This window comes from Pseudomonas paeninsulae, assembly GCF_035621475.1.
Classification (GTDB): Bacteria; Pseudomonadota; Gammaproteobacteria; order Pseudomonadales; family Pseudomonadaceae; genus Aquipseudomonas; species Aquipseudomonas paeninsulae.
This window is the reverse complement of record NZ_CP141799.1, coordinates 1,664,965-2,120,568: the sequence shown is the minus strand read 5'-3', so window position 1 is coordinate 2,120,568 and position 455,604 is coordinate 1,664,965. Positions and strand designations below refer to the sequence as shown.

The 455,604-nt window shown below is 61.1% G+C and carries 414 protein-coding genes, 12 tRNA genes and 10 pseudogenes (2 of these 436 cut by a window edge); 167 read left to right on the top strand and 269 right to left on the bottom strand.

The window, feature by feature from the left end:
* The 3 genes in view from VCJ09_RS09830 to VCJ09_RS09820 are tightly spaced (at most 3 nt apart) and all read right to left on the bottom strand, a layout consistent with a single transcriptional unit that may run on beyond the window.
* Window positions 1-214, bottom strand: the 5' portion of a protein-coding gene (locus VCJ09_RS09830; protein ID WP_324734155.1) for a Na(+)-translocating NADH-quinone reductase subunit C. 575 nt of this gene lie to the left of the window's left edge; the window shows 214 of its 789 coding nt (coding positions 1-214); the start codon lies at window positions 212-214; its stop codon lies beyond the left edge, outside the window.
* Entirely contained in the window at window positions 207-1,418 is a 1,212-nt protein-coding gene (locus VCJ09_RS09825; RefSeq protein ID WP_324734154.1) for an NADH:ubiquinone reductase (Na(+)-transporting) subunit B, read from the bottom strand. The genes VCJ09_RS09830 and VCJ09_RS09825 overlap by 8 nt, the downstream gene beginning before the upstream one ends.
* 3 nt (window positions 1,419-1,421) lie before the next feature.
* Window positions 1,422-2,759 (bottom strand): Na(+)-translocating NADH-quinone reductase subunit A, encoded by a 1,338-nt coding sequence (locus VCJ09_RS09820; protein WP_324734638.1) that lies wholly within the window; start codon window positions 2,757-2,759, stop codon window positions 1,422-1,424.
* A gap of 272 nt (window positions 2,760-3,031) precedes the next feature.
* Here VCJ09_RS09820 and VCJ09_RS09815 point away from each other — a divergent pair, with 272 nt between their 5' ends.
* Window positions 3,032-3,592 (top strand): chalcone isomerase family protein, encoded by a 561-nt coding sequence (locus VCJ09_RS09815; RefSeq protein ID WP_324734153.1) that lies wholly within the window; start codon window positions 3,032-3,034, stop codon window positions 3,590-3,592.
* A gap of 65 nt (window positions 3,593-3,657) precedes the next feature.
* On the opposite strand, the gene VCJ09_RS09810 is transcribed toward VCJ09_RS09815, so the two are convergent.
* Window positions 3,658-5,124, bottom strand: coding sequence for a glyceraldehyde-3-phosphate dehydrogenase (locus tag VCJ09_RS09810; protein WP_324734152.1), 1,467 nt, complete (start codon window positions 5,122-5,124; stop codon window positions 3,658-3,660).
* Between the two features lie 149 nt (window positions 5,125-5,273).
* Here VCJ09_RS09810 and mfd point away from each other — a divergent pair, with 149 nt between their 5' ends.
* Window positions 5,274-8,711 (top strand): transcription-repair coupling factor, encoded by a 3,438-nt coding sequence (gene mfd, locus VCJ09_RS09805; protein WP_324734637.1) that lies wholly within the window; start codon window positions 5,274-5,276, stop codon window positions 8,709-8,711.
* A 10-nt stretch (window positions 8,712-8,721) separates the two neighbouring features.
* Window positions 8,722-9,261 carry a CsiV family protein gene (locus tag VCJ09_RS09800; protein WP_324734151.1) on the top strand — a complete coding sequence of 180 codons (540 nt, stop codon included), beginning with the start codon at window positions 8,722-8,724 and terminating at the stop codon, window positions 9,259-9,261.
* A 73-nt stretch (window positions 9,262-9,334) separates the two neighbouring features.
* Here the strand turns inward: VCJ09_RS09800 and VCJ09_RS09795 are convergent, their stop codons facing one another.
* Genes VCJ09_RS09795 through VCJ09_RS09780 form a run of 4 tightly spaced genes read right to left on the bottom strand, consistent with a single transcriptional unit; the run spans window position 9,335 to window position 12,384 of the window.
* Window positions 9,335-10,072, bottom strand: coding sequence for an S-methyl-5'-thioinosine phosphorylase (locus VCJ09_RS09795; protein ID WP_079201637.1), 738 nt, complete (start codon window positions 10,070-10,072; stop codon window positions 9,335-9,337).
* A gap of 10 nt (window positions 10,073-10,082) precedes the next feature.
* Window positions 10,083-11,081, bottom strand: a complete 999-nt coding sequence (gene nagZ / locus VCJ09_RS09790; RefSeq protein ID WP_324734636.1) for a beta-N-acetylhexosaminidase — start codon at window positions 11,079-11,081, stop codon at window positions 10,083-10,085.
* Between the two features lie 25 nt (window positions 11,082-11,106).
* Window positions 11,107-11,628: a L,D-transpeptidase gene (locus VCJ09_RS09785; protein WP_324734150.1), complete on the bottom strand. Its 522-nt coding sequence runs from the start codon at window positions 11,626-11,628 to the stop codon at window positions 11,107-11,109.
* A gap of 48 nt (window positions 11,629-11,676) precedes the next feature.
* Complete coding sequence (locus VCJ09_RS09780; protein WP_079201634.1) at window positions 11,677-12,384, bottom strand: TetR/AcrR family transcriptional regulator; 708 nt, start codon at window positions 12,382-12,384, stop codon at window positions 11,677-11,679.
* A 258-nt stretch (window positions 12,385-12,642) separates the two neighbouring features.
* Here VCJ09_RS09780 and lexA point away from each other — a divergent pair, with 258 nt between their 5' ends.
* Together lexA and sulA are read left to right on the top strand one after the other, a co-directional pair.
* Window positions 12,643-13,251, top strand: a complete 609-nt coding sequence (gene lexA, locus VCJ09_RS09775) for a transcriptional repressor LexA (protein WP_324734149.1) — start codon at window positions 12,643-12,645, stop codon at window positions 13,249-13,251.
* A gap of 276 nt (window positions 13,252-13,527) precedes the next feature.
* The gene (gene sulA, locus VCJ09_RS09770; RefSeq protein ID WP_324734148.1) at window positions 13,528-14,001 is read left to right on the top strand and encodes an SOS-induced cell division inhibitor SulA; all 474 of its coding nucleotides are present in this window, start codon (window positions 13,528-13,530) and stop codon (window positions 13,999-14,001) included.
* Between the two features lie 125 nt (window positions 14,002-14,126).
* On the opposite strand, the gene VCJ09_RS09765 is transcribed toward sulA, so the two are convergent.
* The 7 genes from VCJ09_RS09765 to VCJ09_RS09735 all read right to left on the bottom strand — a co-directional run bounded on the left by VCJ09_RS09765 (window position 14,127) and on the right by VCJ09_RS09735 (window position 23,063).
* On the bottom strand, window positions 14,127-14,360 hold the full coding sequence (locus VCJ09_RS09765) for a hypothetical protein (RefSeq protein ID WP_324734147.1): 234 nt from the start codon (window positions 14,358-14,360) through the stop codon (window positions 14,127-14,129).
* Window positions 14,361-14,437: 77 nt separating this feature from the next.
* A complete protein-coding gene (locus VCJ09_RS09760; RefSeq protein WP_324734146.1) occupies window positions 14,438-14,956 on the bottom strand; it encodes a DUF6586 family protein in 519 nt (172 codons plus the stop codon).
* A 76-nt stretch (window positions 14,957-15,032) separates the two neighbouring features.
* Window positions 15,033-17,642, bottom strand: a complete 2,610-nt coding sequence (topA, locus tag VCJ09_RS09755; RefSeq protein ID WP_324734145.1) for a type I DNA topoisomerase — start codon at window positions 17,640-17,642, stop codon at window positions 15,033-15,035.
* Between the two features lie 256 nt (window positions 17,643-17,898).
* On the bottom strand, window positions 17,899-18,135 hold the full coding sequence (locus tag VCJ09_RS09750; protein ID WP_324734144.1) for a DUF1653 domain-containing protein: 237 nt from the start codon (window positions 18,133-18,135) through the stop codon (window positions 17,899-17,901).
* Window positions 18,136-18,213: 78 nt separating this feature from the next.
* Window positions 18,214-19,389, bottom strand: coding sequence for an acetyl-CoA C-acyltransferase FadA (fadA, locus tag VCJ09_RS09745; RefSeq protein ID WP_324734143.1), 1,176 nt, complete (start codon window positions 19,387-19,389; stop codon window positions 18,214-18,216).
* Between the two features lie 30 nt (window positions 19,390-19,419).
* Window positions 19,420-21,567: a fatty acid oxidation complex subunit alpha FadB gene (gene fadB / locus VCJ09_RS09740; protein WP_079201626.1), complete on the bottom strand. Its 2,148-nt coding sequence runs from the start codon at window positions 21,565-21,567 to the stop codon at window positions 19,420-19,422.
* A gap of 1,058 nt (window positions 21,568-22,625) precedes the next feature.
* A complete protein-coding gene (locus tag VCJ09_RS09735) occupies window positions 22,626-23,063 on the bottom strand; it encodes a hypothetical protein (RefSeq protein ID WP_079201624.1) in 438 nt (145 codons plus the stop codon).
* An 86-nt stretch (window positions 23,064-23,149) separates the two neighbouring features.
* Between VCJ09_RS09735 and VCJ09_RS09730 the strand changes: the two genes are divergently transcribed.
* On the top strand, window positions 23,150-23,590 hold the full coding sequence (locus VCJ09_RS09730; protein WP_079201623.1) for a universal stress protein: 441 nt from the start codon (window positions 23,150-23,152) through the stop codon (window positions 23,588-23,590).
* Between the two features lie 44 nt (window positions 23,591-23,634).
* On the opposite strand, the gene VCJ09_RS09725 is transcribed toward VCJ09_RS09730, so the two are convergent.
* Window positions 23,635-24,321 (bottom strand): DUF6901 family protein, encoded by a 687-nt coding sequence (locus VCJ09_RS09725; RefSeq protein WP_324734142.1) that lies wholly within the window; start codon window positions 24,319-24,321, stop codon window positions 23,635-23,637.
* 64 nt (window positions 24,322-24,385) lie between these two features.
* The gene (locus tag VCJ09_RS09720; protein ID WP_324734141.1) at window positions 24,386-26,299 is read right to left on the bottom strand and encodes an ATP-binding cassette domain-containing protein; all 1,914 of its coding nucleotides are present in this window, start codon (window positions 26,297-26,299) and stop codon (window positions 24,386-24,388) included.
* Window positions 26,300-26,361: 62 nt separating this feature from the next.
* On the opposite strand from VCJ09_RS09720, the gene VCJ09_RS09715 reads away from it, so the two are divergent.
* Together VCJ09_RS09715 and VCJ09_RS09710 are read left to right on the top strand one after the other, a co-directional pair.
* Window positions 26,362-26,508 (top strand): hypothetical protein, encoded by a 147-nt coding sequence (locus tag VCJ09_RS09715; protein WP_324734140.1) that lies wholly within the window; start codon window positions 26,362-26,364, stop codon window positions 26,506-26,508.
* A 109-nt stretch (window positions 26,509-26,617) separates the two neighbouring features.
* A complete protein-coding gene (locus VCJ09_RS09710) occupies window positions 26,618-28,546 on the top strand; it encodes a transglycosylase SLT domain-containing protein (protein WP_324734139.1) in 1,929 nt (642 codons plus the stop codon).
* A gap of 84 nt (window positions 28,547-28,630) precedes the next feature.
* On the opposite strand, the gene VCJ09_RS09705 is transcribed toward VCJ09_RS09710, so the two are convergent.
* On the bottom strand, window positions 28,631-29,434 hold the full coding sequence (locus VCJ09_RS09705; protein WP_324734138.1) for an MOSC domain-containing protein: 804 nt from the start codon (window positions 29,432-29,434) through the stop codon (window positions 28,631-28,633).
* Between VCJ09_RS09705 and VCJ09_RS09700 the strand changes: the two genes are divergently transcribed.
* Window positions 29,433-29,918 (top strand): DUF1499 domain-containing protein, encoded by a 486-nt coding sequence (locus tag VCJ09_RS09700; RefSeq protein WP_324734137.1) that lies wholly within the window; start codon window positions 29,433-29,435, stop codon window positions 29,916-29,918. The genes VCJ09_RS09705 and VCJ09_RS09700 overlap by 2 nt on opposite strands.
* 83 nt (window positions 29,919-30,001) lie before the next feature.
* Here VCJ09_RS09700 and VCJ09_RS09695 read toward each other — a convergent pair whose 3' ends face one another.
* The 8 genes from VCJ09_RS09695 to VCJ09_RS09660 form a co-directional block, all read right to left on the bottom strand.
* Window positions 30,002-30,937 carry a chemotaxis protein CheV gene (locus tag VCJ09_RS09695; RefSeq protein WP_079201617.1) on the bottom strand — a complete coding sequence of 312 codons (936 nt, stop codon included), beginning with the start codon at window positions 30,935-30,937 and terminating at the stop codon, window positions 30,002-30,004.
* Between the two features lie 128 nt (window positions 30,938-31,065).
* Window positions 31,066-31,962: a lipid kinase YegS gene (yegS, locus tag VCJ09_RS09690; protein ID WP_324734136.1), complete on the bottom strand. Its 897-nt coding sequence runs from the start codon at window positions 31,960-31,962 to the stop codon at window positions 31,066-31,068.
* Between the two features lie 132 nt (window positions 31,963-32,094).
* Window positions 32,095-33,429, bottom strand: a complete 1,335-nt coding sequence (locus VCJ09_RS09685) for an ATP-binding protein (RefSeq protein WP_324734135.1) — start codon at window positions 33,427-33,429, stop codon at window positions 32,095-32,097.
* A 27-nt stretch (window positions 33,430-33,456) separates the two neighbouring features.
* Window positions 33,457-34,074: a hypothetical protein gene (locus VCJ09_RS09680; protein WP_324734134.1), complete on the bottom strand. Its 618-nt coding sequence runs from the start codon at window positions 34,072-34,074 to the stop codon at window positions 33,457-33,459.
* A complete protein-coding gene (locus VCJ09_RS09675; RefSeq protein WP_324734133.1) occupies window positions 34,075-34,434 on the bottom strand; it encodes a response regulator in 360 nt (119 codons plus the stop codon).
* A 153-nt stretch (window positions 34,435-34,587) separates the two neighbouring features.
* The gene (locus VCJ09_RS09670; protein WP_324734132.1) at window positions 34,588-36,147 is read right to left on the bottom strand and encodes an FGGY-family carbohydrate kinase; all 1,560 of its coding nucleotides are present in this window, start codon (window positions 36,145-36,147) and stop codon (window positions 34,588-34,590) included.
* Window positions 36,148-36,280: 133 nt separating this feature from the next.
* On the bottom strand, window positions 36,281-37,861 hold the full coding sequence (locus VCJ09_RS09665; protein ID WP_324734635.1) for a glycerol-3-phosphate dehydrogenase/oxidase: 1,581 nt from the start codon (window positions 37,859-37,861) through the stop codon (window positions 36,281-36,283).
* A 2-nt stretch (window positions 37,862-37,863) separates the two neighbouring features.
* The gene (locus VCJ09_RS09660; protein WP_324734131.1) at window positions 37,864-39,459 is read right to left on the bottom strand and encodes an FAD-binding oxidoreductase; all 1,596 of its coding nucleotides are present in this window, start codon (window positions 39,457-39,459) and stop codon (window positions 37,864-37,866) included.
* A gap of 126 nt (window positions 39,460-39,585) precedes the next feature.
* Here VCJ09_RS09660 and gliR point away from each other — a divergent pair, with 126 nt between their 5' ends.
* Window positions 39,586-40,617, top strand: a complete 1,032-nt coding sequence (gene gliR, locus VCJ09_RS09655) for an AraC family transcriptional regulator GliR (RefSeq protein ID WP_324734130.1) — start codon at window positions 39,586-39,588, stop codon at window positions 40,615-40,617.
* Between the two features lie 153 nt (window positions 40,618-40,770).
* Here the strand turns inward: gliR and VCJ09_RS09650 are convergent, their stop codons facing one another.
* Window positions 40,771-41,985, bottom strand: coding sequence for a molybdopterin molybdotransferase MoeA (locus VCJ09_RS09650; protein ID WP_324734129.1), 1,215 nt, complete (start codon window positions 41,983-41,985; stop codon window positions 40,771-40,773).
* Window positions 41,982-42,521 carry a molybdenum cofactor biosynthesis protein B gene (gene moaB / locus VCJ09_RS09645; protein ID WP_079201608.1) on the bottom strand — a complete coding sequence of 180 codons (540 nt, stop codon included), beginning with the start codon at window positions 42,519-42,521 and terminating at the stop codon, window positions 41,982-41,984. Before moaB ends, VCJ09_RS09650 begins: the two co-directional genes overlap by 4 nt.
* Window positions 42,522-42,589: 68 nt before the next feature.
* Here moaB and mobA point away from each other — a divergent pair, with 68 nt between their 5' ends.
* The 22 genes from mobA (at window position 42,590) to VCJ09_RS09535 (ending at window position 58,874) form a co-directional block, all read left to right on the top strand.
* A complete protein-coding gene (gene mobA / locus VCJ09_RS09640) occupies window positions 42,590-43,174 on the top strand; it encodes a molybdenum cofactor guanylyltransferase MobA (RefSeq protein WP_079201607.1) in 585 nt (194 codons plus the stop codon).
* A 79-nt stretch (window positions 43,175-43,253) separates the two neighbouring features.
* Window positions 43,254-43,475 (top strand): YgdI/YgdR family lipoprotein, encoded by a 222-nt coding sequence (locus VCJ09_RS09635; RefSeq protein WP_324734128.1) that lies wholly within the window; start codon window positions 43,254-43,256, stop codon window positions 43,473-43,475.
* Between the two features lie 152 nt (window positions 43,476-43,627).
* Window positions 43,628-43,704 (top strand) — tRNA-Pro (locus VCJ09_RS09630).
* 167 nt (window positions 43,705-43,871) lie between these two features.
* Window positions 43,872-45,098 (top strand): tyrosine-type recombinase/integrase, encoded by a 1,227-nt coding sequence (locus VCJ09_RS09625; RefSeq protein WP_324734127.1) that lies wholly within the window; start codon window positions 43,872-43,874, stop codon window positions 45,096-45,098.
* A 91-nt stretch (window positions 45,099-45,189) separates the two neighbouring features.
* Entirely contained in the window at window positions 45,190-46,101 is a 912-nt protein-coding gene (locus tag VCJ09_RS09620; protein ID WP_324734126.1) for a DUF6387 family protein, read from the top strand.
* 95 nt (window positions 46,102-46,196) lie between these two features.
* Complete coding sequence (locus tag VCJ09_RS09615) at window positions 46,197-46,475, top strand: helix-turn-helix transcriptional regulator (RefSeq protein ID WP_324734125.1); 279 nt, start codon at window positions 46,197-46,199, stop codon at window positions 46,473-46,475.
* Window positions 46,472-46,963 carry a KilA-N domain-containing protein gene (locus VCJ09_RS09610; RefSeq protein WP_324734124.1) on the top strand — a complete coding sequence of 164 codons (492 nt, stop codon included), beginning with the start codon at window positions 46,472-46,474 and terminating at the stop codon, window positions 46,961-46,963. The genes VCJ09_RS09615 and VCJ09_RS09610 overlap by 4 nt, the downstream gene beginning before the upstream one ends.
* The gene (locus VCJ09_RS09605) at window positions 46,960-47,262 is read left to right on the top strand and encodes a helix-turn-helix domain-containing protein (protein WP_324734123.1); all 303 of its coding nucleotides are present in this window, start codon (window positions 46,960-46,962) and stop codon (window positions 47,260-47,262) included. The genes VCJ09_RS09610 and VCJ09_RS09605 overlap by 4 nt, the downstream gene beginning before the upstream one ends.
* A complete protein-coding gene (locus tag VCJ09_RS09600) occupies window positions 47,259-47,927 on the top strand; it encodes a Rha family transcriptional regulator (protein ID WP_324734122.1) in 669 nt (222 codons plus the stop codon). The genes VCJ09_RS09605 and VCJ09_RS09600 overlap by 4 nt, the downstream gene beginning before the upstream one ends.
* Window positions 47,928-48,387: 460 nt before the next feature.
* Window positions 48,388-48,645 carry a hypothetical protein gene (locus VCJ09_RS09595; protein WP_324734121.1) on the top strand — a complete coding sequence of 86 codons (258 nt, stop codon included), beginning with the start codon at window positions 48,388-48,390 and terminating at the stop codon, window positions 48,643-48,645.
* Window positions 48,642-48,995 (top strand): hypothetical protein, encoded by a 354-nt coding sequence (locus VCJ09_RS09590; protein WP_324734120.1) that lies wholly within the window; start codon window positions 48,642-48,644, stop codon window positions 48,993-48,995. The genes VCJ09_RS09595 and VCJ09_RS09590 overlap by 4 nt, the downstream gene beginning before the upstream one ends.
* Before the next feature lie 3 nt (window positions 48,996-48,998).
* The gene (locus VCJ09_RS09585) at window positions 48,999-49,139 is read left to right on the top strand and encodes a hypothetical protein (protein WP_324734119.1); all 141 of its coding nucleotides are present in this window, start codon (window positions 48,999-49,001) and stop codon (window positions 49,137-49,139) included.
* Entirely contained in the window at window positions 49,127-50,005 is an 879-nt protein-coding gene (locus VCJ09_RS09580) for a toprim domain-containing protein (RefSeq protein WP_324734118.1), read from the top strand. The genes VCJ09_RS09585 and VCJ09_RS09580 overlap by 13 nt, the downstream gene beginning before the upstream one ends.
* A complete protein-coding gene (locus tag VCJ09_RS09575; RefSeq protein ID WP_324734117.1) occupies window positions 49,992-51,776 on the top strand; it encodes a DUF927 domain-containing protein in 1,785 nt (594 codons plus the stop codon). Before VCJ09_RS09580 ends, VCJ09_RS09575 begins: the two co-directional genes overlap by 14 nt.
* Entirely contained in the window at window positions 51,773-52,114 is a 342-nt protein-coding gene (locus tag VCJ09_RS09570) for a hypothetical protein (protein WP_324734116.1), read from the top strand. The genes VCJ09_RS09575 and VCJ09_RS09570 overlap by 4 nt, the downstream gene beginning before the upstream one ends.
* Complete coding sequence (locus tag VCJ09_RS09565; RefSeq protein WP_324734115.1) at window positions 52,111-52,452, top strand: hypothetical protein; 342 nt, start codon at window positions 52,111-52,113, stop codon at window positions 52,450-52,452. Before VCJ09_RS09570 ends, VCJ09_RS09565 begins: the two co-directional genes overlap by 4 nt.
* An 867-nt stretch (window positions 52,453-53,319) precedes the next feature.
* Window positions 53,320-54,513, top strand: coding sequence for a hypothetical protein (locus VCJ09_RS09560; RefSeq protein ID WP_324734114.1), 1,194 nt, complete (start codon window positions 53,320-53,322; stop codon window positions 54,511-54,513).
* 125 nt (window positions 54,514-54,638) lie between these two features.
* Window positions 54,639-56,897 (top strand): hypothetical protein, encoded by a 2,259-nt coding sequence (locus tag VCJ09_RS09555; RefSeq protein ID WP_324734113.1) that lies wholly within the window; start codon window positions 54,639-54,641, stop codon window positions 56,895-56,897.
* Between the two features lie 11 nt (window positions 56,898-56,908).
* Window positions 56,909-57,118 carry a hypothetical protein gene (locus VCJ09_RS09550; RefSeq protein WP_324734112.1) on the top strand — a complete coding sequence of 70 codons (210 nt, stop codon included), beginning with the start codon at window positions 56,909-56,911 and terminating at the stop codon, window positions 57,116-57,118.
* On the top strand, window positions 57,115-57,465 hold the full coding sequence (locus tag VCJ09_RS09545; protein ID WP_324734111.1) for a hypothetical protein: 351 nt from the start codon (window positions 57,115-57,117) through the stop codon (window positions 57,463-57,465). Before VCJ09_RS09550 ends, VCJ09_RS09545 begins: the two co-directional genes overlap by 4 nt.
* Window positions 57,462-58,061 carry a hypothetical protein gene (locus VCJ09_RS09540; protein WP_324734110.1) on the top strand — a complete coding sequence of 200 codons (600 nt, stop codon included), beginning with the start codon at window positions 57,462-57,464 and terminating at the stop codon, window positions 58,059-58,061. The genes VCJ09_RS09545 and VCJ09_RS09540 overlap by 4 nt, the downstream gene beginning before the upstream one ends.
* 621 nt (window positions 58,062-58,682) lie before the next feature.
* The gene (locus tag VCJ09_RS09535; protein WP_324734109.1) at window positions 58,683-58,874 is read left to right on the top strand and encodes a hypothetical protein; all 192 of its coding nucleotides are present in this window, start codon (window positions 58,683-58,685) and stop codon (window positions 58,872-58,874) included.
* Window positions 58,875-58,972: 98 nt separating this feature from the next.
* Here the strand turns inward: VCJ09_RS09535 and VCJ09_RS09530 are convergent, their stop codons facing one another.
* Window positions 58,973-59,386: a hypothetical protein gene (locus tag VCJ09_RS09530; protein WP_324734108.1), complete on the bottom strand. Its 414-nt coding sequence runs from the start codon at window positions 59,384-59,386 to the stop codon at window positions 58,973-58,975.
* Between the two features lie 192 nt (window positions 59,387-59,578).
* Between VCJ09_RS09530 and VCJ09_RS09525 the strand changes: the two genes are divergently transcribed.
* The 3 genes from VCJ09_RS09525 to VCJ09_RS09515 all read left to right on the top strand — a co-directional run bounded on the left by VCJ09_RS09525 (window position 59,579) and on the right by VCJ09_RS09515 (window position 60,487).
* On the top strand, window positions 59,579-59,824 hold the full coding sequence (locus VCJ09_RS09525; protein WP_324734634.1) for a DUF4224 domain-containing protein: 246 nt from the start codon (window positions 59,579-59,581) through the stop codon (window positions 59,822-59,824).
* A 70-nt stretch (window positions 59,825-59,894) separates the two neighbouring features.
* On the top strand, window positions 59,895-60,125 hold the full coding sequence (locus VCJ09_RS09520; RefSeq protein WP_324734107.1) for a DUF4224 domain-containing protein: 231 nt from the start codon (window positions 59,895-59,897) through the stop codon (window positions 60,123-60,125).
* Window positions 60,104-60,487, top strand: a complete 384-nt coding sequence (locus VCJ09_RS09515) for a hypothetical protein (protein WP_324734106.1) — start codon at window positions 60,104-60,106, stop codon at window positions 60,485-60,487. The genes VCJ09_RS09520 and VCJ09_RS09515 overlap by 22 nt, the downstream gene beginning before the upstream one ends.
* A gap of 344 nt (window positions 60,488-60,831) precedes the next feature.
* On the opposite strand, the gene VCJ09_RS09510 is transcribed toward VCJ09_RS09515, so the two are convergent.
* From VCJ09_RS09510 to VCJ09_RS09500, 3 genes are all read right to left on the bottom strand, one after another.
* Window positions 60,832-61,716, bottom strand: coding sequence for a chemotaxis protein CheV (locus tag VCJ09_RS09510; RefSeq protein ID WP_324734105.1), 885 nt, complete (start codon window positions 61,714-61,716; stop codon window positions 60,832-60,834).
* Window positions 61,717-61,987: 271 nt separating this feature from the next.
* Window positions 61,988-62,224 carry a glutaredoxin family protein gene (locus VCJ09_RS09505; RefSeq protein ID WP_079201604.1) on the bottom strand — a complete coding sequence of 79 codons (237 nt, stop codon included), beginning with the start codon at window positions 62,222-62,224 and terminating at the stop codon, window positions 61,988-61,990.
* Window positions 62,225-62,303: 79 nt separating this feature from the next.
* Window positions 62,304-63,443: a DUF5610 domain-containing protein gene (locus VCJ09_RS09500; protein WP_324734104.1), complete on the bottom strand. Its 1,140-nt coding sequence runs from the start codon at window positions 63,441-63,443 to the stop codon at window positions 62,304-62,306.
* Window positions 63,444-63,791: 348 nt separating this feature from the next.
* Between VCJ09_RS09500 and VCJ09_RS09495 the strand changes: the two genes are divergently transcribed.
* Window positions 63,792-65,045: an OprD family porin gene (locus tag VCJ09_RS09495; RefSeq protein ID WP_324734103.1), complete on the top strand. Its 1,254-nt coding sequence runs from the start codon at window positions 63,792-63,794 to the stop codon at window positions 65,043-65,045.
* Window positions 65,046-65,108: 63 nt separating this feature from the next.
* Here the strand turns inward: VCJ09_RS09495 and VCJ09_RS09490 are convergent, their stop codons facing one another.
* A complete protein-coding gene (locus VCJ09_RS09490; protein WP_324734102.1) occupies window positions 65,109-66,317 on the bottom strand; it encodes an ammonium transporter in 1,209 nt (402 codons plus the stop codon).
* 386 nt (window positions 66,318-66,703) lie between these two features.
* On the opposite strand from VCJ09_RS09490, the gene VCJ09_RS09485 reads away from it, so the two are divergent.
* From VCJ09_RS09485 to VCJ09_RS09465, 5 genes and pseudogenes are all read left to right on the top strand, one after another.
* Window positions 66,704-67,021 carry a DUF883 family protein gene (locus VCJ09_RS09485; RefSeq protein ID WP_079201600.1) on the top strand — a complete coding sequence of 106 codons (318 nt, stop codon included), beginning with the start codon at window positions 66,704-66,706 and terminating at the stop codon, window positions 67,019-67,021.
* 11 nt (window positions 67,022-67,032) lie between these two features.
* Complete coding sequence (locus VCJ09_RS09480) at window positions 67,033-67,416, top strand: phage holin family protein (protein ID WP_324734101.1); 384 nt, start codon at window positions 67,033-67,035, stop codon at window positions 67,414-67,416.
* Window positions 67,413-67,748 carry a hypothetical protein gene (locus VCJ09_RS09475; RefSeq protein ID WP_324734100.1) on the top strand — a complete coding sequence of 112 codons (336 nt, stop codon included), beginning with the start codon at window positions 67,413-67,415 and terminating at the stop codon, window positions 67,746-67,748. Before VCJ09_RS09480 ends, VCJ09_RS09475 begins: the two co-directional genes overlap by 4 nt.
* Before the next feature lie 86 nt (window positions 67,749-67,834).
* A pseudogene (locus tag VCJ09_RS09470) lies at window positions 67,835-68,341 on the top strand (EAL domain-containing protein); the annotation flags it as partial.
* 124 nt (window positions 68,342-68,465) lie between these two features.
* A complete protein-coding gene (locus VCJ09_RS09465) occupies window positions 68,466-69,395 on the top strand; it encodes a c-type cytochrome domain-containing protein (protein WP_324734099.1) in 930 nt (309 codons plus the stop codon).
* A 127-nt stretch (window positions 69,396-69,522) separates the two neighbouring features.
* Here VCJ09_RS09465 and VCJ09_RS09460 read toward each other — a convergent pair whose 3' ends face one another.
* Window positions 69,523-69,900, bottom strand: a complete 378-nt coding sequence (locus tag VCJ09_RS09460) for a DoxX family protein (protein ID WP_079201596.1) — start codon at window positions 69,898-69,900, stop codon at window positions 69,523-69,525.
* Between the two features lie 324 nt (window positions 69,901-70,224).
* Here VCJ09_RS09460 and VCJ09_RS09455 point away from each other — a divergent pair, with 324 nt between their 5' ends.
* The 4 genes and pseudogenes from VCJ09_RS09455 to VCJ09_RS24960 all read left to right on the top strand — a co-directional run.
* Window positions 70,225-71,556, top strand: a complete 1,332-nt coding sequence (locus VCJ09_RS09455; RefSeq protein ID WP_079201595.1) for a deoxyguanosinetriphosphate triphosphohydrolase — start codon at window positions 70,225-70,227, stop codon at window positions 71,554-71,556.
* A gap of 3 nt (window positions 71,557-71,559) precedes the next feature.
* On the top strand, window positions 71,560-72,615 hold the full coding sequence (locus VCJ09_RS09450; RefSeq protein ID WP_324734098.1) for an FUSC family protein: 1,056 nt from the start codon (window positions 71,560-71,562) through the stop codon (window positions 72,613-72,615).
* A 145-nt stretch (window positions 72,616-72,760) separates the two neighbouring features.
* Window positions 72,761-74,566, top strand: a complete 1,806-nt coding sequence (locus VCJ09_RS09445; RefSeq protein ID WP_456107306.1) for a hypothetical protein — start codon at window positions 72,761-72,763, stop codon at window positions 74,564-74,566.
* 103 nt (window positions 74,567-74,669) lie between these two features.
* Window positions 74,670-75,032: pseudogene (locus VCJ09_RS24960) on the top strand (HD domain-containing phosphohydrolase); the annotation flags it as partial.
* A gap of 90 nt (window positions 75,033-75,122) precedes the next feature.
* On the opposite strand, the gene VCJ09_RS09440 reads toward VCJ09_RS24960, so the two are convergent.
* Complete coding sequence (locus tag VCJ09_RS09440; RefSeq protein WP_079201593.1) at window positions 75,123-75,467, bottom strand: YggL family protein; 345 nt, start codon at window positions 75,465-75,467, stop codon at window positions 75,123-75,125.
* 236 nt (window positions 75,468-75,703) lie between these two features.
* Here VCJ09_RS09440 and dacB point away from each other — a divergent pair, with 236 nt between their 5' ends.
* Window positions 75,704-77,143, top strand: a complete 1,440-nt coding sequence (dacB, locus tag VCJ09_RS09435; protein ID WP_079201592.1) for a D-alanyl-D-alanine carboxypeptidase/D-alanyl-D-alanine endopeptidase — start codon at window positions 75,704-75,706, stop codon at window positions 77,141-77,143.
* A gap of 27 nt (window positions 77,144-77,170) precedes the next feature.
* Here the strand turns inward: dacB and VCJ09_RS09430 are convergent, their stop codons facing one another.
* The 9 genes from VCJ09_RS09430 to recQ form a co-directional block, all read right to left on the bottom strand.
* The gene (locus VCJ09_RS09430) at window positions 77,171-77,599 is read right to left on the bottom strand and encodes a hypothetical protein (protein ID WP_079201591.1); all 429 of its coding nucleotides are present in this window, start codon (window positions 77,597-77,599) and stop codon (window positions 77,171-77,173) included.
* Between the two features lie 107 nt (window positions 77,600-77,706).
* Window positions 77,707-78,870 (bottom strand): MFS transporter, encoded by a 1,164-nt coding sequence (locus VCJ09_RS09425; RefSeq protein ID WP_324734097.1) that lies wholly within the window; start codon window positions 78,868-78,870, stop codon window positions 77,707-77,709.
* Between the two features lie 290 nt (window positions 78,871-79,160).
* Entirely contained in the window at window positions 79,161-79,454 is a 294-nt protein-coding gene (locus tag VCJ09_RS09420; protein ID WP_324734096.1) for a SelT/SelW/SelH family protein, read from the bottom strand.
* 342 nt (window positions 79,455-79,796) lie between these two features.
* On the bottom strand, window positions 79,797-81,848 hold the full coding sequence (locus VCJ09_RS09415) for a FimV/HubP family polar landmark protein (RefSeq protein ID WP_324734095.1): 2,052 nt from the start codon (window positions 81,846-81,848) through the stop codon (window positions 79,797-79,799).
* Window positions 81,849-82,144: 296 nt separating this feature from the next.
* Window positions 82,145-83,548 carry a DHA2 family efflux MFS transporter permease subunit gene (locus VCJ09_RS09410; protein WP_324734094.1) on the bottom strand — a complete coding sequence of 468 codons (1,404 nt, stop codon included), beginning with the start codon at window positions 83,546-83,548 and terminating at the stop codon, window positions 82,145-82,147.
* The gene (locus VCJ09_RS09405; protein ID WP_079201587.1) at window positions 83,548-83,988 is read right to left on the bottom strand and encodes a MarR family transcriptional regulator; all 441 of its coding nucleotides are present in this window, start codon (window positions 83,986-83,988) and stop codon (window positions 83,548-83,550) included. Before VCJ09_RS09405 ends, VCJ09_RS09410 begins: the two co-directional genes overlap by 1 nt.
* Window positions 83,989-84,096: 108 nt before the next feature.
* The gene (locus VCJ09_RS09400; protein WP_324734093.1) at window positions 84,097-85,113 is read right to left on the bottom strand and encodes a DUF2804 domain-containing protein; all 1,017 of its coding nucleotides are present in this window, start codon (window positions 85,111-85,113) and stop codon (window positions 84,097-84,099) included.
* Between the two features lie 113 nt (window positions 85,114-85,226).
* Complete coding sequence (locus tag VCJ09_RS09395) at window positions 85,227-86,387, bottom strand: GGDEF domain-containing protein (protein WP_324734092.1); 1,161 nt, start codon at window positions 86,385-86,387, stop codon at window positions 85,227-85,229.
* A gap of 123 nt (window positions 86,388-86,510) precedes the next feature.
* A complete protein-coding gene (gene recQ / locus VCJ09_RS09390; protein ID WP_324734091.1) occupies window positions 86,511-88,637 on the bottom strand; it encodes a DNA helicase RecQ in 2,127 nt (708 codons plus the stop codon).
* 155 nt (window positions 88,638-88,792) lie between these two features.
* Here recQ and VCJ09_RS09385 point away from each other — a divergent pair, with 155 nt between their 5' ends.
* The 3 genes from VCJ09_RS09385 to VCJ09_RS09375 all read left to right on the top strand — a co-directional run bounded on the left by VCJ09_RS09385 (window position 88,793) and on the right by VCJ09_RS09375 (window position 90,447).
* Window positions 88,793-89,380, top strand: a complete 588-nt coding sequence (locus VCJ09_RS09385) for a UPF0149 family protein (protein WP_079201583.1) — start codon at window positions 88,793-88,795, stop codon at window positions 89,378-89,380.
* A gap of 15 nt (window positions 89,381-89,395) precedes the next feature.
* Window positions 89,396-89,797: a YbaN family protein gene (locus VCJ09_RS09380; protein WP_324734090.1), complete on the top strand. Its 402-nt coding sequence runs from the start codon at window positions 89,396-89,398 to the stop codon at window positions 89,795-89,797.
* Window positions 89,798-89,898: 101 nt separating this feature from the next.
* On the top strand, window positions 89,899-90,447 hold the full coding sequence (locus tag VCJ09_RS09375; RefSeq protein ID WP_324734089.1) for a hypothetical protein: 549 nt from the start codon (window positions 89,899-89,901) through the stop codon (window positions 90,445-90,447).
* A gap of 256 nt (window positions 90,448-90,703) precedes the next feature.
* Here the strand turns inward: VCJ09_RS09375 and VCJ09_RS09370 are convergent, their stop codons facing one another.
* Entirely contained in the window at window positions 90,704-99,712 is a 9,009-nt protein-coding gene (locus VCJ09_RS09370; protein ID WP_324734088.1) for a retention module-containing protein, read from the bottom strand.
* A 448-nt stretch (window positions 99,713-100,160) separates the two neighbouring features.
* Between VCJ09_RS09370 and VCJ09_RS09365 the strand changes: the two genes are divergently transcribed.
* Genes VCJ09_RS09365 through VCJ09_RS09355 form a run of 3 tightly spaced genes read left to right on the top strand, consistent with a single transcriptional unit; the run spans window position 100,161 to window position 105,067 of the window.
* A complete protein-coding gene (locus VCJ09_RS09365; protein ID WP_324734087.1) occupies window positions 100,161-101,516 on the top strand; it encodes a TolC family outer membrane protein in 1,356 nt (451 codons plus the stop codon).
* A gap of 31 nt (window positions 101,517-101,547) precedes the next feature.
* Window positions 101,548-103,698: a type I secretion system permease/ATPase gene (locus VCJ09_RS09360; protein WP_324734633.1), complete on the top strand. Its 2,151-nt coding sequence runs from the start codon at window positions 101,548-101,550 to the stop codon at window positions 103,696-103,698.
* 10 nt (window positions 103,699-103,708) lie between these two features.
* On the top strand, window positions 103,709-105,067 hold the full coding sequence (locus VCJ09_RS09355) for an HlyD family type I secretion periplasmic adaptor subunit (protein ID WP_324734086.1): 1,359 nt from the start codon (window positions 103,709-103,711) through the stop codon (window positions 105,065-105,067).
* A gap of 30 nt (window positions 105,068-105,097) precedes the next feature.
* Here VCJ09_RS09355 and VCJ09_RS09350 read toward each other — a convergent pair whose 3' ends face one another.
* The 6 genes from VCJ09_RS09350 to VCJ09_RS09325 all read right to left on the bottom strand — a co-directional run bounded on the left by VCJ09_RS09350 (window position 105,098) and on the right by VCJ09_RS09325 (window position 112,163).
* Window positions 105,098-105,700, bottom strand: a complete 603-nt coding sequence (locus VCJ09_RS09350; protein WP_324734085.1) for a tRNA-uridine aminocarboxypropyltransferase — start codon at window positions 105,698-105,700, stop codon at window positions 105,098-105,100.
* Window positions 105,701-105,838: 138 nt separating this feature from the next.
* Window positions 105,839-106,762, bottom strand: a complete 924-nt coding sequence (gene gcvA / locus VCJ09_RS09345; protein ID WP_324734084.1) for a transcriptional regulator GcvA — start codon at window positions 106,760-106,762, stop codon at window positions 105,839-105,841.
* Window positions 106,763-106,775: 13 nt separating this feature from the next.
* On the bottom strand, window positions 106,776-107,558 hold the full coding sequence (locus VCJ09_RS09340; protein WP_079201575.1) for an IclR family transcriptional regulator: 783 nt from the start codon (window positions 107,556-107,558) through the stop codon (window positions 106,776-106,778).
* 132 nt (window positions 107,559-107,690) lie between these two features.
* Window positions 107,691-109,187, bottom strand: coding sequence for a CoA-acylating methylmalonate-semialdehyde dehydrogenase (locus VCJ09_RS09335; RefSeq protein WP_324734083.1), 1,497 nt, complete (start codon window positions 109,185-109,187; stop codon window positions 107,691-107,693).
* Between the two features lie 79 nt (window positions 109,188-109,266).
* A complete protein-coding gene (locus VCJ09_RS09330; RefSeq protein WP_324734082.1) occupies window positions 109,267-110,424 on the bottom strand; it encodes an iron-containing alcohol dehydrogenase in 1,158 nt (385 codons plus the stop codon).
* A 113-nt stretch (window positions 110,425-110,537) separates the two neighbouring features.
* On the bottom strand, window positions 110,538-112,163 hold the full coding sequence (locus VCJ09_RS09325) for a BCCT family transporter (protein ID WP_324734081.1): 1,626 nt from the start codon (window positions 112,161-112,163) through the stop codon (window positions 110,538-110,540).
* A gap of 812 nt (window positions 112,164-112,975) precedes the next feature.
* Between VCJ09_RS09325 and VCJ09_RS09320 the strand changes: the two genes are divergently transcribed.
* Together VCJ09_RS09320 and VCJ09_RS09315 are read left to right on the top strand one after the other, a co-directional pair.
* Entirely contained in the window at window positions 112,976-115,486 is a 2,511-nt protein-coding gene (locus VCJ09_RS09320; protein ID WP_324734080.1) for a CoA transferase, read from the top strand.
* Window positions 115,487-115,756: 270 nt separating this feature from the next.
* Window positions 115,757-117,037: an MFS transporter gene (locus VCJ09_RS09315; RefSeq protein WP_324734079.1), complete on the top strand. Its 1,281-nt coding sequence runs from the start codon at window positions 115,757-115,759 to the stop codon at window positions 117,035-117,037.
* 243 nt (window positions 117,038-117,280) lie between these two features.
* On the opposite strand, the gene VCJ09_RS09310 is transcribed toward VCJ09_RS09315, so the two are convergent.
* On the bottom strand, window positions 117,281-118,174 hold the full coding sequence (locus VCJ09_RS09310; RefSeq protein ID WP_324734078.1) for a LysR family transcriptional regulator: 894 nt from the start codon (window positions 118,172-118,174) through the stop codon (window positions 117,281-117,283).
* Between the two features lie 193 nt (window positions 118,175-118,367).
* Between VCJ09_RS09310 and speB the strand changes: the two genes are divergently transcribed.
* The 6 genes from speB to VCJ09_RS09280 all read left to right on the top strand — a co-directional run bounded on the left by speB (window position 118,368) and on the right by VCJ09_RS09280 (window position 123,350).
* The gene (speB, locus tag VCJ09_RS09305) at window positions 118,368-119,327 is read left to right on the top strand and encodes an agmatinase (protein WP_324734077.1); all 960 of its coding nucleotides are present in this window, start codon (window positions 118,368-118,370) and stop codon (window positions 119,325-119,327) included.
* 74 nt (window positions 119,328-119,401) lie between these two features.
* Window positions 119,402-120,796 (top strand): YjiH family protein, encoded by a 1,395-nt coding sequence (locus VCJ09_RS09300; RefSeq protein WP_324734076.1) that lies wholly within the window; start codon window positions 119,402-119,404, stop codon window positions 120,794-120,796.
* A gap of 268 nt (window positions 120,797-121,064) precedes the next feature.
* Window positions 121,065-121,298 carry a hypothetical protein gene (locus VCJ09_RS09295; protein WP_324734075.1) on the top strand — a complete coding sequence of 78 codons (234 nt, stop codon included), beginning with the start codon at window positions 121,065-121,067 and terminating at the stop codon, window positions 121,296-121,298.
* Between the two features lie 78 nt (window positions 121,299-121,376).
* Entirely contained in the window at window positions 121,377-121,619 is a 243-nt protein-coding gene (locus VCJ09_RS09290; protein WP_324734074.1) for a hypothetical protein, read from the top strand.
* 166 nt (window positions 121,620-121,785) lie between these two features.
* Window positions 121,786-122,589: a carbon-nitrogen hydrolase family protein gene (locus tag VCJ09_RS09285; protein ID WP_324734073.1), complete on the top strand. Its 804-nt coding sequence runs from the start codon at window positions 121,786-121,788 to the stop codon at window positions 122,587-122,589.
* Between the two features lie 26 nt (window positions 122,590-122,615).
* Entirely contained in the window at window positions 122,616-123,350 is a 735-nt protein-coding gene (locus VCJ09_RS09280) for an MBL fold metallo-hydrolase (RefSeq protein ID WP_324734072.1), read from the top strand.
* A gap of 76 nt (window positions 123,351-123,426) precedes the next feature.
* On the opposite strand, the gene VCJ09_RS09275 is transcribed toward VCJ09_RS09280, so the two are convergent.
* Entirely contained in the window at window positions 123,427-123,561 is a 135-nt protein-coding gene (locus VCJ09_RS09275) for a PA1414 family protein (RefSeq protein WP_256573147.1), read from the bottom strand.
* A gap of 172 nt (window positions 123,562-123,733) precedes the next feature.
* Entirely contained in the window at window positions 123,734-125,458 is a 1,725-nt protein-coding gene (gene aceK / locus VCJ09_RS09270) for a bifunctional isocitrate dehydrogenase kinase/phosphatase (protein ID WP_324734071.1), read from the bottom strand.
* Between the two features lie 205 nt (window positions 125,459-125,663).
* Here aceK and VCJ09_RS09265 point away from each other — a divergent pair.
* The 4 genes and pseudogenes from VCJ09_RS09265 to VCJ09_RS09250 all read left to right on the top strand — a co-directional run.
* Window positions 125,664-125,969, top strand: a pseudogene (locus VCJ09_RS09265) (EamA family transporter); the annotation flags it as partial.
* Window positions 125,970-126,016: 47 nt separating this feature from the next.
* On the top strand, window positions 126,017-127,633 hold the full coding sequence (locus VCJ09_RS09260; protein ID WP_324734070.1) for a recombinase family protein: 1,617 nt from the start codon (window positions 126,017-126,019) through the stop codon (window positions 127,631-127,633).
* Window positions 127,634-128,344: 711 nt separating this feature from the next.
* A complete protein-coding gene (locus VCJ09_RS09255; protein WP_324734069.1) occupies window positions 128,345-129,049 on the top strand; it encodes a hypothetical protein in 705 nt (234 codons plus the stop codon).
* A 100-nt stretch (window positions 129,050-129,149) separates the two neighbouring features.
* Window positions 129,150-129,791 carry a hypothetical protein gene (locus tag VCJ09_RS09250; RefSeq protein ID WP_324734068.1) on the top strand — a complete coding sequence of 214 codons (642 nt, stop codon included), beginning with the start codon at window positions 129,150-129,152 and terminating at the stop codon, window positions 129,789-129,791.
* A gap of 964 nt (window positions 129,792-130,755) precedes the next feature.
* Here the strand turns inward: VCJ09_RS09250 and VCJ09_RS09245 are convergent.
* Entirely contained in the window at window positions 130,756-131,721 is a 966-nt protein-coding gene (locus tag VCJ09_RS09245; protein WP_324734067.1) for an HNH endonuclease, read from the bottom strand.
* 176 nt (window positions 131,722-131,897) lie between these two features.
* Between VCJ09_RS09245 and VCJ09_RS09240 the strand changes: the two genes are divergently transcribed.
* The 3 genes and pseudogenes from VCJ09_RS09240 to VCJ09_RS09230 all read left to right on the top strand — a co-directional run.
* Window positions 131,898-132,503, top strand: coding sequence for a recombinase family protein (locus tag VCJ09_RS09240; protein WP_324734066.1), 606 nt, complete (start codon window positions 131,898-131,900; stop codon window positions 132,501-132,503).
* Window positions 132,504-132,785: 282 nt separating this feature from the next.
* The gene (locus tag VCJ09_RS09235) at window positions 132,786-133,205 is read left to right on the top strand and encodes a hypothetical protein (RefSeq protein WP_324734065.1); all 420 of its coding nucleotides are present in this window, start codon (window positions 132,786-132,788) and stop codon (window positions 133,203-133,205) included.
* A 1,088-nt stretch (window positions 133,206-134,293) separates the two neighbouring features.
* Window positions 134,294-134,938: pseudogene (locus tag VCJ09_RS09230) on the top strand (DMT family transporter); the annotation flags it as partial.
* A gap of 56 nt (window positions 134,939-134,994) precedes the next feature.
* Here the strand turns inward: VCJ09_RS09230 and VCJ09_RS09225 are convergent.
* Window positions 134,995-135,675 carry an alpha/beta family hydrolase gene (locus tag VCJ09_RS09225; RefSeq protein WP_324734064.1) on the bottom strand — a complete coding sequence of 227 codons (681 nt, stop codon included), beginning with the start codon at window positions 135,673-135,675 and terminating at the stop codon, window positions 134,995-134,997.
* Window positions 135,676-135,780: 105 nt separating this feature from the next.
* On the opposite strand from VCJ09_RS09225, the gene ccoN (VCJ09_RS09220) reads away from it, so the two are divergent.
* From ccoN (VCJ09_RS09220) to VCJ09_RS09140, 17 genes are all read left to right on the top strand, one after another.
* The gene (ccoN, locus tag VCJ09_RS09220; protein WP_079201559.1) at window positions 135,781-137,220 is read left to right on the top strand and encodes a cytochrome-c oxidase, cbb3-type subunit I; all 1,440 of its coding nucleotides are present in this window, start codon (window positions 135,781-135,783) and stop codon (window positions 137,218-137,220) included.
* Entirely contained in the window at window positions 137,220-137,828 is a 609-nt protein-coding gene (gene ccoO / locus VCJ09_RS09215) for a cytochrome-c oxidase, cbb3-type subunit II (protein ID WP_324734063.1), read from the top strand. The genes ccoN (VCJ09_RS09220) and ccoO (VCJ09_RS09215) overlap by 1 nt, the downstream gene beginning before the upstream one ends.
* 3 nt (window positions 137,829-137,831) lie before the next feature.
* Window positions 137,832-138,017: a cbb3-type cytochrome oxidase subunit 3 gene (locus VCJ09_RS09210; RefSeq protein WP_079201557.1), complete on the top strand. Its 186-nt coding sequence runs from the start codon at window positions 137,832-137,834 to the stop codon at window positions 138,015-138,017.
* Entirely contained in the window at window positions 138,014-138,946 is a 933-nt protein-coding gene (gene ccoP, locus VCJ09_RS09205; RefSeq protein WP_324734062.1) for a cytochrome-c oxidase, cbb3-type subunit III, read from the top strand. The genes VCJ09_RS09210 and ccoP (VCJ09_RS09205) overlap by 4 nt, the downstream gene beginning before the upstream one ends.
* Window positions 138,947-139,299: 353 nt before the next feature.
* Window positions 139,300-140,742 carry a cytochrome-c oxidase, cbb3-type subunit I gene (gene ccoN / locus VCJ09_RS09200; protein ID WP_324734061.1) on the top strand — a complete coding sequence of 481 codons (1,443 nt, stop codon included), beginning with the start codon at window positions 139,300-139,302 and terminating at the stop codon, window positions 140,740-140,742.
* Window positions 140,742-141,350: a cytochrome-c oxidase, cbb3-type subunit II gene (gene ccoO, locus VCJ09_RS09195; protein WP_324734060.1), complete on the top strand. Its 609-nt coding sequence runs from the start codon at window positions 140,742-140,744 to the stop codon at window positions 141,348-141,350. Before ccoN (VCJ09_RS09200) ends, ccoO (VCJ09_RS09195) begins: the two co-directional genes overlap by 1 nt.
* 6 nt (window positions 141,351-141,356) lie before the next feature.
* Window positions 141,357-141,557 (top strand): cbb3-type cytochrome oxidase subunit 3, encoded by a 201-nt coding sequence (locus VCJ09_RS09190; RefSeq protein ID WP_079201552.1) that lies wholly within the window; start codon window positions 141,357-141,359, stop codon window positions 141,555-141,557.
* Window positions 141,554-142,540: a cytochrome-c oxidase, cbb3-type subunit III gene (ccoP, locus tag VCJ09_RS09185; RefSeq protein ID WP_324734059.1), complete on the top strand. Its 987-nt coding sequence runs from the start codon at window positions 141,554-141,556 to the stop codon at window positions 142,538-142,540. Before VCJ09_RS09190 ends, ccoP (VCJ09_RS09185) begins: the two co-directional genes overlap by 4 nt.
* A gap of 137 nt (window positions 142,541-142,677) precedes the next feature.
* Entirely contained in the window at window positions 142,678-144,084 is a 1,407-nt protein-coding gene (ccoG, locus tag VCJ09_RS09180; RefSeq protein WP_324734058.1) for a cytochrome c oxidase accessory protein CcoG, read from the top strand.
* Between the two features lie 14 nt (window positions 144,085-144,098).
* Entirely contained in the window at window positions 144,099-144,605 is a 507-nt protein-coding gene (locus VCJ09_RS09175; protein WP_324734057.1) for a FixH family protein, read from the top strand.
* 76 nt (window positions 144,606-144,681) lie between these two features.
* A complete protein-coding gene (locus tag VCJ09_RS09170) occupies window positions 144,682-147,087 on the top strand; it encodes a heavy metal translocating P-type ATPase (RefSeq protein WP_324734056.1) in 2,406 nt (801 codons plus the stop codon).
* A 161-nt stretch (window positions 147,088-147,248) separates the two neighbouring features.
* Window positions 147,249-147,467, top strand: a complete 219-nt coding sequence (ccoS, locus tag VCJ09_RS09165) for a cbb3-type cytochrome oxidase assembly protein CcoS (protein WP_079201547.1) — start codon at window positions 147,249-147,251, stop codon at window positions 147,465-147,467.
* On the top strand, window positions 147,460-148,143 hold the full coding sequence (locus tag VCJ09_RS09160; protein ID WP_079201546.1) for a sulfite exporter TauE/SafE family protein: 684 nt from the start codon (window positions 147,460-147,462) through the stop codon (window positions 148,141-148,143). The genes ccoS and VCJ09_RS09160 overlap by 8 nt, the downstream gene beginning before the upstream one ends.
* A 180-nt stretch (window positions 148,144-148,323) precedes the next feature.
* A complete protein-coding gene (gene hemN / locus VCJ09_RS09155; protein WP_324734055.1) occupies window positions 148,324-149,685 on the top strand; it encodes an oxygen-independent coproporphyrinogen III oxidase in 1,362 nt (453 codons plus the stop codon).
* 430 nt (window positions 149,686-150,115) lie between these two features.
* Complete coding sequence (fnr, locus tag VCJ09_RS09150; protein ID WP_324734054.1) at window positions 150,116-150,850, top strand: fumarate/nitrate reduction transcriptional regulator Fnr; 735 nt, start codon at window positions 150,116-150,118, stop codon at window positions 150,848-150,850.
* Between the two features lie 71 nt (window positions 150,851-150,921).
* Complete coding sequence (locus VCJ09_RS09145) at window positions 150,922-151,470, top strand: adenine phosphoribosyltransferase (RefSeq protein WP_324734053.1); 549 nt, start codon at window positions 150,922-150,924, stop codon at window positions 151,468-151,470.
* A gap of 2 nt (window positions 151,471-151,472) precedes the next feature.
* On the top strand, window positions 151,473-152,291 hold the full coding sequence (locus tag VCJ09_RS09140) for an ion transporter (protein WP_324734052.1): 819 nt from the start codon (window positions 151,473-151,475) through the stop codon (window positions 152,289-152,291).
* 297 nt (window positions 152,292-152,588) lie between these two features.
* Here the strand turns inward: VCJ09_RS09140 and VCJ09_RS09135 are convergent, their stop codons facing one another.
* Window positions 152,589-153,287, bottom strand: coding sequence for a DUF6901 family protein (locus VCJ09_RS09135; RefSeq protein WP_324734051.1), 699 nt, complete (start codon window positions 153,285-153,287; stop codon window positions 152,589-152,591).
* 158 nt (window positions 153,288-153,445) lie between these two features.
* Here VCJ09_RS09135 and VCJ09_RS09130 point away from each other — a divergent pair, with 158 nt between their 5' ends.
* The 7 genes from VCJ09_RS09130 to VCJ09_RS09100 all read left to right on the top strand — a co-directional run bounded on the left by VCJ09_RS09130 (window position 153,446) and on the right by VCJ09_RS09100 (window position 173,519).
* A complete protein-coding gene (locus tag VCJ09_RS09130) occupies window positions 153,446-154,741 on the top strand; it encodes an ATP-binding protein (protein ID WP_324734050.1) in 1,296 nt (431 codons plus the stop codon).
* On the top strand, window positions 154,734-156,077 hold the full coding sequence (locus tag VCJ09_RS09125) for an HD domain-containing phosphohydrolase (protein ID WP_324734049.1): 1,344 nt from the start codon (window positions 154,734-154,736) through the stop codon (window positions 156,075-156,077). The genes VCJ09_RS09130 and VCJ09_RS09125 overlap by 8 nt, the downstream gene beginning before the upstream one ends.
* The gene (locus VCJ09_RS09120) at window positions 156,074-156,616 is read left to right on the top strand and encodes a response regulator (protein WP_324734048.1); all 543 of its coding nucleotides are present in this window, start codon (window positions 156,074-156,076) and stop codon (window positions 156,614-156,616) included. The genes VCJ09_RS09125 and VCJ09_RS09120 overlap by 4 nt, the downstream gene beginning before the upstream one ends.
* Window positions 156,617-156,659: 43 nt before the next feature.
* Entirely contained in the window at window positions 156,660-162,407 is a 5,748-nt protein-coding gene (locus VCJ09_RS09115; RefSeq protein WP_324734047.1) for an EAL domain-containing protein, read from the top strand.
* Between the two features lie 188 nt (window positions 162,408-162,595).
* Window positions 162,596-163,786 carry an MFS transporter gene (locus tag VCJ09_RS09110; RefSeq protein WP_324734046.1) on the top strand — a complete coding sequence of 397 codons (1,191 nt, stop codon included), beginning with the start codon at window positions 162,596-162,598 and terminating at the stop codon, window positions 163,784-163,786.
* Between the two features lie 380 nt (window positions 163,787-164,166).
* Entirely contained in the window at window positions 164,167-172,704 is an 8,538-nt protein-coding gene (locus tag VCJ09_RS09105; RefSeq protein WP_324734045.1) for a GH36-type glycosyl hydrolase domain-containing protein, read from the top strand.
* Between the two features lie 80 nt (window positions 172,705-172,784).
* On the top strand, window positions 172,785-173,519 hold the full coding sequence (locus tag VCJ09_RS09100; RefSeq protein WP_324734044.1) for a S1 family peptidase: 735 nt from the start codon (window positions 172,785-172,787) through the stop codon (window positions 173,517-173,519).
* A 121-nt stretch (window positions 173,520-173,640) separates the two neighbouring features.
* Here the strand turns inward: VCJ09_RS09100 and pgm are convergent, their stop codons facing one another.
* Window positions 173,641-175,293, bottom strand: coding sequence for a phosphoglucomutase (alpha-D-glucose-1,6-bisphosphate-dependent) (gene pgm, locus VCJ09_RS09095; RefSeq protein ID WP_324734043.1), 1,653 nt, complete (start codon window positions 175,291-175,293; stop codon window positions 173,641-173,643).
* A gap of 34 nt (window positions 175,294-175,327) precedes the next feature.
* Window positions 175,328-177,760 (bottom strand): phosphoketolase family protein, encoded by a 2,433-nt coding sequence (locus VCJ09_RS09090; protein ID WP_324734042.1) that lies wholly within the window; start codon window positions 177,758-177,760, stop codon window positions 175,328-175,330.
* 455 nt (window positions 177,761-178,215) lie between these two features.
* Between VCJ09_RS09090 and VCJ09_RS09085 the strand changes: the two genes are divergently transcribed.
* A complete protein-coding gene (locus VCJ09_RS09085) occupies window positions 178,216-178,779 on the top strand; it encodes a BON domain-containing protein (protein ID WP_324734041.1) in 564 nt (187 codons plus the stop codon).
* Window positions 178,780-178,867: 88 nt separating this feature from the next.
* On the top strand, window positions 178,868-180,955 hold the full coding sequence (locus tag VCJ09_RS09080) for a putative bifunctional diguanylate cyclase/phosphodiesterase (RefSeq protein WP_324734040.1): 2,088 nt from the start codon (window positions 178,868-178,870) through the stop codon (window positions 180,953-180,955).
* Between the two features lie 46 nt (window positions 180,956-181,001).
* Here VCJ09_RS09080 and VCJ09_RS09075 read toward each other — a convergent pair whose 3' ends face one another.
* From VCJ09_RS09075 to VCJ09_RS09065, 3 genes are all read right to left on the bottom strand, one after another.
* Window positions 181,002-181,709: a Crp/Fnr family transcriptional regulator gene (locus tag VCJ09_RS09075; RefSeq protein WP_324734039.1), complete on the bottom strand. Its 708-nt coding sequence runs from the start codon at window positions 181,707-181,709 to the stop codon at window positions 181,002-181,004.
* Between the two features lie 181 nt (window positions 181,710-181,890).
* Window positions 181,891-182,607, bottom strand: a complete 717-nt coding sequence (locus VCJ09_RS09070; protein ID WP_324734038.1) for a Crp/Fnr family transcriptional regulator — start codon at window positions 182,605-182,607, stop codon at window positions 181,891-181,893.
* 171 nt (window positions 182,608-182,778) lie between these two features.
* On the bottom strand, window positions 182,779-182,937 hold the full coding sequence (locus VCJ09_RS09065; RefSeq protein ID WP_324734632.1) for a DUF3309 family protein: 159 nt from the start codon (window positions 182,935-182,937) through the stop codon (window positions 182,779-182,781).
* Window positions 182,938-183,259: 322 nt separating this feature from the next.
* Here VCJ09_RS09065 and cls point away from each other — a divergent pair, with 322 nt between their 5' ends.
* The 3 genes from cls to VCJ09_RS09050 all read left to right on the top strand — a co-directional run bounded on the left by cls (window position 183,260) and on the right by VCJ09_RS09050 (window position 186,703).
* Complete coding sequence (cls, locus tag VCJ09_RS09060) at window positions 183,260-184,648, top strand: cardiolipin synthase (RefSeq protein ID WP_324734037.1); 1,389 nt, start codon at window positions 183,260-183,262, stop codon at window positions 184,646-184,648.
* Between the two features lie 64 nt (window positions 184,649-184,712).
* Window positions 184,713-185,609, top strand: coding sequence for a hypothetical protein (locus VCJ09_RS09055; protein ID WP_324734036.1), 897 nt, complete (start codon window positions 184,713-184,715; stop codon window positions 185,607-185,609).
* Between the two features lie 143 nt (window positions 185,610-185,752).
* Complete coding sequence (locus VCJ09_RS09050) at window positions 185,753-186,703, top strand: bile acid:sodium symporter (RefSeq protein ID WP_324734035.1); 951 nt, start codon at window positions 185,753-185,755, stop codon at window positions 186,701-186,703.
* Window positions 186,704-186,712: 9 nt separating this feature from the next.
* On the opposite strand, the gene VCJ09_RS09045 is transcribed toward VCJ09_RS09050, so the two are convergent.
* The 4 genes from VCJ09_RS09045 to zwf all read right to left on the bottom strand — a co-directional run bounded on the left by VCJ09_RS09045 (window position 186,713) and on the right by zwf (window position 190,544).
* Window positions 186,713-187,576: an aldo/keto reductase gene (locus VCJ09_RS09045; protein WP_324734034.1), complete on the bottom strand. Its 864-nt coding sequence runs from the start codon at window positions 187,574-187,576 to the stop codon at window positions 186,713-186,715.
* A 107-nt stretch (window positions 187,577-187,683) separates the two neighbouring features.
* Entirely contained in the window at window positions 187,684-188,355 is a 672-nt protein-coding gene (locus VCJ09_RS09040; protein WP_324734033.1) for a bifunctional 4-hydroxy-2-oxoglutarate aldolase/2-dehydro-3-deoxy-phosphogluconate aldolase, read from the bottom strand.
* 19 nt (window positions 188,356-188,374) lie between these two features.
* The gene (pgl, locus tag VCJ09_RS09035; protein WP_324734032.1) at window positions 188,375-189,088 is read right to left on the bottom strand and encodes a 6-phosphogluconolactonase; all 714 of its coding nucleotides are present in this window, start codon (window positions 189,086-189,088) and stop codon (window positions 188,375-188,377) included.
* Window positions 189,075-190,544 (bottom strand): glucose-6-phosphate dehydrogenase, encoded by a 1,470-nt coding sequence (gene zwf / locus VCJ09_RS09030; RefSeq protein WP_324734031.1) that lies wholly within the window; start codon window positions 190,542-190,544, stop codon window positions 189,075-189,077. The genes pgl and zwf overlap by 14 nt, the downstream gene beginning before the upstream one ends.
* 180 nt (window positions 190,545-190,724) lie before the next feature.
* Here zwf and VCJ09_RS09025 point away from each other — a divergent pair, with 180 nt between their 5' ends.
* Window positions 190,725-191,585 (top strand): MurR/RpiR family transcriptional regulator, encoded by an 861-nt coding sequence (locus VCJ09_RS09025; RefSeq protein WP_324734631.1) that lies wholly within the window; start codon window positions 190,725-190,727, stop codon window positions 191,583-191,585.
* Between the two features lie 29 nt (window positions 191,586-191,614).
* Here the strand turns inward: VCJ09_RS09025 and VCJ09_RS09020 are convergent, their stop codons facing one another.
* The 10 genes from VCJ09_RS09020 to edd all read right to left on the bottom strand — a co-directional run bounded on the left by VCJ09_RS09020 (window position 191,615) and on the right by edd (window position 203,598).
* On the bottom strand, window positions 191,615-192,520 hold the full coding sequence (locus VCJ09_RS09020) for a D-hexose-6-phosphate mutarotase (protein ID WP_324734030.1): 906 nt from the start codon (window positions 192,518-192,520) through the stop codon (window positions 191,615-191,617).
* Window positions 192,521-192,541: 21 nt separating this feature from the next.
* A complete protein-coding gene (locus tag VCJ09_RS09015; RefSeq protein WP_324734029.1) occupies window positions 192,542-193,810 on the bottom strand; it encodes a maltoporin in 1,269 nt (422 codons plus the stop codon).
* A 236-nt stretch (window positions 193,811-194,046) separates the two neighbouring features.
* Window positions 194,047-195,198 carry an ABC transporter ATP-binding protein gene (locus VCJ09_RS09010; protein ID WP_324734028.1) on the bottom strand — a complete coding sequence of 384 codons (1,152 nt, stop codon included), beginning with the start codon at window positions 195,196-195,198 and terminating at the stop codon, window positions 194,047-194,049.
* 10 nt (window positions 195,199-195,208) lie between these two features.
* Window positions 195,209-196,045, bottom strand: coding sequence for a carbohydrate ABC transporter permease (locus VCJ09_RS09005; protein WP_079201523.1), 837 nt, complete (start codon window positions 196,043-196,045; stop codon window positions 195,209-195,211).
* Entirely contained in the window at window positions 196,038-196,946 is a 909-nt protein-coding gene (locus VCJ09_RS09000) for a carbohydrate ABC transporter permease (RefSeq protein WP_324734027.1), read from the bottom strand. Before VCJ09_RS09000 ends, VCJ09_RS09005 begins: the two co-directional genes overlap by 8 nt.
* 217 nt (window positions 196,947-197,163) lie before the next feature.
* Window positions 197,164-198,417, bottom strand: coding sequence for an ABC transporter substrate-binding protein (locus tag VCJ09_RS08995; protein ID WP_324734026.1), 1,254 nt, complete (start codon window positions 198,415-198,417; stop codon window positions 197,164-197,166).
* A gap of 161 nt (window positions 198,418-198,578) precedes the next feature.
* The gene (locus VCJ09_RS08990) at window positions 198,579-200,024 is read right to left on the bottom strand and encodes an ATP-binding protein (RefSeq protein WP_324734025.1); all 1,446 of its coding nucleotides are present in this window, start codon (window positions 200,022-200,024) and stop codon (window positions 198,579-198,581) included.
* Window positions 200,017-200,745, bottom strand: coding sequence for a response regulator transcription factor (locus tag VCJ09_RS08985; protein ID WP_324734024.1), 729 nt, complete (start codon window positions 200,743-200,745; stop codon window positions 200,017-200,019). Before VCJ09_RS08985 ends, VCJ09_RS08990 begins: the two co-directional genes overlap by 8 nt.
* A 64-nt stretch (window positions 200,746-200,809) precedes the next feature.
* Window positions 200,810-201,775, bottom strand: a complete 966-nt coding sequence (locus VCJ09_RS08980) for a glucokinase (RefSeq protein ID WP_324734023.1) — start codon at window positions 201,773-201,775, stop codon at window positions 200,810-200,812.
* Window positions 201,772-203,598 (bottom strand): phosphogluconate dehydratase, encoded by a 1,827-nt coding sequence (gene edd, locus VCJ09_RS08975; RefSeq protein ID WP_324734022.1) that lies wholly within the window; start codon window positions 203,596-203,598, stop codon window positions 201,772-201,774. Before edd ends, VCJ09_RS08980 begins: the two co-directional genes overlap by 4 nt.
* A 135-nt stretch (window positions 203,599-203,733) precedes the next feature.
* Here edd and gap point away from each other — a divergent pair, with 135 nt between their 5' ends.
* The 6 genes from gap to VCJ09_RS08945 all read left to right on the top strand — a co-directional run bounded on the left by gap (window position 203,734) and on the right by VCJ09_RS08945 (window position 208,294).
* The gene (gap, locus tag VCJ09_RS08970) at window positions 203,734-204,735 is read left to right on the top strand and encodes a type I glyceraldehyde-3-phosphate dehydrogenase (RefSeq protein WP_324734021.1); all 1,002 of its coding nucleotides are present in this window, start codon (window positions 203,734-203,736) and stop codon (window positions 204,733-204,735) included.
* A 173-nt stretch (window positions 204,736-204,908) separates the two neighbouring features.
* Entirely contained in the window at window positions 204,909-205,373 is a 465-nt protein-coding gene (locus VCJ09_RS08965) for a methylglyoxal synthase (protein WP_079201515.1), read from the top strand.
* A 392-nt stretch (window positions 205,374-205,765) separates the two neighbouring features.
* On the top strand, window positions 205,766-206,080 hold the full coding sequence (locus VCJ09_RS08960; protein ID WP_324734020.1) for a BufA1 family periplasmic bufferin-type metallophore: 315 nt from the start codon (window positions 205,766-205,768) through the stop codon (window positions 206,078-206,080).
* Window positions 206,081-206,103: 23 nt separating this feature from the next.
* Window positions 206,104-207,006 carry an MNIO family bufferin maturase gene (gene bufB / locus VCJ09_RS08955; RefSeq protein WP_324734019.1) on the top strand — a complete coding sequence of 301 codons (903 nt, stop codon included), beginning with the start codon at window positions 206,104-206,106 and terminating at the stop codon, window positions 207,004-207,006.
* Window positions 207,003-207,782 carry a DNA-binding domain-containing protein gene (locus VCJ09_RS08950; RefSeq protein ID WP_324734018.1) on the top strand — a complete coding sequence of 260 codons (780 nt, stop codon included), beginning with the start codon at window positions 207,003-207,005 and terminating at the stop codon, window positions 207,780-207,782. Before bufB ends, VCJ09_RS08950 begins: the two co-directional genes overlap by 4 nt.
* Window positions 207,779-208,294: a DoxX family protein gene (locus VCJ09_RS08945; protein WP_324734017.1), complete on the top strand. Its 516-nt coding sequence runs from the start codon at window positions 207,779-207,781 to the stop codon at window positions 208,292-208,294. The genes VCJ09_RS08950 and VCJ09_RS08945 overlap by 4 nt, the downstream gene beginning before the upstream one ends.
* Before the next feature lie 170 nt (window positions 208,295-208,464).
* Here the strand turns inward: VCJ09_RS08945 and VCJ09_RS08940 are convergent, their stop codons facing one another.
* Both VCJ09_RS08940 and VCJ09_RS08935 read right to left on the bottom strand, forming a co-directional pair.
* Window positions 208,465-209,361, bottom strand: coding sequence for a LysR substrate-binding domain-containing protein (locus VCJ09_RS08940; RefSeq protein ID WP_324734016.1), 897 nt, complete (start codon window positions 209,359-209,361; stop codon window positions 208,465-208,467).
* 131 nt (window positions 209,362-209,492) lie between these two features.
* Entirely contained in the window at window positions 209,493-209,915 is a 423-nt protein-coding gene (locus VCJ09_RS08935) for a MerR family DNA-binding protein (protein WP_324734015.1), read from the bottom strand.
* Between the two features lie 63 nt (window positions 209,916-209,978).
* Here VCJ09_RS08935 and VCJ09_RS08930 point away from each other — a divergent pair, with 63 nt between their 5' ends.
* Window positions 209,979-210,620 carry a cation transporter gene (locus tag VCJ09_RS08930; RefSeq protein WP_324734014.1) on the top strand — a complete coding sequence of 214 codons (642 nt, stop codon included), beginning with the start codon at window positions 209,979-209,981 and terminating at the stop codon, window positions 210,618-210,620.
* Window positions 210,621-210,748: 128 nt separating this feature from the next.
* Here VCJ09_RS08930 and arfB read toward each other — a convergent pair whose 3' ends face one another.
* The gene (arfB, locus tag VCJ09_RS08925) at window positions 210,749-211,162 is read right to left on the bottom strand and encodes an alternative ribosome rescue aminoacyl-tRNA hydrolase ArfB (RefSeq protein WP_324734013.1); all 414 of its coding nucleotides are present in this window, start codon (window positions 211,160-211,162) and stop codon (window positions 210,749-210,751) included.
* Window positions 211,163-211,635: 473 nt separating this feature from the next.
* Here arfB and VCJ09_RS08920 point away from each other — a divergent pair, with 473 nt between their 5' ends.
* On the top strand, window positions 211,636-212,724 hold the full coding sequence (locus VCJ09_RS08920; protein WP_324734012.1) for a metal-dependent hydrolase: 1,089 nt from the start codon (window positions 211,636-211,638) through the stop codon (window positions 212,722-212,724).
* Window positions 212,725-212,815: 91 nt separating this feature from the next.
* On the opposite strand, the gene VCJ09_RS24760 is transcribed toward VCJ09_RS08920, so the two are convergent.
* From VCJ09_RS24760 to hppD, 6 genes and pseudogenes are all read right to left on the bottom strand, one after another.
* The gene (locus VCJ09_RS24760; protein WP_407693038.1) at window positions 212,816-213,679 is read right to left on the bottom strand and encodes a methyl-accepting chemotaxis protein; all 864 of its coding nucleotides are present in this window, start codon (window positions 213,677-213,679) and stop codon (window positions 212,816-212,818) included.
* Window positions 213,674-213,859 (bottom strand): annotated as a pseudogene (locus VCJ09_RS24755) (HAMP domain-containing protein); the annotation flags it as partial. The pseudogene VCJ09_RS24755 and the gene VCJ09_RS24760, both read right to left, overlap by 6 nt.
* 1,481 nt (window positions 213,860-215,340) lie before the next feature.
* Entirely contained in the window at window positions 215,341-215,982 is a 642-nt protein-coding gene (gene maiA / locus VCJ09_RS08910; RefSeq protein WP_324734010.1) for a maleylacetoacetate isomerase, read from the bottom strand.
* Window positions 215,983-216,119: 137 nt separating this feature from the next.
* Entirely contained in the window at window positions 216,120-217,103 is a 984-nt protein-coding gene (locus VCJ09_RS08905) for a fumarylacetoacetate hydrolase family protein (RefSeq protein WP_324734009.1), read from the bottom strand.
* A gap of 73 nt (window positions 217,104-217,176) precedes the next feature.
* Window positions 217,177-218,316 (bottom strand): homogentisate 1,2-dioxygenase, encoded by a 1,140-nt coding sequence (locus VCJ09_RS08900; RefSeq protein WP_324734008.1) that lies wholly within the window; start codon window positions 218,314-218,316, stop codon window positions 217,177-217,179.
* 196 nt (window positions 218,317-218,512) lie between these two features.
* Window positions 218,513-219,595 carry a 4-hydroxyphenylpyruvate dioxygenase gene (gene hppD, locus VCJ09_RS08895; protein ID WP_324734007.1) on the bottom strand — a complete coding sequence of 361 codons (1,083 nt, stop codon included), beginning with the start codon at window positions 219,593-219,595 and terminating at the stop codon, window positions 218,513-218,515.
* Between the two features lie 493 nt (window positions 219,596-220,088).
* Between hppD and VCJ09_RS08890 the strand changes: the two genes are divergently transcribed.
* Window positions 220,089-220,673, top strand: a complete 585-nt coding sequence (locus VCJ09_RS08890) for a hypothetical protein (protein ID WP_324734006.1) — start codon at window positions 220,089-220,091, stop codon at window positions 220,671-220,673.
* Window positions 220,674-220,677: 4 nt separating this feature from the next.
* On the opposite strand, the gene VCJ09_RS08885 is transcribed toward VCJ09_RS08890, so the two are convergent.
* The 5 genes from VCJ09_RS08885 to VCJ09_RS08865 all read right to left on the bottom strand — a co-directional run bounded on the left by VCJ09_RS08885 (window position 220,678) and on the right by VCJ09_RS08865 (window position 225,241).
* Window positions 220,678-222,456, bottom strand: coding sequence for an ABC transporter ATP-binding protein (locus VCJ09_RS08885; protein WP_324734005.1), 1,779 nt, complete (start codon window positions 222,454-222,456; stop codon window positions 220,678-220,680).
* Entirely contained in the window at window positions 222,449-223,081 is a 633-nt protein-coding gene (locus tag VCJ09_RS08880) for a DsbA family protein (RefSeq protein WP_324734004.1), read from the bottom strand. Before VCJ09_RS08880 ends, VCJ09_RS08885 begins: the two co-directional genes overlap by 8 nt.
* Before the next feature lie 3 nt (window positions 223,082-223,084).
* Window positions 223,085-224,023: an oxygen-dependent tRNA uridine(34) hydroxylase TrhO gene (gene trhO / locus VCJ09_RS08875; RefSeq protein WP_324734003.1), complete on the bottom strand. Its 939-nt coding sequence runs from the start codon at window positions 224,021-224,023 to the stop codon at window positions 223,085-223,087.
* 398 nt (window positions 224,024-224,421) lie between these two features.
* On the bottom strand, window positions 224,422-224,727 hold the full coding sequence (locus tag VCJ09_RS08870; RefSeq protein WP_324734002.1) for a BolA family protein: 306 nt from the start codon (window positions 224,725-224,727) through the stop codon (window positions 224,422-224,424).
* A 13-nt stretch (window positions 224,728-224,740) separates the two neighbouring features.
* Complete coding sequence (locus VCJ09_RS08865) at window positions 224,741-225,241, bottom strand: DUF2059 domain-containing protein (RefSeq protein ID WP_324734001.1); 501 nt, start codon at window positions 225,239-225,241, stop codon at window positions 224,741-224,743.
* A gap of 247 nt (window positions 225,242-225,488) precedes the next feature.
* Between VCJ09_RS08865 and VCJ09_RS08860 the strand changes: the two genes are divergently transcribed.
* From VCJ09_RS08860 to VCJ09_RS08850, 3 genes are all read left to right on the top strand, one after another.
* On the top strand, window positions 225,489-226,499 hold the full coding sequence (locus VCJ09_RS08860) for a DUF2804 domain-containing protein (protein WP_324734000.1): 1,011 nt from the start codon (window positions 225,489-225,491) through the stop codon (window positions 226,497-226,499).
* A 114-nt stretch (window positions 226,500-226,613) separates the two neighbouring features.
* A complete protein-coding gene (locus VCJ09_RS08855) occupies window positions 226,614-228,008 on the top strand; it encodes a class II fumarate hydratase (protein ID WP_324733999.1) in 1,395 nt (464 codons plus the stop codon).
* On the top strand, window positions 228,001-228,621 hold the full coding sequence (locus VCJ09_RS08850) for an NAD(P)H-dependent oxidoreductase (protein ID WP_079201488.1): 621 nt from the start codon (window positions 228,001-228,003) through the stop codon (window positions 228,619-228,621). Before VCJ09_RS08855 ends, VCJ09_RS08850 begins: the two co-directional genes overlap by 8 nt.
* Before the next feature lie 191 nt (window positions 228,622-228,812).
* On the opposite strand, the gene VCJ09_RS08845 is transcribed toward VCJ09_RS08850, so the two are convergent.
* Window positions 228,813-229,775 (bottom strand): DMT family transporter, encoded by a 963-nt coding sequence (locus VCJ09_RS08845; RefSeq protein ID WP_324733998.1) that lies wholly within the window; start codon window positions 229,773-229,775, stop codon window positions 228,813-228,815.
* A gap of 263 nt (window positions 229,776-230,038) precedes the next feature.
* On the opposite strand from VCJ09_RS08845, the gene VCJ09_RS08840 reads away from it, so the two are divergent.
* Window positions 230,039-230,248, top strand: a complete 210-nt coding sequence (locus VCJ09_RS08840) for a DUF6316 family protein (RefSeq protein WP_324733997.1) — start codon at window positions 230,039-230,041, stop codon at window positions 230,246-230,248.
* A gap of 57 nt (window positions 230,249-230,305) precedes the next feature.
* Here VCJ09_RS08840 and VCJ09_RS08835 read toward each other — a convergent pair.
* The 12 genes from VCJ09_RS08835 to gspE all read right to left on the bottom strand — a co-directional run bounded on the left by VCJ09_RS08835 (window position 230,306) and on the right by gspE (window position 238,285).
* A tRNA-Asp gene (locus VCJ09_RS08835) sits at window positions 230,306-230,382 on the bottom strand.
* 100 nt (window positions 230,383-230,482) lie between these two features.
* Window positions 230,483-230,559: transfer RNA gene (locus VCJ09_RS08830), tRNA-Asp, on the bottom strand.
* A gap of 35 nt (window positions 230,560-230,594) precedes the next feature.
* Window positions 230,595-230,670 (bottom strand) — tRNA-Val (locus VCJ09_RS08825).
* Window positions 230,671-230,819: 149 nt separating this feature from the next.
* Window positions 230,820-231,344 carry a type II secretion system protein M gene (locus tag VCJ09_RS08820; protein ID WP_324733996.1) on the bottom strand — a complete coding sequence of 175 codons (525 nt, stop codon included), beginning with the start codon at window positions 231,342-231,344 and terminating at the stop codon, window positions 230,820-230,822.
* Between the two features lie 2 nt (window positions 231,345-231,346).
* The gene (gspL, locus tag VCJ09_RS08815) at window positions 231,347-232,483 is read right to left on the bottom strand and encodes a type II secretion system protein GspL (RefSeq protein ID WP_324733995.1); all 1,137 of its coding nucleotides are present in this window, start codon (window positions 232,481-232,483) and stop codon (window positions 231,347-231,349) included.
* Window positions 232,480-233,445 (bottom strand): type II secretion system minor pseudopilin GspK, encoded by a 966-nt coding sequence (gene gspK, locus VCJ09_RS08810; RefSeq protein ID WP_324733994.1) that lies wholly within the window; start codon window positions 233,443-233,445, stop codon window positions 232,480-232,482. Before gspK ends, gspL begins: the two co-directional genes overlap by 4 nt.
* The gene (gene gspJ / locus VCJ09_RS08805; RefSeq protein ID WP_324733993.1) at window positions 233,442-234,128 is read right to left on the bottom strand and encodes a type II secretion system minor pseudopilin GspJ; all 687 of its coding nucleotides are present in this window, start codon (window positions 234,126-234,128) and stop codon (window positions 233,442-233,444) included. The genes gspK and gspJ overlap by 4 nt, the downstream gene beginning before the upstream one ends.
* On the bottom strand, window positions 234,125-234,517 hold the full coding sequence (gene gspI, locus VCJ09_RS08800; protein ID WP_324733992.1) for a type II secretion system minor pseudopilin GspI: 393 nt from the start codon (window positions 234,515-234,517) through the stop codon (window positions 234,125-234,127). The genes gspJ and gspI overlap by 4 nt, the downstream gene beginning before the upstream one ends.
* Window positions 234,514-235,068 carry a type II secretion system minor pseudopilin GspH gene (gene gspH, locus VCJ09_RS08795; RefSeq protein ID WP_324733991.1) on the bottom strand — a complete coding sequence of 185 codons (555 nt, stop codon included), beginning with the start codon at window positions 235,066-235,068 and terminating at the stop codon, window positions 234,514-234,516. Before gspH ends, gspI begins: the two co-directional genes overlap by 4 nt.
* A gap of 17 nt (window positions 235,069-235,085) precedes the next feature.
* A complete protein-coding gene (gspG, locus tag VCJ09_RS08790) occupies window positions 235,086-235,553 on the bottom strand; it encodes a type II secretion system major pseudopilin GspG (protein ID WP_324733990.1) in 468 nt (155 codons plus the stop codon).
* A gap of 14 nt (window positions 235,554-235,567) precedes the next feature.
* The gene (gene xcpS, locus VCJ09_RS08785) at window positions 235,568-236,785 is read right to left on the bottom strand and encodes a GspF family T2SS innner membrane protein variant XcpS (RefSeq protein ID WP_324733989.1); all 1,218 of its coding nucleotides are present in this window, start codon (window positions 236,783-236,785) and stop codon (window positions 235,568-235,570) included.
* 12 nt (window positions 236,786-236,797) lie between these two features.
* Window positions 236,798-238,285 carry a type II secretion system ATPase GspE gene (gene gspE, locus VCJ09_RS08780; protein WP_324733988.1) on the bottom strand — a complete coding sequence of 496 codons (1,488 nt, stop codon included), beginning with the start codon at window positions 238,283-238,285 and terminating at the stop codon, window positions 236,798-236,800.
* A 343-nt stretch (window positions 238,286-238,628) separates the two neighbouring features.
* Here gspE and VCJ09_RS08775 point away from each other — a divergent pair, with 343 nt between their 5' ends.
* Complete coding sequence (locus VCJ09_RS08775) at window positions 238,629-239,243, top strand: type II secretion system protein N (protein ID WP_324733987.1); 615 nt, start codon at window positions 238,629-238,631, stop codon at window positions 239,241-239,243.
* 4 nt (window positions 239,244-239,247) lie between these two features.
* Window positions 239,248-241,197, top strand: a complete 1,950-nt coding sequence (gene gspD, locus VCJ09_RS08770) for a type II secretion system secretin GspD (RefSeq protein WP_324733986.1) — start codon at window positions 239,248-239,250, stop codon at window positions 241,195-241,197.
* A gap of 269 nt (window positions 241,198-241,466) precedes the next feature.
* On the opposite strand, the gene VCJ09_RS08765 is transcribed toward gspD, so the two are convergent.
* Complete coding sequence (locus VCJ09_RS08765; RefSeq protein ID WP_324733985.1) at window positions 241,467-242,651, bottom strand: thiolase family protein; 1,185 nt, start codon at window positions 242,649-242,651, stop codon at window positions 241,467-241,469.
* Between the two features lie 146 nt (window positions 242,652-242,797).
* The gene (gene pap / locus VCJ09_RS08760) at window positions 242,798-244,285 is read right to left on the bottom strand and encodes a polyphosphate:AMP phosphotransferase (protein ID WP_324733984.1); all 1,488 of its coding nucleotides are present in this window, start codon (window positions 244,283-244,285) and stop codon (window positions 242,798-242,800) included.
* A gap of 199 nt (window positions 244,286-244,484) precedes the next feature.
* Between pap and mnmC the strand changes: the two genes are divergently transcribed.
* The 3 genes from mnmC to VCJ09_RS08745 all read left to right on the top strand — a co-directional run bounded on the left by mnmC (window position 244,485) and on the right by VCJ09_RS08745 (window position 247,376).
* Window positions 244,485-246,467, top strand: a complete 1,983-nt coding sequence (gene mnmC, locus VCJ09_RS08755) for a bifunctional tRNA (5-methylaminomethyl-2-thiouridine)(34)-methyltransferase MnmD/FAD-dependent 5-carboxymethylaminomethyl-2-thiouridine(34) oxidoreductase MnmC (RefSeq protein ID WP_324733983.1) — start codon at window positions 244,485-244,487, stop codon at window positions 246,465-246,467.
* An 82-nt stretch (window positions 246,468-246,549) separates the two neighbouring features.
* On the top strand, window positions 246,550-247,110 hold the full coding sequence (locus VCJ09_RS08750; protein WP_324733982.1) for a Tll0287-like domain-containing protein: 561 nt from the start codon (window positions 246,550-246,552) through the stop codon (window positions 247,108-247,110).
* Complete coding sequence (locus VCJ09_RS08745) at window positions 247,107-247,376, top strand: metal-sensing transcriptional repressor (protein ID WP_324733981.1); 270 nt, start codon at window positions 247,107-247,109, stop codon at window positions 247,374-247,376. Before VCJ09_RS08750 ends, VCJ09_RS08745 begins: the two co-directional genes overlap by 4 nt.
* A 432-nt stretch (window positions 247,377-247,808) precedes the next feature.
* On the opposite strand, the gene VCJ09_RS08740 is transcribed toward VCJ09_RS08745, so the two are convergent.
* Entirely contained in the window at window positions 247,809-248,282 is a 474-nt protein-coding gene (locus tag VCJ09_RS08740; protein WP_324733980.1) for a MarR family winged helix-turn-helix transcriptional regulator, read from the bottom strand.
* Between the two features lie 113 nt (window positions 248,283-248,395).
* On the opposite strand from VCJ09_RS08740, the gene VCJ09_RS08735 reads away from it, so the two are divergent.
* From VCJ09_RS08735 to VCJ09_RS08715, 5 genes are all read left to right on the top strand, one after another.
* Window positions 248,396-250,165 (top strand): N-acetylglutaminylglutamine amidotransferase, encoded by a 1,770-nt coding sequence (locus VCJ09_RS08735; protein ID WP_324733979.1) that lies wholly within the window; start codon window positions 248,396-248,398, stop codon window positions 250,163-250,165.
* A 162-nt stretch (window positions 250,166-250,327) separates the two neighbouring features.
* Window positions 250,328-252,064 (top strand): N-acetylglutaminylglutamine synthetase, encoded by a 1,737-nt coding sequence (gene ngg / locus VCJ09_RS08730; protein ID WP_324733978.1) that lies wholly within the window; start codon window positions 250,328-250,330, stop codon window positions 252,062-252,064.
* Window positions 252,065-252,227: 163 nt separating this feature from the next.
* Complete coding sequence (locus VCJ09_RS08725) at window positions 252,228-253,418, top strand: osmoprotectant NAGGN system M42 family peptidase (RefSeq protein WP_324733977.1); 1,191 nt, start codon at window positions 252,228-252,230, stop codon at window positions 253,416-253,418.
* Between the two features lie 90 nt (window positions 253,419-253,508).
* On the top strand, window positions 253,509-256,262 hold the full coding sequence (locus VCJ09_RS08720) for a hybrid sensor histidine kinase/response regulator (protein WP_324733976.1): 2,754 nt from the start codon (window positions 253,509-253,511) through the stop codon (window positions 256,260-256,262).
* Between the two features lie 226 nt (window positions 256,263-256,488).
* Window positions 256,489-256,728 (top strand): YheU family protein, encoded by a 240-nt coding sequence (locus tag VCJ09_RS08715; protein WP_324733975.1) that lies wholly within the window; start codon window positions 256,489-256,491, stop codon window positions 256,726-256,728.
* Between the two features lie 303 nt (window positions 256,729-257,031).
* Here the strand turns inward: VCJ09_RS08715 and rlmKL are convergent, their stop codons facing one another.
* On the bottom strand, window positions 257,032-259,299 hold the full coding sequence (gene rlmKL, locus VCJ09_RS08710; protein WP_324733974.1) for a bifunctional 23S rRNA (guanine(2069)-N(7))-methyltransferase RlmK/23S rRNA (guanine(2445)-N(2))-methyltransferase RlmL: 2,268 nt from the start codon (window positions 259,297-259,299) through the stop codon (window positions 257,032-257,034).
* 430 nt (window positions 259,300-259,729) lie between these two features.
* Here rlmKL and rmf point away from each other — a divergent pair, with 430 nt between their 5' ends.
* Window positions 259,730-259,945, top strand: a complete 216-nt coding sequence (gene rmf / locus VCJ09_RS08705; protein WP_079201465.1) for a ribosome modulation factor — start codon at window positions 259,730-259,732, stop codon at window positions 259,943-259,945.
* A gap of 151 nt (window positions 259,946-260,096) precedes the next feature.
* On the opposite strand, the gene VCJ09_RS08700 is transcribed toward rmf, so the two are convergent.
* The gene (locus tag VCJ09_RS08700; protein WP_324733973.1) at window positions 260,097-261,125 is read right to left on the bottom strand and encodes a quinone-dependent dihydroorotate dehydrogenase; all 1,029 of its coding nucleotides are present in this window, start codon (window positions 261,123-261,125) and stop codon (window positions 260,097-260,099) included.
* 309 nt (window positions 261,126-261,434) lie between these two features.
* Window positions 261,435-261,656 (bottom strand): DUF2835 family protein, encoded by a 222-nt coding sequence (locus VCJ09_RS08695; protein WP_079201463.1) that lies wholly within the window; start codon window positions 261,654-261,656, stop codon window positions 261,435-261,437.
* Window positions 261,657-261,806: 150 nt separating this feature from the next.
* Between VCJ09_RS08695 and VCJ09_RS08690 the strand changes: the two genes are divergently transcribed.
* Window positions 261,807-262,730: a DUF6685 family protein gene (locus VCJ09_RS08690; RefSeq protein WP_324733972.1), complete on the top strand. Its 924-nt coding sequence runs from the start codon at window positions 261,807-261,809 to the stop codon at window positions 262,728-262,730.
* Window positions 262,731-262,917: 187 nt separating this feature from the next.
* Here VCJ09_RS08690 and ahpF read toward each other — a convergent pair whose 3' ends face one another.
* The 3 genes from ahpF to VCJ09_RS08675 form a co-directional block, all read right to left on the bottom strand.
* Entirely contained in the window at window positions 262,918-264,474 is a 1,557-nt protein-coding gene (ahpF, locus tag VCJ09_RS08685) for an alkyl hydroperoxide reductase subunit F (RefSeq protein ID WP_324733971.1), read from the bottom strand.
* 170 nt (window positions 264,475-264,644) lie between these two features.
* Entirely contained in the window at window positions 264,645-265,208 is a 564-nt protein-coding gene (ahpC, locus tag VCJ09_RS08680) for an alkyl hydroperoxide reductase subunit C (RefSeq protein ID WP_079201460.1), read from the bottom strand.
* A 115-nt stretch (window positions 265,209-265,323) separates the two neighbouring features.
* Window positions 265,324-266,289, bottom strand: coding sequence for an NAD(P)H-quinone oxidoreductase (locus tag VCJ09_RS08675; RefSeq protein WP_324733970.1), 966 nt, complete (start codon window positions 266,287-266,289; stop codon window positions 265,324-265,326).
* Window positions 266,290-266,417: 128 nt separating this feature from the next.
* Here VCJ09_RS08675 and VCJ09_RS08670 point away from each other — a divergent pair, with 128 nt between their 5' ends.
* Complete coding sequence (locus VCJ09_RS08670; RefSeq protein ID WP_324733969.1) at window positions 266,418-268,499, top strand: carboxy terminal-processing peptidase; 2,082 nt, start codon at window positions 266,418-266,420, stop codon at window positions 268,497-268,499.
* A 106-nt stretch (window positions 268,500-268,605) separates the two neighbouring features.
* A complete protein-coding gene (locus VCJ09_RS08665; protein WP_324733968.1) occupies window positions 268,606-270,366 on the top strand; it encodes a bifunctional diguanylate cyclase/phosphodiesterase in 1,761 nt (586 codons plus the stop codon).
* A 482-nt stretch (window positions 270,367-270,848) separates the two neighbouring features.
* On the opposite strand, the gene VCJ09_RS08660 is transcribed toward VCJ09_RS08665, so the two are convergent.
* From VCJ09_RS08660 to VCJ09_RS08650, 3 genes are read right to left on the bottom strand one after another with little or no spacing between them, the layout of a single operon-like run.
* Window positions 270,849-271,316, bottom strand: coding sequence for an SEL1-like repeat protein (locus VCJ09_RS08660; RefSeq protein ID WP_324733967.1), 468 nt, complete (start codon window positions 271,314-271,316; stop codon window positions 270,849-270,851).
* Window positions 271,317-271,682 (bottom strand): hypothetical protein, encoded by a 366-nt coding sequence (locus VCJ09_RS08655; RefSeq protein ID WP_079201456.1) that lies wholly within the window; start codon window positions 271,680-271,682, stop codon window positions 271,317-271,319. It abuts the gene before it with no gap.
* A complete protein-coding gene (locus VCJ09_RS08650) occupies window positions 271,679-271,999 on the bottom strand; it encodes a helix-turn-helix domain-containing protein (RefSeq protein ID WP_324733966.1) in 321 nt (106 codons plus the stop codon). Before VCJ09_RS08650 ends, VCJ09_RS08655 begins: the two co-directional genes overlap by 4 nt.
* 173 nt (window positions 272,000-272,172) lie before the next feature.
* Between VCJ09_RS08650 and VCJ09_RS08645 the strand changes: the two genes are divergently transcribed.
* Together VCJ09_RS08645 and VCJ09_RS08640 are read left to right on the top strand one after the other, a co-directional pair.
* Complete coding sequence (locus tag VCJ09_RS08645; protein WP_324733965.1) at window positions 272,173-272,583, top strand: hypothetical protein; 411 nt, start codon at window positions 272,173-272,175, stop codon at window positions 272,581-272,583.
* Window positions 272,580-272,870 carry a hypothetical protein gene (locus tag VCJ09_RS08640; protein ID WP_324733964.1) on the top strand — a complete coding sequence of 97 codons (291 nt, stop codon included), beginning with the start codon at window positions 272,580-272,582 and terminating at the stop codon, window positions 272,868-272,870. Before VCJ09_RS08645 ends, VCJ09_RS08640 begins: the two co-directional genes overlap by 4 nt.
* 4 nt (window positions 272,871-272,874) lie before the next feature.
* On the opposite strand, the gene VCJ09_RS08635 is transcribed toward VCJ09_RS08640, so the two are convergent.
* The 4 genes from VCJ09_RS08635 to VCJ09_RS08620 all read right to left on the bottom strand — a co-directional run bounded on the left by VCJ09_RS08635 (window position 272,875) and on the right by VCJ09_RS08620 (window position 274,801).
* Entirely contained in the window at window positions 272,875-273,324 is a 450-nt protein-coding gene (locus VCJ09_RS08635; protein WP_324733963.1) for a YkvA family protein, read from the bottom strand.
* A 411-nt stretch (window positions 273,325-273,735) separates the two neighbouring features.
* Window positions 273,736-274,440, bottom strand: coding sequence for an FKBP-type peptidyl-prolyl cis-trans isomerase (locus tag VCJ09_RS08630; protein ID WP_324733962.1), 705 nt, complete (start codon window positions 274,438-274,440; stop codon window positions 273,736-273,738).
* 188 nt (window positions 274,441-274,628) lie between these two features.
* Window positions 274,629-274,705 (bottom strand) — tRNA-Asp (locus VCJ09_RS08625).
* Window positions 274,706-274,725: 20 nt separating this feature from the next.
* Window positions 274,726-274,801: transfer RNA gene (locus tag VCJ09_RS08620), tRNA-Val, on the bottom strand.
* A 158-nt stretch (window positions 274,802-274,959) separates the two neighbouring features.
* Between VCJ09_RS08620 and rdgC the strand changes: the two genes are divergently transcribed.
* A complete protein-coding gene (gene rdgC, locus VCJ09_RS08615) occupies window positions 274,960-275,880 on the top strand; it encodes a recombination-associated protein RdgC (protein ID WP_079201452.1) in 921 nt (306 codons plus the stop codon).
* Window positions 275,881-276,135: 255 nt separating this feature from the next.
* Here the strand turns inward: rdgC and uvrB are convergent, their stop codons facing one another.
* Complete coding sequence (gene uvrB / locus VCJ09_RS08610; protein ID WP_324733961.1) at window positions 276,136-278,151, bottom strand: excinuclease ABC subunit UvrB; 2,016 nt, start codon at window positions 278,149-278,151, stop codon at window positions 276,136-276,138.
* 175 nt (window positions 278,152-278,326) lie between these two features.
* Between uvrB and VCJ09_RS08605 the strand changes: the two genes are divergently transcribed.
* Window positions 278,327-279,523 carry an amino acid aminotransferase gene (locus tag VCJ09_RS08605; protein WP_324733960.1) on the top strand — a complete coding sequence of 399 codons (1,197 nt, stop codon included), beginning with the start codon at window positions 278,327-278,329 and terminating at the stop codon, window positions 279,521-279,523.
* 64 nt (window positions 279,524-279,587) lie between these two features.
* Window positions 279,588-279,663 (top strand) — tRNA-Asn (locus VCJ09_RS08600).
* A 33-nt stretch (window positions 279,664-279,696) separates the two neighbouring features.
* Here VCJ09_RS08600 and zapE read toward each other — a convergent pair.
* Together zapE and VCJ09_RS08590 are read right to left on the bottom strand one after the other, a co-directional pair.
* Window positions 279,697-280,095: pseudogene (zapE, locus tag VCJ09_RS08595) on the bottom strand (cell division protein ZapE); the annotation flags it as partial.
* A gap of 159 nt (window positions 280,096-280,254) precedes the next feature.
* Window positions 280,255-280,578, bottom strand: a complete 324-nt coding sequence (locus VCJ09_RS08590) for a ComEA family DNA-binding protein (protein ID WP_324733959.1) — start codon at window positions 280,576-280,578, stop codon at window positions 280,255-280,257.
* Between the two features lie 264 nt (window positions 280,579-280,842).
* Between VCJ09_RS08590 and VCJ09_RS08585 the strand changes: the two genes are divergently transcribed.
* The 6 genes and pseudogenes from VCJ09_RS08585 to VCJ09_RS08560 all read left to right on the top strand — a co-directional run.
* Window positions 280,843-281,067 carry a DUF2061 domain-containing protein gene (locus tag VCJ09_RS08585; protein ID WP_324733958.1) on the top strand — a complete coding sequence of 75 codons (225 nt, stop codon included), beginning with the start codon at window positions 280,843-280,845 and terminating at the stop codon, window positions 281,065-281,067.
* A gap of 150 nt (window positions 281,068-281,217) precedes the next feature.
* On the top strand, window positions 281,218-281,706 hold the full coding sequence (locus VCJ09_RS08580) for a GNAT family N-acetyltransferase (protein ID WP_324733957.1): 489 nt from the start codon (window positions 281,218-281,220) through the stop codon (window positions 281,704-281,706).
* A 79-nt stretch (window positions 281,707-281,785) separates the two neighbouring features.
* On the top strand, window positions 281,786-283,084 hold the full coding sequence (locus tag VCJ09_RS08575; protein ID WP_324733956.1) for an alpha/beta fold hydrolase family protein: 1,299 nt from the start codon (window positions 281,786-281,788) through the stop codon (window positions 283,082-283,084).
* A 34-nt stretch (window positions 283,085-283,118) separates the two neighbouring features.
* The gene (locus VCJ09_RS08570) at window positions 283,119-283,853 is read left to right on the top strand and encodes an MlaA family lipoprotein (RefSeq protein WP_324734630.1); all 735 of its coding nucleotides are present in this window, start codon (window positions 283,119-283,121) and stop codon (window positions 283,851-283,853) included.
* 73 nt (window positions 283,854-283,926) lie between these two features.
* Window positions 283,927-284,334 carry a MerR family transcriptional regulator gene (locus VCJ09_RS08565; protein WP_324733955.1) on the top strand — a complete coding sequence of 136 codons (408 nt, stop codon included), beginning with the start codon at window positions 283,927-283,929 and terminating at the stop codon, window positions 284,332-284,334.
* A gap of 82 nt (window positions 284,335-284,416) precedes the next feature.
* A pseudogene (locus tag VCJ09_RS08560) lies at window positions 284,417-284,533 on the top strand (pirin-like C-terminal cupin domain-containing protein); the annotation flags it as partial.
* Window positions 284,534-284,744: 211 nt separating this feature from the next.
* Here VCJ09_RS08560 and VCJ09_RS08555 read toward each other — a convergent pair.
* From VCJ09_RS08555 to ccmA, 10 genes are all read right to left on the bottom strand, one after another.
* Window positions 284,745-285,065, bottom strand: a complete 321-nt coding sequence (locus tag VCJ09_RS08555; RefSeq protein ID WP_324733954.1) for a hypothetical protein — start codon at window positions 285,063-285,065, stop codon at window positions 284,745-284,747.
* Window positions 285,062-286,267 (bottom strand): c-type cytochrome biogenesis protein CcmI, encoded by a 1,206-nt coding sequence (ccmI, locus tag VCJ09_RS08550; protein WP_324733953.1) that lies wholly within the window; start codon window positions 286,265-286,267, stop codon window positions 285,062-285,064. The genes VCJ09_RS08555 and ccmI overlap by 4 nt, the downstream gene beginning before the upstream one ends.
* Window positions 286,267-286,749 carry a cytochrome c-type biogenesis protein gene (locus tag VCJ09_RS08545; protein WP_324733952.1) on the bottom strand — a complete coding sequence of 161 codons (483 nt, stop codon included), beginning with the start codon at window positions 286,747-286,749 and terminating at the stop codon, window positions 286,267-286,269. The genes ccmI and VCJ09_RS08545 overlap by 1 nt, the downstream gene beginning before the upstream one ends.
* Window positions 286,746-287,282: a DsbE family thiol:disulfide interchange protein gene (locus VCJ09_RS08540; RefSeq protein ID WP_324733951.1), complete on the bottom strand. Its 537-nt coding sequence runs from the start codon at window positions 287,280-287,282 to the stop codon at window positions 286,746-286,748. The genes VCJ09_RS08545 and VCJ09_RS08540 overlap by 4 nt, the downstream gene beginning before the upstream one ends.
* On the bottom strand, window positions 287,279-289,252 hold the full coding sequence (locus tag VCJ09_RS08535; protein WP_324733950.1) for a heme lyase CcmF/NrfE family subunit: 1,974 nt from the start codon (window positions 289,250-289,252) through the stop codon (window positions 287,279-287,281). The genes VCJ09_RS08540 and VCJ09_RS08535 overlap by 4 nt, the downstream gene beginning before the upstream one ends.
* Window positions 289,249-289,716 carry a cytochrome c maturation protein CcmE gene (gene ccmE, locus VCJ09_RS08530; protein WP_324733949.1) on the bottom strand — a complete coding sequence of 156 codons (468 nt, stop codon included), beginning with the start codon at window positions 289,714-289,716 and terminating at the stop codon, window positions 289,249-289,251. The genes VCJ09_RS08535 and ccmE overlap by 4 nt, the downstream gene beginning before the upstream one ends.
* A complete protein-coding gene (ccmD, locus tag VCJ09_RS08525; RefSeq protein ID WP_079201438.1) occupies window positions 289,713-289,889 on the bottom strand; it encodes a heme exporter protein CcmD in 177 nt (58 codons plus the stop codon). Before ccmD ends, ccmE begins: the two co-directional genes overlap by 4 nt.
* Window positions 289,886-290,644 carry a heme ABC transporter permease gene (locus tag VCJ09_RS08520; RefSeq protein WP_324734629.1) on the bottom strand — a complete coding sequence of 253 codons (759 nt, stop codon included), beginning with the start codon at window positions 290,642-290,644 and terminating at the stop codon, window positions 289,886-289,888. Before VCJ09_RS08520 ends, ccmD begins: the two co-directional genes overlap by 4 nt.
* A 63-nt stretch (window positions 290,645-290,707) precedes the next feature.
* Window positions 290,708-291,379 carry a heme exporter protein CcmB gene (gene ccmB, locus VCJ09_RS08515; RefSeq protein WP_079201436.1) on the bottom strand — a complete coding sequence of 224 codons (672 nt, stop codon included), beginning with the start codon at window positions 291,377-291,379 and terminating at the stop codon, window positions 290,708-290,710.
* The gene (gene ccmA / locus VCJ09_RS08510) at window positions 291,376-292,011 is read right to left on the bottom strand and encodes a cytochrome c biogenesis heme-transporting ATPase CcmA (protein ID WP_324733948.1); all 636 of its coding nucleotides are present in this window, start codon (window positions 292,009-292,011) and stop codon (window positions 291,376-291,378) included. The genes ccmB and ccmA overlap by 4 nt, the downstream gene beginning before the upstream one ends.
* A 152-nt stretch (window positions 292,012-292,163) precedes the next feature.
* Here ccmA and fliK point away from each other — a divergent pair, with 152 nt between their 5' ends.
* A complete protein-coding gene (gene fliK, locus VCJ09_RS08505; protein WP_324733947.1) occupies window positions 292,164-293,708 on the top strand; it encodes a flagellar hook-length control protein FliK in 1,545 nt (514 codons plus the stop codon).
* Window positions 293,705-294,031: an EscU/YscU/HrcU family type III secretion system export apparatus switch protein gene (locus VCJ09_RS08500; protein WP_324733946.1), complete on the top strand. Its 327-nt coding sequence runs from the start codon at window positions 293,705-293,707 to the stop codon at window positions 294,029-294,031. The genes fliK and VCJ09_RS08500 overlap by 4 nt, the downstream gene beginning before the upstream one ends.
* Before the next feature lie 89 nt (window positions 294,032-294,120).
* Here VCJ09_RS08500 and VCJ09_RS08495 read toward each other — a convergent pair whose 3' ends face one another.
* From VCJ09_RS08495 to VCJ09_RS08300, 40 genes and pseudogenes are all read right to left on the bottom strand, one after another.
* Window positions 294,121-294,516 carry a DUF2802 domain-containing protein gene (locus tag VCJ09_RS08495; RefSeq protein WP_079201432.1) on the bottom strand — a complete coding sequence of 132 codons (396 nt, stop codon included), beginning with the start codon at window positions 294,514-294,516 and terminating at the stop codon, window positions 294,121-294,123.
* A gap of 3 nt (window positions 294,517-294,519) precedes the next feature.
* On the bottom strand, window positions 294,520-294,999 hold the full coding sequence (locus VCJ09_RS08490) for a chemotaxis protein CheW (RefSeq protein WP_324733945.1): 480 nt from the start codon (window positions 294,997-294,999) through the stop codon (window positions 294,520-294,522).
* A gap of 102 nt (window positions 295,000-295,101) precedes the next feature.
* Entirely contained in the window at window positions 295,102-295,905 is an 804-nt protein-coding gene (locus VCJ09_RS08485; protein WP_079201430.1) for a CheW domain-containing protein, read from the bottom strand.
* Between the two features lie 87 nt (window positions 295,906-295,992).
* A complete protein-coding gene (locus tag VCJ09_RS08480; protein ID WP_324733944.1) occupies window positions 295,993-296,781 on the bottom strand; it encodes a ParA family protein in 789 nt (262 codons plus the stop codon).
* A gap of 51 nt (window positions 296,782-296,832) precedes the next feature.
* Window positions 296,833-297,705 (bottom strand): flagellar motor protein MotD, encoded by an 873-nt coding sequence (motD, locus tag VCJ09_RS08475; RefSeq protein WP_324733943.1) that lies wholly within the window; start codon window positions 297,703-297,705, stop codon window positions 296,833-296,835.
* Window positions 297,706-297,707: 2 nt separating this feature from the next.
* Entirely contained in the window at window positions 297,708-298,448 is a 741-nt protein-coding gene (locus VCJ09_RS08470) for a flagellar motor protein (protein ID WP_324733942.1), read from the bottom strand.
* Window positions 298,448-299,560 (bottom strand): protein-glutamate methylesterase/protein-glutamine glutaminase, encoded by a 1,113-nt coding sequence (locus tag VCJ09_RS08465; RefSeq protein WP_324733941.1) that lies wholly within the window; start codon window positions 299,558-299,560, stop codon window positions 298,448-298,450. Before VCJ09_RS08465 ends, VCJ09_RS08470 begins: the two co-directional genes overlap by 1 nt.
* Before the next feature lie 44 nt (window positions 299,561-299,604).
* Window positions 299,605-301,791, bottom strand: a complete 2,187-nt coding sequence (locus VCJ09_RS08460) for a chemotaxis protein CheA (RefSeq protein WP_324733940.1) — start codon at window positions 301,789-301,791, stop codon at window positions 299,605-299,607.
* Window positions 301,792-301,802: 11 nt separating this feature from the next.
* Window positions 301,803-302,591 carry a protein phosphatase CheZ gene (locus VCJ09_RS08455; RefSeq protein ID WP_324733939.1) on the bottom strand — a complete coding sequence of 263 codons (789 nt, stop codon included), beginning with the start codon at window positions 302,589-302,591 and terminating at the stop codon, window positions 301,803-301,805.
* Between the two features lie 19 nt (window positions 302,592-302,610).
* Window positions 302,611-302,985: a chemotaxis response regulator CheY gene (locus tag VCJ09_RS08450; RefSeq protein ID WP_177345177.1), complete on the bottom strand. Its 375-nt coding sequence runs from the start codon at window positions 302,983-302,985 to the stop codon at window positions 302,611-302,613.
* Between the two features lie 136 nt (window positions 302,986-303,121).
* On the bottom strand, window positions 303,122-303,868 hold the full coding sequence (fliA, locus tag VCJ09_RS08445; protein WP_079201423.1) for an RNA polymerase sigma factor FliA: 747 nt from the start codon (window positions 303,866-303,868) through the stop codon (window positions 303,122-303,124).
* Window positions 303,865-304,704: a flagellar synthesis regulator FleN gene (fleN, locus tag VCJ09_RS08440; RefSeq protein ID WP_154067153.1), complete on the bottom strand. Its 840-nt coding sequence runs from the start codon at window positions 304,702-304,704 to the stop codon at window positions 303,865-303,867. The genes fliA and fleN overlap by 4 nt, the downstream gene beginning before the upstream one ends.
* 108 nt (window positions 304,705-304,812) lie before the next feature.
* The gene (gene flhF, locus VCJ09_RS08435) at window positions 304,813-306,114 is read right to left on the bottom strand and encodes a flagellar biosynthesis protein FlhF (protein WP_324733938.1); all 1,302 of its coding nucleotides are present in this window, start codon (window positions 306,112-306,114) and stop codon (window positions 304,813-304,815) included.
* 15 nt (window positions 306,115-306,129) lie between these two features.
* Window positions 306,130-308,238 carry a flagellar biosynthesis protein FlhA gene (gene flhA, locus VCJ09_RS08430; RefSeq protein ID WP_324734628.1) on the bottom strand — a complete coding sequence of 703 codons (2,109 nt, stop codon included), beginning with the start codon at window positions 308,236-308,238 and terminating at the stop codon, window positions 306,130-306,132.
* A 300-nt stretch (window positions 308,239-308,538) separates the two neighbouring features.
* Window positions 308,539-309,675, bottom strand: a complete 1,137-nt coding sequence (flhB, locus tag VCJ09_RS08425; RefSeq protein WP_324733937.1) for a flagellar biosynthesis protein FlhB — start codon at window positions 309,673-309,675, stop codon at window positions 308,539-308,541.
* A 3-nt stretch (window positions 309,676-309,678) separates the two neighbouring features.
* Window positions 309,679-310,455 (bottom strand): flagellar biosynthetic protein FliR, encoded by a 777-nt coding sequence (gene fliR / locus VCJ09_RS08420; protein WP_324733936.1) that lies wholly within the window; start codon window positions 310,453-310,455, stop codon window positions 309,679-309,681.
* Between the two features lie 103 nt (window positions 310,456-310,558).
* Entirely contained in the window at window positions 310,559-310,828 is a 270-nt protein-coding gene (gene fliQ, locus VCJ09_RS08415) for a flagellar biosynthesis protein FliQ (protein ID WP_324733935.1), read from the bottom strand.
* 2 nt (window positions 310,829-310,830) lie between these two features.
* On the bottom strand, window positions 310,831-311,586 hold the full coding sequence (gene fliP, locus VCJ09_RS08410) for a flagellar type III secretion system pore protein FliP (protein WP_324733934.1): 756 nt from the start codon (window positions 311,584-311,586) through the stop codon (window positions 310,831-310,833).
* Window positions 311,586-312,017 carry a flagellar biosynthetic protein FliO gene (fliO, locus tag VCJ09_RS08405; protein WP_324733933.1) on the bottom strand — a complete coding sequence of 144 codons (432 nt, stop codon included), beginning with the start codon at window positions 312,015-312,017 and terminating at the stop codon, window positions 311,586-311,588. The genes fliP and fliO overlap by 1 nt, the downstream gene beginning before the upstream one ends.
* 20 nt (window positions 312,018-312,037) lie before the next feature.
* Window positions 312,038-312,508 (bottom strand): flagellar motor switch protein FliN, encoded by a 471-nt coding sequence (gene fliN, locus VCJ09_RS08400; RefSeq protein WP_079201415.1) that lies wholly within the window; start codon window positions 312,506-312,508, stop codon window positions 312,038-312,040.
* A gap of 62 nt (window positions 312,509-312,570) precedes the next feature.
* On the bottom strand, window positions 312,571-313,542 hold the full coding sequence (gene fliM, locus VCJ09_RS08395) for a flagellar motor switch protein FliM (RefSeq protein WP_324733932.1): 972 nt from the start codon (window positions 313,540-313,542) through the stop codon (window positions 312,571-312,573).
* Window positions 313,543-313,555: 13 nt separating this feature from the next.
* Window positions 313,556-314,077 carry a flagellar basal body-associated protein FliL gene (gene fliL / locus VCJ09_RS08390; protein ID WP_324733931.1) on the bottom strand — a complete coding sequence of 174 codons (522 nt, stop codon included), beginning with the start codon at window positions 314,075-314,077 and terminating at the stop codon, window positions 313,556-313,558.
* A 353-nt stretch (window positions 314,078-314,430) separates the two neighbouring features.
* The gene (locus tag VCJ09_RS08385) at window positions 314,431-315,702 is read right to left on the bottom strand and encodes a flagellar hook-length control protein FliK (RefSeq protein WP_324733930.1); all 1,272 of its coding nucleotides are present in this window, start codon (window positions 315,700-315,702) and stop codon (window positions 314,431-314,433) included.
* 140 nt (window positions 315,703-315,842) lie between these two features.
* Complete coding sequence (locus VCJ09_RS08380; protein WP_324733929.1) at window positions 315,843-316,196, bottom strand: Hpt domain-containing protein; 354 nt, start codon at window positions 316,194-316,196, stop codon at window positions 315,843-315,845.
* 30 nt (window positions 316,197-316,226) lie between these two features.
* Window positions 316,227-317,924, bottom strand: coding sequence for a fused response regulator/phosphatase (locus VCJ09_RS08375; protein WP_324733928.1), 1,698 nt, complete (start codon window positions 317,922-317,924; stop codon window positions 316,227-316,229).
* Between the two features lie 16 nt (window positions 317,925-317,940).
* Window positions 317,941-318,246 carry an STAS domain-containing protein gene (locus VCJ09_RS08370; RefSeq protein WP_324733927.1) on the bottom strand — a complete coding sequence of 102 codons (306 nt, stop codon included), beginning with the start codon at window positions 318,244-318,246 and terminating at the stop codon, window positions 317,941-317,943.
* A gap of 139 nt (window positions 318,247-318,385) precedes the next feature.
* Complete coding sequence (gene fliJ, locus VCJ09_RS08365; RefSeq protein ID WP_324733926.1) at window positions 318,386-318,835, bottom strand: flagellar export protein FliJ; 450 nt, start codon at window positions 318,833-318,835, stop codon at window positions 318,386-318,388.
* Entirely contained in the window at window positions 318,836-320,200 is a 1,365-nt protein-coding gene (gene fliI, locus VCJ09_RS08360; protein ID WP_324733925.1) for a flagellar protein export ATPase FliI, read from the bottom strand.
* Window positions 320,190-320,990, bottom strand: a complete 801-nt coding sequence (gene fliH, locus VCJ09_RS08355) for a flagellar assembly protein FliH (protein WP_324733924.1) — start codon at window positions 320,988-320,990, stop codon at window positions 320,190-320,192. Before fliH ends, fliI begins: the two co-directional genes overlap by 11 nt.
* 15 nt (window positions 320,991-321,005) lie before the next feature.
* The gene (gene fliG, locus VCJ09_RS08350) at window positions 321,006-322,022 is read right to left on the bottom strand and encodes a flagellar motor switch protein FliG (RefSeq protein WP_079201405.1); all 1,017 of its coding nucleotides are present in this window, start codon (window positions 322,020-322,022) and stop codon (window positions 321,006-321,008) included.
* Window positions 322,015-323,811, bottom strand: coding sequence for a flagellar basal-body MS-ring/collar protein FliF (fliF, locus tag VCJ09_RS08345; protein WP_324733923.1), 1,797 nt, complete (start codon window positions 323,809-323,811; stop codon window positions 322,015-322,017). The genes fliG and fliF overlap by 8 nt, the downstream gene beginning before the upstream one ends.
* A gap of 16 nt (window positions 323,812-323,827) precedes the next feature.
* On the bottom strand, window positions 323,828-324,157 hold the full coding sequence (gene fliE / locus VCJ09_RS08340; RefSeq protein ID WP_079201403.1) for a flagellar hook-basal body complex protein FliE: 330 nt from the start codon (window positions 324,155-324,157) through the stop codon (window positions 323,828-323,830).
* 321 nt (window positions 324,158-324,478) lie between these two features.
* A complete protein-coding gene (locus VCJ09_RS08335) occupies window positions 324,479-325,882 on the bottom strand; it encodes a sigma-54-dependent transcriptional regulator (protein ID WP_324733922.1) in 1,404 nt (467 codons plus the stop codon).
* Between the two features lie 276 nt (window positions 325,883-326,158).
* Window positions 326,159-327,370 (bottom strand): annotated as a pseudogene (locus VCJ09_RS08330) (sensor histidine kinase); the annotation flags it as partial.
* Window positions 327,371-328,018: 648 nt separating this feature from the next.
* Window positions 328,019-329,491 carry a sigma-54 dependent transcriptional regulator gene (locus VCJ09_RS08325; RefSeq protein ID WP_324733921.1) on the bottom strand — a complete coding sequence of 491 codons (1,473 nt, stop codon included), beginning with the start codon at window positions 329,489-329,491 and terminating at the stop codon, window positions 328,019-328,021.
* 652 nt (window positions 329,492-330,143) lie between these two features.
* Window positions 330,144-330,440: a flagellar protein FliT gene (locus tag VCJ09_RS08320; RefSeq protein WP_324733920.1), complete on the bottom strand. Its 297-nt coding sequence runs from the start codon at window positions 330,438-330,440 to the stop codon at window positions 330,144-330,146.
* 29 nt (window positions 330,441-330,469) lie between these two features.
* Window positions 330,470-330,850: a flagellar export chaperone FliS gene (gene fliS / locus VCJ09_RS08315; RefSeq protein WP_324733919.1), complete on the bottom strand. Its 381-nt coding sequence runs from the start codon at window positions 330,848-330,850 to the stop codon at window positions 330,470-330,472.
* A 487-nt stretch (window positions 330,851-331,337) separates the two neighbouring features.
* Window positions 331,338-332,747, bottom strand: a complete 1,410-nt coding sequence (fliD, locus tag VCJ09_RS08310) for a flagellar filament capping protein FliD (RefSeq protein WP_324733918.1) — start codon at window positions 332,745-332,747, stop codon at window positions 331,338-331,340.
* Window positions 332,748-332,815: 68 nt separating this feature from the next.
* A complete protein-coding gene (locus VCJ09_RS08305) occupies window positions 332,816-333,175 on the bottom strand; it encodes a flagellar protein FlaG (RefSeq protein WP_324733917.1) in 360 nt (119 codons plus the stop codon).
* 80 nt (window positions 333,176-333,255) lie between these two features.
* Window positions 333,256-334,995, bottom strand: a complete 1,740-nt coding sequence (locus VCJ09_RS08300; RefSeq protein ID WP_324733916.1) for a flagellin N-terminal helical domain-containing protein — start codon at window positions 334,993-334,995, stop codon at window positions 333,256-333,258.
* A gap of 714 nt (window positions 334,996-335,709) precedes the next feature.
* On the opposite strand from VCJ09_RS08300, the gene VCJ09_RS08295 reads away from it, so the two are divergent.
* From VCJ09_RS08295 to hepT, 3 genes are all read left to right on the top strand, one after another.
* Window positions 335,710-336,555 carry a flagellar brake protein gene (locus VCJ09_RS08295; RefSeq protein WP_324733915.1) on the top strand — a complete coding sequence of 282 codons (846 nt, stop codon included), beginning with the start codon at window positions 335,710-335,712 and terminating at the stop codon, window positions 336,553-336,555.
* Between the two features lie 652 nt (window positions 336,556-337,207).
* On the top strand, window positions 337,208-337,591 hold the full coding sequence (gene mntA / locus VCJ09_RS08290; protein WP_324733914.1) for a type VII toxin-antitoxin system MntA family adenylyltransferase antitoxin: 384 nt from the start codon (window positions 337,208-337,210) through the stop codon (window positions 337,589-337,591).
* Window positions 337,579-337,992: a type VII toxin-antitoxin system HepT family RNase toxin gene (gene hepT / locus VCJ09_RS08285; RefSeq protein WP_324733913.1), complete on the top strand. Its 414-nt coding sequence runs from the start codon at window positions 337,579-337,581 to the stop codon at window positions 337,990-337,992. Before mntA ends, hepT begins: the two co-directional genes overlap by 13 nt.
* Before the next feature lie 324 nt (window positions 337,993-338,316).
* Here the strand turns inward: hepT and flgL are convergent, their stop codons facing one another.
* The 13 genes from flgL to VCJ09_RS08220 all read right to left on the bottom strand — a co-directional run bounded on the left by flgL (window position 338,317) and on the right by VCJ09_RS08220 (window position 352,092).
* The gene (gene flgL, locus VCJ09_RS08280) at window positions 338,317-339,582 is read right to left on the bottom strand and encodes a flagellar hook-associated protein FlgL (protein WP_324733912.1); all 1,266 of its coding nucleotides are present in this window, start codon (window positions 339,580-339,582) and stop codon (window positions 338,317-338,319) included.
* A 113-nt stretch (window positions 339,583-339,695) separates the two neighbouring features.
* A complete protein-coding gene (flgK, locus tag VCJ09_RS08275) occupies window positions 339,696-341,732 on the bottom strand; it encodes a flagellar hook-associated protein FlgK (protein WP_324733911.1) in 2,037 nt (678 codons plus the stop codon).
* 8 nt (window positions 341,733-341,740) lie between these two features.
* Window positions 341,741-342,913, bottom strand: a complete 1,173-nt coding sequence (flgJ, locus tag VCJ09_RS08270; RefSeq protein WP_324733910.1) for a flagellar assembly peptidoglycan hydrolase FlgJ — start codon at window positions 342,911-342,913, stop codon at window positions 341,741-341,743.
* Window positions 342,914-342,923: 10 nt separating this feature from the next.
* Window positions 342,924-344,021 carry a flagellar basal body P-ring protein FlgI gene (locus VCJ09_RS08265; RefSeq protein WP_324734627.1) on the bottom strand — a complete coding sequence of 366 codons (1,098 nt, stop codon included), beginning with the start codon at window positions 344,019-344,021 and terminating at the stop codon, window positions 342,924-342,926.
* Between the two features lie 80 nt (window positions 344,022-344,101).
* Window positions 344,102-344,797: a flagellar basal body L-ring protein FlgH gene (gene flgH, locus VCJ09_RS08260; protein WP_324733909.1), complete on the bottom strand. Its 696-nt coding sequence runs from the start codon at window positions 344,795-344,797 to the stop codon at window positions 344,102-344,104.
* Window positions 344,798-344,858: 61 nt separating this feature from the next.
* Window positions 344,859-345,644 carry a flagellar basal-body rod protein FlgG gene (flgG, locus tag VCJ09_RS08255; protein WP_079201391.1) on the bottom strand — a complete coding sequence of 262 codons (786 nt, stop codon included), beginning with the start codon at window positions 345,642-345,644 and terminating at the stop codon, window positions 344,859-344,861.
* Window positions 345,645-345,690: 46 nt separating this feature from the next.
* The gene (locus VCJ09_RS08250) at window positions 345,691-346,431 is read right to left on the bottom strand and encodes a flagellar basal body rod protein FlgF (RefSeq protein ID WP_324733908.1); all 741 of its coding nucleotides are present in this window, start codon (window positions 346,429-346,431) and stop codon (window positions 345,691-345,693) included.
* A gap of 390 nt (window positions 346,432-346,821) precedes the next feature.
* Complete coding sequence (gene flgE, locus VCJ09_RS08245; protein WP_324733907.1) at window positions 346,822-348,129, bottom strand: flagellar hook protein FlgE; 1,308 nt, start codon at window positions 348,127-348,129, stop codon at window positions 346,822-346,824.
* 44 nt (window positions 348,130-348,173) lie between these two features.
* Window positions 348,174-348,839, bottom strand: a complete 666-nt coding sequence (flgD, locus tag VCJ09_RS08240; protein ID WP_324733906.1) for a flagellar hook assembly protein FlgD — start codon at window positions 348,837-348,839, stop codon at window positions 348,174-348,176.
* 21 nt (window positions 348,840-348,860) lie between these two features.
* A complete protein-coding gene (gene flgC / locus VCJ09_RS08235; protein WP_079201387.1) occupies window positions 348,861-349,304 on the bottom strand; it encodes a flagellar basal body rod protein FlgC in 444 nt (147 codons plus the stop codon).
* Window positions 349,305-349,318: 14 nt separating this feature from the next.
* Window positions 349,319-349,726 (bottom strand): flagellar basal body rod protein FlgB, encoded by a 408-nt coding sequence (gene flgB / locus VCJ09_RS08230; RefSeq protein WP_079201386.1) that lies wholly within the window; start codon window positions 349,724-349,726, stop codon window positions 349,319-349,321.
* A 393-nt stretch (window positions 349,727-350,119) separates the two neighbouring features.
* Window positions 350,120-350,947, bottom strand: coding sequence for a protein-glutamate O-methyltransferase CheR (gene cheR / locus VCJ09_RS08225; RefSeq protein ID WP_324733905.1), 828 nt, complete (start codon window positions 350,945-350,947; stop codon window positions 350,120-350,122).
* 212 nt (window positions 350,948-351,159) lie between these two features.
* On the bottom strand, window positions 351,160-352,092 hold the full coding sequence (locus VCJ09_RS08220; protein WP_324733904.1) for a chemotaxis protein CheV: 933 nt from the start codon (window positions 352,090-352,092) through the stop codon (window positions 351,160-351,162).
* 76 nt (window positions 352,093-352,168) lie between these two features.
* Between VCJ09_RS08220 and flgA the strand changes: the two genes are divergently transcribed.
* From flgA to VCJ09_RS08200, 4 genes are all read left to right on the top strand, one after another.
* Complete coding sequence (gene flgA / locus VCJ09_RS08215; RefSeq protein ID WP_407693020.1) at window positions 352,169-352,951, top strand: flagellar basal body P-ring formation chaperone FlgA; 783 nt, start codon at window positions 352,169-352,171, stop codon at window positions 352,949-352,951.
* A 167-nt stretch (window positions 352,952-353,118) separates the two neighbouring features.
* Window positions 353,119-353,463 carry a flagellar biosynthesis anti-sigma factor FlgM gene (flgM, locus tag VCJ09_RS08210; protein ID WP_324733903.1) on the top strand — a complete coding sequence of 115 codons (345 nt, stop codon included), beginning with the start codon at window positions 353,119-353,121 and terminating at the stop codon, window positions 353,461-353,463.
* Between the two features lie 70 nt (window positions 353,464-353,533).
* Window positions 353,534-354,001 carry a flagella synthesis protein FlgN gene (locus VCJ09_RS08205; RefSeq protein ID WP_324733902.1) on the top strand — a complete coding sequence of 156 codons (468 nt, stop codon included), beginning with the start codon at window positions 353,534-353,536 and terminating at the stop codon, window positions 353,999-354,001.
* 50 nt (window positions 354,002-354,051) lie between these two features.
* Window positions 354,052-354,834 carry a flagellar brake protein gene (locus VCJ09_RS08200; RefSeq protein WP_407693019.1) on the top strand — a complete coding sequence of 261 codons (783 nt, stop codon included), beginning with the start codon at window positions 354,052-354,054 and terminating at the stop codon, window positions 354,832-354,834.
* A gap of 260 nt (window positions 354,835-355,094) precedes the next feature.
* On the opposite strand, the gene VCJ09_RS08195 is transcribed toward VCJ09_RS08200, so the two are convergent.
* The 4 genes from VCJ09_RS08195 to VCJ09_RS08180 all read right to left on the bottom strand — a co-directional run bounded on the left by VCJ09_RS08195 (window position 355,095) and on the right by VCJ09_RS08180 (window position 359,222).
* Window positions 355,095-355,712 (bottom strand): TIGR04282 family arsenosugar biosynthesis glycosyltransferase, encoded by a 618-nt coding sequence (locus VCJ09_RS08195; RefSeq protein ID WP_324733901.1) that lies wholly within the window; start codon window positions 355,710-355,712, stop codon window positions 355,095-355,097.
* Window positions 355,709-356,401, bottom strand: a complete 693-nt coding sequence (locus VCJ09_RS08190) for a TIGR04283 family arsenosugar biosynthesis glycosyltransferase (protein ID WP_324733900.1) — start codon at window positions 356,399-356,401, stop codon at window positions 355,709-355,711. The genes VCJ09_RS08195 and VCJ09_RS08190 overlap by 4 nt, the downstream gene beginning before the upstream one ends.
* Window positions 356,398-357,720 carry an MFS transporter gene (locus tag VCJ09_RS08185; RefSeq protein WP_324733899.1) on the bottom strand — a complete coding sequence of 441 codons (1,323 nt, stop codon included), beginning with the start codon at window positions 357,718-357,720 and terminating at the stop codon, window positions 356,398-356,400. The genes VCJ09_RS08190 and VCJ09_RS08185 overlap by 4 nt, the downstream gene beginning before the upstream one ends.
* Before the next feature lie 260 nt (window positions 357,721-357,980).
* On the bottom strand, window positions 357,981-359,222 hold the full coding sequence (locus tag VCJ09_RS08180; RefSeq protein WP_324734624.1) for a glutamine synthetase family protein: 1,242 nt from the start codon (window positions 359,220-359,222) through the stop codon (window positions 357,981-357,983).
* A 444-nt stretch (window positions 359,223-359,666) separates the two neighbouring features.
* Here VCJ09_RS08180 and VCJ09_RS08175 point away from each other — a divergent pair, with 444 nt between their 5' ends.
* Window positions 359,667-359,945: a hypothetical protein gene (locus VCJ09_RS08175; protein WP_324733898.1), complete on the top strand. Its 279-nt coding sequence runs from the start codon at window positions 359,667-359,669 to the stop codon at window positions 359,943-359,945.
* A 98-nt stretch (window positions 359,946-360,043) separates the two neighbouring features.
* Here the strand turns inward: VCJ09_RS08175 and VCJ09_RS08170 are convergent, their stop codons facing one another.
* Window positions 360,044-360,691, bottom strand: a complete 648-nt coding sequence (locus tag VCJ09_RS08170) for a YceH family protein (protein ID WP_324733897.1) — start codon at window positions 360,689-360,691, stop codon at window positions 360,044-360,046.
* A 337-nt stretch (window positions 360,692-361,028) separates the two neighbouring features.
* Window positions 361,029-361,103: transfer RNA gene (locus tag VCJ09_RS08165), tRNA-Arg, on the bottom strand.
* A gap of 121 nt (window positions 361,104-361,224) precedes the next feature.
* Here VCJ09_RS08165 and VCJ09_RS08160 point away from each other — a divergent pair.
* A complete protein-coding gene (locus VCJ09_RS08160; protein WP_324733896.1) occupies window positions 361,225-361,704 on the top strand; it encodes a GNAT family N-acetyltransferase in 480 nt (159 codons plus the stop codon).
* A gap of 361 nt (window positions 361,705-362,065) precedes the next feature.
* On the opposite strand, the gene VCJ09_RS08155 is transcribed toward VCJ09_RS08160, so the two are convergent.
* The 3 genes from VCJ09_RS08155 to VCJ09_RS08145 all read right to left on the bottom strand — a co-directional run bounded on the left by VCJ09_RS08155 (window position 362,066) and on the right by VCJ09_RS08145 (window position 368,303).
* Entirely contained in the window at window positions 362,066-363,466 is a 1,401-nt protein-coding gene (locus tag VCJ09_RS08155; protein WP_079201374.1) for a sodium-dependent transporter, read from the bottom strand.
* Between the two features lie 170 nt (window positions 363,467-363,636).
* Entirely contained in the window at window positions 363,637-364,695 is a 1,059-nt protein-coding gene (locus VCJ09_RS08150) for a Glu/Leu/Phe/Val dehydrogenase dimerization domain-containing protein (protein WP_324733895.1), read from the bottom strand.
* A 140-nt stretch (window positions 364,696-364,835) separates the two neighbouring features.
* The gene (locus VCJ09_RS08145) at window positions 364,836-368,303 is read right to left on the bottom strand and encodes an indolepyruvate ferredoxin oxidoreductase family protein (protein ID WP_324733894.1); all 3,468 of its coding nucleotides are present in this window, start codon (window positions 368,301-368,303) and stop codon (window positions 364,836-364,838) included.
* A gap of 201 nt (window positions 368,304-368,504) precedes the next feature.
* On the opposite strand from VCJ09_RS08145, the gene VCJ09_RS08140 reads away from it, so the two are divergent.
* The gene (locus VCJ09_RS08140; RefSeq protein WP_324733893.1) at window positions 368,505-368,972 is read left to right on the top strand and encodes an Lrp/AsnC family transcriptional regulator; all 468 of its coding nucleotides are present in this window, start codon (window positions 368,505-368,507) and stop codon (window positions 368,970-368,972) included.
* A 128-nt stretch (window positions 368,973-369,100) separates the two neighbouring features.
* On the opposite strand, the gene phnP is transcribed toward VCJ09_RS08140, so the two are convergent.
* From phnP to phnC, 13 genes are all read right to left on the bottom strand, one after another.
* Entirely contained in the window at window positions 369,101-369,850 is a 750-nt protein-coding gene (gene phnP, locus VCJ09_RS08135) for a phosphonate metabolism protein PhnP (RefSeq protein WP_324733892.1), read from the bottom strand.
* Complete coding sequence (gene phnN, locus VCJ09_RS08130) at window positions 369,841-370,407, bottom strand: phosphonate metabolism protein/1,5-bisphosphokinase (PRPP-forming) PhnN (RefSeq protein WP_324733891.1); 567 nt, start codon at window positions 370,405-370,407, stop codon at window positions 369,841-369,843. Before phnN ends, phnP begins: the two co-directional genes overlap by 10 nt.
* Window positions 370,407-371,552: an alpha-D-ribose 1-methylphosphonate 5-triphosphate diphosphatase gene (locus tag VCJ09_RS08125; protein WP_324733890.1), complete on the bottom strand. Its 1,146-nt coding sequence runs from the start codon at window positions 371,550-371,552 to the stop codon at window positions 370,407-370,409. Before VCJ09_RS08125 ends, phnN begins: the two co-directional genes overlap by 1 nt.
* A complete protein-coding gene (gene phnL, locus VCJ09_RS08120; RefSeq protein WP_324733889.1) occupies window positions 371,542-372,261 on the bottom strand; it encodes a phosphonate C-P lyase system protein PhnL in 720 nt (239 codons plus the stop codon). Before phnL ends, VCJ09_RS08125 begins: the two co-directional genes overlap by 11 nt.
* Window positions 372,262-372,379: 118 nt before the next feature.
* Window positions 372,380-373,189: a phosphonate C-P lyase system protein PhnK gene (gene phnK / locus VCJ09_RS08115; RefSeq protein WP_324733888.1), complete on the bottom strand. Its 810-nt coding sequence runs from the start codon at window positions 373,187-373,189 to the stop codon at window positions 372,380-372,382.
* Complete coding sequence (locus VCJ09_RS08110; protein ID WP_324733887.1) at window positions 373,186-374,073, bottom strand: alpha-D-ribose 1-methylphosphonate 5-phosphate C-P-lyase PhnJ; 888 nt, start codon at window positions 374,071-374,073, stop codon at window positions 373,186-373,188. Before VCJ09_RS08110 ends, phnK begins: the two co-directional genes overlap by 4 nt.
* Window positions 374,070-375,161 (bottom strand): carbon-phosphorus lyase complex subunit PhnI, encoded by a 1,092-nt coding sequence (locus VCJ09_RS08105; protein ID WP_324733886.1) that lies wholly within the window; start codon window positions 375,159-375,161, stop codon window positions 374,070-374,072. The genes VCJ09_RS08110 and VCJ09_RS08105 overlap by 4 nt, the downstream gene beginning before the upstream one ends.
* The gene (gene phnH, locus VCJ09_RS08100; protein WP_324733885.1) at window positions 375,161-375,781 is read right to left on the bottom strand and encodes a phosphonate C-P lyase system protein PhnH; all 621 of its coding nucleotides are present in this window, start codon (window positions 375,779-375,781) and stop codon (window positions 375,161-375,163) included. The genes VCJ09_RS08105 and phnH overlap by 1 nt, the downstream gene beginning before the upstream one ends.
* The gene (gene phnG, locus VCJ09_RS08095) at window positions 375,781-376,227 is read right to left on the bottom strand and encodes a phosphonate C-P lyase system protein PhnG (RefSeq protein ID WP_407693037.1); all 447 of its coding nucleotides are present in this window, start codon (window positions 376,225-376,227) and stop codon (window positions 375,781-375,783) included. Before phnG ends, phnH begins: the two co-directional genes overlap by 1 nt.
* A gap of 28 nt (window positions 376,228-376,255) precedes the next feature.
* Entirely contained in the window at window positions 376,256-376,960 is a 705-nt protein-coding gene (gene phnF / locus VCJ09_RS08090; RefSeq protein ID WP_324733883.1) for a phosphonate metabolism transcriptional regulator PhnF, read from the bottom strand.
* A 36-nt stretch (window positions 376,961-376,996) separates the two neighbouring features.
* Complete coding sequence (gene phnE / locus VCJ09_RS08085; protein WP_324733882.1) at window positions 376,997-377,791, bottom strand: phosphonate ABC transporter, permease protein PhnE; 795 nt, start codon at window positions 377,789-377,791, stop codon at window positions 376,997-376,999.
* Between the two features lie 66 nt (window positions 377,792-377,857).
* Window positions 377,858-378,862: a phosphonate ABC transporter substrate-binding protein gene (gene phnD, locus VCJ09_RS08080; RefSeq protein WP_324733881.1), complete on the bottom strand. Its 1,005-nt coding sequence runs from the start codon at window positions 378,860-378,862 to the stop codon at window positions 377,858-377,860.
* A 43-nt stretch (window positions 378,863-378,905) separates the two neighbouring features.
* Complete coding sequence (gene phnC, locus VCJ09_RS08075; RefSeq protein ID WP_324733880.1) at window positions 378,906-379,742, bottom strand: phosphonate ABC transporter ATP-binding protein; 837 nt, start codon at window positions 379,740-379,742, stop codon at window positions 378,906-378,908.
* Window positions 379,743-380,113: 371 nt separating this feature from the next.
* Here phnC and VCJ09_RS08070 point away from each other — a divergent pair, with 371 nt between their 5' ends.
* Window positions 380,114-380,440 carry an Arc family DNA-binding protein gene (locus VCJ09_RS08070; protein WP_079201357.1) on the top strand — a complete coding sequence of 109 codons (327 nt, stop codon included), beginning with the start codon at window positions 380,114-380,116 and terminating at the stop codon, window positions 380,438-380,440.
* 109 nt (window positions 380,441-380,549) lie between these two features.
* Here the strand turns inward: VCJ09_RS08070 and VCJ09_RS08065 are convergent, their stop codons facing one another.
* From VCJ09_RS08065 to mgtE, 4 genes are all read right to left on the bottom strand, one after another.
* The gene (locus tag VCJ09_RS08065; protein ID WP_324733879.1) at window positions 380,550-381,686 is read right to left on the bottom strand and encodes a sodium ion-translocating decarboxylase subunit beta; all 1,137 of its coding nucleotides are present in this window, start codon (window positions 381,684-381,686) and stop codon (window positions 380,550-380,552) included.
* Window positions 381,687-381,696: 10 nt separating this feature from the next.
* Window positions 381,697-383,472 carry a sodium-extruding oxaloacetate decarboxylase subunit alpha gene (gene oadA / locus VCJ09_RS08060; protein ID WP_324733878.1) on the bottom strand — a complete coding sequence of 592 codons (1,776 nt, stop codon included), beginning with the start codon at window positions 383,470-383,472 and terminating at the stop codon, window positions 381,697-381,699.
* Between the two features lie 25 nt (window positions 383,473-383,497).
* Entirely contained in the window at window positions 383,498-383,752 is a 255-nt protein-coding gene (locus VCJ09_RS08055) for an OadG family protein (protein ID WP_324733877.1), read from the bottom strand.
* Window positions 383,753-383,938: 186 nt separating this feature from the next.
* Window positions 383,939-385,381: a magnesium transporter gene (mgtE, locus tag VCJ09_RS08050; RefSeq protein ID WP_324733876.1), complete on the bottom strand. Its 1,443-nt coding sequence runs from the start codon at window positions 385,379-385,381 to the stop codon at window positions 383,939-383,941.
* Between the two features lie 324 nt (window positions 385,382-385,705).
* Here mgtE and VCJ09_RS08045 point away from each other — a divergent pair, with 324 nt between their 5' ends.
* The gene (locus tag VCJ09_RS08045) at window positions 385,706-386,197 is read left to right on the top strand and encodes a DUF4124 domain-containing protein (protein WP_324733875.1); all 492 of its coding nucleotides are present in this window, start codon (window positions 385,706-385,708) and stop codon (window positions 386,195-386,197) included.
* Window positions 386,198-386,358: 161 nt separating this feature from the next.
* Here the strand turns inward: VCJ09_RS08045 and VCJ09_RS08040 are convergent.
* The 44 genes and pseudogenes from VCJ09_RS08040 to aspS form a co-directional block, all read right to left on the bottom strand.
* Window positions 386,359-386,435: transfer RNA gene (locus VCJ09_RS08040), tRNA-Arg, on the bottom strand.
* Between the two features lie 71 nt (window positions 386,436-386,506).
* Window positions 386,507-386,583: transfer RNA gene (locus VCJ09_RS08035), tRNA-Arg, on the bottom strand.
* A gap of 109 nt (window positions 386,584-386,692) precedes the next feature.
* A tRNA-Ser gene (locus tag VCJ09_RS08030) sits at window positions 386,693-386,783 on the bottom strand.
* A gap of 62 nt (window positions 386,784-386,845) precedes the next feature.
* On the bottom strand, window positions 386,846-387,031 hold the full coding sequence (gene csrA / locus VCJ09_RS08025; protein WP_010490393.1) for a carbon storage regulator CsrA: 186 nt from the start codon (window positions 387,029-387,031) through the stop codon (window positions 386,846-386,848).
* Window positions 387,032-387,215: 184 nt separating this feature from the next.
* On the bottom strand, window positions 387,216-388,454 hold the full coding sequence (locus VCJ09_RS08020; protein WP_324733874.1) for an aspartate kinase: 1,239 nt from the start codon (window positions 388,452-388,454) through the stop codon (window positions 387,216-387,218).
* Between the two features lie 193 nt (window positions 388,455-388,647).
* Window positions 388,648-391,287, bottom strand: coding sequence for an alanine--tRNA ligase (alaS, locus tag VCJ09_RS08015; protein ID WP_324733873.1), 2,640 nt, complete (start codon window positions 391,285-391,287; stop codon window positions 388,648-388,650).
* 263 nt (window positions 391,288-391,550) lie between these two features.
* Window positions 391,551-392,609, bottom strand: coding sequence for a quinolinate synthase NadA (nadA, locus tag VCJ09_RS08010; RefSeq protein ID WP_324733872.1), 1,059 nt, complete (start codon window positions 392,607-392,609; stop codon window positions 391,551-391,553).
* 260 nt (window positions 392,610-392,869) lie between these two features.
* Complete coding sequence (pcaD, locus tag VCJ09_RS08005) at window positions 392,870-393,658, bottom strand: 3-oxoadipate enol-lactonase (protein ID WP_324733871.1); 789 nt, start codon at window positions 393,656-393,658, stop codon at window positions 392,870-392,872.
* Between the two features lie 219 nt (window positions 393,659-393,877).
* Window positions 393,878-395,083: a 3-oxoadipyl-CoA thiolase gene (pcaF, locus tag VCJ09_RS08000; RefSeq protein ID WP_324733870.1), complete on the bottom strand. Its 1,206-nt coding sequence runs from the start codon at window positions 395,081-395,083 to the stop codon at window positions 393,878-393,880.
* Window positions 395,080-395,862: a CoA-transferase subunit beta gene (locus VCJ09_RS07995; protein ID WP_324733869.1), complete on the bottom strand. Its 783-nt coding sequence runs from the start codon at window positions 395,860-395,862 to the stop codon at window positions 395,080-395,082. The genes pcaF and VCJ09_RS07995 overlap by 4 nt, the downstream gene beginning before the upstream one ends.
* The gene (locus tag VCJ09_RS07990; protein WP_324733868.1) at window positions 395,863-396,735 is read right to left on the bottom strand and encodes a CoA transferase subunit A; all 873 of its coding nucleotides are present in this window, start codon (window positions 396,733-396,735) and stop codon (window positions 395,863-395,865) included.
* A 123-nt stretch (window positions 396,736-396,858) separates the two neighbouring features.
* Window positions 396,859-397,245: pseudogene (locus VCJ09_RS24750) on the bottom strand (methyl-accepting chemotaxis protein); the annotation flags it as partial.
* 764 nt (window positions 397,246-398,009) lie between these two features.
* Window positions 398,010-398,738 (bottom strand): ABC transporter ATP-binding protein, encoded by a 729-nt coding sequence (locus VCJ09_RS07980; RefSeq protein ID WP_324733866.1) that lies wholly within the window; start codon window positions 398,736-398,738, stop codon window positions 398,010-398,012.
* A complete protein-coding gene (locus tag VCJ09_RS07975) occupies window positions 398,738-399,496 on the bottom strand; it encodes an ABC transporter ATP-binding protein (RefSeq protein ID WP_324733865.1) in 759 nt (252 codons plus the stop codon). Before VCJ09_RS07975 ends, VCJ09_RS07980 begins: the two co-directional genes overlap by 1 nt.
* Window positions 399,493-400,524 (bottom strand): branched-chain amino acid ABC transporter permease, encoded by a 1,032-nt coding sequence (locus VCJ09_RS07970; protein WP_324733864.1) that lies wholly within the window; start codon window positions 400,522-400,524, stop codon window positions 399,493-399,495. Before VCJ09_RS07970 ends, VCJ09_RS07975 begins: the two co-directional genes overlap by 4 nt.
* Window positions 400,525-400,546: 22 nt before the next feature.
* Complete coding sequence (locus VCJ09_RS07965) at window positions 400,547-401,407, bottom strand: branched-chain amino acid ABC transporter permease (protein ID WP_324733863.1); 861 nt, start codon at window positions 401,405-401,407, stop codon at window positions 400,547-400,549.
* Window positions 401,408-401,649: 242 nt separating this feature from the next.
* Window positions 401,650-402,843: an ABC transporter substrate-binding protein gene (locus VCJ09_RS07960; protein ID WP_324733862.1), complete on the bottom strand. Its 1,194-nt coding sequence runs from the start codon at window positions 402,841-402,843 to the stop codon at window positions 401,650-401,652.
* 105 nt (window positions 402,844-402,948) lie between these two features.
* Window positions 402,949-404,223, bottom strand: coding sequence for an OprD family porin (locus VCJ09_RS07955; RefSeq protein ID WP_324733861.1), 1,275 nt, complete (start codon window positions 404,221-404,223; stop codon window positions 402,949-402,951).
* A gap of 130 nt (window positions 404,224-404,353) precedes the next feature.
* Window positions 404,354-405,583: a benzoate/H(+) symporter BenE family transporter gene (locus VCJ09_RS07950; RefSeq protein ID WP_324733860.1), complete on the bottom strand. Its 1,230-nt coding sequence runs from the start codon at window positions 405,581-405,583 to the stop codon at window positions 404,354-404,356.
* 188 nt (window positions 405,584-405,771) lie between these two features.
* Entirely contained in the window at window positions 405,772-406,713 is a 942-nt protein-coding gene (gene catA, locus VCJ09_RS07945) for a catechol 1,2-dioxygenase (protein ID WP_324733859.1), read from the bottom strand.
* Between the two features lie 33 nt (window positions 406,714-406,746).
* A complete protein-coding gene (gene catC / locus VCJ09_RS07940; RefSeq protein ID WP_079201336.1) occupies window positions 406,747-407,037 on the bottom strand; it encodes a muconolactone Delta-isomerase in 291 nt (96 codons plus the stop codon).
* 39 nt (window positions 407,038-407,076) lie between these two features.
* Window positions 407,077-408,198 carry a muconate cycloisomerase family protein gene (locus VCJ09_RS07935; protein ID WP_324733858.1) on the bottom strand — a complete coding sequence of 374 codons (1,122 nt, stop codon included), beginning with the start codon at window positions 408,196-408,198 and terminating at the stop codon, window positions 407,077-407,079.
* 30 nt (window positions 408,199-408,228) lie between these two features.
* Window positions 408,229-409,566: an MFS transporter gene (locus VCJ09_RS07930; RefSeq protein WP_324733857.1), complete on the bottom strand. Its 1,338-nt coding sequence runs from the start codon at window positions 409,564-409,566 to the stop codon at window positions 408,229-408,231.
* Between the two features lie 73 nt (window positions 409,567-409,639).
* A complete protein-coding gene (locus VCJ09_RS07925; protein ID WP_324733856.1) occupies window positions 409,640-410,416 on the bottom strand; it encodes a 1,6-dihydroxycyclohexa-2,4-diene-1-carboxylate dehydrogenase in 777 nt (258 codons plus the stop codon).
* Window positions 410,417-410,529: 113 nt separating this feature from the next.
* The gene (benC, locus tag VCJ09_RS07920; RefSeq protein ID WP_324733855.1) at window positions 410,530-411,540 is read right to left on the bottom strand and encodes a benzoate 1,2-dioxygenase electron transfer component BenC; all 1,011 of its coding nucleotides are present in this window, start codon (window positions 411,538-411,540) and stop codon (window positions 410,530-410,532) included.
* A 133-nt stretch (window positions 411,541-411,673) separates the two neighbouring features.
* Window positions 411,674-412,162 carry a benzoate 1,2-dioxygenase small subunit gene (benB, locus tag VCJ09_RS07915; RefSeq protein WP_324733854.1) on the bottom strand — a complete coding sequence of 163 codons (489 nt, stop codon included), beginning with the start codon at window positions 412,160-412,162 and terminating at the stop codon, window positions 411,674-411,676.
* On the bottom strand, window positions 412,163-413,524 hold the full coding sequence (benA, locus tag VCJ09_RS07910; RefSeq protein ID WP_324733853.1) for a benzoate 1,2-dioxygenase large subunit: 1,362 nt from the start codon (window positions 413,522-413,524) through the stop codon (window positions 412,163-412,165).
* A 233-nt stretch (window positions 413,525-413,757) separates the two neighbouring features.
* Window positions 413,758-414,708: an AraC family transcriptional regulator gene (locus VCJ09_RS07905; RefSeq protein ID WP_324733852.1), complete on the bottom strand. Its 951-nt coding sequence runs from the start codon at window positions 414,706-414,708 to the stop codon at window positions 413,758-413,760.
* A 274-nt stretch (window positions 414,709-414,982) separates the two neighbouring features.
* Window positions 414,983-415,828, bottom strand: a complete 846-nt coding sequence (locus tag VCJ09_RS07900; protein WP_324733851.1) for an IclR family transcriptional regulator — start codon at window positions 415,826-415,828, stop codon at window positions 414,983-414,985.
* Between the two features lie 539 nt (window positions 415,829-416,367).
* Window positions 416,368-416,443: transfer RNA gene (locus VCJ09_RS07895), tRNA-Lys, on the bottom strand.
* Window positions 416,444-416,500: 57 nt separating this feature from the next.
* Window positions 416,501-417,175: a 7-cyano-7-deazaguanine synthase QueC gene (gene queC / locus VCJ09_RS07890; RefSeq protein ID WP_324733850.1), complete on the bottom strand. Its 675-nt coding sequence runs from the start codon at window positions 417,173-417,175 to the stop codon at window positions 416,501-416,503.
* Window position 417,176: 1 nt separating this feature from the next.
* A complete protein-coding gene (gene queE / locus VCJ09_RS07885; RefSeq protein ID WP_324733849.1) occupies window positions 417,177-417,824 on the bottom strand; it encodes a 7-carboxy-7-deazaguanine synthase QueE in 648 nt (215 codons plus the stop codon).
* A 129-nt stretch (window positions 417,825-417,953) separates the two neighbouring features.
* Entirely contained in the window at window positions 417,954-418,778 is an 825-nt protein-coding gene (gene ybgF, locus VCJ09_RS07880) for a tol-pal system protein YbgF (protein WP_324733848.1), read from the bottom strand.
* A gap of 5 nt (window positions 418,779-418,783) precedes the next feature.
* The gene (gene pal / locus VCJ09_RS07875) at window positions 418,784-419,284 is read right to left on the bottom strand and encodes a peptidoglycan-associated lipoprotein Pal (RefSeq protein ID WP_324733847.1); all 501 of its coding nucleotides are present in this window, start codon (window positions 419,282-419,284) and stop codon (window positions 418,784-418,786) included.
* 69 nt (window positions 419,285-419,353) lie between these two features.
* Window positions 419,354-420,655: a Tol-Pal system beta propeller repeat protein TolB gene (gene tolB / locus VCJ09_RS07870; RefSeq protein ID WP_324733846.1), complete on the bottom strand. Its 1,302-nt coding sequence runs from the start codon at window positions 420,653-420,655 to the stop codon at window positions 419,354-419,356.
* Window positions 420,652-421,650 (bottom strand): cell envelope integrity protein TolA, encoded by a 999-nt coding sequence (tolA, locus tag VCJ09_RS07865; protein ID WP_324733845.1) that lies wholly within the window; start codon window positions 421,648-421,650, stop codon window positions 420,652-420,654. The genes tolB and tolA overlap by 4 nt, the downstream gene beginning before the upstream one ends.
* On the bottom strand, window positions 421,650-422,102 hold the full coding sequence (gene tolR, locus VCJ09_RS07860; RefSeq protein WP_079201322.1) for a protein TolR: 453 nt from the start codon (window positions 422,100-422,102) through the stop codon (window positions 421,650-421,652). Before tolR ends, tolA begins: the two co-directional genes overlap by 1 nt.
* 32 nt (window positions 422,103-422,134) lie before the next feature.
* The gene (tolQ, locus tag VCJ09_RS07855) at window positions 422,135-422,830 is read right to left on the bottom strand and encodes a protein TolQ (protein ID WP_079201321.1); all 696 of its coding nucleotides are present in this window, start codon (window positions 422,828-422,830) and stop codon (window positions 422,135-422,137) included.
* Window positions 422,831-422,832: 2 nt separating this feature from the next.
* On the bottom strand, window positions 422,833-423,285 hold the full coding sequence (gene ybgC, locus VCJ09_RS07850) for a tol-pal system-associated acyl-CoA thioesterase (RefSeq protein ID WP_324733844.1): 453 nt from the start codon (window positions 423,283-423,285) through the stop codon (window positions 422,833-422,835).
* 52 nt (window positions 423,286-423,337) lie between these two features.
* Window positions 423,338-424,390, bottom strand: a complete 1,053-nt coding sequence (ruvB, locus tag VCJ09_RS07845; RefSeq protein ID WP_079201319.1) for a Holliday junction branch migration DNA helicase RuvB — start codon at window positions 424,388-424,390, stop codon at window positions 423,338-423,340.
* Between the two features lie 6 nt (window positions 424,391-424,396).
* Window positions 424,397-425,002 carry a Holliday junction branch migration protein RuvA gene (gene ruvA / locus VCJ09_RS07840; protein ID WP_079201318.1) on the bottom strand — a complete coding sequence of 202 codons (606 nt, stop codon included), beginning with the start codon at window positions 425,000-425,002 and terminating at the stop codon, window positions 424,397-424,399.
* Between the two features lie 21 nt (window positions 425,003-425,023).
* On the bottom strand, window positions 425,024-425,548 hold the full coding sequence (gene ruvC, locus VCJ09_RS07835; RefSeq protein WP_079201317.1) for a crossover junction endodeoxyribonuclease RuvC: 525 nt from the start codon (window positions 425,546-425,548) through the stop codon (window positions 425,024-425,026).
* A gap of 176 nt (window positions 425,549-425,724) precedes the next feature.
* Window positions 425,725-426,471 (bottom strand): YebC/PmpR family DNA-binding transcriptional regulator, encoded by a 747-nt coding sequence (locus VCJ09_RS07830; protein ID WP_324733843.1) that lies wholly within the window; start codon window positions 426,469-426,471, stop codon window positions 425,725-425,727.
* 88 nt (window positions 426,472-426,559) lie between these two features.
* Window positions 426,560-428,335 carry an aspartate--tRNA ligase gene (aspS, locus tag VCJ09_RS07825; RefSeq protein WP_324733842.1) on the bottom strand — a complete coding sequence of 592 codons (1,776 nt, stop codon included), beginning with the start codon at window positions 428,333-428,335 and terminating at the stop codon, window positions 426,560-426,562.
* 281 nt (window positions 428,336-428,616) lie between these two features.
* On the opposite strand from aspS, the gene VCJ09_RS07820 reads away from it, so the two are divergent.
* The 3 genes from VCJ09_RS07820 (at window position 428,617) to VCJ09_RS07810 (ending at window position 431,257) form a co-directional block, all read left to right on the top strand.
* Window positions 428,617-429,735, top strand: a complete 1,119-nt coding sequence (locus VCJ09_RS07820) for an HD domain-containing phosphohydrolase (RefSeq protein WP_324733840.1) — start codon at window positions 428,617-428,619, stop codon at window positions 429,733-429,735.
* 99 nt (window positions 429,736-429,834) lie between these two features.
* Window positions 429,835-430,653: an SDR family oxidoreductase gene (locus VCJ09_RS07815; RefSeq protein ID WP_324733839.1), complete on the top strand. Its 819-nt coding sequence runs from the start codon at window positions 429,835-429,837 to the stop codon at window positions 430,651-430,653.
* 133 nt (window positions 430,654-430,786) lie between these two features.
* On the top strand, window positions 430,787-431,257 hold the full coding sequence (locus VCJ09_RS07810; protein ID WP_079201312.1) for a Dps family protein: 471 nt from the start codon (window positions 430,787-430,789) through the stop codon (window positions 431,255-431,257).
* A 240-nt stretch (window positions 431,258-431,497) separates the two neighbouring features.
* Here VCJ09_RS07810 and VCJ09_RS07805 read toward each other — a convergent pair whose 3' ends face one another.
* A complete protein-coding gene (locus VCJ09_RS07805) occupies window positions 431,498-432,871 on the bottom strand; it encodes an IS1182 family transposase (protein ID WP_324733838.1) in 1,374 nt (457 codons plus the stop codon).
* A 128-nt stretch (window positions 432,872-432,999) separates the two neighbouring features.
* On the opposite strand from VCJ09_RS07805, the gene VCJ09_RS07800 reads away from it, so the two are divergent.
* From VCJ09_RS07800 to VCJ09_RS07790, 3 genes and pseudogenes are all read left to right on the top strand, one after another.
* A complete protein-coding gene (locus VCJ09_RS07800) occupies window positions 433,000-434,067 on the top strand; it encodes a GGDEF domain-containing protein (RefSeq protein ID WP_324733837.1) in 1,068 nt (355 codons plus the stop codon).
* A 154-nt stretch (window positions 434,068-434,221) separates the two neighbouring features.
* Window positions 434,222-434,557: pseudogene (locus VCJ09_RS07795) on the top strand (cold shock domain-containing protein membrane protein); the annotation flags it as partial.
* Window positions 434,558-434,620: 63 nt separating this feature from the next.
* On the top strand, window positions 434,621-434,845 hold the full coding sequence (locus VCJ09_RS07790) for a cold-shock protein (RefSeq protein ID WP_177345259.1): 225 nt from the start codon (window positions 434,621-434,623) through the stop codon (window positions 434,843-434,845).
* 191 nt (window positions 434,846-435,036) lie between these two features.
* Here VCJ09_RS07790 and VCJ09_RS07785 read toward each other — a convergent pair whose 3' ends face one another.
* Entirely contained in the window at window positions 435,037-435,243 is a 207-nt protein-coding gene (locus VCJ09_RS07785; protein WP_324733836.1) for a SlyX family protein, read from the bottom strand.
* Window positions 435,244-435,246: 3 nt separating this feature from the next.
* Complete coding sequence (locus VCJ09_RS07780; RefSeq protein WP_324733835.1) at window positions 435,247-435,672, bottom strand: HIT family protein; 426 nt, start codon at window positions 435,670-435,672, stop codon at window positions 435,247-435,249.
* Window positions 435,673-436,411: 739 nt separating this feature from the next.
* Between VCJ09_RS07780 and VCJ09_RS07775 the strand changes: the two genes are divergently transcribed.
* Window positions 436,412-437,674: an OprD family porin gene (locus VCJ09_RS07775; protein ID WP_324733834.1), complete on the top strand. Its 1,263-nt coding sequence runs from the start codon at window positions 436,412-436,414 to the stop codon at window positions 437,672-437,674.
* 97 nt (window positions 437,675-437,771) lie between these two features.
* On the opposite strand, the gene VCJ09_RS07770 is transcribed toward VCJ09_RS07775, so the two are convergent.
* Window positions 437,772-438,179, bottom strand: a complete 408-nt coding sequence (locus tag VCJ09_RS07770) for a PaaI family thioesterase (protein WP_154067152.1) — start codon at window positions 438,177-438,179, stop codon at window positions 437,772-437,774.
* 114 nt (window positions 438,180-438,293) lie between these two features.
* Between VCJ09_RS07770 and VCJ09_RS07765 the strand changes: the two genes are divergently transcribed.
* From VCJ09_RS07765 to VCJ09_RS07755, 3 genes are read left to right on the top strand one after another with little or no spacing between them, the layout of a single operon-like run.
* Window positions 438,294-440,009 (top strand): proline--tRNA ligase, encoded by a 1,716-nt coding sequence (locus tag VCJ09_RS07765; protein ID WP_324733833.1) that lies wholly within the window; start codon window positions 438,294-438,296, stop codon window positions 440,007-440,009.
* Window positions 440,010-440,034: 25 nt separating this feature from the next.
* Window positions 440,035-440,988 carry a hypothetical protein gene (locus VCJ09_RS07760; RefSeq protein ID WP_324733832.1) on the top strand — a complete coding sequence of 318 codons (954 nt, stop codon included), beginning with the start codon at window positions 440,035-440,037 and terminating at the stop codon, window positions 440,986-440,988.
* Between the two features lie 8 nt (window positions 440,989-440,996).
* Window positions 440,997-441,569: a transglycosylase SLT domain-containing protein gene (locus tag VCJ09_RS07755; RefSeq protein ID WP_324733831.1), complete on the top strand. Its 573-nt coding sequence runs from the start codon at window positions 440,997-440,999 to the stop codon at window positions 441,567-441,569.
* A 66-nt stretch (window positions 441,570-441,635) separates the two neighbouring features.
* Here VCJ09_RS07755 and VCJ09_RS07750 read toward each other — a convergent pair whose 3' ends face one another.
* Together VCJ09_RS07750 and VCJ09_RS07745 are read right to left on the bottom strand one after the other, a co-directional pair.
* The gene (locus tag VCJ09_RS07750) at window positions 441,636-441,911 is read right to left on the bottom strand and encodes an acylphosphatase (RefSeq protein ID WP_324733830.1); all 276 of its coding nucleotides are present in this window, start codon (window positions 441,909-441,911) and stop codon (window positions 441,636-441,638) included.
* A gap of 4 nt (window positions 441,912-441,915) precedes the next feature.
* Window positions 441,916-442,395 (bottom strand): TlpA disulfide reductase family protein, encoded by a 480-nt coding sequence (locus VCJ09_RS07745; RefSeq protein ID WP_324733829.1) that lies wholly within the window; start codon window positions 442,393-442,395, stop codon window positions 441,916-441,918.
* 30 nt (window positions 442,396-442,425) lie between these two features.
* On the opposite strand from VCJ09_RS07745, the gene VCJ09_RS07740 reads away from it, so the two are divergent.
* A complete protein-coding gene (locus VCJ09_RS07740) occupies window positions 442,426-443,835 on the top strand; it encodes a PilZ domain-containing protein (RefSeq protein ID WP_324733828.1) in 1,410 nt (469 codons plus the stop codon).
* A gap of 127 nt (window positions 443,836-443,962) precedes the next feature.
* Complete coding sequence (locus VCJ09_RS07735) at window positions 443,963-444,355, top strand: hypothetical protein (protein ID WP_324733827.1); 393 nt, start codon at window positions 443,963-443,965, stop codon at window positions 444,353-444,355.
* 193 nt (window positions 444,356-444,548) lie between these two features.
* On the opposite strand, the gene VCJ09_RS07730 is transcribed toward VCJ09_RS07735, so the two are convergent.
* Together VCJ09_RS07730 and VCJ09_RS07725 are read right to left on the bottom strand one after the other, a co-directional pair.
* Complete coding sequence (locus tag VCJ09_RS07730) at window positions 444,549-444,755, bottom strand: hypothetical protein (protein WP_079201300.1); 207 nt, start codon at window positions 444,753-444,755, stop codon at window positions 444,549-444,551.
* Window positions 444,756-444,913: 158 nt separating this feature from the next.
* On the bottom strand, window positions 444,914-446,134 hold the full coding sequence (locus tag VCJ09_RS07725) for a virulence factor BrkB family protein (protein ID WP_324733826.1): 1,221 nt from the start codon (window positions 446,132-446,134) through the stop codon (window positions 444,914-444,916).
* A gap of 121 nt (window positions 446,135-446,255) precedes the next feature.
* Here VCJ09_RS07725 and arsC point away from each other — a divergent pair, with 121 nt between their 5' ends.
* The 3 genes from arsC to VCJ09_RS07710 are packed head-to-tail and all read left to right on the top strand — an operon-like array spanning window position 446,256 to window position 447,614.
* The gene (gene arsC, locus VCJ09_RS07720; RefSeq protein WP_324733825.1) at window positions 446,256-446,609 is read left to right on the top strand and encodes an arsenate reductase (glutaredoxin); all 354 of its coding nucleotides are present in this window, start codon (window positions 446,256-446,258) and stop codon (window positions 446,607-446,609) included.
* On the top strand, window positions 446,606-447,211 hold the full coding sequence (wrbA, locus tag VCJ09_RS07715) for an NAD(P)H:quinone oxidoreductase (RefSeq protein ID WP_324733824.1): 606 nt from the start codon (window positions 446,606-446,608) through the stop codon (window positions 447,209-447,211). The genes arsC and wrbA overlap by 4 nt, the downstream gene beginning before the upstream one ends.
* Complete coding sequence (locus tag VCJ09_RS07710; protein ID WP_324733823.1) at window positions 447,204-447,614, top strand: DUF2069 domain-containing protein; 411 nt, start codon at window positions 447,204-447,206, stop codon at window positions 447,612-447,614. The genes wrbA and VCJ09_RS07710 overlap by 8 nt, the downstream gene beginning before the upstream one ends.
* Window positions 447,615-447,799: 185 nt before the next feature.
* Here VCJ09_RS07710 and hda read toward each other — a convergent pair whose 3' ends face one another.
* The 3 genes from hda to VCJ09_RS07695 form a co-directional block, all read right to left on the bottom strand.
* Window positions 447,800-448,504: a DnaA regulatory inactivator Hda gene (gene hda / locus VCJ09_RS07705; RefSeq protein ID WP_324733822.1), complete on the bottom strand. Its 705-nt coding sequence runs from the start codon at window positions 448,502-448,504 to the stop codon at window positions 447,800-447,802.
* Window positions 448,501-449,592: an AI-2E family transporter gene (locus tag VCJ09_RS07700; RefSeq protein ID WP_324733821.1), complete on the bottom strand. Its 1,092-nt coding sequence runs from the start codon at window positions 449,590-449,592 to the stop codon at window positions 448,501-448,503. Before VCJ09_RS07700 ends, hda begins: the two co-directional genes overlap by 4 nt.
* Window positions 449,593-449,721: 129 nt before the next feature.
* Window positions 449,722-450,765 carry a DUF2066 domain-containing protein gene (locus VCJ09_RS07695; RefSeq protein WP_324733820.1) on the bottom strand — a complete coding sequence of 348 codons (1,044 nt, stop codon included), beginning with the start codon at window positions 450,763-450,765 and terminating at the stop codon, window positions 449,722-449,724.
* Between the two features lie 199 nt (window positions 450,766-450,964).
* On the opposite strand from VCJ09_RS07695, the gene purM reads away from it, so the two are divergent.
* The 3 genes from purM to VCJ09_RS07680 are packed head-to-tail and all read left to right on the top strand — an operon-like array spanning window position 450,965 to window position 453,413.
* A complete protein-coding gene (gene purM, locus VCJ09_RS07690) occupies window positions 450,965-452,023 on the top strand; it encodes a phosphoribosylformylglycinamidine cyclo-ligase (RefSeq protein WP_079201292.1) in 1,059 nt (352 codons plus the stop codon).
* Window positions 452,023-452,688: a phosphoribosylglycinamide formyltransferase gene (gene purN / locus VCJ09_RS07685; protein ID WP_324733819.1), complete on the top strand. Its 666-nt coding sequence runs from the start codon at window positions 452,023-452,025 to the stop codon at window positions 452,686-452,688. Before purM ends, purN begins: the two co-directional genes overlap by 1 nt.
* 8 nt (window positions 452,689-452,696) lie before the next feature.
* A complete protein-coding gene (locus VCJ09_RS07680) occupies window positions 452,697-453,413 on the top strand; it encodes a DUF3108 domain-containing protein (protein ID WP_079201290.1) in 717 nt (238 codons plus the stop codon).
* 140 nt (window positions 453,414-453,553) lie between these two features.
* Here VCJ09_RS07680 and VCJ09_RS07675 read toward each other — a convergent pair whose 3' ends face one another.
* From VCJ09_RS07675 to relA, 3 genes are all read right to left on the bottom strand, one after another.
* Window positions 453,554-454,093, bottom strand: a complete 540-nt coding sequence (locus VCJ09_RS07675; protein WP_079201289.1) for a DUF2058 domain-containing protein — start codon at window positions 454,091-454,093, stop codon at window positions 453,554-453,556.
* A 108-nt stretch (window positions 454,094-454,201) separates the two neighbouring features.
* The gene (gene mazG / locus VCJ09_RS07670; protein ID WP_324733818.1) at window positions 454,202-455,032 is read right to left on the bottom strand and encodes a nucleoside triphosphate pyrophosphohydrolase; all 831 of its coding nucleotides are present in this window, start codon (window positions 455,030-455,032) and stop codon (window positions 454,202-454,204) included.
* 184 nt (window positions 455,033-455,216) lie between these two features.
* Window positions 455,217-455,604: the 3' end of a GTP diphosphokinase gene (relA, locus tag VCJ09_RS07665; RefSeq protein WP_324733817.1), read on the bottom strand. It continues 1,856 nt past the right edge of the window; only the last 388 of its 2,244 coding nucleotides appear in the window; the start codon falls outside the window, past its right edge — the gene reads right to left on this strand; its stop codon occupies window positions 455,217-455,219.

The window sequence follows — 455,604 nt, the reverse complement described above, 5'->3', positions numbered from 1 at the left end:
TGCCTTTGAACATGTCTTTGACTTGCGCACTCGACATACTCGCATCGCCCAGCCCGGCGATAGCCAGGATGCTGCGCTGTTTATCCAGCAGACGGTTGCTCACCTGAGTCGGCTTGAGCGCCACAGCGGCGCCGGCGACGAACACCGAGCACACCAGGCAAACCAGCAGGGCCACCGTCAACGTGCGGGCGGTAGATTCTTTTTGACTAGACATTGCGTGCCAGCCTCCGCTTGATATTGGCTTGAACGACGAAGTGGTCGACCAGCGGTGCGAACAGGTTGGCGAACAAAATCGCCAGCATCATGCCTTCCGGGAATGCAGGGTTGACCACGCGGATCAACACCACCATGACGCCGATCAAGGCACCGAAAATCCACTTGCCGGTATTGGTCATGGACGCCGACACCGGGTCGGTGGCCATAAAGAACATACCGAAGGCAAACCCACCGACGACCAGATGCCAGTACCAGGGCATGGCGAACATCGGATTGGTGGTCGAACCGAGGGTATTGAACAGCAGGCTGAGGCCGATCACACCCAGCATCACTCCGACGACGATGCGCCAGGAGGCGATCTTGGTAATCAACAGCACAGCGCCGCCAATCATGATCGCCAGCGTGCTGGTTTCGCCCAAGGAACCATGGATGGTGCCGACGAAGGCGTTCATCCAGCTGATGCCATTGCTCAGTACGTTCTCGATGCCACCGGCGGCGGCCAGGCTCAGCGAGGTCGCGCCAGCGAAGCCGTCGACCGCAGTCCAGACCGCATCACCCGACATCTGCGCCGGGTAGGCGAAGAACAGGAAGGCACGACCGGTCAGCGCCGGGTTGAGGAAGTTCTTGCCAGTACCGCCGAACACTTCCTTGCCAATCACCACACCGAAGCTGATACCCAGCGCCACCTGCCACAACGGAATGCTGGGCGGCAAAATCAGGGCGAACAGCACGGAGGTGACGAAGAAACCTTCGTTGACTTCATGCTTGCGGATCGAGGCAAACAGCACTTCCCAGAAACCGCCAACGATGAAAATCACCGCATAAACCGGCAGGAACCAGGCAGCACCCTGGATGAAGTTATCCCACAGGCTGTTTGGGTCGAAACCGGCCAGCGCGCTGATCACCGCGAAGTGCCAGCCTTCCTGCGCTGCCAACAGCTCGGGGCTGCCGGCGAAAATCAGGTTGGCCTGGTAACCGGTGTTCCACATACCGAAGAACATCGCCGGGAAGGTACACAACCAGACGATGATCATCATGCGCTTGAGGTCAATGCCGTCACGCACGTGGGCAGTGGTTTTGGTCACGCTACCGGGGCGATAGAGGAAGGTGTCGAGCGCCTCGTACAAGGCGTACCACTTCTCGTACCTACCACCCTTCTCGAAGTTGTGCTCGATCTTGTCGAGGAATTCGCGAATACCCATGGGTTAACCCTCCTTCTCGATACGGGCGAGGTTATCGCGCAGGATCGGGCCGTATTCATATTTGCCGGCACAGACATAGCTGCACAGCGCCAGATCTTCTTCGTCGAGCTCGAGACAGCCAAGCTTCTGGGCCATTTCGGTATCACCAACGATCAGGTAGCGCAGCAGTTGCGTCGGCAGTACATCCAGCGGCATCACTTCTTCGTAGTTGCCGACCGGCACCATGGCGCGCGGGCTGCCGTTGGTCGTGGTGGAAAACGCGAACTTCTTCGCCGCCGCCAACTTGGAAACAAAAACATTCAACACCGAATGCTTGTTCACCCCGGCGCGCAGGTAATGCAGCATCTCGCGGTCATTACCCTCTGCCAGGCACGACACCTGCAGGTGATAACGCCCCAGATAGGCAAAAGCACCCTGGGCGGTACGCCCGCCAAGCACCGAACCGGAAACCACGCGGTTAAAACCAGACTGCAATTGACCTGCGGTCAGCTCATCCAGACTGGCGCCCAGGCGAGTACGCAACAGACGTGGCTGCTCAACCACCGGACCTGCCAGGGCGACTACACGCTCGACCCACAACTGCCCGGTCGCGAACAACTTGCCGACGGCAATCACGTCCTGATAGTTGATCGTCCAGACACTCTTGCTGGCATTGACCGGATCGAGAAAGTGGATATGGGTGCCTGGCAGACCAGCCGGATGCGGTCCGGCAAACGCCTCGGTCTGCACCTTGCTTAGCTGCTCACCCGGCAGGCTGCTGCCAGCGGCCTTGCACAGGAAGACCTTGGCCAGATTGCTCAGCACCTTGAGACCGTTTTCGAAATCAGCGGCATATTCGCCGATGACCACCGCTGGATCAGCCGCCAACGGCTGGGTATCCATGGCTGCGACGAAAATAGAGCGGGGCACTGCATCTACCGCCGGCACCTTGCTGAACGGACGAGTGCGCAGTGCGGTCCAGAGACCAGACTGCAGGAGGTTTTCACGCACCTGCGCGTCACTCAAATCGTCCAGCTGCGTCAGTGGATAGCTGGCAAAGGTCACTTGCTCATCGCCGTCCAGGTCGATCACCACCGACTGCAGCACACGCTTCTCACCACGATGAATCGCACTGACCACCCCGGCGCCTGGCGCAGTGTAATCAACCCCTGCCGACCTCTTATCGGAGAACAGCACTTGACCGAGTTTGACTCGATCGCCGACCTGCACCTGCATTGTCGGCTTCATATCGTGATAATCGAAGCCGACGATGGCGACACTGCGTACCGGCCTTGCAGCCTCTATACGCTGCGCCGGCGCGCCTGTTATGGGCAAATCAAGCCCATGTTTCAATTTGATCATAGGTTTGCCTAACCACTGATTTATAAGCTTTTTTAGAAAACGGGCGGCATCTGGATGCTTAATAGCCATACCCACACCAATAACGTGATTGGCGCGGGTAATGATGCCGAGCGCGGGTAAAAAATCCGTTTGATTATAAAGATGCGCCCCCCAACTGACCACCCAAGCGCTTGCTTTTTTTGGGGTTTCTGCAATAGACCGAAACTGACGACTACTTGACTCAAAATGCCGCGTTGATGACATTCAAACATCGCGCCCCAAGGATGCTCACCATGCGCCGACTATTGCTCATCGCCGCCTTGCTCCTGCTCAGCCCCACCCTGCTTGCCAGTTCTGACGAGCGCTTGCGCCAAGCGGATTTCGCCCCACATACAACCCTGGAGCGAGCCAGCCTGGAGCGCAAAAACCAAAGCGTTCTGCGCTACCTGTGGGTCGACGTCTACGCCGCCGCCCTCTATGCAGAACCCAATGTCAGTGCAGCCCAGGCCCTTGACCGTCAACGCAGCATTCGCCTGGAACTCTATTACTTCCGCAAAATCCTGCGCAGCGACGTGATCGAGGCCGCCTGGACCACACTGAGAAGACAACATGACCAGGCTACGCTCGCGCGCCTGCGCAATGAATTGAATGCCTTGCACGCCAATTTCCTGGACATCAATCCAGGCGACCGCTACGCCCTCAATTACAGCGCTGACAGTGGCCTGAGCCTGGATCGCAACGGCAAAACCGCCTTTGCCAGCAGCAACCCGGAACTGGCCAGCGCCTACTTGGGCATCTGGCTGGCGCCCAACGGGCTCTCGGATAGCCTGCGCAGCAACCTGCTCAGCGACTAACCGACAAGCCTGAATAAAAAAACGGGAGCCAAGGCTCCCGTTTTTTCTTCAATTACCGCTAGCGCTTAGCGCGGAAAAGCCGGCGGGTTGACCCCAGCCATGTCTTCCATCACGCGAACTACCTGGCAGCTATAGCCGAACTCATTGTCGTACCAAACGTACAGGACAACGCGATTGTCATTGCAGATGGTCGCCTCCGCATCCACCACACCGGCGTGACGCGAGCCGACGAAGTCGGTGGAGACCACCTCCTGGGAATTGACGAAGTCGATCTGCTTGTGCAGATCCGAGTGCAGCGCCATGTAGCGCAGGTACTCGTTCATCTCTTCACGGGTCGCGGGCTTTTCCAAGTTCAGGTTGAGGATGGCCATGGACACGTTCGGCGTCGGTACGCGAATGGCATTCCCGGTCAACTTGCCCTTGAGTACTGGCAGCGCCTTGGCAGCCGCAGTGGCGGCACCGGTCTCGGTGATCACCATGTTCAGCGCGGCACTACGACCACGACGACTGCCCTTGTGGAAGTTGTCGATCAGGTTCTGGTCGTTGGTGTACGAATGCACGGTTTCGACATGACCATTGATGATGCCGTACTTATCATTCACCGCCTTGAGCACCGGCACGATGGCATTGGTGGTGCAGGAGGCCGCAGAAACGATCTTGTCGTCAGCCGTGATGTCGCCATGGTTGATGCCATGCACGATGTTCTTCAACGCGCCCTTGCCCGGCGCGGTCAGCACCACGCGATCGATGCCAGGGCAGGCCAGATGCTGGCTCAGGCCCTCGGCGTCACGCCACACACCGGTGTTATCCACCAGCAGCGCGTTGTCGATACCGTACTGGGTGTAATCCACCTCGCTTGGTGACTTGGCGTAGATCACCTGAATCAGGTTGCCATTGGCGGTGATGGTGTTGTTTTCCTCGTCGATGACGATGGTGCCGTCAAACGGACCGTGAACGGAGTCACGACGCAGCAGACTGGCGCGCTTGTCCAAATCGTTATCAGCGCCCCTGCGCACGACAATCGCCCGCAGACGCAGGCCATCACCGCCACCGGTTTTCTCAATCAGGATGCGTGCCAGCAGACGACCGATACGACCGAAACCGTAGAGCACCACGTCGGTGCCCTTGCGGGCCACGACATTCTGCTGACCGGCTACCGGCTCCAGTTCGTCACGCACGAACTGCTCGATGCTGCGGCCATTGGCCGCGTCCAGGTACTTGGCCACCATGCGGCCTAAATCCACGGAAGCGGCGCCCAACTTGAGTTCGCTCATGGTCTTGAGCATCGGGAAAGTGTCATGCACTGACAGCTCGGCATCGCCATCCAGACGGTGGCGTGCGTAGCGGTGGGCTTTGAGAATCTGAATGACCGAACGGTTGATCAGGCTACGACCGTAGATCGAGGTGACTACGTTGTTGTTGCGGTAGAGCTGGCCAATCAAGGGAATCATCGCTTCTGCGAGGGCTTCTCGATCGATCCACTCACCGAGACACTGGTCGGGATTCTGATTCACGGGCAGTACCTTCCACATGTAGGGGCTGAAAAAAGGGGCTACATTATGACGGCGTAGACAAACGCCGGCAATCTGCAACGGACGAAACACTGACAGCAACTAGCGCGGATAGTTACAATCGCGGGCCATGTCGCCATGACCGTGAGCCGCCCGTGCCTGTACCGCCCGTGTCCATAATGCGCCTACCGTCCCTGCCCGCCACCGCCGGAAAACAGCACTGGGGCAACCTGCCCGGCGCTGCCTTGAGCCTGGCGATTGCCGAAGCCGCCAGCGCCGCCAAACGCTTTACTCTGCTGCTGACCGCCGACAGCCAGAACGCCGAACGCCTGCAGCAGGAGCTGAGTTTCTTCGCCCCGGAGTTGCCGGTGCTGCACTTCCCCGACTGGGAAACCCTGCCCTACGACCTGTTTTCACCGCACCAGGACATCATTTCCCAGCGAATTTCCGCGCTCTATCGCCTGCCAGGACTGAAACATGGCGTCCTGGTAGTGCCTATCACCACCGCCCTACATCGCCTGGCCCCCAAGCGTTTTCTGCTCGGCAGCAGCCTAGTGCTGGACGCCGGCCAGAAACTCGACGTCAACGACATGCGCACCCGCCTGGAAGCGGCAGGCTACCGCTGCGTCGACACGGTCTACGAACACGGCGAATTCGCCGTGCGTGGCGCCCTGATCGATCTGTTCCCGATGGGCAGTGACCAGCCGTTTCGCATCGACCTGTTCGACGATGAGATCGAAACCCTGCGCACCTTCGATCCAGAAACCCAACGTTCGATCGACAAGGTCGAGTCGATCAAGCTGCTGCCGGCCCGCGAATTCCCCCTGGAGAAAAAGGCCGTCAGCGATTTCCGCGGACGCTTTCGCGAACGTTTCGACGTGGATTTCCGCCGCTGCCCGATCTACCAGGACCTGTCCACCGGCATCACACCGGCCGGCATCGAGTACTACCTGCCACTGTTTTTCGAAGAAACCGCGACCCTGTTCGACTACCTGCCACAGGACACCCAGGTATTTTCCCTGCCTGGGGTGGAAAAAGCCGCCGAGCACTTCTGGAGCGACGCACGCAATCGTTATGACGAGCGCCGGGTCGATCCCGAGCGCCCGCTGCTGCCGCCAGCCGACATCTTCCTGCCGGTGGAAGACTGCTTCGCCCGCCTGAAAGACTGGCCACGGGTCGTCATCAGCCAGGAGGACATCGAACCCGGCGTTGGCCGCCAGCGCTTCAATGCGCAGCCCCTGCCCGACTTGGCGATCCAGGCCAAGGCCAGCGAACCACTGGCCGCTCTGCGCCGCTTTATCGAAGACTACCCAGGCCGCATACTGTTCTGCGCCGAGTCCGCCGGGCGCCGCGAAGTGCTACTGGAACTGCTCGCCCGCCTCAAGCTAAAGCCCAGGGAAGTGGCCAACTGGCCGGAGTTCACGGCCGGCAAGGAGCGCCTGGGTATCACCATCGCCCCGCTCGACGACGGCCTGCTGCTCGACGACCTGGCCCTGATCGCCGAAAGCCCGCTGTTCGGCCAACGGGTGATGCAACGCCGCCGCCGCGAGAAGTCGCGTGACGGCGGCGACAATGTGATCAAGAACCTCGCCGAACTGCGCGAAGGTGCGCCCGTGGTGCATATCGATCACGGCGTCGGCCGCTACCTGGGCCTGGTCACCCTGGAGATCGACGGCCAGGCTGCCGAGTTCCTCGCGCTGATGTACGCCGAGGAAGCCAAACTCTATGTGCCGGTCGCCAGCCTGCACCTGATCGCCCGCTACACCGGCAGCGACGACGCCCTGGCCCCGTTGCACCGCCTCGGCTCGGAAATCTGGCAGAAAGCCAAACGCAAGGCCGCCGAACAAGTGCGCGACGTGGCGGCCGAACTGCTCGACATCTATGCCCGCCGTGCCGCCCGCGAAGGGTACGCCTTCGCCGACCCACAGCTCGATTACGCAACCTTCAGCGCCGGCTTCCCCTTCGAGGAAACCCCGGATCAGCAAACCGCCATCGATGCGGTGCGCGACGACATGCTCACCGCCAAGCCGATGGATCGCCTGATCTGCGGCGACGTCGGCTTCGGCAAGACCGAAGTGGCCATGCGCGCCGCCTTTATTGCCGTGCACAGCGGTCGCCAGGTCGCCGTGCTGGTGCCCACCACCTTGCTCGCCCAGCAGCACTACAACAGCTTTCGCGACCGCTTCGCCGACTGGCCGGTGAATGTCGAGGTGATGAGTCGCTTCAAGAGCGCCAAGGAAATCGCTGCGGCCATGCAGCAACTGACCGAGGGCAAAGTCGACATCGTCATCGGCACCCACAAGCTGCTGCAGGGTGACGTCAAATTCAACAATCTGGGCCTGGTCATCATCGACGAGGAACACCGTTTCGGCGTGCGCCAGAAGGAACAGCTCAAGGCCCTGCGCAGCGAAGTGGATATCCTCACCCTCACCGCCACGCCGATCCCGCGCACCCTGAACATGGCGGTGGCGGGCATGCGCGACCTGTCGATCATCGCCACCCCGCCAGCGCGCCGGTTGTCGGTGCGCACCTTCGTCATGGAGCAGAACAAGCCGACCATCAAGGAAGCACTGCTGCGCGAACTGCTGCGTGGCGGTCAGGTCTATTACCTGCACAACGATGTGAAAACCATCGAGAAATGCGCGGCCGACCTTGCCGAACTGGTGCCGGAGGCGCGTATCGGCATCGGCCACGGGCAGATGCGCGAGCGCGAGCTGGAACAGGTGATGGGCGACTTCTACCATAAGCGCTTCAACGTGCTGATCGCCTCGACCATCATCGAGACTGGCATCGACGTGCCCAGCGCCAACACCATCATCATCGAGCGCGCCGACAAGTTCGGCCTGGCCCAGTTACACCAGCTACGCGGCCGGGTCGGGCGCAGCCACCACCAGGCTTACGCCTACCTGCTGACGCCACCGCGCAAGCAGATGACCGTCGACGCGCAGAAGCGTCTCGAGGCGATCTCCGGCGCCCAGGACCTGGGCGCCGGTTTCCTCCTGGCCACCCACGACCTGGAAATCCGCGGTGCCGGCGAGCTGCTCGGCGACGGCCAGAGCGGGCAGATCCAGGCAGTCGGCTTTACCCTGTACATGGAAATGCTCGAGCGCGCGGTCAAAGCGATCCGCAAGGGCGAACAACCCAACCTCGAACAACCGCTGGGTGGCGGCCCGGAAATCAACTTGCGGGTAGCGGCGCTAATCCCGGAAAACTACCTGCCGGACGTGCATGCCCGGCTGATCCTCTACAAACGCATCGCTTCGGCCGCCGACGAAGACGGCCTGAAAGAGCTGCAGGTGGAGATGATCGACCGCTTCGGCCTGCTGCCGGAACCAACCAAGAACCTGGTGCGCCTGACCCTGCTGAAATTGCAGGCGGAAAAGCTCGGGATCAAAAAGGTCGACGCCGGCCCGCAAGGCGGTCGCATCGAATTCGCCGCCGACACCTGCGTCGATCCGCTGACCTTGATCAAACTGATCCAGGGCGCGCCGGCTCGCTACAAGTTCGAAGGCGCCACAATGTTCAAATTCCAGGTGCCGATGGAGCAGCCGGAACATCGATTTAATACCCTGGAAGCGCTGTTCGAGCGCCTGACTCCCTCTGCGTAAGGACTGACCCATGCGCGCACTCCGCACCCTGGCTTTGCTGCCGCTTATCCTGTTCTCGCTACTGAGCAGCACTGCCGCCTTAGCCGAGACCCTGTTTCAGGTTGAAATCATCGTCTTCCGGCAAACAACGCAGCAACTAGCCGCCGCCCGCCCCGCCCCCGACGATTGGGCACAAGGCGCATTGCCAATCGACCCCAACCAGGAGCGCGCCACCTCGCTGAATAATGAAGCGGGCAAACTCACCCCGGCGAACGGCTATAACGTGCTACTGCACAAAGCCTGGGCGCAGAGCATCGGCGCCAGCCCCACCAGAGTGGCGCTGAGCACAGGCACTGAACAATTCGGCCATTTTCCGGTAGAAGGCACCCTGAATCTCAAGCAGGATCGCCTTATCGACCTGGACGCCAAGCTGTGGGTCAACCGCTTCGATGGTAGCGGCCTGCTTAGCAGCAGCGAACTGATCAAGCACAGCGCGCGCCTGCAAAGCGGCGAACTGACCTACCTCGATCACGGCAGCCTCGGCCTGCTGGTGCGCATCAACCCGCTTTAAACGGTACGCATGGCGTCTTGCCTGCACAAAAAAAGGGCCGCGATAGCGACCCTTTTATTCACAGTCAAAATGCTCAGCCGGCCAGCACATTGGCCAAGACGGCCTTGACCCGGTCCATGCCCTCGTCCAGGGCGCGCTCGATCGCGGCCATGGTAATCAACACATTGGATTTACCCGCCGCCGGGTTCACCACCAACGCCAGACAGGCATAAGGCAACGCCAGCTCCCGCGCCAGAACCGCCTCGGGCATGCCGGTCATACCGACGATATCGCAACCATCACGTTCCATCCGGGCGATCTCGGCAACCGTCTCCAGGCGCGGCCCCTGGGTGCAACCATAGACTCCCTGCGCGCTAAAAGCGCAACGCTCGGCAGCTAGCGCTCCGGCCAGTTTCTCCCGCAACCCAGCATCGTAAGGGTGGCTGAAATCCACATGGGTGACATGTTCCAGCTCACCCTCATAAAAGGTGTGCTCACGCCCCGAGGTGTAGTCGATTATCTGGTGCGGCAGACAGAAATGCCCAGTGCCCATGGCCGCCTGGATGCCACCAACCGCATTCACCGCAATAATCGCCTTGGCACCCGACTGCCGGAGCGCCCAGAGATTAGCGCGATAGTTCACCTGATGCGGCGGGATCCGGTGCGGGTGTCCATGGCGGGCAAGAAACAACACTTCCCGGCCGGCATACTCACCCCGCAATACCGGTGCCGAGGGAGCACCGTAGGGGGTATCAACATGCAGCGCAGCTTTAATGGTCAGCCCATCAAGCCGGGTCAAACCAGTACCGCCGATTATGGCGTAGACAGTCATCAAACTCTCCTCAGTCGATTAATTGCGCGGCGCGTAACGCGCCGACTGCTTCCAGCCAGCGCGGGCTCTGCCGATATTCCATACCAGGGAAAGCCTGGCGACGCATACGCGCCAAACCTGGCGGAGTGACCACCTGCAAACGCTGCAATGCGTTCAGCGCCAACTCCGCGGCCGCGCGATCATTGCAGACCAGCCCCATGTCGCAGCCCGCTGTCAGTGCCGCTTCGATGCGACAAGCCGCGTCGCCCACCACATGGGCCCCGGCCATCGACAAATCATCGCTGAAAATCACCCCGGTGAACTGCAACTCACCACGCAGAATTTCCTGCAACCAGCGCCGCGAGAAGCCCGCAGGCTGGTCATCGACCTGCGGGTAGATCACATGCGCCGGCATCACCGCGGCCAGCTGCCGACTCAATTGAGCGAACGGCTGCAGATCGCAGGTGCGAATTTGCTCGAGGCTGCGTTCATCCACTGGAATCGCCACATGGGAGTCGGCCTCGGCCCAGCCATGCCCGGGGAAATGCTTGCCTGTCGCAGCCATACCTGCCGCGCTCATGCCGCGAATAAACGCTGCGGCCAACTGTGTAACACGCGGTACATCTGCCTCAAAGGCCCGACTGCCAACCACGACACTGCGCTGATGATCCAGATCCAACACCGGCGCAAAGCTCAGATCCAGCCCCGCGGCCAACACTTCGATGGCCATCAACCAGCCACAGTGCTCGGCCAAGACGTCGGCATTGGCGTTATCGGCAATTGCACGCATCGCCGGTAACCGTACAAAACCCTGACGCAGACGCTGCACCCGCCCGCCCTCCTGATCGACGGCCAGGAGCAGATCCGGGCGTACCGCGCGAATCGCAGCCGACAACTCGCGCACCTGCCTCGGGTGCTCGATATTGCGCCCGAACAGGATCAAGCCAGCCACTTCGGGCTGGCGCAGGATCTGGCGATCTTCGGCGGTCAACCAAGTGCCGGCAATATCCAGCATCAACGAGCCTTGCAGGGGTGAACTCACAAATAATCCTTAACTAAAGTGACGCCGCCGCCCAGAGCGGACAGGCCGCCTCGTCGATCTGCACGGCACATTGCACAGGGACGAGCGGGAACAGCGACAGCAGATCGGCATTGCGTAGCCGCACGCAGCCGTGGGAGCGCGGCACGCCCATGGGCTCAGTGTCCGGCGTACCGTGCAAATAGATATAGCGGCGGAAGGTATCGACCTCCCCTAGTCGATTGCGCCCCACCTCACAACCACTGAGCCAGATGATTCGCGTGAGAATCCAGTCGCGCCCGGGAAATTGCGCAGCCAGAGCCGGCGACCAGACCTCGCCCGTCCAGCGCCGGCCCCGCAATACCGCCCTCAGCGGCAAGCCTTCGCCGATCTTCGCCCGCACTCGATGCAATCCACGCGGCGTGCAGCCGGAGCCATTCAGCTCGCCCGGACCATTGAGGGCGGTAGACACAGGCAGGCGCAATATCAACTGCCCGTCGGCAAAACCGTACAGGCACTGATCAGCGAGAGAGAGATGTAGAAAGTCGAGGTCGCGCATGGGCGACTAGCTTAGCGGATCGGGCTGGCCAAGCCCACAAGCGCGACATCAAACCTTGGCGGGTAGGCCAGCGCTCTTGACGCGCGGTTTGAGTTGAGCAGCGGCCAGAACCTCATCGCTCACACCGCTTTCCGAACGCATGCCAGCCGCCAGGAATGGCACCATCATGCGCATGACCTGCTCGATCGAGGTGCTCACCCCGAAGTCGGTCTCGGCCATGGCGCGCAATGCCTTGATCCCGGACATGCTGAATGCCGCAGCGCCGAGCATGAAATGCACGCGCCAGAACAACTCAAGCGGAGGGAGACGCGGTGCGGCTTCATGCACCAGGAGCATGTAATGGCGGAAGACTTTGCCATACACCTCTTCCAGGTATTTGCGCAGGTGACCCTGGCTCTGGCTGAAGGCCAAACCCAACAGACGCATGAATATCGACAAGTCGTTGCCACTACGCGGTTTCACGGCCAGCGCCTGATCCACCAACAACTCGAGTAATTCCTCAAGACTGACCTTCACTTCCTGCTTGGCCTGGCGACGGTCCAGCTCGCGCTCGAGGCTGCTGCAGAAAGGACCGAGAAAGCGCGAGAACACGGCCTGGATCAGCGCTTTTTTGGAACCAAAATGATAGTTCACCGCTGCCAGGTTGACTCCAGCCTTGCTGGTGATCAGCCGTAATGAAGTTTCCGCGAAACCTTTTTCTGCGAACAACTGCTCCGCTGCATCGAGAATGCGTTCAACGGTTTCCGACTGAGCCATGACTACCTACCTGACAAACACTTGTTTGAAACATACGTTTCGACCCACCATCTTGTCAAGTCACGCAAGCCATTATATGGCCGGACAGTCATGGATCAGCAGCAAACAACAGCTGATGTGCTCGTCAGTTCAGCAAGTAACCCGCAGAGCGGATCAAACAACAAGCAGCGCATTTAAGCCAAGAAGAAAAATGGAGGATTGCCAACCCCCGATCACTGTATATAATCCCAGTCACTGTATAAAAAAACAGAGTCCAACATGCTGAAACTGACGCCACGCCAAGCTGAAATTCTCGCCTTCATCAAGCACTGCCTTGACGACAACGGCTATCCGCCAACCCGGGCGGAAATCGCTCAGGCACTTGGTTTCAAGTCACCCAATGCCGCAGAAGAACACCTCAAGGCCCTGGCCCGCAAAGGGGCAATCGAAATGACCCCCGGCGCCTCACGTGGCATTCGCATCCCTGGCTACGAACCGAACAACACGGAAGAGGGCTTACCCGTGATCGGCCGCGTCGCCGCCGGCGCACCCATTCTAGCGCAGCAGAATATTGAAGACTCATGCCGGATCAACCCCGAGTTTTTCCACCCCAAGGCCGACTACCTGCTACGCGTGCGCGGCATGAGCATGAAGGACATTGGTATTCTCGACGGGGACCTGCTGGCCGTGCACACCACCCGTGAAGCTCACAACGGGCAAATAGTGGTAGCCCGCATCGATGACGAAGTGACGGTCAAGCGCTTCAAGCGCGAAGGCAACAAGGTCTGGTTGATTGCCGAAAATCCCGAGTTCGCCCCCATTGAAGTGAACCTGGAAGAGCAGGAGCTAATTATCGAAGGTTTAAGTGTCGGTGTTATCCGTCGTTAGCAGACTCCTGCAACCCGTAACCGGCCGTGATCACCCGCACGGGGCAAGAAGGACGCACGCAGTGGAGCCAAGTCAGTAGCCGGAGGCAGGGCAACTACAGCAGGTCAAAAGAGCTGCTTCCCTCGCTAAACGTGCACCTGCCTCGCTTCACTCGCCCACTCAGGTTTCGTTCAGGCGAGTCACGCAATGGCTGTGAGGCCGTTTTAAACGCCCCGAGCTTTGACACCAAGAGGGCAAAACGCAGGTAGTTTCCCACCGCCTGCCAGAGGAGGTTCTATGCAGTCCCCGCAATCACTAAAGCGTACACAGTTACCACTATTCGAGGGGCTAATGGCTTCAGCAGTGACGCCACGGCTGAATCAGATTGTGGAGTCACCCTGGCAGGAGAACCCCGAAGCCTTCAGTGAAATGTCGCTACGTGGTACTGCAGGTCACTGTCTGAACCTGCTCGCGCCAATTCTCCGCGAGCTGAGCCAGAACAAAGATGCGCGCTGGCTGAGCCTGATTGCCCCGCCCAGCAGCCTGACGCAAACCTGGCTGCGCGAAGCCGGGCTCAACCGCGAACGCATTCTGTTACTCCATCCTCGCGGCAAACAAAGTGCCTTGCAACTGGCTCAGGAGGCACTGAAGCTGGGCCGTAGCCATACAGTCGTCAGCTGGTTTCACCCTCTTGAACAGCATGCTCGGGAGCAACTGGAGCAGGCCGCACGACAGGGCAAAGCGCAAAGCCTCAACATCAGTCTGGGGTAAAAATCGCGGGCAATGGCACAAGGACTGTGCATGAGACGACACCATCAACCAGGCACATATACCAGCCACAACACCTAGAACCAGCTGCTGATAGCAATATTAGCGTCGAGACAACCCACCCGCAATCAGTGCAGCACACGCGGGCCTTGTGCATGGTCAAGATCACCTTCAGCCAATTTTCCCGCCATTTGCACGCCGACACTGAGCATAGCCTTGGCTACCTCGATGTGCTGACCCTGCAGAAATTCCTTGGCATCAGCGGAAAAGTCCAGCACCACCAAGGTTTCTTCGTCTTCTGCACGACGCAGTGCAATGCGCCCATCGGGCAACTCGACGATCTCAAGGTAGGATGTAGGCATAGGGCTGGTTCTCCACGAAAGGCCGGCATTGTAACAGTCGTCCAAGGCTCACCCTAGACCGCTTATCCAAACTCGACTCACCACTCACTCAACGACTCGCGAAAGCGCTTGGCCAACCCCTTCAACTCCTGTCGCCAAACCTCCAGCGTTTCACGCGCCAGTGGCGGCGCCTCCTGATCCAGGCTAACCGCTACGATCAAGGGAGTACGCGGGTCGACCTTGACCTTTTTCGCCGCCTGCGGCGGCTGAAACAGTTCGCCATAAGCCTTCAGCAGCTGAGCCAGCCAGGTTTCCGGCTGCTGCGCCAACTCGATAAGCTCGGCCAACTCAGGGCTGGGAGCAGCATCCAGCAGTGCCTTGTCCAGCAACTGCTCGGCCCGTGCTGCATTACTTTCAGGCAGGCGGTAGTAACCGGCAATCTCGTGACACAGCCCCAGCAGCGCCCCATAGAGATGGAATAGGGCAGCCTCACGCTCAGCTTGTATCAGGGCCAAAGAGTTGACTGCTCGCCCCTCCTGCGCAACGCGCCAGGACTCCAGCGACAGGCCGGCATAGAAGAGCTTCTGGTTGGTACGGGTGTACAGTTCATGGGCCATCAAGGCGCCCTCCACTACAGACCGATCAGGCCACTATACGCGCGCCTGCTGCCTGCAGACGCGCACCTTGTCCCGATCATCCCTTCTCTTCGACCTTCCACTTGCCGCCATCATAGAAGGCACGCCAGCCGGTAGGCTTGCCATCGACCTCGGTCTGCACGTACTGCTCTTTGGTCTTGCGACTGAAGCGAATAACCGCCGCGCGACCTTCAGGGTCTTTCTTCGGCGCATCACAGAGGAAGTGATACTTGGGGTCGATTTCGTCCTTATGCGGGATCAGTTCCAGCACCAACGGCGCACGGGTCTCGCGATTTTTCGGGAACTGACTGGCCGCCAGGAACAAACCCGCCGCGCCGTCGCGCAAGATATAGGTGTCATTGACCTTCTCGCACTTGAGCTCCGGCATCTTCACCGGGTCCATCTTCGGCGGAGCGGCTTCACCGCTTTTCAGCAGCTTGCGGGTGTTCTTGCACTCAGTGTTGGTGCAACCGAAGAACTTGCCGAAACGCCCGGTTTTCAGCTGCATCTGGCTGCCGCACTTGTCGCACTCCAGGCTTGGGCCTTCGTAACCCTTGATCCGGTATTGACCCTGTTCGATCTCGTAGCCCGTGCAATCCGGGTTGTTGCCACAGATATGCAGCTTGCGCGTCTCGTCGAGCAGATAGGCATCCATGGCGGTGCCGCACTTGTCGCAGCGATGCTTGCCGAGCAGCACCAGCGACTCCGACTCGCCCTCATCGTCCGCGGCGACTTCATCGCCAGGCACCAGATTGATGGTCGATTTGCAGCGCTCTTTCGGCGGCAACGCATACCCGGAACAACCGAGGAAAACCCCGGTGGAGGCAGTACGTATCATCATCGGCCGACCGCACTCACGGCATGGGATATCGGTCGGCGTCGGCAAGTTGGCACGCATGCCACTGTCGCTGGCCTCGGCTACTTCGAGTTTTTTCTTGAAGTCGCCATAGAACTCGTCGAGCACATGCTTCCACTCGCGCTCGCCCTGGGCCACATCATCCAGGTTCTCTTCCATGCCGGCAGTAAAGCCGTAGTCCATCAGGTTGGAGAAGCTTTCGCTCAGACGTCCGGTAACGATGTCGCCCATCTTTTCCGAATAGAAACGCCGGTTGTGCAGTGCGACATAGCCGCGATCCTGAATGGTCGAGATGATTGCCGCATAGGTCGACGGACGACCGATACCGCGTTTCTCCATCTCCTTGACCAGGCTGGCTTCCGAATAACGTGCCGGTGGCTTGGTGAAATGCTGACTCGGATCGAGTTTTATCAGTTTGATCGCATCGCCCTTGGCCATGTCCGGCAAGACATCGTCGTCGCCCGGTTTGCTCATTTGAGGCAATACCTGGGTGTAACCGTCGAACTTGAGAATGCGGCCCTTGGCGCGCAATTCAAACTGCGCGGCAGTGACGGTCACGGTGGTCGACAGGTACTCGGCAGGCGGCATCTGGCATGCCACGAACTGGCGCCAGATGAGCTCATACAGGCGCTCGGCGTCACGCTCCATTTTGGCTAGCTGGGTTGGCTTGAGGTTGACATCAGACGGACGAATCGCCTCGTGCGCCTCCTGCGCGCCTTCCTTGCTGCTGTAGGCAATCGGGTTGGCCGGCAGGTATTTCTTGCCGAACTCGCCCTCGATGAAGTCACGCACCATGCTCACCGCATCGGCCGACAGGTTGGTCGAGTCGGTACGCATGTAGGTGATGTAACCAGCCTCGTACAGACGCTGGGCCATCATCATGGTCTTCTTCACCCCGAAGCCCAGGCGGTTGCTCGCCGCCTGCTGCAGGGTGGAGGTGATGAACGGCGCCGAAGGTTTGCTGCTGGTCGGTTTGTCTTCACGCTTGGTAATGCTGTAGCTAGACGCCTCGAGCGTGGCCAGGGCGGCCATCGCTTGAGCTTCGTTCAGCGGTTTGAAGGCAGCACCGTTTTCGCGGGCCACCTCGAAGCGCACATTGGCGCCCTTGGTCGTGCCGAGATCGGCGTGCACGTCCCAATACTCTTCAGGAACGAAGGCGCGAATCTCTGTCTCGCGCTCAACCACCAACTTCACTGCCACCGACTGCACCCGGCCCGCAGAAAGACCACGCGCAATCTTGGCCCACAACAATGGCGAGACCATGTAGCCCACTACACGGTCGAGGAAGCGCCGCGCTTGCTGGGCATTGACCCGATTGATGTCCAGCTCGCCCGGCTTGGAAAAGGCCTCTTGAATGGCCTTCTTGGTGATCTCGTTGAATACCACGCGCTTGTAGCGGCTTTCGTCGCCACCAATGGATTCGCGCAGGTGCCAGGCAATAGCTTCCCCCTCGCGATCCAAGTCGGTTGCGAGATAGATGGTGTCGGCATCCTTGGCCAACCGGCGCAGTTCTTCGACAACCTTTTCCTTGCCCGGGAGGATTTCGTACTTGGCTTTCCAGCCCTGTTCGGGATCGACCCCCATGCGCGCCACCAGTTGGCGCTTGGCCTTTTCCTTGGGCGATAACGCCGGCACTTCACCAGCCGCCGCCTTGCCCCGCTTGACCGGTTCCTTGGCAGCACTTGCCGAGCCGCTGGTAGGCAGGTCACGGATGTGGCCGATGCTCGACTTCACCACGTACTGGTCGCCCAGATACTTGTTGATGGTCTTGGCCTTGGCCGGGGATTCCACGATGACCAGCGATTTGCCCATGGATTGGAAGTTTCCTGAAATTCGATAAATGAAAGGCGAGAGGCGCCATACAGACTGTTGAAAATAGTGCGCGCCAATAACTTACGAGGTGAATTCAACCGAAGAAGCGGAGTTTACATGCTGTAAAGAAGCCTTCTGCGGCCGCGTTCAACGCTGCACGATCCAGCGCATGGTTTTCAATAGCCGGCCAGCGCGGCACCGCTATATATAGTGGCGCTCAGGCTGAGGTCAAGCGCAGCAATAGCGCGACCTGCGTTCAGGTCCGGTCGAAAAGGCTTGTTTCGGCCTGAATTAGAGTAAAGCGTGGAACCAACTCGCCATCCACTTCGACGCGTTCACAAAACATCTCCAGCGGGCGCACCCACAAGCCGTACTCGCCGTATAGCGCCTGATAGACCACTACTTGCTGCTCTTCCTCGGAATGCCGGGCTATGCCAAATACGCGGTACTCGGGTCCCTTGTAGTGGCGATAAAGGCCGGGCTGTAATTGCATCGCTAAATTCCTTGAATTTTTTTCCCGTCGACAAACAAAAACCGGGGCACGAGGCCCCGGTTTTTCGTCTGTGAACGCTTAAAGGCGTTCGAAGACAGTGGTAATGCCCTGACCGAGGCCGATGCACATGGTCGACACACCAAAAGTGCCACCATTCTGCTTCATCACGTTCAACAGGGTACCGGAGATACGCGCACCGGAACAACCGAATGGGTGACCAAGCGCAATCGCGCCGCCGTGCAGGTTGACCTTCTCTTCCATCTTGTCGAGCACTTTCAGATCCTTCAGCACCGGCAGGGCCTGTGCGGCGAAGGCTTCGTTGAGCTCGAAGAAGTCGATGTCATTGATGCTCAGACCCGCGCGCTTGAGGGCTTTCTGAGTGGCGGGTACCGGGCCGTAACCCATGATCGCCGGATCGACACCGGCGACCGCCATGGCACGTACCACGGCCATCGGCTGGATGCCGAGATCCTTGGCGCGCTGGGCAGACATGACGATCATGCAGGAAGCGCCATCAGTGATCTGCGAGGAAGTACCCGCAGTCACGATGCCACCCTTCGGGTTGAACGCCGGCTTCAGGGCAGCCAGGCTTTCCAGGGTGGTCTCCGGACGAATGGTTTCGTCGTAGTCGAATACCTTCAGGAAGCCGTTCTCGTCGTAGCCCTGCATCGGGATAATTTCATCCTTGAACTTGCCTTCGACGGTGGCCTTTTGCGCCAGGCGGTGCGAACGCTCACCGAAAGCGTCCTGTTGCTCGCGGTTGATGCCGTGCATCTTGCCAAGCATTTCCGCAGTCAGACCCATCATGCCGGACGCCTTGGCGGCATACAGCGACAGGTGCGGGTTCGGATCGACGCCATGCATCATGCCGACGTGGCCCATGTGCTCGACACCACCGATGACGAACACGTCGCCGTTGCCGGTCTGGATCGCCTGCACGGCAGTGTGCAGGGCGCTCATGGAGGAACCACACAGACGGCTGACCGTCTGCGCAGCGCTGGTGTGCGGAATCTGGGTCATCAGCGACGCCATGCGCGCGACGTTCCAGCCCTGCTCCAGGGTCTGGTTGACGCAGCCCCAGATCACGTCTTCCACTTCGGCCGGATCGACCTTGGTGTTACGTGTCAGCAAGCCGCTGATCAGGTTGGCCGACAGGGTTTCGGCACGGGTGTTGCGATGCATGCCGCCCTTGGAACGCCCCATCGGGCTACGACCGAAGTCGACGATCACTGCATCTCTAGGATTCAGGCTCATAAATTCACTCTCGCTCTAGTCTGTGCGCGATTAACCGAAAAACTTCTGGCCATTGGCGGCCATTTCGCGAAGCTTGGCAGTCGGGGTGTACAGCGCGCCCAGATCGGCGTACTTGTCGGCCAGGGTCACGAATTCGGCGACACCGACGCTGTCGATGTAACGCAGTGCGCCACCACGGAACGGCGGGAAGCCAATGCCGTAGACCAGGCCCATATCGGCCTCGGCAGCAGTCTCGACGATACCGTCTTCCAGGCAACGAACGGTTTCCATGCACAGCGGGATCATCATGAAGTTGACGATGTCTTCATCGGTCACTTCACGCTGTTCGGTGACGATGGACTTGAGCAACTCGTAAGCCACAGGGTCGATGACCTTCTTCGGCTTGCCGCGCTTGTCCATTTCGTACGAGTAGAAACCCTTGCCGTTCTTCTGGCCCAGGCGGTCCGCTTCATACATCACGTCGACCGCGGTACGGCCTTCGACCGCCATGCGATCCGGGAAGCCTTCGGCCATCACGTCACGACCGTGGTGACCGGTATCGATACCGACCACATCGGATAGGTACGCCGGGCCCATGGGCCAACCGAATTTCTCCATCACCTTGTCGATACGCACGAAGTCGACACCGAGCTCGAGCAGCTTGGAGAAGCCACCAAAGTAGGGAAACAGCACACGGTTGACCAGGAAGCCCGGGCAGTCGTTGACTACAACCGGGGTCTTGCCCATCTTCTTGGCGTAAGCCACCGTAGTGGCAACCGCCACCTCGCTGGACTTTTCACCACGGATAACTTCGACCAGCGGCATCATGTGCACCGGGTTGAAGAAGTGCATGCCGACGAAGTTTTCTGGACGCTTGAGCGCCTTGGCCAGCAGGCTGATGGAAATGGTCGAGGTGTTGGACGCGAGGATCGTATCTTCCTTCACCGCGCCTTCTACTTCGGCCAGTACCGCTTGCTTGACCTTGGGGTTCTCGACCACGGCTTCGACGACGATGTCGACGTTGGCGAAATCGCCGTAGGACAGGGTCGGACGGATGGCGTTGAGGGCTTCGGCCATCTTCGCTGCGGTCAGGCGGCCCTTGGCCACGCGATTGCCGAGCAACTTGGAGGCTTCGTTCAGACCCATCTGGATACCGTCTTCACGGATATCCTTCATCAGGATCGGCGTACCCTTGACCGCCGACTGGTAGGCGATACCGCCACCCATGATGCCGGCACCAAGGACGGCAGCCAGTTTCACGTCTTTGGCGATTTCGTCGTAATGCTTGGCTTTTTTCTTCAGTTCCTGATCATTCAGGAACAGCCCGATCAGGCTGGCGGCAACCGAGGTCTTGGCCAGCTTGACGAAACCAGCGGCTTCCACTTCCAGGGCCTTGTCACGGCCAAAGTTGGCAGCTTTCTGAATGGTCTTGATCGCTTCGACCGGGGCCGGATAATTCGGGCCGGCCTGGCCTGCAACGAAGCCCTTGGCGGTTTCGAAGCACATCATCTGTTCGATGGCATTCAGCTTGAGCTTATCCAGCTTCGGCTGACGCTTGGCTTTGTAGTCAAGTTCGCCGGAGATAGCGCGCTTGACCAGATCCAGCGCAGCCGCCTGAAGCTTGTCGGCGACCACTACTGCATCGACCGCACCTACTTTCAGGGCATCGCCTGCGCCGTTCTCTTTGCCCGAGGCAATCCACTCGACCGCATTGTCGGTACCGATCAAACGCGGCAGACGCACGGTGCCACCGAAACCTGGGTACAGACCCAGTTTGACTTCCGGCAGGCCCACTTTGGCGCTGTCGGCCATGACCCGATAATCCGCCGCCAGGCACATTTCAAAACCACCGCCGAGAGCGATGCCGTTGATTGCGACGACTGTCGGGAAATCGAGGTCTTCAAAATCACTGAAGATCTTGTTGGCTTCGAGGTTGCCAGCCACCAGCTCATCATCCGGCAACTTGAAGTTGTCGACGAACTCGGTGATATCGGCGCCGACAATGAATACGTCTTTGCCACTGGTGACAATCACGCCCTTGATCGAACCATCGGCCTTGATTGCATCAACCGACTGACGCAGATCGTTAAGGGTTAGACGGTTGAATTTGTTGACGGACTCACCCTTGAGGTCGAATTTCAATTCGACTATGCCGCTCTCAAGAGCCTTAACCGTGATGGCTTTACCTTCGTAAATCATCAACTGATCTCCACGATATGGAAGCTGAACAGTACACATCGGAGCCAACCAGCTTGCTACCCCACGGCTCAGCCGTTTGAGAGAGTAGCGCTATGAGCCTGGCACACCCGCCGACGCGATAATCGGACTGGATTGGCGTTGCCTTTTTCAGCAAACGCTCAATTCATACGCCCGTTTGATTCGGGTGTGCCCACCTTCAAGGAAAAGCTGCAGATTGTCAATTGGTCGCGTGTAGCTTGATGCATCGGCGACTGCCCGAGCGAGGATTTCGGCTGATGGACAGTCTTATTTTGAAGCGATCAGGTGATCATCAGTACCGATATACAGAAAAGATCCGACAACTAACCGACAACAGCGGCCCATGCCACCGAGCCCTCCAGCAGCTTGGCGAGACCGCCTCAACTGCGCCAAGGCGCACAAAAAGGCTCAGAGACTTTTATGTACAGCAGCATGGAAGGCCATCAGCGCAGCGAAAACCAAGGCATTCACTGACGTGTAGCCGGTGGCCGACCTGGCAACCAGCGACCACAATTGACGGCACTCCGCCAGCAGTGCCATATGACACAATCGAACAAGAAGATAGACGCCGCACCGCGGCACTGACCCCGTAATGCCGCGAGCAAAACCTGCTGACGCAGCATTTGTGCTCGACTATGCTTCGCTAGTCGCGACCATTTATAGCGCTGGGGAAGCGCGAACACTGGAAGTAATGGTCAAGGCGTTCGCCGACAAAACTGGAGCGCCTGGAACCGCCCCCCGTAGAACAGCCGGAAAATCAAGCTGTCGCTCCATAGCATCAGCAGCCAGTGACGCTTATTGAATAATCGCTTGGCAATTGCCATGAAAGCAGCGCGCCATTTCTGACGAACAAGTATTCCAACAGCATCATTAGAAGGCCTGAAGAGGCTTCCAGCCAATACACGGACATGCAGATCCGGACCAGCGCGCACTCGGTGCATGGCTCATTCGACCTTTCCGGCCTGCCTGGCCACATTTATAAGCCGGTGCTTGCATCGGGTTTTCTTTCTTGATTGCCTGACGCCTCAATGGGCGGTCACTCAAGCACGCGCAAGCAAGAAACTGGCAATCGTCGGCAGCGAGTCCGATCCTTCCCGCTCCCCCCAATACAGCGCAATCATCTGTGCGGTTGCCTCGACCTTGTACACATCGACCGGAAGGCTGGCCAATTGTTCGGCCAATGGCACATCGTCGCAAAGCTCGCGCCATTGATTCAGCCACTGTCCGGGTTCAGCCTGCCAGTAGCACCAGCAATCTTCATGGCCACGACGTCGCGCCCGGTGATATTGCGGACACTGGCCCGGCGGCTCAATGGCCAGCCAGTGCGGCCATTGCTCGCGCGACAACTGCATCGCCAACCCCATGCGCCGCGCTTGCAAACGTACATCCATCCGCCCACGCTGTCGCCGCGACGGCATCAGCATGGCCAGTGGGCTAAGCACAAAAGCCAGAAGCAACAATATGATCCATGTGGGCATAAATTTATCTCGCTGGTATAACCCTGTTACAAGCGCTCAATGCGGCCATACTTATCACCATCGGTCACCCTTAGAAGGAACCACCCATGCCTTACCAGCATATTCTGGTCGCTGTCGACCTAACCGAAGAATGCGACCCAGTCATGAAGCGCGCGCAGAAGCTGGCCTCGAGCAGTCACGCAAAACTATCTGTGGTCCATATAGTCGAACCCATGGCCATGGCGTTTGGCGGTGATGTGCCAATGGATTTGTCGATGCTGCAACAGCAGCAATTCGAGCAAGCCCGCGAACGTCTGGACAGTTTTGCCGGAAAGTATCCCGATCTGGCTGCAGATCAACGCCATCTGGCTTATGGCCAGCCCCGCCAGGAAATACACCGCCTGGCTGAAGAGCAAAGTTGCGACCTGATCATCGTTGGCAGCCATGGCCGCCACGGCCTGGCATTACTGCTCGGCTCCACCGCCAATGACGTGCTGCACGGCGCACCCTGCGACGTGCTGGCTGTACGCCTGAAGAAACCCGAGTAGCGCACACCTGGCGAATGAGGCGCCATGCCTCATTCGCTCCAGGATCATTCGAAATTGTCGCCCGCGCTCATTACCAACGGACGAATCTTCTGCAACTGAGTTTCCAGCGAATAGGTCATGCTCGATGACATGGAAAAGAAGGTCAGAAAGGCCTTGAGATTCGAGTCGCCCTCACAGGTGTCGTGAATCCGCTGCCAGAACGCCTGATTGACCAACTGCAACTGCTGGAACATGCGCACCAAACCCTTGAGCTCCCAATCCGCAAGACGCCCTTCGCGGAAATTGAAGTACTGCCGGGCCAGGTACAGCGAAACTGCGCGCAGGATGAACTCCTGATTATTGGCGAACGGCAGGTGATTCTGCGCCATCGGTTTGAGCTTGCCCAACACCGGACAAGCACTGGTCGCCATGATCACCCCGAGCAGCGCACGCAAGCCCTCTTCCAGACCGACCTGCTTGGTGTATTCACGCTCTGGCGTGCGCACCCAGACCATAGCTTTCTTGAAGGCCGGCAGACCTTGAAAATCCTCGATCACCCGATGCAAATCAACCGCTGCCGGGCAGTGACTGAAGTCGCTCCTGCTCAGCGGGCAATTGCTGCACTGCTGGTGGCCCAAGCGCGTCCAGCTGGGCGCGTCATGGACCTGAGCGGAGTCATACACGCGGTCCAGTTCGATCCTGTAACTGAACTCATGATTATCGTCGAGAGTAATCCGATACTCGATGGCCATGCGTGTCTCCGCCAGACGTTTTGAGGTTCTGCTTGGGGATAATCAGCCACTGCGGCAGTCGGACTCAGCCTTCCAGTTCGGCCCAACGCTCCAGCAGTTTATCCAGTTCCTGCTGCTGGCTTTGCAAACGAGCCAACACCTCGGCACTTTTTTCCGCAGATTGCTGGTAAAAAGCCGGGGCACCGATCTGCGCCTCCAATGCCGCTATCTGCACCTCCAGCGCGTCGATCTGCGCGGGAAGCAACTCCAGCTCACGCTGCACCTTGTAACTGAGCTTCTTCTTTACGACCGCGGCCCCCTCGGGTGCAGGGGCAGGCGATGCTTCGACTACCGCTGAAGCCAATTCGGCCTTACCGCCCTTGGTTTCGCCAACCCCGAGCAAACGCGGTGAACCGCCCTGACGCAGCCAGTCCTGATAACCGCCAACGTATTCGCGAACCTTGCCCTCGCCCTCGAATACCAGGGTGCTGGTCACCACATTGTCGAGGAATGCCCGGTCGTGACTGACCATCAGCACGGTGCCCTTGAACGTCAACAACACCTCTTCAAGCAACTCGAGGGTTTCTACGTCGAGGTCGTTGGTCGGTTCGTCGAGTACCAGCAGGTTGGCTGGCTTGCTGAACAGCTTGGCCAGCAACAGGCGCGCACGCTCGCCACCCGACAACGCCTTGACTGGCGTGCGAGCACGCTGCGGGCTGAACAGGAAGTCGCCCAGGTAGCTCAGCACGTGCCGGCTTTGCCCATCGATATCGATGAAGTCGCGGCCTTCGGCGACGTTATCGATCACGGTTTTTTCCAGGTCGAGCTGATGACGTAGCTGGTCGAAGTAAGCCACGTCGATGCGCGTGCCCTCCTTGACGCTGCCACCAGTTGGCTGCAAGCCGCCGAGCATCAACTTCAACAACGTGGTTTTGCCGGTGCCGTTGGCGCCGAGCAGGCCGATACGGTCCTCACGCTGCAGCACCATGGAGAAATCGTTGATCAGCATCGGGCCACCCGGATGGGCGAAACTGACGTTCTCCAGCACCATCACCTGCTTACCGGATTTATCGGCGGTATCCAGCAGGATATTGGCTTTGCCGGTACGTTCACGGCGCTCGCTGCGCTCGACCCGCAACGCTTTCAAGGCCCGCACGCGCCCTTCGTTACGGGTGCGACGCGCCTTGATGCCCTGACGAATCCACACTTCTTCCTGGGCCAGGCGCTTGTCGAACAGCGCGTTGGCCGTTTCTTCGGCAGCCAGGGTGGCCTCTTTGTGCACCAGGAAACTGGCGTAGTCGCCATCCCAGTCGATCAAGCCGCCGCGATCCAACTCGAGAATGCGCGTGGCCAGGTTCTGCAGGAAGGCCCGGTCGTGGGTTATGAACAACACGGCGCCGTTGAAGCCCAACAACGCCTCTTCCAGCCAGGCGATGGCACCGATGTCCAGGTGGTTGGTTGGCTCGTCAAGCAACAGCAGGTCCGGCTCGGAGACCAGCGCCTGGGCCAACAACACCCGCCGACGCCAGCCACCGGACAGTTCAGCCAGGGTCTTGTCGGCCGGCAACTGCAAACGACTCAAGGTGCTATCGACCAGTTGCTGCAACCGCCAACCGTCACGGGCTTCGAGGTCATGCTGGACATGCATGAGCTTGTCCAGATCGGCATCGGTGACGATGTTCTGGCTCAGGTGGTGATACTGCGCAAGCAGTTCGCCGACACCGTCCAGGCCCTGGGAAACCACATCGAAGACTGTCCGTCCGTCGGCAACTGGCAGCTCCTGCGGTAATTCGCCGATCTTCAACCCCGGTGCGCGCCAGACCGAGCCGTCGTCAGGCTTCTGGTCGCCTTTGACCAGCTTCAACATGCTCGATTTGCCGGTACCATTACGGCCGATGATGCAGGCCCGCTCGCCACGGGCAATCTGCCAAGACACCTTGTCTAGCAGCGGCATGGCGCCGTAGGCCAGGGAAACATCGGTGAACTTAAGCAGGGTCATGGCACGCCTCGATAATACAGCGACTGATAAACAAGCAGGTAACGGCTGCGAAAGCGCAAGAAATGAACAGCTATCTGCGCGTTCCAGCCCTATTCTGCGAAGCTTTATCACCGCAAAAAACTTATTTGCCGACGCCCGCAGGTCCCGGCAAAAACTGGGCGCGCATTCTAACCGAGAAGCGCCCCGAGTTTGCGGGCAATTTTCATTAAGCCGCCAGTCGGCAGCGTGACTTTCACCTGCCCCCGGCAAAAGGCTAAGCTAGATGAATCTAGCGTCGGTCTTACTGTCGCTCCTCTCATTTGCTTACCCGGATGTGTCATGCGCGGTCGTCTGTTTTGCCTGCTTTCCTGTTTAATCATCACCGCAGCGACAACCGCAGCGACTCAGGCTGCCAGTCTGGCCCAGCAGCGCCAGTACTATGACGTGGCCAAGGCCGCCTTGGCCAAAGGCGACAAAGCCCCTTATCAACGCTATGCCCAGGCCCTGCGTAATTACCCGCTGGAGCCTTACCTGGCCTATGACGAACTGACCGCTCGACTCAAATGGGCGAGCAACGACGAGATTGAGAAATTTCTTGCCGAACATGGCGACCTGCCACAGGCCGGCTGGATGAAATTGCGCTGGCTGCGCTGGCTGGCCGAGCGCGGCGAGTGGAAAACCTTCATCAACCACTATGATCCCGCGCTGAACTTCACCGAACTGGATTGTTTGTACGGCCAATATCAGCTGGGCCACGGCATGCTTGCCGAGGGCTTTGCCACTGCCGAAAAACTCTGGCTGGTCGGCAAGTCGCAACCCAATGCCTGCGATCGCCTGTTCGACCAGTGGGCCGCCAAGGGCCAGCTCACCGAAGAAATGCGCTGGAAACGCGCCAAATTGGCCGCCGAAACCCGCAACTATGGCTTGGCCAGCTACCTGATCAAGGAACTGCCAACCCTGGGCAACCACGGCAAGCTGTTACTCGAAGTGGCGCAGAAACCACAAATCCTCAGCCAAACCGCTCGCTTCAGCTCCAACGATTCAGCCATGGCCGATGTAGTCGGCCTCGGCCTGCGCCGCCTGGCCCGGCAAGACCCGGAACAAGCCCTGACGCTGCTGGATAGCTATGCCAAGCGCATGAAGTTTTCCAGCGACGAGCAAGTTGCCATCGCTCGTGAAATTGGCCTGACCCTGGCAAAACGCTTCGACGCCCGCGCGCTCAAGGTCATGGCGCAGTACGACCCGCAACTGCGTGACAATACCGTCAGTGAATGGCGTGCGCGCCTACTGTTGCGCCTCGGCCGCTGGGACGAGGCACACCAGTTGACCCGCAAAATGCCCGAGGAGCTGGGGCAGACCAACCGCTGGCGTTATTGGCAGGCACGCAGCCTGCAACTGGCCCAGCCCAACAGCCAGGAGCCGAAAGCGCTCTACCAAACCCTGGCCAAGGAGCGCGACTTCTACGGTTTCATGGCCGCCGATCAGGTCAAAGCGCCCTACCAGCTAAACAACAAACCGTTGCTTCTTTCAGCCAAGATCGTACAAAAGGTGCGCAACGCCGCGGGTATTCGCCGGGCAATGGAATTCCACGAACGCGGCCAGATCGTAGATGGTCGCCGCGAGTGGTATCACGTCAGCCGCCTGTTCAGCCGTGATGAGTTGGTTGCCCAGGCGCGCCTGGCATACGACATGGAGTGGTACTTTCCGGCGATTCGCACCATCAGCCAGGCGCAGTACTGGGACGACCTGGACGTGCGCTTCCCCATGGCCCACCGCGAACCGCTGACCATTGAGTCGAAGAAACGTGGCCTGCACTCCAGCTGGTTATTTGCCATTACCCGCCAGGAAAGCGCCTTCATGGCCGATGCCAAGTCCCAGGTAGGCGCCATGGGCCTGATGCAGTTGATGCCGGCGACCGCCAAGGAGACCGCCCGCAAGTTCGGCATCCCCTTGAGCAACCCAAACAATGTCTTGCTGCCGGATACCAACATCCAGCTCGGCGCCGCCTACCTGAGCCAGGTCTACGGTCAATTCAACGGCAACCGCGTGCTTGCCTCTGCCGCCTATAACGCCGGCCCCGGCCGTGTACGCCAGTGGCTACGCGGCACCAACCACCTGGCGTATGACGTCTGGATCGAGAACATCCCGTTCGACGAAACCCGTCAGTACGTGCAGAACGTGCTGTCTTATTCGGTGATCTACGGACAGAAGCTCAACGCCCCACAACCACTGATTGCCTGGCACGAGCGTTATTTCGACGATCAATAGGCGGTGGCCGCAGGTGAATCAGGATGAGGTGCTCAGGCACCTCATTACTCGTGTATTGGCAGCTGATGGCTTGAAGTTTGTGGCTTACTCCAACACCTCAACCGTCATACCGAGCTGCAGTCCACCGACACCTTGATTGATCAGATTCTGACCGAAGTACACCTCGCCATCACGGGCGCGATAGCTCTTCAGCGTGGTGAGCGGTTCACGGTCGGCACTGCGCTCGCCGGTCAGCGGATCAAGGGTAGTGAGGATGCAGCGAGTGCAGCCCTTGGCCACGCGAAACTCGATGCCACCAATGCGGATACGCCGCCAACTGTCCTCGACATAGGCCGCGCCGCCCTCGACCACCAGATTCGGCCGAAAACGCAGCATTTCCAGCGGCCGCCCGACCCGCACCGACAAATCATCCAGCGAAGCCTGGCCGATCAACAGCAAAGGGAAGCCATCGGCGAAACCGACCTTCTCTTCCGCGCTGAGATTACCCGCGATAAACCGGGCGCGCTCGGCAGGCACATGCACCAGTCGACAGGGCTTGCCGATAAAACGGCTCAACCACTCGGCCGCCTCATCGCCCGCATCCGGCACATATAGGCTGTCACTCCAGATAAACACGCCGCGCAGCGCAGCATCAACGCCTGGCAAGGGCACCTCGAGTACAGGAAAACCAGCCGAGCTCAGGGTCAGGCCACCCGCAACATTGTGCCGTGCCAGCAATTGACTCATATGCGGCAACGCCCGCTGGGTAAGAAAGCGCCCATTCTGTGCATCGACTAGCATCCAGCGTCGGTCACCGACCACGCCCAGGGCATCCAGCTGAATTTCAGTCAGTGGTTCGGCGATGGCGGACTTCAGCGAATAACGGTACAACCCGGAGAGACGTAACATGAGCCAGCATCCAGTTCGGCAAAAAGTCCTTATACGAGTAACCCAGCCCACTCACAAGCCCGCGCTGGGTTTTGCCCTGGTAGCACTGCTGAGTGGCTGTAGCGGCAGCCCGCCCGAGAATCTTGGCACGCACGATGGGCGCCTGGCCCCCTGCCCGGAGTCGCCCAACTGCGTCAGCAGCCAGGCCAGTGACGCGGAGCAGCGGATCGAGCCGCTGCCACTGCGGGGCAGTCCGAGCCAGACCCAGGCACTGCTGGTCAAGCTATTGGCCGACGAACCCCGGGTACGCCTGATCAAGCAAGACGCCAATTACCTGCATGCCGAATTCGGCAGCCAGATGCTGCGTTTCGTCGATGACGTGGAGTTCTTGATCGGCGATCAGGCCGTCGATGTGCGCTCGGCCTCACGCTTGGGCTACTCGGACTTGGGCGTCAACCGCAAGCGCATCGAGCATCTGCGTCAACGGCTCGGCGAGCAGCAGTAGCGGCTGCCTGACCGCAATCGGCGCAACGCAAAAAAAACGGCGGGCTGTCGCTTCGCTCCGAGCGCAACGCCAGCCGTGCTGGTTTAGGCGCTTGGTTCGTCGAGCATCAGGCGTTCGCGGATCACGTCGACCAGCTTGTCCGGCTGAAACTTGGAGAGGAAGTTGTCGCAACCGACCTTCTTCACCATGGCCTCGTTGAAACTACCCGACAGCGAGGTATGCAGCACCACGTAGAGGTCCTTCAGGCGGGGATCCTGTCGGATTTCGGTGGTCAGACGATAGCCGTCCATCTCGGGCATTTCCGCATCGGTGAAGACCATCAGCAGTTTATCGGTTAGCACCTCACCGGCATCGGCCCATTTTTTCAGCATGTTCAAGCCTTTCAGGCCATCGGTGGCCACATGCATCGTCAACCCTAACTGCGACAGGGTCTCGCGCAACTGCGCCAGGGCCACGCTGGAGTCGTCTACCAGCAGCACCTCACGCCCACGCGCACGCTCCAGCACAGGATCGGCCAAGCGGTCGCCGGAAATCTTGGCGTTGTAGGGCACGATCTCGGCCAACACCTTTTCCACATCGATGATTTCCACCAACTGCTCTTCGACTTTGGTGATCGCCGTCAGGTAATGCTGACGCCCCGCACTACCCGGTGGCGGCAGGATGGATTCCCAGTTGAGGTTGAGAATGCGATCGACGCCGCCGACCAGAAAGGCCTGCACGGAGCGGTTGTACTCGGTAACGATGATGGTGCTGCGCTCATCCGGCACTATCGGGCGCATGCCGATGGCTTGCGACAGGTCGATGACCGGCAGGGTCTGGCCACGCAGATTGACCACTCCACAGACAAAGCGATGGCGGTGTGGCATCAGCGTCAGCTTGGGCATCTGCAGGACTTCCTGCACCTTGAACACGTTGATCGCGAATAACTGCCGCCCGGCCAGGCGAAACATCAGGATTTCCAGGCGGTTCTCGCCCACCAGTTGGGTGCGTTTATCCACCGAGTCAAGAATGCCAGCCATTGCGCGCTCCAAATTGTTGATCGAATCCAGTTACAGCAAGGGTATCGGCAAGGAGCGACAGTGCTGAAGCCGACCGGGCGCCATCTTGCACGAGCAGGCGCAGCGGTGCCAGCCAAGTGCCATCAATATCACTCACGCAGTAGCGGCGAACCCACCGGCAAGTGCACCCGCAACGCATTACGCCGCGCGGAAAAGCGCAGGTGGCGGCTTTCCAGCGGCTCGCCATCCAGATTCAAATCCAGACCTTCCGGCGCCTCGACTTCCAGCCAGGGCAAGCGCGCACTGAGTGCGACGCGTTGCAAGCCGTTGATCCCGCCAGACAACAAGGTGCCCAAGGTGCCAACCACATCCTCCGCGGCCGGGACTATGCAGACATCCAGCAAACCGTCATTCACTCGTGCATCTGGGCAAAGCAGATGCCCGCCGCCAGCCTGTCGCCCATTGCCGATGCCCATGGCAATGAACTCGCCCTCCCAGAAAAAATCCGGCCCGGTGAAGCGACCAAAGGCCGAGCGCACCTCCGCAAAGCGGGCCAACCCGGTGAGAAAGTAGGCAGCGCCGCCGAGCAGGCGTTTGAGGTCTTCGGAGGTATTGGCGGTGACATTAGAGCCAAAACCACCCGTGGCCATATTGAGATAAAGCTGACCATCGACCTCGCCCAGGTCGATCGGCTGCGCCGGCTCATCCAGCAACGCCAGCGCCTCGAGGGGACTCAACGGCAACCCCGCAGCATTGGCGAAGTCGTTGGCCGTACCCAGCGGCAGTAGCACCAGACTGGCCTCGGTGTGCGCCAGTGCCATCGCTTCGGCCACCTCGCGCAACATGCCGTCACCACCCCCGGCGATCAGTATCGGATAGCCGGCTTGCAGGGCCTCGTTGACCAGCCGACGGGCATCACCCGCCTCCCAGGTGACCCGCACGTCGAGCTGCCAGCCATCCTCACGGCGCGTCGCCACTGCGGCGCGCACCTCTTGGTTGCCGGCTTGCTTGCCATGCAAGATCAATAATGCTTTGCGTTCGCTCATAACCAGCGCCTTGGGGCCTAATCGGATCGAGACTCAGTGGACAACGAAAAGCCGGCAAAGGTGCGCCAGCATACAAACGCAAAAGAGTGCCTGCCTGTTTATCGCCAATAATCCAGCCTGCAGCAGCAGGCATCACTCGTCCTGTTCCAGGCCGGTTGCGATATCGCCCTGCGGTGGCTGACAGCGTGGCAGCCAAACGGTAAACACTGCGCCCTTGCCAAGTTCGCTCTCGACTTCCAGACGGCCATGGTGTTTGGCCACGATGCTGTAAGACACCGAGAGCCCGAGGCCGGTGCCTTGCCCAACCGGTTTGGTGGTGAAGAAGGGGTCGAACAAGCGGGTCAGATGCTCCGGGGCAATACCACTGCCACTGTCGCGCACCCGCACGAACACCCAATCATCCTGCGCTCCGGTTTCCAGCCAGATAGTGCCCTGCCCCTCGATGGCATGGGCGGCATTCATGATCAGGTTCATGAACACCTGGTTGAGTTGCGAGCCTAGACACTGCACCGGCTGCAACTCACCATAGTCCTTGAGCACCTCGGCCTTGAACTTGATCTCGTTCCAGATCACGTTGAGCGTGCTGTCGAGGCCCTTGTGCAAATCGGCCTCCTGCCAGTCGCCCGAGTCGATATGGGAGAAGTCACGCAGATCCTGAACGATCTGCTTGACCCGTTCCAGGCCCTGGCGTGACTCACGCACCAGATCGGCCATGTCGCTGCGCAGAAAATCATAATCCAGCGCCTGATTGGCCTGCTCAAATTGCGCGCACAAAGCCGCATCCTGATGTTCGACGGCCGCCGCCTGGTAGCTCTCGACCAGGCGAAACAGGTCGCCGACATATCGCTCCAGGCTGCTGAAGTTGGAGTAGACGTAACCCACCGGGTTATTGATCTCGTGGGCAACCCCTGCGGCCAACTGGCCGATCGCCGCCATTTTCTCCGACTGCAACAGTTGCGCCTGGGTGTCTTCGAGCTTGTGAATCAGCCGCGCCTGCTCGCTTTGTTCCGCGCGCAGCAATTGATTGAGGCGCTCCAGCTGCAGATGCTGGGCCGCGGTTTCAGTGGCATCGGAGATGGTCAGGCAGACATATTTGACGGTACCTGCGACCGCCATCATCGGCGAGAAGGTGCAATTCTGGTACATCATGTCGGTCGAGCCGGTGATGGGCCGGCTGCCGGCGAAACTGAACAGGTGCGGGCGTTGCTGCCAGGAAGTGAACGCTTGGTTGTGCAAGGCGAACACCCCGTCTATTTTCTTCTGCACCCACAGCCTCGGTAATTCCGGAAACAGATCGAACAGCGACCGTCCCCTGACCTCAGTGCGATCCTTACCGCTGTGGATCGCCATGAAATCGTTCCAGAACGCCACCCGATACTGGCTATCGAGCAACAATACGCCGAGGCTGATGCTCTGCAGCACCGCCACCAACTCCGCGGGCAATACCTCTTCTGGTGCAGGCGTCATCTCGCATCCTTTTTCCGATGATGTGCGCTAGATATCACTCAGCAACTGATCGATCACTTCGATAACGGTGGTCACCGTGTCTTCGGTGATGCACACCAGCAGATCGCAATAGAAACTGTGGGTCGCCACTTCGAAGTGGATCTCCAGCACCAGCGCCTGATGACCACGCAATTGCGCGGCGCCAAGTACCTCCTGCAGCGAACGCCCACGCGATAGCAGCGAGGGCGACCCGTAACTCACCTTGATATCGACCTGCTGTGCCAGGCCATTGATACAGGCCCCGGTGAGGATATTGGTGACATCCAGCATCAGCTCATCCTGGATGCTGTGTTTTTCCACCCCTTCATAACCCATCAAGCCGGCCAATTCATCGGCACCATTCTCACCGAAGCAAACCATCACCTCACCGCGCAGGCGACCGAGAAAGGATTGACGGGTGATGATGGCCGGCTGACTGGCAATCATCAGCTGGCTCAACAGGCTGGTATTGGTCACGTCGACAACATGGATGTGGGGCACTGACAGGGTGACGAAGGTTTCGGTCAAGCGGGCCAGGCGGTCAGCTCCCTGGCCCATGGCCACGTTCATCAGTTCCTGCAGGGCATCGCGCTGCTCTTCATTCAGGTTCGCCAGTTGGCTGCTCATCTAGATCAGCCCTACTTCATACAGCGCCGCCTGCATGGCCTCGGGGGTAATCGGTTTCTTGATGAAGGCCGCCGCCCCCAGGTCGCGCACTCGCTGCTGGGCTTGAGGCTGGATATCGGCGCTGATGACGATGACGACGACTTTGGCATCCTCGCGCTTGAGTTGCTCCAGGGTGCGAAAACCGTCCATCACCGGCATGGTCAGATCGAGAAAAATCACCTCGGCATGGCCTGCGTGGTAAGCCACCAACGCTTCCTCACCGTTAGTGGCCTGGGTCACGACAGCCTGCAAATCCGCCGGCAGGGCTTTCATCACCAGCTTTCGTGACATGGCCGAATCATCGACTATCAGTATTTTCAAACGAGCGATCCTCTGCTTCTTATGATTCTTATGGCTTCGCGTACAGCGCGTGACCGCATGCTGCATGGCCACCCTATCACGGTTGCCGGCACCTTAGCCGAACCCCTACCCGTTGCCATGCAGGACACTCAAGCGTGCCAACAGGCCCGTGGCTTACGCCGGATAGCCGGTGATCGCTCGAATGCGCAGATACAGCGGCTTGAGCTGCCGGTACATGTGCAGGTAGACCTCGCGGTACAGCTGCTCGTAGATACGCTGCGCCGCCGGGTTGGGCTGGAATACCTGGCCAACCCGGGTCATGGCCTTGCTTGCCGTGGGAAAGTCCGGGTGCAGGCCGAGGCCCACCGCGCAGTCGATGGCCGCGCCCAGGCCGGAGGTTTCATAGACATGCGGGCGCTCGGCCGGCAGGCCGAAGATATCCGCGGTCAACTGCATGGCCGCATCGCTCTGCGAGCCACCACCGGACACACGCAGCCGGCTGATCTTGGTACCCGAGCGCGTCTCGATCTTCTCCTTGCCCTGGCGCAGGGCGTAGGCCAGGCCCTCGAGAATGGCGCGATAGATATGTGCGCGGGTATGCACATCGCCAAAACCGATGATCGAGCCCTTGGCCTCCAGCCCCGGTTCACGAATACCCGGCGACCAGTAGGGTTGCAGCATCAGGCCCATGGAGCCAGCCGGCACGGCATTGACCAGCTCGTCGAACAGCGCCTCGGGTTCGACGCCCAGTTCCTTGGCCCGCTGCATTTCGCGCTGGCCGAACTGCTGTTTGAACCAGCTGACCATCCAGAAGCCGCGGTAGATCATCACCTCGGTGTTGAAATGATCGGGAAGCGCCGCTGGGTATGGCGGGATCAGCGCAATGGTTTCCAGGTAGGTGCGCCGCGTGGTGTTGATGGTCGCGGTGGTGCCATAGGACAGGCAGGCGATATGCGGCTCCAGCACACCCGCACCGAGTACTTCGCAGGCCTTGTCGGCACCGGCGGCGATCAACGGCAAGCCTTCGGGAATACCGGTGTGGCGGCTGGCGGCGGCGCTGATGCTGCCGAGCTGCTCACCTGGCTTGTGCAGTTGCGGCAACTGCTCGCGGCGCACCGGTATGGCTTGCCACTTCCAGTCACGCGGCGCGGCCCATTGCAGGCGCTTGTAGTCGAACGGCAGGTAGCCCACGCAGCAGGCCAGTGAATCGACGAAGCGACCGCACAGACGATGGCTGAGAAACCCGGAGAGCAGCAGGACTTTATCGGTTTTTGCCCAGATATCCGGCTGGTTCTGCGCGACCCAGTTGACCTCGGCCTGGGCGCGAAAATGATCGACCGCTTGTTGCGCGCCGATCAGCTTGAACAACCAGCCCCAGGGCCCCTTGATCCTGCCGCGAACTTCGGCCTGACGCTGATCGAGCCAGAGGATCGCCGGGCGCAGCGGTTGACCCAGCGCATCGACATGGATCAGCGTGCCGCGCTGAGTGGTCAGCGCCACGCCCTTGATCAGGCGGCGGTCGATATCCACCTGCGCCCACAGCCGTTTGCAGGCCTCGCCGAGGCTGGCCCAGTAATACTCCGGATCCTGTTCGGCCCAGCCAGGCTGAGTGGAATAATAGGCCTCAAGCTCCACCTTGCCCTTGCCGACCAGATTGCCGTGCAGGTCGAACAACAGCGCACGCACACTCTGGGTGCCGTTATCGATGGCCAGCAAGTAGCTTTGTTCGCTCAAGACACAGTCCTTCTTATCAGGTGTGCAGTCGCCTGCACGGTCGGGCTAGTGGATATCTAGCAGGCTGTACAAACCGCAGGGTGGCCTGCTAGCCCACCGAGGCAGGCGCCGCCGATCACCCCTACAGGCGATCTCAATCCTGCGGCAGGCTGTAACAGCTGCGCCAGAGCGCCAGGTAGTCACACTCCTCCTGCTCCCAGCGCTCATCGTCCCAAGCCAAACGCGCCTGACACAGTGCACGAATGCGCGGCAACTCCGCCCGCGCGCCGTCCGCCAGGAGCAAGCCAAGGCGAGTACGGCGCAGCAGCAGGTCGTCCAGGTGCAGCACCAGCTCGTTCTGCGCCGCCCAGGCCAGTTCCACCCAGAGCGTGTCGCTGCCGGCCACCCGCTCGCCGCCCACCTCATCGAGCAACGCCAACACGTCAGGCAGCTCGCGGCCATGCCGACCGGCCAGGCGCCGCTGCTGACTGGGGCCGAGCGTGGGCATCGCGGGCAGCACGCCGGGGCGAAAAGTCTCGCTACCCTGATCGTCCAACGGCCGGCCGATCATCTCGGCGCAGGCCCGCAGCACTTCCAGGGCCAGCAGGCGGAAGGTGGTCAGCTTGCCGCCGGCCAGGGTCACGCAACCGGGCTCGATCCACAGCGCGTGTTCACGCGTCTCGTCCGAGGGTTTTCGCCCTGCGGCGCCGTCGCTGACCACCGGTCGCACGCCGGCCCAGGTCGACAACACGTCGCTGGCCGTAATTGCCGCAGCGGGGAATTGCTGGGCGCAGGCGGCAAGCAGGTAATCCGCCTCATCGCTGCTGATCCGCGCCTCCTGATCCAGCGGCTGCGCATGATCGAGATCGGTGGTGCCGACCACAGTCGCACCTTCCCAGGGGAAGACGAACACCGGACGCCGGTCCTTGCCATGCATGAAGCTGAAGGCATGGGCCACCGGTAGACGCCAGGCCGGCAGCAGCAGGTGGCTGCCGCGCAGCGGACGCACATGCTCGCGGCCGGTTGTTGCGCGCAACTGATCCGTCCAGGCGCCAGTCGCCTGGGCCACGACCCGGCTGCGAAAGGTGAAACGCCGACCGCTGTCGCGATCCTCGCCGAGCAGACCGATCACTCGGCCGTTGTCGCGCAGCAATTCGATCACCTTGACCCCGTTGAGCGCCTCGCCACCATCGCCGCGGGCCTCGCCCAACACGCGCATGACCAGGCGGGCGTCATCGGTCACCGCATCGAAAAAGCGCGTGCCGCCGAGCAGGCCGTCTTGCTTGAGGCCCGGCGCCAGATAGCGCAGCTCCTGCAGCGGGTAGTACAGATGGTTACGTTTGCCAGCCAGGGCGTCGTACAGCGCCAACAGCCCGCCAAACACTTTCGGTCCGGGAAACTGCCCCTGGTAATGCGCCATCACGAAGCTCAGCGGCTCGACCAGGCCGGGGGCTTCCTGCAACAGCCGTTGGCGCTCGCGCACCGAGTCGCGGGTCAAGCCGAACTGGCCCTTGGCGATATAGCGCAGGCCGCCATGGACCATTTTTGAGGAGCGGCTGGAGGTGCCCCAGGCGAAATCGCGCTGCTCCAGCAGCAGGCATGTCCAGCCGCGCCGCGCCGCCTCGCGCAGAATGCCGGCGCCGCTGATGCCGCCACCGATGACGATCAAGTCCCAGTCGCGCGCGGCCAGCTCGGGCAACGCACTCGCGCGCCAGGCGGCGTTCCAGGCGGGCATGCTCATGGCTCGATCAACACGCCGGGAGCCAGGCGCTGATCCGGGTCGAAGTGCGCGGATAAGGCCTTGAGCGCCGCCATGCCCAGCTCGCCCTTCTCCGCAGCCAGGTAGGGCGCGTGATCGCGGCCGACGCCATGCTGATGGCTGATGGTGCCGCCGTTGTCGACGATGGTCTGGCTGGCGGCGTGCTTGAGCTTTTGCCAGCGCGCTATGGCCTGCTCGTAGCTATTGCCGGGACGGAACACGTAGGTGGTGTAGATGCTCGATCCTTCGCCATAGACGTGGGACAGGTGGGTGAACACGTGCACCCGCTCGCCCTCCTCACTCAAGCCATTGCGCAGGCTGGCCTCGACCTTGTTCAGCAGACTGTCGACATTGCTCCAGTCAGTGGCGGTCTCCAGGGTGTCCACCGCATAGCCGGCGCCCCACAGACCGTGGCGCAGGTAGGGGAAGCGAAAGCGGTTCTCCGCCCATTTCTTGCCCAGCAGGGTGCCGCTGAACACTCCACCGAAGCCTTTCAATAGCGTCTTCGCCTGCTTCAACGAAGCGGCGTTCTGCACCCGGCTGCCGGTGACGCCGAAGGTCAGCATGCACTTGCCGTCGCGGGCGCCGCGCAGGGCCAGGTATTTTTCCAACCAGGCGATCTGCTGCGGATGACCGGCCAGGGCCAACTGGGTCTTGGTTTCGATGGCATTGGACAGGCGCAGCATGGACAGCGGCACCCGTGCCTGGGCCAGGTTGCGAATACCGGTCAATGCCTGCTGCCAGTTGGGCATGAATACCGCGTAGAAGTGTTCCTGCTCGGCCAGGCGACTGATGCGCACCTTGACCTCGGAAATGATGCCGAAGCGCCCTTCCGAGCCCATCAACAGCTCGCGCAGATCGGGGCCGGCAGCCGAGGCCGGAAAGCTCGGAATGTCCAGGGTACCGGCAAAGGTCTCGACCTTGCCGCCAGCGAACAACTGCTCGATCCGTCCGTAACGCAGCGACTGCTGGCCACTGGAACGGCTGGCCACCCAGCCGCCGAGAGTCGACAGTTCCCAGGACTGGGGGAAGTGGCCGAGGGTGTAACCACGGGCGCGCAGCTGACTTTCCACCTGCGGGCCGTTGGCGCCGGGACCGAACGTGGCGATCAGGCTGTCCTCGTCGATCTCGATCAGCTTGCCCATGCGTTCCAGCGACAGGGTCAGTACCGGCCTTTGACTAACTTGCGGGTTGATATGCCCGGCCACCGAAGTGCCGCCACCGTAGGGAATCACGATCAGATCGTGCTGGCTGGCCCAGGCCAGCAATTGGCGAATCTGCGCGGCGCTTTCCGGGTAGGCGACGCCATCGGGAAACACACCGAACTCGCCGGAGCGCATCGCCAGCCAGTCCGTCAGGCTCTGGCCACGGGCGTGCCGCACCCGCGCCTCGGCGTCCAGGCTGATCAGCGGGTGGGCCGACAGACGTGAAGCCGGCACCCTGGCCAAGACCTGCTCCAGGCTGGCATCAGCCAGCACCTGGCCCGGCCCGATCAAGTCGGCAAGAAAGGCCTCGCCATGGCGCGGCAATTCCACCACTGTTGCCTCATCGCCCCAGCCGTTCCAACGTCGCATCTGCCTCTCCCTCTGGATATTTCGGTCGCCATCATTGACTGCCTATACTAGCCAGCCGCCGCTCGGCGTCACTGTCGGATCGGGACAGGCGCTGTCGCCAATCAAGCCATTGCGAATAAGAAGCCTATGCAGAATCTCGGTTATACCTCGGTTCCCGCCCTGCTCAAGTACCTGCGTTACGCCGAACAGCTGGGCCTGGATATCGCCCAGGCACTGGCGGCGGCAGGCGTGCAGGCCGAGGATCTCGCCGACAACGGCAAGCGCATTCCCGGCGCGATCCACCAACACCTGCTCCAGCACTTGATCGAGGTCTCCGGCGACCCGCTGTTCGGCCTGCATTGTGCGCGCTTCGTGCAGCCCGGTTCCTGGAGCGTGCTCGGCTATATCGCCATGAACTGCGCCACCCTCGGCGAGGCCATGAGCCGTATCGTGCCCTACGAAAAACTGGTGGGCGATATGGGCGTCAGCCGGATCGAGGCGACCGCCGATCACGTCAAGTTGATCTGGAGCTGCCGCCACCAGACCGCGCCGATCCGCCGACATATGGTCGAGGACGTACTGGCGTCCTGGCTGCTCTACGCCCGCTGGATCGCCGATATGCAGCGCTCACCGCAGGAAGTCTGGTTCGAGCATGCCTTGCCCGATGGCGTGGACAGCGCCGAGTACAGCGCGGCATTCGGCTGCCCGGTGCGCTTCGAGCAACCCTGCAGCGCCCTGCTCGTCCCGCTGGACTACCTCGGCCTGCCGCTACGCCAGGCCGACGCCAACCTGCTGCGCACCCTGGAAGAGCATGCCCTGACCGTAATGGCCGGCCTGGACGAAGACGAAGCGCTACCGCTGCGGGTCAAGAACGTCCTGCGCCTGCAGCTCAAGGACGGCCTGCCGCGCAAGGAACGGGTAGCGGAAAAATTCAACATGACGCTGCGCACCCTGCAGCGGCACCTGCAACAGGCCGACACCAGCTATCAGCAGATCCTCGACCAACTGCGCCAGGAACTGGCCGAGCACTACCTGCTGCGCAGCGAGCTGACGATCCAGGACATCGCCAGCTACCTGGGCTTTACCGAACCGCGCTCCTTCCACCGCAGCTTCAAGAGCTGGACCGGCCAGACCCCGGGACAGTTTCGCGAGAACAAGCGCCAGATGCAGAACCCGTAGGGCGGGTGCAACCCGCCGAATCGGATACATGTGGCCGCGCCGCGGGTTGCACCCGCCCTACTCCAGAATCTCGCTCAGCCCGCAGGGTGGACTTCAGCCCATCACTTATCCCGCAGGATGCGATGGAGCTTGCGATAGCCATGCTGCCCAGCTTTAACCGAGGATTTCGCTCAGCGGGATAAAACGCAGGCTGTCGCCCTCGGCCAGGGTCGTGCCCTCCAGCACCTCGGCCAGCCCCTCGGCCCAGGCGGCGCTGCGCAGTAAACTGGAACTCTGGTTGGGATGCAGCACCACGCGACCATCTTCCAGGCGCGCGCGCAGGTACTCGCGGCGCTTGCCCGGCTTGCTCCAGGTGAACCCGGCCGGCATGGCAAAGCCCAGCGGCTCAACCTGCTGCACGCCCATACGGCGCAGGATATAGGGCCGCGCCAGCAGGCCGAACGTCACCAGGGTCGAGCCCGGGTTGCCCGGCAGGCCGATCACCGGCACGCCGCGAAACTGGCCGCAGGTCAGCGGCTTGCCCGGTTTGATCGCCAGCTTCCACAGGGTCAACTCGCCCTCTTCACGCAGCGCTACACCGAGAAAGTCTGCCTCGCCCACTGACACTCCGCCGGTGGACAGGATCAGGTCGACATCGCTCAACGCCGCCAAGGCCGCGCGGGTCAGTTGCAGATCGTCGGCGAGGATGCCGCCATCCACCACCGCGCAGCCGAGGCGCTGCAACCAGGCCATCAGCAGACGGCGATTGCTGTTGTAGATCTGCCCCGGCCCCAGCGGCAGGCCCGGCTCGACCAGTTCGTCGCCGGTGGACAGCACCGCTACCCGCAGACGCCGGCGCACGCTCAGCTCGGCGATCCCCAGCGTGGCCGCCAGGCCCAGTTCGATCGGGCCAAGGCGCGTCCCTGCCGGCAACAGATGCTCACCGATACGGGTTTCCTGGCCTTGTGCCCGGACGTTCTGGCCGAGTCGCAGCGGCTCGCTGAAACGCACCCGAGCATCTTCATCGACCACCACATTTTCCTGCATTTCCACCGTATCGGCCCCGGCCGGCAGCGGCGCGCCGGTGAAGATCCGTGCACAACTGCCGGTCTGCAGCGGCTGCGGCGCGTTGCCGGCCAGGATACGCTGGCTGACCACCAGCGGCTCACCCGTCCAGTCGGCCAGGCGCAGGGCGTAACCGTCCATCGCGCTGTTGGCCCAGGGCGGCAAGTCCAGCCCGGCGATCAGCGGCTCGGCCAGCACCCGGCCGTCGGCATCGGCCAGGGCGACCTGCTCGTTGGCACTGACCGGCATCGTCTCCGCCAGGGCCAGCAACCGCTGCAGCGCTGCCTCGACCGGCAACAGGCCGGGCTGATCGCAGCCGCTCATCCGCGGCTCTCGCAGGCAGCCGTCTGCTTCAGATGGGCGACAAAATTACAGGGACCATGGCGGGCATCGAGTTGCTCGGCGAGGATGCCATCCCAGGCGGTGCGACAGGCGTTAGTCGAACCCGGCAGGCAGCACACCAGGGTGCCGTTGGCCATGCCGGCCAGCGCGCGAGACTGGATAGTCGAGGTGCCGATATCGGCCACGGAAATCTGCCGGAACAGCTCGCCGAAACCGTCCACCTGCTTGTCCAACAGGCAGGCCACGGCTTCCGGAGTACTGTCACGGCCGGTGAAGCCGGTGCCGCCAGTGATCAGCACCACCTGCACGCTGTCGTCGGCGATCCAGGTCGCGACCTGAGCACGGATCCAGTACAGGTCGTCCTTGAGCAACACCCGCGCGGCCAGGCTATGCCCAGCCGCCTGCAGGCGGTCGACGAACAGCTGACCGGAGGTGTCGGTTTCCTGGCTACGGGTATCGCTGACGGTCAGCACGGCAATATTCAACGGCACGAATTGCGCCTCGGCCTTGTGGTTCATGGCAGGCTTCCAGTTGTCTGAGAGAATGCGCGATGTTATATCACAGGCCCACCTTTGGAGGCTCTGCCATGCCCGCCACCCCTGTTCTGCCAAGCTGCTCCGTACTGCTGTTGTGCGGAGGACGCGGACAACGCATGGGCGGCCGTGACAAGGGCCTGATCGAGTGGCAGGGCCGCCCGTTGATCGCCTGGCTGCATGACCTGGTGCGACCGCTCAGCGACGACCTGATCATCTCCTGCAACCGCAACAGCGAACGCTACAGGGACTTTGCCGACCGTCTCATCAGCGACGACGACGAACACTTCCAGGGCCCGTTGGCCGGCATCCGCACCGGCCTGCAAGCGGCCCGCCACGACTATTTGCTGGTGCTGCCGTGCGATACGCCCCTGCTCGACCGTGCCTTGCTCGATGAGCTACTGGGTCATGCCGGCAGCCACCCGGTCATGGTGCGTCAAGGCGATTTCTGGGAGCCCTTGTTCAGCCTGATCCCGAAATCCCTGGGCAGCGCACTCGAAGAAGCATGGCTGGCCGGTGAACGCAGCCCGCAACGCTGGCTATGCCGCCATGATCCGATTGCCGTCGTTTGCCCGCCCAACGACCCCCGCCTGGCCAACCTGAACACCCCGCAACTGCTCGCGCAGAACAGCAAATGAATGTCGACCACTGAACTTGACCGCCAATTACCCGTCTGAGGCTGAGTACACAGCCCTTATAAACACAAGGAAACACGTCATGACTCAGCGGATTCTTCCCGCTTTCCTGCTCGCCCTGGGCCTGGCCGCACTGGCAGGCTGCGCATCGCCATCGGTAATCACCCTCAACGATGGCCGTGAGATTCAGACCATCAACACACCGGCGTTTGATGATGACTCGGGCTTCTACGAATTCGAACAACTCGATGGTAACCGCGCCAAGGTCAACAAGGATCAAGTGCGCACCATTCAGGAACTGTAAGCACAGCCGGCACCCAGGCGGTCACTTCAGCCAATTGGTGACCCCTGAGTACTGGCTATTAACCGAAAGGACTCGTAGAGCGCCCTGCAGCTAGAAAAATATCAACCTAAGCCCTTGTGCAACAAAACTTTTTCAGTAAAATGCGGATTATTCGGAGTGTAGCGCAGCTCGGTAGCGCGTCTCGTTCGGGACGAGAAGGTCGCAGGTTCGAATCCTGTCTCTCCGACCAAATCCCAGTTTCTAGCAGTCTCAACCACTCTACGAAACACCCCAAGAAGCCCGCCTAGTGCGGGCTTTCTTGTATCTGGCTGTATCTCCTTATCTACCCCTAGACCTTCCCATCGTGTATGCCAGCTTGTATGCTGGCTGAAAACTCGAACCCGAGGCATACACGGCATGAAACGCAGCGAAATTAAGCGCCGCCCGCTGGCCGACACGACCCTCTCCAGCCTCGAACCGGAGGCCGCCGCCTACCGTGAACAAGACGGTCAAGGGCTGTATTTCAGGGTGAAACCAAACGGCGGGAAGTCGTGGGAACTGCGCTACAAAAAGCCGGACGGCAAGTGGTCATGGATTGGTATGGGGGCGTACCCCGAAGTCAGTGGCGCACTGGCCAGGCAGAAGGCAGCCGAACTACGCGCCGATCTGGCGGAAGGCAAAAACCCTCTCGCCACCAAACAGGCCCGAAAGTCTGCCGAGCTGGCCGCCGCCAACAACACCTTTGAAGCCCTGGCGCGGGAGTGGTTCAGCACTCGCCGACATGCATGGGAAGACGGCACCGCCAAGCGGATCATCGGTGCCCTGGAGTTGCATGTGTTCCCGGTCTTCGGCAAACGCCCGTACACAGGGATACTGCCGATGGAGTGGATGGAGTTCCTGCGCGACATGGAGCAGAAGGGAATCATTGACCAGATGGGCAACGTGCGCCGTTACTGCAAGGAAGCATACGACCTGGCCAGGGTTACGGGTCGCGCCGTCTTCAACCCGCTGGAGGGGCTGCACAAGTTTCTCAAGACCAAGCCGTCCGAGAACTATGCCCACGTCGCGGCGGACGAACTGCCCGCCCTCCTACGCGCCATCAACGGCTATCCGCACTCGCACATAGTCCGCTTGGGGCTACGTCTTATGGTGCTCACTGGCGCGCGACCCAGCGAGCTACGGGAAGCCCCGTGGTCGGAGTTCGATCTAGACGCCGGCCTCTGGAGCATTCCCGCCGCGCGGATGAAGAAGCGCCGGGATCATGTCGTGCCGTTATCCCAACAGGCACTGGAAGCCCTCACCGAGCTTCGCCGCCTGACTGGTGCCTATCTATTGCTGTTCCCTGGCCGTAATGACCGCACCAAACCACTCAGCAACATGGCATTCAACATGGCACTTGGCCGCCTGGGCTATCGTGGCCGGCAGACTGGCCACGGCTTCCGCCATATCGCTTCAACCACCCTGCGAGAAAACGGCTTTGCCAAAGAACATGTAGAGGCGCAGCTCTCCCACGCAGAGGACGGCGTGGCCGGCGTTTACAACAAGGCCACCTATCTGGAGCAACGCCGCGCAATGCTGCAATGGTATGCCGACCACCTAGACAAACTGGCAGCCGGCAACGTGGTGGGTTTTAAGCGCGCATAACAAAATGCTGGATGTCCTACTCCAGCGGAAACAAAAGCGGACGAACTACATCGCCGGCCACTTTTTGAGTCTCACTTCAGGAGGTATTGCAGTGGCAAAGATTGACCGACGTGATCAACTGCCAGAGTGGTTTAGCCTCGAGAAATATCGCGAGACTGAGACTTTCAATGCCGCCCAATGGCATGAGCAGCTGGGTTTGCGGAGGCAAATTCTTGAGGGCAATCCCGAATATCCCATAAAGCTCGACCTTTCCAACGAGGTGCGAGATCAAGCCATGAGACTCTGGCGTGACAAAGCAACCCCTGCATTGACCCAAATAAGGAGCCGTCCTACCGGCCCACTGATTTCACAAAGGGCAATGATCGTTCGCGGCAAATCCTCTGCCGCCTTCATTGAATATCGAGGCGGGCTGACGAAGATCCCCATATCGCCTGAAGAAAGTCCCGTCCGCCCTCTTGCAGTCAGCGCCCTTCTGTCGCAGGCCCGTTCCGATCATTTTCTGCATGAGCATGGCAGCAAAGAGCAGAGCGATTTAGATCAATGGTCAATGCTTGCCCATTGCTGTGACCCCTCATACAAAACACCTCAACACCTCAAAAGCCTGCCTCTAAACATTGCGGGGAAGCCTGTTCTATCGATTGACCTGAGAGCCCGTGACGACGATCTGCGAAAGGCTTTTGATGCTTGGTTAAATCGGGCTAGGGCTGAGCGGCCCTTAGCTCGAAATAATCGAAAACCAGCATATAAGGACTGGGCGCGTTATGGCCTGTTACCGCATCTTGATCTGCTTATTTGGGAGCTGGAAGCCGGTGTACATATACCTGACCGAGTTATGTCTGCAGCGGTGAGCGATTACGATAAAGGCGAAAGCAGTTTCAGGAAGACGGTCAAGCCGCTCGCCATCAGCCTAATGCGCAACCTTTCAGAGCTTCGAGCTCAGGCCGTAGCAGAAGCAGAAGATGGAGCTCAGCCGCAAGCCGATCCGGAAACTTTCGAGAGCTGAAACTTTCCGGAAACTTTGGACCACTGGAGTTCGGATCGAAAGTTCCGGCACACTTCATCAATCTATTCCCGTCCACACCAATAACGGGAAGCAATATGAACAACATCCAGCCCCTCAAGGCGGCCAGTTGCGCCGCCAGCCTTCCGCAGTTCGACCCTGCCGTAACCATCATTCGGATGCCCGAGCTGGAGGCCATTACCGGGCTGGCTCGACCTACCGTCTACAAGCGTCTGAAAGAAGATCCGACATTTCCCCGCGCCGTGCCTTTGAGCGACAGCAAGTCTCGTGGCGCCCCTGTTGGCTGGGTGCTCGGAGAGGTTCAGGCTTGGGTTGCTTCCCGGATCGCCAAGCGCGACCACGCGGTGGCAGCATGAGCACTCATCTCGTTATCCACTACTGCGGCAAGCACATCGTTGCTATCAGCCCTGACGGGTTCGTCAACGCCAGTCTTCTGGCAAAGCACTTCAGGAAGAACGTCCGCGAGTATTTAGCCCTTGGCGAAGTGCTGCCGCAGTTGGCTGAGATTACTGAGCAGCTCGGCCGGCCACTCCATGCTCAATGGTTGGATCTGCAAACCATCCGCCGCCACGAGCCAGATTTCCATAGAGCCCTGGCAACCTCTGGGGTTATCCGCAATGAGTCTGGAGATCCCGGGCGGGTTATCCGTGCGACAGCGATCGGTGGCGGCCAAAAAGACTTTCGCCCTGGTCTTTGGATCCACCCTCGTTTGGCCGCTGACTTTGCACGGTGGCAGGAGGTTGGTGGAAAGGATTGGCTGGAGTCGCCATTAAGCCAGTTCGTTGCTGAAAAGCTCGCCCAGCAACTGAGTACAGGCAGTGATCTGCCGGGAGCGTGCGCATGACGCAAACAACAAAGGTCGACCATTCGGCCAGCCCTAAGAAATCGCACATCAATGATACCAGTGGCAGTGCTCAACGCCTGCGCCTGCTGGCTCGCTTGAAGCTGGGGCCAGTGGACACATTCGCCGCCATTCGAGAGCTCAACATCCTCCGACCTGGCGCGCGCATATCCGAACTGCGAGCAGCCGGACACTTGATCAAGACCCGGTTAATTACCCTGACAGACGACCAGGGCCGCACTCATGACGGCATAGCCCTGTACTGCCTGAGCACTGAACCAGCCGGGAGAGTCGCCGCATGAGCACAGTCACTTTGACACAAGCCAAAGGCGAGGCCCGAGTGGATAGCCGCCTGTTGGCTGAACAACTGGGCACGCAGCACAAGAGCACCATGGAAGTAATCGAGCGATATGCCGATAAGCTCAAGCGGTTCGGGGTTCTTCCGTTTCAAACGGAGAAACCCCTTGCCGGCTCGGTAGGTGGTCGCCCCGAGCGCTTTGCTCAGCTAAATGAAGATCAAGCGTTTTTCCTGCTGGCGCTCTCGCGCAACACTGACCGCGTGGTGGGCTTGAAGTCTGAGCTGATTATGGCCTTTCGTGAGGTGCGTGCAAAAACCGCTATCACAGACACCCAATACTTGCCGCTTTATCACGCCATGCATGACGAGGTCGCGCAGCTCGCCAAGCGCGCTCAGGCATGCGGTAGCACCACTCCCGAGCGGGTGTTCCACATCAATGCGAACAAGGCACTGAACGCCGTTATGGGCATAGCCAGCGGCGAGCGCGGTACGCTGACAATCGAGCAGCGCCTACTGCTCACGACCTTGCAGGCTGTCTACCGGCGCCGGCTGCATTCAAGGCTTGAGGCAGGCAAGGATCACAGGGAGGCAGGACGCAAGGCCAAAGAGGCCGTGCTGGCTTTCATGGCTGGCGCTGGCGGCTTGCTGGTTGGGAGTGAGGCCGCATGATGGCCTCGCATTTATTCCCCGCTGTTGCCAAGCTCAACCAAGGACGATATGGTGCCCATGTCGCTGCAAATCCAGCGATCAGGATTGGCGTCCTGACACATAGGCGGACACACCGCCATAAGAGCGGTTTTTTTGTGTCCACAGCATGGCTGCACCTTTATGGGCGGGCCGTGTGGGGCTCCTTCGGGAGCGCCGGTTCCTATGTCCGGTACGCCAACCTGCACGGTTCCGCTCACCATGATTGGCGTCATGGGAGCGGAGAACGCAACCGCAACATAGGCTCTCCAATTATGACCCAGCATCAGATCCTCAGTCTCAATCCGTCCAAAGCTCGCGCCGCGTATCACCGCGCCATAGCCATGGCCGCCCTGCGCGCTGATTCCTCTTTGTCCGTCCGCCTTGCCCGGTACAACGCCGCCATGGCCCGTGCTCGCGCCTTGGAAGTTGTAGGGGGTGCCGTATGAACCGCTCCACAATGCTGAGCCGCCTCAATACCGAAGCGGATCGTATGCAGGAAATTGCGCTCGCCATTGGTAGTATCGCCGGCATCCTGCGCCGTGATGCGCTGATGAAGTCGAACGTGGACATGGCGTCCGGGCTGACCCTGGCCGAGTTAGACGGTCTAGGCTGCGCACTCGCATTAATCGGCGACAAGATGTATTGCGACGGCGACAGCCTGGACGTTCTCACCAGCAAGCAACTGGAGGCCGGGCAATGAGCGCATCCAGTGAAAACTCTAGCATCGACCAAGGGTTTATCGGCTATAGCGTCCGCATCCACTACAGCGAGCCGGACTTCGGCGTGAGCTTCCCCGTGGTGACACTTGGCGACCTGGCCCGGGAGCTGGCCGAGATGCTGCGCGACGCGCTGCCCAATGACACTGTGACGATTAATCGCCATGGCTGTTTCAGCGGTGAGCGTCCCGAGGCGGAGCACATCACCGACCGTATCAAGCGCCGGGTAATCGAGGCGCGGGAAACCGCTCGCCCCGGCATCGCATTCCTGCGCGGCATTGGCTGTTGGGGCAACTCTCCAGTCGAGCATCTCCAAGCCGAAACAAGGGCTTAACCCATGAATATTCAAAACGGCGCCCAAGCGCCGACGGGATCGGCTTGCCCAATTTTGGCCCATCGCTACCTGTTCACCATCGCGCCGGCTGGTGCTGATCTGGTGCTATTGATCGCCCTGGAGGTGCTGCTATGGATTGCGTGACTCAATACCGTGACGCCTTGCAGACCGTGTTCGGGCCGCTGGATTGGCTGCCAATACCAGACGGCACCATCCGACGATTCTGGGTGCCCGCCGACAAGCCCGGCACCCTCAACGGCTGGTATCTGCTGTTCGCTGACGGCATCGCGTCCGGCTGTTTTGGCAGTTGGAAAATCGGCACATCGCACACTTGGAGCAGCCGCCAGCCGACCACCCCACATGAGACCGAGCAACTGCGCCAGCGCATCGAGCAGGCCCGACGCCAGCGGGAGGCCGAGCAGCACCAGCGCCAGCAAGACGCTGCCGAATATGCCAAGCGTCTATGGCGTGATGCTCGCCGCGCCGATCCCGATCACCCCTACCTGATCGCAAAGGCAATCCGCGCCTATGCCCTGCGCCAGCGTGGTGACGTGCTGCTGGTGCCACTGACCTATGGCGGGAAACTGGTGAATCTGCAGCGCATCCACCCTGACGGGACCAAGCGCTTTCTGTTCGGCGGCATGGTCAAGGGCTGCTATTCGCTCATTGGGACTATTGAGATAGGCCAGCGGCTTTATATCTGTGAGGGTCGAGCGACCGGCGCGACCATTCATGAGCACACAGGTGACGCCGTAGCTTGCGCGATGAATGCCGGCAACTTGCTGCCGGTAGGGCTGGGGCTGAGAGCCAAACACCCAGGTATCGAGATCATCATCGCTGGCGACGACGACCGACTGACCCCAGGCAATCCCGGCCGCACCGCCGCCCATGCCGCCGCGGTCGCGGTGGGTGGCCAGGTGGTCTTTCCAGAGTGGCCCGAGGGGGCGCCCAACAGCCTCACCGACTTCAACGATTTAGTCGCCTGGAGCAACGCCCATGGCATCGCCTGAGCACAACATCATCAACCTTCGGCCCGAAGCCCCCATGGTCGAGCCTGACCGCCCTTGCTGGGGCGTCTACGAGCACTGGGTGATCAATGAGAAAGGCCGCAAGCTGCGTCCCGGCGTGTACTGGCACAGCTACAAACGGGGCACGGACACCGCCGACGAGGACAACGGCGACCGACCAATAACCGATGAATGGGTGGCCAGCCCCGTGACGGTCACCGCGCGGACCACCAACAGCGACGACGGCAGCGAGGGCCGGCTGCTGCGACTGCTAACTGAGGGCGGCATCAAGGAGTGGATCATTCCCATGGAGGTGTTCGGCGGCAGCGGTGAGGACGCCCGGCGCAGCCTGTTCGGCATGGGCGTGATTATCGCCATGAAAAAACGCGGCGCCTTCATGGAGTACCTGCTTGAGCAGCGTCCCGCCCAGGTGCTCGCCACCACAGGCCGACCTGGTTGGCATGAGTCAGGAGCATTCGTACTGCCTGGCCGCACGCTGGGCAGCGACAAGGTTCGCTATCAGGCCGGCAGTCGGGCGCTGAATCTGTTTCGTGTGCGTGGCGATCTGGCCGGCTGGCGGGTCGAGGTGGCGGCCAAGTGCGAGGGCAACCCCGTACTGACCCTGGCCATCGGCTGCGCCCTGGCTGGTCCGCTGTTGAGCCTAGTGGGCGTACTGGGTGGCGGGGTTCACTTGGTCGGCGACAGCTCCAGCGGCAAGTCGCTGGCGCAGCTGATCGGCTCGTCGGTATGGGGCGACCCCGGGATCTTTGCCGCGTCCTGGGATATGACCAAGGGCGGGCTGGAGATCGAGGCATCGGGACGCAATGACACCCTGCTGCCGCTGGACGAGATCAAACGCGCCGACCCCAAGCGCGTGCAGGAGATGGCCTACTCCCTGGCGAACGGTCAGGGCAAAGGCACTATGACCCGCGAGCGTGAAGGTCGGGCCAAGTTGTCGTGGCGCCTGCTCACCCTGTCCAGCGGTGAGCGCTCGCTTTCCGAGCACGCGGCCATCGGCGGCAATGCAGCCCATGCTGGTGCAGAGTTGCGCATGGTCGATGTGAACGCCGGCACCCGCACCCACCGCGCCTTCGATGAATTGCACGGCCTAGCCGGGGCGGATTTCCACCGACTGCTCACCGTGGCTGTCGACGCGCACCATGGCCACCTGGGGCCGGCATTCGTCGAGCACCTGCTGGCCAGCGACGACCGCGCCGGACTGCTAAAAGATTTTGCCGAAGTGCGCGCTAGCTTCATCGCGGACAACGCCCAGGCCGGGCGGGTGGCGGATCGCTTCGCCGTCATCGCCCTGGCTGGTGAGATGGCCATCGCCTACGGGCTGCTGCCCTGGGCCGAGGGCAATGCTCTCGCGGATTGCCGCTTGCTCTATGGCGAATGGCTGAGCCGCGTGGGTAGCGGTAACGCGGAAGACCGGCAGATCCTTGCCGGCATTATTGACTTCATCGACCGCCATGGCAGCAGCCGCTTCTCCGACGTGAACGACCACACGCCAGACGCCAAGGTGTTCAACCGCGCCGGCTATTGGGAGCTGATCGGCACCAAGCGGCTGTACCTGTTCAACAAGTCGGCGCTGGTGGAGGCTGCCAGTGGCTACGGCCTGAGCCGCGTCATCAAGGCGCTGGAAGGGGCACACGTCCTTGCTCGCCGAGACAGCGAACGTAAAACAAAGAACTTCCGACTACCCGGCGGCGGCCAGTCGCGCCTCTATGTCATTGATCCAGAGGTCATGGATCGAGAGGGGGGCGGCCTATGACTACCGCCCAACAGGGTTGCCCAGGTTCACAGGAACCTAAAATCACTGGCAACAGTGGCAACACCGGCAACGGCCAGGCCTGCCGGGGCTTTCAGGCGTTGCCACCCTATAAAAAGAGTGGCAACAACTGGCAACACACACCTGATATTCAACATAAGAGAGCGCCGCTACCCCTCTACTCTCTTCTAACTGTTGCCGGTCATATTGGCACTGGCAACACTTTGCAAAGCTGGAGGCCGCGCCGTTCGGGGCTGTTGCCGCTGTTGCCAGTGTTGCCGGTGTTTTTGAAATCACAGGAACATTGGATTAAGTGCCATTCAGGCTGGGTGGTGCCATGAGCCTGCTGGCCGGGCTGATTGAACGGGTGGGTGTGATGCCGCGCCCTGATCCTCCAGCGCCTTCAATTGAGCCACCCGCCGCCGATTACGCGACCCGGCGAGCGCCCGCTTGCTCCGAGCCAATTGCCAGGCACGCGGAGCCTGGCCCGCGTGAAGAGCCGCTGAACTTGATCTGTACTGCCGCCACCGCCTCACTCAACTGGCGTCAGATCCGCGACCAGTACATCAATCACCTAATGAGCTGCCGAGCCTGCCACGCCCCAACTAACCGCTACTGCGCCTCTGGTGCTGATCTGCGCCAGCACTACGAACAAACGCCAATGGAGCACGCCCAATGACTCACGACCTTCTGCTGACCTTGGCCCGTATCGCCGAAAGGCCCCGTACCACCAGCGTGTCAGCGCCGACACTAAGTGCCATTCCCGACACTTAGTGCCGAATCAGACCAACCGATCCGACTCGGACCGATCTGGCGAGTGAGACCATATGGGCTCACTGAGACCAAATCGACATGCAGCTCCCAGCGCTACGTTTTCGCCTGCTGCGAAACGTAGCGCGCAACGCTCAGGTGTCGATTGCAGGCGTCAAGATCAAGCAGGAACAGGAAGGGCGCTAGTGCCTCAACGATCTGAACAAGGCCGGCGGCAAAGAGAATCGCCACAGCCCGAGCTGCCGGCGGAAATCAGCAGACTGCCGAGCTGGTCCGGCTTTTGGAAACTACCGGAATTCCGGTAGTTAGCGTGAAGGGGCGCCACGGCAACAATCAGCACAGCAAAGAGGACATGGAAAATTTTCCATCTCCTGCCGGCGCAACCCGCGACATTGCCGCCATGGCTGCCGGCTTCGGCAACGGAAAGACCTACGAGCAGGCCAGGCGCCTGACCTATTCCCCGAGACACCACAGGTACACACAGCGCCTTCATTTGCCGATTCATTGGGCCTTGCGCGCCTGAGCCAGTGACATAGCGTCGCGCCCAAAGCACACAGTGAGGCGCGACGGTATGGCTATTCCAGATGATAGAAAGAGACTTGGTGGAGGCATTGGCGACATAGCGCAGGCGAAACTTCGGGCAGCACGCAGTGGGTTTCCGGGGCAGAGAGATCCATTAGGTGGGCAGCCCCTTGGCGGTATTGCTGCGCCCCTAAAAACCAATGGCGTGCCTGGGGTCAGTAACGAAGCCAGCGCAGTGACTGGTGCGCAGGCCATGCCGAGCATTGGCATGGGCGGTGCACTGAAGAAGCCGGGCGTCTCCAATATGGCCGACAGTGTGCCGCTTGCGCAGCGCGGCTCGATGAGCAACATCGGAAACGGCATTGGCAGCTTTTCTCAGGGCGAGGCAGGCGACAGTCAACTGGCCATTGGCCGTTTCGAGCGCGCCAATCAGGAGCGCGCACAGATGCTTGCCAGTCGACCGCGCGAACTGGGCGACAACGGCGGGCGCACGACCATAGTTCGCGATAGCAGTCGCCCGCCAAGCATCGCCGAGCGGCTCAACGATCGTCGCGATCGGGCCGATGCCACTGCGGGCCTCGACCAGCGCCGAGTCGCCAACGATGAGCGCCGCACCGATGCGGACATCGCCGGCAACGCCCAGCGTCTGGCGAACGACCAGATCACTCAGCAGAAGACCCTGCAGGAAATCGAGGCCGGCCGGTTGTCGCTTGGTTCCAGCTTGCGACTCGATGGGCTGCGCAAACAACTGGTCGACTCTGCGTTGCAGGGCGATGAGCGCGCGCTTGCTGAGCGCAATTTCCTGCTCATGACCGACCCGGCCGGTTACCAGTCAAACCAGGCCAAAAGAGGCACTCTTGGGCTGGACATGGAGACCAAGCAACTCGAGCAGCAGGTATTGCGCCAGAAGTTAGATCAAGGACAGGTGAAGGCAGAACAGGCTCAGCAGGACCGGACAAAGGCTGCCGAGGGTACGGCCGCGACCTTTGAGCTGGCTATCGGGTCGGCAGATCGATTATTGGAGCATCCAGGCCTTGAACGGGCCGTTGGGATCTCGTCTATCGCGCCCAGCCTGCCAGGTGGCAACGCCGCCAACTTCGAAGCGCAGCTGGACACGCTCAAAGCACAAACCTTCTTGCCCCAGGTGCAGGCTCTCAAGGGCGCTGGCGCGCTTTCCGATGCCGAGGGTAAGAAGCTTTCAGAGGCCGTTGGCGCGCTATCCACGAGCATGAGCCCAGAGGCCTTCAAGGGTGAGCTGAAGCGAGTGCGCAACAGCTTGGCACAGGCGCAGGAGCGCGCACTGCGAGGCATACCGGCAGCCTCTCAGGGTGGCCAGGCTCCCGCTAGTGCCACGGCCACGCAAATCAAAACCGACGATGAATATGCGGCTCTGCCGTCTGGAGCCGTGTTCACCGACCCGAATGGCGTCACCCGGAGAAAACCATAATGGCCAGCTGGAAGGACGCTCCCATTGTGGGACAGGAGAACCAAGTAAAAGCACCTGCCTGGCAGAGCGCCCCTGCTGTCGATGAGTCGAGGCAGGCGCCGCCGCCCATTGGCGCGGGCCGCTCAATGCTGCGCGGCATCAACGATGGTTTGACCTTCGGTTTTGCCGACGAGATCAGCAGCGCCCTCTCGGCGACGATCAACCCGATTGCCGGCAGTGGCAACGATGCCGACACCTGGCGCGAGCGCTACGACCTGAATGTTGAGGGCGAGCGCGCCCTGGATCGCCAGGCCCGCGAGCAAAACCCAGTTGCAAGCATCGCGGGTGGTATTGCCGGCGGTATGCTGCCAGCGGCGCTCACGGCAGGCAGCTCGCTGTTGCCAGCAGCGGGCCATTCTATCGCTGGCCCAGTGTCGCGAGCCGCCGCCCAGGCCGCGCCAACCTTGCGGCAGGCAGCCGTGGAGGGCTCTGCGGTGGGGGCCGGCTATGGTGGCCTGTACGGGCTCGGCTCAGCCGAGGGTGATCTGCTGGAGCGCGCCCCAAATGCGGCCGAGGGGGCTGCTCTCGGTGCGACGGTTGGAGCAGCTGCGCCAGTCATCTTGGGCGGAGTGAGGTCGGCGGCCGGCCTGCTCACATCGCCCGACCGGTCAGCTGTGCAACAGATCGAGCGGGCGGCAGAACGTGACGGCATGACCCTGGAGCAATTCCGCCGCCAATCCGACGACCTGCAGCAGCGCTACCCAGGCGCCGCAATGCCTGCCGATGCTGGCGGCGAGAACATGCAGGGATTGCTCGAGCGCGTGGCCCAAACCCCAGGCGCCGGCCGCACTCAGGTTATACCGGCGCTAACTGAACGCCAGCAGGCGCAGCCGCAGCGGATTACCGACACCCTGCAGGAATTGGCAGGAAGTCCCGCCCAGCCTGCCGCAGCGAAGGCGTCCAGCGCCACCGACTTGGTGCCCTCGGCGGGTTCGCCGCTGTCGTGGACGCGCAGCGAACGCGATACCGTCCGCGGTGCCGCCGACGACTTGGGCAAGGCCACTGGCGGTGGCCGAAGAACAGCATTCAAGGCTGTAGAAGAGGCAATGGACCAGCGGGCCAAGGCTTCGCGACCGCTGTATGAGCAGGCCTACCGCGAGCCGGTACCGTGGTCGCATGACCTGGAAGACCTGTTCAAGCGTCCGGTGATGCAGGAAGCCTACCGCGGTGCCGAGCGCCGGGCCGCCAACGAGGGCCGCGACCTCTACGGCAAGTTTCTCGACCTGAAGGACGACGGCAGCTTCACCGTCACCAGTGTGCCGTCGACTGGGGATCTCGACTTTGTGAAAAAGTTTCTCGACTCCAAGGTTGGCACCCTGGAGCGCTCTGGCGACTATGGCGAGGCCCGAGTGATCAAGGGCATTCGCACCAAGCTGGTCGACACGATGGACGCCGCCAGCCCTACTTACAAAGAGGCCCGCGCCGCCTGGGCAGGGCCAAGTCAATTCATTGAAGCGGTTGAGGGCGGTCGTTCTGTCCTTAGTCGCAACGTCAGTGCCGAGGAATTGACTGCAAGCCTGAAACGCATGAGCCCAGCCGAGCTGGAGGGCTATCGCATCGGAGCGGTGTCGGCGATCGTCAACAAGATGGGCAACGACCCGTCGAAGATGGCCGATATGACCAAGTACCTGCGCAGCCAGGAGATGCGCGGCAAGGTCGCGGCCATGCTTCCCGACGATGCCGCGCGGCAACGCTGGAATGACATGCTGGACTTTGAAACAGGCGCCTCGACTACCGCAGGCCGCAGCCTGGGCAACAGTGCAACGGCTCGCCGGATGGCCGAGATGGGTGATGCCGGCGGTATTGGTGGCGACCTGGTGCTGAGTGCCCTGGCCGGTACGCCAGTCGGCAGCCTGTTTTCGCAGATTATCAACCGCACCGGCAAGGGGCTGCGCGACACCCTGAGGTCGAAGTCGGACAAGGCTGTTGCAGGCGCGTTGCTCCGTCCTGATGGCTTGGCTACGGCTCAGCGTGCCGCAGCACGGGACGTATCGGCAGCGCCGCCACCGCTCATCATTAGCCGCGGGGCCGGAGTGGGGTCTGCCCAATCCACCGCCGACCACGCGCCCAGACCGACAGTCCGCTCACTTCTGCCGACCATTCGTGAACGCCTAAGCACTGACAGCTCACTCGATGCCGACCAACTGGCCCGCGAAACGGGTTCGACGCGCGCAGCTGCAACGCAGGCCATAGCCCTGGCCAGGAAGGAGCAGCAGACCCTGGCGACGACCTTCAAGGGCGTGCCCGGTGCGAATAAAGCACGGCGCGGGCTGCTCGACTCCAATGCCTACACGGTGGCCAAGGCCGGCGACCGCGAGTGGCGTGTACAGCTGAAGTCGGAATAGGGGAAATCACCATGCGTATGAAGAAAGAAGAACCGTATTGCTCCCAGCGCACGAAGGTGACCATCACCACCGAAGTGACCCAGTCCGCTCGCGAGTGGGCCGAGGCCATGGGGCTGAAGTGGGAAACCGTGCGCCGTCGCCGGTACCGCGGCTGGTCGTGGACAGAGGCGCTACGGCCAGAGCTGCGCCGCTCCCCATTCAACGACGTGAGGCGTGTATGAACAGCCCAGGGCAAGAGAGCACCCGCGCCGACCTAGAGCACCTGACCACGCTCAGCGAGGCAGTGAAGCGGCACCGCCGCGATATCCGCCGGGCACTGGACCAGGTGCGCGCCATGCTTGAACAGATGGGTACGCTTACCTCATCGCCAGCGGCAGACGATAGCGCCACCTCCGCCCTGCGCATGAGGCTAGAGCATGCGATGAGCCTGCCGCGGCGTGCCAGCATCATCAAAGACCTGTCGATCGCTCTGCACGAGCTGATCACCCTCGAGCGCCGGAGCTACGGCCTGGACGCGCCGCGAACTGTAGTGGTGCCCGTGAAGGCGGCCAAGGATGGCGAAGGATGAGCAGCAAGCCGCCCATTGACTGGGAGAGCATTGAGCGCGACTACCGGGCCGGGCTACTGTCGGTGCGTGAAATTGCATCGGCGCGCAGCACGTCGCACACCGCCATCAACAAGCGCGCCAAGCGTGATGGCTGGGACCGCGACCTTAAAGCGAAGATCAAAGCCCGGGCCGATGCACTGGTTTCCAAACAGGAGGTTTCCACTCAGGTTTCCACCGCAGGAGCGGAAACCGAGCGGGAGATTGTCGAGAGCAATGCGCTTGCCATCGTTAGCGTGAGGATGAATCACCGCACCGACATATCAAGGTCGAGGCGCCTAGCCAATGCGCTGCTGGAAGAGTTGGAGGGGATGACAGGCAGCCGGGAGCTGTTCGCGCAGTTGGGCGTGCTGCTAGCCAGTCCGGACGGCAACGGCCAAGACAAGCTGAGTGAGCTGTATCACAAGGTCATCGCCCTGCCCGGTCGGTCGAAGGTGCTTAAGGAGCTGTCTGACACGCTGAAGACCATGATTACGCTTGAGCGCCAGGCCTACAACTTGGACGACCAACAGCATGAAGACACCTACGAGGACCGGCTGAAGCGGCTGATGAGCGACTAAGGGGGCGAGCCGTATCAGCTGCAAATTTCTCTGCAGCTGATGGCCTGCCACTGTGCCGGCTTGACGTTGCGGCGTGGACAGCTGATCAACAGGCACAGGAAGAGTGCCCTGCCAAGTGGCCAGGGACTGAAACAAAAAAGCCCCGCGAGGTGTCACGACGTGACTCACGCAGGGCTCGCCTCGCGAAAGGCTCGGCCGTCACTGGCTAGGCCTACTTGCCAGGCCTGCCAGTGACATAGCGTAAGGTGGGCCTGAGGCGCCAGGTCGAGCACTGGTGTGGGCAGTTGCGGCTAACTCTGGGCCTGGATGACTGAGTCTGGCAGACGGAAACCTGGCATTGGGCCGGGATTATCGGGAGGGACTGGCTATCTGTTGCCTTTCAAAATTCGCACGTATGGCGCAAGGCGCGGGTATCTCTCGGCATACCCGCCGTAGTCGCCGCTTGGGACAAACTCCCACGATTCGCCATTCCAACGCGCATCACGGTTGGCGGGTTTTGATGCATTCAGGACAACCTCGCAGTCGCCTAGCGAGCTGCCCTCATCGCGCACACTGACCACAACGCAGTGGCTGCCATCGACCACTATCCAATCACCGGCTTCAATATCAGGACGCTTAACCATGGATAACATGACCCCCAAAGAACGTGTTTTCGGGACGCTGCGCAACCTGCAGCGCCTGGTTGATGAAGCAGAAGATATGGCCGCGATCAAGGGGCGGCTTGCCGTGGCGATTGATCGCTGCCTTTCCTGGGAAAGCGAACTGGCCGACCTTAATGCAGTAGAGCCAGGGCCAGAGCAAGGCATGCGATAACGACAACGACAGCGCCAACCCATGCCCATGGCCATGGCCGTCGATCCCCAGCCATCGCCCGGTCAATCCAGTAGAGCCAGGAGCGGGTGCCCAAGGGATTATTCTTCGTTAGCGATAGAAGTGCAGTCTTTGCGAAGCATGCCCGTGCCGTATCGATTCACTTCAGCAAAGCAGCCGAGAGCCTCAAGCATGGCGACACGCTTCGGTGCATCATCAGCGACTAGATCACGGCTGCACTCGCCAACTGTTGACGACCAGGTCCCGGCATTGCCGCAGGAAATGATGCAGGCGCGGAGCTGCGCGAATAGCATCGCATTACCCATGACACCCGCTCTCGCCTCTTTCTCGCAGCGATCCGGCGCTGCGCGAACAAAGCAGTCCTGGCGCTCCGTGGTTCCTTTCCCATAAGCGCAAAGGCGGCCGGTGCTAATCACTTCGCGGACAAGGTCAATGCCCGGATCGGCATAAGCCAGGTGCGGAGCGAGCAGCAGGATTGCAATTAGGGCACGCACAGCGACCTCCTTGTCTAAGTTGGTCTCATACTGCCATCACGCACCTGTGCTTAGCTATAGGCCGATACTCACGACTCAACCTTGAGGGCTGTCATGAGCAGTGCAGAACCTGCAAGCAGTTCGGCTGATAAAACCTTGAGTTCCATAGACAGCCTGTGCGCCGCAATTGATCGACTGACTGCCCGGGTGGATTTGCTTGGGGGCTCGGGATGCTCTGAGACACTGACCGGCCCAGAGATCGAGGCGATCACCGGCTATCGTCTACCCTCCAAGCAAATCACCTGGCTCAAGCTCAAGGGTTGGCAGTTCGTGACCAACGGGGCCAATCACCCGGTCGTTGGTCGCGTCTACGCCCGACTAAAGCTAGCCGGCGTCAAGCCTACATCCGCAAACGCAGTGGCCGAGGCTTGGTCTCTGGATCTTTCAAGAGTGAAATAGCAAAGCAAGTATTAGCCGCTGGGGGCTCGAATGCCCCCAGGCCTCAGCCTAACCAGACCACGGAAATAGCATGTTTCTCAGCGCTGAAGAGGTGAGCGAGCTCACTGGCTATAAGAAGCCATCGGCACAAGCCAGGTGGCTTAAGTCCGAACACTTTGCCTTTGTCGTTGGCGGAGACGGCAAGCTCAAGGTTCTACGCTCGGTGGTCGTCGAAAGACTTGGAGGGGCGCCCGCGGCGAGAGCTCGAGAGCCCCAGCTCCGGCTGCAAGTGAGGTCAAAATGCATGAAAAAAACTCAGTAGCGGTTCTGCTTCACCAAGTTCAAGAGAGCCTGGTCGCGCTTAGTACAGCAGTCGGTGAGTTAGCTGATCAGGTCGATCAAGATCAGAGCGCGCGCCGCCCTGATTTTTTAACAGAGACCGAGATGGCTGCCCGCCTTGGGATCACAAAAGGTGCTATCCAAAAAAGACGGTACAGCGGCGCGCTACCATCAGAAGTCTGGCAAAAGGTCGGCAGCCATTACGTTTATAGCCTGCAGCGCTATGAGGACTGGTTGGAAAGCATCTGGCTCGGAGCAAGGACACCAGCGCCGGAGGAGCTGCTAAAACCGAGGAGTCGTAAAAAGGCGCGAGTGAACCATCTTCCGGTCTACCAGTTGGTGTGAATATCGCAGCTCTCAAAATACTTGCCCCACGGGAGAGAGTCGCAGCAAGGCGCCACCCCAAAAACCGTTAAATCGGCCCCAGCAGCGAGCACCGTGTATGCCCACATGTATGCCTGCAAAAAATCAAAACATCTAAACCCTTATATTTCAATAATATACAGAACAGGTTTGGGTGGTGTCTCTCGACCAAATCCAGTTTCATCCTGCTTCGTGTAGGTACTGAAACAAGCAAAACAAAGCCCGCCTCGTGCGGGCTTTGTTTTGCTCATTGAAAACGCTCTGCTCATAAAAAAACGCACCTGGCAGAACCAGCGTGCGTTTTACTTGCGCAGACGCAGCACACCTCAGGCAAGGCTTTGAAATGCGTGCAGTAGCGCCTTGCTCAAGTCCACGGTAGAAAACTTGGTGAGCACATCATTAGCGCCGACCGAGCGAGCTTTTTCGGTGTTCATGGTGCTGTCTAGCGAGGTGTGCAGCAGCACATAAGTCTGGCCGATGTCGCTGCGCTGACGAATTTCCCGGACCAGGCTGTAACCATCCATCTCCGGCATTTCGATATCCGAGACCAGGACTTCGATCGGCAAGCCGGCCTGGTGCTGGGTAAGCAACACGTCCAGCGCACTGGCGGCGCTTCTCACCGCCTGGCAATCCAGATCAAGCTTGCGCAACGTGGCCAGCGTTTGCTGCAAGGCCACGTGGGAGTCGTCTACCACCAGGACACGACGACCGCTGAGCAGTCTGCGCTCGGCCTCCGTGAGCAACTGCTCATCGACTTCCTCCGGGAGTGCCGGGGTGATCTCGTGCAGGACTTTCTCGATGTCGAGAATCTGCACGATGGCGCCATCGATCTGGGTCACCCCGGTGATAAAGGAACGTGTCCCGCTGCCGGCCGGAGGCGGACGCACATCGCTGGTGGAGCACTGGACGATGCGCTCGACACTTTGCACCTGCAGACCCTGGCGCGAGCGGCTCAGTTCGGTGACGATCAGGCAGCCGTCCTGGCTGTCACTCTCGCCATGCGAGCCAATTGCCCGCGCCAGGTCGACCACGATCAAGGATGCGCCGCGCAGGGTTGCCACGCCGCGCACGTGGGGATGGCGATTAGGCAACTTGGTCAATGCCGGGCAAGGAATGATTTCCTTGACCTTCAGCAGGTTAATGCCTAACAACCGGCCATTATGCAAACGGAACAACAGCAGCGATAACGCATCCCCCAGCACCACACTCATCAACCACCCTCCGTTTCGAATTCAGCTCTGCATATGCTCAGAGCCTAACAGTTCAGCCCAACCCATCCGACAAAAAGTCACCTGACCACCTACTCGGTTCAGCGATAGTCCCAGCGCAGTGGCCAAGGAATCACCCGCATCCAGTCGTGTTCACTCAAGCCAAATGAATCGTTTTCTTGTGCCCCGGATTTCATCCGGACTACGCACTGAAGAACATGCGGAATCAGGACAACTGGAACCCTTATCGACCAGCAGCGCCGGAACTAAATACTCAGCGCAAGAACTCTACAACCTGCTCGGCCTCGAACGGCCAGTTGAGTTCGGCCCCGGTATCGCAGCGACGCAATACGGGGATGCGCAAGGCATAGCGCTCGACCCAGTCTTCGCGCTCGACGATGTCGATCAGTTCGACCAGCAAACCATGTTCGACGAAAGGCATCAGCATTGCCTCGGCCACATCACATAAATGACAGCCAAGGGTGCCGAACAGTTGGCATTCAGGGAGCATCCGCAGGCCTCCATAATAGGGACTTGCAGTCTAGCACCGCGCCCTGAAGACGTAAGGTTGCGGCGCCATCGGATCTCAATCAGGTCGCGGCCGGCACCGCTGCAGGATCGAGCAGGCCTTGCAGGCCATCGAGCAGGCGATTGTTAAGCAGCTCGGCTTTTTCCAGGCGCGCCATGTCGAGACGTGGGTCCAGCGCAAAACCGCCCTTGAGCAGTTCCTGCAAGCCACTCCGACCACCCTCAAACAGGTTGTCGACGTTGCGTAGCGCCTCTAATAAGCCCTTGGCATAATCAATCAGCGAGGTATTGACCGCACTGGCCACCTGACCGCCCTGCTCGGCGACGGCACTATAAGTGTCGGTGGCCTGACGCACACTACTCTGGGTCAGGCGCAGGGACATCGAGGCCAGTTGTTCGCCATCCAGCTCCAGCGCCATGGCGCGATCGAAAGCGCCCGCCATATCGCCGGCATAGAACTTGTCGGAAAGGTCCTGCACCTGAGCAAAAAGCTTGTCCAGGGCCGCGCGTTCCTGGTCGTCCAACTCACCTTCGACGCTGACCTGCCAGGCACCGATCTGCACACTGCCGGACTGACTGCTGGCGACCAGCGCCGCAGTGTTGCCATCGCTGGTGGCGACAGCCCTGGTGTGCGACCAGCTGGCCGACGCCTGGGCGACAGAGATGCGCAGGCGATCGCCATCGCGGGTGGTCACCGCCATCTCGAAGGTTTGCGCGACGGCGGCGGTACGTTCGCTGGAGGCCGCGACCCGGCTATTGCCGGCGGCTTCCAATGCTGCCGGATCGAAGCGTTTGCCGAGGTCGCCCAGACCATCCTGAATGCGCTGGTGGGTGTCGTCGATATCCGCAGCCACCTTGCCTTGCAATACGCCCATGCCATCGAGAATTTTGCGCGCCTCGGCAAAGCCTTTCTCCACGCCATCGCGCGCCTGAGTCATCAACGCTTGCAGCTTGGCGGGATCGGCGCCGGCGGCCTCTTCCCTCTGCAGGCGCTGCTCGATAAACCCGAGAACCACCGAGGCGACCTTTTCCGGGCTAAACGCATCGCGCTTGCCACTTAAGGCATCCGGCGCCAGACCGAGACGCTCGGCCAGGCGATTCGCCAGGGTCTGCTGTGCGTCGGCCGCATTGCGTATAGCCGTCGGATTGTTCAGCAGGGACGAACGTGAAGCTGACGATGCGAGCGAGGCCAGGGGACTCATGACGAAGTACCAGAGCAGGATATCTACACGGTTGACGGCCGCGCGCCGACAAACTTGAGCCGGCAGTAGGTACTGGCTGACCAGCGGCGCGAGTGTCTCAATCTCCAAGCGCTCAAGACAGCCCCAACTGTCGCCAGGGTCACGCGCCGCTACTGGCCCACGATGTCCGCACCCGCGAACGCCTGGACCTTTATCCAATCAAGACTCGGCAGTCACACGCAAGTTACTGATAAATAAAGCGTGCCGACTAAAGTCTAAAGGCTAGCCCGACCCGCTCGTGGTTTATTCCGCAATGCCGTAACAGGTCGGTCATGCGCCGGTCCGCACACCATCATGGAGACAATAATAATGAGTAAGACGCGCCTCGCCCAAGCAGTGGCATTTGCCACCCTGGGCGCCAGCCTCACCCTACCGTCCCTGGCTCACGCCGAATTCATCAAGGACAGCACTGCCAGCCTGACGCTGCGCAACTTCTACTTGAACCGTGACCTGCGCAATAGCACTGCAGCGCAGCAAGCCAAACGTGAAGAGTGGGCACAGGGCTTTATCTTCAAAGCCGAGTCCGGCTTTACCGAAGGCACCGTAGGCTTCGGTCTGGACGCCTATGCAGGCCTGGGGCTGAAACTCGACTCATCGGACGAGCGCGCCGGCACCAACCTGTTGCCCAACACCTTTGGCAACGAAGGCCCGGACGAGTACTCCGAGGCCACGGCTGCGCTCAAAGTGAAAATGTCCAAGACCGAGGCCAAGGTCGGTGGCCTGATGCCGAAACTGCCAATCGTCGCCTCTGGCGATTCACGCCTGCTGCCCCAGGTATTCAACGGCGGCATGATCTCCTCCCAGGAGATCGACGGCCTGACGCTTAACGGCGGCCAGTTGCGCGAGGTGAACTTCCGCAACTCCACCGACAGTCAGGACATCAAGGCCACCAACGTAGGCGGTGAAAGCGACCGCTACAACTTCGGCGGCGGCGATTACAAGTTCAACGGCGGCAATACCACGGTCGGCCTGTGGTACGGCGAGTTGCAAGACATCTATGACCAGAAGCTTTACAACCTGGTTCATATACAACCGATTGGCGACTGGAAGCTCGGCGCCAACCTGGCGTACTTCGACTCGCAGGACAATGGCAAGAAGCTCGGTGGCAAGCTCGATAACGACCTGACCTCAGTCAACCTCTGGGCCGGCCTGGGGGCGCACACCTTCCGCCTGGGTTATCAGGACGTCGGCGGCGACAATGCCTTCCCCTTCCTCAATGAAACCGACCCCTACATCGTCAACTACCTGCAGATCCTCGACTTCACCCGCAAGGACGAGAAGTCCTGGCAGGCGCGCTACGACATCAACTTCGCCTCCTATGGCGTACCCGGCTTGGCAGCCTTCGTCCGCTACGTAACCGGTGAAGACTTCGCCGGTGCTGGCGGTCGCGACGGCAAGGAATGGGAACGCGACCTGGACATCAGCTACACCGTCCAGGAAGGCCCACTGAAAAACCTCGGTGTGCGCTGGCGCAATGCGATGGTGCGCAGCAATGCGGCGGCCACCGGCGGCGACCTCGACGAAAACCGCCTGATCGTCAGTTACAGCATCCCGCTGCTGTAACCCTGACTGAAAACAAAAAGCCCGCTCATTCGAGCGGGCTTTTAACCTTTTGGATCGCCTTGATCAGTCCTCGGTATGCGAGCCGATCTTGTGGATCGACAAGTCGGCGCCAATGAACTCTTCTTCCTGGCTCAAGCGAATGCCGACCAGCGCCTTGAGCACGCCATACACCAGCAAGCCACCGGACAACGCCACCAGCACGCCCAAGGCAGTGCCGGCGAATTGGCTGATCAGGCTGACACCACCCAGGCCGCCCAGAGCCTGCTGACCGAAGATGCCACAGGCGATCCCGCCCCACACGCCGCACAGGCCGTGCAGCGGCCAGACGCCGAGCACATCGTCGATCTTCCATTTGACCTGGGTCGCGGTGAACGCCCAGACGAACAACGCCCCGGCGATAGCGCCGGTGGCCAAGGCGCCGATCGGGTGCATCAGATCGGAGCCGGCACAGACCGCCACCAGCCCAGCCAACGGGCCGTTGTGCAGAAAACCCGGGTCATTGCGCCCGACCAGCAAGGCCGCCACGGTGCCGCCGACCATCGCCATCAGCGTATTGACCGCCACCAGACCGCTGACGCTGCCCAGGGTCTGCGCACTCATCACGTTGAAACCGAACCAGCCGATGATCAGGATCCACGAGCCCAGGGCGAGAAACGGAATATTCGACGGCGCGAATGCCACCAGCTTGCCATCGCGATAACGCCCATTACGTCGCCCCAGCAACAACACCGCCCCCAGGGCCAGCCAACCGCCCATTGCATGCACGACCACCGAGCCGGCGAAGTCATGGAAAGGCGCGCCGAACTGCGCCTCGAGCCAAGCCTGAACGCCGTAGTTGCCGTTCCAGATCACGCCTTCGAAGAACGGATAGACGAAAGCCACGATCAGAATGGTGGCGCACAGTTGCGGACCGAACCTGGCGCGCTCGGCGATACCACCGGAGATGATCGCCGGGATCGCTGCGGCGAACGTCATCAAGAAGAAGAACTTGACCAGGGCATAACCGTTGTCTTCGGTCAGCACGCTCGCCGGCTCGAGGAAAGTCACGCCATAGGCAATCCAATAGCCTATAAAGAAATAGGCTAGGGCCGACACGGCGAAGTCGGAGATTATCTTCGACAAGGCGTTGACCTGATTTTTCTGGCGAACCGTACCCACCTCGAGAAAGGCGAAGCCGGCGTGCATGGCCAGCACCATGACCGCACCAAGCAGGATAAACAGGGTATTGGAGCCGTGAATCAGGGTTTCCACAGCACTATTGATGTTTTCCATCAGCGAAGAAAACTCCATGGTTAGGGAAGACGCACCAAAGCGGGTCGCTTATAAGTGCATACGCACCATCTAGCAGCATAACAAGCGACCCACTTCATGTAGTACAGCCATACAGGGCACCAAAATAGTCCCGATCAAAACTGCACAAAATGCACTTAATCTATACTTATTAATGACTTATCAATGCACCATGGCGTCCAGGCCGACCCTTGGCAAGCCCCATAAAAGAGCGCTCAGCCAAGGGCGCGCACCAGCACAATGCAAGCGTTGTACCAGTGCATGATCGGTCAGCAGCTGAAACCGCCTGGCAATATGAAGAAGGAACCCAACCCCCGCACAACACTCGAACCTCTTACACTGAACAGAACCGCTCAAGGAGAGACCCGATGCCTCGTAAAAACGCCAGCGCAACAAGCCAGGACGAACTGCTCAACGAATTTCAGGCACTGGTTAGCGACACTGAAAAACTGCTGCAACATTCGGCCAGTCTGGTTGGTGAGCAAGCCGAAGAGCTGCGCGAACAGATCCGCACCAGCCTCGGCCGCGCCCGCTCCACCTTGCACAATGCCGAAGACTCGCTACGTGATCGCGGCAAGGCTGCAGTCCAGGCAACCGAGGGTTATGTGCAGACCCATCCCTGGCAGACTCTGGGCGTGGCCGCCGCTATCGGTTTGCTGCTGGGCATGCTGATCACGCGGCGCTAATGAGAGAAGACATGGACGCCACACCTCCCTCCACACCCAGCCGCGGCGCCTCTCCGCGACGCTTTGCCGGTGCCCTGCTGGGTTTATTACATGGCCATATCGCACTGTTTGGCGAAGAGCTTAAAGAACAGCAAAGCCATACACTTCGTCTGTTGGTACTGACCAGCCTGAGTCTGGTGTTTGGCCTGCTCCTGGTGATTGGCTTGTCCGCTGCGCTGCTGATCAGTTTCTGGGATAGCCATCGGCTAGCCGTGATCATCTTTCTGTGCTCGGCTTATTCCCTGGGCCTGCTGATTTGCCTGCTACGCCTGCTGACACACCTGCGCAATGCCCCTCCACCGTTCAGTGCCAGCCTCGAAGAACTGGCCCGTGACCGCGAGCAACTGCTGCCATGAGCCTACCTGAACTGCCCGCCAAGGCCTCGCGCAGCGAGTTACGCAAAGCCATGCTGCGCCTGCGCCTGGAAATGCATCGCCAGGAACTGCGCCACGAAACCCTGGTGATCCTGCAACCGCTACGCCAGGCGCAGTATTTCAGCAGCCATTGGCGTGAAGAGCTGGGCAACAGCAATGCACCCCTTTGGGTCGCCGGTGGCGCCCTACTGCTGGCAACGCTGGGTATACGCCGCGGCAACTGGCGGCGCTGGCTGCGCATCGCCCTGGTCGCCTTCCCGCTGCTCAGGCGCAACCCGCCGCGAGGCACTGACAACGAGGCAAAAGCCCCATAAGCGTGCCACTCGATCTTTCCTAGCTGAACCATAACGCCGCACTTCGCGGCGTTTTTCTGCCTGCCCATAAGCGAAGGAAGTGCCCGGTGTTCGACGGTCAACCGCTCGCCCTCTTTCCAACCTTTTATCGACACCGCCACTGGCCCCCTGCACTCGGCCGGGTCACTGCGCAGCGCTGCGAAAACCTCTCGCTGCCGCGAACAGGCCCTGGCGCGCTTGCATGGAGCTCCATTGGCTGGTTCCTTAGCCTGAATATCTCGCCAACTGCGTCCCGCCCAGCCGCTACCCAGCTTGAAGCAGTTGCAGCGCAGCGGCATCGACCCATCGCGCAACGTCTTCGAGATTACCGGACTGGGCGGCGCCAGCCAGCGTTTTCCCGGCGTGGTGGCGCGTTCCCGTGAAGCCGATGCGCGCATCGCCATCGATGACTGCGCTGCTGGTTATTCGCAACTCGATCGGCTGCTGGCCTTACCGCCGGACATTCTCAAGCTGGATACGCACCTGCGCCAGGCAGCCGCCTGGCGGGCCCAAGCGGCGAAGTGGTCAAAGCCCTGACGCAGATAGCCGAGAAAACCGGCTGCAGGCTTATAGCCGCTGTAAGCGCAGACATGCTTACCGGCGATCGCTACTGCAGCTTTGCACGCTGAAATTTTCCGCCCGCAACGGGCACCAGCTAGGCTTGAAAGACCGAGAGGCAACCCTGAGACGTGGTTCTCCATGCCTGATCATCTCCTCCGCAAGCTTGCGATTGCCCTGATGCCAGCCCTGCTCGCCGGCCTACAGGGCAGCGCTGCAGAACCGACCTTCAACGATATCGCACCGATCCTGCAACGTCGTTGCGTGCTCTGCCATGCAGGGCCACAGCCGCCGCTGGACTTACGCCTCGATAGCCTTGCCCAGCTGCTCAAGGGCAGCCAACGTGGCCCTGTCGTGCAGACCGGCGATCCAACCGGCAGCGAGCTGATCAAGCGTCTCAAAGGCATCAGCCAACCACGCATGCCACTGACTGGCCCGCCATTTCTCAGCGACACCGAAATCGAGCTGTTTGAACGCTGGATTGCCGCGGGACTCAAGCCCGCGGTCGAGCCACGCGCAACAGACGCAATGCCCAACCCTGGCGCGGCGCCTGCAGCCACACTTGGCACGACGCTGAACTACAGCCATGTGGAAGCAATTTTCGCCCGACGCTGCACCAAGTGCCATTCGTCTCATGGCTTGATGGGGGCAGCGCCCGAGGGCTATCTGCTGTCCTCCTATGCGACGACCCTGGCTTACGACGACCGCGCGCGGGTCGTGCCCGGCTCGGCAGACGCCAGCGAGTTGGTGCGGCGTATCCGCGGGCAGGCACGACCACGCATGCCATACGATGGCCCACCCTTTCTCGACGAGACGGAAATTGCCCTGATCGTCGACTGGATCGATCAAGGTGCACGCGATGCGCAGGGCAAACCCGCACCGCTGCCAAGCGGAGCCAAGGTACGCCTGCAAGGCACGCTCGGTGCCAACTGGCGGCTGGATACGCTGCCGCTCAAGATCAACGCCAAGACGCGCAGTGAACATTCGCCCCAAGCCGGCGACTACGTGCAGGTGCGTGGTCGCCTGATGCATGACGGCAGCGTACTGGTCGAGCGGATCAGGCCACGCTGACGTTAGTCGCGCCATCTCCCCGACAGGTACAACATACAAGCGGATTTATCCGCGAAGTTTTATCGCCGCCTCAGGGTTTTCGCGGATTAATCCGCCCCCTATGCAACAGGTCATTGGGACAGCGCGACTACTTACCGCGCTGGGCATCGACGCTGAAGGCGCCCGCACCTTGCACGTAAAGCAGAAGCAATCCGCCAGCCATGGCGAGGTTCTTCATGAACATGATCATTTGCGTCTGTTCGGCAAAGTTATTATGAAAAATCAACGCGGACGCAATACAGAAAGCTGACAGCGCCAGCGCCGCCCAGCGGGTGAGAAAACCGAAGATCAGTGCAAGACTGCCGCCGATTTCCAAAGCTATCACCAGCGGCAACAGCGCGCCGGGTATGCCCACGCTCTCCATATACCCCTGAGTACCGGCATAACCGGTGATCTTGCTGAATCCGGCTAACAGAAAAATATGAGCCAGCAGCAGCCGAGCGACCAAGACGATTGCATTATTCATACATCCTCCATTATGAGAAAAAACCGTTTAAGCGAACGCTAACGGCCTGCTTCGGTGGATCACCCTATATTCGCTGTTGCGGGAGATGCAGATGGGCAGAGACACGCTTTCGCGTAACAAGCCCCAGCTGGCAGGATGCCTCCATTCGCACCTAGATTTGACCTTAGCAACGCCCCCCACCTTTCGCCACTCGAAGCCAAATTGAGCGACGCCACAGTAATGCCCGCATGCCGTGCCTTGCGACACGAGCAGCCTGGATACTTGCAGGAAAGCTCGGCAACCCCGAAGCTAGAGACATCAGCCACTGAATGGCGAGGACTGGCCTTGGACTGGCAAACACTGCTCAATCGCGAACGACTCGGCAAACCGACGCACAGCGCCGATGAATTGGGCCGCACGCCCTTTCATAAAGATCATGATCGGATCATTTTCTCCGGCGCATTTCGCCGCCTGGGACGCAAGACCCAGGTGCACCCGGTGTCGAGCAACGACCATATCCACACGCGCCTGACCCACTCGCTGGAAGTCAGCTGCGTCGGACGCTCGCTGGGCATGCGCGTCGGCGAGATGATTCGCCCTGAACTGCCCGCCTGGTGTGAGCCAAGCGACCTGGGCATGGTCGTGCAGTCGGCATGCCTGGCCCATGACATCGGCAACCCGCCATTCGGCCATTCTGGCGAGGATGCGATTCGCCACTGGTTTCAGCAGGCCGCAGGGCGCGGTTGGCTGGATGCGATGAGTGCGGCCGAGCGTGGCGACTTTCTCAGTTTCGAAGGCAACGCCCAGGGTTTTCGCGTGCTCACCCAGTTGGAATACCACCAGTTCGACGGCGGTACTCGGCTGACCTATGCGACCCTCGGCACTTACCTGAAATACCCCTGGACCGCGCGTCACGCCGAAGCGCTCGGCTACAAGAAGCACAAATTCGGCTGTTACCAGAGCGAACTGCCACTGCTCGAACAGATCGCCCAAAAACTCGGCCTGCCGCAACTGGAAGAACAGCGCTGGGCGCGCCATCCGCTGGTCTATCTGATGGAGGCGGCAGACGACATCTGCTATGGCCTGATCGACCTGGAAGATGGCCTGGAGATGGAGTTGCTCGATTACAGCGAAGTCGAGGCGCTGCTGCTCGACCTGGTCGGTGACGACCTGCCGGAAACCTATCGCCAGCTTGGCCCGCAAGACTCCAAACGGCGCAAATTGGCGATCCTGCGCGGCAAGGCCATCGAACACCTGACCAATGCCGCTGCCCATGCCTTCGTCGAGCAACAGGACGCCCTGCTGGCCGGCACCCTGCAAGGCGATCTGGTCGAGCATATGCACGGCACCGCCAAACGCTGCGTGCAGAGCGCCAAGGACATGGCGCGGGAAAAAATATTCCAGGACAAGCGCAAGACCTTGCACGAGATCGGCGCCTACACCACCCTGGAAATTCTCCTCAATGCCTTTTGTGGCGCCGCACTGGAGCAGCACGGCGGACGCACGCCATCGTTCAAACACCGGCGCATCCTCGACTTGCTCGGCAACAATGCGCCCGATCCGCACGGATCGCTGTATACCTCGTTTCTGCGCATGATCGACTTTATCGCCGGCATGACCGACAGCTACGCTACTGAAATGGCCCGTGAAATGACGGGGCGCTCGAGTCCGGTGTAATTCATGAAAAGTGTCCTGCGCAAAACCTTCAGCTGGCATGCCGGACCGCCGGCCTGGGGGCCGGCGATGGTCGCCGGCTTCGGTTGCGCCCTGCCCCTGCTGCTGGGTTTGTTCAGTGCCCACCCGGGCTTTCTCTGGGCATCGGTTGGCGCCTTTCAGGCCGCCCAGGCCAACCCCCTGCACCGCCTCGGCATGCTGCGCATGTTGATGCTCATTGGCCTCGGTGCCGGCAGTGCCGGCCTGGGTTTCTGGGCGGCCAGCGACCCGCTGATCAGTCTCGGCCTATTCGGTGCCTTCGGCTTCTTGCTCGCCTGGCTACAACGCTTTGGCAGCGAAGCCGGCAAACTCGGCATAGGCCTGGCCGTCTGTTTGTGCCTGGGCCAAGGTCAGCAAGGCCTGGGCAACCTGGATAAACCGCTCGCCATCGCCATGCTGTTCATCCTCGGCGGGCTCTGGGTGATGCTCCTGGCGTTTGGCCTGCGCGGTATGCATGGCCTGCGCATGTGGCCATACATGCCACGCTTCGTCAGCCTCCTCAAAGTACTCAAACGCCACGCCAAACGCCTGCCGCGCCAGCAGTGGCGCCTGCATGCGCTGGCCTGCACCCTGGCCTTCTCGCTCGCCGGTCTGGTCGTCAACCTGGCTGAATTGCAACGCGGCTACTGGTTGACCTTGACCGTGGTCACCACACTGCAGCTGGAATTCCAGGGCAGCCTGGTACGCGCCCTGCAATCGAGCTTGGCCAGCCTGGCTGCGGCAGGGTTATTGATTCTGCTCGGGCATAGCTTGCAGGACCCGCCGCTGATGGTCGCCACCCTGCTGCCGCTGATCGCCATCAGCCGTGCCATACAGGCCAACCACTATGGCTTATTCGTACTGCACACCACCGTCTGCTTCGTCTTGCTGGCCGAAAGCCTCGCGCAAGATTGGCAGCTTGCCGAGGTGCGCTTGCTCAACGCCCTGTTTGGCGTGGTACTGGTGCTGTTCGTCGCGCTGCTCATGCACGGCCTGAGTCAGTTACTGGGCAAACACGCGAAGCGCGTTGCCACGCCGCGGTGAGCACCTTGAGTCGGGCATCCCGCCGGCGGACGAATAGCAGCTCTAAGCAGATGTTTTCTTATAATTAATAGCATTTAGTAGGCAAGCCTGCGGACCCATCACTATGCTTCCTGGGTCCGTAGCGCACTTCACGGAGAGACGCGCGATGCTGAGGATTGCCAGGCCCCACGACCGTCGCTTCCCCCTGCACGTACATATCAGCGTGTTGTTCACCTTGCTGTTATTGCTGATCGGCATAGTACTGGGACTGTTCAACTACCAGCAGAACTCACAGATCATCTTCTCCAGCAGCGCCAAGCTGTTCGAGCGCATCCAACAGGATGTGCAGAAAGATCTGCGCCACACCTACCTACCCATCAACCACCTGCTCAGCATGCTGGTGCTCAATCGCGACACCCAGGCGACCGATCTTCAGGGTCGCCTGGCGCTGCTTGAACCTTTGGCCCAGGCCCTGCGTGACAACCCCAAACTGGCCTCGCTCTACCTCGGCTATGCGGACGGCGATTTTTTCATGCTGCGGCCACTGCGCAGCGAGACGGTGAAGCAGCTCCTGGCGGCACCCGAGCAGGCGACCTATCAGGTCTGGTCGATCGACCGCAGCGCAACCGGGGTCGAGGTCCATTACCTGTTCTTCGATGACGCGCTGAACCTCATCAGCCAGCAGCAACGCCCCCTCGAAGCCTTCGATCCACGCAGCCGCAGTTGGTACCTGAGCGCCAGCAGCCATGCGGAGCAGATCACCACCGCGCCTTATGTGTTCTTTTCCACCCAGCAAGTCGGCACAACCTTGACTCGGCGTGCCGGGCCGACCAGCGTTCTGGCCGCAGACCTGACGCTTTCCGACCTTTCCACAACCCTGGCCCAGCACCAGGTGACGGCTAACAGCCAAGTCATCCTGTTCGACGCCAAGGGCAATACCGTGGCCTATCCAGACAGCACGCGCCTGCTGCTGATGCATAACGGCAAAGCGTACCTGACCCCGGCCCGAGACCTCAGCCCGGAGCTCGCGACCCTCCTGGCCGATGGCCTGGACGCCCCGCATCAGGGCGTTCTGGAGTTGAGCGAACGACGCTGGGTCGTCTCTCGCAGCCATATCCAGGAAGGTGGACCGCAAGGTCTGTACCTAGCGCTACTGGTGCCGGAAGACGAACTGCTGGCCGACGCCTACCGCATCCGCTGGCAAGGCGCACTGATCACGCTGACCGCCTTGCTGCTGTGCCTACCCTTGGGCTGGCTGGCTTCGCGCATTATGGCCAAACCCCTGCGCGCCTTGGTGTTAGAGGCCGAGGCCATCCGTCGTTTCGACTTCGACCACCCTTCCAGCGGTCACTCGCTGGTACTGGAAGTGGATCAACTGGCTAAATCCATGGCGCGGATGAAAGAGACCATTGCCAGCTTCCTCGAGGTCTCCGCCAGCCTCTGCGCCGAAACCCGCTTAGAGACTCTGCTTGAGCGAATCCTGCAGGAAACCGTGGCCATCAGCGCGGCCCACGGCGGCCTGATTTACTTGCTCGATGCCGACAGCGGGCGTCTGGAGCCTTATGGTCTATTGCTCGACGGCGCGCAGCACAGCCTCGACAAGCATGGCATTCGTGGCTACGCCAAGGCCGCCAGCCAATTGCCCAGCTGGCTGCAGCAACCAGCCAACGGCGACAAAAGCCGCATCGTCTCGCTGGGCTTCGACCAGGCCGACGACTACCGAAGCCTGCTGCTGACCCTCGACAGCCCGCGCGTGCACCTGGTTGCCACCGGTCTGCATAACCCTCAGGGCGACAGGCTGGGCGTCCTGGTGCTGCTGCACTGCGACCGTGGCGAGCCAGCCGACCGAGCCATGCAAAGCCCCGAGTGCGTGGCGTTCGTCGAGGCGGTGTCTGGAGTAGCAGCGCAGTGTATTGAAAGCCAGCGCCTGCTGGATGGGCGCAAACAGCTGCTCGACTCCTTGTCCAACTGATCGTCGGCGCCATCGATGCCGAGCCCCCTACGCCGATGGCCCCGGCCAGCGATGATAAATCGGAAGTGTTGCATATTGCCGCCTGGCTGCATGACTGCGGCAAGGTCACCACGACAAAATCGATAACAACACTGTCCGAAACGCCTGCACCGCGAGCAGATAACCGACCGGCACGAATGATGGCAATAGCCGATATTTTCGAAGCGTTGACTGCTGCGGACCATCCGTACAAAAAAAGGCCACGCTGCTCTCGGCAGTCACTGCTCATCATGGCGACCATGTGCAAGAACGCGCGCATTGCCCCGCAACTGTTTGGCTTGTTCGTGCGCGCAGAAATTTATCGGCGCTACGCCGAACGCTTCATGCGGCGCAACAGATCGATGAGGTGGATGACCGCACGGTACTGAGCAAAGCCGGACTGCTAGACAAGGCGCCCACTGGGTTTGGTATCTTTTTGCCGAAGTAGAGGGTCTTGCAGGAGAGAGGGGTGGAACGCGAGGTCCTGCATGGACGGTGAAGCAACGGCTGGGCATGTTGCATGCCCAGCCGGCGAACGTCAGGCCGGAGTATTGATGGTGCTTTCTGGATACCAGACATCCATCAGCGGGCTGACAGTAATGTCGACCAGCTCATCACGACCTTTCAACCAAGCTTCGACCTGGGTACGCTGTTCTTCGCTGACCGAGCCACGCTGGGCCAGACATACCAGACCATAGTCATCGCCGCCGACATAACCAAGACCATTGGCGGTCATGGCGTCACGCAGAAACTGATCAAGGAATGCATCAATGGCCTCTTCGGCCAGATCGTCTTTGAAGTTCAGGTTCAGCTCAAAACCCAGCTCCTGGAATTCATCCACGCAGAGTTTTTTGCGCAGACGGCGGGAACGGTTAGTAGCCATGGAACAATCCTCAAAAGTGATAACGCGCGGCACTTTAGCAGCTTGCCGTGCGAATTGCCCGCCTCGCTGCCTGCCAGGCGACAGGCGCTGCACCGGAGCAAAGCATTGACGCCGATCATGGAGCAGCGCAGCATCCCGGCCCTCGGGCATAATGTGCGGCAATTCGCAAAACCTCGACGAGACCTTCCGTACATGTCATTCGTGACCACCAACCCTCAACTGGAGGGTATCTACCCATGATCAACACCTTGCGCACGCTGGTTATCGCCGGCTTGCTCCTACCGCTCGCCCTACCCTTGCAGGCTGCCGTCAACAGCGGCCTGTCGCCCAAGGTTGAGCAATCGCTGAAAGCCAGCAAGATCAGTACCCAATCGCTGTCGGTGGTCACCCTGCCGCTTACCGGTCCTGGCAACAGCACCTTCTTCAACGCCGACGTGTCGATCAATCCGGCCTCGACCATGAAGCTGGTGACCACTTTTGCCGCGCTGGAACTGCTCGGCCCGACGCACCAGTGGAAAACCGAGTTCTACACCGACGGCCCGCTGAAAGACGGCGTGCTGCACGGCAACCTGTTCCTCAAAGGCGGTGGCGACCCCAAGCTGAACATGGAGCGCCTCTGGCTGCTGCTGCGCGACCTGCGCGCCAACGGCGTGCACCAGATAAGCGGCGACCTGGTACTTGATCGCAGCCACTTCAACCAGCCCGCGCTGCCGACCTTCAACGATGACGGTGGCGACACCAACAAACCTTATCTGGTCACCCCCGACGCCTTGCTGGTCAACCTCAAGGCAGTGCGCTTCGTCGCGCGTACCGACGGCGGCAAGGTGCATATCGCGGTCGAGCCACCGATTGCCGAGATCCGCATCGACAATCAGGTCAAGGCCTTGCCGGCAGGCAAATGTCCAGGCTGGCCGGATGTGCGCTACAACCCGGTGAAACAGTTCGACGGTACTACCGTGATAGTCACCGGCAAACTTGCAGAGGGCTGTAAGGCCCAGACCTATCTGTCGCTGCTCGACCATCCCGGCTATGCGGCCGGCACCGTACGGGCCATCTGGCAGGAGCTGGGCGGCAAGATCCTCGGCAAGGACCGCCTCGCCGAGGTACCGAAAGATGCCCGCTTGCTTGCTCGCGCTTTCTCCCCGGATCTGGTGGAGATCATCCGCGACATCAACAAATACAGTAACAACACCATGGCCCGTCAACTGTTTCTGAGCCTCGGCGCGCAGTTTCGCAATGAGGCCGACGGCGACGACGCCAAGGCCGCCCAGCGGGTGATCCGCAGCTGGCTGGCGCGCAAGGGCCTTACTGCCCCGCACCTGGTAATCGAGAACGGCTCCGGCCTGTCGCGTGACGAGCGCGTCAGCGCACGTGAAATGGCACAACTGCTTCAGGCTGCCTGGAAAAGCCCCTATGCCGCCGAATTCATCAGCTCCCTACCGCTGGTAGCCATGGACGGCACCATGCGCAAACGCCTGCACCGCACCGCCCTGGCCGGCGAGGCACATATCAAGACCGGCACCCTGAACAATGTCCGTGCCATCGCCGGCTACAGCCGCGACAGCAATGGCAACAGTTGGGCGGTGGTGGCGATTCTCAATGATCAGCGGCCCTGGGGCGCGTCATCGATTCTCGACCAGGTACTGATCGACCTGTATCGCCAACCTAAACCCTGAACGCATAGGTAGGCGGCAACCCGGCATTCAGCCGCGCAAGCCGCCTTCGCGCTCCCAGGCGCAGCGCACCCGTAACTCGCCTTCCTGAGGGCTGTGACCCGCGTTGTCCGACTCCCAGCGGAAAGTATGAGTGCCGCTCAGTTCGGTTTCCAGATGCACCACGGCGCTGGCCCAATACAGGCGTTTGAGCAGTGTCTCGAACCGCTCGACCCACAGACTCCACTCGTACTCGACCGCGCGGTAACTGGCGCCGAAGTGAATCACCTGCGTCTGGTACAGGCCTTCTTCGGGCTGCTGGCAGAAGGCAAACATCTCGCGCCCGAGAAATGGCCAGGCCTCATCAGCCGGCAACTCACCCAGCACCTGGTGGTTGATCTCACGGCGCAGACGGCTCTGTGCCGGACTATCGGACGGCCAGTCGCGAATGCAGCCATAAACGATGGATTCAGACTCCACACGGGCACTCCAGAAAATCAAGGCTGCCTTCTAACACAGCGCCGATTGCCGAGAAAGGAACTGCTGGGGAATTTTGTCATTTTGCCGGCCGACTCACACTCGCCGGGTCAGGAAAGACGCGGGCCGCGACGCATGACCCAGGCCAGCGCCGTCATCAACAGCGCCAGGCTGGTCAGCACCATGAACGGCAATTGATAGTGACCGGCAAGATCGCGCGCCAGACCAGTCAGAACCGGCGTCAGACACGCGATGCTGTAGCCCATGCAGAGCATCATCGCAGTCCAGCGACTGACCGCCAGCGGCGAGCCCGCCTCGTACAACGGCAGCACCAGGGACAAAGCAAATGAGCCGCCGAGACCGAAGCCGATGCTGACCGCCCAGAATTCCGGCGCGAAAGTCGGCACGAAGGTGATCATCGCCAAGCTGACAGACGAGACCACGCCACAGGCGACCAACAAGGCATAACGATTGCCGAAACGCTGGGCCAGCCAGGGCAACAGGAAGGCACTGGGCATGCCCATCAGCATCGAAATACTGAACAGCGCATTGCTGTGCGGCAGGGTCAAGCCTGCCTCGTGGTAACGCGCCACCGCCCAGGTTGCCAGGGCATAGAACAGCCCGGCCTGAATCGCGAAAAAGCAGCTGATCAACCAGGCCCGCGGTTGATTCCAGGGCAAACCGCTGTCGGCTTCGGCGGCTTCCGCAGACTCCGCCCGATTGGGCAGGCACAGCCATAACAGCAGCCCCAACATCGCAGGCAAGGCCCAGACCGCCAGCCCCTGCGGCCAACTGTCGCCGAACAGTTGCGTGGCCGGCGCCGTCAGCACGGCACCAGCCGCGCCGCCTACAGCCATGCTCAGGGAATACCAGCCGACCACGGTGCCCATCTGCCCAACGAAGTGGCGCTTGATAAACCCCGACAGCAATGGCCCGGCAATCGCAATGGCGGCACCGAGCAGCACCGCACTGGCAATCAGCACAACACTGGACTGGCCAGCCAGGCGCATCAGCAAGGCGGCGGTGATCACCCCCATGCACAAGGCGATGGTGCGTTCCAGCCCTAGACGCAGAGCCAGACGCGGTGCAAAAGGTGCCAGCAATCCCATGCACAGTACCGGCAATGCCGTGGTCAGGCTGATCAGGCTCCGGCTCAACGCCAACTCATCGGCAATCCGCTCGATAAGCGGCGCCAGAGAGGTGATACCGGGGCGCAGATTGATCGCCGCGACCACCAGTGCCAGCAATAGCAGGGCTCTAGACGGCGCGTTCAATTTGCGTCGGTCCGCAGCGGTCGAAAATACAATTGAAAAGAGGTTTCATGCGTGGCTTTCACTAAAATTCCAACATCGTCGCAACTAGCCTACAGGGCTGGCAACCCTAGCGCCGAGGCAGCTTGAGAACAAGGCCAAAAACATAAAAGCTGACCGAACGATCAGCCAAATGAGGCTCGCGTATTTGTCACGGCCCAGCGTGGCTGAGTGTATTGAGTTACCAGGATTGCCAGGATTGCCAGGATTGCCAGAATGCCAATCAATCCAGCAAAGCGCTGCCGTACGAACGGTCAGGTGTCGACTGAACGATCATTGTGGCCAAGATCCCGCGCCGGATCGATCAAGTCGCGCAAGCGCTGCTTGAGCACCTTGGCTTCGGGAAAACCACCGTCGGCCTTGCGTTCCCATATCTGCACGCCGTCACAGGTGACGCGAAACACCCCACCGCTGCCAGGCTGCAGGCTGACCTTGCCAAGATCATCGGCGAAGGTCGACAGCAGTTCCTGGGCCAGCCAGGCCGCGCGCAACAGCCACTGGCACTGACTGCAATAGGTGATAGTCACTTCAACTTTGTCGCTGGACATAAACCACTCTGCCTACGCAAAAAATCATGATAACCCCGTCCGAAACTCGAGAGTGCAACGTAAAAGGCCCGTTTACCTTGTGTCGGTAAGCGAGCCTTTTAGATGAAGCTTCGGTCAGCTAGTGGACTGATCGATTAATCCGTTCGCCCATGGACTCAGCCTATCCAGAACCTTGCAGGAGGCCGCGACCCGCGGCAAATACAGCCCTCAGGGCTGCCAGATTGCGCTGTCGCGGTGCAGGACACACCGTGGTCGGGCCTTCCACAAATAAGACTCAAGGCGGCGAACTTGAGTTAACCAACCAACCGATCAGGCCACTCGTGACTGGCTTGCACCATGCCTTCAGGCAATTTTCGCCAGCAACTCGCGGGCTTCCTGTTTTTGCTCGTCATCCCCATCGTTGATGACTTCATTGAGAATGTTACACGCGCTTTCCAGACTGCCTTGGTCGATGTAAGCCAGTGCCTGGTTGAGTTTGGTCAGATTACCGTGATTCCCAGCCAACTGATCGAGGTCGTGCAACAGGTTGCTGCCATCGGCAAGGGATTGATCAAGGAAACCTTCGCTCAGATCTTCCTGCAACCAGTCTTCCGCCGATGTTTCTTCGACCAGCATCGTCTGGACGAAAGGACTGCGTGCATCGCGATGTCCAGCCGACTCAAAAGTCTCCGACAGATCGCCAAGCTCGGAAGCATCTGACGTCGAGAGGCCATTCTTTTTATGCATGCTGGTTGGAAAGGGACTCACCAGATCCCAATCCGCATCCAGCGCCAAGTCATCCAGATTGAGCTGGAAATCAGTCTCCAGCGTTCCCCCCGCTTGCACCGGCGTTTGCAACTGTGCCTCGTCCAGCACCAGCGTGGCATCCTCCAGAGTGCCTGCCGTCACAGGGACCTCAAGCAAACCGGGGTGACGCGCCTTGAGCTGATCAATCCGCGCTGCCGTGAAACCGGCACTGCGCAACTTCGCTTCCTCTTCGGCGAAGGCCTGGGCATTGCCCTGCTGAGCCAACACTTCCAGCAGACGGAAACGAATATCGCTGCGCTCTGGCTGAACATCCAGCGCCTTGCCGAGGATCACCGCCGCCTCACTGAAGCGGCCATAGGCAATGTAGATGTTTGCGCCTTCCAATGCGTCAGGGGGCGTCGCTGAAGCAACCGTTGGGCTGACACGAGTCGCAGGTGCCGCGCTGTGCAGCAGCGGCGCAACTGCTTCTGGCGCCTTCATCACAGGCTCTGGTATTGGCTGAACCTGTTGATTTAGCGGTGTCAACGAGCGCCGATTACGCCAGAACAACCCGAGCAGGCCAACCAGCAGCAGGGCCAGCGCAGCCACAGCGGCACTTAACCAATTGCGACTCGGCGTCTCGACTGACTCGCTCAATTCAACCCGCGAGGACTCCGCCACTACAGGTAGCGGAGACGATTGTGCAAGTGCAGGACGTTCCACCAGCTGGTTTTGCAATTCAGCCAACTGCTGGTCCTTGTCGCCCACCTGTACCTGCAGCTGCTGCAACTGCGCCTGCAGATCGGTGATGCTCTGTTGCAGCTTGAGATTCTCCTCAGCCTGGCTGAGCAACTCCTGATCCAGGCGCTGTTGCATTTGTGCCATCTGTTCAACCTGCGGGTCGACTGGCGGTTCGCCAGGCGCCAAGGGTTCTGCGCTGGCGATCGGCGTATTGCCCGCCTGGGCTGTATCCGGCAGCAGCAAGTCGGCTCCAGCCTGCAGGCGGTTGATATCACCACGACTGAATGCCTGCGGGTTGAGCGCATGGATATCGCGCATCAACGCTTGCTGCGAGGCCTGGCTACCGGCAGCGCGCAAGCCTGCGGCGATCTTCCACAGGCTGTCGCCACTGACGACTTGATAATGCGCACCTGCTTCGGCTGCCGGCATGACCCGAGGCGCAGCAGCAGTTACTGGTGATGCCGCAACCGCAGGACGCACGGACGCTGCCCGCACCTCTGGCAAGGCAGCGACGGTCCGGTAGGCCGATGAGCTAGGCGGATCGAGTAGTAAGGTGTATTCACGCAGCAGCGCGCCATTGGGCCGCGCCACTTCGACAATGAAGTTCAAGTAGGGCTCACGCACTGGCTGGCTCGACACCACACGAATCACACTGCTGCCGCCGCGCAACAAGGGTGTGAAACGCAGATCGTTGAGAAAGAACAAACGATCGACACCAGAGCGGTTGAATACATCGGCAGATGCAAGCCGTACCAACAGATCACTACTGGCCAGATCGGCAACTTCCAATAATTCGATTTCAGCCTCTAACGGCTGATTCAAAGCTGAATGCAGGGTGATTTCGCCCAGCCCCAAAGCCGGAACTACCCCGGAATAGAATGCCGAGGTTGAAGCAAGGCCGAACAGCAATTGCCGGACTCGAGACATATGAACTCTCCCGCTGACTCCGCTCCCGAGTCGTTACACCACTCCACGCCTTGGCGTGCGTATCCGTCAGTGGTGAAAACAGTGGGTGCAGCAAATTCGTACGTCGGGGCAACAGTCCATGTCGAACCCGGCTAATGAGTGAGTATGGTCATAATTTACCAGCCTGCACGCTTAAACAGACGGCTTGTTAGTGCACACCGAGCAATAAGGCAGGTAGCCATCATACGCAAAAGCAACGGAAAGCAGTCAATAAAATGACCCCAATTTACCCCCCGTATGCTGACTGCCTACAGCAATCAGTGCCTTGTCGAGCGCACGCGCCAAGCCGCCAGCACAGTCAGAGCGAAGACCGCCGCCATCAGCCAGAAACTCTGCTGGAACGCCACGGCCTCGGCAGCCAGATCGCCCCCTTCACGGCCATGGCGCCACTCGAGAAAGAAGGTCAATAGATTGACGCCGAACGCCCCACCCAACTGACGAACGAAGGTAATCGCACCCGCGCCCAGAGCCAGTTCCTGTGCGCTGAGGATGTCCAGCGAGCCGGTGCTCAGCGCCGGCAACAGTAGCCCGAGCCCGACCCGCCCGACACAGGCCCAGAAGCACAGCACGGCGAACGAGGCGCCTTGTTCGAGCCAACCAAAACCTGCGGCAGACAAGGCGAAAATCAGCAACCCGCTGACCAGCAGCAAGGCCGCCGACTGCCTATCGCTCAACCAGCCACCGACAAAGGAAGCGGCGCCCATCAGTACCCCCGCAGGCAACAACAGCAAACCGGCGCGTCCGGCGCTGTAGCCCTCGACTGTTTGCAGGTACAACGGTATCAGGTAGGTCGAGCCATACAGACCCATGCCCAACGTCAGGGCCACCCAACTGGCATTGCGAAAGCCGGCATGGCGCCACAAACGCAACGGCAACAGTGGCTTGGCGCTACGCCAACTCCGGGTGAAAAAGCCGATAAATGCCAGCGTACCCAGAAGACCGGGCAGCCATACCCGCGGCGCCTGCCAGGCAAAGCGCTGAGCCTCGGCGAGGGCACCGAGCAAGGCAAACAATCCCACGCACAACAAAACAAAAGCCCACACATCCAGTAACGGCGTAGATTTTTCCCGCTGGCTGGGCAACAACCACTGCCCGCCCAGCATTGCCAGGCCGCACATAGGCAATGGCAACCAAAATACGGCGCCCCAGCCGAAGTGATCGACCAGATAGCCGCCGATGGTCGGCCCCAATGTCGGCGCGACCATCACCCCCAGGCCATAGAAACCCAAGGCCATGCCGCGGCCGCCACCAACGAATACGCGAAAGATCAGCACCATAGCCAATGGCTGGACGATTCCCGCACACAGACCCTGGACGATGCGCAGAGCAATCAACTGCCAGGCCTCTTGTACGACCAGTGCCAGCAATGAACTAAGGATGAACAGCAACAGACCGAACTGCGCAGTGCGCCTGGCGCCAAAACGTGAATGTGTCCAAGCAGCCAATAACAGACCGGCGGTCATAGCCGCAAGAAAGCCAGTGGACAGCCATTGCGCCTGGGGCCGGCCAATCGAAAATTCCAGCATGATCGCTGGCAGGGCCACATTGATACTGGTCGAGGCCAGGACCATGGCCATGCTGCCGATCATCAAGATGCCCAGCAACCAGCGCGGATAGCGCGCGCCAAAACGCGCCTGCAGGTCCGGTAGGTCCTGCCCCATCAGCGTTTTTCCAGGTTACCCAGAATCCGTGCATGCACCTGCTGGCAATGGCGCAGTTCTTCTTCGTCGATCCCAGCGAAGAGCTCTTTGCGTAGCTGGGTGGAGATTGCCTCGATCTTTTCGATCAACGGTTGCGCTGGCGGGCTCAGGGAGATTTTCTTGGCGCGGCGATCTTCCGGTACCGCCTGCCGGGTAACCAGGCCTTGGGCTTCCAGGCTATCGAGCAGGCGGGCCAGGGTTGGTCCTTCGACCCCGACGCTTTGCGCCAGCTCACGCTGGGTGGGCAGTTCTTCGAAACGAGACAGGTGCAGGAGCACCAACCAGCGTGCCTGTGACAGACCAAGCCCGACTAGGCGACGATCGAGTTCGGCGCGCCAGGAGCGGGATAACTGGGCCAATTGCATGGCGAAACGGTGTGGATCCAACTGCGGCTGTGGCATGGTTAAACGGCTCTTTTATCAAAAAACTAATTATTAGTTAGCTAACCATAACCACAAGCCCGAGATCAAGGTTCGTTTAAGCCCAAGTCGCATTGATGAATCAGGCTGTCACCATTTCACGTACTGATCTTCGACAAAGCCCCAGAGATTGTCGATCGTCAGCGCCGGGCGGCCCGGCGGGCGCAGCACACCACTGAACTGGCCGAATATCTGTTTGAAGTTGCTGGCCAGCAGCCCCAGGTTGATATGCTCCTGATGCACACCGCGGGCCTTGAAGCGCAATTGCACCTGACCGTCGTGGGAATCGATCTGCCAAGGTTGCAGCGGCTGGTCACGATCAAAGGCGAAGCGCACAGTGTCGACCTTAATCAGCTTGCCATCGAGCCAGAAACAATTCTCCGTGAAGCTGGTTTCATTAACCCCACAGGACAAATTCAAACCCACCCGCAGACCGCCTGCCTGGCCCGACAGACAGGCCCAGTTCCAATGGGTTTCCGGGCGCATAAAGCCGGCCGACCAATCGTGGTGGGCAAAGGCGTCTATCGCTGTCAGGTCGAACTCACCCAGGCTGCTGATCACCTGGCCACGGCAGCGCACCCCCGCGACCTTCTGCGCGTACACCCAGCCATTTACTCCAGCCTGGGTAGCCAAGCACATCGGCTGAAAGCTCGGCTGCTCCTCGGAAAAGCAGGCGTCTATTCGGGTGCCATCGTCCAACTCGACCAGCAAGCGTTTCTCTCGTGGCGCCTCGCTGTTGTCGAAACGCAGCAGATTGCCCGCGCTGCGCAACTCGCACACACCGCTCTGCGGTTGCTGGGAAAAGTGCGTACCCAGACCCAGCGGCAACTTGAATTGGCGCTCGATCATGCGCCCGCTGGCGGGATGAAACAGGTAAACGAAGCCGACCCCGGCCAGACTCAGGTTGGCCAGGGCACAGCCACCGATCAACTCATCGCTGAGCAAACCGAAATACTGGAATTGGTGAAAACGCCGCCATTTGGCCAGAGCGCCTAGGCGGCGCCCCATCGCCGAGCGGAAGTCGAAATCACGGTAGTTGATCAGCCTGGGGGCGTCCGCAAATATGCCGTAATGCGGCTGGCCATTGGCTTGAATCAGTCGATCCATCGGAAACCGCTCGCGCAAGAATGGCCCCAGATGCTAGCACCGCCGTCGCGTCCCCTGTAGTCACCAGAAGCGTCAGCTACAGCGACGAAATCGGCCATCGGTAAGTCTGCGGCTCAACTCATCACCTGATTGCGTCCAGCCGCTTTGGCCTTGTAGAGCGCCCGATCCGCCTGCTCATAATGCTTGGCCAGCGTGCCGCTGTCTGTGGGCGGAAAGCAGGACACACCGATGGAGATAGTCACAATGGGCGCGGTAGCCGAACCCTGGTGCTCGATCGCCAACAGCTCCAGATTCTTACGCAGGACCTCGGCGCGCTGCAGCGCTTCGGCTTGATCGATGTCGTACAGCAGCACGGCGAACTCTTCGCCACCCAGGCGCACCGCCATGTCCAGCGGACGCCGCGCCGCATCCTTGAGCAAACCGCCGATGCGCTCCAGCACCTTGTCGCCAGCCTGATGACCATAGCGGTCGTTGTAGGCCTTGAAATGATCGATATCGCTCAACAACAGGGCCAACGAATGGCCTTCGCGTTGCGCCTGGCGCCACAGTTGCTCGAACTGGCGATTGAAACTGCGCCTGTTGTGCAAGCCAGTCAGACTGTCGTGATCGGCGAGCAGGCGCATCAGCCGACTGATCAGAAAGTGTTCACGGGATTTGTATTCCAGCAAGTAGCAACCGATAGCGCCCATTGCATTGCCGATCAGCAGAAACAGCAGATTACTGATCAAGCGCGACAGCGGCACGCCAGCGAACAACTCCCCGCCGACGTAGGCCACCAGCACCGCCAGCGAACAGCCCAGCGCCTCCCTGAAACGCAAGCCAATCAGAAAGTAGGCCGCCATACAGACCAACAACAATCCTTCATAGGGATAGGTCGGGTCGGTAATGTGGGCGATGCCAACTACCACCGCGGCCCCCACCCCGAGGGCCATGATGCTTACCACGCTCAGCGGTTGCAGCAAATGTGCATGGCGGCCCTGAATCAACAAGCCTGCGAAGATCAGCAACAGGCTGAACACACTCAGACGCACCGCAAACATCCACCAGATCACTGGGCTATGCACCAGGGCAAAATCGAAGGCGGCGAATGCCAGCCAGATCAGGATAGCGCCATAGAGCGCGATGCGTTTGACACTGTAGGTGCTGTCCTGAGCATGGGCACGGTATTCACGCTCGAGCGGTTGATTGAACCGCAATAAACGAAAGCCCGACGCAAGCTGATCTGCATAAGGGCAGGGGCGGACGTCTTCTAGCCAGGCACGGGGGTGCGGCATCAAAACCTCCTCAGCAGAGATGACCATTGGGCCATTCACTTAAGTGCAACACAGCTGGAGCGCTTTTGATACCGGCTACAAGGGGGAATACGTGCGCCGAACGACGCTGTCTAGAATCGCGGCTCAGGCTTCGAACTCGGCCTGTAAGGCGGCGCGCACGCAATGCAATACACCCAATTCGACCCGCCCGACAAACAGTTCGCCAATGGTTGCCGCTGCCGGCAGTTCGCCTTCGCCATCGAGAAAGGCATCCTGGATCTCGCCGAGCAGCGCTTGCGGCAGATCCAGTGCCTGCTCCAGGGATAACTGCTGGCGACCGATGGCCTCGGCCAGCAGGTTGTAGACATTTTTTTCACTGCACTTGAGTTGGCTGGCGATCTGCAGCGGGGTCATCCCGGCACGGGCCAGGCTGACCAGTTCATGACGCAGGTCGAGCACCACTCGCGGCGCCTCAGCATTACCGCCCAGCACTTCGAGGAAGGCCTCGCCATAGCGTTCCAACTTGCGCGCACCAACCCCGCTGACCTGAGCCATTTCGGCCAGGCTGCCAGGCTTGCTGCGCAACATTTCCAGCAGGGTGGCGTCGGGGAAGATCACATAGGGCGGCACCCCATGTTCCTCGGCCAACTTGCGGCGCAGCGCGCGCAGGGCTTCCCATTGTTCGCGCTCGTCGCCGCGGACCAGTTGGCTAGCAGCACTGCTGGAGGTTTTCGCCGTGAGCTGCGGTTTCAGATCGCGGCGCAATTGCAGGGTCACTTCACCGCGCAACAAGGGCCGGCAGCTATCCGAGAGGCGCAGGCCGCCGTAGCCTTCAAGGTCGACATCGGCCAGGCCGCGCGCCACCAATTGGCGGAACAATGAACGCCACTCACCCTCACTGAACGCCTTGCCGACACCGAACACCGTCAGGTGCTGATGGCCAGGGCCGCGCACCTTCTCGTTGTCGCGCCCGAGCAGCAGGTCGACCAGATGACCGACACCGTAGCGCTGGCCGCTGCGGTAGATCGCCGAGAGTGCCTGGCGCGCTGGCTCGGTGGCATCCCAGGTCTGCACGCCATCAATGCAGTTGTCACAATGGCCGCAGGGATTGGGCATTTCCTCATCGAAATAAGCCAGCAGCGTCTGCCGCCGGCAGCGAGTTTCCTCGCAGAGCGCGAGCATGGCATCGAGTTTGTGCTGTTCGACACGTTTGTGCCGTTCGTCGCCTTCGGAGTTGTTGAGCATCTGCTTGAGAAAGATCACGTCCTGCAGCCCATAGGCCATCCAGGCGTCCGCCGGTAGGCCATCGCGGCCGGCGCGACCGGTTTCCTGGTAATAGGCTTCCAGCGACTTGGGCAGGTCCAGGTGCGCGACGAAGCGCACGTTGGGCTTGTCGATGCCCATGCCGAAGGCGATGGTCGCCACCATGATCAGGCCTTCCTCGTTGAGGAAGCGCTTCTGGTGGTAGGCGCGCAGCTCGTTGGCCAAGCCGGCGTGGTAAGGCAACGCCGGAAACCCCTGCTCGCTGAGGAAAGCCGCCATATCGTCGACCTTCTTGCGCGACATGCAATAGACGATGCCGGCATCGCCCTTGCGCTCGGCGAGAAAAGCCAGCAACTGCTTGCGCGGCTGCTCCTTGGGCACGATGCGGTAGAAGATATTGGGCCGGTCAAAGCTTGAGAGAAAACGCTCGGCATCGTGCAAATGCAGGCGCTGAACGATTTCTTCACGGGTGCGCATATCCGCCGTGGCGGTCAGAGCGATGCGCGGCACATTGGGAAATAGCTCGGCGAGCTGGCCCAGCTGCAGGTATTCCGGGCGAAAGTCATGGCCCCACTGCGACACGCAATGCGCTTCGTCGATGGCGAACAGGGCGATGTCCAGACGCTGCAGGAACGCCAGCATGCGCGGTTGTACCAGGCGCTCCGGGGCCAGGTAGAGCATTTTTATCTCGCCGCGGTTGATCCGCTCGGCGATCTCGCGCTGCTGCTCGGCATTCAGGGTGGAATTCAGGGCCACTGCCGCCACACCCAACTCGTCGAGGGTGGCGACCTGGTCATCCATCAAGGCGATCAGTGGCGACACCACCACCGCCAAACCCTCGCGCAGCAAGGCCGGCACCTGAAAGCACAGCGACTTGCCGCCGCCGGTCGGCATCAGCACCAAGGCGTCGCCACCACCCGCCACGCGCTCGATAATCGCCCCCTGGCGGCCACGGAAGCTGTCATAGCCGAAAACGTCTTTGAGGATGCGCAGTGCGTGGTCGAGCATGAAAGGTCTCCGAAACGAGCTCGGCATTATACGCACCTGCTTGCCGGACTGAGTTTTGATCTGTTTTTTCGCCGCGCATTTTCTTAGAACTATGGCTGCTGTAGCAGGTCTGGACTAGAATCCATCCTCGTTTACTTCTTCAAGGTAGCCCCACGATGTCCTTCGCCGAGCAACTGTCCCGCCTGCAAGCCTTCCTCGACGCCGATGAGCTGCACGAAGAGGCTCTGGACTATGTGGCCGCTCATGGCTACCTCACCGCCTTGGCGATCTGCCCTGACCCGGTACCCGAGCGTGAATGGATCGATGCCCTGTTCTCCGAGCCGCCGCATTATCGCAGCGACGAGGAGCGCGACGATATCGAGGCCACCTTGCTGCAACTGCATACCCATATCGCTCGCCAACTAGCCAGCGACGACGACCCTGAAGTGCCTTGCGAGCTCGATCTCGGCGACGAGCCGGACGACTCCGATCTGCGCGGCTGGTGTATCGGCTTTATGGAAGGGGTGTTCCTGCGTGAAGCCGCCTGGTTCGACGATGCCGAAGACGAGGTCAGCGAGCTGCTACTGCCGATAATGGTTGCCTCCGGTTTGTTCGATGAGCAAGCAGAGTTCACCGAAATCGCCAGCGACCGCGATCTGGTAGACAGTATGGTCGAGCAAATTCCCGAGCTGCTGACCGCGTTGTTTCTGCTCTGCCATGCCCCGGAAGAAAAACCAGCCCTGCTCAAACCTCGTCACCATTGAGTCTGCGCCACTACCATGGCGCGTGCCGTAGAAGAAAACCGTAATCCGCTGATTCGCTACGCACTGCTGTCCTTGGGTTGGCTGTGCGTGGTGCTCGGGGTGATCGGTGTCTTCCTGCCGGTGCTGCCGACTACGCCGTTCCTGTTACTGGCCGCAGCCTGCTTTGTCCGCAGTTCAAAACGCTTTTATCTGTGGCTGGTGTTGCATCCCAGGCTTGGCCCATGGGTTCGCGACTACCTCGACGGCCAGGGCATCCCGCGCAAAGCCAAGGTCTACAGCATCAGCCTGATGTGGCTCAGCATCGCCCTCTCCTGCTACCTGGTCCCTCTGTTCTGGGCACGTGCCTTCATGCTGACCAGCGCACTGTTGGTGAGCATCTATATCCTCAAGCAGAAAACCCTGCCCAATCCGCGTTAGCCACGCAGGGTAGTCAGCCGGCGCACCTGCAGAACCGCTGATTGCATGCCTAACAGCAAAGCCACTCAATAATGCAGCGTGAACTCCCGCGATGATTGACGGTGAAGCGGCAATGCGGCCATGTCAGCACCTTCCAGGGTGACAACAGCGCGGCATTAAACGGCGCTTGCGCGAGTTATTTTGCTTGCCTTCCTACTTGGGAGAAGCCTGGCCTGAGCCACAGGGCCGACTGGAACTTCAGCCTGATCATCGACACCGCCGAAAAAGCTAGGGCAGCACCGGGCAGTGCCAGAACCAGCATCCAAGCCTGGGAGGCATTGTTCAAGCGCAGCGCCCAGCTCGCGGAACAGAACAAGCGGGGCAGCGCTCATCGCGTCTTCAACCGTCAGATTCGCTTCGCCGACGATACCAGCATCTCGCAGCGGATCGACTACTGGGTCACACCCATCGAATCCCTGCCCCCCGGCCTACCTGAAAATCGACAGCAGCTACATTCGCGCCATCGACCGAGAAAGCGACAAACGACTATTCATCCGGCGCTGATTACCCACGACACACTATCTGCGGGTAGGCGGACTTCGGAGCGCAGCGACAACCCGCCAGATTGGTTCCGCACCGATCATCTCCGGCGTACGACCTTTGGCAAGTAGCGCAGATTGCACTTGCAGCCGAGCTGCCGTACAGGCAAAAGCCCTCACACAACGATGTCTGTCGTGTACCTGGTTCCGCCGCGACGTAGTCCGCACCGCTGGCTAGAGGCTCTTGATGCGCACTTGCGCGCGCCCATGATTGAGCCTGCGCTATTGAACTCCGCGCGGAGTTACCCACCACCAGAAATCGCAAGCACGGAGCATCTCAATAAGAACCGCCACCCCGCAGGGTGGCGGACTGATGCCAGGCTCACACCTAGACGGTATCCACCTTGAGAGTGTTGTCTCCCAGCATGTGGAGGATCAAGTCGCCTTCACTACCCACGCCGTAACTGGCATAGAGGTCGACGTTCTGCAACACGATGGTCTGCTCGGCTGCAGTTGCTGGGTCGGCGACCGCAGTGCTACTCACCTTGAGTACGGTGTCAGTACCCACGATGGAGATATCGATATAGCTCAGCAGATTGCCGATATCCCCAGGCTCGCCGCTCTCCCCTACCAATAGTTCGGAAAGATCCAGCTGGTCACCCCCCGAGTTAAAGCCTTTCACAAAATCGCTGACCGTATCGATGCCGGTATTGCCATCCAGCCATTTGAAGACATCTGAGCCGCCATTGCCGCTCATCATGTCAGAACCTGGACCGCCAATCAGAATATCGTCCCCCGTACCGCCAATCAGAGTATCCGCTTCACCGTTGCCAACTAACACAACCCCATTATTAGCGTCATCCCCAGCGCTTGTAGCAGCAACCACTTCATGATGATCAAGCATGGTGACCGTCAGTTGATCGGCCAGGTAGGAGATATCGCCATCGGCATCCGCCACCCCCAGGTTGAAGTTGACCGAGAGGTCCTCAATCGTCAGGGTGAACTCATAGGTGATGTGGTTGATGTTGAAGTCCGGGCTGCCGCTTACATGCCTGATCTCCAGATCATCAAACTCGCTGTCGGTATAAATGGTGTAGATCTTGCTGGTTGCATTATAGGTCCAGGTGCCAGCCAGAGCCGCATCCACTATCACCACCATCCCGTTAGTCCCTTTCGGTACTGACAGATTCTGGACACCCGCCACAGCGTTATTGAAGTCAAACGCTACGTTATCCAGCAACAGCATCAACACTGCCGAGCTTGAAGGCCCAGTCCATTGCTGCATGGTGAAGCTCACATAGCTTTGCTTATTGGCAAAATCGAGCAGCAACCGTTCACCAGCGTTGATTTGCGGGTTGGCCACACCTATACCGTGCGAAGAAGCATTGACCGCGGCGGAGCCTTTGATGGTGAGCGACAGATCATCGGTCGCCACCTGACCAACCGGACCGAAGGCTCTGAAGTCCTCGCCACTCACAGTGGTGTTGGAGATAACCTGGTTCGACAGCATTTCGAAGGTGTAGGTGCTATCCGGATTGACCCTCAGGGCAAAGAACGGACTACCCGCCGGGTCGGACAGGCTGCTAAAGGCATGGAACTCGACGCTGCCGTTTCCCCCGCTGTGCACCGCATTGGTCGTGGTGTTGTAGTAGAAGGTGAACATAATCTGGTTGGCGCCGTTGGTCACATCCACCTGGGTCACACCGGGCTGCACCGTGCCGTGCTGCACGAAGGTGACCGCCTCCCCTGCATAGGAGCCCCCCGCGCCCAAGGCAACCGACAGGAAGTCCAGGCCATCGGCACCGAAGCTCGCGCTATAGAGCCCTTGGAACGCCACAGTCACAGAGTTGGAAAGCACCGCATCCATCACCGAGTGGAAGATGGGACCGTCGTCTTCGAAGCTGAAGACCCCCGCCGCACCCAGATCGAACGAGGCGCTGTTGCTGTCACCATCGCCATCAGTCAGGGTCTGCACCAGTTGCAGCACGCCCGTACCCAGCAGCAGGCTCTGTGCATCATCCGGGTTGCCGGTGTTGCTGTGCCAGAGATTGTCCAGCAGGTCCAGGGTCACCGCACCGCTGGCCGGGTTGATGGTCAGGGTGAAGTAGGTGTCGCCACCCACCTTGCCGCTGATCACGTTGCCCACTTGGCTCAGCTGGATCTCGCCACCCTTGCCGTTCGGCATTGCCGCATTCACCGCGAACAAACCGCTGCCAACGCTGCTGCCTGCTCCGGTATTCAGGCTCAGGCTGTACACCGTGGTGCCCGGGCCGTCCGCGCCATAAACGCTGTTAAATTGCGCTTGCACGATCGCTCCGGCCAGCACCGCTTGCGCCACGCCATCAGCGTAAGCACCGCCAAAGCCGGGCAGGCTTTCGTCCACCTTCACAGTACCCAGACTCGGTGCGTAGCTGGCCAAGCCAGCCACCGGGCCGTCGTCTTCGAAGCTGAAGACCCCCGCCGCACCCAGATCGAACGAGGCGCTGTTGCTGTCACCATCGCCATCAGTCAGGGTCTGCACCAGTTGCAGCACGCCCGTACCCAGCAGCAGGCTCTGTGCATCATCCGGGTTGCCGGTGTTGCTGTGCCAGAGATTGTCCAGCAGGTCCAGGGTCACCGCACCGCTGGCCGGGTTGATGGTCAGGGTGAAGTAGGTGTCGCCACCCACCTTGCCGCTGATCACGTTGCCCACTTGGCTCAGCTGGATCTCGCCACCCTTGCCGTTCGGCATTGCCGCATTCACCGCGAACAAACCGCTGCCAACGCTGCTGCCTGCTCCGGTATTCAGGCTCAGGCTGTACACCGTGGTGCCCGGGCCGTCCGCGCCATAAACGCTGTTAAATTGCGCTTGCACGATCGCTCCGGCCAGCACCGCTTGCGCCACGCCATCAGCGTAAGCACCGCCAAAGCCGGGCAGGCTTTCGTCCACCTTCACAGTACCCAGACTCGGTGCGTAGCTGGCCAAGCCAGCCACCGGGCCGTCGTCTTCGAAGCTGAAGACCCCCGCCGCACCCAGATCGAACGAGGCGCTGTTGCTGTCACCATCGCCATCAGTCAGGGTCTGCACCAGTTGCAGCACGCCCGTACCCAGCAGCAGGCTCTGTGCATCATCCGGGTTGCCGGTGTTGCTGTGCCAGAGATTGTCCAGCAGGTCCAGGGTCACCGCACCGCTGGCCGGGTTGATGGTCAGGGTGAAGTAGGTGTCGCCACCCACCTTGCCGCTGATCACGTTGCCCACTTGGCTCAGCTGGATCTCGCCACCCTTGCCGTTCGGCATTGCCGCATTCACCGCGAACAAACCGCTGCCAACGCTGCTGCCTGCTCCGGTATTCAGGCTCAGGCTGTACACCGTGGTGCCCGGGCCGTCCGCGCCATAAACGCTGTTAAATTGCGCTTGCACGATCGCTCCGGCCAGCACCGCTTGCGCCACGCCATCAGCGTAAGCACCGCCAAAGCCGGGCAGGCTTTCGTCCACCTTCACAGTACCCAGACTCGGTGCGTAGCTGGCCAAGCCAGCCACCGGGCCGTCGTCTTCGAAGCTGAAGACCCCCGCCGCACCCAGATCGAACGAGGCGCTGTTGCTGTCACCATCGCCATCAGTCAGGGTCTGCACCAGTTGCAGCACGCCCGTACCCAGCAGCAGGCTCTGTGCATCATCCGGGTTGCCGGTGTTGCTGTGCCAGAGATTGTCCAGCAGGTCCAGGGTCACCGCACCGCTGGCCGGGTTGATGGTCAGGGTGAAGTAGGTGTCGCCACCCACCTTGCCGCTGATCACGTTGCCCACTTGGCTCAGCTGGATCTCGCCACCCTTGCCGTTCGGCATTGCCGCATTCACCGCGAACAAACCGCTGCCAACGCTGCTGCCTGCTCCGGTATTCAGGCTCAGGCTGTACACCGTGGTGCCCGGGCCGTCCGCGCCATAAACGCTGTTAAATTGCGCTTGCACGATCGCTCCGGCCAGCACCGCTTGCGCCACGCCATCAGCGTAAGCACCGCCAAAGCCGGGCAGGCTTTCGTCCACCTTCACAGTACCCAGACTCGGTGCGTAGCTGGCCAAGCCAGCCACCGGGCCGTCGTCTTCGAAGCTGAAGACCCCCGCCGCACCCAGATCGAACGAGGCGCTGTTGCTGTCACCATCGCCATCAGTCAGGGTCTGCACCAGTTGCAGCACGCCCGTACCCAGCAGCAGGCTCTGTGCATCATCCGGGTTGCCGGTGTTGCTGTGCCAGAGATTGTCCAGCAGGTCCAGGGTCACCGCACCGCTGGCCGGGTTGATGGTCAGGGTGAAGTAGGTGTCGCCACCCACCTTGCCGCTGATCACGTTGCCCACTTGGCTCAGCTGGATCTCGCCACCCTTGCCGTTCGGCATTGCCGCATTCACCGCGAACAAACCGCTGCCAACGCTGCTGCCTGCTCCGGTATTCAGGCTCAGGCTGTACACCGTGGTGCCCGGGCCGTCCGCGCCATAAACGCTGTTAAATTGCGCTTGCACGATCGCTCCGGCCAGCACCGCTTGCGCCACGCCATCAGCGTAAGCACCGCCAAAGCCGGGCAGGCTTTCGTCCACCTTCACAGTACCCAGACTCGGTGCGTAGCTGGCCAAGCCAGCCACCGGGCCGTCGTCTTCGAAGCTGAAGACCCCCGCCGCACCCAGATCGAACGAGGCGCTGTTGCTGTCACCATCGCCATCAGTCAGGGTCTGCACCAGTTGCAGCACGCCCGTACCCAGCAGCAGGCTCTGTGCATCATCCGGGTTGCCGGTGTTGCTGTGCCAGAGATTGTCCAGCAGGTCCAGGGTCACCGCACCGCTGGCCGGGTTGATGGTCAGGGTGAAGTAGGTGTCGCCACCCACCTTGCCGCTGATCACGTTGCCCACTTGGCTCAGCTGGATCTCGCCACCCTTGCCGTTCGGCATTGCCGCATTCACCGCGAACAAACCGCTGCCAACGCTGCTGCCTGCTCCGGTATTCAGGCTCAGGCTGTACACCGTGGTGCCCGGGCCGTCCGCGCCATAAACGCTGTTAAATTGCGCTTGCACGATCGCTCCGGCCAGCACCGCTTGCGCCACGCCATCAGCGTAAGCACCGCCAAAGCCGGGCAGGCTTTCGTCCACCTTCACAGTACCCAGACTCGGTGCGTAGCTGGCCAAGCCAGCCACCGGGCCGTCGTCTTCGAAGCTGAAGACCCCCGCCGCACCCAGATCGAACGAGGCGCTGTTGCTGTCACCATCGCCATCAGTCAGGGTCTGCACCAGTTGCAGCACGCCCGTACCCAGCAGCAGGCTCTGTGCATCATCCGGGTTGCCGGTGTTGCTGTGCCAGAGATTGTCCAGCAGGTCCAGGGTCACCGCACCGCTGGCCGGGTTGATGGTCAGGGTGAAGTAGGTGTCGCCACCCACCTTGCCGCTGATCACGTTGCCCACTTGGCTCAGCTGGATCTCGCCACCCTTGCCGTTCGGCATTGCCGCATTCACCGCGAACAAACCGCTGCCAACGCTGCTGCCTGCTCCGGTATTCAGGCTCAGGCTGTACACCGTGGTGCCCGGGCCGTCCGCGCCATAAACGCTGTTAAATTGCGCTTGCACGATCGCTCCGGCCAGCACCGCTTGCGCCACGCCATCAGCGTAAGCACCGCCAAAGCCGGGCAGGCTTTCGTCCACCTTCACAGTACCCAGACTCGGTGCGTAGCTGGCCAAGCCAGCCACCGGGCCGTCGTCTTCGAAGCTGAAGACCCCCGCCGCACCCAGATCGAACGAGGCGCTGTTGCTGTCACCATCGCCATCAGTCAGGGTCTGCACCAGTTGCAGCACGCCCGTACCCAGCAGCAGGCTCTGTGCATCATCCGGGTTGCCGGTGTTGCTGTGCCAGAGATTGTCCAGCAGGTCCAGGGTCACCGCACCGCTGGCCGGGTTGATGGTCAGGGTGAAGTAGGTGTCGCCACCCACCTTGCCGCTGATCACGTTGCCCACTTGGCTCAGCTGGATCTCGCCACCCTTGCCGTTCGGCATTGCCGCATTCACCGCGAACAAACCGCTGCCAACGCTGCTGCCTGCTCCGGTATTCAGGCTCAGGCTGTACACCGTGGTGCCCGGGCCGTCCGCGCCATAAACGCTGTTAAATTGCGCTTGCACGATCGCTCCGGCCAGCACCGCTTGCGCCACGCCATCAGCGTAAGCACCGCCAAAGCCGGGCAGGCTTTCGTCCACCTTCACAGTACCCAGACTCGGTGCGTAGCTGGCCAAGCCAGCCACCGGGCCGTCGTCTTCGAAGCTGAAGACCCCCGCCGCACCCAGATCGAACGAGGCGCTGTTGCTGTCACCATCGCCATCAGTCAGGGTCTGCACCAGTTGCAGCACGCCCGTACCCAGCAGCAGGCTCTGTGCATCATCCGGGTTGCCGGTGTTGCTGTGCCAGAGATTGTCCAGCAGGTCCAGGGTCACCGCACCGCTGGCCGGGTTGATGGTCAGGGTGAAGTAGGTGTCGCCACCCACCTTGCCGCTGATCACGTTGCCCACTTGGCTCAGCTGGATCTCGCCACCCTTGCCGTTCGGCATTGCCGCATTCACCGCGAACAAACCGCTGCCAACGCTGCTGCCTGCTCCGGTATTCAGGCTCAGGCTGTACACCGTGGTGCCCGGGCCGTCCGCGCCATAAACGCTGTTAAATTGCGCTTGCACGATCGCTCCGGCCAGCACCGCTTGCGCCACGCCATCAGCGTAAGCACCGCCAAAGCCGGGCAGGCTTTCGTCCACCTTCACAGTACCCAGACTCGGTGCGTAGCTGGCCAAGCCAGCCACCGGGCCGTCGTCTTCGAAGCTGAAGACCCCCGCCGCACCCAGATCGAACGAGGCGCTGTTGCTGTCACCATCGCCATCAGTCAGGGTCTGCACCAGTTGCAGCACGCCCGTACCCAGCAGCAGGCTCTGTGCATCATCCGGGTTGCCGGTGTTGCTGTGCCAGAGATTGTCCAGCAGGTCCAGGGTCACCGCACCGCTGGCCGGGTTGATGGTCAGGGTGAAGTAGGTGTCGCCACCCACCTTGCCGCTGATCACGTTGCCCACTTGGCTCAGCTGGATCTCGCCACCCTTGCCGTTCGGCATTGCCGCATTCACCGCGAACAAACCGCTGCCAACGCTGCTACCTGCTCCGGTATTCAGGCTCAGGCTGTACACCGTGGTGCCCGGGCCGTCCGCGCCATAAACGCTGTTAAATTGCGCTTGCACGATCGCTCCGGCCAGCACCGCTTGCGCCACGCCATCAGCGTAAGCACCGCCAAAGCCGGGCAGGCTTTCGTCCACGCTCACGCGACCAAGACTTGGGGCTTCACCGTTTACAGCTGCCAGAGGACCATCGTCTTCGAAGCTGAAGACCCCCGCCGCACCCAGATCGAACGAGGCGCTGTTGCTGTCACCATCGCCATCGGTCAGGGTCTGCACCAGTTGCAGCACGCCCGTACCCAGCAGCAGGCTCTGTGCATCATCCGGGTTGCCGGTGTTGCTGTGCCAGAGGTTGTCCAGCAGGTCCAGGGTCACCGCTCCGCTAGCCGGGTTGATGGTCAGGGTGAAGTAGGTGTCGCCACCCACCTTGCCGCTGATCACGTTGCCCACTTGGCTCAGCTGGATCTCGCCACCCTTGCCGTTCGGCATTGCCGCATTCACCGCGAACAAACCGCTGCCAACGCTGCTGCCTGCTCCGGTATTCAGGCTCAGGCTGTACACCGTGGTGCCCGGGCCGTCCGCGCCATAAACGCTGCTAAATTGCGCCTGCACTATCGCTCCGGCCAGCACCGCTTGCGCCACGCCATCAGCGTAAGCACCGCCAAAGCCGGGCAGGCTTTCGTCCACGCTCACGCGACCAAGACTTGGGGCTTCACCGTTTACAGCTGCCAGAGGACCATCGTCTTCGAAGCTGAAGACCCCCGCCGCACCCAGATCGAACGAGGCGCTGTTGCTGTCACCATCGCCATCAGTCAGGGTCTGCACCAGTTGCAGCACGCCCGTACCCAGCAGCAGGCTCTGTGCATCATCCGGGTTGCCGGTGTTGCTGTGCCAGAGATTGTCCAGCAGGTCCAGGGTCACCGCACCGCTGGCCGGGTTGATGGTCAGGGTGAAGTAGGTGTCGCCACCCACCTTGCCGCTGATCACGTTGCCCACTTGGCTCAGCTGGATCTCGCCACCCTTGCCGTTCGGCATTGCCGCATTCACCGCGAACAAACCGCTGCCAACGCTGCTGCCTGCTCCGGTATTCAGGCTCAGGCTGTACACCGTGGTGCCCGGGCCGTCCGCGCCATAAACGCTGCTAAATTGCGCCTGCACGATCGCTCCGGCCAGCACCGCTTGCGCCACGCCATCAGCGTAAGCACCACCAAAGCCGGGCAGGCTTTCGTCCACGCTCACGCGGCCAAGACTTGGGGCTTCACCGTTTACAGCTGCCAGAGGACCATCGTCGTACACCACTACATTCAGCGAAACGGTCGGCGACACGTCGCCATCACTGTCAACCACCCGCACCAGAAAGCTCTCGCCCGCCTGATCATCGACACCAGTCGCATTGGGGTTAGTGTGATCCAAGGTGTTGGCGTCGAGGGTGTAGGTCCAGTTCCCCGCCGCATCGACCATCAAGGTACCGTAAACACCCTGCACAGTGCCGCCGGCGGTTACGTCGATCCAGTTGCCGTCCTTATCCTGAACTTGCAGCGAAGAAACACCGTCTGGCGAATTGACGATCAAGCGACCAAACGCCTGCACAGGGTTACCGTCGGGGTTGGGGTTGCTACCGGTCGGCAGCGCTTCTTCATCGACGACACCGGAGCCGGTGATGACTTGCCCTTGGAAATCCTCATGAACGACCTCGACCGCAGGCGTGAAATCAGGCGCCACAAGCTCCACCGCGATATCCGGATCGGGAAACTCCGGAATGAAACCGAGGCCCTTGGTAGGAAAACCAATGACCGGGTCGAGTGCACCAGCGGTTTCCCCCAGCAATACGAAAGAATGGCCGCCGCCAGCATTGCCTCCGGCACCGGCACCTGGCCCTGCGGCCGTGGCAGCCAAACTAGCGGTAGGGTCTTCACCCGCTTCGATGGCGGCCTGCAACTGCTCGACCTCGGTAAGGTCCTGGTCACTGGGTGCGCTTTCCGCGTCTTGGGCCGCTGCAGCCGAACCGTCGCCGCGCGCGTCCGCCAGCAGTTGCGTATCGAGCATCAGGTTGCTGTCACGCCCAAGGGTCAGCTCGCCACCGCTGGCCAGGGCAATGGCAACTGCACCGCTCGCACCCGTGACCAATTGTTCACCGGCAAAGACACGATCACCTTCGACCAGAGGTCTGCGCGTCCCATCGCCAGCTACCGCGAAAACCTCGCCAACTACCTGACTGACGACACCTATCAAAGTAGCCATGAATCCTTCCTCACTACAGCTGCCAGCCACCGCCGACACGTTTGAAAAGGGTCAATACACCTTCCCAAAGAGCGCGATAACAAGACACAACTGAGTGAAATGAAACGACATACCCACCCCTGAAACGCCAAAAAAATAACGCCCCTTGGCTGCCGTACTACTTCATCAGAACCATCCCCGCCCTAAGTACTGCGAATCGTGATCGACCGCCTGTTTCTGCTCACGCACCTAAGCAAAACCCGCTAATTGCGTGACCTTTGCTAATTAACAATGTCTGGCATTCTCCAGACTGCATAAGATTTTTTCCTCATATAGCTTGTGAGATTTTTTTATTAGGCTTTTATTAAGGATGTTCTTAGCTGTGATGTTAGAAGTCTGAAACGGTTTTATAAGAAAAAGTCAAATATCTGACGACAAGAACATAACGATCGAAAAGGAGATTCCTCACATGCGAATTATCAATCCGCTGTGGAGCAGCATGCTGCTGGCTCTGGCGTGTTCTCAAAGCCAGGCGATGTCGTTGTCTGAAGCGATCCAAAGCACTCTGGACAACCACCCGGAAATTCATGCGGGGGTCAACAGCCGCCTTTCGTCTGATGAAGAAGTGAAGATGGCCAGAGGTGGTTACCTGCCGACAGTCGACCTGCTGGTCGGTTACGGTCGGGAAAATACCGACAGCCCGAGTACCCGCACACTGGGCGGCCACAACACTGAAACGCTCAACTCGCGCAACGCCGAACTGCGTCTGCGGCAGATGCTGTTCGATGGTTTCAATACCCCCAATGAAGTCGCACGAACCGAAGCGGTAGTGAACTCGCGGGCCTACCGGGTACTGGGTACGACGGAGAGCCTGGCACTGCGCACCGTCGAGGTTTATCTGGATATTCTGGAACGCCGTGAACTGATCGATCTGGCGAAAAATAACCTGCTTGCCCACCAACGCATCACCGATCAAATCGATCTGCGTAGCCGTCAAGGCGTCGGCAGTACTGCCGACTTCGACCAATCCAATGCACGCTTGGCCCTAGCGGAGAACAACCTCTATACCGAGCAGGTCAACCTGGCGGATGCCGAGGCGAACTTCATCAGCGTCACCGGGCGCATGCCCGACGAACTGGTCGCCCCAACCTCGATCAGGAGCGCATTGCCAGAGGATTTGAACGCTGCCAGGCAGGCGGTTATGCAAAACAATCCCTACCTCAAATCAGCGCAAGCCGACGTGCATGCTGCCGAGAAGCAGTATGAAGTTGCCAAGTCGCCGTTCTACCCACGCTTCGACGTTGAGTTGGCGACCAACGCCGACGACAACATCCAAGGCGATGAAGGCCACTACAACAGCTGGCGTGCCGCCGTGGTGATGAACTACAACTTGTTCAACGGCATGCGCGATAAAGCGCGCCTGCAATCCTCAGCTCACCAGATCAACGAGTCGATGGACATTCGCAACAACGCACTGCGCGTGCTCAACGAAAATCTTTCGCTGGCCTGGAACGCCATGGACAACGCCCGCCTGCAAACCCCGAAGGCGCGCGATTATGCTGACTACACCACACGGGTTCGCGAGGCCTACCAGCAGCAATTCAGCCTGAGCCAGCGCACCCTGCTCGACTTGCTGGACAGTGAGAACGAACTCTTCACCGCCAACCGCCGTTATAGCCAAGTGCGCTACACCGAAGAATTCGCCATGTACCGCGTGCTCGCGGCCATGGGTGACCTGCTGCGCCACCAGCAGGTGATTATCCCAGCTGAGGCTGTAGCCCTTTCCGATGTAAAGAGCGAGGCACGCTTACCGCAAATGAAGTAGTGCCGGTCAAGGAGCAGTATCCGTGACGACAATGGAAAGGCCTGACCCAACCAGCGATCCACGCGTGAGCCACGACGACCCATTGCTCGACGGCTTGCTGATCCTCTGCAAACTCCATAGCTGTACCGTCAGTCGTGGCAGCCTGAGCGCTGGCTTGCCGATGGCCGAGCAACGCCTGAGCGCTGACCTGCTGCCCCGTGCAGCAGCGCGAGCAGGCTTGCAGGGTCGCTTGCTGCGCCGCGAACTGACGGCCATTTCCGCACTGAACCTACCGGTACTGCTATTGCTCAAGAACGGGCGCAGCGCAGTTCTGCGCAAGTGGCTGGCCAACGATCAGGCGTTGATTCTGCCGTGCGAGGCGGACGGAGGTGAACAACAGGTTGCGCGGGCACAACTGGCCGAGGAGTACGGTGGTCAGGCATTCTTCGCCCGCCCACGACATGAGCTGGAAGATGCACGCACGCCACTGCTGCCGCGTATTGACGCCTGGTTCCGCGACACGCTCAAGCTGTCCCGCTGGCTGTATACCGATGCCATGCTGGCCAGTTTGCTGATCAACGTGCTCGGTCTGATGGTGCCGCTGTTCGTCATGCAGACCTATGACCGCGTGGTCCCCAACCAAGCCACCGCGACCCTCTGGGTGCTGGCCATCGGCCTATTCATCGGCACCTCCTTCGAACTGCTACTGCGGGTATTGCGCGCCAATCTGCTGGACAGCGCCGGCAAGAAAACCGACGTGGTGCTCTCGGCCACCCTGTTCGAACGCATTACCGGCATGTCCATGAAGGCGCGGCCGGCCACTGTCGGCGGCTTCGCCCAGAACATCCACGATTTCCAGGGCCTGCGCGAATTCCTTACAGCGGTGACTCTGACCAGTTTGATCGACCTGCCTTTCGCCCTGCTGATGATTGTGGTGATTGGCTTGTTCGGCGGTTCGCTGATTGTCATTCCGCTGCTGGCCTTTCCGCTCACGGCGATCTTTGCCCTGATCATTCAGGGCCGCCTGCGCGACACCGTGCAACGCAGCCTGGCTCTAGGCGCGGAGCGCCAGGCACTGCTGATCGAAACCCTCGGAGGCCTGGAAACCCTCAAGGCCTGCGGCGCGGAAAGCGAACGTCAACACCAGTGGGAAACCACCCATGGCGCTCTGACCCGGCTGGACGCCCACGCCCGCTTCCTCTCATCCCTGGCCACCAACGGCACCCTGTTTCTCCAGCAATGCGCGGGCATGGCCATCATCATCGCCGGGGTCTACGCGATCATCGCTGGCGACATGAGCGTCGGCGCGCTGATCGCCTGTTACATGCTCAACAGCCGGGTGCTGGCCCCGCTCGGCCAGGTTGCCGGGTTGATCACCCGCTACCAGCAAGCGCGCCTGACCATGAAAAGCACCGATGCGCTGATGGGGCTGCCGCAAGAACGCCAGACCAAGCAGCGGCCGCTGGAGCGGCCCCAGCTGAAAGGGGCCCTCGACGTGAGCCAGGTCAGCTTCAGCTACCCCGGACAAAGCAACCCGGCACTGGCCAAGATCAGCCTGCACCTGACCGCTGGCGAACGGGTCGGCATCATCGGCCGCAGCGGCTCAGGCAAGAGCACCCTGGCACGCCTGTTAATGGGTTTCTACACCCCGGATGAGGGGCAAATCCTGCTCGACGGCCTGGATCTGCGCCAGCTCGACGTAGCCGACCTGCGCCACCAGATCGGCTACGTATCTCACGACCTGCCGTTGTTGGCCGGCAGTCTGCGTGACAACCTGACCCTCGGCGCACGCTATGTCAGCGACGCACGCATGCTCGAAGTGGCCGAACTAACCGGCGTCAGTGAACTGGCCCGGCAACATCCCCAAGGCTTCGAGCGGCAGGTTGGCGAGCGTGGCCAGCAACTCTCTGGGGGCCAGCGCCAAGCCGTGCTGCTGGCCCGCGCCCTGTTGCTCGACCCACAAATCCTGGTGTTCGACGAGCCAACCAGTGCAATGGACAATACCAGCGAGGAAATCCTGCGCAGCCGCCTGCACACCTGGGCCCAGGGTAAAACCATGCTCCTGATCACCCATCGTAGCTCGATGCTCAGCCTGGTCGATCGCCTGGTGGTGCTGGACAACGGCCATATCGTCGCCGATGGCCCGAAAGCGGTGGTGATCGAAGCCTTGCGTAAGGGCCGCGTCGGCCCTGCAGCGGAATAGGGAGGTACTTATGCAACCGCATCAAGGCATCTTCGCCTACTTCGCCAGCCTGGGCAGGCGCAAGCAGGACACCGAGTTCATGCCGGAAGTCGAGGGCGCGATTCTCGAGGATTCGCCCTGGATGTCGCGAATCACCATCTGGGTGGTTTGTGCCTGCCTGATCGCCGCTTTGCTCTGGGCCCACTTTGCCGTGCTCGAAGAGGTCACCACCGGCGAGGGCAAAGCGATTCCCTCGAGCAAAATCCAGGTCATCCAGAACCTTGAAGGGGGAATCGTCAGTGAAATATTCGTGCGCGAAGGCCAGCTGGTGAACAAGGACGATGTGCTGCTGCGTCTCGACGACACGCGCTTTCTCTCCAATAAGGGCGAGACCGAAGCAGACCGTCTGGCGCTAATTGCCCGCATCGAACGACTGACCGCCGAAGCCGAAGGCCGTCCCATCGCCATGCCCGAAGAGATCACCCGCACGGCAGCGCAACTGGCCGAGGACGAACTGGCACTCTACGGCTCGCGGCAACAACGCCTGCATAGTGAACAACGGACACTTGGCGAACAGCTACTGCAAAAAAGCCAGGAGCTCGCGGAATTCCGTTCCAAGGCACAGCAATACCGTTCCAGCCTGGGCCTGATTCAGCAAGAGCTGAACATGTCGCAACCCCTGGTCGCCTCCGGGGCAATTTCCCAGGTAGAAATACTCCGCCTGCGCCGCAGCATGGTCGAAGTGCGTGGTTCACTCAACGCCACGACCCTGGCCATCCCCAGGGCGGAAGCAGCGGTCAACGAGATCAAGAGCAAGATCGAGGAGTCCGAACTGGGCTTTCGCTCCGACGCCTTCAAGGAACTCAATGATGCCCGCACCGAACTGAAAAAAATCACCGCCACCAGTTCGGCCATTCAGGACAGGGTTAGCCGCACCACCGTGGTGTCTCCGGTCAACGGCATCATCAAACAACTGAAGATCAACACCATCGGCGGCGTCGTCCAGCCAGGCAGCGACATGCTGGAGATCGTGCCGCTGGAAGATAACCTGCTAATCGAAGCCAAGGTACGCCCTAAGGATGTGGCCTTTCTCCATCCAGGGCAGAAAGCCATGGTCAAGTTCAGCGCCTACGACTACACCATCTATGGCGGACTCAGGGCCAATCTGGAGCTGATCAGCGCCGATACCATCATCGATGAGGAAGGCAACAGCTTCTACCTGATCCAGTTACGTACCGATAAAAGCCACCTGGGCAGCGACGAACACCCGCTGCTGATCATCCCCGGCATGATCGCCACCGTGGACATCATCACCGGCGAAAAAAGCGTGCTGGCTTACCTGCTAAAACCCGTACTCAAGGCCCGCGCCGAAGCGCTGCGCGAGCGCTGAAGCGGGCGCACTTGGTTAGCGACCAGCGCCTCAGCCACGCTGATGGTTGCGCCGAAAGGTCTCCTCGCCCATGGCCGCGATCTGCCCCTCGATCAGGGCCTCGAAGGGCTTGAGCAAGGCATCGAATTGCGCCGGTGCTTCCAGGATATCCAGCGCACTGACAACCGCCTCGATAGTCGACAAAGCCCCTGGCATCGGCGCCTTGCGCAACCGGTAGCGCGACTGCAGCCCCTCCGGCAACGCAACCCGCGGCAAGGCCGCCAGTAGGGGATTGAGGTGCAACAGTTTGCGCGCTTTACGCCAAGTGCCGTCGGGTACCACCAGCAGCGCAGGTTGATCGACTGCTTGCGTGGCGAACTGCTGCAGCGGCTGCGCACCCTCCCCCGGAAACAGCAGGCACGGTCGATACCCCGGCTGCGCCAGCAGCGCTGCTAGGTCCTCGAACACCTCGCCCACTCGTAGCTCGGCATTGCTCAAGCCCAAGGCGGCCAGGCGCGCGGTATTCAGTGCATGCTTGAGTTCGCTGGGGTGTTGCAGAATCAGCACGCGGGTAACGCTAGGCAACAACGGGATCAGCGCACAGAGACAATGATCGAGTGGGCGGCTACAGCGTGGGCAATGGGGACGTGGCATGGGCATCTCCTCAGCTGCGCAGTGTGCCACAAGCCCCGCGCCGGGCGGACTGCTGACTCAAGCCGCGATCAGGCTGAAGCCTGTCGCCGCACACACAGCGAGATGGCCACCGCGTTATCTAAGCGCGCAGCCCCGCGCCTAAGAATGAGCGTCAGGTACTGCCTCAAGGAGGCCTTCCTCAGCCTTTGCCTCCTCGATCAACCAGGACCAGAATGCCTCGGCATTGGGGTGCATGTACTGATGAGTCGGGCAGGTCAGATAGAACGACTCGGAGGCGCTGATCCGTTGCTCGAAAGGCGCCAGCAAACGCCCGCTGGCCAACATTTCCGCCACCAGGGAGGTGCGTCCCAGCGCCAGGCCATGGCCCAGGGCCGCCATTTCCAAGGCAGTGATCAACGTGTCGAACTGCATCCCCTGCGAGGCATCCAGGTGCTGGAAGCCCGTTTGCTTGAGCCAGTAGCCCCAGCCTTCTTCGTAGCCGATGACATGCAGTAATGTATGTGCGGAGAGCGCCTCGGGCGAATCGGGTGGGTTTACCCCATCGAGCAACGTGGGGCTGCAGACCGGAAACAGCTCGTCACGGGTCAGCCGGATGGCCTTGAGGCCCGGCCAGTTGCCCTTGCCGTAACGGATTTCCATATCCGCCTCCTTGCCCCGCTCATCCAGCCAGATATTGCTGGTGAACTGCAGGCTGACCTCGGGATGGCGCGCCCTGAAGCGGGCCAACCGGGGCGCCAGCCAAGTGGTGAAGAACACCAGATTGACCCTGATGATCAGTCGCCGAACACGGCCCATGCCGAACAGCTCATCCGTCGCGGCAATCAACCGCTCTATGGATTCATGAATCACCGGCATGTAGGCCTGGCCCGCCTCGGTCAGCTCCAACCCCCGGGGCAAGCGCTTGAACAGATTAACCCCCAACTGGCATTCCAGCCCCTTGACCTGCTGGCTGATGGCCGCCTGGGTCAGACTCAATTCGGCTGCGGCCTGGGTGAAATTCAGGTGGCGGGCGGACGCTTCAAATGAGCGCAGCCAATTTAACGGGGGGAGCCTTTTCTTCATATCGTGCTCATTTTCAATCTATGCCGACGTCCGGGTCATTGATTAGCTGGCCCAGTTCCACTGCAGCTTGGCGTAAGAGCGGAGTATATGTCAGCAGCTCGTCCAGGCTCTTGCGGATCAGCGGCGCATGGGCGAATAGACAGGCGAACAGCCGACCATCACGATCATTGACCGGCACCGCAAACGCAGCCAGACCATCGACAAACTCTTCATTGTCAGTGCCCACTTGGCTGGCTCTGATGTTCAGCAGATCAGCCTCAAGGGCATGCGGGTCGGTCAGGGTATTGCGGGCGTACTGACGCAGCGGCAGGTTGTGGATGATCCGCTGGCGCCGCTCCTTCGATAGCGAGCTGAGGTACAGCTTGCCACTGGCCGTACACCAAGTCGGGGTATGGCTGCCGATGGGCAGATGCACCTGCAGCGGTCTGTCCGTCTGCACCCGGTCGTAATAAATCATCTCGGTGCCGTTGGGGATGGCGATGCCACAGGTCTCGCCAATTGCCGCGGTCAGGCGCTGCAGGATGGCCTGGCGTGGCGCCTTGAAGCGCCCGCTGTAGAGCACCCCCAGCGCGATATCGTGCAGGCGGGCACCCGGCACGACCAGGCCGCGCATATTGGTTTGCAGATAGCCGTCCCCCTCAAGCTGCGCCAGCAGACGATGAATGCTCGGCTTGGGGATATCCAGCTGATAGGCCAGGTCGGCGGGAGACATGGGCCGTTCGGCCCTGGAGACCGCCTCGATGATTTCCAGAACGCGGGTAATCGAGGAGCCTTTTTCTCTGGCAGACGCGCTCATATTATTCTCCCCACACAGGCCTGGCACGCGACGCGCGCAGCAACAGGTGGATAGCAAAAAAGGCGACGGCCCTGTTCAGGGGCGTCGCCTAGGACCCGTAACAGAAACAGACTGCTACGGCGTATCAACCAATCACTTCATGGTCGGCATGGAGAACTCAGCGCCCTCACGTACACCCGCTGAAGGCCAGCGCTGGGTGACAGTCTTGCGCTTGGTGTAGAAGCGCACGGCATCGGGGCCATAGGCATGCAGGTCACCGAACAGCGAGCGCTTCCAGCCGCCGAAGCTGTGGTAGGCCACCGGCACCGGCAACGGCACGTTGATGCCGACCATGCCGACCTTGATGTTGTCGGAGAAGTAGCGCGCGGCCTCACCGTCGCGGGTGAAGATGCAGGTGCCGTTGCCATATTCGTGGGCATCGATCAGGTCCATGGCTTCCTGCATGCTGCCCACCCGTACGATCTGCAGCACCGGGCCGAAGATTTCCTCCTTGTAGCTGAGCATCTCCGGGCTGACGTTATCGATCAGCGTGCCGCCGACGAAGAAGCCGTTCTCATAGCCGGCCACCTGCGGGTTGCGGCCGTCGACCACAATAGTGGCGCCCTGCTCTTCGGCGCTGTCGATGTAACCAACGACCTTCTGCTGATGCGCCTTGGTGATCACCGGACCGAAGTCATTGCTCTTCTCCGAGTAAGCGCCGACCTTCAGCGCCTGCATGGCCTTCTGCATCTTCTCGACCAGGGCATCGGCGGCCGCATCGCCCACCGCGACCGCGACCGACAGCGCCATGCAACGCTCGCCCGAGGAGCCGAAGGCTGCACCGAGCAGCTGGTTCACCGCGTTATCCATGTCGGCATCGGGCATCACGATGGCGTGATTCTTTGCCCCGCCCAACGCCTGGCAGCGTTTGCCGTTGGCACTGGCGGTCTTGTAGATGTACTCGGCAATCGGCGTCGAACCGACAAAGCTGACCGCCTGAACGCGCGCGTCACTGAGCAGGGTGTCGACCGCTTCCTTGTCGCCATTGATGACCGTCATCACACCATCGGGCAAACCCGCTTCTTGCAACAGTTGGGCGATGAACAGGGTCGAGCTTGGGTCACGCTCGGACGGTTTGAGGATGAAGCAGTTGCCGCAGGCGATGGCCATCGGGAACATCCACAACGGCACCATAGCCGGGAAGTTGAACGGGGTGATACCCGCCACCACGCCCAGCGGCTGGAACTCGCTCCACGAATCAATATTCGGGCCGACATTCTTGCTGTGCTCACCCTTGAGCAGTTCGGGTGCGCCGCAGGCGTATTCGACGTTCTCGATGCCGCGCTGCAGCTCGCCCAGGGCATCGTGGGAAATCTTGCCGTGCTCCTCACCGATCATCTGCGCGATGCGCTCCGCGTTCTGCTCGAGCAGCTCCTTGAAGCGAAACATCACCCGCGCACGCTTGATCGGCGGGGTGTTGCGCCACGCCGGGAATGCGGCTTCGGCGGCGGCAATAGCCTGCTCGACGGTGGCCTTGGAGGCCAGCGCTACGCGCTTGCTGACTTCGCCGGTGGACGGGTTGTACACGTCCTGAAAGCGCTCGCCTGCACTGATGATCTGGCCGTTGATCAGGTGTCCTACTGTGTTCATCGCGGATATTCCTCGGAAAGTATTCAGGTCGCGGGCTCAGGGCCTGCAGTGATTAAAGGCAGTGATTAAAAGACTGGGCTTACCAGAGCTGCTGGTAGATCTCGATGATCTCTTCGGCACTCGGCACGCGCGGGTTGTTGTTCGGTGAACCGGAAGCCAGGGCCTGCTGCGCCATGACCTGCAACTGGTCGAAGTACTGCTGGCGGTCGATGCCGAACTGCTCGGGCGTGGGCACCTGCAACTCATCGTTGAGCGCACGCAGCTCGGTGAGTAGCTTGTCGTTGGCCACCTCAATACTGTCCTGCTCGCTGGCCACACCCATGGCGCGCGCGCAGTCGGCATAGCGCTCGGCTGCGGCCGGAATCGAGAACGCGGTGACACTCGGTAGCAGCATGGCGTTGGACAGACCATGGGGCACATGGAAATGCGCGCCTATGGGGCGGCTCATGCCATGCACCAAGGCCACCGAGGCATTGGAAAACGCCACGCCGGCCAGGGTCGAGCCGAGCATCATCGCTTCACGTGCGGCCTTGTCCGAGCCATCGTGGTAGGCGCGGCGCAGGTTGGGCGCGATCAGGCGCATGGCCGAGAGGGCCTGGCTGTCGCTGTAGAGGCTGGCCTTCTTGCTGACGTAGGCCTCCATCGCGTGGGTCAGGGCATCGATGCCGGTGTCGGCGGTGATGCGTGCCGGCAGACTCAGGGTCAGGCTGAAGTCGATCAGCGCCGCTACCGGCATGAAGCCAATACCGACACAGAGCATTTTCTCGTCGGTCTTCTCATCGGCAATGATGGTCACCCGGGTGACCTCCGAGCCGGTGCCCGCAGTCGTCGGCACCGCGATGATTGGCAGGCCGGACTCGATGACGATGCGCGGAAACTTGTAGTCGCGCATCTCGCCGCCATGCTTGGCCAGGATCGCAATGGCCTTGGCGCTGTCGATCGGGCTGCCACCGCCGAGGGCGATGATGCAGTCGTAATCGCCGTTGCGGGCTTTCTCGACACCAGCCTGTATGGAAGCAACAGTCGGCTCGGGCACGGTGTCATCGAACACATCGGCGCTCATCTGCTGGCCTGCCAGGATGTCTTGTATCCGGCTGGCGTAGCCCAGCTGCACCATCATCTTGTCGGTGATGATCAGCGGTCGTGTACAGCCGAGGCTGGCCAGCACGTTGGGGATATCCTGGCTGGCGCCCTCGCCGATCTGCATGATGCGGGGGAGGATCACTTGAGTAGACATGGCGACTCCGCTATTGCTGAGACAAGAACCGTCGGTGTGCACGCCGTGCATCATCCTGCAGCCTTGCTGGGGTAAGTGGGCACCACGAACCTGGGTTCGCGGTGCAATTCAGATCAGAGACTGCTCGGGGCCGCTGCAGACTCGATGGCAGCCATTGCCTCAGTTGCCTGCACCGGCTTGGCATTGCCAACAGCCTTGCTCGTTAGCGGTTCCTGACGCAACGCTTTGATGAAGCCGAAAGTAGACAGAATGACAACCAAGGAGAACGGCAGCGCAGCGACGATGGAGGCCGTTTGCAGGGCCTTGAGCCCACCGGCAAACAGCAATCCGGCGGCTACGGCGCCGATGGCCACACCCCAGAACACCCGGAGACGAGCCGGTGGATGCTCATGGCCCATAGTGATCAAGGTGCAAATTACCAGGGTGGCCGAGTCGGCCGAGGTGACGAAGTAGGTCACCAGCAACAGGGTGCAGATTCCCGCGACAAGCAGTGTCAGCAACTGGCCCAGGCCCATCAATTCAATGGTCTTGAACAAGGCCATGGTGATGTCTTCATTGACCGCCGCTGTCACGCCACCGCCACCAAACAGCTCGATAAACATGGCGGTGTTACCGAAGATGGTGATCCAGAAGGTTGCCAGTACGGTCGGCGCGATCAGCACGCCCAGGACGAACTCACGAATGGTGCGACCCTTGGAGATACGCGCGATGAACATGCCGCAGAACGGCGCCCAGGCGATCCACCAGCCCCAGTAGAAGACGGTCCACCAGCCCTGCCACTCACTCTTCGGATCGGGATCGACCCACATGCCTAACTGCACGACATTGGCCAGGTAGTCACCGGAGTTGGTGACGAAGGCGCCGATGAGGTAGGCCGTCGGACCACAAATAACGAACAGCGCCAGAATCACCATGGTCAGCTGCATGTTCAGCTCGCTGAGGATGCGAATCCCCTTGTTCACGCCGCTCAGTACCGAAGCGGTGGCGATCACCGAGATCACCGCAATCAGGATCACCTGATTGGTGATCGACACCTCGATGCCCAACAAGTATTGCAGCCCCGCGTTCATCTGCTGCGCGCCCAGACCAAGCGATGTGGCGATGCCGAATACCGTGCCGAACACCGCGAGCAGATCTGCGGCATGCCCCAGCGGACCATAGATCCGCTCACCTAGTAGCGGGTACAGGCAGGAGCGGATCGACAGCGGCAAGCCCTTGCGGTAGGAAAAATAAGCCAGCATCAAGCCGAAAGCCGCAAACAACGCCCAACCGTGCAGGCCCCAATGGAAGATCGCAATGCGCATGGCAACTTGTGCGGCCTCTGCGGTCATCGCCTGCCCTTCTCCGATAAAGGGATTGCTCTGAAAGTGGTAGATCGGCTCGGCGATACTCCAGAACAGAATACCGATGCCAATACCCGCGCCGAACAACATGGAAAACCAGGAGAAGTTACTGAACTCCGGCCTGTCGCCGTCCTTGCCCAGGCGGATGCTGCCATAACGGCTGAAGATCAGCCAAACAGCGAAAAACAGAAAGAAACTCATGATGCCGACGTAATACCAGGCCAGCTTCGAGGCAATAAAGCCTTTGGCCGCACTGTAAATGGAATCGGCATAAACAGGATCGATAACCGTAAACAGCACAAACGCGATAACCAGCAGTGCCGAACCGATCGACATAACCGGATTCACCTCAGCTAGCAACCCACCTTTGGGCGTCAACTGTTTCGCGCTACTCATGACGCGATCCTCTGTTCGATATATTTTTTGTAATTGTTATTCATCTTGCACCTTTCAACTGTTGGTTAATCTTTGCCGGGCAAAGATCTAGTTGACCATGAGCGAAAACGCAGCGTGCTCATGGAGGGGCCGTACCTGCGCACCCCACGACAATGGCAGTGAGAGATGCGAGCACAGCTGTAGTTGTTAGACGGGGCAGCAGTAGCGATACACAGCAAGCAGGACGCCTATATCGATACGAAATCTATTGTTATGAATGCGGATATCGATGAGAAGCAAAAAAAAAGCAGGCAATGCCCCTTGTTTGCTTATGGGTAGATTAGTCAAAACGCGCCCATCACGGCCTCTGAGCCAGCCTCGCCGCGGGCCATAGCGGCAACCCTACCTCGCCAAACACACCGACCGGACCTGATTTGCCGGGCCTCCAGCGCAGCCTCAGGTATGGAATTTATGCAGCCATAAAAAAAACACCCTCTTAGGTCAATTTTTTATTGCTGGCTGCCACCTCTCTTCATTCCTAATATCGGCGTTATCGAAAAAGCGCCGACCCCTACCAGCTGTTTCAGCCACCTATATAGGCTGCTGTTTGGGCACACCCCAGCAGACTGGCAGAACTAAGCAACACTCGGTGTAGCGTTAAGCATTGGCCGGACCTTTATCACCTGGCAAGTCGTTCAGCCTGAACAACATGCCAAACCGGTTATTAGCGGGTCGTGCAACCTGACAGCAGCGCCCATGGCAATCAAACAAAAATCCAACTTGGCTGTTTAGTCTCCGCCAGCCGGTTCAGCTTATTTGAAGGATAAATTGCAATGAACAACCAACAATTGCCGTTAACCGGAGTTCGCGTAGTTGATTTCGGTCAACAGATTGCCGCACCGGCCGTGGCCATGACCCTGGCCGACCTGGGCGCTACCGTCGTGCACATCGATCCACCCGCAGGCCCACAGTGGGATCATCCGGCTAACGCCGTACTCAACCGCAACAAGAGTTCTCTGCGCCTGGACCTGAAGACCGAAGCCGGCCTGGCTCAGGCCCTTACCCTGATCGAACAAGCCGACATCGTCATCGAGGGCTTCCGCCCGGGTGTCATGCAGCGCCTGGGTATCGACTTCACCCAACTGCGTGAAGCGCGTCCGGAGCTGATCACCCTGTCGGTTCCCGGTTTCGCCAGCAACGACACCCTGCGCCGCGAGTGGAAAGCCACCGAAGCCGTGGTCGCCGCGACCGGCGGTGCCTTCACCGACATGGGCTTCAACCGCGTATTGCTGGGTCTGAACCCGAGCTTCTCGCCGCTGCCGTTGGGCTCCGCCTACGCCACCACTCTGGCAGCCTCCTCGGTGGTACTGGCCCTGCAGGCCCGGGAAAAAACCGGCCGCGGCGATGCCATCGAAGTGCCGGTGATTTCCGCCCTGATGGAAGGCCTCTCGTACAATTCCTACGTCATCGAAGGCCTGCCCGAGCGCTACAAGACCATGCGCGAGCTGGAAATCGAGCAGCGCAAGGCCAACAACATTGCGATGGACCTGAGCTACGCCGATCTGCAGGAATACCTGGACCCCTTCTACCGCACCTACAAGTGCGCCGATGGCCGCATGTTCTACTGCGTCTGCCCATCGCACCGCAACCACGCCAAGCGCGCCCTGACGGTCCTCGGCATCTATGAAGAACTGGTCGCCGAAGGTCTGCCGGAAGTGCAAAACCTGCACGCCCCGATCAGCGAGTGGGACGGCGAGACCTCCATCGGCGTGTACCCGCTGCCGAAGAAATGGGCCGACCACATCTCGGCCAAGATGAAGACAGCCTTCCTGACCAAGACCTCCGAAGAGTGGGCCGTGATCTTTGGCGAAGGGCAGATCCCCGGCGCGCCGCACCGCACCACCCAGGAATGGGTCAACCACGAGCACACCAACACGGCGGGCCTGATCGTCGAGGTCAATGACCCGATCTATGGCCTGATGAAGCAACCAGGGCCGTTTACCTGGCTGGAAGAGTCTGCCGCGCAGATGGTCACCCCGCGACCGCGCAAAAACGTCAGCTTCGAGCAGGCACTGGCCGAGCTCAGTGCAGTGGCCGCCGCGCAAACCGTGACCCGTCCGGTCGGTGCCGCGGTCAAGCCGGCGTCCAATGCTGGCTGGCTTGATGGAACCCGCATTCTCGACCTGACCAACGTGATCGCCGGCCCGCATGCCACCGCGTTCCTCGCCCGCTTCGGCGCCGAGGTGATCAAGCTCGATACCGTCAAACCCATGTACGACCCGCTGATCGGCACCCTGTTCAGCTTCCAGACCAGCATGGGCAAGCGCAGCGCCCTGGTCGACATCATGAGCAGTGAAGGTCGCGAGGTGTTCAATCGCCTGGTGCGCTCGGTCGACATGGTGGTAATCAACGCCCCCGAGCGTCAGCTCAAGGCCCTGGGCCTGGATCACGACAGCCTGCAAGCGGTCAACCCAGGCGTGCTGTTCTGCCGCCTCGACTGCCTCGGCGGTCCGCTGCCAGGCCCGAAGACCAACTACATCGGCTACGACGACATCATCCAGGCGCACAGCGGCATCATGAGTCGTTTTGGCGGCCCGGAAACCCCGGAAGAGCACGCCCACCTCGGTACCCTGGACGTCAACTGCGGCTTCGCCGCGGGCCTGGGCATGGCCGTGTCGATTTACCACAAGCTGAAAACGGGTGAGGCGACCCGTTCGCGCACCTCGCTGTCGGCGGTCACCAACCTGGCGCAGCTGTCGTTCGCCTTCGACTACGCGGGCCGTGCGCCCTTCAATGAGCCGTCTGGCCGGGAAGTGCTGGGCCACAACGTCCTGTCGCATTTCTACAAGACTGCTGACGGCTGGCTCTACCTCGATTCCAAGGAGTCGGAACTGCCTCAGCTGGAGCTGATCGAGGGCCTAGCCGGCATCAGCACTGCGGCCAGCATCAGTGAATTCCTGAAGGCTGCACTGCTGACCGCACCAGCCGCCTACTGGGCGGAAACCTTGCAGGCCGCCGATATCGCCGCGGCAGTACCGATGTCCATCGAGACCTTGCGCGAGCAGTACACCCGCGCAGGCGACGGCACGGTGGGGATTGACCGAGGCAGCTTCGCCTTCTCCATCCACCACGACCATCCGAGTGGCCATTGCCTGACGCAGATCGATCACCTGGCGATTCGTCCTGCCGAGGCCAGCATCAAGGCCGTGACCCTGCCGGAGCGTTGGGGCCATTCCACCCGTGAAGTGCTCGCGGACATGGACTACAGCGAGGCGCAAATCGATTCGATGATCGAGCGCGAGATTGCCAGCCTGGGCTGGTCCGAGGAGTTCCTGCCTAGCTGACCCCAGGCGTAAAGACAGCGGGCGGAACGGATGTTCCGCCCGTTTTGTTTGTGCCGGGCTATATGTACTGGACTGGCAGATTTGGTTTTACACGACTAGGTTTGTCGAGTGGTCGGTGGCACCAGTCAACTTTGCTCTGAGGCCCTGATTCCACGTTGCCGCGCCTCACCATAGCTGCTATGACTCGTTACAGCGCTTGGTCTCAGGGCTCCAGTCATCCGCACTTGAGTTAATCCGCTAGCCGTACAGGCCACTAACTTTGGGGGTGACATGCTGCATAAGACTGTTCGTTCCGTATGGCCTTTGTTCTTCGGCCTGGGCGTTATCGGCCTGTGTATCGGCGCGCAAGGCTCCTTGTTGGGCATTCGCGCCGAGCTGGAAGGCTTCGACACCCTGGCAACCGGCCTGCTCATGTCCGCGTATTACCTGGGTTTCCTACTCGGCTCCCTGCGCGCACCGGCGATTATCCAGCGAGTCGGCCATGTGCGCGCCTTCGGCGCACTGACCGCCCTGGCCTCCATGACCATCCTGGTGCACTCAGTGATTGTCGACCCCTGGACATGGGGCGTGATGCGCTTGCTCACCGGCTTTGCCGTTTCAGCCATCTACGTAGTCGCCGAAAGCTGGTTGAACCAAGCCGCCGACAACCGCACCCGTGGCCAGTTGTTATCGCTGTACATGATCACCATGCTCGCCGGGCTGTCCGGTGGCCAATTTCTGCTGAATGTCTCAGACCCCAGAAGTTTTGAGCTGTTTACGTTGATTTCAATCCTGATAAGCCTGGCAGCGATACCGATTCTGGTCACCGCCACGCCGATGCCGGCCTTTGCGGCCGCGCGCCCGGTGGGCATCGTCACCCTATACCGCGTTGCGCCAACCGGCTTGGTCGGCTCCTTCCTGATCAACGCCTGCTACGCCATGGCGCTCGGCATGGGCGCGGTCTATGCCAGCCGCATGGGCATGCGCGTCAGTGAAATATCGCTGTTCATCGCGGTATTGCTGATTGGCGGCATGTTGATGCAATGGCCGCTGGGCAAGCTCTCAGACCGCATGGATAGACGCACGGTGATCGCGGGGGCAGCCTTTGCCGCTCTGATCTTTGCAGTGGCCAGTGCGCTTGTCGGGGTGTCGGGAGGCGTGGGTTATCTGCTGCTGGCGTTGTTATTCGGCGGCAGCTGCTTCCCCTTGCTGGCGCTGTATCTAGCGTTGACCAATGACCAGTTGGAGGCCGACCAAGCCGTGGGGGCCAGCAGCGCCCTGTTGCTGGTCGGCGGCGTGGGTGCCTCGATCGGCCCGTTCATGGTTTCCCTGGCGATGGATAGCTGGGGACCGTCGAGCTTCTTCTGGAGTCTGGCGGCGATGGCCGGCCTGATGACAGCACACGCCGTTTACAAACGCCTGACTGACCCCTTCACTACATCCACGGAGCAGTCGAGTTTCCAGATGCAGGCCCCCTTCCCGGTTGGCTCGGTGCTGATGGACCCCTTGCCAGAGGACGCCCAACAGGCAGAACCCGTGCCCCCCTCTACCGGCGAACAGTCCAGCACCTGAGGACAATCGGACCAATGATCGGCCGCTCGATGCTGCACCCTAGCAGGCCGTTGAAAAATGTAGCGAGCGACGGCGAGGACCGTACCCGCTCCTGACGGGTAACGGCATTCCCCACATCCATGTGGCTCACCAGGCGCAACGACCAACGGGAGTAACAGCCGAAGGCTGGCCCGCTGGGCGAACGAAGCGAGTAAAGCGGCCGCAACGCGGCATAGCCTAGCGCAGTAGTTTTTCAGCGGCCTGCTAATGCTCGGTGAGTTGCGCCTTCAACAGGTCGCGAAAAGTCTGCAGCAAGGGATCGCGTACCCGGCTGCGGCGCAGGATCAGTGAGAATGGCGCCTGGTAACCGAAAGTCGCCGGCAGCAATACGCGTAACTGCCCCTGATCGACCCAATGCTGAGCGTAGTGCTCCGGCAGGTAACCGATATAGGCGCCGGACAACACCAGAATCAGCTGCGCCTCCATCGACTCTACGGTCGCCGCGCTGTGCTTGAAACCGTGCCGCGCCAACTCCGACTGGCTCCAGTAGCCACGGCCGACCATACGTTGCCGGGTGATCAGCTCATCGGGAATGCGCCGCTCGCGAAACAGCGGGTGGCGCTCGCTGCAGTACAGCCAGTGCTGCTCGCGATACAGCGGCTGATAAACCAAGCCGTTCATCCGCGTGGGGCAGGCGCTGATGGCCAGGTCCAGGCGGTTCTCCAGCACCGCCAGCTGCAGCTCATAGGGACTCATCACCGATAGGTGCAGGTGCACGGCCGGATGTTCCTCGCTGTAGGCACCTATCACCTCGGCCAGCGGCAGGGCCGGGTCGGTGACGGTGGTGTCCAGCACGCCGAGGTTGAGGGTGCCACGCAACTCGCCCTTGAGCGCGGCCGAATAGCGCTCGAAGCCCTCCAATTCGCCGAGTAGACGCAGGGTTTCGTGGTAGAACAGCTCACCCTTGCTGGTCAGGCTGAAGCCGCCACGACCGCGATGGCACAGGCTCAGGCCGAGCTGGCCTTCCAGCTGGCTCATGTAGGTGCTGATCGCCGAAGTCGACAGATTCAGCTCCTGCTGCGCCGCGGCGAAACCCTGCTGGCGCACCACGCTGACGAAAATGCGCAGCAGCTTCAGATCGGGCAAGGCGTGGTTCATGGTTTCTCATCCGGTGTTGCAGAGATCAATGCTGCGCACGGCGCACCACAAGGGTCGCCCAGTGTAGGCCTGGCCCCATTAGTTTAGAAATATCTGAACTAAGTTTTTGCCCCCAGCGATTTTTCCCCAGCCCATCTTGTCCAACAATCCGACCTAACGACTATTACAACCACAACAACCGTGAGGCCAACCCGTGGACAAGATTCTGCACCAGCCCCTGGGCGGCAATGAGATGCCCCGTTTCGGCGGCATAGCCACCATGATGCGCCTGCCGCATATCCAGACACTGGAAGAACAGCGCCAACTCGACGCCGCATTCGTTGGTGTGCCGCTCGACATCGGCACCTCGCTGCGCCCTGGCACCCGCTTCGGCCCACGCGAGATTCGCGCCCAGTCGGTGATGATCCGCCCTTACAACATGGCCACCGGCGCCGCGCCGTTCGACTCGCTGAACATCGCCGACATCGGCGACGTGGCGATCAACACCTTCAACCTGCTCGACGCGGTACGCATCATCGAGGAGTCCTACGACAAGATTGTCGAACTCGGTATCATTCCACTGACCCTCGGCGGCGACCACACCATCACCCTGCCGATCCTCCGCGCCCTGAAGAAGAAGCACGGCAAGATCGGCCTGGTGCATATCGACGCCCACGCCGACGTCAACGACCACATGTTCGGCGAGAAAATCGCCCACGGCACGACCTTCCGCCGCGCCGTGGAGGAAGGCCTGCTCGATTGCGACCGCGTGGTGCAGATCGGCCTGCGCGCCCAGGGCTATACCGCCGAAGACTTCAACTGGAGCCGCAAGCAGGGCTTCCGCGTAGTCCAGGCCGAGGAGTGCTGGCACAAATCGCTGGCCCCGCTGATGGAAGAAGTGCGCGCCAAGGTCGACGGTGGCCCGGTCTATCTGAGCTTCGATATCGATGGTATCGACCCGGCCTGGGCACCGGGTACCGGCACCCCGGAGATCGGTGGCCTGACCACCATCCAGGCGATTGAAATCATTCGCGGCTGCCAGGACCTGCAGCTGATCGGTTGCGATGTAGTGGAAGTGTCTCCGCCCTACGACACCACCGGCAACACCTCGCTGCTCGGCGCCAACCTGCTCTACGAAATGCTCTGCGTGTTGCCCGGCGTCCAGCGTCGCTGATCTACGGGCCTTTTACTCAAAACTGGGCGCCGAACGGCGTCCAGGCACTGCATAAAAACAATTAAGGTGCTGCAATGAATCACGACGAAACCATGCCACTGCTGGACGACCAACCGCCAGCGTACAGCTCCTACAGCCTGCGCCAGCTGCTGATCTTTCTGATCCCCTCGCTGCTCGGCGTACTGCTGTTTCTCACCCCCATCGTCTACGACGGCAAGGTCACCATCGGTCTCGGCGTCATGGCCGACGCCCTGAAAACCTCGCTGAGCGCTTGGCTTCCGGCTATCGCCACCGGGCTGCTGCTGTTCTCCGCTGCCCTCGGCCTGCTCGGCTCGGTCCTCAAGCCGCGCTGGCTCACCCAACGCCACGCGCTCAACGAACTGTTCAACCTGCACCCGCTGTGGCTGGTCCTGCGCGTGCTCGGTGCAATTTTCGCAGCCATGACCCTCTGGCAGTTCGGTCCAGAGTGGATCTGGAATGCCAATACCGGCGGCGTGGTGCTGAAAGACCTGGCACCGGTGCTGATCACCTTCTTCCTGGTCGCAGGCCTGATCCTGCCGCTGCTCACCGATTACGGTCTAATGGAGTTCTGCGGCACCCTGGTGCGCAACGTATTCCGCAAGGTCTTCGGCTTGCCAGGCCGTTCGGCCATCGACGCCATCGCCTCCTGGCTGGGTTCCGGCACCGTGGGCGTGCTGATCACCGCCCAGCAGTACCACAAGGGTTTCTACAGCGCCCGGGAGGCGGCGGTAATCGCCACCAACTTCTCCGTCGCCTCGATCGCCTTCAGCCTGCTGATCACCAACTTTATGAAGCTCGATCACCTGTTCGTGCCCTTCTACCTGACGGTGGTGGTCGCAGGCCTGGCCGCGGCGATTATCACCCCGCGCATACCGCCGCTGTCATGGAAGAAGGACGAGTACGTCGCCGGAGTCGGCAAGCAGATCAATGAAGACGTCCCCGCCGGCACCTCGCTGCTGCGCTGGGGCGTCACCCAGGCAGTCAAGCGTGCTAACGCCAACCCCTCGCCGACGCAGATGGCCAAGGTCGGCGTAAACAACGTGGTGGACATCTGGTTGGGTCTGCTGCCACTGGTCATGGCCATCGGCACCGTATCGCTGGCAATTGCCGAATACACCCCGATCTTCAACTGGTTGTCCTACCCCCTGGTACCGCTGCTGGAACTGCTGCAATTGCCGGAAGCGGCCAAGGCGGCGCCAGCCATGCTGGTGGGCTTTGCCGATATGTTCCTGCCAGCGGTACTGGGCAAGGGCATCGAGAGCGAACTGACCCGCTTCGTGGTGGCCTGCGTGTCGCTGACCCAACTGATCTATATGTCGGAAGTGGGCGTGTTGATCATCAAGGCCAAGCTGCCGCTGAACCTCCTCGAACTGTTCGTGATCTTCATCATCCGCACCCTGATCACCCTGCCGATCATCGCGCTGATGGCGCACTGGATCGTCGGCTGACCGTCCCGCCCCCTCTCCGGACTGGAGAGGGGGCGCTGTTTCCCAAGCTTATTTTCTCCGTCAGGTACTCGCCGGAATGCTTTGCCGCATTGCCGCGCCAGCCCCTAACCCGCCCCGCAGTTACGCGAGGGGCATCCTGCCAGACCACAAGATCAACAATAACGCGGGAGAAATGACCGGATCCCTTCTGGGTCACGACACCCTGAGTAGTTCGCAGGCGAAGAGCATGAAGTTTTTCGCCACCTTCGCCCTCTGACTCGGCGCCAACATGGTGCTCACCACCATTCTGACCGGCATGCTGCTGGTTCCGGACCTGGATTTTCGTGACTCACCGCGCACGGCCGTCTGCGCCACCTACCTGGGCTACTTCACCGCCACCCTGCTAGCCATGACCCTGGGCGCGGCAGTATCGGGCCTGTCCCTGCGTAACACATCGAGCAGACGTATGACCCGACCCAGCGGCTCAGCCACTTCGGCTTCGGCCTGCCGGCAGCCCTGGTGATCTTCCTCTCGGTAATGACCACCAACATCATGGCGATCTACAGCGCCACCCTGTCGGCGATGAACCTGACCCCCCGAAATGAAATTCTGGAAGCCAGCCCTGACGATCGGCCTGGTCAGTGTCTTCGGCGCCCTGATCCCAGGCATCCTCGACCAGCTCCAGAACTTTCTGATCATCATCGGCGGCCTGTTCATTCCGGCCTTCGCCGTGATGATCTGCGACTATTATTTGATTGATGCCAGCAGCTACAACGCGGACCTGCTCAGTCAGAAGCAACAGACGGCCTACCGACGGCCAAGTTTGCCTTCGCCGCCTACCTGATCGGCGCCGGGCTTTCTACTTACTGGGCCCTGCTCTCGCCGCTGTCCTTCGGCTCGTCGCTGCCAGTGTTCATCATCACCGGCCCGTTCTACTGGGCCAGCGTCAAGCTCCTGGTGCTACCCGGCACGCAGCAGAGCCCCCAGCAAACCTCGAAAGGCTGATACCCATGCGTTTGATGATTGCCCAGACCGCTCCACAAAGAGAGCAAATCCCGCACAACCTCGACGAGCTGGAGGCGCTGTGCCTCCAGGCCAAGGAAGCCCAAGTCGATCTGTTGGCGCTGCCGGAACTTGCCCTCACCGGCTACCTGATCTTCGATCGCCTCGATGCACTTGCCGAGCCGCTCGATGGCCCGCTACTCACCGAGGCGGCCCGATTGGCGCGCCGCTATGGCCTGCACCTGGTCTTCGGGGTTGCCGAAAAGGCCGTGGACGGCATCTACAACAGCGCCGTGCTGCTGGACGACCAAGGCACGCTGCTGGGCTGCTACAGGAAGATGCAGTTATGGGCCGATGAACACGGCATGTTCACCCCCGGCGAGACACCGTTGGTAGTGGACACGCGTCTCGGCCGCATCGGCCTGATGATCTGCTACGACAACGAGTTCCCCGAAGTCAGCCGGGCATTGGCCCAGCAAGGCGCCGAGCTGATTATCAGCCCCACGGCCAACATGGTGCCGAATGCCAAGCGACAACAACTGCAGATCACCTGTCGCGCCCTGGACAACCAGGTCTTCGTCGCCTGCATCAACCGCAGTGGTCAGGAAGACCACTTGCAGTTCTGCGGCCATAGCCTGGTCGCCGACCCGGACGGCGAAGTTCTCGTGCAACTAGTGGACCAGCCCGACAGCGCCATCCTTGACCTCGATCTCAGTCGTTGCCAGGAGAGCCGCAAAGCCCAGGATTACCTGCGCGACCTTCATCCTCGACTCAAGCTGAGCCGATCACCCATTAATCAAGCAGAGACCTAATCGCACCTTATGAGCCGAGCGCAACCATGAAAATCGTCAGCCGTGACCAATGGTTCGAAGTGCAACACCGCCACGACGGCATCTGCCTGATCCACGAGCCCTATGTGCGGCCGTTCTACCGTTGCAACCTGTGGCATGTGCAGGGCCGCGACCGCGATGTGCTGATCGACTCCGGTTCCGGCCTAGTCAGCCTGCGCGAGCAATTACCCTGGCTCACCGAGCGGCCGTTGCTGGCGGTGGCCAGCCACACGCACTTCGACCATATCGCCGGGCACCACGAATTCCCCGAGCGCCTGGTGCATCCCGCCGAAGCAGACATACTCGCGGCGCCGACCGGGGCCAACACCCTGGCCACGGACTTCGTTGGCGATGAGATGTTCGAGGCGCACCCGGATTGCCCGCTGTGCTACGCCGAGTACCGGGTCAAGGCTGCGCCCGCAACTCGATTGATCGAGGAAGGTGATGTGCTGGATTTGGGCGATCGGGTATTGCAGGTGCTGCATACCCCGGGTCATTCACCAGGCGGTATCAGCTTGTGGGAGGCGACGACGCAGACGTTGTTTTCCGGCGATATTCTCTACGACGGCCCGTTGATCGAAGATGCTTATCACTCGAACCTGCAGGATTACGCGCGAAGCCTCGCCCGGCTGCGCCAACTACCGGTACGCAACGTATATGGCGGGCACTTCCCGAGCTTTTCCGGGGAGCGCATGCGCGAACTGATCGAGCAATGGTTCAACGATCACCCGCAGCTGACCTAGCTTGGCTCCGACCCACCTTAATCAGCGGTTGCCGATAAGCGGCCTTGGTGGGCTAAAGCCCACCCTTGCTGAAATATCAGCGACGTCGACGCGGCGCTTGCGGGCGGCGCTGGTCGTCGTCGCGCACAGGCACAGGTTGCAGTTTCGGCCGATCAAGCAAACCCAAGGCAACCAGCAGGTCGTGTAAGGCGTTATGCAGCTTGGCGATCATGGAATTTCCTCCTGCCAAGGACTTCGACAAGGCGCCCGAATGCGCCTTATCTCAGAGTAGATTAACCCTAGCGCAATTGCCGAGGCTTGATGCAAATCAAATCGTCCTGAAGCATACCGGCTGTCGGGCTGGGCAAAAACCAATGGCAGAGACCTCGGCCTTTGCCTGCTCCCTATTCAATCTGCTCGGCTTTGCGCCGGTAGGGGAATACGTCGATCACCTTGCCTGCGCGAATCGTATCCTGCAGGCTTTTCCAGTAATCGGCGTCATACAACTCGCCGTGCAGCTGGTTAAACAAGCGGCGCAGCTTGATATCGGCGAACAGGAACGGCGGGAACTCCTCGGGAAACACGTCCAGCGGCGCCACCGAATACCAGGGTTCGGAGGCCATCTCATCCTCCGGGTAGCGCGGCGGCGGGATATGCCGGAAATTGGCTTCGGTGAGGAAGCAGATTTCGTCGTAGTCGTAGAACACCACTCGGCCATGGCGGGTCACGCCAAAGTTCTTCAGCAGCATATCGCCGGGAAAAATATTGGCGGCGGCCAACTGTTTGATCGCCAGGCCATAATCATCGAGCGCTTCGCGCACCTGGGCTTCGCTGGCATTTTCGACATACATGTTCAGCGGCGTCATGCGCCGCTCGGTCCAGCAGTGGCGGATCAGCACGGTATCACCGTCGACCACGACGGTCGACGGCGCCACCTCCAACAGTTCAGCCAGACAATCCGCCTCGAACTTAGCCCTGGGGAAGCGAAAATCGGCGAATTCCTGGGTATCGGCCATCCTGCCGACCCGGTCGACGCGCTTCACCAGGCGGTACTTCTCGATCACCGTATTGCGGTCGACGTTCTTCGACGGCGCGAAACGGTCCTTGATGATCTTGAACACGGTATTGAAGCCGGTCAGGGTGAACACGCTCATGACCATGCCGCGCACGCCGGGGGCCATGATGAACTTGTCGTCGGTGCTCGCCAGGTGGTTGATCAACGCGCGATAGAACTCCGACTTGCCGTGCTTGTAGAAGCCGATCGAGGTGTACAACTCGGCTATATGCTTGCCCGGCAGGATGCGCCTGAGGAAGCCGACGAACTCAGCCGGATAGCCGACCCGCACCATGAAATAGGACCGGGTGAAGGAGAAGATGATCGACACCTCGGCCTCATCGGTGATCAGCGTGTCGATCTGGATACCCCGGCCCTCGCGGTGCAACAGCGGAATCACCAGCGGCCATTGTTCGTCACGGGTATTGATGCGCCCGACCAGATAAGCGCCCTTGTTGCGATACAGGCGCGAGGAGAACAGCTCGATACGCAGCTCCGGATCCTTGCACACCCAGTCTGGCAAGTTCTCATGCATCTGTTTGATCAGCCGCGCCAGGTCCCGCTCGACGTTTTCGTAAGCCACTTCGAAACGGTAATCCTCGAAGATCTGCCGCAGCGCCTGCTCGAGATTGCCCTGGGGTCGATAAATCCGGGTCAGCGGCGCCGGAGCATTGGCGCGTAGCGCCGGGCGCGTGGTGTGAATGAACATGCAGCCATCGTTGATCTGGTCATGGCTGAACAGCCCGCAGAAGATCGAGTTGTACCAGGTTTCCGCTAGTTCATCGTCGCAACGCACGTCGATCAGGCTGATGCAGGCCGACTTGACCAGCGGCCACTGCGCCACATCCAGCAGCACCTCAGCCGGGTAGGCCTTGCGCAGGCGCTTACTGACTTCGCTGACGAATGCTTCGTAAAGGGCGATACGAGCGGCCGCAGCTTGCTGGATTTCCTGCCACTGCGCCTGCTCGAAACGCTCCCGGGCCCCATTGGTGATCTGACGGAACTGCTCTCGATAGTCGTCAAAACCGTCGAGGATGAGCGTGGCGATAGCGCTGGCGGGCCATTGCTGCGGCATGGACAGACCTCTAAGTAAAAAATGCACCGACGGGATGAACTGCCGAGCTTAGCCAGTGGCTGTCCCGAGGAACAACCGGAAAAACGCCTAACTGGGTTTATCGCGGCGAAATAGTGTTGGCTGGCGAATTTAAAAGCCACTTCCGCATTGCCTTGCCCAGCATGCCCGGCAACACTGCTCACCCCTACCCGACTTGGAGTTCGTCGTGCGCCTCGCCGACCTGCTGCGCCTGATATTGCTCGCTGCCATCTGGGGCGCCAGCTTTCTATTCATGCGGATCGTTGCCCCCGTGCTCGGCAGCATGCCGACCGCATTCTTCCGCGCCAGCCTGGGCGCCCTCGGTCTCCTGGCGATTTTGCTGATCATGCGTGTGCAGTGGGACTTTCGCGGCAAGCTCAAGCACTGCCTGCTGCTCGGGGTGACCAGTGCCGGTCTGCCGTCGGCCATGTATTGCCTCGCGGCGCTGGTGCTACCGGCCGGCTACTCGGCGATTTTCAACGCCACCACGCCGAAGAAATCGGCAGTGTTATGATGATTTTTTAATCTTCGGTAATCGTCATGCCAACGGCATTCAGCTATATCCGGTTTAGTAGTGCCCAACAGCAACATGGCGCCAGTTTGGCTCGTCAGGAGGACATGGTCGGAAAGTGGTTGGTAGCCCACCCCGCGTATCAGCGAAGCACTCAACGCTTCGAGGACTTGGGGATTAGCGGTTACAGCCGCAAGCATCTGGATAATGCTTTCGGTCGTCTGCTGGCTGCTATTGAATCAGGTGTGATCAAGCCGGGTGACTGCGTTCTGATCGAAGCTATCGACCGAGCTGGGCGCCTCGCCCCATCCATCATGCTCAACCTACTAACTGACATTGTGAACGCTGGTGTGTCCCTTATCAGTCTTGACGATGGCGTTATTTACGATAGCGATCCGGCCAAGTCCAACAACCTTTTCCTTCTCGTTGCCAAGGTGCAGCAGGCCCACCAGTACAGTGACTCCCTGAGTCGACGCGTGAAAGACGCATACGCCCGTAAGCGTGAAAAGGCTGCTATGGGTGGTGGTGCCAAACGCCGCACACCACTATGGTTATCGTCAGAAGGCACACTAGTTGAAGACGTGGCCCCGTACATTGTGCAGATTTTCCAAGACTACGCTGACGGCATTGGTGAACGTCGAATTCTCACTCGCATACGTGGTCAGCATCAGCTATTGGACAACCTGAATCCAACCACTATCAAGAAGTGGCTCAAGAACCCTACTGCGATTGGCCGTTGGAACGACATCGAAAATGTCTATCCCGCAGTGGTCAGTAAAGAGCTGTGGTATCGGGTGCAAAAGCGTTTGACTGATGGGTCAAAAATCAAATCGGCATCCACCAAGTACCTGCTATCTGGGCTGGTGAAATGTGGACGTTGTGGGAAAAACTTCGGAGTAGTCAACACGAAGAAATCACCTGCTGCGATGCTCTGTATGGGGCGCCATCGGTTGGGAGATGCTGGTTGTTCCAATAGCCGTTCCATCCCTATGCACGTCCTAGACTTCGTCCGCAGTCAGACAATGTACGGGGCAATGCAGCGTGCAGCCGCTAGCCAAAACCTAACATCAGGTGAGAAGCGTTTAATAGAGATTGAAGGTGAGTTGACCGAACTACAACGTCAGTCTGCCAACCTTGCTGACTCCCTTGCTGAGTTCGGGATGCTGGCGCCAATCCGTGCAAAGCTGGAACAGGTGACGGCTTCAATACAGAAGCTTGAGCAGGACAGGGCATTACTCAAGACTGCACCAGCGCCAGCGACCTTAGGGGACATGATCGACCTACAGCACACGTTGATGGATGACGATGAGCAACGATTGAACGCGCTGCTGCAAGGAGTGGGATACGCCATCATCTGCGACGGCACCACAATCACCGTGGATGAGCCGCACCTTCAAACCAAGGGAGAGTGTCAGGTGTACGAGTACAAAGGTTCCCATCGTGCTACGGAAACGTACAGGGTGATTGAGAACAATCACACTGAGCATCACCTTGACATGCCCAACTCCAAGCTCGTGGAGGCGATGATTGCTGAGTTTGAAAACACTCCGATCACTCAGACACTACGTTGGAACGGCACTGAGTTTATCGAGGTTGTTCAATCTGACGAGGGTGTGGTCGCCATGGGCTCGCAGGAGGCGTTTTGATGGTGTTGGTAGTGTCATTTGGCTGGCTGGGCATAAACGTCGCCCACGCAGCTACACAGGCGCCCGCAGAAGGCTTCGGCCCATTGCTGGGTTGACCTCTGTTCGTTTATGTACGCTGTCATCCCCTAACCAACATCAAAAACCGTCAGAAACCATCGATAAACCCGAGCAGAACCTCCACTGCTTGCGCCTTGTACAGTCCATCAACTTCCGTTACATCCAGTGTTTACGGGCTTTGATGGCGGTCTAGGCTAAGCAGGATGCTTTCTCTCACACTGGAAACTGGTTTATGCAAAATGGCACTGAGCTATCGGGCTCTTGAATAGCGCTCCGAACAAAATCCCAACCACACCTAAACGCTTTCCGCAACTATACATTGACAGACGGACCTAATCCGTGAGATGATGGCGATCTGCTTTCAGTGAGCAGACAGACAATTAAGAAGCCTCTACGCGACCACGGTGCGGACAAATCGCCCAGAAATCGCAGGAGGTTTTTTAACGCCTGAGTTTTGGCTGACCACCACCTGACGGTCATAGCAAATCATGAGAAGTCCCATGACAAACGCAACCCAAGCAACACCAACGTTGAGGTCGACGACATCGAATAGCTGAGTCCCCACTCCTCCGTAGCGAGAAGAATGACGAGCCCCGATGCCGACCTTGAGTCGGTTTTTTAATGCCCATTTTTCAACACAACGGAGGTAATAACATGCAACAACACAGCATCAATGACATCACCAGAACGATCCTCGTAGCCCCTTGCGTGGCTGGAGTCCACCTTGACTACAGCCTTGGCGAAGAATTGCCGCTTTTCGCTCCCCCACTGGACAAGCCGCTGACCTACGGCGTCGGCTATAACTCCGCCCCCCGACGTAAGGCCATGGGGATGCCCTACTTCAAAACAGGAAAGGGAACGCCGTACAAGGCTTGGCACAACATGATGCGGCGAAACTACGGGTCCGATGATCCCACATACCATGGATGCAAAGTCTGTCTTAAATGGCACGACTATCAGGAATTCGCACCTTGGTACTCCGTACAACCATATGCTTTCGAAGCTGATGCGGAGCTGGACAAAGACACCTTGGACCAGTTGAACACGGTGTACTCAGCCGAACATTGCTCGGTGATTCCAAAACTGATCAACCAGATTTTCAGGGACACGCGGAGTCGTCGCGGGAAGCTGCCTATCGGGGTAACAGTAGCATCAGGCGGTGTCGGGGTTCTATCTACCCTCTCAATGTTCGGAAAACCTGTCGCACTGGGGGCGCACCATGACATCACGGACGCTTTCAGAGCATACCAATCGGCTCATCGGGCGTACTGCAATCAGTTGGCGGACATCTACGAATCAAAACTCGATGCGCGCGTGATCCAGCGACTCCGTACATGCTCCCGTCACATCCGGGACTGAATTACGCCCCACCCAAGTACAACCGCAGGCCAACGCCTGCGGCAACCATACCTAACGAGGCACACGCCTATGACAAGAACTTGAAAACAGGAGAAATACCATGGCAAAGAGCAAGGTAACAGAAGAAACCCGCCTGCAAGCTGCACAAATGCGTAGCGAAGGAAGGAATTACAAAGACATTGCGACAGACCTTGCGACGCAAGGCGTAACGGTAGACTGGTGCAAACGGAACCTATCCACCATCGCGATCTACGACACCCTCTATTTCCTGATGGAGGAGATAACCCCGCTCGCAATACGTCCTGAGGGCATCGCTCGACTCCAGTTCTACAAGCTCATCAAGAACGCTTATGGCATTGTTCCCGGCGAACAAATTCCAGAGGCGATTGAACGCAAGGTTCGCAGGTCGCTACCTGTAGAAGCTTTCATTCGTCCAGACTGGATGGACCCGCAATCAGCAGTAGCCACTCAGCGAGCCATTCTCGAAGGTACTATGATTCTCATGGACCGCCTCACCGAACTGACAACAGAGGTGTGTGCCCAGTGCCCCGGTGCATCACCTTGGCACGTACAGGACTACATGCTGAAGCAACTGACCGGCGATTATCCAGGCGGTCCGCTGGTACAAGGTCAGCACATGAGCCAAGCAGTGGAGCGTATGGTGGAGCGCATGCCCCAAACAGCAGGTTATGAACGCTCCCCGCTTCCTGAAGACCCCGAGTTTGATGAGCTTTGTGTGTAACCGCACCTTTTGTCGTGAAGATATATAAAAGGTGCACAAGTGCAATTACACACTCAATACGATGATTACCCCAGACGTTGACGTCTGAGTGGTATAACCCTTGTCGAAGACGATAGTCGTATCGTCCCGATTCTGGATCAGCACACCAATATATATAGTAAAATCAACACACATCTACGCTCTTGCTCTTGATCTGCCCCACCGAAGGTGACGTGCAATAACTGTCAGCATCCGCTGACGGAGATATTACTGAATACGTCCGTATTCGTTTCTGCACCAACAAAAAGATCAAGATCAAAGGCAAGAGCTGGATGTGTATAAATTTCATTATATTACTGGAGTACATCCCAAGGAATGCTGGCGGTCACGCCATAGCTGTATCTACTTGAAAGCTCATGCTTTCGGTGCAATGACTTCAAGCGTAGCTTGAGAGGGAATACAGCTTAAAGCTCCGCTTTAGGTTTCGCACCATAAGCAAGATCAAGAGCAACAACGGAGCTGGATTCGTATATTGTATGTTTATTTAATATGTTAACAATAACCAGTGCAATAGTCTTAAAGGTGTACTGCTTAGAACGTACGTTCTCGTGCGTGCTGATCTAGCAAGGTGAGTGCAGCCGTAAACTCCGTTTACCAAGGGCTGTCTAGATTACCCTGAATAACCATACATATACCATGGATTAACTCAGTGCATAATCAATTGCAGGCAATCCTATTAGGGTCAGCCCTCAGTAAACTCAGGGTGCGTGCTAAGCAAAGGGTGCTTTCACCCACCAAAACCGTTTTTTGAATTTTTCAATCGCAGCCAGTCCTAGTCTTGAGGCGGGCAAGGTGCTTGCAGACGGATTGGAGTTATCGCAATCAGCCCTGCTGGAAGGTCAGCAACCCTTCATCGTGCCACCCTACCTCACAACGCCAAGTCAATAATCACTATCAATGCAGTAGCACTCTGCGATTGCTCATTCTAGCGACCGATCCGACTTGCAACGATCTCCAAGCAGCGTGCCCGCAACTCATCCCGGTCAACGCCAAAATGGACTTGGCGATGGGCACCCGCAGTTAAGGCTATGACGTTCTCCACCGTATCAGGGCCACCCTCTGAAAGAGGAATGATGTGATGGGTTTCCAGATAAACACCTCCATTCGCCATCAGAAAGCCGGGGACTTCCGTTAGCTCACAGACACCTCCTGACCGTTTCAATACCCGCCGACGAACGCTAGGATCACGATACCGTTGCACGCCGTTGTAGGTGTATGTATCAGGCCGTTCATCAGTAGCGAACTGATCTACAACGTCTGCATCACTGCTCATGCCCACACCCGGCTCAACGGGAATCTCTTCAATATCAGTCGTTCTGAGGCTGGCATTCACTTGATGGCGATTGCCGCGAACCAATACGAACGCCCCAGTGTCATCATCAAACGACTCGACGAACCATTTTTGATCATCTAACTGGCGCCCAATCGCTCGATCATGCTCTGATCCTTCATCTTCCTTTTCACGGACTGGCCCCGAGACGATGACCACTCGAACATCTCTCGCATTCACGTGAGCCAGCTCAACGGTTGAACTGAAATGCTGTGCACGATTGATGCGTGGGTCTTTGATCGTACGGCTTCTGTTTTTTGGGTCTTTTTCAAGCTGACGGATCAGCGTGTCGCCATATGCCCTCAGGTTTCCAACGAAACAAACACGTCCTTGGCTATCGACATCCATTTCTTCGAACCAAACACACAACAGCGATATGCGTCCATCGCCGCTGCGGAAAGACCATTCATAGCAGTAGCCACCATTTGATTGAGGTTGGGACACTGGCTTTCCGTCTTTTTTCCTAATCCCCCACGCCTGGACATCAATACCCGCGTTTTGAACGCAGTCCATAATCATCGATTTGCTGGTAGGTCTTAAATTTTCCGGTGCAGTACCCATTACCAATTCCCTACCGATTGCATGGCTGAACCTGAGGATATCAGAGCATCATCAATCGACCGATAAACGATACCTTCCAGACAAGCGGTATTTGGGATCATATATATAGCCATTGAGATTTGTTGATACCTTGGTACACTGATGCCACGTTAAGCGATCCCAAGGAGTCAGCCGCCATGTCCCGCACCTTCCTATACTGCCGTGTCAGCACCTCTGCCCAGTTCACTGAAAACCAAGTACAGGAAGTGAAAGCCGCTGGCTTCGATGTGCAGTCGAGCCGAGTAGTCGAGGAAACCATTTCAGGCAGCATCGCCGCCAAAGAACGCTCCGGATTCCAGAAGCTGTTGGATCGCATGGAGTCAGGTGATGTGCTGATCGTTACCAAGCTCGACCGCCTTGGTCGTAACGCCATGGATGTCCGTCAGACTGTTGAGCATCTGGCAGCTACAGGCATTCGTGTTCACTGCCTCGCCCTTGGTGGAGTTGACCTAACATCGGCAGCAGGCAAGATGACCATGCAGGTGCTGGGGGCTGTAGCTGAGTTTGAACGTGACTTGCTGATCGAACGTACACAAGCAGGATTGAAGCGTGCCAAGGCTGAAGGTAAGAAGCTAGGGCGTCCTGCAGCAACTGACACCACCGCAGCAGTGCAGCACCTGAAGGCTCAGGACAAGACACAAGCAGAAACAGCATCAGCACTCAGGATTGGTATTGCAACAGTGAAACGCCACTGGAACAAATCTGAAATGGCCCAGACGGGCATCACGCAAACTGCCTGCTAGATAGACCTCCTACTTATTTATCGATTTTGGCGGGGCTCATTCTGCCCCCTCGCACATGACTAAGCGGGTCAGGCAAAATCACCAGAATTATTTATTTCCCAGCCAGAAAATCATGCTCATATTGAAGTGCACCTCCTTTCTCGGCGGCAGGGCAAGGTTTTGGATGGGTCCTCAATTGCTTCCAAATTGGCACTGCGAGATGCACTGGCAAATCACAGATACCCAGAGCCCGCAGAAAATACAGGTATGCTAGCAACTCATGAGACAGGAGCAGCCTGGAAGATGGCTTTCAACATTTGTAGTAAGGCTGGCTGGTTTCGGTTGTGGGTATTCATATCCGTACTGCTTGGCGTAGTAGCACTCTTCCACATTCTCGCAGGGAACACCTACAGTGGAGAATTACAGACTCGCTACGATATGGAAATGAGCCGACTAACCCCTGAACAATTAGCACGCGACAGGGCTGACCGCATGTCAGGCTTGTTCGCACCAGCACCATCATCTACCAAGACTCTTGAACAGCTTCGAGCCAAGGCGACAGAGCGCTACAAGCTTTCGATTGAAGAACTGCCCTCAAAGCAGCTCTGGCATGTACTGCGGGGAATTATAGCGTGGGCTGCAGCAAGTCTCGGCCTGCTCGTGATTGGCTGGCTGATTGGCTGGGTCCTTAGTGGATTCATTTCACCCAAGACCTCGAAATAGATCCCGGAAGTGCTAGCGGAAAATGGTGAAGGTGGGCATCCCTGCCCGGTATTGCGTTAGCTGTAGAAGTCGAAGGCAAGCTGCCCAGGCATACTACGGTAGTGCTCACAGACGCTTTCCCACCGCCCAAGGCGGAAGCGGATGTAGGGATTGACGTGCACGCACGTCACAACATGAAGTCGAGGCCAGATACGACGACGGATAACCATTCGTCAGCCCCCCTTCTTAATGCGAACACAGAGACGCCATGCTTTCAGACCGTATGCACGGGCATCCAGCAGGCGTTTCCCGCACTTACGAAAACGGCAATAAATGTACTCGTAGCCCTCTGGTGGAGGGGTGTCACCGGTGTCACTGGTATCCATAACGGATCTCCCAGATGCCCCGATGAAGGGAAGTTGGCAGGAAATCTTTTCCGCAAGCTCTTGCCAAGAAGGCTTAAGCCCCCTACAACATGTAGTTGAAAGGATGTGCGCAAATCTCTAGACTCCGTCACCGCATTGCCCTTACCGGGGTTTTGCAGCAGCCTCAGGGTAGGCGTCGAAAACTTAGCCCTTTGGTTGCCGTGTGTACCCCTAGCCACCGAAAGGTGGCAGGGGCGTTTGTGCTGTATAAAAATACAGCAGTTTAAATGCTATCCGGGCACTTCACTCAAAGTCAAGCCCTCTTGCCCCTTCCAAATCAAATAGTTGCAGCAACCGCTGCCTATCCTTACGCCCCTGCCACGCCTACTGACCTCAGCGTTTCATCTAGAGAGCGCAAAACACTACATGTAGTGGTTCACGCTTAAGACCAATTACGGCAATGATACCTTGGAATCTGGGGGGCGCAAGTAGTAAGACACCCACCAGCCTGTGGATAAACCTGTGGGTTACCTTGGGGTAACTTTTCAATCCACCGCAGTTTCAGCGTTTTCTTGACACTTTACCGTTTATCAAGAAACACAACATATTGTGTTTTGACGGGTTCCGTATCAGCTGGTCGCATAGTAGCAGCAAATATTCTCAAATTTGGCCTGTCCGAGAGACACCCCCGACAAGCTGTAATGCAGGCACATTTTACGGCTAATTTTCAATCTTACCTTTGCCGATACTATCCCGATGATGGGTGTCCTGATCGGCATGCTGTTCTTCGCCGAGGCGCTGACGTTGAGCAAAGCTGCCGGAGTGGCGCTTGGTCTGTTTGGCGTCGCCGTCCTGACCCGGACCGGCCCGGTCGAGGTCGACCAGCAACTGCTGCTCGGCGCCGCGGCCTGCCTGATCGCCACTACCTGTTACGGTTTTGCCGGGTTTCTGACTCGGCGCTGGATCGGTCAACAGGGCGGCCTGGACAATCGCCTCACCGCGTTCAGCAGCCTCTGCGGTGCCAGCCTGTTCCTCCTGCCCCTGTTCGCCGGTAGCTTGATCGTACAACCGCCGGCGAGCTGGGGCGGCCTGCAGGAGTGGCTGTCCCTGGCCGGGCTTGGCTTTATCTGCACGGCCTTCGCTTACGTGCTGTATTTCCGCCTGCTGGCTGATATCGGCCCGATCAAGGCGTCGACCACCACCTTTCTGATCCCGCCGTTCGGCGTGTTGTGGGGGGCCCTGCTCCTCGACGAACCACTGTCCTGGGCCTACCTGTATGGCGGCGTATTGATCGCCATTGCCCTGTGGCTGGTAGTACGACCAAGCGCTGCCGTAAAACCGACCGGCAATCCAATCCAGCAAGCCGCCAGGCTTGAGCGTCGCCCATAAGAGACTCCGCGATCAACTGCCCGATCGACTCGTTTCGCTCGCCCTGTGGGCCGCCCCTAGCGCGATAGAAAGCCTGCCACGCTATCTGCCGCAACCTGCATATGCTGTTCATGGCTGAAGCCTGAGCGCTTAAGCGGCTTGAGGTCGTGATCGCCGCTCGCCAGCCAGTGCAGGGTTATCGCGCTGGATAATCGGTAACCGGCCACCGTCTGCCGATCACCCAGGGCATCGCGTTCGCCCTGGACGATCAGGGTTGGGGTGTGCAGGTCGGCCAGGTGCGCAACCCGGGGTTTGTCCGGCTTGCCAGCGGCATAGAACGGATAACCCAGGCAGACCAGCGCGTCGGCGCCCAGTTCGTCGGCGAGCACGCTGGCCATGCGTCCGCCCATGGACTTGCCGCCGATGGCCAGCGGCCCTGCGACTTGTTGGCGCACCTGGGTATACACCCCACGCCACTTTTCCAGCAGTTTGACCTGCGGGTTGGGTGGGCGTTTCTTGCCATCCAGGCGGCGTGCGGCCATGTAGTCGAACTCGAAGCGCAACACCGCAACCCCGCGCACGGCCAGCAGTTTCGCCATCTGCGTCATGAATTCGCTGTCCATTGGCGCGCCGGCGCCGTGGGCCAGGATCAGGGTCGCTTGCGCCGCCGCGGCAGGCCGATTCCACAGCAGCCCATCCTGTCCCGCCGGCTGCGCGCATTGATCCCTGTCAATACCGGCACTTTGCCCTTTGCTCATGCTTGCCTCGCTTTAGAAGTCCCTCGGCCCGCGTCACAACTCACTGCTCGTGCGAGGCCAAGTGTTTTGAATGATCTACCCATAACCGTGGATGGAAGCCCAGACATGAACACTACAATCAGTTCCGCCTACAACTACAAGGTGGTTCGCCAGTTCGCCATCATGACAGTGGTGTGGGGCATAGTCGGGATGGCGGTCGGCGTGCTGATCGCCTCGCAACTAGCCTGGCCCGCGCTCAACTTCGACCTGCCGTGGACCAGCTTCGGTCGCCTGCGCCCGCTGCACACCAACGCGGTAATCTTCGCCTTCGGCGGTTGCGCACTGTTTGCCACCAGCTACTACGCGGTGCAACGCACCTCCCAGGCTACCCTGTTCGCGCCCAAGCTGGCGGCCTTCACCTTCTGGGGTTGGCAGGCAGTGATTCTGTTGGCGGCCATCAGCCTGCCCATGGGCTGGACCAGCTCCAAGGAATACGCGGAACTGGAATGGCCGATCGACATTCTGATCACCGTGGTCTGGGTCAGTTATGCCATCGTGTTTTTCGGCACGATCATGAAGCGCAAGGTCAGCCACATTTATGTGGGCAACTGGTTCTTCGGCGGTTTCATCCTCACCGTGGCGATTCTCCACGTGGTCAACAATATCGCGATTCCGGTCAGCCTGACCAAGTCCTACTCGGCCTATGCCGGGGCGACCGACGCGATGATCCAGTGGTGGTACGGGCATAACGCAGTGGGCTTTTTCCTGACTGCCGGTTTCCTCGGCATGATGTATTACTTCGTGCCCAAGCAGGCCGAACGTCCGGTGTACTCCTATCGCCTGTCGATCGTGCACTTCTGGGCGCTGATTGCCGTGTACATCTGGGCTGGCCCGCACCACCTGCACTACACCGCACTGCCAGACTGGGCGCAGAGCCTGGGTATGGTGATGTCGCTGATCCTGCTGGCACCCAGCTGGGGCGGCATGATCAACGGCATGATGACCCTGTCGGGCGCCTGGCATAAATTGCGCACCGATCCGATCCTGCGCTTTCTGGTGGTGTCGCTGGCCTTCTACGGCATGTCGACCTTCGAAGGCCCGATGATGGCGATCAAGACCGTCAACGCGCTCTCGCACTACACCGATTGGACCATCGGCCACGTTCACGCCGGCGCTCTCGGCTGGGTGGCTATGGTCTCGATCGGTTCGCTCTATCACCTGATCCCCAAGGTCTTCGGTCGCGATGAGATGCACAGCATCGGCCTGATCAACGTGCATTTCTGGCTGGCTACCATCGGCACCGTGCTCTATATCGCCTCGATGTGGGTCAACGGCATCGCCCAGGGCCTGATGTGGCGTGCAGTCAACGAAGACGGCACCCTCACCTACTCCTTCGTCGAAGCGCTGGAAGCCAGCCACCCTGGCTTTGTCGTGCGCCTGATCGGCGGGGCGATCTTCTTCAGCGGCATGCTGGTGATGGCCTGGAACGTCTGGCAGACCGTGCGCCATACCCAGGCCGCCGAGTTGCATGCCGCCGCGCAGTTTTCGGTTGAAGGAGCCCACTGATGAGACACGAAATACTCGAGAAGAATATCGGCCTGATGGCGCTGATGATGGTACTGGCCGTGAGCATCGGCGGCCTGACCCAGATCGTCCCGCTGTTTTTCCAGGATGTCACCAATGAGCCGGTGGCAGGCCTCAAGCCTTATACCGCGCTGCAACTGGAAGGCCGCGATATCTACATCCGCGAAGGCTGCGTCGGCTGCCACTCCCAGATGATCCGGCCGTTCCGCGCCGAAACCGAGCGCTACGGCCATTACTCGGTCGCCGGCGAAAGCGTCTACGACCACCCGTTCCTCTGGGGTTCCAAGCGCACCGGCCCGGATCTGGCCCGGGTCGGCGGCCGCTACTCGGACGAGTGGCACCGCGCCCACCTGTACAACCCGCGCAACGTGGTACCGGAATCGAAGATGCCGTCCTACCCGTGGCTGGTGGAAAGCACCCTGGACGGCCAGGACACCGCGGCCAAGTTCAAGGCGCTGCGCACGGTCGGCGTGCCTTACAGCGAGGAGGACATCGCCGGTGCCGCCCAGGCGGTCAAGGGCAAAAGCGAGATGGATGCCCTGGTCGCCTACCTGCAAGTACTCGGCACTGCCGTCAAGAACAAGAGGTAGGCCATGTCATTCGCAACCATTGATATCGGCACCCTGCGCGGCATAGGTACGGCACTGGTACTGCTGTCCTTCGTCTGCGTGACGCTCTGGGCTTACAGCAGTAAGCGTCGCGCCGCATTCAACGAGGCGGCGCTGCTGCCTTTTGCCGATGAACCCACGTCTGCTGCATCTAGGAGCAACACCCCATGAGCACCTTCTGGAGCTGGTATGTAACCCTGCTGACCGTTGGCACCCTGCTCGCCCTGTTCTGGCTGGTTTTCGCGACCCGCAAGGGCGAGGCGCACAAGAACGAAACCGAGCAGACCATGGGTCACTCCTTCGACGGTATCGAGGAGTACGACAATCCACTGCCCAAGTGGTGGTTCATGCTGTTCATCGGCACGCTGATTTTTGCCGTCGGCTACCTGGTGCTCTACCCCGGCCTGGGAAACTGGAAAGGTGTGCTGCCAGGCTACGAAGGTGGCTGGACCCAGGTTGCCCAGTGGCAGCGCGAAGTGGATCAAGCCGATGCGCTTTACGGACCGATCTTCGCCAAATATGCGGCCATGCCCCTGGAAGAAGTGGCTAAAGATGAGAAGGCGCTGAAAATGGGCGGCCGTATGTTTGCCACCTACTGCTCGGTTTGCCATGGCTCCGACGCCAAGGGCTCGGCGGGTTTCCCCAACCTGGCCGACAACCATTGGCGCTGGGGCGGCGAGTCGGCCGCGATCAAGACCAGCATCCTCAATGGCCGCATGGCCATGATGCCGGCGTGGGATCAGGTGATCGGCGAGGAAGGCGTGCAACAGGTTGCGGCTTACGTGCGCCATGACCTGGCCGGTTTGCCATTGCCTGCCGACAAGTCCTTCGACCTGCAGCAGGGCGCACAGCTATTCGCCAGCAACTGCCAGGCCTGCCACGGCGCAGAAGGCCAAGGCATGGCCATGCTCGGCGCGCCCGACCTGACCAAGTCCGCCGGCTGGATCTACGGCAGCAGCTTGGTGCAATTGCAGCAGACCATTCGCCACGGCCGTAACGGCCAGATGCCGGCCCAAGAGCAATACCTGGGTAACGACAAGGTGCACCTGCTGGCTGCCTATGTACTGAGCCTGAGTCAGGGGCAACAGCGGCCCGAATAAGCCTTCCCCGCAGGGTTGGCGACAGCGCGCTGTCGCCAACCCCTCCACTACCCGTCTTCTGCCAGCCGCAGCGGGTGCGACGCAACGTCGCATCAACTAGCTACGGCTTGGTCATTTCTTGATTTGAGTTAAGCTTGCCGCCAGTCGCCAGCCGCCATAACTCGGGGCAAGACCATCTTCGCGCTACTTTTCCAGTTGTCGATAAGGCGCTGCAGAGCACTAGCGAAACCCTTGCCGAAAGCCCTTGAAAGCACGACCCGCTGGGTCTGTAGCGTTGCAATGGCTACCTGCCTTCTCCATACTTGCCGCCGATTTTTACCCTCTATAAAAATCCATTAACCGTGGAACCCAGCATGAGCACAGCAATCAGTCAGACTGCTTATAACTACAAGGTGGTTCGCCAATTCGCCGTGATGACGGTGATTTGGGGAGTCATTGGCATGCTCCTAGGCGTGTTCATCGCCGCACAACTCGTGTGGCCGGAACTCAACCTGGGCCTGGAATGGACGAGCTTCGGCCGTCTGCGTCCGCTGCATACCAACGCGGTGATCTTCGCCTTCGGCGGATGCGCACTGATGGCCACGTCCTTCTATGTGGTGCAACGCACCAGTCAGGCTCGCCTGATTTCCGACTCCTTGGCGGCTTTCGTCTTCTGGGGTTGGCAGTTGGTGATCGTGCTGGCAGTCATCACCCTGCCAATGGGTTACACCAGCACCAAGGAATACGCCGAACTGGAATGGCCGATCGATGTACTGATCACCATTGTCTGGGTCGCTTACGCGGTGGTGTTCTTCGGTACTGTGGTCAAGCGCAAGACCAAACACATTTATGTGGGCAACTGGTTCTACGGCGCGTTCATCCTGGTCACCGCGATGCTGCACATCGTCAACAGCGCCGCCATGCCGGTGAGCCTGTTCAAGTCGTACTCGATGTACTCCGGGGCGACCGATGCAATGATCCAGTGGTGGTACGGCCACAACGCCGTGGGCTTCTTCCTGACCACCGGCTTCCTGGGGATGATGTATTACTTCGTACCCAAGCAGGCCGAGCGCCCGATCTACTCGTATCGTCTGTCGATCGTGCATTTCTGGGCACTGATTACCCTGTACATCTGGGCTGGCCCGCACCACCTGCACTACACCGCGCTGCCGGACTGGGCGCAGTCGCTGGGCATGGCGATGTCGATGATTCTGCTGGCGCCGAGCTGGGGCGGCATGATCAACGGCATGATGAGCCTGTCGGGCGCCTGGCATAAGCTGCGTACCGATCCGATCCTGCGCTTCCTGGTGGTATCGCTGGCGTTCTACGGCATGTCGACCTTCGAAGGCCCGATGATGGCGATCAAGACAGTCAATGCCTTGTCCCACTACACCGACTGGACCATCGGCCACGTGCATGCTGGCGCGCTCGGCTGGGTAGCGATGATTTCCATCGGTGCGCTGTATCACATGATTCCCAAGGTTTACGGTCGTGAGCAGATGCACAGCATCGCACTGATCAACCTGCACTTCTGGCTGGCCACTATCGGCACCGTGCTCTATATCTCCTCGATGTGGGTCAACGGCATCACCCAGGGCCTGATGTGGCGCGCAGTCAACGAAGACGGCACCCTCACCTACTCCTTCGTTGAAGCACTGGAAGCCAGCCATCCTGGTTTTGTGGTGCGCATGATCGGCGGCATGTTCTTCGTCACCGGCATGCTGTTGATGGCCTACAACACCTACCGCACCGTGCGTGCCGCCAAGCCGACTGAATATGAAGCGGCCGCGCAGTTCAACGCTGGGAGCGCTCACTGATGAAACACGAAATCATCGAGAAGAATATCGGCCTGATGGCGCTGCTGATGGTGCTCGCCGTCAGCATCGGTGGCCTGACCCAGATCGTCCCACTGTTCTTCCAGGACGTGACCAATGAGCCGGTGGAGGGCCTCAAGCCCTACACCGCGCTGCAACTGGAAGGTCGTGACGTTTATATCGCCAACGGCTGCGTCGGCTGCCACTCGCAGATGATCCGTCCGTTCCGCGCCGAAACCGAACGCTACGGCCACTACTCGGTCGCTGGCGAAAGCGTTTACGACCACCCGTTCCTCTGGGGTTCCAAGCGTACCGGCCCGGATCTGGCGCGGGTCGGCGGGCGCTACTCGGACGAGTGGCACCGTGCCCACCTGTACAACCCGCGCAACGTGGTGCCGGAATCGAAGATGCCGGCCTACCCCTGGCTGGTCGAGCACAAGCTCGATGGCAAGGACACCGCGAAGAAGCTTGAAGTCATGCGCGGCTTTGGCATTCCCTACACCGATGAAGACATCGCCGGGGCCAAAGACGCAGTGAAGGGCAAGACCGAAATGGACGCGCTGCTCGCGTACCTGCAGGTTCTGGGCACCTCAATCAAGAACAAACGGTAACGCAACATGCCTTCTTTTCTTTCGGATGTCGGGACTATTCGCGGCATAGGCACAGTAGTGGTGTTCATCGCTTTTATCAGCGTGGTGCTCTGGGCCTATAGCAGCAAGCGCAAATCGAACTTCGACGAAGCAGCCAATCTGCCCTTCGCTGACGAACCCAAACCCAGTGAGCGTGACGAGAAATCTTCCAGGAGCAATAACCAATGACCACGTTCTGGAGTTGGTACGTAACAATCCTCTCCCTAGGCACCATCTTCGCGCTGACCTGGCTTATCTTTGGCACTCGCAAGGGCCAGCGCCAGGAAGCCACCGAAGAGACTGTCGGCCATAGCTTCGATGGCATCGAGGAATACGACAATCCACTGCCCAAGTGGTGGTTCATGTTGTTCCTCGCCACCATCGTCTTCGCCTTGGGTTACCTGGTGCTCTATCCGGGCCTGGGTAACTTCAAAGGTCTGCTGCCGGGCTACGAGCACCTCGATAACAAGGCCAATACGCCGTTCGCCACCGACATTCAAATCAGTGACGGCGTGCGTAATGCGGGCTGGACCGGCGTGCATCAGTGGGAAAAGGAAATGGCCAGGGCTGACGCGCAATACGGTCCGCTTTTCGCCAAATATGCCGCCATGCCAATCGAGCAGGTCGCACAGGACGAGCAGGCCTTGAAGATGGGCGGTCGCCTGTTCGCATCCAATTGCTCGGTGTGCCATGGCTCCGACGCCAAAGGCGCCTACGGCTTTCCCAACCTGACCGACAGCGATTGGCTGTACGGTGGCGAAGCAGCCACCATCAAGACCACCATCATGGGCGGGCGCCAGGCAGCAATGCCTGCATGGAAGGACAATCTCGGCGAACAGGGGATCAAGAACGTCGCCGGTTACGTGCGCAGCCTGTCTGACCAGAAAAACCCGGAAGGTATCGAGATAGACGTTGCCGCAGGTCAAAACATCTTCGCGACCAATTGTGCAGTCTGTCATGGTGCTGACGCCAAGGGGCAGCAGGCCATGGGCGCGCCGAACCTGACCGACCGGGTCTGGCTCTATGGCTCCAGCTTCGCTCAGATTCAGCAGACCCTGCGCTATGGTCGCAACGGCAAGATGCCTGCCCAGGAAGACTTCCTCGGCAATGACAAGGTGCACTTGTTGGCGGCTTATGTTTACAGCCTGTCGCAACAACCCCTGGAGAAGTAATTCTCCACCTGAGTTGGGCGCGACCTCCGGCCGCACCCAACCAGGGCAAGCCAGGCGTACCATAGCGCAATAGCGAGAATGACCCCGGCCGGCATGTATCGGCCGGGGCAGCCAACCAACCGCCGTGGTACACACTGATGAGCTCGCAGATTCCTGTTAAAGACGTTACCCCGGGCAAGGTCGAAACCGTCGACCTCTACGCCAATCGCGAAAAAATCTATACCCGCTCCTTTACCGGCATCTTCCGCAATCTGCGCATGCTCGGCGGCGCACTGCTGTTCATCCTCTATTTCGGCACTGTCTGGTTAACCTGGAATGGCCGTCCGGCCGTCTGGTGGAACCTGCCAGAGCGCAAATTCCATATCCTCAGCGCCACCTACTGGCCCCAGGATTTCGTCCTGCTGTCAGCCATATTGATCATCGCCGCCTTCGGCCTGTTCTTCATCACCGTTTATGCCGGCCGCGTCTGGTGCGGTTACACCTGCCCGCAAAGCGTATTCACCTGGGTGTTCATGTGGGCGGAAAAGGTCACCGAAGGCGACCGCAACCAGCGCATGAAACTCGACAAAGCGCCGATGACTGCGCAGAAATTCCTGCGCAAACTGGCCAAGCACGGTATCTGGACCGGTGTATCGCTAGTCACGGCGATCACCTTCGTCGGCTATTTCACGCCAATTCGCGAACTGATCCCCGCACTGTTCACCCTCGAGGCCGGCGGCTGGGCACTGTTCTGGGTCGGCTTCCTCACCGTGGCCACCTATGGCAACGCCGGCTATCTGCGTGAGCAGGTATGCATCTATATGTGCCCCTATGCGCGCTTCCAGAGCGTGATGTTCGACCAGGACACCCTGATCGTGTCTTACGACCCACGTCGTGGCGAACAGCGCGGCCCGCGCAAACGCGATGCCGACTACAAGGCCGACGGTCTGGGCGACTGCATCGACTGCAAGATGTGCGTGCACGTCTGCCCGACCGGTATCGACATCCGCGATGGTTTGCAGGTCGAATGCATCGGCTGCGCCGCTTGCATCGACGCCTGCGACAGCATCATGGACAAGATGAACTACCCGAAAGGGCTGATCAGCTACACCACCGAACACAACCTGTCGGGGCAGAAAACCCAGCTGGTCCGTCCACGCCTGATCGGCTACGCCATCGCCCTGCTGGCCATGATGGCGGTCTTCGCCTGGGCCGTGTCCAGCCGTTCCCTGGTCGAGCTGGATGTACTCAAGGATCGCGTGCTCTACCGCGAGAACGAGGAAGGCCGGATCGAGAACGTCTACACCCTGAAGATCATGAACAAGGCCCAGCACCCGATCACTTACCTGATCGAAGCCGACGGCCTTGACGGCCTGGTCTACGAAGGCAAGCGTGAAATCAAGGCCCTCGCCGGTGAAGTACTGTCGCTGCCGGTCGAACTGTCGATCGATCCGGAAAAACTGCCGTCCAGCACCAATGAAATCATGTTCCGCATCCGCTCCGCGGACGATGCGAGCATCAACAACGACGCCGACAGCCGCTTTATCGGCCCGAGCGTCCGCTGATCAAAAGGTCAAGCATGTCTGACGAAGCACCGATCAAACCCTGGTTCAAACAGTTCTGGCCCTGGTTCCTTATTGCCCTGCTGGGTTACTCGGTAGTGCAAGGGCTGACCCTGCTGACCATTGCCACGCGCAATCCGCCGGGTTTGATCTCCGATGATTATTACGATGTCGGCAAAGGCATCAACCAGTCGCTGGAGCGCGAATCCCTGGCCGAGCGCCTGAAATTGAGCGCTACCCTCGACCTCGACGATGAAACCGGCGTTGCCAAATTGCAGCTGCAAGGCAATAGCGGCCCGGCGCAACTGGTGCTGAACCTGATCTCGCCAACCCAACCGGAGCGCGACCGCCGGATCATTCTGCAGCCGCAAGGCCAAGGCTTGTACCACGGGCAGATGCAGGATGCCGTGCAGGGCCGCCGCTTCGTCGAGCTGATCGGCCAGGAAGGCGGCAAGGACTGGCGCCTGTTCGACGAAAGAACCGTGGAAAGCGGCAAGACCATCCGTATCGGTCTCGCCCAGTAGCACCCATTCCGCCATCTGAAGGCGCAGCCTGCTGCGCCCATCATACTCAAGCACCAGGCCTCAGACTGCTCTCCCCATGGCTAGCCCAACCTCCTGCTACCACTGCGGCTTACCGGTCCCCACCGCCAGCCGCTTTCACACCCAGGTATTGGGTGAGACTCGCGCCATGTGCTGCCCGGGCTGCCAGGCGGTGGCCGAGGCCATAGTCGCAGGCGGGCTGGAGCACTATTACAAGCACCGCAGTGAAAGCGCCGCCAACCCGCAAAGCCTGCCGCAGGCGCTGCCCGATGAACTGGCGCTGTATGACCGCGCCGACGTGCAGCAACCGTTTGTCGAACAGCATGGCGAGCTGAGCGAAACCTGCCTGTTGATCGAAGGCATCAGTTGCGCCGCCTGCGGCTGGCTGATCGAGAAGCACCTGCGCGAGGTGCCGGGTGTTGCCGAGGCCCACCTCAACCTGTCCAACCACCGCCTGCAAGTGCGCTGGGCCGACAGCCAACTGCCACTCAGTCAGTTGCTCAAGGAGCTGCGCAAGATCGGCTATGCCGCGCACCCCTGGCACGCCGATGCCGCCGCCGAACAGCTGCAGCGGGAAAACCGCCGGGCCATGCGCGAACTGGGCGTGGCCGGCATGCTGTGGATGCAGGTCATGATGGCGACCATGGCCACCTGGCCGGAATTCAACATCGACCTCAGCCCCGAGCTGGACAAGATTCTGCGCTGGGTCAGCCTGTTCCTCACCACACCCATCGTCTTCTATTGCTGCGGCCAGTTCTTCCGCGGCGCCCTGCGCGATCTGCGTACCCGCCACCTGACCATGGACGTCTCGGTGTCACTGGCCATCGGCGGCGCCTATGTCGCCGGCATCTGGTCGACCGTCACCGGCCAGGGCGAGCTGTATTTCGATGCGGTCGGCATGTTCGCCCTGTTCCTGCTCACCGGCCGCTACCTGGAACGCCGCGCCCGCGAACGCACGGCGGCGGCCACCGCGCAGCTTGTGCAACTATTGCCGGCATCCTGCCTGCGCCTGAATGCCGATGGCCAGAGCCAGCGAATTCTGCTCAGCGAACTGCGCGCCGGCGAGCAGGTGCTGGTGCCGCCCGGCGCCCTGCTGCCGGCCGATGGACGCATTCTCAGTGGCCAGTCGAGCGTCGATGAATCGCTGCTCACCGGCGAATACCTGCCGCAACCGCGCAACGTTGGCGACAGTGTGACCGCCGGCACCCTCAACGTCGAAGGGCCGCTGACCGTCGAAGTGCAGGCGCTTGGCGATGCCACCCGGCTGTCGGCCATCGTCCGTCTGCTCGAGCGTGCGCAAAGCGAGAAACCACGTCTGGCGGAGATCGCCGACCAGGCGGCGCAGTGGTTCCTGCTGATAGTCCTGGTAGTCGCCGCCGTCGTCGGCCTGGTCTGGTGGCAGATCGATTCCTCGCGCGCCTTCTGGATCGTGCTGGCCCTGCTGGTTGCCACCTGCCCCTGCGCCCTGGCCCTGGCCACCCCGACCGCCCTGACCGCCGCCACCGGCAGCCTGCACAAGCTCGGCCTGCTGCTGACCCGCGGCCATGTGCTGGAAGGCCTCAATCAGATCGACACGGTAATCTTCGACAAGACCGGCACCCTGACCGAGGGCCGCCTGACCCTCAGTGCCATCCATCCGCTCGGCGCACTGGACAGCGACGCCTGCCTGGCCCTGGCCGCCGCCCTGGAAAACCGTTCCGAGCACCCGATCGCGCGCGCCTTTGGCCGCGCGGCGCTGGCCGCCGAGCAGGTCGATAGCATTCCCGGGCTAGGATTGCAGGGCCAGGTCGAGGGCCGCCAGCTGCGCATTGGCCAGCCCGACTTCGTCAGCCAGTTGAGTGGCCAGGCCGCGCCGGCGATCCCCGGCCAGCAGGGCCAATGGTTGCTGCTTGGCGATGGCCACGGCCCGCTCGCCTGGTTCGTCCTCGATGACCGCCTGCGCGACGACGCCCCCGCCCTGCTCACCGCCTGCCGCGCGCGCGGCTGGCAGGTGCTGCTGCTATCGGGCGACAACTCGCCGATGGTCGGCACAGTGGCCCGCCAACTGGGCATCGAAGACGCCCGTGGCGGCATGACCCCGGACGCCAAGCTGGCGGTGCTGCACAAACTGCATGAACAGGGTCGCCGGGTGTTGATGCTCGGTGACGGGGTCAACGACGTGCCGGTACTGGCCGGCGCCGATATCAGCGTGGCCATGGGCAGCGCCACCGACCTGGCGAAAACCAGCGCCGATGCGGTGCTGCTGTCCAACCGGTTGAGCAGCCTGGTCCAGGCCTTCAGCCTGGCACGGCGTACCCGCCGGATCATCATCGAGAACCTCGCTTGGGCCAGCCTGTACAATGGCCTGGTGCTGCCGTTCGCCGCCATCGGTTGGATCACGCCGATCTGGGCCGCGCTGGGCATGTCGCTCAGCTCGCTGCTGGTGGTGCTCAACGCCCTGCGCCTGACCCGAGCCCGCCCTTGACCTGCTACGCGTCGGCCAAGCGGCGTTGAACGTGGGCTTGGACTGCTCATTTACACCAGTAAACTGTGCGTCCTCGCCCGCCTTCGCCTGGCCTGACCTTAGCTCGCGAGATCATCAACAGACTCGGCACACCCTTTTCAGATGATGCATTCGGAGACCCCATGCCCGCGCTCTACATTCTGATCCCGGTGGCCATTGCCCTGGTCGGCTTCGCCATCTGGCTGTTCTTCTGGGCCGTCGACAGCGGGCAGTACGACGACCTCGACGGCCCGGCCCACAGCATCCTGTTCGACGACGAAGACCCCATGCACAAGGCCGGCGTCAGACAAGCGCAAAACCCCGACGAGGCAACAGACGACGAGGAGCCACCCCGTGCTTGAACTGGCGCCGATGCTGTTGTCTGCCCTGATCCTCGGCCTGCTGGGTGGCGGCCACTGCCTGGGTATGTGTGGCGGCCTGATGGGCGCACTGACCCTGGCCATACCGGCGGAGCAGCGCGCGCAACGCTTGCAGTTATTACTGGCCTACAACGTCGGGAGGATTTTCAGCTATGCCATTGCCGGCCTGCTCCTCGGCATGGCCGGTTGGGCCCTGGCCAGCAGCCCGGCGGCCATGCTGTTACGGGTTGTCGCAGCGCTGCTGCTGATCGCCATGGGCCTGTACCTGGCCGGCTGGTGGAGCGGCCTGACCCGCATCGAAGCGCTCGGCCGCGGCCTGTGGCGCTACATCCAACCGCTGACCCGCCGCTTCATGCCGGTCACCAGCCTGCCACGCGCCTTGCTGCTTGGCGGCCTGTGGGGTTGGCTACCGTGCGGTCTGGTCTACAGCACCCTGCTCTGGGCGGCGAGCCAGGGCGACGCGCTCGACAGCGCCGCACTGATGCTGGCGTTCGGCATCGGCACCCTGCCGGTGCTGCTGGCCACCGGCATGGCCGCCGAACGCGTGACCGCCTTGCTGCGCAAACAAGGCGTACGTATGGCGGGCGGCCTACTGGTGATCCTCTTCGGCCTGTGGACCCTGCCCGGCCCGCATCAGCATTGGCTGATGGGGCATTGAGGCAGGAATGGACAAGCCAATGGGATAGCTGCACCGCCTAACCCGCGCGCGTCCCATCCGGTTCCCTTATCTGCCTCTCTGCAACCTCGCCCCCCAAACTCCCGTTGACACAGGTCAAGACGCTCAAGAGCACGCTTGCATAAACTCCCGACCTTGATAGTTAGATCGGGGATTACCCGCATGCTTGGCGCCATCCACTGGGATACGGACCTGATCCGTCGCTACGATCAGGCCGGGCCGTGTTACACCTCCTACCCTACTGCCGTGCAGATGCACAGCGGTGTCAGTTCATTCGAACTGCTGCAGGCGCTGCGCGAAAGCCGCAAGCAATTGCGCCCGCTGTCGCTCTATGTGCACGTGCCCTTCTGCGCGCACCTCTGCTACTACTGTGCCTGCAACAAGGTAATTACCAAGGATCGCGGTCGCGCCCAGCCCTATCTGCGCGAACTGGAACACGAGATGGCCCTCATCGGCCACCAGCTCGATCGCCGCCAGAGCGTCGAACAGCTGCACGTTGGCGGTGGCACGCCGACGTTCCTCAGCCATGACGAATTGCGCCACCTGATGAGCCAGCTGCGCCAGCACTTCAACCTGCTGGATGACGACTCCGGCGACTACAGCATCGAGATCGACCCGCGTGAAGCCGACTGGTCGACCATGGGCCTGCTCCGCGAACTGGGTTTCAATCGGGTCAGCCTCGGTGTGCAAGACCTCGACCCGGCGGTGCAGCGCGCAGTCAATCGCCTGCAAACCCTGGAAGAAACCCGCTCCATCGTCGAAGCCGCCCACACCTTGCAGTTCCGCTCGGTCAATATCGACCTGATCTACGGCCTGCCCAAGCAGACCCCGCAAAGCTTCGCCCTGACCCTGGACGAGATCATCGCCCTGCAGCCCGACCGGCTATCCCTCTTCAACTACGCCCACCTGCCCGAGCGGTTCATGCCGCAGCGACGCATCGACGGCAACGACCTGCCCAGCCCCGCAGACAAACTGGCGATACTGCAGGGCAGCATCGCCCAGCTCAGCGCCGCCGGTTACCGTTATATCGGCATGGAGCACTTCGCCCTGGCCGATGACGAACTGGCCAGCACCCAGGAAGACGGCCGCCTGCAGCGCAACTTCCAAGGCTACATCAGCCACGGTCATTGCGACCTGATCGGCCTCGGCGTATCGGCCATCAGCCAGATCGGCGACCTCTACTGCCAGAACGACAGCGAGCTGAGCCAGTACCAGAAAACCCTGGCCAGCGCTCAACTGGCCACCCAGCGTGGGCTGCACTGCAATGCCGATGATCGCCTGCGACGCGCGGTGATCCAGCAGTTGATCTGCCATTTCTGCCTGAACTTTGCCGAAATCGAGCAGGCCCACGGCATCCAATTCCGCGCATACTTTGCCGATATCTGGCCACAACTGAAGCAAATGGCACGGGACGACCTGATCGACCTCAACACTGCAGGCATCGACGTGCGCCCCACCGGTCGCTTGCTGGTGCGTTCACTGTGCATGCTGTTCGATCGCTACCTCACACAGGACAGTCGCTAGTGCTTCTCGCGGGCGATCTAGTGGCCTGATCAATTAATCCGTTTATCCATAGACTCACGCCTGCCCAGAACCTTGCCGGAGGCCGCGCCCGCTCTCGAAAATGTTCCCGACATTTTTCCTACCTCACCCCATCCATGGGGGTCGTCGAAAATGTTCCGAGCATTTTTCCTACCTTCCCCATCCATGGGGCGCCAGCGGCGCCTGCGGCATTTCCCACATCCATGTGGGCCGCCCGCCCCGCGGCGAATGCAGCCCGTAGGGCTGCCGGGTTGTGCTGTCGCGGCGTATCGGGAAACGTACGACCAGCGGTCATTTCCGCCACGGTAAAGCGGCGTTCTGCTAACCGATCAATACTTCCCTCGACTGGCTGAGATCGCCCCCCTGCTGTAACCTTGCGAATATTGCGTGTTTTACCTAGGAAGCAACGCCAATGTCCGGAAGCCTCAAGCTGCATACGCCACATCAAGCCCATTGCAAGGATTGCAGTCTGGCGACTTTGTGCCTACCGCTTTCGCTGAACTTGGAAGACATGAATTCGCTGGACGAGATCGTCAAGCGTGGCCGCCCGCTGAAGAAAGGCGAGTTCCTGTTTCGCCAAAGCGATGTCTTCAACTCGGTGTTCGCCGTGCGTTCCGGCGCACTGAAGACCTTCAGCCTGAGCGACAGCGGCGAAGAACAGATCACCGGCTTCCACCTGCCTAGCGAACTGGTCGGCCTGTCCGGCATGGACACCGAGACCTACCCGGTATCCGCGCAAGCACTGGAGACCACTTCGATCTGTGAAATTCCCTTTGATCGGCTCGACGAGCTGTCGATACTGCTGCCACAACTGCGCCGCCAGTTGATGCGGGTGATGAGCCGGGAAATCCGCGACGACCAGCAAATGATGCTACTGCTGTCGAAGAAAAGTGCCGACGAACGTATCGCCACCTTTCTGGTCAACCTGTCTGCCCGTTTCCGCGCCAGGGGCTTTTCACCCAACCAGTTCCGTCTGGCCATGTCGCGCAACGAAATCGGTAACTATTTAGGCCTTGCGGTGGAAACCGTCTCTCGGGTATTTACCCGCTTCCAGCAGAACCAATTGCTCGAAGCCGAAGGCAAGTCGGTGCATATTCTCGACCCGATCGAGCTGTGCGCCCTGGCCGGTGGCAACCTCGACGGCTGACCGAAGTATGAGCGTCGGTCGCCAACAGCCGGCGCCTTGCGCCCACTTCAGTCAGCGGCAGGACTCTCACGATGATTTTCGACGAATTCAGTATCAAAACCTTGATCCGCCCGATCGCCGACTTCCCCAAGCCTGGGGTGACTTTTCGTGACATCACCCCGCTGCTGCAGTCGCCACGCGCCCTGCGCATGGTCGCCGACAGCTTTATCCAACGCTACGTCGAAGCCGAGTTCAGCCATATCGGCGCAATGGATGCCCGCGGCTTTCTGATTGGCTCGATCATGGCCTATGAACTGAACAAGCCGCTGATCCTGTTTCGCAAGCAAGGCAAACTGCCAGGCGACGTGCTGCGCGAGAGCTACCAGAGCGAGTACGGCGAGGCCTTTCTCGAAGTGCACGCCGACAGCCTCTGCGAAGGCGACCAGATACTCATGTTCGACGACCTGATCGCCACCGGCGGCACCCTGCTCGCGGCCGCACAACTGGTGCGGCGCATGGGCGCGAACATCCTTGAAGCCGCCGCGATCATCGACCTGCCTGAACTGGGCGGCTCGGAAAAACTGCAAGACATCGGCATCCCGACCTTTACCCTCATCGCCTTCGCCCTCGACGACCGCTAATCATGCCCGAAAATATCCTGGCCCCGAGCTACGGCACTTGGCGCGAGCGCCTGGCCGACCTGATGGAAAGCCCAGGCATCACTCGCCTGGTGACCGCCCTGATCATCCTCAATGCGGCAATCCTCGGCATGGAAACCTCGCTAAGCCTGATGGCCGACTGGGGCAGCGTGTTGCAGGCACTGGACAAGCTGATACTCGGCTTGTTCATCCTCGAACTGGCACTGCGCTTCATTGCCCGCGGCGCCAGCCTGCTGCGCGATCCCTGGGCGGTATTCGATTGCCTGGTGGTGGGTATCGCCCTGGTGCCAGCCAGTGGACCATTCGCCGTGCTGCGCGCGCTGAGGGTTTTGCGCGTTTTGCGGCTGATCTCGATCAACCCTAATATGCGCCGGGTGGTACAGGCTCTGCTGTCTTCGCTGCCGGGCATGGGCAGCATCGCCATGCTTCTTGGCCTGGTGTTCTACGTGGCGGCGGTAATGGCTACCCAACTGTTCGGCGAGGCTTTTCCGCAATGGTTCGGCAGCCTCGGGGCCAGCCTCTACACCCTGTTCCAGGTGATGACCCTGGAAAGCTGGTCGATGGGAATTGTGCGCCCGGTGATGGAACAGTTCCCGTTGGCCTGGATGTACTTTCTGCCCTTCATCCTGATCGCCACCTTCATGATGCTCAACCTGTTCATCGCGGTAGTGGTCAATGCCATGCAAGCCACCCACGACCAGGAAGCCCTCCAGGCGCCGCCCTCGAAAACCGAACAATTGCTGCTCGATGAACTGAAAGCCCTGCGCGCAGAAATCGCCGAACTGCGCGAACACCGCCCCTGACTCAACGCCTCCGCTACTAGCGGGTGATGGTTGAGTCCGTAGGAATCGTCTTGCCGGCGGAGAGGTAGGACGACTCTCATCAAACAAAGAATAACTCATTGTTTTATATATATAAATTAAATATACACAAAGCCCTGTAGGAGCGGGCCATGCCCGCGAAACCCATCGCGGGCATGGCCCGCTCCTACAGGTACCCACAAGCCGAAAGACACCATTGCCTCCAGTTTGCTGCGCGACAGCGCGGCGTCTGGACGACGGGGGATCTCCTACAGAACTGATCCCTCTCCCTGCTCGGGCTTACTCGAAAAACGTCTCGAAGAAGCGATCCAGCTCACCCTCGTACTGATCCAGTGAATACAGGGTGTCGGCCGCCAGCAAATCGAGCAGGATCATGCCATTGGGCCCCGAATCTTCGCCGGCCGCGGCGCGCAGCCGCGCAGTCATACCCAGGTTGACCAGGCGCAAGTTGCGATACACCTCACGCAAGTCGGTCAGCGACCAGTCCGCACTCATGCCACGCTGTTGGCGCAGGTATTGCCCAAGCAGGTAAGTGCCGAACACCCGGTACAGGGTTTCGTCGGTGCCGCTGAACGGCAGGTGAAACCAGGCCATGGCTTTAAGCTGTCGCGTGTATGGACAGCCCGAAGCGGCTCCCAGCACACCAAGCAGCGAACCGAAAGCGCGCTGCAACGAGGTACGCTGACGGATATCCCGGCCCCGCCACACCACACGCACAGCCACCTCCTCATAGGAAGGCATCTGCGCCAACACCTCAACAGGCTTGACCAAGGCTACGGCGAAGGGGCAATAGGAGGTGTCTGCATCACGCAGCGGACAATGTCCGCATTGCTCGAATTCGAGGCGCGCCCAGTCTGGAAGCGCTTCGTCTGGCGCGCCGGGTAGCGCCGCCAAATCGACCTTATGCTGCCAACTGCGGCCGTCGGCGAACTCGAAATAATACTGGATAATCGAATCATCGATTGCGGGCTGCGCCATGGGCTAACCTGAGTGGCAGAGTGATTAAAATAAGTGTGGCAGCGAACGTCTATCAACGCCATAATTTCGACGTCAAAAAAAAGTCTAAACGACGAATTACAAAACGCACCCCAGGTAATACAAACAACTCCCAGCCTGGTCGCCAAGCGGAGCTCGCCATGGATAGCCGCCAAAGTGAATTGGCCTCTGCTCTTGTTGAGCACATCGATATCGGCGTGATCATCCTCGATGCCGAGCTGCGCATTCAGTACTGGAACAACTTTGTTACCCAGTGTAGCGGCAAGCGGCTTGAGCAGGCGCAGCAACAGCCACTGGCCCTCATATTCCCGGAAACCGACACCCCCTGCCTGAGCAAGATGCTGGTCTTGGCCCGCGATCAGGGCGAGCACGTCTACACCGAGTGGCACGAAAGCCCCTACCTGATTCAACTGCCATTCGACACGTCCGGGGAACCGGCCCCGTTGATGCGGCAAAGCACCCTGCTGTTTCCTTTCAAGCGCAGCGATGACCAGCCGCTATTTGGTTTGCTGCTGTACGACAGCAGCAAACTCACCCGCGACAACAACCAGCTGGATGCCGCCCTGCATACCTTGAGCAGCAAACAGGTCGAGCAGGAACGACTGATCACGACGCTGGGAAAAGCCAATGCCCAGCTCATGCAGTCGGAAAAGCTTGCGGCCATCGGCCAGCTCGCTGCCGGCGTGGCGCATGAGATCAACAGCCCGATCGGTTATGTGTTCTCCAACCTGCAGACCCTCGCCGGCTACGTCCATGATCTACTGCGCATCATCGATGCAGTGGATGGCGCCGCCAGCCTCGGCGAGGTACGCCAGCTAAAGCGCAGTCTGGAGTACGACTACATCCGCAATGATGTCGAGGCACTAATCGGTGAGTCCGAAGATGGCATCGAGCAGGTCAAGAAGATCAGTACCGCGCTCAAGGATTTTTCCCATTTCGAGGAGGATGAATTCCGCCTCGCCGACCTGCATCGTGGCCTCGACATCACCCTTAACGTGGTCAATAACGAGCTCAGGTACAAGGCCGAAGTGGTCAAGGAATACGGCCAGCTACCTGCGGTGGAATGCATGCCCTCGCAAATCAACCAGGTCATGATGAACCTACTGGTCAACGCCGCCCACGCCATCGAGCAGTTCGGTCGCATCACCCTGCGCAGCGGGCACCAAGGCGAATGGGTCTGGCTGGAAGTGGAAGATACCGGCCAAGGCATCGCGCCGCACCTGCTCAACCGTATCTACGAACCCTTCTTCACCACCAAACCGGTGGGTAAAGGCACCGGCCTCGGCTTGTCGCTGTCTTATAACATCGTGCGTAAGCACAATGGTCGCATCGAGGTTTTCAGCACGCCTGGCCAGGGCACGCGCTTTCGTGTCTGGTTACCGGCCCAGCAGCCAACCCAGCCACCGTTCAAGGAGGACGCCGATCACCATGAATGAACCGAACAGCATCGCCAACGTCCTTCTGGTCGACGACGAAGAGAACATTCTCAGCAGCCTACGCCGCGTGCTCAGGGGCGAAGCCTATAGCGTGCAGATCGCCAATGGCGGCGAGCAGGCGCTGGAGATACTGCGCAGCCAACCGATCGACCTGGTGATTTCTGACGCCCGCATGCCGGGCATGGACGGCGCGACCCTGCTGGCCGAAGTGCAGAAGCACTGGCCCGAGACCATGCGCATCCTGCTCACCGGCTACGCCGATATCAGCACCACCATTCGCGCCATCAACCAGGGGCAGATCTACCGCTATATCAGCAAGCCCTGGGACGACGACGAACTGCGCCTGACCATGCGCCAAGCCCTGGCCTATCAACACTCGGAGCGTGAGCGAGTGCGCCTGGAAGCGCTGAGTCTGGAACAGAACCAGCGCCTGCAGGAGCTCAACGAAACCCTGGAACAGCGGGTCATGGCGCGCACCGCCGAGCTGGAACAGACCGCCGACATGCTCGACCTGGCTTACGAGGAGCTCAAGCGCAGCTATGTGACGGCGACCGAGGTGTTCTCCAGCCTGGTCAACCAACGCATCCCTAAGGACAAACAGACCAATACTCAAGTCATTGCCCTGGTTCGCGCCTATGCCGAATTACACGGCCTCGACGCAGCCCCCAGCCGCGACCTGACCATGGCCGCCGCACTCTACAATATCGGTAAGCTGACCTGGGACGATCAACTGCTCAGCCGCCCCTCCGATCTGCTCTACAAGCAGGAGCGCGAGCGCTACCGGCAGTACCCGGTTCAGGGTGAGAATTTGCTGATGACCCTGGAGCCGCTCCAGGATGCGGCCCGCCTGATCCGACATCACCAGGAGCGCTGGGATGGCAGCGGCTTCCCCGACCACCTCAAGGGCGAAGCCACGCCTTTCGGCTCACGCCTGCTGAAACTGGCCGTGGATTTCATCGAATTGCAGCGCGGCAGCATTCTCGAGCGCAGGCTAAACCGCGATGAAGCCCTGTTGCTGATCAACAAATACAGCGGACGCCTCTACGATCCGCAGTTGTGCGAGCAGTTCATCAGCCTCTGCACCGAACTGGCACCGGACATCACCCTCTCTGACCCGAGCATTCTCGCCCTGGATACCCGCCGCCTGGAGCCTGGCATGGTGCTGGCGCGCAACCTGAACGCCGACAATGGCATGCTGCTGCTCAATGAGGGCAAGCCGCTGACCGCTCTGTTAATCGACAAGCTGATCGCCTTCGAAGCCAGTGAAAGTGGCCACTACACCCTGTTTGTCCGCACCGCCGAGGATGCCACGCACGCCACGGAGAAGACGCCATGATCAAGATTCAACTGCTGGATGACGAACCGCAGATTCTCAAGGCGCTACAGCGGGTGTTGCGCCCTCACGACTGGGAAGTGCATGCCTTCAGCGACGTACAGGAAGCCCTGGATGCGCTGACCGAGCATGAATACGCGGTGATCGTCTCCGACTTCAAGATGCCGCACCTGGACGGCGTCACCTACCTGCAATTCGCCAAGCAGCGTCAGCCCAATGCCATGCGTATATTGCTGACCGGTCATTGCGACCGCAATTCGATGATGCAAGCGATCAACCAGGCGGAGGTCTATCGCTTCATCGCCAAACCCTGGGAAGACTTCGAGATCGAAGTCGCTTTGCGTGGCGCCATCGACCTGTTTCTCCTGCGCGATGAAAACCAGCGCCTGCTTATGCAGGTGCGCCAACAACAAAGCGCCCTCGATCGCCAGCAGCAGGAATTACTGCGCTTGGAGGTCGAACATCCAGGCCTTACCCGAGTTCGCCGCGACAGCGATGGTTCAGTGCTGATCGACGAACTGGACGACGCACAGGCCAACTGATGATCATCCGCGCTACCCGGCGCAGATCGATAAGGACGCGTGGATGGACATCAAGACCCGCCATCTGATTTACCAAGCCTATCTGCACATTCTGGCCTTCACCATTCTGGCCCTCAGCGGCATCAGCCTGCTGGATTACCTGTTCGTGTGGCAGCCCAACTCCCCTCAGGTTGTGCTCCTGCCGGACAGCGCCCTGGCAGGGCTGTTGCTCGGCCTTGGACTCCTGGGCTGCATCCAGCAAAAGCCCCGCCTGGCCAATTTGACCCTCAGCCTGCTGCTCGGACTAGCGCTCTACAGCCTGGCGCACAACCTGCTTAGCGGCAGCTCGGCGCAAGACCAATCGCTGATCAGCGGTTATCAGCGCATGCGCAGCTCCCTGGCCCTGCTGTTCTGCCTGCTCGGCATTGCCCTGCTGAGCAGCCAGTGGGGCAGCAAAGGCCAGCGCCTGAACTGTATCATCGGCTGCGCAGCGCTGGCGCTGGCCGGCCTGTCGCTACTGTCATCCTGGCTGCCAGCGTTCGATGCCTGGCGCCTGGGTTACAACACCAGCATCAGCCGCCCAGCCAATATGTTCGGCTTGTCCACGGGCCTTGCGCTGCTCTGCCTCACTCGACTGCCCGCCGAGCGCAACCACTTGCTCTTGCGTAGCACCATCCTCACCGGCGCCCTCGGCACCCTTATCACCTGCAGCGTCTGGTATCTGCTGACTCTGCAGAACATCGAATCGAACAGCCGACAAAGCGAATTGCTGTTGGCCAACCAGCAAAACTCGATCACCAGCACCCTGGATACGCGTCTCTCGCTGATCCAGCGCACAGCAGAACATTGGGCAGTCAACGAAAATCTGCCCACTCACGCCCAATGGCAACAAGAGAGCCACAACTATCTGCGCGATTTTGCCGATATCGAGGTGATCGCCCTGTTCGATGAACACCTGCGCCCGCAACGGCTGCTCGACCGCAGCCATGCAGAAACCGAACAGCTGGCCAGCCTGCTCAGCCAAACCAGCCCGCGCGCCTGGCTAGAACGCCTCCCCCTGGACGGCAAGCCGCACATGAGCGAGGCGTATAACCTCGCCGCCCGACCACAGGGGCTGATAGCGATCCGCCTGTCTTTGCCGAACAACCCTGACTGGATGTTGGTCGCCAGCCTGGATCTGACCCGCACCCTGCACGACGGCCTGGGCAGTGAGCCGAATGACAACGGCGTACGGATCTACCAGGGCGAGCATTTGCTGTTCGACAAAACCAGCCACCCGCCCAGCCTGGCCGGTGCCAGTAAGCCGCTCGGGCCGACCGCCAACAACTGGCGCCTGGTCAGCTACCAGGACGCCAGTACGACCAGCCTGACCAGCAACCACTTGCCCGGTATCGTGGTGCTGTTTGGCCTGGCCTTCAGCCTCGTCATCATGGTCAGTCAGCGCCTGGCCCTTCTGGCAATCGAGCACTCCAAACGCTTGCAGCTGAGCAACCAGGCGCTTGAGCAGAGCCTGCGCCGTCAGGCCGAACTGCAGGCGCTGAATCAACGGATCATGGACTACTCCATGGACGTGCTCTGCTCGATCGACGCCCAGGGCCGCTTCACCCAACTCAGTCCGTCCGCCAGCACTGTGCTTGGCTACTCGCCAGAAGAGTTGATCGGGCGCCCTTACCTGCAGTTCATCGCGGCCGAAGACCGCGAACGCACTCAGGCCACGGTCGACGCCATCATGGCCGGAGAATCCCATCACGGCTTTCGCAACAGCGCTCGGTGCAAGGATGGAAGCATTATCCACCTGCTCTGGTCCGCAGGCTGGTCGGAGAACGACCGCACCCTGTTTGCCGTGGCCCATGACGTCACCCGCCTGGTGTACAACGAAGCCTACGCCGAGGACCAGCGCGACATCCTCAGCATGATTTCCACCGACCAAGCGCTGCCAGAAATTCTCAAAACCATCTGCCTGCTGGCCCAATCTCAGGCGCCCGGCACATTGTGCTCGGTGCTGCTGGTCGATAAAGAGCAGAAACACCTGGTCCACGGCGCTACGCCGAGCCTGCCAGACAGTTTCAACCAGGCTGTGCATGGCCTCACCATCGGCCCCAGTGTCGGCTCTTGCGGCACCGCCGTGTATCGCCGCCAATTGGTCATCGTCGAAGACATCGACAGCGACCCGCTGTGGCATGAGTTTCGTGACATGGCCTTGCAGCATCGCCTGCGTGCCTGCTGGTCGATCCCGCTGATCTCCCACCACGGCGACGTCCTCGGCACCTTCGCCATCTACAACCACGAACCCGGCAGCCCGAACGACGAGCACCTGCAACTGATGGCCACCGCCGGCCAGCTGGCTGCCATCGCCATCGAGCGCCAGCACGACCGCCTGCGCCTGCAGGCAAGCGAACAGCGCTACCGCTCGCTGTTCACCTTCAACCCCAACCCGGTGTTCTCGTTCGACCTGAACGGCAATTTCGAGAGCATGAACCAGGCGGGCTGCCGGCTATCCGGCTACAGCGAAGCGCAACTGCTCGGACAACACATTTCCAAGCTGGTACACAACGAAGACCTGGCACTGATCCAGGACTACATCGACTCCGCCAGCACCGGAGGTGCCCAAAGCCACGAAGTCCGCTGCCGCAACAGCGATGGGCAACTAGTGGAAGTGGACATCACCAACCTGCCGATCATCATCGACGAGCAGATCGTCGGGGTGTTCGCCATCGCCAAGGACATCGGCGAGCGCAACCGCATGACCCGTGCCCTGCGCGCAGCGCTGCAGCACTCCGAACACCAGGCCGAACTGCTGCGTGGCCTGAGTGAAATCGCCGTCAACCTCAACAGCATCATGGGCACCCAAGCGCTGCTGGACTACATGAGCGAACGCCTGCGCTTGCTGCTGGGTGCACACCAGTCGGCCATCCGCCTGAACCCGGGCGACAACGGCGCAACGTCGATCAACGCCGTCTCGCTCTCGGAAAAATACGCCGCCTGGCAGGACGCGCCCAATCCGTTCGACGACAGCGCCATCCGCAGCCTGAGCGGCGAGATCGATCAGCCGACCCTACTGACCCAGGAAGAACTGGCACAGCACCCCTGCTGGCCTGAGCTGAGCCGTGCCGACAATCTCCACCCGCCCATGCGCGGCTTGCTTGCTGTGCCCCTGAGCAACCACCACGGAGCCCATTTCGGCCTGTTGCAGTTATCGGACAAATACACCGGCGAATTCAATCCAGACGACCTGGCGATTGCCCGGCAGTTTGCCCAGATGGCCGTGGCGGTGCTGGAGAACAACCGCCTGATGCAAGCGGTGATCACCGGCGAACGCCGCCTGCAAGCCCAGCTTGAGTTCACCTCGGCGATTACCAACAGCATTGCCGAGGGCCTGCTTGCGGTAGATCGCCAGGGCCTGCTGAGCTTCGTCAACCCCACCGCCGCCGAACTGCTCGGCCAACCGGCGCAAGCGCTACTCGGCCAGGCACTGGCAAACTACCTGCCGCTGGCGCTCAACGACAGCGAGCATCACCAACGAACCAGCAGTTACCACGGCGAAATCAGGCTGACGCTGACATCCCAGGGCGAACGCTATATCGCCTACGACAGCGCGCCCCTGCTCGATGACGATGTCCCGCAGGGCTGGGTGGTGGCCTTTCGCGACATCACCCCACAAAAAGAGGCGGACAAGCAACTGCGCCTGCTCAAACGCAGCCTGGAAGCCAGTTACAACGGCGCACTGATCTGCGATGCGCTGGCCGATGACCTGCCAATCATCTACGTCAACCCGGCATTCGAACGCATCACCGGCTACAGCGCAGCAGAAGCCATCGGCCAAAATTGTCGCTTTCTCCAAGGGTCTGAACGCGAACAAGCGGGCATTCAAGAAATTCGCCAGGGCCTGGCAGAAAAACGCGACAGCCATGTGGTGTTGCGCAACCTCCGCAAAGACGGCACACCCTTCTGGAATGATCTGTATATCGCACCGGTACCGGATGAGGAGGGCAAGATCACCCACTTCATCGGCGTGCAGAACGATATTTCCGAGCAGAAACGCTACGAATCCGAACTGGCCTACAACGCCAGCCACGATGTTCTCACGGGGCTGCCCAACCGCTCGCTGCTGGAGGATCGCCTGATCCAGGGGTGCCAGATCAGCCGCCGCTACAAGCGCAGCCTGGCGGTGATGTTCATCGACCTGGATGGTTTCAAGCCAATCAACGACAGCATGGGTCACGGTGCCGGCGACCTGGTTCTGGTCGAAGTGGCACGCCGCATGAACCAGCAGGTACGTCCAGGCGACACCGTGGCGCGTCTTGGCGGCGACGAGTTCATCGTCATCCTGCCGGACCTGGCCCGCGAAGAGGATGTGCTACTGGTGGCAGACCGGATCATGGAGAGCATTGCGCGGCCCTATACGGTCGGCGGCGTCGATCTGCACATCACCGCAAGCATCGGCATCACGCTCAACGACGGCAGCATCGAGCCGCCAATGCAACTGATCCAGCAGGCCGACCTGGCCATGTACAAAGCCAAGCAGCAAGGCCGCAACAACTATCAGTGGTACACCGAGGATCTCAAGCAAAAGGTCAGCGAGCGGGTGACCTTGCGCAACGAGATACAGAAAGCCATCGACAGCGAAGCCTTCGAACTCTATTACCAGCCGCAGATCGACAGCCACAGTGGCCGGGTGATTGGTTACGAGGCGCTGTTGCGCTGGCAGCATGCCGAGCAGGGGTTTATTTCTCCGGCGCAATTCGTGCCCATCGCCGAGGACACCGGACAGATCATTCCACTCAGCGAGTGGGTGCTCAAAACCGCTTGCCGCGATGCCCGTTTGCTGCTCGATCAAGGATTCGAGGGTGCCGTGATGGCCGTGAATATTTCACCGGTGCAGTTCCAACGCGCCAACTTCGTCGACTTCGTGCGCAGCAGCCTCGCCCAGTCCAAGCTGCCAGCAGAACTGCTGGAATTGGAAATCACCGAAAGCGTGTTGCTGGCTAATGCCGAGCGCGCCATCTTCACCCTGCACGCCCTGAAAAACCTGGGCGTACGCATCGCCATCGATGATTTCGGCACTGGTTTTTCCAGCCTCAGCTACCTCAAGCGCTTACCCATCGGCAAGATCAAGATCGACCGCTCCTTCATTCAGGACGTGATTAGCGACCGGCATGATGCGGCGATCACCCAAGCCATCATTTCCATGGCCCACCATCTGCAACTCAAGGTGATCGCCGAGGGCGTGGAAACCGAGGAACAGGTTGCCTTCCTGAAGAAAAACCACTGCGATGAATTCCAGGGCTACTACTTCGCCAGGCCCATACCGCTGGCAACGCTGCAACAGTACCTCCAGCAGCAGCGCGCCAAGGGTCGCCTGCCAGCAGCAGACAGTGTTGCCGCAAGCGGCACTCAAACCCTGCTACTGCTCGATGACGAAGACAATATTCTCCGGGCCCTGACCCGGGTGCTAAGGCGCGACGGCTATCACGTCCTGACCGCCAACCGGGCACAAGATGCCTTCGCCCTGCTGGCAAAGCACCAGGTCCAGGTCATTCTTTCCGATCAGCGTATGCCGGAAATGGACGGCACCGCGTTCTTCAGCCAGGTCAAGGATCTCTACCCGGAGACCATCCGCATCGTGCTCTCCGGCTATACCGACCTGATATCGGTGACCGAGGCAATCAACCAGGGCGCCATCTACAAGTTCCTCACCAAACCCTGGGACGACGCGCAACTGCGAGCCACTGTCGCCCAGGCGTTCCAGCACCATGAACTGGCCCAGCCAAAAGACGACAAGCCAGCGCCAAAAGATAACCCAGCGCCTTGAATAGACTGACTGCGCGGCAGAAAAACTCACCGAGATCCTGCCTTGCTGACATTGAACTAACCTGACAGCCGCATGCTGTGCATACGCTCAGAGCGTTGTGAAAACATCCAGCGTCATCGCCTGTTCAAGGCTGAAGATGAGCGCAAATGACAGTCCTCGCAGCGCATCGGATTCACGGAGAAAGCAGCATGCCAGGACTTGCAGCCAAACCACCCCAGGGCATCCCGCGCACGATCTGGGCACTGGGTTTGGTCAGCCTATTCATGGATATGTCATCGGAGCTGGTGCATAGCCTACTGCCGCTGTTTCTGGTGGGTACGCTGGGCGCCAGCATGCTCACGGTTGGACTGATCGAAGGCCTGTCCGAGGCTAGCGCGTTGCTGGTCAAGGTGTTTTCCGGCGCGTTCAGCGACTTTATCGGCCGGCGCAAAGGCTTGCTGCTGCTCGGCTACGGCCTCGCCGCGCTGAGCAAACCGCTGTTTCCCCTGGCCGGCTCGGCGGAAACGGTGTTCGCCGCGCGCCTGCTGGACAGAATCGGCAAGGGCATTCGTGGCGCCCCGCGCGATGCGTTGATCGCCGACGTCGCCCCAGCCGCTATCCGCGGCGCCTGCTTCGGGCTGCGTCAGTCGATGGATACCGCAGGTGCCTTTCTCGGGCCTATCCTGGCGATCCTGCTGATGCTCTGGTTCAGCGGGGATATCACCCTGGTGTTGTGGTTTGCCCCGATCCCCGCCCTGCTGGCGGTGGCAATGCTCTGGGTCGGGGTCAGCGAGCCGGACAGACAAACGCCGCCCCTGCGGTTGCGTTCACCGGTCTTGCGCCGATCGTTAGGGCAATTCTCCAAGGCATTCTGGTGGGTGGTCGGCATAGGCGCGGTCTTCACCCTGGCCCGCTTCAGCGAAGCCTTTCTGCTGCTGCGCGCAGCCCAGTTGGGCTTGTCCACCAGCTGGGTGCCTCTGGTCATGGTGGTGATGGCGGCGTTCTACATGCTCTCGGCCTATCCGGCGGGCAAGTGGTCGGATCGCATCGAGCGCAGCACCTTGCTGGGCGTCAGCTTGCTGCTGCTGATCCTCGCCGACCTGCTGCTGGCCTACGCTGAATCGGTCGTCACGGTAATCTTCGGCGTCGCCCTGTGGGGCCTGCATATGGGCTTCAGCCAGGGCATTCTGGCGGCGCTGGTAGCGGACACCACGCCAGCCGAGCTCAAGGGCAGCGCCTTTGGCCTGTTCAATCTGATCAGTGGTATCGCCGTGCTGCTGGCCAGCGCGACTGCCGGCTGGCTGTGGCAGTCCTATGGCGCCGCAGCGGCCTTCTATGCCGGCGCCGGTCTGGCGGCCGCCGCTCTACTCCTGCTAGGGCTCAGGCGGATGGGTCAATAAGGGTGCAACCCGGCCTGCTCGCAACAGGTCTTTGCCGTGGCCAGTACGGTTAATCGGAAATCCACGCCTGCCCTGAGCAGACCGGGCCAATTCGCGGTCAAACAACAGTCATGCAGTTGCTGTAGCTTCAGGATGCTGCTGCGACAACAGCCCTCCTGATGAGAGGCCCATTCCAGACAGGCCCCGCGTCTCATCGACGCAGCTGACTTTGCACCGGTTCACAGCCCAGTTCTGCAGATGCAAACGACCCGTGCGGTGAAGCGGCAGAAGCCCGCAAATCGGCTTCTGAAGTACCTCCGAAAGCATGCCGCAGCGCCCCTTTGACAGGCTCAGCCGGATCGGGTCCTATTGCATTTCCAATGCTGGCCAGGAAGGCATTCATGAGCTCGATTTTCCGCTCCATTCTCGGTCCTCGTCCCCTCTCGCCACCGTGGAATGAGTCCGCGCCGGTACGTCAGGAGCTATTCGGCGTCGAACGGCTTGAACAGCACGCCCACAGCCTGGCTGCAGCTCAGTCGGTGACCGCGCAACCGCCTGCTGTGCTGCCGCTGCATATTCGGCTCGATGACAATGCCAAAGTATTGCTCGCCGCCTACCGGGCAAGCGCCGCGGAGCTGGAGCACAATCGCAGCGTAGTACCAGCCGCAGAATGGCTGCTGGACAATTACCACCTGGTCGAAGCACAGATCCGCGAGATTCGCGATGATTTGCCGCCGGGCTTCTATCGCCAGCTACCAAAGCTGGGTCACGGCCCGCTCGCCGGCTATCCACGGGTGTTCGGTCTGGCCTGGGCCTTCGTCGCCCATACCGACAGCCACTTCGACCCCGACACGCTGCGCCGTTTCATCGCCGCCTATCAGCGGGTTCAGCCACTGACCATTGGCGAGCTATGGGCAGTGGCCATCACCTTGCGCATCGTGCTGATCGAAAATCTGCGCCGCCTGGCCGACCAGATCAGCGCAGGCCGTGCAGCGCGTGCCGAGGCCGATGACTTGGCCAATCGCCTGCTCGAAGCAGGCGCCGCGCGCACCGCCCTGGAAGCGGAGGTCGCCACACGCGGCAGCGCGCCAATGTCCGAGTCTTTCGCCGCCGAACTGGCCAAATGCCTGAGGGACCAGGACCCCACGACGACCCCGGCGCTAGGCTGGCTGGAAGAACAGCTCGGCCTGCAAGGTGCGTCGATCGATGAGGTGGTGCAGCGCGCGCAACAACGCCTGGGCGCGTCCAACCTCAGCGTGCGCAACGTCATCACCAGCATGCGGCTGATTTCCGATATCGACTGGGCCGAGCTGTTCGAGAGCGTCAGCCTGGTCGATGCGCGTCTATGTGCGGGCAGCACCTTTGCCAGCATGGATTTCCCGACTCGCAACCTGTACCGCAGCGCGATTGAACAGCTGGCACGCGGCTCCTCGGCCACAGAACTGGAAGTTGCCGGTCTGGCCCTGGATGCCGCTCACCATGCCGAGCAAACCAGACCGGGGGAACAGGCCGAGCGCGTCGGCGACCCGGGCTACCACCTGATCGCCGAAGGGCGTCAGGCTCTGGAGCAGGCCATCGGCTTCAAGCCGCCGGTGCGCCTGCGCTTCAGTCGCATCAAGATCCGCATGGGCATGGCCGGCTATGTCGGCAGTATCCTGCTGCTGGCAACCACCTTGCTCGCGCTGGCATTGTGGACGCTGGCGATACCCGGCGTGACGGCTGGCTGGCTGATGTTGTTGGCAGTACTCGGTTTCCTGCCTGCCACCGAAGTGGCGACGGCGCTGGTCAACCGCACTGTCACCTGGAGCTTCGGCGCCATGACCCTGCCCGGCCTGGAACTCGCCAGCGGGGTGCCACAAGCGCTGCGTAGCCTGGTTGCAGTGCCGACACTGCTGACCAGCGAGGCCGATCTGCTCGAACAAATCGAGCGCCTGGAAGTCCATCACCTCGCCGGTGCCGGTGGCGACCTGAGCTTCGCCCTGCTCACCGACGGGCTGGATGCCGATCAGCAAGTGGTCGAGGCCGATGCCCCGCTGCTCGCCGTGGCGGTCGCGGCCATCGCCCAGCTCAATCAACGTTATGGACCGGCCCCGGGTGGCAGCCGCTTCCTGCTGCTGCACCGCCGCCGGCTGTTCAATGCCAGCGAAAACAAATGGATGGGCTGGGAACGCAAGCGCGGCAAGCTGCATGAGCTCAATCGGCTGCTGCGTGGCGCTAGCGATACCAGCTACATGCCCCTCCCGGGTTGCACCCAGCAGGTGCCCGAGGACGTGCGTTACGTCATTACCCTGGATGCCGATACGCGGCTGCCACGCGATGCAGCGCTGCGCTTGATCGGCAAGATGGGTCACCCGCTGAATCGGCCGAGATTCAACGACAGCTTGCAGCGAGTCACCAGTGGCTACGCGATTCTGCAGCCGCGGGTCACGCCCTCCTTGCCGGTCGGTCGTGAAGGCTCGTTCTATCAACGAGTGTTCTCCAGCCCTGGTGGTATGGACCCCTACGCGGCGGCCGTTTCCGACGTTTACCAGGATCTGTTCGGCGAAGGCTCCTACACCGGCAAGGGCATCTATGACATTGATACCTTCGAGGCCGCCCTGGCTAGCCGGGTGCCGGAAAACTCGATGCTCAGCCATGACTTGTTCGAGGGTGTTTTCGCCCGTGCCGGCCTCGCTTCGGATGTCGAGGTCGTCGAAGAATTCCCCTCGCGCTACGATGTGGCAAGCAAACGTCAGCACCGCTGGACCCGTGGCGACTGGCAACTGCTGCCCTGGATCTTCGGGCTGCGCAGCGATCACCTGGCGGTGCCCTCGATCGGCCGCTTCAAGATGCTCGACAACCTGCGCCGCTCGCTGCTGCCACCCCTGACCTTGCTGGCCTTGGCGGCATGCTGGCTGTTGCCGCTGCCGGCGGCCTTGAGCGGGACCCTGCTGATCCTTGCGGGTATGGCGATCCCGGCCTTCCTGCCAATCTTCTTCGCCTTGCTGCCCCAGCACAGCGGCGTGCGCCTACCCAACCACCTGCGCAGGCTGCTCGCCGATCTGCAACTTGCCACGGCGCAGACCCTGCTGTCCCTGGCCTTCCTGCCCGATAACGCCTGGCGCATGCTCGATGCCATCGGCAGAACCCTGGCGCGACTGGCCATCACCCGCCGCAACCTGCTGGAGTGGACCACCGCGGCACAGTCAGCAGTCAGCCCGCGCCTGAATCTGCAAGGCTTCTATCGCGGCATGGCGGGCTCGACCGTGCTCGGCGTGCTGGTCGTGGCCGGCGCGCTGGCCTTGATGCCCTCGTCCTGGCCTGTGGTGCTGCCTTTCGCCCTGCTCTGGCTGAGCGCACCGATGTTGGCCTTACAAGCCAGCCGCTCGCCACGGATCGCTCGCAGCCTCGCCCTGAGCGAGCCGGGCGCGCGCGACTTGCGCCTCACCGCACGGCGCACCTGGCGCTTTTTCGAGACTTTCGTGACCCCGGCAGACAACATGCTGCCGCCGGACAATTACCAGGAAGACCCGCAGCCGGTCGTGGCTCACCGCACCTCACCGACCAACATGGGCCTCTACCTGCTCTCGACCGTTGCCGCCCGTGACTTTGGCTGGGCCGGCACCCTGCAAACCATCGAACGCCTGGAAACCACCCTCGCCAGCATGCTCAGCCTGCAGCGCCACCAGGGCCACTTCTTCAACTGGTACGACACCCAGGACCTGCGCGCACTCGAACCGACCTATGTATCGTCGGTCGACAGCGGCAATCTCGCCGGGCACCTGATCGTGCTCGCCAATGCCTGCGAAGAGTGGCTCGCTACACCACGCGCACCACAGGCACGCCAAGGCATACAGGACAACCTGCACCTGGCGCGGGCGACCATCGACGCCTTGCCCGCCAACAGCGAGCGCGGCCAGCAACTCGCCGCCCTGCTCGACGAGATTGCCACCCAGTTGCAGGGCGCGCAGGCGCTCGCGACCATCTCGGCGCCGCTCAAACGGTTGACGGAAAAGGCCGCCAAACTGGCTCAGGAGATTGCCCCCGCCGCCGGCGAAGACGACCTGACCGACCTGCTGTTCTGGCTCGAGGCCCTCGGCCGGACGCTGGCCGAACATGCGCGTGACCGCCAGCAACTCGACGCTGCAGCCGCCAGCCTGAGACTGCGCCTGCAGGCACTGGCCGGCACCGCCCGGGAGATGGCCCTGGCGATGGATTTCGCCTTTTTGCTCGACCCCGAGCGCAAGCTGCTGTCGATCGGCTACGGTCTTGTCGACAACAGTCTCGACCCCAGTTGCTATGACCTGCTGGCCTCGGAAGCTCGCCTCGCCAGTCTGTTTGCCATCGCCAAGGGCGATGTGAGCACCCGTCACTGGTTCCGCCTCGGCCGCACCGCGACCCCTCTGGATAATGCCTCGGCGCTGATTTCCTGGTCCGGTTCGATGTTCGAATACCTAATGCCGTCGCTGATCATGCGCGCCCCGACCGGCAGCCTGCTCGAACAGACCAACCGTCTGGTGGTGCAGCGTCAGCAGGACTATGGGCAGGAGCTGGGCATCCCCTGGGGAATCTCTGAATCCGCCTACAACGCCCGCGACATGGAGCTCACCTACCAGTATTCGAACTTCGGTGTGCCCGGTCTCGGCCTCAAGCGCGGCCTCGCCGAAAATGTGGTGATTGCGCCTTATGCCACGGGGTTGGCGACCATGGTCGACCCGCAAGGCGCACAGCAGAACTACCAGCGCTTGCGTGACATGGGAGCACTGGGCCGTTACGGCTTCTATGAAGCGCTCGACTTCACCCCCACCCGCCTGCCCGTTGGCCAGAACGTGGCCATTGTGCGCAACTTCATGGCCCACCATCAGGGCATGACCATAGTCGCCATCGCCAACACCTTGCAGGGCGCACAGATGCGGGCGCGCTTCCATCGCGAGCCGATGATCCAGGCCTGCGAACTGTTGCTGCAGGAGCGCATGCCGCGCGACGTGGCCATTGCTCATCCCCGCGCCGAGGAAGTGAAGATTCGGGCGCCAGAGGTGGGCAGTGATGTGCAGACCATGCGCCGTCTGACAGGTTCGGCGGCGGATGCGCCGCCCATCACCCACCTGCTGACCAATGGCCGTTATGCGGTGATGCTGACCGCCGCAGGCGCGGGTTACAGCCGTTGGCGCGACATTGCCATCACCCGCTGGCGCGAAGACGCCACCCGTGACGACTATGGCTCCTTTATCTTCCTGCGCGATACCCAGGACGGCAGAGTCTGGTCCGCCGGCGGCCAACCCATCGGCAGCACAGCGGACTCGCACGAAGTGATTTTCAGTGAAGATCACGCCGAATTCATCCGTCACGATGGCCGCTTGACCACCAGCATGGAGGTGTTGGTTTCCGGCGAGGATGACGGCGAAGTACGCCGCGTCTCCTTGACCAACAGCGGCCGCCAGGCGCGTGAAATCGAGCTGACCTCCTACGCCGAAGTGGTGTTGACCACGCCTGCAACCGACAACGCACACCCGGCTTTCGCCAAGTTATTCGTGGTCACCGAACACCTCGTCGAGTTCGGCGCCCTGCTCGCCACGCGTCGGCCACGCACCCATGGTGAAGCGCAGGTATGGGCGGCGCATTTTGCCGTGGTCGAAGGCGAGATAGTCGCCGATCCGCAGTACGAGTCCGACCGTGCACGCTTTATCGGCCAACGTCCGAGCATCGCCGCGGCAGCGGTGATCGTCGATGGCCAGGCCCTGTCAAACACAGTCGGCACCGTGCTCGACCCGATCTTTGCACTCAAGTACCGGGTGAGCATTGCGCCTGGCAAGGTCGCCCGAGTCGCGTTCTGGACCCTGGTCGCCTCCTCGCGCACCGAGTTGCTCGACCTGATCGATAAACACCATGATCGCAGCGCGTTCGAGCGGGCCAAGACGCTGGCCTGGACCCAGGCTCAGGTGCAACTGCGCCACCTCGACATCCTGGCGGCGGAGGCGGCCGACTTCCAGCGCCTGGCCGCGCCCATTCTGTATGCCGACCCACGTTTCAGGGCGCCCTCGACGGCGATCCTGCGTGGCGCCGGGGCCCAGGCCGGGCTTTGGCCCCACGGCATTTCCGGCGACCTGCCGATCGTTTTGCTGCGGATCGACGACGTCCAGGAAATCGCCCAGGTTCGCCAACTGCTGCGCGCCCATGAATATTGGCGAATGAAGCGCCTCGGCGTCGACCTGGTGATCCTCAACGAGCATGCCTCCTCCTACCTGCAAGACCTGCAAATCGCCATCGAGAGCGCAGTACGCCGCAGCCAGTCACGCCAGCGTTTTGGCGCCGAACTCGCCCAGGGCTCGATCTATGTGCTGCGCGCCGACCTGATGAGCGTCCAGGCGCGCGCCTTGCTGCGCGCGGTCGCGCGGGTTGCCCTGATCGCCCGCCGCGGCCCCATTGCCAACCAACTGGTCAACCACCTGAGCCCGACCCCGATCCAACCGCTGTCACCCGGTCAGCTGCCGGCAACGCCGCCAGCGCAGGCCGTGCAGGCGGCAGCCAGCGAACTGTCCGTGGGTCTGGAGTTTTTCAACGGGCTGGGCGGCTTCGACAACAATGGCCGCGAATATGTGACCCTGCTCGAGGCTGGCAGCCAGACACCTGCGCCCTGGATCAACGTGATCGCCAACCCAGGCTTCGGCTTCCAGGTCTCGGCCCAGGGCAGCGGTTACACCTGGGCGGAAAACAGCCGGGAGAACCAGCTGACCCCCTGGTCCAACGATCCGGTCACCGACCCCTGCGGCGAAGCCTTCTATGTGCGTGACGAAGACAGCCTGGCACTGTACAGCGCAACGGCGCAGCCGATCCGTGACGCGGGCTTGTATATTGCCCGCCACGGCCACGGCTACAGTCGCTTCGAGCACCACGTGGACGGCATCGCCATGGAACTGCTGCAATATGTGGCGCTGGCCGACCCGATCAAGATTTCCCGGCTGACCCTGCGCAACCTTTCGGCGAAGCCGCGGCGATTCTCGGTCACGGCCTACAGCGAATGGGTACTGGGCACTGCCCGTGGTGCGTCGGCGCCGTTTATCACCACTCGGGTCGATGCCAGTAGCGCTGTGCTGCTGGCGCGCAATCCCTGGAGCAACGCCTTTGCCGGGCGTGTTTCCTTTGCCGACCTGAACGGCCGGCAGAGCTCATGGACGGCGGATCGCACCGAGTTTCTCGGCCGTAATGGCAGCCCGGCGGCACCCGCCGCGCTGTACGAGCGCACGCCGCTGTCCGGCACCACTGGCGCCGGCCACGATCCCTGCGCCGCGCTGCAGTGCAGCATCGCGCTGGCGGCGGGCGAGAGTGTGGAAGTGGTGGCCTTTCTCGGCCAGTGCGCCTCCAGCGAAGACGCCACTGCCTTGGTCACGCGTTACCGTGCAGCCGATCTCGACGCAGTGCTCAAGGAAGTCAGCGAGCACTGGCAGAGCGCGCTCGGCGCGGTGCAGGTAAAAACCCCAGACCGGGCGATGGACATCATGCTCAACGGCTGGCTGCTCTATCAGACGCTCGCCTGCCGCATCTGGGCGCGCTCGGCCTTCTACCAGGCCAGCGGTGCCTATGGCTTCCGCGATCAGCTGCAGGACGGCATGGCCCTGACCTTTTCCCAGCCAGAGGCCACGCGCAGCCATATCCTGCGCGCCGCCGGTCGTCAGTTCGTCGAGGGCGATGTACAGCATTGGTGGCTGCCGCATTCCGGCCAGGGGGTGCGCACGCGCATCTCGGATGACCGCGTCTGGCTGGCCTTCGCCACCGCCACCTATATCGCGGTGGCCGACGACGCGGCGATTCTCGACGAGCCAGTGGCCTTCCTCGAAGGGCCGCTGCTCAAGCCCGAAGAGCACGATGCCTTCTTCCAGCCAATGATCGCCGCTGAAGAGGCTTCACTGTTCGAGCACTGTGCCCGAGGCCTCGACCAGTGCCTGCAACTGACCGGAAAACTCGGCCTGCCACTGATCGGCAGCGGCGACTGGAACGACGGCATGAACCGCGTCGGCGAAGCCGGCCAAGGCGAAAGCGTGTGGCTCGGCTGGTTACTGCTGCGCACCCTCGAGCTGTTCGCCCCCCTGGCGCAGGCCCGCACCAGCATTGGCAGCGCCGAGCGCGTGGCACGCTGGCGTGAGCATGCCCTGGCGCTGCGCGCGGCGCTGGAGCGCGAGGCCTGGGATGGTCAGTGGTATCGCCGGGCGACCTTCGATGACGGCACCTGGCTCGGCTCGCAAGACAGCGCCGAGTGTCGCATCGATTCGATTGCCCAATCCTGGGCGGTGTTGTCCGGCGCTGCCGATCCGGTGCGCGCGGCCATGGCCATGGCCTCGCTGCAACAGCAGCTAATCCGCCAGGACGACGGCCTCGCCTTGCTGTTCACCCCCCCGTTCGACAAGACCCCGCTCGAGCCCGGCTATATCAAGGGTTACCCGCCGGGCCTGCGGGAAAATGGTGGGCAATACAGCCATGCTGCGATGTGGGTGATCCTGGCCCACGCCAAACTGGGTGCAGGTGACCAGGCCTGCGCGCTGTTCGCCCTGCTTAACCCTATCAACCATGCGCGCACACCTGCAGAGTGCCAACGCTACAAGGTCGAACCCTACGTGGTGGCGGCCGATGTCTACAGCGTGGCACCGCATAGCGGTCGCGGCGGCTGGACCTGGTACACGGGCGCGGCCGGCTGGATGTACCGCGCCGGGGTCGAAGGCATTCTCGGCATCCGCCGCGAAGGCGACTGGCTGATCGTCGCCCCCTGCATCAGCGCGGCATGGCCGGCATTTTCAGCCACGGTCACCCTGGGTTCGAGCCAGTACCGGATCGCGGTGGATAACCCCGCGCGACGGTGTCGCGGCATCGTCCATGCCCAGCTCGACGGTGTCCCTATCAAGCATGCCGAAGGTGGCGTACGCGTGCCATTGGATGGACAAAACCACAGCTTGTTGATCACCCTCTAGCGTCATCACCCGCGGCAGCGAGAGCCTCAAAGGCTCTGCGCTGCTGCTCCGGCCGACCTGAATAAGGCAAGGACACCATGATGATCGAACCCATTTTGCTCACCGCAGCCCGCCTCTGCACCTTCAATCAACAAAAGCAGCTGACCAATGCCAGCAGCTTTTTCTTCGCCCGCGACGAACGCCTGTTCCTGGTCACCAGTCGGCACGTGATGATCGATGCGCCGAGCCAGCACTTCCCCGATCGTATCGAGATCGAACTGCATACCAATCCGGACAATATCGCCCAGTCCATCGGCATCTCGATCCCGCTCTACCGCGACGGTAAAAGCCTGTGGCGCCAAGGCCTCGACACCACCGGCGAGATCGATGTGGCGGTGATCGAGCTGGACCGCACCGCCTTACCCGCAACCGCGCTCTACCGCGCCTTTACCCCTGAACACCTGTATGGCCCGACCGCCGAGGTCGAGGTCGGCACGTCCTTGCTGGTGGTCGGTTTCCCCCTGGGTTTCCATGACACCCTGCACCACATGCCCGTGGTGCGTCAGGCGGTGATCGCCTCCTCTTTCGGCTTGCGCTTTCAGAGCAAAGGCTATTTTCTCAGCGATGCGCGGACGCACCGCGGCATCAGCGGCGCGCCCGTGGTGACGCGAGTCGCCAATACCCCGGAGAATGGCCTCGGCGACCTGCCGTGGATGTTGTTGGGCGTGCACTCGGCACGCCTTGATGTGGGCACCCGTGACCTGCAGCTGGATGAAGCACTCGGGCTCAACTGCACCTGGTACGCCGACATCCTGCTGACCCTCACCGAACACTGAGCCGCCCAGACAACACAGCACCCCCCATGCACTCGCGCGGCAATGCCCTAGCCGGATAAACCCCGGCGCAATCCGCGGGGGATTGCGCCGCGGTTATCCGGCACGACCAAAGAGGCCGAACTCAGCCCGTAGCCAGCGCCACGTCGACGATCTGCTGCGCCTCGCCGAGAATCCGCTGCAGGTGCGCCTGGTCACGGTAGCTCTCGGCGTAGATCTTGTAGATGTCCTCGGTGCCCGATGGTCGCGCGGCGAACCAGCCACCGTCGCTGATCACCTTGATCCCGCCAATTGCCGCGCCGTTGCCCGGCGCCTTGTCGAGCACCTGGGTGATGGTATCGCCCGCCAGCTGAGTGCTGCGCACCTGCTGCGGCGAGAGCTGGCTCAGGGCTTTTTTCTGCAAGGGAGTGGCCGGCGCATCGACGCGGTCGGCCACTATCTCACCGAACTCTTCGGTCAGGCCGCGATACAGTTCACCGGGATCGCGCGCGCAATTGGCGGTCATTTCCGCGGCCAGCAGGGCCAGCGCCATACCGTCCTTGTCGGTGGTCCAGACGCTACCGTCGCGGCGCAGGCAGGTGGCGCCGGCGCTTTCCTCACCGGCAAAGCCCAGCGATCCGTCGAACAAGCCACCAGCAAACCACTTGAAGCCAACTGGCACTTCCAGCAGTGGCCGACCCAGACGGGCACTGACCCGATCGATCATGGCACTGCTGACCAGGGTCTTGCCCACCGCCGCTGAAGCGCTCCACTGCGGGCGATGCTGATACAGGTAATCGATGGCCACGCTGAGAAAGTGGTTGGCCGGCAGCAAGCCGACGCTGGGCGCGACTATGCCGTGGCGGTCGTAGTCGGTGTCGCAGGCAAAGGCAATGTCGTAGCCATCCTTGAGACCAATCAGCCGCTGCATGGCGTAGCTTGACGAAGGGTCCATGCGGATCTGGCCATCCCAGTCCAGGCTCATGAAGGCGAACTGCGGGTCTACTACCTGGCTGACCACATGCAAGTCGATGGCGTACTGCTCGGCGATGCGCGACCAGTAATGCACGCCCGCGCCGCCCAGCGGGTCGACGCCGATGCGCAGCCCGGCAGCGCGAATCAGCGCGAAATCGATCACGCTGCCCAGGTCACCGACATAGGCCGCCAGGTAATCGTGCTCATGGGTAGTCGCCGCCTGACGTGCCTGGGCCAGCGGCATGCGCTTGACCTGCTTGAGGCCGCCTTCGAGCAAGGTATTGGCGCGGTTCTGCACCCAGTTGGTGATGTCGCTGTCGGCCGGGCCGCCATTGCACGGGTTATATTTGAAGCCGCCACTGTCCGGCGGGTTGTGCGACGGGGTGATCACGATGCCGTCGGCCAGGCCGGTGCTGCGGCCCCGGTTGTGCACCAGAATGGCGTGGGATATCGCCGGGGTCGGGGTGAACTCGCCGCCGGCGGAAATCATGGTCGGCACGCCATTGGCGGCCAGCACCTCCAGCGCCGTATCGAGCGCCGGTTGCGACAGGGCATGGCTGTCCGCGCCGATAAACAGCGGGCCATCGATGCCCTGCGCTTCACGGTAATCGCAGATCGCCTGGCTGATGGCGAGCACGTGCCACTGGTTGAAGCTGGATGCCAACGAACTGCCGCGATGCCCCGAGGTGCCAAAGGCCACGCGCTGGGTCGCCACGCCGGGATCAGGCTGCAAGTCGAAGTAAGCGGCCAGCAGTTGTTCGATATTGACCAGCATGTCTGCAGGCGCCGGCTTGCCGGCCAATGGATGGATGCGTGAACTCAAAATTGTCTCCCTGATAACGTGTACAGGCCTTAGCCTAACAGGCGCCGGCACAATCGCCGACCGCCCCGCCACCGCTCACATTCGTTTTGCCCAACCAGCACCACTGGCGGATCTCCGGCAGATCTTCGCCGTGTTCCTCGATATACCGGCGATGTTCCAGCAGCTTGTCGTCGACCAACTGCCGGGTTGCGGCGGCTTGTCCAGCCAGTTGCGGCAGGCGCTCGACCACCGCGGCAAACAGGTGGAAACGGTCCAGTTGGTTGAGCACCACCATGTCGAACGGCGTGGTGGTAGTGCCCTCTTCATTGAAGCCGCGCACATGCAGGTTGGCGTGATTGTGCCGGCGGTAGGTCAGCCGATGGATCAGCGTCGGGTAGCCGTGATAGGCGAAGATGATCGGTTTATCCACGGTGAATAGCGCATCGAAATCGGCGTCGGGCAAACCATGCGGGTGTTCGCTGGCCGGCTGCAGGCGCATCAGGTCGACTACGTTGATCAAGCGTACCTTCACCTCGGGAAAGTGCTGCCAGAGCAACTGCACAGCCGCCAGCGCTTCCAGGGTCGGCACATCGCCGGCGCAGGCCAGCACCACATCAGGCTCGCCACCCTGCTCATTGCTCGCCCACGACCACACGCCGATGCCTGCGCGGCAATGGGCGATGGCGGCGTCCATGTCCAGCCATTGCGCCTCGGGCTGCTTGCCGGCGACCACCACGTTGATGTAATTGCGGCTGCGCAAACAGTGGTCGGTGACCGACAGCAGGCAATTGGCATCGGCCGGCAGGTAGACGCGGACAATTTCGGCTTTCTTGTTCAGCACATGGTCGATGAAGCCCGGGTCCTGATGGCTGGAGCCGTTGTGATCCTGGCGCCAGACGTGGGATGACAGCAGGTAGTTGAGCGAAGCGACAGGCGCCCGCCAGGCAATCTGGTTGGCGCTCTTCAACCACTTGGCGTGCTGGTTGAACATCGAATCGATGATATGGATAAAGGCTTCGTAGCAGGAGAAAAACCCGTGGCGGCCGGTCAGCAGATAGCCTTCCAGCCAACCCTGGCACTGGTGCTCGCTGAGCATCTCCATCACCCGCCCGGTAGCCGCGAGCTTGTCGTCGTAGGCGAACTGCTCGGCCATCCAGGTGCGCGGGCTGACATCGAGCACGTCCTGCCAACGGTTGGAATTGTTCTCGTCGGGACTGAACAGGCGGAAGTTGTTACTGGCCAGATTGAGCCGCATCACGTCGCGCAAGAAGCGCCCCATCACCCGCGTGGCCTCGGCCTTGACCGCACCGGGGCGCTCCAGCGCCACGGCGTAATCGCGCATATCCGGCAGCTGCAACTCACGCAATAACACACCACCATTGGCATGCGGGTTGGCGCCCATGCGCAACGTGCCCTGGGGCGCCAGCTCGGCCAGTTCGGCCAGCAGCTTGCCGCTTTCGTCGAACAACTCTTCGGGGCGATAGCTGCGCATCCAGGTCTCGAGAATCTGCACATGCCCCGGCTTGCTCATCTCGCCCATTGGCACCTGGTGGGCGCGAAAGGTGCCCTCCACCGTCTGCCCATCGACCTGCTGCGGGCCGGTCCAGCCTTTCGGCGAGCGCAGGATGATCATCGGCCAGCGTGGCCGCGCACTGACGCCCTTGACCCGCGCCTCGTGCTGAATGCGCTGAATCTCGGCCAGTGCGGCGTCCATGCTGGCTGCCATCAACTGGTGCATGCTCGCGGGATCGTCACCCTCGACGAAATACGGCGCGTAGCCGTAACCGTAGAACAGCGCCTGCAGCTCGTCATGCGGAATGCGCGCGAGGATCGCCGGGCTGGCGATCTTGTAGCCGTTCAAATGCAGAATCGGCAGCACCGCACCGTCCTGCGCCGGGTTGAGAAACTTGTTGGAATGCCAACTGGTTGCCAGCGCACCGGTTTCCGCCTCGCCATCGCCAACCACGCAGGCCACCAGCAGATCCGGGTTATCGAAGGCCGCACCGAAGGCGTGGGACAGCGAATAGCCCAGCTCCCCGCCTTCGTGGATCGAACCCGGGGTTTGCGCGGCCACATGGCTGGGAATTCCGCCCGGGAAGGAAAACTGCTTGAACAGCCGCTGCATGCCCTGCTCGTCCGGGGAGATGTGCGGATACACCTCGCTGTAGCTGCCTTCCAGATAGGTATTGGCCACCAGCGCCGGGCCACCGTGCCCAGGCCCGGCGACATACAGGACGTTCAGCTCGTGCTGCTTGATCAGCCGATTGAGGTGCACATAGATGAAGTTCAAGCCCGGCGTAGTGCCCCAATGACCGAGCAGGCGCGGCTTGATGTGCGCGAGGCTCAGCGGCTGTTTGAGTAGCGGATTGGCCTGCAGATAGATCTGCCCGACCGCCAGGTAATTGCTGGCGGCCCAGTAGGCGTTGAGCTTGCGCAGCTGCTCGGGCGTCAATGGCGCGGGGTTGAGCGTGGTCTGCTGGCTGAGCATGGGGCTTGTCCTTTGCGCGTAGCGGCGGGTGAAGATCCTTCCGGGGGTCGACTGTGGCTGAAGGGCTCATTGCTGATACTGATCAGCATCAAAATAACCGCCTGACGCTTGGTGCCAGGCATGGCGGATCACGCCGGTACTTAACAGTAGCGTGAAGAGTGTCACGTGCGCCGTAAGGCTGCAGAAGCAATGCCCCTGTTCTCCGGCGGGTAAGTGCGCCACCGCACAGACGCCTCGCCTGGTCACGGACACTGTAACTATTGCACGACCATTTATTTTTGCGGGCAGCGGGAGTCATGCCGAACAGGCACAGAACCGGCCGTCATTACCGCCCCTGCGCACCACCAACGTAGAACAATAGCCCCAGGACTGCATTCGGGTTTTAGCAACAGTTCAAGGGAACAGTGCGGTGACGGCGCAACCCGCTGCATCGCTGCTCCCAGTGGAGAAACAGCATGCCCTTGCACCCGTGCAAACACGCACTCACCGCTAGCATCGCCTTTGCCATAGTCGTAATAAGCAGCACGGTCGGCGCGCAAACACTCTTTCAGGACGTTGCCGATGCCCGGCAGGAAACCCAGGTCTGGAAAGCCTATGCGCTGAATCAGCATTTAAGCGCTCACAACCTCGAGGTGTCAGTGCTCAATGGCAAGGTCACCCTGAGCGGCGAGGTAGAGAGCACAGCCAACAAGACGCTGGCCAAAGTAATCGCCCTGCGCGTCGACGGTATCGTCGCCGTGGATAACCAGATAGTGGTGCAAAAGAGGCAGACCGAGGTCGACAGCCAGGCCGGCGATGGCACCGAACAACCTGACCGCGGTAGCTGGATCAGCGACCCGAGGCGGTCGGCCTTAGCGCACACCAACGATACAGGTGCCCGCCCCAGTCCGCTCGACCGCGGCGCAACGAGCATGCTGAGTGACAAGCCAACCAACCAAGCCAAATTTGCCTCGGCGCTTGAGTGGCCACAGCGCCAGCCCGAAGGCAAAAGTCTTTACCCAGATGCGTTCAGGTTTTAGCTCGGCGGGTAATAGCTGATAGCGCTCTTACATGCTGCAGGTATAGGTTCGCCATGCCATGGGTAGTGGTCAAAGGAGTGCATACGACGTGGCCAACCGAATCCTGATCATCAGCGCTGACGCCGCTGATGCAGCGGTGTTGCAGGATGTACTGGGCAAGGCCAAAGACGGTCTATTCATTATCGAATGGCTAACCTGTCTTGCCGATGCTCTGGTGAGGCTGAACACCGGCGATATCGACGCGATTCTGACCGCGCTCTCGCTGCCTGATTGCCAGGGACTGGAAACCCTCGACCAGTTGTTCGCCCTGGTACCCCACACGCCTATCATGCTCCTCTGCGAAGCGGATGAAGACCTCGCGGAGCAAGCGGTACAACGCGGCGCGCAAGGCTATTTGGCCAAAGGCCACCTTGGCAGTTATCTGGTCGCGCAATCGTTGCGCAACATCATCCAGCGCAGTGCCGTCAAGGAAAGCGTCTTAATAGAAAAAGCGCGTGCCGAGACCACCCTCAACTCAATCAGCGATGCAGTCATCGGCACGGACCTGGCAGGCAATGTCGACTACCTGAATGTGGCGGCCGAGCAGATGACCGGCTGGTCTCGGCAAGAAGCTAGCGGCCGCCCTATCACCGAGGTGATGCATATCGTCAACAGTACGACGCGCACGCTCGTGCACAACCCGATCAGGCGGGTACTCGAGCATGGCAAGCCACAGGTCCTGGCCGCGGGTACGATCCTGATCAAACGCGATGGCAGCGAAGCGATGATCGAAGACTCCGCCGCGCCGATCCACGACTCCAGCGGACGGATCAGCGGTGCCGTGATCGTGTTCCATGACATCACCGCTGCGCAGGCGATGACCATGAAAATGGCCCACTTGGCGCAGCACGACTTCTTGACCAACCTACCCAACCGCCTGCTCCTCAATGACCGCATCGAACAAGCGATAGCCCTGGCCGAACGCCACGGCACGAATCTCGCCGTACTGTTCCTCGATCTGGACAACTTCAAGCACATCAACGATTCCCTTGGCCATGCCATCGGCGACCAACTGCTGCAGTCGGTCGCTCAGTGCCTGTGTGCTTGCGTACGTAATTCCGACACGGTGAGCCGCCTGGGGGGCGACGAGTTTGTCGTGCTGGTCGCGGAAGAACATCAGGCGCAAACATCCGCACTAACGGCAGCAAAGATCCTCAGTGCGCTGACCAGGCCACACCGCATAGCGGAGCATGAACTGCACGTGACGAGCAGTATTGGCATCAGCATTTATCCAAGCGATGGCCTGAACGCAGAAAGCCTGATCAAGCATGCCGACACCGCGATGTACCGGGCCAAGGAGCATGGTCGCAACAACTTCCAGTTCTTCAAGAATGAAATGAACATCCACGCGCACGAGCGGCAACTCATCGAACGCCATTTACGCGCGGCATTGGAGCGGCAGGAATTCGTCCTGCATTATCAACCAAAGATCAATCTACTTAGCGGCACTATCATGGGTGCAGAGGCACTGCTGCGCTGGAAGCACCCGCAATGGGGGCTGGTGTTGCCCAGCCGTTTCGTGTCGATTGCGGAAGAATGCGGCCTGATCGTGCCAATTGGTCGCTGGGTGCTAGGCGAAGCCTGTGCCCAAGCCAAACGCTGGCAAGAAGTCACCGCAAGGGCCACGCCGGTTGCAGTCAACCTCTGCGCAAAAGAGTTTCGCCATCAGGATTTCGTTGCAGGCGTTCACGCCATCTTGAGCGACAGCGGATTGGAGCCCAGCAATCTACAACTGGAAGTGAGCGAAAGCGTGTTGATGCGCGATGCCAAGGCCAGCATCGCGATACTTCAACAACTCAAGGAGATGGGCCTACAGATCGCGGTGGACGACTTTGGGACCGGTAACGCTAGCTTGAGCTACCTGAGTCAGCTCCCGATCGACGCCCTAAAGATCGACCCGTCGTTCATCCAGGCCATTGGCACTGCTAACGGCAATGGCGCAATCGTCCGCGCGGTAATCGCCATGGGCGCCAGTCTCAATCATCGGGTGATCGCCAAAGGCGTCGAACAGCATTCGCAACTGGAATTTCTGCAAGAACAGCGGTGTGAGGAAGGACAGGGCCACTATCTCAGCCGGCCGCTGGTTGCCGAACAGTTCTTCAGACTCCTGCAGACGGGCCTCGGCACAACGCTCTAGGCAATGCGGCGGGAGTCAACAGGCTGTTGTGCGAAGCGCAGCGAGCCTACTTCAGCAACTGCGCGTAGTCATCGATGGCCGCCTCGTAACACTCGCAGGAGGCGGCCTCTAACCCTTTGCGGTCGAGGATGCTGATCTCGCCACGGGTGTAGTGAATCAGACCGCGCAGTTGCAAGGCACCGGCGGCGACGGTGACGCCACTTCTGCGCACCCCGAGCATGTCGGCCAGGTATTCGTGGGTAAGGTAGAAGTGATCGGCGTGCGCGCAATCATGGGTCATCAGCAACCAGCGTGCCAGGCGCGGTTCGATTTCATGGAAATGGGTGCAGGCGGCGGTTTGCGACAGCTGCGCCATCAGTACATACAGGTAGCGGTTGAGTGTGCGCAGCAGCTCTGGGCACTCCTGCAGCTCGCGGCGAAAGTCTGCGGCGTTGATCCGCAATGCAGTGCCGGTGCCCTGCACCACCGCGCGCATCGGCACGCTGTTCACGCCCAAAACCAGGGTCGCGCCGAGCATGCCTTCATTGCCGACCAGGCCCATTTCCAGCGGCTGATGGTCACGTAGCGTGGTCACCAGCGAGATAAATCCGGTCAGGGGAAAGTACAGGTGGCGTAAGGTTTGCTCCGGCTCACAGAGGATGCTGCCGAACACTAGATCGACGGGTTCGCAGCACCCCAGGATTCGTTTCGACTCCTTGTGCGGCAAACTTGCAAGCAGCTGGTTAACCACGGGAACCCGTATTGCTGCTGACATTCAAGCGTCCTGCAGCACGAGAGAATCGGGGGGCGACACAGGAAAGGTGCCGAACAGTCCCGATCCGCCAGTCTGATTGAGCGGCGCAGGCTTGTCTGTGCGCTATGGTACGGATGGCGCTAATACCTTGACTGACATCGAATAGGCTGTCCCGCTCGGCGCTTTAACCCAGCGAAACCGTTTACACCGCAAAGGGCAGCAGGCGATCCGTTTCCTTCTTTACCACTGCATAGCACTCGCAGCTCTGCTGCTCGAGCTTGGGCCGGTTGATCACCCTGATACGCCCGCGGCTGTATTCGATCACCCCTGATTTATGCAGCTTGCCAGCCGCCTCGGTGACGCCCTCGCGGCGCACGCCCAACATATTGGCGATCAGCTCCTGGGTCATGACCAGTTCATTAGTTGGCAAGCGATCGAGTGACAGTAACAACCAGCGGCACAGTTGCTGGTCAATCGAATGGTGGCGGTTACACACCGCCGTCTGCGCCATTTGGGTGATCAGCGCCTGGGTATAACGCAGCATCAGGTGCAGCATCTCGCTGTGGCGATTGACCTCTTCCATGAACTGGCGCGACGGCAGTCGATAAGCGTATCCGGCGCTTTGCACGATGGCGCGGCTGGTGGTGCTCTCGCCGCCCATGAACACGGCAACGCCAATCAATCCTTCATTACCGACCACTGAGATTTCCGCCGACGCACCGTTCTCCATCACGTAGAGCAGCGAGACAATCGAGTCGGTTGGAAAATATACATGGCTCAAGGCGTCGCCGGACTCATACAGAACCTTGCCCAAGGGCAGTGGCACCAGCTCCAACTTAGGCCGCAAGCGATTTTGAACGTCCGTAGGCAAAGCAGCCAAAAGATGATTTATTTGTGGTGTTGCGGACATCTCAGGCATCTCACACTCTATAAATTGGGGGGGGAATACCCTCCCCTCAGAAACAACTTATCGGTATTAGTTGGGCTATCTGTACGCTGCCGCACATAGCGTGTCAAAACTGCAGGTCTATCTGAAGCGCCAACCACAGCGAACGGGTCAATCAATGCGCTGCACAGAAGGCGCCGCGTTTTACAGCCGGCCCATCAACAGCAGTACCAGCACGATGATCAACACCAGGCCCAACCCACCAGTGGGACCATAACCCCAGCTCCGGCTATGCGGCCACGCGGGTAATGCCCCCACCAGCATCAGAATCAGTACGATCAACAGAATCGTTCCCAAGCTCATGGCGATCTCCTTGAAGGGTTCAAGCTCGCGGGCGCAGAAGCCTCGGAACGAGGTTTCACACTCACCGCGGCGAGCCATGCCGCTACGCGTTGAGCGTTTCACGTCGAAGATCCTCGACCCGGCACCTGAGCAGCTTGAACGGATAGCGTGCTCAGTTCGGTGCGTTATCGAACATAGCAGTCACCCAGCGACGGTCACCGATCGCTTTCCTGCCTGTTGGATATGGCATCGCAACCATCCTTTTGCGTCTACATTTAGACGAATGTATCAATCTGACAGTCGCCCGACTGCAGCGCGATACGCCTCCTCGGGAGGATGACCAGTGCAAGCAAGTAATTGCTGGAAGCCGTGTATCACGGCAATTCTCAGCCTGGCGCTGAGCGCCTGCAGCTCATTGCCGACCCTCAACCCCGATATGGCGCGCCACGATGCGGCGCCGGTACAACTCGACGGGCCACATGGGCCACTCTCGTCCGCGCAGAGCAAGGCCATTCTCGATCGATTGCAGGCACGCGGTGCCGAGACCAATATCTTCGACCTGCACCTGGCGGTCGAAGAAGCCATCGTCGGCAGCCCCCTGACCACAGGCAACAAGGTCGAGTTGCTGCAGGACGGTCCCGACACATATCAGGCGATGATCGCCGCCATCGAGGCCGCGCGCGATCACATCAATATGCAAACCTACATTCTCGATGATGATGCCGTCGGCCAGCGCTTCGCCAACGCCCTGATCGCCAAACAACTGCAAGGTGTGCAGGTCAACCTGATCCGCGACAGTGTCGGTACTCTCGGCACACCCCGCGCGTTTTTCACCCGCCTCGGCGAGACGGGCATCAAGCTGCTGGAATTCAATCCGGTCAATCCGCTGACCGCCAAGGCGGGTTGGTCGGTGAACCAGCGCGACCACCGCAAGCTGTTGATCATCGACGGGCTTATCGCCTTCCTGGGTGGCATCAACATCAGCAGTGTCTATTCGGGCGGCTCGTTCGGCTACCACAGCGAAGCCCTACCCGGTGCCGTGCTGCCCTGGCGTGACACCGACCTGAGGATCGAGGGACCCGCGGTCGCCGAGCTGCAAAGGCTGTTCATCGACACCTGGATCAAACAGCATGGCGAACCACTCGCGGCAGCCCACTACTATCCTCCGAACGAACACCGAGGCAGCGAGGTGGTGCGCATCATCGGCAGCTCGCCGGATGAGCCTTACAGCCAGATCTACGCCACCCTGATCTCGGCGCTGCGCAGCGCGCAAACCGAGATATGGCTGACCAACGCCTACTTTGTCCCCGACCCGCAGTTGCTCGCGGTGCTCAAGGAAGCGGTGCGCCGTGGTGTCGATGTGCGCCTGATCCTGCCCAGCAGCACCGACTCGTGGCTGGTACTGCATGCCGGCCGCGCCTACTACAACGAACTGCTGCAGGCCGGGGTCAGGCTCTACGAGCGCCGCGATGCCTTGCTGCATGTGAAGACCGCGGTCATCGACGGCGTATGGACTACGGTCGGCTCGACCAACCTCGACTGGCGCAGTTTTCTGCACAACCAGGAGGTCAATGCGGTGGTGCTCGGCAGTGATTTTGGCGACAAGATGCGCGCGGCCTTCATCGCCGATCTGGATAAATCGGATGAGATCACCCTGGAACAATGGCGGCGCCGCTCCCTCAACGTGAGGGTCAAGGAGTTGCTCGGTCGCCTGTGGGAGTACTGGCTGTGAGGCGCCTGGCGCGGTATGTGCTGGCGAGTAGTCGGCAGGCAAACCAGCAGAACGCGAGGATTCCATGAACCCCGCGCCAGTGGGCGCCGCGTGGCTGCGCGCGGCCATGCTGTTGACGCTGCTCATCGTGGCGCCGGCATACGCACAGGATCCAGAGGCGCTCAAGGCACGCCACAGCGCCTTGGCTGAACAGCTGACCAACAACCAATTCCAACGCCCGCTCTACCTCGAATCCCGGCAAACCTCAGACGCCCTGCAAGGTGATATCTACGCGGTGATCGATCAGCCCTATGCCGTGGTCGGCCCGGCGTTGCAAGCCAGCACACACTGGTGCGACATTTTGATCCTGCACCTGAATGTGAAAAGCTGCCGCGTCTCATCGGGTCCGGATGGTGATGTCCTGCGCATCAACATCGGCCACAAGTTCGAGCAGGCGCTGGAAGATGCCTATCTGTTCGAGTTTACCTACCGGGTCGCAGCGGCTACGCCCGACTTCCTGCAGGTGCTGCTGGATGCTGAGGATGGACCGCTGGGCACCAGCCGCTACCGCATCATGCTCGAAGTGGTGGCGCTCGATGCCCAGCGCAGCTTCCTGCACTTGTCCTACTCCTATGCTTACGGCTTGGCGGCCAGCGTCGCCACGCAGAGTTACTTGGCGACGCTGGGACGCAACAAGGTGGGTTTCAGCATCGTCGAACGCAACGCCGAGGGGCAGCCCGTCTATATTGGCGGCATGCGCGGGGTGATCGAGCGCAACACCATGCGGTATTACCTGACGATCGAGGCCTACCTGAGCGCCCTGTCGGCGCCGCCAGCGACGCGCCTGGAAAAACGCCTGAACCTCTGGCACAGCGCTATCGAGCAATACCCGGCGCAACTGCACGAACTCGAGCGTGGTCAGTACCTGACGATGAAGCGCAAGGAAATCCAGCGCCAGCAGGCGGACGTTGCGTCCGAATAAACGCCAAGGGCTGCGCCAGCGCGCCCACCCCGTCAACCGCGTGGTTTATCTCGACAGGCCGTCTATGATGGCGCGGCCAAACCGCTGGCGCCTGGCTTGACGGCTGGCTGCACGCAACCACATGGATTGACGGAATCGTCGCATTGAATCGTCTGACACTGGAACGCCGTCAAGTCTGGGTTTACCTGACGGCCATCATCGCCGGCTTGCTGCTCGGCAGCCTGCTGCCGGGCCTCGCCCCGACCCTGGAAGCCATGCTGTGGCCGACGCTGGCGCTATTGCTCTATGCGACCTTCGTGCAGGTGCCGCTGCTGCACCTGCGTGAGGCCTTCGCCGACAGACACTTTGTCAGCGCCTTGCTGGTCGGCAACTTCCTGTTGGTGCCTTTGCTGGTCTGGAGCCTGCTGCACTGGGTGCCGGATGATCCGGTGCTGCGTGTGGGGGTGCTACTGGTGTTGCTGGTGCCCTGCACCGACTGGTTTATTACCTTCACCCAGCTGGGCGGCGGCGATGTGCCGCGCGCGGTGGCCGTGACCCCGATCAACCTGCTGCTGCAATTGCTGCTTCTGCCCGTCTACCTGTGGCTGATGGCAGACGTGCAGCTGACCAGCGCACTGGCGCCCATGGATCTGCTGCCGGCGCTGCTGGTCGTACTGCTGCCCCTGCTGCTCGCCGCCCTCAGCGAACGCTGGTTCGAGGCGCGGGCCGAACGCGATGCCCTGCGCCAACGCCTGGCCTGGTGGCCGGTGCCGCTGCTGGGCCTGGTGGTGCTCCTGATAGCCGGCGCACAGGTGGCGGCGGTGCAGGATGCGCTGGAACTGCTGCCGGTGCTGGTGCCAGTGTTTATCGCCTACCTGCTGGCGGCTGCACTGATCGCCAAGCTGCTGGCGCTGGCCTGGCAGCTGCCCGCCAGCCACGGCCGCACCCTCGCCTTCAGCCTGGGCACGCGCAATTCCTTCGTGGTGCTGCCCTTGGCCCTGAGCTTGCCGCACGGCTGGGAAGTGGCGGCGGTAGTGATTGTCGTGCAGTCCCTGGTTGAGCTGTTCGGCATGCTGGGCTATCTGTGCTGGCTGCCGCGCCGACTGTTTCGCTAGCACGCGTCTTCAGGGCGCTTTGCGGCCACGCGCCGCTTCGGCCAGATAGAACCAGGTCGGCGCGTCCAGTTGCAGCGTGGCACCGTTCAGCGCCTCCTCGATCCGCGACCAACGCAGGCTGCCGAGGATTGGCAGTGGACTGCCGGGCAAACGGCGCAACCAGGCCAGGGCAACCTGATTGGGAGTTGCTTGCAAGGCACCCGCGACCTCGGCCAACGCCTGCTGCAAGGCCGGAGAAAAAGCCCCACCGGCCAACGGCGACCAGGCCAGAACCTGTAAACCATCGGCCTGCATGGCCTGCAACTGGCCATCCCAGGCGCTCTGTTGGGCCATTAGCGACAACTCGATCTGATTGCAACGCAGCGGCAGGTCGCGGCCCAGGCTTTGCCAGTGCAGCGGCTCGGCATTGGACAGGCCCAACCAGCCGACCTTGCCGCTCTCGACCAGCGCTTGCAGACAGCGCACCACTTCGTCGGCGCACAGCAATGGATCGGGGCGATGCAGGAGAAAGCCATCCAGACGCTCGACGCCCAGACGCGTCAGCGAAGCCTCGACCGCCCCGGTCAGGTAGGCCGCGCCGGTGTTGTAGTGCTTGACCCGCCAACGCGAGACATCCTGCGCCGCCGGCACGATGTCAGCCTTGCTGATCAGCTGCAGCTGGCCGCGCAACTGCGGGCGCAAGCGCAAGGCGGCGCCGAAGTGCGCCTCGCATTGGCCCAGGCCATAGATATTGGCGTGATCGAAACCGTTCAAGCCCTGCTCGACGCAGCGCTCGACAAAGCCCAGCAAGGCTTGCGGCGTGGCCAATTCGGGATAATCGAGCAAGCGCATCATGCCGAGCAGCACGGGCTGCTCGATCGGTTTTTTATTCATGGCAAACACCTAAGCCGCGCGCTGCGGCAGGATGAGGACCCGACACCGGCCGGCATCAGGCGTAGGCCAGGCGAACGCCAGCGGCGTGGCGGCGCCTGACAGAACCCTCAGGCCAGCAGTTGCAGAGCCTCGGCGCTGCACTGTTGAATACGCGCCCAATCGCCATGCTTGACCCACTGACTGTCGAACATCCAGGTACCGCCGACGCACATCACGTTGGGCAGAGCCATGTAGCGCTGCAGATTGTCGGGGTTGATGCCGCCGGTGGGACAGAACCGCACATCGCCGAAGGGGCCACCCAACGCCTTGAGCGCCGCGGTGCCACCGCAGACTTCTGCGGGGAACAGCTTGAAGCGGCGATAACCGAGTGCATAGCCGAGCATGATGTCCGAGGCGCTGCTGGTGCCGGGCAACATTGGCACAGTGCTTTCTAGGCTGGCCTTGAGCAGTTCGGCGGTCGAGCCTGGGGTGACGATGAACTGCGCCCCGGCCTCCTCGGCGGCGGCGAGCATCTGCAGGTCGAGTACGGTACCCGCGCCGACGCAGAGTTCGGGCCGCTGTTCACGCAGCAGGCGAATGGCGGTGAGGCCGTGGACCGAACGCAAGGTGATTTCCAGTACCGTCAGGCCACCGGCCGCCAGGGCATCGGCCAATGGCAGGATATCCGCCTCGCGGGCGATGGTGATCACCGGCATGATCCGCGCACGGGCGCAGAGGCTGTCGATCTGGGCGATTTTATCGGCCATGCGGGCGTGCTGGCTGTTGTCGTTAGTCGTCATAGCGGCTGGTCCTTCGGCCCTAGGGGCACCAGTAAATCTCAAGGGGGGAATGCAAAAATGCGCGCACCGGCATGCTCGCCACCTCGCCCACAGCCAACGCTGCGGCCAGGGTCTTGAGCTTGCCTTGGCCCTGCAGGGCCAGCAGTGGCAAACGTGCAGAAGTCAGTAACGGCAAGGTCATGCTCAGGCGCTGATGCGGCACGCTGGGCGCCAGCATCGGCAGGCAGCGGCGCGGGCAGTCGGCCTGCAAGGCTTCGGGCAGATTTGGGCTGTTGGGGAACAGCGAGGCGGTATGGCCGTCGTCGCCCATGCCCAGCACCAGCACATCGATCGGCGGCAACTCGGCCAGGGCCTGATCGGCCTTCAGCGCCGCCTGTTGCAGATTGGCAGCCGGCTGGTACAGGCCGAAAAACCGCGCCGCGGCAGCCGGACCACATAATAGGTGGCGACGCAGCATACCTTCGTTGCTATCAGGGTGCGCGACCGGCACCCAACGCTCGTCCGCCAGGCTGATCACTACCTGCGCCCAGTCCAGCGGCTGTTGCGCCAGTTGTTCGAAGAAGGCGATCGGGCTGCGCCCACCGGACACCACCAGGGTCGCCTGGCCCTGGGTTTCGATCGCCACGCGCAGCGCCGCGGCGACCGCCTGGGCCAGGGATTTGGCCAGCTGCGCCGGATTGCTCAGGCTGCGCGCCAGCACACCCAGCGGTAAATCGAGATCAGAGATCGCCATACCAGGACCTCCCGTCGCGGGTGATCAGGGCAATTGAGCCCATCGGCCCCCAAGTGCCGGCGGCATAGGGTTTCGGCGCATCGCCCAGTTGTTTCCAGCCGGCGATCAACTGGTCGCACCATAGCCAGGCGCATTCGATCTCGTCCTTGCGCACGAACAGGTTCTGATTGCCGCGCATCACTTCCAGCAGCAGACGCTCGTAAGCATCGGGAATCCGCGCGCTGCGGTAGGTGTCGGAGAAATTCAACTGCAACGCGTGACTGCGCAACTGCATGCCCTTGTCCAGGCCCTGATCCTTGGTCATCACCTGCAGGGCGATGCCCTCGTCCGGTTGCAGGCGAATGATCAGCTTGTTGCCGATCAACTGGCGCTGCTCCGGGGCGAAGATATAGTGCGGCGTCTCCTTGAAGTGGATGACGATCTGCGACATTTTTTCCGCCATGCGCTTGCCGGTGCGCAGGTAGAAAGGCACGCCGGCCCAGCGCCAGTTGCGAATGTCCGCACGAATGGCGACGAAGGTTTCGGTATCGCTCTGGGTGTTGGAGTTTTCCTCTTGCAGATAACCCGGCACCGCCTTGCCATCGCTGCTGCCGGCCACGTACTGACCACGTACCACCTGGCGGCTGAGCTGCGCAGCGGTGATCGGCTCCAGCGCCTTGAGCACCTTGACCTTCTCGTCACGGATGCTGTCGGCGGACAGTTCGCTGGGCGGGTCCATGGCAATCAGGCAGAGCAGTTGCAGCAGGTGGTTCTGGATCATGTCGCGCAACTGACCGGCCTGGTCGAAGTACCCCCAACGGCCCTCGATACCGACCTTCTCCGCCACGGTGATTTCCACGTGGGAAATGTGATTCTGGTTCCACTGGGATTCGAACAGGCTGTTGGCGAAGCGCAGGGCAATCAGGTTCTGTACCGTTTCCTTGCCCAGGTAGTGGTCGATACGGTAGATGCGGGTTTCCGGGAAATACTCTGCTACCGCGTCGTTGACCGCACGCGAGGAGAGCAGATCGTGGCCGATGGGTTTTTCCAGCACTACCCGCGCCCGTTCGGCCAGGCCGACCCGCGCCAGGTTGGCGCAGATGCCGCCGTAGACCGAGGCCGGCGTGGCGAAGTAGGCGATCACTCGTTCACCCGTCCCGACTTGCTCGGCCAGCGCGTCGTAGCCATCAGCCTGGAGGAAATCCATGGTCAGGTAACTCAGGCGCGCCTGAAAGCGCTGCAGCACCGCCTTGTCGACCTCGTTGGCCGGCACATAGCGCAGCAGGTGCTCGGCGATACAGGCCAGGTGCTGCTGCGCCTCGCCATTGTCGCGCGCCAGGGCGAAAATCCGCGTATCGGCATGCAACAGCCCGGCGCGGTCGAGCTGGTAGAGTGCCGGGAACAGTTTGCGCAAGGCCAGATCACCCAGCGCGCCGAACAAGGCAAAAGTACAGGATTCAACGGTTATCGAAGGCATAATGTTTGTTCTTTTATCAAGTTAAACTAGAAATACCCTGTTGAAGGGGATTTATCAAGGCTACATGTAGTAATAAAAACAACATTTTGTCAAAATCCACTTTGCAGTGGTAGCCCCTTGGCCCCATCAGTACGATAGGCCAGCAATTTCAGCCCTGGCGAAGGAATGACAATGGACCGCGTGCGCAATCTTCTGGAACAGATCCAGGGCCGACTCGACAGCCTGAACAAAGCCGAGCGCAAAGTCGCCGAGGTGATTCTGCGCAACCCGCAGCAAGCCACCCGCCTGAGTATCGCCGCTTTGGCACAAGCCGCCCTGGTCAGCGAACCGACGGTCAACCGCTTCTGCCGCTCGTTCGGCGTCAGCGGCTACCCCGAGCTGAAAATGCAGCTGGCGCAGAGCCTGGCCAGCGGCGCCGCCTACGTCAGCCGCGCCGTGGAAGCCGACGACGGTCCCGAAGCCTATACCCGCAAGATCTTCGGCAGCGCCATCGCCTCGCTGGACAGCGCCTGTCAATCGCTCGACCCGCAACTGGTTAGCCGTGCGGTCGACCTGCTGATCCAGGCCCGGCAGATCCACTTCTTCGGCCTTGGCGCTTCGGCGCCGGTGGCCCTGGATGCCCAGCACAAATTCTTCCGCTTCAACCTGGCGGTATCGGCCCACGCCGACGTACTGATGCAACGCATGCTGGCCTCGGTAGCGCACACCGGCGACCTGTTCGTGATCATCTCCTACACCGGACGCACCCGCGAGCTGGTGGAAGTGGCACGCCTGGCCCGGGAAAACGGCGCCTCGGTGCTCGGCCTGACCGCCGCCGACTCGCCACTGGCCAAGGCCAGCACCCTGAGCCTGAACATCCCGCTGCCGGAAGACACCGACATCTACATGCCGATGACCTCGCGGATCATCCAGCTCACCGTGCTCGACGTATTGGCCACCGGTATGACCCTGCGCCGCGGCGTGGACTTCCAGCCACACCTGCGCAAGATCAAGGAAAGCCTCAACGCCAGCCGCTATCCGCTGGACGAGGAACCGAGCTGATCCACGGCTGAACAACCTGCAAGCCACGCCTATGCCAAGCGCGCCTGCAACTCCAGCACGGCGTCTTCACCCGGCTTGAGGATCAAGCTGTCGGCGCCGCAACTGGCGGCTTCGACACAGACAAAACCCAGCGCCTCGCGCCAACTCACATCGCTCAACGGCCGACTACCGGGATGCCAGACCACACTGTTGGCGCCGCCGCGGGTGTCGACCAGCAGGCGCCGCTGCCAGGCCAGATCCTGCACTTGCACGAGCGCGCCGCGGCGAAAGATCCGGTGGCAGCCATCCTCGATGCGCAGCTCGCCCTGCTGCCGGCACTCACCTCGCGCCAGCAAGTCCTGGCCTGCGGCGCCATCCAGGCCGAGCAGCGCCACCCGCGCGACATCGCTGATGCGCCAATAGGCATGCAAGGCCTGACTGAGCTGACAGGCCTCGCTGTCCTGATGAGACGTGCGCAGACGCAACTTCATCTGCTCACCCAGCTCGACCTCCAGGGTCACCCGCCAGTCGCACAGCTGCAGTTGCCAGGTCAGGCGCATGCCCTGCTCGTCTACCTCGCTGCCGAGCAATTGCCAGTCACTCAGCCGCGCCCAGCCGTGGGACGGCCAACCACTCTCGCTGGGGTGGCGACCGAACCACGGCCAGCACACCGGCACGCCGCCGCGAATCGCCCCACCACGCGGCCAATGCCTGGCGCACCACAACCAGGGCCGCTGACCATGTGGCTGGAAATGCAGCAACTGGCCGCCCTGGCGACTGAATATGGCCTGAAAACGGGGATGCTCGATCAGCAGCAATTCGCGCTCCTGATGGGTCACCCAGCGCACGCCTTGCCCGGCTGGCGACAGAAACAACCCGGCCAGGGGGTGCTCTGCAGCAGCCCCTGGCCGGGTTGTCGGTACGCCGGGCGAACGCCGCGGCTTAGCCGGCAGCATCGATCCGCTCGGAACGGGCGATCACCACCAGTATTCGACCTGTACGCCGAAGTTGGAGCCGTGCCGCGCGGTGTCGAAGGCGCCAGTGTCGGACAGGGCCGAGCCCGCCACCAATTCGCTGGCCGCACGCTGCGCCGCTGCGTTCCAGCTGGCATAGGTGTAGTACAGGCGCACTTCCGGACGCGCCCAGAAATCCGGACCGTTCGGCGACCAGGTTGGCGCCACGGTGAACTTGTTCAGCTTGCGCGTGCCATCGGCGGCCTCGACCTGATCGTGACCGATCTCGCCAACCAGCTTGAACTGCTCGGTGAAGGCGTAGCTGGTACGGGCGCCAACCGACAGCCAGTTTTGCTCATCCTTGTCCTCTGCCCGCTTATCCTTCTGGTAGACGAACTGCGCCTGACCACCCCAGCGCGGCGTGGCCTGCCAATCGAAGAATTCCACCAGACGATAACGCTTGGCGCTGCGGTCCAGGCTGACATCGCCAGTAGAGCCCAGCGCGGTGCCGGGGCCTGGGCCGTATTGCAGGGCCAGGGTGTTCTTGCCGCCAAGGCCGAGAAAGTCCGCCTGCTTGTGCTGGGCGGTCACCGACCAGCCACTGTAGGCATGTTCGATATGGCGCGGCTTGGCGATATAGCTCAGGCCCAACTCCAGTTCGCCACCCGGGTTGGTCTGGAAACCGGCGACGTTGAAATCGTGACGGTTGATGTACTCCTCCTGAAACACGCTGTCCTTGCGCGAAAAGGCGTAGCTATATTTCAGACCGCCCAGCTCGAAATCCTCGATACCGGCGCCGGTGGCGCTCTGATTCCAGTAGAAGAAATCGCTGATATGGATGTCGTTACGCTTGTAGTACCGCCGCCCCGCCCACAGCGAGCCGCCATTGAGCGCCGGCAGCTTGCTCCACTCGACGAATCCCTGGCTCATCCGGGAAAAGCCATGCTCACCGGTGAACTCCGGGGTATGGCCGTACTCGTTGAACAACTGCGCCATGCCTTCGACGCTGAGTACCGAGCCGTCGTCCAGGGTCAGCAGATCCTGGCGCAGATCCAGCTCCGAGTACTGCTCGCACTCGTTGCCCAGCCGGTATTTCGATTGGGCGCCGGGCAACTGGAAGCAGGACTGGCTGCCGCCGTTCTCCGTACTGCCCGCACCGCTGCGCACATAGCCGGTGAACTCCAGGGCCTGGGCCTGGGGCAATGCCAGACCGAGGGCCAACGCGACCAGGTAGGGGGCGCCGCGCGTACCACTGAGCCGACGGGATAGCACAGGGTTGAGACTGATTTTCATAGCTGCTCCTGATTGTTTTTATTGTGTGAAGTGCTGCGGGTAACCGCCGAGGCGGTGGATTCTGTGAAATTCGTTGGCGCGCATGGCGCACCCCAGGTACTCAACCTCGCCCAAGGCCGGGTGCGCCGCGCGCAGCAAAGACCATGGCCGAGGCTGACCTGCATGAGGGTTGTCGTTGGTTTTGCTCGACCGCCGAAGCGGCCCTGGCAGCGGTGCGCATCGCGCACCCCGGACACTCAGCCGCGTTTCAACTGAGCCACCTTGTGTTCAAGCGGCTGCGACTTTCCAGGCAGCAGGCGCTCGCCGCTCTTGGCGTCGAACAACAGCACCTTGCTCGGATCGAACTGCAGCTCCAGGGTTTGCCCTACCTGTGGCGCATCGTCCGGGGCCAGACGGCAGCAGACCTTGGTCTGGTTGAGTTCGACGAACACCAAGGTGTCCGGCCCGGTGGGCTCGATGACCTCGACCTCGGCGCGAATCGACGACTGATTGCGGCTCTCGGCCGCGGCCAAGAGGATCTGCTCGGGGCGAATGCCGAGGATCACCTCGCGATTCTCGAAGCCCGCCTCCATCGCCCCCAGCGGCAGCTCGCAGCGCGCCTGGCCACTGTCGAGCACGGCCAGCAACTGACCGTCGCGGCGCTGCAAACGCAAGGGAATGAAATTCATCGGCGGCGAGCCGATAAAGCTCGCCACAAACAGATTGGCGGGGTCGTTGTAGATCTGCTTGGGGGTGCCGAACTGCTGGATGATGCCGTCCTTCATCACCGCCACCTTGTCGCCCAGGGTCATGGCCTCGATCTGGTCGTGGGTGACGTAGACCGTGGTGGTCTTCAGGCGCTGGTGCATCAGCTTGATTTCGGTGCGCATCTCCACCCGCAGCTTGGCGTCGAGGTTCGACAGCGGCTCGTCGAACAGGTAGATCTTCGGCCGCCGCGCCAACGCCCGGCCCATGGCCACGCGCTGCTGCTGGCCGCCGGAGAGCTGACCGGGCTTGCGGTTGAGCAGGTGTTCGATCTGCAGCAGCTTGGCCACCCGCGCCACTTCTTCCTCGATGTCGGCCGGGGCCATCTTGCGCATCTTCAGGCCGAAGGCGATGTTGCCGCGCACCGTCATGGTCGGATACAGCGCATAGGACTGAAAGACCATGGCGATGTCACGATCCTTGGGGCTCATGCCACTGATGTCGGCGTCGTCGACCAAGATCGCGCCGCCACTGATGTCTTCCAGGCCGGCGATGCAGTTCATCAGGGTGGATTTGCCGCAACCGGAAGGACCGACCAGGATCAGGAACTCGCCGGAGTCGATCGAGATCTCGATATTTTTCAGGGTGTCCACCAGGCCGCTGCCGTAGGACTTGTTGACGTTACGCAGTTCAAGAGTTGCCATTTTTCTTTCCTCAACCTTTGACGGCGCCGGCTGTCAGCCCACGCAGGAAGTACTTGCCGGCCAGGATGTAGACGACCAGCGTGGGCAGCCCGGCGATCATCGCCGCGGCCATGTCGACGTTGTATTCCTTGGCCCCGGTGCTGGTGTTGACCAGGTTGTTCAGGGCCACGGTGATCGGCTGGGTATCGCCGCTGGCGAACACCACACCGAACAGGAAGTCGTTCCAGATCTGGGTGAACTGCCAGATCAGGCAGACCATGATGATCGGGGTCGACATGGGCAGCAGGATGCGCCCGAAGATGGTGAAGAAGCCCGCGCCATCCAGGCGCGCCGCCCGCACCAGGGCTTCCGGAATACTCACGTAGTAGTTGCGGAAGAACAGCGTGGTGAAAGCCATGCCGTAGACCACATGGATCAGCACCAGGCCGCTGGTGGTGTTGGCCAGACCGAGTTGGCCGATGGTGAAGGACGCCGGCAGCAGGACCACCTGGAACGGCAGGAAACAGCCGAACAGCAGCAGGCCGAAGAACAGCTGCGAACCGCGGAAACGCCACATGGCCAGCACATAACCGTTCAACGCGCCGATCACGGTGGAGATCAGCACCGCCGGAATGGTGATCTTCACCGAGTTCCAGAAGTAGCCGCCGACCCCGTCCCAGGCCTTCAGCCAGCCGATGGCGGTGAACACCTCGGGCCAGGACAGCAGGTTGCCGCTACGGATGTCTTCCGGACTCTTGAAGCTAGTCAACAGCATGACCAGCAACGGGATCAGGTAGACCGCGCAGGCGGCCAACAGGGTGGCGTAGATTGCCACGCGGCTCAGGCTGAGCGGGGAACGGCTAGTCATGGCGCTTGCCTCGCAGTTCGGAGTACAGGTACGGCACCAGAATCGCCAGCACCGCGCCGAGCATGAGGATCGCACTGGCGGCGCCGAGGCCCATCTGGCCGCGGGTGAAGGTGTGGGCATACATGAACATCGCCGGCAGATCGGAGGAGTAGCCGGGGCCGCCAGCGGTCATCGAGGCGACCAGGTCAAAGCTCTTGATCGCGATGTGCGAAAGGATCATCAGGGCGCTGAAAAACACCGGGCCGAGGCTCGGCAGGACGATGCGCAGGTAGATGTTCGGCAGGCTGGCGCCATCGACCTGGGCGGCGCGGATGATCGACTGATCGACCCCACGCAAACCGGCGAGAAACAGCGCCATGACGAAGCCCGAGGACTGCCAGACCGCCGCGATCACCAGGCAGTAGACCACCCGATCCGGGTCCACCAGCCAATCGAAACGAAAGCCTTCCCAGCCCCAGTCGCGGAGCATCTTGTCGATGCCCAGGCCGGGATTGAGCAGCCATTTCCAGGCGGTGCCGGTGACGATCATCGACAGCGCCATGGGGTAGAGAAAAATGGTGCGGATAAAGCCTTCGCGACGAATGCGCTGATCTAGCAGCACCGCCAGGAGCACACCGATCACCAGGCTGATGCCGATGAACAGGCCGCCGAAGACCAGCAGGTTCTGGCTCGCCACCCACCAGCGGTCGTTGCCCCACAAGCGTGCATACTGCTGCAGGCCAACCCAGGAATAGCTGGGCATGAAGCGCGAGCTGGTGAACGACAGGGCAAAGGTCCAGAGGATGTAGCCGTAGAAACCGACCAGGATGATCAGCATGCTCGGCGCCAACACCAGCTTGGGCAGCCAGCGTTGCAGCGCATCCAGCGGTGAGGCCTTGGTAAAAACCGCGATTGAACTCATGGGTGACTCCGTTGGGTTGCGGCCCGTAGGGCGGGTGAAACCCGCATTTCGCCGACCAGGGGTTATGCGAATTTCCTGGAATGCGGCGCGGCCGATCCCGCAATGCGCGCCAACAGGCGTGCACCGGGGATATCGGGTTGATAAGCGGCGGGTTGCACCCGCCCTACGGGCTACCCGCCTTGGGGACGCCGCCAGCGCACCGGCGGTGGGACCGCCGCTACTGCACGGCCTGGATAGCCGCGGCCAACTGCTGGGCAGCCTTGCTCGGGTCGGCCTCGGGGTCGTTGAAGAAGTTGGTCACCACGTCGAATACCGCGCCCTGCACATAGCTGGAGGCGGCCATGCCGTGGGCCAGGCTCGGCTGCAGACCACCGCTGGCGGCAGCCGCCTTGAAGTCGAGCATGGACTGCTGCGCGCAAGCATCGAAGCTGCCCATGTCCATATCCGTACGCACCGGAATCGAGCCCTTGCTCTGGTTGAAGAACTCCTGAAACTCCGGCGCCATGATGGTGCGGGCCAGGTCTTCCTGGGCCTTGCGGTTGTCCGCGTCGCCCAACTTGAACATCGCCAGGGAGTCGATGTTGTAGGCGAAGCTGCCCTGGGTGCCGGGGAACGGCAGGCACTGATAATCCTTGCCGGCGACCTTGCCGGCAGCGGTCCATTCGCTCTTGGCCCAGTCGCCCATGATCTGCATACCGGCCTTGCCGTTGATCACCATGGCGGTGGCGCTGTTCCAGTCGCGTCCGGCGGCATTGGCATCGACATAGCCGTGGAGTTTTTGCAGGGCGGCGAATACCTCGACCATCTTGGCGCTGGTCAGGACGCTCTCGTCCAAGTCGACGAACGCCTTATTGAAGTCCTCGGGACCGAGCACGGCGATGGCCAGATCCTCGAACACGGTGCTGTCCTGCCAGGGCTGGCCGCCATGCGCCAGCGGCATGAAGCCGGCGGCCTTGAGCTTGTCGGCGGCGACGAAGAATTCATCGAGGGTAGTCGGTGCGGTGGCGCCAGCTTTGGCAAACACCTCGGGATTGATCCACAACCAGTTGACCCGGTGCACGTTGACCGGCACCGCCACGTAATGGCCACCGAACTGCATCACGTCGATCACCTGCGGCGGCAGCAAGGTATCCCACTGCTGCTGCTTGGCGACGTCGTCGAGCTCGGCGAGCAAGCCCAGCTCGCCCCACTCCTGAATGTCCGGGCCCTTGATTTGCGCGGCAGCGGGCGGATTGCCGGAAACTGCGCGGGTCTTCAGCACGGTCATGGCCGCTTCACCACCACCACCGGCGACGGCGAAGTCTTTCCAGCTGTGGCCCTGGTCTTCGATGAGTTTTTGCAGGGTATCGACGGCGCGTTTTTCGCCACCGGAGGTCCACCAGTGCAGCACTTCGACTTCACCGGCGAGGGCGGTCAACGGCAGCATGGAGACAAGAGAAACGGCAGTGGCCAGGCGAGTCATAGCATTCATTCGACGGGGACCTTCTTGTTGTTATGTGGGCAAGTCTGGTGCTTGCGCTGGAATCGAGTCTAACCAAGGCCGGGTGCCTGGCGGGTAACGAAGGGATGCGCAAAGGTCACAGGCTGGTTACAAAGCACCAACACCACGGGGCGCGCACGCCGCGCGCGCCATCATCGTGGCAGGCTCAGGGTCACCCGCAGACCGCCTTCGCGCAGGTTGCGCAGGCTCAGTTCACCGCCGTGGCTGTGGGCGATGTTGCGTGCAATGCCCAGGCCGAGGCCGTAGCCCTGCTGCTGTCCGGCCAGGCGGAAGTGCGGTTCGAACACCTGCTCCAGGCGCTGCTCGGGCACGCCAGGCCCCTCGTCATCGACGTGCAGGACGAAGGCTTGGCCATCGTCCTCGATATGCAGGTGGGCGTTCCGGCCGTACTTCAGGGCGTTGTCCACCAGATTGCCGATGCAGCGTTTGAGGGCCAGGGGTTTACCGGGATAGGCCGCGCACGCCTGGCCCTCCAGGGTCACCCGACCATTGCCGGCCGGCGCCAGATAAGGCTCAACCACGTAATTGAGCAACTGGTTGATGTCGACCGGCTCGATATTTTCGTGAATGTCGGTGTCCTTGACGCACTGCAGCGCGCCTTTGACCAGCATCTCCAGCTCATCCAGATCACGGCTGAACTTGGCCTGCACGGCTTCGTCGTCGAGCAGTTCGACGCGCAGGCGCAGGCGGGTAATGGGCGTACGCAGATCATGGGAAATGGCGCTGAACAACTGGCTGCGCTCGCGCAGGTAGCGGCCGATACGCTCGCGCATGGCGTTGAACGCACGGCTGACTTCGACCACCTCGCTGCCACCGGCCTCGGGCAGCGGCTCGACCTCGCTACCCAGCGACATATCCCGCGCCGCCAGTGCCAGGCGCTTGAGCGGGCGGCTCTGCCAGTGCACCAGGATGCCGATAAACAGCAGCAGAAAACTGCTGGTGAGGATGATGAACCACAGCTGCTGGGCCGGCAGTCCCTGCTGCTCCAGGCCGGCATAGGGCTCGGGCAGCAGCGAGGCGAGGTACAACCATTCGCCCGGGGCGATCTGGATCTGCGTCACCAGCACCGGCGGATTGAGCGGCTCCAGACTCAAGGCGTAATGCGCCCAGGAACGCGGCAGTTCGTCGAGCTTCAAGGCGCCATTGAAGATGCGCAAATCGTCCGGGCTGACGAACTGCACCAGCAGGTCCAGGTCCTTGCCCAGACGCTCGCGCAGGCTGGCATCGACCGCATTGAGCACCGCGCGCTTGCGTGGGGTTTCCGGCAGCACCTGCATAGTCAGGGGCTTGTCGTTGAGTGAGACGAAGAAGCGCGTGCCGCCCATATTGCGCAACTGATCGAGCACCAGGGGCCGGTAGCCCAGGGGCAAGGAGCGAAAATAGCTGACGCTGGCGGCCATTGACTGCGCCAGGCTGCGCGAGCTGGCAAGCAAGCCGTCCATCTGGCTAGCGCGCAACTGCGAAACCCAGATCAGGCTCGACAGTGCCTGGGCCAGCAACACCACCAGTAGGGTCAGCAGCAACATGCGCCCGAGCAGCGAGCGCGGTACCGGCAGCAGCTTGCGCAGGCTAAACATGGCTATGTGGCGTGACCGCCGCGGCCAACTGGTAACCGCTGCCGCGCACGGTGCGGATCAGCCGTGCCGGCTTGCCGGTATCGCGCAGGCGCTGACGCAAGCGGCTGACCGCCATGTCGACGATACGCTCCAGCGGCATCACCTCGCGGCCGCGGGTGGCGTTGCCGATGGTATCGCGGTCGAGGATCTGCTGCGGGTGGTCGAGAAACAGCTTGAGCAGGGCGAAGTCGGCGCCGGAGAGGATCACCTCCTCGCCGTCGGTATGGAACAGCCGGTGGCTGACCATATCCAGACGCCACTCATCGAAAGCCAGCACCTCGCTGCCGCGTTCCTGGGTGAAATGCGCACGGCGCAGCAGCGCCTTGATCCGCGCCAGCAACTCGCGCGGGCTGAAGGGTTTGCCGAGATAATCGTCGGCACCCAATTCCAGACCAATGACCCGGTCGGTCTCATCGGAACTGGCGGTGAGCATGATGATCGGCACCTGGGCAAAACGCTGATGCTCGCGCACCCAGCGGCACAGGCTGAAGCCATCCTCGTCGGGCAGCATCACATCGAGAATCACCAGATCCGCCGACTCGGCGCACAGGCCCTGGCGAAAGCCGGCACCGTCGCCGACGGTGCGCACCTGAAAGCCGGCACGGCTCAGGTAGGTATGCAGCAGTTCGCGAATTTCCTGGTCGTCATCGACCAGCAGAATCGATTTTCCGGGCTGGCTCATGGTCCGCCGTCCTTGTTCTCATTGGGGTAACGCGCGCGGCCCACAGGGTGCGCCGCACGGCACCCTACACAGAAGCCTGCTGCAAGGCCACGCCCGCGCCCATCAACCCCGGATACTCGGCCGTCACCAACCACACCGGAATACCATCGAAGTAATCGCTCATACGGCCCTTGTCGCGCAGGCAGCGGGCGAAGCCGCTGGCCAGGAACAACTCGGCAAAGCGCGGCACCACACCGCCGACAATATACACCCCGCCGCGCGCGCCCAGGCTCAGCACGTTGTTGCCGGCGGCGCGACCGAGCCAGCAACAGAACTGCTCCAGCACTGCGACTGCCACGGCATCGCCAGCCAGCGCCGCCGCCGTAACCTCGGCCGGCGAGTTCAAGCGCGCATCATGGCCATCCAGCACGCAGACGGCGCGATAGAGCAGCAACAAGCCACTGCCGCTGAGTACATCCTCGGCGCGCACATGACCGAGTTGGCTATAGAGTTGCTGCCACAGCTCGGCCTCGCGGGGAGTGCCGATCGGCAAGTCGACATGACCGCCCTCGCCGGGCACAGCCCGCCAGCTGCCGTCAGCCAAGGCCAGCAGCGTACCGACGCCCAGACCAGTGCCCGGGCCGATCACCACCACCGGGCGATCCGACGCTGCCACGCCGGGGCAGACCTGCAGCCGCTCGTCATCACGCAAGCGGGTCATGCCCAGGGCCATGGCGGAGAAGTCATTGACCAGCAGCAACTCGCGCACCTGCAGCTCGCGGCAGAAGGCCGTGCGGCTGATGCGCCAGTGGTTGTTGGTGAAGCGAAACAGGTCGCCACTGACCGGCCCGGCACAGGCCAGACACACCGAGCCGACCGAGCCGACCGAGCCGAGCGGCAGGCCCAGCTCGCCCAGGTAGGCGCGGATCGCCTGTTCCGGCCCCGGATAGTCGGCGGTGGCCAGCACCCGCACCGACTCCAGCTGCTCGTCGCGCCACAGGGCGAAGCGCGCGTTGGTGCCGCCAATGTCACCGACCAGGGCCAGTTTCACTTCAGCGACTCCAGGCTAGTGGTGAAGGCACAGGCGCCCTGCTCTGCCGAGCTGAAGGACTGACGCATGAAGGCAAACAGCTCACGGCCGCAGCCCACGGCATTGTCCAGAGTGCCGACCGCCGGCTCGCGCGCGGCCAGTTCGGCGGCGTCGACCAGCAGCACCAATTCGCCGGTGTGACCATCGAGGCGAATCAGGTCACCGTCGCGCACCAGCGCCAGCGGCCCGCCACCGTAAGCCTCGGGACAGACATGGATGGCCGCCGGAATCTTGCCCGAGGCGCCGGACATGCGCCCGTCGGTGACCAGCGCCACCTTGAAGCCGCGGTCCTGCAGCACGCCGAGGAACGGGGTCATCTTGTGCAGTTCCGGCATGCCGTTGCTGCGCGGGCCCTGGAAGCGCATCACCGCGACGAAGTCGCGCTCCAGCTCGCCGGCCTTGAAGGCATCGGCCAGCTGCTGCTGATCCTCGAACACCAATGCCGGGGCCTCGACCAACTGGTGCTCCAGGGCCACGGCGGAGACCTTCATCACCCCGCGACCGAGGTTGCCCTGCATCAGGCGCAGGCCGCCTTCCGCGGAGAAGGGATTGGCCACCGGGCGCAGCACACTTTCATCGTGGCTCTTGCTCGGGCCGTCGCGCCAGACCAGCTGGCCGTCGTCGAGGAAGGGCTCGCGGGTGTAACGACTCAGGCCATGACCGGCCACGGTGTTGACGTTCTCATGCAGCAGCCCGGCATCGAGCAGCTCGCGAATGAGGAAGGCCATGCCGCCAGCGGCCTGGAAATGGTTGATATCGTCCTTGCCGTTGGGATAGACGTGGGCCAGGGTCGGCGTCACGGCCGACAGATCGGCCATGTCCTGCCAGGTCAGCTGAATCCCCGCGGCTTGGGCGATCGCCGGCATATGCAGGGTGTGGTTGGTCGAGCCGCCGGTGGCACTCAGGGCGACGATGGAATTGACCAGGCAGCGCTCGTCGACGATCTCGCCGAGCGGCATGAACTGCCCGCTCTGCGTGGTCAAACGGGTTACCTGCTGCGCCGCCTCGCGGGTCAGGGCATCGCGCAGCGGAGTATTGGGGTTGATGAAGGAGGCGCCCGGCAGATGCAGGCCCATCACTTCCATGAGCAATTGGTTGGTGTTGGCGGTGCCGTAGAAGGTGCAGGTGCCGGGGCTGTGATAGGCGGCCATCTCGGCCTCGAGCAGCTCGTCACGACTGGCCTTGCCCTCGGCATAACGCTGGCGCACGTCGGCCTTGTCCTTGTTCGACAGGCCGGACGGCATGGGTCCTGCCGGCACGAACAGGCTCGGCAGATGACCGAAACGCAGGGCACCCATCATCAGACCGGGCACGATCTTGTCGCAGATGCCCAGGTACAGCGCGGCGTCGAACATGTTGTGCGACAGTGCCACTGCGGTGGCCATGGCGATCACCTCGCGGCTGGCAATACCCAGCTCCATGCCTGGCTCGCCCTGGGTCACGCCATCGCACATGGCCGGCACGCCGCCGGCGAACTGGCCGACCGAGCCGATCTCGCGCAGGGCCTGCTTGATCCGCTCGGGATAGTCTTGGTAAGGCTGATGGGCGGAGAGCATGTCGTTATAAGCAGAAATAATCGCCACATTGGCCGCATTCATCAGGCGCAGGGTCTGCTTGTCTTCGCTGCCGCAGCCAGCCACACCGTGAGCGAAATTGGCGCATTGCAGCTTGCCGCGCTGCGGGCCTTCACTGGCCGCCGCGCGAATCATCGCCAAGTAGGGCTCGCGCGTGGCGCGGCTGCGGGCGATCAGGCGGTCGGTTACCTCAAGTACGCGGGGATGCATGTGGTTGACTCCAGGCTGGCGAATAGCAATATTTTGTACTTAATACAAAAATACTGCCACTAAAAACACTTGATTTCTATATTTACGAGCATAATCTTGTAATTCAAACAACAAAATCAGGCTAGGGCCTCACTTATGACTATCCGCATCGCAATCAACGGTTTTGGCCGCATCGGCCGCAACGTGCTCCGCGCGCTCTATAGCCAAGACTACCGCCAACAGCTGCAGGTCGTGGCCATCAATGACCTCGGCGACAGCGCGATGAATGCCCACCTACTCAAGTACGACAGCGTGCACGGGATCTTCGACGGCAGCGTCGACAGCGACAGCGAAAGCCTCACGGTCAACGCTGATCGTATCGCCGTCAGCGCCATTCGCAACCCGGCCGACCTGCCGTGGCAGGCGCTCAAGGTCGACGTGGTCTTCGAATGCACCGGGCTGTTCACCGAGCGCGACAAGGCTGCCGCCCACCTCGCCGCCGGCGCGCGCAAGGTGATCATCTCGGCACCGGCCAAGGGCGCCGACGCCACCATCGTCTATGGCGTCAATCACGACATTCTGCGCCAGTCCATGCAGATAATCTCCAACGCCTCCTGCACCACTAACTGCCTGGCGCCGGTGGCCCAGGTGCTGCAGCGCGAGCTGGGCATCGAGCACGGTCTGATGACCACCATCCACGCCTACACCAACGACCAGAACCTTTCCGACGTCTACCACAGCGACCCCTACCGCGCGCGCTCGGCCACCCAGTCGATGATCCCGACCAAGACCGGCGCCGCCGAAGCGGTCGGCCTGGTGCTGCCGGAGCTGGCCGGCAAGCTGACCGGCATGGCCGTGCGGGTGCCGGTGATCAACGTCTCGCTGGTCGACCTGACCCTGCAGGTCAAGCGTGAAGCCAGCAGCGATGAAATCAACGCCCTGCTCCAGGCCGCCAGCCAGCACTCGCCGGTGCTTGGCTACAACAGCCTGCCGCTGGTCTCCTGCGACTTCAACCATAACCCGCTGTCGTCGATCTTCGACGCCAACCACACCAAGGTCAGCGGCAAATTGGTGAAAGTCATGGCCTGGTACGACAACGAATGGGGCTTCTCCAACAGGATGCTCGATACCTGCCTGGCCCTGTGCGAAGCCCCCTGAAAACTACTGCGCTCGACCATGCGGCGCTGGAGCCTGCGCAAAAAATGCTCATGTACAGTCGTACACTGCGCTTTTTTGCAAAGCCACCGCCTTGCCTGGCCATCGCTCGCTAGGTTTTCTGCAATTAGAGAAGTCAGAAGCAACAGTTTCATCGTTGATAAGGACCCCCCAGCATGAGCCGTATCAGCTTCACCACTGCCACCCTGCCCGAGCGCAAGCGCATTGCCCTGGTTGCCCACGACCACTGCAAGGAGTTCCTCCTCGACTGGAGCGAACGCCAGCGCGACAAACTGGCCAGGCACCACTTGCTGGCCACCGGCACCACCGGCCTGCTGCTCGGTCGGCGCCTGGACCTGCCGATCGAAAGCATGCTCAGCGGCCCGCTGGGCGGCGACCAACAACTGGGCGCACGCATCGCCGAGCAGCGCGTGGACATGCTGGTGTTCTTCTGGGACCCCTTCGAGCAGCAGCCCCACGACCCGGACATCAAGGCCCTGCTGCGGGTCGCGGCGGTATGGAATATCCCGGTGGCCTGCACCGAGAGCAGCGCCGACTACATGCTCAGCAGCGCGCTGCTGGATCAGGCCCACGACTACCGAATCCCCGACTACAGCGCCTACCTCGCCGCCCGCAGTTAGCCGGCGCACACCGCTAAGCTAGCGTCGACACTCGGCACTAAAGCCGCTCGGCGCGGCGTCGGTAGGGAGCAGCCCCGATTCGATGTCGGCATCCCCGAAAAACTGGCACAACTCAGCCAGCGCACCGGCATGGATGCTTTTTTTGTTGGCTACGTTCCTATATATGTGTGGGTGGACAAATGTCGGGGCTGGACGGCAATCCCTATAAAAGCGAGTGGCAGCAGCCGAGGGGCACATGACCTTTATGCTCACGAGAGCCTGTAACAAAACCGCTCCGGCTGCGTCAATATGTCAAGGACGACTACCGTGACCAAGGCGCAACGCCCGCTGCGGCATGCCGTTCCATGCTACCCCCTAGTGCATTAGATCAATTGCTAAACGGAGCTACCCAGATGAACACCACCACTTCCCATACCGTTATTTCGGCCGCCGCGCTCGCCCTTGCGCTGGGCGCTGCCTTGGCGATTTCCAGCGCACCCCTCACTGCCCAAGCGGCGGACAACGAGAAGTGCTTCGGCGTCGCCATGCAAGGCAAGAACGATTGTGCAGCGGGTGCCGGTACTACCTGCGCCGGCACGTCCAAGGTCGACCACCAGGGTAACGCCTGGAAGTTCGTACCTAAGGGCACCTGCGAACAGACCGCCTCACCAACCTCGTCGACCGGCTTCGGCCAGCTCGAAGCCTTCAAGGAAATGAAAACCTCCTGACCGCCCACACAGGAGCGCTGAAAATGATCGTCTCGCCAGTTCACGATGCCAACAGCGCTCCTGCCCTGCGGCCCCAGCTGCCCTGCGGGGCTGGGATCGGCCTTAAATCGCAGCATTACCAGCAGATCCTCGATGCCCGCCCGGCAGTCGACTTCTTCGAGGTGCATGCCGAGAACTACCTGGTGGCGGGTGGGCCTTTCCACCATTACCTGGGCCTGATCCGCGAGCACTACCCGCTGTCGATTCACGGCGTTGGCTTGTCGATCGGCGCACCGCAGCCGCTCGACCGCGAGCACCTCGAGCGCCTGGCCACACTGCTCGAGCGCTACCAGCCGCAAGCCTTCTCCGAACACCTGGCCTGGTCGAGCCATGGCGAGGTGTTTCTCAATGACCTGCTACCGCTTGCCTACGACGCGGCGACCCTGACCCGGGTCTGTGAGCATGTCGATCAGGTGCAAAGCCGTTTGCAGCGCCAGCTGCTGCTGGAGAATCCGGCGACCTATGTCGAATTCGCCCACTCGAGCATGGACGAAGCCGCGTTTATCGGCGAAGTCGTGCGCCGCACCGGTTGCGGCCTGCTGCTGGACGTCAACAATGCCTATGTGTCCAGCATCAACCACCACTGGGACGTGCAGGCCTACCTGCGCGCCCTACCGCTGCACGCGGTCGGCGAAATCCACCTCGCCGGCTTCGCCGAAGACCGTGACGCGGCAGGCGATCGCCTGCTGATCGACAATCACGGCGCACCTGTCGACGATGCCGTATGGCGACTGTACACGGAGGTGTTGCAGCTGATCGGCGCGACCCCGACCCTGATCGAGCGGGACAACGCCGTCCCGACCCTGGATGTACTGGTGCAGGAAGCGCTGCGCGCGCAGACCCTGCTCGAAGCCGTTCGCCCGACTCGCCAGCAGATCACGGCATGAACATCCAAGAAGATTTTGTCGCCGCCCTGCTCGACCCCGAGCGTGACTGCCCGGCGCAGCTGACAACCTGGAACGGCTCGGATCCTGCGGCGCGCTTCGCCGTCTACCGCAACAATGTCCTGAGCTCACTAATAGATGCCCTGGCCGACAGTTTCCCGGTGGTGCAGCAACTGGTCGGCGAAGAGTTCTTTCGCGCCATGGCGGCCGTCTACGTGCGCCACTCGCCACCGCGCACGCGCATCCTGGCCGAGTATGGCGCCGACTTACCCGAATTCATCGAGGGGTTCGTCCCGGCCAGCAGCCTGCCGTACCTGGCAGACGTGGCGCGCCTCGAGCTGCTGCGTATCCGCGCCTACCACGCGGCCGACGCCGCGCCCCTGGCAGCGGATGTGCTGGCCAAGGCGCTGGCCTCGCCGGACAGCCTCGCCAGCTTGCTGCTCCAGCTGCACCCCTCGTGCAACTTGCTCGAATCAGCCTTCGCGGTGGTCTCACTGTGGGCCGCCCACCAAGGCGCGCTGGCGCTTGCCGAGGTAGACCCCTACCAGGCGCAATGCGCCCTGGTGCTGCGCAACGGCCTGGAGGTCGAAGTGCTCGGCATCCGCCCAGGCGACGCCCTGCTCCTGCAAACGCTGCAACAAGGGCTGCCCCTCGGCCACGCGGCGCAACGCGCCCTCGCCCTCGACGCGGGTTTCGACCTCGGCGCCTGCCTGACTTACCTGCTGCGCGCAGGCGCAATTACCCACTGTGCATACGACAAGCAAAGGCCACTGCCATGACCGACCACGCCCTGACCCGCCTCGCCCCCCCGGTTCGCCTGATCGCCCGCGCGATCGAGCTGTGCAAGCTGATTCCCTACAGCCTGGTCGCCTTCCTCGCCCGCTTCTCGATTGCCGCGACCTTCTGGAAATCCGGGCAGACCAAGATCGAAGGCCTGGCCATCGATCTCTTCGAAGGCACTTTCGAATTCGGCCTGCCGAGTCTCTCCGCCTCGGCTATCCCGTTGTTCGAGGAAGAATACCGGCTGCCGTTGCTGCCGGCCGAACTGGCTGCGCAACTGGCCGCCTTCAGCGAGCACCTGTTTCCGCTGTTGATCCTGCTTGGCCTGGCCAGCCGTTTCTCCGCGCTGGCCCTGCTCGGCATGACCCTGGTCATTCAGCTGTTCGTCTACCCGGATGCCTACCCGACCCATGGCGTGTGGGCGGCCGTATTGCTGCTGCTCGCGGCCAAGGGTCCGGGGGTACTGTCCATCGACCACCTGATTGCCCGGCGCTATGGCCTCGTCGGCTAACAGGTCGTTGAAAAACGTAGGCGAGGCAGCCGAGACAAGGACTAGGCGTCCCCGCAAAAACAGGCGAGGAAGCGGAGTTTACGAGCTGTAAATGAGCATTCCGACTGAGCTCGCATCCGAGCCTGTTTTTAACGCCGTATCGGCAACGTAGGTAGTTTTTCAACGGCCTGCTAATCCGCCTGACCGCCCAACCGGTCGTTGAGGTAATCGAGAAAACAGGTGATGCGCGAAGCCAATGCGGTATTGCGGTAGTAGACCGCATGAATCGGCTGGCGCACCTCGACCGTGTCCTGCGCCAGGATCTGCACCAGCTCGCCGCGCGCACGGTCGGCGTGGGTCATGAAGTCGGCCAGGCAGACGATACCGGCATCGGCCAGGGCCAACTGGCGCAGGGTTTCGCCGCTGGAAGCGGACAGACTGGGACTGATCGCCAGAGCATCGCCAAGCGGATGGCGCAGCGGCCACTGGTTGAGGCTGTCCGGTTGGGTAAAGCCGAGCAGGCTGTGGTCGCGCAACGCCTCGACGCTGTGCGGCGTGCCCTGAGCCTCTAGGTAAGCCGGACTGGCGAGGATGCGCAGGCGATTGCTGCCTAACGGGCGGGCATGCAGGGTCGAATCACGCAGCGCGCCGATGCGGATGGCCACATCGGTGCGCTGCTCGAGCAGATCGATGATCTGGTCGCTACTGTGCAACTCCAGCTCGATCTGCGGGTACTGCGCGCGAAATCCCGCACTCAGCGGCACCACCACATGCAGCATGAACGGCGCGGCGGCATTCACCCGCAAACGCCCGGCGGGTTTCTGCCGGCGTACCTTCATCTGCTCTTCGGCACTCTCGACCGCATCGAGGATCTTGCGCGCTTGGGCGAGAAAGGCCTGGCCCTCCTCGGTCAGCTCCAGACGCCGGGTGGTGCGGCGTAACAGGGTGACATCCAGCTTCTGTTCCAGCCGGCTCAAGGCGCGACTGACACCGGAAGCGGTCTGCGTCAGGTGCTCGGCCGCCGCGCTAATAGAGCCGCTGTCCACCACGCTGACAAAGGCCAGCAACTCATCGAGGGTCGTTTTCATTCGTGCATATTAGTCAAATATCATAGGCCTGAAATCCGATTTTTCCGCATGAATAGCCCGGCGACACTGCGCACCTCACAGTTCCCCTGAAGTCCCTGTCATGCCCATTGCCCTGCTGGCGCTCACCCCGCCTAACCGCCCTCACCGGCACAGCAATCGCGACTGTCCAGGGCCTCCAGCAGCCGGCAGTGCTCGGCCTCGGCGCTGGTACAGCCAGCGAGCTTGCTCAGCTCCGTTTTCATCTTCTGCAGATCGCGAATCCGCGCCTCGATGGTGAGCAGGTGCTCTTGCACCAACTGGTCGGCTTCCGCACAGGGGCTGTGGGGCTGGGCGGCCAAACCGAGCAAGGTGCGAATCTCCTCCAGGCTAAAGCCCAACTCGCGGCCACGACGGATAAAGCGCACCCGACGTATATCGGCCTCTTCATAATGGCGGTAGCCCGCGGCGCTGCGCCTGGGCGGCGGCAGCAGTTCGCTGCGCTCGTAGAAGCGAATGGTCTCCAGGTTGACCCCGCTCTCGCGGCTCAACCCACTGATGGTCAGCGGCTTACCCATGGCTTGACTCCGTAGTGACTACAGGGTTTAGCGTACCGCCCATACCCTTCCAGGAGAAGCCTAATGGGCGCCAATTGCTGCAACACCGCATCGAGCGGTGCAACCCCTCGTCTCACCAAACGCTACCGCAAAATCCTGTGGCTGGCCCTGGTGGTTAACCTGGGCATGTTCGGTGTGGAAATCATTGCCGGCATACGCGCCGATTCGGTATCGCTATTGGCGGATTCGCTGGACTTTCTCGGCGATGCCGCCAACTACGGCATCAGCCTGCTGGTGCTGGGCATGAGCCTGACCCTGCGCGCCAGAGCCTCGCTGTTCAAAGCCCTGTGCATGCTGGTATTCGGAGTCGGCGTGCTGATCGCGGCGATCTGGCACCTGCTCAGCGGCCAGGTGCCCGACGCCACCACCATGGGACTGGTCGGCACTCTGGCACTGCTGGCCAACGTCGGCGTGGCCGGCCTGCTCTACGCCTACCGCGAGGGCGACAGCAATATGCGCAGCGTCTGGTTGTGCTCACGCAACGATGCCATCGGCAATATCGCCGTGCTGTTCGCCGCCCTCGGCGTATTCGGCACCGGCAGCGCCTGGCCGGACCTGCTGGTCGCCAGCCTCATGGCCGGCCTGGCGGTCACTTCGTCCTATCAGGTGATGCGCCATGCGCGCCAGGAGTTGGCCGAGGAAGCCGAGGTCAAGGCCGTGGTTTGAGCAGCTGCGTGATGCCTCGGCCAGTTGGCCGGTCGCTGTCGGTCGCGAGTGGTGGTTTGCAAAAGTAGCGCGCGCTGGCCAGCGCCGGGGCGCATAGCCAGGCGAAGTCAGCCACAGAACATTGCCCGCTAAAAATCCACCTTGCCGCGACCGGCCTTGATCGTCCCGCGCTTGTTCTTGCCTTCCAGACGGCGCTTCTTCGAGCCGAAGGTCGGCTTGGTCGGGCGCCGGGCCTTTTCGGTCTTACCGGCATTGCGGATCAACTCGGCCAGCCGCTCCAGGGCATCGGCGCGATTCTGCTCCTGGGTACGGTATTGCTGGGCCTTGATGATCACCACGCCCTCGGCGGTGATGCGACTGTCGCGCAGCGCCAGCAGGCGTTCCTTGTAAAACGCCGGCAAGGACGAGGCCTGGCTGTCGAAGCGCAGGTGCATGGCACTGGAAACCTTGTTGACGTTCTGCCCGCCGGCGCCCTGGGCGCGGATGGCGGTCAACTCGATTTCAGAATCGGGCAGGTGGACGCTGTTGGAAATTTCCAGCATGGCAAAGGCTTCGGCGGCGACAGAGCGGCAAGGATATACCCTGACAACGGCTGCCGTATGGCCCTTCCCGCCATGGCATGCTGCATTCAGGCATCTGCGCCGCTCTACAAAACAGCTCCATCAACTGCTCGGCTGCAGCCGAAACCACACCGTACCCGCCCGGCAACGCCCTGACCTTCGACTGTCAGCACACAGCAATCAGTTTCGCGTGATGATCCGAAGTGGCCAGCGAGCACGCCCAAGATTACTGGTATGGCAGCCCATGGTGGCCTTGATCAACTTGCACGGCGGACACCCTGCACGCTCCATCCGCCGGACTCATCGACAGCCGCGACCCACGGCTAAACCCCTGAGCTATTTGCCTCCTGCGCGCCCCTGCACCTGCAATTGAAATCTTTGGTTTGAATTCCAGACAGCCGCCCGAACAATTCACGGTGTACCGTTATCGTTCTTCCACAATGGATCTCACAGCGATGGACTCGATTACTCAGGCCGTGCTCGGCGCCAGCATTCAGGGCGCGCTGCTCGGTCGTTGGCAAGGGCGCAAGGCCCTGCTGTATGGCGCCGTCCTCGGCACCCTGCCCGACTTGGACGTAGTAATCGACTATGGCGACGCCGTGGCGCAGATGACCTACCACCGCGGCTTCAGCCATTCGCTGTTCGTGCTCTTCGGCGTAGCGATCTTGTTGACCTGGCTGATGCGGCGTTTTCGCCCACACCAGGGCTACTCGACGCAACGCCTGTTTGCCTGCGTGGCGCTGGTGTTGCTCAGCCACCCACTGCTCGACAGCTTCACCAGCTACGGCACCCAACTGTTCTGGCCGCTGATGCCAACACCCACGGCCTGGTCGAGCATCTTTATCATCGACCCGCTCTACACCGTACCGCTGATCGCCGCCGTGCTACTGGGGCTGGCCTTCGGCCTGCGCGACAAAATGGCCAAGGCGCCACTGGTCGCCCTGGCCCTGTCGAGCCTGTATCTGGGTTCGACTCTGGCCGGCAAATCCATGGCCGAGCAACGTGTCGAGGCGCAACTGGCGCGCCAGGGCATCCAGGCCGAAGCACTGTTCAGCACGCCGACGCCACTCAACAGCCTGCTCTGGCGCGTGATCGTGCTGGATGGCGCGGATTACCACGAAGCCCTGGTCGGCTGGTTCGACTCACAGCCGCCGCAGCTCAGCCGCATGCCGCGTGGCACTGCGCTGGCCGAGGTACTCGCGGACTCGCCAGCGCACCAGCGCCTGGCCTGGTTCACCGATGGCGTGTTGCGCTACGACCAGATCGACGAGCACCTGGTGGTCACCGATCTGCGCCTGGGCATGACCGGCACCCATCCCTTCCGCTTCGACTTCGCCGTTCGCCACAATGGCGCCTGGCAGGTCAATCAGCACATCGCGAGCTGGCCAATGGAGCGGGTCGACCTGCAACGCCTGCAAGTGCTGTGGCGACGTATCTGGCAGCCGGATCTGCAGGTGCCCCTGACCGCCTGGGCCAGCGAACTGGGCAAACCCCAGCTCAGCGCCGCCCGGCAGACCTGCGCCGCGGAGCGCGACGATTGCTGAGGGCGGTTTACCGGGAGGCAAATCCCCGGATTACCCTGGTAGTTGATCGGCCTACGAATCTGTTGCTGCGCCTGAGGCGCAGGCCTGCTACTCAAATACGAAACTGCGCGACCAGGCCCTGCAGCTCAACGCCCAGGCGCGCCAGCTCGGCGCTGGAGGCGGCGGTTTGCTCACTGGCACTGGCGCTCTGCTCGCCAATATCACGCACTCGGGTAATGCTTGCGCTGATGCTATCCGCCACGGCGCTCTGCTCTTCGGCGGCGGCGGCGATCTGCTGGTTCATCTGTTCGATGGTGCTCACCGCCTGAGTGATGCGGCCCAGGGCATCGCCCGCCTGACCGGCCAGGGTGACGGTGCCCTGGGTCAGCTTGCGACTACTTTCCATCTGCTCGACTGCGCCGCCCGCCATACGCTGCAGACTGCCAATCAGGCCTTCGATTTCTTCGGTTGAATCGTGCGTACGCCGCGCCAGCGCCCGCACTTCGTCGGCGACTACAGCAAAGCCGCGACCCTGCTCGCCCGCCCGGGCGGCCTCGATGGCCGCATTCAGCGCGAGCAGATTGGTCTGCTCGGCGACCGCACGGATCACCTCCAATACGCCGCCGATGCGGGCACTCTCCTGATTCAGCGCCTGTATCGCTGCGGCCGACTGGTCGACCTCCAGCGCCAGATTGCCGATCTGCGTCACCGCCTGCTGCACCACCTGATTGCCCTGCTGCGCCTCGCGGTCGGCATCGCGGGCCGCCATGGACGCCTGCTCGGCGTTCTGCGCCACTTCCTGCACGGTGGCGGCCATCTGGTGCATGGCGGTGGCGGTCTGCTCGGTTTCCTGGCGCTGGTTGTGCACCCCGGCACTGGTTTGCGCGGTGATCGCCGACAGCTGCTCGGCCGCAGCGGCGATCTGGCTGACGCCGCCGCCAATGCGCCCGAGCAGATTGCGCAGGCTGCTGGTCATGCCCTGCAAGGCCGCCAACAACTGGCCGAGTTCGTCGTGGCGATCGAGCGGCAAGTCCTGGCTCAGGTCACCTTCGGCGATACGCTGGGCAAAGGCCACACTCTGGCGCAAGGGGATGACGATCGAACGGGTGATCAACCAGGCAGCCAGCAGGCCGAGAATCACCGCAGCCACGCCCATGGCCGCGAGCAGCAGCATGGCCTGGCGACTGGCGGCAGCCATACGCTGCTCCTCGTCGACTTTCGCCGCCTCGGCCAGGCTGAATACCGCCCGCGCCCGCTCGATCATCGCGGTTTCGGTAGTGCGACTCTGCTGGCGGACCTGCTGGTAATAACCGAAGGAGCGCTGGTAGGTGGTCAAGGACTGCAAGGCCGTTTCGATTGCGGCCTTCTGCTCATCGCTCAACCACACCATCAGGTTGCGCGCGACGCTTTGCAGATCCTCGCTGATGTAGGCCCACTCCTCCAACGCCTCGGCCGAACCGTCGATGATGTATAGGCTCTCTTGATCACGCAGCTCGAGCATGCGCTTGCTCATTCCGGACGCGGTTTCCGCCAGGGTCAGCGGATCGCTACCGCGGAGTTTGTCGCCTTGCAGACGCAATTCGCGTACGGCGTCGTACATGTCCAGTTCAAGCGACTCGAATTGACCGCGCGTCTCGACTGCGGCAGCGCCCATATCCTGGCGCGCCTGACGCGCCCTGTTCTGCAGGTCGACATAACTGTCGAACTGGCTCAGGTAATCGGCCACCGCCTGCTTCATGGTCTGGTAATGCTTGGCTTGCGCCGCCGAGGTGCCCTGCTCCAGTTGAATCAGTAACGCTTGCACGGTCGCCAGGCTCGCGCGCACCCGCTCGGCACTCTCGGTACTTTGCTCGATGGCGAACGTACGCTCAAACCGACGCGCCTGGAGAATTTCCATATTCACGGCCGTCAGTTGCCCAGCCAACGTATGCCCTCGCAGAATGCTCTGTAGCGCAATGAAGCCGCTGGCAGTCACCGCGATGGTCAGCAGTAATACCAAGGTAAAACCGCAGAGCAGCTTCTTGCTGACGGCAAGGTTGGTAAACAGGCGGGCGGCAGACTGCAACATAAGCACAACTCCATTATTGTTATTCGACACGCCGACACGCCTCAGGGAGGCGGTGTGGCTGGCATGCGGGGGCATGACATCGATTTTGCAAGCCGGAGCATCGCAACCCGTGTGCCAGCTTTAGTCCTTAGCGCTTTTATAGCCGACAGCTTGGCGAAAACCATTGCGCTAGAGCCCTGCAAGGCGACGCGGCCAATCGCACCAAGCCATCGGTTCAGTCTTTGCCAGGGCCGTTGTCGGCGACTTTCCGCCGAGCGAAATCTGCATGTGGCGGCTACTCGCCACTCTAGCGACGCCAAATATCCGTCTGCGTGAATCACGCCGCATAAAGAAAGAGGTGCACGACTCAGAGGTTATGAAAATATCGAGCGCCGTCGTGAGAGCGTATCCAGGCGTTCGCAGCGCAACGCCGCAGCGGGCGTTAGGAGGCGGCCGCAGTGGGCGAGAGTTTTTCACAACCTCTGAGTGTCGGGCGCCTCTGCTGTTTTCCCGATGACCACGAACAGGCTCATCGTCCGGCGGGCCGCGGCATCCAACGCGAAGTCAGGTAATTGGACACGCGGCCAAGATCACGGGGCGTCGGCCTGCACTTCGGGAGCGGCCTGCTTGAAGGCCTCGAGGGATTCGCAGCGCGCCGCCATGGCGAGGATGCGCGGGAAGGCATCGAGCTCACAGTTAAAACGGCGAGCGTTGTACAGCTGTGGGAGCAGACAGGCTTCCAGATATCCGGGGCGCTGGTCCAGGGACAGGCGCCCCTCGAAAACCGCCAACCCCTGCTCCACCGCCGCGAGGCCCAGGCCGACCCAGTGGCGGTACCAGGCATCCTTTGCCTGATCGGCCACACCCAACGGTCCGGACAGGTACTGCAGCACGCGCAGGTTGTTGAGCGGATGGATATCGCAGGCGATGTGCAACGCCAACGCCCGCACCTGAGCACGCGGAGCCGGATCGGCCGGCAATAACGCCGGCACTGGATACACTTCGTCCAGGTATTCGAGGATCGCCAATGACTGGGCGATCCTGGCTTCGCCATCGACCAGCAACGGCACCAACTCCTGCGGGTTGAGCGCCCGGTACTCGGCCGAGTGTTGCTCACCGCCGTCCCTGACCAAGTGCACCGGCACCTGCTGATAGGCCAGGCCCTTGAGATTCAAGGCGATACGCACCCGGTAGGCGGCGGTGGAGCGCCAGTAGCTATACAGCGTCAGCATGTAAATTCTCCCTGTAGAGCCAGCTTGCTGCGGGCCGGCGTCCCGGCGATGCGCGTGCAGACCGTCGGATGGTGTTGGGCGCAGCAATACCCATCCCTGCGCTCGATGGGTATCGTCGCTACGCGCCTCAACCCATCCTACGGCTGATACTTTTCCACTACCTGGTCGATGGCGCCGAACAGGCTGTGGCCGGCGGCATCGAACATCTCGATGCGCACCCGGTCGCCGAATGTGAGGAAGGGTGTCTTGGCCTCACCCTGCTCGATGATTTCCAGCATGCGTTTCTCCGCCAGGCAGGACGAGCCGGCGCTGCGGTCGTAGTTCGACACCGTGCCCGAACCAATAATGCTGCCGCTGCCCAGCGGCCGGCTCTTGGCGGCATGGGCCAGCAAGGTCGGGAAGTTGAAGGTCATGTCGGTGCCGGCATCCGGCTGGCCGAACAGCACCTCGTTGATGTGCGAAACCAACGGTCGATGCACCTTGCCGTCTTTCCAGCTATCGCCCAATTCGTCCGGGGTAATGGCCACTGGCGAGAAGCTCGACGACGGTTTGCTCTGGTAAAAGCCAAAGCCCTTGGCCAACTCGCCGGGAATCAGGTTGCGCAGCGACACATCGTTGACCAGCATCAGCAACTGGATGCGCTGCGCGGCCTCGGCGGCAGTGGCGCCCATCGGCACGTCGTCGGTGATCACCGCGATCTCGGCCTCCAGGTCGATGCCCCATGCCTCGTCGGCCATGCGGATCGGTGCCTGCGGCGGGATAAAGCAGTCGGCGCCACCCTGGTACATCAGCGGGTCGTGCCAGAAACTCTCCGGTATCTCGGCCCCGCGCGCCTTGCGCACCAGCTCGACGTGATTAACGTAGGCGCTAGCGTCGGCCCAATGGTAGGCCCGCGGCAAGGGACTGTGGCAGGCGCTCTGCTCGAATGCGAAGGCATCGCTGCACAGGCCGTCATTGAGACGTTGGTACAGAGCCTCCAGCTTGGGTTTGCAGTCAGCCCAGTGATCCAGCGCGGCTTGCAGGGTGGCGGCAATCGCCGGCGCTTTTACCGCGCGGGTCAGGTCACGGGAAACCACGACCAGCAGACCGTCGCGGCCTTGATTCAATGAAGCGAGTTTCATGGTCAAACCTCGTAGGGTGCGCCTTGCGCACCACAGATTTCAGTCAGGGTTCTGCTGCGCAGCACGCCCTAGCTCAGCTGTCTTTGCCCGGCGCACGCCAGGAATTGACGTATTCGGGCACATCGACTTGCGCGGCGGCCGGGTCTATCTCCAGGGCGCGGCGGGCATCAATCATCACCGCCACCTCGTCGACAAAGGTTGCCGGCGCCTCCTGGCTCTTCTTCAGCGCCTTGGGATGCGGGCCGTGGGGGAAGCCGCAGGGGTGCAGGGTGACCATCCCGGCCTCGATATTGTCGCGGCTGAAGAAGTTGCCGCGGTGGTAGAACAGCACTTCGTCGTAGTCGTCGTTGTTGTGATAGAACGGCACTTTCAACGCCCCCGGATCAGTCTCCACCGGCCGCGGGGTGAAGGTGCAGACCACGAAACCATTGGCGACGAAGGTGGTGTGCGCCGACGGCGGCAGATGGTAACGGTGACTCATCAGTGGGCGAATATCGCGCCAGTTGAGGCGCACCACGGTGTTGTCGCCATGCCAGCCGACCACGTCCAGCGGGTTGTAGGGGTAAGTCACGGTGCTGACCTGGTTGCGCCGCTTGATCCGCAGCTGCCAGGTGTTCTCATCCTGTTGCGCCTTGAAGGCATCGTCCAGTTTCGGATGTTCGAGCACCGCCGGGTCGAAGATCGCCTGGGGGCCGAGCAGACCCTTGTCCGGCAACTGGTAAGCGCCATCGCTGCTCTCGATCAGCAACATGAAGGTCGGCGCGTTGGTTTCGATGCGCCAGGCGGTGCCGCGCGGAATCACCAGGTAATCGCCGTCGCGGTAGCTCAGGTGGCCGAAATCGCAGTAGAACTCCCCTGCCCCTTCATGGATGAACAGCAGGTCGTCGCCATCGGCATTGCGTACCAGGTGACGCATGGCGCCGTGGGTCTTCCACACGCGCAGCTTCATATCGGCGTTGTGCAGGGTCAGCGGCGCCTCCAGCGGGCAATCACGCTCGCTGGACAACTCGTTGAAGTTGAAGGCGTGCGGCCGTAACGGCCCCTGCCAGTCGATCCAACCTGTCGGTGGATGCTTGTGGTGCAGGTGCGCGGTCGGACCGAAGAAGCCCTCGCGGCCCATCTCGCGCTCGTAGGTGCCCTCGGGAAAATCGCAGTGCGCCTGGCGCGAGCACTCGCCTTCGCGTAGGGGGAAGCTGATCCATTTACGGCTCATGGCCGGTATCTCCTCGATGCACGCTTTTGTAGGGTGGGTTAGGCGCGACTAGCACCTGCAGGCACACGGCTAATCCCTGTGCGTCGTAACCCACCACTCGTTTCAGCAGCTGCCGCCTGGTGGGTTACGGCGCGGCGCAATCGCGCTGTACCTGCAGCAACGATAGACGCGCCTAACCCACCCGACGGTTTGCGGATCAATCGGCCTTGATCACGCCGCGTTTGATCTGGTCTTCCTCGATGGACTCGAACAACGCCTTGAAGTTGCCCTCGCCGAAACCCTGGTTGCCCTTGCGCTGGATGATCTCGAAGAAGATCGGGCCGATCACCGTATTGGTGAAAATCTGCAACAGGATGCCGTCATCTCCCGGCGCGCCGTCGATCAGGATATTCAACTCGCGCAGCAACTCGCTCGGCTCGCCGTGGCCAGCCACGCGGGTGTCCACCTTGTCAAAATAGGTGTCAGGGGTTTTCATGAAGTCCACGCCGCTGGCGCGCAGCTGGCGCACGGTGGCATAGATGTCGTCGGTGCTCAGGGCAATGTGCTGAATGCCTTCGCCGTGGTACTCACGGATGAATTCCTCGATCTGCGACTTGTCGTCGGACGACTCGTTGATCGGGATGCGGATCTTGCCGCAAGGCGAGGTCATGGCCCGCGAAACCAGGCCGGTAAGTTTGCCTTCGATATCGAAGTAGCGGATCTCGCGGAAATTGGCAATCCGCTCGTAGAAACCCGACCAGACATCCATCTGCCCGCGCTTGACGTTGTGGGTCAGGTGATCCAGTTCTTTCAGGCCGACCGCGTTGTCCTGCGGCGTACGGCCTTCGATGTACTCGAAATCGACGTCATAGATGCTCTTGTCACCATAACGATCGACCAGGTACAGCAAGGAACCGCCGATGCCTTCGACGCAGGGGATATTCAACTCGCCGAAGTTGGCGTGACTGCCGACCAGCGTGGCACCTTGCGACTCGACATAGGCCGCCGCCTGCGCCGCGTTCTGTACTCGAAAAGCCATGGCGCAGGCGCTTGGCCCGTGCTTGAGGCCGAACTCGCGGACATGCCCGGTGGGACTGCCGTTGAGCACAAAGTTGATGTCGTTCTGCTGGAACAGAAAGACTTCCTTGGAGCGGTGCTTGGCGGTTTCGGTAAAGCCCATGGCGCTGAACAGTTCACGCAACTGCTGGATGCCTTGCGGGGTCGGCGCGGTGTACTCGACAAATTCGAAGCCGTCGGTACCGATGGGATTGTGCTGTTCGATCTTGTTCACGGCGGTCATTGCGCCTCCTCGTTGTTGTTGTCGATTCAGCGCCCTCGCAAGCAGACAGGACGACGCGGATAACTCCATGACAACCGAGGCAAGGACGCCCTACAAGACGGCCCAGGCGCTGTGCAGCGGTATAGTGCAGGTCTATTGGCAATAAAACCTTACAGCCTGATAAACGCCAGCCAAAGCGTCCAGTGCCCGGTAAAAACCCGGGCAGCTCGTAACGATTTATTTACAAAGTGGCGCATTTAACTGCCAAACAAGCACGGATTCTGCTGACGGCCGCGGCATACACTGCCAACTTGCACGGCCAGGCACACCTGAACATGCCCAGCGCAGGAATAATTGAACGCTTGCCACTGAACCGTGGCCCAATCCTGCAGCTGCTGACTATTCAGGGCCAGCTACAGGTAAAGCAGCGAAGCGCCAGCCATACTCGAATAGTGGCACAATGCCACTCAAGAGCTTGCCACTTCGATCAGCACAACCATGTGACGGAAAAGCCATGAGCAATGACCCACAAGAAAGTAGCGGCGAACCGATCGGCGCAGAACAACGCCTAGAACTGCTGGAGAAAGGCCGTCGACTCGATCGCATCCTGCTCTTCATCCTTGCCGCGGTGCTGGCTATGACGCTCGCCAGCTGGCTGACCATAGGCTTGCTCAGCCCGTCCAGCGAGCAGGACGCAAGTCTCGGCGCCAGCCAGCTCCAGGGCTTGCAAGAGCAGACAGCGGCACTGCAAACACAGCTCGCGGAGCTCGAAGAGCAAGTGGCCCGGCAAGACAAGCAGCTGAGCACCCTGCAAAGTGACACGCCTGCGGTGACGCTGACCAGCGGCGACAACCGAGCCGTGCAGCAACAAGTGGCGAATACCCTGATCGGCCAGGAACAGAGCTTCCAGAGGAGCCTTGCCGCCTTGAAAAACGGCATGCGCGACCTCGCTGGGATGATAGTCGGCTCGCGTAGCTGGCTCAGCGACTACAACGAGGCGCTGGACAAGACGCTGGCTGAAAGCCAGGCGCGCACGCAACAACTGCAGCAATGGGCCAGCGACTCGAGCGGCTCGCCAGCAGCGATAGCGGCACCCTGACCCCTCAGTGCTGCAAATGCCCATAGAGTTTGGCGTACAGCCCACCCTCGGCAATCAACTGTTGGTGATCGCCGTCTTCGGCGACGCTGCCGCCATCGAATACCAGCACCCGGTCCGCCTGCTTCACCGCCGAAAGGCGATGGGCGATGATCAGCGTGGTGCGACCGTTGAGAAACTGGCCCAGGGCCTGATGCAAGGCGTACTCGGTGGCGGTATCGAGGGCCGAGGTAGCCTCGTCGAGAATCACCACTTTCGGCTCGGCAAGGACCATGCGGGCGATAGCCAAGCGCTGGCGCTGGCCGCCGGACAGGCGCACACCGGAGCGGCCGACGATGCTGTCCAGGCCTTTTGCCAGCCCACCTATGGTGCTGGCCAACTGAGCGATTTCCAGGGCGTGCCAGCAGGCTTCATCGCTGCGCTCGCGGCCCATGCACAGGTTGGCGCGCACCGTGTCATTGAACAACGCCGGGTGCTGCAACACCACCGCGACCTGATCGCGCACGGTTTCCAGGCCGATCTCCTGCTGGCTGCAGCCACCGAAGCGAATAATCCCCGCCTGCGGCGTATAGAGGCCGAGCAATAGCTGCACCAGAGTGCTTTTGCCACCCCCGCTGGCGCCAACGATGGCCACCTTTTCACCCGGTGCGATACTCAGGTTGAGGTTTTCCAGCACCGGTTCGTCGTTGTAGGAAAACGTCAGCCCACGCACTTCGATACCGACGGTGTCACGCCCCGTGAACGGATCGACAGTGCCCAGGTACTGCGGCTCGTCACGACGCGCGAGCAACTCGTTGATCCGCGCCAGCGCTCCACCGGCGGCGTAGAAGGCATATTGCAGATTAAGCAACTGTTCGACCGGCCCGATCATGAACCACAGGTAGCTGAACACCGCGAGCATCTGGCCGATCGACAGGTCGGAGAACAGCACGGTGAGCATGGCCGCCGCGCGAAACACGTCGATGCCGAACTGGAACAGCAAGCCGCTGGCCCGGTTCGAGGCATCGGTCTTCCATTGCGAGGCCACCGCGTAGTCACGTACTTCCCGGGCCCGCCCACCGAGCCGACCGAGGAAGTAACCCTGGCGATTGCCGGCACGAATTTCCTGGATCGCCTCGAGGGTTTCGGTGAGCGCCTGGGTAAACCGTGAGGTGCTGTCGTTCTCCAGCCTTTTCAGGTACTTGACCTTCTTGCCCAACAACACCGTGGCGTAGATCACCAGTGGGTTGAACAACAGGATCAACAGCGCCAGTTGCCAGTGCATCCACAACAAAATCGCCGAGGTGCCCGTCAGCGTCAGTACGGCGACCAGAAACCGGCTGAGGGTTTCGCCGACAAACTTGTCCAGAGTCTCCAGGTCAGTGACCAGGTGCGTGGTCACCGTACCGCCGCCAAGGCTCTCGTATTCACTGAGGGAAATACGCTTGAGTCGCTCGATCAGACGAATACGAATGCGGTAGATGATGTCTTTCGACAGACCGGCGAACAGGCGTGCCTGCACCACGTTGAAGATCAGCGCCGAACTGCGCAGCAGAAAGGTCAGCACCAGCATCAGGCCGATATAGCCGGCCGCGATCTCCCAGTCGGCGGGGAGAAAACGGTCCATCACCTTGAGCGCGCTGTCACCATCGTGGAGCAGTACTTCGTCGACCAACAATGGCAGTAGCAGGGGGATAGGCACACTGCACAGGGTGGCGAACAACGCCACCAGATTGGCCAGAAGCAGCGCTTTCTTGTGATGCAGGGCTAGGCGCCGAATTTCCGCCCAACTCAACCGATCAGGCATGCAGCGCGCGCTCCAGCCAGCGACCGAGCAAGGGCGCGAGCACCTCGAGCGGCTGATATCCATTGGTCAACAGAGCCAATTGTCCGTTGCATTCGGCCAGCAAGGTGGGAAAGCCGGAGATGCCCAAATCCTGCACCCAACTGAAATCGGCCATAGTGGCTTCGCGCTGTTCAGTACTGTCGAATGCGGCGGCGAACTCGATGCGCGGAATCCCGGCTTGCTCGGCCAGAGCGACCAATTCGCTAGCCCGGGTGACATCCACACCCTTGATATAGAAGGCGCGCTGGATCAACTGAGCCAGCGGCCAGACGCTTTGCGCATCGAGGCGGCGCGCAGTCACCAGCGCCCGGCAAGCCGGTTCCGTATCGTAGACCAGCCCCTCGGGCAAGCCGTCGACGAAATTGAATAACTGCCCAGTACTGGCATTGACCGCTTGCCAGTAGCCCAGATAACGCACCCGCGCCGCCGCGTCGACTGCCACGCTATCACGACGCAGGCCGCCGAGTACCAGTTGCAACGGTACGCCAGCCGCAGCCGCCTGCTCGGCGAGGGACTCGAGCACCGGGGCAAAACCCCAGCACCAGGAACACATCGGGTCCATCACGTAGAGCAAGCGTGCTTGCATGGTCTAGCCCTCGTTGACTTGGCGTGGGTTGAAACCCAGAGGATGGGGCTGGTTACGCGCCTTGGCCAGTTCGATCTGTTTTTGTCGTTCGCGGGCACCGGCGCGGGTTTTCTCGGGCAGCGAATCCCAACAATGCGGACAGCTTACCCCCAGGGTGTAGTACTCGGACTGGCAATCTTGCACGGTAATCGGCGTGCGGCAGGCATGGCACTGGTCATAGTCACCCTCTGTCAGGTCATGGCGAACGGTGACCCGATTGTCGAAGACGAAGCAGTCACCCCGCCACTTGGTCTGCTCCTGGGGCACTTGCTCCAGATACTTGAGGATCCCGCCCTTGAGATGGAATACCTCGGCAAAGCCGGCACCGAGCATGTAGCTGGACGCCTTCTCGCAGCGAATACCGCCGGTGCAGAACATCGCCACTTTCTTGTGCCTGGCCGGATCGAAGTGCGCCTTGATGTAGTCGGGAAACTCGCGAAACGATTTGGTCTTGGGGTCGACCGCACCCTCGAACGTGCCTATCGCCACTTCATAGTCGTTACGCGTGTCGATCAGCAACACTTCGGGATCATTGATCAGCGCGTTCCAGTCATGGGCCTCGACATAGGTGCCGACCTGCAGGTTGGGGTCGACGCCCGGCACGCCCAGGGTGACGATCTCCTTCTTCAGCTTGACCTTGGTACGGTAGAACGGCTGCTCGTCGCAGTACGACTCTTTATGATCGACATCCGCCAGACGCGGATCCAGAGCAAACCAGGCGAGCAGGCCATCGATACCGGCGCGCGAGGCGGAGACGGTGCCATTGATGCCTTCTTCGGCGAGCAGCAAGGTGCCCTTGACGCCATTGGCCAGCATGCTTTGCAGCAGGGGTTCACGCAACGCCTGGTAATCCGCCAGGGAGACGAACTTGTACAGCGCGGCCACGACTATCTTGTCACTCATCAAACATCTTCCTTCAGTAGTCGCCCACGTAAAGGGCGGACTGGGCCTACAAACGAACACGCCGGCGTTAGCCGGCGCGTTGTCTAGTTTACGTTTCTTGGCGCTTGCCGTGTAGGGGCGGATTGACTCAGCGCTGAGCAAACAGCGCTACTCGTGTCGCGTCACAGATCAACCTGCGGGTAAACGGGCTCTCGGGTGGGTTAGGCGCACGCTGCCGATAGCGATGATCCAGCATGATCCGTTGCGCCGTAACCCACCATCGGCGCAACACGGGAGATCGCTTGGAGGGTTACGCGACGCGCCACGCTGGCGGTGCCTGAGCGCTCAGCGCTTGGCGCCGCTAACCTGCGCGGCCCGCCCCTCCTACGGTGATCCGACAGTTCAGGGCTGACGCGACACTAGCTAGCGTGCTTGCTGCCGCCCTTGCAGGTCGGCGAATTCGGAGCAGCACCCTGTTGCGCCCATTCCTCGGGCGTGTAGGTATGCAACGCCAGGGCATGCACCTGGCTCATCAATTCGCCCAGGCTGGCATAAACCTTCTGGTGCCGCTTCACCGCATTCAAGCCCGCAAATGCAGGGCTGACGATCACCGCCTTGTAATGGGTTTCCAGCCCTCGGCTGTGCATGTGACTTTCGTCCAGCACCTCGAGATGCTGGGGGTCAAGTGCAGCCAAGGCGCTCTGCAGTTGAGCTAGTTTCGACATATTCAAACTCCATTCACGGCTTTTTCGGTCCCAGCTCAGCGGACATATCCGCCAGCAGTTTATTCACTTTTGGTACCGCTATTTGCAGTTTTTCCTGGGTCAGCTGCGCCGATTGCTCGGTCAGCATCGGCATCTTTTGCAAGACCTTCTGGCCCAATGGCGACTGGTAGAAGCTAACCAATTCCTGCAGTTCCTGCTCGTTGAAATTACTGGTATAGAGCTTGACCATGTCCGGCTTGAGCTTGTCCCAGGCGACTGCCCGGTCCAACTCGGCATTGGCCTTGGCCTGGTAGGTTTCCAGCAGAGCCTGTTTGCTCTTGGGCGTGCCACTCTCGGCGAAACGCTGGGCGAACATCTGTTGCACCTGGGAATAGACCGGCACAACCAGCTTGTCAGCTTGTGCCAGCTGCAGAAAATGCTCCGCATCGGCAGCATGACTGCTGGCATCGGCAAACGCCTGGGCGCTGCCACAGGTCAATACAGCAACGGCACAGAGGGTAGATAAGCGCGACATTGTATGCTCCGGATTTAATGGGTCGAGTCGTATGTGACCCATGATCCACCATTTTGTGCCCAAGCCCGTTCACCACTCAAGTATGCTCGGCCCTATCGGCCGCCTACTTGCCGACAGATCAAAATGCCAGCACTTGCCCAACTCTGCAGGTGCGGGCAAGCTCAACTTATCTCAGTAAGCCTCTACGCTCTTCGATGACGGCAATCTCACTGCGTCATCGGTAACAGCGCACACATGGACGTGCCCGATGAACAGCTTCGCCCGCCCACACGCCTCTGCCGCGATAGCGCTGTGCGACTCCCGAGGCCAACTCAACCCGCAGGCCATCGGCTGGTCTCCCCGCCCCCAGGTTGACTGCGCACTGCCGGGACACTTGGGCCGTCGCAAACGCTGGAACCACTGGTGCATCACCACCCCACACTGGATGCTCTCGCTGACCCAGGCTGACCTCGATTATGTCGGCTACGGCGCCGCCTACTTTCTCGATCTGAGCAGCGGCCAGGCGATCGCGCATAGCCAACTGCGCGTACTTGCGCGAGATTGCGGACTGCCAGATCAGCCCGAGCAAAGCCATGAGTTCTGCCACCCACGCCTGCAACTGCGCGTCATTGAACAGCCGGGACGCTTGCGTCTGACCGTCGCGGCGCCCGACATTGGCGGACAGCCGCTACAGGTTGACTTGGACATCCAGCGCCCCGCCCACCTCGACTCGGCCAATCTGGTCGCCCCACTCGGGCCACGGCATTTTCACGCCACCTGTCGGCAAATGGGCCTGCCAGCCAGCGGCAGTGTGCAACTCGGCAACCGCCACTACAGTTGCGTAGCCGGACAAAGCTTTGCCGCCATGGACTTTGGCCGCGGCGTCTGGCCATTGCGCAGCCATTGGACGCGCGCCGCCTTTGCCGCACCGGGCGGTATTGCCGGCAATTTCGGCGCTGGCTGGACCGATCACAGCAGGCTATCGGAAAACGCCTTGTGGTTTGGCGGCGAACTGCTGCACCTGGACATGTCGGTGCTGATCCGGCAAAAAAACCAGTCACCCATGGCTCCGTGGCACCTCAGCAGTCCCGACGAACGGGTCGACTTGACCTTCACCCCGCAGCAGTTGCATCAAGCCTGCCCACGCCTAGGGCCTTTCTACGCCGATACCCAACAGTGGTTTGGCCATTTTGACGGCATATTGCGCGGCCCCAACGGTGCATGCGTACCGGTTGACGGAGCGCTAGGCTGGCTGGGCGCAACCCATGCTCGCTGGTAAACCTGTAGTGTTCAGGACTACCCGCAAGCGCATACGCAAGCCCAACCGTCTGCTAGGGAACCTGCAAGCGCTTGCAACGGCCTAAACTTGCTGAATCGCCTTCCGGAGAGTTCTATGAGCCGCACCGAAACCGACAGCCTCGGCCCCATCGAAGTGCCTGAAACGGCCTACTGGGGCGCGCAAACCCAGCGCTCGCTGATCAATTTCGCCATCGGCGATGAGCGCATGCCACTGGCCGTGCTGCATGCCCTGGCCTTGATCAAGAAAGCCGCTGCACGGGTCAATGACCGCATCGGCGACCTGTCGCCGGACATCGCCAGGCTGATCGAGCAAGCCGCCGACGAAGTATTGGCTGGCCAGCATGATGAGCAATTCCCCTTGGTGGTCTGGCAAACCGGCAGCGGCACCCAGAGCAACATGAACGTCAACGAGGTAATTGCCGGCCGCGCCAACGAACTGGCCGGCGGCGCACGCGGTGGCAAGAGTCCGGTGCACCCCAACGATCACGTCAACCGCGCGCAAAGCTCCAACGACTGCTTCCCCACGGCCATGCACATCGCCGCTGCCAGCGCCGTGCTGCATGACTTGCTGCCAGCCCTGGCCGACCTGTCCGGCGGGCTGGCCGAGCAATCCGCCCGCCATAGCAAGCTGGTCAAGACCGGACGCACCCACATGATGGATGCCACGCCGATCACCTTCGGTCAGGAGCTGTCTGCCTTCGTTACCCAGCTCGACTATGCCGAGCGGGCGATCCGGGCAACCTTGCCAGCGGTTTGCGAACTGGCTCAAGGCGGTACCGCCGTCGGCACTGGGCTCAATTCGCCCCAGGGCTTTGCCGAAGCCATCGCCGCCGAACTTGCAGCCTTGAGCGGCCTGCCACTGGTCAGCGCGCCCAACAAGTTCGCCGCCCTGGCCGGTCACGAACCCCTGACCAGCCTGTCCGGCGCACTGAAAACCCTCGCCGTGGCCCTGATGAAAATCGCTAATGATTTGCGCCTGCTCGGCTCTGGCCCGCGTACAGGATTTGCCGAGGTCAAACTGCCGGCCAACGAACCTGGCAGCTCGATCATGCCGGGCAAGGTCAACCCGACCCAATGCGAAGCGCTGTCGATGCTGGCGTGCCAGGTCCTGGGCAATGATGTCACCATCGGTTTTGCCGCGAGCCAAGGGCATCTGCAATTGAACGTGTTCAAACCGGTGATCATCCACAACCTGCTGCAATCGATTCGCTTGCTCGCCGATGGCTGTCGCAACTTCCAGCAGCACTGCATCGCCGGCCTGCAACCGGATGCGGCGCAGATGGCGGCGCACCTGGAGCGCGGCCTGATGCTGGTGACGGCCCTGAACCCGCATATTGGCTATGACAAGGCTGCGGAAATCGCCAAAAAAGCCTATCAGGACGGCAGTACCCTGCGTGAAGCCGCGCTGCAACTGGGGTATCTGACAGAAGAACAATTCGACGCTTGGGTCCGCCCGGAAACCATGCTGGAGGCCGGCAACCATGACTGAAGCAGCCAAAAGCGGTGCCACCCCAATCGAAGGCGACGGCAAACGCATCCTGATGATTCTCGGCACGCCGAAAACCAGCAGCCTCTGCCACGCCCTCGGCGAAGCCTATGCCCAGGGTGCGCGCAACGAAGGGCATGTGGTGCGGCAGTTGAAACTCGGCGAACTGAGCTTCGACCCGGTGCTGCGCGACGGCTATGACCAGAGCCAGACCCTGGAGCCGGACTTGCTCGAAGCACAGCGGCAGATCCACTGGGCCGAGCATCTGGTATTCGTCTACCCGGTCTGGTGGGGCGGCTTTCCGGCGCTGCTCAAGGGCTTCTTCGACCGGGTGTTCCTACCCGGCTTCGCCTTCAAGTACCGCGCTCGCTCGCAACTGTGGGACAAACTGCTGAGCGGCCGTACCGCCGATTTGCTGGTGACCCTAGACACCCCGCCCTGGTACTTCCGCTGGGTCTATGGCGCGCCGGCGCATCGGCAGATGACGCGCACCATCCTTGGCTTCAGCGGCATCAAAACCCGGCGCCTGAGCGAGTTCGCCCCGGTACGCCCCTCCAGCGAGGAGCAACGGCAGAGCTGGCTACGTCGTGCCGAAACACTCGGCAGCCGCGCCTAAAGCGACCAGGCGCGCACGACGGGCATGCAGAGCGCAGGGTGGGGCAGGCGCACGCAGAAACAGGTGCCATGCCCCAGGACTTGGCCCGCCGTAACCCACCATGGCAGTGCCCCGACCGACGCTGTGCCGGGTGGCATGACACTCGATACCGCTATCACATTCAAACTGCTCGCAGACGCCGCTAACCCAGCCTACAACTGCGCTGCGATACGCAACCGCCGGGCACGCAGGCTGACCATCAGCGACGGGCCGAGGGCAGTCAGTACCGATCCCAGCACCACCAACGCCGCGCCGCCGTAGGCTATCCAATTGATCTGCTCGGGCCGGACATGCTCAGGCCACCAGGTCGCCGCCAGTGCTACCGAGCCGAATGTCACCAGCGGCGTGATCGCCAGCGTTGCACTGACCCGCGAGGCCTCCCAATGCGCCAGCGCCTCGGCAAACGCACCATAGGCCACCAGGGTATTCAGGCAGCAGGCGAACAGCAGCCATGCCTGCAACGAATTCAACTCGAAGACCTGCTGCGGCTGCGCCCAAGGGGTCAACAACAGCGCACAGGCCAGGTAGATCACCATCATCACCTGCAACGAATTCCACACCGTCAGCAACTGCTTTTGCGCCAAGCCGTAAAACGTCCAGACAACTGCGGCCAGCAGCACGATCAGAACCCCGGCGGTGTAAGCGCTCAACGAGGTCAGCAATTCGCCCAAGCGCTGATTGAAAAACAGCACAAAACCGCACAGCAGCACGGCCAGACCCATACCCTGGCCGAGACTGAAACGCTCGCGGAAGACAAACAGACTGCTGATCAGCAGCAAGATAGGCGCGACCTGGATCACCAATTGCGTGGTGCCGGGACTGAGTAGATTCAGGCCGGTCAGATAGAGCACATAATTGGCACTTAAGCCGGCAATCGCTAAGGCGAGAAGCCAGGCGCCCTTGCGGCCCAGAGGGCGGAAACGCGGCAAGCCTTGGGACACGGCCAAATAAGTCAGCAGAATCGAACCGGACACCAGCAGTCGATACCAGGTGACCGTGACCGGGTCCATCACCTGCAGTACTTGTTTGAGTTTGATCGGCAACACGCCCCAGAGCAGAGCGGTGAGCAGCGCCAGGAACAGGCCATAAAGCCAGCGGCCGGAAGAGATGTGCATGACTGCCTCGCTCGCCAGCTAACGGCGAAACCGCTATCTTATGCCGCCACGGCCAACCGACACAGTCACAGTTCAGCGGGGTTGCATACGACAACTGTACTGCTGACGAGCGATACACAGCCACACAGTTGACGTCAAAAACATAAACAAGCAGAAGCGCAGGCGATACACATCAAAAAAACAACCATTGGTCGTCAACTCAAACGAGTTCATCCACGCGGCTTAGACTGAACCTATTAGGCTCATTGCATGAGGTTATTGCCATGTTCGGTCAACGCACCATCGACCCCAGCCCCGGCACGCACTACCGCAGCGAGCGGGTCACTGCGGTCAACGGCCAGTATTTCTTCTCTACGCGCGAAGGCACCCTCGAAGGCCCCTACTTCACGCGCATCGACGCAGAGCGGGACATCGGCTTCTATATTGACCGTGTGCTACAGGCCAGCGACAGCATTAAGAGTCGAGCATTCTGATCGGAATGTATCGCCCATAAAAAACCCTCAGGTATCTCTACCTGAGGGCTTCGTATATGGCGCAGCGGACGGGACTCGAACCCGCGACCCCCGGCGTGACAGGCCGGTATTCTAACCGACTGAACTACCGCTGCGTGTCGGATGGGCTTGCGCCCAAAGAACTCTTGCTTCATCGGGAAGAACAGCTGTACTAGCCGTTCTACCTCATGCCAAGCGAACTCGGCATGGAAAATATGGCGCAGCGGACGGGACTCGAACCCGCGACCCCCGGCGTGACAGGCCGGTATTCTAACCGACTGAACTACCGCTGCGCGTCGGTCGGACTTGCGTCCGAATTCACAAAGAGTGGTGGGTGATGACGGGATCGAACCGCCGACCCGCTGCTTGTAAGGCAGCTGCTCTCCCAGCTGAGCTAATCACCCTTCGCTTTGTGAGGCGCGCAATTTACGGCCGGGGCGGACCTAAGTCAATACTCTGCTTAAAGTTTTTCTGAAAAAGCAGAAAACATCGCAACACCGAAGCAAGAACATGAGCCATTTCCCAAGACCCGCCGCAGGATCGAAACGCCGCCTTACTGCGCCACGTGCAAGGTTAACCTTGCCGCCACTCGATTGTCCTCAGCCCGATCCAGGCCCGCCTCGGCAATTTGCACGCCCTGCTGTTCCAGCCGACTGAACCAACGCTGGAGCTGGGCGAATGGCGCCGGCTGCAAATTGACCTGCAGCGAACCGTCGCTCTCGCTGTCCAGCCGCACTATGGCCAACCCCTGCTCGGCGGCGCTGGCGGTAACCAGCCCCTGCAAGCGTGCCGGATCGAGACTGACCTGTGGCTTGCTCACCAAGCTGCGCGCCAACGGCGCCTGTGCCTGCAGGTAAGCATGCAAGGCGCGCTCCTGCTGATAGGTGCTGCGTGCCGCAATCACGCCCTGACGCGCCGGCTGCCAGAGCAACAGATACAACAGCGCCAGCAGCACAAACAGCGCCAGTAGCCCCAGAGCCAGGCGCTCGCGGGCTTGCAAGGCACGCCAGCGCTGCACCAGTACCGAGCCCTGCAGCTGCGCCGCAGATGGCTTCATCAACTCGCCCAAACGATTCATGCTCATCCTCCGATCACCAGACGGGCGCTGACGCCAGCCGTTTCACGGCTGGCCGAACCCAGTTGCACCGCCAAACCGGCCTCCTGCAGACGCTCACGCAGTCGCTCCAGCTCGGCAAACCCAGGCGCCTGAATCTGCATGGCCAAATCACCACGCACCTCGCTGAAATCCACCTGCTGAACCAAAATCTGTGTGCCCTCCGCGCTCAGCGCCTGATTCACCTGCGTGAGCATGCCGAGCAAACGCCCCTGACCGCTAGCGCCGCCCGCAGCCAGGTGTTGATCCAGCTGGGCGCGCAGATTGACCAGCTTGTGGTCGTCGGGGAACAGCTCTCGATAGAGCGCCGCGCTGACCTCGGCGTAGTTCTGCGCCTGATTCTGCAACTGCCAGCCTTGGGCCAGGTTGAAGCCCCACTGCAACACCAGCCACAGACCGACCAACCCCAGCAGCGGACGCCAGCGCTGCCACTGGCCACTTTCTTGGTACGTGGCAAATTCACCCTGGGCCAAATTGTTCTCGCTCGCCTGGCCGGCCAGCCAGGTATAGCCATCGACGATTTCGGTAGCCGTATCCACCGGTTCCAGCCCCGACTGCCGGGCTGTACGATAGGCAACATGCGGATGGGCGCAGCTAGCGGCCAACGCCGACCAATCCTCCGCTCCCAGTGCCAGGCGGGCCACCCCTTCGCCGCCGAGCAACCAGCGCGATTCCAGGTGTAGCAACTGAGTGCCCTGACGTGGCAGCAGATCGGCATCCACGGCAATCGTGCGTGGCGGCGTTGGGCACAGCGCCAACCAGCTGGTTAGCCAACTGCGGCGTACGGCAAACACCCGATGACGACCGTCCTCGAGCTGCTCGCCCAAGGCCAGATGCAACTGCTCAATGTCTTCGGCGAGCAATTCCTCCACCGCGTACGGCAGAGCCTGGCGCAGCCAGCGGGCTTTCTGCGTCGGCAGGCGCACGGCGCAGACCGTTACCGCCTCGACCGGCAGAACCAGGGTCCAGGCATCGGCCAACCCAGCCATCGCCTCGGCAAACGGCAGACACTGACTGTCGCCCTCGCGCACCCGCTGCACCGGCAACTCCGCTAAGGCGTCGGCACAGGCCGCAGGTGGCAGGAACACACACAATTGATTCATTGCTCAACTTCCTCGACGGGCGCAGACGGGACACCGCTCTGCCCCAGATCACGGGCTAGGACATACAGCTTGCCATTGCTGGCACGCTGCAGGGTGCTGCGTAAAACCTGACGGCGATCGCCTACGCTAACCTCGCTGATCACCTGAAAATACTGACTGCCCACAGCCAGCCTCTGGCTCTGCACCTGCAACCCGGGCAATTGCGCGAGAAAACTCGACACATCGGCATAGCCCTGGCCAGCGCGCCGGGCCACCAGGCCCTCGGCCGTACTCAGCGGCAGCCCCTCGGCCAGACTTGCCAGCACCTGGGCGCTGGCGGTATTGACGTTCAAGGTCGCATCCGCCGGCAAGGCACTGACCCAGGGCAACAGGCGCTGGTAATCGACTTCATTCATCTCCAGCAACAGGCGCAACTCGGATACATCGGCCAGCGCCCGGTTGGCGGCGCGATAGGCCGGCTCTGCCAGCAAGTATTGATTATCCTCGGCGCCATAGCCGCCGCTCGGTTCAAAATCGGCGTCCAGCCAGTCGAGCAAGCGCTCGGCATAGGGAGTGTCGATCTGCAAAGCCAAGAGTAATCGGCGAAACTGCGCCACTGCTGCGTCATTAGGTGCGCCTTGGCGCACCAGGCTGTTGAGATTGAATCGCCCAGTCGGGTCGATGATGTGCACCCGCAACTCACCGCCCTCGTCCAGGGCGAACGGCGCCAACGGCTGCGCCCAGGCTTCGTCCAGATGATCCACAGGCGCACGTGGATTGCCTTGCTGCAAGTCGCGCCGCAACACCGCCTTGGCCAGGGTTTCGCCGCCCAGGGCGTACTGCCAGGCCTGGCGCACATGCAATTGGTTGGCGCTGCTGCGAATCGACAACTGTTGGCGGGCGATAATCCCGGCGCAGACCACCGTCACCACCGCCACCACCAACATCACGGTGATCAGCGCCACACCGCGCTGCGCCTTCATGGTTCGCTGCCCTCGCCCGACACTTGCTGCTCGTTTGACTGACCCGCCTCTGGCGCCTGCGCGGCCTCCTTGGGCAGCGCATCAGACAAACGCAACAGACGCCGCAGCTCGCCATACCGTCGGTGTTCGAGCACCAATTCGAGCGCCTGGGGCAACATGGTCAGCTGCGCTTCGCCACTGACCGCAGGGGGCGGCCAGCTGCTTTGCCAGTTGCCCTCATCATCCAGAAAACGCAAGCGTATGCTCAGTACCCCATCCAGCGCCTGCTGCACCTGGGGCTGACTGTCCTGGGCCTGATCGAGCACATTCCAGTAGCGCCGCTGCCACTGCTCGCCGCTCAGTTGCCAGCGCACCCGCTGCAGATCGGCACGCACCAAGCCGAGCGGATTGCGCCAACCGGCCCGGCTCAGCTCCACTCCGGCGTCATCGCCCTCTTCGCCCAGCAAGGCAGGACGTGGCTCGCCAAAAGGATCGCGCACTGGCCGCACACTCACCTGCAGCAGGTCGCGCTCGAAGGCGGCGATAGCGCGTACCAGTTCACGCAGTTGTTGTTCGTGGGCGCGCGTACTGCTATCGGTTAGCAGCACGCTGTCGAGCATGCGGTAGGTGGCCAAGCCGAGCAGGGCGAATAGCGCGATGGCGATCAGCAATTCGAGCAGGGTGAAGCCGCGTGCGTACCTCATCGTCCATCCCCGAGAAAGCCGCTGAGGCTGATCACCGCATGTTCGCGCAGGTCACCAGCGCGGTTGCCTCTGTCCGGGCGCGGCGCCACCCACAAAGTGACCCGGCGCATGCTCGGTTCACTGGTCGCCTGAATTTCGCTCTGCCATTGCCAGCGCCGCCCGGCGAACTCCTGCTCGCCCTGATCACGCCCATCGCCAGCAGGCGTTTTGGCCAACTGCAGCTCGGTCAATCGATTATCGGCGATCCACATCGCCAGGGTCTTGTCTTCCAGGCGGGCAGCGACTTGCAGGCTGCGCGCGCTGGCGGTCAGCACGCTGGCGGCCACCACGGCGAAAATCGCCAGGGCGATCAGCACCTCGAGCAGGGTGAAGCCACGGCACTGTTTCATCCTGGCCGACCCGCTTGGCCGTCGACCTCGACCTTGGGCAAACGAAAGCCATCGCTGGACAACAGCAAACGCAGACCATCCTTACGCCGCTCACTCAAGCGCAAGCGAAAGGGGCTGAGCTCGCCACTGGAGAGCAGCAGCAATTGAGGTGTGGGATTGGCCGCACCACGCGGCTCGGTTGCCGGCTGCGGCAAGTGCAGCGCCTCGCCTTCGAGTTCGACGCTCAGCTCGGCCCAAGCCGGCAAACGGTAGGGTTTGTCATCCAGCTCCTGCCAGCGCGCGGACAGGGGGTCATAACGCAGCACCCGATAGCCCTCGGCATGCAACAGCAAGCCGTATTCGCGATTGTCCAGCACCGCTTCCTCAGCCAACACGCCAATCAATCCGGCCAGCCGCTCGGCTTCGTTACGCAACTCGCGGGCCGGGCCGGCGATGCCGCTGCTGAGTACAGCCATGCCGATCAGGCTGCCGACAATCACGATAACCACCAGCAACTCGACCAAGGTAAAGCCCCGGACCGGGCTGGACGCGCCACTGCGACCGGCAAACATAGCTCAGTAAAGCCTCATCAGAGGTCCCAATTACCGATATCGGCATCCAGGTCACTACCGCCCTGCTTGCCATCGGCTCCCAGCGAATAGAGGTCAAAGGCACCTCGGGTACCCGGCGCCAGGTATTGGTAGACATTGCCCCATGGATCGACGGGCAGACGTTTGAGGTAGCCGTCGCGGCTCCAGTTCTTCGCCGGTGGGTTGCCGGATGGCTTCTCCACCAACGCCTCCAAACCCTGCTGGGTGCTTGGATAGGCGTAATTGTCCAGCTTGTACATGTCCAGCGCAGCGGAGACCGCCTTGATGTCGCTCTTGGCGACCGTGACCTTGGCCTGATCCGGCCGACTCATGATTTGCGGCACCACCAACGCGGCAAGGATGCCGAGAATCACCACCACCACCATGATTTCGATCAGGGTAAAACCTGCCTGAAGCCTGGCAGGCCGCGGCCAAGCGCCCCGGGTTGACTTGGCTGCATTGTTCAACCTATTCACCTGCTTTACCCCACCAACTGATTGAGAGACAGAATCGGCAGCAGGATGGCCAGTACTATGACCAGCACCACTGCGCCCATAAACACCAACATAAAAGGCTCGAATAGCCCAACCAGCAACGCCACCTGAGCGCTCAGGTCGTTTTCCTGATTGCGCGCCGTGCGCGCGAGCATCTGATCCAGCTCGCCGGAGCGCTCGCCGCTGGCGATCATGTGCAGCATCATCGGCGGGAACTGCCCACTGGCTTCCAGGGCGCGGGTCAGGCTACCGCCTTCGCGGACTTTTTGCGCGGCGACCACCACCTGCTGCCGAATCACCCGGTTGACTATCACTTCCGCGCCGATACCCAGCGCCTCCACCAGCGGCACGCCGCTGCGAGTGAGAATCGCCAGGGTCGAGGCAAAACGGGCGCAATCAGTGGCTCGAATCAAGCCACCGAGCAACGGCACGTGCAGCAGAAACCCATGCCAACGCAGCTTCAGCGCCTCATCGTGCAACGCCCAGCGCAGGGCGAAAAAGCCCAGCAGTGCCAGGATCAACGCCAGCCAGCCCCAGCCCTTGACCCATTCACTGGCCACGATCAACCCGCGAGTCAGCGCCGGCAGGGTTTGCCCAGAGTCGACGAACACCCGCACGATATCCGGCACCACATAGCCAAGCAGAAAACCAACGATCAGCAGCGAGGTGCACATCAGGATCAACGGATAAAGCAGCGCCAGCTGAATCTTCTGCCGCGACTGCTGACGCTGCTCGGTGTAATCGGCCAGCTGCTCCAGTACCGGACCGAGGTGCCCTGCATGCTCGCCGGCCGCCACGGTAGAGCGGTACAGCTCGGGGAAGGCCGCGGGGAATTCCGTCAGACTGCTGGCCAGACCGTGGCCTTCCAGGACTCGTGCACGCACTACCAGCAGCATGCTCTGGATCCGCGGTATGCGGGCCTGGGCCGCTGCCGCACGCAGCGCTTCCTCGACCGGAAGCGCAGCCTGGATCAGCGTCGCCAGCTGGCGAGTGAGCAAGGCCAGATCGCGCGCCGACAGCCCACGCACCAGACTGAAGTGCCCGCCGCCACGGGCTTGCTCCCGGGTGCGGGTGGCCTCGACCTCCAGCGGCGCCAACTGCCGCTCGCGCAGAATTTGCCGTACCTGGCGGGCACTGTCGGCCTCCAGTACACCTTTGTGCTGGCGACCATTGCCATCGAGGGCGAGGTATTCGAATGCGGCCATGTCTGTCCTAAATCACTCTTCCTGGGTCACGCGTAACACTTCTTCCAGACTGGTCAGCCCTTCCAGCACCTTGCGCCGGCCATCCTCGCGAATACCTGGAGCGCGCGTCCGGGCATGGCGAATCATGTCCTGCTCTGAGGCGGCATTATGGATTAGTGTGCGCATGTGCTCGTCGAACATCACCAATTCGTAAATCCCGGTACGCCCACGGTAACCCTGCTCATGGCACTCGCCACAGCCGCGGGGGTGATACAGAGTCGGCGGTGATTCGCCCTCCACGCCGAGCAGTGCGCACTCGGCGGCATCGGCCTGATAGGCCGCCTTGCAGTGCGGGCAAAGTACCCGCACCAGGCGCTGGGCCAACACGCCAAGCAAGGAGGAAGACAGCAGGAACGGCTCGACACCCATGTCCACCAGCCGGGTGATGGCGCCTACTGCGCTGTTGGTGTGCAGCGTGGAGAGTACCAGATGGCCGGTCAGGGAGGCCTGTACGGCGATCTCGGCGGTGTCCTTGTCGCGGATCTCGCCGACCATCACTACGTCCGGGTCCTGGCGCAGGATCGCGCGCAGACCGCGGGCGAAGGTCATGTCGACCTTGGGGTTGACCTGGGTCTGGCCGATACCCTCGAGGTGGTACTCGATCGGATCCTCCACCGTGAGGATATTGCGCGTGCGGTCGTTGAGGCTGACCAGACTGGCATACAGTGTGGTGGTCTTGCCGGAACCGGTGGGGCCGGTGACCAACAAAATGCCATGGGGTTTGTGCACCGCCGCCTCCATCAACTGGCGATCCCGCGCGCTCATGCCCAGATGTTCTAGATTGAGGCGCCCGGCATGTTTGTCGAGCAGGCGCAGCACCACCCGCTCGCCATTGGCCGAGGGCAACGTGGAGACGCGGATATCCACCTCGCGGCCACCGACCTTCAGGGAGATGCGCCCGTCCTGGGGTACGCGCTTCTCGGCGATGTCCAGACGCGCCATGACCTTGATCCGCGACACCAGCAGCGCCGCCAGCTCGCGCTTGGGCTCGAGCACCTCACGGAGGATGCCATCCACGCGAAAACGCACCACTAGGCGCTTCTCGAAGGTTTCCAGGTGGATATCCGAAGCATCTTCCTTGATCGCTTCGCCAAGGATGGCGTTGATCAGCCGGATGATCGGGGCGTCATCCTCCTGCTCCAACAGGTCTTCGATTTGCGGCACCTGCTCGGCCAGGGCCGCCAGATCCAGACTGCCGCCCAGCCCCTCGGCCAGTTGCATGGCCCCAGATTCGTGCTGATAAGCCTTGGCCAGAGCCTGCTCAAACGCTTCGCTGGTCAAGGCCTGCATGGGTAATCGGCGCCCGGCAAAGCGCTGGGCCTCGGCCAGCGCCACCAGTTCGACGGCAGCGCGATGGGCCAGACAGGGCGGATCGGCCTCGATCAGCAAGACCACGCCGTGACGTTTGGCGAAGCTGAACGGCAAACGGCGCAGGGGGGCTTCGGTGGGCAGTGTATTCATCCTGGATAAGCCTTGAAACGGTGACCTGGCCGGCGTATCACGACTGATTATGACCGTTGTACGTCTGCGGTTGCGCCGATTGGTGGTTATGAACTTCCCGCACTGGAGCGGGAAAACTAAGCGCTGGTGAAAACAACTCCCGCCTACTGCGAGCGCTGTCCGACGGCATTCGATATTGTCTCAAACTCTGCGCTATCTTTAGCACATCGCCGAACATGACACACCACCCTGACAGGGGGCTGTCAAATGCTCGTCAACTGTCTATGATCGGCGCGCGGATCGCGCCACATAACAATAAATTTCTGGAGTAACGCTTTTGCCTCTTATGGCTACTCGACGCTGGATGCAACTGCACGCAACTACTCTGGTTGGCGTTGTGGTCGTCTTGGCCATGAGCATTAGCCTGGCCTGGCAAACCGCCGAGTGGCTGCGCCTGCTGAGGGCTCCGGCTGTGCTCGGCACACCGAATACGGCTAGCCTGCTGCCCCCTGCCTCCGGCCAAGGGCTGGAGCAGTTATTCGGCAGCAGCCAGAGCAGTGAGGCGCCACCACCCGCCACTACCATGCGCCTGACACTGCTCGGCAGCTTCGTACATGCCGACCCCAAGCGCTCCAGTGCGATCATTCGCCTGGATGGCAACCAGGCACAGCGCTACGGCATAGACAGTGAAGTGATTGGCGGCGTAAGCCTGCATGCGGTCCACACCGATCGCGTAGAGTTGCTGCGCAATGGCCGCCTCGAAAGCCTGGCGTTTCCACACAATCGCTCCAGTGATCAGGGTATGGTTTACGCGCCAGACGCAGCCGCGACTGATGCGCAGGATCAACTCGACCAACTGGAAGCCGGCAACCTCGAGCAACTGCGCGAACGCATGGACGCCCTGCGCCAGCAGATGGAAGCTGCCGGTACCTTGCCAGCGGACGCCCCCCCCACCGACCAGACTACGGAAAGCAACTGAACCGATGACTCCGATCTTCTCGCGCCTCACCTGCGCCCTGCTTGCCGCCGGCTTGGCGTTCAGCTCTTTGCCCCTGAATGCGGCCATTAGCCCGGCAACACCCAGCGCCAACCAACAGGAAGAAAGCTGGACCATCAACCTGAAGGGCGCCGATATCCGCGAGTTCATCGAGCAGATCGCGCAGATCACCGGGGAAACCTTCATCGTCGATCCGCGGGTCAAAGGCCAGGTCAGCGTGGTATCGAGCACGCCGCTGACCCTGAGCGAAATCTATCAACTATTCCTCTCGGTGATGGCCACCCACGGTTTCAGCGTCATCACCCAGGGCGAGCAGGCGCGTATCGTGCCCAACGCCGAGGCCAAGGCCGATGCGGGACAAGGCCGCCCCGCCCCGGATCTCCTGGAAACTCGCCTGATTCAAGTGCAGCACACTTCAGCAACCGAACTCATTCCCTTGCTTCGCCCCCTGGTGCCTCAATACGGCCACCTGGCCGCAGTCACCTCGGCCAACGCGATCATCATCAGTGATCGCAGCGCCAATATCGCGCGCATCGAAGACTTGCTGAGTCAGCTCGACCAGAAAGGTGATCGCGATTACAGCGTGCTCGACCTTCAGCATGCCTGGGTCATGGATGCCGCCGAACTGCTCAATAAAACCCTGGAGCGTGGCCAGGGGAAAGGCTCGGCCGGTATCCAGGTAATCGCCGACGCGCGCACCAACCGCCTGATCATCCTTGGCCCACCGGCGGCGCGCGCCAAGCTGGTAGCGTTGGCGCAATCGCTGGACAGCCCGACCAGTCGCTCAGCCAATACCCGGGTGATTCTCCTGCGCCATAACGACGCCAAGGCTCTTGCGGAAACCCTCGGCGATATCTCCGAAGGGCTGAAAACCCAGAGCGACGGAGAATCCACCGGAAGACCGCAGAACATCCTGATTCGCGCCGACGAAAGCCTCAACGCCCTGGTATTACTGGCTGATCCGGATCTGGTGGCGACCCTCGAAAACATCGTCCGCCAGCTCGATGTGCCGCGCGCTCAGGTGATGGTGGAAGCGGCCATCGTCGAAGTTTCCGGTGACATCAGCGATGCCCTCGGCGTGCAGTGGGCGGTGGATGCCCGCGGTAGCACAGGCGGCCTAGGCGGGGTGAACTTCAGCAACACCGGTCTGTCGGTCGGCACTGTCCTGCAAGCCGCCCAGGATCAACGTAATAACATCGACAACCCGATACTCAACAGCCTCCCGAACGGCGCCATCATCGGCCTCGGCACCGACAGCTTCGGCGTGCTGATCACCGCGTTGTCGGCCAACACCAAGAGCAACCTGCTGTCGACGCCCAGCCTGCTAACGCTGGACAACCAGAAAGCGGAAATTCTGGTCGGGCAGAACGTGCCCTTCCAGACCGGTTCCTTCACCACCAGCGCCGCGGGGGCGGACAACCCCTTCACCACCATCGAGCGCCAGGACATCGGCGTGACCCTGAAAGTCACCCCGCATATCAACGAAGGCGCCAGCTTGCGCCTGGAAATCGAACAGGAAATCTCCTCCATTGCCCCGACTACCCAGGGGGTCAATGCGGTGGACCTGATCACCAACAAGCGCTCGATCAAGAGCACTATCCTCGCCGAAGATGGCCAGGTCATTGTGCTGGGCGGACTGATTCAGGACGATGTGACTCAGACCGTTTCGAAAGTGCCGCTACTTGGCGATATCCCCCTGCTCGGCCGTTTGTTCCGCTCGTCCAAGGACACTCACATCAAACGCAACCTCATGGTGTTCCTGCGCCCGACCGTGATCCGCGATGCCGCAGGCCTGGCCGCACTATCGGGCAAGAAGTACAGCGATATCCGGGTGCTCGGCGATGTGAGCAACGATTACCGCCCGGGCATCCTGCCACGCGACCCCAAAAAACTGTTCGATCGTGACAATACGCCGGCCATCGACGTGCGCGAGTAAAGTCTGCGTACATGAAAAAGCCCCGACTCTCTCAGCGGGGCTTTTAGGTTCTGCGCATTATTGCCGGAAAGACCAGAGTGACAGGCTGGGCGGCAGGTCCCGTGGCAGTCGCCAAACACCGCAATCCCCGGATCTACGTCTCAGGGATTGCGACTATGTCTTCCCCAGAGTCAAGGCTGCCTTCTCCGCAAGCGCGCGTTGAAGCAAAAAAACCGCGTCTGCAACGACGCGGTTTTTTTGTGGCTAAGCCCTGCTGAAAAGACCGCGCCTCAGCGATACGCCTCGAACAAGCCGGTGGCGCCCATGCCGCCACCCACACACATGGTGACGATGCCGTAACGCAGGTTGCGCCGCTGCAGCTCGCGCACCAGATGGCCAACCTGACGCGAACCGGTCATGCCGAATGGGTGACCGATCGAAATAGACCCACCATTGACGTTGTACTTGTCGTTGTCGATACCCAGGCAATCGCGGGCATACAGGCACTGCGAGGCAAAGGCCTCGTTGAGTTCCCACAGATCGATATCGGCAACGCTCAAGCCCTTGGCTTTGAGTAGTTTCGGCACCGAGTACACCGGACCGATGCCCATTTCGTCTGGCTCGCAGCCGGCGACGGCGAAGCCGCGGAAATAGGCTTTAGGCTTGAGGCCCAATTCCAGGGCTTTCTCCAGGCTCATCACCAGAGTCATGGAGGCGCCATCGGACAACTGCGAGGCGTTGCCGGCCGTTACCGAGCCATCATCGGCAAACACCGGCTTGAGCCCAGCCAGGCTTTCCAGAGTAGTGTCGGCACGGTTGCAGTCGTCGCGATCGACCACTGCCTCGAGCAGCGTCTTCTCGCCAGTGGCCTTGTCTTCGACCAGGTAGGTGACGCTCATCGGCACGATTTCGTCGTCGAAGCGGCCTTCGGCCTGGGCCCGCGCGGTGCGCTGCTGGCTCTGCAGGGCATAGGCGTCCTGGGCTTCGCGGCTGACGTTATAACGCCGTGCGACTATCTCGGCAGTCTGGCCCATGGGGTAATAGATACCCGGTACATCTTTCTGCAAAACCGGGTTGAACAGATTGTCGGTGTTCATGCTTTTCATGGTCATGGTGATCGATTCGACCCCACCGGCGACGATGATCTCGCTGCAGCCCGAGGCGATCTGATTGGCGGCGATGGCGATGGCTTGCAGACCCGAAGAGCAGAAGCGGTTGAGGGTCATGCCGGCGACCTGGGTACCCAGGCCGGAAAGCACCGCCACATTGCGGCCGATGTTCATGCCTTGGGCGCCTTCGTTGGAGCCGGCACCGACGATGCAATCTTCGACCAGCGCCGGGTCCAGGCCGCTGCGTTGCAGCAGCGCATTCACGCAATGAGCCGCCATATCGTCCGGACGGGTCTGGTTGAACTTGCCACGGAAGGATTTGGCCAGGCCAGTCCGCACGCTATCGACAATCACCACTTCACGCATGATGCACCTCATTATTGTTGACGTTGGATATACGGCGAGAATAAGGCTGAACAATCTCAGCCTGCGAGGATCATTCACCAGTCATATGCGCGACCATCGTTGCCTAGCCGGGTGCACGCCACGTTACGCCGCTTCGGCGGATGCCATCAATCCTTGGCGAACGCGGCCTCCAGCGCCTCATTGATAGTGCGCAGCACCTTGACCCGAGCGAAGCGCTTGTCGTTGGCCTCGACCAATGTCCAGGGCGCGATCTCAGTACTGGTACGGTCGACCATATCGCCCACGGCATCGCGGTACTGCGGCCACTTCTCGCGATTGCGCCAGTCGTCCGCGGTGATCTTGAAGCGTTTGAAGGGGGTCTGTTCTCGCTCGTTGAAGCGCTGCAACTGGGTTTTCTGGTCGATCGCCAGCCAGAATTTGACCAGCACCACGCCGGCGTCAGTCAGCTGCTCCTCGAAGTCGTTGATCTCGCCATAGGCGCGCAGCCAGTCAGCGGGACTGCAAAAACCTTCGACCCGCTCCACCAGCACCCGGCCGTACCAGGAACGATCGAACATGGTGAACTTGCCGCGCGCCGGGATTTGCCGCCAGAAACGCCACAGGTAGGGCTGCGCGCTCTCCTCGTCGGTCGGCGCCGCGACCTGCACGATGCGGTACAGACGCGGATCGAGCGCCGCCGTCACTCGGCGAATCGCGCCGCCCTTGCCGGCGGCATCGTTACCCTCGAACACCGCCACCAGGGCATGCTTGCGCATGCGTTTGTCGCGCAGCAAACCCGACAGCCGCGCCTGCTCGGTGACCAGTTGCTCGTTGTAGTCACTCTTGTCCAGCGCCTGGCTCATATCCAGGCTGTCGAGCACGCTCAGATCATCCAGGCTGGACGTCAGCGGCGCCGCATGGGGCTGAAGCTGCGACTGGCTTCTGGCTTTGAGCGCCGCTTGCAAGCCATCGAGGAGAATTCGCCCGACCGTCAGGCTGCGGTAATACTCGTCCACGCCTTCGACCACATACCAGGGCGCATAGTCACGACTGGTGCGGCGTAGCACCCGTTCGCCGACCCGCACATACTTGTCATAGGTCTTCGACGACTGCCAATCCAGCGGGCTGATGCGCCAACTGTGCAAGGGGTCGTCCTGCAACGATTTGAGGCGCGCCTTCATCTGTTTCTTGGACAGATGAAACCAGAACTTGAAGATCAACGCGCCCTCGTCACAGAGCATGCGCTCCAGGGCCGAGGCCGCATCAATCGCCTGGTCCAGCACGGCATTCTTGAAATGTCCTTGCACCCGCCCCTGCAGCATCTGGCTGTACCAGTTGCCGAAGAACACTCCCATGTGGCCCTTGGGCGGTAACTGTCGCCAATAGCGCCAGGCCGGCGGCCGGGCCAACTCCTCGTCAGTCTGTTGATCAAAGGTACTGACCTGGATCAGACGCGGGTCCATCCACTCGTTGAGCAGCTTGACCGTCTCACCCTTGCCAGCCCCCTCGATACCGCAGAGCAGGATGATCACCGGAAACCGCCCCTGATCCTTCAACTCGTACTGTGCTTCCAGCAATGCCTCACGCAACTCCGGCACGACGGCATCGAAGGTGGCTTTATCGATGGCGTGACCAATCTCGGCGGACTCGAACATGACTAGCTCCCTGATCTGATCAGCAGAGCCTAGCGGATCGCGCGAGCGATTAGGTGAAGCATATGCGGGTGCCCGGCCGATCGGACCGCGCCAACAGAGCAACGCGCCGGCTCGGCCCTGCGCCAAAAGCCGCGGCGCACCCTGAAGTGCTTGGGCAACCGCGCTAGAATGCCCGCCTGCCCAATCTGGTGCCCTTGCCATGCCCGACACCCCGCTCGACCTACCCGCCACCCAACCCGCGCAGCTCGACTGGGACGCCGAGGGGCAGCCGTTATCGCGGCTATTCGGCGATGTCTATTTTTCCAATCAGAATGGCCTGGCCGAAACCCGCCATGTGTTTCTCGCCAACAACGATCTGCCGGCGCGTTACAGTGCCCTGGGCGAGGGCGAACAACTGGCAATAGGCGAAACCGGCTTCGGCACCGGGCTGAATTTTCTCTGCGCCTGGCAGTTGTTCGAGCAGCTGGCGCCCGCTGGCGCACGGCTGCACTTCGTCAGCGTGGAGAAATACCCGCTCACCCACAGCGACCTGCAGCGCGCGCTGGCCTTGTGGCCAGAGCTGGCGCCCTTTGCGCACGAATTGCTCGGCCAGTACGTCGCCCTGCATCCGGGCTTTCAGCGCCTGATTTTCGCCGGCGGACGGATCATTCTGACCCTGCTGATCGGCGATGCCCTGGAGCTGCTGCCGCAACTCGACGCGCGGATCGACGCCTGGTTTCTCGACGGCTTCGCCCCGGCGAAAAATCCGCAGATGTGGACCCCCGAGCTGTTCGTCGAACTGGCCAGGCTGAGCGCACCCGGCGCCAGCATCGGCACCTTCACCAGCACCGGCTACGTGCGCCGCCGCCTGAATGACGCCGGCTTCAAGATGCAGCGCGTGCCGGGCCTGGGCAGCAAGTGGGAAGTACTCAAGGGCCAGTTCGTCGGCACCGCCGTGGGCGCCAGCAAACCCTGGTTCGCCCGGCCGGCGCAGCGCACCAGCGCACGCCAGGCCCTGGTTATCGGGGCGGGAATGGCCGGCTGCGCCACTGCCGCCAGCCTGGCCATACGCGGCTGGCAGGTGACCCTACTGGAACGCCACGCCAACATCGCCGAGGAAGCCTCGGGCAACCCGCAAGGCGTGCTCTACCTCAAGCTGTCAGCCCATGGCACGGCGCTGTCGCGGCTGATCGTCAGTGGCTTCGGCTACACCCGCCGCCTGCTCGAGCAGCTGCACAAAGGTCGCGACTGGGACAACTGCGGGGTACTGCAACTGGCCCTCGACAGCAAGGAGGCGCAACGCCAGGCGCAACTGGCGGCGGCCTTCCCCAGCGATCTGCTGGTCAACCTCGACCAGGCCAGCGCCGAAGCCAAGGCCGGCATCCAGCTCCCGGCCGGCGGCTTGTTCTACCCGCAAGCCGGCTGGGTTCACCCGCCAGCGCTGTGCCGGCTGCTCGCCGAGCAGCCGAATATTCGCCTGCAACTGCACCAGGAGGCGCTGGAGTTACGTCGTGATGGACAAACCTGGCAAGCCTGGAACGGCGAACAGTTGCTGGCCAGTGCAGCCGTGGTGGTGCTGGCCGGCGCCGCCGAGATCAAGCGCTTCCCCTACAGCGCCGAACTGCCGCTCAAGCGTATTCGCGGGCAGATCAGCCGAGTACTGGCCACCGCACAGAGCACGGCACTGCGCAGCGTGGTATGCGCATCGGGTTATATCGCGCCCGCACGCCTCGGCGAACACACCCTGGGCGCAAGTTTCGACTTCAAAAGCGACGACCTGACGCTCAACAGCGCCGATCATGCAGACAATCTGGCACTACTCGAGGAAATATCGAGCGACCTGGCCGAACGCCTGCACAGCACCCAGCTCGACCCGGCACAACTCGAAGGCCGCGCCGCCTTTCGCTGCACCAGCCCGGACTACCTGCCCATCGTCGGCCCCCTGGCGGATCGCCCAGCCTTTCTCCAGGCCTACGCGGTGCTGACCAAGGATGCCCGCCAGGTTCCGGACACCCCCTGCCCTTGGCTCGACGGCTTGTATATCAACAGCGGCCACGGTTCGCGCGGGCTGATCACCGCACCGCTGTCTGGCGAACTGATTGCCGCCTGGCTCAACGATGAACCGCTGCCCGTGCCCCGGGATGTCGCCGAGGCCTGCCATCCCAACCGCTTCGCCCTGCGTCTGTTGATACGCGGCCAATAGCCGCAACCCCAGACGTGGCGCTTGCTTGCACTCACGACCCACACATACCCTACGGGGTATACAGACACGGAGTGACACCAGCATGCGCCTGATCCTCGTACTCGCCGCCCTGCCGACCCTGGCCTGGGCCGCTCCTGCTGCAGACCTGGCCAACCTCGAACGCGAAGCCGCCGGCCTTATCCCACCCTTCCAGCAACAGTTGATGCAGACGGTGAAAACTGCCGTCGCGGCCGGCGGCCCGGTGCAGGCCGTGCAAGCCTGCCAACTGCTCGCGCCAACTATCGCCGTGGAGCACAGCCAGCACCCCTGGAAAGTCGGACGCACCGCCCTGCACCTGCGCAACCCGGATAATCAGCCAGATGCCTGGGAACGTCAGGTACTGGAAGACTTTTTACAGCGGCAAAGCGCCGGCGAAGAGCTGACGCAGATGAGCGCGTCGGCGGTCGTCGACGGCGAGTTCCGTTACATGCAAGCCATCGCCACCGGCGAGCCGTGCCTGGTTTGTCACGGCCAGGCGATCAAGCCCGAGGTAGCGGCGCAGATCGAACAAGACTATCCCGCGGATCAGGCCAGCGGCTTTGGCCTGGGCGAACTACGCGGCGCCTTCACTCTGCGGCGCACGCTGGCGGCTGCAGCACCATGAGCGAACAAACCCGCGCGGCCCATGAAGACGCCATGCTCAAGCGCCTGGCCCGGGTCGAAGGGCAGATCCGCGGCATCCAGGCGATGATCCGCCGCAGCGAGGACTGCGAGGCCATCGCCCAGCAATTCGCTGCCGCCCGCAAGGCGCTGGACAAGGCCTACCAGGAGATGCTCGCCTGCCTGCTGGAAGAAGCCGTACTCGACCCCGAGCACGACCCCAGTGAAACCCTCGCCCGGGTTCGCGCCATTTTCACCAAGTACACCTGAGTTTTGTAGGTGCCAGAGGGGACGCCAAGTCTTTGCTGGCTCCTGCAGAGTGCCGCTTGAGCGCTTTGGTCCAGATCTGGCGAATAGTCGAGATTGTGGGGCGGCTCGGGCGGCGTTCCGTTCGGAGCGCAGCGACAACCCGCCGGCTGTTGTGCCGCGTCGCTGAGCCATGGCGCACGGCCTTCGGCGAGTGGCATCCTGATATGGATTGACCTATCAACTATGGATCCAGCATTTCGTTTTTGCTCTCCTCGCAGTGGCTTAGGTTCAGGGTATGGAGGACGATTCTGCGACGGTGGATCACTCTGATATACGTGGGTTGGTTACCGACCTGACTTCACTTCGTCGCGGAGCTGCCCTTCTACGGATGGCTGGGCGCTCCAGGCCTGGCGGTGCCAACAGCCGCTCCAGGCGACACATTCCGCCGTTCGCTCACTCCATCTCGCCGCACAGTTCCGCCGCGCGAAGCAGCGCAGCGGTCAGGTTGTGTCGCTCCCAATCCTTGAGCGCGGCGAAGCGCTGGCGAAACTCCGGCGGCAGCAGTGTCGGCGCTTGCTGCACCAGTTCACGGCCAGCATCGCTGAGCAGCAACCACTGGCGACGGCGATCCTGATCGTCACGCTGGCGCTGCAACAGGCCGCGCTCCACCAGACGATCGAGCATGCCCGACAGGGTCGCCGCCGTGAGGCTGACCCGTCCACTCAGGTCGCTGGCGGTCAATCGTTCCTCACCGGCCAGCACCTGCAGGATCATCAACTGCATGGGCGTCAGTCCGCCGAAACGGGCCAGGCGCTTGGCATGCACCTCACCCGCCTGCTGCAGGCGCCTTAGCGACTGGAAAATCGGCAGATCGAGCGTCATCACAGATGACAAATCTATTTCAGTAGGAACTATTTTTTCAGTCATACATGCCTTCTAAGTCATCTTATCGCTTTGACATGAAAGCATTTATTTGTTTCCCTGTACAAGGCTCGGCGAGCCAGAACCACTCCCCAACGGCAATACCGGTAAGGAACCCTATGTGCGGAATAGCTGGAGAACTACGCTTTGATCAACGACCGGCCGACTTGGCCGCGGTCGAGCGAATCACTCACCACCTGGCCCCTCGTGGCCCCGATGCCCACGGCTTTCATAGCCAGGGCCCCATCGCCCTCGGCCACCGTCGGCTAAAGATCATGGATCTCGCCGAAGCCTCCGGCCAGCCGATGATCGACAGCGACCTCGGCCTGTCCATGGTGTTCAACGGCGCCATCTACAACTACCCGGAACTGCGTACCGAGCTGCAAGGCCTTGGCTATCGCTTCTTTTCCGGTGGTGACACCGAGGTACTGCTCAAGGGCTATCACGCCTGGGGCGCGGACCTGCTACCCAAGCTCAACGGTATGTTCGCCTTCGCCGTGTGGGAGCGTGACACCCAGCAACTGTTCATCGCCCGTGACCGCCTGGGGGTCAAACCGCTGTACCTGTCGCGCACCGGCCAACGCCTGCGCTTCGCCTCCAGCCTGCCGGCCCTGCTAAAGGGCGGCGATATCGGCAAGACCCTCGACCCCATCGCACTCAACCACTACCTGAACTTTCATGCCGTGGTCCCGGCGCCGCGCACCATCCTCGCCGGTGTGGAGAAACTGCCCGCGGCCAGCTGGATGCGTATCGACGCCCAGGGCAACTGCGAACAGCAGACCTGGTGGAGCCTGCAGTTTGGCCCGCAAAGCGATGAGGTCGATTACAGCCTGGAAGACTGGAGCGAGCGCGTCCTCGATGGCATGCGCGAGGCGGTGTCGATCCGTCAACGTGCCGCCGTGGAAGTCGGCGTACTGCTTTCCGGCGGCGTCGACTCCAGCCTGCTGGTCGGCCTGCTGCGCGAAGCCGGGATCGAACAGCTGTCGACCTTCTCCATCGGTTTTGAGGATGCCGGTGGCGAGCGTGGCGACGAGTTCCAGTACTCCGACCTGATCGCCGAGCGCTTCAAGACCCGCCACCATCAGCTGCGCATCGGCGAGAACGAGATTCTCGAACAACTGCCAGCAGCCTTCCGCGCCATGAGCGAGCCGATGGTCAGCCATGACTGCATCGCCTTCTATCTGTTGTCGCGCGAGGTGGCCAAGCACTGCAAGGTGGTGCAAAGCGGTCAGGGCGCCGACGAGCTGTTCGCCGGCTACCACTGGTACCCGCTGGTGGACGGCGCCGACGATGCCTTCGCGGCCTACCGCCAGGCGTTCTTCGACCGCGATCACGACGAGTACGCCGCCTGCGTACAGCCTGCATGGCTGACTGGCGACATGGCCGGCGACTTCGTCCGCCAGCACTTCGCCCAGCCCGGTGCCGACGCCGCGGTGGACAAGGCGCTGCGCCTGGACAGCACGGTGATGCTGGTCGACGACCCGGTCAAGCGGGTCGACAACATGACCATGGCCTGGGGCCTGGAGGCGCGCACGCCGTTCCTCGACTATCGTCTGGCCGAGCTTTCCGCGCGCATTCCCGGACGTTTCAAGCTGCCCAACGGCGGCAAGCACGTACTCAAGGAGGCGGCGCGCCAGGTCATTCCGGCCGAAGTGATCGATCGCCAGAAGGGCTATTTCCCAGTGCCGGGTCTCAAGCACCTGGAAGGCGCCACTCTGGGCTGGGTGCGCGACCTGCTGGTCGACCCGAGCCAGGATCGCGGACTGTTCAACCCGGCCATGCTCGACCGCCTGCTGACTGACCCGCATGGCCAGCTCACGCCGCTGCGCGGCTCCAAGCTGTGGCAGATGGCGGCGCTCAACCTGTGGCTGAGCGAGCAAGGCCTGTAAGCCTGGTACCCCGGCAACCCAGCTGAACCAAGCGCGGCTGCCGGGGCTCTAAGCAATTGTTCGACCGAGGGTCGCAGCCCGGACCGAATCCGGGGATGTCACGACTATATTCACGCGCCCAGCCACTGTCCGGGCGCAGCTGAAAGCCAAGGAAGCACACCCATGCGCGCCAATGCCTTCAATCAACGCCTGCTGCGCGGCCAGGCGCCCTCCTACGAGCGCCTACAGGCTCGCTTTGCCGAAGATAACGCTACCGAACCCTGCCAACCCCTGGCCCTGAACTGTGGCTGGGGCCGCCTGTTGATTGGCCACACCTACCCTGATGCCGCCGAATTGGCGCACGAACTGTTGAGCGAGCAACCGGGCGAGCGCGATATTGCCCTGTACGTCGCCGCCCCGCAGCAGGTGCTGGCGCAAGCGCCGCAACAGTTGTTTCTCGACCCCTCGGACACCTTCCGCCTGTGGTTCAGCGACTACCGCCCGGCGCACAGCGGCTTTCGCGGCTACCGCATCCGCCGCGCACAGAATGCCGAGGACTGGCAGGCAATCAACTGCCTGTACCAGATGCGCGGCATGCTGCCGATCGACCCGACAAAACTCACCCCGCGCCATCAGGGTGGCCCGGTGTACTGGCTGGCTGAAGACGAAGACAGCGGCGCAGTGATTGGTAGCGTAATGGGCCTCAATCACCTCAAGGCCTACCGGGATCCGGAGCACGGCAGCAGCCTGTGGTGCCTGGCGGTCGACCCACGGTGCAACCGCCCTGGGGTCGGCGAAGTGCTGGTGCGCCACCTGATCGAACACTTCATGAGCCGCGGTCTGAGCTACCTCGACCTCTCGGTGCTGCACGACAACCGCCAGGCCAAGGGGCTGTATGCCAAGCTCGGCTTTCGCGAACTGCAAACCTTCAGCATCAAGCGCAAGAACAGCATCAACCAGCCACTGTTCCTCGGCCCCGGTCCTGAGGCCGACCTCAACCCCTATGCGCGAATCATCGTCGACGAAGCCCTGCGTCGCGGTATCGAGGCGCACGTGGACGACGCCGAAGCCGGACTGTTCACCTTGAGCCACGGCGGCCGGCGTATCCGCTGCCGCGAATCGCTGACCGACCTGACCAGCGCGGTAAGCATGACCCTGTGCCAGGACAAACGCCTGACCCATCGCGCCCTCAGCCGCGTCGGCCTTAGCCTGCCGGCCCAGCGCCTGGCCGGCAGCGCCGAAGAGAACGCCGCCTTCCTGGCCGAACATGGCAGTCTGGTGGTCAAGCCGGTGGACGGCGAACAGGGCCAGGGCGTCGCGGTCGACCTGCGCAGCCCGGCCGAGGTGCAGGACGCCATCGAACGCGCCCAGGTCTTCGACAGCCGCGTGCTGCTGGAAAGCTTTCATGAGGGCCATGATCTGCGCATCCTGGTGATCGGCTTCGAGGTGGTCGCCGCGGCCATTCGCCGCCCGGCCGAAGTGATCGGCGACGACCGCCACTGCATCGGCGACCTGATCGACGCCCAGAGCCGCCGCCGTCAGGCTGCCACCGGCGGTGAAAGCCGCATCCCCAAGGATGCGGAAACCCTGCGCACCCTGCATGCCGCCGGGGTCGACTATGCCAGCATCCTGCCCCAGGGCCAGCGCCTGGCCGTGCGCAAGACCGCCAACCTGCACACCGGCGGCTGCCTCGAGGACGTCAGCGCAATCCTCCACCCGGCGCTGGCCGAGGCGGCAGTGAAGGCCGCGCGGGCCCTGGATATCCCGGTGGTCGGCCTCGACCTGCTGGTGCCGGCGGCCGACCAGCCCGAACACGTGTTCATCGAAGCCAACGAACGCGCCGGCCTGGCCAACCACGAGCCACAACCGACCGCCGAGCGCTTTATCGACCTGCTGTTTCCACTGAGCCAGGTCGGCTGAAACTGCAGAGCGCAACAAATCCGTAGCCGGATAAGCCGTGGTGCAATCCGGGGCAACCACCCCGGATGGCACCGCGAACCGCGGTTTATTCGGCCACATGGCTTGCCGTACGACCCTGCCGCGTAACAAAGCCCCCTCTCTAGCGGCACGCAAGGAGACGTTAATGCAGCAACTCCCCGAACCCGACCTCGACTACCTGCAAAAAACCCTCCTGGAGATGCTCGCCATCCCCAGCCCGACCGGCTTTACCGACACCATCGTGCGTTACGTCGCCGAGCGCCTGGAGGAGATCGATATCCCCTTCGAGATGACCCGCCGCGGCACCATTCGCGGCACCTTGAAAGGCAAGCAAAGCAGCCCGGACCGTGCGGTGTCGGCCCACCTCGACACCATCGGCGCGATTGTCCGCGAGCTGAAGGACAGCGGCCGCCTAGCCCTGGCCCCCGTGGGCTGCTGGTCGAGCCGCTTCGCCGAAGGCAGCCGGGTCAGCGTATTCACCGATCACGGGGTGATCCGCGGCAGCGTATTGCCGCTGATGGCGTCGGGGCATGCCTTCAATACCGAGGTGGATCAGCTGCCGATCAGCTGGGATCACGTCGAGTTGCGCCTGGACGCCTACACCACCACCCGCGCCGATTGCGAGTCGCTGGGTATCTCGGTGGGCGATTTCGTGGCCTTCGACCCATTGCCGGAGTTCACCGAAAGCGGTCATATCAGCGCCCGCCACCTGGATGACAAGGCCGGCGTCGCCGCCCTGCTCACGGCGCTCAAAGCCATCAAGCAAAGTGGCCTGGAGCCGGAAATCGACTGCCATCCGCTGTTCACCATCACCGAGGAAGTCGGCTCCGGTGCCGCCGCCGTCCTGCCCTGGGATGTCAGCGAGTTCGTCGGCATCGACATCGCCCCGGTCGCGCCCGGCCAGCAGTCCAGCGAGCACACGGTCAGCGTGGCCATGCAGGACTCCGGCGGCCCCTACGACTATCACCTGTCGCGGCACCTGCTGCGCCTGGCCAGCGAGAACGAGATCCCGGTGCGCCGCGACCTGTTCCGCTACTACCACAGTGACACGCAGTCGGCCGTCACCGCCGGCCATGACATCCGCACCGCCCTACTGGCCTTCGGCTGCGATGCCACCCACGGCTACGAACGCACCCATATCGACAGCCTCGCCAGCCTCAGTCGCCTGCTCGGCGCCTACCTGCTGAGCCCGCCGGTGTTCGCCAGCGACGCACAACCGGCCAAGGGCTCACTGGAGCGCTTCAGCCATCAGCTGGAACACGATGCCCAGATGGAAAGCGAAACCCGCGTGCCGACTGTCGACAGCCTGCTCGGCCACCGCGACAAGGACGCTTGAAGGCCAACCCACATCAGGGCAAAGTGGCTGGCATGGGATGATGGCGCGGCGTGTATCACGCGCCCCCGCTAACGAAAATGGGGGGCGCGGATGCCGCGTATGTGTCTGGCGGTGCTGCTGCTCTGGCTTTGTGGCCCGGCGTGGGCGTTATCACCCGCCGAGCTGGATAAACCCGAACTGCGCCTGTCGCTCGGCGCCGCCATGGGTTATCTGCAAGACCCGGACGGCAGCCTGACCCTTGCCCAGGTCAGTGCCCTGGGCGACGAACGCTTCGAACGGGTCCAGGGCGACCACGCCAACCTTGGCAAAAACAGTTCGGTCTGGTGGTTCAAGGTGCGCCTGCATAACAGCCTGGCGCAGGATCTGGCGGGCTATCTGGAAGTCAATTACCCGCTGCTCGACCATATCCAGATCTACCTGAGCGGCAGCGACGGTAACTGGCGCATGCAGGAGAGTGGCGACCGCTGCGCATTCACCCAGCGCCCGGTGCAGGTGCGCAACTTCTGGTTTCCAGTAACCTTGCCCCCAGGCGACAACACCCTGCTGCTGCGCGTGAACACCAACAGCACGGTATTCGTGCCGCTGTTCTTCAGCACCCATAACGCCAGCGCGGCCGCCCAGGAAAACCTCATGGGCCTCAATGGCGCCTTCTACGGCGTGCTGTTCGCGATGTTCTGCTACAACCTGTTCCTGTTTATCTCGCTACGCGAATCGGCCTACTTCTGGTACCTGGTCTACAGCCTGAATATCGGCCTGTTCAGCGCCAGCTTCGACGGCATGCTGTTCAAATTGCTGCCGCACTACATCGACCTGCAGTCGGTCAGCATCTACATCCTGATGTTCCTCCACTGCCTGAGCGCCAGTCAGTTCAGCCGTCACTTCCTGCATACCCAACAGCATTTTCCCCGCCTCGACCTGGGCCTGCGCCTGTTTATGCTGGCCACGCTCGGCGGCCTGCTGTCGCTGCCGCTGATCGGCCTGCAGGCCTGGAATATCCTGGCCAGCCTGACCGTGCTGGCGGTCTCCCTGCTGCTGCTGCTCAGCGGCGCCTATGTCTGGCGCCGGGGCTTGCGCTACGGCTCCTACTACATCCTCGCCTGGGGCATCTTGCTGGCCTCGTTCATCATTGCCACCTCGGGTTCGCTGGGGGTCGAACTGTTCGGCCTGTACGGCGCCGCAGTGGTCAAAGTCGGCGTGACCATCGAGCTGATTGCCTTGTCCATCGGCCTGGCCGATCGCATCAACATCCTCAAGGAAGAAGGCTTCCAGTCGCGCCGCGCCGCCGAACAGGCGGAAATCGAAAACCAGGCCAAGAGCCGCTTCCTGGCCATGATGAGCCACGAAATCCGCACCCCGCTCAATGGCGTGCTGGGCATGCTGCAATTGCTGCGGGACACGCCGTTGGATCGCAGCCAACGTATCTATGTCGACACCATCTCCAGCTCCGGCAGCTCCTTGATGGCGGTGATCAACGACATCCTCGACTACGCACGGATCGAATCCGGCAAGCTCAGCCTGGAACATATCGACTTCGACCTCGAACAACTGACCTCCGACACCCTCAGCCTGTTCGCCGGGCAAGCGCTGGACAAGCATCTACGCCTCTACATCAGCTTCGATGCGGACGTGCCGCGACGCATCCGCGGCGACCCGACCCGGGTCAAGCAGGTGCTGATGAACCTGCTTAACAACGCCCTGAAATTCACCGACGCAGGCCATGTCGCAGTCAATGTCTGCCGCCGCAACGACGCCCTCGGCAAAGCCCACCTGGTGTTCTCGGTAAGCGACAGCGGCGTCGGCATCAACCCGCAGAACCAGACTCGGCTCTTCGAGTCCTTCTCCCAGGGGGACTCCAGCACCACCCGGCGCTATGGCGGCAGTGGTCTCGGCCTGGCAATCAGCAAGGAACTGGTGGAGATGATGCACGGACGCATCGACGTACAGAGCACACCTGGCCAAGGCACGCGCTTCGCCTTCGACATCCCGCTCGATGATGAAGCACGCGAAACCGACTCCCTGAGCCTGCTGCTCAATGGCCGCACCGCCCTGCTCTGCTCGCTCGACGGCCTCGGCCTGGACGCCCTGAGCCGCCTGCTCGGACGCTGGGGCATGCGCACCGAGCGCTGCCAAAACCCGGACAACCTGCACAATTACCTGGAAGACTTCGCCGTCGCACCGTTGCTGGTACTGATGTCGCCCTGGCCCGGCAGTGTCAACCACTGGCTGGACGCACTGCACCCGTACCTGCAACTCGGCCAGCGCATATTGCTGCTCTGCCCACCGCAGCACTGCCAGCAACTGCCACCCAGCCTCAGCCTACGCCTACTCAGCTTGGCGCAACCGCTAACGGTCAGCGCCCTGCGTGCCACGCTGGTCGAACTCTATGAAGAACACCGCGCCGAAGTACGCAGCCTGCCACCTGCAACACGCCCCGACCAGGATGCAACCCCGTGCATCCTGGTTGCCGAAGACAACCCGGTTAACCAGTTGGTGGTGCAAGGCTTCCTGAAGAAACGCGGCTATAGCGTGCGCCTGGTCACCAATGGGCTGGCCGCACTCAACGAATATCAACGCGATCCGGCGGCGATACAACTGATCCTGATGGACTGTGAAATGCCGATAATGGATGGTTTCGAAGCGACAGAAAAAATTCGCCAGCTGGAGCGGCAACAACGCCTCGTAGCAGTGCCCATTGTCGCCCTGACCGCGCACACCCTCGACGAACACCGCCAACATGGCATGGATGTCGGCATGGACGACTTTCTCGGCAAGCCACTAGACAGCACCCAGCTCTACCGCACCCTAGAGCGTTATCTGCGCGAGCAAACCATGCAAGGCACATAACCCGTGGGCGTACTCGCGCAGCAGTATGCCGCAAGCTCCGGGCGTCGCGATCTGGCGGGCTGCCGCTGCGCACCGAACAGAATGCCGCCCGCCCGGACCTTCTTCCGGGTTAATCGGAACCGGAGCAGCCACCCGAGCACTACGCGGCGACTGACGGTGAGACGCAGGCATGGCCAGCACGCCCACGGCGCGTTAGCATCGCCGCTGCGTTCTGGAGAAACAAACCGTGCTGATCCCCGCGTCCCTGCTCGAAGCCGACACCCTCACCCGCCTGATCGAGGACTTCGTCACCCGCGAGGGCACCGACAACGGCGACGAAACACCCCTGCAGACCCGCGTGCAACGTGTGCGCCGCGCCCTCGACAAGGGCGAAGCGGTCATCGTCTTCGATCCGGAAAGCCAGCAATGCCAGCTGGCCCTGAAACGCGACGTGCCCAAGGAGTGGCTGCAAGCGCCCAGCGAGTGACAGCCGGCATCAGCCTGCTCAGGCGCCCAGGCGGGCCGGACACGCTTTCATAAAACTAAATCACGGCCGGTTTTGTAGCGGGTTGCCGAAGCCCTTGTTCGCGTCCAACCGCTGATGAGCGCAGAGCACCCTGGCTGCATGCCCACGCGAAGCGTGGGAACACACAGGATGATACGAACCTGTGGGAGCGGCTTCAGCCGCGAATTATTCGCGTTCCCAAAGCTTCGCGGCTGAAGCCGCTCCTACGACCCGACGACAGTCTTGTCCAGCGTCACATCGAAGACGACGGCCAATCGCTGGTGATCAGCCTTGCGTGGTCAAACGCCAGGCGCGGTGGATTTTCGGGTTACGGGCAAAATCCGGATCCAGGGTCGCGGCGCTGATGTCCTCCAGACCATAACGCGCCGCCAGCCCCTCATCGAGCTGGAACTTGCGGAAGTTATTGGAGAAATACAACACGCCGCCCGGCGCCAGGCGCGCCATGGCCAGGTCGAGCAACTGCACGTGGTCGCGCTGGATGTCGAACACGCCTTCCATGCGCTTGGAGTTGGAGAAGGTCGGCGGGTCGATGAAGATCAGGTCGTATTCGCCGCGATCCTCCTCCAGCCAACCCATCACATCGGCCTGCTCCAGCGTGTTCTTGTCCGAGAAACCATTGAGCGACAGGTTGCGCCGCGCCCAGTCCAGGTAGGTCTTCGACAAATCGACGCTGGTGGTGCTGCGCGCCCCGCCCTTGGCCGCATGCACGGTCGCCGTGGCGGTGTAGCAATACAGGTTGAGGAAGCGCTTGCCGGCGGCCTCACGCTGGATACGCAGGCGCAACGGCCGATGATCGAGAAACAGTCCGGTGTCGAGGTAATCGGTGAGGTTGACCAGCAGCTTCACTCCGCCTTCGCCGACCTCCATGAACTGGCCCTGCGCGCTCTGCCGTTGGTATTGCTTAGTGCCGCTCTGGCGCTCGCGACGCTTGATCACCACTTTGTTCTTGTCGATGTTGAGCGCTTGGGGAATCGCGGCCAGGGCGTCGAACAAGCGCGCCTGGGCCTTCTCCGGGTCGATGGATTTCGGCGCGGCATATTCCTGCACATGCACCCAATCTTCGTACAGATCGATGGCCAGGGCATATTCGGGCATGTCGGCGTCGTACAGCCGGTAGCATTCGACGCCTGCCTTGCGCGCCCATTTACCCAGCTGCTTCAGGTTTTTTTGCAGACGATTGGCGAACATCTGCCCACCCTCGCTCAAGCGCGCCTGCTCGACAACAGGGGCCGGCAGCGGTTTGACCGGATTGCCGTTCTTGTTGTACTGACGCTCTTGCGGCTCCAGCGGTGCCTTGTCGGCTTCAGCCTGCTCGCGCTCGCGTTCGCGCTGCTCTGGCGTACGCCGCTCGCCGGTGACGAACTGCTCCGGCTGCACCTTGATCAGCAGCAACTTGCACGGCAAGGCACCGTTCCAGAAGGCGTATTGCTTGTGGCTGCGAATGCCCATGCGCTTGCCCAGATCCGGCGCGCCGGTGAATACCGCCGCCTCCCAGCCCAGGCAGGCCTGGCGCAGACGTTCGCCGAGGTTCTGATAGAGATACAACAGGCTGGCTTCATCACCCAGGCGCTCGCCATAGGGTGGATTGCAGATCACCAGACCTTTCTGATTCTGGTCGGGGCGCGGCTCGAAGGTCGCCAACTCGCCCTGATAGACCTTGATCCAGTGGCTCAACCCGGCCCGCTCGATATTGTTGCGCGCCGGCTGAATCAGACGCGGATCGGCCTCGTAACCACGAATCCACAACGGCGGCTTGGCCAGCCCTTCGGTCGCTCGCTGCTCGGCTTCGGCGTGCAGCTTCTTCCACAAGGCCGGTACATGACCCAGCCAGTGACTGAAGCCCCACAGCTCGCGCTTGAGGTTCGGCGCGATGTCGGCGGCGATCATGGCCGCTTCCACCAGGAAGGTGCCGACCCCGCACATGGGGTCAGCCAGAGCGCCGCCCTCTGCGGCGATACGCGGCCAGCCGGCACGCAGCAGCACCGCAGCGGCAAGGTTTTCCTTCAGCGGCGCGGCGCCCTGCTGCAAGCGGTAACCACGCTGGTGCAGGCTATGCCCAGACAGGTCGAGGGAGAGAATCGCCTCACCGCGATCCAGGCGCAGGTGCACGCGCATGTCCGGGTTGAGCTTGTCGATCGACGGCCGGGTGCCGTCTTTCTGCCGCAACTTGTCGACGATGGCATCCTTGACCTTCAACGCCCCGAAGTGGGTGTTGTCGATCCCCGAACCATTGCCGCTGAACTCCACGGCCAGGCTGCCGTTGGGTTCCAGGTGCTCGAACCAGTCGACCTCCAGCACGCCTTCGTAGAGGCTTTCGGCGTCTTGGATCGGGAAGCGCTTGAGCACCAGCAAGACCCGGTTGGCCAGGCGCGACCACAGGCACAGGCGATAAGCCGTCTCCATCTCGGCGACGCCCCGAATGGCGGACGTATGCTCACGCACCTCCTCGAGCCCCAGGTTGCCGGCTTCTTCAAGCAGCAAGCCCTCCAGGCCCTTGGGGCAAGTGAGAAAGAGTTCGTAACGATCCGACATGGGAATATCCAGTGCCTAAGGCAGTAAACGGCAGGTGAACGAGTCAACACGGCCAAAATAAGTGACAAAACGTCGCAAGGCGACCCTTCATCGGAATAGACAGAGCGTGCAACCGCGATTAATTCGCAGTGGCAAAACACCAGTACGCACGCTGCAAACGCCCGCACCATCGGTGGCGGCTCCAAGAAACAGAATCTGTTGCCTGTCGCCTTATGACTTGGACGGCAAAAGTGTTACTTCCTTATGACAAAACGATCATTCCCAGGCACCCAAGCATTCGATAGAAATCTACCCAGGCCTTCGTTGCAACGACGAGGGCACGAGGCAGAACCGCCACGCCGGCAGCGGATTTCTCCTCTGGCAGATTTTTCTGCCTGACCTCGCGACGAGGTCTAAGGGACATTACAGTCAACATTGAGGGCAGCACCCTATGAGAAGACTTAAGCGTGATCCGTTAGAAAAAGCTTTTTTGCGCGGCTACCAATACGGCATCCATGGCAAATCCCGAGAAATGTGTCCTTTTACTCTTCCTTCCGTTCGTCAAGCCTGGTTAAACGGCTGGCGCGAAGGTCGCGGTGATAACTGGGACGGACTGACCGGCACCGCCGGTATCCATCGACTCAACGAACTTCACGCTGTCGGCTAAACAGGCTACTAACTAACCCTAGGAAACTACCGACTTCACATGCACGCCCCATCCGGGCGGCGGGCGAGAGCCCAGGGGCTCCTTCAGGGAGCCCTTTTTATTCCCTGAGATACCTAATGTGCTAACCATTCCCGGCAACAGCCAATGCCGCTCAAACCTTGCGCGGTAAGCCGGCAATCGCATCCACCGCCTCGCGGATCAGCGCCGGTCCCTTGTAAATGAACCCGGAATAAATCTGTACCAGGCTCGCCCCGGCGGCGATTTTCTCGCCGGCATGCTTGCCTTCGGTGATGCCGCCTACGGCAATGATCGGCAAACGCCCCGCCAGTTCGGCAGCCAGAACCTTGACGATATGCGTGCTCTTGTCGCGCACCGGCGCCCCCGACAAACCGCCGGCCTCGTCGCCAAACTCCAGGCCTTGAACGCCTTCACGGCCCAGGGTGGTATTGGTGGCAATCACCGCATCCATACCGGCCTCGACCAGCGCCCTGGCCACCTCGACGGTCTCTTCGTCGCTCATGTCCGGGGCAATCTTGATGGCCAGCGGTACGCGTTTGCCATGCTGCCGGGTCAGGTCTTCCTGACGCAGGCGCAGGGCTTCTAGCAGCTGCTTGAGCGAATCACCGAACTGCAGGCTGCGCAGGCCCGGGGTATTCGGCGAGCTGACGTTGACCGTCACATAACTGGCGTGGGCATAGACCTTGTCCAGGCACAGCAGGTAATCGTCCACCGCTCGCTCGACCGGGGTATCGAAATTCTTGCCGATATTGATGCCCAGCACACCTTTGTACTTGGCCGCCTGCACCCTGCCCAGCAGATGGTCGACCCCGAGGTTGTTGAAGCCCATGCGATTGATGATGGCCTCGGCCTCTGGCAGGCGGAACAGCCGCGGTTTGGGATTGCCCGGCTGCGGACGTGGTGTCACGGTGCCAATCTCGACGGAGCCGAAACCCAGCTGGGCAAAACCGTCGATGGCAGCGCCATTCTTGTCCAGACCGGCCGCCAAGCCGACCGGATTGGCAAACTCCAAGCCCATCACCTTGACTGGCAAACTCGCCGGCGCCTTGCACAGCAGGCCATTGAGCCCCAAACGTCCGCCAGCACCGAGCAGATCGATGGTTAGCTCGTGGGAGGTTTCCGGAGAGAGTTTGAACAGTAGCTGGCGGGCCAGGGTATACATGGGCAGGCTTAGCTCGATAATGGCGAAGTCGGAAAGGCGGCGATTATACAGGCCGGGGGAACAGCTAGCGAGCGAAGGTCGAGCAAGCGCCCGTGCCGGCCGCAGAGCCAGCAGAAACTACGAGAGACATCAGCGCTTGTGAAAAAATCGAGCGCCGTCACGAGAGCGTCACCAGCTGTTCGCGGCAAGGCGCGCTACGCCAGAAATGGGGGGAGATTAGTGAGTTCAATGATCCCGTCTTTGGTGTCGCGCGACGTCAGCAGCTGGCGCCTGGGGCGCTCAAAGTAAGCGGGAGTTTTTCACGCGCTCTCAGCCCAGGCGGCGCAGGCTGAGTAACTGGCCGGTCGAGTTGAACTCCAGCTCGAAACAACCGTATACACCTTCATGCGTCAAAAACGGCCTGAAGTGATGGGCCGGCACACTGACCCGCCTACCATCACGACTCTGCACCAGGATGCGATTGGCCCGTCCTTGATAGACCGCACGCATGCGCTCGGCAGATAACGCGAGATCCAGCAGCAGACTGGCCATGCAGACACCTTGGCAAATGAATGCGCCAATCTTGCCACAAGCAACCAGCAAGCTCCGCGCAAAACCCGCCCTTTTGACCCGCAAAGCCTGTGCAACCGCCTTGTGGCTCTGCCACACTTGCGCCGGTGTCCTTGGAGTTCGCACCCGGTCATGAGCCTGTTCGATCAACCCGCCTCCCTCAGCTCACGCCTTGCCGCCCTGATCCAGCGCCTGGGCTGGAGCGGCCGTGCGCCGCGCTTGATACTGGAGCGCGCCAGCCGCCTGAATCTGCCCTTCAAAGCCATGCCCGCGACCCGCGACAGCATCTGCTGGCTCGAAGGGCCGCCACTGCAACGCCTGGTCGAACTGCCGCGCGACGCCCTGTCCGGCCCGGTGCAGGAAGACAAAGCCCAAGCCCATGCGGTACTGATTCAAATCGTCGAAGTGCAACAGCAGCAACTGGAGTCGTTCGACCTGCGCCTGATCGACGGACTGAGCAACTGCGATCCCGAGCAGGCCCACTTCACCTGCTTCGAGGAATACGCCGCCAGCGAAGCCTGCCGCCAGGTGCGCATCATCAGCTACAAAGACTTTGTCAAAACCATCAGCCAGGCCCTGCCCCGCTTCCTCGCAGGCGAATGCATCAGCCTGCGCCAGGCCAGCTGGCACGGCGAGCGGATATTCTGGGCCGGCGAGCAACATAGCGAAGCATTGGCCTGCGCCGTCGCCTATGCACGCCGCCGCCAACTGGAAATCACCCTGCCTGCCGAACTGTGCAGATACCGCTTGAGCAGTGGCGGCCTGGCGGAACTGCAACAGCGCTATCACGTCCTGGCCATGCCTGGTGCTGCCTGGAGCGACCCGGCATTCATGAGCCTGCTGCTGGACACCGGCCTGCCGTATGCCCGCCTGGCCCTGCTGCGTAACCCGGGTGCGCCGGAGTTCCTCCTGCTACCCAAGCATTCCGCCGAGGCCACCGCCCTGGGTGAAGGCCTGCGCCTGGCCGGCGCACCCGATGTGGTCCACTACCTGCAAGGGCTTGCAGCGCACAAACCTGAGACAGCGCCGAACCAAGGCAAAACATCGTTGCCCTGAACAAGGCTACTCACCGGTTAACTGTTGCAACTCGCTTTTGTAGGCTGGGCCGGGCGGCGTTCCGCTTTAGCCCACCGCCGCCAAATAAGCAGCCTTGGTGGGCTGCAGCCCAGGTTTTGCCATCAACCCATAACGGCTACATGGCCTTTTTCATTCCCAGACCAGGCAAGGCGCTCAATCAGCAGCCTCAGTCCGAACGGATCAGGTGATCGAAGGCGCTGAGCGAAGCCTTGGCGCCCTCGCCCACGGCGATGACGATCTGCTTGTAAGGCACAGTGGTCACATCGCCAGCGGCGAAGATACCGGGCACGTTGGTGCCGCCCCTGGCATCGACGATGATCTCACCGCGTGGTGACAACTCGATCACGCCTTTGAGCCAGTCGCTATTGGGCAGCAGACCGATCTGCACGAAGATCCCGTCCAATTCGACGTTGTGCAGTTCGTCAGTGTTGCGGTCCTTGTAGACCAGCGCCTTGACCTTCTGCCCATCGCCCAGCACTTCGCTGGTCAGCGCGCTCTTGATAATGGTCACGTTCGGCAGACTGTTGAGTTTGTTCTGCAATACCGCATCGGCACGCAACTGGCTGTCGAACTCGATCAGGGTGACATGGGCGACGATGCCGGCCAGGTCGATGGCGGCTTCCACGCCGGAGTTGCCACCACCGATCACCGCCACCCGCTTGCCCTTGAACAACGGCCCATCGCAATGCGGGCAGTAGGCCACACCCTTGCCACGGTAGGCCTGTTCGCCGGGCACGTTCATCTCCCTCCAGCGCGCGCCAGTGGCCAAAATCAGGGTCTTGGCTTTCAGCGACGCGCCGCTATCGAACCTGACTTCATGCAGGCCGCCAGCCTGCCTGGCCGGAATGATGGCGCTGGCGCGCTGCAGGTTCATGATGTCGACTTCGTACTGCTTGACGTGTTCTTCCAGGGCGCGGGCCAGCTTCGGCCCTTCGGTTTCCTGCACCGAGATGAAATTCTCGATGGCCATGGTATCCAGCACCTGGCCGCCGAAACGCTCGGCCGCCACCCCGGTACGAATGCCTTTGCGCGCGGCATAGATAGCCGCAGCAGCGCCAGCCGGACCACCACCGACCACCAGCACGTCGAAGGCCGCCTTGGCGTTGAGCTTGTCGGCATCGCGGGCACCGGCATTGGTGTCGATCTTGGCGATGATTTCCTCTACCCCCATACGCCCTTGGCCAAACGGCTCGCCGTTCAGGTACAGGCTCGGTACCGACATGATCTGCCGCGCCTCGACTTCTGCCTGGAACAGCGCGCCATCAATGGCGACGTGGCGGATATTGGGGTTGAGTACGGCCATCAGGTTCAGCGCCTGGACCACGTCCGGGCAATTTTGGCAGGACAGCGAATAGTAGGTTTCGAAATTGAATTGGCCTTCGATGCCCTTGATCTGTTCGATCACATCCGCCGCGGTCTTGGATGGATGGCCACCGACCTGCAGCAACGCGAGCACCAGCGAAGTGAATTCGTGGCCCATGGGAATACCGGCAAAACGCAGGCTGATATTCGCCGCGGGGCGATTGAGCGAGAACGACGGCGTGCGACTGTCGCTGCCATCGGTCTTGAGGGTGATTTTGTCGGTCAGGCTGACAATGTCTTGCAGCAGGCCGAGCAGTTCGCGGGATTTGTCGCTGTCATCGAGGGACGCGACGATCTCGAACGGCTGGGTAACCTTCTCGAGGTAGGCCTTCAACTGGGCTTTCAGATTGGCGTCCAACATGATTCAGGTATCCCTTGCTAACGAAATTCAGACACAAAAACGCCCGGACGGATCGCGCCCGGGCGTCGGGCACTAGAAGGGCTGGGTTACAGCCCTAGCAGCGCGTTGTTTTGCCAGGAAAACGCTGGTTAACGCTGCCGTATCGAAGCGCAGCAGCGTTCAGACCTTGGTTAAATTTTACCGACCAGGTCCAGGGACGGAGCCAGAGTGGCCTCGCCTTCCTTCCATTTGGCCGGGCAGACTTCGCCCGGGTGAGCGGCGGTGTACTGGGCGGCCTTCAGCTTGCGCAGGGTTTCGGATACGTCGCGAGCGATTTCGTTGGAGTGAATTTCCACGGTCTTGATCACGCCTTCCGGGTTGATCAGGAAGGTGCCACGCAGCGCCAGGCCTTCTTCAGCAATGTGTACGCCGAAAGCGTTGGTCAGGGCATGGGTCGGGTCGCCGATCAGCGGGAACTGAGCCTTGCTCACAGCCGGGGAAGTTTCGTGCCAGACTTTGTGCGAGAAATGGGTGTCGGTGGTGACGATGTAAATTTCGGTACCGGCATCACGGAACGCGGCGTAGTTATTGGCAGCGTCTTCGATCTCAGTCGGGCAGTTAAAGGTGAAGGCTGCCGGCATAAAGATCAGAACAGACCACTGACCCTTCAGGGACTGCTCGGTGACTTCGATGAACTTGCCGTTGTGGAAAGCGTTGGCCTTGAAAGGTTGAACCTGAGTGTTAATGAGGGACATCTATAATTCCTTGTGAGGGTTGAAAATCTACTGGGGCCATCTTAGCCACTTCAGCGCAGAAAGCTTATTGATTGCCGCCATGGTGTCGATTGAGTAAGCCAATCGCTACCTGCCTTCACGCCAGGGTCGGGTCTATCACCAACACCAGTTTGCCGTTAACCCGATTACTCGCCAGTTCGGCAAAGGCCGCTTGCGCGTCCGCGATCGGGAAACTGCGTTCCAGTTGCGGCTTGAGCCGGCCTTCGGCAAACAGCGGCCACACCTGCTGTTGCAGATCGCGCAGCAGATCGGCCTTGAACTGATCATCGCGACTGCGCAGGGTCGAACCGATCAATTGAATGCGCTTACCCAGCAGCAACCCCAGATCCAGTTCGGCCTTGCGCCCGCCCATCAGACCGATATTCACCCAGCGACCATCGAGCGCCAGCAACTCCAGGTTGAGCGCGGCGTAGTTGCCGCCAACCGGATCGAGGATCACATCGAAGGGGGCGAAATCGCGTAAGGCCTGCAGGTTGTCATCGCCACGCAACACGCCCGCCTGGGCACCCAAGGCTTCGCAATAGGCCAGGCGCTCGGCAGAACCGACGCTGACCCAGCACGGACTGCCAAATGCCCTGCACAACTGGATCGCCGCCGACCCCACACCACTGGCCCCCGCATGCAACAGGACCTTTTCGCCCGGTTTCAAGCAAGCCAACTGGAACAGGTTGAGCCAGGCCGTGGCATACACCTCTGGCAAGGCAGCCGCCTCGTGCAGTGAGACGCCTTCGGGCACTGGCAAGGCGTGCCGTGCATCGATCACCACGTCCTCAGCCATGCCGCCGCCGGAGAGCAGCGCGCACACCCGATCGCCAACCTTCCAGTCACTGCCAGCCCCAACCTCGCTGACTACACCGGCGCATTCCAGGCCCAATATATCGCTGGCACCCGGCGGCGGCGGATACAGACCGGCGCACTGCAACAGGTCGGCCCTGTTCAGTCCGGCGGCTGCCACTCGAATACGGATCTGCCCCACATCACAGGCCGGGGTGGGCTGCTCCGCCCATTCCACGCGCCCTTCAACGCCTTGCAATGCCTTCACGCTGCCTCCATAGTGCATTTGAACCGAGCCCGACTTTCAACGTCGGTCTTTTGCATTGCGCCGATGGAACTTGGCGCCCTGAATGATGGCCTAATATGCGTTATCAATTGTCCCTACGTCGAGTAAGCATGAAGCGATCACTGCTTAGCACCCTCCTTGCCCTTAGCCTTGGCTTAAGTGCCTTGCCGCTGTCGGCGAAAACCACCAGTGCCGATCCGTGGGAATACTTGCAGCCAAACCGCGAGCAGGTCATCGCCAGCCTCAATGTTGTAGAGCTGCTCAACCGGCACCACTACAACAAGCCACCACTCAACGATGAGCGCTCGGTGAAGATCTATCAGGGTTACCTGAAGATGCTCGACCCCTCGCGCAGTTACTTCACCGCGGGTGATATCGCCGAGTTCGACCAGTGGCGCAACCAGTTCGACGACCTGCTGAAAAGCGGAAATCTGGAACCGGGATTTCTAATCTACAAGCGCCAACTGGAGCGCCTGCAAAGTCGTTTGCAATTCGCCCTGAACATACTCGAACAAGGTGTCGACAAGATTGACTTCAGCACCGATGAAAGCCTGCTGATCGACCGCGAAAAAGCTCCTTGGGCCAAGAATTTAGTCGAGTTGGACGAGCTATGGCGCAAACGCGTCAAAGACGAAGTGCTGCGCCTGAAAATCGCCGGCAAGGAACCCAAGGCAATTCAGGAACTGCTGATCAAACGCTACAAAAGTCAACAGACACGCCTGCGCCAGACTCGCGGCGAGGATATATTCCAGGCCTACGTCAATGCCTTTGCCATGTCCTACGACCCGCATACTTCCTATCTCTCCCCAGACAATGCGGAGAACTTCGACATCAATATGAGCCTGTCGCTGGAAGGCATTGGCGCGGTACTGCAAAGCGACAACGAGCATGTCAAGGTTGTGCGCCTGGTGCCCGCAGGACCGGCCGACAAGAGCAAGCAGATTGCCCCGGCAGACAAGATCATCGGTGTTGCCCAGGGCAGCGACGAAATTGTCGACGTGATCGGCTGGCGCCTGGACGAAGTGGTCAAGCTGATCCGCGGACCGAAAGGCTCGCAGGTGCGCCTGGAAGTGATTCCGGCGAGCAACGCACCTAATGACGAGACCAGCAAGGTAGTCAACATCACCCGTGAAGCAGTCAAGCTGGAAGAGCAAGCCGCGAAGAAATCCGTGCTGCGGCTCACTCACGAAGGGCGCGACTACAAACTGGGCATCATTGAAGTTCCCGCGTTCTACCTCGACTTCAAGGCCTTCCGTGCCGGTGACCCGAACTACACGAGCACTACCCGTGACGTCAAACGCCTGATCACCGAACTGGAGCAGGAAAAGGTCGACGGCGTGGTCATCGACTTGCGCAACAACGGTGGCGGCTCACTGCAAGAAGCGACCGAACTGACCGGGCTGTTTATCGACCAGGGACCAACCGTACTGGTGCGCAACAGCGACGGCCGGGTCGATGTGCTGGCTGATGAAAATACCGGCATCTTCTACAAAGGCCCGCTGGCCGTACTGGTCAATCGCCTGTCAGCCTCGGCTTCGGAGATTTTCGCCGGCGCTATGCAGGACTATCACCGCGCCCTGATCCTCGGCGGCCAGACCTTCGGTAAAGGCACGGTACAGACCATTCAGCCGCTCAACCACGGCGAGCTCAAGCTGACCCTAGCCAAGTTCTACCGCGTTTCCGGGCAAAGCACCCAGCATCAGGGGGTGATCCCGGACATCCAGTACCCCGACGTGATGAACACTAAGGAAATCGGTGAAAGTGCCCTGCCCGAGGCATTGCCGTGGGACAGCATCAAAGCAGCGATGACCCCAAAATCCGATCCGATCATGCCCTTCCTGAAGGAACTGCAGACTCGCTACGATAGCCGCACGGCAAAGAATCCCGACTTCACCTTCACCCGCGAACGCCTTGCTCTGGCGCAAAAGCTCATGGATGAAACCAGCGTTAGCCTCAACGAAGGCAAACGCCGCGCACAACAGACTGATATAGAAGCGCAGCAACTGGTGATCGAAAACAACCGTCGTAAAGCCAAGGGTGAAACCCTGCTCAGTGAGTTGAAGAAAGAAGACGAAGACGCTACTCCGGTCGAACCTGAAAAAACCAAACCGGAAGATGACGCCTTCCTTGCCGAAAGCGGGCATATCTTGCTCGACTACCTGGGGTTGAGTTCGAGGGTGGCCAAACAGTAAGCGTTAGCCGCTTACGGCTGTCATCAAAGGGTCATCAATCTGTCGTGAAATGAAGGGGCTGATAGCGATATCAGCCCCTTCGCTTTTCTGCATATCGAGACCCACCATGACCGCCACCGAGCAACTGAGCGCGCTGGACCATATTCTCGCTCACGGCGACCTGTACAGCTTGTTCCAGCCGATCGTCAGCCTTTCCGAGCGCTGCATCCTCGGATACGAAGCCCTGACTCGTGGCCCGTCCAACAGCCCATTGCACTCACCGATCAATCTGTTCGCCGTGGCACGCAATGCCGGGCGACTGGGCGAGCTGGAGGTGGCCTGTCGCAAAAATGCCTGCCGGCGCTTCAGCGAACTGCAACTGCCGGGCAAGCTGTTTCTCAACGTCTCGCCGGATTCACTGCTGGAGCCTGGCCATCAACCCGGTCGCACCCTGCAACTGCTGCAAGCCTATGGCATCCCGCCCAGCCAAGTGGTGATCGAGCTGACCGAGCAGTCTCCCACCGACGACTTCACCCTCCTCGATACCGCCCTGCATCATTACCGCGCCATGGGCTTTTCGATTGCCCTGGACGACCTTGGCGCTGGCTATTCGAGCCTGCGCCTATGGTCAGAGCTGCGCCCGGATTACGTGAAAATAGACCGCCACTTTATCGATGGCATTCATCAGGACGCGGTCAAGCGCGAGTTCGTCGGTTCGATCCTGAAGATGGCCAAGGCGTCACGCGCCCAGGTGATTGCCGAAGGGATCGAACTGGAAGAAGAACTCGCCGTACTGGCCGAGATGGGCATTGACCTGCTGCAAGGCTATTTGCTCTGTCGCCCGCAGGAACAACCACCACGCGATGCGCACAAACTCCTGCCGAAACTCAACGGCAATGCGCTAGCCCTCAGCGAAGAAGGCAGCAACCTCAGCCCCCTGCTCAACGCACAGCCGGCAGTACCCCAGCACACGCTCATCGCCGAGGTGCTGGAAGCCTTCCGTGCCCAGGCCAATCTCAACTCCTTGGCCGTCGTCGATGAGCACGGGCAACCGATCGGCATCGTCAACCGCCATGCGCTGTCCGAAGCACTGCTCAAGCCTTTTGCCACCGACCTGTTCGCCCGCAAACCGATCAGCCGCCTGATGAGTAATGACTTCCTCGCCGTCGAACTAAAGCAGTCGTTGCAGCAGGTCAGCCGCCTGCTCACCAGCCGTGCCCGTCAACGCATAGAGGAAGATTTCATCATCACCCAGGACGGCAGTTACCTGGGGCTTGGGCGGGTGATCGATGTGCTCAAGTTGATCACCGAACTGAAGATCCAGCAGGCGCGCTACGCCAACCCGCTGACCCTGCTGCCGGGCAATGTACCGATCCAGCAATGCCTGACTCGCCTGTTGCAACAAGCCCGAGAAGCGGTGATCTGTTATGTGGATATCGACAACTTCAAGCCGTTCAACGACCTCTATGGCTATGCCAAAGGCGATGAAGTGTTGCTGAGTCTGGCGCAATGCCTAAGCGAGCGGGTAGACCCTGCACGGGATTTTGTCGGCCATATTGGCGGCGACGACTTCTTGCTGGTGCTCGGCTCACACGATTGGCGAGCCCGCCTCAATCGCCTGCAGGAAGACTTTCAAAGTCAGTGCCGGCGCTTCTACAGCGATGAACACCTGCAAGCTGGCTGCCTGGTCGCCCACGGCCGGCAGGGCCAGCGCCAGGAATTCGCGCTGCTCTCCCTGTCACTGGGGGCGGTGCATCTACGCCCGGAACAATGCGCACAACTGGACGCCAGCCAGCTCGCAGCTCTGGCTTCGGAAGCCAAGCGCCACGCCAAGGCAGTGCCCGGTTACAGCCTGCATATCATCGATACGCACAAGCTGTCGGCTTGACTAGCAACCCGCCTTCGCAGAGACGCGGCGCTTGCCAAGCCGCACCTGCAAGGCGCTACAGCTGGGTGCAATTACGGCTGGAGCGCGCGTCCAGCCGCGAAGACCTGCGAAGCGCCGCCAAGGCTTGACTTCAATCAGGACCTCTAGCAGCCAGGCTTGCGCTGAAGGCGCTTCTGTAACAAGTGGCCGGTTGTGGGTTGACTCAAATTCGTCGACTTGAGTCTTATCTGTGGGAGGCCCAACCTCGGTCCGTCCTGCACTGCGGCACTACAACCTGGCAGCCCTGCGCCTACATTAGCCGCAGGCCGCGCGCCCCACCTGGGGTGGGAAATGCCGCAAGCCCGCCAGCGCCCCCATGGATGGGGAAGGCAGGAACAATGGCGGGAAGATTAGCGAGAGCGGGCGCGGAATCCTACAAGGCTATGGACAGGCTGAGTCCATGAATAACCGGATTAACCGATCAGGCCACTAGCTATAAACCCTTACAGTCCCAGTTCCTGCGCCCTCTGGACAAAGCACGCCGCCAGCTCGGGGTCGGCCGGCAAGCCCCGGCCACCCTCACGATACAGGTCGGCCAAGCGCTGGGCGGCCAGGGGATGGCCAGCCGCGGCCGCCAGCGTCCACCAGCGCGCGGCCTCGACCCCATCGGGGGCTTGCCGGGTATCGCCCGCCAGGCTCAGTACGCCAAGCTGATAGGCAGCCTTGGCATCACCACCAGTGGCGGCCAGGCGCAACAGACGCACGCCTTCTTCGCGGGCGCCAAACCCGTGGCCACGAAACAGCAGGATATGCCCGTAAAAGCCCTGCGCGGCAACATCGCCGAGGTTGGCCATGCGCGCGAACTGCCCTTCCAGCCAGCGCCAGCCGCGTGGCTGTTTAACCAACCACGACCAGTGGAACAACCGTCGGGCCACCACATAGCCTATACGCGCACGCAGTTGCCCAAGCACCTAGAGCGCCTCGGAGTAATCGAACTCGAACACCCGCACCACCTCGGACGCATGCCAGGAGGCAGCGGCTACGCCATCCGAAGCACCGTTAAAGCGGCCAAGACGGGTCACACAATCGAAGAACCCGGTGCGCGGCAGCCGGCTCGCGCCCTGACTGATCACCAAGGCGCTGCGCAGTGGCCGTTCGGCACGGGCATCCAGGCCCGCCAGATGTTCCAACGCAGCGGTGAGCGTTTGCATCGCCGGGGTCGGCAAGGCCAAACGCTCGACCAATGCTCGATAGGTCAGCAGATGACGCTGACGTCGAGCATCCTCCAACTCATCGAGCAAGGCTTGCCAATGCTGACGACTGATACTTACGCTCAAAGCTTCTCCTCCCAGCCTGCGACACCGAGCGCCCAGGCCAAGGCCCGCTTGATGGCGGCGTCTGGCTGGCGCTCGGCGCTTTCGATCATGCCCAGGTAATGCGGACTGATCCCCACCGAGCGCGCCAACTCTTGCAGCGACAAGCCCTTTTCTTCACGCAACCGCGTCAACTCGCTCAGCGCCGGCTTGACTGCATCCGCAGGCGCTTCCGGCACTTGCGCAGCGTGGCCCGAGGCCTGCAACAAGGCCAGATAATCTGCCCAGGGCAGTACCGCATATTCGGGCTCGCCATCACGTTTGATTACTTGCACTTTCATTCTCGACTCCCCGTGGAAAGCAGTACCGACAGCCTCAGCACCTTCCTTGCAGATGGCTATGTTAACAGCCCGATCCTCTAAAGGGCGTGACCTATACTGCCTTGTCACTGTCAGGGCAATATCCTGGGGGTATTTTGAGGGCACTGGCGATTCTTCTGAGCTGCTGGAGTGCCATGAGCGGCGCAGAAGCAGTGCACAGGGGCTTCTCTCCGGCCGACAGCCTGCCATATGCCGAGGTCCACAATCATCAATTGCGTGGTGGTTTCACCCACCGACTTGGCAGCAGGGTCGGCCAACACCTGAGTCTCGAGTTGCACTTCGTCGAGACCCCGAACAGACGCATCGAAGAGCTTATTCAGCGCGGACGTATTCATCTGATCGGCAACGCCAACCCGGAGTGGGCGGCCGAACCACAGCGCTACCGCCGGTCACCCAAACTTTACCAGGAGGCAGACGTGATCCACCTGCATGACCGAAAAGCGCCCGTGGCGGGATTGCAGGATTTGTACGGTAAAGTACTCGGCACCCGACTCGGTTATGTCTACAGCCGGCCGTTGATGAAGGCTTCGCGCGCTAACGGGTGACTCGCCAGAATGTCCGTGACCTCGACAGCGGACTGAACCTGTTGAGCTGGCAACGCCTGGATGCGCGGATCGACATGTGCCGCCCCCTGCCCTACAAGTTGGCCCAGCGCCCAGAGCGGCCCCTGCACTTCTGTGACTTGGCGGTACAACGCTACGACCTGTATTGCATCTATGGCCAACACCTGCCGAGCGGTGCCAAGTGGCTGGATGAGGTGCTACTGGAACTGCGTGACTCGGGCACGATCGCACGGATGCTCGATAGCACCCCCGCGCTGCCTCCCCAGTAGTCCGTCAGGGCTTCGGTTTATCCAGCGCCAGGCTTTGCCCATCTGGCAAGCGCTCGATAACCTCGAGCGCCTCAGGCGCCTGGGCTTCTCGCCAGGCACGAAATGCCGCCAGCTCATCGCTCCAGGTGCGCAGCACCCAGGCCAGTACGGCCAAATCATCGATAAAGCCGACCATCGGCAGCCAATCCGGCAGCGCATCCAGTGGCGTGACGAAATACAGCAACGCAGCGACCACCGCCAGTAACGCCTGAGAGCTGATCGCTCGATACTCACCGCGCCACCAGGCCATGCAGAGACCTTGCAGGAGTCGCAAATCATCTTTCAAGGCAGTGAAGCGCCGACCTGGCTTGCCACTCTTGCGTGCCACCGCCAACAGCAAAGCAGGCAAGCGGCCACGACGTAAAAAAGCCGGTGCCAAGCGCAGGTAACTGGAAAAATTCCACGGCTGTTTCATGGGCATTCCTCGTCAACCCGCATGCCTGCTGGGCTGGCTTGGGTTATCCACTAAAGCTGTGGATAACCTTGTGAACAGATTCCAGTTGGACCGACCAAACGCCCGGCCCATAGGGCCTCGCTACAGATCGGACATTTTTTACTCAGCTAGTAAAGTTGTTTTAAATCAACAACTTGAAATTTGCAAAGAGTTTTTCAAGAAGCCCAGAGCAAGGTCGTGAATGGGCCCGGAGAAATGTGCATAACCGTGACGCCAGAATTCCATTCACGTTACTTTTCCGACCCACCAGTCAGCCTCAGGTTCGTTTTGTAATCGACAAAAACGACAACGCCCCGTCGAACGGGGCGTTGCCTGCAACCCTGACGGCCTGTCGAACTCTGGAATGCCCCAGGCCCGACAAACGCCTAACGGTTACTGTTCGGCACTGGCGGCCTTGATTTCCAACAGCTCCAGCTCGAACACCAACACCGAGTTGGCCGGGATCGCCGGAGTCGGGCTTTGCTCGCCGTATGCCAGCTCACTCGGGATATAGAGCTTGTACTTCTCGCCGACATGCATCAACTGTAAGCCCTCGACCCAACCTGGAATCACACCGCTGACCGGCAGTTCGATCGGGCTATCGCGCTCGATAGAGCTGTCGAACACGCTGCCATCGGTCAACTTGCCTTCATAGTGCACGCTCACCACATCAGTGGCTTTCGGCTGATCGCCTTCCGCTTTTTTCAGCACTTCGTACTGCAAACCGGATTCGGTGGTGACCACGCCTTCACGCTTGCCATTCTCTTCGAGGAATTTCTTGCCAGCCTTGGCCGACTCCTCGCTCATGGTAGCCATGCGCTCTTCGGCACGCTTCTGCAGGAACGCGAAAGCCTCGACCAGTTCGTCGTCTTTCAGGCGCTGCTCTTTCTTGCCGATGGCATCTTCGATGCCTTGGGCCACGGCGTTCGAATCGAGGTCATCCATGCCTTCCTGCGCCAGGCTCTTGCCCATGTTCAGGCCGATACCGTAGGAGGCTTTTTGTGCCGGGCTCTCCAACTCTACGCTGGTTTGCGAATCACAACCCGCGAGAACCAGACCTACCAGAGCGACCGCCGCCGCTAAACGATGCTGTTTCATGCTTATTCCTTGTTCGGTGCGCCCTAGGGCAATCGAGTGAAGCCGCGAGCTTAGCAGGCTGCCGCAATCACTGGCTACCAGGATACGAACGAGGAAATGCGAATAAGTTCAGGTATTTAGACGGATTTACGAAGGAATGAAGCGAGTATTGCGGAAGGGGCATAGCAGAGATGGAGCGAGGTAAAAAATGGCGCAGCGGACGGGACTCGAACCCGCGACCCCCGGCGTGACAGGCCGGTATTCTAACCGACTGAACTACCGCTGCGCGTAACTCCAAAAGCGAGTTGGTGGGTGATGACGGGATCGAACCGCCGACCCGCTGCTTGTAAGGCAGCTGCTCTCCCAGCTGAGCTAATCACCCTTCACTCTCGAAGTGGGCCGCATTCTAGACAGCCGACCTCACCTTGGCAAGCATTGATTTAAAAATTTTTATCGACGCGCCAAAGGCTTAGCGCAGGGTTGGCCTGAGCCGCCAAGGGGAGAATAATGCGCGCTTTGCGTTAATGGAGAGTCCCCCTCATGTGGTTTCGTAACCTGCTGGTTTATCGCCTCACCCAAAACGCCCCCTTCGATGTCGAAACACTCGAAGTCGCACTGGCCGCCAAACCGGCGCGTCCCTGTGCCAGCCAGGAGCTGACCACCTATGGTTTCATCGCCCCCTTCGGCAAAGGCGGTGATGCGCCACTGGTGCATGCCAGCGGCGACTTTCTGCTGATCGCGGCGCGCAAGGAAGAACGCATCCTGCCGGGCAGCGTGGTGCGCGATGCCCTGAAGGAAAAAGTCGACGAGATCGAAGCCGAGCAGATGCGCAAGGTCTACAAGAAGGAACGCGACCAGCTTAAGGACGACATCGTGCAGACTTTCCTGCCGCGGGCCTTTATCCGCAAGTCGGCGACATTCGCCGCCATTGCCCCGAAGCAAGGCCTGATCCTGGTCGACGCCTCCAGCCCGAAACGTGCGGAAGACCTGCTCTCCACCCTGCGTGAAGCCATCGGCTCACTGCCGGTACGCCCACTGACGGTGAAGATTGCCCCTAGCGCTACCATGACCGAGTGGGTCACAACGCAGAAAGCCGCCGACGACTTCCATGTACTCGACGAATGCGAGCTGCGCGACACCCACGAAGATGGTGGTGTGGTGCGCTGCAAACGCCAGGACCTGACCAGCGACGAAATCCAGCTGCATATGACCTCCGGCAAACAGGTCACTCAATTGTCGCTGGCCTGGCAGGACAAGCTGTCGTTCATGCTCGACGACAAACTGGTGGTCAAGCGCCTGCGCTTCGAAGATCTGCTGCAGGATCAGGCGGAACAGGATGGCGGCGATGACGCCCTCGGCCAACAGGACGCCAGCTTCACCCTGATGATGCTGACCTTCGTCGAGTTCCTCCCTGCGCTGTTCGAAGCCCTGGGTGGCGAAGAGACGCCACAGGGCATCTAAGGGGTCGCCCGCGAGCAGGATGCCTACTCGCCAGACTCGTTCAATCCGCGCCACTAGAGCCTTTTTGCATGGTTCATGAGCGCCAGCGTAATCCGGGAGCGCCTCCCGGATTGCGCCCAGGCTTATCCACGCTACCAGCTCGACCCTGTAGCCCGTATGCCCTCCGGGAGCCCGATAACGGTTGCGGCGGGTGCGGCTCAGAGTCGCGAGCCAGCCTGCATCAATAGCAATCAGCAGTCCTACGCCAGCCTGTAATCACACCTGCAACAAACGCTCACGCAGCTTGTGGATCTCGTCACGCACTTGTGCGGCGGCCTCGAACTCCAGATCTCGGGCCAACTGGTACATCTTCTCCTCCAGTTGCCGGATGCGCTTGGCAATCTCGTTCGGCGAACGCAGCTCGTTCTCGTAGCGCGCACTTTCTTCCGCCGCCTGAGCCATGCCCTTGCGCTTCTTGCTGCGCGAACCCGGCACCGTGGCGCCTTCGAGAATATCCCGGACGTCCTTGAATACCCCCTTGGGGGTGATGCCGTTGGCCGCGTTGAAGGCAATCTGCTTGTTGCGCCGCCGCTCAGTTTCGCCGATGGCGCGCTCCATCGAGCCGGTCATGCGGTCGGCATAGAGAATGGCCCGACCGTTGAGGTTACGCGCCGCGCGGCCGATGGTCTGGATCAGCGAGCGTTCGCTGCGCAGGAAGCCTTCTTTATCCGCATCAAGAATCGCTACCAGCGAGACCTCCGGCATGTCCAAGCCTTCGCGCAGCAGGTTGATACCGACCAGCACGTCGAATGCACCGAGGCGCAAGTCACGGATGATTTCGACCCGCTCCACCGTATCGATGTCCGAGTGCAGGTAGCGCACCTTGGCGCCATGATCGGCCAGGTAGTCAGTCAAATCCTCGGCCATGCGCTTGGTCAGGGTGGTGACCAGCACCCGCTCGCCCAGGACCACGCGTTTGTGAATTTCCGAGAGTAAATCGTCGACCTGGGTCAGCGCCGGACGCACCTCAATCTGCGGGTCGACCAGGCCGGTCGGCCTTACCACTTGCTCGATCACCCGCCCGGCATGCTCGGCCTCGTAGTTGCCCGGCGTGGCCGAGACGAAAATGGTTTGCGGGCTGGCCGCCTCCCATTCCTCGAAACGCATCGGCCGGTTATCCAGCGCCGAGGGCAGGCGAAATCCATACTCGACCAGGGTTTCCTTGCGCGAGCGGTCACCCTTGTACATGGCGCCGACCTGCGGTACCGCGACATGCGACTCGTCGATTACCAGCAAGGCCTGATCCGGCAGGTAGTCGTAGAGGGTTGGCGGCGGCTCGCCCGGCCCACGTCCGGACAGATAACGGGAATAGTTTTCGATGCCGTTGCAATAACCCAGTTCGAGGATCATCTCCAGGTCGAAGCGCGTGCGCTGCTCCAGACGCTGCGCTTCGACCAGCTTATTGGTACTGCGCAGGTACTCCAGGCGCTCGACCAGCTCGACCTTGATTTTCTCCACCGCCTCCAGCAGCACTTCGCGCGGGGTGACGTAGTGGCTCTTGGGATAGAAGGTGAAACGCGGCAGCTTGCGGATCACCTCGCCGGTCAGCGGATCGAACGCGGACAAGCTCTCCACCTCGTCATCGAATAGCTCGACGCGAACGGCCTCCAACTCCGACTCCGCTGGAAACACATCGATCACGTCGCCGCGCACCCGAAAGCTGGCACGGGCAAAATCCATATCGTTGCGCGTGTACTGCAAGTCGGCCAGGCGACGCAGCAGTTCACGCTGATCCAGCTTGTCGCCGCGATCGACGTGCAGCACCATTTTCAGGTAAGACTCGGGACTACCCAGGCCATAGATGCACGATACCGTGGTGACAATGATCGCATCCGGCCGCTCCAGCAGCGCCTTGGTCGCCGACAGGCGCATCTGCTCGATGTGATCGTTGATCGAGGCGTCTTTCTCGATAAAGGTGTCCGAGGAAGGCACGTAGGCTTCCGGCTGGTAGTAGTCGTAATAGGAAACGAAATACTCCACCGCGTTGTTCGGGAAGAAACTCTTGAACTCCCCATACAGCTGAGCGGCCAGAGTCTTGTTCGGCGCCAGAATCAAGGTTGGCCGCTGGATCTGCGCGATCACGTTGGCGATGCTGAAGGTCTTGCCCGAGCCAGTCACGCCGAGCAGGGTCTGATGCGACAAACCCGCCTCAATGCCTTCCACCATCTGCCGAATGGCCTCCGGCTGATCGCCGGCAGGCTGGAAACGGGTGACCAGTTGGAACTTGGACATGACTAACCTCGACGGACGACTGTGACGCGATCTGAAAGCGTACGTCAAAACAGTTGAAATGCGTGTACCCGCTGTCGCGACGCACGTTATGGCCCGTTATACTACCGACCCACTTACGCAACCCCTAACGGGGCGTTGCAGACACTCACCCTTCTTCATTCGAGCTGCCGCATCCATGAGTCTGTTCTCTGCCGTCGAAATGGCTCCGCGCGACCCTATTCTGGGCCTCAACGAAGCATTCAACGCCGATACCCGCACCACCAAGGTCAACCTCGGTGTTGGCGTGTACACCAATGAAGATGGGCGAATTCCGCTTTTGCGGGCCGTGGCAGAAGCAGAAAATGCGCTGACGGCCACCCATGCGCCCCGTGGCTACTTGCCGATCGAGGGCATCGCCGCTTACGACCAGGCCGTGCAGACCCTGTTGTTCGGCGCCGACTCGGCCCTAATGAAGGAAGGCCGGGTGATTACTGCCCAGGCCCTGGGCGGTACTGGTGCACTGAAAATCGGTGCAGACTTCCTCAAGCGCCTGCTGCCTGATGCAGCGGTCGCCATCAGCGATCCGAGCTGGGAAAACCACCGCGCCCTGTTCGAGGCGGCAGGTTTCCCTGTACGCAACTACCGCTACTACGATGCCTTCAGCAATGGGGTGAATCGTGGCGGCCTGTTCGAAGACCTGAAAAACCTGCCCGCCCGCTCGATCGTGGTGCTGCACGCCTGCTGCCACAATCCGACCGGCGTCGACCTGAGCATGGACGACTGGCAGGCCATTCTCGAAATTCTTCGTGAGCGCGAGCACGTACCCTTCCTCGACATCGCCTACCAGGGCTTTGGCGACGGCATCGAGGAAGACGCGGCGGCCGTGCGCCTGTTCGCCGAGTCCGGCTTGACCTTCTTTGTCTCCAGCTCTTTCTCCAAGTCGTTCTCGTTGTATGGCGAACGAGTGGGTGCGCTGTCCATCGTCACTGGTTCGAAAGATGAAACCGCTCGGGTGCTATCGCAACTCAAGCGCGTAATCCGCACCAACTACTCGAACCCGCCGACCCATGGCGCCAGCGTGGTCGCCGCGGTGCTCAACAACCCCAAACTGCGCGCCATGTGGGAAGCCGAACTGGGCGAAATGCGCGAACGCATCCGCGCCATGCGCCTGGCCATGGTCGAGCAATTGACGGCCCTGGGCGCCAAGCGAGACTTCAGCTTCGTCGCCCAGCAGCGCGGAATGTTCTCCTACTCGGGCCTCACCACCGAGCAGGTGGAACGCCTGAAGAGCGAGTTCGGCATCTACGCTGTCGGCACCGGGCGCATCTGCGTCGCCGCGCTGAACCAGCGCAATCTGCCGGTCGTTACCCAGGCCATCGCCCAAGTTCTCTGACGGGCCAGGGGAAGTCCTAGATACTTGACTTCCCCTTCCTAATCAGTAGGATACGCACCGTTGTTCCGCGATAGCTCAGTCGGTAGAGCAAATGACTGTTAATCATTGGGTCCCAGGTTCGAGTCCTGGTCGCGGAGCCAAATTTGAGAGCCCAGCCATCGAGCTGGGCTTTTTATTGCAATGACATCGCCAATGTCACTGACGAACAACTCATCGAAACACAGCACCCTGACCTCGGCGCTCAGCTCACGAGCCAAAGCCGGCAAGGGATCGGGCGCGCCGGTCAACTGAAACAGGCGGCGGTGCACCCAGCGCATGAAATGATGGTAATGCTGACGGCGCGCGGACACTCGCAGGCTTTGATAGAACTGATCCATCAGCCAGGTCTTGCCGCGCCCTACCGGCCCCCAGAGATAAACCCCGCTGACTGACTGCGCACTGCCCTCTGGTTGAGGCAACGCCTGATGGCAACTTTCCAGCGCCCTCACCGCCCGCGGCTAGGCGTCATCCGCCTAGAAACCATGCTGTTCGATGGCATGCTGGTAGATCGCCCGGGGAAACATCGCATTCATCGAAAAGATAACCGTCCGTTGATCCGCACCTGCCGATGCGCGCAGGGCTGCCGGTGGCCGTCCGGAAAACACGCACGGTATTGCAGGATCAGGCTGGTGTTCACCTGCGCAATGCAAAAAGGCCGGTCATTGACCGGCCTTTATCTTCCAGGGTATCGGTTAATTGATACTCAGCTTGTCGCGGTTTTTCGCCAGGATAGACTCGCCGATACCCTTGACCTCAAGCACCTCATCAACCGAGGTGAACGCGCCATGGGCATCACGGTACGCCACTATCGCCTTGGCCTTGGTCTCGCCGATACCGCTCAGCTCACGCTGGAGCGTGGGAGCATCGGCCGTATTCAGATTGACTTTGCCGACCTCGGCTACTTGCACCGCCGCGGGCTTCGCGGGTGCAGTCGTGGAGGTTTCGGCGGCGGAGACGCTGAGAGTCGCTGCGGTCAGAACAGCACACAGCAGGGAAGAGAGATAGCGCTTATGCATGTTGGAACTCCATTTCAGAAAAGCTCAAGTCAATTGTGAGCAGCGCGGGACTTCCTTGCGCCGCGCACTTCAAGTTAGCCGCCAGCACCACCTTGTCAAATTCGCTGGAGTATTTTGTTGACGATTTTTCGCTACTCCGCACTGATCGACACCTATTTTAATTAGAAAATACTATCAACTTCATCTTAATGAATTATTTAACCAATCACTCTTGAGCCACTACCCTGACAAGCAAACGCTAATACCTCTCATTAGAGACCCGCCATGCTCAAGACCATAACCTTCACCCTGATGCACTTCTGCATCGCCTTTGCGGTGACCTATGCGCTGACCGGCAGTGTCGCGGCCAGTGGCCTGGTGGCCGCCATCGAGCCTCTGTGCAACTCGGTTGGCTTCTACTTTCACGAGAAGCTCTGGCAGCGCCTGGAGAATCGTTCGAGTCCGGCACCAGAACTACCGAAACATGCCTGGTTGCACCATCAGGCATGAGTATTTGTGATGACCGGCGAACGCCTGGAGGCAGCCTTGCTTGCGCTGGCGCTCGGTAGTTTCACAACCGCAGTCGATTGCGTGGACACCCCTTGCAAGACTCCATGGCCACACCGCATGCTCGCTTGATCAGCAACTTGAGGAACGACCATGCCCCATGTGCACATCCGCAGTGCCCAGCGTGACGATGTTGCGCTGATCATCGGTTTTATCCGCGAACTGGCCGACTACGAGAAGCTCAGCGATCAGGTGGTCGCCGACCCTGCACAAATGACCGAACACTTGTTCGGGACGCGCCCCTTTGCCGAAGTGCTGATCGGCGAAGTCGATGGTACGGCCGCAGGCTTTGCCCTGTTTTTCCATAATTACTCGACCTTCCTCGGTAAACCCGGTATCTATCTAGAAGATCTCTATGTACGCTCCAGCGCCCGAGGGACGGGACTTGGCACTGCCTTGCTCGGCAAGCTAGCGAGCTTGGCTATAGAGCGCGGCTGCGGACGTCTGGAATGGTCGGTGCTGGACTGGAATGAACCGGCCATCGACTTCTATAGGCACCTGGGCGCTCAGCCGCTGGATGACTGGACGATGTATCGCCTGGCCGGCTCGGCGCTGCACGACCTGGGTCAAAAATCGGCTTGACCGGCACTCTCTGAAGGTTCAGTTGTCTTACTTTTCTTTCAACTCGATCAATCCGCCCTCTTTTAAAGGGATCTAAGTCATGCCGCTTGTATATCGCTTGGCCGCTCTACTGTGCGGCATAACCCTCGGTGGACCACTGCTGGCGGCCGACATCGACGCGCAAAGCTATGGTTACCCACTGACCAACCCGTTCGAGGCGACCATCGCCACCACGCCACCCGAACTGCAACCGAAATTGCCGGCCGATGCCGACATTGACCAGCAGGACTACCGGGTCAAACTGCGCCCGGAGCGTGAGTTCGAATTGCCGGATAACTTCTGGCCGGTGACCAAGATGGGGTATCGCCTAGCCGAGCAAAAAGGCGAGGCACCGCTGATTTTCATCATCGCCGGCACGGGCATGCCCTACACCAGCAGCACGGCGGAATACCTGAAAAAACTGTTCTACGGCGCCGGATACCACGTGGTACAGCTATCCTCACCGACCAGCTACGACTTCATGAGCGCCGCCTCGCGCTTCGCCACACCAGGCCTCACCAGTGAAGATGCCGACGACCTGTACCGTGCGATGCAGGCCGTGCGCGCCCAGCATCCGCGCCTGCAGGTCAGCGCCTTCCACCTGACCGGCTATAGCTTGGGTGCCCTGCAAGCGGCATTCGTCAGCCAGCTCGACGAAACCCGCCGCAGCTTCAACTTCAAACGTGTGCTGCTGCTCAACCCGCCGGTCAACCTCTACACCTCGACCAGCAACCTCGACCGCCTGGTACAAACCCAGGTTGAAGGCATCAACAGCAGCACCACCTTCTACGAGACCGTATTGGCCAAACTGACCCGCTATTTCCAGGAAAAGGGTTACGTTGACCTCAACGATGCGATGCTCTTCGACTTCCAGCGCTCCAAGGAGCAGCTTTCCGACGAGCAGATGGCCATGCTGATTGGTACGGTGTTCCGCTTCGCCGCTGCCGATATCGCCTTCACCTCAGACCTGATCAACCGGCGCGGCCTGATCACCCCGGCACGCTACCCGATCAACGACAGCACCAGCCTCACGCCGTTCTTCAAACGCGCCCTGCAATGTGACTTCGACTGCTACATCACCGAGCAGCTGATCCCGATGTGGCGGGCCCGCCTTAACGGCGGCAGCATTACCCAGATGATCGATCAGGTCAGTCTCTATGCCGTCGAAGACTATTTGAAAAACTCCAGCAAGATCGCCGTGATGCACAATGCCGACGACCTCATTCTCGGCCCTGGCGACCTGGGCTTTCTGCGCAAAACTCTTGGCGACCGCCTGACCGTCTACCCGTTCGGCGGGCACTGCGGCAACCTCAACTACCGCGTCAACAGCGACGCCATGCTGGAGTTTTTCCGTGGTTAAGCCTCTTCCTACAGCCCTGTTGCTGACCCTGCTAATGACCAGCGGCCTGACTCAGGCTCAGCATCACGTCGATGCAGACGGTTTCAAGCGCCCCCTGCAACACCTGCAGCTCAATCCGGGCCTGGACCAGCGCGAATTCGAGCGTTCGACCCTCGGCGCCCTGAATGTCTATGACCCCCTGGAATCCTGGAACCGGCGCGTCTACCACTTCAACTACCGTTTCGATCAGTGGGTGTTTCTGCCCATAGTCGACGGTTATCGCTATGTAACCCCGACCGTCGTGCAACATGGGGTAAGCAACTTCTTCAGCAACCTTGGCGACGTGCCCAACCTGTTCAACAGCCTGCTGCAGTTCAAAGCCAAACGCTCGATGCAGACCACCGCCCGCCTACTGCTCAACACCACCATTGGCGTGGCCGGGCTGTGGGACCCAGCGAGTCGAATGGGCCTGCCAAAACAGCGCGAAGACTTCGGCCAGACCCTGGGCTTCTATGGTGCACCTGCTGGCCCTTACCTGATGTTGCCGCTGCTCGGTCCCTCCAACCTGCGTGACACCGGCGGGCTGGTGGTGGATTTCAGCGCCAAGAGCCAGGTCAACTGGCTAAATGTTGCCGAAGCCAGCAACAGTCATCCGGAAATCTTTTTGCTCGAGACGACCGATCAGCGCTCCACCGTCAACTTCCGTTACGGCCAGCTCAACTCGCCGTTCGAGTACGAGAAAATTCGCTACTTCTACAATGAGTCGCGCAAGCTGCTGATCGTCGAATAAGCCGACCTGCTTGACCATAGGGTCGCCCCTGGGTTTTAACCTGGCGCGACCCTTGTTGTTCAGGAGCATCTCCATGCGTGTCGCCCAACTGGCTAAAGCCGCTGCCGTCAGCGCGGATACTGTGCGCCACTACACCGCTCTCGGCTTGTTGCGCCCCGCGCGCGATCCGCATAACGGCTATCAGCACTACGCCAGCAGCGATCTGCAGCGCCTGCGTTTTATCGCCCATGCGCGCCGCCTGGGCTTCAGTCTCAAGGACGTACAGAGCATTCTCGCCCGCGCCGACAGCGGTACCGCGCCCTGCGGCGAAGTCCGTGATCTGCTTGGCGAGCGCATGCTGGCCCTGGTGATGCGCAATGCGCTTGACGAGTGGGCTGACAAGCCCGAATGCGCCCCGGACGGCCAGGCCATCTGCCGGTTGATCGATGATTTCGAATTACCCGGCGAAAACCGTCCAGCCACGCTCTGCCCCGCCCACTGAGCATCTAATAAACCGATGGTAAACCCGCGAATTTAGCAACCATAGATCTGATTGATAATAATAGGATGGGTATATTCCAAGCCTAATCGCCAGCAAGCCGCTGGGCGAGCCAGTCGTGCATTACGGGCCGCTGGTGATGAGTTCCCAGGAAGAAATCGAGCAAGCGCTGCGCGATTTTCGTGATGGCGTGCTGGCCTGATCGCGGCGCATGAATGCCGAGCCTATGCGCATGTGCAAGGACTGCAATACCGGGTGGAGGACACTTTACCCACCCACCAGCAACGATGCTCAATGAAAAAGGCCTGATCTACCCTACCCAGCTCTCAAGCCCAGATGCCACCTGGGAAATCGCCCACCCCTGCGGCAGCGATGGGCTGAAGCGGATCGCCGCCCGGCCCCCTACGACTGAGTTACTGCGCGTACCGGCGGTACAGGCCCGGTGGTACGCCGCTGCTGTCGGTCGGCTGCCACGGCCCTTGCGGATTGGTCGCCCAACTCCAGCCACTGCTCCAGCGGTAGTAGGTGCGCTCGCGGTAATACAGATCGCGCGCGCCTGCGACCACATAGACACCCAACCCCGCGTCCCAGTGGCTTTGCGCCCCAGGCGGTGGCGCATAGCGCGGGTGTGACTTGGTCACCGGCAATTGACCGATCGGCGCCGTGCTCTGCACCGCACAGCCGGCAAGACTCGACAAGCCGATCGCCAGGACAATCGCTAGCCATCGGCTCATTGCGCTTGGCCTTCGGCGGTGTCGATGGTCAGTTGTTGCGGCTCGGTGCTGCTGCTGGCCAATGGCTGGCTGCGGCCAATCCATTCGCCGGCGGTGGCATTGCCGCTGCGCGAAATACGCGCGATCAACAGCACCTGCTCGAATCCGGAAAGCTTCAGCTGCGGCATCATCGCGTCGCTGTCCGACAGGCTGACCTCGGCTGGCAGATCGGCCACGGTCAGGCGCTTGACCGCCAGCGGCATCGGCGGACCGGACGCGGCACGGGCGAACACGAACACGCTGTCATTCGGCTGTACCTTGTCTTTTAGTGCCGCTGCCAAGTCGACCTTGACCGTCAACTGCCCGCTCGCGGCGGCAGCCGGCGTAGCGTCCGTCGGCGCAGCCAGGCGTTCTCGGGCACGCTCGATTCCGCCCTGAATGGCTTGGCGTGAGGGGTCCTGCTCCGGCAATACCGCGACCAGGCGATCCCAGAAACCAATGGCCGCCTCGAAACGCCCTTCTTCATAAGCGGCGATCCCGAGCAGGCCGAGGCTGGTGACTTCCTCCGGGTCGGCCTTCAACGCTTCATCGGTCAGCGCCTGCAGCTGCTCGGTCCATTGTTTGTCGCCAGCGAAATACAGAGCCTGCGCCCACTGGCCGAGCAACTCCGGCTCGCGTCCGCTGATCTCCACCGTCCGTTCGAAGGCAGTAGCAGCCTCAGCGGCCCGCTCCTGGGCCATGTAGGTACGGCCGAGGAAGTACCAGCCTTCGGCGGACGTCGGATCAGCCTTCACCGATGCTTCCAGACGCGTGGTCATCGCTTCGATGGTCTGCGGCTGCTCGGCGAAGGTCCGCGCACGTTCGACATCGTCGATTGCACCCCAGTACAGGTACAAGCCGTAGCCCAGCAGCGGCATCAGCAAGGCGGCGGTCAGCGGCACCTTGCTGCCGAGCACGCCGACCCTGGCTTTACTCTCGGCACCGTCAGTGTCGGCCAACAGTTCACGGGCCGCTTCGTCGCGACCGTTTTGCCATTGCTCATCACTCAGCGCACCGGCCCCATGCTGAGTCTCCAGCTCCTGCAGGCGCTCCTGATAGAGGGTGACATTTAATGCGGTGCGGTCTTCTTCGGCCTGGGCCTTACGGCCTCGCAACACCGGTATCAGCAGAAAACCCAGGGCAGCCAGCAATAGCAGGCCGGCGGACAGCCAGAATTCGATCATCAGTCTTTCTTATCCTGAGGCGTTTGATTTAACAGGGCAGCCAGGCGTTGCTGCTCATCGGCGGAAAGACCGCTCGAACCCGCAGATTTCTTGCCACGACGACGCAGTACGACCACGCCGAGCAGCACGAAGCCAGTGGCCAACAGACCTGCAGGGCCGTACCACAGCAACAGCGTGCGGGCCGTGACCGGCGGTTTGTAGAGGACGAAATCGCCGTAGCGCGACACCAGGAACTCAATGACCTGCTCGTTGCTCTGGCCCTCCCCCAGCATGCGGTAGACTTCGGCACGCAGATCCAAGGCAATCGGCGCATCGGAGTCGGCGATGTTCTGGTTCTGGCACTTGGGGCAACGCAGCTCTTCAATCAGGTTGCGATAACGCTGGCGCTGCGCCTCGTCGGCGAATTCATAGGTATCGATCGCCGCCTGAGCGGTGCCGAGCAGGGCCAGGCCGAGCACTGCGGCACTGAGTAAACGCCTCATGGCGTGACCTCATCGACCAGCGTTTGATACAGCGGCGCCAGTTGTTCGCGCCAGACCCGCTCGTCGATCCCGCCAACAAACTTGTGGCGGATGATGCCGTCCTTGTCGATCAGGAAGGTCTCTGGCGCGCCATACACGCCCAGATCCAGACCCAACGAGCCATGCGCATCGTCGATATTGAGCTGGTAGGGATCGTGGAATTCGGTCAGCCACTTCTGCGCCGCAGCGTTTTCATCCTTGTAATTGACTCCATGGATGGTCACGCCCAGCTGTGCCAGCTTGTTCAATACCGGGTGCTCGACCCGGCAGGATACACACCAGGTGGCCCAGACATTGACCAACGCCGGCTTGCCCTTGAGGTCGTCCTGGCTGATGGTTTCACCGCCCTCTACCGCCGGCAGGGAAAACCCCGGAAATGGCTTGCCGATCAACGCCGAAGGCAGCTCGGACGGATTGAGAAACAGGCCACGGTAGAGAAACAGCGCCACTGCGAGAAAGACCGCCAACGGCAACAACAGGATCAGTCGCTTCATGCTTGCGCCCCCGCCATGCCCAGAGCTTCACGCACCCGAGTGGTCACCTTCATCCGGTAGCGCTTATCGGAAGCCGAGAGGAAACCACCAAAGCCCATCAGCAAGGCGCCGAACCAGATCCAGCGCACGAACGGCTTGATGTGCACGCGCACGGCCCAGGCGCCGTCTTCCAGCGGCTCACCCAGCGCCACGAACAGGTCGCGGGTGATGCCGGCGTCGATTCCGGCCTCGGTCATCACCGACTGCTGCACGCTATACAGGCGTTTCTCCGGGTACAGCACAGCAATCTGCTGGCCGTCTTCGAGGATCCGTACGGTGCCTTTGTCCGAGGTAAAGTTCGGCCCTTCGAAGTGTTCGGCGCCCTCGAAGATGAACTGGTAACCGCCCATCTCCACCGAGTCGCCCGGCGCCATGCGCATGTCGCGCTCGAAGCTGCCTGTGCTGGTGAGGATAACCCCAAGGGCGCACACGGCCAGGCCGAGGTGCGCCGTCTGCATACCCCAATAGCTGCGGGTCAGGCTTGGCAGGCCCTTGAGTAGGCCCTTGTGGCGGGTCTTGGCATAAATGTCGCGCACCCCGGCCAATACCACCCAGCCAGCCAGCAGACAGACACCCAGCACCGCCCAGCTGAAGTCGCCGAGCATAAAGGTCGCCAGTACCGCCAACGCCCCACTGCCGACCAGCACCGGAGCCAGCATGCCAAGCAGCCAACGCAGCGGCGTGTCCTTCCAGCGCACCAGCACGCCTATCGCCATCATCGCCATCAGCAGACCAATCAGCGGCACGAACAGCGCGTTGAAGTACGGCGGACCGACCGACAGCTTGGCCCCGGTCATGGCATCCAGCACCAGCGGATAGAGGGTGCCGAGCAGAATCATCGCGGCCGCCACCACCAGGATCAGGTTATTCACGAACAGCAGGGTCTCGCGCGACCACAGGGCGAAACCGACCTGACTCTTGACCACCGGTGCACGGATGGCGAACAGGGTCAGCGAACCACCGACCACGATTAGCAGGAAGGCCAGGATGAACACGCCACGCGCAGGGTCGGTGGCAAATGCATGCACCGAGGTCAGCACTCCGGAACGGACCAGGAAGGTGCCGAGCAGGCTCAGGGAGAAGGCGGCAATCGCCAGCAGCACCGTCCAGCTCTTGAACACGCCGCGCTTCTCTGTCACCGCCAGAGAGTGAATCAGCGCGGTGCCGACCAGCCATGGCATGAAGGAGGCGTTCTCCACAGGATCCCAGAACCACCAGCCGCCCCAGCCAAGCTCGTAATAGGCCCACCAGGAACCGAGGGCGATACCGATACCGAGGAAGGCCCAGGCGACGACGGTCCAGGGCCGCGACCAGCGCGCCCAGGCCGCATCCAGCTTGCCGCCGAGCAAGGCGGCGATGGCGAAGGCGAAGGCCACCGAGAAACCGACGTAGCCCATATACAGCATCGGCGGATGGATGATCAGACCGAAATCCTGCAGCAGTGGATTGAGGTCGCGGCCGTCTACCGGACTGTTCGGCAGCAAGCGTTCGAACGGGTTGGAGGTGACGATAAGGAACAGCAAGAAGCCGACGCTGATCATGCCCATCACGCCGAGCACGCGGGCGAGCATCTCCTCGGGCAACTGCCTGGAGAAAATCGACACGGCGAAGGTCCAGCCGGCCAGAATCAGCGCCCAGAGCAGCAGCGAGCCTTCATGCGCGCCCCACACCGCACTGAATTTGTAGTACCAGGGCAGCGCGCTGTTGGAGTTGTGGGCCACATAGGCGACGGAAAAGTCGTCGACCATGAAGGCATAGGTCAGGCAGATAAAGGCAAATACCAGGAAGGCGAACTGGCCCCAGGCCGCCGGCACCGCCAGGCTCATCCACTGCCGATCGCCGCGCCAGGCACCGATCATCGGCAAGCTGGCTTGCACCAGGGTCAGGCACAGCGCCAGAATCATTGCCAGGTGGCCAAGTTCGGGGATCATTGCGCACCCCCTTGTTGAGCCGCGTCATATTTTTGCTTCATTGCACTTTGCTCCAATGCATGCATGACTTCCGGGGGCATGTAGTTTTCATCGTGCTTGGCCAGCACCTGGTCGGCGATCAGCACGCCATCGGCATTGACCTTGCCCATGGCCACGATGCCCTGGCCTTCACGGAACAGATCCGGAAGGATGCCGCTGTAGCGAATAGTCACGTTTTCTGCCCCGTCGGTCACCACGAAATCGGTTTCCAGAGAGTTGCTGGAGCGCGTGACCGAGCCCTCTTCCACCAACCCACCGGCGCGGATACGCGTGTCCTGCGGCGCCTCGCCGTTGGCGATCTGGGTCGGGGTATAGAACAGGTTGATGTTCTGTTGCAGCGCACTCAGCGCCAAGGCCACGGCGATACCCACACCGGCCAAGATCGCCAAGACGATGAACAGGCGCTTCTTGCGAACAGGATTCATTGCAACTTCTCCCGGCGCAAACGACGCGCCTCGTCTTGCAGGTAACGGCGGCGCGCCAACAGCGGCAGCGCAACATTCAGCGCCAGCACAGCCAGGCTGATGCCAAAGGACGACCAGACATAGGCACCATGAGTACCCATGGCGAAAAACGCGGCAAACGAGGTGAAGCTCATAGACCTTTCTCCACCTGAGCTTTGACCTCAGCCTTGGCCCAACTGCTGCGTGCCTCACGCTTGAGTACCTCAAGACGCATGCGCAGCAACAATACGGCAGCGAAAAAACAGTAGAAGCCAAGCACCATGATCAGCAGTGGCAGCCACATTTCCAGCGGCATGGCCGGTTTCTCGATCACGCTGAAAGTGGCGGGTTGGTGCAGGGTGTTCCACCACTCCACCGAGTATTTGATGATCGGGATGTTGATCACCCCGACGATGGCCAAGACCGCGCAAGCCTTGGCCGCGCTGTCACGGTTGGTGATGGCCTGGCCGAGGGCGATCACGCCAAAATACAGAAACAGCAGGATCAGCATCGAGGTCAGGCGCGCATCCCAGACCCAGTAAGCGCCCCAGGTCGGCTTGCCCCAGATGGCACCAGTCACCAATGCGATCACAGTCATCCAGGCACCGATCGGCGCGGCCTGTTGCACCGCGACATCGGCGAGCTTCATTTTCCATACAAGGCCGACCACCCCTGCCACCGCCAGCATGACGTAGACCGACTGGGCCAGAAATGCAGCAGGGACATGGATATAGATGATGCGGAAGCTGTTGCCCTGCTGGTAGTCCGGCGGTGCAAACGCCAGGCTCCAGACCAGCCCCACCGCCAGTAAGACTACGGCAGCCGCACTCAGCCAGGGCAGCAAACGCCCGCTGATATGGTAAAACCACTTGGGCGAGCCCAGCTTGTGAAACCACGTCCAGTTCATCAGATCACTCATCATTCTCCGAGGTAATGGCCGCGCATTGGCCGTCCTCGGTAGCACGGTTGTAGATCACTCGCCGACGCTAATCGTCAGACCGGCGGCAATGGCAAAAGGTGTCAACGTCACCGCTAATGCAGTGAGGCTGGCCAGCCACAACAGGTGGCCAACCGCCGGCAATCCTTGCAGGCTGGCTTGCAACGCCCCACTGCCAAGAATTAACACCGGGATATACAGCGGCAGAATCAGCAGCGCCAACAGCAGGCCGCCACGCTTGAGGCCCACCGTCAGTGCCGCGCCGACCGCGCCGAGCAGGCTCAACACCGGCGTACCGAGCAGCAGCGAGAGTAACAGCACCGGCAAGCAGCGCCCGGGCAAACCGAGCATCAAGGCCAGCAAGGGTGCCAGCAGCACCAGAGCCAGGCCGGAAAGCAACCAGTTTGCCAGCACCTTGGCCAATACCAGAAGAGGCAGGGGGTGCGGCGAAAGGACCCACTGCTCTAGTGAGCCATCCTCAAAATCGCTGCGAAACAAGCCATCCAGCGAGAGCAGCACTGCCAATAATGCCGCCACCCACACAAGACCCGGGGACAGGGTTTTCAACAGCTGGGTATCCGGCCCCACGGCCAACGGAAACAGGGCGATCACAATGGCGAAGAACACCAGCGGATTGGCCAACTCGGCAGGCCGGCGAAACAACAATCGTGCTTCGCGCGCGACCAACAGACTAAACACATTACTCATAGGATACGCTGCCCCAGATCAAGCTCGCGGTAACCAGCAGGTTTGACCGTCAACGTGTGATGGGTGGTCAGCAGCACCAGACCGCCCATTTCGCAGTGCCAGGCCAGATGGTTTTCCAGTTGCGCCACGGCGAGCTTGTCGAGGGCGGTGAAAGGTTCATCGAGGATCCACAACGGCGGCCCGTCCAGATACAAGCGGGCCAGCGCGACACGACGCTGCTGGCCGGCAGACAGGGTATGACAGGGCACATCCTCGAAACCGCGCAGGCCAACGGCCTCCAGCGCCTGCCAGATCGCCGCGCGCTCGGCCGGACGATGCAACGCGCATAACCAGGCCAGGTTCTCTTCGGCAGTGAGCAGACCCTTGATCCCGGCGGCATGGCCAATCCACAACAGGTTACGTGCCAGCTCGCTACGCTGCGAGCCCAGCGGCTGACCATTCAGGCGGACTTCGCCGGCCGTAGGCTGCATCAGCCCGGCGAGCAAACGCAGCAGGCTGGTCTTGCCGCTGCCGTTGGGACCGGCAATCTGCAACATCTCGCCGGCCGCCAAACGCAGGTCGAGCCGCTCGAACAGCATGCGCCAATCCCGCTCACAAGCGAGCGCCACGGCTTCAAGAAGAGGGCTGGTCACGGCATATGCACCTAAAAAGCGGTTCAAGTCGGCAGTGTCCCGGCCGCTATACTGACGCAAGTTAAATGCGCAGCCGACCTGGACGGGGCGCGATTATACATGCCATGCCCTGCCCCCCGCAGTGGGCATTTTCGACAGGGTGTAACCCGCTAATGAGCGACATCAGCAGTTCCCGCCCCATAGCGCCAACGCCGCCGAGCAGTCGTGCCAGCGCGCCGGCAGGCGATCTGACACTAAAGCTGCTGCAGCCGCTGCAAGGCCTGCTGGCCAGCGGCGAAACCGCCAAGGCCGAGGTAGTCGCCCTCAAGGAAGTGGCGCAGAGCTTCCAGCTGCTGCTCAAGCTGACGCTGGACAATGGTCGCCAGACAACCCTGCAGGCGAGCAGCCCACGCCCCCTTGCCCAAGGCACCGCGCTGGTGGTCACGGCACTGTCGGAAAGTCGTATGGCGGTGGCCCTGCTGGCCGGCGGTGAAAAAGCCCTGACCAGCCTGGACCTCGAACAACTGCCGATCGGCACCTTGCTGCAAGGCAAGGTCGTGGCGCGCGAACAGCTGACCCAGGCCAAAACACAGCAGGTGCTCTACAAGGTGGTAGTGAGCCTGCTCAACACCCCGCTGGCTGGCAGCAAACTGTCGCTGGAAACCCCTCTGGCGCTGCCCCTCGGCAGCCTGCTCAGCGCTCAGGTGCAAGGCAGCCAGGCCCTGAATTTCCTGCCCCTCAGCGGGCGCCTCGATCAGCTCGAGTTAAGCCAGCAATTGGCCAGCCAGCAGAACCGCCAGGGCTCATTGGAAGGCTTGTTCAAGGCCCTGCAAGGCGTAGGGGGCAAGACGGCACTGCCGGAAGGCCTGCGCAGCAGCATCGATAAACTGTTCAACACCCTGCCCGATGCCACCCAACTCAGCACCGCTAAAGGGCTGAGCCAGGCCATGGAAAATAGCGGTCTGTTCCTCGAAAGCAAACTGCTCGGCGGCCAGGGCCATGCCCTGCCGGCGGACATGAAAGCCAATCTGCTGCGCCTGATCAGCCAACTGCTGCCCACTCTGGCGAGCGGCGCACCGCTGGCCACGGCCAACGCCAGCGCAGCCATGGCCCAGGTGCTGCCGGCATTCGCCCGCGACATACTCGGCTCCCTCGGCCAATCCAGCGCACGCCAACAGGCATTACGCTTTCCCCTGCCATCGCGCCTACTGCAGTCAATGGAGGGCGAAGAGGACCTGCAAACCCTGCTGAAACTGGCCGCCGCCGCCGTCTCGCGCCTGCAAACCCACCAACTGTCCAGCCTGGCGCAGAGCCAGGTCGGCCCGGACGGCAACCTGCTGACCACCTGGCAACTGGAGCTGCCCATGCGCGACCAGCGCGAATTGGTGCCCTTGCAGGTAAAAATCCAGCACGAAGAACCGCAGAAGTCGCCGGGCAACGAACCCAAGGAAGCGCTGTGGAAGGTCGAGCTGGCCTTCGACCTGGAACCGCTGGGGCCGCTGCAAGTGCAGGCGCAACTGGCCCGTGGCAGCCTGTCCAGCCAGCTCTGGGCCGAGCGCCCGCGTACCGCCAGCCTGATCGACGCCGAGCTGAACACGCTGCGTGAACGCCTGACCGCCGCCGGCCTGAATGTCGGTGAACTGGCCTGTAATCAAGGCACGCCACCCCAGGGACCAAGGACCAGCCTGGAACAACGCTGGGTTGACGAAACCGCATGAAAAAAACCGCACCGCGCCAAGCCATTGCCCTGACCTATGACGGGCAAAACGCCCCCAACCTCAGCGCCAAGGGCGATGACGAGTTGGCCGAAGCGATTCTCGCCATCGCCCGCGAATATGAAGTGCCCATCTACGAGAATGCCGACCTGGTGCGCCTGCTGGCACGCCTGGAACTGGGCGAGGCGATCCCCGAGCAACTGTATCGCTGCATTGCCGAGATCATCGCGTTTGCCTGGCACTTGAAGGGCAAGTGCCCACCGGGTTTCCAGCGTGACAATGACATCACCCCGCCACTACCGCTGCTCGACGGCCCGCCACGCTGAAGAGCAGAGCCAGGCTGCAGATGGCAAGGATTCAGAGTCTGGGAAAACAGCGAATGCCGTCGCCAGGCCTTGGCAGTAGGCGGTTTTGCTCAGCGCTTGGGCTGATTGAGCTTGCTGATCAGCTCCGCCTCGGCCTTGCTCAGCCCACAGGACTGGGTCAGGTCATCGACGCTGGCCCCCAGGCCGACCAGGCGCGCGGCCTGGGTGAACGACAGACTGCTCGGGTCACGCTGCTCGATCTGGCTGAGCTTGTCCGGCAGTGGCGCAACGATCTGCCGCAGCTCGTGCAGTTCTTCACCCATGCGCACACTGCCTGCCAGATAGATATCCAGGCGTTTACTTAACTCCTTGATCCGCAGATCGCGCGCCGCATCCCGCTCGGCCTGCAGCGATGCCAGATGGCGCTGCTGCATGATCAGCCAGACGCAGGTGCCAACCAGCCCGAGGCACACCAGCCCGAGCAGGATTAGCGCGATCTCAAGCATTAGTTAGATACTCTCCAGCTCGGACCACTCTTCTTCGCTCATCATCTTGTCCAGCTCGACCAGAATCAGCAGCTCGCCGTTCTTGTTGCACACGCCCTGGATGAACTTGGCCGACTCGTCGTTGCCGACATTCGGCGCGGTTTCCACCTCGGACTGACGCAGATAGACCACCTCAGCCACGCTGTCGACCATGATGCCGACCACTTGCTTGTCCGCCTCGATGATCACGATGCGGGTATTGTCGGTGACCGGTACCGAATCCAGGCCGAAGCGTTGGCGGGTGTCGATCACCGTCACCACATTGCCACGCAGATTGATGATGCCCAGCACATAGCTCGGCGCACCCGGCACCGGAGCGATCTCGGTGTAGCGCAGCACTTCCTGAACCTGCATCACATTGATGCCGTAGGTTTCATTGTCCAGGTGGAAGGTCACCCATTGCAGGATGGGATCTTCAGCGCCCTGTGCAGAATTCTTCTTCATATCCCTAGCCTCGTCGTAAGCCGCACTGTGCGGCGTGCGCGGTTCAAACCGCTGGTCATCATTCGTCAGACCCGCCGCAATGGCGAGCCTAGCATTTCTCAATCAGTGAATCTGGCCATTGACCATGCGCTTGGCCGCGCCACTGGCAATCAACTCGGCCAAGGCCGCCACATCCAGCAAGGCGCACATATGCTCAATCACGGTGCCGGCCAGCCAGGGTCGCAACGTGCGCTGAGAGCGCCACTTGATCTCATTTGGGTCCAGGCGAATCGAACGGCTGACCTGATGCACCGCCAGGCCCCATTCATAGCCTTCGACGGAAATCACATACTGCAAACCCTGGCGAAAGTCATCGCGGTAACGGTCAGGCATCACCCAGCGTGCGGTGTCCAGGACTTTCAGGTTACCGGCCTGGCACGGCAGTATGCCGAGAAACCAGTCCGGCTGGCCAAATAATGGCGTCAATTCCTGCCCTGCCAGCGGAAATATCGAACCCAGGCACACCAGCGGCACGGCCAGGGTCAAGCCGGCGACGTCGAACAACAGGCATTCGAACGGCTCTTGTGCCCATGCTGGCCGCTCACCCGGCTGCAAGCTGGGCAACAGATTCAGGGTTGCAGCGGGCAGATGGACGTCGATCACCGACTCAACAAACACCGGCTGAGCGACCACAGCAGGTGTCGATTCGATCATCGGCAAGACAACCGGCGCTGGTTCAGCCAGCGCCTGCACGGGGGCCGCGCACAGCAGGCCGGCATCGCGCACCTGCTCCTCCAACACCGCAGCCGCGAAATCGTCGAGGCTGCTACTCTCGGCCAACTCGACTGCAGCTTCCTGCAACAAGCTGTCCAGATAGGACTGCAAGGCCAACTGGGGACGCGTGGCGGTGGCGACGGGACGGCTCATAGATGGAATCCGCAAAAATTACCTGTACAACCTATCGGCCGCAGTGGCGGCATACTTGAACGCTTCGGCTCAACATAACCCGTCATCTCAAGCCACCTGCGCGGCCAACTGCTGCGTCAACAGGTGCTTGAGCAGCGCCCGATAGGCCAGTACACCGCGGCTTTTGGGGTCGAACTGCGAGGGTGTGCGGCCTGCGCGACTGGCATCGCGCAAGCGCGTGTCGATCGGAATATAAGCGGGCCACAGGTGTTCGGGGTAGCTGTCGCGCAGCATGCGCAAGGTGCTCAGCGAGGCCTGGGTACGCCGGTCGAACAGGGTCGGCACTATGCTGTAGGGCAACGCCTGTTTGCGCGATCGGTTGATCATCGCCAAGGTGCTGACCATGCGTTCCAGACCCTTGACCGCGAGAAACTCGGTCTGCACCGGGATCACCAGATGCTGGCTGGCCGCCAACGCATTGACCATCAGCACACCGAGCAACGGTGGACTGTCGATCACCGCATGGTCGTAACCCTGCCAGAGCTGCGCCAGGCTCTTGGCGATGACTAGGCCCAAGCCGCTCTGCCCCGGCGACTGGCGCTCGAGCGTGGCCAAGGCGGTACTCGAGGGCAACAGTGCTATGCGTTCGTGACTGGTCGGTAGAAGCAATTGTTCAGGCAACCCCTGGGGCACCACGCCCTGATGCAGGAACAGGTCGAAACCGCTGTGTTCCAACGCATCCGGGTCGTGGCCGAAATAGCTGGTCATCGACCCATGGGGATCGAGATCGACCACGACCACGCGCTTACCGGCATCGGCCAGCAGGCCGGCCAAGGCGATGGCGGTAGTGGTTTTGCCAACACCACCCTTTTGATTGGCTACAGCCCAGACTCTCATCTTGTTTGTCCTCTCGGCATGATCCAGACCCTACCGAGAACAGGCGCTGCCCTATTGGGCAAACGACGGGGGATTGACGGCACCCGCTGACGGGGCCTGCATTGCAGCTGGTGCTGCAGGTTGTGTGCCAGCCCGCCGTAAGGCGCTATCGGGGCGTGCATTGGCGCTGCCGACACCGCTCACGCTGCGGCGCACATCAAGGTTGCGCGACACCACCAACACCACCCGCCGATTACGCGCCCGACCATCGGCCGTCGCGTTATCCGCCACCGGCTGAAATTCACCATAGCCCACTGATGCCAAGCGTCTGGGATTGACCCCATCCATGGCGAGCATGCGCACGATGCTGGCTGCGCGGGCGGCAGACAACTCCCAGTTGGTTGGATACTGCGGGGTCTTGATCGGCAGGTTGTCGGTAAACCCTTCGACATGCACCGGATTCTCATAAGGCGCCAAAATTTTGGCAATCTTCTCGATCAGATCGAATGCCGCATTGTTCGGCAAGGCATCGCCACTGGGGAACAACAGGCTGGAGCTGAGCTCGATCTCGATCCACAACTCGTTGCCGCTCACCTTCAACTGCTTGGAGTCGATCAACCCGGCAAACGCCTGGCGCATGCTGTCGGCAATGCTCTGCAGGGAGTCCACAGGCTGGCTGGCCTGCTCGTCCTCATCGACCAGCGCGCGATCCGGCTCGGTGGTCCGCGGACGCAGGTCGCCCACAGGAATAGGCTTGATCGCACGGTCGGGCTGGTTGAACACCCCGGTCAGGCTGTCCGAGAGAATCTTGTACTTGCCCTCATTGACCGAGGACATCGAGTACATCACCACAAAAAAGGCAAACAACAGGGTAATGAAGTCGGCATAGGAGACCAGCCAACGTTCATGGTTTTCGTGCTCTTCCTGGTGCCTGCGACGAGCCATGGCTATTCCATGAAGCCTTGCAGCTTCAATTCAATAGAGCGCGGATTTTCGCCTTCGGCGATCGACAGAATGCCCTCCAGCAACATCTCGCGGTAGCGCGACTGACGCTGGGCGACGGCCTTGAGCTTGTTGCCAATGGGCAGCAGTAGCAGGTTGGCAAAACCGACCCCGTAGATGGTGGCGACAAAGGCCACGGCAATGCCGTTGCCGAGCTTGCTCGGATCAGCCAGATTGCCCATCACATGGATCAACCCCATCACCGCACCAATGATGCCGATCGTCGGGGCGTAACCGCCCATGCTTTCATAGACCTTGGCGGCCTGGATATCGCGGCCTTCCTGGGTGTACAAATCGACCTCGAGGATGCTGCGAATGGCTTCGGGTTCGGCACCATCGACCAGTAACTGCAAGCCCTTGCGCGCAAAAGGATCGGTCTCGGTATCGGCCATCGCCTCAAGGCCGAGCAGGCCTTCCTTGCGTGCGGTCATGCTCCAGCCGACGACATGCTCGATGCCGCCGACCAGATCGATGCGCGGCGGAAAAAAAATCCAGCGCAGAATCACCAAGGCGCGCTTGAACACACTGACCGGCGCCTGCAGGAACGCCGCGCCCAGGGTGCCGCCAATCACGATCAACGCCGCCGGACCATTGAGCAGCGCCGCAGCATGACCACCCTCCAGATAGTTGCCACCCAGAATGGCGACGAACGCCAGGATGACCCCTATCAGGCTCAGCACATCCATTACACGCAGGCCTCTGCCAAGTGCCGACCGATGTCATCGAGGCTATAGATGGCGTCCACCAGATTGGCCTTGACCACCGCCATCGGCATGCCATAGATCACGCAGCTGGCCTCATCCTGCGCCCACACGTGACTACCCTCCTGTTTGAGCAGGCGCGCGCCCTCGCGCCCATCGGCTCCCATGCCGGTCAATACCACCGCCAGCACCTTGTCGTGAAAAGACTTGGCCGCCGAGCCGAAGGTAATGTCGACACAGGGTTTGTAGTTCAGGCGCTCATCGCCCGGCAGAATCCTCACAGCGCCGCGACCGTCGATCATCATCTGCTTGCCGCCCGGAGCCAGCAGCGCCAACCCCGGACGCAACAGATCGCCATCCTCGGCTTCCTTGACGTTGATCCGGCACAGTTTGTCCAGACGTTCGGCAAATGCCTTGGTGAAAGCCGCGGGCATGTGCTGGATCAGCACCAGCGGCGCCGGAAAATTGGCCGGCAACTGGGTCAGCACACGCTGCAGAGCCACCGGCCCCCCGGTCGAGGTGCCGATGGCCACCAGCTTGTAGGACTTGCGCTTGGGCGCACTCGCGCGCGCAGTAACCGGCGCGGAGGCTGGCGCAGGCACGGGGGTGCTGACGCCAGAACGACCGAGGCTACTGCGCGCTGCCGGCTTTCCCAGCGTGCTGACACTCGGCGCCGGCGCCGCGACAAGGCCGCGGCGATTGCTGCGGGCAATGCTGTGCACCTTCTCGCAGAGCAGTTGCCTGACCTTCTCGGGGTTACGCGAAATGTCTTCGAAGTTCTTCGGCAGAAAATCCACCGCCCCGGCATCCAGCGCATCCAGGGTGACGCGCGCGCCTTCGTGGGTCAGCGAGGAAAACATCAACACCGGGGTCGGACAGCGCTGCATGATGTTTCGTACGGCGGTGATGCCGTCCATCATCGGCATCTCGTAGTCCATGGTGATCACATCGGGCTTGAGTGCCAACGCTTGATCGATGGCTTCGCGGCCATTGGTCGCCGTACCTACCACCTGGATATTCGGATCGGCAGAGAGAATTTCCGAAACGCGCCGCCGAAAAAAGCCGGAATCGTCCACCACCAACACCTTGACCACCATAAAACACTCCTAAACGGCGCCGCCTCAGGCGACGCCGCGAACAATCAGATGCGCCGCGCGTAGCGCTTGAGCATGCTCGGTACGTCGAGAATCAAGGCGATACGCCCATCGCCAGTGATGGTAGCGCCAGACATACCTGGAGTGCCCTGGAGCATTTTGCCCAACGGCTTGATCACCACTTCCTCCTGTCCAACCAGCTGATCGACGACGAAACCGATGCGCTGGCTACCGACGGTGAGAATCACCACATGGCCCTCGCCCGGTTCGTCATGGGCAGCGCTGCGTACCAGCCAGCGCTTGAGGTAGAACAGCGGCAGCGCCTTGTCGCGCACGATCACCACTTCCTGGCCATCGACCACGTTGGTGCGCGACAGGTCGAGGTGGAAAATCTCGTTGACGTTGACCAGCGGGAAAGCGAAGGCCTGGTTGCCCAGCATCACCATCAATGTCGGCATGATCGCCAGGGTCAGCGGCACCTTGATGACGATCTTCGAGCCCTGGCCCTTGACCGAGAACACGTTGACCGTGCCGTTGAGCTGGGAAATCTTGGTCTTCACCACATCCATGCCGACCCCGCGGCCGGACACGTCGGATATCTCGGTCTTGGTCGAGAAACCCGGAGCGAAGATCAGGTTGTAGCACTCGAACTCGTTGAGGCGGTCGGCCGCGTCCTTGTCCAGCAGACCCTTCTCCACGGCCTTGGCCCGCAACTGATCGGCGTCCATGCCTTTGCCATCATCGGAAATCGACAGCAGGATGTGATCGCCTTCCTGCTCGGCCGACAGCACTACCTTGCCGCCGCGCGACTTGCCCGCGGCCTCGCGCTCTTCCGGGGTTTCGATGCCATGGTCGACGGCGTTGCGCACCAAGTGCACCAGCGGATCGGCCAGCGCCTCGACCAGGTTCTTGTCCAGGTCGGTTTCTTCACCGACCAGTTCAAGATTGATCTCTTTCTTCAGGCTGCGCGCCAGATCACGAACCAGCCGCGGGAAGCGGCCGAAGACCTTCTTGATCGGCTGCATGCGCGTTTTCATCACCGCCGTCTGCAGATCCGCGGTGACCACGTCGAGGTTGGACACGGCTTTGGCCATGGCCTCATCGCCGCTGTTGGAGCCCAGGCGCACCAGACGGTTACGCACCAGCACCAGCTCGCCGACCATGTTCATAATCTCGTCCAGACGCGCGGTATCCACCCGTACGGTGGTTTCCGCTTCGCTGGGTGCTGGCGCCTTATCGGCGACGGCGGCCGTCGGTGTCGGCGCTTTCAGCGGAACAACCTTGGCTGCGGGTTTGGCCAAGGGCTGAGCGGCAACTGCGGGTTTAGCCGGAGCGGCAGCCGCTGCTGCGGCGGGCGCCTTGGCGATCGCGGCCGGCTCGACAAACTTGCCCTTGCCATGTAGCTGATCGAGCAGCGCCTCGAACTCATCGTCGCTGATCTCGTCGCCAGACGCCGGTGCAACGGGCGCTGCGATCGATGCACATGCCACGGCCACTGCAGGTGCAGGTGCAGGTGTAGGTGCAGCGAACTGGCCCTTGCCATGTAGCTGGTCGAGCAGCGCCTCGAACTCATCGTCGCTGATCTCGTCACCAGGCGCTGGCGCCACGGGCGTTGCGATCGACGCAGATGCCACGGCCACTGCAGGTGCAGCGAACTGCCCCTTGCCATGCAACTCATCGAGCAACGACTCGAACTCGTCATCGCTGATTTCGTCACCGCCTGCGTTTGCGCTCGCCACCTTGCCAGGCGACTCGGTCAGCGCATCGAGTAACTGCTCGAATTCGCTGTCGGTGATATCGCCAGAAGCGACCTCGGCAACGGGCTCTTCGACCGCAACGGCCGCAGCCGGCTCGGCCAGACGCGCCAGGGCTGCCAACAGCTCTCGCGTGGCCGGTGTCGGTGCAACGCGCTCACGCACTTCAGTGAACATGCCATTGACCGCATCGAGTGCTTCCAGCACTACATCCATCAACTCGGAGTCGACGCGCCGCGCACCCTTGCGCAGGATGTCGAAGACGTTTTCTGCGATATGGCAACATTCCACCAGCTCATGGAGCTGGAGAAAACCGGCACCACCTTTGACGGTATGAAAACCGCGAAAAATAGCGTTGAGCAGATTCATGTCGTCCGGGCGGCTTTCAAGCTCCACCAACTGTTCGGACAATAGTTCAAGAATCTCGCCGGCCTCCACCAGGAAGTCCTGGAGGATTTCTTCATCGGCGCCGAAGCTCATATGACGTGCTCCTAAAATCCCAGGCTGGAAAGCAGATCGTCGACATCATCCTGATTGGATGCGACGTCTTCACGCTTATCGGCATGAATCTGCGGACCTTCACCGTGGGAAGGCTCTTTTTGTTGTTCTTGTTCAGCACGCAGCACGGCGTGGTCATGCTCGATACCGGCAAAACGGTCGACCTGACTGGCCATCAGCACCAGTTTGAGCAAGTTGCTTTCCACTTCGGTGACCAGTTGCGTCACCCGCTTGATCACCTGGCCAGTCAGATCCTGGTAATCCTGCGCGAGCAGAATATCGTTGAGCTGGGCCGACACCTGAACGCTGTCGCGCTCGCTGCTGGCGAGAAACAGTTCAATTCGCTTGGCCAGGTCACGGAAACCATCGGCGCCCATTTCCCTTCGCATGAAGCGGCCCCAATCGGCACTCAGGCTCTGTGCCTCGGCGCCGATACCGTTAACCAGGGGCGAACTCAGTTCAACCAGATCCATGGTGCGATTGGCCGCTTTCTCGGTCATCGTCACCACATAATTCAGGCGCTCGGTAGCGTCGGTGATTTGCGACACTTCTTTGGCGTGCGGCACCCGTGGATCGAGCTGGAAATTGACGATGGCGTTATGCAACTCGCGCGTCAGCTTGCCGACCTCGTGATACAGACCACGGTCGCGAACCTTGTTGATATCGTTGATCAGTTGCACCGCTTCGCCAAAATTGCCGTGTTCCAGGCTTTCCACCAATTGGCGCGCGTGAATTTTCAGGGTCGACTCAAAGTCACCCTGAGCGGAATCGTCATGTTCCATAGTGCCCTCGCGGCAGACATCAGCCGTTGACCCGCTCGAAGATTTTTTCAATCTTTTCTTTCAGCACTTGGGCTGTGAACGGTTTAACCACATAGCCATTCACCCCGGCTTGTGCGGCCTCGATGATCTGATCGCGTTTCGCTTCAGCGGTCACCATCAGCACCGGCAACTGCTTCAGACGCTCGTCTGCACGTACCGCACGTAACAAGTCGATCCCGGTCATGCCTGGCATATTCCAGTCAGTCACCAGAAAATCGAAACTGCCGCTTTGCAGCATCGGCAGTGCAGTGGTGCCATCATCGGCTTCCGCGGTGTTGGTGAACCCCAAGTCGCGCAGGAGGTTCTTGATGATCCGGCGCATCGTTGAAAAGTCATCAACGATGAGGATTTTCATGTTTTTGTCCAAGTCGACCTCCGTACAGTCCCAAACGAACCCAGCACCTGGGCACGCTTTTAATCGTGAAACCGGCCTGACAGGCCGCTGCAAAACTACTTCACTAGATTTTCCAACGGCCTGCTGATTTAACTGATCAGCTCGCTCGCCATTCCCCCAGTCGTGCCCGCAAGCGTGCGGCACACTGACTATGCAACTGACTGACGCGCGATTCGCTAACCCCCAGAACCTCACCAATTTCCTTGAGATTCAGTTGTTCGTCGTAATACAGCGACAACACCAACCGTTCCCGCTCGGGCAAGTGGCTGATGGCATCGGCCAATGCCGCCTGGAAACGCTCGTCCTCCAGCTCCCGCGAGGGCTCTGGGTGAGTGGAGCTGACGTCTTCGTGCAGCCCGCCATGCTCGCCGTCCTGCAGCAAATCGTCGAAGCTGAACAACCGGCTGCCCAAAGTGTCGCCAAGGATGCCGTAGTAATCCTCGAGACTCAATTGGAGTTCGGCCGCAACCTCTTGATCTTTAGCGTCGCGACCGGTTCTTGCTTCAATTACCCGAATTGCGTCGCTGACCATACGGCTATTGCGATGCACCGAACGCGGCGCCCAATCGCCTTTGCGCACCTCATCGAGCATCGAGCCGCGAATGCGAATACCGGCGAACGTTTCGAAACTGGCACCTTTACTGGAGTCGTATTTCTTCGAGGCTTCGAGCAGGCCAATCATCCCGGCCTGGATCAAGTCATCCACCTGCACGTTGGCCGGCAAGCGCGCCAACATGTGATAGGCAATCCGCTTGACCAAGGGCGCGTGGCGCTCGATCAACTGGTGCTGGGCGTCTTGTGTCTGAGCCTTGCTGTACATACGGAGTCCAGAAGCTGCTGTCATATGGCCGTATCCGCGGCAGGTTGCTGCACCAGGCGCTCGACGAAAAATTCCAGATGGCCGCGCGGATTGGCCGGTAGTGGCCAGGCATCGACTTTCTGGGCAATCGCTTTGAACGCCAGGGAACTCTTCGAGCGCGGGAAGGCTTCGTAGACCGCACGCTGTTTCTGCACGGCCTTGCGTACCGACTCATCGTAAGGCACCGCGCCGACATATTGCAGCGCGACATCGAGGAAGCGGTCGGTAACCTTGGTCAGCTTAGCAAACAGGTTGCGGCCTTCCTGTGGGCTGTGCGCCATATTCGCCAGGACGCGGAAACGGCTCATGCCATGGTCGCGGTTGAGCAGCTTGATCAGGGCATAGGCGTCCGTGATCGAGGTCGGCTCGTCACACACCACCACCAGCACTTCCTGGGCGGCGCGGACAAAACTGACCACCGAGTCGCCAATACCCGCGGCGGTATCGACAATCAGCACATCGAGGTTGTCGCTGATGTCGCTGAAGGCTTGAATCAGGCCGGCATGCTGCATGGGCGAAAGCTGCACCATGCTCTGCGTGCCTGACGCAGCGGGAACCACCCGAATGCCGCCGGGGCCTTGCAGCACCACGTCGCGCAGTTCGCACTCGCCACTGATCACATCGGCCAGCGTCCGCTTGGCAGTGAGGCCCAGCAGCACGTCGATGTTGGCCAGCCCCAGGTCGGCGTCCATCACCATCACCCGCCGACCGAGATCAGCCAGCGCCAGCGCCAGATTCACCGACACATTGGTCTTGCCGACGCCACCCTTGCCGCCGGTCACCGCAATCACCTGTACGGGATGCATACCCATGTTATCTATACACCTTGTCTGACTTCGACTGGGACCATGTGGCTGCTGGTACTCCGCCAATCCACCGCCGGGCACCACGCATCGCCGCATATTGCTTAATCATTGCCGCAATGGCCATTAACCGGCGCGCCGCGCCGGATGTTGATAAAGCCCGGCGAACATCTCGGCCATTGTATCTTCGCTCGGGTCCTCGGCGCTTTGCAGTCCCACCGCACGGCTCACCAGTTGATGGCTGCGCGGCACCTGCAAATCATCCGGAATCCGTGGCCCATCAGTGAGATAGGCTACCGGTAGACGCTGGCCAATAGCCAGACCTAAAACCTCGCCGAGGCTAGTGGCCTCATCCAGCTTGGTCAGGATGCAGCCGGAAAGACCGCAGCGCTTGTAGCTGTGGTAGGCGGCCTTGAGCACCTGGCTCTGGCTGGTAGCCGCCAGGACCAGGTAATTCTTGGCCTTGATGCCGCGACTGGCCAGGGTTTCCAGCTGCATGCGCAGGGCGGGATCGCTGGCCGGCAAACCGGCGCTATCGATCAATACCACGCGCTTGCGCGCCAGGGGGGCCAGAGCCTGGGTCAGCGACTGACCGGGGTCGACCAGGGTCACCGGTACATTGAGGATACGCCCCAGGGTCTTCAGTTGTTCCTGGGCGCCAATCCGATAGCTGTCCAGACTGACCAGGGCAACATGCTGAGCGCCATACTTGAGCACATAACGCGCAGCCAGCTTGGCCAGGGTTGTAGTTTTACCCATACCAGCAGGACCGACCAGGGCAATCACCCCGCCCTCTTCCAGCGGCTCCTGCTGCGGCGTTTGAATCGCATGGGCCAGGTGAGCGAGCAACATGCCCCAGGCCTGGCGCGGCTCGGCGACATTCGCCACACGCTCGAGCAACACCCGCGACAACTCGGCGGGCAAGCCCATGCGCTGCAGACGCCGCCAGAGATTGGCCTGCTGCGGCCGACGCGTCTGCATCTGCCCCCAGGCCATGGAGCCCAGCTGCCCTTCGAGCAACTCGCGCAAACCGTGCAACTCGGAGCGCATGGCCTCGAGCGCGCCCTGGTCGCCGCTGGTCATTGGCGCTGGCGCAGCCGTACGCAGGGCGGTATCCAGATCGTCGAGCGGCGCCACCGGCTCTTCGGCGAACAGCTGGCGGTCCTTGCTGGCGTCAGCTTGGGTACGTGTGACCAGCTCGGCCTGCGCCGAGGCGATACGGGCTTGCGTCTGGCGCAACTCGGCTTCCAGCGCCGCGTTCGGTTGCCGAGCAGGGGCGGCGGGTATCTGGTAGTCCAGTGCGGCGGTCAGCTCAACACCGCCGGCAACCCGGCGGTTACCGATGATCGAGGCGTCCGCGCCCAGCTCATCGCGAACCAGCTTCATGGCTTGGCGCATATCGGCAGCGAAAAAGCGTTTGACCTGCATGGCCTGTTACCTCGGTTAATTCTGTCCCACCGTAGCGACGATGGTGACCTGCTTGTTGTCCGGGATTTCCTGGTAAGCCAGCACATGCACACTCGGCACTGCCAACCGTGCAAACCGCGAGAGCATCGCCCGAACCGGTCCGGCTACCAGCAGGATCACTGGCTTGCCGAGCATTTCCTGGCGCTGCGCTGCTTCCACCAGGGAACGCTGCAGCTTCTCGGCCATGCCCGGCTCCAGGAGGATTCCCTCCTCGGAGCCTTGACCGGCCTTCTGTAGACTGTTTAGCAATATCTGTTCCAACCTTGGCTCAAGGGTGATCACAGGCAGCTCCAGCTCTAGTCCCACGATGCTTTGCACGATGGCCCGAGCCAAGGCGACCCGCACTGCCGCGACCATCGCGGCGGGATCTTGACTCTTCGGCGCCACGTTGGCGATGGCTTCGGCGATGGTACGGATGTCGCGCACCGGCACCTGTTCCTGCAGCAGCGCCTGCAGCACCTTGAGCAGGGTCGACAGCGACACCAGGCCCGGCACCAGCTCCTCGGCCAGCTTCGGCGAACTTTTCGCCAGCAACTGCATGAGCTGCTGCACTTCCTCGTGACCGAGCAGCTCATGCGCATGCTTGTGCAAGACCTGGTTGAGGTGGGTCGCGACCACCGTACTGGCATCGACCACGGTGTAGCCCAGCGATTGCGCCTGATCGCGCTGGCCCGGGTCGATCCATACCGCTTCCAGGCCGAACGCCGGATCTTTGGCGGCAACCCCGTTGAGGGCGCCGAATACCTGACCCGGATTGATCGCCAATTCGCGATCCGGGTAAACCTCGGCCTCCGCCACGCTGACGCCCATCAAGGTCAAGCGATAGGCGCTGGGCTGCAGATCGAGGTTGTCGCGGATATGCACCGAGGGCATGAGAAAGCCCATCTCCTGCGAAAGCTTCTTGCGCACGCCCTTGATCCGCGCGAGCAACTGGCCACCCTGGTTGCGGTCGACCAGCGGAATCAGCCGGTAGCCGACCTCCAGGCCGACCATGTCCACTGGCATGACATCGTCCCAGCCGAGTTCCTTGACCTCCTGGGCGCGCTGGGCCGGCAGCAGCTCCTGCTGACGTTGAACCTCATGCACTTCCTCTTCCTTGACCTGGCGCTGCTTGTTGGCGATCCAATAGGCGCCGCCGGCGGCAACCAGACCGAGACTGATGAAGGAAAAATGCGGCATGCCGGGCACCAGACCCATGGCGATCATGATCGCCGCCGCCACGGCCAGGGCGCGCGGCGAGGCGAACATCTGCCGATTGACCTGGGCGCCCATGTCTTCCGAACTGGAGACGCGGGTGACCATGATCGCCGCGGCGGTCGACAGCAGCAGCGAGGGAATCTGGGCGACCAGGCCGTCGCCAATGGTCAGCAGGGTATAGACCTTGCCTGCATCGGCAAAACTCAAGTCGTGCTGGAAGATACCGATAGCAATGCCGCCGATCAGGTTGATGAACAGAATCAACAGGCCGGCGATAGCATCGCCACGCACGAACTTGCTGGCACCGTCCATCGAGCCGTAGAAATCAGCCTCCTGGGACACTTCGGAGCGGCGTATCTTGGCTTCCGCCTGTTCGATCAGGCCGGCATTCAGGTCCGCGTCGATGGCCATCTGCTTGCCAGGCATGGCGTCCAGGGTAAAACGCGCGCTGACTTCGGAAATCCGCCCGGCACCCTTGGTCACCACCACGAAGTTGATGATCATGAGAATGGCGAACACCACGATACCGACCACATAGTTACCGCCGATCACCACCTCACCGAAGGCCTGGATCACCTGCCCCGCCGCGCCATGACCGTCATGGCCGTTGAGCAATACCACGCGGGTGGACGCGACGTTCAGCGCTAGGCGGAGCAAGGTTGCCGCCAGCAAAATAGTCGGGAATACCGCGAAATCCAGCGGACGCAAGGCATAGATACCGACCAGCAGCACCACGATTGACAGGGCGATGCTGAAGGTAAACAACACGTCGAGCAGGAACGGCGGAATCGGCAGCATGACCATGCCGAGCATGACCAGCAGCATCAAGGGGATGCCCAGATTGCCCTGACGCAACCCCGACAGATTGCTGCGCACGTTGCCGACCATTTGTGAGCGATCTACTGCCACATCCCTACCCCAGCCAATTCAATCTTTTGACGCTATTCGCGCCTTTGCCAAGGGGTTTGCAAGAAGCTGTCCAACTTTTCCTGCGCCATTCAAGGGTGGGTTAGCCGCTGAGTCGATATTCGCTCAAGACCGCTGTTTGGGTGCGGCGTGACCCATCGCGGCGTCGGGCCTGCTGACGCCCCGTTGGCTTACGCGGCGCGCGAAGGGCTTGGCTGCCTGCCCCACCGCATGCGCCGCTAACCCAACCGACACCGCTCAGCCTGTGCGGCCCGCCCCACCCTACTCGTCGCGGCGTAAATCCGTCGGGATCGGCAAATCCGGCAACGGCGCCGGGCGCTTGCCTTTGCCAGCCTGGTACTGGCGAATCTGGTAGACGTAGGCCAGCACCTGGGCCACCGCCAGATACAGCCCGGCCGGGATTTCCTGGTCCAGCTCGGTGGAATAGAACACCGCTCGCGTCAGGGCCGGCGACTCCAGCAGCATGATCTTGTGCTCCTGAGCGATCTCGCGAATCTTCAAGGCGGTAAAGTCACCGCCCTTGGCCAACAACACTGGCGCATTGCCCTTGGCCGGGTCGTATTTCAAGGCCACGGCGAAGTGGGTCGGGTTGGTGATCACCACGTCTGCCTGCGGCACTGCCTGCATCATCCGCCGCTCGGTCATCTCGCGCTGCAACTGGCGGATACGCTGCTTGACCTCGGGCTTGCCCTCACTGTCCTTGTATTCGTCGCGTACCTCCTGCTTGGTCATCATCATCTTCTGCTTGTTGTCCCAGAGCTGGAACGGCACATCCACCGCCGCAATCAACACCAGTCCGCAGGCCATCCACAGGGCGCTCCAGCCAACCACCTGGGCCGCGTGCATAATCGCCGACTCCAGCGGCTCATGAGCGATCGCCAGCAGGTCGTCGACCTTGGCCGACAGCACGGCAAGCGCCACGGAAAGTACTAGCGTGAACTTGGCCAGTGCCTTGAGCAGCTCGACCAGCGCCTTGGCCGAAAACATCCGCTTGAGCCCCGCCAGCGGATCCATCCGGCTGACCTTGGGCGCCATCGCCTTGGCCGAGAACAACCAGCCACCCAAGGAAATCGGGCCGACAATCGAGGCGATCAGCAATGCTAAAAACAATGGCAGCACGGCGTCCACGGCAACTTTTCCCGAGGCCAGCAGCCCGATCGCCATGGAGCGCTCATCCATGATCACCTCGCGCGGCAGGGAGAAATTACTGCTCATAATTGATATCAAGGCGCTGCCCAGGCTGCCGCCAAAAGCCAGCAAGCCGCCAGTCCCGGCCAGCATGATCGCCAGGGTATTGAGCTCGCGGGAGCGAGCAATCTGACCTTTCTCACGGGATTCACGAAGGCGTTTCTCCGTGGGGTCCTCGCTTTTATCGGCACCGCTTTCCGATTCGGCCATGGCCTAACTCGCTCGCGCCATTTCACGCAACAGTTGCAGGGCTTCGCTGGCGAACACCTGGTACTGCGCGAGAATATCGGCCATGCCAATCCAGAGAATCACCAACCCCATGACCAGGGTCAGCGGAAAACCGATGGAGAAAATATTCAGCTGCGGGGCGGCGCGGGTCATCACCCCGAAGGCCAGGTTGACCACCAGCAGCGCGGTGATCGCCGGCAACACCAGGATCAGCGCCGCGCCTATTACCCAGCCCAGTTTATTGGCCAGTTCCCAGTAGTGTTCGACCAGGAAACCGCCGCCAACCGGCAGGGTGACGAAACTCTCGGCCAACACCTCGAACACCACCAGGTGGCCGTTCATGGCGAGAAACAGCAAGGTCACCAGCATTAGCAGAAATTGACCGATCACCGCCACCGAGATGCCGTTGGCCGGATCGACCATGGAGGCAAAACCCAGGCCCATCTGCGTTGCCACGATCTGCCCGGCGATGACGAAGGCATGGAAGAATAACTGCAGGATAAAACCCAACATCACCCCGATCAGCACCTCCTGGGCGATCAGAATAAATGTCGGCAGGCTTAGTGCCTCGACTTGCGGCATCGGCGGCAGATTGGGCATCAACACCAGGCAAATCGCCAGCGCCAGATACAGACGCACGCGCATCGGCACCAGTTGCGTGCCAATGATCGGCATCACCATCAACAGCGCCGCGATACGAAACAGCGGCAGCAGGAAAGAACCCACCCAGCCGCCGATCTGCGCATCGCTCAGTTCCAACATGTCAACGTCCGTGGAGAAATCGTGGCGAGTACTGCCCGCAGCTTCGCCGGGAGCGACTCTGCACGGCTGCAAGCGGGCACGCAGTAGAGGTATGCATGGGCGTTCAGCCGATCAACAGTGGAATATTCATGATCAAGTTCTGCATGTACTCGATCATCCGCTGGGCCAGCCAGGGTCCGGCGACGATCAGGGTGACCAGAATCACCAGCAGGCGTGGCAGAAAGCTCAGGGTCTGTTCGTTGATCTGGGTGGCGGCCTGGAACATCGCGACCATCAAGCCGACCAGCAGGCTGGGCACGACGACGATCGCGACTATGGTGGCGGTCAACCACAGCGCCTCGCGAAACAGGTCGACGGCGACCTCGGGCGTCATGCCTAGATCCCTCCGAAGCTGGCGGCGAGGGTGCCCATGATCAACGCCCAGCCATCGATCAAGACGAACAGCATGATCTTGAACGGCAGGGAAATAATCAGCGGCGAGAGCATCATCATACCCATGGCCATGAGGATACTGGCCACCACCAGATCGATCACCAGGAACGGGATGAAGATCATGAAGCCGATCTGGAACGCCGTTTTCAGTTCGGAGGTCACGAACGCCGGCACCAGGATAACCAGCGGCGCATCTTCCGGGCTGGCGATATCGGTACGTTTGGACAGGCGCATGAACAGCTCCAGATCGCTTTCGCGGGTCTGCGCCAGCATGAAGTCCTTGATTGGCACCTCGGCCTTGGCAATCGCTTCCTGGGCGGGCAATTGCTCGTTGAGATAAGGCTGCAAGGCATCGTTATTAATCTGCTCGAACACCGGCGCCATGATGAACAGGGTCAGGAACAGCGCCAGGCCGACGAGAATCTGGTTGGACGGCGTCTGCTGCAGGCCCAGGGCCTGACGCAGGATCGAGAAGACGATAATGATGCGAGTGAAACTGGTCATCAGCATCAGGAAGGCCGGAATGAAACTCAGCGCCGTCATGATCAACAGGATCTGCAGGCTGACCGAGTACTCCTGCTGGCCTGCGGCGTCGGTGCTCAGGGTAATCGCCGAAATCGACAGCGGATTGTCGGCGGCAAACACCACGGGCGCGACCAGGGTGAACAGCAGAACCAACAGCAGGCGCAACGCGCTCATCAAGACTTGTCCTTCTGGTCCTTGCCCAACAGCTCCATCAGGCGCTGGGCGAACTCGGTCGAGGCCGGCTCGCCGTCAGGCAAGTGCACCGGCTCTTTCAGCACATGCAAGGGCGCGATGCGTCCCGGCGTCAGGCCGAGAAGTAGCTGTTCGCCGCCCACCTGCACCAGCACCAGTCGATCGCGCGGACCGAGCGCCTGACTGGCGACTATCTTGATCACCTGGCCGCCGCGCGGGCCTAGCTGCTGCACCCGGCGCATTAACCAGGCCAGCAGAAAAATCAGGCCAATCACCAGCAACAGGCCAAGCAACAACTGCAGCAGCTGCCCGGTGATGCCGCTGCCGGCCATGGGTATGGTCGCTTGCGCTGCCGGCTCGGCGGCCAGAGCGGTGAACGGCAGGAGCAAGGTAACGCCTGAAAGTCTGTACATGAGCGGGCTCTGTCGGTGCATTAACGCAGTTTCTTGATCCGTTCGCTGGGGCTGATCACGTCGGTCAGGCGGATGCCGAACTTCTCGTTGACCACCACCACTTCGCCATGAGCAATCAGGGTGCCGTTGACCAGCACGTCCAACGGCTCGCCAGCGAGACGATCGAGTTCGATCACCGAACCCTGGTTGAGCTGCAACAGGTTGCGAATGGTGATATCGGTGTTGCCGACTTCCATGGAGATCGACACCGGAATATCGAGGATCACATCGAGATTCGGCCCATCCAGGCTGACGGACAGATTACCCTTGGGCACGCTGCCGAATTCTTCCATGGGTGCACGTGGCGGAGCCGGCGCAGCCGCTCCACCGACGGCGAGCATGGCATCGATATCATCCTGATTGGCGTCGTCGCCGGACTCGGACAAGGCGGCTGCCCACTCGTCGGCCAGCGCCTGCTCCTCGGGGGAGGTGTTTTCATTTTCGTCTGCCATCGTGTGTCCTCGGCGGGCTGGTAGCGGATTGGGCGAGCGCAGTGCGGTTTAATTACACCCTGTCAGCGCTGGCGGCCGATGGGCTCTAGCACTTGCAGCGCCAGGTTGCCTTTGTGTGCGCCAAGCTTGACCTTGAAGGTCGGTACGCCATTGGCGCGCAGGATTACGTTATCGGGTATATCCACCGGGATCACATCGCCCGGCTGCATGTGCAGGATGTCGCGCAGCCTCAGTTGGCGCTTGGCTATCGTGGCGCCGAGCGGCACGCTGACGTCGAGAATGTCTTCGCGCAGGGACTTGATCCAGCGCTCGTCCTGATCGTCGACGTCGGACTGGAAACCGGCATCGAGCATCTCGCGGATCGGTTCGATCATCGAATAGGGCATGGTGATGTGCAGGTCGCCGCCACCGCCGTCCAGTTCGATATGAAAGGTCGACACCACAATCACTTCGCTGGGGCTGACGATGTTGGCCAGGGCCGGATTGACCTCCGAGTTGACGTACTCGAAGTTGATATCCATGACCGCTTGCCAGGCTTCCTTGAGGTCGATAAACGCCTGGTCGAGCACCATGCGCACCACGCGCAGCTCGGTGGGGGTGAATTCGCGCCCCTCGATCTTGGCATGACGGCCATCGCCACCGAAAAAATTGTCGACCAGTTTGAACACTAGCTTGGCATCGAGGATGAACAGACCGGTGCCACGCAACGGCTTCATCTTCACCAGATTGAGGCTGGTCGGCACGTACAGCGAATGCACGTACTCGCCGAACTTCATCACCTGCACCCCACCCACCGCCACATCCGCCGAACGACGCAGCAGATTGAACATGCTGATGCGGGTGTAGCGGGCAAAGCGCTCGTTGATCATTTCCAGGGTCGGCATGCGCCCACGGACGATGCGGTCCTGGCTGGTCAGGTCATATTGTTTGACGCTTCCCGGCTCGACTTCGTCCTCGGCATCGACCAGCCCGTCATCGACGCCGTGCAGCAGCGCATCGATTTCATCCTGGGACAGCAGGTCTTGCACAGCCATGCGAAGCTCCCGGCTATTGCAGCACTAGGTTGGTGAACAGCACTTGCTCGACGGTCAATTTGCCCGTCTCCTTCTGCGCCAACTCCTGCACGCTGGCCGTAGCCTGCTGGCGCAGCATTTCCTTGCCCACCGGCGTGATCAACGACTCGAAGTCCTGGTTGGAGAACAACATCACCAGACGGTTGCGCAGCACCGGCATATGCACCTTGAGCGCATCGAGCGCTGCCTGGTCACGCACCAGCAAGGCAATACTAACCTGCATGTAGCGCGCCCGACCGTTATGGGTGAAGTTGACCACGAACGCCGGCAGCAATTCTTCGTAGATCGCCACTTGCTTGACGGGCACCGCAGGCTCTGCGGACTCAGCCTCGACGTCACTCTTGGCCGCACCCTTGTTGAGGAAAAACCAGGTGCCGCCCACCGACAATCCCACAGCCAGGAGCAAGGGCACGACAATCATGATGATGAGCTTCAACTTACCGGCCGGTTTCGCCTCGGCGCTTACCGAGTCTTGCTCCGCGTCTTTCTTAGCCATGCCAATTATCCGTCACTAATCGGAGTTCAATCCGTGTTCAAAGGGTGGTGAGCAAGTGTTATGCCAGCTTACAAACATCTGCAGCTCGCCGGACCCCGGTTACGCGCAACACCCGAACACATAGCGCGACAGCATGCGTGATCGAGGTTCGACTCAACGATGGCCAGCGGGTATACCAGTCCCGCCTCTTGCTGTCACCCAAAAACGACCACGCCCGAGCCCATTGCGGAGTCGGGCGTGAGTGGGTTGCGCGCACTGCGAACAACACCGACCTGCCGAGTTGCCAGCCTTTGCCGCAGCCCCATTGGCCGCAGTGACGCACCGGCCTGGATGCAGTGTTTTTCAACGACCGGTCAAGCGTAGTAATCGACCATGCCACGCCCACTGTCGGGCAGGCTGCTTTTGAGTTCCACGTCAAGGGCCGCATGGGCCTCGTCAGCACCACCCAGCCGCTCATTACCCGCCTCGCCACGCCCTCTGCCATCGCCGCCCTGCCCCTGCCAACCGCGGTTGAGCGACTGATCGGAAACGTTCACGTCGAGCAGGTTCATGCCTTGCTGGGCGAACATCTCACGCAAACGGTGCATCTGCCCTTCTAGGGCCTCACGGACCCCGGCATTGGCGCTGGCGAAGGTCACCTGGGTCTGCTCCTGATTCACGCTGATGCGCACTTCCAGGCGTCCCAGTTCGGCCGGATCGAGCTGAATATCGGCGGACTTGAGGTTCTGGCTGGAGAGCAACATCACCCGATCCACTACCGCCTCGCTCCAACCGGCCTGATGCATGGGTACCGGCTGGCCGGCCATCAGTCCGGTGCGGGGAGCTTGCGTGGTCTGCTGAGCAACCGCCTGACTCAGCGCACCGAGCCTGGCCACGAAGTTCTCCGGCCGAGTGTCGGCGGCGCTCTCTTTGAGCGCCTGCAATCCCTCGGCAGTAAGCTCGAGCGACGCCAGATCGGCCTCTGGTTCTGCCTGCTCGGAGCTCATGGCCGCGATGGCACTGGCAAAGCTTTGCCCGGCGCTCTGCGCCGTTTGCGTAGCCACACTGCCGGGCGCGCTCTGCTCGGCCACTGCGGCCTTGGCTTTAGCACCCAACTCAAGAGCCATACGCACGGCCGGCGGTTGATCCAGCGCATCCAGTTCGGGATCGGCGTTCGCCGCCGGCAACCGGGTAGGCCAGGCATCCGGCAGAGCAGTCGTCATCATCGGCTGCGGCTCACCGGCAAGTTCGAGGTCGAGCCCGAGGTCTTCCGCTTCGCTATCGGCTGGCTGCTGAGCGAGTGTGCCCAGCGCCAGCAATGGATCGAGGGTAGGATCATCCACGCCTGCATCGCTCGGCAAAAGCTTGCCGCTATCGGCAAACTCCGGCTGCTGAGCGACAGACGCAGCCTCTGGGGCTTGCGGGCTCTGCGTATCCTGCGTCTCGGATTTGGCTGGGCGATGGGGCTTGGCAGACGCATCGCTGCGCTCTGCTGCTTTCGCCTGGCGCTCCTTGGCATACACCTGGGCAAAACTGGAAGCCTCGCTCTTGCGGGGCTCGGCCGGTTTCTCCGGGGCTTTGCCCGCAGAAGCTTTCGGCTTTATTTGCGGTGCCGACCGGAGGAGCGGATCGGGGGCGACGGCCATGGGCATTCTCCATTCAAATGGGTCGTGCCATAGGTTTAGCAAAGGCCGGGCCAAGTTGGCGGCAAGCAGGGAAATTGGGATCGTGCACCGCCATCCAGGCCAGCCCAGCCGCCTGAAGCCCTGGCCGATCCAGCGCCCTTTCATATCCGATAACGCTGGCGCTCGGACTTGAACAAAATACGCACGATGGCAAATTCACGTTCGACCTGCTCGATCAGCTCAGGCGCTTCGGCCAGTAACTCGCGCCGACCAACCTCTTCCAGCTCCCTGCACAAGCTGGTAAGCATGGGCGCGCCCATGTTGCTGCAACTGCCTTTGAAGCTGTGCGCCGCCATGCGCAAGCCCTGCGCGTCAGCCTCACGCATGGCCTGACGCAACAAGCGCAGACGCTCTTCGGAATCCGCCAGATAAGTATCCAGCAACACCGGATACTCATCCTCCATGACCTCCTGCAACGCAGCCAGTACGGCGCTATCGAGATGAATATCTGACATCCGCTCGCTCCCTGATTATCAGGCGCGGGATTATGCCCCAGCCAACCAGGAAAACTCCACGCTAACCCCTTGCCCATCCTCCGGCCAGGTACAGCGCTCGCTCAACTGACGAACCAGAGCCAGGCCGCGGCCACACAGACGGTCAACTCGTAGTTGCTGCTCCAGAATCGCCTGCCCATCGAAACCCAGCCCGCTGTCTTCGACCCGGACGGTCAAACGCCCACCGGCAGATTCGGGGACCAGCTGCAGATGGAAACGCACATACCCCTCACGTAACTGAGCCAGACGGGTGCTGCGCTGCAGGTAATACTCGGCAAAGCCCTCGGCATCGCATTTCAGGTTCGAGTCCAGGCCCAGCACCCCATGCTCCAGGGCATTCGAGTAGAGTTCGGCGAGCACGCTATAGAGCGCTCCAGCCTGCGGGCGCAGCCCCTCGACCTCGAGCAGCAATTGCAACAGGAACGGCAGCGGATTGAAACGGCGCAAGGTCTCGCCACGAAACTCGAAACTCGCCGACCAATCCAGTGGGCTGCTCTGACCACTGCCGGTGAAGAGCAAGGGCCCACGACTCAGGCTACCCTCCTCGACCATGCTGACTTCAACCAAGCTGACATCGTCTTGCAGTTCGCCGCGAAAGCGCAGTAACTCCTGCTGAATTTCCGCGAATAACTGCGCTGACTGCCGATTGGCGGAAAACACCTTGAGCAAACGTTTTTCCCCAAACAGCTCGCCCTGCTGGTTGCAGGCTTCCAGTACGCCATCGGACAACAGAAAGACCCGGTCGCCTAACTGCAGCGGGTAGACCTCGTACCTGTCATTGAACGCCGCCGGCTCCAATACCCCCAACGGCAGATGCCGCGACACCAGGGGCACCCGCTCACCGCCGTCGGCGCGCAGCAGATAGCCATCCGGCAAACCGCCGTTCCACACCTCCACGACCCGACGCTGAAAGCTGATATTGAGCAGGGTGGCACAACAGAACACGCCCACCGGCAAGATGCGTTTGAGCTTGGCATTGATCTCGCGAAGGATCTCCGTCAAGGCATAGCCCTTGGCGGTCATGCCATAGAACACCTCGGCCAGCGGCATGGCGCCAATCGCCGCAGGCAGGCCATGGCCGGTAAAATCGCCAAGTAGCACATGCATATCGCCGGAGGGCTTGAACGCAGCGAGCAGCAGGTCGCCGTTGAACAACGCATAAGGCGATTGCAGGTAACGGATATTCGGCGCAGCGAGACAACCGGAATGCGCCACCTTGTCGAACACCGCCTTGGCCACGCGCTGTTCGTTGAGCAGGTACTCGTTGTGCTTGGCGATCAGGTCACGCTGCTGCAGCACGGTATCCTGCAGGCGCCGCAAGCGATCCATGGCGTTAATCTTGGCCTCGAGAATCACCCGGTTATAGGGTTTGGCGAGAAAGTCATCGCCGCCCGCCTCCAGGCAGCGCACCAGCGCTTCGCCTTCGGTGAGCGAGGTCAGGAAGATGATCGGCACCAGTTCTTCGCCGGCCATCTGTTTGATCCGCCGTGCTGCCTCGAAGCCATCCATGATCGGCATCAGCGCGTCCATCAAGACCAGCTGTGGACGCTCCTGCTCGAACAAGGCAACCGCTTCCAGGCCATTGCTGGCGGTCAGGCTGCGATGGCCCTGACGGCTGACGATGGTCGATAACAGCATGCGGTCGGCAGCGTTATCCTCGGCGATCAGAATCGATAGACGCGCAGGCATGGCTGAGGAACTCGAGCTAGGTGATCTGGAACAGTTGTTCGAAGTTGGAGATAGCGAGGATCTTGCGCACATCCGCGTTGCAGTTGAGCAAACGGATGTGCGCGTGATCGCCACCGGCGTGATCACGCAACAACAGCAACATGCCGAGCGCCGAACTGTCGAGATAGGTCGTACCCTTGAGGTCCACTGCATAGCGCTTGGGGCTGAGGTCGACGCGCTCATAGGCACCACGAAATTCCTGATGCGCGCCGAAGTCGAAACGTCCCTGAATCACAATGGTCAACTCTTGCCCATCAGGCGAGGACAGCGAGGTGATGGCCATACAGAACTCCTTACTCCGACAAAACAGTCGATCACACCCCAGACAAGCTTGCGCGATGGCTATCGCGACTGAACGAGCCTGAATGCACGATCCGTGTGATCAAGATGTAGCACTAGCAAGCGCCAGCAGCAACAGGCAATCAAGCACAATCGTCCCGGCGTACGCGTTGGGCTAACTCATCGAGGAGTTTTTGCTCGCGTTTGTCCGCACTCAGGCGGGCCTCCTCCTGATAACGCTGCACCAACTTGCGCAGACCCTCCAGGCGCGCATAACGCTGTTGCCAGACCACTCGCACCTTGTCCAGGTTGTTGCCATGCCAGGCCACGGTCTGACGCTGCTGGCCGATGGCGGTCTCCAACTGGGAAAGAAAACGCTGATAGTTCATCAGCCATTGCCCGGAAACACCGCGCTGGCCTTCGCTGATCCACTGTTGCTGATAATCGCCCCGGTAATGCTCCAGCTCGCCCAGCTTGACCTGGGCCTGACTCAACAGCCCCTGGCAGTGACCCAACTGCATGGCGGCCTCGCGCTCGGCACGCTCGGCCATGACGATAACCGGCGCCAGGCGCGCGGCGCGACTTGTCGACACTTAGCCCCCCGGCGCAATAGTGGGGTTGAAGGTCGCCGCCAGCAGCGCACTGCTGCGTTCCAGGTTTTCACTTTCGCCCAGGCTCTGGCGCAGGTACCTGACCATCGCCGGCTGGCGCGCGATGGCCAAGTCGGTATCGGCATCGCCACCGGGTACGTAGGCGCCGACACTGATCAGGTCGCGGCTCTGCTGATAGCGTGCCCACAGCTGCTTGAAGCGCTGCGCGCTGCGCTGGTGTTCGCTCGTCACCACTTGCGGCATGACCCGGCTGATCGAGGCTTCGATGTCGATGGCTGGATAATGGCCTTCCTCGGCCAAGCGCCGCGACAGCACGATGTGACCGTCAAGCACGCCGCGGGCGGCATCGGCAATCGGATCCTGTTGATCGTCGCCTTCACTCAAGACCGTGTAGAACGCCGTGATCGAACCGCCACCCTCTTCGGCATTACCGGCGCGCTCGACCAATTTTGGCAGTTTGGCAAACACCGAAGGTGGATAACCCTTGGTCGCCGGCGGCTCGCCAATGGCCAGGGCGATCTCGCGCTGGGCCTGGGCGAAGCGGGTCAGCGAGTCCATCAGCAACAGGACATTCTTGCCCTTGTCGCGAAAGTATTCGGCGATGCGCGTGCAATACATCGCCGCGCGCAGACGCATCAGTGGCGCATCGTCTGCTGGCGAGGCGACCACCACGGAACGCTTGATACCTTCGGCACCGAGGATCTCGTCGATGAACTCCTTGACCTCGCGGCCACGCTCACCGATTAGGCCGACCACGATGATATCGGCCTCGGTAAAACGCGTCATCATGCCCAGCAGCACGCTCTTGCCGACTCCGGTGCCGGCGAACAGCCCGATACGCTGGCCGCGTCCGACCGTGAGCAGGCCGTTGATACTGCGGATGCCGACATCCAGCGGTTGACTGATCGGGTGGCGTTTCAGCGGGTTAATCGTCGGCCCATCCATCGGCACCCAGTCTTCGGCCTTCATCCCGCCCTTGCCATCCAGCGCCCGCCCGGTGCCATCGAGCACCCGGCCGAGCATCGACTTGCCCATCGGCAAACGTCCGCTGTCCGGTATCGGCACTACTCGCGCCCCAGGCGCAATGCCGGCCAGGCTGCCAACCGGCATCAGAAAGCTCTTGTCGTTGGCGAAGCCCATCACCTCGGCTTCGACTTGCACCGGGTGATAGCTGTCATCGTTGATCACCAAGCAGCGGCTGCCGAGTGCGGCGCGCAGCCCCTCGGCCTCCAGGGTCAGGCCAACCATGCGCTGCAAACGCCCTTCGACCACGGGCTGACTGGGAAGCTTCACCACCTCGCTGTAGCCGGCCAGCCGCTTGGCGAAACTGGTGCGTTCAAGACGCATGGGGTGGTTCCTCGGCCGCGCCCAGGTCGATCTGCAGATCGGCCTCCAGCGGATGCGTGGCTTGTTCGCGCTGCTGCTCGAACAGCTGCTTGAGCGCTTGGCTGAGGCGGGTTTCGATGCTCGCATCAATGCGGCTATGCTCGCTCTCGACCCGGCAACCGCCGGGCAACAAGGCGTCATCTTCGACTATGCGCCAGCTTTCTTCGTGGCGCTCGCGCAGGGCTTTGACCATATCGAAGTCTTGCGGATTGAGATGAATACGCACGTTGCCGGCCCCCATGGGCAGCAACTTGAGGGCTTCACGCAAGACCTGGCGAATCTGGCTAGAGTCGCTACTCAGCTCGCGCTGGATCACCTCACGGGCCATGTGGCTGACCAGGTTGACCAGTGCCACTTCGAGCTGCTGATCCTGCTCGGCGATGGGCTCGAACAGCTGCTGCATCAGCTGCTCGACAGCGAGCATTTTGCTTGCCAGGGTGGCATCGGCCTCCTGTTTGGCTTTCAGCTGACCGCTGTGATAACCGTCCTTTTCGCCGGTGCTGAAGCCTTCGTTGTAGGCGTCTTGACGTATCGCCTCCAGCTCATCTAGCGTCAATGGCTTGACGTCCTCCAGAGCCACATCCTCGGACTCGGCCGGCAGCGCTTGGCCGGCCTCGGCCGCGGCCGCCTCGCTCGCAGGATCAGGGGCGGCACCCTCGACATGCGGGTCGAAGCTGGGCAAGGCCCAGCGATCAATAACGCTGATGTCCTGGGCGCGAATCAACTCGCTGGGCGCTTCCTTGGGGGCCATGCCGATCTTCTCCGGTTAAACCATCTCTTCGCCACCCTTGCCACCGAGGACGATTTCCCCGGCTTCGGCCATGCGCCGGGCAATGGTGAGAATTTCCTTCTGCGCCGTTTCCACGTCGCTGACCCGCACCGGGCCCTTGGCTTCCAGGTCGTCGCGCAGCAACTCGGCCGCGCGCTTGGACATGTTCTTGAACACCTTTTCCTTGATCGCCTCGTCTGCGCCCTTGAGCGCCAGCACCAGCACATCGGAGGAAACCTCGCGCAGCAGCGCCTGGATACCGCGGTCGTCGACCTCGGCGAGGTTGTCGAAGACAAACATCAGGTCTTCGATCTGCGACGACAGGTCTTCGTCGACTGCGCGGATCGAGTCCATCAACTGACCTTCGGTCGAGCTGTCGAGGAAGTTCATGATGTCGGCCGCCCGCTTGACCCCACCCATAGTGGCGCGCGTGCTATTGGAGCTGCCGGAGAATTGCTTCTCGAGAATCTGGTTGAGTTCCTTGAGTGCCGCCGGTTGCACGGTATTCAGCGAGGACACGCGCAGAACGATATCCAAGCGCACCTTGTGGTCGAAATGGCCGAGCACTACACCGGCCTGGTCGGGATCGAGGTACGCTACCACAATCGCCTGAATCTGCGGATGCTCGTAGCGGATCACATCGGCCACCGCGCGCGGTTCCATCCACTTCAGACTGTCCAGGCCGCTGGTGCTGCCGCCGAGCAGGATGCGGTCGATCAGGTTGCCGGCTTTATCTTCGCCCAGCGCCTGGGTCAGCATCTTGCGGATATAGCCGTCCGCGCCCACGCCCAGGCTGGTCTGGTCGCCGACAATGTCGACGAATTCGCCCATCACCTGCTCGACCTTCTCGCGGTGCACGTTGCGCATGCCGGCCATGGCCACGCCAACCTTTTGCACTTCCTTCGGCCCAAGGTGGCGCAGCACCTGCGCGGCATCGGTTTCACCGAGTGAAAGCAGGAGGATCGCGGCCTTCTCGACCTTGCTCAACTTGGCGGCTGTACGGTTGTCACTCATCGTCGTTGATCCACTCTTTCACCACCTGGGCGACCCGACCCGGGTCTTCCGCCACCAAGCTCTTGATTGCATTCAGCTGCGCATCATACCCCTCGCTCGGGCTAGGCAGGAGGATGCTTTGCGGGCCGCCGAGACTGACCCTGTCGGCCGCCAGCTCGCCGTCAAGGCCACCCATCTCACCCAGTTCGACATCGCCATTGCGACCACCAGCCATCAGCCCCCGGCCTTTACCGCCAGCGGTGATATTGTTCAGCACCGGGCGCAACACACCAAATACCAATACCAGAATGAACAGCACGCCGAGCACTTGCTTGACGATGTCCCAGAACCACGGCTGGGTATAGAACGGGATATCGATGATTTCTTCGCCCTGGACCGCGGAGAACTGTGAATTGATCACGCTCACGCTGTCGCCGCGACTGGCGTCGAAGCCGACCGAATCCTGTACCAGTCGGGTAAAGCGTGCCAATTCGTCGACGCTCCAGGGCATGCGGCTGGTTTCGCCAGTGGCGGCATCGACCTTGAACTGATCGTCGACTACCACCGCCACCGACAACCGGCGCAAGCGTCCCTGCTGCTGCTTGGTGTGACTGATCGAGCGATCCAGTTCGAAATTGCGCGTCGATTGCTCACGCTTGTCCGCTGGGAACGGCGCCAGCATCGGCTGACCGGTCACCGGATCCATGACCTGCTGGCCGTTGACGTCCACCAGCGGTTGACCCGCGGCAATCGCCCCGGCTACGGCAGCCGCGCCACCGGCCTGCTGAGGGGCTGTTGCCGCGCCCGGCGGCTGATTGCTCAGCGCACCCGGAACGCCTTGCGGCGACAGACTGCCAGTACTGCGCTGCTCATTGACCTGCTGCTCACTGCGCAACGCCGGCTGATCCGGGTTGAACATTTCCGAGGTGGACTCGACCGCGCTGAAATCTACATCGGCCGAGACTTCGGCCTTGTAACGCCCGGCACCCAGCACCGGCTGCAGAATACTGTGCACGCGCTGGGTGAGCATGCTCTCCATGCGCCGACTGTAGTCGAACTGTTTGCCGGCCATGCTCAGCTCGGACATCTCCTGCTGGTCGGACAACAGGCGGCCCCGCTGATCGACCACAGTGACTTGAGCCTTGTCCATCTCCGGCACACTACTGGCGACCAGATTGATAATGGCCATCACTTGGCTCGGCTCCAGATTGCGCCCGGAATACAGCTCGACCAATACGGAGGCGCTGGGCTTACGCTCGTCACGCACGAACACCGAGCTTTTCGGAATAGCCAGGTGCACCCGCGCGCCCTTGACGTTGGTGATACTGGACACGGTGCGCGCCAGCTCGCCTTCCAGGCCACGCCGGTAACGGGTGGCTTCCATGAACTGGCTGGTACCGAGCCCCTGCTCCTTGTCGAGAATCTCGAAACCTATGTTGTTATCGCTCGGCGCCACGCCGGCAGCGGCCAGACGCATGCGCGCGCGCGCCAAATCATCGGCCTTGACCAGCAGAGCGCCTGAATTTGGCTCTACGGTATAGCTGATGTCGGCGGCACCCAGGGTTTGCATGACCTGGGAAGCGTCCATCCCTTCCAGGCTGCCATACAGCGGACGGTAATCCGGCTGTTGCGACCAGAGCACCACGGCAAAACCAATCGCCACGCTGGCAGCCAGACCGACCAGCAGGCCGAGTTGGCGCAGCATCGACATATCCGAGAGATTTTCCAGAAACGCCAGGCCGAACAGCGGCTTGCTCGAATCATTGCCAGCAGTGGTGGCGGGAACGTTGGTGGCGAGTGCGTCGGCCATGATCTAGAACCTACCCTTAAACCGGCATCTGCATGATGTCTTGATACGCCTGAACCAGTTTGTTGCGAACCTGGGTCATGGCCTGGAAAGACACGCTGGCTTTCTGCGAGGCAATCATCACATCGCTCAAGTCCACGCCGCTCTTGCCCATCTCAAAGGCCGTGGCCAGTTGGTTGGAGGCCTGCTGGGTTTCATTGACCTTGTTCACCGCCTGGCCGAGCATATCCGAGAAGCTCGGAGCGCCGGCCTCCGGTGCGCTGGCGACAGGCTTCTGCCGCGCCATCGCCTCGGTTTGCATGGAACGCATTTCCAGCATCAAGCGATTGAATTCAATACCCTGGCTCATGACCTTCCTCCACTGGCCGCGGTTTTTTGACACTACGCGGCTCTTGCCAGAGGAGGTTGCAACAAAGGTGCCAGGTAAGGCGGGGAATGGGCAAGGCGCCACCCTGTAGGGCGTACGCGAAGCAGAACCGTAGGGTGGGTTAGCCGCATGCAGCAATTACCCGACATCACGCCACAAGGGACGCGGCGTAACCCACCATCGGCGCAACGCGGTCGATCGTTTGGCGGGTTACGCGTCGCGCCACTATTGCGCTCGGGTTATCGGCCGGCGTACCGCGCCGCTAACCCACCCTACGTAGCTTACGGCTTGCAGCTGCCAGTGCTAGCTGGCAAACAGATAGGCCTCTACATCCATGCCGGCATCGCGCATCTGCGCCAGCTTGTAGCGCAGGGTGCGCGGGCTTATCCCCAGGCGCTCGGCGGCCTCTTTGCGACGCCCGCGCTCGGAACGCAGGATGTCGATGATCATCTGGAACTCATGTCGACGCAGGTCTTCACCCAAGGCGCCAGCCTCCGCCGGAACAACCTCCGCCGTCACCGGAACGCTCGCCGGCACCACCGCCAGGATCGGCTTAGGCGCAGGCGCGAGACGGCTAGCGGCGACCGTCAGACACAGATCTTGCGGCTGGATTAAACCGCCCTGCTGCAGAATTAGCGCGCGTTGAATGGCGTTATCCAGCTCACGCACATTACCCGGCCAGGCATGACTCACCAGGCTCGCCTGCGCCTGTGGCGAAATACGGATAGGCGCGTGATTCATTTTTTTGACGTACTTGGCCAGCAGCCGCTCGGCCAACGGCAAGATGTCTGCTGGCCGCTGGCGCAACGGCTGCCAGGCCAGCGGGAAGACCGACAGGCGATAGTAGAGGTCTTCACGAAAGCGCCCCGCCGCCACTTCGCCGGCCAGGTCGCGGTTACTGGTGGCCAGCACGCGAATGTCCAGGCTGATCGGCTTGCGCCCACCTACCCGCTCCACTTCACGCTCCTGCAGCACGCGCAACAACTTGGCTTGCAAGCCTTGCGGCATTTCGGAAATTTCATCGAGCAGAATGGTGCCGCCCTCGGCCAACTCGAACTTGCCCGGCGCGCTGGCAATGGCGCCAGTGAAAGAGCCTTTCTCATGGCCGAACAACGTGGCTTCGAGCATGTTGTCGGGAATCGCCGCGCAGTTGATCGCGACGAAGGGCTTCGCCGCCCGCGGTGACTGCTGGTGAATGAATCGCGCCAACACCTCCTTGCCGGTGCCGGACTCGCCGGTGATCAACACCGTCGAATCGCTCTGCGCCACCCGCGTCGCCAGCTCGAGCAATTGCACGCTGGCCGGCTCCAGCGCCACCGGACCGTCCTGCTCGGTCGCCGTCACGCGCCCGAGGGCATGCCGATCGACCAGCGCCAGCAAGGTCTTCGGCTCGAACGGCTTAACCAGGTAATCCGCCGCGCCCTGGCGTATCGCGTCCACCGCACGCTCGACCGCCGCGAAGGCCGTCATCAGCAACACCGGCAGTTGTGGCTGGCGCTGGCGAATCAGGGCCAACAACTGGTGGCCGTCCATGCCCGGCATGTTCACGTCGCTGATCACCAAGCCGAAGGGTTCTTGCGCCAGGGCCACGAGCGCCGCTTCGGCACAATCCACCGTCCGGTAGTCGTGGCCACCCAGCGCCAGGGTATCGGCCAGGGCTTCGCGCAGGGAGCGGTCGTCTTCGACCAGCAGAACTTTGGCAGCCATGGTGTTACTCCTGAATTATTAGGCTCTGTTGACATATGCGAGCGCGCCGCGTTGCTGGGCCAAAGCCCGCCAGGCTAGGCGCGGGACGCAGGTAATGGTTATCCCTTGGCAAGTCCCGCAACAACGCATGGCGGGCTTTGGCACGCAACCCGAAGGGACGGGGCCGCCTTGTCGCAGAACTGCGTTTCTCGTCGTTCATTTGGAATCACCAAACTTCTCTCCTCGCGCCTTGTCTTGCGACAAGGTGGCCTCCGTCGCGGCTGACTCGCATATATCAACAGAGCCTATTGGCGCCGCGGGAATCAACGGCAAAATCAATAAGGCGCAGGTGCCGCGCGCGATTCGTGAACGCATCTGCAATTCACCCTGATGGGCGCGCGCCACCGCCTTGACCACGGCCAGGCCGAGGCCGGTCCCGGTGGTCTTGGTGGTGAAGAAGGGTTCGCCCAGACGTGCCAGGGTGACGCTGTCGATGCCCGGGCCGCTGTCGCTGACGCACAGGCGCAAGCTGTTGCCACGCTGATACAGATGAATCTTCAAGCGCGCCTCGCGCCCGGCGGCCTGGACCGAGTTCTCGATCAGATTGAGTACGGTGCCGACCAGGGTGTCGCGGTTACACAGCAACTCGCCGTCTCGACTGTCGCATTGCCAACGCACCGTCATGCCGCGCACATGGGGCTCGGCCGCCGCCTGCAAGGCCTCGAACACTGCCTTGGGCGTCAGCCGATCCGGCAGTGGCAGGTCGCCACGAGCGAAGACCAGCATGTCGCGCACCTGATGCTCCAGCTCATGCAAACGCTCTTTCAAGCGCCCGGCGAAGCGCTGTTGCTGCTCGACCGGCAACACCTGCTCGGTCAAATGGCTGGCATAGAGCAACGCTGCCGAGAGCGGTGTACGAATCTGATGAGCCAGAGAGGCGACCATGCGCCCCAGCGCGGACAAACGCTCATGCCGCGCCAGCTGATCCTGCAAGCGCCGGGTTTCTGTCAGGTCGGTGAGCAGTACCAACTGCCCCGGCTCGCCTTGCAACGAGCGAGTGGCAATCGACAGGCGTCGACCATCTTTCAGGGAGATCTCGTGGCCATCGTCCTCACGCGGAGCGAAGTTGCGCGCGATAACCTGGCGCCAGAGCATCCCCAGCAACGGCAGACCGAGCAGATTGCGCGCCACCGGATTGGCTTCACGCACCACGCCCTGCCCGTCGATGACGATTACCCCACCGGGCAGCAGATCCAGCAGGCTTTGCAAGCGGTAGGCCAGGCGTTCCTTCTCGGCCAGCTCCTGCATGCGCTGGGCGCTGACCAGGGCCAACTGCCCCTTCAACTCGGCAACCCGATCCTCCAGCATGCTGTAGGACTCACTGAACTGAGTCGACATCTGGTTGAACCGCGCAAAGGCCTGCTCCAGGCTCGTGCGACTGGCTAGCTCCTGAGAAGCAGTAGGTTCGAGTTCGGCACTATGGGAGGGTTGGGCGTTGGGCTTCATCATTCTCTCTCGCCTGGCGAGCCGTCATAAGACAGTCAGTTAGCAGAAGAGATAGCAATACCCGTGCCTAAATATAAAATACTTGTTTTTCAATGGCTTGAAAAACAAATCAGCCAATTGCGTCAAAGCACCGGCTGAATAGAACGCTGCAGCGCCAAGACACTGACTCGATGACACAGCAACAACCAGACCCGTAGGATGGGTTAGCCGCCACAGCGTTTTGATCAAGGCAGCGTTTTGCGTGCGGCGTAACCCATCAGCTGCGGCGCACCGGCTGACGCCATGTTGGGTTACGCGGCGCTTCAAGCCTGGATTTTATTCGGGATAGCTGCCCGCCGCGAACCCAACCTACGGCCTGATCGGCGCGGCACCAAGACTCGTAGGATGGGTTAGCGAGTTTCCCGTAGCCTGGATGAGCTCAAGCGTAATCCGGGATGGCGGCATACCGACTGACGCCATGTTGGGTTACGCGGCGGTTCAAGTCTGGATTTGATTCAGGATAAGTGCCCGCCGCCAACCCAACCTACGGCCTGATCGGCGCGGCACCAAGACTCGTAGGATGGGTTAGCCGCCACAGCGTTTCGATCAAGGCAGCGTTTTGCGTGCGGCGTAACCCATCAGGTGCGGCGTGCCTGCTGACGCCCTACGGATTCAGTCTTCCAGCACTTCGTCGTCGCGCCGGTTCATGCCGTACTTGCGCATTTTCTCGACCAGGGTGGTGCGGCGAATGCGCAAACGCTCTGCCGCCCGGGCCACTACACCGCTGGCGTCATCGAGCGCCTGCTGGATCAAGCCCTGCTCGAGGTTGCCCAAGTAGTCTTTCAGATCGAGGCCTTCGGCCGGCAGCATGGCTGGCGTACTGACACCCGGCAGTCCGGCGATGATAGCTGCGCGCTCCTCCAGCTCTTCGCGCAGGCTGGCGGTCACATCCTCGTCTTCATCGTCGACATGGCGGAATTTCTTCGGCAACTCACCGACGCCGATTACCCCATAGGGATGCATGATCGCCATGCGCTCGACCAGGTTGGCCAGCTCACGCACATTACCCGCCCAGTCGTGGCGGCACAGCGACATGATCGCCGCCGAGTTGAAACGAATCGAACCGCGCTTCTCGTGCTCCATGCGTGAGATCAGTTCGTTCATCAACAAGGGAATATCTTCGATACGTTCGCGTAGCGGCGCCATTTCGATGGGGAATACATTCAGCCGGTAGTAGAGATCCTCGCGAAAACTACCCGCTTCGATCATCACTTCCAGATTCTTGTGGGTCGCCGCAATGATGCGTACATCGGCACTTTGCGTCTTGTTGCTGCCAACCCGCTCGTAGGTGCGCTCTTGCAGCACACGCAGCAGCTTGACCTGCATCGACAGCGGCATGTCGCCAATTTCATCGAGGAACAGAGTGCCGCCGTTGGCCAACTCGAAACGCCCCGCGCGGCTGGTGATAGCGCCGGTAAAGGCGCCCTTCTCATGCCCGAACAGTTCGCTCTCCAGCAACTCCGCGGGAATCGCGCCACAGTTGATCGGCACGAAAGGCCCTTCACGACGCTTGGAGTGATAGTGCAGATTGCGCGCCACCACCTCTTTACCAGTGCCCGACTCACCGAGGATCAACACACTGGCCTCGGTATCGGCCACCTGCTGCATCATCTGCCGCACCTGCTGAATGGCGCGACTGGTACCGACCAGACTGCGGAACAGGTTCGTTTCACGCTGGCGACCGCGTTCGCGCGCCTGGTCGTACATCTCGCGGTAAACCTGGGCGCGGTGCAAGGAATCGAGCAGTTTGTTGTAGCTAAGCGGCATCTCCAGGGTTGCCAGCACACGGCGGCGAGACTCTTCCGGCCATTCCGCAGCAGCCTGCTCTTCGATCAGCAGGATCGGCAAGAACTCATCCCAGGCAGCAGACTGCTTGAGTATCTCAAGCACCCCGCCCTTGGCCTGCACATCACCGAGCAAGACGCTGAGCACCTCCCGGCTGGAGGCCAATGGAGCGACCGCATCCTGCCAGTCATGGCTGCCACACGCGAGATGATCTTCACCCAGGAAATTCAGGATCACCGTCAAATCACGACGTCGTTCGCTGTCATCGTCAATCAGAAGAATTTTCGTTTCACGCCACATATTTTTGATCTGATCCTGGGAGCGAACGGAAGCGCACGTTGTCGAACACGACAACTACGCTGGCAATTGGCCGCTAGTAAAGTCAATTTTCCGAGCATAGTCAATTTTATGGCGTGCTTTTTTTGAATTGCCCGACCAATTGCCTAAGCGATTGTTTGCAATACGGGGGAAATAAGGCCCGTACCAATCAGGAAAAGAGGCATACGCGCAGAATAACAACACCACCCGCCGAATTTGCGCCGCACCGCTAAGGCTATGTCCCAATGATGTGTTGGCCGCAGCTTTTGTAGGGTGGGTCGGGCCGCGTGGGTTAGCGGCGCAGGTCGTGGAGCTGAAAGCAGCTGCATCATTGGCGCGCCGCGTAACCCACCAAGTAACGGTCGGCGTGCTCATCGTGGTGGGTTACGGCGCAACTGACCGGGTAACAGCCAATAGCCTTGTGCCAGGCGCCTAACCCACCCTACGGATCTGCACCAGCCCCGTAGGATGGGTTAGCCGCCAGATAGCTTCGATCAAGGCCGCGTTTTGTGTGCGGCGTAACCCATCGGCCTGCCAACACATCTGCCAAGGGTTGGTCTGCGGGCATAAATCGCTCGATGGGTATCGCTGCGCTCAACACCATCCTACGGACTGTACCAACCCAGCTGTCCCATCAACCGAACAACTGGTAAACCTTGGCCCCCTGCTGGGCCTGGTTCAGCTGCATCAGCTCGCCAGCCAGGCGCCGCTGCTCCGACTGACAGACATCGACCAGCTCGCGGTACAGATCCAGCAACTCCTGCATACGCGCGCGCAGCACGTCTTCGTCCTGCACGGACTCGACCATGGCGTCGTCAACGGCTTGGCGACACTGCAAATCCAGTTCGCCGATGGCCGCCCAATCCTGCGTGGCCAAGGCGGTACGCAAGGCGCTTCCAGTCTTTTCCAGACGCTGGACAGATGAACTCATGAACGTGCTCCTTTAGCAGCCGACCAGCATCATTGAGCGATTGCATCCCAGCCAGTTTTCACATTACGCAACAGCCCGGTCACTTCGTCCAGGGCGGCTACGTCATTCTTCACATTGGCTTCCAGCAAACGGGAGGTCATGTACTGGTAAAGACTATCCAGATTACCGGCCATCTCGCCACCCTGCTGCAAATCCAGGCCCTCGCGCAAGCCACCGACTATACCGATAGCCTTGCCGATCAGCTCGCCCTTCATCGCCGTCTGCTGACGCTCCATGGCGCCACGCGCCTGGGCGATACGAGTCAGGCCACCTTCCATCAGCATCTGGATCAACCGATGAGGGCTGGCATCCACGGCCTGGGCCTGGGTGTTGACGCTTTGATACTGCCGCATTGCTGCCATCGCGTTCATGCTGAAGGTACTCCAGTGTGTTTCGGGAATACTTCAGTTATCGGCAATAACAGAGGCAGCTTTAGGGGCGCGAGGAAAAGAACTTCGCAACTTTATTAAAAAGGCTGATACACAACTATCGGCCAGTGGCCTATACGGTTAGTTGGTTAACTCAAGCTCAGATGGCTGGGGCTCAGAGGCAAGGCGCTGCGACGAGTCATAGCGGGTTATGGTGAGGAGCGGCAAGGCAGCATCAGGGATTCAGGCGCCGAAATTGACTAAGTGAACTAGCCACACAGGCCGCTAGCGTCCACAGTCACCAAGGCGCGAGGCCATACACAGAACGCTTCTGGCTTAATTTCCGGGCTAATAGTGGAGGCAAACGTGAGGGACTTACAGCAACACCTGCACCTGCTCAAGGTGATCGCGTCATCCGCACGACAGGGTAAGCGCTGATTTCCGAACTGAGCGGGACACCTGTGTAGGTATCGAAGGGGTTGCTCATGCCTTATTTGTTCTTGTTCACAAAGCCAGGAAGGCTGTCCAGCGAGCTGGTTAGCCAGTCACTGGTCTGGGTCAATTGCGCCACCAGGGAGTCCATTGCATTGAACTGGGAATACAGCCGCGCCTGCAGTTTATCGATACGCAGATTCAATGCTTCACGCTGCTCATCAACGCTGTTGATGGTCTTTTGTAGACCACTGATGCGCTGATTAAGTATGCCGTCAGATTTAACATAGCCATCGACCTGACTGCTCAGGCGGTTCATCAGGCCGCTGTCACCAGTAAAGAAGGCCCCGACCGCGTCAAAATTGCTCTCGAGTGCGCTGGACAGCTTGGCATCATCGATCGCCAGGGTGCCGTCCTTCTGCGTGGTAATCCCCAGTTCGCTCAGCACCCGCACACCCTCCTGCGCGGCTGGCGAGGCCAGCTGGTTACGAATAGTTGAAAGCAGGCCGCGCACACTGGAATCCCCGAGCAAGCTGCCCGTCACGGGTTCCTTGCCCTCGCCAACTGAGGTCACGCTGGTCAATGACTGAGTCGTGGACATCAGCGAATTGTAAGCCTCGACGAACTTCTTGATATTCGTCGTCACCCCGGACTGGTCCTGCGCAACCTTAACCGTAACCGTTTTGTCCTTGTCCGCCGCCAGCAGATTGAACGTCACCTCAGGGATAGCGCCGTCGACGGTATTGCTCGCACTCTGCAGCGCCAAGCCATCGATACTGAACTTGGCATTGCTAGAGGCCTCCAGCACTCCGCTCTGACTGGCGTAGCCTGGATCATCCTGATTCAGCAGGCCGCCACCGATAGCCAACGCCTCAAGACCCGCCCCGGCCTCGATCTGCACATCCTTGCCGGCCCCGGTGTTGCTCGAGGTCATGATCAGGCGCGTCTTGCCGTCCTCAGGGTTGGTCACCAGGTTGGCACTGATGCCGCTGTCCTTGAGTTGGCTATTCAGTGCATCGCGCACCTGGCCCAGGCTCAAGCCTTCAGCGATGTCCACGCTGATACCGGGATCATCTGCCCCCAGCTTGACGGTCAGAGTACCTGCTGCACCGGTGGAAAAATCACCCGCCAGAGACCTGCTGGCCGCTTTGCTACCGCTGGCCAAGGCCTCCACCTTGAGGCTGTAATTGCCGGCCTGAGCAGTTTTACTGGCAGTGGCCGTAACCAGGCTGCTATTTGAAGAACTGGCACTGCGCTTTTCGAACAAGCTGATATCGTTGAGTTTTTTTAGCGCGGTTTGAAAGCTGTTCAAGGCGCTATTGAGCTGGCCCAAGGCAGAGATTTTCGAAGTAGTGGCCTTTTCCAGGCGTGAAAGCTGCGCCTCTTTCGGCGCTTTTTCCGCCCCCACCAGGGCACCGACCATACTGTCGATGTCGATGCCGGAACCGATACCCGTTATGCCTACCATCTTGTCCACCTCGTCATGGGTTTGACGCTTGCGCCGCTAAGACCATAAGCCTTTCAAAAATCGTGCCGTCAGGCCTCGGCCTGGAACAGCAGACTGCGCACCTCCTCCAGATTTTCCGCCAAACGCAGCGCTTCTTCTGAAGGAATCTGCCGCACCACCTCGCCGGAAACCCGGTCCGTCACCTTGACCACCACCCGGCCACTCGAATCGTCCAGGGCAAAATCCAGGTCACGGCGAATATTCTGTACAAAACTCTCGATGTTTGATACTGCCTGCTCCAGCGGCTGGCGCTCATCCTTGGGCTCACCCTGTGTTGTTTCGACCGAGGTCTTTGCGGCGACTGTCGGCTGGCGCTCGCCACGCAACTCGCCCGACCGAACGGCTTGCGCCGCACCAACGGCCGGTCCATGGGGAAAAAAAACGTCCATTGCTTCACCCTCTTGATGGCAAAACAGGGAGAAGCGCCATGCACTTCTCCCCGCAAGTTCACCTTAAGTTGCCGATTGGCTTACTGCAGTAGGCTGAGCACCGCCTGGGGCAGCTGGTTGGCCTGGGCCAGAATCGCGGTGCCGGCCTGTTGCATGATCTGGTTCTTGCTCAGGTTGGCGGTTTCCACGGCATAGTCGGTGTCGGTGATGCGACCACGGGCAGCCGAGGCGTTTTCCGAGATGTTGTTCAGGTTGCTGATGGTCGAATCGAAGCGGTTCTGTACCGCACCGAGTTTGGCCCGCTCGCTGTCCACTTGCTGAATCGCCCCGTCCAGTACCTGGATGGCTTGCTGGGCGCCTTCGGCGGAGGTGATATCCAGGTTGCTGATTGAAGATTCTACCTTCACCGCAGCGTTCGCACCTGCTGCCGCTGTCAGGCCCAATGTCGCCAAACCGGTACCGTTAGCACCATCCGCCACGGTGAAGTCACCACCTGAGAACAGCGCCAGAGTCCCGTCAGTATTCTTACTCGCACTCACGCCGGTGCTGGCGGTGTTGATGCTGGTGACAATGGAATCCATGTCACTGCCCTTGGCCAGCTTGATCTCGGTGCCATTGAGCGTCACCGACGTATCCACGGTCAACTTGGCAGAAGTGGTACCTGCCGTCAGACCCAGGCCTTTAAGCGAGCCACCCACGGTATCGGCGAGCTTCACTTCCTTACCGTTAGCAGAGGTCAGGGAAATACGACCATCCGTGAGGGCTGCAGTAACGCCAGTGGTGGCTGTCTCGGCATTGATAGCGGTTAAAACAGCATCAGCCGTAGCGTCGGCAGCGATGGCAACAGTTATACCGTTAACGTTGACACCGCCAGCGGTGCTGCGGCCAATTACGGAAGTGCCGGTAGCTGGACCGGTGGTGGTGGTACCAGGATCGGCCTGAACAGCATCGGCACCGTTAGTGGAAACCGCACCGCCGTCAATTGATACTGAAACCAAGCCTGTGCCAGTAATAGTGTATTCACCAGCATTCGTTCCGTTGGCAACCATGTAACCCGCAGTCGATGCAGCGATATCCAACGCTGCCTTCATTGATGCATCGTCAGTAACACTCGACATATCGACTGAAGTAGCGCCCAACGTAACCGATGTGGAGCTGAACGCGATTGCGAGATCGGTCAAGGTACCCGCAACTGGACCGGTACCAGTAGTGGCACCAGTGGTTGTATCGGCCTGAATAACACCGCCGGTAACGCTGGCCGCCATATTGCTAGGCGCAGTACCAGTCGCCTGGGCGGCGCTGGATGAGCCCTTCAGGGCTGCGGCGCTCATATCACCCAGACTGAACGAAACGGTTTCGTTGGCATTGGAGCCGACCTGGAAACTGGCATTGTTCAGCGAGCCGTCCAGCAGATTCTTACCACCGAAGGTGGTGGTCCCGGAAATACGGGTCAGCTCGCCAGACAGGGCAGTGAATTCTTGTTGCAAAGCGGTACGCTCGGAACTGCTGTTGGAGCCGTTTGACGATTGCAGCGCCAGGTCACGCATGCGCTGCATGATATTGGTCGACTCTTGCAGAGCACCTTCTGCGGTCTGCGCGATGGAGATGCCGTTGTTGGCGTTCTTCACCGCCACACTCAAACCATTGACTTGGCTGGTCAGGCGGTTGGCGATCTGCAAGCCGGCGGCATCGTCCTTGGCGCTGTTGATGCGCGAACCCGTGGACAAACGCTCCATGGTGGTGGCGAGGGCCGAAGACGACTTGTTCAGGTTACGTTGGGCATTGAGCGACGCAACGTTGGTATTGACGGTAAGAGCCATGATGGTGTCCTCCAAGGACTAGCGTGTTTGCCTGAGCGTGCGACTTAGGGAGGGCAGTGCCCAGGCACCCATAAAGTTCGCATTCGTAACTTGTATCGGCGCCGCTTCGGTGAGCTTGAGGGGGCAAATCAAAATTCTTTTGCAACCCCATTTCAACCTGTATCACGCCAGCGAACTCATTCAGCAAGCCCGCTTGAATAGCTTTTCGACCGGTCTGCACATTTCTTTAGGCCATAGGCCATCAATGAGTTTCGATGGCCCGCCATCGCCACGAGCGGTGTGCGCTTTTGTAGGCGCGTGCGGGCGGCGTTGCGAACCTCGGCGCGAGGTTTTGTTGCTGCTGTTGCTGTTCTCTGGGCCTGGCACGGTTCGCGTTTATTTGACGGGCCTGCGGCCCTTCGCGGCGGGGCGCCGCTCCTACAGGTGATCGCGGGGTTTGTGTAGGAGCGTCGCCCCCGGCGCGAGGTTTGTAGTTGCCGTTGCTGTTCTCTGGGCCTGGCACGGTTCGCGTTTATTTGACGGGCCTGCGGCCCTTCGCGGCGGGGCGCCGCTCCTACATTAGGAGATCGCGGGGTTTGTGTAGGAGCGTCGCCCTCGGCGCGAGGTTTTGATTACGGCGGCATGGTGCCCCATGGCAGAGCATATGGATGCATTTAGCCATCTTCCTGTTACAGTCGCAGCGCCCTTGGATTTTTTGGCATATGGAGTATCTGCGTGCCCCTGATCCCCGTTGCACCTGATGAGATAGAAAGCGAACAGCCGCTGTCCTGGTCGCTACGAAACGCGCAAGGCAAAGTGCTCTACCCCGCCGGCGAGGCGATAGCGCAAGCCGATCTTGCGGATGTCTTGCGTCTGGAGCTGTTTCGCGAAGACGCCGAAACGCCAGCACTGGCGGTGGGCGGTGACGGTGACACACTGGAGTCGCCCTTTCGCCTGCAACTGGCGCCAGGCGATACCATCCAGTTACAGCAGAGCACCGAAAAGAACACCGAACGTTACACGGTCAAGGTCGTCGGCCACCTGGCACCCTTCAGCCTGCTGGTTACGGCGCCCTACGCCAATGGCAAGCTGCTGTTCGTGCGCGAGGGACAGATTTTTCTGGTGCGTAGCTTTGTCGGCCAACATGCCCTGGCCTACCGCACCCGGGTACTGAAAACCCAGCTTAAGCCATTCCCCTATCTGCACCTGGCGTATCCGGTCGATGTACAGTCGATGCGAATTCGTAAATCGGCGCGATCCCGCATCGATCTGGTGACCGCCATCAACGGGCCTCGCGGCAGCAGCTCAGGTCGCATCGCAGACCTCAGCTTGGGCGGAGCGAAAATTACCAGCCCAGCCACCTTTGCCAATCGGGACGAGGAAGTCCGTCTGACGTTTCGCATCAACCCCGGTGGCATCGATATCTACATGGATCTGAAAGCCATGGTGCGCAGTGTTCAGCAGGAACAGATGGAGCAACCCTGCGTGACCACCGGGGTCGAATTCGTCGACCTTAGTGAGCAGAATCGCCTGGCGCTTATGGCCGCGTCTAACTTGCACATGCTGCAGGACAACGTCTAAGCGACAGAGCGTGTTATAGGCATCCCCTCGGCACAGGGCGGCATGCTCCCATAGGCGAGGAAGGCGTACTAATCTGATCGCTCCCACGTCGAGGCGTCGAACCGTTCGCGTGGGCATGCAGCTCGGCTGGGTTAGCAGCGGGCACCTATTCCGAATCAAATCCAAACTCGAACCGCCGCGTAACCCAACATGGCATCAGCCGGTACGCCGCAGCTGACGGGTCAATGTCATCAACTTAAGCCCGTAGGGTGGGTTAGCCGCGTAGCGGCGTAACCCACCATTGATGTCATAAGGCAACACCATCGCCGGCCTAACGACCGGTTGGCGGGTTACGCCTTCGGCTAACCCAGCCTACGAACTGCGAGAGGCCTAAGCCTTCGTAGGAGCCAGCTTGCTGGCGACCCATAGCGGCGAAAAGCATCGCCAGCAAGCTGGCTCCTACAAGCGCCGTACCCATGCCAATAGCTATTCATCGTTCCCACGCTGCCAGAGACGCTCTGCGTCTCGGCACGGCGGGCGCGGAGCGTCCTGAGCGCCCGATGGCGGCCTCAACCTCCGGCCAGCGGGACGAAAACCGGGCCGCGAGTCTGGACTTTTTCCTGGCCGCTCGGTTCTATGCCATGATTGTTCGCATCCCATAGCGAGGCACACCATGACGATCGAAGCGGTCGAAGCTGCCTTGGCGCAGCATCCGGATGTAAGGCTGGCCTATGTATTCGGTTCGGTCGCCAGCGGTCGGGCCAGGCCGGACAGCGATGTGGACGTTGCCGTCCTGACGGCAGCGCCACTGAACGTTGCGAACAAGGTCCGCCTGATCTCGGACATCGCCTCGTCCACAGGCCGCCCCGTGGATCTGATCGACCTCGCCGGCGTCGGCGAACCCTTGCTGGGCCAGATTCTCCGGCATGGCGTGCGTATACGCGGCGATGCCGCTCTGCATGCGCAATGGATAACACGACATATCCTCAGCAATGAGGACTTCATGCCCTATGTCGAGCGCATGCTCGCCGAACGGAGGCAAGCATGGATAGGCTGATCATCGAACGCAAACTGGACTCGCTGCAGCGCTGCCTGGCACGCGTACGCGACAAGACGCCTGCCGATGTCGCCACTCTGGAGAGTGACCTGGATCTGCAGGATGTGCTGGTGCTCAACCTGAGCCGCGCCGTACAGACCTGCGTCGACATCGCCGTGCATATCCTCAGCGAACGCAGGCAACCCCCACCGGACACCATGGGCAAGGCCTTCGACCTGCTCGCCCAGGAACAACTGCTGGAGCCCGCGCTGGCCGAGCGACTGAAGCGCTCGGTGGGCTTTCGCAATCTTGCCGTGCATAACTATGAGGCGATCAACTGGGCGATAGTCCACAGCATCGCCACCCACCATCTCGAAGATTTCGAAGGCTTCGCAAGGCAGGCCGCCCGCCTCACCCTTTAGCACCTGTTTACGATCTCGCGTGCAGCCCAGATGAAGTCCGGCGATAGACGGTGCAGCCTTCACGGACTTCATCCGGACTGGCCGCTCAGGCCCGTAGGGTGGGTTAGCCGCGTAGCGGCGTAACCCACCATTGATCTCATAAGGCAACACCATCGCCGGCCTAACGGCCGGTTGGCGGGTTACGCCTTCGGCTAACCCACCCTACGAACTGCGAGAGGCCTAAGCCTTCGTAGGAGCCGTACCTATGCCAATAGCCATTGCAACGACCAACTGATCCGTAGGCCGGGCAGCTAGCCGCGTAGCGGCATAACCCAGCCAAGCCCCTCAGCGCAGCTGGTTGAACAGGCTAAGTCCGGCGATCTTCACGTAGCTCTGCTGCGATGCCTCCAGAACAATGGTCTGGAAGGACAACCGCGACAGGGCTTCGGCGTAGTCCAGCTCGCGCAAATCGGCCTGCACACCCTTGTTGACCAAGCTGACGTCTTCGTTATCGGTCTGGGTCGACTCGATGATATTCAGGCGCGCGCCGATCTCGCCGCGCACTCCGTCCACCGTGGTCATGCCGTGATCGAGGTTGGTCAGCGCCACCGCCACCGCATCGTTCACCTGCGAGCCGGTTGCCGGGTTTTCCAGACTAGTGCGTAGATTGGCGATGGTGTCGAGGATGCCCTGCTTCTGCCGAGCGGAGTCAGCGGTGATCAGGATGCTTTCGCCGCCTAGTGGCAGCCCGTCGAACTGCAGGCGCACGCCGCGAAAAACTAACTGGTCGCTGGTATCGGACCGATCATCGACGACGCCGCTCTTTAACACCAAGGGGTCCGGCAAAGTCACAGGAAAAGTCGGCGGGCTGGCCTGGTCGTAAACCACGTACTGGCTATCGGAAATAAAGCGGATGCCAATGCCGGCCGGCGGGAACGGCGGAGTGCCGGAGAAGGCCACTTCGTCCTGCACCAACGGGGCCGATACGCTTAGGCCTGAACCAGGAGCGTAAGGGCCAACTGCCGGTGAAAGTTCCAGGCGCCCCGCATTGGTGACGTTCTGGAAGATTTTCTTGCCGTTATCGCTGATTGCCAGATCCAGCGAGCTGGCCACCTGTAGCTTGCGCTGTCCCTCATCGCCCTGGTAGCTGTAGCTGCCATCACCCTCGCGCACGAAGGGTTGGGTCTTGCCCTGAAAACCGGCGAACAAATATTCGCCGCGGGCACTGCGGGTATTCATCAGGCCGAACAGTTCTTCCTCGCGCGCCCCCAGTTCCGCCGAGAGGGATTGGCGATCCGCCAGGCTGAGCGCGCCATTGCCGGCCTGCACCGCCAGCTCGCGCACGCGCTGGAGGATGGTGTTGACCGAGTTGAGGGTGACTTCTTCCTGGGTCAGGCTATTGTTCGCCGCGGTGAGGTTGTCCTTGTGCTGGGTCAGCACGTTCTGCTGTTGCTCCAGTTGCAGCAGGCGCACCGAGGCGACCGGGTCGTCCGCCGGGGTGAGGATGCGGTTGCCGGTACTGATCTGCTCCTGGGTGCGGGTGGCATTGGCGTAGTTACGCTGGATGCCGGCGACTCCGTTGTTGAACGCCTGGATGGTGGAGATGCGCATGCTTGAGCCTCTTGTTGCAATCCGGAGTCTGGCCGCCGCTAGCAGCCCCTCACCCTAGCCCGCTCCCGGAGGGAGAGGGGATTGTCCTATACGCGCCAGAGATCGGCGCACATTTATCTAAAGGTATTGATCAGGGTATCGAACAAAGAGCGCGCAACTTGAATGACCTGCGCCGATGCATTGTAGTACTGCTCGAATTTGATCAGGTTGGCGGCCTCTTCGTCGAGGTTGACCGCCGACAGCGAGTCACGGTTGTTGGTCGCCTGCTTGAGGATGGCGCCGGTGGCTTCGCTGTCCTGTCGGGCTTGCGCGGTCAGAGTGCCGACTCGCTCGACCAGATCGCCATAGCCATCGGTGAAGCTGACGCCGGTACTGATACCCATTGACGGATCCACGCCTACGGTCTGCTTGTTCTGCAGATCGACCAATTTCAGGGCGTTGCGGTTGTCCGATACGCCGTTTTGATTGAAGCCCAGAGTGAAGGTGTCGCCACTTTCCGGGCGACCGCTGAAGGCCTGCGAGACTTCCAACGTACTGCCACCGGAGGTGATCATATAGCTCAGCGTGTTGCTCTGCCCCGGAGTGATGCTCAGGGTAGCCGGGGAGAAAGTGACGCCGCCCGGTGCACTCAGGGTCAGCGTCCCAGCCGTGGCAGGCGCGACGGGCGCGGAATAGGTCATGGTCAGCGGTGATAGCGCCTGCAGATCCGCCGGGACCAGCGGGTCCTGGACGTTGTCGATGGCGGGCTGGCCAATCACTCCGTTACCGCGGTTCTGTAAATTGGCCTCCGAGCGCAAGGGCGCGGCAAAGGCCAACTGATCCGGCTGATCCAACTGGGCACTGATGGTGGTGGCGCCACGCCGGGTTGGCTGTAGCAGAAACTTGTCCGCCGCCGCTGGCGCGGAATCGATGGCCAGCTCAAAGCCCTGGTCACGACCGGCCGCATCGGTGAACGTCAGGGTCGCCGGATAGCTGCCAGGCGAACTGGGGTTGATCGTCATCGCCGCGCCATCGCTCAAGCGTCGGGCACTGTAGTTGCTGCCGTCGTATTCCAGGCGGTAGTCGCTGGTGGTGAGCACGCTGGTGTCGGTGATATTGAGCGCCGGCTGGACGTTACTGGTATTGCTCGCAAACGCCCGCACCCGCAGCTGAGCCAGCGCCGTGTCGTTGTAGTCACCGAACAGCGCCGTGCCTACCTGGCCCTTCAAGTCCAGCCCCTGGCCGAGCTGGGTATTGACTTGATCACTGACCGCCAGGGCCAGTCGCCCAAGCGAATTGAGGGTCGGGTCCAGGGTTTCCGCGCGGTAGCGGATCAGCCCGCCCAGCTCGCCGCCAGTGAGCAAGGAGGTGATGCCCTGGCGTGAGCCGCCACTGACGAAGCTCACTTCAAAACGCGTCGGGTCGCCCTGCCCTGGCCCGACTTCCAGGCGGCTGGTGGTGCTACCCACCACCAACGGCTGGCCAGAGCCGACGAACAGATTGAGCGAGTTGTCATCCTGCGCCACCACGGTCACACCCACGTAGGTGGACAGTTGACGGACCGCCTCTTCACGCGCATCGAGTAAGTCGTTGGGTTGCTGGCCGTTCGCGGAGGCCTTGGCGATTGCATCGTTGTAGCTGGCGATCGAGGTGGCCAACCGGTTGACCTGGTCGCTGACGGCGACCATTTGTTTGTTGATGAAGCTGTTCTGCTCGGTGATCCGGTCGGAAACCGTATTGAAGCGCTTGGCCAGGCCTTCTGCCTCGGACAGCACCAGTTGCCGCGCCGGGATATTGGCCGGGTCTTCGGCGGCCGTCTGCAGGGCAGAGAAGAACTTCTGCAGCGAGGGCGTGATGCCGGTGGTGGTGCCGGCCAACAGCGAGTCGAGCTGTTCGATCTGGCCTCTATAGGCCTCGACATCGGAGCTGAGGGCAGTACTGCTGCGCACCTGCGTGGTCAGAAACTCACTGTAAGTACGCCGGATATCCACCAGGGTGGTGCCCGAGCCTATATAGCCGGCGCCACTGAACTGCGGGTTACGCGTGGCCTGCACTGCATCCTGGCGAGAAAACCCCGGGGTGTTGACGTTGGTGATGTTATGGCCGGTGACTGACAGCGACGTCTTGTTCGCCGACAACCCGGACAGGCCAATACTCAGTAAGTCAGCCATGGCTCAATTCATCCCCGGGTCGGCGCTGTGTCGCTGGAAGCGATCGCTTGGTAGGTCGACATCTGCCGGGCGATCTGCGCCACCTTGCGGGCGTACTGCGGGTCGGTGGCGTAACCGGCCTTCTGCAGCTCACGGGCGAATTGCTCAGGGTTCTGCGTGGCATCGAGGGCTTTCTCGTAGCGGCCGTTGCTCTGCAAAAAACTCACATAATCTTCGAAGCTATGGGCATAAGAATCATAGGCGCGGAAGGATGCAGCCTCTTTGACGGCCTTACCGCCCTGGTATTCGGTGGTCATCACCCGCGCCGACTCGCCATCCCAGCTGTTGTGGCTCTTGATGCCGAACAGGTTGTGGCTGCTGGTGCCGTCCTGCTGGCGAATGATCGACTTGCCCCAACCGGTTTCCAGAGCAGCCTGGGCCACCAGGTAGCGCGCATCGACGCCGATCTTCTCGGCGGCCTGCTCGGCCATTGGCAGCATGGCCGCGATGAATTCGTCCTTCGACGCAAAGGCTGTCTTGCCCGGTACCTGGGCTAAACGCCGACCGCTGATGGCATCTGCGCCATTCAGGCTCAGGGCCTTGTCGGCGGGAGCGGCAAACGCCTTGGCCGCCATCCAGTCGTTCTGCGCCAGAGGCTGTGCAGTTACCGCGCCAGCCGTAGGCACGATGCCCACCATCATCCGGTCGCTCAGCCTGCCCGGCAGCGACAGCCGCCGCTGGTTGAGCAAGGATGAGTCGTCGCGGCTGCTGTCGACCTTGGCCAACGGCTTGCTCGGCGCACTCGGCACGGGCTGATCGACCTGGGCGAAAGGATTGGGCCGGCTGCCGGCGTCCTTGAGCTGCGACATCTGCCGCACCAGCACGTCGGCCAGGCCGATACCATTCTGATTATTCGACAGGGTCACCGACAGTTGCTGGTCGTGCATGTCCTGGTAGGTCTTGCTCTCGTTGCTGTTCATGAAATTGCCTTCGGCGAACACTTCGTTGGCCGAACGCATGGCTTTGAGCATTTCATTGAGAAACAGCGACTCGAACTCTTGCGCCACCTTGCGAATGTTCTTTTCGCTGTCACCACCGAGCTTGAACTGGTTGAGGCGGTTCAGGTCGGTGAAGGCGCCGCTGTCCAGCGGGCTGTTGGTGTTAACGCTGCCGAGCAAACCGGCCGAGAGTCGAGAATCCATAACCTATACCTCAAATGACAATCAGGTCAGCCTGCAAGGCGCCGGCTTGCTTGAGCGCCTCCAGGATGGCCATCAGGTCGGAGGGCGATGCGCCCACCTGGTTAACCGCCCGGACAATTTCATCCAGAGTGGTGCCGGGGCCGAACTTGAACATCGGCTTGGCTTCTTGGTCGGCATTGACTCGCGAGCGTGGCACTACCGCGGTCTGCCCACCGGATAAGGCTTCCGGCTGACTGACAATAGGGTCTTCGGTGATGGTTACCGTCAGGCTGCCGTGGGTTACGGCGGCCGGCTGTACGCGCACGTTCTGGCCAATGACGATGGTGCCGGTGCGTGCATTGATGATGATCTTGGCCACCGCCTGACCGACTTCCACTTCGAGGTTCTCCAGAATCGACAGGTAATCCACGCGCTGATTCGCATCCAGCGGCGCACTGACGCGGATCGAACCGCCGTCAAGCGCCTGGGCGACACCAGGGCCGAGCAAGTCGTTGATCTGGTCGACGATATTCTTCGCGGTGGTGTAGTCCGGACGATTGAGGTTGAGCGTCAGGGTATTGCCCTGATTGAAACCGCTGGGCACCGAGCGCTCGACCGATGCGCCGCCAGGAATACGCCCCGCCGAGGGTACATTGACGGTAATCCGCGAACCGTCGCCGCCTTCGGCATCGAAGCCGCCGACGACCAGATTACCCTGGGCGATGGCGTAGACATTACCGTCGATACCCTTGAGCGGCGCCATCAGCAAGCTGCCACCGCGCAGGCTCTTGGCGTTGCCGATAGAGGAAACGGTGATATCGATGGTCTGCCCCGGCCGGGCGAACGCGGGCAAGTCGGCATGGATGGACACCGCCGCGACGTTCTTCAGTTGGACATTGCCACCTTGCGGGACCTTGATGCCGAACTGCGCCATCATGTTGTTGAAGGTCTGCACGGTGAACGGCGTCTGGGTGGTCTGGTCGCCGCTACCATTGAGGCCAACCACCAGGCCGTAGCCAATCAACTGGTTACTGCGCACACCCTGGATGCTGGCCAGGTCCTTAAGCCGCTCAGCTTGCGCCGGCAGGCACAGCAGGATGCACAGCAGCAAGACGCAGGAGCGGGTCATGCCGGCGATCTTGCTACACGCCACACGGACGTTTTCGCGGGCATGGCCCGCTCCTACGGTTGTCATCGGCGTCATCCTGTTCAAAACGGCCACAGCGGGCTGATGAAAAACCGATCGAGCCAACCCGGCTGACTGGCTTCGGCGAAGGAGCCGGTGCCTGAATAAGTGATGCGGGCGTCGGCGATGCGGGTCGAGGCCACCGTGTTGTCCGTGGCGATATCGTCGGCACGCACCAGGCCGGCGATACGCACCAGCTCATCGCCGGCGTTGAGGGTCATCCACTTCTCGCCACGCACGGCCAGAATGCCATTGGGTAGCACCTCGGCCACGGTTACCGTGATCGAACCACTCAGGCTGTTGCTTTGTGCGGCCTTACTACTGCCCTGGGTGTCGCGGCTCGCGCTGTACTCGGCGCCCAGCGACAACTTATTGTCGGAAAACGGATTGGCCGCCGATACCGCGCCACCGAGCAGCGAGGTCAGGCCGATGTCGGCGCTGCTGTCCTTCTGGATCTGCGAGCCGGCATTCTTGCTGGCCTGGGTGCGTTCGTTAAGGGTGATGGTGATGATGTCGCCGACGCGGTAGGCCTTGCGGTCACCGAACAGATTGTTCTCGAAGCCAGCCTGATAAATCGAACCATTGTTCAGCTCCGCCGGCAACGGTGTGCGCGGCAGCACCGGCGCGTAATACGGGTCGTTGGGCTTCGCTGGCGGCGAGACGCAGCCACCCAGAAGCGCAAGACCCAGCATCGAGAGCACTATTACCAGCCGGTTCATAACCACTACCTCACCGCTTTTTATATCGAGCCAGAGCCGGGCTAACGCCCAGCATCAGGCATTAAAGATTCTGCGAAACGAAGGCCAGCATCTGATCGGCGGTGGAGATGACTTTCGAGTTCATCTCGTAGGCGCGCTGGGTAGTGATCATGTTCACCAACTCCTCGACCACGCTGACGTTGGAGTTTTCCAGGGTGTTCTGCAGGGTGGTACCCAAGCCGTTGAGGCCCGGCGTGCCGACCTGTGGCGCACCGCTGGCGGCGGTTTCCAGGAACAGGTTGTTGCCGATCGCTTCCAGGCCCGCCGGATTGATGAAGTCGGCGGTCTGCAAATTGCCGACGATCTGCGGCTGCGGACTGCCGTCGGTGGTCACCGAAACCGTACCGTCTTCGCCAACGGTGAAGGTGCGCACTTCATTGGGCAGAACAATCGCCGGCTCCAAGGCATACCCGTTGGAGGTGACGACCTGGCCGTCCGAATTCAGGTGAAAGCTGCCATCACGGGTATAGGACACCGTGCCATCGGGCATCAACACCTGGAAGAAACCACGGCCGTTGACCGCCATGTCCAGGGGTTGCTCGGTGGTTTGCAGGCTGCCGGCGGTGAAGATCTTCTGCGTGCCGACCACCCGCACACCGGTACCCAGCTGCAAACCGGACGGCAGCTGGCTGTCCTGGCTGGACTGGCCACCTGGCTGACGGCGGATCTGATACAGCAGATCCTCGAACTCGGCCCGATCGCGTTTGAAACCCGTGGTCGAGACGTTGGCCAGGTTGTTGGAAATGGTGGTCAGGTTCATGTCCTGAGCGGACAGACCGGTCTTGCTGACCCACAGTGCCGGAAGCATATAGATTCTCCTCGAGCGCCATTATCAAGGCGCTGCGTGCTGGTAATTAGCTAATTTGCAAAACCCGCGCCACAGCGGCTGAATTGTCTTCGGCGGTGCGCATCATCTTGACTTGCAGCTCGAACTGGCGGGACAGGGAGAGGATTGCGGTCATCTCTTCTACCGCATTGACGTTGCTCGACTCGAGAAAGCCGGAGGTCACCTGCACGCTGGCATCCGCCTGCACCGGCCCGGTACCCTTGAAGCGAATCAGGCCGTCGCTGCCCTTCTCCATCTGCTTGAGATCGGGATTGACCAGCTTCAGCCGATCGACCTCGGCGAGCACGCTAGGTCCCTCACCGAGGGCACGAATGCTGATGGTGCCGTCCTGGCCAATTTCGATTTTCTGCTCCGGCGGCACGGCAATCGGCCCACCATTGCCCATCACCGGCAAACCGTTGCCGGTACGCAACACGCCAAGAGCGTCAATATTCAGGCTGGCAGTACGCACATAGGCCTCGCTGCCGTCGGCCGCCTGCACGGCCAGCCAACCGCGACCGCCAATTGCCACATCCAGGTCGCGGCCGGTTTCCTGCATTGACCCTGGAGTGAAGTCGGTACCGGGGCGCTCGGTCATGGCATAGACCCGCGCCGGGAGTGTGTCGCCGAAGACCTGCATCGAGCGCGCCTGCTCGAAGTCGCGGCGAAAGCCGTTGGTCGAGATATTCGCCAGGTTGTTGGCGTGGGCACTCTGGGCCAGGCTGTTGTTATGGGCTCCAGTCATGGAGACGTACAGCATCTTGTCCATGGTTATCCTCCGAGGTAGGCGTGACGCCCGCTGCTCTATATAAGGTAATAGAGCAAGCGTCGTGCCATTCTCGACAAATAATCATAGGGCATTGAAATATATGGATTTTAACATACAGAAAAGGCCCCACAAGGAGCCTTTCAAGATCGAGTCGGCGAATTATTGCCGCTGGCGGCAAAGCCACTGCCTGCCGGACAGAGGCGCTGTCGCCGCTCCAATCAGGCGGATTGAGTGGCGATCCGCCTGAACCTCGATGGGTATCGCTGCGCTCAACCCATCCTACAAAAACCTGACCGCGTTGACCTGTAGGATGGCGTTGAGCGCAGCGATACCCATCACAACGAGCGGGATATAACCCGAGAACTCCAGCGCCTGCGCAGCCGCGCCCGATCAGCGCAGGTTGATGATGGTCTGGGTAATCGAGCTTTCGGTCTCGATGGTCTTGGCGTTGGCCTGGTAGTTGCGCTGGGCGACGATCAGGTTGACCAACTGGTCGGACAGTTCGACGTTGGAGTCTTCCAGGGCACCGGACTGCAAAGCGCCCAGGGTACCGCTGCGCGGCGTACCAACCACCGGCTCACCGGAGGCGAAGGACTGCACCCAGGCGGTTTTACCTACCGGGGTCAGGCCCTGCACGTTGGCGAAGCTGGCCAGAATCACCTGTCCTTGTGCCTTGGATTGACCGTTGGTGTAGCGGGCGAAAATCACCCCGGTGTCGTCGATCTCAAGACCTGCCAGCTGGCCCGTGGTGTAGCCATCCTGACTGACGCTGTTGACCGCGAAGGAGCTGGCGAACTGAGTAGCCTGACGCAGATCGATATTGATCGGCACGGCGGGGGTATTGGTACCGTTGGCACTCCAGACCGGCGGTATGGAGCTGTCCGGAGCGGCCGGCACCCAATTGGTCAAATCCAAAGTGCCGTTGGCATTCACGGTTAAATCTGTGGATGCCAGACCCGCCAGGTTCAACTGACCGGAAGCCGTAAAATTCAGAGTGGTGGCGAATGGTGTAGTCGAAGTCGGCACATTAGGATTACGCCCATCGACCAACACATTCATCGTCCAATCATTAGCGTCGGACTTGACGAAGTACTGTGTCAAGGAGTGGGCATTGCCCTGACTGTCATAGATATTGGTCGAAGTCGACGAGTTGTACGTGGTCGGATCGCCTGGGTCGAATGGTGTATTGCTGGGTACCGCATTGGTCGAGTTGAGATTGAACACCTGATCCAAGTCGGTAGTTGACCGCGGCGCCTGGCTCGCGGTTTCGATGCGCAGATCATTGATCACGCCATTCTGCAGGTTACCGTTGCCATCGACGGCGTAGCCCTGCAGCTTGTAACCGAAATTATTGACCATGAAGCCCTCACGGTCGGTACCGAAATAGCCGGCACGGGTGTAGCTAACTTCGCCGTTGTTGCTGGTCTGAAAGAAACCGTTGCCATTGATCGCCAGGTCCAGGGCATTTTGCGTGTAGTTGACATTACCCTGGTTGAACAGCTGCGAGACGTTGCTCAGGAGTACGCCGCTACCCAGCGCATTCTTACCGGAACCGTTCACCGAAGCCGCATAGACATCGGAAAACTCCGCACGCGACTGCTTGAAGCCGGCCGTACCGGCGTTGGCGATGTTGTTGCCGGTCACGTTGAGATCGCTGGTCGCAGCGCGCAGGCCGCTAAGACCGATATTGAACGCCATGGAAGTCTCCTTTGCCGGTATAGCCGGCGATTAAAACCTTGAAATTATTGACCGATAACCTGCACCTGGGAGAGCGGCACACTGCCAAGCCCCGCCAGGTTGAGCATCAATTCGCTGCCGCCCAACACCACACTGTCGACGTTGGCCGGGAGCATGGTGTAAAGCGCCTGGGTCTCGCCTTCGTAGGTGGCCTGCGCCTCGAACTTGTAGGTACCGGGCGGCAACTGTTTGCCGCTGGCATCTTTGCCGTCCCAGATAAAGCTGACATTGCCGGCGGCCTGCTCGCCCATATTGATTCGGCTCACCACCGCCCCCGAGTTGTCGTAGACATTGACGTAGACGTTGCTGCTGCTGGTCGGCAGGACCATGCTGGCCTTGAAGCTCTCGCTGGTATCGACCACCGCCTGGTCGGTCGGAATGATCACCTTGCGCCCGACCAGGGAGGAGGCCTGCAGCGCCTGGGAAGATTGATAGCCAGACAACAGAGAACCCATGCTGGTATTGAGCTTCTCGATGCCTTCTACCTGGCTGAATTGGGCTAGCTGGGCAATGAACTCGCCATTACTCTGCGGCTCCAGGGGGTTCTGGTTATTCAGTTGCGCCACCAACAAGTTGAGAAATTCGTTCTTACCCAATTCTTTATTGGCCGTGGTGTCACTCTTGATCTGGTATTGATCGAGTGTCGAACTGACGCCATTTACAGTGCTCATGCCTTATCCCCTTCCTGCGATTTACTGACCCAGGGTCAGTACGCGCTGCAACATTTGTTTGGCCGTGTTCATCATCTCGACGTTGGTCTGGAACGCCCGGCTGGCAGAAATCATGTCGGCCATTTCCTCGACCACATTGACGTTGGGGTAGTACACATAGCCGCCTTCATCGGCCGCCGGATGGTTCGGCTCGTAGCGCGGCTTCAGATCGCTCTGATCCTCGACGATACCCAGCACCTGCACGCCGCTGCCGGCCTGATCCTGCTCGGCGAACAACGAACCACTGCCATCGCCCATGGACTGCTGGAACATGGTGGCAAATACCGGATGGCGTGCGCGATAGGTCTGATCGACGCTCGACGACACCGACTCGGCATTGGCGATGTTGCTGGAAATGGTATTCAGACGAGTGCTCTGGGCACTCATGCCGGTTCCGGCGATATTGAAAACACTGGCTAATGACATGGCTTCGGGCTCCTTTAATCGCCGCGCAGGGCGCTGACCAGCCCTTTGAATTTGCTGTTGAGAAAGGTGAAGCTGGCTTGGAAGTTCACCGCGTTTTCCGCGTAAGTGGTCTGTTCCACCTGCACGTCGACGGTGTTCTGATCGATCGATGGGTGCGAAGGGATGCGGTAGGCCAGGCTGGCATTGCCCATGGCCATGCCCTCGGCGGCGATGTGCCGGCTGTTGGTACGGGCCAGGCCGGCCGAACCACGCTGGGCATTGGCACTCTGCTCGGCCAGCACCGAAGCAAAATCCAGATCGCGCGCCTTGTAGTTGGGCGTATCGGCGTTGGCTATGTTATTGGCCAATACCTCGGCACGATCGGCGCGAAAGCCGAGTGCCCGTTCGTGGATGCCTAGTGCGCTGTCGAAGCTGATACTCATGATCAGGAACCTTTGCCGTTGGGCTTACCTGTTTTCCGTACAAGACACTTAGCAAAGGTCGTGCCATTTATTTTTTATGTTATATTTCAATAACTTATTAAATATTCAAGGCATCTTAATAGGCCGAGCGGCAAGACTTTTCCGCCTCATGGCAAACAATCCGGCAAGCGGGTCGGGGTTTTGCCGCTTCGTATGACAAATACTGATTAGGGTCATTCTTGAATCCCCATCCAAGGAGCCGCCGACGGGCTTGCGGCATTTCCTGTATCAGTGTGGCGCGCGCGTCCCGCCTGGCGACGGAGGCAATCGTCGCAACGGGGGCTTATCGACTAACAAAAACGGGAGGCCACTGGCCTCCCGCTTCTTTATACAGTGCAACCCTGTGCAACCGGCTTACTTGACCTTGTAGATGATCCCCGGGCTGCATTGCACCATCTGATAACGATCCGGCAGGCCGTTGAGTGCCTCCGACGCGCCGAGGAACAGGTAGCCACCCGGCTTCAACATGGCATGCATGCGCGTGAGGATGTCTTTCTTCATCTCGGCGGAAAAATAGATCAACACATTGCGGCAAAACACGATGTCGAACTTGCCCAGGCTGGCATAACTGTCCATCAGGTTCAGCGGACGAAATTCGACGCGACTCTTGATCGACGGCTTGACCACCCATCGTCCCGGCGCTTTCGGATCGAAATAACGCTGCAAGCGTTCTTGCGACAGGCCCCGCCCCATTGCCAGGCTGTCGTACTCGCCGGATTTGCAATTGGCCAACATCGACGGCGAAAGATCGGTGGCAACAATTTGTACGCCTGCCTTGAGTTGGCCGATATTGGTTTTCTCGAACTCGTCGATACTCATCGACAGGGAATACGGCTCCTGCCCCGAAGAACAGGCCGCAGACCAAATGCGCATACGCTGGCCCGGAGCCGCCTTGATCATCTCGGGCAAGACCCGCCTCTTCAGTACCTCGAAGGGATAGGTATCACGAAACCACAGGGTTTCATTGGTGGTCATGGCATCCACCACCTGCTCACGCAAACCGCTACGCGGCTGGCTTTGCATGCGCTGCACCAATTCCCCGAGAGTCTTGATCCCGTGCTGTTCCTGCAACTTGTTCAGCCGGCTGGATACCAGGTACTGCTTATTGCTACCCAGCAAAATGCCACAGGCCTTTTCCAGGAACGTCCGGAACTGCTCAAAATCCAAATTACCTGAAGACACTAGCCAGGCCTCGCCAATCAAAGTGTTGCACTGAAAGATGTACCCGCTGCCTTATCTTCAGACCGAAGCAACAATGCTGCATTCGGAGATACGGTGTTAAAAACAGGCTCAACAACTCATTTACGCTTGAAAAAAGCCAAGCCCGGTAGCCGGCACAGCCTGCGATTCTGCGAGCGCGAGACAACCCCCAGCAGGCGTTCGCCCAGTGTTCACTAGGCCTGATCGACCTCATTGATGCGCGCCACCACCCGCGATGCCAGATCATCAGGACGAAACTTAGGAAGAAAGTCATTGGCGCCAACCTTCTTCACCATGGCCTGATTGAACACCCCGGAAAGCGAAGTATGCAGGAGGATGTGCAACTTCTGCATACGCACATCACTGCGGATCTCTGCGGTCAGGGTATAACCGTCCATTTCCGGCATCTCGATATCGGAAATCAGCATCAGCAACTCCTGGTCGGGATGCCTGCCCTCGTCTGCCATGTTACGCAGGTAATCCAGGGCTTGCCGACCATCGTTCAGCGCCGTGACCTCCACCCCAACGGTTTGTAGGCAACGAATCACCTGCTTGCGTGCCACCGATGAGTCATCGACGATCAGCACGTGCTTGCTGAGCGCCTTGCTTTGGGTTTCAGCATCCACAACACCGGCAGAAATCACCTCAGACGTCGGCGACACCTCGGCGAGGATTTTCTCCACGTCGAGAATTTCCACCAACTCATTGTCGAGACGGGTCACGGCAGTGAGGTAGTGATCTCGCCCCGCGCCCTTGGGTGGCGGATGGATCTCCTCCCAGTTCATGTTGACGATGCGCTCGACCGAATGCACTAGAAAGCCCTGAATCTTGGTGTTGTATTCGGTGATGATGACGAAGCTGTTCTTTAGATCCTGCAAAGGCGGCCGCCCGGTAGCCATGGACAGGTCGAGGATAGGAATGGTGCCCCCCCGAATACTCGCCACCCCCCGTACGACGGGGCTGGATCTGGGCATGATGGTGAGCTTGGGGCACTGCAGCACCTCCTTCACCTTGAATACGTTGATGCCATAAAGCTGCCCGCCATCAAGACGAAACAGCAGCAGTTCCAAACGATTCTGCCCAACCAACTGCGTGCGCTGGTTAACCGAATCCATTACACCGGCCATGCCCCAACCCCTATATTTGAGTAGCGCACATTGTGCTTCGTGTAGCAGGCGGCACGCGCCTTGCTAATCACTCTGCATGAACGCAGAAACGACAATTTTTCGACACTTCGACCGGAGCAGGTATCAATACCTGCCGGCAAAAGGCCGCCTTTGGCTGGCAGTTTTACCTGCTTTGCTCGCGCTCGGCTACAGCTCCGTGGCACCTGCCGCAGTAACCTTGCCTGAACAGCTTATCGGCGCCACCCAGAGTTTTCTTGAGCTAACGGTGGTCGACTACCTGCAGCGCAGCGAAATTCAAGGCCGGCATGAGGTTGAAATCAACCGTATCGATCCACGCTTACGCCTGCCCCTGTGCGACAAGGAATTGACGATCAGTCTGGAAAGCCCTGCCCAACCGATCGGGCGTGTCACCATGCGGGTGCGCTGCGATGGCAGTTCACCTTGGACGGTTTTCGTTCCCGGAGAAGTCAGGCTGTACCGTGACGTGGTCACCGCCATCCGCCCACTCAAGCGTGAGACCGTTCTGTCAGACATGGATGTGAGCCTGATGGAGCGCGATGTCGGCCTACTCAACCAAGGTTATCTGACCAGCCTCAAGCAGGTTGTTGGCAAAAAACTGACGCGCCCGTTGCAACCCGATCAGGTAGTGGCGCCGGCGCATGTCGAGCAAGCCGAGGCCATTCGCAAAGGCGAGCAGGTGGTGATCAGCGCACGCAGTGGCGGCATGAGCGTGCGCACACCGGGCGAAGCCCTATCCGACGGGGCCATCGGCAAACAGATCAGTGTGCGCAACCAACGCTCGAAACGTATAGTCAAAGCACGGGTAATAGGACCTGGCCAAGTTGAAGTAGCCATGTAGGCACGACTCTCGCATCTTCTAGAGCGGCTCTAGCCAAACAGACTGGCTGACGATTTATCACGCTGCGTTTAAACTGTCGGTTGAAACACCGTTTTTTTCTCTAAAGTTTTGCCCGGCATGGCCGAGAAACTAGGCAAGCGTCCAAATACTGTTCGAGGTTTTACATCATGGTCATCGACTTCAACCGGCTAAACAATGCCCCCACTCCTGCCAATTCAGGGCGTGTGGGCGGCGCTCAGCCTGGTGGCCGGAATGAAGCCATCAGCGACAAACCGACCAGCCCGCCACCAACTCAGGCCCAGCCGGCAGACGCCAGCAAGAGCGGCGAGTCGGTGCAGTTCAGCCGCGAAGCGCAACAGCTGCAAAAGATCAGCGAAAAATTGGCTGACCAGCCAACCGTCAATAAAGAGCGCGTTGCCCAGCTCAAACAAGCGATCCTTGACGGCAGTTACCAAGTCGACAGCCAACGCGTTGCCAGCAAACTGCTCGACTTCGAATCCCAGCAGCGCTAGGGCAGCGCCGGGGTGTTAGCCTTACAGTGCAGTGGCGCTGCTACGGCCCGCAAACATCTGAGAGCCTGCGATGCACGATACAACCCTGCTTAAGCTTTTCAACGACGATATCGGCAGCGCCGAGCAACTGCTCGAACTGATCGATAACGAATTCCAGGCCCTCGGCGAGCGCGACCTGGTTCGTTTGCAAAGTATTTTGGAAACTAAGCAACCACTGCTAGCGTTGCTCGATCAACACGGTCAGGCGCGCAGCCAACTGCTGCTCAGCCTACAATTGAGCGCCGACAACTCAGGGCTGCAAGCCCTTGCCGAACGCTCTAGTCAAGGCGCCGAACTCCTTGAGCGCGGCGACCAACTGCACGCCCTGCTCGAATGCTGCCAAGCTGCCAATTTACGCAACGGTCGCTTGATTCGCTCCAACCAAGCATCGACAAGCAGCATCCTCGGCATTCTCCGCGGTGGCGAAACCCCCAGCCTCTATGACAGCCGCGGCAGCACCGCTAGAGCCGGTCAGCAGCGCCCGCTCAGTCAGGCCTGAACACTTATAATAAGACACTGGAAAAACGCTGGCATAATGGCAGCATTCTATTGTCACTGTATCTGCCTGGAGAGTTCTGGACCGTGTCCAACCCCTTTATCGAGGACGATGGCCCGCAACCACCGGTGGTTCTCAAAGCCCCCGTGGAAATCGTGGCTAATCTGCGCCAACTACAACAGAACCACGACCCGCTGGTGATCACCTTCCACGAACGCAGCCAACGTTTCCAGAGCTATCTGATTGAAGTCGAACGCGATAAAAACCGTCTGACTCTCGACGAGATGATCCCCAACGATGGCGAGCGCTTCCTGCAGAACGGCGAACCTTTTCGCATCGAAGCCTTCCATGAAGGTGTGCGCGTGGCCTGGGAGTGCCTGCAGCCTGTACAGATAGCCGAGTACCAGGGTGCACGCTGCTACTTCAGCCCGATGCCTGAAGAAGTGCACTATCACCAGCGCCGCAATGCTTACAGAGTGCCACTCAAGCAAATAGAACCGGTCAAGATCGAACTGGCCGGCGCCAAGTTGCGCAGCCCCATAACGGGACAACTGCTGGATATTTCCGCCACCGGCTGCAAAGTACGCTTGCCGGGCAATATCGCCAGCAGCCTGCACTCTGGCCAGGTTTATGAAAGCTTTACTGCTCAACTGCCCTTCGGCGCGCTGACCATTGCCGTGGAACTGCGCCATGTGCAGTATGAAGAGACACTCGACACGACCTTTGCCGGCGTGCGCTTTCATCGCCTGAACGGCCTGGAGCAACGCCAGGTCGAGCGCTTCGTCTACCAACTGCAGCGTGATGCACGCCGCTTCGACAGCGATGGCTTGTTCTAGCAGCCTGCCGAGCAAGCGCAATTGACCCGTAGGTTGTGCCGAGGGACGAACTGCCGGGCCTGGCGGAATTCAATCTGTGCGGCCCGACCTACGCGGCCCGCTCCAGCCGACAAACGGCTACTCCCGGAGAGGCTGTCAGGGTCTTATCGGGGATTACCCGCCGTCTTCGCCGAAGCCGCGCCGCAAGTCGGGTTCCCGGGCACGGGCTCAAGACCTCCGACGCCAATTGCCAGGCTGAGCAATAAGCCGTCGGACAGTTGTCAGACGTCGACCCGGATCCCCAGCGCCGCCAGCCGTGGCAGGTCTTCCGGGCGATCGACATCCCACAACGCCGGCAACAGCTGATGACGCCAGTCCAACTGCTGCAGGCGCTCGCAGGTCATGCTCAAGACCTGATCGGTTCCCCAGGGCATGGCGTGAAACAGCAAGGGATCGACGCGGCGCAAGCCGAGCAGGACGTAACCTCCATCCTCGGCCGGCCCCAGCACGACTGGCTGCCCGTGCAATGCCTCGCAAGCACCACTGAGGTACTCGCCATCCAGCGCCGGGCAATCGTTGCCGATCAACACCACGGCATCGCTTTCCGCCAGCCCCAAGGTCGCTATGCATCGCATGCGCTCACCCAGATCGCCGGCGGGCTGCTCAACCAGCGTCCAGTTCAACTGCTCGGCGAGTACCTGCAGCTGCGCATCCGGACTGTCGTCCAGCCACAAGAACCGCTGAGTGAACCCTTCCGCCGGAAGCTGCAAGGCCCGTTCGAGTAATAACCGCTGCAGGTCACACGCGCCTTCTTCACCCAGAACAGGAATCAGCCGGGTTTTCACCCGCCCCGGCACAGGTGCACGCGCCAGCATGTGCAAAGAAATCGACAGATTCATAGCGGTGGCCCTCGGTGATACCGCCGCGCCAACTGATCCGGGCTGGCGCCACAAGAGTAGGCCAGCCGCAAGCGCCACATGAGCAACACGGTACGCCAAATACCATCGCGCTCCCAGCGCCTGCTAGAAGTTGACAGCGCAGGACGCAAGCAGCGCGGGCGCACCCGCCGTTTCAAGCGCCCGCTGAGCTCGATATCTTCCATCAGCGGGATCTCCGCGTAACCGCCCAGCGCCTCAAACGACTCACGGGCGACGAAGATTCCCTGGTCGCCCGTCGCCACACCGGTCAAGCGCGAACGCAGGTTGATCATCGTACCGATCAAACGTAGTGCCAGGCCACTGCCCGACAAACGCACATCAAAACGCCCCCAGATCGGCCGCTCAGCCAACACGGCAAGCAATCGCTGGATGGACGCAGCACTGACCCGGGTATCGGCATGCACGAACCACAGATAATCCGCCCGTGCGACAGCGGCGCCAGCATTCAGTTGCAGGGCGCGCCCCGCGCTCGTCTCGAGCACCTTATCGGCCTGCGCCACCGCCAACTCAGCTGTCGCGTCGCGGCTGCCGCCATCCACCACAATCAGCTCCGCTCCCGCCGCGCGCAACGGAGCCAGATCCGCCAGCAGCCAGGGTAGAGCCGCAGCCTCATTGCGAGCCGGGATGATCACGCTGAGTAAAGGCGTCACGGCCGCGGCATCTGCTCAGCCGGATCAACCGCTCCGGCGGCGGCCATATCGGCGGCGCTGCCATCGAGCATCTGATCCTGCACGACCTGCTCGTCGACCCGCGGGTCAAGGGCGGCAACCAGGGGCGAACTGGTCATGTTGTCCGGCATCGCGATGTGGTGCAGCGGGGCATCGTCGACCTGGTGCAGGTGGGTGATGTTATCCGGGCGCACCCGCCAGATCAGGATCAAGGCCGAGCAACTGACGAAGGCATAGAGCATATTGGCGCCCCAAAAGCGCATCAACACACCGGCCAACAGTGGGCCGATACTGGCACCGACACCAAAGGTCACCAGCAACATGGCGGTCAGCGAGACGCGCCGTTCGCCCTCGACGTGGTCGTTGGCAAAAGCCACGGCCAGGGGGTAGAGACTGAACTGCAACACGCCGATGACGAAACCGACACCGAGCAATACCCTCAAGTCCGCCTCGGGCATCAACGCCAGAGGCAACGCCGCCAAAGCCAACAACACCGCACAGCCACGGATCAACGAGGCCCGATCGCAACGATCCGACAACCAGCCGAGCGGCCATTGCACCAGCAGGCCGGCAAAAATGCAGCTACCCATGAATAGACCGACCTGCTCGGTAGACAAACCCATGCGGGTCGCATACAGCGGCGCCAAACCGTAGAACGCACCAATTATCAGGCCGGCAACGCCAATAGTGGTCAGCGACAAGGGCACCCGCTTGATGAAGAAGTGCAACTCCAGCGGTGCCGGATGCATGGGCGCCGGGTGCAGTCGATGGGTCAATGCCACCGGCACCAGGCACAGGGCAAAGCACAGCGCGACCAGCATCAGCAGTTCAAGGCCGAGAGTCGGATGCACCACCAAGACCAATTGACCGAGGATTAACCCCAGATAGGACGCGCCCATATACCCGGAAAACACCTGGCCGCGTTGACTGGTTTCCGCCTGCTCGTTGAGCCAGCTTTCGATCACCATGTATTGGCACATCATGGCCAGGCCCACCAGCATGCGCAGTAGCAGCCAGGCCGGCAGCCAGTCGGTCAGGCCGTGGCCCAACACCGCTGCAGTGACAACCCCGGCACAAGCGACATAAGCGCGAATATGCCCGACCCGGCCGATCAGCCGGTGCCCCAGCTTGCCGCCCAGTACCAGGCCGATATAGTTGGCCGCCATCAAGGCACCCACCCATAGACCATCCACCGTTTCAGCCAAGCGCAACGCCAGGTAGGTACTCAACAAACCCGACCCCAGCAACATCAACAGAGTGGCGAAATACAGCGAACGAAAAGACTTCCAGATAATGCGCATGACTCTGCGAATAACTCCTTGGTTGACGACTGAACCGCTCAATGCGAGCGGCGCGGCCGCGATGGCCGCAACTAATGAACAAATGAGTGAAGCGTAGTGCACAGGACGTAGAGCCGAAGCGCAATGCACGGATGCACACAAGCACGTGCATGCCTCGCAACAACGGAACTCGCGGGTCGGCCCTTGATTTTTTTGCGCGCAGATCGCCTCACCTGGTAGCACCGAAACATCAGCAACGCAGGTGGCTTTTCAACGTCCGGTTAAGCCTGGGCGGCGAGAATGCGGCGCTCCCACGGCGAGATCTCGTCGAGATAACTGCTCAATTCCATGGTCTTGCTGGCGATGTAGCCTTCGATGAATTCCTTGCCGAACAGTTCGACGGCCAATTGACTATTTTTCAGACGCTCGATGGCAGCATGCAGGGTACAAGGCAGCGTTAAATTATCCGGCACCTCGAATGCACCCTGGATCGGCGCACTCGGCTGCAACTGCTGCTCAAGACCATGTAGGCCGGCAGCCAGGCTGGCCGCCAGCGCCAGATAGGGGTTGGCATCAGCGCCTGGCAGGCGATTTTCCACTCGCCGTGCCACCGGCGCACTGGCCGGAATGCGCAGACCCGCGGCGCGGTTGTCTTGCGACCAGCAGGCATTGTTCGGCGAGGCATAAGGATGGCAGAGCCGCTGGTAGGAATTCACATGCGGTGCGAACAGCAGGGTGAAATCCGCCAGCGCCGCTTGCTGACCAGCGATGAAGTGATAGAAAGCTGGCGTCGCCTGGCCATCCGCGGCGCTGAAGATATTCCTGCCGCTCCTCTGCTCGACCACGCTCTGGTGGATGTGCATGGAGCTGCCTGGGGTATGCGCCAACGGCTTGGCCATACACACCACTGTCAGTCCATGCTTGAGTGCGACCTCCTTGAGCAGGTGCTTGAACAAAAAGGTTTGGTCGGCCAGCAATAGCGGGTCGCCATGCAGCAGATTGATCTCGAACTGACTGACACCCATCTCATGCATACAGGTATCGCGCGGCAACCCTAACGCGGCCATGCACCGATACACCTCGCTGAAGAACGGCCGCAGACCGTTATTCGAGCTGGCGCTGAAGGCACTGCTGCCATCCTCGCGCCGACCATCCAGGCCTGCTGGCGGCTGAAACGCTTGCTGTGGATCAGGGTTCGGCGCAAATACGAAGAACTCCAACTCGGTCGCCACCACCGGCAGCCAACCATGAGCGGAATAGTTCGCCACCACCTGCTTGAGCAAGCCGCGGGTGGACAGGCCTGAGCTACTGCCATCCAACTCATCCGCATCACAGATGGCCAGGGCGCACGGCGTATCACTCCAGGGCAGACGGTGAATCTGGGTCGGGACGGCATTCAGCGCCAGATCGCCATCATCGCTGCCGTAAAAACGTGGCGCAGGGTAGCCGCCCATGATGCATTGCAAGAGCACCCCACGAGCCATCTGCAAGCGCCGACCTTCGAGGAAGCCCGCGGCGGTCATCAGCTTGCCGCGCGGCACACCATTGAGGTCCGGGGTCACGCATGCGACCTCATCGACTCCGCGCAATATTTCTTCCAATGCAGTACGGCTAGCGGTGCTCATCTGTTCCTGTCCTTATTGCGCAAAAGCCGTAGTGAAACAGCGGCTCGTACAAAATACGCATCACCCGTTCATAATTTCAAGCAGGCCTTCCACCTGTTACTCCTTGCAAAGCAAGACCACAGAAAAAACATCTAATATATCGATTATATAAACCAATAGAACATCAGCTTAAAAAGCGCTTAAAAGAGCCCAACAAAACCCATAGAACACCTTAAATAGAGAGCTTAAAGCCTACTATCGACAGCATCGATTATCACCATGCCTGAACTGCACTTCTTCATCTATTTTTCATCAGTAACATGGGCCCCGTAGCCACTTACCGCCCCCACGAGGAGCCTGAAGATGAAAAAGCAAATTCTTGCCAGCCTGATCCTGGCCAGCTTGTCCGTAAGCGCATTCGCCCTGCCGCAAAGCGCTGCGCAATCCCAGTTCGACGGCGCCAATGCCGGCAGCACTATCGTCGAGGACGGCTACGACCGCACCGGCGGCAACCGCATTGCCGAAGACGGCTTCGACCGCACTGGCAGCAACCGCGTCGCCGAAGACGGCTTCGACCGCACTGGCAGCAACCGCATTGCCGAAGACGGTGCCGACCGCAGCGGGGTCAACCGCATAAGCTAAAACTCACGGCTGAACGGGCTGACAATCTCAATCCGTGCATGCAAAAACAAAAAATCGCCCTACCCGGCGCCTTTGCTGTATCTAGCCCCCCGCCTGCCCTACTCCAGGCGCGCCAGACGCTCCTCCAATTCGGCCACCCGTGCTTCCAGGGCATCCAGGCGACTCTCATCGTATGCACTGGCTGCCGGACGCTCGACGTGGCTCGCGCGGGCTTCCATGATGGCTTGAAGGTCGGCTGGATCGCCCAGGAGGTGCATATAACGATCCTCTCGCTGCCCGGTCTGGCGCGGCAATTGGCAGAGCAAACCACGGGTGATCAAGCGCTCCAGATTGTGCTGCAACTGCTCGGCATCCTCGAAGGCGTACATGCGACTGCTGCGCGCCAGCAACTCGTTGACCGTTTGCGGCCCACGCAACAGCAGCAGACCGATCAACACGACCTGGGCCGCCACCAACTCCAGAGCCTTATCTGCACGATGTTCCCAGCGATCGGCGCGACTGCCCATCACCAGACGCGCCAGGCTTCGCCCTTCCAGACTGCGCAACCCCTGGCCGACCTGACCAGGATTGAGATTCATCAAGGGCTCGCGGCTGGTTTTCTGGTTGCAGGCCAGCACCAGGGCATTCAGGGTTAGCGGGTAAACCTCAGGGGTGGTCGCCTGCTTCTCGATCAGGCAGCCCAGAATTCGAGCTTCGGCAGGTGTCAGCGGCACATCGATGGGCGCAGTTGTGGTTTCGCTGGTCATGACAATTCTCTATGGCTCGTTCAGCCTCCTAGCCTAGCTCGACTAGCGCCGGGTTGACATGGCTGGAGCCGGGCAATCGGCGTTAGTACGTCGATGCTCTTCGCAGGAGCCAGCTTGTGACCGATACGAAGGTGAGAACGGCGCAGTAGGCGAACCGCTAGACGGAGAGGCAGCCAAAATCTCGGGAACATTTTCGAGAACGGCTACAGCCTGGCGATCCGCAATTATTAGCACGCGCACCAACTGCAGCCCCGCATACGCGTGCAGCCGGTTGACGAGAGCGATTAGTGGCCGGCTGCAAAAAAAAAGCTTACGCAATGCGTAAGCCTTTTTCAGATGGTATCCCCTGCTGGAGTCGAACCAGCATCTAGCCCTTAGGAGGGGCTTATTCTATCCATTGAACTAAGGGGACTCGGTAACTCTGATCGGCAATGTTGCCGACCGGGCCGCATGTTAACCAGCCGCGACGGATTTGTCATGTCGCTGCCATCAACCCGCGGCCATACTCTAGATCGACCACCCAGGAGATCGCCATGACCCAGCCAGCTTCCAGGCATGTGCCAGATTCCCCATTTACTCACTTGACCCTGCGCGCCGCCTGCTCCGGCGACGCCCGGGCACTGAGCGCGTTGCTGCAGCAACTGGCCCCGAATGAAGCACGCGCCGACCCAAAACTACTGGCCCTGCGCCTGAGTGAACTGACGGCCAACCGCATCGTGCTGGTGGCTGAGCGCGACGGCAAACTGCTCGGCACCTGCACGCTTCACCTGATTGAACACCTGGCGCACAACTTCGCCCGCTCGGCGATTCTCGAAGACGTGGTAGTGGATGCCGACGCACGAGGCCTGGGTATCGGCCAGGCCTTGATCGACAAGGCCATCGAACGCGCCCGCGCCTGGGGCTGCTACAAGCTGGCGCTATCGAGCAACCAGAGCCGCGAGCAAGCCCATCGTTTCTACCAAGGCCTAGGCTTCAAGCCGCACGGCATCAGCCTGGCCCTTGCACTCGACTGAGAGGGTGTGAAAAAACTCCCGCCTCCTGCGACCGCCTCCACGCGCCCGCTGCTGCCGTTGCGCTACGTAAAAAACGGGGTCATTTAGCTCACTAAACTCCCCAGTTTTTCACGTAGCGCGCCTTGCCGCGAACGCCTGGAGCCGCTCTCGCGACGGCGCTCGATATTTTCACAACCTCTGAGGCGGGGCGAAGGGACAGACGCAGGGCGTACTCGCGAAGCAGTACGCCGCCTGGTGTACTGTTCGCTACGCTCCTGAGTACACCCTACACGCCGCGACGGGCATCTCGATATGCGCAAGGTGGACAAGCTTCGCATTGTCCACCCTATGCCAGACGCAACCCAGGATGGCTGACGCTTACCTATGCGAACAGCCCCAGGGTATGCAGGAACACCACCAGGATGCCTACCGGCGTGACCCAGCGCAGCAGCTGCCACCATAGTTTGAACAACGGCGCATGGCCGACGCCCAAGGCTTCCTGCACGGTTGTGCGGCTCAACGCCCACCCGGTGAACAGCACCGTCCCCAGCCCGCCGAGGGGCATCATCAGGTTGGTGGTCAGGTAGTCCAGGCTGTCGAAGAAGGTCTTGCCGAACAGGGTGAATTCCGCCCAAGCGTTGAACGAAAACACCGTACCCAGACTGAGCACCCAGAGTGCCAGGCCACTCAACAGCACCGCCTTGAACCGACCGATGCCGAATTTCTCGCCGAGCCAGGCGATGGTCGGCTCACTCAGGGAGATCGCCGAGGTCAGCGCGGCGAGGGCCAGCATGATGAAGAACAGTCCGCCGACCACCTGACCAAAGGGCATCTGGCCGAAGGCGATAGGCAGGGTGACGAAGATCAACCCAGGACCCGCGCCCGGCTCCAGGCCGTTGGCGAACACCAGCGGGAAGATCGCCAGACCGGCCAGCAAGGCCACCCCGGTATCCGCCAGGGCCACCATCAACGAGGTCTTGACGATGGAAGTGCCGGCCGGCAGGTAGGAGCCGTATACCATCATCGCGCCGCTGGCCAAACTGAGGGTGAAGAAGGCGTGTCCCAGGGCTACCAGCACGCCCTGACCGGTCAGTTTGCTGAAGTCGGCGTCGAACAGAAAGTGCACGGCCTCGAGGAAATGCCCGGTGGTGGCGGCATAGCCCACCAGGATCAGCAGCAGCGCGAACAGCCCCGGCATCATGAAACGCAGCGCGCGCTCCAGACCCTCGCGCACGCCCAGGGCGACGATGCCCAGGGTCAGCAGCAACACCAGGGTGGCGTAACCGGCCAGCTTCCAGGGATCGCCGAGCATGGCGCCGAACAATGCGCCGCTGCTTTCGCCGTCCAACCCGGCAAAGCTGCCCATGGCCGCCGCCGGCGCATAGGCCAAGGCCCAGCCGGCTACCACCGCGTAGAAACTGAGGATAAGAAAGCCGGTGAGCACGGCCAGCGTGCCCAACCAGCGCCAATGGCGACTGGCACCCGCCTGCCTGGCCACGGCGGCGAAGGCCCCCTCAGGGTTGGCCCGGCCACGACGACCGATCATCACCTCGGCCATCAACAGCGGTATGCCAATGGCCAGGATGCAGGCCAGGTAGACCAGGACGAAGGCGCCACCACCGTTCTGCCCGGTGATATAGGGGAACTTCCAGATGTTACCCAGGCCCACCGCCGAACCGGTGGCGGCGAGGAAGAAAACCCAGCGCGACGACCAGAGGCCGCGTGCTGCTGCACTGCTGCTGGGACCGGCACTGGCGCCGGCGACGATGCTGTCTTGACTCATTGGGGATTGCCCTCTTGTTGTTGTGAAAAAACAGGGTGGACGACGCTTCACCCATCGACCATTGCCGGCTGGTGGTGGATGAAAAGTGCGTCATCCACCCTACGTCTAACTCGGAGCCTGGGGAGCTGAAGCGGATCGCCGCCCAGCCCACCCTACGCAGGCGTGCGAGATTAGACGCCGGCGTGCAGGCGCTCCTGGGCCATGCGATCAGCCACCGCCGTGGTGGTGCTGCCTTCGTGCTCGGCACGCTGGAAAATCTCCGCCAGGGTGGCGCCGATGCCTTCGATATGCGCCTTGAGGTCGGCGGTGCTGCCGCCGTTGCGCTCGTAGCAGACATCGATGATGCCGCCAGCATTGATCGCGTAATCCGGGGCATACAGGTAGCCACGCCGGCGCAGTTCCTCGGCCAGCCCGGCATCGGCCAGCTGGTTGTTGGCCGCCCCGGCGATCACTGGGGCGCGCAGCGCTTCGAGGGTCTGCGGGTTGATGATGGCGCCCATGGCGCAGGGGGCAAACACATCCACCTCCAGGCCGTAGATGTCGTTCTGGCCCACGGCAGTGGCGCCCAGTTGCTCCACTGCGCGGCGCACATTGGCCTCGACGATGTCGGTCACCCACAATTCGGCGCCCGCCTCCTTGAGCTGCTGCGCCAGGCCGAAACCGACCTGACCAACGCCCTGGATCGCCACCCGCAGACCTTTGAGATCGTCACGACCGAGGCGGTGCTTGACTGCCGCCTGCAGGCCGATGAATACCCCGTAGGCGGTGGACGGCGACGGGTCGCCATTGCGCATGCCGCCGCCGAAAGCCTCGCGCTGGCCGGCGCCGGCGACATGGCGGGTGCGTTCGGCCATGATCTGCATTTCCCCGACGCCAGTACCGGAGTCGGCGGCGGTGATGTAGCGCCCGCCCAGGCTGTCGACGAAATCGCCCATGGCCTGAAACAGCGCCTCGCTCTTGCCGGTGTGTGGGTTGCCGATGATCACCGCCTTGCCGCCACCCAGTGGCAGCCTGGCCAGCGCCGACTTGTAACTCATGCCCCGCGACAGGCGCAGCACATCGCGCAACGCTGCCTCATCGGAGACATAGGGCCACATGCGGCAACCGCCAAGGGCCGGCCCTAGATTGCGGTTATGGATGGCGATGATGGCCTTCAAACCACTGGCCTGATCGTGGCCGTAGACCACCTGCTCGTGGTGATCGAAGTCGATATGGGAAAATACGGACATGGGAATTCCTTGGGAAGTACTTGTTTGGGGGTCGGGGTCTTTGCATCGACCTGTAGGAGCCGGCTTGCTGGCGATCTCTTGGCCTGTACTGAGCGCCAATGATCGCCAGCAAGCTGACGCCTAAATTTAGCAAGCGCTTATCAGGCCGCCGGCTCGAACAGCCGCACCGCCTGGATCTCGCTGACCAGCAGGCGCGCCTTGAGTTGGCGCTCCTGCTCGCGCACCTTGACCAGGCTCTGCTCCTTGACGTGGCCATAACCGCGGATCTGCTCCGGCAGTTCGGCCAGCGCCACGGCGCTGCGGTAGTTGTCGGCATTCAGCTGCTTGAGCAGGAAGTCGATGCTGTGCTCGTAGTCCTCGATCAGCTGCAGCTCCAACTTGCGTTCGGCGCTGTAACCGAACAGGTCGAGCGGCGTACCGCGCAGGCTCTTGAACTTGGCCAGCAGGCCGAAGGCCTTGAGCATCCAGGGCCCGAACTGGCGCTTGCGCGGCTGACCGGTACTTGGATCGGGCTTGGCCAGCCAGGACGGTGCCAGGTGGAACTCCAGACGGTAGTCACCCTGAAATTGCGCCTCGAGCTGCTGGATAAAGTTGCCGTCGCTGTACAGCCGCGCCACCTCGTACTCGTCCTTGTAGGCCAGCAGCTTGGAGTAGGCGCGTGCCACCGCACGGCTCAGGGCCTGATCGGCACCCTGATCGGCCAGGCGCACGCGCTGCACCAACGCGCGGTAGCGCTCGGCATAGGCGGCGTTCTGGTAGGCCGTGAGGAAGTCGACGCGGAACTGCACGACCTGGTCCAGGGTTTCGCAGCGCGGCGCCTCGACCACCTTGGGACTGGCCAGCTTCTCCACCGCGGCGACATCGTGCGCCGCACGGCGGCCCCAGAGGAACGCCTGCTGGTTGAGCTGCACGGCCACGCCATTGAGTTCGATAGCCTTGGCGATGGCTTCGGCGGACACCGGCACCAGGCCTTTCTGATAGGCATAGCCGAGCATGAACAGGTTGCTGGCGATGCTATCGCCGAGCAGGCGGGTGGCCAGGCGGGTGGCATCGACAAAGTGGGTCTTGCCCGCGCCCACCGCCTCGACCAGCGCCTCGCGCATGGCCGCGCCCGGCACCTGGGCATCGGGGTTACGGGTGAACTCGGCGGTGGCCGCTTCATGGCTGTTGATCACCGCATGGGCAATCTTGTCGTTGAGCTTGGCCAGGGCGTCCTCGCTGGCGGCGACCACCAGATCACACCCGAGCAGCAAGTCGGTCTCGCCAGCGGCGATGCGCACGGCAAAGATATCGTCCTGCTTGGCGGCGACGCGGATATGGGTGATTACCGGACCGAATTTCTGCGCCAGACCGGCCTGGTCGAGCACGCTGCAACCCTTGCCCTCCAAATGCGCGGCCATGCCCAGCAGGGCGCCGACGGTGGTCACGCCGCTGCCGCCGACACCGGGCAGGAGAATATTCCAGGGCCGTTCCAGGCTCGGCTGTTTGGGCTCCGGCAAGGCGATGAACAGCGCACTCAGGCCCACCGCTTCCGGCTTGCGCAAACTGCCGCCGTGCACGGTGACGAAGCTCGGGCAGAAGCCATCGACGCAGCTGAAATCCTTGTTGCAGGAATTCTGGTCGATCTCGCGCTTGCGCCCCAGCTCGGTTTCAAGCGGCAGCACCGACAGGCAGTTGGACTTGACGCTGCAATCGCCGCAGCCCTCGCACACCGCCGGGTTGATGAAGGCCCGCTTGGCCGGGTCGACCAGCTTGCCGCGCTTGCGCCGGCGGCGCTTCTCGGTGGCGCAGGTCTGGTCATAGATGATCACCGAGGTGCCCTTGAACTCGCGCAGCTCGCGCTGCACCGCGTCCAGATCGTTGCGGTGATGGAAGCTCACGATAGGCGCGAAGCCGGCGCGGCTCGGGTATTTGTCCGGCTCGTCGCTGACCAGGGCGATGCGTTTGACGCCCTCGGCGAACACCTGCTGGCTGAGCTGGTCGACGCGCAGCTCGCCGTCGATCGGCTGACCGCCAGTCATCGCTACCGCGTCGTTGTAGAGGATCTTGTAGGTGATGTTGACCCCAGCAGCTACCGCCGCACGCAGCGCCAGCTGGCCGGAATGGAAGTAGGTGCCGTCGCCGAGATTCTGGAAGATGTGCGCGGTGTCGGTGAACGGCGCCTGGCCGATCCAGGTCGCGCCCTCGCCGCCCATCTGGGTGAAGGTATCGGTGTTGCGGTCCATCCACTGGGTCATGTAGTGGCAACCGATGCCGCCCTGGGCGCGACTGCCTTCCGGCAGTTTGGTCGAGGTGTTATGCGGGCAACCGGAGCAGAAATGCGGGGTGCGCAGGGTGTGGTGCTTGGGCGCCGCCAGGGAGGCTTCCTTGGCCGCAAGAAAGGCCAGGCGCTCGTCGATGCTGGCACTGCTGTAGATCGGTGCCAGGCGCTTGGCGATGGCCCGGGCGATCATCGCCGGGGTCAGTTCGGACAGATTCGGCAGCAGCGAAACGCCGGTTTCATCGAACTCGCCGACTACCCGCGGACGTTTGCCCAGCGGCCAGTTGTACAGCTGACCGGTCAGCTGATCCTCGATGATGCTGCGCTTCTCCTCGATCACCAGGATCTCGTCCAGGCCCTCGGCGAACTCGTGCACCGATACCGGCTCCAGTGGCCAGCTCATGCCGATCTTGAGTACGCGCAGGCCGACCTGGGCGCACAATTCATCATCCAGGCCGAGATCTTCCAAGGCCTGACGCACGTCCAGGTAGGACTTGCCGGTGGTGACGATGCCCAGGCGCGGATTCGGTGAATCGAGCATCAACGGATTCAGGTTGTTGGCCCGGGCAAAGGCCCGAGCGGCGTAGATCTTGTAGGTATTGAGGCGTTTTTCCTGGGCCAGGGGCGGGTCCGGCCAGCGGATATACACGCCGTCTTCCGGTAGCTCGAAGTCCTCGGGAATCCTCACCTCGATGCGCAGCGGATCGACATCCACCACCGCCGAGGAATCGACGTTCTCGGCGATGGTCTTCAATGCTACCCAGCAACCGCTGTAGCGCGACAGCTCCCAGCCGATGATGCCGTAGTCGAGAATTTCCTGGACGTTGGCCGGATTCAACACCGGGATCGAAGCGGCAATAAACGCATGCTCGCTCTGGTTGGCGATGCTCGACGATTTGCAGCCATGGTCGTCGCCGGCCAGAAGCAGCACGCCGCCATGCGCGGAGACGCCGGCCGAGTTGCCGTGCTTGAACACGTCACCGCAGCGATCGACACCTGGGCCCTTGCCGTACCACATGGCAAACACCCCGTCGTAGCGGGCGCCGGGGAACAGGTTGGTCTGCTGGCTGCCCCACACCGAGGTGGCGGCCAACTCTTCGTTGACCCCGGGCTGGAAGTGGATGGCGTTTTCCTGGAGAAAGCCCTTGGCTTCCCACAGGCTCTTGTCTAGGTTGCCCAGCGGCGAGCCCCGGTAGCCGGAGATAAAGCAGGCGGTATTCAGGCCATGGGCCGTGTCACGCTGTTTTTGCAGCATCGGCAGGCGGGTTAGCGCCTGGGTGCCGGTGAGGTATAGGTGACCAGTGGCAAGGCGATACTTGTCATCCAGGCGGATCTCGGCCAGAGACATGCGCACGCTCCTTTTATTTTTATGGAGAGCTAGGCTGGCAACGGTGAATGCCAACCGGGTTCTGTTTCGTCCGGGATCACCGGGCTAAACGACTGGCTAAGAATATGACTGAGCGGTACGGAGATTTTCTTTCTAATTATGGGAAGAAAAGCCAATACTGCGCATGACGATTGCAACAATTACAAAAAATCGGGATAAATCATGCAAGAAAAGCTCGGCCCTATCGATCGCAAGATTCTCCGCCTGCTGCAGCACAACGCCGACCTCTCCGCCGCCGAGATTGCCGAGAAGGTCGAACTGTCACAATCGCCCTGCTGGCGGCGGATTCACCGCATGCAGGAAGAAGGCCTGATCGAGCGCAAGGTTGCCCTGCTCAATCCCAAGTTGTTGGGCCTGGGCATGACCGTATTCGTCGACATCAAGCTGTCGGCTCACGGCCGCAAGAACCTCGAGGAATTCGAACAGGCGGTGGTCGGCTACGCCGAGGTGCTGGAGTGCTACACCATGGCCGGCGGCTCGGACTACCTGCTCAAGGTAGTGGCCAAGGACATCGCCAGCTACGAGCGCTTCCTGCGCGACCACCTGCTGCAACGCCCGCACGTGCAAGAAGCGCATTCGAACATCGCCATGAGCGAGGTCAAGCGCACCACCGAATTGCCCCTGGATTGAGCCGCGCCCTGCAGAGCAGGGATGGCATCAGGCCCAGCGGGTTTTCGTTCCGAGGATCACGGGCAACGCCAACGGCCGGAAAAGGCGCCGAGAAGCAGTTCCTCCGGCACTTTCGGTGCAGGCCTAAATCACAGCAGCCGACCGTCATGGGCCAGGCTGACGCCCGCCGGCAATGCATCGGGGTTGTCCAGCAGCCAAGCGTCGAAGCTGTGACCGATATGGGTCAGCACCGTCTCGCCCGGCTGTAGCCGCTCGATCACCTCCAGCGCCCGTGTCAGGTCGTTGTGGTTGCGCGGCGCCTGCGGCTGCGGCGCACTTGAGCAATCCAGCACCAGCAGATCCAGCGACGATTGCAGCAAGACCTGGCAACTGTCTTCCGGCACGCCGAGGGTATCGGTCAGGTAGGCGATGCGCCGGCCTTCGGCTTCCAACAAATAGCCGAAGGTCGGTTTGGAGTGATTGAGCGGCAACGCGGTGACCGCTAGGGCGCCCCACTGACGCCGCTCGAAAGCGGCAAAGGGCTGGCTGAAATCAAGAATACCAGGGTGCTTGTACAGGTCCGCCAGGCCCTCTGGATCATCCGGTCCATGCACCGGAATGCTCAAGCCTTGGCCCCAACGCAGCTGCAGCAAGCCCTGGGCGTGATCGGCGTGATAATGGGTCTGCAAGATGCCGCTCAGGCTATGGGGCGCAAAGCGTTCGCTCAGATCAGTCAGACCGGAGTCGATCAACCAGCGCTGAGAGCCGCATTCGATCAGGGCGCAGCAGGGGCCACGCCGTCGTGACCGGTCGAGCCGTGCGCTGTCGCAGGCCGCACACGCACAGTTGTACACCGGTACCTGACGGACATCGCCGGTGCCCAGCAGAGTCAGGAACATATGCCGCTGGCTCCGACCAGCGCCAGCAACTTGCCCACCGAGTGTTCGAGATCGCTGGAGTTATCCAGCAGGTGTAGCCCTTCAGCGGCAGCCGCAGCACTGCTGTCGAACTGGCCATTGCGGGCCAGGCGCTGTTCAATTTGCGCTGAGGTTTCACGTCCTCGTGCGTGCAAACGCCTGCTCAGGACCGCATGATCCACTGTCAGCAACACCCCCATCAGCTCGGGAAAACGCCGCCGTGCTTGCAGCAGATAACCGCGTGAACCATTGACCAGCACGTCCTGCCCTGCCTTCAGCCACTCATCAATCTGCCGTGAAATGCCATAGGCCAAGCCATTGGCACGCCAACTCAAGGCAAAAGCGCCCTTGGCCTCCAATTGATCAAACTCGGCAGGAGTGACGCCAATCGCGTCCTCCCCCACCGCCTCTGCCGAACGGGTGATGATCCGACGGGCAATCTGGCAGCCGCGCTCGGCCAGACGCTCACGCGCCGCATTCAACAGGCTGTCCTTGCCCGAGCCCGAGGGCCCCATCAAATAGATCAACCTGCCGCTCATCAAAACACCCTGTTCGCTTGTCGCCAGACCTGCTGGATCACCGCCTGGCCGTCATGTACCTGGGCGTGGATCAAGTCCGCACGCAACCCGACGCGAATTTCGCCACGGTCATGCAGCCCCGCCGCTTGCGCGGGCGAACGGCTGACCGTGGCAATCGCCCGCGGCAAATCATACCCGTTGTCCTGTTCGGCCAGCATAAAAGCTGCCTGAAGCAGGCTGGCCGGATAATAGTCACTAGAGAGGATATCCAGCACCTCATGACGGGCCAGTTCGGCCGCGGCAATATTGCCCGAGTGCGAACCGCCACGGACGATATTCGGCGCGCCCATCAACACCTTGAGCCCCAGCTCGTGGCTGGCCTTGGCGGCTTCCAGGGTGGTGGGGAACTCGGCGATGGACATGCCAAAGCCGGCCGACTCCTGCACATGGGCCAGGGTCGCATCATCGTGGCTGGCCACTGACAGGCCACGGGCATGGCAATCCTCGACGATGGCGCGGCGATGAAAGTCGCTGAACTCGATGGAGTTGGCCACCTGTTCCTTGATAAAGGCGTCCATCTCGGCGCTGCTCAAGTGGTACTTGCCCATGTAGTACTCGCGGTACTTATCTTCCTTGGCGAACTGACGCTGGCCCGGCGAGTGATCCATCACCGACACCAGTTGTACCAGCGGGTGCTCTACCAGATCGCGGAAAACCGCCAGGCTATCCGGGTGGCACAACTCGCAGCGCAGGTGCAACAGGTGGTCGGCGCGCATGTGGCCGGCCGCCGAGGCCTGGGCAATGGCTGCAAGCATGGCGGGCAACTGCTGCATTCGCTTGCCACGCGGGTTGATGTCGCCAATGGCCAGGGCATCGAACACCGTAGTGATGCCGGCCGAGACGATCTGCGCATCATGGGTCAGCACCGCCGAAGTCGACGGCCAGTCCACTCCCGGCCGCGGGCTCATGTATTTCTCCAGGTTGTCGGTGTGCAACTCGACCAATCCCGGCAGCAGGTAATCGCCGCCGAGATCGAGCGCTTGGGGCAAACCACTGACCCCCTCGTCCACCTGCGCAATCAAACCGTCACGTAGTACCAGGGTGCCAACAAACGCCTGCTCGGCCGTCACCACCCGCGCATTGGTCAAAATCTGTTCAGCCGGCATACACACACTCCTGCCTGAGCGCGGCATCCGGGGTCATGTCGAGAATACGATCCGCCACCGCCTCGCGGGCGGCGCGGTCATGGAAAATACCGATCAGCGCCGAACCGGCGGCCTTGGCTTCATTGACCAGTTCCAGTACCACCTGACGATTGGCCTCGTCCAGCGACGCAGTCGGCTCATCCAGCAGCATCAATGGCCAGCTGACCATGAAGCCGCGGGCGATATTCACCCGCTGCTGCTCACCACCAGAGAAGGTGCCAGGGGCCAACTGCCACAAGGCTTGCGGGATATTCAGGCGGCCCAGCAGTTGCTTGGCCCGCGCCTCGGCATCCACGCGGCTCCAGCCACGGGCCAGGGCCGGTTCCATCACCACGTCCAGGGTCGCCACGCGCGGGATCACCCGCAAAAATTGGCTGACATAGCCCAGGGTCTGCCGGCGTACCTCCAGCACCTGGCGCGGCTCGGCGCCGACCAAATCAACCCAAGCACCGTCGTGCAGCATGCGGATGCTGCCGCCTGCTGCCAGGTAGTTACCGTACAGGGTGCGCAGCAGGGTCGATTTGCCGGCGCCGGATTGCCCGTGCAGCACCAGGCACTCGCCGGCGCGCACGCTGAAGCTCAGGCCGTTCAATACATTCAGGACCACCCCATGTTGCTGGTGCAGGGTGAAGGTCTTGCTGAGGTCGGAGACCTCGATAAGCGTATTCATACAAACCTCGGTGCCGTGGGAGAGGCTTTAGCCGCGATAACGCTGGTCGCGGCTAAGCCACCTCCCACATAACGAAATTAGACCCGTAGCCCGGATTTCATCCAGGCTACGAACCACTTCAGGGCTGCAAGACCGACGACACCAGCAGCTGCGAATAGGGATGCTGCGGATCATCAAGAATCTGATCGGTCAGCCCGGCTTCAACCACATGGGAGCGGCGCATCACCATCAGTCGGTCGGCGAGCAAGCGCGCCACCGCCAGGTCGTGGGTGACGATCACCACCGCCAGGTCCAACTCGCGTACCAGGCCGCGCAACAGGTCGAGCAGGCGCGCCTGCACCGACACGTCCAACCCTCCTGTCGGCTCATCCATAAACACCAGGCGCGGGCTGGAAACCAGGTTGCGGGCGATCTGCAAGCGCTGCTGCATGCCGCCGGAGAAGGTCCGTGGCAAGTCGTCGATCCGCAGCGGGTCGATTTCCACCTGGCTCAGCCAGTCGATACCGGCGGCGCGCAGTTCGCCGTAATGGCGCACGCCCTGGGCCATCAGCCGCTCACCGATATTGGCGCCAGCCGATACCGCCATGCGCAGGCCGTCACGCGGGTTCTGTTCGACAAAGCCCCACTCGGTACGCAACAGCGTGCGGCGCTGCGCCTCGCTGGCGCTGTACAGATCAACCAGGCTGCCATCGCTATTGCGGTAGCTGACGCTGCCGCGATCCGGCGGGCAGCGCCCGGACAACAGGCTGAGCAGGGTCGATTTACCCGAGCCCGACTCACCAACAATGCCCAACACTTCACCGGGATAGAGGTCGAAGGACACACCTTGGCAACCTTTCTCCGGGCCGTACAAGAGAGTCAGGTCGCGCACACTGAACAGCGGCTGAGCCGTCTCGCTGTACGGCTGTAATTTCTCGGCAGCACTCATTGCGCGGCCTCCTCGGTCATCTCAATGGCATCACGGCGTTGCATGCAGTAATCCGTATCGGAGCAGACGAAGCGCTTGCTGCCCGCGTCGTCGACGATCAGCTCGTCGAGGTAGGACTCGCGGCTGCCACAGAACGCACAGCAGTCGTCCCAGCTTTGAATCGCGAAGGGGTGATCTTCGAAGTCCAGGCTGACCACCCGGGTGTAGGGCGGCACGGCATACAGACGCTTCTCGCGGCCCGCGCCGAACAGCATCAGCGCCGGGCTCATATGCAACTTGGGATTGTCGAATTTGGGGATCGGCGAGGGATCCATCACATAGCGCTCGTCCACCGTTACCGGGTAGGCATAGCTGGTGGCGATATGGCCGAAGGTCGCGATGTCCTCGTACAGCTTGACGTGCATCACCCCGTAATCCTCCAGCGCGTGCATGGTGCGGGTCTCGGTTTCCGAGGGTTCGATAAAACGCAGCGGCTCGGGAATCGGCACCTGATAAACCACGATCTGGTCACCCGTCAGCGGCGTTTCCGGAATCCGGTGACGAGTCTGGATCACCGTCGCCTCGGGGGTGCGGGTAGTGGTTTCGACCCCGGTTGTACGGGCGAAGAAACGCCGTATCGACACCGCATTGGTGGTGTCGTCCGCGCCCTGATCGATCACCTTGAGAACGTCATCGGCGCCGAGAATCGCCGCGGTCAACTGCATGCCACCGGTGCCCCAGCCGTAGGGCAAGGGCATTTCGCGGCCGGCGAAAGGCACCTGATAACCAGGAACAGCCACGGCCTTGAGCAGGCCACGGCGGATCATGCGTTTGGTCTGCTCATCGAGGTAGGCAAAGTTATAACCAGTCTCGGTAGCGCAGTTGGTTTGAGCCTGGGCATTCATGCGCATTGCTCCTCGGCGGCTGGCTGCTCGCAACTGGGCTGGCGCAGCTTGCGGATCAGCTCCAGCTCGGACTGGAAGTCTACGTAGTGCGGCAATTTCAGGTGGGAGACGAAACCGCCGGCCTCGACGTTGTCGCAGTGCATCAGCACGAACTCCTCTTGCTGCGCCGGGCCCTCGATCTCCTCAGCGTATTCGGCAGCGCGCAATGAGCGGTCGACCAGGGCCATGCCCATGGCCTTGCGTTCGGCGTAACCGAAGGCCAGGCCATAGCCGCGGGTGAATTGCGGATCGATGCCCTTGCCACCGACGAACTGGTTGACCATCTCGCATTCGGTCACCTCGATAGCACCGAGCGGTACAGCAAAACCCAGCTCCTCCGGCTCCAGCCAGACTTCGGCCTCACCGATGCGAATTTCCCCGGCGAACGGGTGGTTGCGCCCGTAACCGCGCTGGGTCGAGTAGCCCAGCGCCAGGAGAAACCCTTCATCGCCACGGGCCAGGGCCTGCAGGCGCTGAGCACGACTGGCGGGAAAGCCCAAGGGCTCGCGGGTGATATCCGCTACCGCGGCGCCATCGTCCACTTCGCGGGCCATCAGGCCTTCCTCGGCGAGAAAGTCCAGCACCTGCGGACAGGCTGCCGGTTCGGCGCTGGCGACCAGCTGCGGGCCGGGATGTTCGCCCTCGGCCAAGAGGGCAAAGTCCAGCAGGCGATGACTGTAGTCGAAGGTCGGGCCGAGCAACTGGCCGCCGGGCAGATCCTTGAAGGTCGCCGAGATGCGGCGGCTTAGCTGCATCTGCGAGGTTTCCAGCGGCGCACTCGCGGCGAAGCGTGGCAACGTGGTGCGGTAGGCGCGCAGCAGGAAGATGGCTTCCATCAGGTCACCGGCGGCCTGCTTGATCGCCAGCGCGGCCAGTTGCGGGTCATACAACGAGCCTTCACTCATTACCCGGGCCACAGCCAGGGGCATCTGCTCACGAACCTGATCGACGCTCAGCTCGGGAATGGCGGTATCGCCACGGCGTTTTTTCGCCAGCAGCAGGTGGGCATTGTCGATGGCGCGCTCGCCACCTTTGACGGCTACGTACATCAGGCGGCCTCCTCTGTACTCTTGAAGTCTTCAAACATGTGGGTGCTGCGCGGCAGGCCAATGATCTGGCGCTTGGCGGCGAAGAAAGCATCCAGCCCCCGCGGAAAAGCGCTACGTGCGCTGCGCTCTCGCCAGAACGCCGGGGTCAGTGGCAGATCGACACTGCGCACGTCCTTGATCCCGGGTCCGCGCCAGCGCAGCGCCGGACCTCCGCTCAAGGCATCCAGTTGAATCAGCAAGGTACAGGACTGATCCGGGTAGCGTTCGCTGCCGTTATCGAACGCCGAGAGGTCGCCCAGTTCGCGCTCATCAAGCAGGGCGAACAGTGCCAGCTCGCGCTCAGCGACGATCGGGCAGCCACAATGAAACGACAGGTTGGCGCGAATCACCGGCGTATCGAAGCACGGGGCCAGCCACAACGGCGTATCGCCATCGAGAAAGGCCAGGCACAGGGCATAAGTGGCCGGCTGTAGACCCTCCAGAGCCAGGGCACGGTCCATGCCTTGCACCAGACCCGGTTCGGCCAACGCCTTGAGCGCGGCACGGAAACTGGCCTGGGCATCCAGCACCGGATCGTTGAAGGCAGGTTGCAGCCAGTGCGAGCTATTTGCCGCGCTCATCAATCTTCTCCTCTGACCAGGGTGAAAAATTCCACCTGGGTGGTTGCGGTTTCCGCGGCCTTGGTCGCCTGCTTGACACTGTGAGCGGCGGCCAGGGGATCGATCATCCGGCTCAGCCAGTCCTGCTGCTGCGCGCCCTGCAGGTGCGCATCGGCCAGGGCTGCCAGCTCGGCATGCTGCTTGTCGCGACCGGCCACGTAGCTGTAGCCAGTGCGGCCATCGGCCAGGCGCACCACGCAGCGGGTCACGCTCATCTCGCCGAGGTTGAAGGGGCTGCCGGTGCCGCCCATGCGCCCCCGCACCAGGGTCATGCCGATTTCAGGCGCGCGAATCAGGCTGTATTGGCCCGCCTTCAACGCTGACTCATAGGCCGCCAGGCCAGCGCCGGCGCGGGCGAGAACGCCCATCCAGCGCTGACGTGTAGCGATGTGCGGGTCGCTGTGCAGCAGGTTACGGCTCATCAACAAGTCTCCATCAGAGGGCGGGCTGGTACTGGAAACGGTCGGCGCGGCTGGTCGATAACGACAGTTCCACCGGCTGGCCAGCCAGATCGCGGGAAAGGGTCAGGACGCTGAGCAAGGGTGCGTGCCTGGGCATCAACAGCCGCGTTGCTTCCTCGCGACTGGGCAAACGGGCGCCAATCAGGCTGAAGGTGCGGGTCAAAGGCAGATCGCGCTGTTCCAGGTACTGGCGCAGTGAGCCGCCCTGGTAGTCGGCCAACAACGGCGCATGGGCCAGGCTGAAGGCATGTCGAATCAGACTGACCGGCTGCCCCTCGATCAGGCGCAGGGTGGTCAACTCCAGCAGTTGCGTGGCCTCTGGAAGTTGCAGGTAAGCGAGATCGTCCTGGCTGGCCGGGCGCACGCGGCTCCCCAGCAGCTGCGCTTCGACCTGATGCCCGAGGGCCGATAACGAGGCGGTGAAGGCGCTACCCGCTTGCATCGGATAGATCAGCGGCCTGGCCAGCACCCGAGTGCCCTTGCCCTGCTGACGCAGCAGGCGACCTTCGAGCACCAGTTCATCCACGGCGCGGCGCAACGTGTGGCGATTGACGGCAAACCGCGCAGCCAGCTTCACCTCGGCCGGCAGGTAGTCACCGGGCGCCAGGCGCTGCACTTCATCGCGCAGCACGGCGGCCAGTTCGCGGTACAACGGCTCAGGTTGTCTAGACAAGTACATGGCTAATAGAGGGCATCCGCAGATGCCCAATCTCCGTCAGATAAATTGCTTGCGCAGGCGCTGCGAAATAATGTCGAGCACGCTCACTACCAGAATGATCACAATCAGCAGGGCGCAGGTCTGAGCGAACTGGAAGCCGCGAATCGCCTCCCAGAGGATCACCCCGATACCGCCCGCCCCGACCATGCCGACCACCGTGGCTGAGCGCACGTTGGACTCGAAGCGATACAGCGCATAGGAAATCCACAACGGCAGGACCTGCGGAATTACCCCGTAGATCACCTCCTGCAACGCGCTGGCACCGGTGGCGCGCACCCCTTCCACCGGGCCGGGATCGATGGCCTCCACGGCTTCAGCGAACAGCTTGGCCAACACCCCGGTGGTGCCGATAAATAGCGCCAGTACCCCGGCAAACGGCCCCAGCCCGACAGCGACCACGAAGAGCATGGCGAACACCATTTCGTTGATCGAACGGCAGGCATCCATCACCCGCCGAATCGGCTGGTAGACCCACCAGGGCACAATATTTTCAGAGCAAAGAATGCCCAGCGGAATGGCGCAGACAATCGCCAGTACCGTGCCCCACAGGGCGATCTGCACGGTGACGATCATCTCCTTGAGGTACAGCTCCCAGTTGCTGAAATCCGGTGGGAAAAAGTCCGCGGCAAAGGTCGCCATGTTGCTGGAGTCGCGGATCAGGGCCAGCGGATTCATCTCCGCGCCCTGCCAGGACCAGGCCAGTACAGCAAAGAATAGCCCCCAGCCGATCAGCTGCGTCCAGGAGCGTTTAGCGGTCAATTCAGGCGTAGGGACGGTGGTAAACGTGGTCATAACGACTTCTCGATTGGTGCGGCAAAAGCGATCGGCTCGCCCTTGCAGGCGAACCGACAATTGCAATCAACCTGCGCTGGTGGGGTTCTTCTGGGCGATTTCAGCCAGGCGCTTTGCCAGCTTGGCCAACTCGGCATCCAGTGCCTTGAGCCGCGCCTGCTTGTCGCTGTCCGACAACTTGTCGTTGTTGACCACTTCGGTGCGCTTCTTGAACAGATCAAGCTGACGGATCGGCAGCAGTTGATCGTCATCCGAGGACTTGAACTTGGCCCATTGCAGGCTTTCCAGGACGTTCTGCTCAGCCGGCTTGTCGCCGTAAGTCATAAAGAATTCGCGCAGTTTGTTCTTGGTCGCCTCATCGAGGTTCTTGCGCCAGACCATCGGGTCAGACGGGATCAGCGGTGAAGTCCAGATCACCTTCAATTGCGCAGCCTTATCCGGCGCGGTGACCTGCAGTCGCTCCATGCCTTCGCTGTTGAAGGTACCGACATCGATCTGCTTGTTGGCCACCGACAGGGCATTGACCTCATGACTGCCGTTGAGCGCACGCTTGAAGATCTTGTGGGCATCGACATTGTTCTGCGCGAACACGTAATAGCCCGGTACCAGATAGCCCGAGGTGGAATTCGGGTCGCCATTGGCGAAGGTCAGGTTCTTGGCATTCTTCAGCATGTCTTCGATCGAATTCAGCGGGCTATCCTGATGCGCCACCATCAGGCTGTAATAACCCTGGGCGCCATTGGCGGCGACGGTCTGAGCGAAAATCTCGCCACCGGCGCGATCCACCGCCTCCATGGCCGCCTTATTGCCGTACCAGGCCACATCGACCTTGTCGAAACGCATGCCCTGGATGATCCCTGCATAGTCGGGAGCGAAGAAGGCGTTGATCTTCAGGCCGGTCTGCGCGCCCATGTCCGCCAGGAAGGGGTCCCACGTGGTCTTGAGGTTTTGCGAGGACTCGGTGGAAATGATGCCGAAGTTGATTTCCTGCTCGGCGGCCTGGGCGACACCTAGGGTGGCGCTACTAAGCAGTATCGATGCAGCAAGAACACGACTGATGTGTTTGAACATGCGGAGCACTCCTAATCACGGATCGGCTAATTGATTGAACGGTTCAGGCGCTGGCGAGGCTCAGCGGTGCTTGTTGCGCCCCCTGCCGGCGCGGCTTGCCAGCCGGCAGCGCATCGACAGGCAACTCGGCGCCGTACAGGTCATTGAGAAAACTCGGAATAAGGCCTGCGGTTGGCCCGTCGAAATTGATACGCCCGGCCTTCAGCGCCACCGCACGCTGGCAATAACGCATGGCGTAGTCGACCTGATGCAAGGTGACCACCACGGTGGTGCCGTCTTCACGGTTGATATCGGTGAGAATCTGCATGACCTTGCGTGCCGACTCGGGGTCGAGAGAGGCAATCGGTTCGTCAGCAAGAATCACCTCGGCGCGCTGGCACAAAGCCCGAGCAATGGCCACACGCTGCTGCTGGCCACCGGACAGCGTCGAAGCCCGCTGCAGGGCCAGGTCGGCCAGACCAACCCGCGCCAACGCCTGCATGGCGCGCTGCTTTTCTTCGGCACTGAACAGGCCGAGAGTGCCACGCCAGCGCGGCATGCGCCCGAGACCACCAAGCAGGACGTTTTGCACTACGCTTAAACGAGCAACCAGGTTGAACTGCTGGAAGATGTAGCCAATGTCAGCGCGCAGGCGACGCACTTGTCCATTCAAGCGCCCTTGCGCCTGCACTTGACGACCAAGCACTTGGATACAGCTGTCTGCAGTACGGTCACCGCAGGCCAGCCCGGCTAGATGGCGCAGCAACGTGGATTTACCGGAACCCGACGCGCCGATCAGTGCAACCATTTCACCTGGCTGGACGGACAAAGCAAGAGAGTAGAGCGCCTGTTTACCGGCGAACGTTTTGTTCAGGCTCTCAACCCGGATCGCTGCGTTCATGGATTTGCCTCTTGTTAACGGTTTGACGGATCAGAGTCGCCGCCTGGTGTAGACCAAGGTAAGCAAACCCTGTGTCAGCCCCGTTAACAGGCCATGACACTTCAGTGACGGTTGTTTTATTTCTTATATCGGGTGAGTAAATGCCTGTTTTTTGCCCAGCAACTCGCATTTCTGATAGCAGGTGCTGGCCATGAGCCTTTACACCCAACACAATGCGACACGTAATTGGCGTCAATTATTTGCATGGATTGCACAACCCCATCAATGCAAATGGCGATCCAGAGTGAACAGCTCGTGCTAAAGACGGTCAAACCAGTGACAATCACGTGGCTCACTGCCAGCATTGCTCCCCTGACTAATCGGTTAAATGTATGCGCCCAATGAAACAGGCTATTTATTCCAGCCGCACGGCTGACAAATTCGTCGTTCGCTTGCCCGATGGCATGCGCGAGCGCATCGCTGATGTCGCACGCAATCATCATCGCAGCATGAACTCGGAAATCATCGCCCGCCTCGAGCAGAGCATGCTTCAGGAAAGTAGCCTGGGTGATGAACTCAACGTGACGCTGGACAGCCCCGAGCTGTCCTTGCACGAACGCGAGTTACTGCAGCGCTTCCGCCAACTGTCACGTCGTCAGCAAAATGCCCTGGTGGCATTGATTGCCCATGACGCCGAGATGGCCGCTGAAGAAGCGTAAATAACGCCGATAAAAAAACCGGCTCCCGGGCCGGTTTTATTGTTTGCCAAAGAAAAGCCGCCCGAACAGGCGGCTTTTCTTCGTTTACAGCGCCTACACGCCCTTGCCGTTATCCAACAAAGTTAAGCAGCACACCGGCCGCCACTGCCGAGCCGATCACCCCGGCCACGTTCGGCCCCATGGCGTGCATCAGCAGGAAGTTCTGCGGATTGGCCTCCAGGCCGACCTTGTTCGATACCCGTGCGGCCATTGGCACCGCCGATACCCCGGCCGAGCCGATCAACGGATTGATTTTGTTCTTGCTGAACAGGTTCATTCCCTTGGCCATCAATATGCCAGCGGCAGTGCCGCCACTGAAGGCGATCAGGCCCAGCAGCAGAATGCCGAGAGTCTTCATTTGCAGGAATGACTCAGCAGAAAGCTTGGAACCCACAGTCAACCCCAGAAAAATGGTCACGATGTTGATCAACGCGTTACGCGAAGTATCGGCCAGACGCTCGACCGCGCCCGCCTCACGCAACAAGTTGCCAAAGGCGAACATGCCCACCAATGGCGCCGCGTCCGGTAGTAGCATGCCCACCAACAAGCAAAGCACCAACGGGAAGATGATCTTCTCGACCTGACCGACATGCCGCAGCTGCTGCATGACGATCGCACGCTCTTCCTTGGTCGTCAGCGCACGCATGATCGGCGGCTGGATCAGCGGAACCAGAGCCATGTATGAATACGCCGCCACGGCAATCGGACCAAGCAAATGAGGCGCCAGTTTGGCCGTCACAAAGATTGAGGTCGGGCCATCGGCACCACCGATAATCGCGATAGAGGCCGCCTCACGCAGGGTGAACTCCAAGCCAGGAATCCCCAGGGAAGCAATCGCCAGCGCGCCGATCAAGGTGGCAAAAATACCGAACTGCGCCGCCGCACCCAGGAACAAGGTCTTCGGATTGGCCAGCATCGGCCCGAAGTCGGTCATTGCGCCGACACCCATGAAGATCAATAGCGGGAACACACTGGTCGGCAAGCCGACTTCATAGAACAGGTGCAAGATCCCCGAGCCTTCAGCCATGCCGGCCACGGGAATGTTGGCCAGCAGACCACCAAAGCCGATCGGGATCAGCAACAACGGCTCGAAACCTTTTTTGATCGCCAGGTAGATCAACCCCACACAGATGGCGATCATCAAGGCCTGACCAGGCTCCAAATGGTACAGGCCTGTGCTTTGCCAAAGTTTGAGAAGCTTTTCCATTAGATGCCCCTCAACCGATGGTCAACAGGCTTTCGCCCACTGCCACCGCGTCGCCCACCTTGACGTTAACCGCACCGATGGTGCCGGCCTTGAACGCACGAATCTCGGTTTCCATCTTCATCGCTTCAAGAATGATCACCAACTGCCCTTCTTCGACCGTGGCCCCCGGCTGCACCAGCACCTTGAAGATATTGCCCGCCAGAGGCGCCGACTGCGGATCGCCCGCACCGACAGGCTCCGCAACAGCAGAGGCCGTGACAGCGGCGCCACCGACAGGCTTGAGGCCTTCGATGTCGCCACCTTCATTAACCTGGACCACAAAGGACTTGCCGTTGACTTCAACGGTGTAGACCTCGGGCTTGCCGGCTTCACGCGCCGGCAACTCGTTACCGTTCGGCGCCGGCTCGAAGGCTGCCGGATTGCCGCGATTCTCCAGAAATTTCAGGCCGATCTGCGGGAACAGGGCATAGGTCAGCACGTCGTCGATTTCATCTTTGGCCAGCTTGATGCCCTTCTCCTGGGCAATGCCCTTGAGTTCGGCCGTCAGCTTGTCCATTTCCGCAGCGAGCATGTCCGCCGGGCGGCAGGTGATTGCTTCGGCGCCATCCAGCACCCGCAGCTGCAGCTCTTTATTGAAGGGGGCCGGCGCTGCGCCGTATTCGCCCTTCAACACGCCGGCGGTTTCCTTGGTGATCGACTTGTAGCGCTCACCGGTCAATACGTTGATCACCGCCTGGGTGCCAACGATCTGCGAGGTCGGCGTCACCAGCGGGATAAAGCCCAGATCCTCGCGCACCCGCGGAATCTCGGCCAACACTTCATCGAACTTGTCCTGGGCGCCCTGCTCTTTCAGCTGACTTTCCATGTTGGTCAGCATGCCACCCGGCACCTGAGCCACGAGGATGCGCGAATCGACACCCTTGAGGGTGCCTTCAAACTTCGCGTACTTCTTCCGCACTTCACGGAAGTACGCGGCAATTTCTTCGAGCAGTTCCAGGTTCAAGCCCGTATCGCGCTCGGAACCCTGGAAGATCGCCACCACCGACTCGGTTGGCGAATGACCGTAGGTCATCGACAGCGAGGAAATTGCCGTATCGACGTTGTCGATACCGGCTTCTACCGCCTTGACGATGGCTGCAGTCGACAGACCCGCGGTGGCATGGCACTGCATGTGGATCGGGATCGACAGAGTGGCCTTCAGCCGCGTCACCAGCTCGAAGGCGATGTACGGGTTGAGAATACCCGCCATGTCCTTGATCGCTATCGAGTCGGCGCCCATGTCTTCGATCTGCTTGGCCAGATCAACCCACATCTCCAGGGTATGCACCGGACTGGTGGTATAGGAGATGGTGCCCTGAGCATGCTTGCCCTGCTCTTTGACCGCCCGCAGCGCGGTCTGCAGGTTACGCGGATCGTTCATCGCGTCGAACACGCGGAACACATCGACGCCGTTGACCGCCGCACGCTCGACGAATTTTTCCACCACGTCATCGGCGTAATGCCGATAGCCGAGCAGGTTCTGCCCACGCAAGAGCATCTGCTGACGGGTATTGGGCATCGCCTGCTTCAACGCGCGGATACGCTCCCAAGGGTCTTCGCCCAGGTAACGAATGCAGGAATCGAAAGTCGCGCCGCCCCAGGATTCGACCGACCAGAAGCCCACCTGATCAAGCTTGGGCGCGATCGGCAACATGTCCTCAAGACGCACTCGGGTTGCCAGAATGGATTGATGCGCATCGCGCAGAACCACATCGGTGATACCGAGTGCATTTTTCGTAGCGGTCATACGGAAACTCCCTGACAAACCAGAATCAGCCGCGACGCGCGCGGTGTTGATGAAGGGCCAACTGAATGGCAGCAAGAACGTCTGGCCCAGGCTCATGGCCCACTAACTTGGCCGAAACCGGTGCGTTGGCCTCACGCGCATGCGGGGCTGGCACGAAACGCTCGATCACACGAGCCATCAGACGGATGCAGAGAATCAATAGAGCCAGAAAGAAAAATACTGAACCCATGCCCATCAGCATGAGTTCGACGCCCTCATGCAGGAGTTGGCTGGAGGTCATGATGACTCCTTATTGGCGCGACTCGGCAGTCGCATATTCTTGGACGGAGGAGGTACCCGAAAACTGCCGGGCAAAGCTGGCGCACCTTAGCTTGAAACGGTCGTTTGAGCAAACTCCAGGCTGAATTTTGCGACAAATACGGACAAAAAAGCGCCACCCATTCACCCCGTAAATAAGGGCACCCCGCTACAGCAGAAACACCGTGGCCAACCCGAGGAAGAGGAAGAAGCCGCCACTATCGGTCACTGCGGTAATCATCACACTGGCCCCCAGCGCCGGGTCGCGCCCCAAGCGCACCAGGGTCATGGGAATGAGCACCCCCATCAATGCCGCAAGCAGCAGGTTCAGGGTCATGGCCGCAGTCATCACCACACCCAGCGACCAGCTGTCGTACAGCATATAAGCCACCACACCAATCACCCCACCCCAGACCAAGCCATTGATCAAGGCAACACTCAACTCCTTGCGAATCAGCCGTGCGGTATTGCCGGTACTGACCTGATCCAGCGCCATGGCGCGCACGATCATGGTAATGGTCTGATTGCCCGAGTTACCGCCGATACCGGCAACGATCGGCATCAAGGCAGCCAACGCCACCAGCTTCTCGATAGAGCCTTCGAACTGGCCTATGACCCGCGAGGCAATGAACGCCGTGATCAGGTTGAGGGCCAGCCAGGCCCAACGGTTGCGCAAGGACTTCCAGACCGAGGCGAAGATGTCTTCCTCCTCGCGCAGACCGGCCATGTTCAGCACTTCGCTTTCGCTTTCTTCACGAATCAGATCGACCATCTCGTCGATGGTCAGACGGCCAATCAGCTTGCCGTTCTTGTCGACCACTGGCGTTGAGATCAGGTCGTAACGCTCGAACGCCTGAGCGGCATCGTAGGCATCTTCATCCGGATGGAAGCTCACCGGATCGGTCGCCATCACCTCACTGACCAGTTTGTCCGGATCGTTGACCAGCAAGCGCTTGACTGGCAGCACACCCTTGAGCGCGCCGTCGTAATCGACCACGAACAACTTGTCGGTATGTCCTGGCAGCTCTTTCAGGCGCCGCAGGTAACGCAAGACCACTTCCAGGGTGACGTCTTCGCGGATGGTGACCATCTCGAAGTCCATCAGCGCACCAACCTGGTCCTCTTCATAGGACAACGCCGAACGAACCCGCTCACGCTGCTGCGCATCGAGGGTTTCCATCAATTCATGGACGACATCGCGCGGCAGCTCGGAGGCCAGGTCCGCCAGTTCGTCGGCATCCATGTCCTTGGCCGCCGCGAGGATCTCCTGATCGTCCATGTCGGCGAGCAGCGTTTCGCGCACCGCATCGGACACTTCGAGGAGGATATCGCCGTCGCGCTCGACCTTGACCAACTGCCAGACGGTCAGGCGCTCGTCCAACGGCAGTGCTTCGAGGATATGGGCGACGTCGGCGGAGTGCAGTTCGTCGAGCTTGCGCTGCAGCTCGGCCAGGTTCTGCCGGTGCACCAGGTTTTCCACCCGGTCGTGATGCGGGCCTTCCTGACGATGCGTCAGGTCTTCGACCAGCTTGTGCCGATGCAGCAACTCAACCACCTGGGCGAGGCGATCCTGCAGGCTTTCTTGCGGCTTCTTGGCTTCTACTTCAGTCATGGCACGCTCCACCCCCAGCGGCGGCGCACGCCAAAGAGGGTCAATCAATCAGTACGCGATTGCACAATCGAGATTCAGAGTAACTACTGGGTAAGTCCATGGTGGTGGTCCACAAGCCCCGACGGGGCTGACGGGCAAAATAATAACACCGCCCGGAGGCTTTGCACGTTACAAAAAGCAGGCTAGAACAAGCCTTTGCAGCGCAAACTTCAGCGTTTTTTTACAACCCATAGTTGCGACGCCGGAGACACCGCACAAGGCACCCCTGGTAAAGCCGAGCTGAGCGACTAGGCTTGCCACACGACCGTCAAGGAGGACGTCACTATGCATGGACTGCGCCGCGCAGCTTTCTGCGCCCTTCTGTTATGCCCACCACCCCTGCTGGCCTCAACCGTATTCCGCTGTGAAGACGCCAACGGCCACGTCTCCTTCACCCTACAAGGCTGCCCCGCCGAACAAGCGCTATACCTGCAGGATGCCTACAACGCCACACCAGGCAGCGGCAAACCCACACCACTGGCCAAGCCCGCCAAACCATCACGCAGCAAGGCAGTGGCAAAGACCCGCGAGCTGGTGGTAGTGGGTGAACCACAGGACGGCTGCGGTAACCTGGTTACCGGCAGCGAGCGCCGCACAGCCATCATCAAGCAGCAGATCCGTAGCGGCATGAACCGCAGCGACGTGCAAAGCAGCCTGGGCACACCGGACAAAGTCAGCAGCCAGAACGGCCAGACGCGCTATCACTATCGCGACCAGCAGGGCAACAGTCGCCAGGTCAGCTTCGATGCATCCGGCTGCGTCAAAGGCAAACGTTAAGGGCCTGCCGGATGCACATCGACAAACCAGCGGCTGAACGCAGCGCACCAGCATCGACTTCGGCAGACAAGCGAGCCGCAGCCAGACCGGGCAGCGACAGGACACCGAACAAAAACAGCAGACAAAGAAAAAGGGCCTGCATCGCTGCAGGCCCTTCTATTTGGTGCACTCAGGAGGATTCGAACCTCCGACCGCTCGGTTCGTAGCCGAGTACTCTATCCAGCTGAGCTATGAGTGCAAATGGCGCTTTTTAACCAGATCACCGCTGGCTTTAAATACGACCCGCATCACTGCCGATCATCTTCAATATGGTGCACTCAGGAGGATTCGAACCTCCGACCGCTCGGTTCGTAGCCGAGTACTCTATCCAGCTGAGCTATGAGTGCACTAACCGTGCGCATTATAGGGGTTCAAATTTCTCAATCAAGCCTAAATCAGATTAATTTCAACAACTTACTGATCAAAGCAGGACCAACACCCTAGAACACTAAATAATGGCGGAGAGGGGGGGATTCGAACCCCCGACACCCTTTTGAGATGTACTCCCTTAGCAGGGGAGCGCCTTCGGCCACTCGGCCACCTCTCCGCAACACGGGGCGCATGATAACCATCTTTGCCCCGCTTGCAAAGCCAAAAATTAGATAAAAATTAGTGGCTTGGTTCTTCGTCCTTCTCTTTCTGGATGCGCTGGTAAATCTCCTCACGGTGCACGGCTACTTCCTTCGGCGCGTTAACGCCAATGCGCACCTGATTGCCCTTAACGCCCAACACGGTGACAGTGACCTCGTCACCCACCATCAGGGTCTCACCGACCCGGCGAGTTAGAATCAGCATTCCTTTCTCCTCACGGATTTAAATCCAATACAACAGTCTGCAAAAAATAAAATGGTGGCAGCCCCCATGAATCTCAAGCGAGGCCTTCACCCAAGTATTGACTAGTGTGGGCAGAAAGAAAGTCCATCCACGCCAACCAAAAAGACGAAAGGCGCGCAATAGTGCGCGCCTTTCGGGCGATGCCTCAGTCGCCCTGTCGGGCCGGGGCATCCAGTTCAAAGGCGGTGTGCAGAGCACGTACAGCCAACTCCAGATATTTCTCCTCGATCACCACGGACACCTTGATTTCCGAGGTGGAGATCATCTGGATATTGATATTTTCCTTGGCCAGAGCCTCGAACATGCGGCTGGCAACCCCGGCGTGGGAGCGCATGCCAACGCCGACGATCGACACCTTGGTAATCTTGATGTCGCCAATCACTTCGCGAGCGCCCAGCTCACGCGCGGTATTTTCCAATACCTGCTGCGCCGCCTGATAGTCGTTGCGGTGCACGGTGAAGGTGAAATCGGTGGTGTTATCGTGCGCCACGTTCTGCACGATCATGTCGACTTCGATATTGGCGGCACTGACAGGACCGAGAATCTTGAACGCCACGCCCGGGATGTCCGGTACGCCACGGATAGTCAGCTTGGCTTCGTCGCGGTTGAACGCGATGCCGGAGATGATCGGCTGTTCCATGGATTCCTCTTCATCAATCGTAATGAGGGTGCCCGGACCCTCTTTGAAGCTGTGCAATACGCGCAGCGGGACGTTGTATTTGCCGGCGAACTCCACCGAGCGGATTTGCAGCACCTTGGAACCCAGGCTGGCCATTTCCAGCATTTCTTCGAAGGTGATCTTCTCCAGGCGCTGCGCCTGGGGCACCACACGCGGGTCAGTGGTGTAGACACCATCGACGTCAGTGTAGATCTGGCACTCGTCGGCCTTCAGCGCCGCCGCCAGGGCCACACCCGTGGTGTCGGAGCCACCACGCCCCAGCGTGGTGATATTGCCGTGCTCGTCGACGCCCTGGAAACCGGCGACCACCACCACACGCCCGGCCTTGAGGTCGGCACGCAGTTTCTGATCGTCAATCTGCAGGATACGCGCCTTGTTGTGCGCGCTGTCGGTGAGAATACGCACCTGATTACCGGTGTAAGACACTGCCGGCACACCACGGCGAATCAACGCCATAGTCAACAGGGCAATGGTCACCTGCTCACCGGTGGACAACATTACGTCGAGCTCACGCGGCACCGGCTGATCATCGCTCGCCTGTTTGGCCAGCTCGACCAACCGGTTGGTTTCACCGCTCATGGCGGAAACCACGACCACAATGTCATCGCCATTTTCGCGGAATTTCTTCACCTTCTCGGCCACCTGCTGAATTCGCTCAACAGTGCCTACGGAGGTGCCGCCAAATTTCTGTACGATCAAAGCCATTTCAAAGCCGCCTCAGCCCGTGAAGGGCGCCCATTAAACATTCAACTCAATATGCTGCCAAGGCCCACCGGGCGTAATGCGGACCCTGGCCCTAACAGACGTTGAAAAGCAACTGCACTCGGCCATGCTTCGTTGAAATCCGACCTTGGCTCGCTAGGTTTTCAATCGCCTGCTGAATGACAACTACTGCTGCTTATAGACCTTGCTCGGCAAAGGTCACAGCCAGCGCCAACGCGCCATCCAGCGCGCCGGCATCGGTGCCGCCGCCCTGCGCCATATCTGGACGACCACCGCCCTTGCCACCGACTGCCGCTGCAGCTTGCTTCATCAGCTCGCCGGCCTTGAGCTTACTGGTCAGGTCCTGGGTCACACCGGCCACCAGCACGACCTTGTCGTCCTGCACGCCGCCGAGCAGGATCACCGCGCTACCGAGCTTGTTCTTCAACTGGTCGACCATGGCCAGCAAGGCCTTGCCATCCAGGCCGTCAACCCGCGCGCTGAGCACCTTGACGCCCTTGACGTCCACGGCAGAGCCAGCCAGATCATTACCGGCCGCACTGGCGGCCTTGGCCTTGAACTGCTCCAGCTCTTTTTCCAGCTGACGATTACGCTCCAGCACGGCAGTCAGCTTGTCCAATAGGTTGTCGCGACTGCCCTTGACCAGCGCAGCGGCTTCTTTCAACTGCTCTTCCGCGCCATCCAGGTAAGCAAAAGCAGCTGCACCGGTGACTGCTTCGATACGCCGCACACCCGCCGCGACACCGCCTTCGCTGGTGATCTTGAACAGGCCGATGTCGCCGGTACGGGATACGTGAGTGCCACCACAGAGCTCGACGGAAAAGTCACCGCCCATGCTCAGCACGCGCACCTGATCACCGTACTTCTCACCAAACAGCGCCATAGCGCCTTTTTGCTTGGCGGTTTCAATGTCGGTCTCGACAGTTTCGACCTCGCTGTTGCTGCGCACCTGGGTGTTGACGATATATTCCAGGGTCTTCAGTTGCTCAGCCGTGATCGCCTCGAAGTGACTGAAGTCGAAACGCAGGCGCTGGCTATCGACCAGCGAACCTTTCTGCTGCACATGCTCGCCGACCACCTGACGCAACGCGGCGTGCAGCAGGTGAGTCGCCGAATGGTTGAGCGCGGTGGCCTGACGCACGCTGGCGTCCACTTCGGCCTTGATCGAGACGCCTACGCTGAGGCTGCCCTGGGCGACGATGCCGTGGTGCAGGAAAGCCCCGCCGACCTTGGTGGTGTCGCGCACATCAAAACGCACACCAGCACTTGAGCCCGCACCGTCCATAAGAAAACCGCAGTCACCGACCTGGCCACCGGATTCGGCATAGAACGGCGTCTGATCGAGCACCACCACGCCCTCCTCGCCTTCGTTCAAGCGGTCCACAGCCTGCCCCGCCTGGAACAGCGCAATGATCTTGCCACTGCCGCTGGTGCCCTGATAGCCAAGGAACAGGGTGTCGCTATCGACCTTGACCAGCGCGTTGTAATCCATGCCGAACGAGCTGGCGGAACGGGCGCGCTCACGCTGCGCCTGCATTTCACGCTCGAAGCCTTCCTCGTCCAGGGTCAGCTCACGCTCACGGGCAATGTCACCGGTGAGGTCCATCGGAAAACCAAAGGTGTCATACAGTTTGAAGATCACATCGCCCGGAATCACAGTGCCTTTCAGCTCAGCCAGATCCTGCTCGAGGATTTTCAGGCCCTGTTCCAGGGTCTTGGCGAACTGCTCCTCTTCGGTTTTCAACACGCGTTCGATATGCGCCTGCTGCTGCTTCAGCTCGGGGAAGGCTTCGCCCATCTCGGCTACCAGGGCAGCGACGATCTGGTAGAAGAAGCTGCCCTTGGCGCCCAACTTGTTACCGTGACGGCAGGCGCGACGGACGATGCGGCGCAGCACATAGCCACGGCCTTCGTTGGACGGGGTGACGCCGTCGGCAATCAGGAAGCCGCAGGAACGGATATGGTCAGCCACCACTTTCAGCGATGCCTCGCCTTGGTTGGCGCAGCCGATGGCCTGAGCCGAGGCGTTGAGCAGGCTCTGGAACAGGTCGATCTCGTAGTTCGAGTTGACGTGCTGCAGCACCGCACTGATGCGCTCAAGGCCCATGCCGGTGTCCACGCTCGGCGCCGGCAGCGGGTGCAGTACGCCGTCCGCAGTGCGGTTGAACTGCATGAACACGTTGTTCCAGATCTCGATATAGCGGTCACCATCTTCTTCCGGCGAGCCTGGCGGGCCGCCCCAGATATGCTCGCCGTGGTCGAAGAAGATCTCGGTGCAGGGGCCGCACGGGCCGGTATCGCCCATCGTCCAGAAGTTGTCGGAGGCGTAAGGTGCGCCTTTATTGTCGCCGATACGGATCATCCGCTCGGCCGGCACGCCGACTTCTTTGGTCCAGATGTCGAAGGCTTCGTCATCGGTGGCGTAGACGGTGACCCACAGTTTGTCTTTGGGTAGCTTGAGCCAGTTGTCGCCGGTGAGAAATTCCCAGGCGAAGTGAATGGCGTCGCGCTTGAAATAGTCGCCGAAGCTGAAGTTACCCAGCATTTCGAAGAAGGTGTGGTGGCGCGCGGTGTAACCGACGTTTTCCAGATCGTTGTGCTTACCGCCGGCGCGCACGCACTTCTGGCTGGTGGCTGCGCGGGTGTAGGCGCGTTTTTCCAGGCCGAGGAAGCAGTCCTTGAACTGGTTCATCCCCGCGTTGGTGAACAGCAGCGTCGGGTCGTTGCCCGGAATCAGGGAGCTGGAAGCGACACGGGTGTGCCCCTTTTCTTCGAAGAAGCTGAGGAAAGCTTCACGGATTTCAGCGCTTTTCATAGGATCATCCACGGAAACAGGCGGCCACGGCAAAGCCGGCAAAGGGCCGCATTATATCGGCCCTTTAGCATCGGTACAGCGTGTTTATCAATAGATAACGGCTATTGCCCTTCTCGCCACTCAGGTCAACGCTGGACAGGCTAATGCCTGACCCAATGCAAGGTAGTCCGCAGAATGGCTGAGCCGCCTGCATAGCGATAAGCAAGAGTGCCTTTCAGACGCGACGTAGCCCATCATTGCCCGGCGACAGACACACTTGCGGCTTAGGCGTTGCCCGACAGTTTGAGCCGCGCCGCCTGGGTGAAATCCAGCATGCGCTTGAGCGGCTTGATTGCCTTGGGGATCAGCGCGGGGTCGACGAATATCTCGTTGCTGCCTTCACGCAGGCTCTGCAGGGTGCGCTGCAGGGTGTTCATCGCCATCCACGGGCAGTGCGCACAACTGCGGCAGGCGGCGCCGTTACCGGCGGTCGGCGCCTCGATGAATTCCTTGTCTGGACACAACTGCTGCATCTTGTAGAAGATGCCGCGGTCGGTGGCGACGATGAAGGTCTTGTTCGGCAGCCGCTGCGCCGCCGCGATCAGTTGACTGGTCGAGCCGACCGCATCGGCCAGGTCGATCACCGCAGTCGGTGACTCCGGATGCACCAGCACCGCCGCGTCCGGGTAGAGGGCTTTCATATCCTCGAGTTGCTTGGCCTTGAACTCTTCATGGACGATGCAGGCGCCGTCCCATAGCAGCATGTCGGCACCGGTCTTGTTCTGGATGTAACGCCCCAGATGCTGGTCCGGCGCCCAGATGATGCTTTCGCCGTTGTCCATCAGATGCTCGACGATCTCCACCGCGCAACTGGAGGTCACCACCCAGTCGGCCCGCGCCTTCACCGCCGCCGAGGTATTGGCATACACCACCACGGTACGCTGCGGGTGATGATCGCAAAACGCGGCGAACTCTTCCACCGGGCAACCCAGATCCAGCGAACAGGTCGCCTCCAGGGTCGGCATCAGCACACGCTTTTCCGGGTTGAGGATCTTCGCCGTTTCGCCCATGAACTTGACCCCGGCCACCAGTACGGTCTGCGCCGAGTGCTGATTGCCGAACCGGGCCATTTCCAGCGAGTCGGAGACGCAACCGCCGGTCTCTTCGGCCAAAGCCTGCAACACCGGGTCGCAGTAATAGTGGGCAACCAGCACCGCATTCTGCTTTTTCAGCTCGGCGGCGATCTCGGCGCGGTAGAAGGCCTCCTGCTCGGGCGTCAGCGGCTTGGGCTGCTTGGCGTCCAGATGAGCCTGGACCAGAAGGCGTTCGGAAATCTGCGTCATATCATCAGGCTCTTGTACAGGTCGATCAGCGGAGGCTCGAGTATACCCGCCAGATTGACTATGCGAGAGCAGACTGGACAGGCATACGGAGAGTAAAACGCGGTGCAACAAAGAAAATCCTGCGCCTCTGGAGAGCCGCAAGATTTTCATAATAATTTGATATTAAAGGACTTTGCAAACAGGCCCCCAGGCGTTGCCTGGGTATCCAGAGCAGATCCAGGGCGCACCCTACCAGACGAACCGCAGGGTGCGCCGAGGCATCACTGCTGTAGGAAATCTACTACGGCCTGGGTGAAGGCTTCGCCGGCTTCGACATTGGACAGGTGCGCGGCATGCAGCTCGATCAACTGCGCGCCCGCGATGTGCTGCTGCATGAAGCGACCATGCTCGGGCGTGGTCACCGCATCGGCAGTGCCACAGACGATCAACGTCGGCACCTTGATCGCACCGAGTTGCTCGCGGAAATCGGCATCGCGCACCGCGGCGCAGTTGGCGGCGTAGCCCTGGGCCGTGGTAGCCGCCAGCATCGCGGTGATGCGGTTGGCCTGCGCGGCCTGGGCCGCGGCGAACTCGGCAGTGAACCAGCGCGCAATGGACGCATCGCGCAGGTCACTCATGGCCTGCTGGCCGCCTTGCAGCACGGTGTCGATGCGGCTATTCCACACTTCGTCGCTGGCAATCCTCGCTGCTGTGTTGCTCAGCACCAGCTTGTCCAGCCGCTCGCCGGCATGAATGCCCAGCCACTGGCCGATCAGGCCGCCCATGGACAGGCCACAGAATGATGCCTGACGGATATTCAGCTGATCGAGCAGCGCCAGCACATCGCGGCCCAGTTGTTCGATGCTGTAGAAGCCCTCGCCGACCAGCGATTGGCCGTGGCCGCGGGTGTCGTAGCGAAGCACCCGAAAATGCTCGGTGAAGGCGGTCATCTGGGTATCCCACATGCCCAGGTCGGTACCCAGGGAATTGCTCAACAGCAGCACCGGGGCATCGCTCGGGCCATCCAGCTGGTAATGCAGGTCGCCGTCGGCGAGGTGGACAACTGGCACGGAAAAACTCCTTCAAATGGCTAGGGTTCGATGTTCGACCAGACCACATGCAACCTGACGGCAAAGCCGCGCAGGATGAGTCAGTCGAACACGTAACCGATTCCCGACAGACTGCGGCCGTCGAGGAGCGCCAGCAAGCTGGCGCCTGAATGAACTACTCAAGGCTGGCCCGGACCATGGAAATATTGTTGCCGATGGCCCGAACCGACGCGTGGCGCGCTATACCCGTTCGATGGCCAGCGCCAAACCCTGGCCGACGCCGACGCACATAGTCGCCAGGCCGCGCTTGCCGCCGGATTTTTCCAGCTGATGCAGCGCGGTCAGCACCAGCCGCGCGCCGCTCATGCCCAGTGGATGACCGAGGGCGATGGCGCCGCCGTTGGGGTTGACCTGCGCCGCGTCGTCGGCCAGGCCGAGGTCGCGCAGCACCGCCAAGCCTTGGCTGGCGAAGGCTTCGTTGAGTTCGATCACGTCGAAATCAGTGATCTGCAGATCCAGGCGCTGCAGCAGCTTGCGCACCGCCGGTACCGGGCCGTAGCCCATGATGCGTGGCGCCACGCCAGCGCTGGCCATGCCCAGGACCCGAGCACGCGGGGTCAGGCCGTGCTTTTTAACCGCTTCGGCACTGGCCAGAATCAATGCGGCGGCGCCGTCGTTGACCCCCGAGGCGTTGCCGGCAGTAACCGTCTTGCCTTCACCGTTGACCGGTTTGAGTTTGCCCAGGGTTTCCAGGCTGGTTTCCGGACGCAGATGCTCGTCCTGCTCGACCACTGTGTCGCCCTTGCGGCCCTTGATGGTGACCGGAACGATTTCTTCGGCGAAGAAACCCGCCTGCTGGGCGGCGGCTGCGCGCTGCTGGCTGCGCACAGCGAAAGCGTCCTGGTCGGCGCGACTGATCTGGTAGTCGTCAGCAACGTTGTCGGCGGTCTGCGGCATGGCGTCGACGCCGAACTGGGCCTTCATCAGTGGGTTGATAAAGCGCCAGCCGATGGTGGTGTCTTCGATCTTCTGGCCGCGGCCGTAGGCCGTGTCCGCCTTGCCCATCACATAGGGTGCACGCGACATCGACTCGACCCCGCCGGCAATCGCCAGCTCCATCTCGCCGCAGGCGATGGCGCGAAAAGCGGTACCAACCGCATCCATGCCCGAGGCGCAAAGGCGATTGAGGGTCACCCCCGGCACGCTGTCCGGCAGGCCGGCCAGCAGCGAGGCCATGCGCGCGACGTTGCGGTTGTCTTCGCCGGCCTGGTTGGCGCAACCCATGAACACTTCATCGACCTGGCTCAGGTCGAGTTGCGGGTTGCGCTCGATCAGCGCCTTGAGCGGCACCGCCGCCAGGTCGTCGGCGCGCACGTTTGCCAAGCTACCGCCGAAGCGGCCGATGGGCGTGCGCACGGCATCACAGATAAAGACGTCGCGGCTCATTCTTCACCCCCGGCCTGGCCATGGGCCGCGGCGGTCCTGGCTTCCAGGGCACGCAGGGCAGTCAGTTCCACCTCGGTCGGCGCGGCGTTGACGCTGACGTTGTCGGCGAAGCGAATCTGCCAGCCGGTGGCATCGAGCACCTGCTCGCGGCTCACCCCCGGATGCAGCGAGGTGACGATGAATTCGCGGGTACCCTCCTCCGGCTCCATGATGCACAGGTCGGTGATGATTCCCACCGGTCCGGCGCCCGGCAGGCCCAGCTGCTTGCGGTGATCGCCGCCCTCGCCATGGCCCACCGAGGTGATGAAGGCCAGTTTGTCGACGAAGGTGCGGTGCGACTGCTTGAGAATGATCAGCACCTGCTTGGCGCTGCCGGCAATTTCCGGCGCGCCACCGGCGCCGGGCAGGCGCACTTTCGGCTTGTGGTAATCACCGATCACCGTGGTGTTGATGTTGCCGAACTTGTCGACCTGGGCGGCGCCGAGGAAACCGACGTCGATGCGCCCGCCCTGCAGCCAGTAGCGGAAGATCTCGCCGGTCGGCACCACGGTGTCGGCGGTCTCGGCCAGTTCGCCGTCACCGATCGACAGCGGCAGTACGCTGGGCTTGGCGCCGATCGGGCCGGATTCATAAATCAGCACCACGTCCGGCGAGGAGGTCAGGCGCGCCAGATTGGCGGCCTTGGACGGCAGGCCGATGCCGACGAAGCACACCGCGCCGTTGTTCAGGCGACGCGCGGCGGCCACGGTCATCATTTCATTGGTGTTGTAGGCGCTCATTTAGTGGGCCTCCTGCTGCGCGGCCAGCTTGGCCTGGGCTAGTTTTTCCTGGAAGCCGGCAAAGTCGGCAGTGCCGCGGATGTACTCGTCGATCCAGGCGCTGAAGGTCTCGCGATCGCGGGCGATCGGGTCCCAGGCCTGGTAGAAACGGTTATCCCGCTCGGAGTAACCGAGGGCATAGGACGGATGGGCGCCGCCGGGCACATGGCAGACCGCGGTCAGCGCCCAGCTCGGCAGCACGCAGGCGTTCATCGGCGCATGCAGATCGTCGACGATCTCCTCTACCGTGACGATGCAACGCTTGGCCGCCAGGGCGGCTTCCTTCTGCACGCCGAGAATGCCCCAGAGCAGCACGTTGCCCTTGCGATCGGCCTTCTGCGCGTGGATCACGGTGACGTCCGGGCGTACCGAGGGCACCGCCGCCAGCACTTCGCCGGTGAACGGGCAGGTGACGGTCTTGATCAGCGGGTTGACCTTGGGCAGATCGGAGCCGGCGTAGGCGCGCAACACCGCGAACGGCAAGCCCGAGGCACCGGCGACATAGGCGTTGGCCATGTCGGCGTGGCTATGTTCCTCGATCTCCAGCGGCTTGGGCCAGCCCTTCTCCACCGCATCACGCAAGCGGTGCAGCGAGCCGACGCCGGGGTTGCCGCCCCAGGAGAACACCAGTTTCTTGGCGCAACCGGCGCCGATCAACAGGTCATAGACCAGGTCCGGAGTCATGCGCACCAGGGTCAGCTCGCGCTTATTCTGGCGAATGATCTCGTGGCTGGCGGCAGTCGGGATCAGGTGGGTGAAGCCTTCGAGGGCGACGGTGTCGCCGTCGTTGACGAAGCGCTGGATTGCTTCGCCAAGGGAAATTATTTCGGCCATCGAAGTTGCTCTCTCTCGGTTGACGATGCCACCGGTCAAGGTGGCGGGTGAGTCAACAGTAGGCTCAGCGGCGCCGGCAAACAATCCGATAATCGACTTACTGTTCGATTATCGAACACTGCTTTACTCAGCTCGCTCGAGCAGACACCCCAGCCCTTCGGCCAGTTCGCGCTGGCGCTGCAAGCCCTGCATCACCCGGCCGACGATCTCCATGCGCTCGCGGGCACCGGTGCGCAGCGCGTGCATGGCTTCGTGGGCCGCTGCCGAGGTGCTCAGGCCACTGCGCGCCGACTGATCGACCTGACCCAGGCCGTTGCTGGCTTCATCGGCGGCGCTTTTCAGGCCCTTGGCGATCTGCATGATCTGCTCGCTGGAGTCGTTGGCGCGCACCGCCAGGCTGCGCACCTCGTCGGCCACCACGGCAAAGCCGCGACCGTGCTCGCCGGCCCGCGCCGCTTCGATGGCCGCATTCAGTGCCAACAGGTTGGTCTGCCGGGCAATGTCCTGGATGCTGCCAACAATCGCACCGATACGCCGCGACTGCTCGCCGAGGGTGTTGAACACCTCGCCGGTACGGCGTAGATAATCGGCCAGCTCGCTGATCGACTGACTGGTGGCCTGGATGCTCTCGGCACTGCTGCTGACCTTTTCGCCGGACTGCTGCGCCAACTCGGTGGCGAAGTGCATGTCGGCCTGACTCTGTTCGATGGCGCGCAGTAGCTCGCTCTGATGCTGGCGCAGCGCCGGATCAAAAACCGGCACGGGCAGTGGACTGGGCAACGGCGCGGACACTACTTCCACCGGCGCCTCCAGGCGCACAGGCGGCTGCGACCAGTCCTGCAGCACCCGCTCGATCACCTGCGGCGGCTGGGTCAGATAGAAGAAGCCGGCCAGCAGCCCGAGGATGACCACGCCTGCTGCCACGCCGGACTCCCAGCTGCCACTGGTCAAAAAGACCAGGGCCACTGCACCCAGCAGGTTGCCGGTCAGCAGCGCGCTGGCCAGATGCTTGCGCCAGGTGCTGCGGCCCATTGCTTGATCGCGCTTCATGGATGTTCTCTTCTCTCGTCAAACCAAAATAAGGCCATCCCCCGATATGCGCTGCATGAGGGAAGGTACTTCGCGCGTCTACGCCGCCGCGCTGCAGGAGCGGGGGGACGCCCAGTTCCCTGCCCGCGAACGGTGGCGGAGCTGGCAATTTCGCGGCCATGGGCCGCTCCTACTTGTGATGTGCGGCGTAGCCAGGCCGGCCGCCTGGGCACCCTGCCCCGAAACTACAGACCGATATGGGTCTGCAGGATCTCCGGCTGGCCCTTCAATTCCTGGCTGGGGCCGTCATACAGCACCCGGCCCTTGACCATGACCATGCTGCGGTCGGTGAGGTCGAGCAGCACGTTGACGTGCTTGTCGACCACCAGAGTGGCGATGCCGCTGGCTTTGATCAGGCGGATCACGTCCCAGATCTCCTTGCGGATCAGCGGTGCCAGGCCCTCGGTGGCCTCGTCGAGGATCATCAGCTCGGGGTTGGTCATCAGCGCGCGGCCTATGGCGACCATCTGCTGCTCGCCGCCGGAGAGGTTGCCGGTGAGGTGGCTGAAGCGCTCGGCCAGGCGCGGGAAGGTCGCCAGCACCCGGTCAAGATCCCAGTCGCGGCGACCGTCGAGACCGGGACGCGCCGCCATCACCAGGCTTTCGCGCACCGTCAGGTTGGGGAACATGCCACGGCCTTCCGGCACATAGCCGATGCCGCGACGGATCACCTTGTGCGCGGCGCTGCCGGTGAGGTTCTCGCCCCTGATCCGTACCTCGCCACTGCGCGGCGGAGTCAGGCCGAGTAGCGAGCGAATGGTGGTGCTCTTGCCCACGCCATTGCGCCCGAGCAGGGCCAGGGTTTCTCCCGGTGCGATCTGCAGGTCGACGCCATGCAGCACATGGCTGTTGCCGTAGAAGGTGTGCAGGCCGCGCACCTCGACCAGCGGGGTTGTTGCTGTTGTAGTGTTCATCAGAACTGCTCCTCGCCATCGCCCAGATAGGCTTCCTGCACCGCAGGGTCGTTACGCACCTGATCCAGCGGACCGCTGGCCAACATCTGCCCGTTGACCATCACGGTCAGGGTCTTGGCGATGCTGAACACCGCCTCCATATCGTGCTCGACCAGCACCAGCGAGTACTCGCGCGACAACTCGGCGAGCAACTCGACCACTCGACTCGACTCTTCCTTGCCCATCCCGGCCATCGGTTCATCCAGCAATAAAAAGCTCGGCTCGGTGGCCAGCACCATGCCGATTTCCAGTTGGCGCTGCTCGCCATAGCTCATGGAACTGGCAGTGCTGTGCCCCTTGCTGCTCAGGCCGCAAGCCTCCAGCGCCTGCTCGGCGCGCACGCGCACCAGCGGGTAGTGGTCGCTGCGACGGAAGAAGCGGAACGAGTTCTTCATCCGCGACTGCGCGGCGAGCATGCAGTTTTCCAGGCAACTGAAGCTGGGGAAGATATTGGTGCGCTGGAAGCTACGCCCGACCCCCAGGTGCGACACCTTGTTCGGTGCCAGGCCGGTGATGTCCTGACCATTGAAGATCACCTGACCGCTGCTGGGACGCAGGTGACCGGAGAGCAGGTTGACCATGGTGCTCTTGCCGGCGCCGTTGGGGCCGATGATCGCGTGAATCTCGCGGGGCGCCACTTGCAGGCTGATGTCGCTGACGGCGCGTAAACCACCGAAAGTTTTGCTCAGGCCACGGGTTTCCAAAATCAATCCGCTCATTGCTCGGCCTCCTGTTTGCTCACGCGGGGCAGTTTCACCTCGGCGGTTTTGCTGCGTTTGCGCGCGGCCAATTGCAGCAACAGGCCGGCGATCCCGCGCGGCAGCAACAGCACCATGCAGATCACCACCACGCCCATCGGCAACTCCCAATGCGGGGTCAGGCTGGCAAACCAGTGATGCAGACCCTCGAAGGCGAAGGCGCCGAGAATTGGTCCGAACAAGGTGCCCATGCCGCCGAGAATCACCATCACCAGGATATGCGCCGACATCTGCCAGCTCAGTTGGCCGGGGCTGACGAAGCCATACTGGGTGGCCGACAACATGCCGGCATAACCGGCGATGGTGCCGGCGATGACGAACGCCGCCAGCTTGTAGAACAACGGGTTGTAGCCCATGGCGCGGACCCGTTGCTCGTTCTCCTTGATGCCCAGCAGGACCCGACCGAACGGCGCACGCAGGAAGGTGCGCAGCAGCACGAACAACAGCCCCAGCGAGGCCAGCACCACATAGAACAAGGTGGTGCGATTATCCAGGTCGAGCAGCTGCACCCCGCCGATGGCGACCACCGGTTTCATAAACAGATAGGCACCGTCCGAGCCGCCGGCGAAGGACGCATCGTGGAACAGGTAATAGAGCATCTGCGAGAAGGCGATAGTCACCATGATGAAGAAGATCCCCGAGGTGCGGATGATCAGTACGCCCATCAGCAGTGCAGCCAGAGCGGTGATGCCCAGGCACACCGGCAAGGCGACCCAGATGCTCACCGCCTCATACTCAGGGGCGAACAGCACCAGGGCATAACCGGCCATGCCGAAGAATGCCGCCGAGGCCAGGCTGACCATGCCGCTGACGCCGACCAGCAGGTCGAGGCCCAAGGCGACAATGGCCAGGATCATGATGCTGGTCAGTTGCTGGAGGAAGAAGTCGTGCTTTTCACCGGCCAGGCCGGCACCGAACAGCGGATAGGCGGCCATCAGCAGCAGCAACGCCATAAGCAGTAACTGGATCGGGCGAGGTAATGCGTGCATAAGAAATTCCCCGAAATGGTAATTAGGCGAACAGCCCGCGCGGCTTGAACAACAGCACCACGGCCATCAGCACATACACGGCCATGCCGGCGTATTGCGGCACCAGCACCGCGCCCCAGGTGGCGGTCAGGCCCACCAGCAAGGCGCCGAGAAAGGCCCCGCGAATCGAGCCCAGGCCGCCGATGACCACCACCACGAAGGCGATGATCAGGATCTGGTTGCCCATGCCGGGATAGACCGACGACACCGGCGCGGCGATCATCCCGGCGAACGCCGTCAGCGCCGCGCCAGCGGCGAACACCAGGGTGTAGATCAGGCGGATATCGATGCCCAGGCACTGGACCATCTCGCGGTTACTCGAGCCGCCGCGAATGATCATGCCCAGCCGGGTGCGTTGCAGGACCAGGTACATGGCCAGGGCGATCACCGCGCAGACCGCGGAAATGAACAGGCGGTACACCGGGTAGTCGAGGGTTGCGGTCAGCTGGATCGAGCCGCTGAGCAGTTCGGGGATGGCTACGCTGTGCACGTCATTGCCCCAGATGATGCTGCGTAGCGAGTCGATCACCATGATCAGGCCGAACGTCATCAGCACCTGGTCGAGGTGGTCACGTCGGTACAGCGCCTGGATCAGGAAGCGCTCGATCAGCACCCCAAGCAGCGCCGCCAGGGGCACGCCGATGAGGATGGCGAGAAACAGATCGCCAACCAGTCCGGTCAACCAGTACACCAGGTAGGCGCCGACCATGTAGAGCGCGCCGTGGGCCAGGTTGATGATGTGCATGATGCCAAAGATCAGGGTCAGGCCACTGGCGATGAGAAATAGCAACAGGCCGTACTGCAGACCGTTCATGGTCTGGATGAGAATGGTGGAAACTTCCATCGTGCATACCAAGGTCAGGAATGAGGCAGGCCCGCCCCCTGGCCACGGTTGGCCGGCACAGCGGGCCGATTGCTTCGGGCTAAACCAGCCGAAGACTCCAGAGCAGGCGCTGCGACGGGCCATAGCCGGCTATGACCAGGTGCGACAACGCGGTATCCAGAGTTCGGCAAGCAAACTCGATGCAGCCAACCCGCTCCACCGGCCAGCCGCTGGCGGCCAGGGCGCGGGGACAACGCTGTGAGCTAGAGCTTGCAGCCACGCGCAGGATCGGCCAGCGCCGTCGCGGCGGTGCTGACCACCACATTGGCGCCGTCACGCACCTCGCGCAGGTAGATGTTCTGCACCGGGTTGTGCGCCTTGGAGAAACTCCACTCGCCTCGCGGGCTGTCGATCCTGGCGTCGGCCATGGCTGCATTCCAGGCAGCTCGGTCCTGGGTATTGCCATTCACCTTGGTCAGCGACTGGGCCAGCAGCAGGCCAGTGTCGTAGCCCTGCACCGCGTAGATGTCGGCCTCTTTACCGAATTTCTGCCGGTAGTCGGCGCGAAACTTGTTGTTCTGCGGGGTATCCAGGCTGTCGGCGTAATGCAGGGTGGTCAGCACGCCGGTGGCCGCTGCGCCTTGGGCCTCTAAGGTACCCTCGGTGAGAAAGCCCGAGCCGAGCAGCGGGATCTTGCCCTGCAGGCCGGCCGCGGCGTAGTCCTGAACGAACTTGGCCGCGCCACCGCCGGCGAAGAACACGAATACCGCATCAGGCTTGAGCGCGGCGATTTCGGTCAGTTGCGACTGGAATTCCACGTCAGGAAACGGCACGTAGATTTCCTTGCTGACCGTGCCGCCGGCCTTCTCGAAACCTTCCTTGAAGCCCTCCACCGACTCGGTGCCAAAGCCATAACGCCAGGCCACAGTGACGATGTTCTTGTAGCCCTTGTCCGCCGCCACCTGGCCCATCGGGTAAGCGGTCTGCCAGGAGGTGAAAGAGGTGCGGAAGATGTTCGACGCGCACAACGGGCCGGTGGCAGCGTTGAAGCCGGCGTTGGGGATGATCAACGGCACGCCGGTTTCGCGGGCGACCTTGACCGCGCCCATGCCGACACCGGAGTGCACCGGGCCGACCACTACGTCGACCTGGGAGCCGGCAATCAGCTTCTGCATATTCGGCACGGCCTTACCGGGGTTGGCCTCGCTGTCTACCACCATGTATTCGACCGGCCGACCGCCGAGGCTGCCGCCCTGCTGCTCGATGGCCAGTTTCATGCCGTTGGTCGTGGCCTCGCCGAGGGCGGCGAAGGTGCCGGTGTAGGGCAGCAGCAAGCCGACTTTTACCGGCTCGGCCGCCAGGGCTAGGCTGCTCATGGAGGCACTGAGGGCCAACGCCAGGGCGCTGGCGGTGAAGGTGGAACGGAACGAGCAAAGCATCTTGTTATTGTTGTGCATTGTTATCTCCAGCGGCGCTCTGCGGCGCAGCGTGCAAGGAAAACCATCATGGGTTGCCGTTGTGGCTGCGGCCCACCGACGCCAGGGTCGGTAGGCCGCCCGTGCTTAGAGCAGTTTCCAGGTGTAATTGACGATCAGGCGGTTCTCGTCGACGTCGGTGCGGTAGTTGGAACGCGCGGCGACGTTGCGCACCTTGACGTTCAGGCCCTTGAGCGAGCCGCTCTGCACCACGTAGCCGATATCCAGATCGCGCTCACGGTCCTTGCCCTCGAAGCCGCGGCCGGTGTCGACGTTGTCACCCTTGAGGTAACGCACCCCGGCGATCAGGCCCGGCGCGCCCAGAGCGGCGAAGTCGTAGTCGTAACGGACCTGCCAGGAGCGTTCGTCGGCCGAGGCGAACTCGTAGGTCGGCACCTCGTTGCCCAGCGGGCTGACGTTGGCGAACACCCGCGGCAAGCCGTCAGCGCCGAACATCGCCTGGTAACCGAGGTAGACGGTGTGGCCGCCGTACTTGGCCGACAGCAGGGAGAACGCCGCCTGGTTGTCCAGCTTGCCGAGCAGCTGTTCGCCGTCCTCGGCCGAGTCGAAGTAACCGAGGCTGGCACCGAGCACCCAGTCGCCGACCGGCTGGCTGTGCTTGAGGCTGAAGTAACGCTGGTTGTAGAGGTCTTCCAGCTGGGCATACCAGGCGCCAACCGAGGTGCGGTTGCCGTTGAAGGCGTAGTCGGCCCCTGTGTAGTTGAAGCGGTCGCTGGTGATCAGCTGGCCGGCACTGCGCCGCGGCGCATAACCGACGAGAACACCCATTTCTTCGTCACCAGCCTCGTTGCGCAGGCTGGTGGAACGCAGTTGGCCGGCCTGCAGGGTCAGCCCGGCGATCTCGTTGGAGACAATACTCGCACCCTGGTAGGTCGGTGGCAGCAGGCGAATATCGCCGAAGTAGAGCACCGGCAACATAGGTTGCAACTCGCCAACCTTCAACTCGGTATTCGACAGTTTGACCTTCACGGCCGCGCCCAGGCGGCTGTACTCATCGGCCGCCTTGCCCTCGTCGGTTACCGGCAACAGGCCGCTGTTGACCCGGTCGCGGCTGCTGTCGAGCTTGAGACCAAGCAGGCCCACGGCATCCACGCCGAAACCCACGGTGCCCGGGGTGTAGCCGGATTTGACGTTGAGGATGAAGCCCTGCGCCCATTCCTCGGCCTTGGACTGCTGGTTGGGCCCGACGATGTCGGCGTAGTCACGGCTGAAGTAGTAGTTACGCGCTTGCAAGGTCACGCTGGTGTCTTCGATAAAACCGCCCGCCTGCACCAGGGCTGGCAGACTGAGGGCGACGGCGAGGGACAACAGGACCGGCTTTGCATGGGGATAGTGATTCATCGTTGTGCTCTTTGTTGTTATTGAAAGTGTGCTGTTGCGCCACCCTTGCCGGGGGCGAACCCGGCAACGCAAGTGGGTGGTGTGACTACCGCCGCGTCGAGCGGCGGCAATGCTCATGGGCCGAAGGCGCCTAACCGCTTGCCTCCTCGTTGGCCAAATGGGTGCTCGGCAGCGGCGCTGCGGCGGGCGCGGCTTTACGCCGGACGCTCAGCAGCAGGTGGGCGACGAGGCCGAACATCAGCCCCCAGAAAGCCGCCGACAGGCCGAGAAAAGACATGCCCGAGGCCGTCACCAGAAAGGTGATCAGCGCCGCTTCGCGGTCGTCCGGCTGGGCCATGGCGCCCGCCAGCGCGCCGCCTATCGCGCCGAACAGCGCCAGTCCGGCCAGGGCGGCGATCAGCTCCTTGGGAAAGGCGGTGAACAGCGACACCAGGGTGGCGCCGAACAGGCCCAGCAGCAGGTAGGCCAGGCCGCCAACCACCCCGGCGACATAGCGTCTGGAAGGATCTTCATGGGCTTCGCGGCCGGTGCAGATCGCCGCAGTGATGGCCGCCAGGTTGAGGCCGTGGCAGGCAAAGGGCGCCAGCAACAGCGAACCCAGGGCACTGCTGCTAATGATCGGGCTGGCCGGGGTCTGGTAGCCGGCGTTGCGCAGCACCGCCATGCCTGGGACGAACTGGCCGGTGAGTGCCACCATCACCAGCGGCAGGGCAATATTTAGGCTGGCCGCCAGGCTGAACTCGGGGCTGATCCACACCGGCGTGGCCAGGCCGATGACCAGTGCCTCCTGGCGCAGGTCGCCGGTGGCAAACGCGATCGTGCAGCCGACCAGCAACACCGCCATCACTGCATAGCGCGGCAGTAGACGCTTGACCAGCAGGTAGCTGGCGAACATCGCCAACACCAGGACCGGCTTGGTTTGTAGCGAGACGAACAGACCGGTGCCGAAACTGAACAGGATGCCGGCCAGCATGCCGGCGCCAATTGCGGCGGGCAGCTTGCTGATGATGCGGTCGAAGGCGCCGCTGATGCCGACCAGGAAGATGATCAGGCTGGCGACGATATAGGCGCCGACCGCTTGGTTGAGGCTGATCTGCGGCAGTAGCGCGACCAGCAACGCCGAGCCCGGCGCCGACCAGGCAATGATGATCGGCACGCGGTAACGCAGGCTGAGGCCGATGCCGAGCACCGCGCTACCAATCGAGATCGCCCAGACCCAGGACGACAGCACGGCATGCGACAGGCCCGCGCTCTCGGCCGCCTGGAAGATGATCACCAGGGGGCCGGCGTAGGAAATCACGGTGGCAATGAAACCGGCCACCACGGCGGACAAAGAGAAATCGTTGATCAAGGCTTTCATGGGGCCTCGCAAGGTATGGATGGCGTCCCTTGGGGGATGCTCTTGTTGTAACCCTAGGGTGCGCAGGCAGCCCCGTAGGAGCGGGCCATGGCCGCGATCGCGGCCATGGCCCGCTCCTACAAAATGCACGCCCGCCTCACTCGCGCAGATGGATCCCGGTGCGCGCAGCGCACCCTACGATCGTCACATCAGGCTTGTTGCAGGGCGCGTGGACGCGTGCTGCGCTGCTCGGCTCCGGCGACCGGGGCCTTCTGCAGCTGGAAGTCGAATTGCAGTTCGGCGAAGCGGCTGCCCTGCACACCACGGTCACGGGCGACGGCGGCGTCCTCGACGAAGGTGAGGTCGCCGACCAGGCCGTCGCGGGTGGCGTAGGCGAAGTCGTCCCACAGGTACTGCTCGCCCGCCAGGTTGATCTGGGTGGTCAGGTGGCGATGGCCAGGGGCGGAGATGAAGAAGTGGATGTGCGCAGGGCGCTGGCCGTGGCGGCCGAGCAGGTTCAGGCACTCCTGGGTCGGCCCGTCCGGCGCGCAGCCGTAGCCGCTGGGCACGGTGCTGCGGGCGCGGTAACGGCCGTCGGCATCGGTGACGATGCGCCGACGCAGGTTGTAATCGGACTGGCTCTGGTCAAAGTAGGAGTAGTTGCCCTGGGTGTTGGCGTGCCACAGATCGACCACCGCGCCGGCCACCGGCTGGCCCTGGGTGTCGCGCACCACGCCTTCGAGGAACATCACGGTGGCGCGGTCCAGTTCGCTGCCGTCATCCATCCGCACTTCGCCTTCGGCCATGGGCGCACCGGCGACATACAGCGGGCCTTCGATGGTGCGCGGGGTGCCGCCGGTCAGGCCAACCTGGGCATCCTTGGCGTCTTGCAGGATGTCGAGGAAGTGCTCCAGGCCCAGGCCCGGAACCAGCAGGCCGGCTTCATTGCGGCCGCCCAGGCGGTTGAGGTAATCCACCGTGTGCCAGAACTCGTCATCGGTGATTTCCAGGTCTTCGATGATCTTCGCCGCGTCGTTGATGATGCGCAGCATGATCTGCTTGACCCGTGGGCTGCCCTGGTCGTTGTTGAGGCCCGCAGCCTCGTTGAACAGGTTCTGGATTTCGGCAGTGTGGCTGACTTTAACGGTCATGATAGTGTCCTCGTTTTTTTGTTCTAGGGCTAATCAAAGGTCGTCTTCACGGATCGATGAGGGGTGCCGGCACAGCGGCGTAACCTCGATGTCCATGTAGGGAAACAGCGGCAGCTGCATCAGGGTGTCGTGCAGTTCCTGCACGCTATCCAAGTCGAATACGCTGTAGTTGGCGTACTGCCCGGCGATGCGCCACAGGTGGCGCCACTTGCCTTCGCGCATCAGGCGCTGGGCCAGCTCCTTCTCGTCGGCCTTGATCTGGGCGGCCTTGGCCGGGTCCATGTCCACCGGCAGTTTTACGGTCATCTTCACGTGGAACAGCATGGGTACATCTCCTCTGCTGACAGCTTGTTTGCCAGTGGGTTAGGGGCGACGGAAGAACGCCAGGCGTTCTTCATTCAGGCTCAGGCCGAGGCCCGGCGTACGCGGCACATGCAGCTGGAAGTCGCGATACAACGGCGCCTCGTTGACGATTTCCTCGGTCAGCAGCAAGGGGCCGAACAGTTCGGTGTGCCAGGTCAGCTGCTTGAGGGTGAGGAAGGCGTGGGCCGAGGCCAGGGTGCCGATCGAGCCCTCCAGCATGGTCCCGCCGTACAGGGCGATACCGGCCGCCTCGGCGATCGCCGCGGTACGCAGCACAGCGCGCGGACCGCCGTTCTTGGCAATCTTCAGGGCGAAGATGCTGGCGGCGCCGTCGGCGGCCAGGCTGAAGGCGTCTTCCACGCTTTCGATCGATTCGTCGGCCATGATCGGTGCCGGGCTGCGTTGATTGAGGCGCACCTGGCCGCTGCGGTTGATCCGCGCGATCGGCTGCTCGATCAGGTCGATGCCGTTGTCGCCGAGCACCTGGCAGGCACGCAGGGCCACCGACTCGTCCCAGGCCTGATTGACGTCGACGCGCACGCTGGCGCTGTCGCCCAGGGCGCGCTTGATGGCAATCACGTGCTTGAGATCCTCAGCGACCTCGCCCGCACCTATCTTCAGCTTGAAGATGCGGTGACGGCGAATTTCCAGCATCTGCTGGGCTTCGGCGATGTCCTTGGCGGTGTCGCCTGAGGCCAAGGTCCAGGCCACTTCCAGGCTGTCGCGCACGCGGCCACCGAGCAGCTCGCTGACCGGCAGGCCCAGGCGTTTGCCCTGAGCATCGAGCAGCGCGCTTTCCAGGCCGGACTTGGCGAAGGTGTTGCCCTTGGCGGCCTTGTCCAGACGCTGTATGCAGGCGTTGATATTGGCCGCGTCCTGGCCGATCAGCAGCGGCGCCAGGTGGCTGTCGATGTTCTGCTTGATGCTTTCCGGGCTTTCGTTGCCATAGGCCAGACCACCGATGGTGGTCGACTCGCCCAGGCCTTCGATGCCGTCGGCGCAGCGCAGGCGGATAACCACCAGGGTCTGCTGCTGCATGGTATGCATCGCCAGCTTGTGCGGGCGGATGGTCGGCAGATCGACGATGATCGCCTCGATACTTTCAATCAGGACTTGGCTCATTCAGGCTCCGGTAGGTTCCGCTAGTTGGGGTCAGGAAGCCGTGGCCGCCGGCAGCGGCGCGGCACTGCTGCGCTGGCTGCTGATGGCGAACACGCTCATGGCAATGGCGGCGATGGCACCGGGAATGGCGAACGCCAGAAAATTGAGCTGCAGCGGCAGGTTGATGCCCAGCAGCGCGCCACCGAGTAGCGGGCCGACGATGGCGCCATTGCGGCCGATGCCCGAGGCCCAGCCGAGGCCGGTCGAACGGATCGACAGGCCGTAGAACTGCGCTGCACAGGCGTACAGCAGGATCTGCGTGCCGATGGTGGTCGCGCCGGCCACAGCAATCAGCAGGTAGAGCAACGGCGTCGGGCTGTTGAAGCCGAGCAGGCTGATCGACAACGCGGCGGCGACAAAGAACACCACCATCACCTTGGCCAGTTTGAAGCGGTCACCCAGCCAGCCGCCGAGGATGGCGCCGGCCATGCCGCCGAAGTTCAGCGCCAACAGGAACGAAAGGCTGGAACCCAGGCTGTAGCCGGCGTTGGCCATCAGTTTCGGTAGCCAGGAGCTGAGCGCGTAGACCATCAGCAGGCAGCAGAAAAACGCCACCCAGAGGCACAGCGTGCGCAGCAGTCGACCCTCGCGAAACAGCTCGAGCACGGAGGCCGAGCCGCCTTTCACCGCTGCCAGGTTCAAGCTGTCGTCAGCCGCGATGGCCCGGTTCGGGTCGACCCGCCGCAGGATCGCGCGGGCTTGTTCGGTACGCCCCTGGCGCACCAGGAAACCGACCGATTCAGGCAGGAAGCAGAGAATCAATGGCAGCAGCAGCAGGGGTACGGCGGCGACGAAGAACATCGACTCCCAGCCAAAACGCGGCAGCATGTACATGCCGACGCCCGCCGAGAGCATGCCGCCGACCGAGTAGCCGCTGAACATGATGGCCACCAGGGTGCTGCGCAGTTTCTTCGGCGCGTACTCGCTCATCAGCGCCACCACGTTGGGCATCAGGCCGCCACAGCCGAGACCGGCGATAAAGCGGCAGATGCCGAACTCGGTGGGATTGCTGGCAAAACCGTTGACCAGAGTCGCGCCGCTGAACAGTAAAAAGCACAGGGCGATGCCCTTCTTGCGCCCGATCTTGTCGGCCAGGGTGCCGAAGGCCAGGGCACCGAACATCATGCCGAACAGCGCATAGCTGCCCAACGCGCCGGCTTGCAGCGGGGTCAGCCCCCACTCCTGCATGATTACCGGCAGGACCACTCCGTAGATGAACAGGTCGTAACCGTCGAAAATCAACAGCAAGGCGCACCACAACATCACCATCCAGTGATAGCGATTGAAGCGCGCGTTATCTATTACCTCGTGTACGTCAATATTGCGCATGGCATCGGTTCTCTATTTTATTTTTGTTGTGTAAACCCGCTTGCATCGCTGGCGGGCAATTAGCTGAAGACGCCTAGCCCTGGTCGCCACCACCCACGGGCAAGGTCACCCCGGTGATGTAGGCGGCGTCGTCGGAGGCGAGGAACAGAATCGCCCCGGCCTGATCGTCGATGCTGCCGTAGCGCTTCATCAGGCTGCTGCTGACGGTCTGGTCGACGATCTGCTGGTACCAGAGCTTTTCCTGCTCGCTCTGCTCGGCGCCGTTGCGCGGAATCCGCCGTGGCGGTGCTTCGGTGCCGCCCGGTGCGGTGGCGTTGACCCGGATGCCGCGCTCGGCAGTCTCGAACGCCAGACATGCGGTCAGGGCGTTGACCCCGCCCTTGGCAGCGCCGTAAGGCACGCGATTGACCCCACGGGTGGCGATCGAGGAGACGTTGACGATGGCGCCGCTGCCTTGCTCGAGCATCTGCGGCAGTGCGGCGTGGCAGCACCACAGGGTGGGGAACAACGAGCGCCGCACTTCGGCCTCGATCTCATGCGCCTGGTAGTGCTCGAACGGTTTGGCCCAGATGGTGCCGCCGACGTTATTGATCAGGATGTCCAGGCGACCGAAACGTTCGAGCGCCGCGGCCATCACGCGCTGACACTCGGCGAACTGCTCGAGATCGGCGGTCAGGGTCAGCACTTCAGCGACGCCAGCCAGCTCATCGGCCAGTTCATGCACCAACTCGGAACGATCGACCAGCAGCAGCCGCGCGCCCTCCTCGGCCATGCGTTCGGCCACGCGGCGACCGATGCCCTGGGCGGCGCCGGTGACCACGGCGACCTTGTGTTGAAAACGCATACTCATAGTCCCGACCTCGATGAAGGCTGGCGGCGCATCGCCGACCAGTGGCCGCGGGCTCCGGCCCGCGCCGCGAATAAAACAGGCCCGCCTAACTAGTAAGCGGACCAAAGGAGCCCCTAGGCGCTGGCGGCGAACTTCTCGTAATAGAAGTTGGCCGGCTGCACGCCTTGTTCGCGGATGTAGCTGCTGACCGCCTCGACCATCGGCGGCGGACCGCACAGGTAGACATCCACATCGCCGTCGTTGAGATGCTTGGGCGCGATGTGCTGAGTGACGTAGCCCTTGAGTGGATAGCTGCTGTCCGGGCTGGCCACGCAGGCGCTGTAGGTGAAGTTGGCAATGCGCGCGGCCAGGGCCTCGAGCTTGTCCATCTCGACCAGGTCGAAATCGTTGGTCACCCCGTAGATCAGGTGCAGCGGATGCGCACTGCCCTGCTCGGCAACCTTCTCGAGCATCGCGGTAAACGGCGCCAGGCCGGTGCCGCCGGCCAGCAGCAACAGCGGCCGCTTGATTTCGCGCAGGTAGAAGCTGCCCAAGGGACCCGCCAGGGTCATGCTGTCGCCGGCCTTGGCCAGGCCAGTGAGGAAGCTGCTCATCAAGCCGCCCGGCACGTTGCGGATCAGGAAGCTGACTTCGCCGTCCTTCTGCAGGGTGCTGAACGAATAGGCGCGGCTCTGCTCGCTGCCCGGCACCTGCAGGTTGACGTACTGGCCTGGGAGGAACGCCAGCTTGCTCAGCGCCTCGCCCTTGATCGACAGGGCGATGGTGCTGTCGGAGAGCTGACGCACCGCGCTGATCGCCGCCTTGTAGCTGGCCTGCTGGGTCTTGCACACCTCGCTGGAGGCCGGCACGCGCACCACACAATCGCTTTCGGCGCGCATCTGACAGGTCAGCACATAACCCTGCTCGGCTTCTTCTTCGCTGAGGGCGTCTTCGACGTATTCCTCGCCGAGGTCGTACTGACCGGCTTCGGCGAAACACTTGCAGGCACCACAGGCGCCGTCGCGGCAATCCAGCGGGATATTGATGCCCTGGCGATATGCCGCATCGGCGACGGTCTCGCCAACAGTGGCGTCAATGAAACGGGTGACCCCGTCTTCGAAATTCAATGCGATCTTGTGGCTCATGGCGCACCTCGCTTTAACAAAGTCAGTTGTCAAACCGCAGGCGGAGCATCATTCGTGCAGGGGCACCCGAGGCCAGGAGAGCCAGTGCTCTCCCCGCCCATGATCCGTGCCAGCGCAGGCTCCGAACCGGGTCTTATAGGTGATAGACGTCGATGATCTGCCGCACGTAGTCGTTCTTCAGAACCACCTTCTTGGCCTTGATCAGCGGGTTCGGCCCGCTGGTGTCGAGGCTGTAGAAGCTGGTGCCGTAGAAGTGGTCGACGACCTTGTAGCGAAAGCTCATGGTGTGCCAGTTGAAACGCAGCTTGCACACGCCATCGGCCTGCTCGATTAGCTCGATGTTGCTGATGTTGTGCGAGGTGCGTGTATCCGGAATGGTGGCACTGGAGCGTTCGGTGCGGATGCGGAACACGCGGTCTTCCAGACCGCTGCGGTTGCCGTACCAGATCAGCGAGATTTCGGTCTGCGGGTTCTCCACCAGCTGGTCGCGGTCATCCCAGGCCGGCATCCAGAAGGTCGCGTCGCTGGCATACAGCTCCAGCCACTCATCCCACTGCTTGTCGTCGAGGTAGCGCGCTTCACGGTAGAGGAAGTCACGCGCGGCTTCGTATGTCAGGCTCATTTACGCGCCCTCCACGTGAATCAATTGATCCTGCTGTTCCTGCAGGGCCTTGATCATCTGCTGCTGCCAGTAATGATGCTGCAGCACGAACAGACCCTCGTCTTCGGTGCGCACGCCGCTCATCAGCGGATGCAGATCGATTTCCTTGGCCGACTCGTCGGCGCCCTCGACCCAGTGCTCGCAGCCACGGGACATGTCGTTCCACTCCATGGCGCGACCGGCGAAGCCCTGCTGGCAGGCACGGAACTCTTCCAGATCGTCTGGAGTCGCCATGCCGCTGACATTGAAGAAGTCTTCGTACTGCCGGATACGCCGGGCGCGGGCCTCGGCGCCCTCGCCTTTCGGCGCGATGCAATAGATGGTCACTTCGGTCTTGTCCACCGCCAGTGGCCGGGCGATGCGCAGCTGCGAGCCGAACTGGTCCATCAGGTACAGGTTGGGGTACAGGCAGAGGTTGCGTGAGTTGCCGATCATCCAGTCGGCACGCGCTTCGCCGAACTCGCTGGCGAGACGATCACGCTCGGCGAACATCGGCCGGTCTTCCGGGTTATCCCAACGGGTCCAGAGCAGCAGGTGGCCGTTGTCGAAGGAGTAGAAACCACCACCCTTCTTGCCCCAGCCACCGGCGCTCATGGCGCGGATATCGTCACCGGCTTCTTTCAGCTTGCGCTGCTGCTGGGTGGCGGCGTAGTTCCAGTGCACGGCAGTCACGTGGTAGCCATCGGCACCGTTCTCGGCCTGCAGCTTCCAGTTGCCCTCATAGACATAAGTGCTGGAGCCGCGCAGCACTTCCAGGCCATCGGCGGACTGGTCGACAATCATGTCGATGATCTTCTTCGACTCGCCGAGAAAGTCTTCCAGCGGCGCGACGTCATCGCGCAGGCTGCCGAACAGGAAGCCGCGGTAGGACTCGAAGCGCGCAACCTTCTTCAGGTCATGCGAGCCGTCGCAGTCGAAGCTGTCCGGGTAACCCGCTTCCTTGGGGTCCTTGACCTTGAGTAGCTTGCCCGAGTTATTGAAGGTCCAGCCGTGGAACGGGCAAGTGTAGGTAGCCTTGTTCCCGCTCTTGAAGCGGCAGAGCATGGCGCCGCGATGGCTGCAAGCGTTGATAAAGGCGTTGAGCTCACCGGCCTTGTTGCGCGCGATGAAAATCGGCTGACGCCCCATGGAGGTGGTGTAGTAATCGTTGTTCTCGGGGATCTGGCTTTCATGGGCCAGATACAACCAGTTGCCCTCGAAGATGTGCTGCATCTCCAAATCGAACAAGCGAGGGTCGGTGAACATCTCGCGCTTGCAGCGAAAAATGCCCTTCTCTTTATCTTCTTGCAGCAGGCCGTTCAGGTAATCGAGTCGCAGGGTCATCGCCATGGCTCCGTTATTATTGTTTCAACGGAATCAAGGCTACGACCCAGGACTGTCCGACAATATCCACTTTGTACACGACCTCTATCCGTTTTCTGCAGGGCGGCGAAAACGGATAAACGGCATGCGTGGGGGAACGGGAAACAGGCAGCGGGAGGACGCTAGCGCGCCCGCGGGGAGAGAAGATCAGTGCCCAGAACGTACGCCAGGCAGCACATCAAGGGCCATACGGCTTAGTCGCGGCGGCGCAGGGTGTCGGAAGGCAGCTCGCCGAAGGCACTCTTGTAGCTCTCGGAGAAACGCCCGAGGTGCAGGAAGCCGTAATCCAGCGCCACCTCGGTGACGTTACGCACCTTGGCGGTCGGGTCGATCAGGCAGGCATGCACCTTCTCCAGTTTCTTGTTGCGGATATAGTGCTTCGGCGTGGTTCCAGCGTTGCGCTCGAACAGCGCGTAGAGCGAGCGCGGGCTCATGCGCACCACCTCGGCCAGCTGCTCCAGGCCGATATCCTGCTTGAGATTGTCCTCGATGTACTGGGCGATACGCTCGAACGATGGGCAGCTCTCGAGCTCCTCACGGCCGACGTTGTTGGCCAGCAGGCCAAGCAGCTTGGTGGCGATGATCCGGGTGAAGTGCTCTTGTACCTGGGTCATCGGCTGCGCGCTTTCGGCTTCGTCGCAGACCAGCCCGAGCAGATTGACGAACCCATCAAGCTGCTGGAGGTTGTGCCGTGGGGCGAAGCGTATGCCTTCGGCCGGCCGGCGCCAGTGGTTCTCGCTGCACGCGCGATCGAGAAAGGTCGTGGGCAACTTGACGATGAATTTTTCGCAGTCATCCGAGTAGGTCAGGTCGACCGGATCGTCCGGGTTGATCAGCAACAACTCGCCAGGGGTGAAATAGTGCTCCTCGCCGCGCCCGCGCCACAGGCAGTGCCCCTGCAGGAGGATCTGCAGGTGATAGATGGTTTCCAGTGCCGGCGAGGTGACCCGCACGCTGCCACCGTAACTGATCCGGCACAGATCCAGGCTACCGAAGGTGCGGTGGTTAAGACTGGCCTCGGGCCGCCCGCTTTGGGGTAAACGAATGCAATGCGCGCCAACATGCTGATTCACATAGTCGGAGACTGCATAGGGATCGGCATTGTGGAATATCCGACTTCTCTCGTTAAGTAGACGACAGTCCATAACTCACGTGCTCTTATAATTTTATGGCGCTGAGGGTCGGCACAAGCAAGGCATCCGCCCTCACGTCTTATATTGATACAGGCAAAACAGCCATACAGCAGCCAGCACCGATCAACGGTCAACGGTCAACGGTCAACACCCATAAGCCACATCGACCGACTCGCGGGTGTCAATGATGGCGATTGCGACAGCTTAGTGAATTCGAACAATAGAAGGATGGTCAGTGCGCGATAACCGCACACATTCGCTCAAGACTGTAGTCCCCCCGCCTGGCTCACAATGACTTGAACAACTGGCCGCTCAACTCGCGGCTGGCGTTGAGCATGATCGGCAGGAAGCGCTGCTCCAGCTCACGGGCAGGTACCCGTCCGGCATGGGTGCTGACGTTCATCGCCGCCAGCACATGGCCGGACGAGTCGTACACCGGCACGGCCAGCGAACGCAGCCCTTGCTCCAGCTCCTGATCGACCAGGCACCAGCCCTGCTGACGCACCTGCTGCAGGCATTCCCAGAGTGCTTGCGGGGTATGCAGGGTGCGGCTGGTCTTGACCTGCAGGTCGGCGTGATTGAGGTAGTCGCGCAGGCTGTCGTCATCCAGCGCCGCCAGCAGGATACGACCCATTGAGGTGCAGTAGGCCGGCAAGCGGCTGCCGACGCTGAGGTCTACCGAGATCAGTCGCTGCGGAATCGCCGAACGGGCGATGTAGAGCACCTGCTCGCCTTCCAGAGTGGCCAGGTTGCAGGCCTCGTGCAGCTGCTCGCTAATCCGGTCCAGGAAGGGCTGCGCCGACACTGCCAGGGGCGTCGACGACAGGTAAGCATGGCCGAGGGTCAGCACCTTGGGCAGCAGCGAATAGGTACGTCCGTCGGTGGTCGCGTAGCCCAGCTTCATCAGGGTATACAGACAACGGCGCACAGCCGCGCGAGGGATCTCGGTGCGATGGCTGATCTGCGCGATGGTCAGGTGGCGCTTGCGTTCCTGGAAGGCATTGACCACTGCCAGGCCGCGCGCCAGCGAGGTCATGAAGTTCGGATCACCGCTCAGATCGGCGATGCGTTTGGCCGGTGAAACATACACCGGCGGCACTAGGCCGGACAGTGGCGGACGCGCCTCGGTCATACAACCTCCTTAGCAGGCGGGAGCAACAATGATGCGATTATCGAACGGTAATTCGATAATCGCAATTCCTCCAGCCGGCGCAACAGGTAACCTGCCGACGCTCAGCCAGCGCCCGTTATGCTCAGGCATCCATCGCCATTTGGGCATGGTCCAGCGCCTGCCAGCGGGACCCCGCACCGGCTTCTGCGGCAGCGCTCTCCCCCCGATAATCGCGCTAATAGCCACGATAAGGGCCGGGGTTCGCTACTACTTAGTCAGACTTCAGGTCATCAGGCAGCCCCGATGACCTGCCAGCGACCAACCTACCAAGGATCCGGGTTGTATTCGCGCGAGCGGACAGCACTGCATAGCCGAGACGCAATCCAGGGAACAGGCCCCGGATGGGTGCAGTTTTAGAAAAAGACCACAGAGGGCGCCGTGCTGACTGAGGCCAGTCGGATGGCAGTGGCTGCGGGCAAAAAACAGCAGACACAAAAAAGCCCGAATGCCTTTGCGATAAGGACATCCGGGCTTTCTTTTACCTTCCGAGGAAGGATATATGGTGGGTCGTGTGGGATTCGAACCTACGACCAATTGGTTAAAAGCCAACTGCTCTACCAACTGAGCTAACGACCCAATGCAGGGCGCATGATACTGATTTAATTCAGAAAATCAACACCAAGCAGCAAACTTTTAACGGTAACGGGTCGGATCAGCCACAGCCGCCGCGGCAAAACCGGCCGCACGTAGGCGACAGCTGTCGCACTTGCCGCAGGCACGACCTTGCTCATCGGCCTGGTAGCAGGACACCGTCAGAGCATAATCCACGCCATGGCGCATACCCGCCTCAACGATCTCGGCCTTGCTCATGTTCTGCAGCGGCGCCTGGATACGGAAACCCTTGCCTTCGACCCCGGCCTTGGTCGCCAGGTTGGCCATGCGCTCGAATGCTGCAATGAACTCGGGACGGCAATCCGGGTAGCCGGAATAATCCACCGCATTGACCCCGATGAAGATATCGCGCGCGCCCAGCACCTCGGCCCAGCCCAAGGCCAGGGAGAGAAACACGGTATTGCGCGCTGGCACATAGGTGACCGGGATGCCTTCGCTCGGGCTTTCCGGCACCGCAATGCTGCTGTCGGTCAGTGCCGAACCACCGATGCCATCGAGACTCAGGCCAATCACCTTGTGCTCGACCACCCCCAGGTGTCTGGCCACCCGCTCGGCCGCCTGCAATTCGGCGCGATGGCGCTGGCCATAGTCAAAGCTCATGCTGTAGCAGCTGTAGCCCTCGGCCTTGGCCAGAGCCACCACGGTGGCCGAATCGAGGCCACCAGAGAGAAGAATTACCGCTTTCTTGTCGCTCATATCAATGTCCCGGCTCGTCGTTCCAGAGAATCTTGTGCAACTGCATTTGCAGACGCACGGGCAGGTTATCGGCGACGATCCAGTCAGCCAGCGAACGCGCGCTCAACTCCTGGTGGCTCGGTGAGAACAACACCTCACCCGCGCGCTCATGCAAACGGTACTGGATCAGCTTGGTCACCGCCCAGTCATAGTCTTCGCGCGAGCAAATCACAAACTTGACCTGATCGTTTGCCGTCAACAGCTCGATATTCTCATAGCGGTTGCGCGCCACTTCTGCCGAGCCCGGGGTCTTCAGGTCGAGCACCTTGCTCACCCGCGGGTCGACCGCCGACACATCCAACGCGCCACTGGTTTCCAGCGATACCAGGTAGCCGGCATCACACAAGCGCTTGAGCAGAGGAATACAGTTGGGTTGCGCCAACGGCTCGCCACCGGTCACACAGATATAGCGCGGCTTGTAGCTGGCGATCTGTTCAACGATGGTGTCCAGAGACACGACTTCGCCGCCGCTGAAAGCGTAGGCGGTATCGCAGTACTGGCAGCGCAGGGGGCAGCCGGTCAGGCGAACGAACACGGTCGGCAAGCCGGCGGTGCGCGTCTCGCCCTGCAGCGAGTAGAAAATCTCGGTAATTCGCAGGGTATCTTGCATATCAGCCACGGGCGTGACGGCTAAACAGGCCATCCGCCTCCGTTGCGGGAAAAGGGGCGCGGATTGTAACGAAAAAACCCGCGACAGGCGCGGGTTTATCACTTCAGCTCGAGGCGTGCAGCTGATTCTTTATGGTATCCGCTGCAAATCCCGCTGCGCCAGTTGCGCCGCAGAACTACCCGGGTACTTCGCAATTACCTGCTGCAGAATGCCTTTGGCCTTGTCTGCGTTGCCCAGACGCATTTCGACGTCAGCAAGTTTGAACAATGAGTCTGGCACCTTCGCATGCTGCGGATAGGACTGACTGACCAGAGCAAAGGCCTTGCCGGCACCCTGCAGATCGCCTTGGGCCAGGTTCACCTCGCCCAGCCAATACTGGGCATTGCCGGCATATTGGCTGTTCGGGTATTTACGCACAAAGGCAGCAAATGCCTGACTGGCCTTGTCAAAATCCTTGGCTTTGATCAGATCGAAGGCAGCGTCATAAAACAGCTTTTCCTTCTCTGGATCAGCCGGATCACTATTGGCTGGGGCTGGCGCCTGACCAGCAGCAGCGGCTGAATTGCCATTGGTGCCTGCAGCACCAACGGCAGGGGAATTCTGGGTGGCCGCAGCACCTGCTGCTCCACTGCTCAAACGCCGATCAAGATCCTGGTAACGCTCCAGGCCTTCTTGCTTCAAACGTTGAATTTCATTCTGCTGCTCTTCGAGCAGGCCGCGCAGTTGCGCGATTTCTTGCTGCATCTGTTGCAGCTGGGTAAACACCATGCCTTGCGCCGAGGTTGGGGCCTCATCAACCCCTCCCCCGACGTAGGCGCCGGACGTGCCATAACCAGAAGGCGGATAACTACTACTGCCATAATCGGCATTGTTATCCACCACAGGAACCTCGGCCCAAGCCGTAAACGGCAGGCAGAGGGCCAAAATAGTCAAAGCACGGCGGCAGGTATGCATGGCTATTACTTACGCAGTTCTACGCGACGGTTCTGAGCCCAGGATTGCTCGTCGTTGCCAGTGGCAATCGCACGCTCTTCACCGTAGGAAACCAGTTCCAGCTGGGCCGGGGAAACACCCTGCAGCACCAGGTAACGCTGAACGGCTTTCGAGCGACGCTCGCCCAGAGCCATGTTGTATTCACGAGTACCGCGCTCGTCAGCGTGGCCTTCCAGAACGACGCGAGCGCCATTGCCTTTCAGGTCTTTAGCGTGAACGTCGAGTGCGCGCATAGCTTCGGCTTTCAGGTCGGCGCTATCGTATTCGAAGTAGAACGTGGTGATAGCGCGCAGAGCAGCTTCTTCGCTCATGCTGCCATCTACGGAACCAGTATCAGCACCGTAACCAGCGTTCGGATCTACAGCGTCGCCTTGACCAGCGGCATCACCGCCTTTGGACGAACAACCAACAGCAACAGCCAGAGCCAGACCCAGTAAAGCAAATTTGCCAAATTTCAGCATTTCCATCATGTAACTCCTAATGAACCCCAGTGTGTTAAGCAGTATTTCTTAGCAGTACAACGGTGTAGCGCCGCATCAGTTCAGGTAGGGGGACCAGGAAGGCTCTCGAACTTCGCCTTGAGCGGTAGGAAGAGGGAGCCTGACACGCCCATTAATGGACGCTAACATCAAGACTCCCCGACCCTGCTGGCGGGTCGCGTAGATTAGCATGGTGCCATTGGGCGCAACAGTAGGTGATTCATCCAAACTTGTGTCGGAAAGAATGCGCAAATTCCCACGTTGCAGATCCTGGGCCGCTACCTTGAACACGGTGTAACCCTCCTGGCGATGGATCATCACCAGGGTCTTCTCATCCGCAGAGAGCTTCGGGTTGGCATTGTAGTTACCGACGAAGGTCACCCGCTCCACCGCCCCGCTGTTGATATTGGTCTTATAGATCTGCGGCTTACCGGATCGATCCGAGGTGAAGTAGATGGTATTGCCGTCTTTACCCCAGAACGGCTCGGTATCGATCGCACCCTGATTGGTCACCCGACGCAACTGTCGCGAGCCCATGTCCATCACATAGATTTCCGGGTTGCCATCCTTTGACAGAACGAATGCCAGACGGCTGCCATCCGGCGACCAGGCCGGCGCGCCGTTGAGCCCCTCGAAGTTGGTGACCTGCTCACGCCGGCCGGTGTCGATGTGCTGAACGAAGATGCGCGGACGCTTCTGCTCGAACGACACATAGGCGATACGACGGCCATCCGGAGCAAACGACGGCGACAGGATCGGCTCGCGCGATTGCAGCAAGGTCACCGCACGCGCACCGTCATAGTCGGAACGCTGCAGCGTGTAACGGGTGTTGTTGACCGAGAAGCGCTCGGCAGTGACATAGAGCATACGCGTAGAAAATGCGCCCTTGACCCCGGTCAGCTTCTCGAACGACAGATCGGCGATATGGTGCGCCATATCACGCAACTGATCGGTTCCGCCGCCTACGCTACCGGTCAGCACCTGCTGCTCGGTGGCCACATTGAACAGGGCGAACTGCACCTGTAAACGACCACCACTGGGCACCATGCTGCCAACCAAGACATATTGCGCGCCCAGGGCTTTCCAGTCGCGGTAGATGATTTCACTGGCCTGGCTCGGCCGGCTGATCATGTTCTGCGGCGGGATAGGCTCGAATACCCCCGAGTTACGCAGATCATCGCCAATAATCTTGGCCATATCCTCCGGCAGCACGGTGCCACCTTGCCAGCCGAATGGCACGACGGCGATAGGGATAGCCCGGTCGGCCCCTGATGTCACCAGAATATTTTTTTCCTCAGCTACCGCTGCGCCCGCCACGCAGAGCAACGCAAAGAGAATCCCTCTAAAAATACTAATCACAAGGCTAAGTCCTCGGGCGTGAATGTCATTTTGAATGAACGATACGGGTTGAAATCTGCCGAACTCAACCCCTGCATCTCTGTGAGCCTACCGATGTTCTTGACCGCGGCAACAGCCGAACTATCGAATGGCGTATTCCCACTTGAACTCGCCACACTGACACTAGTAATAGTGCCATCTGGCAACATGGTGATCTGCAACACCACACGCATACTAGCACTAGCACCTGGCGGCCTACTCCAGCCCTCGGCCGCACGCATTCTGATCAAGTCATCAAAGCTGCCGGCAACCTGATCGCCTACTTCATCGGCCAGCGCTTGCTGACGACCGACATCCTCGGACAACAGTTCAGCCAAGGCTGCGGCCTTCTTGTCTTCAGTGGCCTTGCGCTGGGCCGCCTCGGCGGCCTTTTTCTTGGCATCATCCGCGGTTTTTTTCTTGGCGTCCTCGGCTGCGGCTTTTTTCTTCGCCTCTTCGGCGGCTTTCTTCTTGGCGTCTTCTGTCGCTTTCTTCTTGGCGTCTTCGGCAGCTTTCTTCTTCGCCGCTTCATCCGCCGCCTTTTTCTTGGCGATATCAGCTAGCTTCTTCTGCTCGGTCGCTTTCTTTTCTGCTTCCGACTGTTTCTTCGCAGCATCGGCTTTCTTCGTCGCTTCGGCCTTTCGAGCATCCTCGGCCTTCTTTTGTTCCGCCGCTTTAGCCGCTACTGCTTGTTTTTCCTTATCAGCCTTTTTCTGCTCCAGCTGTTCGGTCTCATAAATCGGCGCGGTGGTTTTCTTGGTCTCACCGGCAATTTTCTGATTGGTCTGGGTGGTCGCCTGACTCTGCGACTTCAGCTGATACAGGGTTGCCTGGACGATCGGACGAGGTGGCGGCAAGTCAGGTGCGAAAGCAAAACTGACGAACAGCATCGCAAACATCAAGGTATGCAGCGTCACAGCCCAGACCACTGGCCAAAACAGGCTTTCCGCCGGTGACGGCTCGCGTTGCTCGCGCATCAGGGGGCCTCGGTAATCAGCCCGACGTTACCCACGTCGGCTTGCTGCAAGCCACTCATTGCAGCCATGACGGTACCGTAATCGACAGCTTTATCGCCGCGCACGAACACCTGCACCTGCTTACCCTGAGCACGACTCTGACGGATGATCGCAGTGACTGCCGCGGTCATTTCTTCCAGGCTCATGGCTCGATCCTGCACGGTATCGACATCGACTTCCGTGCCCATATTCCAGAAGTAGGACTTGTCTGACTTGATCGAAATCGTCAGTACCTGAGCGTTATTATCCTGAGGCAAGACCTCACTGCTGACTTGCGGCAGATCGACCTTGACCCCCTGGTTGAGCATCGGTGCGGTGACCATGAAGATAACCATCAGCACCAACATCACATCGATGTAGGGCACCACATTCATCTCGGAAACCGGCTTGCGTCTGTTGCGAATTCTGGCCATGGCTTGAAACCTATCTTGAGAGAGCCTAAGGCTTAGTCGTCGCGGGTGTGTACCTTGCGGTGCAGGATCGCCTGAAACTCATCGGCGAAGGTGTAGTAGCGACCGATCAACATCTCGCCACGCGAAGTGAAGCGGTTGTAGGCGATGACTGCGGGAATCGCCGCAAACAGACCGATAGCGGTGGCAATCAGAGCCTCGGCAATACCCGGCGCCACGGTAGCCAGAGTCGCTTGCTGCACCTGGGCCAAGCCGCGAAAAGCGTTCATGATTCCCCACACGGTGCCGAACAGACCGATATAGGGACTGGTAGAACCCACGGTGGCGAGGAACGGCAGGCTCTGCTCGAGCTTCTCTTCTTCACGCGAAATAGCCACGCGCATGCCGCGCGCTACACCGTCCATCACCGCATCGGGATCGACGCCCTGCTGCTGACGCAGACGGGAGAACTCCTTGAAACCGGCACGGAAGATCTGCTCCAGCCCCGAGTCAGGGTCCGGATTGCTACCCGCCTGACGATACAGCTTGGACAAATCGATACCGGACCAGAAACGCTCCTCGAAGTTGTCCAGAGCGCGCTTGGCGGCACGCAGCAAGGTGCTGCGCTGAAAAATCATGACCCACGAGGTGACCGAGGCGGCCACCAGCGTCAACATCACCAGTTGCACCACCAGACTGGCATTGCTGATCAAACTCCACATCGACATGTGGTCAACGGCGTTGGCTTCCACGCTTACTCTCCTGCTTTGGCTATAACCGCGTCGCTGAGGCCGGCAAAGGCCGCACGCAGAGCTTCGGGAATAGCCCGGGGTTTCAAATTATCGGCGCGCACACAGGCCACCAGGAACTGCCCTTCACAGAGCAGCGCATCATCCGTGGCCCGCCTGACCTGCTGACGAAAACGCAGGCTGGCACGGTTTAATTCCATTACTTGCGCACTTACCAACAACTCATCATCCAGGCGTGCCGGCGCGTGATAGCGCGCCTCACTGGAGTGCACGACGAACAACAGGCCCTCACCCGCCAGCGTCGACTGGGCAAAGCCCAGGTCACGCAGCCGCTCGGTGCGAGCCCGTTCCATGAATTTGAGATAATTGACGTAGTAGACGATGCCGCCTGCATCGGTGTCTTCGAAATAAACCCGACAACGATGGGCGAAAGGTAGAACTCCGTTTTGCGCGTGCATACTTTAGTGCTAGCTCCTGAACTTGCCAATCACTGGCAGAAAGTATTTTTACTTAATCGTCATCAACAGCAGACAAGTCGACGGCCGGCAAATCGCCCATGCGTTTCGGCATGTTCAGGCCAAAATGCAGGTAGGCATGGCGGGTTACCACGCGCCCGCGCGGGGTACGCATGATATAGCCCTGCTGAATCAGGTAGGGCTCCAAGACATCTTCGATGGTGTGGCGCTCTTCACTGATCGCCGCCGCCAGGCTGTCGACCCCCACGGGGCCGCCATCGAATTTCTCGATCATGGTCAGCAACAGCCGGCGATCCTGGTGATCGAAACCGCGCTCGTCGACATTCAGCAGGTTCAGTGCCGCATCGGCAATCTGCCGGGTGATGTCGCCCTGGCCACGCACCTGGGCGAAATCGCGCACACGGCGCAGCAGGCGGTTGGCGATGCGCGGCGTACCGCGAGCACGCCGGGCGATTTCGAAGGCGCCCTGCGCCTCGATCGGCAAACCGAGAATGCCCGCCGAACGCGTGACAATGGTGGTCAGGTCCTCGGTGTTGTAGAACTCCAGGCGCTGGACGATACCGAAACGATCGCGCAACGGATTGGTCAGCATGCCCGCGCGCGTGGTGGCGCCAACCAGGGTGAATGCCGGCAAGTCGAGCTTGATCGAACGTGCGGCCGGGCCTTCGCCGATCATGATATCCAACTGAAAATCTTCCATCGCCGGGTACAGCACTTCCTCAACGATCGGCGATAGACGATGGATTTCATCGATGAACAGCACATCACCCGGTTCAAGATTGGTCAGCAGCGCGGCCAGATCGCCCGGCCGCTCCAGTACCGGCCCGGAGGTGCTCTTGATCGACACGCCCATTTCCTGGGCAATGATATTGGCCAGGGTGGTCTTGCCAAGCCCCGGCGGGCCGAAGATCAGGGTGTGATCGAGGGCTTCACTGCGCCCCCTGGCAGCCTGGATAAACAGTTCCATCTGCTCGCGCACGCTCGGCTGACCGATGTATTCGGCCAGCTTCAACGGCCGAATGGCACGATCTACCTGCTCATCGCGGTCGCGGGTAGTGGCGGTAATCAGGCGATCTGCTTCTAACATCGAGAGTTACACCATTCCCTTCAGGGCACGACGGATCATATCTTCACTGCTCAGCCCATCTTCCTTGATCGCGGAGACGGCGCGACTGGCTTCTTGTGGCTTGTAACCCAGGGAAATAAGCGCACTGACTGCATCATTCTCCGCATGTGGGACTGTGCCAGCGGCGTGAGGTTCAACGACCAGGGTCGCCATGCCCGGCACTGCCTCCCAAGCCTTGAAGCGATCCTTCAATTCAACCAGCAGGCGTTCGGCAGTCTTCTTACCGACCCCGGGGATCTTCACCAGCACCGAGGTGTCTTGCGCCTGCACGCAACGCACCAGCTCATCGACCTCCAGCCCGGACATCAAGGCCAGTGCCAGTTTCGGGCCGACGCCGTTAAGCCGGATCAACTCGCGAAACAGCTGACGCTCGCGCTTCTCGAAGAAGCCGTAGAGCAGGTGCGCATCTTCACGCACCACCAGGTGTGTGTGCAGGGTTAACGGCTCGCCGATCGCGGGCAAACGGTACAAGGTTGTCATGGGCACTTCCAGCTCATAGCCCAGACCATTCACATCCAGAATCAAATGTGGCGGCTGTTTCTCCGCCAGGGTGCCGCACAAACGTCCAATCACCGCTGCTTTCCTTGAGTAACGCTATAAACGAAGGCGGCCGCCGCGCCGCTTGGCAGCGACCAGACCGTGTGGAATCAGGCTTTGCCGGTGATGGGCATGACACAGCGCAATCGCCAGGGCATCCGAGGCATCGATCTGCGGTTTCTGCACCAACTTGAGCAAATGCATGACCATCATCTGCACCTGCTCCTTATCCGCGCCACCGGTGCCGGCAATCGCCTGCTTGACCTGGGTCGCGGTGTACTCGGCAATATCCAGCCCCGCCTCGATCCCCGCCACGATAGCCACGCCGCGGGCCTGGCCGAGCTTGAGCGCCGAGTCAGGGTTGCGCGCCATAAATACCTGCTCGATACCCATGGTCACTGGCCCGTAGGTCTCGATCACCTCGCGCACGCCGCGAAAAACGATTTGCAAACGCTCAGGCATCGAGCCGCTACCGGTACGAATACAGCCCGAGGCGACATATTCACAGCTGCGCCCGGTATCACGCACCACACCATAACCGGTGATGCGCGAACCGGGGTCGATACCGAGGATCAACGTCATGCCCTACCATCCACCCGAGCTGTCGACCAAAGCCGACAACCATACTGTTTATCTATCCAGTTGGCGAGTATAGGGGCAGCCTTCGATGCAGTCACCCACATAGCAGCCATAAAAAAACCGGAAGCCCCTGGACAACAACACCCCAGCAGCTTCCGGCCCTTGCGCTCAAGCAACAATCAGCCAAGCTGCTCCATGATCTCGTCGGGAATCTCGGCGTTGTGATAGACGCTCTGCACGTCGTCGAGGTCTTCCAGCATGTCGATCAGCTTGATCACTTTCTGCGCTGTTTCCAGGTCGGTGACAGGCGCACTGACCGACGGGATCATCGCCACCTCGGCCTCGTCACCCCTGAACCCGGCATTGCCCAGCGCTTCGTTTACCGTGTGGAAGTCGGCAAACGCGGTATAGACCTCGACCGAACCATCCTCGGCACTGACGATATCGTCGGCACCGGCTTCCAGCGCTGCTTCCATCAAGGCATCTTCATCGACCCCTGGGGCGTAGCTGATCTGCCCTTTGCGCTCGAACATATAGGCCACCGAGCCATCGGTGCCCAGATTACCGCCACACTTGGTAAAGGCATGCCGCACCTCGGCTGCGGTGCGATTGCGGTTATCGGTCATGGCTTCGACGAAGATTGCCACGCCACTCGGCGCATAACCTTCGTAGCTCAGCTCGGCCATGTTGTCGGCTTCGTCCGAGCCGACGCCGCGAGCGATCGCCCGGTCGATGGTGTCGCGGGTCATATTGGCGGTCAGCGCCTTCTCCATGGCCAGGCGCAGACGCGGATTGTCTGCCGGCAGACCACCGCCCTTGGCGGCGACGGTAAGCTCACGAATGAGCTTGGTGAAGATCTTGCCGCGCTTGGCGTCTTGACGCCCTTTGCGGTGCTTGATGTTGGCCCATTTGGAATGACCAGCCATAACTCACTCCGTCATCACTTAAATCAGGTTTCGTAAAAACCATAACGAAGAAGCCTGGAAAATCCAGGCTCCTTGTCGTCGGCAAGGCTCACTCGGCCTTGGGTTTCTCGCGCAGGCGAATGTGCAATTCGCTCAACGCCTTGGCATCCACCACACCCGGCGCCTGAGTCATGACGCAGGCCGCGCTCTGGGTTTTCGGGAAGGCGATCACTTCGCGGATCGACTGCGCGCCGGTCATCAGCATCACCAGACGATCCAGACCGAAGGCCAGGCCACCGTGCGGCGGCGCACCGAACTTGAGAGCATCGAGGAGGAAGCCGAACTTCTCCTGCTGCTCCTCCTCGCCGATGCCGAGCAAGCGGAACACCGCCTGCTGCATTTCCTTGCGATGGATACGGATCGAACCGCCACCCAGCTCGGTGCCATTGAGCACCATGTCGTAGGCACGCGACAGCGCGGTGGCAGGATTAGCCGCCAGCTCTTCTGGGCTGCACTTCGGCGCCGTGAACGGGTGGTGCAGTGCGTTCAAGCTGCCGTCGTCGCTCTCCTCGAACATCGGGAAGTCGATCACCCACAGCGGTGCCCACTCGCACGTGAACAAATTGAGGTCGTGACCCAGTTTGATCCGCAGCGCACCCAGAGCTTCGCTGACGATCTTGGCCTTATCGGCACCGAAGAACACGATATCGCCATCGACCGCACCGACGCGATCGAGGATCACATTGAGATTGTCCAGCGGGATGTTCTTGACGATCGGCGACTGCAGACCTTCGACACCCTTGGCACGCTCGTTGACCTTGATATAGGCCAACCCGCGGGCGCCGTAGATGCCGACGAACTTGGTGTAGTCGTCGATCTGCTTGCGCGGCGTGCTCGCCCCGCCTGGCACGCGCAACGCTGCAACCCGGCATTTCGGGTCGTTGGCCGGACCGCTGAACACCTTGAAATCGACGTCCTTGAGCTGATCGGCGACATCCACCAGCTCCAGCGGAATACGCAGGTCCGGCTTGTCCGAGCCATAGCGGCGCATGGCTTCTGCGAAGGTCATGTGCGGGAAGTCGGCGAACTCGACGTCCAGCACCGCCTTGAACAGCTGGCGGATCATCTTCTCGGTAATGCCCATGATGTCGGCTTCATCGAGAAAGCTGGTCTCGATGTCGATCTGGGTGAATTCAGGTTGACGATCGGCGCGCAGGTCTTCGTCGCGGAAGCACTTGGCGATCTGGTAGTAGCGATCGAAGCCGGCGACCATCAACAGCTGCTTGAACAGCTGCGGCGACTGCGGCAGAGCGAAGAAACTGCCGGCGTGGGTGCGACTCGGCACCAGGTAGTCACGCGCGCCTTCAGGGGTGGCGCGAGTGAGGATCGGCGTTTCCACATCGAGGAAGCCGTTCTCGTCCAGGTAGCGACGGATGCTGGTGGTGATACTCGAGCGCAGCTTCAACTTGGCCGCCATTTCCGGACGGCGCAGGTCGATAAAGCGGTAACGCAGGCGGGTTTCTTCGCCGACATCGGTGTATTCATTGAGCGGGAACGGCGGGGTTTCCGCCTCGTTCAGCACTTCCAATTCATAACCGAGCACTTCGATGGCGCCGCTGGCCATGTTGGCATTGCCGGCACCGGCGGGACGCAGGCGTACCTTGCCGGTGATTTTCACCACATACTCGCTGCGCACTTTATCCGCGGCGGCAAAGGTCTCGGCACGATCCGGGTCGAACACCACCTGAGCCAGGCCTTCGCGGTCACGGATGTCGAGGAAGATCACCCCGCCATGGTCACGGCGGCGGTGCACCCAACCGCAAAGGGTGATTTCCTGACCGTCCAGGCTCTCGTTCAGTTGGCCGCAATAATGGCTACGCATCATGGTGGTAGTCGCTTCTCTTGAGTCTTGAATTCGTTGGGCCGCGTGGAGCGCGGCGCTTGTCCGAGGTCATGCCTGGCGGCAGATTCACACGGTATTTTCTGCAATTACTGTATTGGACGGGGCCAGCAATCGACCAACGGCGCACTTGCGCCAGACCGCCCTCAACCCGCATTTCGCGGCAAAGCGCGGGATTATATATGGTTAAGCCGTCACTTGCAGCCGCCAGCCCAAGCACGTTTACCGAGCCGTCTATACTCACCCAACCCCTACGGAGAGCACCCATGATCAAATCCAGTTCCAGCGAACTGTCCAATGATGTGCTGGAAGATTTTCGCCAGGAAGCCGCGGAACAGTTTCAGCGCTGCGAACAACTGCTTATCGAACTGGATCACTGCCCCGATGATAAAGAGAAGCTGCGCGATCTGTTCCGCCAGGTACATACCCTCAAGGGTAACTTGGGCTACATCGGCCTGAACGCCCTGATGCCCCTGCCACAGGCTATGGAGGATGTTCTGGATTGCCTGCGCGAGGCGCGCTTGAACTTTGACAGCTTGCTCGGCGACATCCTGCTGGTGTCCCTGGATCACCTCAAAGAGCTGATAGCCCAAGGCCTTGGCGGCACCACTGCCCGCCTCGATCACGCGCAGCTCCATGCACTCAGCCAAGCTTTGCGCGAACTGGCGGCTGCACCCGCCTCCCGACAGGCCGAGGTTCGTCGCTCGCTGTTGCAACAACTCGACCCCAGCAGCCACCTGCCCACCCCTACAGCCAGGAACGACCCGCAGGCGACGGAACTACTCAAACAGCATGGTATTGCGATGGATCCAGACCTGCTGTTTTTCATCGAACTGATGCAGGCCAGCGAGCATCGCTCGCACTACTGGCAGGGTCGAGGCCTACGCCAACTGGATCTGGCCTTGGCCATCAACCAGCTTGGCAATACACCGGAACACCCCGCACAACTGGCGGCGGCGGTATGCCTGCATGACCTGGGCATGGCCTTTCTACCGCTGGACACGCTGCACAAGGAAGCCCGCCTCAATGACGAGGAACGCCAGCAGATGCAATCACACCCACACTTGACTTACGACTTGTTGAAACGGATGCCCTGCTGGGATGCAGCCGCCGACATCGTCCGGCAACACCACGAGCATGCCGACGGCAGCGGCTACCCCGAAGGCCTGCAGGAGCGTGATATCCGCCCCGGCGCCCTGATCCTCAATATCGTCGACACCTTCGATGCACGCACCCATGAGCGCGCCCACCAAACCTTGAGCAAGCGCCCGCTACTGCGCGCCATCCTCGAAATCAACGGCCTGGCAGGCCAGCAATTCAGCCCGCACTGGGTCGACGTATTCAACCGTACCCTGCAGCAACTCCCAGCCCTCGCGCATTGCTGAGTCCCTTGCGCCAGACCAGTACGCCTGCCTAAGCTCGCCAGCACAGTCACTGCACCACTCACACAGATAGCAGAGCGCAAGCTCGACTCAGGGAGTTATATGCAATCGCTTGCAGGCAAGGTAGCCGTAATAACCGGCGCAGGTTCAGGTATTGGCCGCGCCCTCGCCGAACTACTGGCCAAGCAAGGCTGCCATCTGGCACTGGCCGACATAAATGCCGCCAACCTGGAAAGCATCGCTAGCACCTTGCGCCAGCAAGACCGCCAGGTCAGCAGCCACGTCCTCGATGTAGCCGATCGCGCATCCGTCTTCGCCTTTGCCGACGCCGTACTGGCCCACCACGGCAACGCCCACCTGATCATCAACAACGCCGGCGTGGCCGTGTCACAAACCATTGCGAACCTGAGCTATGAGGACTTCGAATGGATAATGGGCATCAATTTCTGGGGCGTCGTGCACGGCACCAAAGCCTTTCTGCCGCACCTGCTGAAAAACAACGCAGGCCACATCGTCAATGTTTCCAGCATATTCGGCATCGTCAGCATGCCCTCACAGGGGGCATATAACGCCAGCAAGTTTGCCGTCCGCGGCTTTACCGAAGCCTTGCGCCAGGAACTGCACAGCAGCAACGTGCAGGTCAGTTGCGTTCACCCTGGCGGGATCAAAACCGACATCGCCCGCTCGGCGCGCTTTTACCAGGGCATCAACGGCCAATGCGACGCCAGTCGGGCAGCTGCAGACTTCGACACGCTGGCCCACACCACCGCGGAACAGGCCGCCAGAGTCATCGTCGAAGGAATCAAAGGCAAACGCCCACGCATCCTCATCGGCAACGACGCCCGCCTCCTCGACTGGATTCAACGCCTGCTGCCGAGCGCCTACCCCAGGCTGCTGGCCAGGCTAATACGCAAGCGTTGAACCCCACACGCCCCATAGCCTCAGACAATGGCGCTTATTGACATAAGCCAAGATCAAGCCTGCAGAGCCCATGCTAGGCTCTGCCCCATCGCGGAGCCAGACAAGCTCCGAGCCACCTGAAAGGAGAAATGGTATGGAAATCAATATCGGAATCGCTGAGCAGGATCGCGCCGCCATCGCTGAAGGCCTGTCTCGCCTACTCGCCGACACTTACACCCTGTATTTGAAAACCCACAACTTCCACTGGAACGTCACCGGCCCGATGTTCAACACCCTTCACCTGATGTTCGAAGGGCAATACACCGAACTGGCACTGGCCGTCGATCAGATCGCCGAGCGGATCCGCGCTCTGGGTTTCCCAGCACCCGGCACCTACGCCGCCTATGCGCGCCTGTCCTCAATCAAGGAAGAGGAAGGCGTACCAAGCGCTACCGACATGATCAAACAACTGGTTCAAGGCCAGGAGGCCGTGATCCGTACGGCTCGCGGGATCTTCCCTTTGCTCGACAAGGTCAGCGACGAACCTACCGCAGACGTGCTGACCCAGCGCATGCAAGTGCATGAAAAAACCGCCTGGATGCTGCGCAGCCTGCTCGACGCCTGACGGCCTCCGGATCCAAAGCGCCTTTACTGATTGAAACAACAAACAGGTAAAGACCACTCTCGGTCTTTGCCTGGAACTTGCAACAGGATCGCCCTGGGCCGAAATGCGCCTAGCAGCCTGTCGGACTTGAATTCATGAGCGGGGCATCAATAGTGAGGCGAAGAAACTTGCCTCAGTATTTAGGTATTTTCAGGCATTCTTGCCCCGGACTTCCTGGGATCGAACGGGTTTAGTCCATTCTTACCCGCAGTGGACGGATTTGTGGCGCAAAACGGCCATGCGTTTCAAATTCCAGGCCAGACAAACCAGGCGCCATTCCCCGCTCACCTTGCCCTTGCCTCGCAGCAGAAACTGACGAAAACCCATCACCGACTTGATGATGCCGAACACCGGCTCCACCGTCTGTTTGCGCAGCGCATAGAGGCGGCGCCCCGGCTGAGCCTTGAGCTTGTGCGCCATGCGTTGCTGGGCCGTGGCGTCGATGTCGAGCGGTGCCGGTTCCGCGAAGCGCGCTCGCCAGCCGGGGTGGTGGTCTTCGCGCGCCACCGCCAGGTAGGGTTCGATTTCGGCCGCTTCGCAGGCGGCGATGTTGCTTTCGCTGCTGTAGCCACAGTCCCCGAGCAGCGCCTGCACCTGGCCCAACGAGGCCGGCAGTGCCTTGAGCTCGGCCAGCATGGGGACAACTTGTTGCTTGTCGTTGCCCGACTGGGTGAGGCCCTGCGCCACCACCAGCAGCGTGTCGGTATCCACCGCCGCCTGGGCGTTGTAGCACTGTTCGAAGCCGCCGCCGGCCACCCGCATGATGCGCGAGTCTTCGTCGGTGAGGTTGATTTGGTCGTGCGCCGCAGGCCCTTCCACCGGTGCTTTTGGCGGCTTGCCGCCGGGCTTCTTGCCAGTTTCTGCCGTGCGTGCCGCACGCTTGGCGAGTTTTTCCTGGTAGACGGCCTGATCCTGCTCGAAGCGCACGCGGGCGCGCGCCTCGATCTTGGCCTTCGCCGCGTCCATGGCGACCAATCGATCTTGCCGGCGTTTAATCTCGTCCGGCAGGTCGATGCCATCGGGGCGTTCTGTCTGGTCGGCGCTTTCTGCCAGCGCCAGGAGCTCCTGCACTTCGGTCTTGAGCTGGCGTTCGAGTGCCTGGATATGGCCATAGGAAAGTGCGCTATGGCGTGAGGCGTTGGCATGCAACTTGGTGCCGTCGAGGCTGATGGTGCCGAGCTTGAGCAGCTTCATTTCCCCCGCCAGCGCCAGCACCTGGAGGAAGATGTCGGCCAACTCGTCGAGGAAGCGCCGGCGGAAGCTCGCCAGGGTGTCGTGATCGGGGTGGCTGCCGGCTGCGAGGTAGCGAAAGGCGAGCGAGTCGTAAGTGGCGCGCTCAATCTTACGGCTGGAAAAGGTGCCGCTGGCATAGCCATAGACCAGCAGGCTGAGCAGCACCTCGGGGTGGTAGGCGGCGCTGCCGCGTCCGCCGTAGGCGCGGGTGAGCGCGCTCAGGTCGAGCCGTTCGATGGCTTCGAGAATGAAGCGAGCCAGGTGATCTTCTGGCAGCCAGTCATCCAGCGATGGCGGGAGCAGGTAGTCAGTCTTGCGGTCGATCGGGCGAAAGCGGTTCATACGGGGGCATCGGCTGGGCGGTGCCGGGATTATCCTGGAATACAGCGATTAAGTCCGACAGGCTGCTAGGCGCAAGACAGGTGCTTGTTCTATGCTTCAGCCATCCGCAACTTGCCACAGTGACGTGCATGAGCAAGCCAAACAAAACCCCCAGCATTCTTGAGCGTTACCCCGAAGACACGCGCGCGGCGGCCGCCCTGCTGAAGCAGGCCGTACCGTTGATGATGAGTCATGGCATACCACCCAATCCGCTGCACTACGCCCTTTGGTATACCTACAGCCAAGGCCAGGAGCCGGAACTCAATCGTCGCTTGGACAAGATCGTCACAGACTTCGACAGCGTTCCAGCGGAAGCAGCCGTCAAACTGTTCCACGACTACATCATTCGCCACGAACTCGAAGAAGCCCGCGCCGGCCAACAACAAGTCATCGAACTGGTTGATGGCATCGAAGACGACGTCTCACGCAGCGTGGTTGGTAGTCACAACTATCAAGCCAGCCTAGAACAGGGCCTCGCCGCACTGCAAGAACCGATCATCGATGACCTGCCCAACGTATTGAACGACCTGCAACAAAGCACCCAACTGATGCAGGAGCAGCAAGAGAAGTTTCTCTACCGCATACGTGCAGCGCAGAGCGAGATCCAGCACCTGCGCGGCCAACTGGAACGCGCCCACGTCGCGGCAACTCTCGACAGCCTGACCCAGGTATTCAACCGGCACGCCTTTACCCGCCTGATGGAACAGGCACTCACCGGTGAACATCAAGGCGTGGCCCTGGTGATGCTGGATATAGACCATTTCAAACAGTTTAACGATCAATATGGTCACCCCCTCGGTGATCGGGTTCTGCAGCATGTCGGCCAACTGCTGCGCGACGCACTGCCACCGCGCGCCACCGCTGCACGCTACGGCGGCGAAGAGTTCTGCGTGATTCTTCGCGAATGCTTCGATACCCAGAGCGCATACGCCTTCGCCGAAGGCCTGCGCATGAAAATCCAGTCACTGCGTATAAAAGTACGCCGCTCCGACCAGGTACTCGACAGCATCAGCGCCTCCTTCGGTTTCGCCCTGGCCAAACCCGGCGATGATCTGGAAAGCCTGCTTACCCGCGCCGATGACGCGCTTTACCAAGCCAAACACAACGGTCGCAACCTGGTACACCCCGAGCGCTGCGAAAGCGCCCTAAGCGCTTGATTTGAGTAGCTCACCTCTTTGCTGTTAAATACGTCCCGTGCCGCTGCTCCGAGCCATTGGATCAGCGCATAGGCCGACTACGTGCGCATCCACCACGCCCTCAACTCAAGGCAATGCCTGTGCAATCGGCTCTTCCTAGCGATCCTTTTAATAAATGAGCTCATTGAATATGTTGAAAATCGTCCACCTGCTAGCGGGCTTCACCGCCCTGCTGCTGTCATTTGTGCCAAGCCTCAGCAATGACACCCTGCCATTCCTGCAACAGCCAGAGGCCCTGAGCCTTGCCTTGTTCGGCTTACTTAACCTGATCCTGGCACCCCAACTGCCTATCTGGCATGCCGACCTGCGCCATCAACTGCAAAACCTGGTTTCTGCCTTGCTGGTATTGGGCACATTGTTGCAAGCCTTGATCCTACTGGCTCCTCTACCAACGATTGTCGATCTGCCCGCCACCCTATTCAGCCTACTCACCGTGCTCGCCGCAGTGCTGCTGCACCTGGCGACCAACCTGCGCCTGAAAGTCCGCGACAACGCCGCCGCCACAACGCATAACATGACCGATCGGGAAACCGGCACAGTTAAGTGGTTCAATACATCCAAAGGTTTCGGCTTCATTTCCCGCGACTCGGGTGACGACATCTTCGTGCACTTCCGCGCAATTCGTGGCGAAGGGCATCGGGTACTGGTCGAAGGCCAGCGCGTCGAGTTCTCCGTCATGCAACGCGACAAGGGCCTGCAAGCGGAAGATGTGATTGCCGCCACCCCCGCCCGCCGCTAATCCCGGCGCAAAGCAAAAAGCCCGCAAAATGCGGGCTTTTCTGTTTATAAGACGGTTCTAGTGACCTGATCGGGTAATCCATTTATCCAACGGCTCAAGCCTGTCTGGAACCTTGCAGGAGGCCGGGCCTCCCAGAGCCAAGACTCAAGCCGGCGATTTTGAGTTAACCCACTAACCGTACAGACCACTAATTAATAGTGAGGCGGTGGCGCCTCCTCTTCAGCCGAGTCGAGCTGCCCGCCGACTTCCTCCTGACGCCTGGCCAAGGCCGCAACCTGCAACTGCAAGCGCTCCATTTCCCGCTGCTGCGCCACCAGCACATCATTGAGTGTTTGAATGGTGTCATCCTGAAAAGCCAGCCGGCTTTCCAGATCGGTAATTCGCTGTTCCGCGTCCATCCCTCAGCCCTCGATAAAACAGAAATTATCAGCCAACACCAGACGCAACCTGTCCTTGATCACCAGCGCCTGTTCATCGTTATACGGCTGCGCAGGCAGCTTACCCCACACCGGCGCTGGCCAGGCTGCATCATCACGACGCCGAACAATCACATGCATGTGCAGCTGGCTGACCATATTACCCAGGGTTGCGACATTCATTTTGTCGGCGCCAAAGGCATCCTTCAGCGTTTCTGCCAACATCGTGGCTTCTTGCCACAAGGCTTGTTGATCCAATGCGTCGAGCTGAAACAGTTCGCTCACCTCTTCGCGCCTGGGCACTAGGACAAACCAGGGGTAATGCGCGTCATTCATCAACAATAAACGGCACAGCGCGAAATCGCCTACCGGCAGAGTGTCCTGCTGCAAACGCGGATCCAAAACGAACATAGGCCACCCTCCTGCCAGACCATTGAATAGACAAAGCTTAGCGCCATAAGCACAAACCCGACATGCTACGCGACGGGCCAGCAGGATACGCGGGAGCCGCAGTAGATTCACCTGCCCACTCGATCACGGCAAAGGCGCCACAGCTCGCCATACAGCAGCACACGCCACCAGAGCACGCACCATTATTGCGCACAGTTTGTTTCCTACCGTAATGGAAAGCCCTGCAGGCGTTACCGCTGCAACTCACCCTTCCCAGCAGAATGCTGCCAAACACACAGCGACAGACGCCAGACCAGCCATCCCTTCGCCGCGTGCACAAGCGACAAGGAGTGCCTGCAACCCCTATGAAACCTGGCGACAAAGTCTTTACAAGGCTCGCCAGAACAAGCCTAGCCCCGCAATAGCTCAACCAATGATGAAAATTCAGAATTTGAGCACGACTTTTGCTTTAAGCTTTCCCGCCGCTCGAGATACGCTGCAACACAACAAAAGACCCGAGTGCAAGTAACCGAAATGGCAGAATTCGTCAGCGCTGCAAAATACACGCGGAAATCTACAGAATTGCGACATGCTTCATCGTCTTTTGCGACATGACCGTGAACAAAGCGCAAGGAATAGATTGCAACTATCGCCAACTTTGGCTGCGTGCTATAAGTTAGCGCCGACACAAAAAGAAAGAGCTGTCCGTATAACAATTACTTGGACAGCGCAACTCTTCTAAACCAAAGGAGCAATCACGATGCAAGTGATGAAGTGGAGCGTAATCGCCCTCGCAGTAGCAGCGGGCAGTACCCAAATGGCCGTGGCCTCTAGTCAATCCGAGTCCAAGGGTTTTCTTGAAGACAGCACTTTCAATATCTTCAACCGTGCGCTGTATCACAACCGTGACTACCGCCATGGTGCCTCGAACGCGACTCCAAACGGCAAACAAACTGGCTATTTTGAAGAATTCGGCCTGGGCATTCGCCTGCTGGCTGAGTCCGGCTTTACCCAGGGCACCGTCGGTGTGGGCGTCGACGCACACAGCTTGAGCAGCATCAAGCTGGACACTGGTCGCGGCCGCACTCGCGGTTTCGACCAGTTCGCAGCAGACGGCGAAGGGCGTCCTGAAGACACCCAAACTGAAGTAGGCGGCGCCATCAAGTTTCGCGTCTCCGACACCGTACTGAAGTACGGCAACCAGATGACTGGCAGCCCGGTGTTCAGCACCGACGACAGCCGCATCCTGCCGGAAGTCGCTACCGGCACCCTGCTGACCAGCAACGAAATCGAAGGCCTGGAACTGACCGCCGGTCGCTTCACTGCCATGAGCAGCCAGACTCAGACAACTCGTGACGACTTTGGCCTAAAATCTGCCAATATCCTCGGCGCCAGCTACAGCTTCACCGATAACTTCAGCGGCGCCATCCACCGCTCCGACATCGAAGATCACTTCAAAAAGACCTATGTCAATTTGAACTACAACCTGCCTATCACTGACGAGCAGGCTCTGAACTTCGACTTCAACGGCTACAAAACCACGGACGACGGTCGTGCTCTGTCCGGTGCATCCGACAACAAGATCTGGAGCCTGGCAGCAGCCTACTCCATGGGCGCCCACACCCTCACCCTAGCCCACCAGCGCTCCTCCGGTGACAATGGCTACAACTACGGCATCGACGGCGGCGGCACGATCTGGCTGTCTAACTCCGTCCAAGTATCCGATTTCAACAGCGAAGACGAGCGCTCCTGGCAGGCTCGTTATGACCTGAACATGGCCACCTACGGCGTACCGGGCTTGAGCTTCATGACCCGCTACATTACAGGCGACAATGTTGACCGTGGTGTAGGCCTCAGCGAAGGCAAGGAACACGAATTGGATATGGAAGCCAAGTACGTGATCCAGGAAGGTCCCGCCAAGGACCTGTCCCTCCGCCTACGCAACGCTATTCAGCGCACCAACTTCTCCCGTGACACCAACGACTTCCGCATCATCGTTGAGTACCCGCTGTCCGTGCTGTAATCCAGCATTAGTTAGCGAGCAACATGAAAAGCCCGGCTTCTGCCGGGCTTTTTCTTTCCACCGATCAAACCATAATTAACAGTGAAACCTGGTTCGCTTACAGCGGCAACGCGTAAGTCCCCGTTACATGCGCCACCAACTCTTCTGCATTACCCAAAGAATACAGCGACACTTCACAAACTGCCTGCCGCCGACTTAACCGCAAAATCCGCGCCTCGGCCAACAAGTCCACCGGTTTCGGCTTGACCAGGAAGTTGATATTCAGGTTCGACGTTACCGCCATTTCCACCCGGCCCAACCGCCCCAGCACCACCGCATACATGGCCGCATCCGCCAGCGCCATGATGGTCGGCCCCGACAACGTGCCGCCCGGGCGTATCAGCTTGGCGTGGAAAGGCACCCGTGCCAGCACCCCCTGCGCATCCAGCCGATCAATGCACAGCTCGATGTCTTCCGCGATCGGCAACCCAGCCCGAATCAGCGCCTGAACCTGTTCCGCCGTCAATACCGTCACTCTTGCCTCCTCTTGAACCACCTACCTGCATCCTGTACGCAACAGTACAGGCACCGTACAATGCCGACCTATTAAAAGCCCTTGCAACCGACAGAACGGCCAACTATGCGCACCAGTCAGTTCCTGCTCTCGACACTCAAAGAAACTCCTTCCGATGCCGTGGTAATCAGCCACCAGCTCATGCTGCGCGCCGGCATGATCCGCAAACTCGCCTCGGGCCTGTATACCTGGCTACCAATGGGCCTGCGCGTCATGCGCAAGGTGGAAGCCATCGTCCGCGAGGAAATGAACGCTGCGGGCGCCCTGGAGGTGCTGATGCCGGCGATTCAGCCTGCCGAGTTGTGGCAGGAGTCAGGCCGCTGGGAGCAATACGGCCCAGAGTTGCTGCGCGTGAAGGATCGTCACGGCCGCGAGTTCTGCGTTGGCCCGACCCACGAAGAGGTGATCACCGACCTCGTTCGCAATGAATTGAGCAGCTACAAGCAACTGCCGCTTAATCTGTACCAGATCCAGACCAAGTTTCGCGACGAGATCCGCCCGCGTTTCGGCTTGATGCGTGGCCGTGAGTTCATCATGAAGGACGCCTACTCCTTCCATGTGGATCAGGCCTCGCTGCAGCAAACCTACGACCGCATGCACCAGGCCTACTGCAACATATTCACCCGTTTGGGCCTGAACTTCCGCCCGGTACAGGCCGATACCGGCTCGATCGGCGGCACCGGCTCCCATGAGTTCCACGTCCTGGCCGAATCCGGTGAAGACGATATCGCCTTCAGTGACAGCTCCGATTACGCCGCCAATATCGAGAAAGCCGAAGCCGTTCCGCGCGAAACCGCCCGTGGCCTAGCAAGCGAAGAAATGCGCCTGGTTGAGACCCTGAACACCAAGACCATCAACGACCTGGTCGTAGGCTTCAACCTGACCATCGAAAAAACCATCAAGACCCTGGTGGTGCATGGCGCCGAAGACGGCAAGCTGATCGCCCTGATCATTCGCGGTGACCACGAGCTGAACGAGATCAAGGCTGCCAACCTGGAACAAGTGGCCAGCCCGCTGGTAATGGCCTCGGAAGCCGAGCTGCGCGACGCCATCGGCGCTGGTGCCGGCTCGCTGGGCCCACTGAACCTGCCACTGCCGTGCATTGTCGATCGCTCGGTCGCCCTGATGAGCGATTTCGCCATCGGCGCCAATATCGACGACAAGCACTACTTTGGCGTGAACTGGGAGCGCGATCTGCCACTGCCGATCGTCGCCGACCTGCGTAACGTCGTCGCTGGCGACCCGAGCCCGGATGGCCAGGGAACCCTGGAGATCAAGCGCGGCATCGAAGTCGGGCACATCTTCCAGCTGGGCAGTAAATACAGCGAGGCGATGAACTGCACCGTGATGGGTGAAAACGGCAAGCCGGCGACCCTGACCATGGGCTGCTACGGCATCGGCGTAACGCGCGTGGTGGCCGCTGCCATCGAGCAGAACAACGACGAGCGCGGCATTCTCTGGAACGACACGCTGGCGCCCTTCCAGGTCGCCCTGGTGCCGTTGCGTTATGAAACCGAGGCTGTGCGCGAAACCACCGATCAGCTCTATGCCGACCTGACCGCTGCCGGTTTTGAAGTTTTGCTCGATGACCGTGACAAAAAGACCAGTCCGGGCATCAAATTCGCTGACATGGAGTTGATTGGCATCCCGCATCGCATCGTGATCAGCGATCGCGGCCTGGCCGAAGGCAATCTGGAATACAAGAGCCGCCAGGAAACCGAAGCTCAAGTGGTTGCCGTCACCGACATCCTGCCCTTCATCCAAGCACGTATCCGCCGCTGATTTCAGCCTTTTCATAAGAGCCGTCATGTACACACGAAGCACCTTAGGCCGCGTCGGCGCCGCACTCTGCGGCGCCCTCTTTTTGAATGGCTGCGCCAACCAGTTACCGCAACGCAGCGAGCATGAGGAGCGTGTCGAGCGAAAACTGCTGGATCACAGCCTGCAAATAGACGTTGGCGAGCCGCGCGTACTGGAACTACCGCAGCGGCGGGTGCGGGTGCACGAACAGAAAACCTTCGAGGTGAGCGCATTCGAGGTCAGCCGTCGCTACGACCGCTACACGCCTTACCAACCCTGGCGCGAACTCTACGAAATTCCGCTGGGCGCCGTTGCCGTAGTCGCCGGCATCGGCGCCAACGCCCTCAACGTGGTATTGCTCGGCAGCCTGCCGGACAGCGCCACCAAAGGCTGGATCAACTATGGCTTTGCCGGGCTTAACCCGTTCATCAACGTCGAGTCCAACGGCCGCTCGCAGCAGAACCTCGCCAGCCTCGACGAGCAGCGCCAGGACGCCCGCATGGAATACTCCAGCCTGCCCTGGGCCGAGCGCTCGGTCCTGGTCAAAGCCGGCGAGCAAACCCATGAGCTGCTGACCGACCGCAATGGTGTACTGCACCTCAACCTGCTCGACAGCCCCTTTGCCGAGCAGGATGTCAGCCGTATTGGCACCTTGCAGCTGAGCGTCGCAGACCCGCAAGGCTCGACCCGAGCGGATGCCTCCTTATTGGTCAGCCTCACCCTGCGCGGTAAGCTGCAGGAAGCGCACACGCTGATCTTCGACGACTTGGAAGGCGATGATGTCGAACAGTGGGTGCATCGGGTCAAGCGCTTGTCCGAGCTGGGCCTGGAAGAAGAAGCCAGTGAACTGGAACAGAGCCTGATCGAGCTGACCCGCAACGATCCCGAACTGCAGGAGAGCTTTCTCCAGGCGCTGACGCAGGACGCCGGGCGCCTGGTCGCCGATCCTGGCAACGACTGAACCGGAGCATGGCAGTGCGCCTGTACCTGACATTTGTGATCGCGCTGCTGTGCCTGCCCAGCCATGCCAACCTACGTCAGGCGCCCGAGCCGGAACTGCGGGATCTGCTGCAGCGCACAGTGGCCGAAGCCGATAGCTTTCAGGACCGCTTCGATGCGCAAGTCTGGCTGCTGGACATGTCGACCCGCATGACTCGCTATATCCCTGCCGCCAAAGAACGCCTGACCCTGCTCAGGCTGGTGCATCGCGAAGCCAGCAAGGCCGGCCTGCGTCCCGATCTGGTCCTGGCCCTGATCCACACCGAAAGCCATTTCGACCGCTTCGCCATTTCCTCGGCCGGCGCCCAGGGCATGATGCAGGTTATGCCCTTCTGGAAAGCCGAACTCGGTCGTCCGCAGGACAACCTCACCGATAACGCCACCAATCTGCGCTACGGCTGCACCATCCTCAGCTTCTATTTGCGCAAAGAGAACGGCAACCTGAGCCGCGCCCTGGCCCGCTACAACGGCAGCCTCGGCAAGCAGACCTACCCCGCCAAGGTCATCGGTTTCTGGCACGACTTCTGGTACGTCAAACCCTAAGCGAGCCGAGCGCCGCAGCGCCCAACACGCAAGCACAATCCCTGACCCTACAAGCCGTACAGCCGATCAGCCGCGCACCACAAACCCGGCAATCCCCTGCAAGGGTTGCTCTGCCAGTTCAAGTGCAACGACCTTGGCAGTGCATGGCCCCGCTTCGAGCCACAGAGCCAGCTCACGCACGGCCACCTCCTCGCCCTCGAACAACACCTCGACCCGGCCATCACTCAGGTTGCGCACCCAGCCATCCAGCTCCAGGCGCTCGGCTTGCATGGCGGTATTTTGGCGAAAACTCACCCCCTGCACCCGACCGCTGACATAACCGTGTAAACAAATGCGCTGCATGCCACTAGTCTCCATTACGCAAAGCCTGCACCCGCGCCGCTAGCCCAGCCGCCGTCTGCTCGCCAAGCAAGTGTTCGCGCATCTGCCCCCGATCATCGACGATATAGGTGACTGGCAGCACGGCATTGGGTGGCAACCCATAACGCGCGGCCGGGTCTTGCTCGAGCACGGTGAACTCAATCCCCATCGCATCTGCCGCCTTGGCCAATTCCGCGCCCTGCAAGCCGTCAAAGTTCACCCCCAAGACACTTACCGACTGCGCTTCAAGCTCTACGGCCAGGGCATTCAGTTCGGGAATTTCACTACGGCAGGGCGCGCACCACTCGGCCCAGTAATTAATCACCAACCACTGGCCTTCCAGACGCTCAGCCGGTACCTTTCGTCCATGCTGGTCGACGCCAACATCTTCGGCGCAACCAGCCAGAATCAAGCCGGCGCAAACTCCCATTACCGTACGAATAACAACCTGGAGTCGCGTTCCCATGCATTCGCTCCTCGTCCACATTGGGTTGATATGACGCTTGATGCCTTGCGCCTTGAAGTGCCGGACATCCGCGAAGAAGACGCGGCGCCTTTGGCCGACCTCACAGAGCGGTTAGCCCAAGCTCGCTCGCTGCAGCACGAGGATGCGCTACAACAGGTGCTTAGCCTGCTGTTCAGGCTCAACCGTAGTGCCATGACCTTACTCGAAAGGCAACGTGCGCTGCAAAACTGCAGCGATGAATATCGCCACTATGCCGCGGCTTACCTTAAAGGCAAGCCGCCATCGCCGCTATTCGTGCGCCTGTGTAACGAGCTGGCTATCGGTTTCAAACGCCTGTTGCTGCAAATCCTCAAAGGCCGGCAACCCTCGCGCCCACATTCGGCCTGGTGCCTGTATATGGCCCTGCATTTCCTCGCGCAGAGCCTGTTACGTCACTACCAACTGTATCAGGATTCCCCGCCCAGCCTGTGGCGCGACAGCCATCTGTTGTACTGGATTGGTGAACATCAGGAGTGCCTGGATGAACCGGTCGCGGCAGCCTTCCAGCCAACTCCAGCGAGCACCTTGCGCGGCCTGTACCAGCAGATGCTGCTGCTCGCCTTGAGCAACCCCTTTCACCTTGCCGAGGGCGAAAGCCCGCAGTTGTTTGGTGCCCTCGCCCCCCTGGCAGGCCTGGCTCGTTTGCGGTCTTGGGATGACGAGGGCGACAGCGAAGCGCCTATCGTCGACCTGACGGAGTCGCAGCCTTGCCTCGGCTACGCGCAACAACCCGATGGCAGCCGCGACTACCTGCGGCGTTTCGAACTGGGCGCCCTGCTGATCGCCCTGCATGATCCAGCCCCACTGCAGAGCACCAGCGACCGCCAACTGCTCGAGCGCGTTCAGCATCACTGGATGGGCCAGCAACAACGTCGCTACCCTCGCGAAGACTTTGACGTGGCTTGCAACCTGCTGGTTGGCTTGCCAGCCATCCACGCCCAACTGCTGGAGCAGCGGCCTTCCCCTCTGGCAGCCCAGATGCTCGATGCCAGCGCAGGTGGCGCTCGTCTGCTGTGCCAACCCGACCAAGCGGCGCACATATCCGTGGGTCAATTGGTGCTCTTGCTGACCAGCAGCCCGATACCACTTCTGGCGCTGGTGCGCTGGCGTCATCTCAATATCGAGGGGCTGCACCTGGGCCTGCACTACCTGAAAGGCCTGGCGAAACCGGTCTGGCTGCGCCGCACCCCCAGCGCACAAACTCACCAAGGCGTTTTGCAGAGCACACCAGCACCCGGCAATGGCTGGCATCATGGTCTGTGGCTGCCCAATGGGCAATTTGGCGAAGGGGAAAATCTCTGGTTGCAGCATGCCAACGTGCATAACCAGGTGATCATGCCACTCCCCCCGGCCACCCTCAGCACCGCCTCGGTCACACGCCACCCACTGTTTCTGACCTAAACAACGGGAACTGCGAGACGGATCACAGCGAGCGGCGGCCGAGCGCACAGTTTGCTCGGCACACCCCTGCTTATAATTCGCAGCCCATCGTCTCGATACGCTCCGCTATTAGCTAGGGAACAGCACAATGACCAACGCCCACGACAAGTTGATCGGCCCTGCGCCATCACGCATCGTCGATGCTGCCCGTCTACTGGTCACGCCCTACGAAGGACGTGTAGCCGAATACAACATCGCCACCTGGCTGCAACTGCCGGGGCTGGCCAATCTGCCGGTATCGTTGCTGGTCAGCTACCGTGATGGCGACAAGCGCCGCGAGGTCAGCGTGGATCACGGCAAGGTCAGCCTACACAGCAAGATCCTGTTGTCTGGCGTCGCCCGACTCCCGGTCAAACAGAAGATCGAAGATATGCAGATACGCCTGCGCTCTGCAGTACCGGCGACGACCCTGGTGGTCGAAGAGTTGTTCATACAGGCGGTCGAAGCAACCCACCAAGGCAGCCGTCAAGTTTCAGCCTGAGCCTGCAGATCGCCGCCGCGGCGAACTGCAGGGTTTTGTTTTGGCTATGTACCCGTTAACTGTTGCAACTCGCTGTTGTGGGGAGAGCGGCGCCATGCTGTTAACCCACTGCTGCTAAATAAGCCGTCTTGGTGGTCTGAGCCCACCCTAGGTTTGCGCGTCACACGTAACGACTACAAAGCTTTTACCTTGCTCAGATACCGACGCGCACTGCACAGCTGCTTTGCTCGGCTGGCGGTTCTGCTGCGGGTTCTGGGGGATGAGGCACCAGCGACTCGGGCCAGCGTGCAAAATGCAGCCCGGTAATCCGATTCAGTCGCTCCAGCGCTTCTTGCGGATCGCGTTGATGCAAGTGGATCACCTTGCCATGAGTGGCTTCGCTAAAACGTTCAATTGTCATGCAACGCCTTCAATTCCCATCAATTCCGCTAACCTGATTGCAATCTGCCATAACGATTGCCAAAAGCGTGCCAGCCTCCTTGCGCCCTACTGCAAGACTTACCGTTACCAATGCTTGTAGCTGGATACCGACGCCACGCCGCAAACTGACGCTTTTTGTCACTCGGTAACCGGGTTCAACCAGTCTGCCAGACTGCCATCGAACAACACTGCCTGCTCCTCATGCAGCCGCTCCAGCGCCTGGCGCAGCGCTGGATACCAGGGCTCATCGAGCTGCTCCGGCAACTGGCTGAGTTGTGGCAGCGGCCAGGGACTGCGGCTCAACAGCAGCTTCAGGCTGTAATGATCGAGATCACGGATCAACACCCAGGCCCCCGCAGTGGTCGGCGCGACCAACTGTTGCTGTTCGAGGAACTCGAGCACCTCCTCCCACTCATGCTCCGGCAACTGCCAGCCCAGGCGCTGCACATCGCGATGACGTACTTTCAGGCCCGACTGCTGACGCGCATAAAACACCCGCAAGATCCCCATCACCACCAACAACCGCGGTATGGCGAGCTTGCGCCACTGATGCGATGAGCTCAGGTTGCAGACCAATTCAGCACCAAACAAAACGATCAACCAGGACAGGTAGATCCACAACAGGAACAACGGCACCGTGGCAAAGGCCCCGTAAATCAACTGATAACCCGGAAACCGCTGCACATAGAGCCCGAACAGCGCTTTAGCCACCTCGAACAACACGGCGGTGAACAACCCGCCCAACAGCGCATGCTGAACCGGCACTCGCGCATTGGGTACCGTGGCATAGAGCAAGGTAAAGGCCGCCACGCTGAATAACAGTGGCGCGAAACTCAACAAGGTTTTTGCGCCAATCAGCGCATCAGGCCCGGAGAGCAACGACAGCGAAGCGATATAGGTACTGACCGCGAAGCCGGCGCCGAGCAGGATTGGCCCCAGACTCAAAATCGCCCAATACAGCAGAAAACTCGAGGCGCCCCGGCGCGGCTGACGTACCCGCCAGATCGTATTGAAGGCCCTTTCAATGGTTACCAGCATCAGAAAGGCGGTAACCGCCAGCACCACCACGCCAATCCAGGTCAACTGACGGGCTTGGGCTGTGAAATTGCGCAGGTACTCCTGGACCATTTCCCCGGCCGAGGGGACGAAGTTTCGGAAAATAAACGTCTGGATCTGCTCGCCCGTGCCCTGAAATGCCGGCACGGCAGAGAGCATGGCGAAGGTCACGGTCATCATCGGCACCACCGCGAACAGCGTGGTGTAGGTCAACGCGGCGGCATTGTTGGCGCCGCGATCAGCGAGAAAGCGCTGCAGTAGGAAGCGCCAGAATTCCAACCAGTCATTCAAGCGCTGACGCATGCCCACTCCTTAGCGATTAGCCAACTGGCCCCATAGCAGACCACAAACACACCGCCCTGTTCAGACTAGGACGCCGACGCGGTTAGAATAGCCGCCACCTGCCGCAAGATGCGACCCGCATATGACCGATCTGACGCTCTATCACAATCCTCGCTGCTCGAAATCCCGTGGCGCCCTGCAACTGCTCGAAGAGCGCGGCCTGACGCCGACCATCGTGCGTTACCTGGAAACCCCGCCCAGCGCCGCCCAATTAAACGACTTGCTCGGCAAACTCGGGATCGGCGCCCGGCAACTGCTGCGCAGCGGCGAAGACGAATACCGCACGCTGAACCTGGCCGACCCCGGCCTGAGCGAGGCGCAATTGATCGAGGCCATGGTCGCCCACCCGAAACTGATCGAGCGGCCGATCCTGATCGTCGGCAGCAGAGCGATAATCGGCCGGCCGCCGGAGAAAGTCCTGGAGATCCTGCCGTGAACGCAGCCTATATTCTGGTGCTGTATTACAGCCGCCACGGCGCCACTGCCGACATGGCCCGACAGATTGCCCGTGGCGTGGAAATGGCCGGCCTGGAGGCGCGCCTGCGCACGGTACCGGCAATCTCCAGCGAGTGTGAAGCGGTAGCCCCGCAGATTCCCGCCGAAGGCGCGCTGTACGCCAGCCTCGACGACCTGAAGAATTGCGCGGGCCTGGCCCTGGGCAGCCCGACACGTTTCGGCAATATGGCGGCGCCGCTGAAATACTTCCTCGACGGCACCAGCAGCCTGTGGCTGAGCGGCGGCCTGGTCGACAAACCAGCGGGCGTATTCACCTCCACTGCCAGCCTGCACGGCGGCCAGGAAACCACCCTACTGTCGATGATGCTGCCATTGCTGCACCACGGCATGCTGATTACCGGCCTGCCCTACAGTGAGTCCGCGCTGCTCGAGACCCGCGGCGGCGGCACGCCTTACGGCCCCAGCCACCATGCTGGCGCCGACGGCAAGCGCGCCCTCGACGAACATGAAATATCCCTCTGCCGCGTACTGGGTCAGCGCCTGGCGCAGACTGCGATGAAACTGGAGACAGCCCGTGGCTAAAACCCCCAAACCCCTGCCGTCACTCGACTGGCTAAAGCCGCGCATGGCCGTCAGCCGCGCCATAAGCCTGCTGAGTTTCATGGCCCTGGCGGTGTTGCTGCTGGTATGGAACCTGATGTTCGCCGAGATACCGGACAAACTGCTGTGGGTGATCCTGGCCTTCCAGCTGGCGCCTTTGCTACTACTCGCCCCTGGCCTGATCCTCGGCAACGCCCGCGCCCACGCCTGGACCTGCTTCGTGGTCAATCTGTACTTCATTCAGGGGGTACTGGCCGCCTTCGATCCGTCCAAGGCACTGTTTGGCTGGGCGCAAACCCTGCTTAGTGTCTGCCTGTTCTGCGCCGCGCTGATGTATACCCGCTGGTGCTTCCAGTACGACCGCAAGCTCGCCGGAGAGAATTGAGACCCGCAATAGATCCGAGAAACCTGGGCTGATTCGCCGGATGAGTTGCGCCAAGATCGCGACCCGTAGGCTGGGTTAGCGGCGCCTGCCACCGGCGTAGCGGCAATACGGGCCCGGAGCGCCGCGTAATCCAGCATCGCAGCGGCAGCTTCCCACAATGCCAGACGGGGTTTGCCGGCGGATGCCTACCAGCCCAGAATTTCTTTAAGAAAGGGAATGGTCAGCTTGCGCTGGGCTTGCAGGGAGGCCTGATCCAATCGCTCGAGCAACTCGAACAACGCGCTCATGCTGCGCTCGCCCCGCGTCAGGATAAAGCGGCCGACTTCATCACTGAGGTGCAGGCCGCGGCGCGATGCGCGCAGCTGCAGGGCGCGCAACTTGTCTTCATCGGACAGTGACTGCAACTGGAAGACCAGCGCCAAGGTCAGGCGCGACTGCAGGTCGGCCAGCTTGACCGGCAGCTCGCGCGGCGAACTACTGGCGGCCAGAAGCAAACGCCGGCCGCTGTCGCGCAAGCGGTTGAACAGGTGAAACAGGGCTTCTTCCCACTCGCTAAGCCCGGCAACGGCATCCAGGTCATCGAGGCAGACCAGTTCGAACTGTTCCAGGTTGTCCAGCATATTCGGGCCGTGCTCTACCAACTCAGCCAGCGGCAGATAAACCGCGGGCTCGCCGAGCTGCTCGAAACGCAGACAGGCCGCCTGGAGCAGGTGGGTACGGCCCACCCCCGCACCGCCCCAGAGGTAGATCAGGCTTTCCGCCCAGCCAGCATCCGCCTCGCACAGGCGCTCGACGTAGCCAAGCGCCGCGGCATTGGCACCGGGATAGTAGTTGGCAAAGGTGGCGTCATCACGCAGACGCACGCCTAAAGGTAGTTGAATGGGTCTCATGCAGGGCTGGGCGGCTCGTCTGAAGCGCTGGGGGGTTCCCCATAAAGATCGGAAAGTTTATACAAATCATGTGCATGGCGCACTAAAACCATAATCACCGCGGCCACCGGCAGGGCCAGGAGCACGCCAGTGAAGCCGAACAGCTGTCCGCCGGCCATGATCGCGAAGATCACCGCCACTGGATGCAAGCCAATGCGGTCGCCGACCAGCCAGGGCGTCAGCAACATACCTTCGAGCATCTGGCCGACGCTGAACACGGCGGCAATCGCCAGCAATGGATAGAAATCGCCACCGAACTGGAACAGGCCGGCGGTCAATGCCGCGCCGATCCCCACCACCACGCCCAGATACGGCACGATGCTGGCCAAGCCGGCCAACAAACCGATCAACAGCCCCAGTTCCAGTCCGATCAGCATCAAGCCGACGGCATACATCACCCCCAACGCCAGCATCACCAGCAGCTGCCCGCGCAGGAAGGCGCCGAGCACTTCGTGACACTCGCTGGCCAGTTTCACCACCAGACCTTCACGGGTGCGCGGCAACAAGCCACGCAATCTGGCGACCATCAGGTCCCAATCGCGCAGCAGATAAAAGCTGACCACCGGGATCAGCAGCAGATTGACCAGCCAAGCCAGCAGGGCCAAGCCCGAGGCAGTGGCCTTCGATAGCAGCATGCCGAGAATGTCGGTGGTCTGACCCAGGTGCTCGGAAAATGCCGCCTTGAGCTGATCGAAACGCCAGAAACCGCTATGTAGCCCCAACTTGGCCTGCACCCAAGGCAACGCCTGGTGCTGCGTCCAGTCGAGCATTTGTGGGGCCAGTTCGTAGAGGCGCATCAATTGTTTGCCGAGCATCGGCACCAGCACCAGCAGCAAAATCGCCAGGATCAGACTGAACAGAGCGAAGACCACGATCACGCCCCAAGTGCGCGAAAGCTTCCAGCGCTCGAGCCGATCGACCAGCGGATCGCCCAGATAGGCCAACAGCACGCCAATCAGGAACGGCGAGAGAATCGGTTGCAACTGATACAGCAGCCAGCCGAGCAAGAGCAGCCCAGCTATCCATAGCCAGCGACGTGAATCAATCATGCTCAACCCTCGATGGTGCAACCAGACAATCTGCAGGCCATGAAAGCCTGCAAGTGAACGTACAAACTGGCGTTTCACACGGCATCCGTCGGCAAATTTCCAGCGGCTTACCCCGTATCCGGCGGCAGTCTACCAGCGAAAACGCAGCACATCGTCACGCCGTAACACCTGAGGCGCCGGCTCGCCGGTCGGCTGTTGCGGCGACGGGCTGGCATCAACTGGCTGGGGGGCATCCGTCACTTCCTGCAACTGCACCAGCGCCAGCTGCGCGCGCAACTGCTCGGCACTGGCCTTGACGCGATAGATCAGGCGGTCACCCTCGACCTTGAGCAACTGCGCAGCCAAGGGCGCGAGAATGCGCTGCAGCTCGGCATAGCGCGCCAGGTCGGCGCCCTGCACTTCCAGGGTCAGGCTGGATGCAGCGCCCGGTGCAACCACATAGCGTTGTGCCAGCCGCTCGCTCACCATCAACAGCACCGCATCGGCCAATGCCGCTTGATCGGCGCCCTTGGCCTTGCCTTGCTCGCGCACATCGCCCAACCACAGACGCCATTGGGCCTGCCACTGACCGTTATCTTCACGCGCCTGCACGGCCAGCAGGGCATCGGCGGCATAACGCTCGGACGCCGTACGCAGCGCCTCTGGCTCGGCCGCGCCAAGGTTCTCGGCGGTTGCCAGCAATTGCTCGCTCAAGTCGGCGATCGGCAAGCGTAGCGGCAGCCCACGGTGTTGCGCCGCCTGACGCAACGGCGCGGCGCTACTCTGGCCATCACCGACCAGGCTCGAACCGTCGCTGGCATCATTCAACCACCAGGCTAGAAGCGCCGGACGATTGGCCCCCCACAGCGACAACCCGGCTTGGCGCAGACTGCGGTCGGTGCTGACGGGATCGAAATCCACCAGCAAGCTGTCCTCGGCATAGCCATACTGGCTGATGATCTGCTGTGGATCCTTGCGCAACTCGGCCAGCGCCGGGCTCTTCACCGCCTCAGGGTCACCAGTCAAGCGCAGCACCAGGGTCTGCAGGGCGCGACCCAGGGCAGCGTCACGCTCCTCCGGCTGCTGGCTGGCAACCGGCTCGCGCACCTGGTACAGGTCACTCACCGTTGCCGCCTCGCTGGACAGGCTGAACAGTGGCAGGCTGAGGATTAACAGACGAGCGATCAGGCGCATGGGTAGGTTCTCGACAGACGGAAGGCGGCGGGCAGGCCGTAGTACAAGCCTTATACCTTAAACAGCCGCCCGCGCCCCGGCAACCACCGCACGGCGCGGGTGGCCGCTGCCCGGCAAGCCTGATAAAATCGCGCGCCTTCGCAGACCGACCGCCGCAGCGCCGGTGCACATCCGATATTCCCCTTAAAGGCCTGGATCTATGAGCAAGCAACCCTCCATCAGCTACAAGGACGCAGGTGTAGACATCGACGCAGGCGAAGCCCTGGTCGAACGCATCAAAAGCGTGGCCAAACGCACTGCGCGTCCAGAAGTCATGGGGGGCCTGGGCGGCTTCGGCGCTCTTTGCGAGATCCCGGCGGGTTACAAGCAACCGGTTCTGGTGTCCGGCACCGACGGCGTCGGCACCAAACTGCGCTTGGCGCTGAACCTCAATCGACACGACAGCATCGGCCAGGATCTGGTCGCCATGTGCGTCAACGACCTGGTGGTGTGTGGCGCCGAGCCGTTGTTCTTCCTCGATTACTACGCCACCGGCAAACTCAATGTCGACGTGGCCGCCACCGTGGTCACCGGCATCGGCGCCGGCTGCGAACTGGCCGGCTGCTCGCTGGTCGGTGGCGAAACCGCGGAAATGCCGGGCATGTACGAAGGTGAAGACTACGACCTGGCCGGTTTCTGTGTCGGCGTGGTGGAAAAAGCCGAGATCATCGACGGCTCCAAGGTCGCCAACGGCGACGCCCTGATCGCCCTGCCGTCCTCCGGCCCGCACTCCAATGGCTACTCGCTGATCCGCAAGATCATCGAAGTCGCTGGCGCCGATATCGAAACCATCCAGCTCGACGGCAAGCCACTGACCGACCTGTTGATGGCACCGACGCGCATCTACGTCAAACCGCTGCTCAAGCTGATCAAGGACACCGGCGCGGTCAAGGCCATGGCCCACATCACGGGCGGCGGCTTGCTCGACAACATCCCGCGCGTGCTGCCGGACGGCGCCCAGGCCGTGGTCGACGTGGCCAGCTGGACACGCCCGGCGGTATTCGACTGGCTGCAGGAACAAGGCAATGTCGATGAAACCGAGATGCACCGCGTGCTCAACTGCGGCGTCGGCATGGTTATCTGCGTGGCCCAGGATCACGTCGAACTCACCCTCAAGACCCTGCGCGATGCCGGCGAGCAGCCATGGCTGATCGGTCAGATTGCGGCTGCCGCCGAAGGCGCCGAGCGGGTCGTGCTGAACAACCTGAAGCGCCATTAATGCCGACTGCCTGCAATGTAGTGGTGCTGATCTCCGGCTCCGGCAGCAACCTGCAGGCGCTGATCGACAGCAGCCAGGCGGGCGCTGACTCTTTCAAAAGCAGCCCGCTGCGCATCCGCGCGGTGATTTCCAACCGCGCCGACGCCTATGGCCTGGAACGCGCGAAGGCTGCCGGTATCGATACCTGTGTGCTCGACCACAAAGCCTTTGCCGGCCGTGAAGCCTTCGATGCGGCACTGATCGAGGCCATCGACGCCTTCGAGCCGCAGCTGGTGGTGCTGGCCGGTTTCATGCGCATCCTCAGCAGCGACTTCGTCCGCCACTACGGCGGACGCCTGCTCAACATCCACCCCTCGCTGCTGCCCAAATACAAGGGCCTGCATACCCACCAGCGGGCACTCGAGGCGGGCGACAGCGAGCATGGCTGCAGCGTGCACTTCGTCACCGAGGAACTCGATGGTGGCCCTCTGGTCGTACAAGCAGTGATCCCGGTAGAGTCGCACGACTCACTCACCAGCCTGATGCAACGGGTACACGAGCAGGAACACCTGATCTACCCGCTGGCCGTGCGCTGGTTCGCCGAAGGCCGCTTGCGTCTGGATGCGCAAGGCGCAATGCTGGATGGCCAGCCACTGCCGAACACCGGTCACCTGATCCGCACCTAGGAGATACCATGCGTCGCGCCTTACTGTTCGCCCTCGCCTTATTCAGCCTGCCGGCCCTGGCCAGCGAGTTGACGCCGTTCTCCGCCAGCTATACCGCCGACTGGAAACAACTGCCAGTCAGTGGCACTGCGGAGCGCAGCCTAAAAGCTCTGGACAACGACCGTTGGCAGCTCAGCTTCGAAGCCTCCATGCTGGTCGCCGGCCTCAGTGAACAGAGCACCTTCCGCCTGGACAAGACAGCCTTCCTGCCATTGACCTATCGCTTCGAACGCAATGGCCTGGGCAGAGGCAAGAAAATCGAACAGGACTTCGATTGGGCCGGCAAGCGCGTGACCGGCAGCGACCGCGGCAACCCGGTGAGCTTTCCGCTCAATCGCGGTCTGCAGGACAAATCGACCTATCAGCTGGCGCTGCAGCATGACGTTGCCGCCGGCAAGAAAAGCATGAGTTACCAGGTGGTCGACGGCGACGAAATCGAGACCTACGACTTCCGCGTCCTCGGCGAAGAAGTCGTGCGCACCAAAGCCGGGCAGATTGACGCGATCAAGGTCGAGCGTGTGCGCGATCCGACGCAAAGCAGCCGCAAAACCATACTCTGGTTCGCCAAGGACTGGAGCTACCTGCTGGTCCGCCTGCATCAGGTCGAAAAAGACGGCAAGGAATACCAGATCATGCTCAAGGAAGGCACGGTCGACGGCAAAGCGGTCGAAGGCCGACGCGACTGACGTTCAGGTAACGAACAAGCCGGGCATTGCCCGGCTTTTTCATGCCCCGGATTACAGCCGGCTACGGCACGGGCTAGACGGCATGAGCACACAGGATGTGCGCACCGCGGGCAGAAGACCGCTGGTGCGCACGGCAGCGTTTACCACATCAGATCATCCGGCACCTGGTAGGCGGCGTATGGATCGTCGGCATCCGCGGCTTCGGTCGGGGTATTGAGCAAGATCACCCGCTGCGGATCACGTTCCTGAATTTTCAGGGCCGCCTCGCGCGGGATCACTTCATAACCGCCGCCGCTGCGCACGATGGCCAGCGAGCCGCTACTGAGTTTGTCGCGCATCAGCTTGTTCACCGACAGGCGCTTGACCTTCTTGTCGTCGACGAAATTGTAGTAATCCTCGGTGGTCAGTTTGGGCAGGCGAGACACTTCGATCAGTTGCTTGATCTGCGCTGCACGGGCCTTCTGCTCGACCTTTTCCTGTTGCTGACGATTGAGTTCCTGATCGCGCGCGGCCTTCTCGGCCATGGCCTGCTGAGCGGCGAGCTTTTGCGACTCGTCCTTCTCGACCTGGCCCTTGTGCTGCAGTCGCTGCTGCTTCTGCTTATCCTTGCTAACCTGCTTGGCCTGCTTTTCGTTAACCAGTCCGGCTTTGAGCAACTGATCGCGTAGTGAGATCGCCATAACGTACCTATACCCAACAAACGATAAATGTAGGGTGGATCGGACCGCGAAGGTGCAACCCACCAGAATCTCCACATCCCAGACGGTGCTGGAAACCACAACAGCCAATTAGTCGGCTGCTTGTTGCTTTTCCAACTTCTTGGCTTCGCCCCAGAGCGCATCCAGTTCTTCCAGGTCGCAATCTTCCATGGCTCGCCCTGCTTCGCGCAATGCCTGTTCGATAAAACGAAAGCGCTGCTCGAACTTGCCGTTGGCGGCACGCAGCGCCGACTCAGGGTCGACCTTGAGGTGACGGGCAAGATTGGTCACTACGAACAGCAAATCACCGACCTCCTCGGCAATTGCCTGCGGGTCATTTTCGCTCATGGCCTCGAGCACTTCATCCAGCTCTTCACGCACCTTGTCCACCACCGGCAAGGCCTCGGGCCAGTCGAAACCGACCTGGGCCGCGCGCTTCTGCAATTTGACCGCACGGCTCAGGGCCGGCAAGGCATTGGGTACATCGTCGAGCAACGACAGCTGCTCGGGCGCGGCAGCCTTCTCGGCGCGCTCTTCGGCCTTGAGCTCTTCCCAGCGCTGCTTGACCGCCGCCTCTTTAAGCTTGGATGTGTCGGGGGCGCCATACAGATCGCCATCGACAAACACATGGGGGTGACGACGAATCAACTTGCGGGTGATGCCATCGACCACCTCGGCAAACTCGAAACGCCCCTCCTCCCGTGCCAACTGGCTGTAATACACCACCTGAAACAGCAGATCGCCCAACTCGCCCGGCAAATGCTCGAAGTCGCCGCGCTCGATGGCGTCCGCCACTTCGTAGGCCTCTTCGATGGTGTAGGGCACGATGCTCGCGTAGGACTGCTTGAGATCCCACGGGCAGCCGTGTTGCGGGTCGCGCAGGCGGGCCATCAGGTGCAACAGGTCGTTGAGTTGGTACATGGAAATTTCCGATTCAATCGCAGGGGATGCCGCTTCGTCCCGCCTGCGCGACTATAAACAATCGATCCTGAGCGTCGCGAGCGAAGGCCAGACAAGGCGAAGGCGAGATGAAAAAGCGGAGTTGGCTTTTGCCAATGAGCATTTTTCATCTCGCCTTCAACGCCGTATGGCCGAGCGCAGCAGCTCAGGAAGCCCGGTGACGGCGGGCCTCGATAATATTCGGCAACTGCGAGATGCGCCCGAGCAAGCGTCCCAGAGCGTCCAGCCCAGGGATCTCGACGGTGATCGACATCGTTGCGGTGTTGTCTTCCTTGTTCGAGTGGGTGTTGACCGCCAGCACGTTGAGCTTCTCGTTGAGTAGCACCTGGGTGACGTCGCGCAGCAGTCCGGAACGGTCATACGCACGAATGACCACATCCACCGGGTAGGTCTGTACTGGCACCGGCCCCCAATTGACCTGAATGATCCGCTCCGGTTCGCGCCCGGCCAGTTGCAGCACCGAGGCGCAATCCTGGCGGTGGATGCTCACCCCGCGACCGAGGGTGATGTAGCCGACGATCGGGTCGCCCGGC

Excerpts from the sequence above, each read along its gene's own strand:
- VCJ09_RS07830 (WP_324733843.1), bottom strand. The coding sequence starts at position 426,471 with ATGGCTGGTCATTCCAAATGGGCCAACATCAAGCACCGCAAAGGGCGT.
- VCJ09_RS08480 (WP_324733944.1), bottom strand. The coding sequence starts at position 296,781 with ATGAGAGTCTGGGCTGTAGCCAATCAAAAGGGTGGTGTTGGCAAAACC.
- gspE (WP_324733988.1), bottom strand. The coding sequence starts at position 238,285 with ATGAATACACTGCCCACCGAAGCCCCCCTGCGCCGTTTGCCGTTCAGC.
- gspH (WP_324733991.1), bottom strand. The coding sequence starts at position 235,068 with ATGTTTGCCGGTCGCAGTGGCGCGTCCAGCCCGGTCCGGGGCTTTACC.
- uvrB (WP_324733961.1), bottom strand. The coding sequence starts at position 278,151 with ATGTCCAAGTTCCAACTGGTCACCCGTTTCCAGCCTGCCGGCGATCAG.
- VCJ09_RS09730 (WP_079201623.1), top strand. The coding sequence starts at position 23,150 with ATGCCTTACCAGCATATTCTGGTCGCTGTCGACCTAACCGAAGAATGC.
- VCJ09_RS07815 (WP_324733839.1), top strand. The coding sequence starts at position 429,835 with ATGCAATCGCTTGCAGGCAAGGTAGCCGTAATAACCGGCGCAGGTTCA.
- rdgC (WP_079201452.1), top strand. The coding sequence starts at position 274,960 with ATGTGGTTTCGTAACCTGCTGGTTTATCGCCTCACCCAAAACGCCCCC.
- VCJ09_RS08880 (WP_324734004.1), bottom strand. The coding sequence starts at position 223,081 with ATGCAAGCACGCTTGCTCTACGTGATGGACCCGATGTGTTCCTGGTGC.
- VCJ09_RS08300 (WP_324733916.1), bottom strand. The coding sequence starts at position 334,995 with ATGGCTCTTACCGTCAATACCAACGTTGCGTCGCTCAATGCCCAACGT.
- arsC (WP_324733825.1), top strand. The coding sequence starts at position 446,256 with ATGACCGATCTGACGCTCTATCACAATCCTCGCTGCTCGAAATCCCGT.
- VCJ09_RS09705 (WP_324734138.1), bottom strand. The coding sequence starts at position 29,434 with ATGTTACGTCTCTCCGGGTTGTACCGTTATTCGCTGAAGTCCGCCATC.
- VCJ09_RS07790 (WP_177345259.1), top strand. The coding sequence starts at position 434,621 with ATGACCGATCGGGAAACCGGCACAGTTAAGTGGTTCAATACATCCAAA.
- VCJ09_RS08450 (WP_177345177.1), bottom strand. The coding sequence starts at position 302,985 with ATGAAAATCCTCATCGTTGATGACTTTTCAACGATGCGCCGGATCATC.
- VCJ09_RS09085 (WP_324734041.1), top strand. The coding sequence starts at position 178,216 with ATGCCCTTGCACCCGTGCAAACACGCACTCACCGCTAGCATCGCCTTT.
- VCJ09_RS08995 (WP_324734026.1), bottom strand. The coding sequence starts at position 198,417 with ATGAATGCTATGACTCGCCTGGCCACTGCCGTTTCTCTTGTCTCCATG.
- fliE (WP_079201403.1), bottom strand. The coding sequence starts at position 324,157 with ATGAGCCAGGGTATTGAATTCAATCGCTTGATGCTGGAAATGCGTTCC.
- gcvA (WP_324734084.1), bottom strand. The coding sequence starts at position 106,762 with ATGAAGAAAAGGCTCCCCCCGTTAAATTGGCTGCGCTCATTTGAAGCG.
- fliI (WP_324733925.1), bottom strand. The coding sequence starts at position 320,200 with ATGCGTCTTGAACGCACCAGTTTCGCCAAGCGGCTGGCCGGCTACAGC.
- catA (WP_324733859.1), bottom strand. The coding sequence starts at position 406,713 with ATGACCGTTAAAGTCAGCCACACTGCCGAAATCCAGAACCTGTTCAAC.
- phnL (WP_324733889.1), bottom strand. The coding sequence starts at position 372,261 with ATGAATACGCTTATCGAGGTCTCCGACCTCAGCAAGACCTTCACCCTG.
- VCJ09_RS09130 (WP_324734050.1), top strand. The coding sequence starts at position 153,446 with ATGGATAGCCGCCAAAGTGAATTGGCCTCTGCTCTTGTTGAGCACATC.
- VCJ09_RS08940 (WP_324734016.1), bottom strand. The coding sequence starts at position 209,361 with ATGAAAACGACCCTCGATGAGTTGCTGGCCTTTGTCAGCGTGGTGGAC.
- VCJ09_RS09125 (WP_324734049.1), top strand. The coding sequence starts at position 154,734 with ATGAATGAACCGAACAGCATCGCCAACGTCCTTCTGGTCGACGACGAA.
- VCJ09_RS08860 (WP_324734000.1), top strand. The coding sequence starts at position 225,489 with ATGAACAGCTTCGCCCGCCCACACGCCTCTGCCGCGATAGCGCTGTGC.
- VCJ09_RS08380 (WP_324733929.1), bottom strand. The coding sequence starts at position 316,196 with ATGTCAGATATTCATCTCGATAGCGCCGTACTGGCTGCGTTGCAGGAG.
- gspL (WP_324733995.1), bottom strand. The coding sequence starts at position 232,483 with ATGAATCAATTGTGTGTGTTCCTGCCACCTGCGGCCTGTGCCGACGCC.
- VCJ09_RS08945 (WP_324734017.1), top strand. The coding sequence starts at position 207,779 with ATGACCGACCACGCCCTGACCCGCCTCGCCCCCCCGGTTCGCCTGATC.
- fadB (WP_079201626.1), bottom strand. The coding sequence starts at position 21,567 with ATGATTTACGAAGGTAAAGCCATCACGGTTAAGGCTCTTGAGAGCGGC.
- VCJ09_RS09820 (WP_324734638.1), bottom strand. The coding sequence starts at position 2,759 with ATGATCAAATTGAAACATGGGCTTGATTTGCCCATAACAGGCGCGCCG.
- VCJ09_RS09055 (WP_324734036.1), top strand. The coding sequence starts at position 184,713 with ATGAACCCCGCGCCAGTGGGCGCCGCGTGGCTGCGCGCGGCCATGCTG.
- dacB (WP_079201592.1), top strand. The coding sequence starts at position 75,704 with ATGATCAACACCTTGCGCACGCTGGTTATCGCCGGCTTGCTCCTACCG.
- VCJ09_RS08765 (WP_324733985.1), bottom strand. The coding sequence starts at position 242,651 with ATGCGTGAAGTGGTGATTGTCGATAGCGTGCGGACTGGCCTGGCCAAA.
- VCJ09_RS08320 (WP_324733920.1), bottom strand. The coding sequence starts at position 330,440 with ATGAGTTCATCTGTCCAGCGTCTGGAAAAGACTGGAAGCGCCTTGCGT.
- VCJ09_RS09795 (WP_079201637.1), bottom strand. The coding sequence starts at position 10,072 with ATGACTGTCTACGCCATAATCGGCGGTACTGGTTTGACCCGGCTTGAT.
- VCJ09_RS08490 (WP_324733945.1), bottom strand. The coding sequence starts at position 294,999 with ATGAAGAAGAATTCTGCACAGGGCGCTGAAGATCCCATCCTGCAATGG.
- flgD (WP_324733906.1), bottom strand. The coding sequence starts at position 348,839 with ATGAGCACTGTAAATGGCGTCAGTTCGACACTCGATCAATACCAGATC.
- VCJ09_RS09700 (WP_324734137.1), top strand. The coding sequence starts at position 29,433 with ATGAGCCAGCATCCAGTTCGGCAAAAAGTCCTTATACGAGTAACCCAG.
- benC (WP_324733855.1), bottom strand. The coding sequence starts at position 411,540 with ATGAGCCACAAGATCGCATTGAATTTCGAAGACGGGGTCACCCGTTTC.
- phnF (WP_324733883.1), bottom strand. The coding sequence starts at position 376,960 with ATGTACTTGTCTAGACAACCTGAGCCGTTGTACCGCGAACTGGCCGCC.
- VCJ09_RS08670 (WP_324733969.1), top strand. The coding sequence starts at position 266,418 with ATGAAGCGATCACTGCTTAGCACCCTCCTTGCCCTTAGCCTTGGCTTA.
- ccmB (WP_079201436.1), bottom strand. The coding sequence starts at position 291,379 with ATGAGTAATGTGTTTAGTCTGTTGGTCGCGCGCGAAGCACGATTGTTG.
- flgL (WP_324733912.1), bottom strand. The coding sequence starts at position 339,582 with ATGCGCATCTCCACCATCCAGGCGTTCAACAACGGAGTCGCCGGCATC.
- flgA (WP_407693020.1), top strand. The coding sequence starts at position 352,169 with ATGAACGCAGAAACGACAATTTTTCGACACTTCGACCGGAGCAGGTAT.
- VCJ09_RS09550 (WP_324734112.1), top strand. The coding sequence starts at position 56,909 with ATGCGTATGAAGAAAGAAGAACCGTATTGCTCCCAGCGCACGAAGGTG.
- topA (WP_324734145.1), bottom strand. The coding sequence starts at position 17,642 with ATGGGCAAATCGCTGGTCATCGTGGAATCCCCGGCCAAGGCCAAGACC.
- VCJ09_RS08750 (WP_324733982.1), top strand. The coding sequence starts at position 246,550 with ATGCGCCTGATCCTCGTACTCGCCGCCCTGCCGACCCTGGCCTGGGCC.
- VCJ09_RS09070 (WP_324734038.1), bottom strand. The coding sequence starts at position 182,607 with ATGCCTGAGATGTCCGCAACACCACAAATAAATCATCTTTTGGCTGCT.
- ruvB (WP_079201319.1), bottom strand. The coding sequence starts at position 424,390 with ATGTTAGAAGCAGATCGCCTGATTACCGCCACTACCCGCGACCGCGAT.
- VCJ09_RS09610 (WP_324734124.1), top strand. The coding sequence starts at position 46,472 with ATGAGCACTCATCTCGTTATCCACTACTGCGGCAAGCACATCGTTGCT.
- flgE (WP_324733907.1), bottom strand. The coding sequence starts at position 348,129 with ATGGCGTTCAATATCGGTCTTAGCGGCCTGCGCGCTGCGACCAGCGAT.
- VCJ09_RS07775 (WP_324733834.1), top strand. The coding sequence starts at position 436,412 with ATGCAAGTGATGAAGTGGAGCGTAATCGCCCTCGCAGTAGCAGCGGGC.
- VCJ09_RS09685 (WP_324734135.1), bottom strand. The coding sequence starts at position 33,429 with ATGACGCCTGCACCAGAAGAGGTATTGCCCGCGGAGTTGGTGGCGGTG.
- rmf (WP_079201465.1), top strand. The coding sequence starts at position 259,730 with ATGAGAAGACTTAAGCGTGATCCGTTAGAAAAAGCTTTTTTGCGCGGC.
- ccmI (WP_324733953.1), bottom strand. The coding sequence starts at position 286,267 with ATGATCGAATTCTGGCTGTCCGCCGGCCTGCTATTGCTGGCTGCCCTG.
- pgl (WP_324734032.1), bottom strand. The coding sequence starts at position 189,088 with ATGGCGATCTCTGATCTCGATTTACCGCTGGGTGTGCTGGCGCGCAGC.
- VCJ09_RS09020 (WP_324734030.1), bottom strand. The coding sequence starts at position 192,520 with ATGCTGCCGGCTAAGCCGCGGCGTTCGCCCGGCGTACCGACAACCCGG.
- trhO (WP_324734003.1), bottom strand. The coding sequence starts at position 224,023 with ATGAGTGACAAGATAGTCGTGGCCGCGCTGTACAAGTTCGTCTCCCTG.
- VCJ09_RS09735 (WP_079201624.1), bottom strand. The coding sequence starts at position 23,063 with ATGCCCACATGGATCATATTGTTGCTTCTGGCTTTTGTGCTTAGCCCA.
- VCJ09_RS09285 (WP_324734073.1), top strand. The coding sequence starts at position 121,786 with ATGCGTTTGATGATTGCCCAGACCGCTCCACAAAGAGAGCAAATCCCG.
- VCJ09_RS09590 (WP_324734120.1), top strand. The coding sequence starts at position 48,642 with ATGAGCGCATCCAGTGAAAACTCTAGCATCGACCAAGGGTTTATCGGC.
- VCJ09_RS09505 (WP_079201604.1), bottom strand. The coding sequence starts at position 62,224 with ATGCTCCCTGAATGCCAACTGTTCGGCACCCTTGGCTGTCATTTATGT.
- VCJ09_RS08935 (WP_324734015.1), bottom strand. The coding sequence starts at position 209,915 with ATGGGTAAGCCGCTGACCATCAGTGGGTTGAGCCGCGAGAGCGGGGTC.
- VCJ09_RS07740 (WP_324733828.1), top strand. The coding sequence starts at position 442,426 with ATGACGCTTGATGCCTTGCGCCTTGAAGTGCCGGACATCCGCGAAGAA.
- VCJ09_RS08125 (WP_324733890.1), bottom strand. The coding sequence starts at position 371,552 with ATGCCGGCTGAACAGATTTTGACCAATGCGCGGGTGGTGACGGCCGAG.
- VCJ09_RS09520 (WP_324734107.1), top strand. The coding sequence starts at position 59,895 with ATGTTTCTCAGCGCTGAAGAGGTGAGCGAGCTCACTGGCTATAAGAAG.
- VCJ09_RS07980 (WP_324733866.1), bottom strand. The coding sequence starts at position 398,738 with ATGAACACTACAACAGCAACAACCCCGCTGGTCGAGGTGCGCGGCCTG.
- VCJ09_RS08250 (WP_324733908.1), bottom strand. The coding sequence starts at position 346,431 with ATGGACAAGATGCTGTACGTCTCCATGACTGGAGCCCATAACAACAGC.
- VCJ09_RS07700 (WP_324733821.1), bottom strand. The coding sequence starts at position 449,592 with ATGATTGATTCACGTCGCTGGCTATGGATAGCTGGGCTGCTCTTGCTC.
- VCJ09_RS08185 (WP_324733899.1), bottom strand. The coding sequence starts at position 357,720 with ATGCGCATTATCTGGAAGTCTTTTCGTTCGCTGTATTTCGCCACTCTG.
- VCJ09_RS09175 (WP_324734057.1), top strand. The coding sequence starts at position 144,099 with ATGTCTGACGAAGCACCGATCAAACCCTGGTTCAAACAGTTCTGGCCC.
- VCJ09_RS08105 (WP_324733886.1), bottom strand. The coding sequence starts at position 375,161 with ATGTACGTAGCCGTCAAAGGTGGCGAGCGCGCCATCGACAATGCCCAC.
- VCJ09_RS08485 (WP_079201430.1), bottom strand. The coding sequence starts at position 295,905 with ATGAGCCGTCCCGTCGCCACCGCCACGCGTCCCCAGTTGGCCTTGCAG.
- fliF (WP_324733923.1), bottom strand. The coding sequence starts at position 323,811 with ATGGCCGACGCACTCGCCACCAACGTTCCCGCCACCACTGCTGGCAAT.
- VCJ09_RS09815 (WP_324734153.1), top strand. The coding sequence starts at position 3,032 with ATGCGCCGACTATTGCTCATCGCCGCCTTGCTCCTGCTCAGCCCCACC.
- VCJ09_RS09445 (WP_456107306.1), top strand. The coding sequence starts at position 72,761 with ATGCTGAGGATTGCCAGGCCCCACGACCGTCGCTTCCCCCTGCACGTA.
- VCJ09_RS09045 (WP_324734034.1), bottom strand. The coding sequence starts at position 187,576 with ATGAATAAAAAACCGATCGAGCAGCCCGTGCTGCTCGGCATGATGCGC.
- VCJ09_RS09015 (WP_324734029.1), bottom strand. The coding sequence starts at position 193,810 with ATGAAAATCAGTCTCAACCCTGTGCTATCCCGTCGGCTCAGTGGTACG.
- VCJ09_RS07755 (WP_324733831.1), top strand. The coding sequence starts at position 440,997 with ATGGCAGTGCGCCTGTACCTGACATTTGTGATCGCGCTGCTGTGCCTG.
- VCJ09_RS08055 (WP_324733877.1), bottom strand. The coding sequence starts at position 383,752 with ATGACCTCCAGCCAACTCCTGCATGAGGGCGTCGAACTCATGCTGATG.
- VCJ09_RS24760 (WP_407693038.1), bottom strand. The coding sequence starts at position 213,679 with ATGACCAGCAGCCTGCGCAATCTGCTCGGGCGCATTGGCGGCGGCGTC.
- VCJ09_RS09145 (WP_324734053.1), top strand. The coding sequence starts at position 150,922 with ATGATTTTCGACGAATTCAGTATCAAAACCTTGATCCGCCCGATCGCC.
- benA (WP_324733853.1), bottom strand. The coding sequence starts at position 413,524 with ATGACCCTGCGACTCGATTACCTGAACGGCCTGCTGCAAGAAGATAAA.
- VCJ09_RS07780 (WP_324733835.1), bottom strand. The coding sequence starts at position 435,672 with ATGTTCGTTTTGGATCCGCGTTTGCAGCAGGACACTCTGCCGGTAGGC.
- VCJ09_RS08335 (WP_324733922.1), bottom strand. The coding sequence starts at position 325,882 with ATGGCTGCCAAAGTTCTGCTGGTCGAAGACGACCGCTCCCTGCGCGAA.
- queE (WP_324733849.1), bottom strand. The coding sequence starts at position 417,824 with ATGCAAGATACCCTGCGAATTACCGAGATTTTCTACTCGCTGCAGGGC.
- VCJ09_RS09480 (WP_324734101.1), top strand. The coding sequence starts at position 67,033 with ATGGACGCCACACCTCCCTCCACACCCAGCCGCGGCGCCTCTCCGCGA.
- VCJ09_RS07785 (WP_324733836.1), bottom strand. The coding sequence starts at position 435,243 with ATGGACGCGGAACAGCGAATTACCGATCTGGAAAGCCGGCTGGCTTTT.
- fliN (WP_079201415.1), bottom strand. The coding sequence starts at position 312,508 with ATGGCAGACGAAAATGAAAACACCTCCCCCGAGGAGCAGGCGCTGGCC.
- hemN (WP_324734055.1), top strand. The coding sequence starts at position 148,324 with ATGCTTGGCGCCATCCACTGGGATACGGACCTGATCCGTCGCTACGAT.
- VCJ09_RS09600 (WP_324734122.1), top strand. The coding sequence starts at position 47,259 with ATGAGCACAGTCACTTTGACACAAGCCAAAGGCGAGGCCCGAGTGGAT.
- VCJ09_RS08540 (WP_324733951.1), bottom strand. The coding sequence starts at position 287,282 with ATGAAGCGACTGATCCTGTTGTTGCCGTTGGCGGTCTTTCTCGCAGTG.
- fliG (WP_079201405.1), bottom strand. The coding sequence starts at position 322,022 with ATGAGTGACAACCGTACAGCCGCCAAGTTGAGCAAGGTCGAGAAGGCC.
- VCJ09_RS08375 (WP_324733928.1), bottom strand. The coding sequence starts at position 317,924 with ATGCCTGCGCGTCTATCGATTCTGATCGCCGAGGATAACGCTGCCGAC.
- ybgC (WP_324733844.1), bottom strand. The coding sequence starts at position 423,285 with ATGCACGCGCAAAACGGAGTTCTACCTTTCGCCCATCGTTGTCGGGTT.
- VCJ09_RS09510 (WP_324734105.1), bottom strand. The coding sequence starts at position 61,716 with ATGAGTGTGGTGCTGGGGGATGCGTTATCGCTGCTGTTGTTCCGTTTG.
- VCJ09_RS09710 (WP_324734139.1), top strand. The coding sequence starts at position 26,618 with ATGCGCGGTCGTCTGTTTTGCCTGCTTTCCTGTTTAATCATCACCGCA.
- VCJ09_RS09725 (WP_324734142.1), bottom strand. The coding sequence starts at position 24,321 with ATGGCCATCGAGTATCGGATTACTCTCGACGATAATCATGAGTTCAGT.
- VCJ09_RS08700 (WP_324733973.1), bottom strand. The coding sequence starts at position 261,125 with ATGTATACCCTGGCCCGCCAGCTACTGTTCAAACTCTCTCCGGAAACC.
- VCJ09_RS08820 (WP_324733996.1), bottom strand. The coding sequence starts at position 231,344 with ATGAATCGTTTGGGCGAGTTGATGAAGCCATCTGCGGCGCAGCTGCAG.
- VCJ09_RS09295 (WP_324734075.1), top strand. The coding sequence starts at position 121,065 with ATGGTGCTCACCACCATTCTGACCGGCATGCTGCTGGTTCCGGACCTG.
- VCJ09_RS08140 (WP_324733893.1), top strand. The coding sequence starts at position 368,505 with ATGCAAGAAAAGCTCGGCCCTATCGATCGCAAGATTCTCCGCCTGCTG.
- VCJ09_RS08325 (WP_324733921.1), bottom strand. The coding sequence starts at position 329,491 with ATGTGGCGTGAAACGAAAATTCTTCTGATTGACGATGACAGCGAACGA.
- fliA (WP_079201423.1), bottom strand. The coding sequence starts at position 303,868 with ATGACAGCAGCTTCTGGACTCCGTATGTACAGCAAGGCTCAGACACAA.
- VCJ09_RS08110 (WP_324733887.1), bottom strand. The coding sequence starts at position 374,073 with ATGAATGCCCAGGCTCAAACCAACTGCGCTACCGAGACTGGTTATAAC.
- VCJ09_RS08265 (WP_324734627.1), bottom strand. The coding sequence starts at position 344,021 with ATGACCCGCTCCTGCGTCTTGCTGCTGTGCATCCTGCTGTGCCTGCCG.
- VCJ09_RS08850 (WP_079201488.1), top strand. The coding sequence starts at position 228,001 with ATGACTGAAGCAGCCAAAAGCGGTGCCACCCCAATCGAAGGCGACGGC.
- VCJ09_RS09625 (WP_324734127.1), top strand. The coding sequence starts at position 43,872 with ATGAAACGCAGCGAAATTAAGCGCCGCCCGCTGGCCGACACGACCCTC.
- flhF (WP_324733938.1), bottom strand. The coding sequence starts at position 306,114 with ATGCAGGTCAAACGCTTTTTCGCTGCCGATATGCGCCAAGCCATGAAG.
- VCJ09_RS08690 (WP_324733972.1), top strand. The coding sequence starts at position 261,807 with ATGAGCCTGTTCGATCAACCCGCCTCCCTCAGCTCACGCCTTGCCGCC.
- VCJ09_RS09000 (WP_324734027.1), bottom strand. The coding sequence starts at position 196,946 with ATGAGTTCAATCGCGGTTTTTACCAAGGCCTCACCGCTGGATGCGCTG.
- VCJ09_RS09090 (WP_324734042.1), bottom strand. The coding sequence starts at position 177,760 with ATGCTCAGCCAGCAGACCACGCTCAACCCCGCGCCATTGACGCCCGAG.
- VCJ09_RS08065 (WP_324733879.1), bottom strand. The coding sequence starts at position 381,686 with ATGGAAAAGCTTCTCAAACTTTGGCAAAGCACAGGCCTGTACCATTTG.
- VCJ09_RS08555 (WP_324733954.1), bottom strand. The coding sequence starts at position 285,065 with ATGAGCCGATGGCTAGCGATTGTCCTGGCGATCGGCTTGTCGAGTCTT.
- VCJ09_RS07805 (WP_324733838.1), bottom strand. The coding sequence starts at position 432,871 with ATGAACCGCTTTCGCCCGATCGACCGCAAGACTGACTACCTGCTCCCG.
- VCJ09_RS09490 (WP_324734102.1), bottom strand. The coding sequence starts at position 66,317 with ATGGAAAACATCAATAGTGCTGTGGAAACCCTGATTCACGGCTCCAAT.
- phnH (WP_324733885.1), bottom strand. The coding sequence starts at position 375,781 with ATGAGCGCGGCAAATAGCTCGCACTGGCTGCAACCTGCCTTCAACGAT.
- VCJ09_RS08630 (WP_324733962.1), bottom strand. The coding sequence starts at position 274,440 with ATGAAACAGCATCGTTTAGCGGCGGCGGTCGCTCTGGTAGGTCTGGTT.
- VCJ09_RS09475 (WP_324734100.1), top strand. The coding sequence starts at position 67,413 with ATGAGCCTACCTGAACTGCCCGCCAAGGCCTCGCGCAGCGAGTTACGC.
- VCJ09_RS08775 (WP_324733987.1), top strand. The coding sequence starts at position 238,629 with ATGCAACTGCACGCAACTACTCTGGTTGGCGTTGTGGTCGTCTTGGCC.
- VCJ09_RS07745 (WP_324733829.1), bottom strand. The coding sequence starts at position 442,395 with ATGGGAACGCGACTCCAGGTTGTTATTCGTACGGTAATGGGAGTTTGC.
- flgB (WP_079201386.1), bottom strand. The coding sequence starts at position 349,726 with ATGAGTATCAGCTTCGACAGCGCACTAGGCATCCACGAACGGGCACTC.
- ahpC (WP_079201460.1), bottom strand. The coding sequence starts at position 265,208 with ATGTCCCTCATTAACACTCAGGTTCAACCTTTCAAGGCCAACGCTTTC.
- VCJ09_RS08720 (WP_324733976.1), top strand. The coding sequence starts at position 253,509 with ATGCCGCGTATGTGTCTGGCGGTGCTGCTGCTCTGGCTTTGTGGCCCG.
- ruvC (WP_079201317.1), bottom strand. The coding sequence starts at position 425,548 with ATGACGTTGATCCTCGGTATCGACCCCGGTTCGCGCATCACCGGTTAT.
- flgH (WP_324733909.1), bottom strand. The coding sequence starts at position 344,797 with ATGAACCGGCTGGTAATAGTGCTCTCGATGCTGGGTCTTGCGCTTCTG.
- VCJ09_RS09075 (WP_324734039.1), bottom strand. The coding sequence starts at position 181,709 with ATGTCAGCAGCAATACGGGTTCCCGTGGTTAACCAGCTGCTTGCAAGT.
- VCJ09_RS09300 (WP_324734076.1), top strand. The coding sequence starts at position 119,402 with ATGAATCACGACGAAACCATGCCACTGCTGGACGACCAACCGCCAGCG.
- VCJ09_RS08545 (WP_324733952.1), bottom strand. The coding sequence starts at position 286,749 with ATGAGGCGTTTACTCAGTGCCGCAGTGCTCGGCCTGGCCCTGCTCGGC.
- ccoP (WP_324734059.1), top strand. The coding sequence starts at position 141,554 with ATGACCACGTTCTGGAGTTGGTACGTAACAATCCTCTCCCTAGGCACC.
- fadA (WP_324734143.1), bottom strand. The coding sequence starts at position 19,389 with ATGAGCCTGAATCCTAGAGATGCAGTGATCGTCGACTTCGGTCGTAGC.
- phnC (WP_324733880.1), bottom strand. The coding sequence starts at position 379,742 with ATGAACGCAGCGATCCGGGTTGAGAGCCTGAACAAAACGTTCGCCGGT.
- ccmE (WP_324733949.1), bottom strand. The coding sequence starts at position 289,716 with ATGAATCCTGTTCGCAAGAAGCGCCTGTTCATCGTCTTGGCGATCTTG.
- VCJ09_RS09065 (WP_324734632.1), bottom strand. The coding sequence starts at position 182,937 with ATGAGCTTGGGAACGATTCTGTTGATCGTACTGATTCTGATGCTGGTG.
- fliK (WP_324733947.1), top strand. The coding sequence starts at position 292,164 with ATGAGCGACATCAGCAGTTCCCGCCCCATAGCGCCAACGCCGCCGAGC.
- sulA (WP_324734148.1), top strand. The coding sequence starts at position 13,528 with ATGCAGTCCCCGCAATCACTAAAGCGTACACAGTTACCACTATTCGAG.
- VCJ09_RS07810 (WP_079201312.1), top strand. The coding sequence starts at position 430,787 with ATGGAAATCAATATCGGAATCGCTGAGCAGGATCGCGCCGCCATCGCT.
- VCJ09_RS09535 (WP_324734109.1), top strand. The coding sequence starts at position 58,683 with ATGGATAACATGACCCCCAAAGAACGTGTTTTCGGGACGCTGCGCAAC.
- VCJ09_RS09485 (WP_079201600.1), top strand. The coding sequence starts at position 66,704 with ATGCCTCGTAAAAACGCCAGCGCAACAAGCCAGGACGAACTGCTCAAC.
- VCJ09_RS09115 (WP_324734047.1), top strand. The coding sequence starts at position 156,660 with ATGGACATCAAGACCCGCCATCTGATTTACCAAGCCTATCTGCACATT.
- VCJ09_RS09370 (WP_324734088.1), bottom strand. The coding sequence starts at position 99,712 with ATGGCTACTTTGATAGGTGTCGTCAGTCAGGTAGTTGGCGAGGTTTTC.
- lexA (WP_324734149.1), top strand. The coding sequence starts at position 12,643 with ATGCTGAAACTGACGCCACGCCAAGCTGAAATTCTCGCCTTCATCAAG.
- VCJ09_RS07955 (WP_324733861.1), bottom strand. The coding sequence starts at position 404,223 with ATGAATCACTATCCCCATGCAAAGCCGGTCCTGTTGTCCCTCGCCGTC.
- hepT (WP_324733913.1), top strand. The coding sequence starts at position 337,579 with ATGGATAGGCTGATCATCGAACGCAAACTGGACTCGCTGCAGCGCTGC.
- phnP (WP_324733892.1), bottom strand. The coding sequence starts at position 369,850 with ATGTTCCTGACTCTGCTGGGCACCGGCGATGTCCGTCAGGTACCGGTG.
- VCJ09_RS09570 (WP_324734116.1), top strand. The coding sequence starts at position 51,773 with ATGACTACCGCCCAACAGGGTTGCCCAGGTTCACAGGAACCTAAAATC.
- flgM (WP_324733903.1), top strand. The coding sequence starts at position 353,119 with ATGGTCATCGACTTCAACCGGCTAAACAATGCCCCCACTCCTGCCAAT.
- VCJ09_RS08905 (WP_324734009.1), bottom strand. The coding sequence starts at position 217,103 with ATGAAACTCGCTTCATTGAATCAAGGCCGCGACGGTCTGCTGGTCGTG.
- VCJ09_RS08890 (WP_324734006.1), top strand. The coding sequence starts at position 220,089 with ATGAGCAATGACCCACAAGAAAGTAGCGGCGAACCGATCGGCGCAGAA.
- VCJ09_RS09380 (WP_324734090.1), top strand. The coding sequence starts at position 89,396 with ATGGCGCGTGCCGTAGAAGAAAACCGTAATCCGCTGATTCGCTACGCA.
- VCJ09_RS09320 (WP_324734080.1), top strand. The coding sequence starts at position 112,976 with ATGAACAACCAACAATTGCCGTTAACCGGAGTTCGCGTAGTTGATTTC.
- VCJ09_RS08565 (WP_324733955.1), top strand. The coding sequence starts at position 283,927 with ATGCGTGTCGCCCAACTGGCTAAAGCCGCTGCCGTCAGCGCGGATACT.
- VCJ09_RS09765 (WP_324734147.1), bottom strand. The coding sequence starts at position 14,360 with ATGCCTACATCCTACCTTGAGATCGTCGAGTTGCCCGATGGGCGCATT.
- VCJ09_RS07905 (WP_324733852.1), bottom strand. The coding sequence starts at position 414,708 with ATGGACTGTCGTCTACTTAACGAGAGAAGTCGGATATTCCACAATGCC.
- VCJ09_RS08145 (WP_324733894.1), bottom strand. The coding sequence starts at position 368,303 with ATGTCTCTGGCCGAGATCCGCCTGGATGACAAGTATCGCCTTGCCACT.
- alaS (WP_324733873.1), bottom strand. The coding sequence starts at position 391,287 with ATGAAAAGCGCTGAAATCCGTGAAGCTTTCCTCAGCTTCTTCGAAGAA.
- VCJ09_RS08175 (WP_324733898.1), top strand. The coding sequence starts at position 359,667 with ATGAAAAAGCAAATTCTTGCCAGCCTGATCCTGGCCAGCTTGTCCGTA.
- VCJ09_RS09235 (WP_324734065.1), top strand. The coding sequence starts at position 132,786 with ATGGCTTTCAACATTTGTAGTAAGGCTGGCTGGTTTCGGTTGTGGGTA.
- VCJ09_RS09635 (WP_324734128.1), top strand. The coding sequence starts at position 43,254 with ATGACTCAGCGGATTCTTCCCGCTTTCCTGCTCGCCCTGGGCCTGGCC.
- catC (WP_079201336.1), bottom strand. The coding sequence starts at position 407,037 with ATGCTGTTCCACGTGAAGATGACCGTAAAACTGCCGGTGGACATGGAC.
- phnK (WP_324733888.1), bottom strand. The coding sequence starts at position 373,189 with ATGAGTGCTGCCGAGAAATTACAGCCGTACAGCGAGACGGCTCAGCCG.
- VCJ09_RS09515 (WP_324734106.1), top strand. The coding sequence starts at position 60,104 with ATGCATGAAAAAAACTCAGTAGCGGTTCTGCTTCACCAAGTTCAAGAG.
- mgtE (WP_324733876.1), bottom strand. The coding sequence starts at position 385,381 with ATGACTGAAGTAGAAGCCAAGAAGCCGCAAGAAAGCCTGCAGGATCGC.
- VCJ09_RS08645 (WP_324733965.1), top strand. The coding sequence starts at position 272,173 with ATGAGCGGCGCAGAAGCAGTGCACAGGGGCTTCTCTCCGGCCGACAGC.
- VCJ09_RS09750 (WP_324734144.1), bottom strand. The coding sequence starts at position 18,135 with ATGCAATTACAGCCCGGCCTTTATCGCCACTACAAGGGACCCGAGTAC.
- VCJ09_RS08990 (WP_324734025.1), bottom strand. The coding sequence starts at position 200,024 with ATGTTTAGCCTGCGCAAGCTGCTGCCGGTACCGCGCTCGCTGCTCGGG.
- aceK (WP_324734071.1), bottom strand. The coding sequence starts at position 125,458 with ATGCCGCAGCAATGGCCCGCCAGCGCTATCGCCACGCTCATCCTCGAC.
- VCJ09_RS09315 (WP_324734079.1), top strand. The coding sequence starts at position 115,757 with ATGCTGCATAAGACTGTTCGTTCCGTATGGCCTTTGTTCTTCGGCCTG.
- VCJ09_RS07925 (WP_324733856.1), bottom strand. The coding sequence starts at position 410,416 with ATGAGTATGCGTTTTCAACACAAGGTCGCCGTGGTCACCGGCGCCGCC.
- VCJ09_RS09665 (WP_324734635.1), bottom strand. The coding sequence starts at position 37,861 with ATGCCCGCCTGGAACGCCGCCTGGCGCGCGAGTGCGTTGCCCGAGCTG.
- ccoO (WP_324734063.1), top strand. The coding sequence starts at position 137,220 with ATGAGACACGAAATACTCGAGAAGAATATCGGCCTGATGGCGCTGATG.
- phnE (WP_324733882.1), bottom strand. The coding sequence starts at position 377,791 with ATGACCACGTTTACCACCGTCCCTACGCCTGAATTGACCGCTAAACGC.
- nadA (WP_324733872.1), bottom strand. The coding sequence starts at position 392,609 with ATGACGCAGATTTCCGAACGCCTTCTGGTCCAGGCTCATCTGGACGCC.
- pal (WP_324733847.1), bottom strand. The coding sequence starts at position 419,284 with ATGGAAATGCTGAAATTTGGCAAATTTGCTTTACTGGGTCTGGCTCTG.
- VCJ09_RS07935 (WP_324733858.1), bottom strand. The coding sequence starts at position 408,198 with ATGAGCCAAGTCCTGATTGAAAGTATCGAGGCGATCATCGTCGATCTG.
- VCJ09_RS09245 (WP_324734067.1), bottom strand. The coding sequence starts at position 131,721 with ATGGGTACTGCACCGGAAAATTTAAGACCTACCAGCAAATCGATGATT.
- VCJ09_RS08585 (WP_324733958.1), top strand. The coding sequence starts at position 280,843 with ATGCTCAAGACCATAACCTTCACCCTGATGCACTTCTGCATCGCCTTT.
- mobA (WP_079201607.1), top strand. The coding sequence starts at position 42,590 with ATGCCCGCCACCCCTGTTCTGCCAAGCTGCTCCGTACTGCTGTTGTGC.
- VCJ09_RS09580 (WP_324734118.1), top strand. The coding sequence starts at position 49,127 with ATGGATTGCGTGACTCAATACCGTGACGCCTTGCAGACCGTGTTCGGG.
- fliQ (WP_324733935.1), bottom strand. The coding sequence starts at position 310,828 with ATGACGCCCGAGGTCGCCGTCGACCTGTTTCGCGAGGCGCTGTGGTTG.
- VCJ09_RS09250 (WP_324734068.1), top strand. The coding sequence starts at position 129,150 with ATGGCAAAGAGCAAGGTAACAGAAGAAACCCGCCTGCAAGCTGCACAA.
- yegS (WP_324734136.1), bottom strand. The coding sequence starts at position 31,962 with ATGAGCGAACGCAAAGCATTATTGATCTTGCATGGCAAGCAAGCCGGC.
- VCJ09_RS09460 (WP_079201596.1), bottom strand. The coding sequence starts at position 69,900 with ATGAATAATGCAATCGTCTTGGTCGCTCGGCTGCTGCTGGCTCATATT.
- VCJ09_RS08470 (WP_324733942.1), bottom strand. The coding sequence starts at position 298,448 with ATGGATGTGCTGAGCCTGATAGGGGTCATCCTGGCGTTCGTCGCCATT.
- VCJ09_RS08725 (WP_324733977.1), top strand. The coding sequence starts at position 252,228 with ATGCAGCAACTCCCCGAACCCGACCTCGACTACCTGCAAAAAACCCTC.
- VCJ09_RS07735 (WP_324733827.1), top strand. The coding sequence starts at position 443,963 with ATGACCAACGCCCACGACAAGTTGATCGGCCCTGCGCCATCACGCATC.
- VCJ09_RS09500 (WP_324734104.1), bottom strand. The coding sequence starts at position 63,443 with ATGAGTCCCCTGGCCTCGCTCGCATCGTCAGCTTCACGTTCGTCCCTG.
- VCJ09_RS08370 (WP_324733927.1), bottom strand. The coding sequence starts at position 318,246 with ATGGCCATCACCTCGCTGTCCTCGCCTGATGGGCAAGAGTTGACCATT.
- fliS (WP_324733919.1), bottom strand. The coding sequence starts at position 330,850 with ATGAACGCGATGGCAGCAATGCGGCAGTATCAAAGCGTCAACACCCAG.
- VCJ09_RS07750 (WP_324733830.1), bottom strand. The coding sequence starts at position 441,911 with ATGCAGCGCATTTGTTTACACGGTTATGTCAGCGGTCGGGTGCAGGGG.
- VCJ09_RS09560 (WP_324734114.1), top strand. The coding sequence starts at position 53,320 with ATGCCGAGCATTGGCATGGGCGGTGCACTGAAGAAGCCGGGCGTCTCC.
- VCJ09_RS09585 (WP_324734119.1), top strand. The coding sequence starts at position 48,999 with ATGAATATTCAAAACGGCGCCCAAGCGCCGACGGGATCGGCTTGCCCA.
- VCJ09_RS08205 (WP_324733902.1), top strand. The coding sequence starts at position 353,534 with ATGCACGATACAACCCTGCTTAAGCTTTTCAACGACGATATCGGCAGC.
- VCJ09_RS08950 (WP_324734018.1), top strand. The coding sequence starts at position 207,003 with ATGAACATCCAAGAAGATTTTGTCGCCGCCCTGCTCGACCCCGAGCGT.
- VCJ09_RS09825 (WP_324734154.1), bottom strand. The coding sequence starts at position 1,418 with ATGGGTATTCGCGAATTCCTCGACAAGATCGAGCACAACTTCGAGAAG.
- VCJ09_RS08500 (WP_324733946.1), top strand. The coding sequence starts at position 293,705 with ATGAAAAAAACCGCACCGCGCCAAGCCATTGCCCTGACCTATGACGGG.
- VCJ09_RS08745 (WP_324733981.1), top strand. The coding sequence starts at position 247,107 with ATGAGCGAACAAACCCGCGCGGCCCATGAAGACGCCATGCTCAAGCGC.
- VCJ09_RS07730 (WP_079201300.1), bottom strand. The coding sequence starts at position 444,755 with ATGACAATTGAACGTTTTAGCGAAGCCACTCATGGCAAGGTGATCCAC.
- VCJ09_RS09650 (WP_324734129.1), bottom strand. The coding sequence starts at position 41,985 with ATGAGCGGCTGCGATCAGCCCGGCCTGTTGCCGGTCGAGGCAGCGCTG.
- edd (WP_324734022.1), bottom strand. The coding sequence starts at position 203,598 with ATGCATCCCCGCGTACTTGAGGTAACCGACCGCCTGATCGCCCGCAGC.
- VCJ09_RS07760 (WP_324733832.1), top strand. The coding sequence starts at position 440,035 with ATGTACACACGAAGCACCTTAGGCCGCGTCGGCGCCGCACTCTGCGGC.
- VCJ09_RS07975 (WP_324733865.1), bottom strand. The coding sequence starts at position 399,496 with ATGAGCGGATTGATTTTGGAAACCCGTGGCCTGAGCAAAACTTTCGGT.
- VCJ09_RS09565 (WP_324734115.1), top strand. The coding sequence starts at position 52,111 with ATGAGCCTGCTGGCCGGGCTGATTGAACGGGTGGGTGTGATGCCGCGC.
- ccoG (WP_324734058.1), top strand. The coding sequence starts at position 142,678 with ATGAGCTCGCAGATTCCTGTTAAAGACGTTACCCCGGGCAAGGTCGAA.
- motD (WP_324733943.1), bottom strand. The coding sequence starts at position 297,705 with ATGGCTCGTCGCAGGCACCAGGAAGAGCACGAAAACCATGAACGTTGG.
- VCJ09_RS08740 (WP_324733980.1), bottom strand. The coding sequence starts at position 248,282 with ATGACTGAAAAAATAGTTCCTACTGAAATAGATTTGTCATCTGTGATG.
- VCJ09_RS08170 (WP_324733897.1), bottom strand. The coding sequence starts at position 360,691 with ATGACCAGCGAAACCACAACTGCGCCCATCGATGTGCCGCTGACACCT.
- VCJ09_RS09695 (WP_079201617.1), bottom strand. The coding sequence starts at position 30,937 with ATGGCTGGCATTCTTGACTCGGTGGATAAACGCACCCAACTGGTGGGC.
- VCJ09_RS07675 (WP_079201289.1), bottom strand. The coding sequence starts at position 454,093 with ATGGCGATCTCACTACGCGATCAGTTGCTCAAAGCCGGACTGGTTAAC.
- fliL (WP_324733931.1), bottom strand. The coding sequence starts at position 314,077 with ATGGCTAAGAAAGACGCGGAGCAAGACTCGGTAAGCGCCGAGGCGAAA.
- VCJ09_RS09120 (WP_324734048.1), top strand. The coding sequence starts at position 156,074 with ATGATCAAGATTCAACTGCTGGATGACGAACCGCAGATTCTCAAGGCG.
- flgJ (WP_324733910.1), bottom strand. The coding sequence starts at position 342,913 with ATGGATTCTCGACTCTCGGCCGGTTTGCTCGGCAGCGTTAACACCAAC.
- gap (WP_324734021.1), top strand. The coding sequence starts at position 203,734 with ATGACTATCCGCATCGCAATCAACGGTTTTGGCCGCATCGGCCGCAAC.
- VCJ09_RS09415 (WP_324734095.1), bottom strand. The coding sequence starts at position 81,848 with ATGTCTCGAGTCCGGCAATTGCTGTTCGGCCTTGCTTCAACCTCGGCA.
- VCJ09_RS09010 (WP_324734028.1), bottom strand. The coding sequence starts at position 195,198 with ATGGCAACTCTTGAACTGCGTAACGTCAACAAGTCCTACGGCAGCGGC.
- VCJ09_RS09595 (WP_324734121.1), top strand. The coding sequence starts at position 48,388 with ATGAACCGCTCCACAATGCTGAGCCGCCTCAATACCGAAGCGGATCGT.
- gspI (WP_324733992.1), bottom strand. The coding sequence starts at position 234,517 with ATGAAACAGTGCCGTGGCTTCACCCTGCTCGAGGTGCTGATCGCCCTG.
- VCJ09_RS09350 (WP_324734085.1), bottom strand. The coding sequence starts at position 105,700 with ATGCCACGTCCCCATTGCCCACGCTGTAGCCGCCCACTCGATCATTGT.
- ngg (WP_324733978.1), top strand. The coding sequence starts at position 250,328 with ATGCGCGCCAATGCCTTCAATCAACGCCTGCTGCGCGGCCAGGCGCCC.
- VCJ09_RS09495 (WP_324734103.1), top strand. The coding sequence starts at position 63,792 with ATGAGTAAGACGCGCCTCGCCCAAGCAGTGGCATTTGCCACCCTGGGC.
- VCJ09_RS08885 (WP_324734005.1), bottom strand. The coding sequence starts at position 222,456 with ATGCCTGATCGGTTGAGTTGGGCGGAAATTCGGCGCCTAGCCCTGCAT.
- fnr (WP_324734054.1), top strand. The coding sequence starts at position 150,116 with ATGTCCGGAAGCCTCAAGCTGCATACGCCACATCAAGCCCATTGCAAG.
- VCJ09_RS09420 (WP_324734096.1), bottom strand. The coding sequence starts at position 79,454 with ATGTCCAGCGACAAAGTTGAAGTGACTATCACCTATTGCAGTCAGTGC.
- VCJ09_RS08495 (WP_079201432.1), bottom strand. The coding sequence starts at position 294,516 with ATGCTTGAGATCGCGCTAATCCTGCTCGGGCTGGTGTGCCTCGGGCTG.
- VCJ09_RS08985 (WP_324734024.1), bottom strand. The coding sequence starts at position 200,745 with ATGAGCCAGCCCGGAAAATCGATTCTGCTGGTCGATGACGACCAGGAA.
- VCJ09_RS08840 (WP_324733997.1), top strand. The coding sequence starts at position 230,039 with ATGTTCGGTCAACGCACCATCGACCCCAGCCCCGGCACGCACTACCGC.
- VCJ09_RS07680 (WP_079201290.1), top strand. The coding sequence starts at position 452,697 with ATGCGTCGCGCCTTACTGTTCGCCCTCGCCTTATTCAGCCTGCCGGCC.
- ybgF (WP_324733848.1), bottom strand. The coding sequence starts at position 418,778 with ATGCATACCTGCCGCCGTGCTTTGACTATTTTGGCCCTCTGCCTGCCG.
- VCJ09_RS08220 (WP_324733904.1), bottom strand. The coding sequence starts at position 352,092 with ATGGCCGGTGTAATGGATTCGGTTAACCAGCGCACGCAGTTGGTTGGG.
- VCJ09_RS09760 (WP_324734146.1), bottom strand. The coding sequence starts at position 14,956 with ATGGCCCATGAACTGTACACCCGTACCAACCAGAAGCTCTTCTATGCC.
- VCJ09_RS09110 (WP_324734046.1), top strand. The coding sequence starts at position 162,596 with ATGCCAGGACTTGCAGCCAAACCACCCCAGGGCATCCCGCGCACGATC.
- VCJ09_RS08855 (WP_324733999.1), top strand. The coding sequence starts at position 226,614 with ATGAGCCGCACCGAAACCGACAGCCTCGGCCCCATCGAAGTGCCTGAA.
- rlmKL (WP_324733974.1), bottom strand. The coding sequence starts at position 259,299 with ATGTCGGATCGTTACGAACTCTTTCTCACTTGCCCCAAGGGCCTGGAG.
- VCJ09_RS09720 (WP_324734141.1), bottom strand. The coding sequence starts at position 26,299 with ATGACCCTGCTTAAGTTCACCGATGTTTCCCTGGCCTACGGCGCCATG.
- VCJ09_RS09400 (WP_324734093.1), bottom strand. The coding sequence starts at position 85,113 with ATGGATCGACTGATTCAAGCCAATGGCCAGCCGCATTACGGCATATTT.
- VCJ09_RS08305 (WP_324733917.1), bottom strand. The coding sequence starts at position 333,175 with ATGGACGTTTTTTTTCCCCATGGACCGGCCGTTGGTGCGGCGCAAGCC.
- VCJ09_RS09555 (WP_324734113.1), top strand. The coding sequence starts at position 54,639 with ATGCTGCGCGGCATCAACGATGGTTTGACCTTCGGTTTTGCCGACGAG.
- fliO (WP_324733933.1), bottom strand. The coding sequence starts at position 312,017 with ATGTACAGACTTTCAGGCGTTACCTTGCTCCTGCCGTTCACCGCTCTG.
- VCJ09_RS09280 (WP_324734072.1), top strand. The coding sequence starts at position 122,616 with ATGAAAATCGTCAGCCGTGACCAATGGTTCGAAGTGCAACACCGCCAC.
- VCJ09_RS09405 (WP_079201587.1), bottom strand. The coding sequence starts at position 83,988 with ATGCCACAGCCGCAGTTGGATCCACACCGTTTCGCCATGCAATTGGCC.
- arfB (WP_324734013.1), bottom strand. The coding sequence starts at position 211,162 with ATGCTGGAAATTTCCAACAGCGTCCACCTGCCCGATTCTGAAATCGAG.
- moaB (WP_079201608.1), bottom strand. The coding sequence starts at position 42,521 with ATGAACCACAAGGCCGAGGCGCAATTCGTGCCGTTGAATATTGCCGTG.
- VCJ09_RS09005 (WP_079201523.1), bottom strand. The coding sequence starts at position 196,045 with ATGACTAGCCGTTCCCCGCTCAGCCTGAGCCGCGTGGCAATCTACGCC.
- flgC (WP_079201387.1), bottom strand. The coding sequence starts at position 349,304 with ATGTCATTAGCCAGTGTTTTCAATATCGCCGGAACCGGCATGAGTGCC.
- VCJ09_RS08535 (WP_324733950.1), bottom strand. The coding sequence starts at position 289,252 with ATGATCCCCGAACTTGGCCACCTGGCAATGATTCTGGCGCTGTGCCTG.
- VCJ09_RS07960 (WP_324733862.1), bottom strand. The coding sequence starts at position 402,843 with ATGCACAACAATAACAAGATGCTTTGCTCGTTCCGTTCCACCTTCACC.
- ahpF (WP_324733971.1), bottom strand. The coding sequence starts at position 264,474 with ATGTTGGACGCCAATCTGAAAGCCCAGTTGAAGGCCTACCTCGAGAAG.
- VCJ09_RS09335 (WP_324734083.1), bottom strand. The coding sequence starts at position 109,187 with ATGAACACAGTAGGACACCTGATCAACGGCCAGATCATCAGTGCAGGC.
- oadA (WP_324733878.1), bottom strand. The coding sequence starts at position 383,472 with ATGACCGCTACGAAAAATGCACTCGGTATCACCGATGTGGTTCTGCGC.
- VCJ09_RS08695 (WP_079201463.1), bottom strand. The coding sequence starts at position 261,656 with ATGGCCAGTCTGCTGCTGGATCTCGCGTTATCTGCCGAGCGCATGCGT.
- queC (WP_324733850.1), bottom strand. The coding sequence starts at position 417,175 with ATGAGCGACAAGAAAGCGGTAATTCTTCTCTCTGGTGGCCTCGATTCG.
- VCJ09_RS08160 (WP_324733896.1), top strand. The coding sequence starts at position 361,225 with ATGACCCAGCCAGCTTCCAGGCATGTGCCAGATTCCCCATTTACTCAC.
- VCJ09_RS09440 (WP_079201593.1), bottom strand. The coding sequence starts at position 75,467 with ATGGCTACTAACCGTTCCCGCCGTCTGCGCAAAAAACTCTGCGTGGAT.
- benB (WP_324733854.1), bottom strand. The coding sequence starts at position 412,162 with ATGAGCCTGACATACGAAGCCGCGCGTGACTTCCTCTACCGTGAAGCG.
- flhA (WP_324734628.1), bottom strand. The coding sequence starts at position 308,238 with ATGGTCGGCAACGTGCGCAGCAATCTGTCGGGGTTGCGTCAGGGCAAT.
- VCJ09_RS08045 (WP_324733875.1), top strand. The coding sequence starts at position 385,706 with ATGCATGGACTGCGCCGCGCAGCTTTCTGCGCCCTTCTGTTATGCCCA.
- VCJ09_RS08865 (WP_324734001.1), bottom strand. The coding sequence starts at position 225,241 with ATGTCGCGCTTATCTACCCTCTGTGCCGTTGCTGTATTGACCTGTGGC.
- VCJ09_RS09465 (WP_324734099.1), top strand. The coding sequence starts at position 68,466 with ATGCCTGATCATCTCCTCCGCAAGCTTGCGATTGCCCTGATGCCAGCC.
- VCJ09_RS07970 (WP_324733864.1), bottom strand. The coding sequence starts at position 400,524 with ATGCACGCATTACCTCGCCCGATCCAGTTACTGCTTATGGCGTTGCTG.
- csrA (WP_010490393.1), bottom strand. The coding sequence starts at position 387,031 with ATGCTGATTCTAACTCGCCGGGTCGGTGAGACCCTGATGGTGGGTGAC.
- VCJ09_RS08465 (WP_324733941.1), bottom strand. The coding sequence starts at position 299,560 with ATGGTGGTCAAGGTGTTGGTGGTGGACGATTCCGGCTTTTTTCGGCGG.
- VCJ09_RS09190 (WP_079201552.1), top strand. The coding sequence starts at position 141,357 with ATGCCTTCTTTTCTTTCGGATGTCGGGACTATTCGCGGCATAGGCACA.
- VCJ09_RS09340 (WP_079201575.1), bottom strand. The coding sequence starts at position 107,558 with ATGAGCGCGTCTGCCAGAGAAAAAGGCTCCTCGATTACCCGCGTTCTG.
- fliR (WP_324733936.1), bottom strand. The coding sequence starts at position 310,455 with ATGTTGGAACTGAGCGATGCGCAGATCGGCGGCTGGGTGGGTTCTTTC.
- VCJ09_RS09800 (WP_324734151.1), top strand. The coding sequence starts at position 8,722 with ATGCGCGCACTCCGCACCCTGGCTTTGCTGCCGCTTATCCTGTTCTCG.
- VCJ09_RS08900 (WP_324734008.1), bottom strand. The coding sequence starts at position 218,316 with ATGAGCCGTAAATGGATCAGCTTCCCCCTACGCGAAGGCGAGTGCTCG.
- flgK (WP_324733911.1), bottom strand. The coding sequence starts at position 341,732 with ATGGCTGACTTACTGAGTATTGGCCTGTCCGGGTTGTCGGCGAACAAG.
- pcaF (WP_324733870.1), bottom strand. The coding sequence starts at position 395,083 with ATGAGCCGCGACGTCTTTATCTGTGATGCCGTGCGCACGCCCATCGGC.
- VCJ09_RS09290 (WP_324734074.1), top strand. The coding sequence starts at position 121,377 with ATGAAATTCTGGAAGCCAGCCCTGACGATCGGCCTGGTCAGTGTCTTC.
- VCJ09_RS08580 (WP_324733957.1), top strand. The coding sequence starts at position 281,218 with ATGCCCCATGTGCACATCCGCAGTGCCCAGCGTGACGATGTTGCGCTG.
- VCJ09_RS09225 (WP_324734064.1), bottom strand. The coding sequence starts at position 135,675 with ATGAGCAAAGGGCAAAGTGCCGGTATTGACAGGGATCAATGCGCGCAG.
- phnD (WP_324733881.1), bottom strand. The coding sequence starts at position 378,862 with ATGTTCAAACACATCAGTCGTGTTCTTGCTGCATCGATACTGCTTAGT.
- VCJ09_RS09810 (WP_324734152.1), bottom strand. The coding sequence starts at position 5,124 with ATGTGGAAGGTACTGCCCGTGAATCAGAATCCCGACCAGTGTCTCGGT.
- VCJ09_RS07725 (WP_324733826.1), bottom strand. The coding sequence starts at position 446,134 with ATGCGTCAGCGCTTGAATGACTGGTTGGAATTCTGGCGCTTCCTACTG.
- VCJ09_RS08575 (WP_324733956.1), top strand. The coding sequence starts at position 281,786 with ATGCCGCTTGTATATCGCTTGGCCGCTCTACTGTGCGGCATAACCCTC.
- VCJ09_RS09275 (WP_256573147.1), bottom strand. The coding sequence starts at position 123,561 with ATGATCGCCAAGCTGCATAACGCCTTACACGACCTGCTGGTTGCCTTG.
- mazG (WP_324733818.1), bottom strand. The coding sequence starts at position 455,032 with ATGTACCAACTCAACGACCTGTTGCACCTGATGGCCCGCCTGCGCGAC.
- VCJ09_RS08605 (WP_324733960.1), top strand. The coding sequence starts at position 278,327 with ATGAGTCTGTTCTCTGCCGTCGAAATGGCTCCGCGCGACCCTATTCTG.
- VCJ09_RS08665 (WP_324733968.1), top strand. The coding sequence starts at position 268,606 with ATGACCGCCACCGAGCAACTGAGCGCGCTGGACCATATTCTCGCTCAC.
- ccoS (WP_079201547.1), top strand. The coding sequence starts at position 147,249 with ATGCCCGCGCTCTACATTCTGATCCCGGTGGCCATTGCCCTGGTCGGC.
- zwf (WP_324734031.1), bottom strand. The coding sequence starts at position 190,544 with ATGCCTTCGATAACCGTTGAATCCTGTACTTTTGCCTTGTTCGGCGCG.
- VCJ09_RS08155 (WP_079201374.1), bottom strand. The coding sequence starts at position 363,466 with ATGAGTCAAGACAGCATCGTCGCCGGCGCCAGTGCCGGTCCCAGCAGC.
- VCJ09_RS09615 (WP_324734125.1), top strand. The coding sequence starts at position 46,197 with ATGAACAACATCCAGCCCCTCAAGGCGGCCAGTTGCGCCGCCAGCCTT.
- ccoP (WP_324734062.1), top strand. The coding sequence starts at position 138,014 with ATGAGCACCTTCTGGAGCTGGTATGTAACCCTGCTGACCGTTGGCACC.
- VCJ09_RS09545 (WP_324734111.1), top strand. The coding sequence starts at position 57,115 with ATGAACAGCCCAGGGCAAGAGAGCACCCGCGCCGACCTAGAGCACCTG.
- VCJ09_RS07990 (WP_324733868.1), bottom strand. The coding sequence starts at position 396,735 with ATGGCCGAAATAATTTCCCTTGGCGAAGCAATCCAGCGCTTCGTCAAC.
- xcpS (WP_324733989.1), bottom strand. The coding sequence starts at position 236,785 with ATGGCCGCATTCGAATACCTCGCCCTCGATGGCAATGGTCGCCAGCAC.
- VCJ09_RS09780 (WP_079201634.1), bottom strand. The coding sequence starts at position 12,384 with ATGGCTCAGTCGGAAACCGTTGAACGCATTCTCGATGCAGCGGAGCAG.
- VCJ09_RS09210 (WP_079201557.1), top strand. The coding sequence starts at position 137,832 with ATGTCATTCGCAACCATTGATATCGGCACCCTGCGCGGCATAGGTACG.
- VCJ09_RS09410 (WP_324734094.1), bottom strand. The coding sequence starts at position 83,548 with ATGGGGCAGGACCTACCGGACCTGCAGGCGCGTTTTGGCGCGCGCTAT.
- VCJ09_RS07930 (WP_324733857.1), bottom strand. The coding sequence starts at position 409,566 with ATGCGCAATATTGACGTACACGAGGTAATAGATAACGCGCGCTTCAAT.
- hda (WP_324733822.1), bottom strand. The coding sequence starts at position 448,504 with ATGAGACCCATTCAACTACCTTTAGGCGTGCGTCTGCGTGATGACGCC.
- VCJ09_RS09330 (WP_324734082.1), bottom strand. The coding sequence starts at position 110,424 with ATGTCTACTCAAGTGATCCTCCCCCGCATCATGCAGATCGGCGAGGGC.
- fliM (WP_324733932.1), bottom strand. The coding sequence starts at position 313,542 with ATGGCTGTGCAAGACCTGCTGTCCCAGGATGAAATCGATGCGCTGCTG.
- VCJ09_RS09785 (WP_324734150.1), bottom strand. The coding sequence starts at position 11,628 with ATGCGCGACCTCGACTTTCTACATCTCTCTCTCGCTGATCAGTGCCTG.
- VCJ09_RS09605 (WP_324734123.1), top strand. The coding sequence starts at position 46,960 with ATGACGCAAACAACAAAGGTCGACCATTCGGCCAGCCCTAAGAAATCG.
- gspK (WP_324733994.1), bottom strand. The coding sequence starts at position 233,445 with ATGAAGGCGCAGCGCGGTGTGGCGCTGATCACCGTGATGTTGGTGGTG.
- VCJ09_RS07695 (WP_324733820.1), bottom strand. The coding sequence starts at position 450,765 with ATGCGCCTGATCGCTCGTCTGTTAATCCTCAGCCTGCCACTGTTCAGC.
- ccoN (WP_079201559.1), top strand. The coding sequence starts at position 135,781 with ATGAACACTACAATCAGTTCCGCCTACAACTACAAGGTGGTTCGCCAG.
- VCJ09_RS09170 (WP_324734056.1), top strand. The coding sequence starts at position 144,682 with ATGGCTAGCCCAACCTCCTGCTACCACTGCGGCTTACCGGTCCCCACC.
- VCJ09_RS08180 (WP_324734624.1), bottom strand. The coding sequence starts at position 359,222 with ATGACCGCCGCGGGCTTCCTCGAAGGTCGGCGCTTGCAGATGGCTCGT.
- VCJ09_RS09325 (WP_324734081.1), bottom strand. The coding sequence starts at position 112,163 with ATGAGTAGCGCGAAACAGTTGACGCCCAAAGGTGGGTTGCTAGCTGAG.
- VCJ09_RS09450 (WP_324734098.1), top strand. The coding sequence starts at position 71,560 with ATGAAAAGTGTCCTGCGCAAAACCTTCAGCTGGCATGCCGGACCGCCG.
- VCJ09_RS08460 (WP_324733940.1), bottom strand. The coding sequence starts at position 301,791 with ATGAGCTTCGGCGCCGATGAAGAAATCCTCCAGGACTTCCTGGTGGAG.
- maiA (WP_324734010.1), bottom strand. The coding sequence starts at position 215,982 with ATGCTGACGCTGTATAGCTACTGGCGCTCCACCGCCGCCTACCGGGTG.
- VCJ09_RS09385 (WP_079201583.1), top strand. The coding sequence starts at position 88,793 with ATGTCCTTCGCCGAGCAACTGTCCCGCCTGCAAGCCTTCCTCGACGCC.
- mnmC (WP_324733983.1), top strand. The coding sequence starts at position 244,485 with ATGCCCGACACCCCGCTCGACCTACCCGCCACCCAACCCGCGCAGCTC.
- VCJ09_RS07965 (WP_324733863.1), bottom strand. The coding sequence starts at position 401,407 with ATGGAAGTTTCCACCATTCTCATCCAGACCATGAACGGTCTGCAGTAC.
- VCJ09_RS08870 (WP_324734002.1), bottom strand. The coding sequence starts at position 224,727 with ATGTCGAAACTAGCTCAACTGCAGAGCGCCTTGGCTGCACTTGACCCC.
- pap (WP_324733984.1), bottom strand. The coding sequence starts at position 244,285 with ATGTTCGAGTCCGCCGAGATTGGTCACGCCATCGATAAAGCCACCTTC.
- VCJ09_RS09395 (WP_324734092.1), bottom strand. The coding sequence starts at position 86,387 with ATGCCGCACCCCCGTGCCTGGCTAGAAGACGTCCGCCCCTGCCCTTAT.
- VCJ09_RS08635 (WP_324733963.1), bottom strand. The coding sequence starts at position 273,324 with ATGAAACAGCCGTGGAATTTTTCCAGTTACCTGCGCTTGGCACCGGCT.
- VCJ09_RS07995 (WP_324733869.1), bottom strand. The coding sequence starts at position 395,862 with ATGAGCGCCTACAACACCAATGAAATGATGACCGTGGCCGCCGCGCGT.
- purN (WP_324733819.1), top strand. The coding sequence starts at position 452,023 with ATGCCGACTGCCTGCAATGTAGTGGTGCTGATCTCCGGCTCCGGCAGC.
- VCJ09_RS07950 (WP_324733860.1), bottom strand. The coding sequence starts at position 405,583 with ATGAAAGCCTTGATCAACGATTTCTCTTTGTCCGCCGTGGTGGCCGGT.
- VCJ09_RS07900 (WP_324733851.1), bottom strand. The coding sequence starts at position 415,828 with ATGACCGAGGCGCGTCCGCCACTGTCCGGCCTAGTGCCGCCGGTGTAT.
- VCJ09_RS08920 (WP_324734012.1), top strand. The coding sequence starts at position 211,636 with ATGGACTCGATTACTCAGGCCGTGCTCGGCGCCAGCATTCAGGGCGCG.
- VCJ09_RS08590 (WP_324733959.1), bottom strand. The coding sequence starts at position 280,578 with ATGCATAAGCGCTATCTCTCTTCCCTGCTGTGTGCTGTTCTGACCGCA.
- aspS (WP_324733842.1), bottom strand. The coding sequence starts at position 428,335 with ATGATGCGTAGCCATTATTGCGGCCAACTGAACGAGAGCCTGGACGGT.
- VCJ09_RS07800 (WP_324733837.1), top strand. The coding sequence starts at position 433,000 with ATGAGCAAGCCAAACAAAACCCCCAGCATTCTTGAGCGTTACCCCGAA.
- fliD (WP_324733918.1), bottom strand. The coding sequence starts at position 332,747 with ATGGTAGGCATAACGGGTATCGGTTCCGGCATCGACATCGACAGTATG.
- hppD (WP_324734007.1), bottom strand. The coding sequence starts at position 219,595 with ATGACCGCCGTGAACAAGATCGAACAGCACAATCCCATCGGTACCGAC.
- VCJ09_RS08735 (WP_324733979.1), top strand. The coding sequence starts at position 248,396 with ATGTGCGGAATAGCTGGAGAACTACGCTTTGATCAACGACCGGCCGAC.
- VCJ09_RS08845 (WP_324733998.1), bottom strand. The coding sequence starts at position 229,775 with ATGCACATCTCTTCCGGCCGCTGGCTTTATGGCCTGTTCCTGGCGCTG.
- VCJ09_RS09260 (WP_324734070.1), top strand. The coding sequence starts at position 126,017 with ATGCCAACGGCATTCAGCTATATCCGGTTTAGTAGTGCCCAACAGCAA.
- VCJ09_RS08650 (WP_324733966.1), bottom strand. The coding sequence starts at position 271,999 with ATGAAAGTGCAAGTAATCAAACGTGATGGCGAGCCCGAATATGCGGTA.
- fliH (WP_324733924.1), bottom strand. The coding sequence starts at position 320,990 with ATGGCCCCCAAGGAAGCGCCCAGCGAGTTGATTCGCGCCCAGGACATC.
- VCJ09_RS09575 (WP_324734117.1), top strand. The coding sequence starts at position 49,992 with ATGGCATCGCCTGAGCACAACATCATCAACCTTCGGCCCGAAGCCCCC.
- VCJ09_RS09100 (WP_324734044.1), top strand. The coding sequence starts at position 172,785 with ATGATCGAACCCATTTTGCTCACCGCAGCCCGCCTCTGCACCTTCAAT.
- gliR (WP_324734130.1), top strand. The coding sequence starts at position 39,586 with ATGCAGAATCTCGGTTATACCTCGGTTCCCGCCCTGCTCAAGTACCTG.
- ccmD (WP_079201438.1), bottom strand. The coding sequence starts at position 289,889 with ATGAGCTTCACCTCGTTTGCCGCGTTTTTCGCCATGGGTACTCATGGT.
- VCJ09_RS09540 (WP_324734110.1), top strand. The coding sequence starts at position 57,462 with ATGAGCAGCAAGCCGCCCATTGACTGGGAGAGCATTGAGCGCGACTAC.
- VCJ09_RS09135 (WP_324734051.1), bottom strand. The coding sequence starts at position 153,287 with ATGGCGCAGCCCGCAATCGATGATTCGATTATCCAGTATTATTTCGAG.
- VCJ09_RS08960 (WP_324734020.1), top strand. The coding sequence starts at position 205,766 with ATGAACACCACCACTTCCCATACCGTTATTTCGGCCGCCGCGCTCGCC.
- tolA (WP_324733845.1), bottom strand. The coding sequence starts at position 421,650 with ATGCGCGAGCAACGCGAGCCGTCACCGGCGGAAAGCCTGTTTTGGCCA.
- tolR (WP_079201322.1), bottom strand. The coding sequence starts at position 422,102 with ATGGCCAGAATTCGCAACAGACGCAAGCCGGTTTCCGAGATGAATGTG.
- VCJ09_RS09365 (WP_324734087.1), top strand. The coding sequence starts at position 100,161 with ATGCGAATTATCAATCCGCTGTGGAGCAGCATGCTGCTGGCTCTGGCG.
- VCJ09_RS07820 (WP_324733840.1), top strand. The coding sequence starts at position 428,617 with ATGATCAAATCCAGTTCCAGCGAACTGTCCAATGATGTGCTGGAAGAT.
- VCJ09_RS08150 (WP_324733895.1), bottom strand. The coding sequence starts at position 364,695 with ATGTCCGTATTTTCCCATATCGACTTCGATCACCACGAGCAGGTGGTC.
- VCJ09_RS07765 (WP_324733833.1), top strand. The coding sequence starts at position 438,294 with ATGCGCACCAGTCAGTTCCTGCTCTCGACACTCAAAGAAACTCCTTCC.
- VCJ09_RS08020 (WP_324733874.1), bottom strand. The coding sequence starts at position 388,454 with ATGGCTTTGATCGTACAGAAATTTGGCGGCACCTCCGTAGGCACTGTT.
- VCJ09_RS08070 (WP_079201357.1), top strand. The coding sequence starts at position 380,114 with ATGCGCCCAATGAAACAGGCTATTTATTCCAGCCGCACGGCTGACAAA.
- ccoN (WP_324734061.1), top strand. The coding sequence starts at position 139,300 with ATGAGCACAGCAATCAGTCAGACTGCTTATAACTACAAGGTGGTTCGC.
- flhB (WP_324733937.1), bottom strand. The coding sequence starts at position 309,675 with ATGGCCGAATCGGAAAGCGGTGCCGATAAAAGCGAGGACCCCACGGAG.
- VCJ09_RS08195 (WP_324733901.1), bottom strand. The coding sequence starts at position 355,712 with ATGAATCTGTCGATTTCTTTGCACATGCTGGCGCGTGCACCTGTGCCG.
- gspD (WP_324733986.1), top strand. The coding sequence starts at position 239,248 with ATGACTCCGATCTTCTCGCGCCTCACCTGCGCCCTGCTTGCCGCCGGC.
- ccoO (WP_324734060.1), top strand. The coding sequence starts at position 140,742 with ATGAAACACGAAATCATCGAGAAGAATATCGGCCTGATGGCGCTGCTG.
- fliP (WP_324733934.1), bottom strand. The coding sequence starts at position 311,586 with ATGAGCGCGTTGCGCCTGCTGTTGGTTCTGCTGTTCACCCTGGTCGCG.
- VCJ09_RS08965 (WP_079201515.1), top strand. The coding sequence starts at position 204,909 with ATGAGCCGTATCAGCTTCACCACTGCCACCCTGCCCGAGCGCAAGCGC.
- VCJ09_RS09715 (WP_324734140.1), top strand. The coding sequence starts at position 26,362 with ATGAACAGCTATCTGCGCGTTCCAGCCCTATTCTGCGAAGCTTTATCA.
- VCJ09_RS09105 (WP_324734045.1), top strand. The coding sequence starts at position 164,167 with ATGAGCTCGATTTTCCGCTCCATTCTCGGTCCTCGTCCCCTCTCGCCA.
- bufB (WP_324734019.1), top strand. The coding sequence starts at position 206,104 with ATGATCGTCTCGCCAGTTCACGATGCCAACAGCGCTCCTGCCCTGCGG.
- VCJ09_RS08455 (WP_324733939.1), bottom strand. The coding sequence starts at position 302,591 with ATGGAACATGACGATTCCGCTCAGGGTGACTTTGAGTCGACCCTGAAA.
- purM (WP_079201292.1), top strand. The coding sequence starts at position 450,965 with ATGAGCAAGCAACCCTCCATCAGCTACAAGGACGCAGGTGTAGACATC.
- VCJ09_RS09255 (WP_324734069.1), top strand. The coding sequence starts at position 128,345 with ATGCAACAACACAGCATCAATGACATCACCAGAACGATCCTCGTAGCC.
- mntA (WP_324733914.1), top strand. The coding sequence starts at position 337,208 with ATGACGATCGAAGCGGTCGAAGCTGCCTTGGCGCAGCATCCGGATGTA.
- gspJ (WP_324733993.1), bottom strand. The coding sequence starts at position 234,128 with ATGAGGTACGCACGCGGCTTCACCCTGCTCGAATTGCTGATCGCCATC.
- VCJ09_RS09680 (WP_324734134.1), bottom strand. The coding sequence starts at position 34,074 with ATGAGCAGCCAACTGGCGAACCTGAATGAAGAGCAGCGCGATGCCCTG.
- recQ (WP_324734091.1), bottom strand. The coding sequence starts at position 88,637 with ATGCTCGACCACGCACTGCGCATCCTCAAAGACGTTTTCGGCTATGAC.
- VCJ09_RS09355 (WP_324734086.1), top strand. The coding sequence starts at position 103,709 with ATGCAACCGCATCAAGGCATCTTCGCCTACTTCGCCAGCCTGGGCAGG.
- VCJ09_RS09240 (WP_324734066.1), top strand. The coding sequence starts at position 131,898 with ATGTCCCGCACCTTCCTATACTGCCGTGTCAGCACCTCTGCCCAGTTC.
- VCJ09_RS08570 (WP_324734630.1), top strand. The coding sequence starts at position 283,119 with ATGACCAGCGGCCTGACTCAGGCTCAGCATCACGTCGATGCAGACGGT.
- phnN (WP_324733891.1), bottom strand. The coding sequence starts at position 370,407 with ATGAGCGGCAGGTTGATCTATTTGATGGGGCCCTCGGGCTCGGGCAAG.
- VCJ09_RS08385 (WP_324733930.1), bottom strand. The coding sequence starts at position 315,702 with ATGGCCGTCGCCCCCGATCCGCTCCTCCGGTCGGCACCGCAAATAAAG.
- VCJ09_RS09140 (WP_324734052.1), top strand. The coding sequence starts at position 151,473 with ATGCCCGAAAATATCCTGGCCCCGAGCTACGGCACTTGGCGCGAGCGC.
- VCJ09_RS09660 (WP_324734131.1), bottom strand. The coding sequence starts at position 39,459 with ATGCGACGTTGGAACGGCTGGGGCGATGAGGCAACAGTGGTGGAATTG.
- flgG (WP_079201391.1), bottom strand. The coding sequence starts at position 345,644 with ATGCTTCCGGCACTGTGGGTCAGCAAGACCGGTCTGTCCGCTCAGGAC.
- VCJ09_RS09360 (WP_324734633.1), top strand. The coding sequence starts at position 101,548 with ATGGAAAGGCCTGACCCAACCAGCGATCCACGCGTGAGCCACGACGAC.
- VCJ09_RS09310 (WP_324734078.1), bottom strand. The coding sequence starts at position 118,174 with ATGAACCACGCCTTGCCCGATCTGAAGCTGCTGCGCATTTTCGTCAGC.
- VCJ09_RS08930 (WP_324734014.1), top strand. The coding sequence starts at position 209,979 with ATGGGCGCCAATTGCTGCAACACCGCATCGAGCGGTGCAACCCCTCGT.
- VCJ09_RS09040 (WP_324734033.1), bottom strand. The coding sequence starts at position 188,355 with ATGACGACTAACGACAACAGCCAGCACGCCCGCATGGCCGATAAAATC.